Genomic DNA, 440,538 nt, shown 5'->3' with positions numbered 1-440,538 from the left:
ACTGATACGTATTTATTTACGACGGGACCGTCAGCCACCACAAACGGTTATGTACCGCCGCTTGATTCTTGGACTATGCGCCCACGGGTGGAGTGGATGAACCAGACCGACGACCGGCTTCTCGATCTCCTCGACGAATCCGATCTCGAACTCTCGCCTGCCGTACTCGCGAAAAATCTCGACTACTCACGCTCGTGGGTTTCCCGGCGTCTGTCGAAGCTCGTCGATGCGGAACTCGTGGCAGTCGACGACGGTAGCTACTACTCGATCACACAGAGAGGCCGTGATTATCTCGCGGGTGATCTTGAGGCCGAAGACCTTCAGTTGAGCGATGAGTGATTAATTTGACTGTTGTTTAAAATATCCGCCAGAAATAGAGGTTCCTAGAAATGTGGCCATTTTTACTAGTGGTGCTGTAGTGTTAACCAGAGCTGGTTGTGGCATAGATGCAGTCAATGAAATGATGAACCACAATAAACCATTATTTATATGACACATCCTGAATTCAGCATCATCACTTCCATTTCCTCCATAGATTCTCTCTGCCACAGGCAGGGTTGAATTGAGCAATAACTTATCTTCATCAACTAACAGTATTAGATCCCAAGCCTCTGGATATTCATAGAGGAGTTCTTGTCGAGTTTGCTCATTAATCTCAGCGGCATCATAAACCAGACAATGTAACTGGTGGTTCACCGTATTCCCTGAAGCAAAGGAGACACCAAATCGGTCTTTAGGATTCTCACGCAATCTGGCTAAAGTGTCCAGTTTCTCTAAGTCGTGATCTAGTGCCTGTTTATTTAATTTAGACTTTACTTCACATAAAAGAGCGACACCAGCATATGGAATCCAGTACATACCGGCCTCTTCAAAAACTACGTGGGGAATAGCAGTTCTAAATGAGCCTACAACATCAAATTCATTCCCACCCCCAGTAAACTCCTTAAAACACCGAAGTTCAGAATCCATTAACGAACATCCTGTTCTAAATTCGATTACTGATGAAAAATATAATTCTAAAAACTCTTTCAACGTATCTTGAAAAGCATCGCCTTTCTGACCCGGATTATGGTTGCGAGCTCTGATTCTACTCCATTCATTCCGGAATTCTTCAGAGAAATCATTAACCATCTCCAACATTTGTTTCAAGCCATCTTCGCCCATTGCCTCTAAATATTCCTCAACTCCGGGCATCTCCTCGATGGGAATCTCTTCAATGGAAACTACCTTATCTGTCATATCAATGCTAAATATCCGGTATCACATAACACATTCTCAAAATTGACCAGTTATAGTAGTGGAATCTAGCTCAAAGGTTACTAATAATATATGTTCTTTGCTCGTGAACACGAAGGTAAAATTCCGTTCTACTCAAGAAGCTCAAAGTGGATTACTGATAAATAGAGATGAGCCCACTGCCCAGATTTCCGAGGGATCCCTTTGATCTTCTCTCTAGGCTCGAAATATGCACACATCCCTTCAGCACTTGTGTGCATATCGCATCAAGCGCGGTCTTCGAGTTGTGACCCCGAGGGGTCGCATCAGAGAAAGGGCAGTCAGTTGTTCGAACTCGTCCGCCAGTTCCGTTCGTAGTCAGCTGACTGGCGATCTCGATTTCGTGGGTCCGCTCGATCCACGTCTTTCTCAGCTGCACTTCCTCGATACAGGCGCGTGTTCGAATCACAGTCGTAGCATCGGTGGGCAACGTTCTCCCGATCTCCGAAGATCCGTCTGAACTTGCGGGAGACGTGACTCCCGCAGTTCTGGCAGGTTTTCGTTCCATCGTCTCCCGACGAAACCTTGGTGTTTCCCTTCGGCGTTTGTCGCTGGGTTCCTGACATGATCCAACCGGGACGACACATCAGCAAAAAGTAGGTCGTGAACGGTCTAAGATCAGCCGTGGACAGTTCGCCGAAAAATACGAATCCCAAACACCGGATTGGTCAAAACTTTGTTTCAAATCGTCCATTTTGCCTGATTCCCGAAAGTCATCAACGTCTAACAGGAACTTGACAGGGAGGGGTTGGTCTCTGTCAACACCAAATCGACCGACAGCAATTGAATCAAGAAGTACCAACAACAACCATCCCCCCGGCGTACTCTCTTAATTGGCCCGTAGCGTACGCTCTCGTAGTCATCCTCTCAAACCACATCTGTAGACGCAACCGGAGAAAAGGAGTATGTATATATGATGTGCGCAAGGTGGAGAAATTGAATGACCATCAAAAGCAACCGCTACAACACATTTGTTGAGCAAAGAGTTACAAAACGGATCAGAATTAAAATGCGATCAAGACGATAAACGGGTGAAGGCCATCATTGAAGAAGAATTTTGAATAACCAGACTATTTTGTACTTTATGAGCTTATTCGATGTTTCAGAAGATTTTGAATTAAAGGAAAAAATCAAACTAGCAGTAGATGCTATAATTGAGAATATATCTAAATCGAATAAAACTACAGAAATATACAAACCAGTCGATGAAGGCGATATAGATCGGGTCGAGATCCCGGTCCCAGAACGCACTATATCGCCAGAATACAACAACAGCCCGGATTCGGAAATCGGAATCGTGACCGAGATTGTTGAATATATGATTTCTTCGGATAGCATAAGAATTGAGGAATATATGTCTTTTGACATACACAGACAGTATTTCCATTTGGATGAAAGTATTGAGGAACCAGACAGAGATCAAAAGCGTGAGGCATATATTGAATTGCTCAAGCGTGTTGCTGCTTCCGCAGTAAAGTATGCTGGTAGTTACGAGATTGATCAGAATGATTTTAATCGTGCATATGCGGAGACAGTATTTCCTTCGGAAGAGATTCCAACAATGCAAAGATATGTCTCACCACTAGTTAATTTCAGATCATCCGAATCGTTTGAATTGTACTCAAATATACATTTGGATGGTTACCAATGGGATGATAGAATAGAAAAAATTGAGATCACTCCACCGAATATATATGAAATAGCTTCAATATACACAACGCACAACTGGGATTTATTGTCAGACTCTGGGATTCACGAGGCAGATCTTGATTACTGTGTCCGAATCAAAGCTATTACTCGTCCTTCATTTGTTACCGAGGCAGAAATTACAAAGGCAGTTGTGACCGCCCTACGGTTGTTTAAATTATACAAAGTTGTAGATTATGGAAAGACATACGCACAACAAAAGGGCCCGTTGTACTATAGAAATTTTTGTTTCGATCCCGTTGGAAGTAGTCCAAGCGACTACGTAAATCAGACTCCAAGACCGACAGAGGATTATGTGCTATCTGCCGATGAAATACCTGCGTTTCAGGAGTTCTGGGAGGCCCATGCAGAAGTTCTACTCACAGATTCTAACGATATTTTCAGCGAACCGATTAGACGGTATCGAGGGACGTTTCAAAAACAGAGCTATGAGGATGTCGTAGTAGATAGCGTAATTGGTATGGAATCAACTATTCTCAAGGATCTAGGGACTCAAAACTCAATTTTATTTCGCTTGAAACTTAGGAGCTATGAGTTGATTGGTGAAGAAGTCAGGTTTTCGAAAGACGACCTCTGGAACCTGATAGATAATATCTACTTTTCAAGAAGCGAGATTGTACACGGCGGGAAATCGTTAGAAGAAATAATTGAGGATCACAGATTCGAACAGATCGATGGAAAAGAGCCAAGTCCACGCCAGTTTGCTAATCTTTGCCAAAGTGTACTTGCACTAATTATCCGAGAGTACCTAACTGTATATAATCAGTCAGAAACGAATATAACTGAAAAGAATAAACAATTAGACAACGAAATAATATCAGAAGATTAGAACGCTCGTAGCTTTGGCAAAATTATTTGCGGTGTATTTTGGAGAAGTGGCCTTAGCCACACGACTAAGGGGAACCCGGAAACTCACTTTCCGGGTTCCCCCTGGTCGCGCGGCTGGGTGACGTGACCGAAGGGAACGAACCCCGCCGCGCGACCAGCGATTTTCGGGAGAAATAGAACTGTATTGCCGCTAAAACAGTATGTTGGACAGTGATGCCTCTATTCAGGGGGCGTAGCTACCCGCCGCGCCACTCGTCGGCTGGCGGGCAACCGGCCGCTTTCCACGCCTCGAAGTCGAACCCATCGCGGGCCTTCTCTGCGGCCTGCTCTTCGCGCCTGTAGTCGCCGCTACGGTACGCCGTGATGAACGCGGTGGATAGGTCGCGGAATCGCTCGCAGCCGCTCTCGACTGTCTCAACGGCGACGTGAACGCCGTAGGTGTTCGTCTCCACGCACTCAGTGTAGGCCGTCCGCAATTCCCTGACGATCTCCTCGGCTTCGTCGAGGTCGTCCGCGGTGTAGCCCACCTTCAACAACTTTCGGCAATCGTCAGCGTCCACTTCGGACACAGCGTACTCCCGACGGACTCGTGCCCATCGGGACCGTGCCCGTTCCGCGGCAGCGTCGGCCAGCTCCATCGTGGCACTCCCGATCTCCTGCTCAAAGCGGTCGCCCGCTGCTCGGACTCGCTTCAACAACTCCTGCTGGATCTTCTTCGATGCCAGTTCCATCTCGCCGTAGGTGTGCCGAATGAGTCCCTCCAACCGGTCAATGACCGTCCGAATGGTCCGATACGTGTGACCGGTCTTCTCGGCGGCTTCCTTGGGCGAGACAGTTCCGCCGTCGGTCAACAGCATTTCCGTCACGTCTCTGTCGGCCGTGGTCATGTCGCCCCACAACTTCATCACGCGGTGTTCCTGTTCGTCCTCGATCTCCGGCAGCGGGCACTTCACGAACTTCCGGGCTTCCGTTGTATCCCGCACGTTCCAGAACGGATCGAACTCAACGAACACACTGCTGTCGGCACTGGTCGCAATTCCACACCAGTCCAAGCAGTTCAAGATCGTCTCTTCCAACTCGCGCCGGGCGTCTTCGAGGTCGTCCCAGCGGACGGTCTCCTCGGTTCGGCTGGTCTGGTAAGACACTTCGAATTTCGGATGATAGGGTGCCTCGTCGGACTCGTACTGCTGGGGTTCGTTCGGGTAGTAGTGTTTCAGTTCCTTCCCGAGCGTGTGGCCCCGCACGAGTTCACCAGCTTTCTCGTCTTCGACGGTGGCGGTGACGTAGTAGCCGGGCAGTTTCGTGTTGTCTTCGACGTGCTTCCGATAGCCCGTTCGGTCGCCCTGGATGAGCGTATGGGCGCGAGCAATCGGGCCGTCAGCAGCGTGAAGCGGGCCACTGTCTTCTCGGTACAGTCGGACGTAGTAGGCGAGGTCGTCAATGTGACTGTCAGGGTGTGGCTGGTCGAAGTACCGCGCGGCGATTCCGTAGGCGTCCATCACGCGCTTCACGAGGGTTAGATACTCCTCGTGGGGAAGGTTCGACGCCTGCACCTGTACGTCGACGTACGGCGCGCCGTAGTCCGGCACAGAGACGGGTTTGCCGTCCGACGTGAGGTTCGGCCACCGTGGACGGACGGTGATCGTGCCTCCCTTCACACGCTTGTCTCGGTCGGCTCGTTTGCCCTCGTAGGTCGGGGAATTCTTCGCAACGAAGTAGAACTGGAACTCGCGGACATTCTGGATCTGGAACTCGGGGTTGTCCCACGCATCCAGCCCGCTCTCGGAGTAGTCGAAGCAGGTGGCCCATGTCTCGCCGTTGAACTCGATATCACGGGTCGGCTTCCCTTCGGTCTCCCAGCGGTCGCCCCACTCCTTGATGAACGAGTCCATCGCGTAGTAGGGCTTCAGCCCGTAGTCAGGCACACCGGGGTCGGGATGCACACCAATCGTAAAGCGCACGTCGCCCTCATGAGGGGCGCATTTGAGATGCCGCGACATCCCTACCTCCTGCCCTCGATCTCCGCGACGGCCTGCTCGACTTCGGCCTGACTCTCGGTGAGCGGCTGCATCTTCCCCCAGTCGAAGCGGCGGCGTTCGCCCGCTCCCACATCATACAGCCGGGAGGCTCGGACGAACCCCTTCACGCCTCACTCACCCCAATTTTCTCGCGGGCTCGCCTGAGTAGGTTCCCGACAGTGCCGGGTGATCGGCCAGTCTCGCGGGCGTACTCCCGTGGCCCATACTGGCCCATGCCCACAGCCTCGTACACCTCCCGCTCGGCGTCGGTGAGCGGCGACAGGTCCGGCTCGAAGTCAAAGAGTGACGACTGCGGACTCACCACCACTCACTCCCGAAACACTCCGGATTTTCACAGAGCTTGTAGTGCGGATACGCCGCGACCGGAACGTCCGTGAAGTCGGCGTCAGACCGATAGTCTGATTCGACACACGCGGGTTCCGGTTCGTCCGTATCAGGGTCCGGTCGGTGAAGGGTGTCCGCGTACTGGGACCGATTTCGCACGGCCGTCTCCGGCACGTCGAGGCCGTCCGCATCGGGATGGGAACGGCTCACGCCGACCACCCCCTCTCAGCTATGAAATTCGCAAGAAGGCGGCGACCCCCAACTGGAATCAAGCTCCACTCCGGATTTTGCCGTCGCTTGCGGGAAACCGAAACCAGTGAGAGAGGGGTTCTACACCACGAAAACGTGGCGTACGCTATCAGCCATAGTTCGGCTGAAAACCAAGTCCGCCCTCCCCGATTTGAACGGGGGACAAGTCGATCTACAGTCGACTGCTCTACCAGTCTGAGCTAAGGGCGGTCGACACCCGAAAATACCCCGCCGTCCAGACTTAAGGATTGTTATTCGCGGAGGGTGCGCCGAACAGTCACACGACGCGGAGTGTCACACTGATCGGTGTCAGACACGTCTGACCCTCGCTCTCGGTGGATCGATGGGCGGGTCAGGGCGGCCTACGGACGATATCCGACCGGGAAGAGAGCTGTCGCGTCATGCTGGTAGCTGACGGGCGTCAGACAGCGCGGGAAGATTAAAATACCATCATGTATAATACCTTCACCGAGCCCGATGAGTAAAATAACGTTCCGTGCTGACGATGACCTCATCGACCAACTCGAGGCGTTCGACGCCTCGAAGAGCGAGGTCATGCGCGAGGCGCTCCGGGAGTATCTCGGAGACGCGTCACCGTCAGCGTCGGAATCACCGGCGGCGTCGGAGTCCGTGACCGACGCCGAGACGATCGACGAACTCATCGAGGAACGCGTCGACAGCATCATCGCCGACCGGCTGCAAACGCGACAACGCCGTTCGCAACCGCAGGATGTCAACGTAAACATCTCGTTGGACGGCGTGGGTGCGGGAGCAGAGAACGCCGAAACCGACCGTCAGCGCGCTGCTGACCGTGGGACAAGCGCTGAAGGCGGACAGTCCCGCGGAGACAGTCAAACAGCTGACACGGGACGGCGTAAGACAGAGGCGGAAACACCGGATCGAACCGACACGGAGGAACGTAAGACGTGCGCGCAATGTGGTGAAAACCTGGGTTCTGACCACGTTTACTGCCCGAACTGCGGTGAGAAGGCGTCCCGCCGAGTGTTCTGTGACTGCGGCGACGAACTCCGGTCGGACTGGGGGTTCTGCCCCAGTTGTGGCAGACGGACCCCAGCAGCGGATGTGCTCGATCAGGCCTAAAGTGGCGTTTACGTGCTCCACACACTCTGAAACAGAGTAAACGGGCGAGTGTATGACACTGCCCGTAAGTTTTAATACATCAGGGTTAATGGTTTATTCTGCGTAAGACGGTCGTCTTACACAGCGACGAACGCGAGGGGATGCCGCCCTCGTACTGCGGTTTCGCTGTGTAAACACTCGGGCGGGTCGTAAACAGACTCCCTCCGGGCCGTCTTACCCAAGGGGAAACTACCAAACATGGAGCGTGTGACACTACGGATTCCGAAGCAGCAGATTGAAGAGGTCGAACAAATGGTCGAGACGGGCGAGTACCCCAATCGGAGCGAAGCGATTCGCTCGGCGGTTCGGGAGATGCTCGCCGAGGAAGGCTCCGAACAAGCCTCCGAGAAGAAGCGGTCCTGGGCCAAGGTGTAACGATGCAGGATATCGTTAACGAGGCCCTCGAACGTGACGAGCAGGAACAGAAGAAGATGTCCGACGAGGACGTCGACGGGTTCGGTGATCCCCGCATCGTCATCGTCGGCTGCGGTGGCGCCGGCAACAACACGGTCAACCGCCTGTACAACATCGGCGTCGAGGGCGCTGACACCGTGGCCATCAACACGGACAAGCAGCACCTCAAGATGATCGAAGCCGACACGAAGATTCTGGTCGGCAAGTCCCTCACCAACGGCCTCGGTGCCGGTGGCGACCCGTCGATGGGCGAGCGCGCTACGGAGATGGCACAGGGGACTATCAAGGAAGTGCTGGGCGACGCTGACCTCGTGTTCGTCACCGCCGGTATGGGTGGCGGAACCGGAACGGGTGCCGCCCCCGTGGTCTCGAAGATCGCCAAAGAACAGGGCGCAATCGTCGTCGGCATGGTGTCGACGCCGTTCAACGTCGAGCGGGCCCGCACGGTCAAGGCCGAGGAAGGGCTGGAGAAGCTCCGCAACGAAGCGGACTCCATCATCGTGCTGGACAACAACCGCCTGCTCGATTACGTCCCGAACCTGCCCATCGGCAAGGCGTTCTCCGTGATGGACCAGATCATCGCCGAGACCGTCAAGGGCATCTCCGAGACGATCACCCAGCCGAGCCTCATCAACCTCGACTACGCCGACATGACCTCCATCATGAATCAGGGCGGCGTCGCGGTGATGCTGGTCGGCGAGACCCAGGACAAGAACAAGACCGAAGAGGTCGTCAAGGACGCGATGAACCACCCGCTGCTCGACGTGGACTACCGCGGCGCGAGCGGTGGCCTGGTCCACATCACCGGCGGCCCGGACCTCACGCTGAAGGAGGCCGAGGGCATCGCCCAGAACATCACCGAGCGCCTCGAAGCCGACGCCAACGTCATCTGGGGCGCGCGCATCCAGGAGGAGTACAAAGGCAAGGTGCGGGTCATGGCCATCATGACCGGCGTCCAGTCCGCCCAGGTGCTCGGCCCGACGACCCAGAAGCAGGCCAACAAGTCCCGCGAGGCGATTCAGGAAGTCGGCGACGACACGTCCTTCGACGCGTCCGACAACGTCGAAAGCTTCGACAGCCCCGCCCCGAACGGCGGAAGTCAGAACAGCGGCGGTCGAACCACCGGCTACAGCGAGACCGACGGCGGGCAGGACCAGCGCGAGAAGAACAACGGACTCGACGTCATCCGGACGAACAAGTAGCGACGTCCGCGATTCTTCTTTCGGTTTCTACGGCCGCGAGCGGCGCGAAATGTGAACGGCCATGTAGTGAGATGTCAGACAGAACAGGCACGCTTCGCGGTGTCAGACAGGCCGCGTCAGACCGCTTCCAGTGCGTCCAGGAGGTTGCACTTCCGACAGAGGTCCCGCGCCGTCGGCGACCCGCAGTTGTCACACTCGCCGTAGTCGGTGTCGCTATTCTCGCCGCCGTAGGTATCGGCGGCTAACGCGGCGAGCTTCTCGTAGCCGGCCATGATCGAATGACGCGTGCCGGGGTGGTTCTCCTCCAGTCCGAGCATGAGCTCCTGTATCTCGCCGCGGTAGGCCTCCTCGGCGTGGGGGCATTCGGTGATGTGCGCCGGGAGGTCCTCGAAGCGGGCGTACAGCGCGACCTCTTTCTCAGGGATGTCACGGAGTGGCTTCGCCCGGGGGATGTGGTGGTCCTGTGCCTCTCGCGTCTGCTCCGTGGGCGCGTCAGCAGACGAATCGAACGGACCCAGTGAGGCCTCGAAATGCTTAGCGATCTGTGAGATGTCGCCTTCGAGGAAGTTCATCAGCGCCGTCTCGGCCTCGTCGTCGAGATTGTGGCCAGTCAGCAGTTTGTCCGCGTCGAGTTCGTCCGCGTACTTCGAGAGGAGGTCACGGCGGAACACGCCGCAGTAGGCGCAGGCGGCCATCCCCTCGGGGTCGTCCTCGACGACATCGTCCATCTGGACGCCGAACTCCTCGGCGTAGGAGACGGTTACGTGTTCGATACCCAGATCGTCCGTCAGCTCCTCGCAGGCCTCTAGACTCGCGTCGCGGTAGCCCTCGATCCCCTCGTGGATAGAAAGCGCAATCAGTTCGATTCGGGGGTCCTCGGCGAACGTGTCGTGCAGAATCTGCGTGAGAACGACGCTGTCCTTGCCTCCCGAGAGGCCGATGACCCACGTCTCGGGGTCCTCGACAGTGGCGTCGTCGGACACAAGGCCGTCCTCGCGGATGCGACGGCGGACCCGTTTTGTGACCGCTCGGCAGAGATGAGACTCACAGAGGTGAAGCCCGGAATAGGCCGCGTGTAACACCGCGTTCTCGCCGCATTTGTCGCACTCCATCGTGACGAGTAGTCGTGGCCGCAGTGGTGAGAGGGTTTCGTCTCAGCCCCGCCACGACAGCCACGCGCCGTGTGGCTCGTAGTCGGCGAGGTGGGTCGTCTCTATGCCATCACCGATCTGGCGTTTCCAGTCCAGCCCCACCGACTCGCCGCCCGAAAGGTCACGTCGACCGGTGAGCCAGTGCAGCGGCCGGTCGGCCATCAAATCTTCGAGAGACGCCGTCAGCGCCTCGCTCAGTTCCGCCGGAACCTGATACAGCACGAGCGTGTTGACGACGCAGACCGGCACGTCCTCAGGGATTCCGTCGAGTACCGCTGGCAGGTCATCGAGCATATCACCCGGGATAAGCTCGGGTGGGTCGTCCCGCGCGACCGACAGCGAACCGTCTAAAACGGCGCGCCGCTCCTCGTGTTCCGGCCAGACGAGCGCGCGGAGCCAGTCCCTGTCGGCCTCGTCGGTCACGTCGAGCGGATTGCGATCGAGACCGACCCGTGAGCGGATCGCGGGAGGGGTCTCCGGGAGCGGCGGGTCGCCACGTCGGACACTGCTCTCGATAGTGACCGGCGAGTCGCCGTTGCCGACCACGCGACCGTCGTAATCGTAGCGATAGTGGTCGAACAGCAGGTTCAGGCCCGCGCTCGGCCCGAGTTCCACCAGCGCGAGCGGCCCGTCGGCGGCGCGGGCCACCCGTGCGATGGCTGGATAGAGGACCGCGCTGCGCCGTACTGCGTTCGTCTGCGTGCGCCGGTTTCGCAGGAGCGGCCGGATGTCGTCGGCGCGGTCGAGACAGAACTCGCGGAACGCCGGGAAGCACTCGTCGTCGGGAGCACGCGCCGCTCGGGTGATGCTCGGGTAGTACTCGGCCAGCCGGTGGTCCGGGTTCCGGTCGAGCAGATAGTGGACCGCGGCCAGCAGGAGATGCGGGGCCTGGCGACCCTCGGGAACGGTCGCCGCAAGGTCGAGGACGGCGGGGTCGTCGGCGGCCTCCCGGCAGAGGTGAGCATACAGCGGCGAGGAGTCCTCGGCCCACGTCGCCAGGTCCCGGAACTGCGTCTGGAGATCGGGCATGTCGGTCCAGAGACAGCACGGCGGCATCAGTGTTCGCCTCCGGAGAGTCAGGGTTTAGGCCGCTCGACTGGTAGAGACGGCAATGAGTATGGACCGTCCGGAGGCAGTCGAGCGGGTCGAGGAAATCGTCGCGACGGTCGAGGCGGAGACGATGCCGGTCCCGGTCCGGGAGGTGTGGGTGTACGGCGACGTGGCGCTCGGACTGGACCCGGTCGAGCGACTGGACGTGTACGTCACCAAGGACATCCTGTTCAAGGACGCACCGGAGCGCGCCGAGGAGTTCCAGCGCAGTCACGGCGTCGACGGCGTCGGCAAGACCGTCCGCGCCGCGTGGGCCGACGAGCATCCCGAGTACATCCGCGCGAACGCTAACGGCCACGCCGCGCCCGAGAAGTGCCTCGCCGCGCATCTACTGAACGACGACGAGCCGGTCCACCTGGAGGTGTGTAACGCCTCCTTCGAAGACAACGTCACCCAGCGGCTCAAGGGGGCCAAGATGCGAAACGACTACGAGCAGATTCTGGACCCGCGCGGGGCCTGCCTGTGGATCGACGGCGAGCGGTCGCCGGAAGCCTTCCGGAAGCTCCGTGACAACGAGTTCGTCTTCCCGACGCTGACCCAGTCGCTGTCGATGCTCGGGATGGACGAGACCGAGGCCGGTGACGCCGCCGACGCGGTCAAGGAGTACCGGGCACAGCAGGAAGGAGCGACGGTTCGGGGCGACGTGGTGTAGGCAGTTACCGCACTGACTTTAGCGGGGCGACGTGGTGTAAGCAGTTACCGCACTGACTTTGACAGGCCGACTTACCGCAGCCAGGGCGCGTCGACCGTCTGGAACTGATGTCCGCAGGCGGGACATTCAACGAGCCGCGAGCCGCTCTCGCCGTCGTCGGCGACGGCGAACCGACGGCTCCAGCTCACGTGTCGGCACTCCGGACAGCGGCGGACGAGCGGGGGTATCATAGGAAGACGGAAATCGGCACGTGTCGTTCGTAGCCGCTCGTCCCGCAAGGGTCTATCGGGGGGCGACATCGCACCGCGTGTGACCACTTAGCTCGAACAGTCCTCGGCGACTACAACGCGGTTTTGAGCGAACAGAAGGGATACACCCGCACCACGGGAAGGGAGTCGTATGAAACGAACGCGACGAGCGGCCCTGGGACTGGTCGGTAGCACGGCGATTGGTGCCCTGAGCGGGTGTCTCGCACCGGGCGGGAACGGCAGTGACGACGGTGGCAGGGACTCACCCACGCATCCGTCGCCCGGAACCGATACCACAGGAGACGGAGAGACGGAGACGGCCACCGACGACGAAACGCCGACAGACACGCCGGACGGGCTGCCCGGCGACCTGGACCGGGTCGATACGCCGCCGTACGAAATCGAGGACATCGAATGCAACATCGACGACTCCGGCGAGGGCGACCGCGACCCGCTGTATCTCTGTGCGAACATGCCGGCCGAGCCGTCGCTGTCGTTCGAGCAGGCGTCGGCGCGGGGCACGCTGTTTGCCGACGAAGGGCTGGAGTTCGCCGAAGACAACACCGACGACCAGCTCTACGCGACGCTGCTGACGGATGCGGACGACATCGAACGGTTCGAAAACGACAGGGGTGACGCCTACAGTCTCGCCGCCGACACCGACTTCGAGAGCCACGCCGTCCTCGTCGTCCAGACAGGCTGGGGCTCCGGGTCTATCCTCCCCCATCTGAAACGCATCGAGGAGACAGAGAGCGGTGTCCACGCGTTCGGCTGTTACACACAGCCCTGTGTCTACACCGACGATTTCACCGCCCGGTCGACGGTCGCCAGGTTCGAGCGCCCGGACACGCTCGACAGCGGCGTCGTCAGTCTGACCGTCGATCCGTCGACGCGGTACAACGTGGCGACGGGCGAAGGCGTGGTGACAATCGGCCGGTCGGAATGACCCCCGGATTCTTTGCGACCTGCCGGTGAAGCGACAGCTATGGCAGCCCTCCCGATTCGAACCCTCCACGTCCTCGCGATGGCGGCCCTCGTTGGCGGCACGACCGTCCTCTGGTACAGCTATCGGAGCGGCGCTATCACCTCGCTGGTGCCCGCGCGACAGTTCGAGTGGCTGTTCTGGGGCGGCGTCGGCGTGCTCGTGTTCACCGGCGTCGGCAACCTCGGCGCGCTCGGGCCGCCAGGGCCCGGAACCGACTGGGGACGAACCCTGCTGGTGAAACTCACCGTCGTCGTCGGCCTCGTCGGCGGGTCGGTCGTCCGCACCCTCCTCCTCGTTCAGGCCAGCGACCGCGAGGGCACAGCCGGCGACCTGTCCCCACCCCTTCGGCGAACGCTCTCGCGGGCCTACGGCGCGACGGCGGCCGTCCTCCTGAGCATCGTCGTCCTCGCGGAGGTCCTCGCACATGGCTGAGGACCAGAGCGGGCGGATGGGTGTTGACAAGACGGCGACCGAAGGCGAGCCAGCGCGTTCTGCGGAAGGAGGTGACGGGCGACCGGTATCGCTGGTGACGTGGACGCTCGCCACGTTCGACACCGCCCTGTTCGTCCTGCTCGGCATCCTCGCCGCCCACGCGAGCGGCGGCCTCGCCGACTTGCTCGGCGGGCTGAACACCCTCGTTGGCGTCGCCGTGTTCTGCTACCTCTGGGCGCTGTTCGTCCTGGCGGTCCGGTGGGTCCACAGCCGGGTGACGCTCGGGAATGCCCCACTGCAGACCCTCGTTCTCCACGGAGTTGCGGCCGGGTGCGCCACCGGTGTCGCGTTCCTATTGGGGCTGTTCGCGGTGGCGCTCGTGCCGACAATACAGAGCGGCGGGGTCCGTCTCCAGGCGGTGCTTGTGGTCCTGCTCATCGGGGCCGGTGTCGCCGCTGTCGTCGGCGGCGTCGTCGGCCTGCTCGCCAGCCTGCTGGACACCGCAGCCTACGGACTGGCGGGCTATTTACTCCCCGAAGCCGGGAACGAGCAGGTCACGGAGCCTCGCCGACAGTGACGAAAAACGGCACCGTCTCGCGGCGTTCGTAGTCCTCCGCTTGCATCTGTTCGATCACGTCGCGGCCCATCGACCGCCAGCGCTCCCGGAGCGCGTCGTACTCGTCGGGCGTCGCCTCGCCGTTGAGAATCGTCTCGCGGTCGTGGGCCAGGCCGGTCCCGGTGGCTTTCCGCCGGGCCGCCTGCATCGCCGCGTCGTCGTAGGGCGGCTCGATACGCTGCTCCTGGTCGTACTGTGTCGTCGAGACGACGGATAGCCCCGCGTCGCGGAACACGTCGGCGGCGTCCCTGCCGAGGGTGACGTCCGTCCGCACACCATCGAGGAACAGCCGGCGAGCGCGGCGGGCCAGTATCGGCTCCGCATCGACGGTCGATTCGACGGTGACAGCGGCGTTGTTCGGCTCGATGGCGGCCACCCGGTCGGTGGCGACGCGGGCGAACTCCCGAACCGCGACCTCGGGGTCAGGGAGGTTGATGAGCAGCGCCTGACACACCACCAGGTCGAAGCTGTCGCCGGCAAAGGGGAGCCGCGTCGCGTCGCCGCAGACGGTCGGGTCGCCGGCGGCAGCCAGCAGATCCGTATCAGCGTCGAGGCCGACGACCGTTCCGTCGGTCTCCTCGCGGAGGACGCGTGTCAGTTCGCCGGTCCCACAGCCCACGTCGAGGACGCGCTCGCACTCGCCCAACTGTAAGTCCGTGAGCGCCTCGCGGGAGTCGGCCCACATCCCCCTGCGGGTGGTTTCGAGGTAGTCGGCGGAGAACCTGCGCACAGTTCGTCAGAGTCGAGTCGCCCCCAAAAGTACCGCGGTCGAACGCGCTCGAACTTCCCCACAGAGTCGAGAAGCTCGGATACGCCGCGCTCGATAGCGACGTCTATTCGCCGCGGAGTTCCTTGACGCGCTCGATGTTCCAGGCGAAACTCTTGCCGTTCTCGGTCGGCGTCTCGAGCACCAGCGGCACGTCGCGGATGGCGTCGTGATTGACGAACGCGCGCATCCCGTCCTCGCCGATGTGGCCCTCGCCGATGTGGGCGTGTTCGTCCTTGTTCGTCCCGCACTCGTGTTTGGAGTCGTTGAGGTGGACGCAGGCGAGGTCATCGAAGCCGACAACCTCGTCGAACTCCGCGAGCGTCTCGTCGACGGCTTCGGGGGACGAGAGGTCGTAGCCCGCGGCGAACATGTGGGCCGTGTCGAGACAGAACTCGATGTCCTGTTCGGTTCGTTCGCGGACGGTCGCCAGGTGCTCGAACTGGCCGCCGAGTTTCGTCCCGCTGCCGGCGTCGGACTCGACCAGCACGGTGACGCCCTCGGGGATGTCGAGGTCGTCCAGCACGCTCGCGGCGTTGTCCAGGCCGCCGTCGACGCCCGCGCCTGTGTGGGCGCCGAGGTGGACGTTGACGTACTCGATGCCCAGCTTCGCGGCGGCGTCGACCTCCTTCTGCATCGAATCGAGGGATTTCTCGCGGAGGTCGTCTTTCGGCGTACAGAGGTTGACCAGATACGACGAGTGGATGACCCACGGGCCGACGCCGTGGTCGGCTGCGAGGTCGCGGAACTGCTCGGCCTCGTCGTCGTCGATGTTCGGGTCCTGCCAGACCTGCGGCGAGTGAGAGAAGATCTGCCCGCAGTTACCGCTGTATTCGACCTGTTCCTCGACGGCGTTGTAGACGCCGCCGGCGATAGAGGTGTGTGCCCCGACTCGTACCATGCACACCGGTGGGTGATGCCCGACAAAAGAGGTTCCGGAGTTAGACCCACTCGCGAGCGGGCGGGATGATGCGGAGGCTCGACAGGATCAGGTATGCGCCGAACCCGGCAAGGAGGGCGCCGAACACCATCGGGAGCGGTGACAGTGAAAACAGCAGCGGCGCGCTCGAAGCGACCAACACGACGCCGATGCCGACCAGCATGAGCGTCCCAAACGCGCCGAGCACCGCGTCCTCGGCCGCAACACGGACGATCGCGTACAGTTCTTCCTCGGAAAGCTGTGCGACGCTGTCGTCGGTCGCCCGAGGGTCGGCGGGGGTGTCGGCAGGGCCGTCATCAGCGGGGGACGAGACCATGCCACTGCTTGGCCGGGTTGCCACAAAACGGTGACGTAGGTCTGTTGTCAGAACTGTCCTCTGGTCCGCTTCCGTAGAGTCGTCGTTAGGGACGTGCGGCCCACAGTCAATCGACTACTGTAACTTAATCAAGAGCCAACTAGGGAAATTGGAGTGAACTCGGTGGGCCAGTAACCGACTTATAACGAGCCTTCCAGATTAGTAATAGCCAAATGCCCGAAACACAGGCCGCAGTAAATGAAACACGCGAGTTCGAGTTCGTCTTGCAGTTCGACGCAGGTGCCGATAGCCTGATGGACGTGTTCCGGCAGCACGAAAGTCTCTCTGTGTGGTCCTCGGCCATCTTCGTCGGTGACGACCATATGTGGCGGCTGGACCACGCGAAGGGGACGCCCGAGGCCCTGAGTACGTTCGACGAGGTCTTCCTGGACGAAGATCGCTGTAACGAGTGTTTCGACGTCGTGAGCTGTGAGACGACGCGGACGTACCACGTGCTGGACCGCACGGAGACGTCCCGGACAGTGTACACGTTGCGACGTGAGATCAGCGGCTGTCAGTCGCTACCCAGTTTCCTGCACCGACACGTCCGTGAAGGCACTATCTTCGAATCCCGGCGAACGGGCGACGAGTACCGCTGGCGCGTGCTCTATCCCGGGACAGCCCCCATCGGCGAGGTGTACGACAGAATCGAATCGAGCCTCCGCGATGGCGTCACACTCTCGGTGTCTCACATCACCAGTGCCGGAAACTGGAAGGCCACCGAACGGGTCGCGACGAACTTCTCGCCCCAGCAGTGGCGGGTGCTCGAGGCCGCCGTGACCCACGGCTACTACGAACGGCCGCGGGAAGTCTCGGTCAAGGACCTCGCATCGATACTGGACGAGCCGCGCTCGACCGTGCAGTATCAGCTCCGCACCGCCGAGGACCGCATCGTCTCACAATTCGTCGAGGAAACGCTCTGAAGGGCGATATTTCAGGGTAGTACGCGGCTCGTGGCGGCCCGGCACGCCCGTCACCGCTGGACCGCGCCGCCAGCGTCAGGGCGACCGTCGAATCCACTCGTCGGTGGCGTACTTCTCCTGGGCGTGCTCGCGTGCGCGAGCGAGTTCATCGTCAGTCCACCCGCCCGCATCGGCGTCGACCCATTCAGCCAGTGTCGAGCGGAGCGTCTCGACGGCCTCGGTGCGGTCGATATCGGCGTACTCGTCTATCGCTCCGACGCGCTCGCCGAACCGTTCGGGGTCGGGATCGGCGGTGAAACAGCCGCAGTGGCGGTCGGGACGCAGCGAGACGGACAGGGAGCCGTGCTGGATGACGGCGTCTTTCTGGCGGTACTGTGCGTTCCCGCTGAGTTTCCGGCCGTCCGGGCCGACGATGTCGTGGGCCGGATGGAGCTGTCGCAGGTAACAGGCCGGCTGGTGGACCGCCGCCCGCTCGTCGTCGGCGAAGGCGGCGTCGACGCCCATGCGCTCGAACGCCGCAAGCACCGGCTCGCAGAACTGCTCGTAACACGCCATCAGGTCGCCCGGCACGGCGTCGGCCGGCGCGATGATGCCATACGAGATATCAGCCACGCTGTCGTGGTAGATGGCGCCGCCGCCGGTGGGCCGCCGCGTCACCCCAATATCCTCGCGCTCGCAGAACGCCCAGTCGATCGTGTCGGGGTCCTGTCCGTAGCCCAGCGACAGCGTATCGGGCCAGGTGTACACTCGCACTGTTGCCGGGCCGCCCGCGGCGACGGTTTCGGCGGCGGCCGCTTCCAGCGCCATGGTCATCGGTCCGGGTCGTGTTTCCTCACCGATGACGCGCCACTCCAGATCGGCCAGTGACATACCCGGGCTTCGTGACGCGATGCGATATGAATTGCGGGCTAGCAGCAGTGGGGGTCGGTGATACACCTCCGACATCCTCGAACAGCCAGAAAGCCCCAGCCGGGAGACCGCAGGTCTCCCGAGCAGTCGGCGCTGGGCGTTCGAGACGATGTAAGCACTGGACCGAGCGAAGCGAGGGAAGCGCGCAACGAGTCGCAGTAGCCCAGCGCCTCGGGGGCTTTCTGGCTGTTCATGTTCGCTTTTGTACTGTCAAAAACGACGAAATTAACGGCTAGCCCTGAACGTTTCCGCAGTCGGTACAGGTGAGTTCGAACCGCCCGTCGGCGATGGCGACGCTCTGGGTCGTCTCCGCGCCGCACTCCGGGCAGTGCGCTCTCGATTCCAGGTCGTCCCAGTCGTGGGTCGCGCCGGGCGCGCCGAAGGCCCAGCCGACGACGCGCTCGTCGCCGGAGTTGTAGCCCTGCTGGAACTCGCCGGGTTCGAAGCGGATCAGTTCGCCGCTCGATACGTCGACCTCCTCGCGGTCGAGGCCGACCTCGAAGGTGGTCTGTCCCTGCTCGATGTAGAACACCTCTTCCTGGTCGTGGTGGCGGTGGAGGGCCCCCGAGAAGGAATCCCCGGGTTCGAGTTCGAAGTAGTTCGCCGCGAAATGCTCGGTCCCGAGTTCGCGGGAGACGGGCTTGCGGATGTCGTGTACCTGCATCGGGTTCCGTTCGACCGGTACGTCGTCGAGAGTTACTGTGTCCATTGTCAGTGTCGTCCTGGGTCAGGCCACGGCGGCCCTGTGGTGTGTTCTCAATCCAGCGTTGGATGACACTGTTCCGGCGTTTATAGTTTTTCGGGAAGCCACGTGGTAGTCAGCCGCGCCGCCGATTCCCGGTGGGCCCGAACTACGCCACTGATGCGCCGTGCTGGTCAAGCAAGTCAGCCATCACGCGGGCCTCGGCCTTCCGGAGGTGCTGGGCGGCGGTTCCGGGCGCACAGCCGAGTACGTCGGCGACGTCGTCGACACTGCCCTCGCGGGGGTCGCGGTAGTAGCCACAGTCGACGGCCGCGGCGACGGCCTCGAACTGGCGGTCGGTGAGCGCGGCCCCGGTGTCGAGTCGTCGGCTGTCGTACTCGCCGACTTCCCGTACGTCGACTGAGACGCTGTCTGGGGCCGTCTCGACGGCCTCCTGGACCGTCCCGCCCGGCCCGACCAGCGTGAGGCCGACCGTTCCGTCGTCGCGGTAGGCGACCGGCGAGACGATGACCAGACCGGCCTGCGTGAACGCGTCGATGAGATCCGTATCGGAGTCCGTCGGTCGGCCACACACGTACAGGTAAAACGAGTCGTCAGGGCAGGGAGAGAGGGCGTACTCCGTGACCCTCGGGGCGTGTTCCAGGGCCGCCCGGTACGGTTCGACCGGCCAGCCGTCGACGTGAAAGAGGAGGGTCTGAACCGCGGCACCCATGTCGTTCCACCGGAGGAGATAGCTCGCCTCGTAGCCGTCGTGATCCATCACGAATTGGTGCATAGGGTGGCGTATCTCGGGACCCATCCACAGCGAGAGCGTGACGTATTTCATACCGGGCAGATTCCAGTGGGTATTTAAAATAACCTCGGCCGTGAGGGGACAGGCCGAGGCACCCGGACGGCGAACACGCGGCCACGGAGATGGCCCAGACAGTCCACCGCACCGACGACATCCATCCGCTTATCGAGCCGATTGCCGACCACGTCCTCTCCACCGAACACCACGAGAACGCTCCGGCCGTTGTCATCCGTGCCGACGAGGTTCAGACCGTCCTCTCGACGCTGCGAACCGAAGCAGGTCTCGACCACTGTGCCTGTGTCACGGCCCAGGAGTACGCCGACCGGTTCGAAACGATCTATCACCTGCGGCGCTACGCCGACCCCACACAGGAGCTCTCGGTCGTCGTTCCAACACCCAGGGAGTCGCCGACCAGCGAGTCGGCCGCGCCCGTATACCCGACGGCGGCGTGGCACGAGCGGGAGGCCTACGACCTGGTCGGCATCGAGTACGAGGACCACCCCGACCTCCGGCGCATTCTCCTGCCCGAGACCTGGCAGGGCCACCCGCTGAGCCGGGACTACAATCAGGACCAGCCACAGATCGTCTCCTTCCGCGAGCACGAGCGATTGCTCGAAGACCGCCGCGAGGGGCCGGAGACGATGCACCTCAACATGGGGCCACACCACCCCTCGACTCACGGCGTTCTCCACCTGAACGCCCAACTCGACGGTGAGCAGGTGGCGACCGTCGACCCCGACATCGGCTACATCCATCGTTGTGAGGAACAGATGTGCCAGCAGGGGACCTACCGCCACCAGATCATGCCCTACCCGGACCGCTGGGACTGGGGCGGGGCCGGACTGCTGAACGAGTGGGCGTACGCCCGCGCGGCCGAGGACCTCGCCGACATCGAGGTCCCCGAGTACGCACAGGTCATCCGGACGATGGGCGGTGAACTGTCGCGTATCCTCTCGCACATGCTCGCGGTCGCCACCTACGCGCTGGACGTGGTCGGCGAGTTCACCGCCACCTTCCAGTGGGGGGTCCGGGACCGCGAACTCGTCCAGGATATCCTCGAAGACCTCACCGGCCAGCGACTGATGTTCAACTATCTGCGGCTGGGCGGCGTCGCCTGGGACCTGCCCGAGCCTCGCGAGGCGTTCTTCGAGAAGATACGTGCGTTCCTCGACGACCTACCCCACAAGCTCGGGGAGTACCACGACATGCTCACCGGCAACGAGATTCTCCAGCTCCGGACGATTGACACGGGCCACCTCTCGGCCGAGACCGCGAGGGACTACGGCTGTACCGGCCCGGTCGCGCGGGCCTCCGGCGTCGACTACGACCTCCGGCGGGACGACCCCTACGGCTACTACGACGAACTCGACTGGTCGGTCGTCACCGAGGAAGGCGGCGACAACTTCTCGCGCCTGCTCGTTCGCCTGCGCGAAGTAGAGGAGTCCGCGAAGATTATCCGACAGTGTATCGACCTGCTGGAGGACTGGCCCGAGGACGACCGCGAGATACAGGCGAACGTCCCCCGCACGCTCCGGCCCGATCCCGACGCCGAGATCTACCGCGCCGTCGAGGCCGCCAAGGGCGAACTCGGCATCTACATCCGCTCGGACGGGACGGAGACACCGGCCCGGTTCAAGATCCGCGGTCCCTCCTTCTCGCACGTCCAGGCGCTTTCCGAGATGGCCCGCGGCGAGTACGTCCCGGATCTCGTGGCGACAATAGGCAGTCTGGACACCATCATGGGCGAGGTCGACCGGTAGGCCGACACCTGTCTGAGACGAACGCGGCCAGTGAGTTTTGTACGGCGGGCACGTATGTCCGGTGATGACCGAACAAGCGACGTTCGCGGGCGGCTGTTTCTGGTGTACGGAATCGGTGTTCAAGCAGGTCGATGGGGTGACCGATGTGGTTTCGGGCTACGCCGGCGGCCACGTCGCCGACCCCAGCTACGAGGCGGTCTGCCGGGAGGAGACGGGCCACGCCGAGTGCATCCAGCTTACCTACGATCCCGACGAAGTGAGCTACGAGGACCTGCTCGCGGTCCATTTCACGACGCATACCCCGACGACGAAAGACCGGGAAGGCAACGACGTCGGTACGCAGTACCGCTCGGCCGTGTTCTACCACGACGAGACGCAGCGTGAGACCGTCGAGGCCTTCATCGAAGAGATAGCGCCGGGCTACGACAGCGACATCGTCACCGAAGTCGAGCCACTGGAGACGTTCTATCCGGCCGAGGAATACCATCAGGATTACTTCGAAAAGAACCCGAACCAGAGTTACTGCCGGCTGACTATCCCGCCGAAAATCGAGAAGCTCAAACAGAAACACGCGGAGTTGCTAGCATGAGCTTCGAGTACACGACCGAAGTCGAGGTCCGATACGCGGACATCGACACGTACGGCCACGTCAACAACGCGACGTACGCGACCTACTTCGAGGAGGCCCGTATCGACTACCTGTACGATGTGGTCGGCGCCGGCGAAGCGCTGCTCTCGGACAGCGAGTCGGGCGTCGGAATCGTCATCGCGAACCTCGAAGTCGATTACAGCAAGCCGGTCCGGATCGACGACGCCGTCGCCGTCGCCGTTCGGGTTCCCCGGCTGGGCGAGAAGAGCTTCCCCTTCGAGTACGAGGTCCGGACCGACGACGGCGTAGCCGCGACCGGCGAGACGACCGTGGTCACGTACGACCGCGACGCGGAATCCTCACGCTCGATTCCCGAGGACTGGCGGGACGCGATCACGCAGTTCGAAGGGCTGTAACCGCAGCCGATACTGCGACGCCCCGTTGTTGCTCCGCCCAGTCGAGGCCCTATCGGACCGACCGGTGGTTTTATTTTTTACCCATATGTTGTATTGAAAACATATGGAATACAGTACCGACCTCGGACGGCGCGTCCTCCTTGCCCTCGCGGGCGTGGCACTCCTCCTCGTGGTCGGACTCGTCCTGTCCCAGTTCCTCCCGACGCTCGTGTTTACTGTCTTCCTGTACTACGCCAGCCGACCGATTTACCGACGGCTCGGGCGGCTCCCACTGCCCGAGTCGTTCCTGGAGCAGGCCGTCCCCTACCAGAAGCAAGCCCATGCGGCTGCCACGATTTTCTTCTTTCTGCTGCCGTTCGTGATTCTGGTTGGCTACACCCTTGTTCTCATTATCCCCGAGCTACAGGCCTTCTTCGGCGAGGGGGGGCTGGGCGCGGCGTACCTCTCGCGGTTTCAAGAGCTTCAGGGCGGTTCGCTACCGGAACCGCTCGCCGGTCTCGGCCTTAACGAAGTACTGGCAATGGGGCCGGCTGAGGTGTTTGACCTGCTGCGAAACGCGACCGTCCAGTCGTGGCTGGGGCGTGTCTCGGATACGCTCATCGGATCTGTGAGTCTACTCACGTCGCTACTGCTGCGCGTGTTCATCATGTTCGCTGGAACGTACTACCTGCTTACCGACGGACCGCGGCTTGTCGGCTGGTTCCTCGACACCTTCGACGGCTCGGGCGTTCTCAGCAAGTACGCGGCGGCGGTCGACGACGAACTCTCTTCGATTCTCTTCGGGAACATCCTGAACGCACTGGTGACGGGTGTCATTGGAATTTTCGTGTTCTCGCTGTACAATCTGGTCGCTCCCGGCTCAGTGCAGATTCCGTTTGCACCACTCGTCGGTGCACTCACCGGCATCGGGAGCCTCATTCCCGTGGTCGGGATGAAAATCGTCTACCTGCCCGTGGCTGGGCTGCTTGCAGTCTCCGCGGTCGTCACGGGGCAGACGGCGGCCCTGGCCTGGGTCGCCCTCTTTCTCGTGGTCACACTGGTCGTCGTCGATACGATCCCGGATTTCTTGATCCGGCCATACGTCAGCGGCGACCTGACCCACGTCGGCCTGCTGATGTTCGCGTACATCCTCGGGCCGATCGCGTTCGGCTTCTACGGGATCTTCCTGGGCCCGATCCTGCTGGTCCTCGTCGCCCAGTTCTTCCGGATTATCGTTCCCTACGTCATCACGGGCTCGGTCGAGACGACGCAGACGTCGCTCGCCGACTACGACTCCACGGAGTCCTAGCCGCTTGCGAGCCGGGTTCTGGCGGCCCCGAAGTCGAGACAGCGGCTGTCCGTCGTCGAGTCGACACGGTCGAGCCACCGCAGCTCCATCACCGAGAGCCGGTAGTGACACGTCGATGGTTCGATCTGTTGCCAGTAGATGTACCGGACGTCGGGCACCGACTCGCTCTCCTCGTAGGCCCCCGGGAGGTCGGTGGTTTCGAGGTCCGACATCGGCACCGGCCCCGGCGTCTCCACGGGTGTGAAGACGAGGCCGACGCTGCCGAGGACGGCGACGTTCACGACGAGGACCAGCACGAGAGCCGCGACGAGCGACTGCCTCCGTCGGCGGTCACGCAGCGTCGTAGCGACTATCCCGACACCGATTGCGACGAACGCGAGCCCCGGGATGAGGTCGGTGTAGCCGCCGGTCTCGAAATCGACGAAGAATATCAGGAACGCGAACCACGCCGCGCCCATCGGGATCCACCAGTCGGTGTGTCCGACGTCGCTGTCGTCGCCCGCGAGCCAGCACCGGGCGGTGTGCGCGAGACCGAGGCCGCCGAGCAACACGAACGGCGACGCCCACTTGAAGTGGACGACGCCGGCGACGAGTCGGGCGAGCACCGACGCCTGTTCCTCGGTCTGTAGCGGCACGAGCAACACCTGCACGACCATCTCCGAGGCCGAGTGCCAGACGAGAAACACCGGCGCAAGCATGACGACAGTGAAACCGAGGCCGCCGGCGACGACGCGTTCGAGCGCCCGCACGTCCCGCTGCTGGATGGCCAGCCCGACCACGACGAGCGGAAAGATGGCCGCGGCCTGCCAGTACCCGACGCTGGCCGCCGCGGCCACACCGCTCAGCGCCGGGTATCCGCGCGTGTACAGGTATATCGCCAGGAGGCCACAGAGGACGAGGAGGTACTTCGCTTTGAACCCATACGCCGGCCGGACGGCGAACCCCGGTAACAGGAACATGGAGAGGCCGGCCAGCGGCGCAGCGACGTCGTCGCCGGTGATGTCGTAGACGAGTATCACGACGAGCCCGACGATTCCACACACCGCCCCGCTCATCAGCACCACGCTGAGAAGGTGGAGCCGGTACATGTCGCCGCCGGCCAGCATCGCCAGGGCGCCGGTCGTCTCGTAGGACAGCGGGAGCTTCGGTTCCCATGCGTCGACGTACAGCCGACCGCCCCGCGTCAGATACCAGCCGAGATGCTGGAAGATACCAGCGTCGGGAGCCATCGGAGGACGAGCGGAACCGAGTGTGATTGTCAGTACGAAATACAGTTCGACACCGACGGCAAACAGCACCGGAAACGCGAGCCGACGGTCGTGAGGATTGAACGCAAGCGAGCGAAGCAGGTCCCTGAGCTGGTCCTTGTGTCGTCTGCTCACACGACACGCTTGCGTTCGGATGATCAAAAGTAGAGAGTAGCTTAGCGGACGTGCAGTCGGCGAACGCAGTCACCGTTCGCCTTACATATACTGCCACCGTGATTAGGAACGTATTTTCGAGCGGATGCCCGACTTACCGCTTCTTTCAGTTGCATCGTGTGTGAAGGGAGTTTGCGACCAGCCAACGCCCGGTTTCGAGCCCGATCAGCCACGTTTTGAGCTACAGAAACGGCAGTACAGTAGCGATAGCAGGCGCATAGTGTCAGGCCGAAAATGTGTGATTATGTGGGTTAAAGCGCCCCTTATTCGACGAGCAATCGTCCGAAGTGCCGTTTCGGTCACGAAACACGGAACCCAGTAGTTGGTCAAGTCGGTCAGATAACAAATATTGGCGCGACTGCCTTGGGCAGACTGTCCGAACACCAGTGCCTCTAAGCCCATTTGCACCCAGCCGACTCCGGTCAGAACGCTTGTCGTCCGCCGATACAACAACCAGACTGGGACCGAGACGAGCTATTTTGTATAGCAGTCACTAATTTATCAACCCTATCCGGCGAACGCGTCGGCCTTTTACCAGTCCATCGAGTAGAGAACCGTAATGGTCCAGAACGTGGCTTCAGTGATGGCGGAGCTGGAACCCGAGGACTTCCATCTGCTCTCTGGCGTCGAACAGGGAATGCGGTTCTCGGAGTACGTCGCCCGCGAGAAGTTGACCGAGTTCTCCCGGCTGACGACGGAAGATGTCGACTACCGGCTCGACCGGTGTGCGGACCGGGGGCTGGTCGAGCGCAAGACAATCCAGTACGAGGGTTTCAAACTCACTTTCGAGGGGTACGATACGCTTGCGTTACATACCTTTGCCGAGCGCGACACTATCGAAGGAGTTGGGTCGCCGCTGGGTGTGGGCAAGGAGAGCGACGTATACGAGGCCCAGTCGTACAAGCCGGTGGCGCTGAAATACCACCGCGAGGGGTACACCAACTTCCGCGAAGTGATGAAAGAGCGGGAGTATACTGCCGACCGCGACCACGTCTCGTGGCTCTACACCGCTCGGAAGGCCGCCGAGCGGGAGTACGATGCCCTCGAAACGCTGTATCCCGAGGTATCGGTCCCGCAGCCGGTCGACACGAACCGACACGCGATTGTCATGGAAAAAATCGACGGCGTCGAACTCTCCCGGACGAAACTCGAACCGGAACAGGTACTGCCGATTCTGGATCTCGTTCTCGACGAGATGCAGACGGCCTACCGTGAGGGATACGTCCATGCGGACATGAGCGAGTACAACGTCTTCGTCACGAACGAGGGCGTCGTCGTCTTCGACTGGCCCCAGGCCGTCCCGACCGACCACGAAAATGCCAAGGAACTGTTAACCCGCGACGTCGAGAACATTGTGAGTTACTTCGAACGAAAATACCCACGAGAACTCGACGGCGTGGACAGGGACGCGGTCGCTGACGACCTTTCGGCCGAGGCCTTCGGGTCTATCGACGAATACGCCGGTTGAAGTGTTTTTAGCGGAGTTTCTGCCGTGCAACGAGCCAACGGTATGATTGCTGGCGCCGCCATTATAAACTATATATTGCTATAGCAAATCAGCTCGAATCGGTTGGGCCAGCAGATATAGGATGTTGGCTTCGGAGGTGGGGATGTGGCAATACCAATTGTCGGGTCGCTCGTTAGCTTCGTCATCGCCCTCCTCATCGGCGGACTGGCCATTTATCTCAGCGCTCGGTTCGTCGTGGGCGTCGACAACTACGGACACGCGGTCTTTACCGCGCTGTTCGGCGCGCTCGCGTGGGCCCTAACGTCGTGGCTACCGCTGGTGGGACCGGTTATCGCGCTGGTGGCGTGGGTCGCCGTCATCAAGTGGCGCTACCCCGGCGGCTGGACGAAGGCGGCCATCATCGGTGCCGGTGCGTGGCTGTCCGCGCTGCTCATCCTCTTCGTCCTGGACGTGGCGCTCGGCCTGGACATCGGTGCGTTCGGCGTGCCCGGCGCGTAGGCACGGGGCTCACTGAACGAGCTCCGCACCCGTTTTCCGGTCAAATAGCTCTGTCAGCGGTACCAGTTCGAGTTACGCCGGCAGCGCACTTTCGGGGACCGTACCGTCGTCGGACCAGCCACGCGCGTCGTAGTACTCGTCGAGCGCAGTCTCGAATGACGGGAGGTCGTACGGCAGAGTGTCGTCAGCCCGGTCGAAGCCGCGCTGGTTGTTGAAGTGGCGTTCGAGCGTCACGGTGCGAGCGCCGACGGCCATGAGGTCCTCAAAGTCGGCGTCGAAGAGCTGTTCGTAGCGCTCTGGGGTCATGAAATCCCGCGAGAACTTGCAGACGACGCCGCTGTCGTTCAGCGCCATCAGGTTCTCCCGCCCGACCAGCACGTCGGCTTTCCCGAGCGTCCCTTCGGGGGCAACCGCCTGGTCGTCGGGGACAAGCGGGTACTCGACTGAATAGAACGTCGCGTACATGTGGTCCGCGCCGCGGTTGGCGACGGCGTAGGAGAGCCCCTGGCCGTGGAGGACGCGGCCCTCGTGGGCCGCGAAGTCCATCCCCTTGACCGTCCAGTTCTCGACCCCGAGGTCGTCGTGACAGCGGTCGATACCCTCCGCCAGCGTGTCGCCGATACCGTCGCGGTGGGCGATTTTCTCGACGGTCTCGTGAATCAACTCGGTATCGCCGAAAGCGTCCTCGCTGTCGAGGTAGGCCGCCACCGTGTTGCCGGCGGAGATGGCGTCCATCCCGAGGCGGTCACAGAGCTCGTTGGATTGCATCACGTCCACGATGTCGTCGACGCCGGCGTTCGACCCGAAGGCCATCGCCACCTCGAACTCGGGCCCCTCGGTCTCGACGCCGCGCTCCTCGTCCCGCGTCGGGAGCTTGCAGGCGAACGCACACGCCGAGCAGGTCCCCTTCTTGTACTTCTTCGATTCGACGGCGTCGCCGTTGATGCCTTCTACGCCCGGGAACGACTGCTCGGAGAAGTAGTAGGACGGGAGCCCGTTGACCTCGTTCGCCAGGTCCATCACCGAGACGGTCCCCTGCCGTTTCATGATGTGATCCTCCGTCGCGGCCTCCCGGTGGATGTCCATCTGCATCGCCGGAATCTCGATGTCCGGCGGGGAATCGCCCGCGAACGTCATGCCCTTGACGTTTTTCGCGCCCATGACTGCGCCGAGGCCGCCGCGGCCGAACGCCCGCTCCCCGCTCGTCATGATGGACGCGAACCGAACCCGGTTCTCGCCGGCCGGGCCGATGACCGCGGTCTGGTCGGACTCGATGCCGTGTTCGGCGTCGAGGTAGTCCAGCGTCTCGGGAACGGTCGCGCCGGCGAGGTCGGGGACAGCCTCAAACTCGACGCCGTCGTCGCGCACGTGGACGATGACGAGTTCGTCGCTCTTGCCGGTGAGTTCGACGGCGCTGTACCCGGTATCGGCGAAGTTCCGCGACATGAAGCCGCCGGCGTTCGACGAGAGCAAGCCGTCGGTCAGCGGCGAAACGCCGGTGCAGTTCATCCGCCCGGTGAAGCTCATCTGCGCGGCCTGCATCGGCCCGGTCGAGAACACCAGTCGGTTCTCCGGACCGAGCGGGTCGGCGTCGAAGGGTATCCGCTCGTGGGCCAGCCGCGTCCCGACGCCGCGGCCGCCGAGGTACCGTTCGAGCACGCCGTCGATGGCCTCGGTAGTCGTTTCGCCGGCAGTCAGGTCGACCGTCAGGAGCGGTCCCGTCGAGTGTATCATTAACGTTTCTCACAGACACACGGACTTAGCGGTTGTGCCGCCTGCCGATACCGGCGGTTTAATCAGGGGACGGCGACGGAATATTGCTATGGTTTCGCTTGTGACGACGACGCCGGCGTCGCGCCGGTGGGCAGATTCGCGTTTCCCGTCCGGGAGCGTGCGTGCTCACGGCCGGTCCGGGGGCGACACACGAGCGGACGGCCGACCGAAATCCGGGGTGACACCCTCTCATTCCGGTGGTGTCGCCCGGTTTCGGACCCGCGAGCGTCGTCATGCTATAAGTGTGTGGGAAGCCAACACAAGACACAAGTTTGGGGTAGATGTGAATGTCTTATGACGCAGATACCGACACGAGTACAGTGTCTCGACGGCGCGTCCTCCAGACGGCGGGCGCGTCGGCGCTGGTAGCACTGGCCGGCTGCAACACCGGAAGCGACGGAGAGGGGGACGGCGAAAGCGGGGGCGGGCAGAGCCTCGACCCGGTCCGGGAGCGGGCGGAGGTCTCCGTCGACGAGATTCAGGAAGGCGGGACGCTCAGGTTCGGTCTCGGGGCGGGCATCGACTCGTTCGACCCGTCCTACAGCACCAGCGCCCCGTCGGGGAACGTCCACGGGCTCGTCTACGAGAGCCTCATCACGCAGGACGCCGCGGGGACCGTGTACCCGTGGCTCGCGCGGACGTGGGAGCGGGTGGACGTACAGGAAGTCGAGGACGGGGCCTACGAGCCGTACATGGTGCCGGCGGAGACGGACGACGACGGCAACCTCGTCGCCGACGACCAGATAATCATCAGGAACCCCGAGGCCGGCGAAGTGCTGACGGTCAACGAAGCGCCCGACGCCGTCGAGGACGGGACCTACGGGATACAGTACCGGGCCGAACTCCACGAGGGGGTCACCTTCCACAACGGCGAGGAGATGACCGCGAAACACGTCGCCCGGTCCTACGAAGTGCTGGAGAACTCCTCAATTTCGGCCCAGACCTTCGATTCCTTTCTCTACGCCGAGGCTGTCGACGACTACACCGTCCACATCTACGGCCAGGAGCCCGACGCCGAGGCCGACAGCCAGCTCCCGACGACGGTCTACCCGATGGAACACATCGAGGAGTACCCGGACAGGGGGGCGGACCCGCGAAACGACCTGACGCCCATCGGGACCGGTCCCTTCGAGTTCGAGTCCTACGAGGCCGAACAGCGAGCCCAGTTCAGTACGTTCGAGGACTACTGGCTGGACGACCTCGGCCTCGACGCCCTGGAGTGGTGGGACGGCCCGGACGGGTTCCCGACGAGCCCGGTCGTCGACGAGGTCACGGTCTCTATCGTCACCGACGACGCGACCCGCGCGGCCGCGCTCAACAGCGGCGAGATCGACCTCACGTACGGACTCACGAGCGACACGTACAGCGAGTACCGGAGTTCGGAGGACTACCGGCTCAGCGTGACCAACGCCGGGGCGTACAACTTCCTCCAGTACCCCGTCAGAGTCTCGCCGTGGGACGACGAACGCATCCGCCGCGGCGTCAATCAGATGATTCCCCGCGCTCAGATAGCCGAGAACATCTACAACGGGTACCGCAACCCCGCGTACACGCCGCTGCCCGAACTGGCCGCCGACGAGGGGTCGGCCGACTACGACGCGCTGGTCGAGGAACTGCGCCCGCAGACCGAACAGGACACCGAGGCCGCGACCGAACTGCTGCAGGAGGCCGTCGACGACCTCGGCGTCGAGACGCCAATCGAGGCGACCATCGAGACCAACACCTCCGACGACCGCGTGCGGGAGGCCGAACTCATCGCCCAGGTGATGAGCAACACGGAGTTTTTCGACATCAGCGTCGAGACCTTCGAGTTCACGACCTTCATCCAGCGCATCCTCGGCCCGGAGTACTACCAGCAGGGCAACATCGTCCTCATCGGCCTCTCGGGGACGTTCAACCCCGGGAGTTTCTACGACGCAGTGAACTCCATCGACAACTTCGGCCAGTGCTGTAACTTCCAGCGGGTCGACACGCCGGACCTCGACGAGATCGCGACGGAGGCGCGGTTCTCGGTCGAGGCCGTCGAGGACCCGCAGTTCCGCGGCGAGCAGTACGACCAGGTGTGGCGAGGGCTCATCGAACAGGCCCCGAACAGCTACACCGTCTTCGGGACGAACGTGTCGTCGCTGTCGACCGATTACGTCGGCCACAACACGTACACGTTTTCCAGCGGGATTCTCCCGTACGGTCTCCACGACCCGACGGACCAGCAGGTCGCGTATCTGGACCGGGAGTGAGTCACCACGATGAGTCTCAGACGCTTCATCGCGGTTCGCGTGGCCGCGACGGTGCCGATACTGTTCGGCGTCTCGGTGCTCACGTTCGCGCTGGTCCACCTGACGCCGGGAGACCCCATCGACCAGATGGTCGCGCTGAACCCGCAGATCTCGGCGGCCGAGGAGGCGGCGATACGCGCCAGGTACGGCCTCGACGGCCCGGTCTGGCAGCAGTACCTCACGTGGATAACCAACGTCCTGCAGGGCGACCTCGGGACGGTCATCAGCGTCGACCAGCCGGTCCTGCCCTACATCCTGGCCCGGCTCCCCGAAACCGTCGCGCTGGGGCTGTTCGGCTGGGCCATCGCCCTGCTCATCGCCATCCCGGCCGGCATCTACGCGGCGGTGAACAAGGACACGCTGGGCGACGACCTGTCGCGGGTGTTCGCGCTGTCGGGCATCTCACTGCCGAACTTCTGGCTCGGCCTGATGCTCATCCTCGTGTTCGCGCTCTGGCTGGACCTGTGGCCGGTGCTGGCCCCGGACAAGCCGCTGCTCTCCCCCGAGATGCTGTGGTATCTCGTCCTCCCGGGCGTCACCATCGGGACGGCGTCGTCGGCGACGCTGATGCGCGTGATGCGGTCGTCGATGGCCGAGGAGCTGAACAAGGAGTACGTCACGGCGGCCCGGGCGAAGGGGCTCCCCGAGCGGACGGTCGTGTTGAAACACGTCCTGCGGAACTCGCTCATCTCGGTGACCACTATCGCCGCGTTCCTGACCGCGAGCATCTTCGCGGGGGCCGTCGTCGTCGAGCAGGTGTTCGCCTGGCCCGGGCTGGGCCGGGCCTTCGTCGGCGCTATCGTCGGCCGCGAAGTCGACCTCATCATGGCGATCACGCTGTTTACCGGCGTGACGATTATCCTCGCGAACCTGCTTGCAGATATCATGTACGCCGTGTTAGATCCGCGAATCCGCTATGACTGACTATGAGTACTGACCGAGGACGCATCCGGATAACGGGGTTCGACGCCGACCGCGTCGAGCGCCGCGAACCGCTGTCGGACTGGACAGAGACGAGAGATACGGAGACGGAAGGCCGCTGGGAGCGCGCCTGGCGCGAGTTCCGCCGGAACCGCAGCGCGATGCTCGGGCTGTACATCGTCGCCGCGATGTCGCTGCTGGCACTGCTCGCCCGCCCGATCACGGTTGCGGGCGTGACAGTCCAGCCGTTCTCGCTCGCGCCGTACGACCCGAGTGCGATCCTGTACGCGCAGGGCCTCGACGTGAGCGCCTACGAGGCCCCGTCGCTGGCCCATCCCTTCGGCACCGACGGCTCCGCGCGGGACGTGTTCTCCCGCGTGCTGTACGGCGGCCGGTTCAGCCTCTCTATCGGCTTCATCGTCGTCCTCGTCACCGCCGCAATCGGACTGGTGTACGGGGCGATTGCGGGCTACTACGGCGGCTGGGTCGACGAGGTGATGATGCGGCTACTGGACCTCATCTTCGCGTTCCCCGGCCTCCTGCTGGCGCTGATTATCGTCGCCGTACTCGGGAAGGGGTACTGGGAGCTAGTGCTCGCGTTCACGGCTATCGGCTGGGCCGGCTACGCCCGGCTGATACGCGGCGAGATTCTGAAAGTCAAGGAAAACGAGTACGTGATGGCGGCGAAGGCGCTCGGGGCGCGGGACCGCCGTGTCATCTTCAGGCACGTCGTGCCCAACGCCGTCGCGCCGCTCGTCGTCCAGGCCTCGCTCTCCATCGGGACCGTCGTCATCGGGGTAGCGGCGCTGGGCTTCCTGGGCCTCGGTCTCCCGCCCAGTTCCGCCGAGTGGGGCACGATGCTGGACCAGACCCGCGAGACTATCGTCCAGGGGCCGGGCGGGTCGATTCCCTGGTGGGTCACCGTCTTCCCCGGCGGCGCGATCTTCCTGTTCGTCATGTCGATGAACCTCATCGGCGACGGCATCAACGACGCGCTCGACGCCCAGGAGGGCGAGGACGTGGCCCGCGGGGGCGAGGTCTGATGGCCCTGCTCGAAGTCGAGGACCTCACGGTGAACTTCTACACCGAGGCGGGCGTCGTCACCGCCGTCGACGACCTCTCCTTTCGCATCGAACGCGGCGAGAAGTTCGGCGTCGTCGGCGAGAGCGGCGCGGGCAAGAGCGTCACCGCGCTGTCGGTGATGCGACTCATCGAGGACCCCGGCCGTATCGAGAGCGGGACCGTCCGCTTCGACGGCGAGGATCTCATGGAACTGTCCGAGTCCGACGTGCGAGACGTGCGGGGTAACGACATCGCGATGATATTCCAGGACGCGGGGACCGCGCTCAACCCCGTCTACACCGTCGGCGAGCAGATCGCCGAGGCGATCCGCCATCACCTCGACTACGACGACGCGGCCGCCCGCGACCGGGCCATCCGGCTGCTCGATGACGTAGGCATCCCGGAACCGGCGGCCCGCTACGACGACTACCCCCACGAGTTCTCCGGCGGGATGCAACAGCGGGTCGTCATCGCGATGGCGCTGTCCTGTGACCCCGACCTCCTCATCGCCGACGAGCCGACGACGGCGCTCGACGTGACCATCGAGGCGAAGATACTGGACCGCCTCGAACGCCTCGCCGACGAGTACGACACGGCGATTCAGCTCATCACCCACGACCTCGGGGTCATCGCAGAGATGTGCGACCGGGTGATGGTGATGTACGCCGGCCGCGCCGTCGAGAAGGCGACCGTCGAGGAGCTGTACTACGACCCGAAACACCCCTACACCGTCGGGCTGATGAGCGCCATCCCCCGGATCGGCGACCGGCAGGACCGCCTCCAGACGATTCCCGGCACCATGCCGGACCTGGTGGAAGTGCCGTCGGGCTGTAGCTTCCACCCCCGGTGTCCCTTCGCCGAGGAGGCCTGCACGCGCAAACGGCCGCCGCTCGTCGATCCCGACACCGGGGACGGCGTCGGTCTGTCCGACCGGGCAGCAGCCTGTCTGGCCTACACCGGCGACCTCGACGGCGAACTGGATTACGAGGTCGAAGTGAAAGGCCGGGACACGCCGCCTGACGACAGCCAGCCCGACCCCCGCGTCGGGCGTACGGACTCCGAGCCGCTGCGTGCCGATTCCGACCCGGTCGGTACTGATACCGACCTGCTGGACCAGAATGACGACGCGGACGACGATTCGGGAGGGCGGCAGGATGGCTAAGACAGCAGACAGTCCCATCCTCGAGGTCGAGAACCTCACGAAGTACTACGAGTCCGGCGGGGGCATCGTCGACACCCTGCTGGGCCGGAGCCGGGAGGTAAAGGCCCTGGACGGCGTCGACCTGGCGCTGTACCCCGGCGAGACGCTAGGCATCGTCGGGGAATCCGGCTGTGGCAAGACCACGCTCGCACAGAGCCTGTTGCGGCTCATCGAGCCCACGGCCGGCACGGTCCGGTACAAGGGCGAGGACCTAACGGCGGCCTCTGACGACCGCCTACGGGCGCTCCGAAAGGACATCCAGTACATCTTTCAGGACCCCTTCGCCAGCCTCAATCCGCGGCTGACCGTCGGGGACATCGTCGGCGAACCGCTGGACATCCACGACATCGCCGAGGGCGAGGCCCGGACCGAGCGGGTCAACGACCTGCTGGAAACCGTGGGGCTCAATCAGCGCCACGCCCACCGCTACCCCCACGAGTTCTCGGGCGGCCAGCGCCAGCGCATCGGCATCGCCCGGGCCCTGGCCGTCGACCCGGAGGTCATCGTCTGCGACGAACCCGTCTCGGCGCTTGACGTGAGCGTCCAGGCCCAGATTCTGAACCTGCTGGAGGACTTGCAGGACGAGTTCGGCCTCTCGTACATCGTCATCGCCCACGACCTCAGCGTGGTCGAACACGTCGCCGACCGCGTGGGCGTCCTCTACCTGGGTGAGCTCGCCGAAGTGGGGCCGACCGAGTCGGTGTTCCAGCCGCCGTACCACCCCTACGCGGAGGCGCTGCTATCCGCCATCCCGGAGCCGGACCCCGGCTGGAAGGGCGACCGAATCCTCCTGTCGGGCGAGGTCCCGTCGCCGCTGAACCCGCCCTCGGGCTGTCGGTTCCACACCCGCTGTCCGAAGATTATCCAGCCCGAGGGGACCGACATGGCCCAGTCCGAGTGGCGCGCGCTCATGGACCTGAAACAGCGGCTCCGGAGCGCCGACTCGCTGGAAGCGGTGACCGCAGTGCAGGAGGGCGTCGAGGACGAGGACCGCAGTCAGCTCTCGCGGTCGGCCCTCGACACGCGGGTTCGCGCCGAGTTCGACCTTCCGGACCCGATCGGAGACCGTGCGGCTGAGGAAGTGTTCGGGACAGTTATCGACCACCTCCGCGACGACGCTTTCGAGGCCGCGCGGGCGGCGCTGAACGACGCCTTCGAATCCCCCTGTGAGCGGACTGATCCCGCGCTGTTCGACGTTGGCGAGGACCACGGAATCGCCTGCCTGCTGTACGGTGACGACCATCCAGATTCGCCGACACGGACTGGGTAGTCCGGGACAGGACACCAGTGCAGTGACCCGCCACGCGACCGACCCTACTCGAACTCGACGCCGGTGATTTCGAAGCGTGCGCCGCCGTCGGCGCTTTCTGCCACGTCGATCGACCAGCCGTGGGCATCTGCGATGCGGTCGACGATCGCCAGCCCAAATCCGGAGCCGTCCTCGGAAGTCGAGTAGCCCGCCTCGAACAGTGTCTCCCGCTCGTCGTCCGGGACGCCGGGACCGTCGTCGGCGACGTAGAAGCCTTCCGCAGTGGTACCGACGGTGACGGTCACACCCCCATCCCCACGGTCAGCAGCGTCCCCTGGCTTCGGCTGGCTGCTCGTCGCACCGTGGTTCACGCTCGTTTGGGCCTGTGAAGGTGGCTCCGTCGATCCGTGCTCGACACTGTTGTCGGATTCCATCCGACTGCTCGTGGCACCATGTTCCACACTGTTCCGGAACAGATTCTCAAGCAGTTGCAGCAGGCGCGGCCGGTCGGCGATAATCGTCCCTTCCCGGCCGTCAGTGTCGGTGAAGGTGAGTTCCCCGTCCAGGGTGTCCTGGGACACCATCTCCCAGGCATCCGCGACTGCGTCGCGAAGCGAGACCGGTCCTGTCTCCTGGATGTCCTGTCCCTGGCGTGCCAGGAGTAACACGTCATCGATGATGCGCTCCATCCGGTCGAGTGCGGTCTCGATCTGTTCCAGGTGGCTCTCGTCACCGGTTGTCCGCGCGAGTTTCAGTCGCCCCTGTGCCACGCTCAGGGGACTACGAAGGTCGTGGCTGACGACACTCGCAAACTCCGCAAGCCGGTCGCGCTCGCGCTGTAGTTCCTGCTCCTGATTGCGGATGTCAGTGATGTTGCTCGCGACGCCGAACACGGCGACCGGGCTGTCCGGGTCAGACCGTTCGCCGGTATCGTGTATCGGGACCTTCGTCGAGAGGTACTGGCGGGACTCGCCGGCAATGACGATGCGCTCCTCGACCTCCAGCGGCTGCCCGGTTTGCAGGACTGCACGGTCGTTTGCCCACACCGTGTCAGCCATCTCTTCGGGGAACAACTCGTAATCCGTGCGGCCGACGATTTCCTCGTCGCCGAGTCCAACCATCTCCCGATAGCCGTGGTTGACGAAGATGTACCGCCCCTCGTCGTCTTTCATGAACATCGGGGTCGTGGTGTTTTCCAGGATCGCCTCGAGCCGGCGCTTCATTACCTCCAGTTCACGCTCGCGTTCCTTTTGTTCGGTAATGTCGTGATGGACGCCGACCATCAGCGTACTGCCGTCGTGCTCGATAGGCTGTCCCCGGACGGACCCCCAGCGCACGTCGCCGTCAGCGTCGATGACCCGGAACTCCCCGTCGTAGATGCCGTCCGTCTCGACTGCGTGCTCCATCTGCTCGCGGACTTCGGGGCGGTCTTCCGGATGGATCACGTCGAACACGGCCGACAGGGTGCCGTCGAACTCCCCGGGCTCGAAGCCCATGAGTCGTTCGAGCGTGTCGCTCCACGCGACCTCGTTCGTCTCGCAGTCCCACTCCCAGACGCCCGTTTCGCTGGCCTCGAGGGCCAGTTGCAGACGCCGTTCAGTTTCCTGTAAGTCGTGTTTCCGTTCGCGCTGGTCGGTGATGTCTGTCAGCGTACACACGACGCTCTCGACAGCGCCGTCGTCGTCAAACAGCGGTGCGCCGTTCACCGAGAGTACCTTCTCGGTACCGTCCGGCCAGTGGATCTTGTGCCGGGCGTCGTACAGGGGTTCGCCGGTGTCAAGCACCTGCCGAAACGGGAGCTCCGCGTCCGGTATCGGGTCGCCGTCGAGGTCGCGAATGTCCCAGTCCGGGTCGTTGTACGCCCGGTCTTTCACCTCCGACTGCGACAGGCCGAGGACGTCCACAGCGCGCTGGTTGGCGAAGACGAACTGCCCGTCGCGGTCGAGCTGCACGACACACGACGGGACGGTCTTGAGAATCTGTTCGAGGCGATGTCGCCGCCGCTTGACCTCGGTCGCCGACTGCCTCGCCGACACTGCGTTCTGGACCCGATTGGCCAGCAGTGTGTACTGGTCTGTCCCGCCTTCCTTCTGCAGATAGTCAGTGACGCCAGCAGAGATAGCGTCACTCGCGACCTCCTCGCTCCCTTTGCCGGTGAACAGAATAAGCGGGAGTTCAGGGCACTCCTCGCGAACGGCTTCAAGGAACTCGATACCGTTGCGACCGGGCATGTCGTAATCCGATACGATGCAGTCAAACGCTGACGCTTCGAGCCGTTCCAGGGCCTCTTCGGCGTCCGATGCCGTCTCAACGCGGAGTCGGTCGTTCTCGCGCTCGAGGAACGCGGCAGCCGTCTCCGCAAAGTCCGGCTCGTCGTCGACGTGTAGCAGCCGAATCGTGTCGCTTGTCGAGGTCATCGGGACAGATAGCTTGCTGCTATCTCAGTGGTCAGGCCACTTAGCATGTTTGGCTGTGTGTCACATGCGGTGTGTCGCAACACCAAATGGACGAGAGTATTCCGGGGATTCCTCCCGCCCTACTGCCTGCTGCGTAGATGTGTCCGAACACGCCAGCACAGTCGAGCCGGTCCGAATAACACTTTTGGGCGCGCCGGTCTGCCTTCCGATAATGCGTCGCATCTACGACTCGGGGGCGCTCCACCGTGACGATGAGGAGCCACAGGCACCCACCGAGCGCGGGACGCGGCCACAGGCCGCACGCAGTATCGACGGCGGGGCCTGGAGCGACTTGCTGGTGCCGACGTGGCTCCGCTATCGCGCGGTGACGGTCGATATCGAGGTCCCGCAGACTGCGTATCCGGCGGGAGCCGGGGTGCCGTTCGTCGTGACGATGAAGAACGCCCTCCCGGTGCCGGTAACGCTACCGACGGACTCGCCGCGGCCGTGGACGTGGTACGTCAATGGAGTGCCCGAGGCATCCCACGTCGACAGTGTGCCCGACGAGGACGGCAGCCTCCGGTTTGACCGCGGCGAACGAAAGCGGTTCAGGCGACAGTGGGACCGGATGTTCCGGGTCAGCGACGACGAGTGGGAGCCCGCACCGGCCGGGGAGTACACCATCGGCGCAGGGCTGAGCGTGGCCGACGCTGCCAAGCGTGGCCTGTACAGCGAAACGACGGTCAGCATTGGCGATCAGTAACGACGCGAGCGATCGCGTTCCGAGCAGCCCGGGTCAGGTCCCGCTCGGCGTCGGTTCAGGTGTGGGCGTCGGGCCGGGGGTCGGCTCCGGTGGTGTTTCGGCCGGAGTAGAAGTATCATCATCGATCCCGAATCCGGCATCTGGGGTTGCGCCACCGCCCGGATCGGGTGCCTCGCCGTCGAGCAGGAACGAAAGCAGGTTCCCGATGAACACCTCGTTGTCGGCGTCGTATATCTCGGAGCTCCTGATAAACGTCGAGTCGGTGACAAACACCATGTTGTCGTTGCGGACGACTGTCGCGTACGTGCCGGTGCGCCGCGTCTCCAGCGTCCGGGTGCCCTCGGCAGCGGTGAACTTCGTCTCGGCATCCCCGTTCACGACCGCGTAGCCAGCGGTGTCGAACGTGATCGTCTCGACACCCTCGGTCAGTTCGCCGTCGTCGCTCGGCGACGCGTAGATGGCCTTGAAGTTGTTATCGTTGGCGTCGTCGTCGACGTTGTACAGCTGTTCGGCCCCCATCCGGACGCCGTACCGTTCGGTGGCGTTGTTTGCCCCGAACGACACCGTCGTCGTCGACTGGGTGAATCCGGTCGAGAGACGGGTCTGTGTCGGTTCGGCGAGGATGACGACACGGCCGCCGTCGTCCGTGTATTCCTGTAGCGCTTCGCGTTCGTCTGGCGAATAGCTTCCGAGCGGCTGGACGATGAGCACACCGTCGTACTGGCCCAGCGAATCGGCGAACGCGCCGGTGCTGGACGTACCGTACTCGATCGTGTGGCCCGCCTCGAACAGCGCCTCGGTAATCGGTTCGAGCTCGGATTCGGACACCTGGTTGCCGTGGCTCGTGTCGACAAGGATGCGCTTGTCACTCGCGTCGGAGTCGACCGATATCTCTCCGTCTTCGGGGTCGACTGGCGCGTTGACAGCGTCGGGCTGGTACTGTGACGGCGACTGGCCGTCGATAGACTGGCCGTCGGGCGGCCCCGACGACCCCGGGTTAACGACTGCGAGGAGGAACGTGCCGGCCAGTAGCACCACGAGAACGACGATAAACACGGCCAGCGGTTTGACGATACGGCCTTCAGTCATTGCGGATCACCGTTGCGTTGTTGTCCTCGGCGGGGATTCCCCAGACGGCGTAGTACTTCACCGGTTCCCGGAAGGTCGTCTCACTGTCGTCGGGATGGACGAGATACGTCACGTTGTTCGCGCCCTGCACGGTCTCGGCGCCGGCCGGGACGACGATGACGTTGAATTCGGCACCGCCGCTTCCCAGATACGACACGTCGTACCCGTCGCCCTCGATATCGTCTGAGAGTGCGGCGGCCCGCTCGATGGCCAGTTCGGAGTCGCCGATGCGGTCGGCGAAGCCGTTCTCGGTCGCCTGTGCACCGAGGTACGTGTTCCCGTTAGCGACTTCCTCGCGGGAGACGGTCAGTTGCTCTCCCCGGTGGCGCATGACCGTCCCGACGAAGGAGCGCTGGAGCACCTCAATGTCCTCTCGGAGGCCGTCCTTACTCACCTGGGCCTTGTCCGGCCCCGAGCGGACGAACGTCTCGCCTTGCTGTTCGACCTGCTCGATGAGGCTCAGCGGGGCCTGAACGATGACGCCGATGCTGCCGACGTTCGAACTCGGCTTGACGACGATCTCGTCGGCCGGGACAATGCCGTAGTAGCCGCCAGACGCAGCCGTCCCCTCGACGTAGGCGACGACGGGCATCTCGCTGGCGGTCCGGTTCACAGCGAGGTATAGCTCCTCGCTCGAGTCGACGGGACCGCCGGGGCTGTCGACCCGGAGGACGACCGCCTCGATGGATTCGTTGGTCTGTGCCTCGCGGAGGTCCTGCTTGACGGCGTTGACGTTGGCGTCGGTCGTCCCGCCGCGAAGGGTGACGACGGCGACGCTCGGGTCGTCGTCACCACCGCTTGGCACGCCGTTCCAGATGACCGGCGCGAATATCGCGGCGATGACGAGGGCGAGCGTAACCGCGATCACGTACGACGCCGTCATCGCCGAGAACAGTTGTTCTCTCCCAAACATCTATACATCCCGTTCGGACCGAGAGAGTAATAAACCACGGCCGGGTGTCCCTGTCGCAGTCCGGCGCGGCAGACTGACTGGGACAGCAGCGACCAACGGTTATTGGTCTCCGGGTCGTGCAGCCAGTATGGAGACCCGAGCGCTGGGCAACACTGGACAGGAGAGCACGGTGCTGACGTTTGGCTCGATAGCACTCAACTGGCTCGAACAGGAGGGCGCGAACCAGCTGGTCGAACTCGTGTTGGACCACGGCGTCAACCACTTCGACGTGGCACCGACCTACGGCGACGCGGAGCTGAAACTGGGGCCGAAGCTCCGCCAGTACCGCGAGGAGGTCTTCCTTGGCTGTAAGACCCAGGAGCGCGAGTACGAGGGCGCGGCCCGGAAGATCGACCGGTCGCTGAACCGCCTCGGCATCGACACCATCGACCTCTACCAGATCCACGGCCTGGAGTACGAGGACGAACTGGACACGATCACCGCCGACGGCGGCGCGCTGGAGGCGATACGCGAGGCGAAAGCGGCGGGGAAAATCGACCACATCGGGCTGACGAGCCACGGCAACCCCGGACTCATTCTGGACGCCATCGACCGCATCGACGACCTTGAAACGGTCATGTTCCCGCTGAACCCCGTCGTCGCCGGCAAGGACGACAGCGAGTACGATTACGAGGCCGTCCTGGACCGCTGCGAGGCAGAGGGCATCGGCACGCTGGGAATCAAGGCGTTCGCGAAGGGGTCGTGGCCGTCGACCGACGAACTGGCTGAGGCCGACCGCCCGTACGCGAACTGGTACGAGCCGGTCGACACGCCGGCGGTCATCCGCGAGCGGTTCGACTTCGCCGCCGCCCAGGGCCTCGATACCGTCGTCAGCCCCGGCGACCCGAAGCTCGTCGCGATGGTGCTCGACGCCGCCAGTCGCTTCGAAGGAATGGACGAGGCCCGCCAGCGCGCGCTCATCGAGGAAGCGCGACACGACGACAGCCCGGTGCCCGAGCAGCTGCACCACTGAGCGTGGACAGCGTTCCGGAGACGGTGACGGCCGCCCTCGCCGACCGGCAGGTCGAGGGACAGGTCTGTCTCGAAGCCGGGGCCGGCGTCGGGAACACGACGGCTGGGCTGCTGGCCGGGGGTGCAAAGCGCGTGTACGCGGTGACGAACGGCGCCGACCACGCCGCGGTGGTCCGCGAGCGCGTCGGCGACGGGAACGCCGACCGCCTGGCCGTCGTCGAGGCTGACCTCCGGTCGACCCCGCTTTCGACCGACAGCGTCGACCTCGTCACCGCCCACGGGCTCTGTAACGTCCTGCCGCCGGCCGACCTGGACGCCGTCGCGGCCGAACTGACGCGGGTCACGAAGCCTGACGGCCACCTCGTTGTCGACGACTACGCGGTGCCGCCAGCCGGTGCAGCCGTCAACCGACTGTTCGCGCTGGAGAACGCCGCCGCACAGGTAGTCGACGGCCGGCCGGCGCTGACGTTCTACCCGCCCGCCGTGCTGGCCGCGGTGTTCGCCGACCACGGTTGGACTGTCGAGCGAAAGAAGACCTTGCTGGAGCCTGTGCCCTGGACCGAGGCGCATTTGGACGCCCACGCGGAGGTGGTGCGTGAGTACGCGGAGATGCTTCCGGATTCGCTTGGGGAGCCACTGGCCGCGATGGCCGAGGATCTGGTGTCTGCTATCGGCTCCGAGCGAACCGGGACGATGTACAGTCTCGCGTTCCGGCTAGCGGAGTGATGAGTTGCTTGTATATTTCGTGACGAGAGTTCGAACAGCCAGAAAGCCCCGAGACGCCGGGCTACTGTGACTCGCTGCGCTCCTCACTACGTTGCGGTGCTTCCGTCGTCTCGTACGCCCAGCGTCTCGCCCTTTCAGTCCCACCTGTGGCCGGCTGGTCAATCCAGGCTGGGTGGGACTGAAAGGGGCGTCGTCGGCGTGGTCCGAGGGAGCAAAGCTCCCTCGTCATCACGAAAGAGCGCGGGGCGCTCTTTCGAACGACTGTGCGCCGACTGCTCGGGAGACCTCTGGTCTCCCGGTGGCTGGCTGAACGACGGCGGACGACGCAAGCACTGCAACGAACGTAGTGAGTGAAGCGCGCAGCGAGGCCCCCAAGTTCAGCCAGCCGGGGCTTTCTGGCTGTTAGATAATACACTCACTCAAGAAACGAAAAGAGACACAGATTTTCCTGGCAACCGAACGGCTAAGGAAGCGCCGCCCCACGTGCCGGTATGACACTCGAACGATTGTCCGAGTTCGACGCCGAACCGGCAGCAGGCGAAGTTATCGACGGGGAATTGGCAGTGACCGACGACGTACTCGTAAAGGCGTTCGCGCTGGGGCCGGACGCGACAATCGACCCGCACGAACACGACGGCGCGACAAACGTCTTCCACGTCGTCCGCGGCGAGGTGACGGTCCAGCAGGAGGACATCGAAGAAGCCATCGCCGCGCCGGGGGTCGTGCTGAACGAGCGCGGGCAGGCCCACGGCGCGCACAACCACACCGACGAGATCGCCGTCTTGACCGCGAGCCTCTGTCCACTGCCGGGCCAGTAAGGAGTTGCTGGCGAAGTAGCAGAACTGGTCGGCCGTTTCCGCACCACGCTTATCGGTATTGCATTTCACTGACATGCTATGGCCGAACCACTGCCAACGAACGGACTGCGCAAGACAGTCGACAGCGGCGGCGTCGCGCTGGGCGTCCTCGACAACACCTACAGCCCGACGCTGGTAGAGTTCTACGGGGACCTCGGCGTCGACTTCGTCTGGCTCGACTTCGAACACGGCGGGCCGGACCCGTGGGACGCGGCGACCGTGGAGAACCTCCTGCGGGCGGCCGACGGGACCGGGACAGAGTTACTGGTCCGCCTGCCGGATACGTCCCCGACGCTGGTGCGGAAGGCGCTGGACCTGGGAGTCAAGAACGTCTTCCTGCCGCGGGTCGAAACTGCCGACGAAGTCAGGGAAGCCGTCAAATCGGGGCGGTTCCGGTACGATGGCGACCCGGGCGACCGGGGACTGGCCGCTCCCCGAGCGCGCCGCTGGGGCCTGGGTGAGAACTACATCGAGGCCTCGGACGAGGAGACGCTGGTCGGGACCACAATCGAGACGAAGGAGGCGGTGGAGAACATCGACGCGATTCTGGACGTGCCCGAGCTCGGCTTCGTGTTCATCGGGCCGTTCGACCTCTCAGTCGCACTCGGGCATCCCGGCGAAATCGACCATCCGGAAGTGGAGGAGGCGGTGGAGTCGGTCCGCTCGGCGGCCGTCGAGGCGGGTGTCACCGTCGGCGGGCTCGGCTTCGGGATGAACGATGTAAACGAGAAGGCCGAATCGGGGTACCAGATACTGCACGTCGGGAGCACGACCGGCGCGGTACAGAACGCTGTGCGCGGGTGGCTGGAGGAGTTCGACGGGGAACGGGGCTAAGGGAGGAAAAGCGGTAGCGGCCGTATCAGGCGCTCGCGCCGGATTCAGCGCCGCTCGTCGCGTCGACGGCGCTGTCGTCGAGTTCCGACTCGGCTTCGAGCAGTTCGCGGTAGCGCTCGCGGATGGTCACGGTGCTGATGTCGGTGGCCTCGCTGACGGTTTCCTGGGTCATCTCTTCGCCGAGCAGCAGGCCGGCGGCGTAGATGGCCGCGGCGGCGAGGCCGACGGGGCTCTTGCCGCTGTGGACGTTGGCCTCCTTCCCCGCCTCGATGAGGGCGCGGGCCTGGCGTTCGAGAGCGTCGTCGGCGTCGAGTTCGGAGACGAACTTGCTGAGGTAGGTCGCGGGGTCCGGCGGGCCGACCTGCAGGGAGAGTTCGCGGTTGAGATAGCGGTACGCGCGGGTGAACTCCATCTCGTCGACGCGGCTGACGACGGCCATGTCGTCGAGCGTCTGCGGGAGGTTCGCCTGCCTGACCGCGGCGTACAGCGCGGCGGTGGCCATCCCCTCGATGGAGCGACCGGGCAGCATCCCCTCGTCGAGGGCGCGGCGGTAGATGACGCTGGCCGTCTCGCGGGCGCTCTCGGGGACGCCGAGGGCGCTCCCCATCCGGTCGATCTCGCCAAGCGCCTGCTTGAGGTTACGCTCGGCGTGGTCGCGGGTTCGGAACCGCTCGTCCCACGTCCGCAGGCGTTGCATCTTCTCGCGCTGGCGCGTCGACAGGGAGTTGCCGTAGGCGTCCTTGTTCTGCCAGCCGATGTTGGTCGAGAGGCCCTTGTCGTGTTTCATCTCGGTCGTCGGCGCGCCGACGCGGCGCTTGTTGTCGCGCTCCTGGCTGTCGAAGGCGCGCCACTCCGGGCCGTGGTCGATCTCGTCTTCGTCGACGACGAGGCCGCAGGATTCACAGACCGTCTCGCCGCGACTGTCGTCGGTGACGAGGCTCCCGCCACAGTCCGGGCAGGCGTGGCCGGTACTCGCCTCGGACTCAGCCTGTTCGTCCACACTGTCACCGCGTTCGTCGGGGGAATAGATGCTGCGTGTCGTCATAGTGTGTCTCTGCGAGCGCGTGGGACGCCCGCGGTCGTACCCAATTGTAGGGGTGCATCCTGCATGAGAACTCGTTTGGCATATGCCGAACTTCGGACAGGGAGTCCGTGGTAGCGGCGACGAATCGGCTAAAATACGGCCCGTCAGCGGTTATACGCCGGAGCGACCGATACGGAGCCGTCCGCCCTCGGCGACCTCCTCGTCGGCCTGGACCGGTCCCATCGACCGCGTGACGAACGACCGGACGATCCACGCTTCGGCCCGCTGGAGGCGGTACTGGAGCGTCGACCGCGACACGTCAAGCGTCTCGGCGAGTTCGGTGAGTGAAGTGTCCCGGGGCGTCCGGTAGTAGCCGTGTTCGACGGCAGCCTCGACGGCGGCCTGTTGTTCGGGCGGCAGCTCCGCCAGCGTCACGGCCTCGTCGACCCAGTACGACGGCGAACTGAGTTGCCGGAACTCGACGGTGAGTCCCTCCCGGAGTTCGGACTTCATCTCCTCGAACAGCCCGTCGACGCCGGCGTCGCTGCACAGGAGCAGCCGCCACTCACACCGGCTCCCGCGGCGTTCGGTCTCGACGAGGACACCGCGGCCGACGTGGTCGATGGCCAGCCGCGGAATCGAGTGACAGTCACCGGCTTCCGACCGGTAGCTGTACACCGTCCGGACCCCGGGGTCCGAGCCGATGACCTCGTACGTCCAGTCGGTCTTGCAGTTGCGGGTCCCGATGCACTCGGTGCACTGGACCGGGTCGTCGTACACGTCGTCCAACTGTTCGAGGGCGGTCTCCGGGCCGGCGACCCGTTCGAGCCGCCACATCCCGTCTCGTGTGACGTTGCACGCGATAGTCCGGGAATGGGTGTCCGGGTAGTCGATGAACACGTCCATCACGGGGTCGACGTTCCGCTCGTAATCGATAGTGAAGATGAACTCTCGCATATACGTCCCGTTGCGTGTCGAGCGGCTTATACGCACGGTCTCGTTCGGCGTATGCCAAACCAACCGTGATTACTACGGGAGGCTATCGAGAGAGTATGTCGTGTCCTGTCTCCCCATCTACTGGCGAGTCGCCCGGTGGGCCGGTCACCGGCGGCGCGCCGGACGACTCTTCATCACGTAGCCGCGGATATGAACTGCCGACGCACAACTGGCGACACACCGTCATCTACGGGGTGGTGTTCTGGGCGGTCGTGGCCGCTACGTGGCTCGCCGTGCCGGCCGGCCACCCGTTCCAATTGGGCGTCACGCTCTCCGGACTGTTCGCGGCCCCGCTGTTGCCGGTCGCGCTCTGCTGTGATTACCGTCAGGCCAGGCGCGTCGGCACATGTGACCCAGGACTCCGCGCGTATCTCTCGAATCTCGTCCGAGATATCAAGACGGCAGTCACCGGCCAGAGCGCCCTCGGCGACCAGCGACGGGAGTTCATCCGCTGCTGAGTTCGGTCCTACCACTCACGCGGCTGTATCCGTCTGCTGGGCCCGCGCCTCGTCGAGCCAGTCCGGGTCGGGAACAGCAGTCGATCCGACGTCGGTGACCTCGTAGCGCCACTCGACTGAGACCGTTTCACCGTCGTCAGTTTCGCCGGTCAGTGTCCACGCTGTCTGGCGTGCCAGCCCGTCTGCATCGACCAGTATCACGACGGTGAAGTCGGTCACAGTCACGTTCTCGCCGGACCCGAACGCACCGGCACCGATCTGCCGCCAGGTCGAGAGGTCTGAGTACTCGTAGCGGTCCACCGTGACGCCATCGAAAGTCTCTGTCCCAACCAGACGGGCGTCGTCGACTGACTCGTAGCTGAGCGTCCCGCGGTCGACGGCGGACTGGAACGAGGTGTCGTCCTGGGGCCTGACCTGATAGAACGCTTCGCCGTCGGTCTCGTACCGCGTGTAGGCCGATCCGTCGGCGACGAACGTCTCGAAATCGGTTCTGGCGTCCGGCCCGGACATCGTGAACGTCTCTATCGAGCGGTTCGCCTGCAGGTCCACCTGATAGGCGTTCGTTATCGTGGTCGTCTCGCCGGCCTCAGTCGTCGAGTACGACCACGTCGCGGTGAAACTGCCCGCGTCTCGCAGGAGGCGGTCCGTCGCTTCGACCGAGAGGTCGCTCCGGTCGACGGGAGCGGCCCCGCCGTCGGCCACGCCGGTCCCGTCATCCGCCGCTGGCTCCCCGCCGACACAACCGGCGAAAGCGACCAGTGACAGCACCAGCACAGTAAGTAATCGCGTTGTCATGTCGGAGGAGAGGCTGTCACAGGAGATAAGCTAGTATGGTTGATACGACTGTTTCGGATGGCACGGGACTTGCGTTCAGAGAGCGCGACGCTACAGCCAGTCGGTCTCCGGGTCGATGCGGTTCGGCGGCGTCTCGCCGGCCAGCGCGGCCTCAACGTTCGCGGCGACGGCGGCGTTCAGGTCGTCGCGGGCTTCCTCGGAGTACCAGGCCGCGTGGGGCGTAACGATGCAGTTGTCCAGGCCGACCAGCGGGTGGTCCGCCGTCGGCGGTTCCTCGGCCAGCACGTCGAGGCCGGCGGCCGCAATCGTCCCGTCGTCCAGCGCCGCCCGGAGCGCCCTCTCGTCGACGAGGCCGCCGCGGCCGGTGTTGACGAGGACGGCGTGGTCGCGCATCGCCGCAAGCGCGTCAGCGTCTATCATCCCCGCCGTGCTCTCAGTCAACGGCGCGTGGAGGGAGACGTAGTCGGCCCGCTCGTACAGTGCCTCCAGGGTGACTTTCTCGACACCGGCTTCGGCCATCTCCTCGGCATCGACGTACGGGTCGTAGGCGATCACGTCGAGGTCGAACCCCCGCAGTTGGTCGCGTACCCGCCGCGCGATGGGGCCGAAGGAGACGAGGCCCAGCGTCCGGCCGCGGACGCGATGTACCGGGCGGGTCCGCTCCCAGCCCCAGCCGCCGTCGCGAACGTCGCGGTCGTAGGCCGTGAGCGTCCGGACACAGTCGAGTAGCAGCGTCACCGTGTGGGTTGCGACCTCGTCCGTGCAGTACTCGGGGACGTTCGTGACGGCCACGCCGTTGTCCGCCGCCGCGGACACGTCGATGTTGTCGATACCGACGCCCGCTCGCGCGACGATCTGAAGGTCGTCCAGCGCGTCGAGCACCGCGGCAGTGACCGGCGTGTTCACGTCCACGACGAGCGCCGCTGCACCGGCGGCAGCGTCCCGGAGCGCGTCCTCGTCGTCTGTCTCCGCGACAACGACATCGGCGTCGAGTTCCGCCTGCAGTCGGTCGATATCTATCATCGGATCATCGCTTGCAACCACACGTTCCATAGGCGGAGTCATGGACTGGGACGCTAAAACGGGTCGAAATCGTTCCCATCGAATAGGAATTCGAGGTCCATGATAGATTGAGTACAACGAGCAAACCAGTTGTTCGTTCGAGCCACGCGGTCCGAGCGCCGTAATTTAAGCCACTCGACCGCCAATCCAGCGGTATGCAAATCGAGCTGCGGTTTTTCGCCAACTTCCGGGAAGCCGTAGGGCAGAAAACGGTCCAGCGCGAGTACGAAAACGGCCTACAGGCGGGTGACGTACTCCGACAACTCTCCGAGGAGTTCACCGAGATGGACCTGTTCGAGGACGGCGAACTGCGGGAGTACCTGACGATTCTCCGGAACGGAACGGATATCACCCATCTCGACGGGCTGGAGACCGCGCTGGAGGACGGGGACGAACTCAGTGTGTTCCCGCCAGTCGCCGGAGGGTAGGTCCTGCTAGAGTCGGTTGCCCGAATCAGCAGCAGAAAATAAACGGAAACATCAATCCGACGCGGTCGCCGGCGTCCAGTTCCGTGTCCAGTCCGTCGAGGTGTTCGTTGAACTCGCCGTTGACCGCCACTCGCGCGTAGCATCTGGTCTGCTCGCCTTCGGGGTTTTTCGCCCAGTCGCCCGGCAGGTCAGCCATCTCCGGGGCCCAGCCCTCGGTGGTGGCGTCGGCTTCGGTCTCCGCGATGAGCATGTCGCTCACGTCGTACTCCCGGAAGAACGCGTCGAGGAAGTCACGTAGCGTGTCCCCTTCGAACGTGTATGACAGCGACGGTTCGCCGACGGCCCGACGAACATGGCCGGTACACCTGACCTCGACAGTGGTCAGGTCCGGTGCCGACGACTGTCGTTCTACTGTCTCACTGCTCATACGTTTACTACAACCCACCGACACAAATCAGTGGAGGCGAACATGTTCGTCTACCGCTGGGATTTATTGGCCGCGAACTCTGTGTGGCGGTATGGACGATATCGAACTGGGGATTCCATCCGGGATTGTCGACTCGCTACCGCCGGACAGCGAGGACACGAAACGCGATATGGAGCAGGCCGTCGGTGGCTGGGAGCGAGAGCTCAACGCTGCCCTCGATTCGACGGAGCCGGCCAGCGCCGTCGTCGATCACATCGAGCAGTTCGAGAACCGGTGGGAGGCCTACGACGAATACGTCGTCGAACTCCGAGCCTGGGGCCAGTCACCCATCTACGCGATGGCCTGGCGCGACCTCCACGCCGCCGTCATCGCCCAGATTTACGACCACGAGGACTTAGACGAGCGAATCAATCGCGAGCGCAACGCCCGCATCGTCGACGACGGCATCCGGCCGGGATAGAGTGTATCCGTCCGGGGTAGGCCGTTGCCGTCCGGGAGAGGTGGAGCCATCCGGGATAGCGCGGTTGTGGCAAACGAGCGCCGGACCGCCGATAGGTTTAGACGACCGCACCCGTAACGACCACGTAATGGAGCGTGAACGGAGTTTTCGCGGCATCTCGGCACGGGCTGCTATCGGCTATCTGGAGAACCTGGGCGGCGAGCAACGCGGCGAAGCGACCGTCGAAGGTGACGGCTGGGCGGCAACGCTCTCCGAGGAAAAAGTCGCTATCGGGCCGAGCCTCCAGCTCAACGAGGTGACGATCCAGTTCGACGGCGAGCCGGAGACGCTGGAGCCGCTCATCGAGAAGTTCGCACAGAAAGCGATGCGGGCGGGCGGCTGACCGGGGCGCGATGGCCGACCCGTCGTACCCCATCGAGGGGCAGATTGTCCTGCTGGCCGGCACACAGGCCAGCGTGCCGCTCGACCAGCTCCCTGACCTGCTCGGACGGGTCCAGTCGTATCTCCGGGCGAACCGTGCGACCTACGACAGGGAGTACGAGCGCATCAGCGGTCCCAGAGAGGCCGATTACGTCTGTGCCGAGTCGGGCCACTGGGACAGTATCGGCACGGAACTCGGGCTGAGCGACCGCGAACAGGACGCGGTTCGGCGGGCCCACGTCGCCCAGTTCGAGCGCGACGGCCGGCGGCTGGACAGGAGCGAGGAGTTCGAGACGACGCTTGAAATCAGGGACGTGCTGGCGGTCAGCTCCGAACCGTAATCGTCTCCAGCACGCGCTGGGAGAAATCCGTCTCCGAGAGGTCGCCGTTCTCGAGCTCGTCGATCCACTCGCTGTCGACGGACCACTCGCCGAGTTCGGTGTTTTCGAGGTCTGTCACGGTCGCCTCGATGTCAACCCCGGACCAGTCATCGGCGTGCAGGTCCCGGAAGACGTTGATGACGCGACCGATCTCTCGGTGGGGGATGACGGCCGCTTCGTCGGCCGAGATCGACTCGTAGGTGAGCCGGTACGTATCGCCCTCGTCGTCGAACTCGGTGACGTAAACGCCGTGGCTGGTCAGTCGGGACTCTACCTGAAATTCGAAGTCGTCGATGTCGTCCTTGCGCATTAGAAAATTGGAGTCGGCAGTCGGCGCTGTCTCAGTCGTCGCTCGGTGCCGCCGCGCCGCCGGAACTGACGCCGGTCCCGGGGCCGACCTCGATGCCGAGTTCGTCGAGTTTCTCGTCGGTGACGACGCCGTTCTCCCAGTCGCGCACCTCGTAGTACTCGTCTTTCATCTTCGAGAGCTCCGCGAGTTCGCCCTCGGAACCGCCCTGGGCGGGAATCGCGTGTTCGTCGCCCTCGACGAACCGGTTGGGCAGGTCGTCGTCGGCTCCGTCGAAGCCCGCGAGGTTGTTGTAGTACCGTTCGAGGTTGTAGATGCGCTCGCCGGCCTCCATCAGTTCCTCCTCGCTCACGTCAAGGCCGGTCATGCCGTTGTACTGCAGGACGTACTCCTCGATGCCCTCGGCGAAGGCGTTGAACTTGCAGATGTCGAAGGAGTCGCTGATCGCGTGCAGATCCTGGAAGGTGGCGCACAGCTCGCCTTTGCCCTCCCATTCTCGTGGGTCGACCTTCTCCGGGATGCCCAGAATCTCCGCCGCCGGCGTGTACCCGCGCAGGTGACACGCCCCGCGGTTCGAGGTCGCATAGCCAATCGCCATCCCCTTCATACAGCGCGGGTCGTAGGCGGCCATCGTCTGGCCCTTGACCGCGAGGGAGTTGGTGTGGGCGTCGAACTCCTCGGCGAGGTGGTCCGGCCCCTCGGCGAGATGGTCCGCGAGTTCCGTCTCGCGGTTGGCGATCATGTCGATCATGTCGATCATCGTGTCGGCGTCGCCCCAGTCTATTCCGTCGCCGAGTTCGTCGAACTTGCCCTCCTCGGTCATCTCCATCGCCATCGCCATGGTGTTACCCACGTCGATGGTGTCGACGCCGACGTCGTTACACCGTTCGAGCATCACGGCGATCTTGTCGCGTTCGACGTGGCCGGAGTTCGGGCCGAGCGCCCACGCGGACTCGTACTCGTAGGACTCCGTGCGGACGTTCATCTCCTCACCCTTGTGCATCGCCTGCACTTCGACTTCCTTCTTGCAGGCGACGGGACAGGAGTGACAGGTCGGCTCGTCGACCAGGATGTTCTCCCGGACGTTCTCACCTGAAACGTTCTCCGAGTCGATGATGCGCTCGCCGTCGCCTTCGGCATCCGAATACGACCGCGTCGAGGAGTACTTCGCGTTCTTCGTCGGGAGGCCGTCCATCTCCTCGGTGAGGTTCATCAGGACATTGGTGCCGTACATCGAGAGCCCGCCCTCGTTGGGTGCGGTCACGTCGGACTCCTGGATGACCTGCATCGCCTGCTTGTGGCCCTCCTGGAACGTCTCCTGGTCCTTCGGTTTGGGCATCCGGGTGCTGGACTTGACGACGACGGCCTTGAGGTTCTTGTTACCCATCACACAGCCGGTGCCGCCCCGGCCCGACGCGCGGTCGTCCTCGTTGATTATACAGGCGTATTTCACCTCGTTCTCGCCGCCCTGACCGATGGCCATCACCGAGAGGTTCTTGCCCAGCGAACCGCCCTCGATCTCGCCTTCGAGGTCGTCGATGGTGTCGTGGACGCCCTGGCCCCAGAGGTGCGAGGCGTCACGCAGTTCCACTTCGCCGTCCTCGACGAGCGCATACACCGGCTCGTCGGCCTGGCCCTCGAAGAGGAGTCCGTCGAAGCCCGACCACTTTAGCCGCGCTCCGGACCAGCCGCCGTGGTGGGAATCAGTGACCGTCCCCGTCAGCGGCGACTTCGTACAGATTGCGATGCGACCGCTCATCGTCACCTGTGTCCCCGTCAGCGGCCCGTTCATGAACGCCAGCAGATTGTCCGGTCCCAGCGGGTCCACGTCGGGTCCCTGGTCGAAGACGTACTTCACGCCGAGCCCGCGTGCGCCGATATATTTTTTCGCGTCCTCCTCGTCAATGCCCTCGTAGGCTACGTCCCCATCCCCAAGGTCGATTCGCGCCACGTGGTCCTGGAAGCCACCAAGGTCTGTCATGGTAATACGTGACTCTCCGGCTGGGAACAACTTAACGATTTGTGTTGGATACCCCAAACATCCGACGTGTTTCATCGGACTGCTGTCCCTGCGTGACCGGCTCACACTCGCGAGTCTGGTCCGAACTGTTTAAGAGTCCGAACGGCAAACTCCGGGTAACTCGCTGGGCGACGGGCACCAGCGGGCACCTGCGTGTGCAGGTCGGGATGTGAGTCGCGCCGAGCGCGACTTGAACCACGCAACGCCCGTGGTGAATACATATGGCACGAAGCGCATATTCGTACATTCGAGACGCCTGGAAGAACCCGGGCGACGGACAGCTCGCAGAACTACAGTGGCAGCGCCAGCAGGAGTGGCGCGACGAAGGGGCCGTCGAGCGCATCGAGCGCCCGACCCGCCTCGACAAGGCCCGCTCGCAGGGCTACAAGGCAAAACAGGGCGTCGTCGTCGCCCGCGTCTCCGTCCGCAAGGGCGGCGCACGCAAGCGCCGACACAAGGCCGGTCGCCGCTCCAAGCGCCAGGGCGTCACGCGCATCACCCGCCGGAAGGACATCCAGCGCGTCGCCGAGGAACGCGCCTCCCGCACCTTCCCGAACCTGCGCGTGCTCAACAGCTACTCCGTCGGCCAGGACGGCCGCCAGAAGTGGCACGAGGTCATCCTCATCGACCCGAACCACCCGGCCATCCAGAACGACGACGACCTGTCGTGGATCTGTGCCGACGACCAGGCCGACCGCGTCTTCCGCGGCCTGACCGGTGCCGGCCGCCGCAACCGCGGCCTCGGCGGCAAAGGTAAGGGCAGTGAGAAGACCCGCCCGTCGCTGCGCAGCAACCGCGGCAAGGGCAAGTAACCCACCTTTTTCCGCCTCGGGTGCGCGAAGCGCACCACTCGGCGCAAAAACGTTGTCCTCGTGAGCGACGCGAACGAGGGCTCGAAAGACGAGCAACACGAGTCTTTCGGTGGGACGTATTTTCTGTCACGTTGGCTTGAAGACCCGCCACATCACTCCTGGCCGGAACAGTGATTCGGGAGGTTGTTCCAGCATAAATACCCTAACCAGGGCTTCGCGTAGGGCTCCATCTGAATGCGCCGTGCGAATCAACTGGCCGAGATACCAGTTAATGAAATCAGTCCCGCGCGGCTTCGGCCCCGTCGTTTCGGAGAACTTGAAATCGCCTCCGACGGCGATCGACCACGGGCTATCCACGATATCTGTAACGTTCTCGAAAAATCGAATCCCGATATCCTCTCGGCCCCCATGCGCCAGGGTGTGATGAAGTTGGAGCGATTCGAGTGCGGCTACTGACATTCCCTGGCCGTAAATCGGATTGAAGCTACAGAGAGCGTCACCGAGGACCACGAAGTCATCGGGGAACCGGCTGAGGCGTTCGTACCGGAGACGTTGATTAGTGGGGAACGGATAGTGGGAGATCTCCTCGGACACCCATGGCTGTGTGCGAAGCAACTGTCCAATCTCAGCAATCGGAAGGCTCTCGGCGAACTCGATGAATGCATTCCTCTCCGTTGGGGGATGGTCGCCATGCACGCCAAACAGAGTGGCCTGCCACCGCCCATCCTCGATAGGGAACATCCCGACACCCCGCGTCCGTCCCGGCTCGTGGGGCACAAAGAACGTCCGTCGATCCTCAGGAGGCCGCTCGATCATGGCAGTGCTGTACGCCACGTCAATCTCCACTTCCTCTACTTCCGGAGCGGTAAACCCATGATCATCGAGCTACGAAGGGGTCGTGCTCGTTCGCCCGCTGGCATCAACAACCAGCTCCGCAGAGATATCCGTCTCCCCTCCCCCATCGCGCACTGTCACGCCCGCTATGCCGATTTCGGACTCGTCGGTCAGGTAGTCCACGAACTGAGTCTCGGCCCGCAATTCAAGGCCGTCGATCGTCATAACGCGCTGTCGAAGAAGGTGCTCGATCAAGGGGCGTGTCGCATTATACATTGTCAGCCGCTTCTCCCCATTGGCGAGGAAATCACCCCGTTCGTAGTGGTAAAAATCGGACATGAGATCGATGATGAGCCCGCCGGCCGAGAGCAACTCTTCGCCATAGCCAGGGAACAGGTCTTCGAACGTTTGGCGACCAGCCGTCTCCAGAACGTGGACATGGCGGCCCTGAGGAACCCCACGACGGGCTGTCGGGTCCTCAGGGAGTGGGTCCCGTTCGATGATCGTGACCCGCTCGAAGCCATCCGTCAGCACCCGGGCGGCCAACAGACCTGCGACACTCCCGCCGATTACCACAGCATGATCCCCAAATTCAGAAATCCGATCGGGCTTGTATCGCGGAACAGTTGCGAGTGTCATGGTGGTTCCCTCCGGGGGCGTTCACTCCACCATCTTGATGTTGCTTCCCCACTCCTCTACAGAGAGCGCCCATCTTCTTGTTTGTCGTGGTGGTTGTTAACTATTTACATAGATGCGAAAGTGATACTGCTGTATACGCGCTGTCCATCTTGCACAGGTGTCTTGACAAGGTTCGGACAAACAGACCGTGCGTAGTTTTCTGTCACACGCTTTGGAGACGTAACCGACTACACCCAGACGCCCTGTTCGCGGTCCATGATACTGACGACGACGACGTGGGGCAGCGTGACGACGGCGATGAACACCAGATACAGCGCGACCCACTCCGGAACCGACCCCGGCGGATTCGGGACCAGAAAATACAGCCCCCCGAGCAGGGCGAGCGAGGCGACGGTCAGCGGCGCGGCGTCGCGGGCGAACCCCGCCAGGGCGGCTGTCGGGTCGCGGTTTTCGAGTGCGGCAGTGGCGTCGTCGTCGACCAGAAGGAGACGAGCAACGTGGCGTAGCGAGTGCCACAGACAGAAGTACACGCCGATGGCGAGCACCGGCGGAACGAGGGCGAAGTACGCGAGCAGGCCCAGCGTCTCACCGGCGTCAAGCAGCCACGGCTGGCGGGCGTCGGCGCGGGCGAAGCCCACAGCTAGCGTAACCATGACGAGCGCGCCGTACGCGACAGCGAGCGCGGTTCGCACGTCGGCCCGGAACGCCCAGCCGAGGGCGGCCACGGCGTCGGGCGCGAACAGCGACACCAGGTCGGTAGCGACGCGGCGGTACCACTCGGGGAACGCGAGCAACGGGACCAGCATCGGCAGGCCGCCGCGGACGAGGACCGTTCCGATTCGCTGCGGGAGCGACCGGAGGTGGTCGGCGTCGGCCAGCGCGAGCAGCGCGTACAGGTCGCCCTGGCCCCAGTGGAACCACGTCACTGCGATGAACAGGACGAAGGCCGCCGCGGGGGCGAGGAACCAGGCGACGGCGTAGGCCCCCCCGACGACGCCGTAGAGCGCGAACACGCGGGCGATAGCCCGCCAGTCCGGGCGCTCGCCGCGGGTGCGTGCGACCGCGAGGTGATCGACCGCACCGTGGGGGAGACCAAGCAGGACAGCACTGACCACCAGCGGGGCGTACTGGAGCGCGGACGGTATCGAGACCCCAGCCAGAAACGGAGCGATGACGGCGAGGCTGGTAACCCAGCCGGGAACCAGCGCGACCCGGTAGAGAACCGCCGGCTCGACGGTGCTGCGGCGTTTCATTCCCATCTATCCCGAAGCCAGACGTAGAGCACGACCCCCTGCACGACGAACAGCGTCGTCAGCAGGAAGAAGACCGCCTCCTCGATCGGCAGGTCGAGCAGGGGAATCGCGTAGCCGGTCGTGTACTGTTTCGAGAGGGTCCAGACGCCGAGTCGGATAGCAATGCTGTCGATACCACAGAGATACGCCGTCGGGACCAGTGTCGCAACGCTCACTGCCCGCCACTCGCCGACGAGGAAGTGCCACCCGAACAGCCACTGAATGGCGAGAATCGGTCCGCTCCAGACCAGCAGCGACCCGAGGTACAGCCCCGAGTCAGAGCGCAGGAGCGCGAGGCCGGACAGAACGACGACGAGCGCAGCGGCGAGTCCAACGAGCCGCGTTCGCATCGGCGTGGCTAGCTGGCGCTCAGTGTCCACCCGAAACCGGGCCACCCACAGCCCTACCATCGCGGTCTGCAGGACGAAAAAGAGGTACTCGCCGAGGGGTATCGACCAGAACCGCGCCAGCACGGCGCCGTCGCCGTACCACCAGACGCCGCGCCGGATGAGCGCGCCGTCCCACGGCGTCGTGTAGACGAGCGCCAGGCCTGCAAGGATTGCCGTCCCTGTAAGTACGTCCCGGCGGTTCCCGAGGCGGTATGTCGCCGTCAGTGCCAATCCAGCCACGACCGGCACCACGAACAGGGCGTGGAACTGGAGATACGTGAGCGTAGGCAACATTAGTTCAGATACAGCCGGTGGTCAGAAACGATGCCCGGTGCGTGGCTGTCATCCACGCCACGCGGGTTGCCCGTGGCCGTGGGCGTCCGTCGGCGTCTCGCCGGGGCCGCGCTCTGAGACAGCGCTCACGGTGTAGAACGTCGCTTCGGGGTCACCGTTGCGCCGCCAGTGCCACCAGGTCCGGGCGAGCAACCACAGCCGGCGACGACGAGTGAGTTCCGGCGTCTCCGTCAGCACGTCGTAGCCACGGTCGCGGATGAGCCGGTGGTGATCAGCGTACAGGACTGCGGCCAGCAGCACGCCGAACTGGCAGTCCTCCGGCAGGTACCGGATGCCGGCGACGCCCTCGCGGTACAGTTCGTCGGTCCGGGCCAGTTCCTCCTGCATCACGGCGCGGAAAGCGTCGTCGACTTCAGCGTCGGCCAGTTGCTGTTCGGTGACGCCGTGGCGCTCCAGCGTCTCCTGTGGGAGGTACACCCGGCCGTAGTCGTGAATGTCCTCGCGGACGTCCCGGAGGAAGTTCGAAAGCTGGAACGCTTCGGCCAGCGCCGTCGCGTGGGGGAGGGCCTCCTCCTTCTGTGGCGGGTCCATCACCTCCGTCATCATATGACCGACGGCGACGGCGGAGCCCCCCATGTACTCACGGAGGTCCTCGAACGTCTCGTAGCGGGCCTGTGCGATGTCCATCTCCATCGCGTCGATGAAGACGTTGATCGTCTCCTCGGAGATGTCGTGGCGCTCGGCCAGGTCCTGAAACGCCGCCAGAACGGCCTCGTGGTCGGTTTCAGCGGGGTCGACGTTCCCGAGCGCGGCCTCACGGATCACCTCCAGTTGCTCGTGCTGGACGGTCGGCGGCGGCCCGTCCGTCTGGTCGACGACCTCGTCCGCGACCCGGAAAAAGGCGTACATGACGTACGTCGGGTGGCGGATACGCTCCGGAAGCAGACGCGTCGCGAGGTGGAACGTCCGTCCGGTCTCCTGCTGTATCGATTTGCTGGTTTGGATGTTATCGGAGTGCATTGAAAGCTATCGGGCGGTCATTCGGCGGGCGATGCGTCGCGCGCTTGTGGGCAGGCGGTCCGTAATAGTTCGGTCGACCCGTGGTTGCGCCGCTATCACAGGGGTCTGTGTCCCGTCGGTTCGCCGGCAACAAACAGGACACTGGTTCCGTATCACTACATGTATATACGGTTGTTATCGTGATAAGCGGACTACCAAACTGCTTCGGGAATCGTGCCAGGGGCCCGCCGCCGGCGAGGGGATTCGCAAGCACTGGTTACCAGTTTTCGAACACTTCTTCCAATAACTTTCGCTCACCCGCACGGAGGTGCTGGTGGAACGTCGACGGGCAGATGTCCATCGACTCGGCCAGCTGCTCGCCGGATACGTCGCGTGGCCAGTCGAAGAAGCCGCCGAGAAACCCTTTCCGGAGCGCTGTCAGCTGGCGGTTGGTCAGCCGTTCCTCGACGTTCGCGATGAACGCCTGGCGGGAGACGGGGGGTTCGTCCCGTTCACGCACGGAGAGCAGTTCCGTCTCCGGATGCTGGCTGCGGACCTGCTCGACCACGCTTCGGGTCTCCATTGACGCCGGGAGGGCGACCGTAACCGTCGCTCTCCCGGGTTCGACCAGAATATCGCCCGCCTGGGCCCCGCGGTCGGCGACGACAGAGACGACCGGCGGGTCCGAGACGGTGAATTCGAACAGTGCCGACGAGTCCGCCGTCGAGACGTGCGAGACGCCCGACACCTGGGGGTGGTCGGCGGCGACGGCACAGACCGCCGAGGGGTCGTCCGTCTCGACGAGGAAGAACATCACCGTCTCCTCGCCGTCGGGGACGCTCCCACCGTACTCCATCGAGCAGCCGAGTTCGCTCGCCACGTCGATATAGAAAACCTCCGGGTCAGTGACCTGCAGTTCGAGTTCAGTGACGTTGTCGGCGGTCAGCAGTCGGCTGGTCTCTCGGGCGTCGATAGCCGCCGCAGTCGCCCGGCCGATGGTCCCGAGCACGGCCTGTTCGCGGGGGTCGAACACGTCGTCGCTGTCGGCGTAGACGGTGAGGACGCCGTACAGCGATTCGCCGGAGACGAGCGGGACTGCCGCGACCGACGCGACGTCGGAGTCTGCGAGCCGGCTGTGTTGCTTGTCGATGTCACCGGTCACGACTTGCATCTCCTCGGTGCGGGCCGCCTCCGCAACCGGGTCATCGGCGTCCAGCGGGATGGACAGCGACGTCGGGTGGTCGGCGGAGAGGGCTGTCGACGACAGCGTCTCGTCGCGCAGGTCGAGTTCGGACACCCAGGCGAACTGGTAGGAGTCGACCGCGGCCAGCCTGTCACAGACGGTCTGCTGGATCGCCTCGCGCGAGTCGACGGTCAGTACGTCGCCCATCACCGCTTTCAGCAGGCCATCGACCCGGTCGACGAGCTGTTTGAGGTTCTGGCGCTCGGCTTTGAGCTCCTCGCTCCGGCGCTCGGCCGCCAGTTCGGCGAGCTTCCGCTGGGTGATATCGATGTGTGCGACGACCGCGCTCCCGGCCTCGTCGTCGGGCAGCGGTGCGACCCGCATCAGAAACCACTGCTTCTCCTCCGGGGAGTGACACGGGTACTCCATCGTGAACAGGTCCTGCTCACCGTCGATGACCGACTCGATGCCGCCGAGTGCCTGTCCGGCGTACTCGTCTGCGTCGACGTCGGTCGTCGCGAAGTAGTTCGTCCCTTCCATCTCCCCGTCCTCGTCGCCCGCGAACTCCCGCCAGGCGCGGTTCGTAAACAGGATCGTCCCCTCGTCGTCGAGGACAGCGATATTGATGGGTAGCGTGTCCAACGTCGAGTGAGCGAGTGTCTCTGGTGGCTTCATTCAGTGTCCCTGGCTCCGAATAGCCGATACCCTGTGTAATGGCGGCGGGTGAATAAACGTGTGGCCCGGAACGGGGAACTGTTGCCTGTGCGAAAAGCTCTAAACGCTGTCGCCCGCAACCCGTAGGTATGTTCGGGTCCCGGAGTTCCCGGGGGAAGTCAGTCACCTGTATTGCGTGTGGGGAGTCCATCCCACGGTCCGAGGCCCGCGAGTACGACAAACACGGCGACCGGTGGGACCGCCGAAACAAGACGTTCGAGCACCTCTGTAAAGCCTGTTTTGCCGAACTGTGCCAGCAGCCGCGGGACGGCCTCGAAACGACGCTTGACGCTGCCGGGGCCGGCGAGTCCGACCAGGAGACCTTCCTGAGACGGTTCCGGGAACTCTCCGAGGGCGACGCTCACAGGGAATGAGACGCGGGCGTCAGGGCCAAGTCTCACCCCGACAGCCCTAACTGCACCCTGTTCGTACCGGGAGACATGACTACAGAGGACGCACAGGCGGCCGCCGGGACCGCCGAGGGCCAGGGCCCTGTCGAGATTGACCCGGAGATGGCGCGACATCTGGAGAACAAACGCGAGGAACTGTTCGAGAAGTTCGGCATCCCCGACGAGTTCCCGCCCGAGGTACTGGAGGAGGCCAAAGAGCGCACGCAGGGCGTTCAGGCCGAAATCGAGGACGAGGTCGACGAACGCCGGGATCTCCGGGAGATGACCACCTGGACGACTGACCCCATCGACGCACAGGACTTCGACGACGCCATCTCCATCGAGGAACGCGAAGACGAGATCGTCCTCTGGGTCCACATCGCCGACGTGACCCACTACGTCAACCCCGACACGAAGATGTGGGAGCAGGCCGTCGAGCGCGGGAACACCGTCTACCTCCCGGCCTACACCGTCCACATGCTGCCGCCCGTCCTCGCCGAGACCGTCTGTTCGCTGGTCCCCAACGAGGACCGCCTGGCCCACACCGTCGAGATGCACCTCGACAAGGAGAACCTCGGCTACGAGGAGATCAACATCTACAAGTCCGTCATCCGCTCGGACGCTCGCCTGACCTACACCGAGGCCGAGCGCCTGCTGGACGAGCCGGAGACCGCAGAAGACGTGCTAGAGGACCAGAGCGTCGACCTCGCGGAGAAGACCGAACGCGTCTGGGAACTGGCCGACCGGATGCACGAACAGCGCAAGGAGGAGGGCTCGCTCGTCCTCAACCCCGCCCGCGACCGCGCCCACACCATCATCGAGGAGTGCATGCTGAAGGCCAACAAGGCCGTCACGCACGAGCTGATGTGGAACCGCGGCGTCGAGGCGATGTATCGCGTCCACCCACAGCCAAGTCCCGACGAGTGGGACGAGGCGCTGGTCGAGATTCAGGAGCTCGACGGCGTCTCCATCCCCGGCGACGCCTGGGACGACCCACGGAAGGCCGTCAACGCCACGCTCGAACAGGCCCCGGGCCGCCAGCTGGACAAGATCCAGTGGGCCGTGATGAAGGTGATGCCCCGCGCGAAGTACATGAACGACCCCTTCGGCGGCCACCACGCGCTGAACTTCGAGATCTACGGTCACTTCACCTCGCCGATTCGCCGCCTGTCGGACCTCATCAACCACTGGATCGTCTACACCAACGACGTGCCCGAGGACCTCGTCGCGTTGTGTGACCGCGCCAGCGACCGCCAAAAGGACGCCGAGCAGTGCGAACGGGAGTACAAGAACTTCCTGCAGGAGGTCGGGCTGGACCCGTCGGCGGTCAACAACCGCGGTATCGAAGTCGTCGAAAATCCTGATGACGAGGACGATACCGACGCGAACGCCGAGACTGACACGGCCGACGCAGCGGTCGAGGAGTAACGCCGGCACACTCGCGGGGCGTCCTCGACAACAGGAAGACCTTTTCACAGTCGGTACAGCACTGCCCGTATGTGCCCTCCAGCACCCGCAATCGTCACCGAGGGGTTGACGAAGCGCTACAGTGGGGTCTCGGCGATAGCGGACCTCGACCTCACGGTCCCGCGCGGGAGCGTCTTCGGCTTCCTCGGCCCCAACGGCGCGGGCAAGACCTCGACGATTCGCATCCTGACGACGCTGACGAACCCAACAAGCGGCACCGCTCGGGTCGCCGGTGAGTCGGTCGCCGACCGCGCCGCAGTGGTCGAACACATCGGTTTCCTCCCCGAAGAGCCGCCGCTGTACGACGAACTCACCGGCCGCGAGCAGCTGGAGTACGTCGCCGGCCTGCGCGGGCACGAGGACTGGGGCCGCGTGGAATCGCTGCTCGACCGGTTCGACCTCGACGGGGACGCCGACCGGCGCGTCGAGACGTACTCGAAGGGGATGAAACAGAAACTCGGCCTCGTCCAGGCGCTGTTGCACGATCCCGACGTCCTCTTTCTGGACGAACCCACCTCGGGGCTGGACCCGCGGGCGGCCCGGACGGTGCGTGACACCATCAGCGAAGTTGCGGCCGCTGATACGACGGTCTTTCTCTCGACACACATCCTGCCCGTCGTCGAGGAGTTGGCCGACACCGTCGGCGTCCTGTACGACGGCGACCTCGTCGCGGAAGGGTCTCCCGATGAACTGACCGACAGCGTCGAGTCCGGGAGCACGCTCGAAGACGTGTTCCTCGACGTGACCAGCGAGCACCCGGGAGAGCGATGAGACGGCCGAGCGGACGACGGACACGACTGATCGCGCGGACGGAACTGCGGCGTACCTGGCGCAAGCTCAAGGGGACAACACGCGGCGCACTCATATTCCTCGGCGGCGGGCTGGGCATCAGCATATACAGTCTCGCTATCGGCGCAGGGGCGTTCTTTTTCGGCGGTGCCCTGGCCGACAGCGACCCCCACACGGTCAGGCTTGCGACGACGGCGGGTATCGTCGGACTGCTCGGACTCGTCGGCTTCTTCACGCTCCAGCACACGGTGAAATCGGCCGGCGAGCCCGACGCCGCCGACGGCCTGCTGACGACGGTCCCCTACGAGGACGCGGCGGCCGGGCTGCTCGCCGCCGAGGCCGGTCGCGTGTCGCTCGCGCTCGCCATCCCGATTGTGGCGCTAGTAGGCGGGCTTGCAGCCGGTGACGCCGGGGTACTCGTCGCTCTCGTGGCGCTCGTCGGATCGGTCGCGGTCGCCCTGCTGGGGACGGTTCTCGGCTTCGGCCTGGGGCTGGTGACAAAACTGGTGGCGAACCGCTCGGCCTTCGTCGCCAGTCACCGCGCGAGCGTCGGGGCTGCCGTCTCGCTCATCCTGCCACTTGGCTGGGTCGCGATGACGGCCGTTCCGACGGTACAGCTTCGCGTGCTCCAACTGGCGACCCAGTCACCGCTCTCGTGGCCTGCCGACGTAGTCCTGCTCGTGCTGGGGACCGGCGGCAATTCGGTCGCTGCCGTCGTCGCCACAGCGGGGATTTTCGGCGCGCTCCCGGTCGGCGCAGTCGCGTGTCTGTGGCTGGCCGGGCGGGCCTTGTATGCCGATCCGGTCCAGCCCGACCACGAGTTCGACGCCGACGAGCGAACGCTCTCGGACCGTCTGCTGGCGGGGCGGGTCCCAACCGCGACCCGCGTAGTCGCACAGAAGTCGTGGCTCAGAGCCAAGCGAGCCCCCGTCACCGTCCAGTTCGCGGTCATGCCGTTCTTCTTCTTGGTGTATCACCTCCAGATCGTGATTCTGGAGCGAGTGGTGCCGCCGACGCTCCCGCTCAGCGCCGGCCTCGCCAGCGCGGCGGCGTTCGGGGCCGCGTTTTCGCTCAATCCGCTCGGCGGCGAGGAAGGGGTACTGCCGCTGACGCTGACCGCCAACGTCTCCGGCCGGGCCTTCGTCACCGGGCTCGTCCTCGCAGGCGCACTTCCCGGTGTCGTAGTGACGACGCTACTGGTCGTCGGCCTCGGCGTCGCCGCCGGCACGCCACCGATCACGCTCGCCGCCGGACTCACAATCGCACTCGTCGCAACCCTCGCCGCGCCGGCCATCGCCGTCGGAACCGGCGTCGTGTTCCCGAAGTTCGAGTCGTCGTCGGTGCAGGGCCGCGAGGTGGTGGTCCCGAGCGGCTGGGCGTTCGGGCTGTACTTCCTCGTCCTCGGCGTGGCCGTCGCGCCGGCCAGTCTGGCGTACCTGCTCGCCGTTCGCGACATATTCGCGATACCGTTCGACACAACGTGGCTCCTCGGCGGCGGGCTGGTGGCGAGTGTCGGGATCGCCGTCGCTGGCGCTGTCGCCGGCTTCCTCTATGCCGCCAACCGCGTCGCGACCTACCGACTCGACTAGCAGATAGGCTTCGGATCCAGCCCCATCGCCTCTAGCGTTTCCGCGTAGTCGTCGTACGCCGCTTCGATGGCTTCGGTCGCGGCCGCCGCTGCCACCTCGCGCTCGGATTCCGAGAGTTGTCCGAGGGCAGTCTCTCCGTCATCGAGTGCTGATGCCTCCCCTCGAATCTCGCGGAACGTATCGGCCCGCTGCTCGTCCGCTTCGTTGATGAAGAAGCTCACTACCTGCAGGTAGAACCGGTCGGCGACCAGCGGCGCGGCGACGAGGCCGGCCCCGACGCGCCGCGCAGTTCCACTGACGGTTTCGAGGTGGTCGATGAAACCATCGGGGTCACCAGCATCTGCGTCGATGCGGTCTGCCCTCTCGGCTGCGGCCTCGGCTGCTGTCCCGAACTGCGTCGCCCCCTCGCTGTCAACCTCGGCGGCCCACCGGTCGAGGACAGTCGCGAGTCCTGACTCGCGGGTCGCCGCTGCTGTGAGCACCGCCTCCGCCTCCAGCGTCGCGTCCGTCGCTGCGATGAGCACCTTGTCCGAGCCTAATCTGTCTCGCTCTGTCTCGGTTCGGTCGCGGACGGCATCGATAGTGGCTCCAGCGTCCATACGCCTGCTGGGCACGGCACGGGCTTGAAATCCCCGCCCGATTTATCCGCCGGGCAGCGCTACAATCAGTATGGCCGAGGACTACCCTGACCCGCCGACGGACCCGCCTTCGCTGTCGGCAGCAGCGTTACAGGCGAAACTGGATGCCAGCGAGTCGCTCCGGTTACTCGACGTTCGCGACCGTGACGAGTACGAGCAGTGGCGGATTCGCGGCGACTCGGTGACGGCGACACAGCTCCCATTTACGAAGTTCCTCCAGGCGAAGGTGACCGGCGAAGTGGACGACATCGTCGGCGACGTAGCCGGAACCGGCCCGATAACGGTCGTCTGTGGCCGCGGCGAGGCCAGCGCCTTCGTCGCCGGCCTGCTGACTGAACACGGCGTCGAGGCGCAGAACCTCAGCGACGGCATGGAGGGGTGGGCGCGGCTCTACGAGGCCCGCGAGATCCCCTGCGATGCCGTAACCGTCCTCCAGTACCGCCGTCCGTCCTCCGGCTGTCTCAGCTACATGGTTGTCAGCGACGGCTCGGCCGCTGTCGTCGACCCACTTCGAGCGTTCACCGACCGGTACGTCGCCGATGCCACCGACCGCGACGCCACACTCACCTACGCTATCGATACGCACGTCCACGCCGACCACGTCAGCGGCGTTCGCCGCCTTGCCGAAGAAACCGACGCCGAACCGATTTTGTCCGAACGGGCGGTCGCTCGCGGTGTCGAGGACGTGACTGCACTGGCCGACGACGAAACGTTACAGGTCGGCTCGGCCACTCTGGAGCCCCACCCGCTATCCGGCCACACGACCGGTATGACCGGCTTCACCGTCGACAACGTGCTTCTGGCCGGCGACAGCGTCTTCCTCGACAGCGTCGCCCGCCCGGATCTGGAAGCCGGCGCCGACGGCGCTCGCGACCTCGCCCGCGACCTCCACCGAACGCTGACCGAGCGACTCGCGGGGCTACCCGACGAGACAGTCGTCGCGCCGGGCCACTACAGCGAGTCGACCACACTGGCGGACGACGGGACGTACACGGCCACCCTCGGGATCCTCCGCGACCGACTCCCGGCGTTCGGGATGGACCGCGAGGCGTTCGTCGAGCACGTCTGTGACGACATCCCGCCGCGCCCGGCCAACTTCGAGCGGATTATCGCCATCAACCTCGGAACGGAGACGGCCGACGACGACGCCGCGTTCGAACTCGAACTCGGTCCGAACAACTGCGCGGCCGCGCCGTCGGACGCGGTGTGACACTGCCGCGAGAGAGTCGCAGCTACAACGGGAGCCGTTTTCGAATCTGGTCGAGAAGCGACTCGTCTTCGTCCGGCAGCGATTCACCTACCACGCCCTCTCCCGGGAGAATGACGGTCCGCTCCCCGTTGTCCTCGACCTCGATGAGGCCGTCCGCCTTGAGAGCGGCGAGCGCGTCCTCAATCCGGTCGATGTTCTCCTCCGTCCGCGACCGAAGCTCGAAGACGGTCATCCCCTCATCGCGGCGGTCAGCGAGCGCATCGAGCACCGCAACCTCAGTGTCGTCCCGGTCGCGATACTCCGGCTTCGCTCTCATATGTCCCTCTAAAACCGGCTAGGTCTAATCTTTGTCCCTCGTGAATCTAATCTGGGAACCTGATCCGACGCGCGATAACCTGTTGAACCGGTAAGGCTGACCCCTGAGCGAGGGAATCGTCAGCGACAAAACCGCTGTGACTTATGAATCCGAACTGAGTGATTCGCTACCGTCCCTTTTCATGGTAAGCTGGCCCCTCTTCAGTGGTAGAGCCGTACTTTGCCATGAAGATTCGGAGCGACCATTCGTCGGTGTAGTACTTGTACGCCCAAATGTATTTGATTTGAGTTGTTTCAAACACTCCGCCATCTTCCGTAGTGAACGTCACATTAACTGTATCGGGTATGTACGTGTGGTCCCGCTCTGGAAGGTGGTCATCATTGTTATTATAGTCTTCTACAATGGCATAGTACTTCCAGAGCGGGTTTAGCCGGTCATTTCGGGTCTTAGTGAAGTTTGTGGTATCACGCATTTCAACCGTTATGTGGTATGAGTCATTTTCAGGGAAGGCCTCCATCTCGGCAGAACGGTTCTCCTCGTCTGCATCGTATAGATACTGCATATTCTCATTGAATTCCTCAAACTTCTCTGCCTTGCTGAGCTCGCTTTCGGTAGTAGATTCGGTTTCCGTTTCAGTTCCTTCAGTAGCTACTGGCGTACTCTCGGTTTCCGTTGGCTCAGGCGTTTGGGCCTCAATAATCTCTGGCGTGGGTTCTGGCGTCTGCGTCGGCAAAACTGTCTCTTCGGCTGGTCCGCTGCCTCCGGCGAACGCAGAGCAGCCGGCAGAGATAATTAAGAGAGCAATGGCGACAGAGCTAACGATATTTCTAGTCTCACTCATGGTTTTGAGTCTCATTGTTGAGGTCTGTTTGCTTGTTTTCTTTTTCAGCAGGTGAAAGATTCAGAGTTTCAGTCAGGGTGGGCGTTGGTTCTGGTAACGAGCCAGTTGTTGACCCGTCTCCATCCACTCCCGCAGATGGTGAATCATATAAAGTCTCGCCACCGGCGCTCAAAAATGCGATTCCGCGGACAAGGGCGGTGAGGACAGCCACGTAGGCGAGCGCGGTCAAGATGCTAACGCACCCGTCTCCGAACTGGATTCCGGGCTGCGGTGATTCCTTATTTTCATACCAATGGGCGTCCGTCCACATGATAAGCGGGGTTGTTGGTAAGAGAGGGCCTGCAACCGTCGCTAACAGGCAGGTGACTATTTCTTGTGCCCTATCGTTTCTTTTCATTATTTTTGTATTTTATTTAATTCTGTGTATAAATTTTTCAATTCCGAAGCCAGATCTGAAAGCTGTTACCAAAAACTCCACCCTCCGCCACCATCGCCGCCACTGTCATCGTCACCGTCATTATTGTCATCGTCGCTACCGCCTCCGAACCAACTCCCGCTGTCACCGTCGTCATCACCACCACTGTCGTCATCATCGTCGTCGCCGCCACCGATTATGCCGTCAAGGAAACCCCCCTGATCATCGTTATCACTGCTACTACTACCATCATCGTTACCGTTGCTATCATCATCGTCGCTACTACTGCCGTCATCGTCATGGTATGACCAGTCATATCCACCGTCGTCATCGTCGCCACCGTCTCCGCTATCTGGGTTGATCAGGTTATTTGGTACGCTGGATGCTGGACGAGTACTACCGCTCTCATCGCTGGAACCGTCGTCATTGGAACTGCCGCCATCATCAACATCAATGAAATCGTCCTGATTCTCTTCCTGTTGCTTTATATCTTCTTTTCGTTCATCGACAGTCTCCTTACTGAACGTGCCTCCGTAACCATCCTCAGAGTACCTGTTCATATTCGCTTCTTCGATGATCTGCGTGAGATCACCGTCCATGTACACCCACAGACCGTCCCGGCCGTCGGTGTCGATGACGGTATCCTCAACGGTCATGGCAGCGCTCGTGCAACCCTGGTTCTGCCCGTCGACGTAGTAGTTCCCGCTGCCACCCGGGCAACCGTCCCTGCTGCCACCGCCACCACCGTTGTTGGACGAATCAACGACCCGAACCGTCTGATTAGAAACACCACGCCGTCCGGCGGCGTCGTAGGCGACCGCGCGGACGGATACGGAGCCGGAGTGAGTGAACGTGTGCGTAATCGTCGAGGTGCCGTTTTCCCCGGCGAGTTGCGTCTGGTTCCGCGCGGTGCCGTTGACGACCCAGGCGAGCGTTCGGAGGTCGGCATCGCCGGCGGTCGCATTGGCAGTCAGATTCCGCCGGGAGCCGGTGGGAAGCGCAGGCGGGGCCGACACGGAGACTGACGGCCCACCGGCAGCCACCACGTCGACATGGAGCGTGTCCGATCGCGACGCGCCGTCGTCATCGGTAACGATGACAGTGACGTTGTACTGGCCGGTTTCGGCCGGCGAGAACGTCGTCTGGACGCAGATCGGGCAGTCGGGCGTGCGGGTCGTGCCGTCCGGGGTCTCGATAGACCACTCGACCCCCTCGATTGTGCCGTCGGGGTCGCGCGAGCCGTTGGCGTCCAACTGGACCGTCGCCCCTCGCTCGACGGACTGGTCCAGACCGGCGTCGGCAAGCGGTGGCTGGTTCCCGGTCGCCACCGCTGTTCCCCCGAGAAGCGCCGAGAGGGCGAGGACCGACACCACGAGTGTCGTCGTCCGCTGCATTGGCGTAGCGTAGCATCGGTACCAGTTATAAAATTTCACAATTCAGACTGAAATTAATATAGCAGCGTCGCGAAACAGGTAACAGTCTGTCACGAACGGTCGAGCCAACGGGCAGGGTTTAAGTACGCCACGGTGGGAAGTTCTGGCAATGGGTCTCAAATGTTCCGTCCTCGGGCACAAGTACGGTGAGACCACCGTCGAGCGCGAGCGCGAAGAGCAGGGTAGCGAAGTCGTCATCACCATCCAGGAACGGGAGACCTGTGAGCGGTGTGGAAATACGCGGATCGTCTCGGAGAACAAGGAGGTAACGGCCATCGAGACGCCGTCGGACATCGCCAGCGATCTCGTCGAAGACGAGTCCGAATCCGAAACGGCAGAGACCGAGTCACCGCCGGAAGACGAACCGACCGACAGTGCGTCCGAACCCACAGATGAGGGAACCGAGCGCTCGGATGGCTGGGACAGCGTCGACGATCCGGTCGAAACACCGGATGACGCAGGAATCGGCGACGACAGTGTCGACGACGGAGAACCGGTCGATCCGTCGGCTGACGACGCCGAGATCATCGACGACAGTGACGATGGCGAGGAGGAAAGCGGCGACGTGGAGCTGGACGAGCCGACGACGACAGTCGACGTCCCGGACGCCGAAGGCGAGGAGCCAGTGACCGAAGACGAGACCGATCCGGAGAAGGACGACGGGCTCATTCTCGGCGAGGAAGAGGAGTCGAAGTCGGCCAGAGACGACCGCCAGCCCGGCGAGTGGCCCGATGAACCAGGAGACGACGGGGACGACTGGTCGCCGGAGACGATGCCAGTCGACACCGACGACGATTCGAGTGTTGAGTCGACCAGCGACAGCGCCGTGACGGTTCCGGAGGGCGAGTTCGCCTGTCCGGAGTGTGGATTCACTACCGAGGTGGAATCGACGTCCCTGCGCGCCGGGGACTTCTGTCCGGAGTGTCACAAGGGGTCACTTATCACCCGGGGCGAGGAGTGAACGCAAAGGGTAAGACAGCCCCTCGCAAAAACTCGCCCATGCGAGAGTACAAGATGCGACGGGGCGAGCATCTCGAAGACCGCGTCCCTGATATGGAAGCGTTCGTCGAGGAGTACTTCGGCGAAGTAACGGATACAGAAGAGTACGAAGGCAACGACCTGCTGGTCGTCGACGACCCCGACAACCCCGTGTTCGACCGGGTCGTCGCGGGCCGCGTCGAGTACGGCTCGAAGAAGGACAAAATCGCGCTCCACATCGACGAGCGACCGGCAGAAGATGTCATCGCCGAGGGCAACGTCGACGCGGCCGAGGACGCCGTCGCCATCAAGAACGACTTCCTGGAGGAGGCGACCGACCGCGACGCGAAGGCACGACGTGACTCGCTGAAGCGCTCGGTCGAGGACGACGCCGACGCCCCGGACAACGTCTGACGACAGCCGTCGGGCGCGCGCAGTCCGTGAATGCCGGCAGGCTGATACTGCGCTATCGTGTTCAGCACGGCCCGCGTAGCCATTCGGAAATCCTTCGAGACCGACACTGAGCACCGCCAGTATCACTCAGCGTCAGACGGGCGTCACATCTAAATACGCTTGTGGCATACATTCACATACGCCTCACCCGGAGGCGCTCACAAGTATCCGGGGCACGAGACACCCCTCGTGTTGCCACGGAATCGGATTCCGGGGCAGCCTGTCATAGTTTGTCCGCCCGCCGGAGCGGACCCAATCCGGCATTCAAGCGCGGCCAGGTCAGTTACCGAGCCGGCATTCCCGTTTTATCGGCGCGATATTGGCGACACGATCTAGCTGTTGACTGAAAAGGCTCGAGAGTCAGAACGGCGCTACTCGGCGAGCCCGTAGCCGCGCTTGAACAGCACGTAGTCGATTGACAGCACGACCGCGGTCGTTCCGGTCAGGACGGCCAGCGACGTGTTCGGATCGATTTCGGTGACACCGATCATCCCGTAGCGCACGCCGTTGACCATGTACACCATCGGATTGAGCAGCGAGACGTTCCGCCAGAACGCCGGCAGGACTTCGAGCGAGTAGAACACCGCGCCGAAGAACACCAGCGGCCGGAGGATGAACTGGTTCATCACCGTGAGGTAGTCGAAGTCGCTCGCCCAGAGGCCGCCGATGACGCCGAGCCCGCCGAACAGCGTGGTAATCACCAGCAGGAACGAGACGAGATACACGGGGTTGGCGACGGGAACCGAGGTGAATATCAGGCCCACGCCGACGATCAGCAGTGACGTGACTACCCCCCGGAGTGCGCTGGCCGAGACATAGGCGGCCACCATGCTCCGGTTCGACATCGGAGAAGTGAGAACAGCCTGGATGTAGTCGTTCCAGCGCCCGTGGAAGATGGTGAAGGAGGCGTTCTCGAAACTGTCCGAGATGGCCCCGAGCACGACAAGTCCGGGCAGGACGAACTGGAGGTAGCTCACGCCCGCAATCTCCCCGATCCGGCTCCCCAGAATCACGCCGAACACGGAGAAATACAGCGCGTTCGTGATGATCGGCGGGAGGAAGGTGTTGTACGGGCGGCGGACGAACCGGAGGATTTCCCGCCGAACCAGCGTCAGGAACTGCGTCGTGTTCTGGTTCATGCGGACACCTCCGCGTACTCGCGGTCGTCGCGGGTCATGTCGACGAACACCTCTTCGAGTGACGCGCGGCGGATATCGAGCGATGTGACGGTGTGGCCCTGCGCTTCGAGTTCGCGCATGATCGCCGGCGCGGTCTGGCTCCCGCCCATCGCAGTGACGGCCAGCCCCTCGTCGGTCAGTTCGACGTCAGTGATTCCCTCCACGTCAAGTCGCGGAGCCGTCCGCGGCAGCTCGGCAAGGTCGAGGACGATAGTGTCCGTGCCGCGGGCCATCAGGTCGTCGGGGGTCGCCACTTCGACTTTCCGCCCGTCGTCCATGATTGCGACCCGGTCACAGAGCCGTTCGGCCTCCTCGATGTAGTGGGTCGTCAGGAGGATCGTCGTCCCGGCGTCGTTCATCCGGTTGATGATGTCCCAGAGGTCGTGTCGAAGTTGGACATCGACACCCGCCGTCGGCTCATCGAGGATGAGCAGGTCCGGATCGGAGACAAGTGCACGCGCGAGGACGAACCGGCGTTTCATCCCGCCCGAGAGCCAGTCGAAGCGCGTGTCCCGCTTGTCCCAGATACCGACCGTCTTCAGCGCGTCTTCGGCGCGCTCTCGGGCCTCCGCGCGTCCGATGCCGTGGTAGCCGGCCTTGTGTTCGAGCACCTCGATGATGGGGAAAAAGCGGTCGACATTGAACTCCTGTGGCGCGACGCCGATACGGTCGCGGGCCTCCCGATAGTCGTCCTCCACGTCGAAGCCGAACACCTCGGCGGTCCCCTGGTCCTTGTGGACGAGGCCGACCAGCGTGTTGATAAACGTCGTCTTGCCGGCTCCGTTTGGCCCGAGCAATCCGAAGAACTCGCCCTGTTCGACCGTCAGTTCCAGGTCGTCAAGCGCTTGGACGTCGCCGTAGCGCTTCCCTAACCCACTGGCGCGTATCGCCGGTTCAGTCATTGCCGCCCTTAGCGCGGCGACACCGAAAAACGCATTGAAGCCCCCGAAAACCGGCAGTTAGCCTGATACAAGCTGACAAGATCGACCGACTGGCGAGGTCCCATAGACCGTGCTGTCACAATCCTATCGACCGAGGCGTTCTCGGGCGATGCCGACGCCGGCCGGCGTGATGATGAGCTGGTCGTCGTCCTTCTGGACGATGTCGCCGCCGACCTCGTTGGCGACCTGCTTGAGTTCGTCGCTGATGTGTTCCATGGTACGGTCCTGCGTGGAGTGGCGCGTGATGTCCGCGACGACCACGTCACCGTCGTAGACGGCGTCTTTGATGTCGATGACGTCCTGCTTGTCGCTGATACGGGCGATCCGGACCTGGCGTTCGAGTTCCGTCCCGGTCATCTCGAATTCGTTCGCGTTCAGTTCGACGTAATCCTCGGTGTTCCGAGAGGATCCAGACTCTCCGAGGATCTTGCTCATCAGTCCCATGTCACTCACGGCGTGCGCTACCCGTTTCAACTTTTCGTCCATCGAACGTATCGCCACAGCACACCCTGATCGGCCGTGGTGGCGACCGAGAACGGCGTGGCTGCACAAAACGTTATTCAGGTGACGGAACGAACACCGACAGCGATGCGCCCGCCCTCCATTAGGACGACTCCCCGCACCGTCGCAGCCGTCGGTGGCGTCCTCTATGCTATCGGCGTGCTGTCGTGGCTGTTTACAAGCGGCGTCCATTTCTCGTCGGAGGACCCGACGACACTCGCGTTCGGGGCCGGCTACGCCGCCGTTGGGATGGTCCTCACAGGTGCCGTCCCGCTGTATCTCTGTAGCCGCCTCTCGCTTGTCACGCCAGTCCTCGTGACGCTCTGGCTGCTCGGCAACACAGTGTCTCAGTGGCTGTACGGGACACATCTCCACCCGCTGTCGTCGTATCTCACCGTCTGGCCACTGCTGCTCGGGGTGGCCGTGGGCGCTGGTGTGGTCGAAGCGGTCCTCAGAGTCGCTTTAGACCGTGGATTCGACCGGTTCGGGCTCCGACCGCTGGTGTGACTGGAGCGAGTACAGAACTGCGCTACACCGAGAACTCGAACAGGTCGTCGCCGACGTGGTGGAGCGACTTGACGACTTTCCCGCTGTTGCCGACCATATCGTCGCCGTCAGTCTGTGCGCGGCCGACAGCGAGGAACTTCCCGTGGGACTCCTCGTTAATGACGACCAGGTCGCCCTCGCTGATGTCGTCGTCGGCCTCGGTGATGCCCGGCCGCATGATGTCAGCGCCGTCCGAGACGAACGAGACGGCCCCGGCGTCGACGGTGACGATGTGTTTCTCGGGCGGGTACTGATTGGCTCCCTGAACGGTCAGGAACGGTTCGCCATTCAAGTAAAGGACGAGCGGATCGCCGTCGACGAGGACCACATCCCAGTCGCTGTCGTCGAACTCGACCTTCTCGAAGCTGTCCGCGTCGAGTTCGACACCGAGGTTCTCCGACAGCGCTGTCGTGATGGTGTCGACCTCGTCCGAACGGAGGTGGTGTCGCGACTTGACTTCCATGCCCGCGTCTCGTCGGCGACAGACGGTAAGCGTAACGAAGCGTGCGGGCGGCGTGGCGGACGCAGGTTTTTGTCCGCGCGGTCCAACGTCTGGGTATGCGAGTCGTCACGCTCCTGCCCTCGGCGACGGAGATCGTCTACGCGCTCGGCGTCGAGCCGGTCGGCGTCTCACACGAGTGCGACTACCCGCCGGCGGCCCGCGAGAAACCGTCGGTCAATCGGTCTCGCGTCGACCCGACGGCGTCGAGCGGCGAGATCAACGAGCAGGTCGCCGCGGCCGAGGAGGGGGACGGCGTCTACGCCATCGACCGCGAGACGCTCGCGGAACTGGACCCTGACCTCATTGTCACCCAGGGTGTCTGTGACGTGTGTGCCGTCGACCACGTGGTAGTCACTGAGGCTGTCGAAGATCTGGGACTGGACGCCGAGGTGCTGACGCTCGACGTCCACAGCCTCGACGACCTGTTCGAGTCCGTCCACCGGGTCGGCGCGGCGGTCGGGCGCGACGACCGCGCCGCCGAACTCGTCGCGGCCCTCCGGGACCGCGTCGCGGCGGTGGAAACGACGGCGGCCCGGGCCGAGACGACGCCCCGCGTGGCGGTGCTGGACTGGCTGGATCCGGTGATGGTCGCCGGGCACTGGGTCCCGGAGATGGTGGAGATGGCCGGCGGCACCTACGGGATGGAGGAGTCCGGTGCGCACTCCCGACCGCGCGAGTGGTCGGACGTCCGCGAGTACGACCCCGAGGTGCTGGTGGCCGCACCCTGTGGCTTCGACGTGGCACAGACCCGCGAGAACCTCGCCGATCTGACCGGTCGGCCCGGCTTCGACGACCTGACCGCGGTCCGTGAGGGCCGAGCGCACGTGATGGACGGCCACCACTACGTCAACCGCTCGGGGCCGCGGCTCGTGGACACGCTTGAGTTCCTGGCGGCGCTCGTTCATCCGGACCTGTTCGAGACGCCGCCGCGGGACGCCGTGGTCGAACTCGGGACCGTCCGGGCCTAGAGGGCGGCCGCGGCCAGACCGACGTACGTGTTCCCGAGCACGACCACCGCACCAAGGGCGACGATGGACAGGAGCCAGGCCCGCCACAGCGGGACCCGCTCGACCACGTCGCGACACTCCAGCAGGACGACACCGACGTAGAGGACGACGGCCATCTTCAGGGCGATCACGAGCAGCGGTTCGTGGATAAGGAGCGTCCGTATCCAGGGGTTTGCTTCCAGCCCCGGCCCGGCAAACTGCGCGGCGAACAGCGTCGACAGCGCGTCACCGAACCCCCAGACGAGCACCAGTGAGAACACCAGTTCGACGTAGCTGGGCTTCTGGAGGCGAACCGAGAGGGGATGGGGGGCGTGGTCAGGGCGGGTCATGCGAGGCGATACCGTTACTCTCGACTAATGGCGCATAAAGCTCGGTTCCACAGTATCAGCCGTGAAAATTGGCGGCCAGTACAGAGCGAACCGGTCAGTCCTCGGCGAGCGAACAGCGCCCTTCGTAGCTGGCGTCGGCAACGCTCGCGATGGCCGGGTCGTCGCCACACACCGGACAGTCGGGCTTGGCGGCGACGGGAATCTCCTCGAAGGACATCTCGGCGGCGTCGTAGGCGATGAGCCGCCCCTCCAGCGTCTCGCCGTAATCCATCGCGAGCTTGACGACCTCGGTCGCTTGCATGCATCCGATAGTGCCCGGCAGGACACCGAGAACGCCCGCGGTCGCGCAGTCGGGGACGGTCCCCTCCGGGGGTGCTTCGGGGAACAGACAGCGGTAACACGGGCTGTCGCCCGAGAACGTCGTCACCTGTCCCTCGAACTGGAAGATCGCCCCGTGGGAAAAAGGCGTGCCCGAGAGCGTGCAGGCATCGTTGACGAGGAACCGCGTGGCGAAGTTGTCGGAGGCATCGACGACGATGTCGTAGTCGGCCACCAGATCGGTCGCGTTCTCCCGTGCCAGCCGCAGTTCGTGGCGGTCGACGGTCACGTCAGGGTTGAGGCCAGTGACGAACTCGGCGGCGCTGTCGACCTTTGGCCGGCCAACGTCGTCGTCGCCGTGGATGACCTGCCGCTGGAGGTTCGACCGCTCGACGGTGTCGTCGTCGACGATACCGAGCCGGCCGATGCCTGCAGCCGCGAGGTACTGGAGCACTGGTGCGCCGAGGCCGCCGGCCCCGACGACAAGGACATCAGTGTCGAGTAGTGCGGCCTGGCCCTCCGGCCCTACGTCGTTCATGATGATGTGCCGGGAGTACCGGTCAAGCTGTTCTGGGTCCAGATCCGGTCGCATAGTGGACGTACGCCACCCGGAGAAATAAACGACGGGTTCGTCGTGGGGCACCGTCGGGACGCAGAACTGATGCGAACCGCCGGAACAGTTAGCCGCTCAGTTGTTGCGCTGGAGGTCCGCGACGAGATCATCTATCGCCCGGTTGATGTCGCTGAGAAGGGCCGTCTGTTCGCTGGATTCAGCAGCGATGTCGGCCGTGCTGTCGGCGATCTCCTTGGCTGCGTCCGTGGACTGATCGATCATACTGGCCACTTCCTCGGTCGAGGCGGCCTGCTGGTCCGTGGCCGTGGCGACCTCCTCGATACCGTTGTTGACCTCGCGGACGGTGTCGTCGATCTCTCCGAGGATTTCGGTCGACTCCTCGACGGTGTCGATACCCTCGTCGATCTCGTCGTTGCTCTCTTCGAGACTCTCGACGGCGTTCTCGGTGTCGTCCTGGATGCCATCGATCATCTGCTCGATGGTCGTCGCCTGCTCCTGTGACTCCTCGGCGAGGCTCTTGACCTCGTCGGCGACGACGGCGAACCCCTCCCCGGCCTCACCGGCGCGGGCGGCCTCGATGGACGCGTTCAGCGCCAGCATGTTGGTCTGGTCGGCGATGTCGTTGATGACGTCGACGATCTCGTCGATCTCCTGCACGCTCTGCTGTATCGTCTTGACGTCCTCGGCGACGCTGTCGGCCGCCTGCTGGATGTTCTCCATCGCCTCGTGGACGTCGTCAGCGTTCCCCTGCCCGCGTTCGGCGAGTTCCTTCGCTTCGCGCGAGGCCGCGGAAACCTCTTCGGACGACGAGGCGATCTGTTCGACCGACGCCGAGAGGTTCGACACCTCGTTCGCGATGTCTGTCAGCCCCTCGTACTGCTCGGCGGCCTGCTCGCGGATGTCGTCGGTCTCCTCGGCGATGCCGACCGACGAGTCCTCCAGTTCGGCCAGCATCGTCTGAATCTCGCTCGCCGCGTCGTGGCTGTAGCCGGCCTCCGTGTCGATGTTCTCCGCGATGTCGTCCCCGATGTCCGCGTCGATATCGTCGTCGATGCCCGTTCCTGTTTGGTCTTGGACATTCTCTACAGGTCTCTCGGCCATATGGTAGTCAGATCGGGACGGCGACATAAAAACGGAATACCCAACAGTATCAAAGGCGATAGCTGGGGGGCACTACGGCCCCGCGTGTCAGCAGTCGTACAACGCGCGGTACTTCTCGTCGACGTAGTCGAGGAAGTGGTCGGCGGTGAAGGACTCGCCAGTCGCCTCCCGGACGAGGTCGTCGGTTCGGTAGCGGGCGCCGTGGCGGTGGACGTGCTCGGTGAGCCAGTCGTGGATGGGGCCGAACTCGCCGGCGCGGACGTGGTCGTCGAAGCCGTCGATGTCCCGGCGGGCGTGGTGGTCCAGTTGCGCGGCCAGCACCGACCCGAGCGTGTACGTCGGGAAGTAGCCGAAGGCTCCGTTCGTCCAGTGGATGTCCTGCAGACAGCCCTCCGCGTCAGTGTCGGGGCGGATACCGAGATACTCCTCCATCTTGTCGTTCCAGACCGCCGGTACGTCCGCCACGTCGAGGTCCCCGCGGATGAGGTCACGCTCGATCTCGAAGCGGACGATGATGTGCATGTGATACGTGAGCTCGTCCGCTTCGACCCGGATGAGGTTGTCGTCGTACACCTCGTTGGACGCTTCGTAGAACTGCTGAGCGGTGGCGTCGGTCCCGAGGTGGTCGTTGGCCGTCTCGGCGAAGAAGTCCCAGAACGGGCGCGACCGGCCGACGTGGTTCTCCCAGAATCGGGACTGGGACTCGTGGACCGAGAGGTCGCGGTTGTCGCCGAGCGGCGTGCCGTAGGCCTCCTGTGGCAGACCGAGCGTGTACGTGGCGTGGCCGAACTCGTGGATAGTCGAGCCCAGCGCGTCCAGCGGGTCCTCGGGGGTGAAGCGGGTAGTGACGCGGGCGTCGAACTGCGTCCCCATCGAGAACGGATGGGGCGCGGTGTCGAGGCGGCCGCGGTCCCAGTCGTAGCCCAGCGTGTCAAGCGCCGTCTCGACGAGGTCGTGCTGGGTGTCGTCGTCGTAGGTTCCCTCGAACGGGTCGGCAAGCGTCACGTCGCTGTCGGCAATGTCGTCGATGAGCGGGACGAGCGCGTCCCGGAGGTCCGTCAGCACTTCCTCGGCGGTGTCGATGCCGAGGTACGGCTCGTACTCCTCGAACAGCACCTCGTAGGGGTCGCGGTCGGGATCGATGGCAGCGGCGTACTCCCGGCGGAGTTCCACCAGTTCCTCCAGCGTCTCGGCGAAGGCGTCGAAGTCGTCCTCGGCCTTGGCTTCCTTCCAGACGGGCAGGGCGTTCGAGGACGCTTCGGAGAGGCGTTCGACAAGGTCTGCGGGGACCCTGGTGGCTCGCTCGTGGTCCCGCCGGACCTCCCGAACGACGGCCTCTTGCTCGGGGTCAAGGTCGGCATCGTCGAGTTCGTCCAGCCAGTCGGCCAGGTCGTCGTCGGTCAGCAGGTCGTGATGGAGCGTCGAGATGGCGGAGGTCTGTTTGGCCCGCGCCGGCGTCCCGGCGTCGGGCATCATCACCTGCTGATCCCAGTTGAGGACGCCACCGGCGTCCTCGACGTAGTGGAGGCGGCGGACGTGATCCAGGAACTGCTCGTACGTGGACTCGCTGTCCTCGCTCGCTGTTGCCATACAGCGGGGTTAGGCCGGCGACCCTAAAGAAGCGGTGTCGGCGGTAAGTGGTGCGTCGGTCGCACCGCCTCACCGCGAGGGTGTGGGCCGTAGTCGACCGCGTATAGCTTTTTCAGAAGCTTTCACCTAGGGTCTGTGGGTCGATTTCGAAGCCGTCGGTGAAGATACTCTTCGGGATTTTGCCGTGAATGCCCTTGTTGATGTCGACGATCTGTGAGACGTTGAAATCCCCAGCGAGGCTCAGTAGTCGGTAGGCTTCCGTCGGCGTCATGTCCTTCTGGTGGACGAGCAGCGAGATCGCCTCCCGGAGCGCCTGTTCCATCGCGTTGTCGAGGTCGTCGTTGATGCCCATGACGTAGACGTCCTCGTCGGTCTCGGCAACGGGCCAGTCCATCTGCTGGGCGTCCTTGTGCAGCGTGAATCGGAACGTCGGCGTCAGCGACGTCTCTAGAGCGGTGAGGTCGACCTCGCCGTTGCCCTGGAGCGCGTGCCCGTCGCCGGTGAAAAACAGCGCTCCAGGGGCGAAGACGGGGAAGTAGAGCGTTGTCCCGACGCCGGTGCCCTGGATATCGATGTTGCCGCCGAACGGCCCCGGCGGGACCGAGTTCACCCGCCCTGTCGTTGCCGTCGGACCGACGGCCATGATGCCCTGGAACGGTTCCAGCGGTATCTCGGTCGTGTCACTGAGTTCGGCCACGCCCCGGTCGAGGTCGAACTCGATGACTTCGCTGTCGTTCCACGTGAACTCAGAGGGGAGGCCGCCCTTCCGCTGTCGCATCGTGTTCGCGCCGTATGGAACGCGGAAGTCGATATCCAGCACTTCGACCTCCAACACGTCGCCGGGTTCGGCATCCTCGATGTACACCGGCCCGGTGACGACGTGGGGCCCGGCCCCGTCGTGTGGGACCTCGTCGTAGACTCTGACCTGGTCTTCCAGGATTTCCGATTCCGGAATCCCCGCGTTCGTGAAGAACTCCTCCGGCCCCGGTTGGTCCTCCAGGATTCCCTCGTGTGATATCGTCTCGATCTGGACGACCGAGTCGGATTCGACTCGTTCTACGGGCTCTTTTGTCGGGTCGATCGCGCCCCAGACCACGTTCTCGGGCGTCGATTCGACGACCGTATCGACTTCGTACGAGTCAGTAGAGTCGTCCGCTTGCCCGTTCTCTGTTTCGTCTTCCTGTGCTGCCGCGAGATCGATGTTTTCGCCGAGGAACTGTGAACCAGTTCCGGCACCCAGGACTCCTAATGCGCCCGCCGCTTTCATGAGTCGTCTTCGTTTCATCGCTCCACGTCCCGGGAAGTGTCAGCCGAGTATAAAAATAGATGAATATACAATTATTTCGTGAACCCGTTGTTAATATACCAGGTCATTGACTATCCATGACCATTCATAGTCTTCTATCTCGCCTATCAAAACATTTCTCTATTCAGGATTGGCGGGCTGGTTGCCAGCCGAAACTCGAGGGAGCAGTCTAGCGACGCGGCACAGTTCGGGGCCGGCGACAGCTCAGCGGGATGGCCACGACTCGGCAACGTGCTCGTAGATATCTCGACACCGCTCCAGTACGTCTAGCGAAACGCTCTCGTCTGCGGTGTGGGCTTCGCCGGGTTCGGCCGCGCCGACAATGACGCAGTCCGTCCCGGCCTGGGCGAGCCAGCCGGCGTCGGTCGCGTGCGGTTTGACGACGTGTTCGGGCGCACCGTCCTGAGCGGTGGTGGCAGCGTCTAGCACTGCGTCCGCGAAGTCGGCGTCGCCACAGGCCATCGGCGGGAGGTCCTGATCAACGCGCCAGGAGACGCCGGCGATAGCTTCGACCCGGTCCAGCGGCGCACGCTCGCCCGGGACCGTCCGCTCGTCGACGGTGACCTCGCATCGCTCGGGAATGACGTTCCAGGCCGAGCCGCCGTCGATTTCCGTGACGGCGACACTCCCGCTCATTTCGTGGCCCAGGACGGTCGTCTCGGGGAAGTCGAGGTCCCGGACCACGTCGACGGCATCGGTCGCGCGGTAGATGGCGTTCGCGCCGGCTTCAGGTTCGCTGGCGTGGGCCGCCGCGCCCTCGGCGACGATAGTCGATCCCCGCCGACCTTTGTGGGCGACGGCCACGTCCGTCGTTCCTGGTGCGGAGTAGCCAGTCGACCCCTCACCGACGACGGCGTAGTCGGGCGCGAAGCCGTCCTCAATGGCGGCCTGGCACCCGATGCCGCCCTGTTCCTCGCCGACGAACGAAGCGAAAATCAGTTCGCCAGCGGGGTCGGCGTCCCGGAAGGCCAGCAACGCCGCGGCGACACACCCCTTCATATCCGCTGCGCCCCGGCCGTAGAGACGGCCGTCGCGTTCCTCGACGACGTACTCGCCGTCGGCGTCGATCTGCGACTCGTCCGGGGGGACGACGTCGTGGTGGCCAACAAAGGCGAGCGACGTGTCGCCCTGACCCTTGCGGGCGGTGACATTCCCGTGGTCGTCGCAGGTAACTCGTGCGTCAGTGTGGTCCCGGAGCCACGCTGTGATGTACTCCCCGGCAGCCGCCTCGTCGTCGTGACTGGGGATCGAAACGAGGCCGCGAGTCAGCGACGGCAGCGTCTCCATACCGTGACTCGGGAGCGCGGGCAGGAAAAAATCCGCGGCGGGTTCGGGGCGGTATGTCTCGCCGAGCAAGGAACCGCGGGGCAGCCCTAAACAGTTCGGTAGTGCCCAAATACATGCCAAGTGCGTATTTAGAGGTGATGCGTTCTGAAATAGCGGTCGAAGCGGCCACAGCCGAGGAAGTCAGCGAACTGCGGCGGGCACTGCGGGGCAACCAGCGCGTTGACCTCGTTGCGACGGACGCCGAAACAGTCGAACTCAGCGGCGAGCGGCGCGGCCTCCGAGAGCTGACCCGGACGCTCCTGGTTCGCGAACGTAGCGCTCGGAAGTTCGGCCAGGCGGCGCTCGCCGCAGCCGACCGAAGTGTCCGAACGCGGTTGCAAAAGGCCGTCTAACACAGTTGCGGTCCAGCGTCTGTCCCGTTCTCGCCGTGTCGGTGAACAGAGACAGAAAGCGTGCGGACTCCACACCCTTATCAACGGCAGTCTCCAACGTTCGCGTATGGAAATCGTACCGGACACGAGCGTGGTCATCGACGGCCGCGTGTCCGACCAAGTGAAGGCCGATGCCGACCCCGACACGGACGTCGACGGCATGGGCTTTGCCGGCGCGACGGTCGTCGTTCCCGAAGCCGTCGTCGGCGAACTCGAAGCACAGGCGAACGACGGCCGCGAGACGGGCTGGGAGGGGCTCGAAGAGCTCCAGACGCTCGTCGACCTGGCTGAGGAAGGTACCATCGACGTGGAGTACGTGGGTCGGCGGCCCGACGCCATCGAGAAGCGCGAGGCCGGCGAGGGGCAGATCGACGCGCTCATCCGGGACATTGCCGGAGACCGCGGTGCCACGCTCGTGACCAGCGACGACGTGCAGGCTCAGGTGGCCCGCGCGAAGGGGCTCGAAGTGGAGTTCGTCGAGCCGATCAAACGGACGGTCGACCGGCTCCAGATCGAGAACTTCTTCGACGAGGGGACGATGAGCGTCCACCTCAAGGTGGGCGTCCAGCCGTACGCGAAGAAGGGCTCTATCGGCGACATGCAGTACACGCCGATCCGCGACGACCCCGCGACCGAGAGCGAACTCCGGGAGTACGCCGCCGACATCGAGGAGAGCGCGCGCGCCTCGCCGGACGGCTTCCTCGAACTCGACGAGCCCGGCATGACCATCACCCAGTTCCGGGACTTCCGGATCGCTATCGCGCGGCCGCCCTTTTCCGACGCACTGGAAATCACGGCCGTCCGGCCCATCGTCAAGACCGAACTGGACGACTACGAGTACGCGGACCAGCTCCGGGACCGCTTCACCGAACACCAGCGCGGCGTCCTCATCTCCGGCTCACCCGGGGCCGGGAAATCGACGTTCGCCCAGGCGGTCGGGGAGTTCCTCGTCGACGCCGACTACGCGGTCAAGACGATGGAGAAACCGCGGGACCTCCAGGTCGGCCCGAACATCACGCAGTACACCGAACTCGGCGGTTCGATGGAGAAGACCGCCGACTCGCTGCTGATGGTCCGGCCGGACTACACCATCTACGACGAGGTGCGCAAGACAGACGACTTCGAGGTGTTCGCGGACATGCGCCTAGCCGGCGTCGGCATGGTGGGCGTCGTCCACGCGACCCGCGCCATCGACGCGCTCCAGCGGCTCATCGGCCGCGTCGAACTGGGGCTCATCCCCCAGATCGTCGACACCGTCGTCTACATCGAAGCCGGGGAAGTCGACACGGTCTACGACGTGACGACCGAAGTCAAGGTCCCGCAGGGGCTCATGGAGGAAGACCTCGCGCGACCGGTCATCATGGTCAAGGACTTCGAGACCGGGCGGCCGGAGTTCGAGATCTACACCTTCAACAACCAGGTCGTCACGGTGCCGCTGGGCGACGACGAGGACGAGCAGGACTCCGGCGTTGACCGCCTCGCCAAACAGGAAGTCGAGCGCGAGATCCGCTCCATCGCTCGCGGCCACGTCGAGGTCGAACTCCGCGGTCCGAACACCGCCGTCGTCTGGGTCGAAGACGACGACATCTCGCAGGTCATCGGGAAGGGCGGCGGCCGCATCTCCGACGTGGAGAACCGCCTCGGCATCGACATCGACGTGCGGACCTTCGAGGAACGGCCGTCAGGTCCCTCCGGCGGCCCCCAGACCGAGTCGGGCGGCAAGGAGGGCGAGATCGTCCAGCCGGAAGTCACGTCCCGGCACGTCATCGTTCCGCTCGACGGCCACGCCGGCGACACGGTCGAACTGCAGGCCGACGGTGAGTACCTCTTTACCGCGACGGTCTCCCGGAGCGGCGAGATTCAGGTCTCTCGCGGGTCGGGCATCGCCGAGGAACTAGAGCGAGCTATCGACCGCGGCAGCACGATTACCGTCGTGCCGTCGTAGGGTTCGGCGAGCAGAGCAGTCGCGCGGTTAGCGCCCCGAGAAGCGGGCGAAGCCTGCGAAAGCGATAGCTAAATTCCGGTGGAGCCCGACTCTTCAGCTATGACCGACGCAGTCGTCGGGAACGTACAAGACCAAGAGACACTGGCTGCCCGCGTGGAGCGCGGGGTCGCGCCCGACTGGGTCGCCGACCACTGGCAGACGTTCCACGAGGGGCTGACCGGTGAACGAAACGGGTCCCCGTTCCCCTGTTTCTTCGGCGCGGAGTCGGTTCGGGACGGCGAGCCGCTGTACACAGCTGTCCCGTCGATGAGCGACCCGGACGCGCTGTTCGACCTCGGCCGGACGCTGCTCACGTACCTTGAGACCTACCAGAACCACAGCGAGCGGGCTTCGCTGGTGACGTTCTTCCAGCCACCCGAACGGCCGCTGACGGAGGCCGAGTACCACGACCGACTCTGGCATATCCTCCAGTTCCTCCACGTCCACGACCCGGAGCCGTGGCCCGAGGACATCCCGACCGATCCAGACGACCCGCACTGGGAGTTCTGCTTCGGGGGCGAGCCGATGTTTCCGACCTGCCGCGCGCCGTTCTACGACACGCGGAAGAGCCGCTACTGTCCGGTCGGGCTGGAGATCACGTTCCAGCCCCGGGCGCTGTTCGAGGACCTGAACGTCACGGCCGACACCGAGGCCGGTCAGCACGCCCGCGATGTCATCCAGGGACGGCTGGAAGAGTACGACGGCGTCTGTCCCCACGCCGACCTGGGCGACTGGGGCGTCGAAGGTGACCGGGAGTGGTCCCAGTACATGCTGTCGTCGGACGAGGACGCGTCGCCGGACGACTGTCCGATAACCGTGACGCGAGAGCACCCGAAATCGAAGTGGCTCATCGGGACGCCCGCCCCGGAGCCGGCCGACTGAAATGGTCGCACTGCCCGAGACACCGGTGCTCGTGCTGGTGGACTTCCAGCAGGGGTTCGACGACCCGATGTGGGGGACACGGAGCGACCCCGACGCCGAGGCGAACGCGACGCGCCTGCTCGCCGCGTGGCGAGAGCGTGGGCTTCCGGTCGTCCACGTCCGGCACAACTCGACGGAGCCGGATTCGCCGCTCCGGCGCGGCGAACCGGGGTTCGCGTTCGTTCCCGAACTGGAGCCCGAAGCGGGAGAAGCGACGTTCGAGAAGCGCGTCAACGGCGCGTTCGTCGACACCGAACTGCAGGCGTGGCTCCGCGAGCGGGGCCACGAGACGCTCGTCGTCTGTGGGCTGACGACTGACCACTGCGTGTCGACGACGACGCGGATGGCTGAAAACCGCGGGTTTGAGGTTGTCGTCCCAGGCGACGCGACGGCGACGTTCGACCGCACGCTCGACGGCGAACGCTTCGAGCCGTCGCTCGTTCACCGGACTGCGCTGGCGCAACTGCGCGGTGAGTTCGCGAAGATTGCGACGACGGACGACGTGGTCGCTTCGCTGTAGCCAGCGGCTACGTGGTCGCGCGGCGAAACAGCCGATCGAGAAGGCGTGTCAGTCCGAGACGGCGGCGTCCGCTTCCGCCGGTTGGTCGATAATCTCGTAGAGATTCTGCCGTGCGTCGGCGAAGTAAACGTCTTCTTCGATGACACCGACTTCGTCAAGTCGTTCCAGAGCGTAGCGAACGGTCCGTGCCGAAAGCATCGACTCTTCGACGATGCCTTTCTGTGTCAGCGGGCCGTCGTACTCCAGAACCTTGTATACGAGCTTTGCGCTCGGCGGAAGGTCTGCGATGGCCTCCCCATCAGAGTCCGTCATTACCCGTAATCACAAGCGCCGGGCGCATAAAGATTGAGGAGTCAGTCTCACCGGCACAAGCATTCGCGGCCGCGTCACAGTACTGAACCGCGCACCTTTTGGTTGCGGGTAGTGGAACGTGTGGTATGGCTACGGAAACGGCGGACGGGATGAGTTCCCATATGCGGGGGCTCACTGTCACGACGCTGACGGCCGTCGCTGGCATCGCCGCCGCGTTCGGTTCCAACGCGCTCACGGCGACATCCCAAGTACCGGCAAAAGACCCGCAAGGGATACTTATCCTCGCGGTCGCTATCGCAGCACAGTTCCCGATTCTGCGGGTGATCGGCATCGACACGGACGATCTCTCGGCGAAGGACGTGCTCTACATCGGCTTCATGACCTTCTCGCTGTGGTTCGTCTCGTGGGGCATTCTCCTCACGACGGGAGCGTAACGATGGCCGAAGACAGTATCGCCGTCGTCGACCTAGAGCGATGTCAGCCCGACCGCTGTAACTACGAATGCATGAACTACTGCCCGCCCAACCGCAGCGGGAAAGAGTGCATCGTCAAGCGGGAAGACGAGTACGAGGAAGATGAGCCCTTCGAGGGCCAGCCCGATCAGGTCCGCATCTCCGAGGAAATCTGTCTGGGCGAGTCCTGCGGTATCTGCGTGAACAAGTGTCCGTTCGACGCTATCGAGATCATCAATCTGCCCCAGGAGCTGACCGACGAGCCGGTCCACCGCTACGGGGAGAACGCCTTCGCGCTGTACGGGCTCCCGAGCCCCGCAGAGGGCCAGGTGACGGGGATTCTCGGCCCGAACGGCATCGGGAAGACCACCGCCGTCCGCATCCTCGCCGACGAAATGCAGCCCAACCTGGGACGGTACGGCGAGGAACCGAGCTGGGACGAGATCCTCGACGAGTACCGCGGGACCGCCCTGCAGGAGTACCTCGAACAGATGCGCGACGGCGACGTGAGCGTCGCCCGCAAGCCCCAGTACGTCGACCGGATTCCGGACCAGTTCGACGGCAAAGCCATCGAACTGCTGGACCAGACCGACGAGCGGGGCGACCTCGACTACCTCATCGAGCGGACGGGCATCGAACCGGTCGTCGACAACCACATCGACGACCTCTCGGGCGGGGAACTCCAGCGAGTCGCGCTCGTCGCCACGCTGGCCCGGGACGCGGACTTCTACTTCCTCGACGAGATCACGCCGTATCTCGACATCGGCCAGCGGATGACCGCCGCACGGCTCATCCGGGAACTCGCCGAGGAGGAGGACCGCTCGATGCTCGTCGTCGAGCACGACCTCGCCATCCTAGACCTGCTCGCGGACAACATCAACGTCGCCTACGGGACCCCCGGCGCGTTCGGTATCATCACGCCGCCCAAGTCGACGAAGAAGGGCATCAACGAGTACCTCTCGGGCTACCTCGAGAACGAGAACATGCGGGTCCGCCAGACGGAAATCGAGTTCGAGGAACACGCGCCACGGAGCGCCTCCAGCGGCGACGTGGTCATCGAGTACCCCGAGCTCCAGAAGAGCTACGGCGACGGCGAGTTCTCGCTGGATGTCGAGGCCGGTACCATCCGCGAGAGCGAAGTGCTGGGCGTCGTCGGCCCGAACGGTATCGGGAAGTCGACGTTCGCGAAGATGCTCGCCGGCCGGCTCGAACCGACTGCGGGCGAAATCGACACCAGCCTCGACATCGCCTACAAGCCCCAGTACATCGAAATCGACCAGCCGATGCGCGTCGACGCCTTCCTCGCGTCGATCACGGACGACTTCGGGAGTTCCTACTGGAACACCGAAATCGCCCAGCCGCTCCAACTGGAGTCGGTGATGGAACAGCAGCTCACCGACCTCTCCGGCGGGGAGCGCCAGCGGGTCGCAATCGCGGCCTGCCTCTCGAAGGACGCCGACCTCTACCTGCTCGACGAACCCTCGGCCCACCTGGACGTGGAACAGCGCGTCATGGCGACCTCCGCTATCCGTCGCTACGCCGAGAACCACGACGCGACGGCGATGGTCATCGACCACGACATCTACATGATCGACCTGCTGGCCGACCGCCTGCTCGTCTTCGACGGTGAACCGGCCCGGAACGGCCACGCCGCGCCGCCACAGGGCATGCGCGAGGGGATGAACGAGTTCCTCCAGAACCTCGATATTACGTTCCGACGGGACGAACGGACCTCCCGCCCTCGCATCAACAAGCCCGACTCGCAACTGGACCGCGAGCAGAAGAACGCCGGCGAGTACTACTACGCACCGTAGGCTCAGAGCGGGAGCAAGGCCGGCGACAGCCAGACTCCGGCCGTCTGGCCGCAGAGAATCAATGTGTGTCCGGGACTCTCGGCGACACTGTTTATGCAGGATTTGTCGGGCTGCGGTAACAGTTCTACAGCCGAAACTGGGTTCTTGAGCGGCTGTTTCTGCGACCCGGCTCGGGGTTGCGTGTGGCCTCCGAAACTGCTCAGACAGTACCAGTGAGACCATCTCCTCGATGGGATGTCCGCTACTCGCACTCGGGAGGCACAGAACAGTCCGCGGCGTCAGGCCGCAGGGTCGCTGCCACCGCTCGTCTCTGACCCCGCAACCGCATCGTCAAGGCCGTCGGCGACTTCCTCGGGGTCGAACTCCTCGTCCGGGTCGAGTTCGCGGTCAGTTTGCTCGTCTGCCTGGGATTCAGTGACCGATTCGTCACCAGTGACCGTCACGAAGATGTCGCGCAGTTCCGCAACGCGCTCGGGGGACTGACTCTTGCTCATCGCGTATGTGTACAAGTACCACGGAACTGTAGGCGCTATACCGAATCAGTTTGGTATCCGTTCGCAAGCTACAGGACGTTTCGCTGGCAGGAGCCACACAGCGAGACTTCTTTCACGTCGACTTGTCGAACAGTGGGGGAGAAGTTCATCACGCAGCGCTTGTTGTCACAGTGCTCCAGCCCGAGCGTATGGCCGACCTCGTGGACGACCTCCTTGCGAACCCGCTGTGAGAAGATTTCGCCGGCCGAGCGGTTCGAGAACCCGCCGTCGGAGGATGTCTGGAGCCGGTACGTGGAGATGACACTGCCGGAGCCACCGAGATACGCGAGCCCGAAAACGTAGTTCCGACGGCGGTAGAAGAGGTCTTTCGGCGTGATAGCGATGTTTTTACCGCCGGAGCCGACCCGGCGGGCGAGGTCGATAAACTCCTCTGCGCGGTACTGGTCGCGGTCCCCATCGTACGCGCCGGCGGGAATAGACTGTGGCTCGTGCATCGAGACCTCACAGTCGTAGACGGATCGAAGTCCGTCCGAGGCCTCGCGTTTGACCTGGGCCGAGACCTCGCCCACCGGCACGATGTCGACGTGCATGGGAACGCATATGCGCCCGCATCTCATAAATTGTACGACGTGACCGACACCACCGACCCGCTCGTCGACCGACTCGCGTCCGTCGATTCCGTCGTCGAGGTCGGCGTCGGAAACCACCCTGACATAGCCGGGGCCCTGGCCGAGCGAGGCGTGGATGTGACCGCAACGGACATCGTCGAACGGGAGGTCCCCGAGGGCGTGCGGTTCGTTGTCGACGATGTCCTCGACGCCGACGAGACCGTGTATGCAGAGTCAGATATCGTATTCGCTCGAAACCTCCCGCCGGAGCTGCACCGACCGACGCTGGCTGTTGCCGACGCCGTCGGGGCGGCGTTCTGGTTCACGACACTGGGCGGCGACCAGCCGACGGTCGCTGTCGACCGAGAACAGCTCCCGAGTGGGGAGACGCTGTACCGGGCGAAAGATAGCAAGGCGCTTGAATAAGGCCCCCGTTCGACCGCCTATGCAAGTCGACGCGGTCGTCCTCGACATCGACGGCGTGCTGGTGGACGTGGCCGACTCCTATCGCCGAGCTATCGTCGAATCCATCGACCGGGTGTACGGCGACACGATCGAGAAACCGGCGGTCCAGCAGTTCAAGGACGCCGGCGGGTTCAACAACGATTGGGAGCTAACCTACGCAGCCGCACTGTTCGTTCTTGCCGGCCGTGAGTCCGCCGTTTCCGACCTGGCAGCGTTCACCGACGCCATCGCCGAGCGCGGCGGCGGCCTCGACGCGGCCGAGGCAGTGGTCCGTGACCTGCTCGACGAACCGGCCGAAAACCGGGTCTTCAGCGCTTGGGATCGCGAACAGCTCCGGGACGTGTTCCAGACGCTGTATCTCGGCACCGATCTCTATCGCGACATCGAGGGCGGCGAGCCGCCGTTTGACGCGCCGGGGTACATCCACGACGAGCCGCTGCTGGTCGACGACGAGACGCTGTCGGCCCTGCAGGACCGCTTCGCCGTCGGCGTCGTCACCGGCCGCCCGGCCGCCGAGGCCGACATCGCGCTGGAGCGTGTCGGTCTCGACCTGCCTGCAGGGCACCGCTTCACTATGGACGACTGGGAGGAGGGCAAGCCCCACCCCGCCGCTCTGCGGACGCTCGCCGAGCGGTTCGACGCAGAACGGGTCGCCTTCGCCGGGGATACCCTCGACGATATGGCGACGGCGGTCAACGCCGACGAAGCCGACGACGACCGCGTCTATTACGGCGTCGGCGTACTCACCGGCGGGCTGACCGGCGACGCCGGCCGCCGAACGTTCGCCAACAACGGCGCGAGCGCCGTCATCGAATCGGTCACCGACCTCCCCGAGCTGCTCGACGCGGCGTAGCCGACATCACTGAGTTGCCGGCATCGCAACCCGACCGCAAGCGGCAACGGTTTCACTGCCGGGACAGAGACCCCGATTATGCGACGACTGCCGACGTTTGGCTGGGCGTTTCTGGTGAGCATCTGGGCCGGGCTCGTCGGAGGTGCGATCATCCGCGAGCCGTCGGACGGACTGATTCAGGCCTACACTCTTATTTGCCAGATCTGTGGCTTGGTAGGGGCATACTGGACGATGCGAACGCACGACGATATCCTCGAATCCGTCCATCGGCCGGGCCGTGTCGGGATGTTCATCATCGTCCTGTTTTTCGTGACGGTGCCGCTCTCGACGATATTCGATTTCGCGCTCGGACACACCTCCGCACTCGGCATTGGGACCCAGTGGCTCAGCTATCTGGTGGGCCTCGGGAGCGCGCTGTACATCACCTTCGCCGGCGGGTTCGACTGGGCCTGGGAGGAGTACACCTGAGCGAGCGAACCTGTCACACAACGTTTATTCAGTGGTCGGCCTACGCCGTAGATATGGACATCGCGTTGCTTGGCGGTACTGGAGACATCGGCCAAGGCCTCGCCCTCCGCTGGGCTGACGACACGAACCACACGATCATTATCGGCTCGCGAAAAGCCGAGAAGGCGGCGAACAAAGCCGAGGAGTACGAGACGGAACTGGCCAGCCGCGGCCACGACGACGTGGAGATCACCGGCCTGGGTAACGAGGACGCCGCCGCCCGCGCCGACGTGGTCGTCGCCGCCGTCCCCGCGTACCACCTCACGGACACCATCGACGCCGTCGCCGACGAACTCGACGACACCACGCTCGTTGCCCCTGCCGTCGGGATGCAACGCGACGAGGACGGCTTCCACTACAACCGCCCCGGTGCCGGCAGCGTCACGCAACTGGCCGCCAACGCCGCCCCCGATGACACGCCCGTCGTCGGCGCGTTCCACAACCTCGCAGCCGGTCGTCTCGCCAACCTCGACGCCGACCTCGACTGGGACACCATCGTCGTCGGTGACGACACCGACGCCAAAGAGACCGTCTGTGAACTCGCCGAAGGCATCGAGGGAATTCGTGCGCTGGACGGCGGTCCGCTCGCCAACGCCGCCGAAATCGAGGGGCTGACCCCGCTGCTCATCAACGTCGCCCGCCACAACGACGGCCTGCACGACCTGGGCGTGCGGTTCCAATAGTACCTTTTTACTTCGTCGCCCTTCCTCGCGGCGCTTCGCGCCGCTGTGGGAGGGCTCCTCGTAAAAATCTACGCTAAAAACGACCTTCTCGCTCCCGCCGGTCGCGAGAAGTGAAACCGCTCGCCGCCGGCGAGCGGTATGCCTGCCGCGACCACTTAACCGCCGGCAGCAGCGCCATCGCTCGTCCTGCTTCCATAGCAGTCCTGCCCTTCCCCGCCGCCAGCGATAAAACGGTGGCGCGGCCCGGAGTGATGACCGCGGTTCCACACAGTTATCAGATGGATGCAGACAGGCATCAAATACTTGCGTACTGCAGCCTTGGCAATACAGGATGGAGACAGAAGACTCGCTCTCGATACTCCATGTCGACGACGACGCGGCGTTGGGAGCCCTTGTCAAATTATATCTCGAACGGGAAGACAGTGGCCTCGGCTGTACCGTCACGACGGAGACGAACCCTGAGACCGCCCTCACGATGATTCGGTCGTCGGAGACGGATTTCGACTGTGTCGTCAGCGATTACAGCATGCCGGAGATGAACGGTATCGACTTCCTCGAAGCCATCCGTGAGACCCATCCGGAGCTGCCGGTGTTGCTGTTCTCCGGAGAGGAGACTGGCGACGTGGCCGCCGAAATCATCCAGGCCGGCGTCACCGACTACCTCAAGAAATCCGTCGGGACGGACCAGTACACGTCGCTCATCCGCCGGGTCGAACACGCCGTCGACTCGGACGGCAGCTTCGAGTCGGACAGCGAAGTCGAACTCAGCGGCGTCGGCGTCATCGACACTGACGAACGCTTCGAGCGAGTCGACGAGACCTACGCCTCGTACTACGGCTACGAGTCTGAGGAACTCGTGGGCAAGCACTGGTCGGAACTCCACCCGAGCGACGAGGTCCAGCACATCAGGACGCACGTCATCCCCGTCGTCGAACGCGGCGGGAAGTGGACCGGCCAGAGTGAGGGGCTGCGGGCCGACGAAACCACCTTCACCGAGTCGAAGCTGGTGACGGCACTCGACGGCGGACGGATGCTGATCGCCGTCGACGAGATCGACGATTCGGGACTGGCCGAACAAGAATGAGCCGGCAGTCGTTACTGGTCGATGTGACGGACCGCGAAAACGACTGCGTTACGCCGAAGCCTGCTGCAGCGCGTCGTCGATGTCGTCAGCCTGCGTGACACCGACGAAGCGCTCGACGATGCCGTCGTCGTTCTCGATGATGAGCGTCGGGAGGGAGCGTACCTGGTACTCGTTGGCAACGTCCTGTTCCTCGTCGACGTTGATCTTCTCGAACTCGACGTCCGTCCACTCCTCTTCGAGGTCTTCGAGGATCGGGTCCTGCGTTTTGCAAGGGCCGCACCAGTCCGCGTAGAAGTCCTTCAGTGTAACCGTCATAGTACTCTGTTCGTCTTAGCCCGCGGTATCTGATAAGGGTTATCCATGTGTACCGGGGACACGCAATCGCGGGCGACCCGAAAGGCTTAGTGTTGGTGATACACCACCCTGAAGTATGAGTGGGAGCGACAGCGGCGGACTGATGTCCAGTGCGGGACTGGTCCGATATTTCGACGCCGAAGACCAGAACACGATCCGTATCGACCCTCGAACAATCGTCGCGACCGGCGTCATGTTCGGGCTGTTGATGCTCGTGCTGAACGCGATGATCGTGTAGGCGATTCCGCACTGTTTTCCTCTTCCCGCCACTGACTCGCGGGTATGCACTTCACGCAACGCGAACAGCAGGCGCTTCGCGACGCCGGCGTCGACCAGGAGACCGTCGAAGCGGCCTCCGATACGGTAGTCGAAGCCACCGACGACGCGGCCGCGGACCTCGAAGCCTTCTTCGACGGCCGCGAGACGGTGTACTCCGACATGGACATCGCTCACAGCTCCAGCGAGATTCAGGAACACACCGTCGAGTACTGCGACCTGTTCACCCACGCCGACGACATCCGAGGCTACCTCCGGTTCGACACCTGGGGCGTCCCGGTTGAGGGCGGACGCGTTCTGAGCGACGAGAAGATAGAGCTCTCGCTGGGGCCGACGGTCCACGGGCGGGTCCGCTTCGCCGCCGATGAGGACGCGCTATGACCGTCCGGGTCAGAGGCATCTACGCGACCGCGCTGACCCAGTTGCTGCAAGATGCGGGCCACGAGGTCGTCCAGGCGTCGGGTCCCATCGAGGACCGCTTTGACGGCGAGTTCGCCGACGAGCGGGCGGCGGTCACCGTGGTGACGACCGACGACCAGCAGGGTGTCGGCGTCATCGGTGACCACGACACTGCCACGGCCGTTACCGACCGCCTGGCCGAAGTCGGCCGGGACACGCTTCGCTGGGACGACCCGACGCCCGAGGGCGCTATCTACGCAGGCACCGTGACCGAGACGCTGGGCAGCGGGGCTGTCGTGGACCTCGGCGACGGCGAGGGGTTTCTCCCGTACTCGTCCTCGGACGAGCGCGTCGAGACGGGCGATATGCTCCGGGTGCAGGTCGTCGAAGCAAGCGCGCCGTGGACGAACGGCCGGCCCGTGCTGGACACGACCGTCGCGGTCCGCGGGACGCTGTTGATGCTTGTCCGCGGCGGGACCGCCAGCACACCGGCGACTGGCGGCCCGGCGATGCTGGACCTCATCGCCGCGGAGCCCCGAGACGGCTGGGGTGTCTCATGGGAAGCGGCGAGCGAGGACGCGAGCTTCGACGCGCTGGCCGAGGCCCTCGACGCCGCCAACGACCGCGCGGCGACCGTCGACGACGCGCTTGCGGAAGCCGACGACCCGGCGGACTGCGCCCCCACCCGCTACGACGCGGGGCTGGCGACGACGTGGCTGTGGTTCGGCCGCGAGAGCCGCTTCGCGCTCAACGAGGCCCGCCGCGAGGTGACGGCGACGATGCCGGGCCACCACCGCGTGAAGGCCGGGGACCGCGCGGCCAGCGCCGCCGTCGACTACGTCGAAGCGCTGTGTGACGCCCTCGAAACCGGCGAGACGGACTTCCCCTTCGCTGTGACGGCGCGGCAGTTCGGCCCGCAGGTCGGCGGGTCGCTGTCGCTGGGCCACGGCAAGCCCGACGGCCGGCTCATCACGCTGGGCAGCGGTGAAGTCCAGGCCGTCGAGAGCGACGGGACGGTGACAATCGAGCGCGAGATGAGCCCCGGCGGCTCCTACGACGCGCTGGGCGTCCCAAAGGAGGCCGGCGACATCGCCGAGACGAAAGTCAAGGAGGGGCGCTGGTGGTATCCGACGGTGTACCGCGACAGCGACGGCGAGAAGAAAGGCACCTACGTCAACGTCTGCACGCCCGTCGAGATATTCCCCGACACCGCCCGGTACGTGGACCTCCACGTCGACGTGGTGAAACACGCCGACGGCACCGTCGAGCGGGTCGACGACGACGAACTCGACGCGGCCGTCGAGCGCGGCCACATCTCCGAGCCACTGGCCGAACGCGCCCGGAGCGTCGCCGCCGCTGTCAAGAGCGCGCTGGAGTGAGTGAAGTCAGTCACGCGGCGCGGCGTCAGTCTTGCTGGCGTCGGGCGCGCCAGGCTGCCAGCCCGACCGCTGCGACCGCCGACCCGACGCCGAAGCCGGGGCCGCCGACCCCGAGGGAGGTGCCATCAGTGCTGTTAGCGCCGCCGCCCTCGTCGCCCGTGGCCGACGGGTCCGCTGTCGGCGTCCGTATCCGCGGGTCCGGGAACGTGTACAGTCCGGGCTGGACCTCCGTCCCCTGGCTCGCGTTCGTGCTTCCGGCGACGAAACAGCCGGCGGCCCGCTGTGCGGTCCAGAACGAGGTCGCTTCGGTGTCGCGCCACTCGAAGGCGAGTTCCGGAGCGGTCGGGTCCGTCAGGTCGTGGACACGGACGCCGCCGTTGTACCACGCGGAGTAACAGCGGTTGTCGGTCAGTTCGAAGTTGTGTGCCGTCGTGAGGATGCCCCCCGGCGACGGGTCCGAGGTCGGCGGCGGGTCGAGCGTGGACAGCCGTTCGGCGTCGGTCGGGTCGCTGATATCGTACAACGCGATGCCGCTCGGGCCGCCGCTGTCGTCGTCACCGAGGTCCCACGATTCGCCGCCGACGCCCAGCAGCGACGCGTCCTCGTCGACCGTCACGAAATGGTCGTTGCCCGGCGGCTCGCTCCGCTCGGTCCCAGGGTCCTCGATAGCGGCGAGGTCTTCGGGGGAGCGCCCGCGGACCTTCGCCACCAGCGAGATGTCGCTCGGCTCCGAGACGTCGACGATCCATGTCCCGCCGTCCCAGTAGGCCAGGTACGCCCGGTCATCCTGGACCCACACGTCGTGCAACGGCCAGAGGCTCGTCGGGACGTCGGTCCAGGCGTCGCCGGCGTCGAGCAGCGACCAGTCGCCGACTTCCTGTTCGGCGTCGACATCGGCCACGAGCAAGGGGTTGCCGTCGCGGTCGTTCGCGGTCAGATAGGCGTAGCGGCCGTCGAAGTCACAGTTGTGAAGACGTGTGTCCAGTTCGACGCCCGCGATTCGCTCCGGGTCCCGCCGGTCGGACACGTCGAAGACGACGAGACCGTGGGCTCCGTCAGCGGGGTGAGCGGGACCGGCGGCCAGCAGCCGTGAGCCGCTGACAGCGAGGTCCTGAACGCGCTGTATCGGTCCGCTGTCACTCTCAGCCAGCAGGTCGGTCCGTCGGCTGAGCAGTCGCGGACTGGTCGGCGTGACGAGGTCGACGAGCGCGATGCCGTCCCCCGTCGCGACGTAGGCCGTGTGTCCGTCGGGACTGGTGACGACCTCGTACACCGTCTCCATCTCCAGCACGCCCAGCGGGTCCTCACCGGTCGGGGTGTCGGAGGACGCTGGCTCGGCCGTCCCGTTCCCGGTCGGTGTCGGATGACCGCGGGTCGTCCCCGTAGCGAGTCCGACACCTGTGCCTGCGAGGGCGAGTCGTCGGAGGACCGTCCGGCGGCGCATAGCGGTTCCTGGGGGAGCCAGGGCAAGAAGGATTCCGGTGCTCCAGCGGGTCCCGTCAGTTCCCCTGGATCGCGTCGATGACCATCGCCGCGGCGATGATCGGCTCCTTTGGGACCGTGCTGGCGTCGTCGATAGTGATCTCGTAGCGGTCTTTCAGCGAGAACTGCCCGTCGATGTTGCCGACGTGGTTGCCGTCCTGGTCGGTGATTTCGTACTTGTGGGGAATCCAGCCGCCGAACGGGACGACGTTTCGGGCGATGGTCACGAGCGCGCCCTGGGAGTTGATCTCGGCGATCTTCGCCTCGGTACTGGCGTCCCGGATCTTCCACGTATCCTGAAAGATGGAGTAGTCGTTGTCGAGGATGACGATGTCCTCGCCGGTCTTGGAGTCGGTCAGGACGTAGTTGCCGGCCACGTCGATGATGCCGCCAGCGTTGACTTCAAACACCTCGTCGCCGTTTGCGTCGACGAACGGGAACTGTTCTTTCATCTTCAGCATCTTCTGTTTCCCGCGGAGGACGACGTTCCCGGCGGCGTCCATCGCCTTGTACTTGTTTCGGATCAGGCTCTGTTCGACCGTATAGCTGTCGTCGGAGAGGTCGATCCCCGCGATGTCGTACGTGGAGGGCGTACTCATATTATTTACCATAGAACACGCCGTAATCAAGCTTTCGACGGAACCAGTACCAATCAAGTACGGTTTCGGACGCAACCGACAGGGTTTCCCCCCTGCCGGCCAAGTAGAATTCAAGGATGAGCAAGGAGATAATCGAGGTCCGAGGGGCCGAGGAACACAACCTCAAGGACGTCGACGTGGAGATTCCACGCGAGGAACTGACAGTCGTCACCGGGCTGTCGGGGTCGGGCAAATCCTCGCTCGCATTCGAGACGGTGTACGCCGAGGGCCAACGGCGCTACATCGAATCGCTCTCCGCCTACGCACGGAACTTCCTGGGGCAGATGGACAAGCCGCAGGTCGAGAACGTCGAGGGGCTCTCCCCGGCGATCTCTATCGACCAGAAGAACGCCGCCAACAACCCCCGCTCGACGGTTGGCACCGTCACCGAACTGCACGACTACCTCCGTTTGCTGTACGCCCGCGTCGGCACGCCACACTGTCCGGAGTGTAGCCGCGAGGTCGGCGAGCAGTCCGCACAGAACATGGTCTCGCGGGTTCTGGAACTCCCCGAGGGGACCCGCGCGAAACTGTGTGCGCCGGTCGTCCGCGACCAGAAGGGGGCCTTCGAGGACCTGTTCGACGACCTCGTGAGCGAGGGGTACAGCCGCGTCGAGGTCGACGGCGAGGAGTTCGACCTCACGCTGGACCAACCCGAACTGGACGAGAACTACGACCACACGGTGGACGTGGTCGTGGACCGCGTGAAAATCTCGCCGGACGCCCGCTCGCGCATCACCGACTCCGTCGAGACCGCGCTTGAAGAGGCCGACGGGACACTGAAGGTCATCCTGCCGGACCCGCCCGAGGGTGCAGCCGAGACGCTCGGCGGGTCAGACGCCCGGGCAACGGGCGATCTCGCCGACGGAGACGAAGCGGACGACGGAGCCGCCTCGGACCGCCTCGTCGTCGAACTGTCCGAGGATCTGGCCTGTACCCACTGCGGCATCGATATCTCCGAGATCGAGACGCGGTCGTTCTCGTTCAACTCACCCCATGGAGCCTGTCCGGAGTGTGAGGGCCTGGGCGAGACCAAGGAGGTCAGCGAGGACCTCGTCATCACCGATCCGACGAAGCCGCTCAAGCACGTCTTCGAGCCCTGGAGCTACGACCGGACGTACTACTCGCGGCAACTGGACAACGTCGCCGAGCACTTCGGCATCGATCTCTCGACGCCGTTCGAGGAACTCGACGAATCCATCCAGCGGCAGTTCCTCTACGGGACCGACCGCATCGTCGACTTCCAGTGGCGGACCAAGAACGGCACCCGCGAGAAGAGCGAGCGCTTCGAGGGCGTCATCCCGAACCTTGAGCGGCGACACGTCGAGACGGACTCGGACCGCGCCCGCGAGCACATCGAGGAGTTCATGGCCACGACGACGTGTCCGGCCTGTGAGGGGACGCGACTCAAGGCGGAGTCGCGGGCGGTGCTCGTCGACGGCACCTCGATCACCGAGGTCAACGAGATGTCCATCAGCGACGCGCTGGCCCACTTCGAGGGGATGGAGGAGCACCTCTCGTCCCGGGACCGGAAGATCGCCGAGGAGATTCTCAAGGAGATCCGGGCCCGCCTTGGCTTCATGACCGAGGTCGGCCTGGACTACCTGACGCTGGACCGCGAGGCATCGACGCTGTCGGGCGGCGAGAGCCAGCGAATCCGGCTGGCAACGCAGATCGGGAGCGGCCTCGTCGGCGTCCTCTACGTCCTCGACGAACCCTCCATCGGCCTCCACCAGCGTGACAACGACCGCCTGCTGAACACGCTCGAAGAGCTCCGGGACCTCGGGAACACGCTGCTGGTCGTCGAACACGACACTGAGACGATGCGCCGGGCCGACCAGATAATCGACATGGGTCCTGGGCCGGGGAAGCGCGGCGGCGAAGTCGTCGTCAACGGGCCGATGGACGAGGTCATCGACACCGACGGGTCAGTGACCGGAGAGTACCTCTCGGGCGAGCGGACGATTCCGGTCCCCGACAGCCGCCGCGAGGCCGACGGCGAACTCACGGTCCGGGGCGCTCGCCAGCACAACCTCGCCGACCTCGACGTGTCCATCCCGCTGGGGACGTTCACCGCCATCACGGGCGTCTCCGGCTCCGGGAAGTCCACGCTGATGCACGACGTGCTGTACAAGGGGCTGGTCCGTCGGATGAACGACACCGACGTGAACCCCGGCGAACACGACGCCATCGACGGCCTCGACGCCATCGAGACGGTGCGGCTCATCGACCAGTCGCCCATCGGCCGGACCCCCCGCTCCAACCCGGCCACCTACACCAACGTCTTCGACCACATCCGCGAGCTGTTCGCCGAGACCAGCCTGTCGAAGCAACGGGGCTACGAGAAGGGGCGGTTCTCGTTCAACGTCAAGGGCGGCCGCTGTGAGGGCTGTGGCGGCCAGGGGACGGTCACAATCGACATGAACTTCCTCTCGGACGTGACGGTGCCCTGCGAGGAGTGTGGCGGCGCGCGCTACAACGACGAGACGCTGGACGTGACCTACAAGGGCGCGACCATCGCCGACGTGCTGGAGATGACCGTCGAGGAGGCCTACGACTTCTTCGAGAGCCACGGCGGCATTCGCCGCCGGCTGGAGCTCCTGAAAGACGTGGGCCTGGACTACATGCGGCTGGGCCAGCCTTCGACCACGCTCTCCGGCGGCGAGGCCCAGCGCGTCAAGCTCGCCGAGGAACTCGGCAAGAAGGATTCGGGCGAGACGCTGTACCTGCTGGACGAACCGACGACCGGGCTCCACCCCGAGGACGAGCGGAAACTCATCGACGTGCTCCACCGGCTCACCGACGACGGCAACACCGTGGTCGTCATCGAGCACGAACTCGACCTGGTGAAAAACGCCGACCACATCATCGACCTCGGCCCCGAGGGCGGCGAGAACGGCGGCGAGCTCGTCGCCCAGGGCACCCCGGAGGACGTGGCCCGGACCGAGGCGTCCTACACCGGGCAGTACCTCCGTGACCTCCTGCCGAACGTCGAGCTTGACGGGCCGCGGGCCGACCGCGAGCCGGCGGCCGAGCAACCGGCCGCGGACGACGACTGAAGCAGTCTGAGCCGCGGAGAGCGGCGATATCTGAGACGGCCACCAAGGTTTTAGTCGACGGCGAAACCTGATAGAGCCAGCTATGGCGCAACCGACAGCGGACCGCACCGAGCGGAAACGGGGTATCGGTGGGCTGGCGAGGCAGGCGAACCCGGCCTTTGCCGCGGGGGCGGTAGCCGTCCCGCTCATCGCGTTTGCGGGGGCTATCGCCAGCGGCAACATCCGGGCGCTGACCTACGTCCACGTGATGGCCGGGGTGCTGTGGACCGGCATCGACCTGTTCATGGGGCTCGTGTTGGGGCCGGTGCTCGGCGGCCAGGAACCAGAGGCGCGGGCCGACTTCTTCGCCTCGTTCACGCCCAAGATGACGTTCCTGATGCCGACGCTGGCGACGGTGACTATCAGCGGCGGCATCCTGCTGGCGCTCCGCCTCGGGAAGTTCCCCAACGCCGACCCGTGGCTGGCGATTCTGACCGCCGCGACGCTCATTCCGGTCGTCCTCCTCATCGGCTACCAGTTCGACGCGCTGACCGACCCGAAGACGCTGGGCATCCTCGGCGTGGCCGTCCTCGGCTCCGGCACGTATCTCGTGACGACGCTGCCGGCCTTCGCGATGACTTCGTGGTGGATCGTCGCCACGCTCGGTATCGTAACGCTGCTGTCCGTGCAGGGTTTCGGCGTCATCCTGCCCGGCGAGGTCCGCATCTACCGACAGGTCGTCTCCGAGAACCCGGACGTTGACCTCGTCTCAGAGATCGGGATGCGAAACGCCAGGCTCGGGGGCCTGCAGGGGCTGATGCAGCTGGCCATCGTCTTCGTGATGGTCGGCCTGCGCTGGTGGACGCCGTAGGCACGGCTCAGTGTCACAACCGACGGACAGCGCCGATATCTCCGGGACAGTCCACTCGGTGCTTGACCGGCAGATGTGTCGCCCGGCCGCTGGGGGAGATATGCGCTCGCCCGAGAGAACCGGTGTAGAAGCGCTTATGCCCCTGCCAACCGACCGCTTCTGGCAACGATGGCCTGGTCGGGGCGCGCCGGGAGTCGCTGTACGTTCACCGACGACCGCACAGAGTTCGACGGCGAGCACCGGGAGTGGGAGTGTCCACACGGCGCAATCGACGGCCGGGAGCGCTGTCCGTTCCACTGCCGGCCCGAGAACGTCCCGGACGACCTGGACGTGTCGGAGGCATTCCTCGACGCGATAGCGGGGGACGCCGCCGAGAGCCGGGCGGAGCGCAAGCGGGCGAAGCAGTTCCTCGGGGCCACGTTCGGCGACCTCGACCTGTCGAACGCGGTCGTCGACGCCGCCGACAACCATCCCGTCGACTTGCGGGGCGCGACACTCGGTCGGCTGGACTGCACCGGCAGCGAATTCGGCCAGCGGCTCGACCTCCGCGGGGCGACGATAACCGAGACCGCGCGGTTCGACGGGGCGTACCACGAAATCGACGCGAGGGGCGCGACGATTGCAGAGGGGGTGTTCGACGGCGTGACAGCGGACCGGGTGGACCTCCGGGACGCCCGACTGGAGACCGCCGGGTTCGAGAGCGCGGTGCTGGCCGAAATCGACGCCCGCGACGCGACGCTCGGGACCGCGGCCTTCGACCGGGCGTCGGTGACCGATGCCGCGTTCGACCGGGCGACCGTCGAGGACGGGTCGTTCCAGCACGCCACGCTGGAGATGGCCGACTTCGACGAGGCAGCGTTCGGGACGGGGGACTTCTACCACGCGACCTTCGACGAGGCGGACTTCCGGTGGGCGGAGTTCGACACGGCGCGGTTCTACGGGGCGACGTTCAGCGGCGGCTACTTCAACGGGACCAGCTACGACGAGGCCGTCTTCGAACGGATCGAGGCCGAGCGGCTCTATCTCCCGGACGTGCGGTTCACCGACGCGACCTTCGCCGACGCCGTCGTCTCGATGAAACTGGTGGTCCACGACTCGGCGTTCGTCGGCACCGACTTCGACGGGGCTGACATCGAGCGACTCGACGCCACGGACGCAGCGCTGGTGGGAGCCGCCTTCGCCGACGCGACCGTGGCGGACCTGGAGTTGGACGGGGCGACGCTCGCGAGCCCGCGGTTCGAGGACAGTACAATCGACCGGCTGCGCGCGACGGACGTGAGCTGTCTTGGCACGGTCCGCTTTCAGGACTGCACCGTCGGCACGGCCGCCCTGGAACCGACGGCCGTCGGACCGGACGGGGTCGCCGTCGTCTCGCTCTCGGGGACGACGGTCGAGGACGGCGCGTTCGGCCAGCCAGGCACGGGAGCCGCCGTGTACGACCTGGAGCGGGCGACGCTGGGGACAGTCCGGTTCGAGGGCGACCGGGCGGACGGCGTCCTCGACAGGGTCGCGTTCTACCGGACACGGTTCGCGGGCTTCGACTTCCGCGACGACGACGACCTCGACCTGGAGGGGGCGAACTACCGCCTCCACGGCCTCGATAGCGGACTCGGCGACGGCCTGCGGGCCGCGCTGGCGTACCCGGCCGCGCTCGACGACGCGGTCGAAGCCCTGGCGGACGGCGCGGCTTCGGCGGCCGACGAGCCGGTGACAGTGGTCGACCGGGCGGCCAAGCGGGCTGGGGACCGGACGCTCGAACCCGACGCGAGCGCGACCTTCAAGCGCCTCTCGACGGCGACGGCGGGGCGAATCGAGGCCGCCGCCGGCGAGGTGACGTACCTCCGGGCGAAAAACGGCGCGAACGACATCGCTGACAACACGGCGGCCTCCGAGTTCTTCATGTCGCAGTTGGCCTACCGGCGGCGCTGTCATTCCCGGCGCGTCCGCGACGGCGGCGCGTCCCTGCGAGAGCAGGGCCGGGCGCTCGCCCGCTGGGGGATGAACGCGTTCCTGTTCGTGACGACGGGCTACGGCGAGCGGGCGTCGTACACGCTCGCGGCGTCCGCGGCGCTCATCGCCGCCTACGCGGGGCTGTATCTCGCTATCGCGCCGGACCTGTTCGGGAGCGTCGGCCAGTACGCCCAGCTCAGCCTCGGGTCGTTCATCGCCTTCTTCCTCGGCGGCGTCGGCGAGGTCAGGGACCCGACGGTGAGCCTCCTCGCCCAGTCCGAGGCGTTCCTCGGCGGCTTCTTCGTCGCGCTGTACGTCTTCGCGCTGACGCGCTCGGTCAGTCGCTAGCACCGCCACCTTTCTTCGCTCGGGCGTCGTACCGTCGGCTATGGATACCGTCTACGCCGCGCTCGGCGACCGCGTCCTCGTCGGAGACGGCGACAGCGGCTGGGAGGACCGCTTGCTTGGCCACGACATCGAGTGCGTCGCCGCGGGAGCGGCCGAACCGGCCCGCGCTTTCGTTGGAACCGCGGATGCTGGCCTCCAGCGGACCATCGATGGCGGCGCGACATGGGAGCGGGTTCTCGACGCCGGCGACCGCGTGACCAGCGTCACAGTAAGCCCGCACGACGCTGGCGTGGTGTGGGCCGGGACGGAGCCGAGCGCGGTCTACCGCTCGACCGACGGCGGGGCGACGTGGACGGAGCGGTCGGGGCTGACCGACCTCGACTCGGCGTCGCGGTGGTCGTTCCCGCCGCGGCCACAGACTCACCACGTGCGCTGGATCGCCCTCGCGCCGGACGCCCCGAAGCAGGTGTACGTCGCCATCGAGGCCGGCGCGTTCGTCCGCAGTCCCGACGGCGGCGAGACGTGGGTCGATCACCCCGACGGCGCACGGCGGGACAACCACACGCTGGCGACCCATCCCGCCGCCCCGGACTGCGTGTACACCGCCGCCGGCGACGGCTACGCGCTGTCGACTGACCGCGGGGCCAGGTGGACCCACCCACAGGAGGGACTGGAGCATCGGTACGTGTGGGGGCTGGCCGTCCATCCCGACGACCCGGACTGCGTCGTCGTCTCGGCGGCCAGCGGCCCACGGTCGGCTCACAGCACGAGCGGCGAGAGCTACGTGTACCGATGGGACAGCGACCGGTGGCGGCAGGCGATGGACGGCCTGCCGGGACCGGAGGGCCTGGCCCGAACGGTCCTCGCCGCTGATCCAGGTGATGGCTTTCTCGCGTTGACGAACCACGGCCTGTTCCAGTCGAAGCGCGGGGAGACATGGATTCGGGAGGGGCCCGACGCCGGGGGCTGGCCGGCCGAGTACGACCAGGTCCCCCGGGGACTGGCCGTCGTGTGAGGTGCGGCCGAGCGAGTGGCCGGCGTCGGAGTCCGTCCGCAGCTACACAAGTCGGAGCAAGACGGCTCCGAGGCCGCTCGTCACGACCGTTGCAGCGGCGGCGAGAAGGAGGATTTTCGCGGCCTGTCGACGGTCGGCGCGAACAGCCTCGCTTGCATCGACGCGCCCGCTTTCCCCGCCCGACCCCGAGAGGTCGTAGCGGGCGAGCGCACCGAAGGCGACACAGAACCGGAAGTAGTCCTGAAATGCGCCGACGTACCCGCCGAAAACGAAGGGGATAGTCGCCCACAGCGACAGGTCGGGGACCGCGCCCACTGCAACGGCGAACACGATACCGGCAGCGACCGCAAACGACCCAATGGCCGACAGTCGACGGGCGCGGCGCTGGTTCGCTCCGATGTTGCACACCCCGGGCTGATACTCTGCCATAGGCGGTAACAGGAGACACACCGACAAATACGCCTTGATTCGGCCAGTGACGCGACGGTCGTTTTCGGACGGTTGTGTCATCAGGGATATGGTTTTTTATTCCGGCGGTCAACCATCCGGCTATGCCCCTCCAGTTCGAACTCTCGAAGACGTGGCAGTGCGCCCTTATCGGCGGCCTCGTCCCCGCATTGTTCACGCTCGTAGACGTGTTGCGGTCGGCGTCGAATATCACGTTTCACGGGTTGTTCCTCGGCGGTGCGGTCGCGGGGTATCTTGTCAAGCGCCACGGCGGGACGGGGAGCGCCGCCGGGGTCAGAGCCGGACTCATCGGTGGGATTCCGGCGCTCTGGTCGCTAAAGGAGCTGTTGGTAGCTATCCCGACGATCCCGAATCCGCTTTGGTTCCGGGTCGTCGGCGTCGGCATGGCACTGGCGGTCGGAGTGCTACTGCTTTTGCTCCCGATGGTAGTCGGTGGCCTGGCCGGCCGTTTCGGCGGCTGGCTGGCCGAGCGACAGGGCCATCCGCGGGTCCCCGCCACGGGGAGCTGACCGGGCGACCCGACGCTGTGGCCGCGGCACGGGCCAGTACGGCCCGCTGTCCGTCTGAATCGAGAAGCTATTTGGTTCGTGACACCGAGGGAACGTGTATGCACGATGTTGTGGTGGTCGGCGCGGGCCCGGCTGGGTCCCGGTACGCGCGCCAGGCGGCGAGTCGGGGGCTCGACGTGGTGGTGTTCGAACAGGGGGAGATCGGGAAGCCGCTGGCCTGCTCGGGCCACGTGAGCACTGATATCTGGGAGTTCACCGAGGACGCCCGCGACGAACTGTTCCAGAACGAAATCTCGGGCGCGCGGTTCCACACAGGCGGCCCCGGTAGCCAGGACCACCCCTTCTACAAGGACGAGATCATCTCGAACGTCATCGACCGCGTCGGCCTGGACAAGCACCTGGCTGGGCTGGCCCGCGACGCCGGTGCGGACGTTCGAGAAGCACACTCCGTCGTCGGCGTCACCGAGGACAGGGACGGCGTCACCGTGGAGGTCCGCGGCGATGACGGCGTCGAGACACACCGAGCGAAGATGGTCGCGGGCTGTGACGGCCCGAAGAGCCGCGTCCGGCGGGAACTCGACCTCCCGGAACCCGACGAACTGCTACACGGTGTCCTCGGGTTCAGCGACGAAGTCGACCACGGCGATTTCGTCGACGTCCACCTCACCGTCCCGCGGTTTTTCGCCTGGCGCATCCCGCGGGGCGAGGCCGGCGTCGAGTACGGGCTGGCGGTGCCGCCGGGCGACGACGCCCGCGGGCGCTTCGAGGCATTCATCGACGGCTACGGCGTCGAGACCGACCACCGCTGCTCGGGGCTCATTCCCATCGGCCCGCCGAAGCGGGTCACCGGCCGGCGGTCGTTCCTCATCGGCGACGCCGCCGCCCAGACCAAACCCTTCACCGGCGGCGGCATTCGCTACGGCATGACCGCGGCCGACCACGCCGCCCGTGAAATCGACCCCGAGGACCCGGCGACGCTGGGCGAGTACGAGCGGGCCTGGCGCGAGGACCTCCGGCAGGAGATCCGCCTGGGCCACGCGGTTCGGGCCGGCTACTCCGCACCGGAGCCGCTACAGAAAGCCGGGATGAAAGCCTTCGAGGGCGAGATCGGCGTCCACATGGACCGGCCGACGACGCTGTTCTCCCGGGAACAGTTGGCGGCGCTATTCTCCCGATCCTGAACGCCCGACGGCGACGGCCCCGTTCCTGGCCCCCGTAACGTGTTAGTGACCTGGCGTGTGCAGATAACGTTTTTATCGACCGATGGAAAAGGACGGGCGTGGTAACACGCCGACGGACCTACGTCCTCGCGGGCCTGCTCGTTCTCACCGGCTGCCTGACGACAGTCCTGCTCGCGCGAGTACTGTCGACGATCTTCTTCGCAATCACGGTCGCATACGTCCTGTTCCCCGTCTCGGAGTGGCTCGGACGCCACGGGCTCAACAGGCGGCTGTCGGCAGCGGTGACGACGGGTATCGCCTTCGTCAGCGGCACACTCATCGTCGTCCCGCTGGGAGCCGTGCTGTATCTGCGCCGCCGTGACCTGTTTACCTTCTTCCAGCAACTCCCATCGATCGTGACCCTCGAGTTCGGCGAGTTCAGCTACCCGGTCGAGATCGACCCCACGCTGACGGCCGCTCGGGAGACACTCACGGCTGTTGCGGTGGATCTGGCCGCTGAATCGCCCGTGCTGGCGCTGAAAGCCGTGCTGTTTGCGATTCTCGTCTACGCGATGCTCTGGCAGCCACAGGCTCCGAAAAAGGCCGTCTATCGGACGGTGCCGGCGTCGTATCACGAGGTCGTCAACCGCCTGCACCAGCGGCTCCGAGGGACGCTGTACGCGATATACGTCCTCCAGGCGGCGACGGCGTTCGGGACCTTCGTCGTGGCGTGGGTCGTGTTCTGGCTGCTGGGCTATCAGGGAGCGTTCGCGCTGGCCGTGGTCGCCGGCATCCTGCAGTTCGTCCCCGTTATCGGCCCCAGCATCGTCGTCCTTACCATCGCTGTCGCGGACCTCATCAACGGCAACATCACCGGGGCGATACTGGTCACCGTGTTCGGCCTCGTTTTCGTCGGCTTCCTCCCCGACGCGGTCATCAGACCGAAGCTCGCCCGCTACACGACCGGCCTCCCGGCCAGTCTCTACTTCGTCGGGTTCACCGGCGGGGTGTTGACGCTGGGCGTCATCGGCTTCATCGCCGGTCCGGTCGTCATCGCGCTGCTGGTCGAACTGTCGTCGCTGCTGACGAGCGAGCGGCAAGGGGACCAGCAGAAACTAACCTGAGACAGCGGTCGCCGAACGCTCAGTTCGTCTCCAGCGGTCGCCCCTGTGCCTCCCATTCGGTGAGGCTCCCCTCGTAGAAATCCACCTGCTCGAAGCCGAGATGCCGGAGGACGACGTACGTGTGGCTGATGCGCCGGGCGGTGTTACAGTAGAGGACGATCCGTTTCTCGGGGACGATGCCCGCACGTTCGAGAACGGACAGCGCCTCGTCTCGGGGTAACAGACCCCGCGTCTCGTCGTCGACGAGGTCCCGCCAGTCCAGCAGGACCGCACCCGGGATGTGGCCCGCGTCGTACTCCTCGTCTTCGCGAGTATCCACCAGCACCGCGTCGGGGTCATCTGCCGCGTCAGCGACCGCGTCCGGACCGACCAGCGGCGTCGCGTCGGGACGAGCCACCTCGTAGTCGGTCGGCTCGACAGTCGGCGTCTCGCTCGACGTTTCCCGTTCGAGTTGCCAACTGGAGAAGTCGCCGTCGAGAAGGTGGAGTCGGTCGGGATCGTGGCCGAACAGTTCCGCGGTGACCAGGAGCCGCGCGGCGAAGACGCCGTGGTGGTCGTCGTACGCGACGATCTCGCTCTCCGCCGTGATGCCGGCCGCCGAAAGCAACTGTGTCCACTCGTCCTTGTCGGGCAGCATTCCCTCACCGGCGTCGGATTCCGCGCCGTGTTCGTCTGCCCGGAACGAATCGAAGGGCACGTTCACCGCACCCGGGAGGTGCCCGAGACCGTCGTACTCCCACGCGTCCCGGACGTCGACCACCCGGAGGTCGTCACCCCGGTTCGACACCCACTCCGCAGAGACGAAATCAGTCATCGTCCTGGCGTTGCCGCTCCGCCCGCTTGAAAACTCCCATCGCAGCCGGTCGAAGGTGGTTGCAATTACTGCCGCTTCTCGTGAGAGAGCCGCCCAGTTTACACCCAGACATGGCACGCCATGGCCCGTGTCCGCTGGGCTGCTGAAGTACTGTCTGTCTATATATCCTAGTACAGGCAACATCTGCCGACACGGTGGACGAGTGGCCGAACATGCCGAAAGTCGTGGTAATATATGTTTGGTAGACTTACGATTCGATGCATTATGACTGAATACGCTAACGACGTGCTCGTCTCGGCCGACTGGGTCAGCGAGCATCTGGACGAGTTCCAGAGCGACGACCCCGCCCACCGACTGGTAGAGGTGGACGTCGACACGGAACTGTACGACGAGAGCCACGCACCCGGCGCTATCGGCTTCAACTGGGAGACGGACCTGCAGGACCAGACCACGCGGGACATCCTCGACAAGGATGACTTCGAGGACCTGCTGGGTTCCCACGGCATCAGCGAGGACTCGACGGTCGTCCTCTACGGTGACAACTCCAACTGGTTCGCCGCCTACACATATTGGCAGTTCAAGTACTACGGCCACGACGACGTGAAGCTCCTCGACGGCGGCCGCGAGTACTGGGTCGAGAACGACTACGAACTCACCGACGAAGTGCCCGAGTTCTCCGAAGTCGACTACGAGGCCTCCGGTCCGCGCGAGTCCATCCGCGCCTACCGGGAGGACGTCGAGAACGCCATCGAGCGCGAACTGCCGCTCGTCGACGTTCGCTCGCCCGAGGAGTTCTCCGGCGAGATCCTCGCACCCCCTGGACTCCAGGAGACCGCCCAGCGCGGCGGTCACGTGCCCGGCGCACAGAACATCTCCTGGGCGGCCGTCACCAACGACGACGGGACGTTCAAGGACTACGACGAACTCGAAGAGCTCTACGCCGAGTACGGCATCGAGGGTGACTCCACGACGGTCGCCTACTGCCGAATCGGCGAGCGCTCCTCTGTCGCCTGGTTCGCCCTGCACGAACTGCTGGGCTACGAGGACACCATCAACTACGACGGCTCCTGGACCGAATGGGGCAATCTGGTTGGTGCGCCTATCGAGAAGGGCGAAGCTGAGTAAGCGCAAGCGCACGAAGCTTCGTGGCGGAACGGGGAGCCCGCAGGGCGACCCGTGGAGCAGGGCGAGGCTGAGTAAGCGCAGGCGCAAAATCGGAGACCTACTTTCGAATTTTTGTGGCGCTATTCGGTGAGTGACAACACCCGTAACTGCGACAGTGACGACCGTTCCGAACGGCTATCTCCCGACCCCGAAATGTAACGTTGTCCCCAACCGTACATTCAAGTCAGATGCGGGTCGTACACCCGAATGTGGACCGAAAGGAACTCGAACGGGAACTCCGCGACGCCTTCGACCCCGACCCCGACATCGTCACGGTCGTGGCCAGACAGGCGCGGGACCTCTCGGAATCGGACCAGTTCGTGACCGACTTCGGGGCGGAGCTAACGGTGGGGGATGTCGTCGACAACCTCGAAGACGCGCCCGAGGACTATCAACTCGCCGAACGATGGAACTGGTGGCTGGGTGCGCTTGACCTCTCACACGGCGGCTACGCGCGGTTCAGCGTGCGACAGGACATCGACAAGACATCCTGACCTGCCGCTATCGGAGTCTCTGAGTGTGAAAAACGGGGCGACGCCAGTCAGTGTACGCTAAGCCCGTGTGCCTCTCGTGCGTGTTCGAGGAGTTCCTCCGTCGTGTCGAACTCCTCACCGCAACTGCACGTGTGGTACGTCGTCGGGGGTTGCTGGCGTGTCGCCATGACAACTAAACAATGAGCCCCGAGTATAATAATTGTTTATGCTAGCGTGATAACACTGCCCAGCCGACGTGTTATCTTCACACAATACCACAACCGAGAAGACCCCCTTGACAGTTCATAGCCCCTAAGAACCCGGATATCGTCGTGTTCCGGTTCATAGATATTCCGCCTGCCCGGCGGTTGATGGCACGATTCGGTCAGAACCGACGAACGGAAACGGACGGGTCGCCTCCGTCCCGGTAATGGATGTGCAGTTTCTCGGCGGGGCAGGTGAGATCGGCCGGAGCGCCGTCCTCATCGACGAGTCGCTGCTGCTGGATTTCGGAATGTTGACCGACTCGCCGCCACGGTTTCCGGTGCGGACGCCGTCGCCGGACGCCGTCGTCGTCTCGCATGGCCACCTCGACCACGTCGGGAACATTCCGGCGCTGGTGTCGGGCGACGCGCGGCCGCCGATTCACTGGACGCCGCCGACGTACGAACTGGCGATGACGCTCGCACGGGACACGCTCAAACTCCACGGTGGAACGGTCAACTGCCCATTCACCGAGACCAACGTCAGACGGGTCACGCAGGTGTCGGAAACCCACGGCTACCGCGAGTCGTTCGAGGCCGCCGGCTACGAGGTCACGTTCTACAACGCCGGCCACATTCCGGGGAGCGCGCACGTCCTCGTGGACGATGGCGACACCCGGTTGCTGTACTCCGGCGATTTCCATACCGACGACCAGCGTCTCGTCTCGGGGACGTCGGCCCGTCCGGCCGCTGACGCGGTCATCTGTGAGAGTACCTACGCCGATGTCGACCACGAACCCAGAAAGACAGTCGAGGAGCGATTCGTCGAGAGCGTCGAAACGACGCTCTGGGAGGGCGGCACCGTGGTCGTGCCCGCCTTCGCAATCGGTCGGACGCAGGAGATGCTGCTCATCTGCGAAGCGCACGACATCCCCTGCTACGTCGACGGGATGGGGAAGCAAGTGACCGAGATGCTCGGGCAGTACCCCGAGTATGTCCGCGATGCGGACGCGCTCCAGCGGGCGAAATCCCACGCGCGGTTCGTCACTGGCAAGGATGGCCAGCGCAAGCGTATCACCGACCAGAAGGCGGCAATCGTCACCACCAGCGGGATGCTCTCCGGCGGCCCCGCGATGACGTACATCCCCGAGATCCGCGGGAATCCGATGAACAAGATCACCATGACCGGGTATCAGGTCGAGGGAACGCCGGGGCGAGACCTGATAGAGACCGGCAGCGCCGAGATAGACGGCCGGATTATGCCGGTCAGCGCGCGCGTCGAGCAGTACGACTTTTCCGCACACGCCGACCGCGGTGGGCTGTTGGAGTACCTCGACAGCTACCGTGACACGCCGGTGCTCGTGAACCACGGCGACCGCTGTGAGACCTTCGCAACCACGCTCCGCGAGGACGGCTACGACGCGACAGCGCCCGAATTAGGTGCGACTGTCGCCGTATAACACGGCTATACAGGCGTTCTCTGCCCCGTTCAGTCCCTCTCGTCTGTGTCTTCGACGGCACGCTGTTTCAGCCACTCGTCGAGCAGATCGCGGACCGCGGCGTCCCGGTTGTCGCGGTGGTCGGCGAACGCTTTGTCGTCAATCGCGTCGAGCAACTCCTCGTCCAGTTCGATCTCAACCGATTCGAGGTCCAGAAACGCTTCGTCCATTGATTACGGGGAGTGGGACGGCCAGAGAAATATATCCTCGTCAGACAGCCGTCAGTCAGCCGCGTGACAGGGGCAGCGCAGGCAGCGAGCATGGGCCGGGATACCGGAAAACCGCCGTGCTTTGATTACGACGCTCGTCGTATCCCCACTCAGTGATGAGTTCTTTACAGCCCCTCATCGGTCCCCACCGGCTCGATGCGCTTGGCGCGTGGGTGGTAACCGGAATCCTCGTCGGTAGCACCGGACGATTCGCGGCCGCCGGCGAGCTGGATTGGGCAGTACTCACGGCGGTCCTCGTCGCGATAGCGGTTGCGGTACCACTCGCTGCACGGAATCTCGAAACGACGGTTCCCGCGGAGTTGCTCGGGCTGGTCGCAGTGCCGGTGGTCGTCCGGACGTTCGGCGGCTTCCCGCAGGTCACGCCGTTTCTCGTTGTCGCCGGGGTCGCGCTGTTGCTGGCCGTCGTCCTCGACGCGTTTACCTCGCTGACGATGACGCCGCGGTTCGCGACGGTGTTCGTCGTCATCGTGACAATGGCCGCCGCGGGCGTCTGGGCGGTCGGCATCTATGCGACCGACACGCTGCTGGGAACCGCGTTCCTCGACGGACAGACCGAGTTGATGTGGGACCTCGTCATCGCGGCGGGTACCGGTATTGTCGGCGGTATCGTGTTCGAACTGTACGTCGAGCGGTCAGCACGCATCGCCCGACTGCGCGTCTCGGAAGCGGGTTCCTCCGAGTTTGACCGCTCGGAAGCGTCCCTTCCCGGGAACGGTACGCACCATCGCATCGCTGTCCGGACGTTACAGGCTGTCCTCGGTGTAATAGCCGTATTCGCGCTCGTTCGGGGCAACGTGACGCTGCTCGTCAACAGCGGCGGCCCGCTGGCGATAACGTTCCTGCCGGCGCTGTTCCGCCGGGAGTACAGCTACGCGATGGACACCGGCCTCGTGCTGTGGATCACGGTGGCGTCAACACTGCACGCGGCCGGCGCCCTCGAACTGTACGAAGCGTTCGGCTGGTACGACAGCCTGACCCATGCCGTCTCGGCATCGCTCGTGGCCGGCGTGGGATACGCGGTCGCACGGGCGGTAGAACGTCACGCCCAGGCAGTCGTATTCAATCGCGGATTCCGTGCGACCTTCGTCGTCCTGTTTGTCCTCGCTGTGGGTGTCGGCTGGGAGATCCTTGAGTTCGCCAGCGGCGGCTTCGCATCGGTGGTCGGCGGCGAGGCGGTCCTCGCCCAGTACGGAACAAGCGACATCGTGAACGACCTCGTGTTCAACACATTCGGGGCGTTCTTTGTCGCGGTCTGGAGCACCGCCCACTTCGAAGGAATCGCGGCCCGGCTCAGCGGACGCGTCGGCGGTCTCGCTGGCAGAGAGTGAGCCATACGAAACCGGTCCGTCGGCGGGCCGGAAAACTATCACGAGGACAGCGACCGGTGGCTGTTCGTGGTCAGCGGTACCGGCGTCGTCACCGTCGATAGTCCCGCCCACCGGGACAACGCCGGCGACCTCGTCCGCAGCGAGGCTGGCGAACGCCGCGGCATCGAAAACGGCGGGGACGGGCCGCTGGAGACAGGCAACTTCTACACGCCGCCGCGGTAGCCGTCTCAGCTCTCGGTCCCGTCGGTCGGAGTGGCCAGTTCGTAGCAGTCCCCGTGCCGGATGATGTATCCCGTGTCCGATTCGGTCAGCATACGGGCCACCGTACCGGTAATAGTCGACCCCTCGCCCGACTGGAGCGCCGAATCGAGCGCCTCGGCCTGCTCGTCATCGAGCGATAGCGGTTCGAGCGTCACACACCGGTCGCCGGCTGTCGCTTCGACCGCAAACGTCCGCATGACTGGCTTGTCAGCATGGACTTCCCACGAGAACACGTAGTACGACCCGTTGTAGACGTATACCGAGCTATTCGGCTCAAAACCGCCTTCGTCGGAGTCGTATCTGTGTTCACCCGCCGCTATCGCGTCGATGGCGGCACGCCGGTCGCTGTCCGGGAGGTCGGCCACGCGAACCGTCGACTCGTTCCCGGGGTCGTCGACCTCGGTCACGCTGTACTCGTTGACGTACCCGCCGGACCCGCTGGTCCGCTCGGCTATTTCGTACGTCGCGCCGTCGAACCCGAAACAGTCGAATTCGTGAACCACGTGTGCCCACTCGCGATCCGTCACGTCCTCTGTGGGGTCGCGGATGGCCGCTCTGATGGCCGACGTCGTCTCGGAGAAGATACCGACGGTCGCCGATTCGGGCACCGCCGCGGCGTCGACCGGTGACAGAACTACCGGGGCCGGACTCGGCGTAACCGCCGTCGAAGGGTCGTCGCCGAATCCGGCACAGCCGGCGGTGAGCGTACAGGCAACGGTACCGAGGACGGTCCGGCGGGAGGGCATAGTCGCCGGTTTCCGGCCGAGCGGTAAATGCTTTCAGCGTCAGGCGACGCCGGCCGCGGCGTCCATCGGGTCCTGGATGTCGCCGACGACCTCTTCAAGCAGATCCGTGACCGTCACCAGCCCGACGACTTCGCCGTCCTCAAGGACGAACGCGAGTTCCTGGCGCTCGGCCTGGAACTGGTCGATGGCGTCGCTGACGGTCGTGTCCGGCGACATCGTCATCGGCGGCGAGGCGACGGCTTCGAGGTCGATTCCGTCCAGCAAGCCGCCAGACCCGTCCTGTTCCTCGCGCTCGTCGACGAGCGCGGGGATGTAAACGATGCCGAGGAACGCTTCCAGCGTCTCGCCGACGAGCGGATAGCGGGTGTGTGGCGTCTCGGCGATCCGCTCGGCGTTGGTCGCGTCGTCGTCAGTAGGCGACAGCGCAACGATGTCTTCCCGGGGGACCATCACTTCGCGGACTTCGCGGTCGCCGACGCGGAACGCGGAGAGGACCTCCTCGCGGCGCTCGTCGGATACGTCACCGCGGTCGAGGACGGAGCCGAGTTCGTTGCGCAGTTCCGCGCGGGATTCGATGCTATCGACTTCGGTTTCGAGCCACGCGCCGGACATCTCGACGCCGAACAGCCCGAGCGTCCACTTCGCGACGCCGTCGCCGACCTTGATGATCGGCGAGATGAGCCACGCAAAGTAGTACAGTGGGGTCGCGCCGTACCGACAGACGAACTTCGCGCGCTCGACGCCGAGGTACGTCGGCGTCTGCTCGCCGTGGGTCAGGTGGACGAGGTTGATGATGAGGAAGGCGATGGCCGCGCCGGCCCCGACCCCGGCCAGCGCGGAGGACTGGAAGTACGGCTCGAAGATGGCCGCGAGTGCCGGTTCGGCGACGATACCGACGGCGATGCTGGAGGCGGTGATGCCGACCTGACAGCTCGTCAGGTAGATCTCGAGGTCGTCGGTCATCTCCCAGGCGCGCCGGAGGCCGGGCTCGTCGAACTCCGATTCAGTGTACTGTCTGGCCCGCGTCAGCGCGAACTCGATGGCGACGAAGAAGCCGTTCGCGAGGATCAGGGCGAGTCCTGCAAGCAGCCTGGCCGCGATTTCGACTGGTTGCATGTGCCGCCGGGGTTCACGTTCCGGCGGTGAAAAAGTGGGGATTTCCGGTCCAGATCGCGTCCCGGAAGCACTGTCGGCCGTTCTCAGATGCTCTCGAAGTCGTACTCGACGCCAGTGAGGTCGGTCGAGACCTCCCAGAGCCGCTCGGCGGTTTCCTCGTCGCGCGAAGCGTCGTTCGACTGCTGGAACTCGGGCGCACCACGCATGTCGAACAGCCCGCCGGGCCCGATGTACTCGCCGCCGATGACGTCCTCGGCGGTGGCGGCGTACAGCATCGGCAGCGCCCCCCGTGCAGCGGATTGCGCGAAGACGGCGTTGGCGATGCCCATGGCCGCGGTTCGCAGCGTCGACCCCATCTCCCGCGGCCCGCGGAACTGGAGGTCGGTGTCGGCGTAGCCGGGATGGCAGGCGACGCTTATCACGTCGTCCCAGCCGTGGTTGCCGAGGCGCCGCTGGAGTTCGTAGGCGAAGAGGAGGTTGGCGAGTTTGCTCTGGCCGTAGGCCGACCACTTCCCGTAGGAGCGCTCGCGCTGGAGGTCGTCGAAGTCGATCTCGCCCATCTCGTGCGCGCCGCTGGACTGCGTGACGATTCGGGATTCGCCGTCGGAAGCGCGGAGCAGGTCAAGCAGGTGCCCGGTCAGAGCGAAATGGCCCAGATGGTTGACGCCGAACTGCGTCTCGAAGCCGTCGGCCGTCTCGCTCCGGGGAATCGCCATGACGCCGGCGTTGTTACAGAGGATGTCGACGGCGTCGTAGTCCTCGTGGAGGCCCTCGGCGAACGCCGCGACGTTCGACAGATCGGCCAGGTCACACTCGCGGACATCGAGCGTCGCGTTCGGAACGGCTTCGCGAATTTCCGTGGCGGCCGATTCGCCGCGCTCGACGCTCCGGCAGGCCATTACCACCGTCGCGGCCCTGCGAGCGAACGCCTTCGAGCCTTCGAGTCCCAGCCCGCTGTTCGCACCAGTCACGACCACGGTTCGGTCCGTCAGCGGGGGCATGTCCTCGATAGTCCAGCCTGTCATTGGCACAGGTACGGGCGCGAGACATTGAAACCCATCGACGGCGAGAGAGTGAGAGTCTTATGCCGTCGCCACTGTGTTCCCAGTGATGAGCGACGTGTCGGTCACCGTGTACACGCGCGAGGACTGTCATCTCTGTGAGGAAGCCGTCGAGACAATCGAGCAGGTCGCCGATGCTGAAGGTGTCACCATCGCGCTGGACCTCGTCGACGTCGATGAGGACCCCGGTCTCCGCGAAGAGTACGGCGAGCGCGTCCCCTACGTCTTCGTCGACGACTCGCCGGCGTTCAAATACCACGTCGACGAGCGACAGTTGCGAGAGAAACTGCAGCAGTCGGCGTAGCCGCGGGCGGGCTTAGATAGCCAGAGGAGACACGACAACAGCGATAGCAAACGGTGCCGTCAGTTCGAGTTCTCGACCCGGCTGATCGTGATGCGAACGCTCCCGAACGGCTTGAGCGTGAGCGCGTCGCAGGTGTAGAAACAGCGCCGCAGTCTCGCGGCCCGTCTCGCACCGACGACCAGACCAGCGAGCGCCGCGAGGGCACCGAGACCGGCGAGCGGTTGGCTGATGGCCCACAGTAGTGCGAAAAACGCGAGTAACAGGGCGTAGCTCGCCGCAATTCGCCGCCACGTGGGATTCAATCCGGGACGGTCACGCGGAGCGGATGGTGGTTGCTGCATTGTCTTAGTCAGCAGGCATCTCCCTCGTCTCGTCGAGGACTTCGAGGAGCCGTTCAGCGCGTGGCGTCGCGGTGTAGTACCGCCAGCGGCCCTCCTTGCGTCGCTCGACCAGACCCGCGCCGAACAGCCGCGAGAGTGCCTGGCTGACAGCGCCCTGACTCACGCCGAGCGCCGGTTCTAGCTCGCAGACGCACACCGCCTCGTCGGCCCCGGCGATGAGTCGGAGGGCCTCGTAGCGGGTGTCCGTCCCGAGCGTCGCGAGCGTCTGTACGTCCGCAGCGAGTTCGTCTTCCGACAGAGAGAGGCTAGCGGACGGACAGCAGTCCGATTCCGGACCGTCCCCCTCTGGCGGTTGTGTCTCTGACTGGTCTGAAGACATATTAGTGTGTTCTAATATTAGCGTGTGCTAATATAATGTTTTCGCAGCGACCAATCAGTGTCAGCAACCCACGGAAGAAATGTGAGAAGGTGTGAGCCGCGTAGTCAGAGCGAAATAAAACCGGTTAGCGCCCGTGCTCAACGGCGTCTACCAGATTTGCCGCCGCCGCGGCCGGGTCGTCGGCCTGCGTGATTGCAGTGATGACGGCGACGCCGTCAGCCCCCGCTTGGACGACCTCGGTGGCGTTTTCGGCTGTGATGCCGCCGATGCCGACGAAGGGAATGTCCACTGCATCGGCGATGGCGGCGACGCGGTCGGTGCCGACCGCGTGTTCGTCGTCGTCGATGTCGTCTTTCGACCCGGTGGCAAACACCGCGCCGACGCCGAGGTAGTCCGCGCCGGCCGCCGCCGCTTCCCGGGCATCTTCGACGGTCGAGACGGAGCGGCCGATGAGCGCGTCGTCGCCGAGGAGGTCCCGCGCGGCAGAAACGGGAAGGTCGTCGTCGCCGAGGTGGACACCGTCGGCGTCGAGTGCCTGGGCGATATCCACACGGTCGTTGACGATGAATGTGACGCCGGCCTCGCGGGTCAGTTCTCGCAGTTCCTGTCCCAGTTCGTACCGTTCGCGTGCGGACCGGTCCTTCTCACGGAGCTGGACGACGCCGACGCCGCCGGCAATCGCGTCCGCGACGAGTTCGTCGGTTGTCCGGCCCGCCGAGAGTGACGCCTGCGTGACGAGGTACACGTCCCAGTCAACCATAGCGGGTCTCCGGACCGACGGGTCTTGTGTGCTGTGTGTTGCGTCAGGATTCTGTCTCGGCCGTCGAACTCGGCGTGTTCGCTTCGTCGGTGCCGGCCGTCGAGTCGGCGAGCGCACCGTCGCGGACGGCCATCCGAAGCCCGAACTCGGCGATGTTGCCGCCGTGCTCGGCCGTTCTGGCGAGGCTGTCGAGGGCGCGCGTGAGCCGGTAGTCTACGTCTCCAGATTCGAACAACTGTCGGTCGAGATCGGTTATCCGCTGGCGCACGGCCCGGCGCGTGGCGAGGGTCTGTCGGGCGGTCGCGACGCAGGCGTCGCCGATGATGACGCGGACGGCGTCTTCGACCACGGTTCGAACGTCCTGCGCGATGTCGTCGAGGTCGGTGACGATGGTACCGGCGGGCTGGCCGTCGAGGCGGTCGGCGACGGTACCGATCCGTTCGGCGTGGTCGGCCACGCGTTCGAGTTCGTTCGCGGTCGCCCAGAGGCTGAACAGTTCGGGGCGCGTCAGCCCGAGCGCGTCAATCTCGTCGAGCCGGGCCAGTCCACGCTCGAAGTAGCGGTCGATCATGGCGTACAGCCGGTCAGCCTGGTTGTCGCGGTCAGCCCACCGGTCACTGGTCGCCCCGGTCGTGAGCGCGGCCATCGCGTCCCGTTGCATCGACAGCGCGACGAACTGGAGCTGGCGAACCGACTGCCTGACGGACACCTCGCCGGCATCGAGCAGCGTCTGGACCGTCACCTGCGTTTCGGTCTCCTCGGCGATGGTTACGCCGGTCAGGTTCCGGGTGACGCGTTCGATGGCCCGGTGTTGCTCGTCGGTGTAGCCATTGGGGGCTTCGAGGACGACGGACTCGACGCCGGCAGCGTAGGCCGCCCGAAGCAACTGCTCGATCTCGGCTGGGTCGTCGTTTCCGATTTCCAGCGTGAGGCGGTTCCGCGGTTCGGTCCGAGATTCTGGGGTCTGAATCACTAGCAGACCGTCGATGTGCGTGTGGAGGTTGACCGTCGTCCCGGCCGTACAGCCCTCCGATTCGGCCCACTCTTTCGGCAGCGAAACGGTGTAGGTCCCGCCGCCGACCGTCTGTATCTTTCGGGTGTCCATGCTTAGTAGATGAGTTCCGAGTCGGTTTCGACCATGTACAGCGTGCGCGCGGCGATGTTGACGGCGTGGTCCCCGACCCGTTCGAGGTCCCGCACGGTAAGCAGCAGCGCCGAAACCTCATCGAGAAGCTGCTCGACCGCCCAGCCGTCGTCGGTGTCGGCCTCCCGTTCGATGAGATCCCGGGCGACAGTCTCGCTGGCCCGCTGACAGAGCGCGTCGAGTTCGTCGTCGTCAGCCGCGATGGTGCGGCACTCTTTGATGTCTTCCCGCCGGTAGGCGTCGATACTGCGCTCGACCATCTCGGTGGCTTCCCGGCCAATCGTGTCGACGTCTATCTCGGGCCCGTGCCGGCGGTCGGCGGACTGCGCGTACTCGGCGAGGTTCGTCGCGAGGTCCGCGACGCGTTCGAGATCGGTGATAATCTTGAACGAGGCGGCGACGAAGCGGAGGTCGGTCGCGACCGGCTGCTGGAGGGCGAAGAGGTCGATGCAGTCCGCTTCGAGGTCGAGATACAGCTCGTTGATCTCGTCGTCGCCGTCGATGACCGACCGTGCCAGGTCCTCGTCGACGGACCGTAGCGCGGTCAGCGCCGCATCGAGTCGCTCGACGACGAGCTCGCCCATCGCGACCACGTTCGCCCGAAGTTCGTCCAGTTGTTGCTGGTACGACTCTCGTGACATAGGTTACCCGAACTTGCCGGTGATGTAGTCCTCGACGCGCTGGCTCTCGGGGTTCTCGAAGATCTTGTCCGTGTCGTCGTACTCCACGAGTTCGCCGCCGGTGAGGAACACGGCGGTCTGGTCGGAGATGCGGGCCGCCTGCTGCATATTGTGGGTGACGATGACGACGGTGTAGTCCTTCGACAGTTCCTCGACGAGATCCTCAATTTTCGACGTGGCGATTGGATCGAGCGCCGACGCCGGCTCGTCCATCAGGATGACCTCGGGGTCGACGGCCAGACAGCGGGCGATACAGAGTCGTTGCTGCTGGCCGCCCGAGAGGCCCAGCGCGTTGTCGTCGAGGCGGTCGCTGACCTCGTCCCACAGCGCGGCCTGCTTCAGCGACCGCTCGACGAGTTCGGCCTCCTCTTCGGTGTCATCGCGGCCGAACAGGCGCGCGAGCAGGCCCTTGTTGATGTCGCCGTGCTTGCGAGGGCCGTAGGAGATGTTCTCGCGGATGGATTTCGGGAACGGGTTCGGCGACTGGAACACCATCCCGATGCGCTTGCGGAGTTCGACGAGGTTGGCGTTGGGGTCGTAGATTTCGGTGCCTTCCAGTTCGACCGAGCCGTCGATGCGGGCGGCCTTGATGCGGTCGTTCATCCGGTTCAGACATCGGAGATACGTCGACTTGCCACACCCAGACGGCCCGATGAGCGCCGTGACGCTGTTTTCCGGGATCTCCATCGAGACGTCTTTCAGCGCGTGGTCGTCGCCGTACCAGACGTCGAGGTTCTCGACCGAGAGTTTCGTGTCGCCGTCGAACTGGTATTGCCGCCACTCCTCGCGGACCTGCTCCTCGCTCTCACCGGCCGTCGTCTCGGTGCTCGGCGAGGCGGCTTCGACCGTCTGTCTGCCGTTCGTTTGCGTGTCAGTGCTCGTCTCCGTGTTGATGCTATCACTCATAGTTGAGCTTCCTCCGGAAGTACGTCCGCGCCGTGATACCGACCGCGTAGAACGTCAGCACGACCATCAGCAGGATGAACGCCGTCGCCCACCCCATCTGTGGCGACCCCGACACCCCGGCCGCGATGACGGCCCACACCTGCGTCGGCAGCGACGCCGAGGCCGTCAGCAAGGCGTCGTTGGCGATGAACGGCGGCCCCGAGACGAAGCGGAAGCCACCGATGACGTCGACGGCGGCCGTCGCGTTCAGCGTCGACCCGAGCACGAGAATGAGCGGGGCGGTCTCGCCCGCGATGCGGCCGACGCCGAGGATGACGCCGGTGATGACGCCCGGCATCGCCGCCGGCAGGACGACGCTTTTGATCGTCTCCCACCGGGTCACGCCCAGTGCCGCGCTGGCGTCCCGGTACTCGTCGGGGACGGCCTTGATGGACTCCCGTGAGGTGATGAGCACCAGCGGCAGGAGCATGAACCCGAGCACCAGCATCCCGGCCAGCAGGGACTCGTCGCCGCCCAGCCGCGGAATCAGGAACGCGGCCCCGAACAGGCCGAAGACGATGCTCGGCGTGGACCAGAGCGCGTTCGTCGCGATCTCGACGAGTGCGGTGAACTGGCCCTGCTCGGCGTACTCGGTGAGGAACACCGCCGCACCGACGCCCAGCGGGACGGCGAACAGCGTCGCGCCGATGACCAGCCACACCGTGCCGATGATAGCAGGCATGATCCCGCCGGGTTCGGCCCCCAGCGGGATGTAGGCCTGCATCACCATCGGCCACGAGAGGCTGCTCGCGTTCGAGACAGAGACGCCGAGCACAGTGAACGAGACACCGGTCGCGGCCACGTGCAGGCCCACCAGGGCAGTGAAACCGGCCGCGCCGACGAGGCCGAGCCGCGTCTCCTCGGTCAGCAACCGGCGGGTAATCGTCGCCTCGCTGGACCGCTTTGCGATAGTCGTGAGCGTCGCCAGCGCGAGCGAGGCGAGGGCGGCCGCGAACGCGACCGCCGGGACGAGGTTCACCGGACCGACCTGCGGATTGACGCCGGCGACGGGCTGGAGAACGAGCGCGGTCAGCAACAGCCCGAGCCCGCCGAACACCCCCAGCGTGAACAGCGGGGCCTCGCGCTGTGCGCTGTCTGCCAGCGTCGGCCCGTCGCTCGTGAGCACGCCGACGAGCGGGGAGACGGCGAGGCCGCCCGCCGCGACCGCACCGGCGACGACGGCGGCGAATCCGAGCGTGCCGCCGAGTGGCAGACCGAACGGGGCGGGACCGAGAACCAGGAAGAGGCCGATGAGCACGACGAGCGCGAGAACCGCGGTCGGGACGGCCTGTCGAACCGAACCGGTCCGCTCGGACTCCGTCCCGACCTTTCGGAGCGAGCCGAACGAGCGGAAGAAGGTGACCGCCAGTAGTAGCGCGGGCGCGATCAGCAGTAGCGTCCCGACCGTCGTGTCGGGTGTCACCGCGATTGCTGTATCGAGGGCCTGCCCCTGTCGGTTGACCTGCACGGTGTAGGTGTAGGGGTACCGCAGCGGGGACCCGGTGACGAGCACGCTCACGAACGTCGCGGCGAGCGCGCCGACCGCCGCCAGCGGGAGGACCCGGAACAGCTGTCGAGCGCCAGCGTTCCAGTCGTTCGCGCCTGCTGGCGTGCGAGCGAACTGGACCGCGGCGAGAAGCGCCGGCGTCAGGAGGACCAGCGCGGTCAGCGCACCGACCGAAAGTCCGTGGAAGGCGTAGCCGACACCCTTGATAGTCACGAACACGACGATCGTCGCCATCACGGCCACCATCAGGAAGGCGTTGAGGTTGATGACGAGGAAAGCCCCGTACTCACGGCCCCGGGCACCGAACCCGGCCCGGCACTTCGCGGCCGACCAGGCCGACAGGAGCGTCCCGACCAGGAGGAACACCGGGATGACCGCGCCGCCGGTGAACCCGCCGGAGAGCGTCTGCGGGTTCCACTGCCAGCCGACGCCGATGGTGCCGGTCACGATCGTCAGCCCGAGCGCGCCGACCACGATGGCCGTCGGGAGCGTCGAGCCGAGGTCTTCGCGGGGGAGAATCGCCAGCAGGAACAGGCCGACGCCGGCGGCGACGGCGCCGACGAGCCACAGGAGCGAGCCGAACCCGGCGAGCGCTCCCCCGGCGGCGCCCCCCATGGCGAGGCCGATAGCGCCGAAGGCCACGCCGGAGAGCAGCCCGGCGCTCATGTTCGGTTCCGTGTCCACGAGGTCGAGCCGGGAGGTGACGCCGGCGACGGTGACCGCCAGCGCCTCGACCAGCAACACGGTTCCCAGCAGCGTCGCCATCGTCACCGGAAGGGTCGCTGCGAGGGCGGTCAGCGCGACCGTCGAAACGACGAGGCCGAGCCCGATGCCCCGTACCCGCTGTGAGGTGACCGGGACGACGTTGGTGTAGGAGGCGAGACCGGTCATTCCGACCGCTCCGACCACGACTGCCAGCAGCGTCCCGAAGGCCGTGGTGAGGGTCCCGCCGCTGGCACCGGGCGGGACCAGGTTCACGAGCGTGACGAGCCCGAGCGCGAAGCCGACGACGCTCAGCGCAATCGCCGTATCGAGCCCCCGGTCGTAGATGTTCGAATCCGCGCTGACGAGTCGGTCCGTGGTCGCGTAGGCGTCACTCATTGTTGCCCCTTCAGTTTCCGCTGCATGCGCCGCTCGATGTACTGCGAGACGATGCTCATCCCGGCGACGATGACGAACAGCATCACGCCGGCGACGAACAGCACGTCGACGGTGCTCTCGGATGCGCTCCCGTACTGGGTCGCGATCAGGCTTGTCAGCGTCGCGTTGGCGTCGAAAATATCGAACAGCGGGTCGGCGAACTGCGTCCCCGAGGCCATGATCGCGGCGACGGCCATCGTCTCGCCGATGGCCCGGCCCAGGCCGAGGATGACGGCAGCTGAGATGCCCGAGAACGCCGCGGGGATGGAGATGCTCTTCATCGTCTGCCACTCGGTCGCGCCCATCGCGACGGAGCCGTCACCCATCGACTGGGGGACGCTGGAGAGGGCATCCTCGCCGACGGAGACGACCGTCGGAAGCGCCATCACGCCGACGACGATGCCGGCGATGAGGAAGCTCGCCCCGTCGTCGAGGAAGTTCGTCTGGATGAAGCCGTTCAGCACCTGGAAGCCGATGAACCCGTAGACGATAGAGGGGATACCGGCCAGGATCTCGACGCCGGGCTTGATGAGTTCCCGCAGGCGGTCGCTGGCGACTTCGGCGATGAACAGCGCGCCGAAGAGGCCGAGCGGCCCCGCCACCGCGCCCGCAATGGCGGTGACGACGACCGTCGCCCATATCATCGGTATCAGGGAGTAAGCCCCGCTGAGCGGGTTCCAGTACGTCGAGTCCGACGGCAGCACGGATTCGAGCCAGAAGAACCAGCGGGCCGCACCGTTTTGCTCCGGAATCAGCAGCAGTCCGAGTCCGTGTTCGAGAAACGCCGGCAGTGCGCTCACGAACAGGAAGAACGTGATGAACGCGACGGTCAGCACCGTGAGGATCGTCGCGACCAGCGTGAGCAGGCGTGCAACCTCGGCCTGATAGGTGACCCAGCCGACCGCCGTGACGAACACGAACGCGAGCAGCATGGGCAGTGCCAGGGCCGGCCGAAACAGGAAGACGAGAATCGTCGCCATCAGCGTCGTCGCGACTGCGCCGACAGCGAGCGTCGACCCGTCAACTCTGTCCTCGCTCGACACCGACTCGCCCTCCGTCGTAGGTATGTCCTCAGTCATAGTATGGAAAACCGACCGACACGGTCGACAGTCGTCCAACTGAACCTCAGTTGCGGTCGATCACACCTGATCGGGGAGCTTGGCGCGCTGCTCTTCCTGGCGGCGAGCGCCGAGCTTGAAGTAGTTGTTCGGCGCGACGAAGGTGTCCTGACCGAAGTCGGACAGGATCATGTTGATGACGGCGGCCTCCTTCTTCGAGGTGCCTTCCCACGTGTACATGTGGAGGTCGCGCGAGAGGGGGTAGGCCTTCGAGTCCAGGCCGTTCTGGTCGTCCTGGTAGCTGTAGGTCGTCCCTTCCCATTCCAGCGCGATGGGGGCCAGCCCGTCGGTGTCGATGAACGCCAGCGCGAGATAGCTGATGGCGTTGTCGGCCTGTGCGATGGCCTGTGCAAGGCGCTGGTTCTGGCCGTAGCGGTTGGCGACACTGGTGTCTTCTTCGGGGTTGCCGAAGACGTTGGAGACGAACGACGTTCGCGTCCCGGAGCCCTTGACGCGGCCGAGCACCTGAATCTCGCGGTCCGGGCCGCCGAGTTCGCTCCAGTTGGTGATTTCGCCCTTGTAGAGGCCCTTGAGTTGATCACCGGTGACCTGTTCGACACCGGCGTCGGCGATCTCCTGAGAGACGACCAGCGGCTGGCCGTCCACGCCGACGACGTGGTCGACGAACTGCTCGTAGGAGTCACGGTCCGGCAGTTCGTCCTCGACGTTCCCCGAGGAGTTTCCGATGTCGTTCTGGCCGTTCATGACCTTCTCAACGCCGGTCCCGGAGTGGGAGAGCCCGACGGTGAACTGGAACGGCGGGCCGTCCTCGCCGCCGGCCTCGAATCCGTAGAGCCCCGCCCAGTAGTCGGCGAGATTCTGGTCCGTGTCGATGTCGTACTCACCGTGGGGCCAGTACTCGGAGTCGCTGGCCGGTCGGTTGGCGTTCCAGTAGGAGGCCGCAGTGTTCGCGATGGGATACACTGTCGAGGAACCGCCGGATTCGAGAGCCCCGCTGCCGCCGGAGTTGCTCCCTTCGGCCGTGCTCTCGGTCTCTTCCATTGCGGTCGCGTCCGTCTCCGTCGACGCCGCCTCGGTGTCCGCACTCCCGCCGGAACTCCCGTCCGACTCGGAACCGCCGCTGCCGCTGGAACACCCGGCGATTGCAGCAATGCTGGTCGCACCTGTCGTTGCGATGAATTTCCGCCGCGATACGAACTCTGACAGCCCGTCTGGATCGTGCGCCATCACCAGAGTCCAGTGAGACAGCTAATAAGTAATCTGCTAAGATATCTATATCGTATGGCGTATTACTATATAGATATGGTGTGGTAAACAACCACAAACAGGTAGGCATATATCAGCGGCACCGTCAGCATTGGGCCGCTAGAGCCCCGAATGAGCCAGGAACGGACGGTCATCAGAAACAGGTGTGTTAGCCGTCTGCATCGTCTATACTGTCGAATATCGTCACAGAACGTCCGCTTAGCCGGCGAATATGTCCTCAAATATTAGAGCTTCAGTATAGTATATAGATATGAGTGGATTTATATCATCCCGTGAACGAGTGGCAGTCACATGGAGACACGTAAGGTCCAGGTGACAGGCGGGTCGACATACACCGTCTCCCTACCCAAAGAGTGGGCGACAGAAAACGACGTGAGCGCGGGCAGCGTCGTCGAGTTCCACGCCGAACGGGACCTGCTATTGCTCGCTCCCCAGCGGGACAACGGCCGCGTGGAGGGGAGTCTCGACGTGGACGGGCTCGAAAACAGGCACGAACTCACGCGAGCGGTAATGACGATGTACGTCAGCGGCTTCGACATCATCCAGCTCGAAGCCTCGCGGATCACGGCCGAACAGCGGCGGATAATCCGCGATGCGACACAGGGGCTTGTCGGCCTGGAGATGATCGAGGAGACGACCGACAGGGTCGTCCTGCAGGACCTGCTGGACTCCTCCGAGCTGTCGGTCCACAACGCCATCACGCGTATGCGGCTGGTCTCGCTGACGATGCTCTCGGACGCCGTCGAAGCGCTCATCGAGGACGACAACGACCTCGCAGAAGACGTGATGCAGCGCGACGACGACGTGGACCGCCTCTGGTACATGGTCTCGCGCGTGTTCCGTACCGTCCTCCGCAATCCGACGGCTGCCAACGAAATCGGCTTTCCGCGAGAGACCGTGTTCGATTTCCAGTCCAGCGCCCGCCAGCTAGAGCGTATCGCCGACCACGCGACCAAAATCGCCGGGCTCTCCCAGGAGATCGGCGAGATCACCGGCGAAACTGCCGACCTCCTCGACCAACTGGAAGCCGAGGCCATCGCCGTCCCCGAAACCGCCATGGATGCCCTGCTGACCGACGATTCCGACGAGGCCGTCGAACTGGCAAACGAGGCCCGGAACCGGATTCCCGACGTCGACGGGACCGCCCGCGAAGTCGACGGCGAGATCCGTGAGTTCGACCCGCAGAGCGCGCAAGTGCTCGGCCTCATCGTGGACTCGCTGTCACGGACTGCCGACTACGGCGGCAACATCGCCGAAAGCGCGCTCCAGAAAGCCGCACCGCGACCGCAGTCCTGAGACCGACACGGATCAGGACGGTTCCGGCCACCCCAGAGACCGCTGGACAGCCGACTCCCCACCTTCAGCACGTCGATACCAGACAGTGACGGCGGTGCCGCTTGTGTGTCGAGTGTATTCGCACCGGCTGTAAGGACTCGCGCTCATATTCGGGCACCGGGAACAGCGCCTCGCGTTCGTCGCGTGCCCCCTCGCTCGCGGTCAGCAGCGACTCGTACAGGGATCAGGAGTGCACGGAATCGTCCGCGCACGATATAAAGACGTTATACTGTTAAGCTCCAGAACAATCCGGACCCGGGTTTTACATGGATTTATATTAACATGCCAGAGCCAGTCATCGCGTCGGTCGGGGCCTCGCCGCTCGGCCGCACGGACCTCCCGGGCCGTGACCTGTTCTCGGTCGCCCTCGCGGAGGCGTTCGACGACCTGCCCGACCCTGCCGATCTCGTAGAGGCGGTTTACGTCGGCAACCAGTCGGAGAGCTACGAACACCAGATCATGTACGGGACGCTTCTGGCCGAGTGGGCCGGCCTTCGTCACGTCCCGGCCGAGCGAGTCGAGGGGTGTGCCGCCGCGGGCGCGCTCGCCCTGCGGCACGCGGTCAAGGACGTCCGCAACGGCGAACACGAGGCCGTGCTCGCGTGCGGCGTCGAGAAGATGACATCCGCAGGCACCAGCGGTGCGACGGACGCGCTGTCGGCGGCGTTCGACCGGGCCATCGAGCAGCGCTCCGGCATCACCGCGCCCAGCCAGTACGCTCTGCTCGGCCAACGCTACCTCCACGAGACGGACGCCACGGAACGCGACCTCGCCGAGATCGCAGTGAAGAACCACGCCAACGCCGCTCGCAACCCCCGGGCGCAGTTTCCGAAGGAGATCGACGTGGCGACGGTCCTGGAATCCGACCCCGTCGCCCCGCCGCTGAAGCTCTTCGACTGTGCGCCGGTCGGGGACGGCGCCGCGGCCGTCCTCGTGACGTCCGCCGACCTGGCGGCTGATCTCGACCGACCGCAGGTGCGCGTCGCGGGCAGCGGGGCCGCCGCGAACAACATCGCGGTCGCCGAGCGGGACATGACCGACATCGCGGGCGCTCGCGTCGCCACCGAGACGGCCTATGAGGAGGCGGGCATCGACGCCGCAGCGGTCGACCTCGCGGAGGTCCACGACGCCTTCACCGTCTGCGAGGCGCTGCTCGCGGAGGCCGCAGGCTTCGCCCCTTCAGGAACTGGCTATCAGAGCTACCGGGCGCCAGCGGAGCGGGCTGAGGGCTGGACGGACGTGCAGCTGAGCCCGAGCGGCGGACTGAAGGCCCGCGGCCACCCCATCGGCGCGACCGGGCTCTTGCAGGCGCTCGAAGCCTACGAACAGCTCACGGGAGCTGCGGGCGACCGCTCGGTGGAGGGGGCCGAAACCGCCCTGTTGCTCAACGAAGGGGGTGTCGGGGACGCCGTCACCGTCAGCCACGTACTCACGACGGCGGAGGCACCATGACTGACGGCGACCTCGATGCGACCGACCCGCGAACACTGCCGGGCTTTTTCGACGCCCTTGCTGACGGCGAACTCCTGGGCGGGGTCTGTGCGGACTGTGGACAGATCCTGTTGCCGCCGCGGCCGGCCTGCTACGCCTGCGGCAGTCGCGCCGTCGACGTCGAACCGCAATCGCGTGAAGGCCAGATCTTCTCGTACACGGCAGTCCACACGCCGCCGCCGGCGTTCGCGGCGGACGCGCCCTACACGGTCGCCGTCGTGGAACTCGCGGACGGTGGCCGCCTCCTCGGGCGCGTGGCCGCCGACTACGCCGACGTTGGCATCGGTGACCCGGTCGAACTCACGGTGCGCGAGCCGACGGCCACAGAGCGGGAAATCGCGCTCGATTACGAGACCGACTGGCCGGTCCACGTCTTCGAACCGCGGTGAGGGGTCGGCCCCACAACGAATGTTGCTGGCTACAAGTAATTCGACGACCCGCTGGCCTCTCAAGTCGGTTTAGACACGATGTCGTGACCCACCGGTGTAGGCCATTCTGAACCCGGGCGCGCATCGCACATGCGCTGGGCGTAGCTTCTCGGGCGGTAAGATACGGATCTTCAAAACGGCTCGAATAGACCAGTCACGCTGATGTTTATCGATCAGGTACGGTGGCGATACCGTTTGAATACGCTCAACGACGACTGGTCGATAGACGCACTTTTCAGCAATGGGGGGCTATCAAATGCTGGTGGCGATGACGAGATGTTACCCCCGCTGAGACACATTTTCTATTAATAGACTGGTGAGCTATTGTGGAAACAGTAGTTCTTTCCGACGGTCAGCTGAACATTCAGAAATCCCAAATCTGTGAGATGATCTGAACCTTGTGCTGAATACAGAGCGCGTATCTCGCAGAGTGACTCCCCGGATTTTCGAGTGAAACGAATCGCTCAATACAGGGTGAGTGCATATCAATTCGTTCAATCGTCCACGTGTTGACTTATTATCCGGACGATTGGATTGCTGGACATGACAGCAGATTTCGCCGTGATTGAATTGGAAGAGATTGAACAGGAGCAGTTCCCTGAGTCGGGGAACAGTCACCGAAAACTCACCGAACCGCTTGGTTGTACCGAGATGCGGATCAATACAGTGACTCTTGGGCCCGGCGAGACGACAGCACCACATTTCCACGAACAGCAAGAAGAAGTGTATATTGCTCTCGACGGCGGGGTTGTCGAGATCGAGGGCACCCGTCACGATGTTTCGTCAGGCAGTGTCGTTCGTATTGGGCCCGACGCCATCCGGAGTGTTAGGAATGATACTGACACCGAGGAGCAGACGTGGATTATGTGTGGTGCTCCTCCGCTCGGCACCGTCAACGACTTCGGACAATACAGGATGCCTGACAACGATAATTAAGCACGCACGTAGAGCGGCTGATTCAACGAGGACTCGTTGAAAGAGACTGAGTGATTGTGCTGAACTCACCCTCTGTATCTTGCACGCGATTCATGTCAGTCTGTAAGGATTCTGCCTGAGTGCCAGGAAGGAGGGTTTATACAGAATCATTCCTAATAGGAATAGTATGCCCAATAGGAAAGGTCCGACAACACTCGCTCTGGAGTATCCGTTTCCCGATGAGCGCGTCTTTCGGTATCAGGCGATGCAAGACGTGCTGTCGCGGTTGATTGAGGAGCCGTATGACGAATTCACCATCGGGCAGTTGGCTGAGATGGTCGACGGAAATCAGGCGACCGTCTCAAAGGCCGTCAAACTGCTCAAACAACTCGGTACTGTCCAGACGCGGCAAGAAGGCCGTAAGCAGTACGTGAGTATCCATCGTGACCGGCTCACAAAACCTGATCCAGTCTTATCTGTCCCCCAGTCTGAATTTCACAAGCCCATCAGAGCCTTTGTCGACAGGGTTCAGGCAGAAGTTGATGAGTTAGTTGGTGTGCTTCTCTTTGGCAGCGTCGCACGAGGCACGGCAGATCGCGCGAGTGACATCGACATTCTCGTCTTCGTTCAGGATGACAAGACAAAGGCTCGCCGAACTGTCCAGTCGATTGTGAGCACTCTCCAGCAAACGAAGTTTGTAGGTGACCGCTACAACTTCGAAGTCCTCGTCGAATCAACCGAAAGCGCGAAACGGATCGGCGATAGGCTACGGGAGCAGTTCGACGAGGGACTCATACTTGTTCGGTCTGAACAACTCTCCGATATTCGTAGGGAGGTGTACGCGAATGGAGAATAATTCCGTCGTCAACGCACTCGGGGCTTCCGAGCGTAGCTTCGAGCAAGCGCCCCGGAACGTCGAAGAGGGGCTCGATGTCGAGGAGGCCGAACTCGTACAGTTACGTCGGGCGTGTCGACTTCTGGCAGCTGCGTCTCGTCTCCTTGACGACGGCTACTATACGGTCGTCATTGAGTCATCATTCGTGGCGATCGAGCGGACAATCCAGTTCCGACTGATCCACGACGGCGCAATGGAAGCTTCCGAAGTAATCAGCAGTCATCGGAGACTCTACCAGCGAGGTGCAGCGGTCGGGCTCTACGATGATGCATTTGGGGAGCGATTAGCCGAACTGTGGAACCAAAACCGGACGAAAACGTACTACCGACTCGGAATTGCTACCGAGGCGCAAGCAGAGGCGATGCACGAACTCGCTACGGAGATGCATCGAGACCTGGTTGATGGGAGTCAAGTACGTCACGAGTGTCTCTGCTGACCGCAATGGCCGGCCTCTCATACCATCAGTCCCGGCTTGGCCGTTAACCTAACCGACATACCTGCTTTCAGATTCATCGAGTGGCCCCATCTAACTCATTTTGGTGGTCGGTTTCTGTTATAGGTCGGGCCGGAGTGCCGTTGCTTCTCGCGCCACTCCCAATCACGACTCGATAATAGACGAATTTTTCAGCGGCGAAGGAGTACCAGATATTGGTGGCGATGACGAGATGTTACCCCCGCTGAGCCCCTTGTGACGATGGACTTTTACTGAGCCACCATCTCGACTCCCGAACAGCAGCTAAAACGGTGCAGCGGGGCCTTCATCGGTATCGCCGTCAGCAGCGGCAGTGTCACTTGTCGGTGTCTCCCCGCCAGCGTCACCGCGCTCCAGCGGCCCGTCCCAGCCGTCGAGTCCGGGTGCGAGGCTCACGGCGTCTCCGTCGAATCCCTCGTACGAAGCGATGAGCCGGGCGGCCTGGACGCTGGATTTTCCGTGCGGGCAGACCGTCACGACTTCGTCGTCGCCCTCGAACCGTTCGACTTCGTCGACGAGCGACGGGAACGGGACGTTCTCGCTCCCGGGGATGTGGCCTCGCTCGAACGCGCCGGGCGAGCGGATATCGACTACCCGGACCGTCCCGTCTTCGAGTTTCGACCGCAGCTCGTCGGCGTCGATTTCGCCGTCCATATCCAGCCGCTAGCGGGCGATACCTAAACCTTCACCGGCTACAGCAAGCCGTCAGCCTGCGCTAGCAGGATACCCTCGATTGTGGCGTCGTTAGCCGGTTCGCGCCGGGCGACCTGCAACGCTTCGTCGATAGGGACCGTCGTCACCGAGAGGAACTCGTTGTCGTCGAGCTTCTGATCGACTGGTTCGAGCCCCTCGGCGAAGACGATGCCGCGGCGGTGCCGGAGCACGCCGGTCGAACACCAGAACTCCTCGATGAGCGAGACGCCGGCGGCCTCGAAGCCGGTCTCCTCGCGGAGTTCGCGCGCCCCGGCGGTCGTGTAGGACTCGTCGTCCTCGACGATGCCGGCCGGGAGTTCGAGACACTGCTCGCGGATGGTCGGGCGGTACTGGTCGACCATGACGAGTTCGTCGCCGGTCGTGGCAACCACGACGGCCGCCGCGGGCAGGTCCGCCCAGTAGTAGTCCTTCTCGGAGCCGTCTGGCTGGCGGACCCGGTCGTAGCCGCCGGTGTACCAGCCGGTCTCGTACTCGCGTTCGCTCTCGACGACGGGCCACTCGTGGGCCGGTTCTCGGGTCATACGTCCTGTCGGACCGCGACGTGGTAAAACGTGCCGTTGTGCCTGACGACGACGCCCTCGTCGGCCACCGCGCCGTCGTACTGCTGGCTGAGCGCGTCTCGCTCGTCGAACGGCGAGTGGGTGAACGCGCCCTTGAATCCGAACGGTCCGCGCCAGTACGGCTCAGACTGCCCAGCCGCCGACGGGGAGGCGTCGGCCAGCGCCTCGCTCGTGTACGGGAAGCGTCGCTCGGACTGGGTGCTCCAGTTGATCGCCGTGCCGTTGTCGACGCTGTACTCGCCGTCGGTCGGCGTGGCGACGACATAGTAGGGGTCACCACTCTTGAGGAGGCCCGGCAGCGCACCCAGCGCCAGTAACAGCACGACGACGGCGATGATGCCGAGCAGAGTGTTCCGTGTGACCGGGCGCATCAGACGACCTCGCGATAGATGCGACCGAAGGCCTGGCGACGGAGCGTGCCGACCGCGGCCCGGCGCTTGTCCTGAAATGTCGCCGCGACGGCCTGCTCTGCGAAGGGTGCGGCGTGCCAGACCACGTTGTCGACGTTCTCCGCGCCGACCAGCATCACCTCGCAATCGGTGTCCGCGCGCCACTCCTCGAACTCCGTCATCGAACCGACCTGGACAGCGAGCGATTCCGCGAACAGCACGTCGCGGGCGGTCTCGACGACCTCGCTGGTGACACGTTCTTCGTAGGCCTCCGCGTCGAGGCCCATCGCCTTCGCGACTTCCTTGACGACGACCTGCGCCGTCGGCCCGAACGCTTCGTAGCGCTCGCGGGCCTCGGCTGCCGATGCCGGCGCGAACTGCCCTGCAGTTTCCATACGTCCCCTTGCCGCCGGCGGGACTATTCGGTTTCGTCTCCGGACTCGCCAGCGTCGGACTCCGACGTGTCGCTGTCAGCGGCGTCCGCATGGGTTTCGTCGTCGCTATCGCGCAACATCTCTCGGGTCAGATCGCGCGCCTCGGCCAGTACCTCGCTGTCGTGGTCGCTGAGCGCGTTCGACCCCCGGTGGCGGTCCGCACCCTGCGGGAGATCGTGGCCGTGTCCGTGCTCGTGGTCGTGACTGTGCCCGTCGCCGCTTCGGTCGACGGTGTCCTCGAACACCTGCGGGAACTCCGTCTCGTCGGCGTACTCGACGACTTCGGTGGACAGTTCGTCTTCCCCGAGTTGGCCCCAGTCGGGGACGCGCTCATCGAGCCACGCTTCGTGGTCGTCGCCGCCGGTCATCGCCGTGAACGCGAGGTGGTTCGCCAGATGCACGTCGTCAGCTTGCGGGTCGTCACACACTGGACAGGCGTATCCCATCGGTGTGCGAACCGTGGGTACGGAGCCGTATATGCGGTCGGGGTCTCGGCGAAGTGGTCGTTTCGAGAAAGGTGTCTCTGAACAGTCAGAAAGCCCCGGCGGGCTGAACTCGGGGGACTCGCTGCGGGACTGGAGCGTGTCGCGGGCTTGCTGGCTCTTCGTGGGTACTCGCAGCAAACGAAGAACACGGCACCAACAGCTACACACCCGTTGCCAGAGCCAGACACAGAACACTCACCTACAGCAGGCGGACCATCACGAGCGCGTCCTCGCCGTTGCTGTAGTAGTTCGGAATGGTCTTCCGGTGTTCGAACCCGAAGCGCCGGTAGAGCCGTCGTGCCCCGTCGTTGTCGGCTCGAACCTCCAGTTTTATTGAACCGGCACCCGTCTCGCCGATGACCTCCATCGCACGCCGCAGCAGCGCGCTCGCAACGCCCTGCCGTCGGTACGCCGGCCGAACCGCGAGGTCCTTGATGTGACCGAGCGGCGTGCCGTGGTTCGGTATCGTATCCGCGATGACATAGCCCGCGACAGCAGGCGGCTCATCATCGTCGTTGCCGGTCTCGGCGACGAGGAACCCCGGTTCATCGAGATAACTCTCCAGCGCCGAAAACGGCCACGGCTGTGGAAACGACGCCTGCTCGATGCGGTGGACCTCGATGAGGTCCGCCCGGACGGCGCGCCGAATCGATGGCGTGTCCGGCGTCTCCGGTCCGTCAGGAGCGACCGTTGTCACGTGCGTTCTTCGGTGTGGACCTACATATGTGTTATCGCCGACCGAAGATACCCCGGTTTCTGACTGTTTGTCGATAGGTACTGATAATTCATGCATCGATACGACCGAGACAGGGAGAGAACGCCGGAAGGTTCTTTAGCCTGACGAGTCTACTTATAGTCGCACCCGTTTTGGGTGCCACCACCCCCACCCCCACCCCTCTTTCCAAATCTTTCCGACGTCGCCGAGTCGTACCATGGGTACTGTTGTGTCAGAGCCGACTGTACGCGTCGGGGTGAAGCAATATCGGCCACAGAGAGAACTAACGTCGGCATGGCACTGTTGGGGCGGACTTCGGATACCGCCGTTCGACCTGCGGGAAACGTGGGAGTAAGACTGGTTTCACTGCTCGAAAAAATCGCGGTCGAAAGGTGACCGCACTGTCTCACGGCGCTTCGCGCCGTTCGACCTGAAAACGATTCCCCGCTACGCTCGGAATCGCTCTGCTCGCGGGACCTGCGGTCCCGCTCCCAATACGAGGTTTCTGCGAAACCTCGCTTTAGTCGTCTGCAGGTGCAGCGCCGCCTTCGTCGTGCTGCTGCTTCGTGTGCGAGAGCTTGCCACCGGCGGCGAGGATCTCGCGTTCGCGCTCGGAGGCGTCGAGCTGGCCGGTCGCTTCCCAGTCGTCGTTCACGCGGATGGTGAACTCTTCCTGGCCGGAGCGGACGGCTTCGGCAGCGTCGTCGACGATCTCGATGTCGTCGCCTTCCTCGATCTTCTCGTAGGTCTCCTCGTCGATGGTGAGCGGGACGATACCGAAGTTGAACAGGTTCGCCTTGTGGATGCGGGCGAAGCTCTGTGCGAGGACGGTCTCGATACCCAGGTACATCGGGCACAGGGCCGCGTGTTCACGCGAGGACCCCTGGCCGTAGTTCTCGCCGGCGACGAGCACGCCGCCGTCGGCTTCGAGCGCGCGCTCCGCGAACGTGTCGTCGACGCGCGAGAGCGTGAACTCGGAGAGCTTCGGGACGTTCGACCGGTACATCAGGATGTCCTGCGTGGCCGGGATGATGTGGTCCGTCGTGATGTTGTCCTCCATCTTGAGGAGGGCTTCACCACCGACTTCGGTCTCGAGCGGGTCCTTCAGCGGCACGTCGCCGATGTTCGGGCCCTTGATGAGTTCGTCGTCGACGGCGTTGTCCGGCGCGATGAGGTCCGATTCGGAGTTGCCGATGTAGGAGTCGGGCATCTCCAGACCGGGGGCCTCGAGGTCGCCGAGTTCGTCGGCGAGGTCCCGCGGGTCGACGATTTCGCCCTTGATGGCCGCCGCGGTGGCGACTTCCGGCGAGCAGAGGTAGACGTTGTCGTCCTCGATGCCGGAGCGGCCCTCGAAGTTGCGGTTGAACGTCCGCAGGGAGACGGAGTCGGAGGCCGGGACGTGACCGATGCCGATACAGGCACCACACGTCGCCTCAGAGAAGTTGACGCCAGCGGCCATCATCTCCGCGGTCCAGCCCTCACGGGCCAGCATCTCGGAGGCCTGCTTGGAACCGGGGGCGACGATCATCTCGGTCTTCTTGTCGATGTTGCGCCCTTCCAGCATCTTCGCGGCCGGGAGGATGTCCTCGTAGGCGCCGTTCGTACAGGAGCCGATCATGACCTGCTCGACGTCGACGCCCTCGACCTCGGAGACGGGCACGACGTTGTCGGGCATGGACGGCTCGGCGATGAGCGGTTCGAGGTCCGAGAGGTCGACGACGATCTCGTCGGCGTACTCGGCGTCCTCGTCGGGGCCGATGTCCTCGAAGACGTCCTCGCGGCCGAGGCGCTCGAGGTAGTCCTTGGTCTGGTCGTCCGTCGGGAAGATCGAGGACGTGGCACCGAGTTCGGTCCCCATGTTGGTGATGGTGGTCCGCTCGGGGACGGTCAGCGTCTCGACGCCGGGGCCGGTGTATTCGAGCACCTTGCCGACGCCGCCCTTGACCGACAGCCGGCGGAGCAGCTCCAAGATGACGTCCTTGGCGGTGGCCCATTCGGGCAGTTCGCCTTCGAGGCGGACGTTGACGACTTCCGGCATCTCGATGTAGTATGCGCCGCCACCCATGGCGACGGCGACGTCGAGCCCACCGGACCCGATTGCGAGTTCGCCGAGGCCACCGGGCGTCGGCGTGTGGGAGTCCGACCCGAGCATCGTCTTGCCGGGTGCGGCGAAGTTCTCCTTGTGGACGTTGTGGCAGATACCGTTGCCGGGGCGCGAGAAGTGGGCCCCGAACGTGCCTGCGGCCGAGCGGAGGAAGCGGTGGTCGTCGGTGTTCTTGAAGTCGAACTGATAGGTCTGGTGGTCACAGTACTGGGCGGCCAGTTCCGTCTGGACCTCTTCGAGGCCCAGCGCCTCGAACTGCAGCCAGACGAGCGTCCCGGTCGTGTCCTGTGTCAGCACCTGATCGATCTCGATCCCGATCTCTTCTCCGGGTGTCAGCTCCCCTTCGACGAGATGGTCGTCGAGAATTTTTTCCGTAAGCGTCTGTCCCATAACGTGCGTCAATGGATGGCGCGGCGGTATAAATCCCGCGTATTCCGTCGTATTTTTCATATAAAAACCCGCTCCGTCCGTCACTCAGAAGCGAGTCAACCGACCGGGACGGCGGTCGGCCAGACCGGCAGGTCTTTCCACGACACTCGCACAGAACCCCGTATGTTCAAAAGCGGGCAGTTCGTCGCCGATGCGCTCGGCGACCTGCGTGAATCGCAAGTACAACCGAACGGCGTCGACCTCACGCTCGGTGCAGTATACGAGCAGGTCGAACCGGGACGCATCGAGCGCGAAGGCAAGACCGTCGGCGACCGACGGGAACTCGAACCCAGCGACGGGATCTATCGGCTCGACCGCGGCGGCTACATCGTCGAGTACGCCGACCGCGTCGTCATTCCGGAAGGACACATCGGCTTTCTCCTCCCGCGGTCGTCGTTGCTTCGCAACTCCTGCATGCTCGATACGGCCGTCTGGGACGCCGGCTACGAGGGGCGAGGTGAGGGGCTACTGGAGGTCCACCATCCCATAGAACTCGAACAGGGCGCGCGGATCGCACAGCTCGTTCTCGCCGACGCCGCCCACGAGGGGACGTACGAAGGGTCGTACCAGGGCGAGAATCTCTGATCCGTAACCGCGGTCCGGAAGGTGCCCCACAACCCCGGACATGGTAGGCCATGCTGGGAATTTAAGTGGATTTCCTGAGTGCTATCGATTGGTGCTTGAAGCAACTATACCCCGGTCCATACTGCCGTCAGCCTTCAGTACCCGGAAATTACACAAGCACCGTTTTCAGGTACGACAACTGTCTGACCGGGGTTTATCATTGTTGCTGCGTGACAGTGAGACATGATAGTAGAATTTCACATCGATGCCCCCCTCTTGCAGCGAACAGCCGAGGCGCTGAGTAAAGCCGCGATACGAATACAGCGACTGCACTGCGAGAGCGGCGACTGCCGTGCCGTCGCCTGGATCGGCCCAGTCGAGCGGCCCGCCATCGAAGCGAATCTGGCCCAGGACGAGAGTATTACCGATTACGCCCACGTAGCGGCTGAAGGAGATGGACACTGGTACACACTGCACACAACTGACACGACAGTCGATACGATCGGGCAGGCGTTGTTGAACGCGGACGGGTTTCTGCTCGGTGCCGCACAGACCGGTGACGACTGGGTGTTTCGAGCCCGGTTCCCCGAGAAGAGTTCAGTGCTGTCGTTCCGTGATGTGCTCGTGTCCAGTGATATCAACATCGACATTCAAACCATCACCGACGACACGGAAGCCTCTCCCCAGTTCGGCGTGACGGACCCACAGCAAGAAGTGCTGTTGCTCGCGCTCAATCGTGGGTACTTCACCGTCCCGCGAGAATCGTCCCTCTCGGACCTCGCCGCGGAGCTCGGAATCTCCAGTCAGGCCGCCTCGGAGCGACTCCGTCGCGGGACGCGAACACTGGTCCAGAACACGCTGGCGGCCCCTGAGCGTCCGCTTGTCGGCTCGCCGCCGGAGTAACCGAGTAAGAACGGCTCCCGGTCGGTGGACGCTACGAGGAGATAGAACGCAGAACTCTGGGAGCCAGCGGGTCGGGGGGCAAAATATTCCGAATGACTGCGTTCTGTGTTGTTCAGGGCGACAGTGTGCGGAGAGGCATCTGATGCGTCATCGGCACACCGGTTGCTTCAGACAGTGAAATAGCTCATCCGCTGTTATAAGAGAAGGGAGCGTACGCTGGAGTATGAGCTCTAACGAGGGGACTGTGTATCTGCTGCGGAACCGGGCCACGGAGGGGTCCGACGGCTGGGTGAGCCCCGAACCCGCAAGTGACGTTATTACCGATGCAGTTATCGAAGCGACGGATCTGGCTGCGGACGATATTGACGCGCTGGATACGTACGTCGACAGCGAGTCACTCCGTGCGGTTGTCACTGACGGGACGACGGAGTCGCTGACGTTCGCCGTCGAAGGACACGATGTGACGATTACCGCTGACGGAGAGGTCTCGGTCGACAGTTGAATCACCCCGGCGCTGCGCTGTCCAAATGACATAAGACGATGGCCCGAGAGCCCCAGGTATGACCCGCGTCGCACTCATCGCCCACGACGACGAGAAGCCCGAGATGATCGACCTGGCTCAGAGCTACGAATCCACGCTGTCGGAGTTCGACCTCGTCGGGACCGGCACGACGAGCAAGCGAATCATGGCAGAGACCGACCTCACCGTCGAGCGCAAGGAGAGCGGTCCGATGGGGGGCGACACGCAGATCGGCGCTGAGGTCGCCGAGGGCCGGATGGACGGCATCATCTTCCTCCGGGACCCGCTGACAGCACAGCCACACGAGCCGGACATCTCGGCACTTCTGCGCATCTGTGACGTCCACGACGTGCCGCTGGCGACGACGCGAGCCTCAGCAGAGTACATCCTCGAAGGGTTGGTTCGGGACGAAGCCGACGAGTAGTTCAGTCGAGAACCGACCGACAGCAGTCTGATCACTCCGCGTACGTCGGTCGTTCCGCGTACTCGATGGGGTCCCGTTCCCCGATGCGCTGGAAGGCTTCGAGCCGGAAGGCACAGGCGTCACACGTCCCACAGGCCGGTTCGTCGTCCCGGTAACAACTCCAGGTGTCCTCGTAGGGGACGCCGAGTTCGACGCCGCGCTCGGCGATGTCGGTCTTGGACCACTCGACGAAGGGCGCGACGAGGTCGATGTCGGTGTCGGGTTTCGTGCCGGCGTCGATAACGCCCTGGAAGGCGTCGAAGAAAGCGGGTCGGCAGTCCGGGTATCCCGAGAAGTCCTCGCTGTGTGCGCCGATGAAGACGGCCCCGCAGTCGTTGGCCTCGGCGTAGGAGACCGCCATCGACAGCAGATTGGCGTTGCGGAACGGGACGTACGAGGTCGGAATCTCGTCACTGTCGGTGTCGGCGTCCGTCACGTCCATCGAATCGTCGGTCAGCGACGACGCGCCGATCTGGGTGAGATGCCCCGTCTCGACGTGGAGGAAGTCCGCCGCGTCGACGTGGTCGGCCAGCGCGCTGGCGCACTCGTACTCCCGGTCCTCGGTGTTTTGCCCGTAGCTGGTGTGTAGCAGATACAGGTGGTCGTAGCCGCGGGTCTGTGCTTCGTAGGCCGCCGTGGCGCTGTCCATGCCGCCGGAGGCGAGCACGACAGCGCGGGTGTCGTCAGTCATCTGTTGTCGTTCAAGCGGTCAGGTTCCCGGTGCGTCGTTCCAGAGATCGACGTGGAGCCGCGGCGTGTACCGGTAGCCGTACTCCAGCGAGAGGTCAGCGACCGTCTCGCGGGTCGCTTCTAGCTGGTCGCGCGTCTGGCCTTCCGGCATCAGTAACACATCGTCGTCACGCACGCGGGCGGACGCGGAATCGCGGAGTCGCTCGACGAGGCGCTCGATTTCGGCCATGTCCTCGCGGCCCGTGACAACGAACTTCAGCTGCGTGTCGTAGGTTTCGACGAGTTCGGCCAGCGTCGGCACGTCGAGCCGGCGCTCCTCGTGGCGGTCCGCCCACTCGCCGTCGCCGTCAGGGTCGCGGTCGGCCGTCGGCGTACTGGAGGCCAGTTTCGGGCTGACGCTGGCGAGGTCGATAGGGGCATCGGGGACGACGGTCCCGTTGGTCTCGACGGTCGTGTGATAGCCCCGGTCGGCCAGCCGCTCCAACAGGTCCGCGCTCGAATCGTGAATGAGCGGTTCGCCGCCGGTGAGGACGACGTGGTCGGCGTCGTACTCCTCGACAGCCGCGAGCACGTCGTCGACGGTGAACCAGTCGTGAGTCGGCTCCCAGGAGGTGTGATAGGAGTCACAGAACCAGCACCGCAGATTACAGCCGCTGGTCCGGACGAACACGCTCGGGACGCCGGCCAGTCGGCCCTCGCCCTGGAGCGACTGGAACAGTTCGTTGATCGGGAGATCGCCGGTCTCCGCGTCGGCGTCAGATCGTTCGATATCGATCCCGGGCGCGTCGTTTGCGACCGGCATCAGCGGATACAGAGTTCGCTGGTCTCCCGAACGGTGACGACGACATCCGATACCGTCTCCGGGAGGCGGTCAGCGAGGCGTTGCTCCAGTATCGTCGCCATGACCTCGGCTGTCGGCGGGTGGTCGAGGACGACCACGGCGTCGCCGTCGCCGCTGGCGTCGAAAGCCTCGACCAGCGGGTCGCCGGCCTCCAGCAGGAAGCGGTGGTCCCACTCGTCGACCACGTCCGTGATCTCGCCCTTGTCGACGACCCACCCTTCGTCGGTGAGTTCGCCGGTGACGCGGACGGTGATCTCGTAGTTGTGTCCGTGCGGGCGCGAACATTTCCCGTCGTGGTGTAGCAGTCGATGGCCCGCAGAGATCCGGAGCGGCCGGTCGCCGCCGACGACGAGTTCGCGTTCGCCCGCGTCGACGAGCGTATCCTCGGCCTTCGATAGTCGCTGAGACATATCACGGTATTATCGGTCGGTGTCTTAACTCTCACGGGAGCTGGCCAGCCAGTGTCTCTATACCACGGAGATGACAGGGCCGTTCAATGACCGGTATCAGCAGTCGTTGTCGACCGCCGCGAGTCGCCGCTCCATCGCCCGGAGATACTCGGCAGCCGCGTCGGGACAGTCGTTGTCTATTGCGGTGTGTACTTGCTCGCAGCCATGCAGCAACTGCGCCCGTAAATCACACTCCGGGAGTTTGTTCCGACTGACCGTCTCGGCCGTCGCGACTGTCTGTCGAACCGTATCGAACTCAGCCGAGTCGACCGCTGCTTCCCCCGCTTCGGTGAGTTGTGTCAGTACCGCGTGGACGTCGCTGGGCAGATTTCTGGGCACACGCGGCATTAGGTGTCCACGATGATAACAGCCGTGTTGGACGCGTAGCGGTTCAGTGGCGTGGATCGGTCGCGCTACATGGCTACTGTCGCCGGCGGTCATCGGCGTAAGGGATAGGTCACTGCAGTCCACAGAGTCGAGTGTGACACGACGTGCCGTCGAACGGGAGTTCGAGCGCTACCTTTCGGAGTTCGTCGACGAGACGTACGCGGCGTTCGACGTGGCGGCCGTGCTACGCGGGTCAAGCGGGAGCGGGGGCCGCGTCGCGGGCAAACTGCTGAACAACAGCCGCCCGCTGGAACGCCACGTCATTCGGCCGAAACTCCAGTCCTACCAGCAGCAGATACTCGATCAGTTAGAGCCGGTGTTGGATTACGCCGCCACTGACGCGGCGTTCGACGCCTACGCCGACGACGTGCTGGCCCGTGATATCTACTGGAACGGGCTCCGGGACACCGTCCGCGGCGACCGCAGGGACCGGATTCGGGAGCGGCTACTGGCCCGCCAGCGCTCGTTCGGTGACGACCTCGCGCCGCTGGTCGCCGCCGACAGCGACGACTTCTGGACGGCCGTCACCGAGTCCTACGACCGGGAGACGGCGACGGAAATCGTACAGGAACACCTCGAGTTCACCGTCCCGTTGCGGGAAGAGCGGGACGCCTTCGCCTTCGAACTCACCATCGACCCCGGTGAGGTGCTGGGTGGTTTGGCACGAGCCCTGCCCACGCTCGACGTTGAGTTCACCGACGAGGCGCTACGGTCGATGCGACACGCTGAACAGCAGGTCATTCCGACTGCGAAGGCCGACGTGGAACGGGCCTACGAATCGTAGTCAGCGACGCCACTACGACCGTTTTGTACAGGTCCAGCGACCGGCTGGTGGTCCTCACGAGTTTAGTTCGAAAGTGGACACGACGGCCGTCTTGGCACGTGGACGGCCGTTGTGTCAGGTATTGGTGTTGGTGTTGACTGACGACGGCAGGTGTGGTTTACTCACGTCGACTCGGTCTCGGACTCCGCGAGACCGATATAGCATGGGAGCTTGGCAGCGAACACCGGTGACGGCGTTCACGTGCGGCTTCAGTACGTAGACCAGTCGACCTGCCATCGGTTTCCATGTACCCATATGATAAATAACCTACGGAATATGTTACTTCTATACTGAGTAAATCATTATAATCTATCGTCAGTGACCAGAACACCGGAACACGGGCGGGGGCGAAAATACTAGAAATCTGGTAATTCTTTGTCACAGGTCGCGGGAGTTGAACGTCGAGGGAACGGTTCCGGCTTCGCGTCAATCCTCGAAGGGCCAGTCGCCCGTAATCCGCATCCCTTCGGCGAGGTCCTGGGCTTCGAGCGCATCGGCTATCTCCGCGGGGTCTTTGTGGGCGGGCCGCACTGAGTCGTCTGCCAGCGTCACGGCGAGTTCGGTCAGGAGGACGGCCTGCTCGCGGAACGTCCGGGGTTCCAGTTTATCCAGTGTATCGGCGTGAGTGTGGCCCCAGCCACGCCCCTCGCCGCCGGTTTCGCTGGTCACGTGATAGCCGGGGACGCCCCGCCGCACGAACGGCCAGTGGTCGCTGTGGGGGCCTTGCTCCGGTGTGAGCGAGATCGGGTGGTCGAAGCGGTCGGCCACGTCTTCGGCGGCGGTCGCCAACGCGTCGAAGCCGTGGGTGTAACACTTCAGCGTGCGGCCCTGGACGACGCCGTCGAAGTTGAGCACGGCCGTCACGTCGTCGTGAGCAGTTTCGTCGGCCAGGCGGTTCGACCCCACGAGGCCGACCTCCTCGGCACCGAAGACGACGAACTCCACGCGGGTCTCCAGTTCGTCCTCGCGGCCGGCCAGGGCGCGGGCGGCCTCGACGACCATCGCCGTCCCGGCCCCGTTGTCCATCGCCCCCTCCGCGATGTCGTGGGCGTCGACGTGGCTGGTCACCAGCAGTCGCTCGTCGGTGTCCGGTCCCAGTTCGGCGTGGACGTTCTGGCTCGTCGCGTCGGGCGTCTCGCAGTCGACACTGACAGTGATATGGTCGCCGCCGGAGCGACGCGACAGTCGCGCGCCCGTCTCGCTGGCGACACCGATTGCCGGAATTTCGCCGATGGGTGCGTCCGCCGTCCCGACGCTCCCGGTCGGCGGCAGCACGCCCTCGACGTGGTTGCGGTAGATGAACCCCGCCGCCCCGGCCTCGACAGCATGATAATACTTCTCCCGCCGGTGGATGTACCGGTCGTACCAGTCGGGCACGTCGGAGCGGGCTAGCACTATTTCGCCCTCGCAGTCGGCGTCCTCGAAATCCGCCGGAAGCCCGTGACCCACATCGACCAGTTCACCGGTCGCCTCGCCAGCCGGCGACCGCGGCAGGGCGATGCACTCGTGGGCCTGGGTCGCGACCGGCGACCCGTCGGCGTGGACAGCGCTGTCACCGCGTTCCCAGCCCTGAATCCCGAACTCGGAGAGCCGAGCGCCCCGCGCGTACTCCGCCAGCGCGTCCCGGGTCGCTTCTGCGGCCGCCCGTTCGCCGTCGCTGCCCGCCATCCGGTTCCCGATGTCGACCAGTGTTTCGAGGTGGTCCCAGCCGACCGTGCTGGTGAACGTCTCGCCGATCCAGTCGGTGTCGTCCATACCACGCAGTGGGGGCGTTGTGGGTTTGAAATTGGGGGTGCGCGACCGGCAATGGCCAGCGATTACGGCGACGCGAGCGGCCCGTACCGGCTGGCGACCCCGTATCCCAGAAGCGCCACTGCAGTGCTAGCGAGGCCGAAGAGAAGCAAGGAGAGAAGGAGGTCAAGCGGCGTGACGGCTATGACTGGCCGCTCCAAGAGACGGTAGAACGCCGAAAAGAGCCCACTACCGAAGACGGCCGCGGCGAGAAACCCGCCGAAACTGGCGAGGCCGACAGCGAAGGCGGCGACAGTGCAGTATCGCTTGGACAGGTCGCGCCGCGTGGCGTCGACGTACACCAGCGCGGCGGCGGCCGGCGAGACGAACAGGGCGACAACAACTGGGAGGAGGGTCATAGTCGGACAGTTGGCCGCAGGGCTACATAAACTCGGTTCCCGGTTGCGGGCCGGTCAGGAGCCCGGAGTCGCCGTCCCCGGTATTTTATCCAGGGCCCGCGAAGCCGGCCCATGCGCGCGGCAGTGCTTGAGGCGTACGGCGAACCGCTTGCGGTCCGGGACCGGGACCCACCGACGCCGGACCCGGACGGGGCCGTCGTCGAAGTCGAGGCGTGTGGGGTCTGCCGGAGCGACTGGCACGCCTGGCAGGGCCACGGCGACTGGGCCGACGACGACGTGCCGCTGGGACAGGTGCTGGGCCACGAACCGGCGGGCCGCGTCGTCGCGACCGGCGACCAGGTGTCGACGGTATCGCCCGGCGACCGCGTCGTCGTGCCGTTCAACCTCGGCGACGGGACCTGTGGCTACTGCCGGAACGGCCACGGAAACGTCTGTACGGACGGGTGGGCGCTCGGATTCGAACCGTCGGTCCCGGGCGCGTTCGCCGAGCAGGTGGCCGTCCCGCGGGCCGATTATAACCTCGTGGAACTGCCCGATAGCGTCGGGTTCGACGCCGCGGCGGCGCTTGGCTGTCGGTACGTCACGGCCTTCCACGCGCTGGCCCATCGGGCCGATATCGCTGCCGGGGACCGAGTCGCAGTCCACGGCTGTGGCGGCCTCGGGCTGGCAGCCGTCCAGATCGCGTCGGCGCTGGGTGCGAACGTCATCGCGGTCGACATCCGTGACGAACCGCTGGCGATGGCCCGCGATGTGGGTGCGAACACTGTTGTTGACGCCATCGCCGTCGAGGACGTGCCGGCGGCTATCAAGAGCGAAACTGACGGCGGCGCGGAGGTGTCCGTCGACGCGCTGGGCCGGGCCGAGACCTGCCGGAACAGCGTCCGGAGCCTCCGCCCCCGGGGCACGCACGTTCAGGTCGGACTGACGACCGACGCCGAGCGCGGCGAGGTCGCGCTGCCGACCGACTGGATCACGCGCTGGGACATCGACGTGCGTGGGTCCCGCGGCATGCCGCCGTCGCGGTACGACGAACTCCTTCGTCTGGTCGCCGACGGGACGCTCAGTCCCGGGAAACTCGTCACAAATCGGGTCGCACTCGAGACAGTTTCGGAGCGGCTGGCGGCGATGACTGACTACGGAACCGACGGCATCGAACTGGTGACGGCGTTCGGACCGTAGCGGACACGCTTTTCCCGTTTCCGCCTGATCGTGGAAGTATGTCCGACACACTGCGCGAAGCTGTCACCGAACCAGTCCGGGACGCTGTCCCGTTTCTGGTCATCACTACCCTGTGGGTTGTCGTGATGCTCGTCCTCTACGGCCTCTTTCTGGCGACCAAGCCGGGTGAGATCACCTACGACGCCTGGGTCCACGCGACAGTGTTCGTCGTCCCGGCTATCGGGTTTCTGGGACAGGTACTCCAGCAGGCGCTGTCGGGCCAACACCGGGCGTGAGCGGCCGCTCTCATACTGTCGGCTGTAATCGCGTGAAGAATATTGCTGCCTCGGGGTAGCGAATACCGTCACGAAGTTACAGCCCGCAGTCTCACTTCCAGGGGTTCGGGACCAGTTCGGCCTGCACCGTCGCGCCGACGGCGAGATGCGTGTCGGTCGTCGGCTCGGCGATACAGAGCAGGACGTAGCCGTCCGCCAGATGCTGCTCTTTGAGCGCCCGCGGTGGGCGGTGATGGACCACGTAGCCGGACAGCAGACGAGCGGTACAGGTCCCGCACGCGCCGGTTCGACAGCCGAACGGAAGCCCGATATCCGCGGCCTCGGCGGCGTCGAGTACCGTCCCACCGTCCGGTACCGAAACCGTCTCCGTCCGGTCGCTGTCCCGCCAGTCCAGCAGGACCTCTGTCATCGGCCATCCAGTCGCGCCGTCCTCATTGCCAGACGTCGCTGGTACAGTCCCCGTCGGGCCACCGGATCTCGTGGGCGCGAGCAGGGCCTTCAGGCAGGTCGCCGAAGTCCACGAGGAAGTCACGGTCCAGCGACATCGTCCCCCGCCTCGGGTCCACGTCGGCTTTGAGCATCACTGACCCCTTCTCGGCCTCCTCGGGGAAGAACTGGTTGTCCCACGAGGAAAACAGCGACGTCGTCCAGTAGAGGCGCTCGCCGTCGAGCGAGAGCTGGAGCATCTGCGGTCCGGCGACGATATCGCGACCCTGGACCTGCTCGATGTCGCCGAAGTAGCCGCCGATGGAGATGGAATCGGCCTTTCGAGGGTTCGATGGGTCCGAGATATCGTACATCCACACCTCGCCGTGGAGCCAGTTCGACCCGAAGAGGTAGCGGTCGTCCATCGAGATGAGGATATCCGTCACCAGTGCCGGCACCGGCATGTCCCACCCCTCGTGCTCGCGGTCGTCGAACTCGATGACCGGTTCGGCGCGATATTCACCATCCGATTCGTGGAAATGGATGATGTTCGAGGACAGCGCCGCACCGACGTAGCCGTGCGTGCTCTCGGGCGTGTGCAGGAAGCGGGCCTCCAGGGGAATCAGGCCGTCCTCGCCGAGGTCGATAGTCTGCTCGACGACACCGTCCTCCCAGTCCCAGAAATTGAGCCGCTGGCCGTATTTGCCCTCCTCGACGTCTTCCAGGTCGAAGCCGGGGTAGTACGTCTTCGGGGCGGCCCACTCCGTCGACAGCATCACGTTCTGGCGGGGCTGGTACCAGTAGTCGTAGTTCATCTCGATCTCGCCGGGCGGGTCCCACCGCCCCTGCACCTCGAAGTCGTCGTTCAGTTCGAGGAAGCCGCCGGGCAGGTCGCCGTCGGCGTCGCCCAACATGGAAATGAGAATCTCACCGTCGGGGATGCAGTGGACGGTGTGGGGCGCGGAGAGGTCGTGGTCGTACACCTCCTCCGGTTCGATGACTTTCGTCAGTTCAGGGTCACGGCGCTCCTTTGTGTCAACAATGTGGATGCGGGAAGACCGCTGGCCGGGAATGACGAGGTGTCGGCGCTCCAACCCCTCCATGTGGCACGACGACGAGCAGGCGTTCCACCCGAAGTGGTGGAGTTCGTCGCCCTTGTTCGGCATCTCGACCCGGTTGATGATTTCGCTGTAGGTTTCCGAGTCGGGGTCTACGTCGACGACGGCCAGGAAGTCCGGCGCGTCGACGTCCTGACCGACGTGGAGGCCCATCACGTACGCGGTCCGTTCGGGCTCGGCTTCCTCGATGGCCGCCTGCGGAGTGGCGTATCCCGGTCCCTCGTGGTCGTGGTGCTCGTGGTGGTCGTGTGTCCCGCTCTCGGCTGGCTGTTCTGCGTCACTCATGCTAGTTAGTTACATGCACATTACATTTTAGCGATGTGTTCCGGGATGAAACAGCCGGTACATGCGGCGCGGTAATGGCGGCGTCCGGATCGATTCATCGGCCCATATTGGCCTCAGACCAGTTGCCGCCAGCTCCACGACGGCTCCCAGTCGAACAGCCCCTCAGCCTTCGTCGTGTCGATCAGCGCCGCGTAGGGGTTCCCGTCGTCCGTCGGCCGGTAGTCAGCATCTGGATACAACTCCGCTGCGAGTTCGGCGCTCGGCGTCTCGGCGCTCGTGTCCGGAGCAGAAACCCAGACCCGTTCGTGGCCGTCGAACGACGCCTCGACGGCCCGCTCGACCAGAGAGACCGCGTCGGTGGCATGAACGTAACCACAGAGGGTGTTACGCTGGGTGTGGAAGTGCTCGGAGTTCCGGAGTCCGGGGAGCGTCCGGTCAGCCTCGACGAACGTCTCCCGGGCCAGGTCGTCGTCAACGACCCACGGGAACCGAAGCGACGAGATGGTGTTCGGCGCATCCGCTTTCCGGCGGGCGAACCCGTCGGCGGTGTTCTCCAGCGCCTGTTTGCCCATGCCATAGGGCGTGGACGGCGTGAGCCGGTGGGTTTCGTCGACTGGGAGGTAGTCGACAGTGATGGCGTCAGGTTCGAACCCGCCGCCGATAGCGCTGAAACTCGACGCCAGCACAGCCGTGTCGACGCCGAGTTCGCCGGCCGCCTCCAGCACGTGATAGCTGGACATGACGTTGCTCTCGTAGGTCCGGTATCCGGGTGTCTGTTCGGGCGAGGGGATCATCCCGAGGTGGACGACGGCATCGGGGTCGCCCTTCGCGAGTGCACCGTACACCTCGCCCGCATCGAGCAGGTCAGTCCTGATGTATGCGTCCGAATGGTCCTCCTCCCGTTTACCACGGGAGAGATTGACCGTTCGATACCCTTCGGATGCCAGGTGTTCAAGGACGTGCTTGCCGACACGCCCGTTCCCACCGGTGACAGCGACGGCTTCAGGCATACGTGGGGGTGCTGGGCACAGCCCCAAAACAGTCCCGCAGGGCCTACGACTCCATCAGCGACCGCCGAACCGCGTCCTTGATCGGCGTCTGGTCGATCGGCACGATATCCTGCAGATCCATTTCCGGGTCGACCGTGACCGGGTTCCGCATACTCTCGGCCAGCGGTCGAGCAATGGCGTACTGTACATCTGTCGTGAAGCGAAGCCAGTGCGAGGACAGACCCGGCGTCATCACTGGTACGGGAACGATAAACACCCGCTTGCCCTTCTCGGCGGCGGTGAGTTTCAGCAACGACTCGTAGGACCACACCGACGGCCCGCCGATGTCGTAGGTCTCGCCGCGGGTCTCGTCGGCACCGAGTAACTCCACGAGGTACCTGATAGCGTCGTCGACACCGATGGGTTGGCAGGGCGTGCGGACCCACTTGGGGACGAGCATCAGCGGCAGGCGATCAGTCAGGTCGTCGACGATCCGGAAGCTCGCGCTTTCCGGGCCGATGATGACCGCCGCCCGGAGTACCGTCAGGTCGAACGAGCCCTCTGCAAGTACTGACTCGACTTCGCGCCGCGACGCCAAATGGGGTGAGAGGTTCTCCTCGTCACCGCTGATACCGCTGAGATAGACGACCCTGTCGACGCCCGCAGCCGACGCCGAGTCGGCGAACCGGCGGGCGTAGCGACGGTCTAACTCGGCGAAGTTCTCGGAGGTGAGCGAGTGGATAAGGTAGTATGCGACGTCGATATCGTCACAGAGGCCATCGAGGGACTCTAGCTCGCCAAGGTCGCCCTCAAACGGCTCAACCCCGTCAGGGAAGGATTCCTCGCTCGCGCTCCGTGAGAAAGCCACCACCTCGTGGCCTGCTTCGTTCAGGGCACGAACCAGTCGCTGTCCGATGAATCCGGTCGCACCCACAACGAGCACACGCATGTGTTCGTACCTCGGCTCGGAACCCCAAGGACGTTGCGGCGGTCACGCGTGAGTCGCTCCGGATAGGGTGGGAACCGCTAGGTTCGAAACGAAGAACAGTGGCTATCGCTCTAGACCCTGCATCGGATAGCGCCGTTGCTTTCCGTCCTAATTTAATAGTCACTGGCGAAAGCACATACAAATATGGAGAGGAAATATCCATATACTTCCTATAGCAAATTAAATGTGCCAGTAACAAGTTCAAAAAGAGTTTTTACTTATATACTTTCTATTTTATAGTTATCAACGGCGTTATTTGAAGGTGAAAACTGCCAAAGAAGTGTAAAAGAGGTTCGAACACTCCGAAAGTGGTACTCTGATCAGAAACAGACCTGTAACAACGTCCCGTCGCCCAAATTAGTACAGGGTGTCTACAATCGAATCATCGAGGTCCGCGAACCGGTCGTGTGATCGAGTCCCCCTTTCCTCTCGGGTCCGATGATGAACGGATTCATCCCGACGACGCGGACGGACTCACCGGCGGCCAAGAGGGCCGCGATGCTAGTCTGGGCTGATTCACTTAGCATGAACGTGACCACCGCCTACTCGGGTATGAGCTTCGTAACGGGCGGCCAGAAGACGCGCGATGAAGTATGTCTGATTGGCTCCGGGTAGGTCGATATCGGCATCGGCGGAGACCAGTTCGTCCAGGTCGGCAGTGACTCGCCCGTTCGGGGAGTACCGGTCGCTGTCGAAATCAAGTGTCGCGTCACGGGGGATATTAGCGTTCTCAAGCACTGCGGACTCGTCGATGACCGCGTCGTAAATTGCCACCTTGGTCTCGCGTTCGAAGCCGTGTGTTTTGATGAGCAGACTTTGCTCTTCGCTTCCAGTGACTGTGCCGTTGGATCACTCAGAGCCTCTGATTAGCCGAGAGCCCGCTAGTCGTGCAGATCCATCGGTTCACCGGCATCGCCACGGAGATACTCAATATGTCTGAAAGTATGTCCGATGATTTGGAACGGCTCGAATAACGGATGTACGCTCGTTAGACACGGGAAGGAGAGACGAAATTTACCGGAATAGGCCTTCCTATCGTGGTCTGCCGGTAGACAGAGTCTACTCCGAGCGAGCGCAAATAACAGCTATCCGGGTGCAGTCGTTGTCCCCCGATATGGAACCAGGGGATAGCAATCAATTGTCCCGACTGCCCGAACTGTGACCGTCGGTTTCGTGGACCAGTGTGTGAGGTTCCAGCTCGAACTGATTCCTCAATCTCGGGTAGCTAGTCACGGGTAGATAGTCCAGTGAATGCCGATATCATAATTATTATTACTTCCGGACTGGACCCCAAGGTGTATGCCAGCGAAGATCAGCGTCCACAGCGGCCAATCTATCGACCGGATTTCCGAGAACATCTACGGTCACTTCGCGGAGCATCTCGGTCGATGTATATACGGCGGCATCTGGGTCGGCGACGACGACCGCGTACCGACCGAGGAGGGCATCCGCATGGACACCGTCGAGCTACTGCAAGACCTTGACATGCCTGTCCTGCGGTGGCCCGGCGGCTGTTTCGCCGACGACTACCACTGGGAAGACGGCGTCGGCCCGCGCGAGGAGCGGCCGACGCGACGAAACCTCTGGTGGGCGCAGGGTCGGGAAGAGCGCTACGTGGAAACCAACGAATTCGGAACCGACGAGTTCCTCGAACTCTGCCGGCTGGTCGACACCGACCCGTATCTGGCGGTCAACGTCGGTTCCGCGACCCCCGAGGAGGCTCTCGACTGGATCGAGTACTGCAACTCCGACGGCGATACGGACCTGACTAAACGGCGTGCTGAGAACGGCCACGAAGAGCCATACGATGTCACGTACTGGGGCATCGGCAACGAGAACTGGGGCTGTGGCGGCCGCTTTGCGCCCGACGAGTACGCCGACCAGTACCGTCGTTTCGCGAACTACCTCAGCGGCTTCGACGACCACATCAACCCCGGCTCGACGGAGTTCATCGCCTGCGGGCACATCACCGAAGAGTGGAACGAGGCGTTCTTCGAGCGACTCGACGGCGGAATGGAGTTCGGCCCCGGGACCTTCCTGGGGATGGGGTCGCCGTACAAACTGCTGGATCACTTCTCGGTCCACCGGTACTATCAGGCCGGCGACGACGCCGACTTCTCGGACGAGCAGCACTACCGGCTGTTCGCCCGAGCAGAAAAGATCGCGGACGACATCGACAGCGCGGCTGAGACGATTTCGGCGTACGTCCCGCGGGGAGACGTCGGAATCATCGTCGACGAGTGGGGGACCTGGCACCCGCAGGCGACGCCGGACAACGGCCTCGAACAGGAAAACACTGTCCGGGACGCGCTTGCGGCGGCGGGTGTTTTCGACATCATGCACGAGCGAGCCGACGTCGTCTCGATGGCAAACATCGCTCAGACGGTCAACGTCCTCCAGTGTCTCGTCCAGACAGACGAGGACAGCGCGTGGACGACGCCGACCTATCAGGTGTTCGATCTGTATCAGAACCACAGCGGAAACACGGCCGTCGAGGCGAACGTCAACGCGGACAAGAAGTACTTCGACGAGGAGGACCACGACGTACCCCTGGTCTCGGCATCGGCATCCGTCGGCGACGACGAGCTGTTCGTCACTGCGTCGAACCGAACCATCGAACAGACCGAGACGGTCGAAGTCGAGGTCGACGGGGCGTTCGGCAACCCCTCGGGAACAGCCTTGTTCCGAGAGAAAGGCCCCAGAGCGTATTCGACGGCGGTCAACGCGGCCGAGTTCGAGGCTGAAGACATCTCCGTCTCCGAAGCTGGCGAGGGAAGCTACGCCGTCGACATCCCGGCATCGTCGGTCGTCGGCGTCACGTTCACGAAGTAACGGTCGCGGGGACAGCCACCGCCAGAGTGACCGATACGCCAGTCATCGGGGGTCGGTCCGGCCGATTGCCGGACCTGATCCTCTGTACCGTTGATGCACGCACTTGAAGCAAACTGCGAGTTCCGGTCTAGCTGGTCATCAGCACATCCCTGGCGCTGCGTACGGCCGTTCTGTTCCGGTAGTCGGGAACCGAGGAAGGCAGTCGCCGTGCTGTCGGTCGCTAGCACGCGCGGCCACCTTCTGATATCACTATCTACCAACCCACCTGGCCCTAATCTTCCGCACTTTGTATCCAAGTTAGGGCATTATAGATATGTTATTTCTCATGTATGACTTTATTTGGTATTTTAATGTAGTTTTCCCTAGCTTTGTCCTAGTCGAACCAAAATCTGAATATGTATTCGGAAATGCGCCTATGGACTTGATCCAGATGTGCTCACTCTGTTGGGCGCATCTGGCAGGGCTCAAACCGCTCTTGTGCTGCTATTCGCTCGTCACGTCTGTGCCTCGCGGAATGGCGGGCGGCGAGGGATTTGAACCGAAACCAGACGTGCTCGCTCCGCTGCGCGCGACTGTCAGGGTTCAAATCACTCTTCGGTTCGAGATTCGACTCCTCATGTCCGTTCGTCGCCAGAATCACGGGCGGCGAGGGATTTGAACCCCCGACCATCTGGTCCGGAACCAGGCGTTCTGTCCGCTGAACTAGCCGCCCACAAAAGGTGCTATCAGACTGTCCGTCTTAACGGTTGTGAACCCCAGCGTCAGGGCGACTCGCCGGTCTCGATGGTGAACTCGCTGGTCGGATAGGCGACACAGGTCAGGCAGTACCCTTCCTCCATGTCGTCGTCCATCAGCGAGTCGTTGTTGCTGTGGCGGATGTAGTCCGTCGCCGGGCCGTCCTCGATGTGGCCGGCACAGGAGATACACTGGCCCTCGCGGCAGGCGTAGGGGAGGTCCCAACCCTCCTCTTCGCCGGCGTCCAGAATCGTCTCGTTGTTGGCGACTTCGATTGTCTCGCCCTCCTTGGCGAATTCGATCTCGTAGTACTCGACGTCGTCGTCGGCGATATCGTCGGGGTCGAAGCCTTCGTCTTCTTCCTCGGCCTCTTCACCTTCGCCGAGTTCGCCTTCGGCCTCACCAGCCGGAATCGCGGTGGCACCGCCACCACCGATAGAGCGGTTGTACGGCTCCGGAAAGTCCGTCTCGGGGACCGTCGCGGCCCGCTGCTCGAGAACCTCCTGAGAGATGTCTTCCGGTGCCTCCCAACCGGTCCCTTTGGCGTAGTGGAGCGCGACCACCAACAGGGTGAGCGTGCCCCCGGCGGCGAGTCCAACGAGTTCTACCATGTGCACGGCTATGGAATACTGGTTTAATTAGCTGTTGTTTCAGCGCTCGAATACCGCCGACACCGCTTGACGGAGCAGCCCTCTACCCCGAACGGGAGCACAGGAAGCTATCCGCTATCGGTCGTATTCCTATTCCCGGCGCGGAACGTCGTGGCGACCGAAGCCGTACCGGAGTCGGCTGGCGAGGCGGCGCGAGAACCGACCGTCGTCGGCCCGCGAACCGAACCGCTCGGCCAGCGCCTGGTAGATGAGCGGCACCGGGACCTCCTGTTCGAGCGCCTCCTGAACGGTCCAGGTGCCGGTCGATCCGCCCTCGACGCGGTCAGCGACGTCGCCGAGGTCGTTGCCCTCCTCGCGGAACGCCTCCTCGCAGAGTTCCAGCAGCCACGAGCGGATGACGGCCCCGTTGTTCCAGGTGTTTGCGACCGATTCCAGATCGAGGTCGTACCGGCCGTTAGCCAGTAGTTCGAAGCCCTCGCCGTAGGTCTGCATCAGCGCGTACTCGACGCCGTTGTGAACCATCTTGACGTAGTGACCGGAGCCGGCTGGCCCCATGCGGTCGTGACCATCGGGGCCGGTCGCGACGGCGTCGAAGACGGGGACCAGTTCGTCGTAGGCCCACTGCGGGCCGCCGACCATCAGCGAGAAGCCCAGTTCCGCACCGGCCGGCCCGCCGGAGGTGCCACAGTCGAGGTACGCGGCGTCAGTCGACTCGGCGCGGCGGACCGAGTCCTCGAAGTAAGAGTTCCCGCCGTCGACCACGACGTCGTCGCCGTCGAGTGTCGGAGCCAACTCGTCCAGCGCGGCGTCGACCGGGTCACCGGCCGGGACCATCAGCCAGATGCGCTTCTCCGGGCCGAGCTGTTCGGCGAGATCCTCGATTGAGGACGCCGGTCGAGCCCCGGCGTCGGCCGCCTCGGCGACGCTCTCCTCGTCGATATCGAAGACGACGACCTCGTGGCCGGCTTCGAGTACGCGGTCGACGACGATGCGGCCCATACGTCCGAGTCCGATGACGCCAAGTTCCATACCGGGGGGTCGCCGACCGAACAGGTAGGGGTTGCGGTTCGTCGTACTGCCGGCTGTCCCTCGGTGTAGATATCTACCACCCCGAGGCATTTTCCTCACGTGAGTACAGCCGGCAGTATCCGGAAAAGCGTAGCACGGACACCACCCGTGCCGTCGTCAGTCATGGCGCCGTCACCAACCGGCTGTCTCGGAAGCGGTCGTGGGGAGCGAGTGATTGCCACGAATGCTGTCCCGTACTGCACTGAGTAGTCCAGTTCTGGAACGCAAAAAATCTACGGAATACAATCACATCATCCGTGATAATTCGGGGACCATCGCCGTTTTGTTCCGGCCACTCCTGGTGGGAATATGGACGACCGCATACGCGAACACGCCCGGATTCTCGTCGACTGGAGCGCTCGCATCGACGCGGGCGACGACGTGGTCGTGGCCGTCGAGGACGGGGCCCACGACCTCGCAGTCGCCGTGGCCGAGCAGCTCGGCGACCGCGGCGCGAACCTCCTGTCGACGTACCAGTCGGACGAACTCACGCGGGCCTACCTGCAGGCCCACGACGGGTCATTTCCCGAGGACCCCGAGTACGAACTGGCGCTGTACGAACGGGCCGACAGCGTGCTGTTCCTGAAGGGGTCGAGAAACACCACCGAGACGGCCGACATGGACAGCGACCAGCGGCAAGCGTACTCGACGGCCCGACAAGAGATCAGGGAGGCCCGACTGGATACCGACTGGGTGTCGACCCAGCACCCGACGCGGGCGATGGCCCAGCAGGCCGGGATGGCCTACGCCGACTACGAGGACTTCGTCTACGACGCGACACTACGGGACTGGGAGGCGCTGGCGGAAGAGCAGGCCCAGTTGAAGGGGATCCTCGACGACGGCGAGGAGGTCCGTATCGTCGCCGATGGGACGGACATCACGCTGTTCATCGACGGCCGGGTCGCCGTCAACTCCGCCGCCAGCGTGGCCTACGACTCGCACAACCTCCCCTCCGGCGAGGTGTTCACCGCGCCCTACGACACCGCCGGCGTCGTCACCTTCGACGTGCCGATGACCATCCAGGGCCGCCGGGTGAAAAACGTCGAGATGACGTTCAAAGACGGCGTCGTCGTCGACTGGTCGGCCGAACAGGGGGAGTCGGTCATCGACGATATCATCGGGACCGACGGCGGTTCCCGCCAACTGGGCGAACTCGGCATCGGGATGAACCGCGGCGTCGACCGCGTCACCGACAACATCCTCTTCGACGAGAAGATGGGCGGGACGGTCCACCTCGCGCTCGGGCGCGCGTACGACGCCTGCCTGCCGGAGGGCGAATCGGGCAACGACAGCGCCGTCCACGAAGACCTCATCACGACGATGGGCGAGGGGTCGCGGCTCGAAGTCGACGGCGAAGTCGTCCAGAAAGACGGCCTATTCCGCTGGGAAGACGGCTTCGAGGGGTAGCGTCGCGGGACTGCGGTGCTGTGGGCCGGGAGCAAGTATCGCGGTGCAGCGGGCCGGGAGTGCCCTGCGTGGCGCGACCCGGGGAAGGGCAGGTCTGCCGAGGCTGTGCTGATGATGTACCGCGAGCGGAGCGAGCGGTTTCACTCCGAGCGCGGCCCCCGGCCGCGACTCGGAGGTCGTTTTTGTACTAAATTTTTGCGAGTGGGGGTGCCCACAGGCCGCGAAGCGGCCGAGGACACCCCCCGAAGTAAAAATTTAGATTGAGAGGAACTGCGACACCAGCCACTTGGTAAACGTCCCGGTAACAGCGCCGATCCAGGACAGAATCACGAAGTGCATGTAGGTGTTGGCGTTGTGGCCGCCGTCGACGGTCCGAATCATCAGCGAGGACAGCATCGCGCCGAACATGATAATGATGATGAGCAGGAACTCGATAAGCGGGATGTTGTAGACGCTGGTGTTGATGAGCGACGCGGCGTCGAGCCGGCTCCCAGTGCTCAGGTTGAGCGACATGTCGGCGAGGATGTTGACGACCTGCAGGCCGATGAAGAAGGCGAAGGTCGATGCAGCGGTCATCCCGTAGAGGAGGCCAACGAGGGTCGTCGCCGCTTGCTTGCGCTTCTGACGGAGTTGCAGCACCTGGTTCATGTTCTCGGAGATGAGCTCGCCCAGTTGCTTCGGCGACCCACCCATCTCGCGGCCGATGAGGTACATCTCGGAGAAGGTCTGAATGAGGTAGGAGCGACAGTCTGCGGTGAAGAACCGCCAGGCGGACGTCGGCTCGATCCGCATGTTCAATCGCTTGTAGAGGTTGTCGATGTTGGGCGAGAGCGCGCCGAAGTCCTTCTTCCGGAGGGTACGAAGCACCGCACCGGTCGTCGACTGCTTCGCGCCCTCGGTCGCCCCGAGCGCACGGATGAAGTTCGGGAACTCCGAATCCCGGTCCTTGATGCGCTGTTCCTCCTGCCGGAAGACGATGCCGGGGATGAGCATCGGCGTGATCGGCGCGGCGGCATAGAGGGGCAGCGGCACCGAATCGAACATGAAGAAGAGGTCGTTCAGCGTGATCGGCGAGATCCCGAGCATCCCGCCCAGCGTGATGAACACGAGCACCATCGACAGCCCCACGCCGGCGGCCATCGATTTATTGAGCTTGGACTCAATCGGCGAGGGGTAGTCGACCGGGTGGAACCACACCGGGTCGTAAGGGGCCATCGAGCGGATGGCGAGGTAGAACCCGGTCTGGACGAACACGAACATCACGATGACGGCGCTGACGGTCATCGTCGGGTTCGTCCCGGTCAGCACCGGGAGGACGACGGCGAACACCAGCGCGAACGTCATCGACAGGATCATCGACAGGTAGAGGTCCTTCATCACTTCCAGGCTGTCGAGTGAGCTCTTGTACACCGTCGAGTAGTGCTGGATGATCTGCTCCTGTTCGGTCAGGAGGTAGTCGTCGAGTCCCTGGCCCGCGCCGAGCGTGTACGCGAGGCGGTCGAAGAAGTCCGAAACCGCGCGGCTCGGGACCTGTTTGGCGCGGCGACGGCAGGCGTCGTCGAGGCTCAGGTTCCAGGTGTCGACCAGCTGGACGATTCGGTGCATCTCCATCGCGAGTTCGCCGTACTCGTCTTCCTCGGCCAGCGTTCGGAACACCTCCATCCGGTCGATCTTCGTCGTCGCCAGCACGGTCATGTGCGTGATAAGCAGATGAAACCGATTGTTGAGTTCGCGTTTGCGCTGGCTCAGCAAGATTTTTGGGTAGAAAACTGCCGACCCCATCACCAGGAATCCGAGCAACGGGATAGGAGCACGGATCGCGAACGGGACGTCAAGCAGGAAGGCGACAATCGTGGAGATGATGAAGAAGGCGACGGCCGGCAGCAGGATGAGGAAGAGATACCGCTCTAGCGGGATCGACATCTGGCGGTAGGACTCGACAAGCGACTGTATGGTCTCAGAGATCGTCAGGTCGAGGTCGCTCTCGGCTTCACCCTGTGCCATCGTTAGTCCGGCCTGGCCATGTTGAACGGAATCCCTTCGACGCCGTCGCGCTGGAAGTCCGAGATGAAGTCGTTGACTTCGTGATACCCAAGAATCCCCTCCTGGATAGCCCGCTCGATGAGGTTCGCGCGGAACTCGAGGTCGTCGTAGATGTCACGCGTGTCCTCGTACCCCAGGAGGGTCGCGATCTGCTCTTCGAGGACGAAGGAGTTGTTCATCCCCTGGAAGATGATCTCGTCCTCGACGGGGTCCCAGTTGAACACCTGCCGGGTGACGACACCGTCCATCTCCTTCGAGTACCCCTCGATCTCCTGAACGCTCGTCACGCGGCGAAGGACCTGGTCGCCCTGCTTGACGCGGTTCTGGAACAGCGCCACGTCGGCCACGTCCATGAACGTCTCGGGGACATTGATCGGTTCGCCGGTGAAGCGCTGAATCATGGAGACGATGTCGCTCGCGTGGAAGGTCAGCATCACCGGGTGGCCGGTCTGGGCGGCCTGGAACGCCATCCGCCCCTCCTCACCACGAACCTCCCCGACGATGATGTAGTCGGGGCGGGAACGCAGTGCGGCCGCGACCAGGTCGAACATGTCGATGCTGGTCCCCTCGTCTTCGCCCTCACGAGTGAGGAGTTGCTGCCAGGTGTTGTGCGGGGGCAGCACCTCGGCGGTGTCCTCCGCGGTGTAGATCTTCGCGTCGTCGGGGATGAACGAGGTTATCGCGTTCAGCGTCGTCGTCTTCCCGGACGCCGTCTCCCCGACCACGAACACCGTCTGCTCGTTCTCCAGACAGAGCCAGAGATACGCGGCCAGTTGCGGCGACAGCGTCATCCACTTGGTAATCTGGAAGATAGACAGCGGAACGTCGTCGCCCTGACGGATAGTGAGCGAGGGGCCCTTCAGGCTCACGTCGTCGGAGTAGATGAGGTTCAGACGCGACCCGTCCGGGAGCGTCGAGTCGACGATGGGGTCCGAGTCGGAGACCGGGTCGCCCATCCGCTCGCCCATGTTGCGGAGCCACTGGTCGAACGACTCCTCGGTCTCCCACTCGACAGTGGTTTCGAGCATGCCGTAGACCCCGTGATCGACGTGGCACTCGCTGCGGCCGATGACGTGAATGTCCTCGTTGGCCGGATCGCGCATGACCGGTTCGAGCGGGCCGAGGCCGACGATGTCGCGGTTCAGCCGGTAGAGGATGTTCTCGTAGGTCTCCTGCGTGACCTCGACGCTACTCACGTCGGTCAGGTTCGAGAGGCGCGTGAGGACGCCGCTGTCGCTGTCCTCGTCCCGGACCTTCGTTGTCTCCTGCAGGAGTTCCTCGATACGGTCGTCGAACTGGGCTTCGTTTTCGGGCGCGGGCTTGTTGACGCTGCGCTGGAGCAGACGGTTCCGGACCTTTCCGAAGACGGCCCGCTCGTCCTCGTCAAGTTCCGGCTCGATGGCGTAGTACTTCATGTCCTGGCCCACGTCGCCGTAGATATGACAGAAGATGGGGCCGCCGACCGGGTAGAGCACGTTCGGCCGGTTCGTCTCGTACTCGTCGTCGGCCTCGTCGATGAGCATCGGGAACTCACCGGTGATCTGCTTGAACTTCTTCAGGTGGTCCCGGAGGTGGGGCCGCCGCGCTGCCATCTGTCGAAGTTCGTCCGACGGTTTCGCACGTCCGTGGTCTGTCATATCTTATGTCACCTCTAAGCGACGCTGCGCGATTCGATGACGATGCCGGTTCCCGAACGCACCGAGAACCCGATAGTGTCACCGACCTGTTCGCCCATGCCGGCGAATCGAAGGACGTTGACCTGCCGGCGCACGTCGTTGCCGACCTCGATCATTTCAAGTTCGATGAACACGTCGGCGATGGCCCGGAACGGGCCGATTGCCTCCTCGTCTAGCGTCGACGGGTCGACGGTGAGCATGATGCACTTGCCCTGTGAGATGACGTCCCGGAAGTAGGAGATGACCTCCAGTGCGGCCTGGCGCTCCTCGTTTTGCCGGACGAGGGCCTCGAACTTGGGGTCGTTCCGGAGGATGGCGTCGAACGTGTCGATGACGATGACGTCGGCGTCCCACATCACTTCCGCCTCCATCAGCCGCTTGAGGAGTTCTTTCCGCTCAGACTGTTCGTCACCGCCAGTGAGTGCGTTCGACTCGCCGATGTCGGCATGCAGGAACAGCACGTCCTCGTCGAGGATGTGGTCGACCATGTCATACGACAGCGAGTGCATCTGGTCGAGGAAGCTCCCGACAGTGAGCTCCGTCGAGAGGTAGGTCACCTCGTGGCCCTCTTCACAGAGGCCGTAGGTGAACCGCTGGCTCATGGCGGATTTGCCGGCCCCGTAGTCACCCTCGACGAGGATGATGCTGCCGGGTGGGATACCGCCGCCCAGTTCCTTGTTCAGTCGGTCGTGATCGTCCAGTCCGAGCGAGAATAGGTCAGTACTTGCGATACTCATGTGTTGAACTCGAACACCTCCTCGTCGCCGTTGGCGATGAGTTTGACGCGGTGGTCGCTATTGCTGTCGAGGTTACGGTTGATCTCGACTCGGACGACATCACCGGGCCGCCAGCTGTCACCGCCGTCGGGCTCCAGCGTCACCGTGTAGTCACTGGCGAAAGTGCCGTCGACGAACAGATCTATCTGCCCGGGGACCGGAGCCAACGTCTCCGACCCGGTGTTTTTGACGTGGATGGTGATTGTTTCCGAAGTGTCGTCGTAGATGTTGCCGCTGCCGCTGTCGGAGATGATTTCCACGTCGGTCCGAACGTCGCTGCTTACGTCCAGCCCTTGTTCCGAGACAGCGTTGCTCAGCTCGCCGATACTGGTCGTAAAGACGCCGGCCACGCTCGCGGCGATAGCCATCGATGCGATAAACAGGATCAGGTGTGAGACGGAGACGCTTGCCATGTTAGCTCACCACCATCGTTTCGGCAATGCCGTTCTCCGTGACGACTTTCACCCGGTTGGGCTGGCTACTGAGCGAGGTGACGGTTATCTCTAACCGCTCCTGTGACGCCCAGATATCCGTCGAGGAGTCGCCGTCGATGGACGTGTCATAGCCGGTGCGGTAGTCGTTGTCGATCAGCAGATCGGTTTCTTCGACCGACAGCGTCTCCGAACCGGTGTTGTCGACGGTCACGACGAGGTTGTCGTTCCCGCTGCTGTTCCACGTCGCCGATACCAGCGAGATGTCGGTGTTCTGCTGGTCGAGCAGCCGGTCGCGCTGGTCCTCGCGGGCGTCGTTGACGCGCTCGAAGCCGTTCGCGGTTGCGGAGTAGAACATCCCGAAACCGATGAACGCGGCCACGAAAATGATGGCCGCCGAACCGCTAACGCTGAATCCCATCAGAACCACCTCCACCCACCAGTTTCGAGAGCGCAACGGCGTCAGCGCCGCTGTCACTGTCAAGCTGAGAGATGTAGTGCAAGCTTTCCGTGTGGTGGTCGATGGACAGCCCATCCCCGGTGTCGTTCACGTCGTCGAAGCCGCGGAGGTACTCCTTGAGCTGGTCGGCGACCGACTCGTCTATCCAGTCGATGGTCTCGTAGTAGTCGATGGCACGGGCCGTCTCGCGGTAGCCCGAGTGCTGGACCAGGAACTCCAGCCACTCGACGATGATGAGGTCCGCCGCGAACCCCTCCGGCATCGTCGACAGATACGGCTTCCCGCCGTCGTCCGCGTCCGCATCCGAGCCGTCGTCTACCGTTGATTCATCGCCGCTGCCGGCGGCTGCCGTGTCCGTTTGCGTGGCGGTCGGCTCTGGCTCCGGGTCCGGTTCAGGTTCGGGTTCGGGTTCGGGCTCAGGTTCCACGGCGGGCTCGGGTTCTGGCTCGGGCTCCGGCTCCGGTTCGGGCTCTGGTTCGGCTTCCATAGCCGCCTCGGCCTCGTCACTCCCGTCATCCTCGATTACCTCGTCGAAGAGGTCGTCGTCTTCCAGCCCGCCCGCATCGCCGTCCGAATCCTCCTCGGCCAGCAGATCATCGTCCTCGTCGGCCAGCAGGTCATCATCGTCTTCGCCGAGCAGATCATCGTCGTCATCCGCTTCGTCATCAGGTTCCTCGCCCTCGGCCCATTCGGCGTCGCCGGACTCGTACTCGTCTTTGAGCTCTGCGAACGATTTGCCGCCGTCGCCGTCGTCGCTGTCCTCGTCCATACTCTCCCCGTCATCCATGCTCATCCCATCGTCCATGCTCATGTCGTCCTCCGTGTCGTCGAAATCGTCGAACTCCTCGTCGAACGATCCGCCGTCATCCTCGAAGCCGCCCATGTCGTCGCCGTCGTCGGGGAACATGTCGTCGACACCGCCATCGTCCATCGACATGTCACCACCAGCGTCGTCCGTCAGGTCTTCGTCGAAAAAGCCCTCCGCATCAGCGTTGGCGACATCGTCGTCGATATCCTCCTCGGTGTCGTCGCTCCCGTCGTCGTCAAAGAGACCGAAGGAGCCCCCACCGGCATCGCCCATGCCGCCCATGCCACCGTCGACATCGTCTGCAAAGGGGTTGACGCCGCGGGTGACCATCTCGTAGATGTCGAGCAGCTTCCGGACGTTCTCCTCGGTCTCTTCGACGGACTCGGAGATGCTCTCGTTTTCCGTCCGCACCGTGTTGACCGTCGACGAGAGGCTGCCGACCTCGTTTTCCAGTTCGTCGAGACGGTGCTCCAGTTCGTCAGTGTCGGGCCCGCTGGCGTCCTCCATGTCGCCGAACTCGTCGTCACCGAACCCACCCATTTCGTCGCCGCCATCGTCAAGGCCACCGAGACCGCCGAGGTCGTCACCGCCGCCACCGCCGTCGTCGGCCATCAGGCCGCCGCCGTCGGCCATCTCGCCGCCACCGCCGTCCTCGCTCGCGTCCCCGCTCTCGTCGTCCGACAGAATCGAATCGAACATGTTCTTGATGCTCATACCAACTAGCCCGCCGGTCAGCAGGACGAAGAGGGCGGGTGCCAGTCCAACCAGTTCGGGTGAGACGGCTGGAGCCAGTGGCACGAGAGCGAGACTACTCATCTCTTGTATCTCACGCTGTTTCTACTCTTGAATATTCCCCTTAGCGTATCATATTTGATAATAATATCCCATTTTCCCGGCTCAGATACAGTAAATTAACGGTTCAAATACTAGCCTGTTACATTTCAGATTAATTTCGGGCAGTAAGTCGTCGAACAGAGAGGGGCAGTGCGCCCCCGGCAGACGAGCGGCTGTCACCCGTCTGACGCCCGGAGTCACGCGCGAGTACTGCTCGTGGACATCACAGCGTTATCGAATCCGTGTTCGCGCTTTTGACAATGAAGTTGCCGGTGTCCGCTTCGAGCTTGACGGACCGACCGTGGTCACCACCCAGGTCTTCGCCGACAACGGGAACGCCGTGTTCGTCCAGCGTCTCGCGCACCTTCTTGGCGTTACGCGAGCCGATAGAGGAGCCGTTCTCGGAGAAATCGAGCATGTCGCTCCCGCCGGCGATCTTGGCTTCCATCGTCTCCGTCGACGCGCCGGCATCCGCCATGGCCTCGATGAGCGCTTCGACGCCCGTGTCCGCGAACTTCGCACGGTTGCCGCCGTCGATATCAGCCGCCGACGGGAGCATCACGTGGACGAGCCCGGCCACCGTGTTACGGGTATCGTATATCGCGATTCCGATACAGGAGCCCAGTCCGCTCGTAGTCAGCAGCGCCGACTCCGTGGCCACCTTGTACTCCGCGATGCCGACTTTGATACGTTCCGGCGAACTCTGTGCGGGACTCTCCGTTTGGCTACCATCGTATACTTTCATTATTTGAAGATCTGTTCCACGTCCGCGCCCGTCTCGGTCGCTCGCTCGACGTCGAGGTCATTGAGGGCGGCGCGAAGCTCTTTCTCGTTCGGCAGGGCGTGAATCTCAGCCTTGAACTCGATGTCGTCGGTCCGCATCTGGGAGTCGATGATGAACGCGTGCTCCTGGTACTGTCCGACCTGGGCCGCCAGCGGGTCCATAATCGCCTGCCCCATGTCGTGGACGAGCCGCGGCGGCGTGTGTTCGACTGACGTCTGGAGGACGTTCGCCCAGCCGTCGACGAACCCGCTCGTCATGATGTTCCCCAGTTCCTCGATAGCGGCCTTGTGCTGATCAGTTAGCTCGTCGCTGTCCATCTCGATGGGCATCATCGCTTCCGCGACGTTGATGGCCGAAACCTCGTCGAACAGCACCATGAGGTAGCCACTGGGCGTTCCGGTGAACTCGACGACCGTCCCGACGAACGTGTCCGTGCCGATCTGCTTTGGCACGTCCTCGATGGGGGCGAAGCTGATCTGCGTCACCTCCGATTCCGTCGGGATGCCGGTCATCATCTCGACGTTGTCAGCGGCTTTCTGGGTGCCGCTGGTCGTCATCTCGTTGAACGTCTGGAGCTTGTCGATGGGGATGGCGTCGCCGTCCGTATCGACGTGTTCCACCATCATCTCCGTGAGCGATTCGTACTCAGGGAGCATGTAGATGTAGAAGTTCACCGACTCGTCGATCCATTCGATCTCCGATTTGAACACGAACACCTGCTGATGGTCGCCGTTCTCGGGTGCATCGGGGAGCACGTCACCGCCTGATTCCTCGATGTACTCCGGCGGCGAGTGGTCGATGGTCGCTCCGACGTAGTCGGCCCACCCGTCGATGAACCCGCTCATCATGATGTTACCGATCTCCTCGATGCCGCTTCTGGCCATCGCCTCGTCGTCGCTGCTTCCGGGCATCATCTCCTCGGTGATCGTCCCGGCACTATCCACGTCGAAGGCGAGGACCGTATCCCCCTCCAGGACGCCGTCAAAGGAGAACTGGACGCCGACGAAGTCCCGGCCGGCCAGCTCCTCGCCGACGTCCGCTCTGTCGAGCAGCGTGATCTTGGTCACGTCGACGACGGCGTCGATGCCCGTCATCTGGCCCATCGACTGCGTGGCCTGTTCAGCCCCCTCGTGAGCGAGTTGGTTGAACGTGCCCAGCGACTGGATATCGACGTTCATCTATGAAGGGACGACGTCCTCGATAGCCTCCATCACACTGGGTTTCTGGAACGGCTTGGTGATGTACCCGTCAGCCCCTGCTTTCACCGCCTCCTTCATCTTCTCTTCCTGGCCGACACTTGTGCACATGATAACGTTCGCGTCGGGATTAGAGGACTTGATCTCGTCCGTGGCCTCGATACCGTCCCGGATGGGCATCACGATGTCCATCATCACCAGGTCCGGACCTTTCTCTTTGAACACTTCGACAGCTTCGACACCGTTCTCGACCTCCCCGACGATCTCGTGATCTTCTTCGAGAATCTCGCGGAGGAGGTTACGCATAAACTCTGAATCGTCGGCGATCAGTACGTCTGGCATGCCTATCAAGGCTACATATCGCGATGAGTTAGATAAAGGTGTCCCGTAAATTATCGCGTGTGATATCGATGGACTCCGAAACCCCGTTACACCGCCGGGAGATGCGGGGCGAGAGCACGAACGAAATCGAGCGCGAAGGGGCCATACTGGAAGTACACGAGCCCCGAGAGGAGGAGGTACGCTGTCGTCAGTCCCGCCGGGAGTGCCAGGCCAAGCGCGACGACCCCGGACGGAACGCGGTCGGGGACGAGTGTGTGGCCCAGCACAGTCCCGGCACAGACCGCTGCACCACCGAGATTGAGGAGCGCGTGGAACTGCACCGCCTCCCCGAGCGCCAGGTCGAGTCCGGCGACCGCACCGAGTCCGAGGATGACACCGCCGACGGCACTCACAGCGTACCCGCCGGCGAGCCACCGCTTCGCGTCGCTGGCGGTTTCGTGGACCGCCGGAACCCGAACGGCTCCGTACATGATGAGCGGGACCGTCGGCAGCAGATATCGAACGGTGAGCTGTGTGTGCAGTGGGAGTCGGCTCAGATAGATGAGCGTGAAGACGCCCGCAAGGGCCGCGACGAGTATATCGGTCTGTGTTCTGGGCGAGTACTGCGAGGGTCGGACGCTCCATCGCCGTATCCGGTGATTGACTGCCCGAACCAGGACCACAGGAAGCGCCGCTATCGCGCCGAAAAGCGGGACGGACTCAAGCATTGTGAGTTCAATCGCTTCGTAGGAGTTGGGAGCGTAGTTGATGCCTGGGGCGGAGCCGCTCCGGAAGAATATCTGCGACATTCTATCCGGCGTGGTCAGTACGCCGAGACCACTTCGAACTGCATCCGAGACGAATGTCATCGCGGGTGCCGCAGGCCCCATGATCCGTTCGAACAGACCGAGAAGCGGTGTCAGAACCGGCGTTCCGGTATTACCGCCCTCGCTACCAGTCCCCGTGGAACCACTACCACCGGTCCCGCCATCAGAACTCCCGCCAGTACCACCGTCGGTTCCCGTACCCTCAGTGCCGCCAGCGCCGCTGCCGCCGCCTGTTCCGGCATCGCCTCCGGTATCAGGTGTGAACTCGACGTTTGCACCCCCCACAGCGGAGAGCAACCGCGGCGGTTTGACCGGGTTACCAGATATAAGATAGTTCGTCACGAGCATCGGGAGCGAACCGAGGAAGAGCCCGAGGCCGACAACAGCGAGATGCAGAAGGGAGTTTCGTCTGGCGGTGACAAGGTCCACAAGAGCTAGCGTCACCACCAGAAAGAACCCCTCGAAAGCGTGGGTCCAGGTTACCAGTCCGGCGGTCAGATACGCCCCGGCACGAAAGCCCAACCCGATCCGAAACCTGGCGTCGGCATAGGCAACTCGGCTCCGAGCGAACAGGTACACCGTTAACAGGATCAACAGCCCGACCAGGACGTGACGTTTCGGGAGCGAGGCCCAGAACCCGACAGACGAGGCGATACCGACTGCGACACCAGCCGCCAGTGCGACCGAGCGGTCGTGCCAGATACCGACGAGACGGTAGATGACGAGACTCGTCGTCGCCGCCGCGAGCATCGTCGAGATCTGGAACGCAGCAATCGGGAGCCCAGTGTCAGGGAGCGTTGTCGCCGTCAGCGCACCGATCAGAAACAGGATCGCGACGGTCCCACTGCCGACCCCCAGAACCGTTCGCTTGGCAGTATCGGTGTGACGCTGCCCGAGCTCGCCGACCTGAGACACGAAAAGAAGAGCGGTGCCCGACCAGAGGCCAAGGAGTAATAACCGGGGCGTGATGAGTACGGACAGCGCTTGAAGCACCCAGACCAGCGGGACAGCCAGAAGTATCTGGCCGTAGTTTCGTCCGTAGAGGTTCCCACCTGATTCGTGCAGGCCCGGCTGCGACCCGAGTGTCAGTGTGTACGGCGTCTCGGTGATGTGTAACTGCCCGTTCGAGACAGCGACGAGTGCGTTGGCGGTGGTGTACGTGTCGGTGATGAAGATGCCAATGCGCCAGTAGAGTCCGAACGTCACGAGCAGGCCGAGCCAGAGGGCATAGCCGTAGCGATCACCGAAGACGGTCTTTCCGAACCGTCGACAGCGGCCGGTGAGCCACTCGACGTCTCGGGTCATTGCTCCACCCGGACCGTCACGTTTTCAGCAACGATCGTCTCGGCAGTTTCGAAGCTCTGGACCCGAAGCAAGACGGTTCCCCTGTACGCGCCCCGATCCAGTGATGCTGGCGCGACTGCCCTGTCACCGGGTGCGAGCCGGTACGTCCCGTGCTGTCCTTCCGAAATGACCCGCTCGTCTTCGAGAGAGATATCGAGCGCAGGCACCGAGACCTGATACAGCAGCCTCGGACGACCCGTGACGGAGTCGACGGTCACACTGGCATCGGGCACCCGGAGATAGGCAACGTTCGTGCCGAACCGACCGTCCGTGATCCGTATCTCTGACGTAGGCACTTGCACAGAACTGACGGATGCTGTCCCGTCACCGATAGTCGTCGGCTGTGTCCTGACGGCGTCGACGCCGACGATCGGACCCGTCACGACGAGCGTTACCAGAACGAACAGGGCAACGACCGTCGGCGGATGGCGCGGGCCCATGATCTACCCTACACACTGCCGTGCCGGGATTTAAATCCCTCGTCAGTGGTACGAGCGGCTGAACTTTACCGCGGTGACTCCACGACCACTGACGGTCGATGCGGCAATGACGTACAGCAGTCCGTATCAGAACTCGGCACCGTCGGCGTCTTCGACGGCCTGTAGGAGATCAGCGATGGAATCATCGGGCGTCAGTTGCGTCGACCGAACGAGCTGTTTGATGACCGCTGGCGGATAGCGAACTGGAACGTTCGATTCCGACAGTAGAATGCCCAGCACTTCCTCGACCGGCGTCGACCCGTCCATCTGGCGACCGTACCAGAGCATGAAGCTCTCGAAAACGGTGACGATGTCGTTAGAGGCGAGCTGTTGTTGGTCGACGTCGCCATCGAACTTCGCGGTCACGTCGAAGCCGTACCGGGCGTTCGAGTCGGCCATCTGTTCAGCGAGCCACTCGTGGACGTTCGCGTCGGAGAACTCAGGAGTCGACGGCTCCGGGTCGGGTTCTGTGGACGGTTCAGACGCCGAATCCGACGAGACCTGGTTCCCGTAGGAGTCGTTAGTGCGGACGTCCGACGAGACGACATAGCGTCCCTCGTCGATCTCGGTGACGTGCTCGTCGTCGGCGATATCGAGCTCTTCGGGCGAGAGCACCTTGCCCTCTTCCGGATTCGGTTCGTCTGACCGCCGAGCCATACGTACTACTGTGTGAGGCTATCGTATAACTCCGTCGCTGGTCAGGGCGGGTAAGAAAAGATACGCATCGAAGCGAAAATATCCGAGAGCTTAGAGGCTGACTGCGGAGTTACCAGACAGGGTCTCCGGAACGACCAGGCGGACGGTCGTCGTCCCGCCAGACTGGGTGTTCAGGCGAACCGTTGCAGTTGAACCCTCTTCGAGATTGCTGCCGCGGATAGCGGACGTGTCGAACTGGAGCCGAGCACGGTCAGACGGATCGTTCAGCACTTGGCTCTCAGAGATGGAGCCGTCGTCGTCCTGTACCTGCGTGACGCCGAAGTTCTCTGCGTCTGCCGTTCTTTCAGCGCCGTCCTCGACAGTCAGATCGTACGAGCCGGAGGAGTCGACCCACTGAGCTATCGTGCTTCCGATATCGATGTTAGCCGCACCGGGGGCGCGCTTGACCGTTAGGTTCACCGTACCGACACCAGCATCCGTGATGTCTTCACCGACTGCATTGACGAGCTGCAGCCGATTCGTCACTTGGTCACTGCTCTGTTGTCCGGTTTCCTCTGCACTGCTCTGGAGGAAGCCGGCCGTGTTGATGAGGACGCCCGCAGCGATTGCCGCCACCAGCACCATCGCGATGAACACGATCAGGGTGCCGATACCGACCTGCCCGCGGTCGTCGTCGTTCGTTAGTTCCGTTAGCATTGTTGATCCGGGTCTGTCTGACCCTACGCTACTGTTCTTTTCGTTAGTAATAATACCTCCCCCCAAATTATACGACCTGATAATAAGCGTCTGAGGGCTTGAAGACGTATTCTGCCGACAGGACGGGTGAGAATTACTTGAACAACGGTGGCCAGAATACTGTGCCGCTGAGAATCAGATTTGATGAGTTCCAATAGTAGCTATCAACGATAGAAATCAGCACTCAACTGGTGTATAGTGGGTCGGGTCACGGCAGAACTCACTCGTACGTGACGAGACTGTACATCACGAACAGATAACCGAAAGTCGTTAAACCGCTGTTGACCAGCAGCAGCGACCGTACTCCCTCGAAATCGTTGATAAACGCGCTAATCATCGTAGCGGCTGCGCCCGCGATCGCCAAGGAGAACCCGACCGAGAGGTGAAGCATCGCCTGCCGGGATGTCTGGACGTACGCCCGCATGGCCATCCCGACCATTGTCAGTCCGGCCACGACGAACACCAGTGTCGATATGGCGTAGAGAAGTTCTATCATCAGCACTGTACAGGGCTACAGCGAACCCGGTATTAAATCCACGCTCGAAAATATCTTTCGTGATAACGTCGGGAAGAGTTGCTCTACCGCTCGGATAGAGTCCGCCACGCCTCGTCAAGTTTGTTGGTCACTTCCGACCGTTCTTCGATATGAACAGTCAGTTCGTCATCGAAGTCGACCCGGACCTCGTCGACGTTCCGCCGGTACACCTTGATACGCCGGCGGTCGTCAGAGAGGATGTTGTCGTGTAGTTCCAGGAGGTCGTGTTCGGTCAGTTCATCGATCCGTCGGTAACACGTCGCGATGGGGATTCCGAGTTCGTCGCTAAGCTCCTGTGCGGAGACCGGTTCGTCCGTCGCGTCGAGGATTTCGGCACTGTATTTATTGCCAAGCGTCTGAAGAATCTCCCCTGAATCCATCGTTATCAAATCATAAATTCAGTCGATAATAAAGCTATCGCCTGTGATATCGAGTGAAGGAGAGGCAAACACGCATTGCGGGGCGTTCGTACGGAAACAGTGCTCTGTGTGGCTGTATCCGTCGTTCTATGGAGTAATAATGGCTCTCTTGTGTCCCTAAATTGGTGATTCTTCCTCGCTCATCATCGAGAAAGCGCTAGCGTTCTGGTGGACGTCGATACCGCCCTGGTCGATCTCCATCGGGTAGATGTCGGTCTCGATGTTCTGCTTTCGCATCTTGGCGACCCAGACGTACCTGTTCACGCCGGTGTCAGTCGGCGTCTGGATGAGGTAGATGTTGCCGTCAGTCAGATAGTTCTCCAGCCCGATCTCGGTGTCCGGGAAGACGGCCCCCTGTTCGTTGGTCATCAGCGTCGTGAGGCCGCTGTCGCTGAGGATGTCAGTGAACTTCAGGAGATACGTCCGTTTCTCCTTCTCGTTTTCGAAGAACAGCTCGAACATGGCGAGGGAGTCCAGCACGAGCCGGTCGTAGTCGCCGTCCTCGAGTTCTTCAAGCAGAATATCCAGCGAAGAGGTGAAGTCGTTCTCGCGCAGGAGGACTTGCTTGTCGTACACCTTGATATCGCCGTTGTCGACGTGGTCCTGCCAGTTTTCGAAGCCGAGGGATTCGGCGGCCTCCCGGAGGTCCGACTCGTCTTCCTCGAAGGAGAGGTAGATACCCTTCTCGTCGTACTTTTCGACGCCGTTGTAGATGTACTGGAGACAGAGGATCGATTTCCCGGCGCCGGGGTTGCCGCTCACCAGTGTCGTCGAGTTCTTCACAATGCCGCCGTTCAGAATGTCGTCGAGGCCCTCGATCCCCGTTTTGGTTTGCTCAATCATAGTTTCGGAAGGAACTGGAAGTTGATTAGATACTTCTCTGTCGGGAATGTTAAAAAGTCTTGCTGGTATGTCGCTCAACGAACCGGAATCAGTCACCAGCGTGGACGACAGCGGGGTCCACCCAGATAACAAAACTGTCATCTCGCTTGATGACGCCCCGAATTGAGCCGGCGTCGTTCGCGGGGGACTGGTCGACCTGCTCCGGCGTGATCTGAACCACCTGATACACCTCGTCGACGAGCCAGCCGGCTGCGCCCTGTTCCTCGACGATTTCCGGGTCGAAGACGATGATGCGCTTCTCCGCGCCCTCGTCCTCGATACCGAAGACGACCTTGGGATCGACAATCGATGTCGTGCGCCCGCGGAGGTCCATGACGCCGCGAACGTGTGGTGGGGCGTTCGGGACGGACGTGAGTTCGCCGATATCGACGATCTCAGTCACGTAGTCGATACTCACGCAGTACGTCTCCGAGCCGAGCTGGAACTCGAGTACCTGGCCGGTGGTGGCTGACTGGGCTGCCATAGCGGTTCTTATCCAAACTGTCGCGGACAGGGGCGCATAAAGGTGCCTGCTGGACTATCAACTTTGATTACGTGGGCGGAGTATTTATTTCGGGGCCGAACGCGAGTTGGAAGTAGGTATGAGGATGTCTCGTTCGCCGATGTCTCCTGTCGGACGGGAGCGTTGGTGATATGGCAGACGGTGTCCGCGCCGTGGTCGCAGACGACTCTCACTTCATGCGGAGTGTCATCTCTGATATCCTCAGCGATGGCGGTATCGATGTCGTTGCGCAGGCGCGTGATGGCGAGGAGGCGGTGTCGGCTGTTATCGAACACAAACCGGATGTCGTGACAATGGACGTCGAGATGCCGGTAATGAACGGCATCGAGGCGACGGAACGCATCATGGCGGAGTGTCCGACACCGGTGTTGATGCTGTCAGCCCACACCGACGAGAACGCCGATGTGACGTTCGAGGCACTCGACAAGGGGGCGGTCGACTTCTTTACCAAACCCGGTGGCGAGGTGTCGATGGAGATGTCCCGCCTGAAAGACCAGCTGGTCGAAATGGTCAGTTCCGTCGCGGCGGTCGATGTCGGCGCGACCAAAGGCGGCGGGACGGGCAGCGCCAGTGGGGCAAGCAGTAGCGGCGGAACGGCACCGACAACAGCCGGCAGTTCAGCCACTGGCCGGAGGGCGACCGAGAGCTCGTCGAGCCAGACGACCTACGCCACGAACCCGACGCTCGTCATCGGCTCTTCGACCGGCGGCCCGAAGATGGTGGAACAGGTCATGGAGAGTCTCCCCATCGAGGCTGACCTCCGGGTGCTCATCATCCAGCACATGCCGGAGGGGTTCACCGGCCGGTTCGCCGAGCGGATCAACACGCGAAGCGATTACGAGGTCCGGGAGGCCACAGACGGGGCGCGCATCGGCGGCGGCGAGGGACTCGTCGCCGCCGGCGACCGGCACATGGTCGTCAAGAACTACCGGAACGGCCGACTGCGGACGAAGCTGACACAGGACGACCCGGTCAACAGCGTCCGTCCGGCAGTCGACGTAACGATGCGGACGGCCGCGGAGACAATCGACGACCCGCTCGTCGGCCTCATCCTCACCGGGATGGGCGAGGACGGCGCGGACGGGATTCGGCGGATCAAGCAGGCCGGGGGCAAGACCATCGCACAGGACGAGGCTACGTCCGCGGTGTACGGCATGCCAAAACGTGCCGTCGAGACGGGCTGTGTGGACAGCATCTTGCCGATCGACGACATTGCGGACGGCATTATCGACACGATTACCACTGAGGTGACCTGACAATGGACGACCAGTATCTAGACGCATTCATCCGTGAAAGCGAAGAAGCGATTACCGAACTCAACAACTCGCTGCTCGAACTCGAATCCGACCCCTCCGACACGGAGGCGATGGATTCGATCTTTCGGACGGCCCATACACTGAAGGGCAACTTCGGTGCGATGGGCTTCGACAACGCAGCGAACCTCGCGCACGCGATGGAGGACCTGCTCGACGAGATGCGCCAGGGCGAGATGGAGGTCACGCCGGACCTGATGGACCTCGTCTTCGCCGGGGTCGACCAGATAGAAGTCATCGTCGGGGAAATCGAAGAGCACGGCGAATCGGGGACAGAGACCGACGAGATGGTCGAGGAGCTCCGCGCTGTCCTCGAAGAGGGGGCTGCCGCCGCGGGCAGCACCGAAACGGCAGACGACGGTGACTCCTCGGACAGCGACGAGTCGCTCACCACGGAGGCCAGCGTCAGTGATGTCGACGTCGACGGCGACGCTGTCGACGAGCGAGTCCTGCAGGCCGAAATCAGCGTCGGGGAGTCGGATATGCTCGGCGTCGACTCGATGCTGGCCGTCGAATCCATCGAGGGGCGGTTCGATATTCTCGATTCGAGCCCGAGCCGTGCCGACATCGAGGACGGCGAGTTCGAGGACACGTTCGTCCTGTATCTCGACGGCCCCGACGCGGCGACCGTCGACGCCGAACTGGGGACGACCGGCAAGGTCGACAGCTTCGACGTGACCGACGTGACCGACGAACTGGTGAGCGGAGCAGACACCGGTGCCGATGCTGTCGACGATCCCGACACAGGTTCGGATTCAGGTTCGGACCCCGACCCGGACGCCGAAGAGGAACACAGCGTCGACGAGATCAAGTCCGTCCGGGTGGACGTGGACCAGCTCGACGACCTCCACGGGCTCGTCGAGCAACTGGTCACGAGCCGAATCAAGCTCCGTCGGGGCGTCGAGAAGGACGACCTCGACTCCACCGGCGAGACGCTGAACGAACTGGACAAGATCACGGCGAACCTCCAGAACACGGTGATGGATATGCGGCTCATCCCGCTGAAGAAGGTCGTCGGGAAGTTCCCGCGGCTCGTCCGGGACCTCGCGCGCGAACTCGACAAGGACATCCAGTTCGAGATCGAGGGCGAGGACATCGAGCTCGACCGTACCATCCTGACGGAGATATCGGACCCCCTGATGCACATCCTGCGGAACGCCGTCGACCACGGCATCGAGTCGCCCGAAGAGCGCGAGCAGGCGGGCAAGCCACGCACCGGTCACATCACGCTCCGGGCCTCCCGCGAACGCGACCACGTCATCATCGAGGTCGAAGACGACGGGGCCGGGCTCGACGTGGAAGGAATCAGGGAGAAGGCCATCGAGAAAGGCGTCCGCTCGCCCGAGGAACTGGATGCGATGGACGACTCCGCGATCTACGACCTCGTGTTCCACCCCGGCTTCTCGACGGCCGACGAAGTGACCGACACCAGCGGGCGCGGCGTCGGCATGGACGTCGTCCACGACACGGTCTCCCAGCTCGACGGGTCGGTCAACGTCGACTCGGAACCTGGCGAGGGGACCACCGTCTCGCTTCGTCTGCCGGTGACGATGGCTATCGTCAAGGTGCTGTTCGTCAAAGTCGGCGGCGAGGAGTACGGCGTGCCGATCAAGAACGTCGACGAGATTACCGGGACGGAGGAGGCGAAACAGGTCAACGGCCAGGAGGTCATCAAGCACAACGACGAGATCTACCCGGTCATCCACCTCGACGACACCTTCGACATCGAGGGCGAGACGGCCAACGGCGACGGGATGCTCGTCCGTATCCGCGAGTCCGAGCGCCAGGTTGCGCTCCACTGCGACTCGGTCAACAGTCAGGAAGAGGTCGTCGTCAAGCCCCTGGAGGGCATCCTCTCGGGAACGCCCGGCCTCTCGGGCACGGCTGTCCTCGGCGACGGGAACATCGTCCATATCCTCGACGTGGTGACTCTATGAACAAAGGCAGCGAACGTACCTTCGAGGACCTCGTGGAATTCATCGGCGAGGAGATGGACTTCGAATCGGGCTTTTACAACGACTCGTATCTCGACCGCCGCATCACCGCGCGGATGCGCCGAACCGACACCGAGGACTACCAGTCCTACCAGCGACTGCTGGAACGCGACGACGGCGAACGCGAGGAACTGCTCGATTCGCTGTCGATCAACGTCACCGGTTTCTTCCGGAACCCGGACGCGTGGGAGCGGCTGCGGCCGGTCCTCCGCGAACTCACGGAAAACAACCGTCGTGTCAGGCTCTGGTCGGCCCCGAGTGCCGACGGCCGGGAACCGTATTCGGCGGCGATGCTGGCGCTCGACGACCCCGAGATCAACGCCCGTCGGATCGAGATTACGGCGACGGACATCAACGCCGACATCCTCGAAGAGGCCCGTGACGGGACTTACGCGACCTCTCAGACGACCGATATCGCCGAGGAACTGGAACCGCTGGACGATTACACCGAATACATCCAGCAGGACGGCGACACGTTCCAGGTTCGGGACCGGGTCAAGGAGATGGTCACGTTCGAGCAACACGACCTCATCCGGGGCGACCCCAAGCGCGATTTTGACCTCGTGTTCTGCCGGAACCTCCTCATCTACATCGATTCGGAGTTCAAGGTCCCCATCTTCGAGACGATTCGCGGATCGCTCCGCGAGGGCGGCTACCTCATGATCGGCATGACCGAGACGCTGCCCGCGGAGTGTCGGGACTCGTTCGAGGCGGTCGACAAACGCCACCGCATCTACCGGCGAGTGTAGCGACAATGAGCCTCTACGAACTGGAACGGGACGGCAAGGCACAGGAACTCATCCGCCTCCTCAGAGAGAGCGACAACGAACGGGTCAAGACCCGCGCCGCGGAGCTACTGGGGAACTTCGACGATCACGACGACCGGCGCGACGTGGTCAATGCGCTCGTGGACGCGGCCCAGAGCGACAGCGACGCGATCACCGGCGCGGCTATCGACTCGCTCGACGAACTCGGCGACGACGCGATCACGCAACTCATCGGGAGCATGGCCGGCGTCGACCTCGAAGACGACGCCGCAGACTGGGTGAAAGCCAAGGCGTACATGCAGGTGCTTGACGCCGATGTGCCCGAACTCAGGATGGCGGCCGCGAACGGCCTCGGGAACTTAGACCAGGCCGACGCGGTCCCGAAGCTCGCAGAGCGCTTCGAGGACCCAGACCCGCGGGTACGGGCGCGGGCGGCCCGGTCGGCCGGGAAGATCGGCGACTCGCGGGCGACGACGCCGCTTGAGTCGGTCCTGTCGGACCCGAAAGCCGCCGTCAGGCGTGAAGCGGCGGACGCGCTGGGGAACATCGGGAACCGGCAGGCGCTCCAGGCGCTGCTCCCGCTGTACGAGGACGACGACGAGCGGGTCCGCCGTATCGCCGTCGGCGCGTTCGGGAACTTCGGCAACGACCGGCCAGTGGACTATCTCATCGAGGCGCTCTCGGACGATTCGGCCGCAGTCCGGCGGACGGCGGTCTACTCGCTGATCGAACTCCTGTCGAACGTCCCGACCGACCAGAGCCACGAGATCCGCGACACCGTCGTGGAGAAACTCTCGAACACGGACGACCGGAGCGTCGTCGTGCCGCTGGTGGAGATTCTCGAAGAGAGCACACAGGCCGCCCAGCGGCGTAACACCGCCTGGATGCTCGGCCGGGTCACCAGCCAGGAGGAGCGGGACCGCGTCATCGAATCGCTGGTCGACGCGCTCAGCGACGACGACCAGATGCTCCGGCAGTTCGCCGCCACCAGTCTCGCCGAACTCGGCGACGACGACAACATGGTGGAGCGGCGGCTACTCAAAATCGCGCAGGACGACGGCGTCGACCCCGACGTTCGGGGGCAGGCCATCTTCACGCTCGGAAAGGTCGGGGGCGAACGCTCCCGGAAGACGCTGGACAAACTCATCGACGAGACCGAACACGACGTGGTCAGGAAGAAGGCCTTCTCGGCCATCTCGAAGCTCGGTGGCCGCGGATGAGTCAGCCGAGTGCATTAAGACGCGGCGGGGCGTACACGAGAGCGATAGCTGGCTAACCGATGAGCGACGGAGAACACGCACTGGTCGATACGAAGGGGAAGTTCGTCCAGGTCGTCTCGGACGGGCGCAAGCGAAACGACATCGAGTGGCTACCCGGTCGGGTTCTCCTCTCGAACAAGCGTCTCGTCCTCGCAACCAACGACGGTAAACGGACCATCCCGCTGTCGAAGGTCAGCAGCGTCACGGCCAGCCAGATGAACCAGCCCCTCGCACAGGTGGACAGCTACATCAAGATTCAGGCCGGCCGGGACGTGACGCTCATCTCGGCGAAGAAGGCCGAGGAGTTCCAGGAGAAGCTATACAGCACGCTACTGGACCAGACCGTCGTCCTCGTCAACCATCCCGCAGTCAAGGGTGGCGTCGTCCAGGACGGCGGCTGGGAGAAGGGGCGGCTCAAACTCGATGGCGACTGCATCAATCTGGCCATCGCCAGCGGCACGTTCGTCGAACTGGATATCGACGACGTAGGAACGGTCGAGAGCAAGGAGAAGACGATTCGCGGGGACGAGCGACCGCTGTTGGAGGTCGAACACACTATCGAAGGGACCAGCGTCGAGACCCACATCTCGGGGACGCCCCGTCACGTCTCGCTCATCGAGGGGCTCGTCCGGCAGGGCGAGCAGCGCAACATCGCCGACGACGTGGACCTCTCCGACAAGGAGACGCAGGTGTTGATGGCACTGTACTCCGGTATCTCACCGTTCAAGATTCCGGACTTCGTCGATATGGACATCGACGAGGTCGAAGACGTGTACGACAGGCTGATGGAGGCCGACATCCTCGAACCGGTCCGGACACGCCGGGAAGTCCAACTGGAGGCCCGTGGCCGCTCGATCGCGAGCGACGCGATGGCTGACCAGTAACAGGCCCCGAGACCCTGATTTAGCGTGGTTGGCCGAACAGTGTACCACAAGAACGACATACCCCATCCTGTTAGGGGGTGGCATGGAAGGGGCCGACAGCTCCCGGATCTCGGTGTTACACGTTGACGATGAACCGGGACTCGCTGAGACAACCGCCGAATTCCTCCAGCACGAGGACGACAGACTCACCGTCGAGACGGCGACCAGTGCCAGCGAGGGGCTCGACCGACTCGCCGAAGCTGCGTTCGACTGCGTTGTCTCCGACTACGACATGCCGGAGATGAACGGCATCGAACTCCTCAAAGCTGTCCGGGCGACGTATCCAGATATCCCGTTCGTTCTGTTCACTGGGAAAGGGAGCGAAGAGATAGCTAGTGAAGCGGTTTCAGCGGGTGTGAGCGATTACCTCCAGAAGCGGGGCGGGACAGAGCGATACACGCTGCTTGCGAACCGGATCGAGAACCTCGTCGCGCAGCACCGCGCGGAGGAGGGACTCCAGACCCGGGTACGACAGCAAGCGGCCGTGGCAGACCTTGGCCAATACGCGCTGAGGGGGTGTGATCTCGGCTCGTTGTTCGAGCGGGCAGTCGAATCAGTTTCCGAGGGCCTCGATACGGAGTACAGCAAGGTGCTGGAGTATCGGCCAGCGAACGGCGACCTGCTGTTGCGAGCCGGCACTGGCTGGCAGCCGGGGCTGGTCTGCGAGGCAGCCGTCGGGGCTGGCGAAGAGTCACAGGCGGGGTATACACTCCAAACGGAGGAACCAGTCGTCGTCGAGGACCTCCGTACAGAATCGCGGTTCAGCGGACCGCCACTGTTGCTGGACCACGGTGTCGTGAGCGGTATCAGCGTCATCATCGGGACGCCTGCGGAGCCGTGGGGCGTGCTCGGGACGCATACGAGTGAGCGGCGGAGCTTCACCGAAGACGACATCACGTTCATCAGAGGCGTCGCGAACACGCTCACAGACGCCATCGAACGGGAGCAGCTCGAACGAAACCTCCGGCAGGCGGAGCAGCGGTACAAGACCCTGCTGGAGAACTTCCCCGACGGCGGCGTCTTCCTGTTCGACGAGGACTTCCGATATCTCGTCGCTCGCGGGGAGGGGCTGAGCGTGCTCGGCCTCGCGCCGGGGGACGTGGAGGGGAAAACTCTCGATGAGGTGTTTCCGCCGGAGGCCGTCGAGGTACAGAAGCCCAGATACCGTGCCGCACTGGATGGAAAAAAACGGATCTGGATACAGGAGTACGAAGGCAGACGGTATCGGGTGTACGCGCTGCCGGTCCGGGCCGACGGCGATGAGCGGCGTGGCATGATCGTCTCCGAGGACGTTACCGACCTACCCTCGAGCGTGTGACCGTCGGTACGACTCCGGCGAGCGGGACGGTTCGACGCGTTTTTGAAGCGCGGTTGATTGAGAACAGGTATGGCAGAATTCACGGTCGCCGTCTCCGATCCGGAGGACGGCCACACCTACCAGATTGACGTTGACGGACAGGACGCGAACCGCTTCATCGGCCGCGAACTCGGCGACGAGGTCGACGGCGGCGCTGTCGGCCTCGATGGCTACACGCTGGAACTGACCGGCGGCTCGGACACCTCCGGCCGACCGATGCGACCCGACGTTCGCGGCGTCGCGACGAAGGAGATCATGTCCGACGGCGGCGTCGGCTTCAAGCCGACCACCGACGGCGAGCGCAAGCGCATCACCGTCCGCGGCCGCGAGGTCAGCGACGACACGCGTCAGATCAACGCGAAGATCACGGCCCGCGGCAGCGACGACGTGGCCGAACTCCTCGGCGACGACGACGAGTAAGTAACGTGGCGGACCGCGTTCCCAGTGACCACGAAACCGTCGAGACGCATCGCGTTCCCGTCGAGTCGGTCGGCCGAACCGACCGACCACGGGTCGTGCTCCCGGAAGAGCTGGATTTCGACGACGGCGACACCGTCCGCCTCGCGCTGGACGGCGACCGGTACCACGCCGTCGTCGAGACGAATCTCGACGGCGAGCCGGTGATCTCACACGTCGCCGATAACCGCCGACTGGCCCGCGAACGATCTGGGACGAACCGCCTCGCAGAGTGGGTCGCCGGCGGCGATGTCTCGCTCGGCGGCTCAGCACATCTCGACGTGGTCACCGACGGAACCAAGTACGGTCTCCGAACGCCGGGCAGGCGCGTCGTCTATACAGCGACCGGTGGACCGGACTCCTCGCTGTCAGACATCGCTCGAAATCTCGATAGCTGACACCGTTGGCCTCCGTTCTCCTGAATGAATCCGATTTTTGCTGCTGATACTCGCGCGAAACGCTCAATATCAGTGCTGATGTACATCGGGTAACGGACGAATGTCGGAATCAGTGATCGCGGATTTCGTCGGCAAATTCAACTCCGAAGTGGCCGGTCGGGGCGACCCCATCAAGGGTCGGATCGTCCTCTCGCAAAAGCGGCTGGTACTGGCCGCGAGCGAGGACGACAAGCTGACGATCCCGCTGGATTCGATTTTCGACATCGCCATCGGGCAAGTCCCGCCCGACCTGGGCGATTTCTTCGACTCGACGGTGACAATCGCCTTCGAGCATAAGGGAAAACGGCTCGTCGCAGCCATCGAGGCCGGCGACGAGAAGATCGAGAAGTTCGGGACGGTCCTGTTCAAGGCCGTCATCAACGGCACCGAAACGACGGTCAAGGAGCGCGCCCGCGTCGGTGGCCGCGTCACCGACGAGTCGTTCAAGACTGCGAAGCTGTTCCTCGCGCCCGGCAGCGTCGAGTTCCGGCGCAGCGACGGGTCGTTCACCGTCGACCTCAAGACGGTGTCGGACTTCGACCGGAACACGCGGGAGATCAACGGCAAGGGCCGGCCGGTACTGACAGTCCGGCACATGAAGGACGGGACGGCGATGACGACGCTGGCCGCGATGGCCTCAAGTCGCAAAATGTCCATCCTCGGGCGCTATCTCCGCCGCGAGTACGCCGAGCTCATGGAGGAACTCAAGGACGTCGAGCTCACGAAGGACAAGAAGGAGGTGCTGGTCGCCATGTACTCGACCGGCGACATGGACGGGATGCCGCTGGCGAGTATTCTCGGCAAGGACTCCTCCCAGGTGTCGATGATTCTCCAGGACCTCTCGGCCGATGGCCTCGTACAGGACGGGGCCGACGGGCCGACGCTCACGCCGACTGGCAAGGTCGTCGCCAGCCGCCACCTCGAAGACGTGAACGCCTGACGCGGCCTCGGCTACTTCCACGGACCGCGTTATCCGAACCGATAATCGCTACCGTAGAGTGAAATACGGCGGTCGTCAACTCCGGGTACGCAATGACTGATTGGGTGGTGCCGACCACGTTTGCGCTCTTTGTCTCGATCCTTGCGGTCGCGTCGGGACCGCTCGTCAGCGCCGTGGACGTCACCCAGCAGGGGACGCCGTTGGGCGACGGAAACACCGCCGTGACCGTCGACTCGGTACCGACGGAAGAAGTAACACTCGAACAAGGGCGGTTCGGGTCCGGCCGGTACCATCTGGCCGCACCGCCGGCAGCGATCACCGTCGACCGCGTCGAGGGGAACCCTGCCCTCAGGTACACGGTCGACATCCCGTCGCTCTGGACCACCGCGACGAGCCGGTACGAGCTGGCCGGGACCGAGGGGACGCGAATGGAGCTCCGGCCGGAACCGATCGGGATTAGTCCGCAACGGGTCGACCAGGACAGCTACGACGCGATTCTGACGATATGGATCCGGGAAGGCGACAGAGAGCGACAGATCTTGCTGGAACGGATTACGATCGAGGTCAAACCATGAGCGTGCGCGAGCGAGTCTCGCTCGGCACCGGTTTCGATGCCGACGACCTCGGAATCGCGGTGCTCCGAACGGCGTTCGGAAACTACCTCGGGGCGACGCTTTTTCTCACCGCGCTCGCGTGGTTCGGCCTCTACTGGCGGCTCGGGTTCTTCTCGAACGACCAGTTCACGTTCGCGAACACGCTCGTCGGCGTCGCCGACGGACACCTGTTCATCGACCGGGCGGTGTACGGACCCGCTTCCGGTGCATCACCGGGAACGTACCTCGTCGACGGCCGCGTGTACGGCCGGAACTACGGCATCGTGGTCGTCTCCGCCGTCTGGCTGGTCGCGCTCGAAGCCGTCTCGCTGGTGGCCGATGTCCGGGTCGTCGTGACGGGGCTGTGGTCGTTCACCGTCATCGGGGCCGCGGCCGGCGTCGGCGTCTGGCTCGACCGACGACGGCTGTGCGTCCTGACCGGAACCGCTGTCGGGGCTGCTGTCTTCGTCGGGAACCTCCTCGTTGCGACGCCGCTGTCGACGTACTGGTACCCGCTGCTGGCGTTGCAGTTCACGACCACACTGGCGGCGGCGTTCACAGCAGTCGTCCTCTATCGGCTGGTCAGTCGTCGCTACACCGACCGGCTGGGTGTGGCCGCCGGGCTGACAGCCGTCTTCGCGACGCCGCTGGGGTTCTGGGCGAGCCTGCCGAAACGCCACAGCGTCACCGCGCTGTTCGTCGTCTGCGTGTGCTACACGCTCTACCGGAGCCGAGAGGCCGAGTCCCCGGTCGTCGCCAGACGGTTCAGAGCACTCACCTACGCGTGGGTCGGGCCTGTGACCTGGGTGCACGCGCCCGAAGGGTTCTTTTTGCTGGTGGCTATCGCGGCCGTCGACCTGCCGACCGCCCGGTCCAACGGTGTTCGGGACCTGTTCGTCGTCGGGCTCGCCCTGTCCGTCTCGCTGATCCCGTTTTTCCTGACGAACCTGGCTATCTCCGGCCAGCCGCTGCAACCGCCCCGGTTACTCCCGGGATACAGCGGCGACGTGCTCAGTGGCGACGGCACAGCGGGCGGTACTTCGACGAGCGGCAGTTCAACGGGCGGGAGTCCAGCCGACGATGGGCAGTCCGCCTCCGGGGGGAACGTGTTATCGCGGATTCTCGGCCAGTTCGTCGCGTCCTACACGGTCCTCCTCGACCCCGAGCGGATAGTCCGGATATTCCTTCGGCACGGATACACCGACAGCCTGGCGTCGTCAGAGGACGCCGCGGTCAACCTCAGCGTCCTCGAATCGATGCCGCTGCTCGGTGCCATCGTCGTCTATCCCCTGTTCGCCATGCGTCGGCTCATTCGTGGAGTCAGTCTTCGAAAGCCACATTTCGGCGGGCGGACGGATCCCATCACCGCCGTCGATGCGTTCTCCGTGGTGTACGTGGTGTTGCTGTTTGGATTGGCCCTCACGACGCTCCCGTTGCATCACATGTTCACGATGCGGTATCTCCACCCGCTCTACGCGGTGGGCATCTACTGGGTGATACGGATACCAGCGGTCCGGCGCGCCCTCGAAACAGCCGGCCGGTCGGCTGTGGCGGGGTTCGGTACCGCGGTGCTGGTCGGCGGCCCGCTCTATCTCTGTGCCATCGCGGTCGGCGACCTGGTCCTCGGTGAGGCCGTCCAGCTGTACGCGCTGGTGGCGCTGGCGGTCGCTGGCGCTGTCGGGTGCTGGGCACTCCTCGACACAGCCGTCGGCGGGTTCGAATCGGTCGGTGCGGCCGTCCTCGGCATCGCCGCGGGGATTACGGCGGTCTATCTCCTCGTCTCCGGGATCACGCTGTTCCCCGACACCGGCGAGTTCCTCCTGCCGCTCTCGCGGACGGTAAGCGAGCGGCTCCACTTCATGCGGCTGTACGGGAGCACGCCGTCGTACTGGTAACGGAAACGACGGTCTGACGCGGGCGAATCACTGCTCGTCCGCCGCCACAATCGTGCTGACTCGCGCGTTCGCTTTGAGTTTCAGCCCCGCACCACCGACCGACAGCGGCACGCGCGGGAGCTCGTCGACCTGCAGCGTCGGGTGGGTCGCCCCGCGTTCGAGCAGTTCCGTCCGCGGCTGAAGCGTCACCGTCGCCTCGCCGGTCAGCGATTCGTTGTACTCGATGAGATACTGGCCGCCCCGTAGCGTCCACCACTCGTAGTCGTCGTCCGGGTCCCGCTTCTCGCTTGCGTGGGGCGCGACGCCGGCCGCGTCGAGTTCGCCGCCACCGAAGTCGATCCGCCCCGGCTCGACGACCTCGTACACTTCGCCGGCAGTGAGGTCGAACCCCGGGCTGTCGGTCTGGGTCGGTTCGTGGACGATATCCGTGACGTACTCGCCGAAGTCGGTCATGGACGACTATACCAGGCGAGTGGGCCTAAAAGTGAGGCTGGAAGGGGCGGCGACACAGCGCGTCTCGTTCCCGAGCGGAACGCGGCACTTTTGCCCGGCGAGTGACTCTCCCCCTGCATGACCAAACACACGGAGTTTCTGGCTGGCGAGCGGCCTGAAGACGTACTCTTCTTCCTGCACGAGGACGCCGTCTCGAACCCCGGCGCGCTGGCCGAGTACGCCGACGAAGTCGAGGACGGACACGTCCTCGTCCTGCCGGGCGACGACGGCCGTAGCGCGTTCCAGTCGGCGACGGGCATCGACCCGATGGGCCTGGCACAAGAAGCGATGGGCACCGAGGGTGACATCCACGACGACCTGACGGGCGCGGTCTGTCCGGTCGCCGAGGAGGAACCGGAGAGCGACCACACGACCCGGTTTATTTTCGCCTTCGCCGAGGAACAGAACGAGGACGTGGGCGGGCTCTACGCCGAGGGCGACGTGGTCCACGCCTACGCGGTGTGTGCCTGCGGGGAACGGTACAGCGACAAGTGGGTCGTCGGGGAGTAGCTTACAGCAGGAACGGTTCGGCCAGTCGGACGAGCACCGCCTTCGGCAGGCCCGTGACGGGACTGCCGTCGTGCGCATACGAAATCCCGACCTCGTCGCGAGTGACACCGTGGCGGAGGTGCTGGATACCGTCGAGGAGGAACCAACCACCGAGAAGCGCCCCGGGGACGACGACCCACGTTGGGACGGCGGCAGCAACCGTGTACGCCACGAAGCCGAACACGAGGAGCCCGAACACCACGTGATCGGCGTAGTCGCCGACAGCGGCCTGGGCGGCGTCGGCGACGAGCCAGACACAGAAGGCGAGTGTCGCCGTGACCGCGGCGTATCGTACAGAGCCATCGAGAACGTACAGCGTCGCGCCGACGGCGACGGCGCTCCCGAAGTGCCTTCTCACGGCTGTCTCGTGCGCGATTCGCGTGTGGAGGGACCTGGGCATCACTCGGCAGTGACGGTGGAAGAATAAATCAACGTTGCGTCGGGCTACAAAACACCGCCCGCTGGTCCGCCTACCGCTCGGTATCGACGCCTTCCTCCGCTTCCTCCGGCAGCCGCCGGAAGGCATCCACGATAGCCTGTTTCGCGACGGCCCCCTGTGTCGTCCAGTGATGCGCGTAGTCCATCATGTCGTCGTAGATGTCGGGCTTGCAGCCCGCGGCTTTCGGGTGGCCGCCGCCGTTGACCTGCTGGGCGACCTCGTGGGCGCGCTCGAAGCTGTCCGTCCCGCGGATCGAGGCGGAGCCCGCAGGCTTGACGATGACGGCGGCGTCCGCGCCCTGCTCGCGGAGCGCTTCGGCGACCTCGTTCTGGGAACAGCGGCCGTAGGTGACGCCGACCGTCCACTCGCCGACTTCGCGGAGTTCGGCCCGGTCGACGGCCTTCTCGATGAGCGCCTCCTTCTCGACGCGCTTCTCTTCGAGGAACTCGTGGAACTCCGGGGAGAGGTCGGGGCCGTGTTCGTGGACGGCCTCGATGTACTCCTCGGGTTCGCTCCAGTACGAGAGGTCCGCGAGGTCGTCGCTTCGGGGGTCGTCGCGGATCCAGAGGTCGTGGTCGCGGGTGACGGCGGCGAGGTCAGCCCACTGCTCGTCGAAATCGTAGTCGAGTTCCGACAGCGCCACGTCGGCGGTACACACTTCCTCACTATCTCCGACAGTGCGCTCGACGCCGGCCGCGTCCACGTCGTCGGCGAGATCGTCGGGCCACTGGTGGTGGTCGAACCAGACGACGCGTTCGACGCGCTCGATCAGCGAATCGAGGGGCGCGATGTCGGATTCGCGGTCGGGACAGAGGTCACAGATGAAGACGGTCGCGTCGGGGTCGGCGTACTCGGCGGTCCATTCGAGCGCCTCCGTGAGTTCGTGCGGGCCGGCGGGCAGCAGTGCGCCTTCTCCGTGGGCCTCGCGAATCAGTGCGGTGCAGGCCAGTCCGTCGGCGTCCGGGTCGGCGATGACAATGACGCCGGCGTCTTTCAGGGTCTCTGCGGCTTCCGCTTCAGCTTGCTCTTCCTCGTAGGAATCCGGGATAAAGAACCCCTCTCCGGGGAGTACAGATTTGCGGCCGATAGAGAGACGGTCGTCGTCGATGAGCCAATCGTCCATGCCCCAGCAAGCGGGCGCGGCGTCAAGAACCCGTCGGGTTCAGTTACACGTCCTCGCGCTCGGGGTTGGGTTCGCCTTCGAGCTGGCGGACCGTCAGCACCGGCATCGGGGCCTCCCGGACGAGTTCCTCGGCGACGCTTCCCAGCAGGAACCCGTGTTCGCCGTGGCGGCCGCGGGTCCCACTGGCGATGACGTCGGCGTCGTGTTCCTCGGCGTAGTTGCGGATTTCGTCGGCCGGGTCGCCCTGCCGAACGGCAGTGACGAGCTCCTCGTCGGCCTCGGCGTCGGCGGCCTCCAGGATGAACGAGAGGGCGCGGCCGCCAGTGGTCGCCAGCGCGCGCTCCAGCGCCTCGCGAACCTCTTCGGGAGTCGTCTCAACCTCGCCGGTGTCAACGACGTACAGCCCGTGGACAGTTGCGTCGAAGCGCGCTGCCAGGTCCAGCGCTGCTTCGACGGCCCGCTCTGCGCTGCCGGAGCCGTCCGTGGCGATGACCACCGTATCGAACATACACCACGCATCGAAGCCGCGACTAAATACACTGTTGGTCACGGCGAGGGACGGTCCGGATGACGCCACGGGGTCGGCACGAACCTCGGTGGATTTTTGCCGGCCGGGGCCGCACTGGCGAGTGATGGACATCGACCTCGTACTCGCGCCGGTCGACGGCAGCGACCAGTCGGAACGAGCGGCCGAGTACGCGATCGCCGTCGCGGAGCGATACGACGCCGATCTCCACCTGCTGTTCGTCATCGACGAACGGCTCCGCCGGGATATCGACAACGGTGACGTGAGTGCGGCCGCGATCGCCGAGGAGCACCAGGCGTTCACCGAGCGTCTTGAATCGCAGTTCCGCGACGCTCACGACGGCGCGTTCGAAACGTCGTCCGCGACCGCGTTCTCCGAGACGCGACTGATGCAGACTCCGGGCAGCGTCGTCCTCGACGTGGCGGAGGACATCGACGCGGATTTCATCGTCGTCCCGCGCGAGGAAGGAAGCGAAGAGGCCGTCGGGCGCGCGGCGATCTACGTCATCGAGTACGCCAGCCAGCCGGTACTCACCGTTTAAAGGCGGATCGCCATCTCTATTTCGAAGCTCTCGGCGCTACTGATCTCGAAGCCGACCTTCTCGTACAGCGATATCGCCGGGTCGTTCCACCGCTCGACGGTGAGCCAGACGTGGTCGATACCCTCGGCCTGGCCGTGGCCAAGCAGCGTCTCGACCAGCGCTGTCCCGATACCAGCGCCCTGGTAGGCCTGTAACACGAAGATAGCGAGTTCGTGCTCGTCCTCGTTGTCCGGGACCAGCGTCGCGTGGCCGGCGACGGTGTCGTCGTGCTTGGCGACAACGTTGACACAGTCGTCGTCGAGTATCGTTTCGAGCCACTCGCGGATGGCCTCGTCTTTGACCGGTGGGATGCCCTGCGCTCGGTCCGCAGGGTCGAAATCGAGATACATCTCGACGAGGCTCTCCGTATCGGCGTCGTCCGCGGAGATCACGTCGATGGTGCGGTCCTCACGGTCGGTGATTGTCCGGGGTGGCTGCGGGAACTCCCCAGCCGGTTCGTCTGGATACGTGCGAGTCATCGGATGAGAGTCACCGGAGTCTGTGCGTTCAGCAGGACGAATTCGACGACGGGGCCGAGCTGTATCTTCCCGAGCGGCGAGCGGCCGCCGCCGCCGAGGACGATTCTGTCGAACTCCTCGCTTTCGGCGATGTTCACCAGTTCGCTGCCCGGCGACGTGCCGTCGATGTGTCGGAGCGGCGGCTCGAGCCCGCTTTCGTCGATCCGCTCCTGCACCCGCTGTTGGACCGTCTCGAGGTCGGCGTCGCTGTCCTCGTTTTCGAAGATAACGACGGTCAGTTCATCGCCTGTTTCCGATACGCGCTCGAGTGTTTCGGTCAGTGCCTGATAGGACAGTTCGCTGCCCCCGACACCGAGCAGTAGTTTCATAGTCGGGCCATGCATGGGAGTAGTGAAAAAGGCACCTGGCTGAAGTGTTGGCAGAAGGTAATGAAGGCGGGTCAGCGGCGATACCCTTTTTCACCGCGGGCACGCATTCTCGGCTATGACTGAGGGCGCACCGCCGGACGAGACGGATGCCGAGGCGGCAGACGAGGCGTCGGCCGGACACCAGCCAGACGAGTCGGCGGCCGCAGATGACGGGGCCGCCGACGCCGCGGGAAGCGACACCGCCGACTCGGCTACCGAAGAGACAGCAGCGGCCGAGTCAGCCAGCGAAGCGGCGGCCGCCACAGCCAGTGACGTCCCGTCCGACGTACAGAAGTACGACCGCTTCAAGAAGATCGAGGGCGGGACCTACGACCGCGCGAACGACTTCCTGCGGGACCGGACGTACATCACCGCCCGCGAGTGGGCCATTGCACGCCTCTGTGCCGACTTCCGGACCGAGACAGGCGTCGAGATGACGAAAATCGGGGAGAACCTCCCCGAACTCGTCCCGTTCATGACGGACACGTACACGCCACAGGCGGTCAACCAGGCCCGTTCGGCCTTCGAGGACAAGGTCCGGAAGGCCGGTGCAACGTTTCTCTACGGCGCGATGTGTGATTTCTTCACCGCCGAGGACCTCGACGACGTGATGTACGAGGCCACGGAGGTCGCGAAGTTCCTGCTCGAAGTCGAGGGTGTCGACCTCGCCGTCGAAGACGAGATGGAGGCCGAGGACCGGATCTCCTCGGTGATGCGGGAGGTCCGCGAGCAGTCGGCGGCGCTGCGACACGACGAGGTATGTTGTCCGGAGTGTGGCAATGAGTTCGAGGTGGACGAGTAAGCCACCCCGTCGATGACCGATATCGACCCGGACGCCGAGCCGTCGCTGTCCGAACACGAAGCGACACAGAAGGTTCTTCGAACCGACCTCGCCGTCGGCATCGGCGGGGCGGTGTTGGGGTACGCGGAGGCCGGTAGTGCCCTGTTCGACGTGCTTCCGGTAGTCGTGGGGGTAACACTGCTGACCGCCGTCGCGGTAGCCGTCGTCGAACACGACGCGGTGCCGGGCGTGTACCCGGAGGTAGCCGCGCTGGCATCGTTTCTCGTGCTCGCGGGCGCGGTGGCCGGCCTCGTGACGGTCTCCCCGGCCCCGATGACGGTCGATCTCGCGGGTGCACTCTCGGGGTTCGGAATCGGTGTGCTCGCCAACCGGCTCCTCTACGGGGTCGTCTTCGCAGTACCGGCGTACCGGCTGACCCGAGTACGCGAACAGTCGTAGTCGGACAGTCCCAGCCGAGCGGGTTTCAGTCGGGGAAGAACGGGTCTGGGTCGTCGTGGGCGACGGTGACCACTTCGTCCTCGGAGAGCGGGCGAATGTGGGAGTAGAGGCCGCGGTCCGCGGCGACCTGTTCCAGGGCCTCGCGGTCGCTGCGGTCGTAGTACAGCGGAACGAACGCGGCGAGGTCGTCGCCACATTCCAGCGCCACGAGCAGGAACACCATCCCGTCGCCGGTCGCGCGAAACACCTCGTACCGGTCGACGGGACGGTTCCCGAGCGCGTCGGCGAGCCGCCGGAACTCGTCACCGGGAACCACGACATCGAAGCCGAGCCGTCGGCTGTCGGGCTCGTACTCGCCGGTCTGTTCGGCCATCGTTCGCGGCTCGCCGGTCAGGAGCGTCACGTCGCCGGGATGGAGTTCGATAGTCTCGCGGCCGGCGTCGCGGTACTTCGCTGCCGTCGCCGCCATGTCGTCGATGACCTGCTCCCAGTGACCGACGACGCGGTCGAAGGGATTCGATTCCGGGTCGACAGGGTCGTCCATACGTCGAGTGGGGCGGCCGCACCCATAAACTGTCGGCGAGGTTTCAGCACAACACTTTTGGAAGTATTTCGAGAACAACCGATAGATGCGTGATTTGTTGACACTATCCAGTCTCCGGACCCAGTTCGAGACGGACCGGGGAACGGTCAAAGCCGTCGACGGCATCGATCTCACAGTCCGTGAGGGGGAAACCGTCGGGCTGGTCGGTGAGTCGGGATCGGGGAAATCGGTGACCGCGCTGTCGGCGATGGGAATCGTCGACGACCCTGGACACATCGCCGGCGGGCAGGTCCGTTTCGGCGCGCTGGAGACGGTCACGCGACTAGCGCGGCAGTATCCGAAGGCGGTTGCGACCGACGCCGACGGCTCGGGGTTCATCCACGTGGACTCGGCGACCGTCGACCGGAGTAATCTCCCGAAATCACTGGATACGGCAGCCGACGACACCGCGCTGGCCAGGCAGTTCATTCGAGAGGCCCCGAACCAAGCACTGCCGAAACAGGGGGACGGCCCCGTAACCGTTGCAGACGGCTACGTCGACCTGACGGCCGCGCCGGAGCGAGCGATGCGGGACATCCGTGGCGGCGACATGGGGATGATATTCCAGGACCCGATGACCTCGCTGAACCCCGCGATCACCGTCGGCGAGCAGGTCGCGGAGAGCCTGCGACTCCACCGATACGGCCGCAAGCGCAACGATTCCTGGTTCAACGCTCTCCGGGAGATAACCCCCTCGCTCAGTCGTGGCGGCGGTATGAGCGAGGAGGTCCGGTCCGACGTGATCGCCCTGCTTGAGGAGGTCGGCATTCCGGAGCCGGCCGACCGCGTCGACGAGTATCCGCACGAGTTCTCCGGCGGGATGCGCCAGCGCGTGCTCATCGCTATTGCGTTGGCTTGCCGACCGAAGCTCCTGGTCGCCGACGAGCCGACGACGGCGCTGGACGTGACCATCCAGGCGCAGATTCTGGACCTCATCGACGGCCTCCAGGCCGACCTCGGGATGGCGGTCCTGTTCATCACGCACGACCTCGGTGTCGTGGCGGAGACCTGCGACCGCGTCGCCGTGATGTACGCCGGCGAAATCGTCGAGGAGGGGCCGGTCGAGGAGATCTTCGGGAACCCCTCGCATCCGTACACGTACACGCTACTGGAATCGATTCCCAGCGAGGAGACCGAGCGGTTAACTCCTATCGAGGGAAACGTCCCGAGCCTCATCGACATGCCCGAGGGGTGTCACTTCGCCGACCGCTGTCCGTGGGCCAAGCCCGAGTGCCGCGAGGGCGAGATACCGTTTCTCCAGCACGGCCCGACGGACGTGTCCCACCGCTCGAAATGCATCCTCGAGTCGTTCGATAAGAGCGAGTACGGCACCGGCGACGCGGGCGTGGCCGCCCACGAGACGACGCGGACGGACAGACGGCTCATGGAAGTCGACGGGCTGAAAAAGCACTTCTCGCGGGCCGACGACCTGCTGGATAAGTACATCGGGCGCGAGCCGGAGTCAGTCAAGGCCGTCGACGGCGTCTCGATGGACATCTACGAGGGCGAGACGCTCGGCCTCGTCGGGGAGTCCGGGTGCGGGAAATCGACGACCGGCCGGACGATTCTCCGCCTGCTGGAGCCGACAGACGGGACCGTGGTCTTTGCCGGCCAGGACCTCGCGGACCTGAACAAGGACGACCTCCGGGCGGTCCGCCGGGATCTGCAGATGATCTTCCAGGACCCGATGTCCAGCCTCGACCCGCGGATGACCGTCGGCCAGACCATCATGGAGCCGCTGAAGATCCACGACCTCCCGGAAGACACCGGCGACGGCTCCCGGCGCGAGCAGCGGGTCGACCGGGTCGCGGAGTTGATGGAGGCGGTGGGGCTGGACCCCGACCAGTACGACCGGTATCCACACGAACTGTCGGGCGGGCAGCGCCAGCGGGTCGGCATCGCTCGGGCGCTCGCCGTCGACCCCGATTTCATCGTCTGTGACGAACCCGTCTCGGCGCTGGACGTGAGCGTGCAGGCCCAGATCATCAACCTGCTGGAGGACCTCCAGGGAGAGTTCGGCCTGACGTACCTGTTCATCGCCCACGACCTCTCCGTGGTGCGGCACATCTGTGACCGCGTCGCCGTGATGTATCTCGGTGAGGTGGTCGAAGTCGCCGACACCCCGGACCTGTTCGCCGACCCGAAACATCCCTACACACGGGCGCTCATGTCGGCAATCCCGGAACCGGACCCGACCGTAGAGACCGACCGGATACTCCTGAAAGGCGACGTTCCATCACCGGTTGACCCGCCCTCCGGCTGTCGGTTCCGGACCCGTTGCCCCGAGGTCATCCCGCCTGACATCGACATCGAGCAGGAGACCTACCGGGAGGTGATGGACTACCGACAGCGGGTGGAAGACGAGGCGATTTCCCTCGACACGGTACAGGCGCAACTCCAGCCGGACGGCGACGCCGCGGCGGCCACCGACGGCGGGGCGGATCTCACCGAACAGCCAAGCGACTCGATGGCGGTGTCGACCTTCGTCGAGGCGATGTTCGACCGCTTCTTCGAGACGAAACCGACCGGTGAGAACCGGCGCGTCATCGAGGAATCGTTCGAGCGGCTCGCGGCGTCCGACTGGGAGGGCGCAGCCGAAATACTCCGAGACCGGTTTGAAAGCGTCTGTGAGCGACAGCATCCCGAACTGCAGTCGAGTCCGCACCCGGCAGCGTGTCACCTGTATGAGCAGCCCGGCAGTGACCGCAAGTAGGGAATATTACTCGGCTGCACACCCTCCTTATTTGTTATAATGTATATTTATCTACCTGTCCAGTACTGTTATATTCAGCCTGGTTGAATGGTACCGTATGTCATCCGACGATCAGATAGACAGACGGAGTTTCCTCGCAGCGGCAGGCGGTGCCGCGGCGGCCGCAACGCTCGCGGGCTGTTCCGGAGACGGTGGCGACGGGACCGAAGGCGACGGCAACGGCGAAAGCGGCGGTGACGGCACTGACACAGGCGAAAGCGGCGGTGACGGAGCGAGCGACCAGACGCTCGTGTACGCCCGCGGCGACCACCCCGAGAACTACGACCCACAGCAGACGACCAGCGGCGAAGTCGCGAAGGTCACGAACCAGATATTCGACACGCTCATCCAGTTCGCCCCGGGAAGCGGCGGCCAGCTGGAGGACGCGCTGGCGACCGACTACTCGCTTGACGGGACAACGGCGACGCTGACGCTCCGGCAGGGCGTGACCTTCCACAACGGGGAGGAGTTCACGGCGTCGGACTTCAAGGCGACTTGGCAACGGTTCACGCAGAGCGGCTATCAGTACTACCTCGGTGACGAGACGCGGTCAGGGTACGGTCCGTTCACGCTAGGCGACTGGATCGAGAGCGTCGACGCGAGCCAGGACTACGAACTGACTATAGAGCTCACACAGCGGTACGCGCCGTTCCTGCGGAACCTCGCGATGTTCGCCGCGGCCGTCCTCTCGGAGGCCCAGATCGAAGCGATGGGCGACAACCAGGCGGACCTCGGAACCGAACCCGCGGGGACCGGTCCCTTCGAGTTCGACACGCTCGACAACCCGAACGAGCGCATCCGGCTGACGGCCAACGGCGACTTCTGGGGCGAGGGGCCGAACGTCGGGACGGTCATCTTCAAGACCATCACGGAAAACAGCACCCGGGTCCAGGACGTCATCAACGGGGCGTCACACATCACGGACAATCTCGACTCCTCCGGGTTCCAGCGGGCCGAGGAGAGCGGGACGGCGACGCTGCTGCGGAAAAACGGCATCAACCACGGCTACATGGCGATGAACATGGCCCGCTTCGAGCCGTTCCGGAACCGGACGGTCCGTCGGGCCATCGCCCACGCCGTCAACACCGAGGCCATCGTCAACCAGATTTACCAGGGCTTTGCGACGCAGGCATCCCAGCCGCTCCCGCCGGACGTGCTCGGCCACAACGATGACCTCGACCCGTATCCGACGGACAAGGACCAGGCCCGGTCGATGCTCGAAGAGGCGGGCTACGGCGACGGCTTCGAGTTCGAACTCGCGACGTTCTCGAACCCCCGCGGTTACAACCCCAGCCCGGTCCAGACGGCGAACCAGGTCAAATCCGACCTGGAGGACATCGGCCTGACGGTCAACATCAACCAGTTCTCGAACTTCGGGCCGTACCTGGACTACACGTCCGCCGGGCGACACGACGCCTGTTTCCTCGGCTGGTACACTGACAACGCTGACCCGGACAACTTCATGTACGTCCTGCTGGACCCGAAAGTCGAGATGGACGCCGTCCCCGACGGCCAGGACTGGATCAGTTTCGACACGGAGGGGTACTCGACGCTCAACGTCTCAGGGTGGGCTAACAGCGAGTACATGGAACTCGTCCGCGAGGCCCAGCGGACCTACGCCGAAGGGGACCGCGAGACGATGTACCAGGAGGCCGCCCAGATCGCCTACGACGAGTCCCCGTGGGTGTTCATCGACTACGCCGAGACGCTCCGAGCGGTCAACGAGGCCGTCGTCGAGGACTCCTACACGGTTAGCTCCGTCGGCGGCCCCTACCTCAACACGGTCGAGCTACAGTAGCGATCCACCTGTTCCCGCATGAACTGGACACAGTTTCTCTTCAGGCTGGTCGAACCGGTGGTGCCGCCACGGTTCGTCATCAAGCGGCTGCTGTTGCTCGTCCCGGTGCTGTTCGGCGTGGCGTCGGTCGTGTTCGCCATTCTCCACCTGGCCCCGGGCGATCCGGCTATCGTCATCGCCGGCCAGCGAGCGTCGACCGAGCAACTCGAACAGATACGGCAGGAGCTCGGGCTTCGACGGCCGCTGTGGGAGCAGTACCTGAGCTTCCTGTGGGACGCGGCGCGGTTCGACTTCGGCCAGTCCTACAGTATCAGCCGGGGGAACAGCGTCCGCTCGGTCATCGCCGACCGGCTCCCCATCACGCTCGAACTGGCGATTTACGGCCAGGCGGCGGGCATCCTGCTGGGCATCCCGCTGGGCATCATCTCCGCAGTCAAGCAGGACTCGCTGACGGACCACGTCACCCGAATCGGGGCGCTGACGGGTATCTCGGTCCCGATATTCTGGTCCGGGCCCCTGCTCATCCTGCTGTTCTCGACGTACCTCGACGTGTTCCCGACCAGCGGCCGCATCGACTCGACGCTGTTCCTGCCCGAGACCTGGACGCTGTTCGGCCGTGAGCTACCGCTGACCGGGATGATAACGGTCGATACGATCCTGCTGGGGAACACCGAGGCGTTCCTCTCGGCGGCCCATCACCTGTTCCTGCCGGCGGTGGTCATCGGCGTCTACTCGACGGCGCTCATCTCGCGGATGATGCGCTCCTCGATGCTCGAAGTCATCCGCCAGGACTACATCCGGACCGCGCGGGCGAAGGGCCAGGGCGCGAAGATCACGCTGATGAAACACGGGTTCCGAAACGCGCTGATCCCGGTCGTCACCGTCATCGGCATCCAGTTCGGGACGCTGCTCGGTGGGGCGGTCCTGACCGAGACCGTGTTCGGTATCAACGGGATGGGGCTGACTATCGTCACCGCCATCGGCGTCTCGGACTACCCGGTCGTGCAGGGAACGGTCCTCACCTTCGCGTTGCTGTTCACGCTGGTCAACCTCTTCGTCGACGTCACCTACAGCTACCTCGACCCACGGATTCAACAATGAGTACGGACACCGAGACACGGGGCACGCTGGGACGCCTGCGGGCGTCCCCATTCCTCGCCGACCTGCTGACGAACCGCCTCGCCGTCGTCGGGCTGACAATCATCCTCGGCATGGCCGCTATCGCCGTCTACGCCCGCGTGACCTACGACTTCGGCGCGCTTACCAGCTCACAACTCGGCACCGAAATCACTGACCGCGCGCCGCCGGGCTGGCTCGGTCCCGCGCCCGCGAACCAGCAGCTGTTCGGCACGGACGCGGCGGCCCGGGACATCTACAAGCGGAGTCTGTACGGGGCATGGCTGGCCCTGAAGTTCGGGACGATTACCGTCGGTACCTCGACCACCGTCGGTGTCGGACTGGGGATTATTGCGGCGTACTACGGCGACGTGACCGACAACGTCATCATGCGGACGATGGACGTACTACTGGCGTTTCCGCCGCTACTGCTCGCGCTCGCGCTGGTCGCCATCTTCCCGCGGGACCTCGGGCTCTGGCGGGCCGTGGTGGCGCTCGTGCTGGTGTACACGCCGCGGTTCGCCCGGGTCGTCCGCGGGGCTGCGCTCAAAGTGCTCGAAGACGAGTACGTCGACGCCACGGTTGCGCTGGGCGCGACCGACCCTCGGATTCTCGTCCGGCACATCCTGCCGAACACGCTCGCGCCCATCACGGTCCAGTCGACGCTGAACTTCGGGCTCGCCATCATCGACCTCGCGGCGCTGTCCTTCCTCGGGTTCGGCGCGCAGGCGGGGACACCATCGTGGGGACTGATGCTCTCCCGTGGCGTCGAGAACGGCCTCCTGACTGGTGAGTGGTGGCTCTCTTTCTTCCCGGGGCTGTTCCTCGCCATCACCGTCCTGGGGTTCAATCTGCTCGGCGACGGGATGCGCGACGCGCTCGACCCCCGGATGCGCGAAGCGGTCGACTGATGGCCCCCAGCGGTGACCCACCCCGACTCCGGCAGTACGTCGCGGCCCGGGCGCGACTGGTGGGGAGTGGCCTGGTCGTTGGTCTGGTGCTTGGCGGCCTCGGAATGGCGGGGTGGACGCTCTACACTGGTGATGCGCGGTCGAGTGAAGCGACGGTGTTCGCCCTCGGCGCGCTCGTGTTCGGCTTCGGCCTGCTGGGCTGGTCGGGGTCGATACTCGCCGGCCGCGGCATCGAAGCCATGCAAGAACACATGGGCGCGCGAAGCAACTGGACCGAGCGCGACTCCCGGCGGGCGATGGCCCGGCTCTGTGGCGGTGGCGGCGGAATAATGGTCGGGACCTCAGTCGTCGCGGCGTTACTCTAGCCGCTCGCTGTCCGCGCCACGGACGTTTTGCCCCCCGTGGTCGTAGAACACGTCTTCCTGCGGCGTTGCATCGTCAGCCAACGCGTCGCCGCGCTCGTAGACCACCGTTCCCCGGACCATCGTCCACTCGGGGAACACCGCGTCGCGCCCCTCGAACGGCGTCCAGTCGCACTTGGAGTGCAGGGCCTCACCGTTGATCTCGCTCGTCTCGGTCGTGTCGACGAGCACGAGATCGGCGTCCTTGCCGGCCTCGATAGCCCCCTTCTGTGGCAGGCCGAACACGTCGGCGGGGTTGCGTGCGGTGAGGTCACGAACGCGCCCGTAGGTGAGGCCGCTGTCCGCGTCTCGGGCTTCAGCGAGCAGGAGCGGCAGGACTGTCTCGACGCCGGGGACGCCCGACGGCGCGTCCCAGATGCTGGCGTCTTTCTCCTCGCAGGTGTGTGGCGCGTGGTCCGTCGCGATCATGTCGACGGTACCGTCGACGACGCGCTCGTAGAGCTTCTGGCGGCGCTTCTCTCGGCGTAGTGGCGGATTCATTCTCCCAAACGTCCCCAACTCGGAAAGGTCGCGCCGGGAGAGCAACAGGTGATGGGGCGTCACCTCGGTCGTCATCCCAGCCTCGCTGGCGATGTCGACGCCCTCCGGCGTGGACGTGTGGGCGATGTGAATCGTCGTGTCGTGCTCTTTTGCGACAGCACAGGCCCGCTCGACGGCCTTTTCTTCAGCTTTCGCGGTCCGGAACGCGCTCCAGGCGTCGGCGTCGTCACGGGCCTTGGCGTCGTCGTTGAAGTAATCGGCGTCCTCGGCGTGGACGGTGACCGGCACGTCGTTGTCGGCGGCGGCCTCCAGCGCGTCGGCGAACAGGTCGGCCTCGATACCCATGTCGCCGGTCGAGTCCGCGAGAAACACCTCGCCGAGTGCGAACAGGCGACGGCGCAGGAGGACGTTCGGAATCCAGTCGGCCGTGACACCGCCGTTGATACCCCAGTCGACGACGGAGTCAGCGGCGAACTCGGCTTTCTGGTCGAACGCCTCGCCGTCGATGGTCGGCGGGTCGGTGTTGGGCTGGTCGACGACGGTCGTGACGCCGCCGGCCGCCGCGGCCCGCGAGCCGGTCTCCCACGTCTCCTTGTGCGGGTAGCCGGGCTGGCGGAAGTGGACGTGCGCGTCGACCATCCCCGGAAAGAGGCGTTTGCCGGTCGCTTCGATGACGTGCTGGTCGGATGTGTCGAGGTCGCGGCCGACTTCGACGATGGACTCGCCACGCACCCGGACGTCACGTTGGTGGCCGTCCGGCAGCGTCGCGTTACGGATGAGCATACGCCCAGTCGGCCGGGCGCGCCCCTAAGTCTCTCGGATGGCCGTCACCGATACGTCGCGCCCGTCGGCTAACGACCGCTCCAATGCCGCGATGACCTGATCGGGGTCGTCGGTCCCCCCAGCGTTGGCGACGCTCCCGACGCTCTGTGGATCGAACGGAACGTCGAGCGCCTCGTAGACGGGAGCCAACACCTCAGCGATGGCCTCGTGGTCCCGGACGACGACAATACCGCCGACGACAGCGACGGACTGGCGGACGCGCTGGGCGAGGCCCGCGATTTTGCCGTCGGCCTGAAGCGAGTGGCTTCCCGGACAGAAGGAGGCGTCGGGTTCACCCGTCCGAGCGGTGATTCCGCAGTCGTCGAGCGCGCGCTTCACAGCGGCCTTGGCCCACTCGTAGCGGTCATCGATAGTCCCTCGCGGGTTCTCAGTCGGGACGGCGAGGGAAAACGAGACGGTCGACCCGGTGTAGGCGACAGCGCGACCCCCCACCGCGCGCTCGATGACGGTGTACCCCCGGTCGTGAGCGGCCCGGCGCGCTCGCTCGTAGCCGTCGTTGTTCGTGTCACGGCGGCCGAACGCGACCTGTCTGTGCGGTCGCCAGACACGCAGGGCTGGCTCGCGGTCTTCGGCGACCGTCTCCGCCATCTTGCGGGTCCGCTGGAAGTCGGTTTCGGGGTCGGCGGCGCGGCCCCGTAGCAGACGCATAGTCGGGCTGTACGGACTCACGGGGCTAAAGCGGTCCGGCGGTCCAGCAACTGCAAGCCCCACAGCGGTAGGTAGCGAGCAGGCGACACACAGCTATCGCGATGGGACGTGTCGCGCTCCCGCTGCCCCCGCCGCGGTCGTCGTCAGCGCACACGAAGCGGTGGCCTCGGTATGGGTCTTGAACCCTCGGGCGACAGAGCCATACCGACACACGCCTAATCGCCGCCGATGGCCGTCACGATACCGCGAGACGTACTCTTTCAGTATTACCGCTTTTCCCTGTACAACTCGCCGTTCGACGCCCACGACGAGGGGTGTGCCATCGACCTCTACCCCGACGGCGAGCGCGCGCCGTCGCCGGTGGCCGGGGAGGTGCTGGACACGAAAACGGTCCGGGCCCCGCCGAAGGCCTACGCCGCCGAACACGACCACCTTATCCTGGTCGATACTGGCGACACCGTAGCACGGCTGCTGCACGTCGACCCGGCCGTCGAACCCGGTGAGACGGTTACCGTCGGCGACGACCTCGGAGAACTGGTCCGGGCGGGCTTTTTCGCCCCGTGGGTCCCGAACCACATCCATCTCGGCTTCCGGGCCCCAGACACGAACCCCTACCGGGCGTCGGGGTCGCTGCCGGTCGACGTGGCAGTGGACGTGACGCCGCTGTCCTGGGACGGGACCGGCACCGTCGCGGAAGCCGGCGAAACCTGGGTACGGCTGGACGAGCCTGCCCATCCGACACCGGGCGAGTCCTTCGTCGGTATCGCCAACGACGCCGACGGCGGCGATTCCGGAGTCCTCGACGGCGGGCTCCCGCACTACTCCGGTGGCGGGCTGCTGGACCGTGACGGAACCGACGCCGCGGCCCTCGCGGGCCAGCGCGTCGGGACAGCGGACGGCCGCACGGTCGCGTGGGACGGCCTGACCGTCCTGGCAAACGGCGAGCCGATAACCGGTATCGCGCTGTTCTGTGGCCGCGAGCGCTTCGGGGCGAAGCTCGTCGGCGAGGATATCGACCTGTCCGTCGGCGACGAGGTACGCGTGACCGTCGAACGGGCCGCGGCTTGCGACAACTCCGCGTAGCTACGACTCCCCGTACCGCTCTGCGTGGGCCTGTTTCGCTTCTTCGTAGGCCGGGTCCGAACGGACCGCGTCGAGGTGCTCCTTGTACGTCAGGGCTATCTCGCGTTTCTCCGGGTCGTACCACTCCTGGGGGTCGCGCTGCTCGCCGTCGACATATTTCTGTCCGCCGGGGTATTTCGCGTAGCGCATCGCCCGCGTCCAGCCCATCTGGAGGTATTTGCGGGCCATGTCCATCCCGACGAAGTCCCCGACGTCGCGGTACTCGCGGTAGCGGTCGCGGATGGACTCGGCGGCGGCCGCCGCGTCCTCGCTGGTTTTGATTGTCCACTCGGGCAGGAGTTCGCTCTTGTAAGGCTCGATTTTAAACGCCCCCTGCTCGTCGGATGTGTACCGGTAGCGCTCGGGATGGTCGCGAAAGTCGAGGTCGTACTCTGGGCCGTCCTCCACCTCGGCGACGTCGCCGCGAACGGGGTCGGCACCCATCCGTCAGGCGAGCGTAATCTCGTCGCGCTCGGTCACCTCACCGAACAGCCAGTCGGCGTGCTCCAGGGCGTACTCGCGGTGGTCGTCCTCGATGTAGCCGACGGCGTCCTCGACGAGGATCGGGCGATAGTCGCGCAGACCGGCGCTGGAGGCCGTATGGAGCACACAGACGTTCGCGAGCGTCCCACAGATAGCCAGGTCCTTGATGCCGTGGGCGTCGAGCCACCCCTCCAGTTCAGTCTGGTAGAAGGCGTCGTACGTGTGCTTGACGACGACCAAGTCATCGTCCTCTGGGTCGAGGTCCTCGACGAGTTCGGTCTCCCACGAACCCTCGACGACGTGCTCGCCCCACCGGTCGAACTCGTCGTAGTAGTGGGTGTCCTCGAACTGGTCGGGCGGGTGCACGTCGCGGGTATATACGACCGTCGCGCCGGCCTCGCGGGCACGGTCGACGAGTTCGGCGCAGGGCTCGATGGCCGCTTCGCTGTCCGGTGCGTAGAGGCTCCCGTCGGGATGACAGAAGCCGTTCTGCATATCGACGACGACCAGGGCGGTCTGTGCTGGGTCGAGTTCCATATCGGGTGTTGGGTTGGGTTGACTACGAAAGTTACTCCGACGGTTGTTTGTGGAAGGCGGAAGCAAACACGGAGAGTTGGAACGCTGTCTCCGACCGACGAACAATCTCACGACTAGCGTGTGACTTTTTACTGTGGTGACCTTCCTAACGGTAGATGCGCCGCCCTTTCGCCCTCGTCGTTCTCTGTGCTGTTGTGCTGTTACTGGCGGGCTGTCAGGCACCCAGTGCGTCGCCCGAGACGGAGACCGGTGGCGACGACCTGACTCCCAGCGAACCCGCGACCGACTACAGGAGCAACAGCTCCGCCCCGGCAGCGCCTGAGACGGACCGGCTGGGCTACGAGAACGGCTACTGGTACAACGAGTCGCTGTCGGTGACAACGGAGGACGGACTGAACGAGACAGAGCGGGAAGCCGTCATTGCACGAACGATGGCCCGCGTCGAGCGGATTCGCGGCCTGGAGTTCGAAGAGACGGTCACGGTGTCCGTCGTCTCACGGGCGGAGTACCGCAACAGCACCGGCGGCGAAACCGGCGATTCGCTGCGTCGGTTTGACAACGTGAAGTTCGAGGCGCTGTTTTTCGTCGGCGAGGACCGCGACTCCATCGCCGTCCAGAGCAGCAACCGCGGCGAGAGCGTTCTGGGCTACTACAGCAGCCAGCGCGGTGAAATCGTCATTGTCAGCGATTCCGAAACGCCGACGATAAGCCGGGGGACGCTGGCCCACGAACTCGTCCACGCGCTGCAGGACCAGCACTTCGGTCTCGAAAGTGACGCGCGGACGCGGGACCAGGTGCAGGGTCGGAACGGATTGGTCGAAGGCGACGCCGTCGCCGTCACCCAGACGTACACCGACCGCTGTGGCGGGGAGTGGCGCTGTATCGACAGGCCCGCCCAGAGTAGCGGTGGCGGCGGCGACCGTCACTTCGGCATCAACTTCATGCAGTATTTCCCCTACAGCGACGGTCCCGGGCTGGTCGGAACTCTCCGGGAACGCGGCGGCTGGAGTGCTGTCAATGACGCCTACGACGACTACCCCGACGGGGCCGCCGAAGTGACCTACCCCGAGCGCTACCCCGAGTGGGAACCCGAATCAGTCTCGCTTGCGGACCGGTCCAGCAACGACTGGGAGCGGGTCAGACCCTCGACTGACCGGGACCGGCCCGACTACGCCGTCGTCGGCCCCTCTGCCATCGCCGGGTCGATGGCGTACACCATCGCCGATGACTACAACGAGTCGAGCGTGGTCCAGACGCGTGACGTCATCAACTACGAGGACGGGTCGCTGGACAGCGACGACCCGTACAACTATGACCTGCCCGCCACCGACGGCTGGACGGGTGGCCGGATGCACGTCTACGGCGACGGCGACGAGACGGCCTACGTCTGGAGGACGACCTGGGCCAGCGAGGCCGACGCCCGTGAGTTCGCCGACGCCTGGGCGGCGGTCATCGCCCACTGGGGCGGCACCAGAACCACAGAAGGCCACTGGGTCATCGAGGAAGACAGCCCCTACACCGACGCTGTCTCCGTCAGGGTCGACGGGGACACGGTCACCGTCGTGAACGCGCCGACGGTCGACGAACTCGACGAGGTCCACGATGCGTAAGGAACTGCTCATTGCGCTGGCGGTCGTCCTGGCGGGCTGTACGGTCCCGTCTTTCGGCGGCAGCGATCACCCCGAGACACCGACCGGTGAGGACGCAATCGGCTACGAGAACGGCTACTGGTACGACGATTCGGTGACGGTGACGACCGACGACGGACTGAACAAGAGCGAGCGCGAGGCTGTCGTCGCCCGGACGATGGCCCGCGTCGAGCAGGTCCGCGGCCTGGAGTTCAAAGAGCCGGTCCCGGTTTCGGTCATCTCCCGAGCGGAGTACCAGAACCGCTCGGGGGGCAACGGCAGCGGCGGTAGCAGTCGTCCACAAGACCCCTGGAACGACCAGGTGTGGGAAGCGCTCTTACTCATCGGCGAGGACTCCGGCAGCAGTGACGAAATCGACGACACGCTCTCGACGACGGTCCAGGGCTACTACTCGCCGAGCCAGGACGAGATCGTCATCGTCAGCCCGACGGAGACGCCACAGATCGACCGTCGGACGCTCTCACACGAACTCGTTCACGCCCTGCAGGACCAGCACTTCGGGCTGAACGGCTCCGCGGAAACGCAGGACACGCAACTGTCACGGCAGGGTGTCACCGAGGGCGAGGCCAACTACGTCCGCGTCCTCTACGAGCGCCGCTGTGGTGACGGCTGGGGCTGTATCGCGCTCCCCGACCGGCCCAGTGACGACGGAGGAAGCAGCAGCGACGGAGACGGCGACAGCCAGGAACCGAGCTACAACGAGGGGCTGTTCACCGTCCTCTACCAGCCCTACGTCACCGGGCCGCGGTTCATCGACCAAGTGCGCTCTGATGGTGGCTGGGACGCCGTCGACGCCCTCCACGACGACTTCCCCGACAGCACCGAGCAGGTGCTCCACCCTGAGAAGTATCCCGGCGAAGAACCCGTGAACGTCAGCGTCGCGGACCGCTCGTCCGACGAGTGGAGCCGCTTCGACCACGACCCGGTCGGCGACACGGTCGGGGAAACGTCGATCTACGCGATGATGTACCACAACGGCCAGACAGAGGGCGACCGCTACAGCTACGAGAGCGAGATCTCGGCGGGCTGGGGCGGTGATCTCGTCGTGCCCTACCGCAACGGCTCCGGCGGCTACGGGTACGTCTGGGAGACCCGCTGGGATACTGAGGAGGACGCCAGCGAGTTCGCACAGGCGTATCGGGCGGCACTGACCGAGGAACACGACGCCAGCCAGCCCCGAAGCAACGTCTACGTCGTCCCGGCCGACGACCAGTTCAACGACGCCTTCCGCGTCGTCCGGTCCGACAAAACCGTCCGTATCGTCAACGGGCCGACAGTGAGCGACCTCGACGAGATTCACCAGCCAGCGGAGTCCTGAGGGCCGGTCGCCGACCGGACCGCTTTTTTCGCCACACTGAAAACACCGTGTTATGACCGAGGAGTTCGATGTCGTCTCGCCAGAGGCGATTCGCGAGGGGCGGGCGACCGACGCCTACTTCGACCGGACGATGGAGGCGCTGGAACACGCAGGCAAGAACCCGGACGTGGTCGCCGAAGTGACGGCGAACCAGTTCGCGACGGGCCAGTGGAAACTGCTGGCGGGGCTGAAAGACGCCGCCGAGTTGCTTGAAGGACGGAGCGTCGACGTTGACGCGCTCCCCGAAGGCCAACTGTTCGACGGGGGCCCGGTAATGCGAATCGAGGGGTCGTACCGGGAGTTCTGTCGCCTAGAGACGGCGCTCCTTGGCTTTCTCTCGCATCCGACAGGCACCGCGACGCGGGCACTAGAGGCCCGCTACGCCGCACCGGAGTCGACGGTGCTCTCCTTTGGCTCGCGTCACGTCCACCCGTCGATAGCGGCGATGATCGAGCGGTCGGCGCTGCTGGGCGGTCTCGACGGTATCTCGAACGTCGCTGCTGGCGAGGTCATCGGCCGGGAGGCCGGCGGGACGATGCCCCACGCGCTCATGATCTGCTTCGGCCGCGGGAATCAGGAAGAAGCGTGGCAGGCCTTCGACGCCGCTGTTCCGGAAGAGACGCCGCGCATCGCGCTGACGGACACCTACAGCGACGAGACCGACGAAGCCCTCCGCGCGGCGGAAGCTGTCGACGACCTCGCGGGCGTCAGACTGGACACGACCGGATCCCGCCGCGGGGACTTCCGCCACATCGTCCGGGAGGTTCGCTGGACGCTGGACGCCTACGGCCACGAGGACGTGGACCTGTTCCTCTCTGGCGGTATCACCCCGGCAACCATGCGGGAGCTACGGGACGTGGCCGACGGCTTCGGCGTCGGGGGCTACGTCGCCAACGCCGATCCGCTGGACTTCGCGCTGGACATCGTCGAACTGGACGGCGAGCCGGCGGCCAAGCGGGGGAAGCTCACCGGCACAAAATCGGTGTACCGTACCGCCGACGGCGGCCACCACATCGGCCTGTCCGACCGCGACGCGCCGGAGGACGCCGAATCGCTACTGGAACCACTGATTCGTGACGGGGACATCGTCAGGGAGTTTGACCTCAACGGGGCCATCGACCGCGCGGCGGCGGACGCCGAGCGAGTCGGATACGAGGGCGTAATCGCGGCCGAGTAACGAGCGTTAAGTCTCCGGCCGGCGAAAAGGGGGTATGGTCGACCGCATCATGAAGGTCAACGCGTACACGACCTTCGACCTGCTCGACGGTGAGGTAGAGGGCCACGGCTTCGAGGAGGAGGCCCTGGCCGTGCTGAACGTGACCGCGCCGCGAAAGAACCCGGACCACGTCGAACTCCAGTTAGAGATGGACAACACCGACCTCGACGCGGTGAAGCCCCACGCGGACTCGGTGACGCTGTCGGCGGCCCAGGCCCGCGAACTGGCCGCCGAACTGGAGGAGTACGCAGGGAAGGTCGAAGACGCGCAATCGGAGTAGTCTGTAACTCTCGTTGACAGTTATTCGCCGCTATGGTTCGGTAATTCTATGGTGTGAAGACGCATACCACGAAACATGTCAACCGAGACGCCCGGGAATCCAGCCGCACGGGAGCTCGGCTACTGCCCGTGCTGTGGCTACCAGACGCTCCCGGAGGGCCGGCCCGGGTCATACGAGATGTGTCCGGTGTGTCACTGGCTCGACGACCCCATCCAGTTCGGCGACGCGGAGTTCGTCAGCGATACGAACCACGTGTCACTGACGGAAGCGCGCGAGAACTTCCGCGAACACGGGGCGTGTTCCCCCGACGAGGCCGGGGACTGCGAGGAGCCGACCGGCCTCGACCGTGACCCGAACTGGCCTTACGAGGAATAGCAGATACGAAACAGGACTCAAGCTGCGAGCGCGATATCCAGGTACAGCATGACGATGACGCCCGCCATCAGTCCGAGCGTCGCGACGCGCTCGTAGCCGCGCTGGTGGGTCTCGGGGATTATCTCGTCGGAGATCACGAACAGCATCGCGCCCGCCGCAAAGCCCATTGCATAGGGCAGGAGCGGTTCGACGGTCACGACGGCGACAGCACCAAGCACCGCAAGCGGGATTTCCACGACACCGGAGCGAATCCCGGTGAAGACGGCGTAGAGCCGACGGTCCAGGCCAGCGTTGATCGCTGCGACGGAGACGGCCAGCCCCTCGGGGATATTCTGGATGCCGATGGCGAGCATCAGCGAGAGTGCGCCCCCGATCCGGAGCGGGTCGCCGGCGGCTGCGCCGAAGCCGACGCCGACGGCCAGGCCTTCGGGAATGTTGTGCAGCGTGATCGCGAGGATAAACAGGATGACGCCAGTCAGTTTGGATTCGTCAATCGAGAGGTCCTGGCTGGGGTTGGCGGCGTCCGACCGCCGGCTCCCGGTCAGGAGGTAGTGGGCGTGTGGGACGAGTCCATCCGCCCGGTCGAGAAACAGCGCCCCCAGTGCGACACCGACGAGCGTCGGAATCGGGTTCCCGCCCGAATACTCCTCGATACCGGGGATGATGAGGCTCGTGAACGCGGCGGCAAGCATCACGCCAGCGGCGAACCCGAGCGCCGTGTCCAGCGCCCGCTCCGAGGGGTCACGCCAGACCAGCACGAGCGACGCGCCGAAGAGGTTCATCGTGGCGATGATGACCCCGCCGACGAGGCCGTTTATCAGCGGGTCTGTCCCGACGAGGTCGACGAACAGATCGACGAGCCCGGATTGCATTGTCCAGTAGTGTATGTGGCCCCCTCTTGGGTGTACCGACAGTCAGGAGGGGGCGTATCTGGTTCTGGTGTTGTCTCCGCACAGAATCGGAAAGTCCCGGTTCGCCCGGGTTGTCCAGCCGGCTTCAGGTAGAGCCTTCTAGTTAGTAGAGGCCATATTCGAACGATTAAACGCTGTGTTAGAACGGTTCCGGCGACCCGACGAGCCGCCGCATCTCCATCGCGCTGGAGAAGTCTTCCCGGGAGACCACACGGGTCCCCTCGGGACCGTCGACGAAAGCGGCGGTGGCTCTGGCGGTATCGAGTTCGACGAGCGCGTCGAAGGCGGCCTTCTCCGAGACAAAGCGCGGCAGGTCGGTCTCCATCAGGTCGGCGACGGTGTCGGCCTCGCGTTCGGCCTTCGAGAGTTCCCTGAAATCGCCGACCGTGACGACGCCGACCACGTCGCCGCCGCGTGTGACCGCGAACTCCGTCCGCCGGTCTGCGAACATCCGGTCGACGAGGTCCTCAATGGTGGCGCTGGCCTCGATAGTCGCGTCGAGCGGGCTGGCCACGTCGTCGACGGTCAGCCCTTCCAGCAGGGCGGCCAGGGCAACCGTGCGGGATTCGCTCGACGCAGCACCGTAGACGAACAGCGCGAGTAGCAGCAACATCGGGCTAAACGACATGACGCCGACGACGGCGAACAGCACGGCGAACCCGGTGCCGATTCGAGCGGCGATACGGGTCGCCGTCGCGTAGGGCCGCTTTCGCGCGAGCAGCGCCCGAAGGACGCGGCCGCCGTCCATCGGGAACGCAGGCAACATGTTGAACACGGCCAGAAAGAGATTGGTGACGGCCAGCCAGCCGACGATGAACAGCGTCACCTGTGCGCTCGCCGGCAGAGCAAACAGCGCGGCGTAGCAGGCGATGCCAGTCAGAATACTCACGGCCGGGCCGGCCAGCGCGATGACGAGCTCCCGGTTCCACTCCTTGGGCATGGATTCGAGGCTGGCGAGGCCGCCGAGAATCCAGAGGGTAATCGATTCGACGCGGAGACCGTAGCGCATCGCCGCCCAGGCGTGCCCGAGTTCATGGAGGGCGACGCTGGCGAACAGGCCCACCGCCGCGGCGGTGCCGATAACCCACGGCGTCTGGCCCGCGGTCAGCACCGTGAGGTCGAGCGTCACGCCGGAGAGGGCGCTGACGATACCGGCATACACCGATATCTGGGCCCCGCTGCCGATAATCCAGGCCAGCACCGGCAGGAAGATCAGCAACGAGACGTTGACCCGGATCGGGATCCCCCAGACCGTCGTGATGTGGAAGTTTCGCACGGGAAGTCCAACGAACAGTGGCCGGGTATAGCTTCTGACTGGGGACGACGCCGACGAGTAGCGGCCTTATTCAGGATGTAGCGTGTACGGGCACCTAATGACAGTTCGACACGACGGGCTGACCGTCGACTGGCTGGGGTACGCGACGCTCCGGTTCGCCGGCGACGACACGGTGGTGTACGTCGATCCGGGCCGGTACGGCGTGCTCACCGGCGAGTGGGAACCCCACGCGGACGGTATCGGCCATCCGCCGAGCAGCGACTATCGACCGGAGGACGGCGACGTGATCTGTGTGACACACGTCCACCACTACGACCCCGACGGCATCGAGCGGGTCGCAAGCGAGGACGCCACAGTCGTTGCCTACGAGGGTATCGATGAGCGCGTCGGCGACCGGGACCTCCCGCCGCTGTCCTCGCTGCCTTACGACGTTGTCGAGGTCGGCATGAAATCACAAACGACGGTCGAGGACGTGCCGATCTGGTCGACGCCGGCGTACAACGAACCCGACGGACCGCATACGCTCCCCGACGGAACGCCCTACCACCCGGAGGGCTTCGGCTGTGGTTTCATGGTCGCCGTCGAGGGGACCAGAGCGTTCTACCCCGGCGATTCGGACGTGCTTCCGGGCCACCGGACGCTAGAAGTCTCGCTGCTGTGTCCGCCCATCGGCCCGCGGGCGACCATGGACCGCCACGAGGCCGCCTCGCTGGCCGCGACTATCGAGCCGGATCTCGTGTTACCGGTCCACTACAACACCTTCTCGAACCTCGAAGCCGATTCCCGCGAGTTCGCCGCCGACGTGGCGGAAGCCGGCGTCCCAGTCGTACTGGACGAGCAGTGAGCGAGCGCCCGCGCATCTCGAATTTTACCCGCGTTCGGCCCATTCGCTCCGGTCCCGGTGGGCGTCAGCGATATCCGCGATATCGTCCGTCGCCAGAACGCCGCGTTCCGTGACGACCGTCACCGCCGACGCCGGCGTCAGATCGAATGTGGGATTCTCGACGGCCAAGTCGGCGTCGCCGTCGTACACCTCCCGGGAGTCGCGTTCCTCCCGGTCCCACTCAGCGCGTGGTGCGACCTTGTCCGTGGCACAGACGGCGTAACAGTCCGTGTCCGCGGCGGCCGCTGCCAGCGCCGCCGAGCGGGTGCCGACCTTGTTGACCACGCGACCGTCCGGGAGGACGCGGTCGGCTCCGACCACGAGCGTATCAGCAGCCCAGGCTTCCAGTTCGTGACCGAACGCCGCATCGGTGGTCAGCGTCACCGCAGTGCTATCAGCAAGCGTCTCGGCGACGCCGACGCCTTCACCGCCGGGCCGTGACTCGGCGACGAGCACGGCCGCTGGGGCAGCGGCGTCGACGACTGCACGGACTGTCCCAGAGCGAGACAGCGTAGCGAGGCGGTCACCGACGTGCTCGGCCGCGACGGCGGCGGCGACGCGGTCGGCGGTCACCGCGTGGTTCAGCGTCTCGGTCGCGGCCCGCTCGACGGCCACCGGCGACTCGTCGGTGACGGCGTCCATCGCTCGGTTGAGACGGTTCGCGACGACGACCATCGAGGAGCGCGCTTCGCGGATTTCAGCGGCGAGGGCGGCGAGCGAATCCCAGTCGTCGCCGTCCCGCTCGGCCGCCTCCAGGTCGTCGGTCCGCCCGGCGTCAGCCAGGGCGGCCTCGTCGCGCAGCACCTCCAGTGCCCGGAGCGACAGCCACGCCGAGCCGTGGGTTCGGTCCTCGCGCACGGTCGCGATCCGCGGCCGAACGCGGTCCCAGGAGGTCCACAGTCGCGGGACGGTCTCGCGCGACAGGATCTCGGGTGGGTGGACCCACGCAGTCTCGGTCGTCTCTTCGTTAGTCGCGACTGTGCGGGCCTCGCAGTCGAACAGGAACGGGTGGACGACCCATCGAACGCCTCGGTCGCCGTCCGCGACCTGAAACGAGTCGCCCTGCCGGACGAGTGTCACCGCGTCGACCAGCCCGGTCTCCTCGTCGATTTCGGCCCGTGCGGCCGTCTCCGGGTCCCGATCTCGCCCGGCGTCGTCGGCGACGTGTCCCGCGACCCCACTCCACTGGCCCCGATACGAGCCGACTGCATCACTCCGGCGCAACAGCAACACCTCGCCCTCGCTACGCAGGAAGCACGTCACGACAGGGCGTGTCTCCATACGAGCGTGAACGGCTGGCCGGGGCAAGAAAGTCCCGGGGCAGTAGAGGCCACAGCCGGACGGGGACACTGTGAGAACTACAGCGCGTCGAGCAAGCGGTCGATGTCGTCAGCCGTATTGAACGCGTGGACAGACGCCCGGAGCGCCTTGGGGTGGGGCAGCGCTCTGATGACGATCCCGTCCGCAGCGAGTCGCTCGACGGTCGCCTCGGGATCGTCGGCAGTGAACGTCACGAGCCCCGACTCGTACTCGCGGGGGCTCAGCAGTCGGTCGCCGAGGCCGTCCTTGAGCCGGTCGGTCAGCCGTTCGACACGGGACTGGATCGTATCGAACCCGACGGCCTCGACCGTCTCGATGGCGTTCGCGAGCGCGACGTACGGGACCGGTGAGGTGGTGCCGACCTCGAATCGGCGCGCGCCCGGGTAGTACTCGTATCCGTCCGCACCGGGGTTCTCGACGCTCCGGTAGCCGATGCGAGTCTGGCGCAGTCGGTCGTAGGCGTCCGGATCGACGTAGAGGAACCCGCCGCCCCAGACCCCCAGCAGCCACTTGTGGCCCGCCGCGGCCACGAAATCCGCACCCCACTCGGTCACGTCGACGGGGTGTTGCCCGACGGACTGGACGGCGTCGACGAGCACCTGCGCACCGGCGTCGTGAGCCGCATCGACGACATCCGCAACCGGGAGTCTGGTCCCGTGTGTCCAGGTGAGCGAACTCAGTGCGACCAGTCTGGCGTCGGCCACGGCGTCTTTCACATCTGCCATGTCCAGCCGTCCGCTGTCGGTCTCCAGCACGCGGACCTCGATGTCGTGGGTGTCGGCCAGCCGGTCCCACGGAAGCGTGCCGGCGGGATGTTCGAGGTCGGTCCGGACCACCACGTCGCCGGGCTGCCAGTCGATTGCGCCGGCGACCATGTTGACTCCGTCAGCGGTACTGCGAGTGAACGCGACGTTGGCGGCCTCGGTTCCGACGTGGCCTGCGACGACCTCGCGGGCCGCCGCAATAGCGTCCCACGCAACCGTATAGGGGCCGTCGCCGGCAGGTGCATCGAAAGCGTGCCGTTCGAGAAACGCCGTCGCGGCGTCGACCACGGGGCGCGGCGTCGGTCCGCTTGCCCCCGTGTTGAAGTACGTACACCGTTCGAGTGCCGGGATCGACGCCCGTAGTTCGGCTGGGTTCATATCTCAGTCCTCGAGTGCCGGATGCTTCAGCCCTGTGTGACCCAGGTGACGGGTTTCCGAGGTAGCGGCGTGATACAATCTCCGTAGCCGCCCATTGATAATTCCATTCTAGTTTGTTGCGTTCCACAACTGTATTCGGTTGTTTGCATATTTGGCATTGTTACGGCTACGCTGTTTTATTTAAATAGCGTGCTATGGTGACGGCTCAGTCCTGCTGACACTCACAGCCGCCCTGTTCGAAGAACTCCGCGACGGCGTACTGGCTGCCACACGACTGGCACAGCACCTGCGCGTCCAGGAACACCTCGAAATCGTCGATGTCGATGCGGCCCGTGTCGCGCAGTTTCTCGATGCGCTGGTCGGTGACCGACAGCGTTCGTGTCAGTAGCCGCTGAATGCTTTCGAGATCTTTCTCTATTTTCTCGTCGTCGGACAGCCCCTGGTACTCCGCGCCCCGCCACTCCTTCAGATACGACCGGATGGCCTGGTAGGTGACGAAATCGGTTTCGAGGCTGTCGACGTCGACGCCGTTGCGTTCGAGTCGGTTGACGGTGTCAGTCCGAACGCCGGTGCTGATGTCGTCGCCGGTGAGGTTCTCGTAGGTCGATTCCACGTCGCTTTCGAGCGCGCTCAGGCCCGCATCGACTAGCGCGCGTTCGAGGAGGCGTTTGTTGAAGAACTCCGCGAGATCCCGGAGGCTCATTCGCTCTTCACCGTCACCGGTCCAGCGAGCCTCCATCTCCGCACCGAGTCCATCGAGTTCGTACTCGTCGATGAGTCGAGCGACTTTGCTCGACGGCCGGCCGTCTGTCGTATTCGCCATTTGTTGTTCCAACGTACGGTAACCGGAACTAAAAGACTACGGGGTTAGATCGAAGTAATGCGGTTGAAGTCGTCGTCAAGCGCCTGGGCGTCCTCCGGCAGGAGGGCGACGACCAGATGCTCGGCGTAGTCGGCGAAGTACTCGACGAGTTCGGCGATCCGGGCCGAGTCGATGGCTTCCAGCGAGTCAAGCAACATGAACGGAACGCTCTCGTGGAGGTCATGTACCAGATAGCCCGCGAGAGCGAAGATGAGTCCGGTCACTTCGCGCTCGCTCTCGCTGAGGTGCTCGATGGTGTCCTCGTAGGCCGCGCCGTTCTCAGTGGTCCGGACGATGTGGAGCTCGAACACCGTTCGGTCGACCTTCTGACGCCCCTCGCGGACGGTCTGCTCGACGCGCTCGATCCAGATGCGTTCGAGGTTCTCGTACTCGAGAATCCCGAGGATGGCGTCCATGTGCTCGTTGAACTCGTCGACGGCGTTGGCCTCTATCTGGTCGATCTTCGTCCGCTTGTCGGTGAGTTCGTCGACCAGCGCGTCGCGTTCCTCGCGGAGGTCGTCGGCCCGCCCGACCATCTCCTCGATTTCCTCGATTTCGGCCGACACGTCATCGAGGTCGGACTCCAGGCTGTCGATCTCGAACTCAAGCTGGTTCGCCTCCCGGTGCAGCGAGAGGATTTCGTCGAAGTCCTCGGATTCGAGGTTGTCGACCTCGTCTTCCAGCGATTCGACGTCGCTGGTCAGCTCCTCGCGTCGGTCCTTCAGCGACGTGATCTGCTCTTCGCGGCGTTCGATCTCCGTTTCGGTCTCCTGGATCTTTCGCTCGACGTTCTCGCGGCGGCGCTGCTTCTTCTCTGCCTCCCGCTGGTCGGACTTGAGGTCATCGAGTTCCGATTTGATGTCGTTGAGCTCCTCGACCTTCTGCCGGCGGAGGTCCTGCAAGCGGTCGACGGTGTCCTCGATCTGTTCGCGGTCGACCGTCGAACCGCACGTCCAGCAGACGACGGACTCGCCGTCCTCGTCTTCGAGGAGTTGCTCCGTGACGTCGCCGTCGGACCCCTCCGGTGCGTCTTCGAGCGACTGGATGACGTCGTAGTCTTCCTCTTCGAGGCGCTCCTCGTTGTACTGGATGAGGCTCTGGAGATCGGAGATCTCGCTGTTCAGTCGCTGGCGCTGGTCACGCAGGTTTGCGATCTCGTCTTCCAGGTGCTGGTGGTCGCCCATCGGCGTCTCCGGCAGTTCGTCCAGTTCGTCTTCGAGGTCGGACCGTTCGCGTTTCAGCGAGGTGATACTCTCCTCCTGTGCCTCGATGTCACGCCGGACGGATTCGAGGTCCGACCGCGTCGAGCGGAGTTCGTCGAGCTTCTCTTCGAGGACGTCCTGTTCCTGGCGGCTCTCCTCGATATCCCGGCTGCTGTTGTCGATCTCCTCCTCGCGTTCGGCCAGTTCCTCGCGCTTCTCCTCGATCTGCTCGCGGAGTTCGGTCCGGCGCTGTTCGAGGTCCGGGAGGTCGCGCTGGCGGGATTCGATTGTGGCGAGTTCGTCGTTGATGTCGCCTTTTTCCTCTTCCAACTGTTCGACCTCCGAACGGATCGCGTCGATGTCGACCGGCCGCATGATGATCTCGCGGAGGTCGTCGCCCCGAGCCACGGACCGGCGCGCCTCGTTGGTTTCCAGCAGGAACGCGAACAGGTCGGCGACCTCGGGGTCGTCGAGATATCCCTCGCCGTCGAACTGGACGGCGTCTCCCGCCCGCGTGAGCGTCCGTTCGTATATTTCATCCCCGTAAGTGAGGGCAACGCTTCCCTCGTCGGCGTCACCTTTCAGCGTCGCCTGCGTGCTCCCCATCGCTGCCATGATAGACTGCAGAAACGACGTCCGGTTTGTGGCGTTCTTGCCCGTCAGGACCGTCACGCCCGGCGGAATATCGACTGACGTCTCGTCGATCCCACCGATATTGGTTACATCGAAGTGGGCGACACTAGATTCTTGCTTTGACTCTGGCATTGGTCTGCTGTTGTTGGAGAGGATATAAAAATAGTTTCATTCCCGAACACGGGAGTCCCTGCTGTCGTCCGAACGTGGGCCGACACGGCAAACGCACCAACAGCATTGTCCGGCGGACAACGGACAAACCGACAGCCAACGCCGGAATAACACCTGTACCAATATTATTCCTGTACAGAGCCGTTGTCGTGGAGCTGGACGGTCTTTCCTTTTACTCCCTTACTTTGTTGCGTTTCACAATCGTTTCCACTTGTGTACGCTCTCGTATGCCAACCTATAAGTCGCCGTGATTGGAACCGGGTCGTGTGACCCGCTACGAAACGCTGCTCGAGGTCGAACTGGACGAGTGGGACAGTGGGTACGGCGTCTTGCAGATCGTCGACCCAGATGACGGCGACACCGCCGAGCTTCGGTTCTGCTACTTCAACGAAAACGGCAAATTCACCAACCGGCCGCTAACGCTACGACCCGACGAAGAGACGCTGGACCGGACGACGCGGATGGTCGAGAACCTTGGCTACGTTGCCCGGACCTTCGACCCGGCAGAGATCCGTGAGCTCGTCGACACGCTCGGCGAAGAGCGGGTTATCGAGCTCGCACAGCTCGTCGACACGCTCGGTGAAGCGCGGTTGGCGGAGATACTCGGGGAGTAAGAGTGGCAGACACCCACCCACTGGTAACGGTCGAAACCATCGCCCTCGTGGGTCTGGGGGGGTTCGCCGGGTCGAACCTTCGGTACTTCGTCGGCCTCTTTGTTCCGGGGTTGCAGGGGACGCTGCTGGTCAACGTCCTCGGCAGTTTCGCGCTCGGCCTGCTCGTGTACGAGGGGCTGCAGGTCGGTGCGCTGGCCAGCGAAACGAGGCTGGCCGCTTCGACCGGCTTCATTTCGTCGTTTACCACCTACAGCACGTTCGCGGTGGAGACGGTGCTAACGCCCGAGTGGGCCGTCGCGAATATCGTCGGCAGCTACGCCCTGGGTTTTACCGGTGTCCTTGTCGGTCGTGCGGCCGTCCGTCTGTTCGCCGGAGGTGACCGGTGATGGTCGCAATCGAGCCGGCGCATCTGGTCGGCACCGGCGGCGCTATCGGCGCGCTCTGTCGCCACTATCTGGCGGGGGCTGTCCAGCGAGAGACGTTCCCGCTTGGAACGCTCACGGTGAACGTCGTCGGGAGCTTCGTCCTGGGACTGCTGACGTTTGCCGGTGTGACCGGCGACGCGGCACTGTTGGTCGGAGTCGGCGCGTGCGGGTCGTTCACGACGTTTTCCTCGTTTTCGGTCGAGACGGTACGGCTGTGGGAGGACGGGTACGTGGCGCTTGCCGTGCTCAACGCTGTCGGGAACCTCGTCTTTGCGCTGGTTGGGATAGGGCTGGCCTGGGGCGTCGTGCAAATCGGTTAATTCCTGCCGAGTCATCAGATTTCAGAACTCCCTGCACGAGCGCCGTCCTCCCTGTCTGCTTCGATGTCGCTGGCTCGCGGCGTCTCGCCGCCGTGAGGCGTCCGCCGCTCGCGGACCGTCACATGATGAGCGGATTCGGTGCTGTCGTCGATGACGAGCGCGTCACCGGTTGTCTCTGGTAGGCGGGCCGCGAAGCCGCCGTCGAGATACGTCGGCCGGGCCGCCTGCAGCGCGTCGATATCAGCGGTACTCGTCAGTCGGTGGGCGACGAGCAGGTCCGTCTGTGAGACGGTCGTCGGCGGGACGGCGCTGGGTCGCTGAGTCGCGAGCACACAACTCACGCCGGGCTGGCGGCCCCGAGTGACGAGCCGGCGGAGCGGACGCCGGGCGACCCCGTCGGTGAACGCGTGGGCCTCGTCGACCAGCAGCCAGGGCAGTCGGCTCGTCTGTTCGGCCAGGCGGGCGTCGTACAGCGCGGTTGCGATGGCGGCGAGGACCGCGCTGGCCGGCCGCGAAGCGAGTCCCGACATATCGAGTACGGTCAGACCATCGCCACACAGCGTCTCCGTGTCGATACCCGCGGGGTCGAACACGTTCCAGGATTCGGCGAGGGCAAGATGGTTCGCCGCGGCTCGACTGGTGCTCGCCGCCGCATCCGAGCCGGCCACCCACGAACGCATCCCATCGAGGGTCGTACGCTCGCTCGCCGCCCGCCACACGAGCGCGCCCGCGCCCTGTTCCGGGTCGAGTCCGAGCACCGTACACCACTGTCGCGGGTCGAGCGCGTCCGCGCGAACGCTGGGGTCGACCACCGTCGCAGACACGTCCGCAGTATCGAGTGGCGTGAACGTCCCCATCGGATCGACGACGACCGGCGCGACCCCCTCAGCGGCCAGCAATCCTTCGGCGAGGACGCCGAGCGTGTACGTCTTCCCGGACCCGCGTTTGCCGACGACGAGGGCGATGTGTGGCCGGTCGACATCAAAATCGACCGCAGCGCCGCGGCTCCCATCGCGGGCCCGATAGCGACCCAGCCGCGTCGTCGCCCCCGTCACTTCCTCGCGTCCGATAACGACCATACCGGCGGTTGGCCCGTTCTGGTACTTGAACGTTCGTCCGGGGATTCAAGTACGAATTCGGAGCCACTCCTGTCCATGTCAGACTCGCTGTGGCGCGACGAACGTGCTATCGAGGGACTTCCGATCCGCCTAGTCATCGCGCTGGTGGTCGGCGTCGCCTGTCTCTCTGTAATGATGAGCACTATTTCCGGAATCGAGACGTTGCAAGTAACTGAGGTCGATGTAGAGCCACACCCGGAAGTAACCGACCCGGGAACGCAAGACGTGGTCGTCACCGTCATCGACTCGAAGGGGTCACCCGTGTCCGGCGCGACAGTGATCGCGAAAAGCGGCACAGCAACGCTCTCGTCGGTCACGACGGGGGAGACAGACAGCGCGGGGAATGTGACCCTCTCGCTGTCGCCGTCGCTCGGACCGAATCAACAGGACGGCACCGTCACCTTCGAAGTAAAACCACCAGCGGGCAGTAACTACGAGGACGCCCGCTCGAACACGGATCTGCTCGTCGTCGAGTCACCCTAACCGTCCCAGTCGATCCAGTCCTGCTCCCAGCCGGCGCGAGACTGGGCTGCCCGCCGGGCGCGCTCGCGGTCCTCGCGGTGGGTTCGATTGCGCTCGACGGTGTCGGCCTGCTCGCCCTCGACGAGCATCGGCTGGAACGCAACCGTGCCGTGCCGCTGGACTGAGCCGTCGGCGTCGACGACTGCGAGGGATTGCTCGCCGGTGCCCAGCGGCATCACCAACCGACCGTCCTCGGTCAGTTGCTGGAGGAGCGCCCGCGGCGGGTCGATTGCGGCGGCTTCCAGAAGGATGCGGTCGTACGGCGCGTATTCGGGCAGCCCGTCAGCCCCGTCGCGTCGGTCCACGAGGACGGCGTCGTAGCCGGCTTCGGCTAAATTCTGCCGGGCTTCGACGACGAGCCGTCGCGTGATATCTATCGCATGAACGTTGGCTGCACCGACCTGTTCTGCCAGCACCGCAGCCGTGTAGCCGACGCCGGCACCGACAACGAGCACGTCGTCGTCTTCCTCGGGTGACAGCAGTTCGAGGACTCGGCCGGCGGTACTGGGCGAGAGCACGCGCGTGCCGAGGCGCTCGAACGGTCGGTCGGAGTAGGCCTGTTGCTCGCCGACGAAGGCCTCCCGGGGGACGGCACGCATCGCTGCCGACAGCCACGCGCTCCGGACGACACCCTTGCTCTCGTGTTGCAGGCTGTCGACCATGTCGTCCCGCAGTACCGCCGGGTCCATATCAGCATGTTCGGCCGGAGCTATATCAATGGCGCGGCAACGGGTGCGCCTGTCGAAAGGCCCTACTGGAGCGGGACGAATCGAACGCCGCCGTGGTCCTCTCTGTCGAGCGTGCCGTCGGCCCGTTTCTCCACCCGGATGAGACGCTGTCGCCCGTCACCGATCGGAGCCAGCAGGATACCGCCGTCGCGTGTCTGTTCGACGAGTGGGGCGGGGAAATCCGGCGCGGCACAGGTCAGATACGTCCGGTCGTAGGGTGCGTGGTCGGGCCACCCCTCCTTGCCGTCGCCGGCTCGAACGGAAATGTCGCCGTAGCCGGTCGCTTCCAGTGTTTGCCGAGCTTCGTCGGCCAACGATGCGTGGTACTCCACGCTGTAGACGTTCTCGGAACCGACCAGTTCGGCGGTCACCGCGGCGTGGTACCCACACCCCGTACCGACCTCTAACACCTGGTCCCCCGGGGACAGGTCCAGTAACTCGGCCATGATTGCGACCATGTGCGGCGCAGAAATCGTCTGACCCGCTCCGATCGGGAGCGGGCGGTCGGCGTAGGCATCGTGTCGCTTGTCGTCCGGAACGAACCGATGGCGGGGAACCGACGCTATCGCCGCGAGAACGGCCTCGTCGGAGACATGCTCGCGAAGGCGGTCGGCCAGCAGCGACCGTTTTCGGTCCCAGTCGGCCATCCTACCACGCCGACCACGCCGTGGTCGACTCGTCCCTGACGTACAGCCGGTTGATGTCTTTCGCGATGCCCATGTCGCCGTCGTGGTCCATGTTCTCGTGGTCGTAGCCGTGGGCGTCGTCGCGGACGTGAATTCCCTCGACGGTGAACTCTTCCTCGCCGAACTCCTCAGTCTCGCCGACGACGAACTCGTAGTCGCCGGGGACGTGGAGTTTGAAACTCTCGGTCTCGTCGTGGGTCCCGTCTTTCGGATGCATCGTGACGTTGACCGAGACGTTCCCGACCGCCCGCGACCAGATGGTCTCGACGTCCTCGGCGGCCGCCTCGTCCTCGCGGCCGTCCGCGGTCTCCAGGCTGGTGATGCGCGCAGTCACAACCGCTTCTTCGGTCTCCAGCAGGAACTCCTCGCCGACGGATAGTTCTTCCTCGGTCGGTACGTCGACCTGTGCGGTGAAGGAGTCCCCGTCCTGTGAGACGACGACGCTTCGCTCCAGCGTCTCTTCCTCTGGTAGCTGTTCCTTGTGGACGTGGTCACAGTCCGTACAGCGAACTGTCACGTGGCCGCCCGGCTTCAGCACCTCGTGAACCGTTTCCAGGTCCGGCGAACAGGCCGGACACGGGAGGGCGATGCGGTCGCCCGGTGTAGCATCTGTCATATGAAGCCGTTGACTACGCTCCCGTAAATGGTCGTCGCCACGGCGCTGCTCGTGGTTCTCACTCGCACAGTCACGCCGACCTTCTTGCGTCGCCGGAACAAACGCCGGGTATGACTCGCCGTCGGGACCGTGCCGACATCGCAAACGGTGCCATCATCGCCCTGACAGCCCTGGCCGGCGTGGCGGTCTGGTCGCGCCTCCCTGCAGAAGTCGCGATTCACTTCTCCGCGTCGGGCACGCCCGATAACTACGTCTCGAAGCCAGTCGGTGTCGTTCTCATGCCGGCGCTGATGCTCGCAACCCTCATTGTGCTGAACTTGGCGTTCCGCTACGACCCGCCGGACGTGCCGCGGGTAGCGGCCACCATCACCGTCGCAACGATGGCGTACATGAGTGCGATACACGGGCTCGTGCTCGCGTGGAACCTCGGCTACCCGGTACCGTTCGACCGTGTCCTCGTCGGATCGCTCGTCTGGGCGGCTTTCGTCGTCGGGTACGCTGTGAAGATGAAATACGCACACGGATAGCAGAGACTGCCGGCGGTCGGCGTGCGCTACTCACGCTTCTATTTCTGTTTGTCGCAGATCCGTTCTGACCTCGGTTTCACTCAACCCGAGGAAGTTCCACTTCCCCGCCGTCCTCACGGCTCCCGTCAGTCGCCGTTCGTTTTCGGGAGATCCACGATCTCCCCACGTTCGCGGCGTTACCGCTCATTCCACCCGAGGAAGTTTCACTTCCTCTCCATCCGCATACACGGTCGGTTCCGTCAGAATCCCGTCCAGATGAATCGGCGCGTGCACGTCGCCGCCCATCGCGTGGTCATCGCCGATGGCGATGTGGACCGTGCCGCCGGCCTTCTCGTCCAGCAGGACGGAGCCGACGAGTTCGGTCACGGCGACGTTCGTGCCGATGCCGAGTTCGGCGAGGTTGTACGCGTCTTGGCCGACTTCCTCGGCAGCGTCCTCGACCTGCGCGCGGATATCCGGGTCCTCAATGTCCGTGACATAGCCGTCCTCAACCTCGAACGTGAGGCGCTTGCCGTCGAGTTTGCCGTGGGGGCGCATCGTCCCGTCGACGACGAACGTGCCGTCGGCTGTCTCCGGGGCGAGGAACACCTCGCCGGCGGGGAGGTTCGACATCTCGCCGGGCTCGTGGACGATGCCGGTGTCCATGTGCCACTCGCGCGCGCCGATGCCGAACGTGATGTCGGTTCCCTGGGGTGACGTGACTCTGATTTCATCGGCGTCCTCGACCTGTGCCAGCACGTCTTCGCAGTGTTGTTTGATGAGGTGGTAGTCGGCGTCTAACCCCATGAGGAACACGCCCTCACTAATCCCGGGCAGCGTCGCGACGCGAGCGCCGGCGTCGTTGGCGTCGGTGCGGGCCTCCGTGTGGCTCAGACTCTTGGTCGTCGGTGCGAGCACGACATCGGCGGTTTCCATCGCGCCAGCGACCGGCGCGGGCGGTTCCGCACCGTGTTGTTCGCCCGGCGGGTAGCGCACGAAAACGGAGTCATCGGTAATTTCGGCGGCGACGCGATACAGCGCCTCGCCGATCGCTTTCCGCTGGTCGTCAGTGATAACTGCGCATGACTCGTCGGGCTGGAGATTCAGGCACTGTTTGACGGCAGTCTCTGCGGGCGCGCGAAGCGACGAGTTGTCCATACAACTGCTGTGTGCTCGCACTGAATAACTCTTGATGGAAGGCACACGTGTGCTCCCGTGACTCCGTCCGCAGTCACACCAAAGCCGTACTGAAAGTGACTGTTTCAGGCAGCGGCCGCGTGACACCGGTCTGCCTCAGTTGCGGGGAGCGGGATGGGGTGGCAGGGAACTGCAGCCGCGGCATTCTCGTTTCAGTTACGAGAGTTAATCGGTAACAAACAACATTATTACACGGTTTGGTAACTGTGAGTAACGCGGTGACAGTCGGACCTAGCGATGTTGGAATAGAACCCTGTACCGCCCAAAAACAGCCGTATTAGCGTTTCCCTGTCAAAAGTTGACAATTACCAGTGGTACAACTATCTGAGTTAATTTCTCCGAATATTAAGCACAAAGAATATACTCTCCCCCAAAGTAGGGACGTTCATGCTCCACGTGGGCATCAACGGCTTCGGCACCATCGGGAAACGCGTCGCTGACGCGGTGCGTGTCCAGCCAGATATGACAGTTGCGGGCGTCGCAAAGCGCTCGCCGAACTTCGAGGCAACTATCGCAGACGACCGCGGCTACGATCTCTACGCCGCGGACGGCCGCGAACCGTTTGACGAAGCCGATCTTGCGACGGCCGGCACAGTCCATGACCTCATTGAAACGAGTGACGTGGTCGTCGACACCACGCCGGGTGGCGTCGGTGCGACCAACGCGCCGCTGTACGCCGAACACGACACGCCGGCCATCTTCCAGGGCGGGGAAGACGCCGACTTGGCAGACGTGAGCTTCAACGCCCGTGCCAACTACGAGAAGGCGGTCGGTGCTGACACCGCCCGCGTCGTCTCCTGCAATACGACCGGGCTTTCACGCCTGCTCGCGCCGCTCAAGGAATCATACGGCGTCGAGAAATCGCGTGTGACACTGGTCCGGCGTGGTGCCGACCCGGGCCAGACCGGTCGTGGCCCGATCAACGACACGCTCCCTGACCCCGTCGAAATCCCCTCCCACCACGGTCCTGACGTCCAGACGATTTTCCCCGACCTCGACATCGATACGATGGGAATGAAGGTCCCAACGACGCAGATGCACACTCACAGCGTCAACGTCACGCTGGAGAGCGAACCCACCACAGAGGAAGTCACGTCGCTGCTGACCGACGAATCTCGGCTGTTCCTCATCCCGGAGACGCTCGGTATCGACGGCGCAGGGAAGCTCAAGGAGTACACCCGCGACGCCGGTCGCCCGCGCGGTGACGTGTGGGAGAACTGCATCTGGGCCGAGTCCATCACGGTCGAGGGCCGGGACCTCTACCTGTTCCAGGCCATCCACCAGGAAGCCGACGTGGTGCCCGAGAACATCGACGCCGTCCGCGCGCTCTCGGAGCGGACCGCAAGCGCCGAGAAGAGCATCCGACGCACCGACGAAGCCCTCGGCGTCGGCCGCGGACTCGTCGAACATGATGGGAGCCCACAGCGCGTCGACAGTCACGCCGACGACTGATTCTCACCCCAGTTCGTGGAACTCGACCTCGCCGGTGGCCGTCGAGAGCGTCGCAACCGAGAACGGCTCGGGGGCCGGCGGAATCGAGATGCCGCCGGGATTGATTCGTTCCGTGCCCCCACGCTCCTCGTGGCCGCGTTCGTGCGTGTGCCCGTGGAGCACGTAGTCGTAGTTCCCGCATTCGACTAGCGCGTCGACGATCTCCCCGCTAGTCCCGTGATACACTGCAAGGGTGTACCCGTCGATGGTCAACTCGCCCATCTCGCCGAAGTACGTGCCGAACTCCTCGACGGTGGACTGGACCGCCCATTCTCCGTCGTTGTTGCCGCGAACGGCATAAAACGACCAGTCACCGTCGAACGGCGTCACCGAGAACGGGGCGACGAAGTCGCCGCAGTGGACGACTGTCTCACAGCCCGCGTCCGCGAACGTCTCAACTGCGGCTTCGACCTGCGACGCGTTGTCGTGTGTGTCCGAGACGATGCCGATCTGCATACCGACGACGTTCAGCCGGCAGCGACTTGAACGTGTGCCCCTCGGGGACACTAGTGGCGCGGTCACCACGCAGGCGCGATGCTTTTGTTTAGTCACCGCCTACGGCGACCGATGGCACGGGGACTCATCGGGACAATCGAGCTGATGGTCGCGGTCGTACTCGCCGCGCGGGTCACCCTCCTCGGCGTCGATAACCTCGCCCGCGGTCAGACAGCGATCGGTGCGGTCTTTCTCGGACTAGCCGCCGCCTTACTGGTCATCGAATGGGTCGCTCCCTCCCCGACGGACATTCCTGGCGCAATCGCTGGGTGGGCGCGTAGTGCGCTCCCCGGCGGGAAGCCACCGGACAGTGGCGACGAGGACTAGGTTTCGTCCCGCCAGCGGTCCGGGTCGTCGGCGGCGAGATACTCCCTGAGCAGCGGGGGGAAGTTCCGGCCTTTGAGATACCGCAGCCCGAAGTCCTCCGCCCAGTTGATGATACCCTGGTCCTCCGTGACGACGCCGGCGTCCAGTTCCTGCGCGAGTATCAGGAGATCGAAGTCTTCGCGGGAGTCGAGCACGCCCTGCCGGAGCGTGTCCCGGTACTCGTCGCGCAAGTCCGAGATGACCTTGTCCACCTCCGTCATGTGATCGTGTTCGTCGACCGTTTCGGCCCGCGACTCCTCGGCCTTCCGGACGGCCTTCTCCGAGACGCGCAGGCCGCGGTCCACCCGCTCGGACATCTCGTCGATGAACTCGTACACCAGGTCCGCCGGAATCATCACCTCGTAGTGAGCCGGTGACTTCGTAATGACCCACGTGTCCAGTTTCGTCAGCACGTCGTCACTGATGTCCCGGTCCTCTAACATCGTCGTCAGTTCCGCCTGGATCGACGGCGGCATGTAGCAGGAGATGTTGTGGACCAGTTTCGCCTCGGAGATGAGATCGAGCAGGTCCAGACAGGCCGCCTCCAGGTCCTCGTCGCCGCTTCTGATTTCCGGGGTGAGAAACAGCGACGTGTCGAGGACGAACCGTTGCTTGAGCGGGCGGTCGACCATACTGGTTCTACGGTAGCCTGCCACTAATGTTCTCTGACAGTTACGGCGGTGACACACGCCAGCAGTATTTTAGTGTCATGTCAACAAGAGCCATATATGTCGAGAGACTGGGGGTCACTGTTCGATGTCGACACCGACCCCGAGGACCTGCTGGAACACTTCGATACCGAGTGGTTCCGCGGACAGCGATACCGACATCTCAGCGACGAGCGCCACGGCATCGAACGGGGGACGGCGCTCGTCGGCGACGTGGTCGTCCGTGGCTATCCGTCGATGCCGCGTGCGCTCGTCCTCGAACCGGCGATCCGGGAGACGTTCGACGGTCCCGTCGCCATCGAAGAGAAACTCAACGGCTACAACGTCAGGGTCGCACGGATCGACGGCGACCTTCTGGCGTTCACCCGGAGCGGGTTCGTCTGTCCGTACACCACGCGGAAGGTCGAAGCGTTACTGGATGCCGAGACGTTCTTCGACGACCACCCCGAGCACATGCTGTGTGGCGAACTTGTCGGGCCGGAGAACCCCTACACCGACCACGATTACAGCGAAATCGAGGAGGTCGGGTTCTACGTGTTCGGCATCCGCCACCGCGAAAGCGGGACGCCAATGGGTGTGGAACGGCGGCTCGACAGGTGTGCGACCTACGGCCTCGACAGCGTCGACCACTACGGGACGTTCGCCCCGGCAGCAGCCGTCGACGCCGCCCGTGAGCGGATCGACGACCTGAACGCACGTGGCCGGGAGGGTGTGGTCCTCAAATCGACAGACGGGGAAACGGCGCTGAAGTACACGACCAGTGCCATCCACCGGGCCGATCTCGAACACGCGTTCGAGTTGCCCTTCGACTACGGCCGGGACTTCGTCTTCACGCGCGTCATGCGGGAGGCCTTCCAGGCCGTCGAGCGCGGTGAATCACCAGCGGCCGTCGATGAGCGGGCGCGAGAACTGGGCGAGGCTATCCTCCAGCCTGCAGTCGAAACGATACGGGCGGTGGACGCGGGCGAGCCGGTCGGCGAAACGCACACAGTTCGCGGCGACCCGAAAACTATCAGCGACCTGCTGTCGTACTTTCGCGACCAGGGGCTGGAACTCCACGTCGAGCGCGACGAGACCGATGGCGAACAGCGGGTTGTCACGTTTACCAAGGTCGCGCAGTCGACGCGTGACAAGACGAGGTACTACCTGGGTGGTGGGACAATCGACGAGTAAGGAAATCGGTCGCTTCAGTCGGCGGCGATGGTCTCGCTGGCGTCGTCGAGCAGTTGCTCGATGGAGCGGTCGCTGGGCTCGTTCTCCAGCAACACGTCGATGGGCAGCGTCGGCGCGCCGTCGACGAGGTTCTCAAGCAGGACGAGTCGTTCGCGGGCCCGGGACATCCCGACGTAGAACACACGCCGTTCGTTGTCGGTCAGCGTCGGGACGGGGCTGGTGTGCTTGGTGAACTCATCCATTCCTGGCACCTCGATTCCCTGCTGATCGACGGTCGCGGCCATCTGCTCGACGACCTTCTCCGTGAGGTCGGTCGCGACAAACACGTGGTCGGCCTCGCGACCTTTGGCGGAGTGGATAGTGCCGACACGGACCCGGTCGGCGTCCATCCCGGTGTAATCGCCGGTGAAGTAGGCGTCGACGGTCCGCTCCTGGAAGTTGGTCACTTTCCGGAGCATGTCGCCTGCCGAGGCCGCGTCGGGGAGGAAGGGAACGTGGTCGTGGACGACGTCGGGGTCGATCTCGATATCGGCGATATCTTCGTCCTCGTGGGACTCGTCGATCTCTTCGAGCGCGTCGAAGAGGTCGTCGCGCTCGCCCGTGCCGAACGCGGAGTCGACGAGCATATCCGCGAGACGGCGCGCTTCCAGCACCGTGAGCGGCTCGTCGGCCTCGACGGCTTCGAGCCCGTTGACGTACTGGGTGAGCCGGTCGGTCCACATCCGCTGGTCGGTGAGACAGGAGAAGGGGATCCCGTTGTCGATGAACTCGTCGATGAACTGGAACATCTGGTACCGGGCCCGGAACAGCACCATCACCGTCTCGTCTGACTGCTCGATGGTCCGCGTGACGTTCCGGGAGAGGTCGAACATCGAGGGGTTCTGGACCGCCTCGACGCGGCCGCCCTCCTTGCGCGGATTGAGGTCTTTCTCCTGGCGCTTCTCGATGTGGCGCACCTCGCGGTTGACAACATTGAGGATGCGCGATGGGAGCCGGTAGGAGTTCGGCAGCACCTCGTCCTGGGTGACGACTTCCTCAAGCAGGAGATCGGGGTCCGCGCCCTGCCAGGCGTAGACGACCTGGTCGTCGTCGCCGGCGATGAGCACCCGGTCCATGTGCGGTTTCCACTCATCGTACACGTCGTACTGCAGCGTCGTGATGTCCTGAAACTCGTCGATGATGAGGTAATCGACGTTGGGGAGCAGCGAGCGCTGAGCGACCCGTTCGAGCATGTCCGCGAAGCCGGTCAGGTCGTTCTCGCCCTTGTAAGTGCGCCAGCCGCGGATGACGCTCGGCACGTCGACGCGGTCGTCGTCAGTCGGCCAGGTCGGCGTGTATTTGTTGCCGGTCTGGGCGTTGTCGTCGATCTCCGGCGGGAGCCGGACCTCCTCGTCGTCCCACTTGAACGGGACGTCGTACCAGTCGGCGACGTCGCGGCGGGTCCGCTGGAGCCACTGGCTCGTCGCGATGATTTTGTTCCCGAGGGTGGTCGAGCGGGCCGACCGACGCCGGGACCCCTCGTACTCGTCCTCGTAGTCGATGCCGAACTCCTCACAGAAGGCCTCCTTGTCGTCCTCGCCGACGACATCGCCACGGGAGAGGTTCAGCAGTTCGTACGCCTTCGCGTGCATCGTACAGACGTTCCCGCGGAGTGCGCGAGGGGACAGGCCGAGCCGGTCCGCGAGTCGCTCACGTATCTCGGCGGCCGCCGCACGCGTGTACGAGACAACCAGTACGTCACGGAAATCGACGTCGTCGTCTTCCAGCAGTTCGTCGACGCGGTCGAGCAGCGCCGTCGTCTTCCCGCTACCGGGCCCACCGAACAGGCGGACAACCTCGGTGGTCGAATCAGTCATTGAACATGTAGTGGGACCGCGGCCAAATAAACAACGTGCTTTAGCGGGACGACGACTGACAGGCCCATCCGGGCGGATTTCTCATCGGTACAGCGACACGTACAGCATTGCGAACCCGATGATGAACGGAATGGTTTCCGACATCTGGAAGAAGACGCGGACGATGGCACCGGTCTCGCCGGCGCTCAGTTGCGTGATGACGCTGGAGATAGCGACACCCATACTGATGAACGCAAAGCCGACGAACGCGTATTGGAGGCGCTCTGACGGGCGTTTCCGGTAGGCCTGGAAGCTAATCAGGGTAATACCGAGCGTCAGCCCGAACACGACCATCCGCATCAGGATGAGCGCGCCGCGTGCGATAGCCACGCCGGTCGTCATGCGGATACTCCTCTGTTGGAGGGGGAACTCATTCCGGGTTCAGCTCGTCCCAGAGCTGACTGAACCGGTCCGGGAGGTTCTCTTCCCGGTAGATGCGTACTTTGTACTCCTCGTCTTCGAGCGAGATGACCGTCGACTCGAAGTTGGACTCGTACACCTTGTAGTGATTCCCGTCCTCGGCGACGAGCGTTCGGTCGGTGACGAGGTCGTACTCTTCGAGCAGTTCAATACGGCGGTACACAGTAGGCAGTGAGAGGTCACACTCCTCGGCGAGTTCCTTGGCCGACTGTGGTTCCCGACTGATCGCGGCGAGCACGCGGCGCGCGTGCTTATCACCGATAGTATCGAGAATCTCCTCGATGCTCTGTTCCTCAGCCACTACACCAAAATTCGCGTCATATTATATAAGCGTTTTCGAGCACTGTGGTGGTTTCACGTTCAGAAAACACTGCCCCGTTTATATGATGATAGCCCCTGTAGCTTCCATCGCGGATTGCGTTCAGGTGAGACGATGTCCGGAGACAACCTCCGTCGCGTGACGACGGGCAAGATGCAGGGCCGGAACGCCGATGAGCGAGTGACCCCTCTCGGCGGTACAGAGCGCCCGGAATCGCATGACCCACCCAGTCGTGACGCCATCACGGAGTCGGTGTTGAATCCGGTCATTGACGACGTCGTCGACGGCGATATCGCGGTCGATGACGGCCTGGTCACACAGAGTCTGGAAGAGATCCTGCTGGCGATGATCGCAGTCGCCGATGGTGGCACCCACGGTACCGGACTGATGGAGGCACTCGACGACCAGTTCGGTGCCGAACTGAGTCCGGGGACTGTGTACCCCCGGCTGCACGATTTAGAGGCAGACGGCACGCTCCAGATGCACGAACTCGTCCAGACGAAACAGTACGGAATCGCGGACGACGCGGCTGCAAAGGAACAGATCGCGACGTCCGCGTACCAACATCTCGCGCTCGGGCTGTTTCTCCACGGATCGCTCGATGCGCTGTAACCACCACTAGCTGGTTGCCCGCCGGCAAACGACCCCCCAACCGTCGGCTGGCTAAACAAAGACTCCCCACTTCCTTTCCGAATAACGTAATGCAGTTCCTACTGTCTGAGGCGTTCTGTCTCGACGTTGAACGTGGCGGGAACACATCGCTGGCGGAGCGCTAGCTGGCGGTTCTGCGGATCGTTCCCGCCGCTATCGGTCGAAGAGCAAAAGAGCGAAAAAGCGGAGTGTCCTTACCGTACCGGTGTCCAGCCACACACCGAGCACTGTGCCGCTGTCGACTCGTGAAGGCCGCCGCAATCAGGGCACTGCTTCTTGTTATAGCTCTCTTCCCAACCACTCTGGTCCACGTCGTGGCCACGCTGGGAGAGGAACTCGTCGAACATATCGTCACTACTCGGTGCGGACGCCATACATGCTATGGTATATCACACCAGTATATAGGTTTAATGGTATTGTGAAACATTGTCATAAGCAACGACGAACCACGCGCGACGAGACGGCCAATCACAGCGGGCCGTGCCACTCAGAAGCCGTATTACCGCAGTCACTACCGAATGAACAACCGTTCGTATAACGGGCTAGCCGCGCTCGTGTCCGGGTTCCAGCCGCTAGCCCTCGGTCACAGCCGGGTGGGTGTACTCGACAGTGAGACGGGTGCTTGCAATGAGAGCGTTCGCGATGGTTTCTGACGCCTGTTCCTGCTCTGTCCCACCTTCGAGAGACAGCTCCTCGCCGAGAGCGAACACCTGAAACCGGTGTTCATAGGGCTGGCCGGCCGGCGGACACGGCGGTTCGTACCCCGGTTCGTTGGGAGGCTGCTCGCCCTGTCGAGCGCCCCCGAGCGTATCGAGGGTCGGCTCGCGAGGGAGCCCGGCCGGAATCCGCTCCGTCTCGGGCGGAACGTTCCACAGTGTCCAGAACACCGGCTGGCTGAACACGCCACCGTCGTACTCGGCTGTGATAGCAAGCGCCGCCGTCGGGTCCGGCACGCGCTCGATCACAAAGGGCGGCGAAACGCCGTCGCCGTCGCAGGTGAACCGGGCGGGAAGCTCGTCCCCGGAACTGAACGCTGGGCTCGACACCTCGAAGGCCGGTGTTGTTTCGCCCGTCTGCCCGGTACAGCCCGCGCTCCCGACCAGTGCTGACATCCCGAGCGTCTGGACGAAGTGGCGACGGCGCATGCCACAGTGGGAGGGACAGGCAGTAATCTGCCTTGTGATACCGCGCCACGCACTGCGGCGAATCCGGGGGACAGGACACCACCGGTCCCTATCAGGGCGAACATGTTCGCTCCCGTCGCCAGCGACTGGGAACCTCTTACCCCCTTCTTATTTTGGGATAGTAGAGTTCCAACCACATGGAGCTCAAACGCAAAACAATCGCGAAGGTGATCGCCGCCGCGTTCGTCTTCAACCTCGTCGTCATGGGGGCCGGCGCGTGGATCGCGTATCAGGAAGCGCCACCCATCCCGGAGCAGGTTGTCGGACCCGACGGCGAGGCGTTCGTCACGGATGAGGACATCCGCGACGGGAAGAAGGCGTTCCAGAAGAACGGGCTGATGAACCACGGTTCGATTCTCGGGAACGGCGCGTACTACGGCGCGGACTACACCGCCGACTCGCTGGAGTTGAAAACCCAGCACATGCGGACGTACTACGCCGAGGAGCGCTACGGGACCGAGTACGAATCGCTGTCGACGGCCGAACAGGCCGCCGTCGATGACGACGTGAAACAGGACCTCAGTGGGGAGTACGAGGGCGGGAACATCGAGTACTCCGCCGCGGAGCTGTACGCCCACCAGCAGGTCCGACAGGAGTACGTCGAGCGGTACCACGAGGGGAGCCACGAACGGGGCGTTCCCGAAGGGATGATCGACTCCGAAGCCGACGCCCGGCAATTCGCCGACTTCGCCATGTGGACGGCGTGGTTCTCCCACACCGACCGCCCGGGCGGCGAACACTCCTACACGAACGACTGGCCCTACGAGCCAGCCGCCGGTAACGACGCGACCGGCGCGGCGATGACCTGGAGCGTCGTCGCTATGGTCCTCCTCGTCGCCGCCGCCGGTGGCGGCATCTGGCTGTACCAGTCCGTCAGTCTCCCGGAACCATCCGCCGACTCCCTCTCGGTTCCCGAGCCGGGGGACGTGAGCATCTTCCCCAGCCAGCGGGCCGCATTGCGGTTCATCCCGGTCGCCGCCGGGTTGTTCCTCGCACAGGTGTTGCTCGGCGGGTTGCTCGCGCACTTCTACATCGAACGGGCCGGGTTCTTCGGCATCGAGGAGATCTTCGGCGTCCACATCCTCCAGCTACTGCCCTTTGCCATGGCGAAGACCTGGCACATCGACCTCGGCATTCTCTGGATCGCCGCGACGTGGCTCGGTGCGGGACTGTTCCTCCCGCCGCTGCTGACCGGCCACGAGCCCAAACGCCAGTCGACGTACATCGACATCCTGCTCGGGGCCATCGTCGTCGTCACCGTCGGCGGCCTCGGCGGCATCTGGCTCGGTTCGCACGGCTACTTCGGCGACCTCTGGTGGCTCATCGGCAACGAGGGCCTGGAGTACCTTGAAGTCGGGAAGGTCTGGCAGGTCGGGCTGCTCGCCGGCTTCGGCCTGTGGGCCGTCCTCTCGATTCGGGGCCTGAAGCCGCTGCTGGACCGCGAGCCGGTGTTCGGCCTCGCGCACATGATCCTGTACGCCGGCGGCTCGATTGCCCTGCTGTTCACCGCCGGGTTCTTCTTCACCCCCGAGACCAACATCGCCGTCACGGAGTTCTGGCGCTGGTGGGTCGTCCACATGTGGGTCGAAGGGGCCTTCGAGTTCTTCATCGTCGCCATCATCGGGCTGACGCTGGTGTCGATGAACCTGCTGAGCCGCCGCAGCGCCGAGAAGGCGGTCATGCTCCAGGCCTTGCTGGTGATGAGCACGGGCGTCATCGGCGTCTCTCACCACTACTGGTGGGTCGGCATGCCCGACATGTGGGTCCCCATCGGGAGCGTGTTCTCGACGCTAGAGCTGCTCCCGCTGGTGTTCATCCTCTACGAGGCGCTGGGCCAGTACCGGGCGATGTCGGAAACCGGCGGGTTCCCCTACAAGCTCCCGTTCATGTTCATCATCGCCAGCGGCGTCTGGAACTTCGTCGGGGCCGGCGTGCTCGGGTTCTTCATCAACCTCCCGCTGATCAACTACTACGAGCACGGCACCTACCTCACGGTCGGCCACGCCCACGCCGCGATGTTCGGGGCGTTCGGCTTCCTCGCGCTGGGGATGGTCACCTACATGCTCCAGCTCGCCATCGAACCCGGTCGCTGGGACGGCTCCTGGCTCCGGGCGGCGTTCTGGTGCTGGAACGTCGGCCTGGCCCTGATGGTGTTCGTCTCCGTCCTGCCCGTGGGCTTCCTCCAGCTGGAGGCGGCGTTCACCGGCAGTTACGCCGCGGCCCGGAGCGTGGCGTTCTACAACCAGCCGCTCGTCCAGACGCTGTTCTGGGCGCGGCTCCCCGGTGACACGCTCATCATCCTCGGGACGGCCATCTACGCGGCCGATCTGATCCGCAAGCGGTTCGTCCTCCGGGCGTCCGAGGACGACCCCACGGTCGAGGACATGGCCGTCGCGGAGGGCGTCATGAGCGACGACTGAGTCACCGCCGGTTTTCGGCTGTGCGTCCTCACGGTCGGAGCACGACCGTCACCGAGAGCGAATAGGGAAGTGAACGCCGGGTCTAGACGGGGAACTGCGTGGCCGTCCCGGCGACGATGACCCACGTCACGAGGACGGCGTTGATCGTCGCGCCGACCCAGACCCGACCCGTCTTTCTGAAGAAGTAGGTGCTAACGAAGGCCACGATGCTGAGCAGGGCGACAAACTGGAGCGCCAGGATTGTCAACAGCGGGTGGCCCAGCGGAAGCGGCTGCCCGGACAGCAGTGGGACGTACTGAACCGCCAGTAGCACGACGAACCCACCGACGACGATGAGCCAGTTCGTCGCCATCGCACGGCGGAGCGACCGGGATTCGCCCTCGGGACGGAGTTGGCCGTGCAGGAGCGCCCCCAGGACGACGAAGAAGGCAAACAGCGGCAGGAGGTGCGAAAAGCTGATCCGGAACTGCGCCGGGGACAGGAGTTTGATGGCGAACACCCAGATACGGAAATCCGTCTGGAACAGGAACGCCACGACGGCTTCCAGCAGGTACAGCACGGCGACGGTAGCGACGCCGGCCAGGACCGAGACGCCGACCGTCCGCGCGCCGTCGCCCGTATCGAGGCCGTAGTTCGCCAGCGACACCGACGCGTCGTCCGCATTAGTGGTGTAGTGCCACACCGCGAACAGCACCGCCGTGATGGCCGCGTTCCCCAGCGCCCAGACGATCACGCCGTTGTTGATCTGCTGTGGGAACAGCCAACTGAGGCCGATAATCGCCGGTGCGGCGTCTTGCAGCGGGAAGTAAGTCACAATCGGAATTGCCGCGGCGAGCAGCGATGCCCCGTAGCGTTTCGCGCCGGTCATCCCCTTCCCGTCAGGGTACTCTCGTCGGAGTCTGTCAGTCGATGCCCGCTCGATGAGCAGACCGCCCGCCGGGAAAAGCGACAGCACGCCACCGAGGAGGGCAATAAAGGTCCCCAGCGATTTCCAGTACCAGACCTGGTTTCCGGGGTCCAACTCGTCCTCGCCCTCGAGCGTTAGCTGGAGCCACTCGATGGACGCGCCGATGGCTGCGGTCGAGAAGTGATCGCCGGGATGGGTCGTCGCCGGCGTGTACAGCCGCCGTGCGGTCCCGTCCTCGACACTGCCGTAAGTACGCCCCTCCTCGACGGCGCTGTCCGTGCCGAACACCGTCTGGAGTTTGTCGCTCTGCTCAACGTCGGACGCACTCGCCGTCCCCCACATCAACGGGGAGAACTCGTCGTACTCGCTGAACACGACGGCGAGGTTCCGTGGGAACGAATCGGTGCCTTCGGGGGCACGGTTCGACCCCGTTGAGGAGCCCTCGATGACCATCGATTCGTACCCGTCCGGATGCGCCGCGGCCGCCGTGACGACGGTCCAGCCGCCCATCGAGTGCCCTTCGAGCCCGATGTTTTCGTTGTCAACGTAGTCCAGCGACCGGAGGTATTCGAGGCTATCGGGGCCGCCATAGCCGTTCTGGAACGCTGGCGGGTCCGAGTAGCCATGGCCCGTCTGGTCGATAACGAGGACGACGAAGCCCCGTCTCGCGTACTCGATAGCGAACGGCGACTGCGTCTCCTTCGAGTTGATGTAGCCGTGGACGGCCAGTACTCCGGGTTGTGGGCTGGCGCTGCTCGCCTCCTCAGGGATGTACAGCGTCCCGCTCATCATCGTTCCGTTGGTCCCGGAGAACCGCACATCGCGGACTTCCACGGAACCGGCGTCTGTTTGTACTGTCCATGCGAGCCCGCTCCCACCGAATATCAGGAGTAGCGACACTGCAGCCACGAGCCACAGTCGTCTATCATCGTTCATGATAATACCACGAACGCAGGTGAGAAACTCAGGGAATTAAACTTACTGTAAACTCGCGGCTGTCGGTAAAGAATTGGAAACGGACACGCCAAGAGTGTTTTTACCCGTTTATTTGGGGGTGTGATGCTGCCATTCGTGTTATCCAGTCACCGATTCCCCGGTTCGTTATCGTCTATCTGGCGTTGACAATAAACTACTTTCCAAGGTGTCTGTGCATACAAATAGCAACTCTCGTCGCCACTGTTGGCTTCACCAACGTGGTTACGCGCTCCCGAGTTCGTTCGTCCAGAGGTGTTCGATGTCGGCTTCGAGGTCGGCTGTATCGAGCGTCTCGACGCCGGAGAGGTACTCGCGGGCGTCCGTGAGATGTTGCTGGACGGCGGCCACGTCGTCAACCGACTTCGCGGCACAGAGCGACACCCGCGCTCGGTTGATTTCCAGCCGCTCCCCGAGCGCCTGTGTGACCGGGATATCGTGTTCGTCACCGAGCTGTGCCATGCGGTCTAGCACGCTTGTCGGTACTTCGAGTTGGGCGGCAAGGTCCCGCGACGGAAGATCAACCGTGACGACGGTCGTCTCACACCCACTCTCCCCCCACGGCGCGATAACGTACTCCTGCCCGTCAGTGGACATGTGCAACTGGTCGCCCCGGGCACGCATATTTACTCACAGACTAACAGGAAGAAGGAGGCGTATACCGGTCGTTTCGCTGGCGTTAGTCGTCGGCTTCGGCCGGCGCTGGCCGGGGAATCGTCACGTCTGTGAGCCCTGCTTCGATTTCCTCGCGGCGGTCCTCGAACTTCCCGGGCAGCACCAGTCGGCCGCCGAGGTCGTCAAGCGGTTCGTCGCTGTCGTAGCCGGGGCCGCTCGTGGCGAGTTCGAACAGGATGCCGCCGAACTCCCGGAAGTAGACCGACCGGAACCAGTGGCGGTCGATCTGTGAGGTGGGGCGCAGTCCCGCACCGCGGACGGCCTCGCGCATCGACTGCTGGTCCTCGTCGGTTGGCGTCTGGAAGGCGACGTGATGGACCGTGCCGTGGCCCTGCCGGCCGCCCTCGATAGTCGGCAACACGTCGACGTACTTCCCGACGGACCCCGTCGCGGCGAAGCGGGTTCGCTCGTCGCCGGGCGTGTCGCCCTGTGCCTGCTCGGTGCCGACTTCCTCCAGACCCATCTTCTGGAGCAGGTCTTCCGTAGGTTCGGGGTCAGCGAGCCAGAGCGTCACGGAGTGGAAGCCGCGGATGGCTGCGTCTTCTGGGACGAACTCCGTCCACGGCTCTGTCGGGTCGTCGTCGGGAATCTCGACTTCGACTAGTTCGACCGGGAGCCCGTCGGGGTCGCGGAACGGGAGGACGGTCTCGCCGAACCGCTCGACGCGGTCGTCGTAGTCGACGCCGTACTCGTCGAAACGGTCCTCCCAGTAGTCGAGGCTTCCCTCGGGAACGCGGAACGCGGTGCGTGAGACCTGTCCGGAGCCGACTTTCCCCTGCGAGTGGTCCTCCCACGGGAAGAACGTCATGCTCGTCCCCGGATTCCCCTCGGCGTCGGCGAAGAAGAAGTGGTACGTGCTTGGGTCGTCCTGGTTGATCGAGCGCTTGACGAGCCTGAGCCCGAGCGTCTCGACCCAGAAGTCCATGTTCTGCTGTGGGTCGCTCGCGATGCATGTGACGTGGTGGATACCCGGTGTGGGAGTGACTTCAGTCATGGCTGTGGATACGTACCGGAGCTACTTGAGTTACTGCTGACGCGAGTGTTACCGGACCACGGTCGATGTACGCTGTTGGCAGTGGCGAGCCACGCTGTCGACAGCAACTATATATGACACTGGTGGGACATTCGCGTATGGCAGACGCGGACCGGACAACGATTCTCGGCGGGACCTTCACACCGATTCACAACGGCCACCGGGCGCTACTACACAAAGCGTTTCAGACCGCAAGCCACGACGGGAGTGGCGACGGCCACGTCATCGTCGGTTTGACCAGCCCCGAGCTGGCCACGGAGACGCGTAGCGATCCGGATCACGCCGAGCGGTTGGGTGCGTACGACGACCGCCTGAATGAGCTCGATACCGAGCTGGATCAGCTGAGTGAGTCGTACACCGCTTCGTACGAGATTCTCCGGTTAGACGACACGCAGGGGCCGGCCGCGACACGAGCGGACGTGGACGCGCTCGTCGCTTCGCCGGAGGCAAAGGCACAGCGACGTGCCCACAAACTCAATCAGCAGCGTCGGGACGCGGGACTGCACCCGCTGGAAATCCACACGCCACCGTTCGTCGTCGCCGAAGACGGCACGCGGATCAGCAGCACCCGGATTCGGAACGGCGAGATCGACGTGCACGGCCGACTGCTCGACGCGTCGGAGTGACGCAGCGGCCGGCCTCCGGCTGGTGAGCCGGCATCCCAGATACGACCGTCATTCCGCGGTATCCGGATCGCCCGCGTCCAGCCGCTCGGCGGCCCCGTCGACAGTCAGTGGCACGTCCGCCGTTCGGCCTTCGAACAATCTGACGACCTGTGGCGGGCGCAGGTCACAGTCCCTCAACAGGTCGGCGTCTGTCAGGATACGGCGGGTGGCACCCCTCGCAGCAATCGTGCCGGTGTCGTCGAGCAGCAGCACCCGGTCCGCGACGTGTGGGACGAGTTCGGTGTCCGGCGTCGAGACGACGAGCGTGACGCCCTCGGCCGCGAGTTCGTCCAGCAGGTCGAGAATCGTCGCCCGGTTCGCGGCGTCGACGTTGCTCGCCGGCTCATCGAGCAACAGCACGTCCGGCTCGACGGTGAGCGCGCTGGCGAGGGCGGCCCGGCGCTGTTCGCCGCCGCTGAGCCGGAACGGCGGTTTCGACAGGAGTCCGTCGAGGTCGAGCCGGTCCGCGACTCGCTCGACCCGGCGGTCGATTTCCGCGCGGTCGCAGTCGAGTTGCGCCGGTCCGTAGGCGAGGTCCTCGCGGACGGTCGGATTGAACAGGTAGTCCGCGGGGTTCTGCGTGAGGACGCTCAGTCGGCTACGGACGGTGTCGGCGTCGGTCGTCTCACCGAAGTACCGGACCCGCCCGCCGTCGGGGTCGACCAGGCCGCCAAGCAGTTCCAGCAGCGTCGACTTGCCAGCCCCGTTCGGACCGAGCAGCGCCACGCGGCCGCCGCGCTCGATGGACACGTCGACACCGTCGACCGCCAGCGTCCCGTCAGGGTATGCGTACCGGAGGTCAGTAGCCTCGATAGCAGTCACGCGACCACCACCACGACGGCGAGCGCGACGACCAGTCCGAAGGCGAGGTCGGCCCGCCCGAGCGGTTCCCGGGGCTGTGCCGGCGTCGAGCCAGTCCCGCCGCGGGCGCGAGCGGCCCGCTGGACCCGCTCGCCGCGTTCCAGGCTCCGGACGAGAAACGAACCCACGAAGTGCCCCGAATCGCGCCAGTTCCGGCGGAGACTCGGCTCGGCGATGGTTCGGCTCCGGCGAGCCCGGATCATGCGTTCGAGTTCGGCGAAAAAGAGGAGCAGATAGCGGTACGTGATCCCGAGTAGCGAGACGGCAATCGGCGGGACACGGAGCCGACGAAACGCCGCCAGCAGGTCGGCGAAGCGAGTCGTCAACAGCAGGACAGACAGGAAGCCGACACACGCGGTTACGCGGACGGCGAACGTGAGCACGTAGTCGACGCCGGCGGCCGAGAGCGGGAGCGACCCCAGTGAGGGGCCACCCATCAGGACGGCCTGTGGCGCGACGACGACGAGCGCGAACGCCGGCGGGCCGGTCAGACGACCCAGGAAGGTCCGAACAGGGATCCGAGAAAGGGCTGCAAGCGCCGCAGCGAGCAGGGCGAGCGCGCTGACGACTGCCAGCGTCCGCTGTGTCACAGTAAGGGTGACGAGCGTCGCGATGCCGGTAAGCTTGACTGTCGGCGTGACGGCCTGGAGAAACCCGTCCCGGTCCGGCAGGTCCTCGGCGAGCAGGAACCACTGGGCGCTGGCCGCGATAGCTGCGACGGTCCGGTCGAGCAGGTCGCTGCCGGCCATGCGCTACTGCCGCCTGTCGGTATCCGCCCCGAGTGCGCGACCGATAGCGGCACCGACGAGAAGCGTCAGCGCGGTGCCGACGACGGCCGACACGAACGTCCCGGTCGCACCGCCGAGACCGGGGACGCCGTAGTCCGGGAACAGCGCCGTCCCGACCGCGGTGGCGTGTTCCGTCGCGCCCGTCGCCTCGGCGGCGTTCTCAAGCGGTTCCGCGTAGCCGACCTGGCCAGCCGCCCACCCGAACACCGGCGCGAGAAGCGTCAGGACCAGCAGCGCGGCGAGCGCACGGGGGAGCCAATCGGGGCGCTCCCAGGCCATCACGCACTCACCTCCGGGGCGGCGTTCGGCCGGAGGTCGGGGCGAGCGCGGGCGAGATAGCGGTAGACCGAGGCGGTGATGGCTCCCTCGATCAGGCCCAGCACGAGATGCCCGGCGCCCATTATCGACAGCGTCGTCAACAACTGGTACTGGAACGCAGAGGAAAGGCCGAGCTGGAGCGCGGCGGTCAGCGCGCCGGCCGTGATTCCCAGCCACCCCGCGGCGAAGGCGGCACGGAACTCACCGTAGGGAACGAGCAGGCGATAGACGGCGTAGCCGACGTACACCTCGACGACAGCCATGTTGAACACGTTCGCGCCAAGCACCACGAGCCCGCCGTCACCGAAGACGAGTGCCTGAATCGTGACGACAGTCGCGACACAGAGCGCGCCCAGGTGTGGGCCGAGGAGAATCGCCGCGAACGCGCCCCCGACGAAGTGGGCGCTGGTTCCGCCCGGAATCGGCCAGTCGAGCATCTGTGCAGCGAAGATACTCGCCGCGACAACGCCGAGCAGCGGTGCGCGCGCGTCGGAGATCTCACCGTTGACACGCTTCGCAGCGACGCTCAGAACGACGACCGCAAGCGCACCGAACAGCAACGCAAGCGGTAGATCGATATACCCGTCGGGAATGTGCATGCTACCCGGGTCTGGCCCCGGCGCGGTAATAATACTTTTTCATCAAGCAGTATTACCGCCGGCGGGTGAGTATTACCGAAGCCCAGGTATCCATATGCCAGCCCGCACCTATCGACACACATGAGTGAGGATCTCGACCGGATCAGCCTGACACTCCCGTCGTCGATGGTCGACCGGCTCGACGGCATCGTCGACGAGTGGGAATACGCGAGCCGGTCGGAGGCGATACGGGACTCGCTACGTGACTTCTTTGCGACCTACGAGTGGGAGTCCGGTGATGAAAAACACCATCACGGGACCATCGTCATCGTCCACGACCACCACGTCTCGGGCATCGCTGACGAGCTTCAGACGGTCCAACACGAGATGGCCGACATCATCACGTCCGTCCAGCATATTCATCTCTCCCACGACACCTGCATGGAGACCCTGGTCGTCGAGGGCGCGGGCGATAAAATCACCGAGCTAGCCAACCGGCTCCGGGCGATTGGCGGCGTCCAGCAGGTCAAGGTCGTCGTCGTGGACGAGTGAGCGGCGGTGTGAGCGTGCGGAGTCTCGAAGAACGGAGGTCTGTCAAGCACGGCAGATAGCTATCTCACAGGTGGATCCTCTACGTGGCAGCAATGGGCCCTGCCGGAGAATATCCAGATGGTACGGGACTGCAAACTAGCTTTATACAGCGAATAGCCCCGCTAAGACGAGTGTTTAGCAATGCCAGTCTTGTGTGCGGTTTGCAACATCAAGTAGTCGCTGACACTGTGGAATCAAGCATCATATAGTGATTCACCACGGCCATCCACACCAATCCACCTCACTCGTCTTCGAGGGCGTCGTAAATATCCGCATGGCGGCGTCCGTCGAGTTTGCCCATTTCGAGGGCGATTTCGCGGCGTTCCTCGTCACTCTCGGCAGCCTGATACCGCTCGTACAACTGGCGGACCTCGTCGTCGACCCCCGTCGAGGAATCGGTACTGGACGCCATTGCTCAGTTATACTCAGTGTGTCCGTTTATCAGTTGCGACCGGCACAGGCGCGGAAGTAGATGACTGCAGTGTTTGTGTCGACTGCGGCTTCGTCAGTTGCGAACCGATGCAAGAGGGCGCGGATTTCGTCACCGTACTCGAATGTGTAGCCGTTCAGCATGTAGAAGACGACCACTGTCCGGAGTGCCGTTCGCTTGTTCCCGTCGACAAACGAATGCTCCGCAACGAGCAGTCGCATCAGATGGACCGCTTTCTCGTGAATCGTCTCGGGCACTTCCCCGAAGAACCCCTCCGAAACGTACTGCAGCGCGGACCCAATCGCGTCCTCCGACCGAACTCCCGGTTCCGTGGCATCACCTTCTGCCACGATTTGTTCGTCGAGACCGAGGATGAGTTCGACAGAGGGATACGCGATGTTTCAGTCACGCACTCGGCTTGTCTGTGCTCCTCGTTAACTGTTTCTCAACTGTCGAGGGGAGTCACTTCTGTTGTCGCCAAGCGGACTCTCCGACTGCGGCCAGAGTCGCTAGATAAAAATGTCCGGTAGAGCGTCTGAATCGTCGAACTGTGCTATCTCACAGTCCCGAAATCTATGGATGACCCACTATGGGCCCTGCTGGAGAATATCCAGGAAACGCTGGGCTGTCAGGTAGCTGGACAGAGTGAGCAGGCAGTATAAAAAGTACGTCCAGTAAGATCTGACGACACTCGAAGCACTGGGCGCCATCCGATTCGAGGCAGTCGAACGGGCAAAGAAGCCGGTATTCCCCCACGACGAGCTCCTCGCCACCCCACTCGCTCGCGATACCGAAGATGGGGCCACTGCCGCCCCCTGATGTCGGCCGCCGTGGTATTTTTATTCTCCCGGGCGTCCCACAGACGCTCGTCTCGGCCCCGATGGCCGATTCACCGACTCGTCGTCTCCGGTGGTCGGGCCCGGTATAGCGAACCAGACGTGTCCCGGCCAAGTCCATCCCGTGCGGAATAGCGCACACTCTGTAATCGCGAGAATTGATAACGAATCGCGTTCCAACTCCACGCGGGAAGGTGCCAAACCCGACGCCAGAGGATATGACACTCCTGTTCCAGCTCGCTGCCATTCGTTGGTTGGAACACCCGTCAGCCGCACTCGATGACGCTCGGGGGTGGAGCGAACACATCGGAATCGTCACTGACGGCCCACCAGAGACCATCTCGGCGTACGTGGCCGACAACCACATCACCGTCGATTTCACGTCCGGTGAAGGCGGGTTGGCCGGCAGTCTGGCGGTGGCACGCCAGCGGTTCCCCACAGACCGGCACGTGTTCGTCGGTGTCTCGGAGGAGGCAAAGCGTCTCACCCAGTCGCTAGGCTGGGAGTATCTCGACGTCGCGGACGCGGCCGCGGATGCAGGCTGGCAGCTCACAGATCGCTAGCCAGCGGACACCGGGTACACCCTACGCGAGGACAGACTCGAAATTGTCCAGCAGCAGATCGAGCGTGTCCGCAAGCGCGTCCGCCACCGGGGGGCTGAACTCCGACACCTCGAACCCCCAAGAGTCGTACTTCGGCTCGACGTCGATGACGAGGCTATCCGTCGGGAACCCATCGAGTGCGCGCGTGGTGATGACGACGTTCTGGACAGTGTTGCTACCCATCGCACACTCCGCGATACGCTCGACCAGGTCGCCGTCGGGGACAGCGACCTCGCCGGGCGGATACACGTGTATCTCGCCGGGCTGGTCGGACGCTGTGCCGGTGTTGAGGCCGTCGCCGCGCTTGCGAGTCCCCACGACGACGACCTGCTCGTACTCGCCGGCAGTGATAGACTGGTAGGCTGCGATCGGCGTGTGACTGCAGTCGGCGACAGCGACGCCGGGGAGGTCCCAGCGCGCGACCCGGTCGGCGACGACGTTCCCGAACGCGAGGGTAGTAGTGCTTGAGTTCCTTCCCCAGCCCATGCCCACGGACCAGCTGGTCGGCTTTCTCGTCTTCGACCGTGGCCGTGACGTAGTAGCCGGGCAGTTTCGTGTTGTCTTCGACGTGCTTGCGATACCCCGAACGGTCGCCCTGAATGAGTGTGTGACAGCGCGCTATCGGTCCATCCGGCGCGTACAGCGGCCCGCTGTCTTCGCGGTGTAACCGGACGTAGTAGGCCAGATCGTTGATGTGACTGTCCGGGTGTGGCTGGTCGAAGTACCGCGCGGCAATCCCGTAGGCATCCATCACGCGCTTCACGAGCGACAGATACCGCTCGTGAGGGATGTTAGACGCCTGTACCTGCACGTCGATGTAGGGCTCGCCGTACTGGGGCACAGAGACAGGTTCCCCATCAGCTGTGAGATTCGGCCACCGTGGGCGGACGGTAATCGTCCCGCCTTTCACGCGCTTGTCCCGATCTGCCCGCTTCCCCTCGTAGGTGGGCGAGTCCTTCGAGACAAAGTAGAACTGGAACTCGCGGACGTTCTGGATCTGGAACTCCGGATTGTCCCAGGCATCCAGACCGCTCTCGGAGTAGTCGAAACAGGTGGCCCATGTCTCGCCTGCGAGTTCGATATCCTGCGTGGGTTTGCCTTCGGTCTCCCAGCGGTCACCCCACTCCTTGATGAGTGAGTCCATCGCGTAGTAGGGTTTCAGCCCGTAGTCTGGGACGCCAGGATCGGGATGCACACCAATCGTAAAGCGCACGTCGCCCTCATGAGGGGCGCACTTGAGGTGCCGCGACATCCCTACCTCCCGCCCTCGATCTCCGCGACGGCCTGCTCGACTTCGGCCTGACTCTTTACGAGAGGTTGGAAGTTTGTCCAGTCGAACTGAAGGGGTTCACCCGCTTCTACATCGTAGAGCCGGGAGGCACGAACGAACCCCTTCATGCTGAAGTCACCTCCACTTTCTCGCGGGCTCGACGGAGTAGATTTCCGACAGTCCCGGGCGAGCGGCCAGTCTGGCGGGCGTACTCGCGCGGCCCATACTGGCCCATGCCCACAGCCTCGTACACTTCTCGTTCGGCGTCAGTGAGCCGCGACAGGTCTGGTTCGTAGTCGAAAAGAGAGGACTGGGGGCTCACCGCCAGTCACCTCCGAAACATTCCGGGTTCCCACAGAGTTTGTAGTGGGGTCGATACGCGGCGATGGGAACCTCCGTGAAGTCCGCGTCACTTCGGTAATCGGCTTCGGGACAGGCGGGTGTTGGCTCATCAGCGTCCGGATCGAGGCGGTGTAGTGTGTCCGCGTACTGCGAACGGTTCCGCACGCCCTTCTCGGGCAGTGTAGTGGGCGCTGACGCCTTACTCATCGCCCGCACCTCCGGATCGCAAAACCGCCAGACGGCGGCGACCCCCAACAAGTGACTTGTTGAACTCAGAATTTAGCGGGGGTTGCTCCGGACCCCTATTCTGTCGTTCTCCACCGGCTCGCACACCTATCGCTGCCGATTCGTTCCGGATACGGTTCGGGCAGAAACTGGATGGGCCCTGCCGGATTTGAACCAGCGCTCAATCGGTTATGAGCCGATCGCTTTAACCAGACTAAGCTAAGGGCCCTCAGATTGGTGTTGATGAGTCCGCATCTTTAGCCTGTCGGGTTGGAGTGGTGGGGGTTCGGGGATGCGAGCGAGACAGGACAGAAGGTCCCAGGCGTCGCTTGTGTAATCATATGTTCAGCGACTCGGGAAGCCGACGTTACAGCGACTGGCACGCAACGCTCGTCGGCTTCCGAGTGAAAGAACGACGCCACCGCCAGGGCTCGAACCTGGGACAACCTGGGTAACAACCAGGTGCTCTACCAACTGAGCTACGGCGGCGCGAACGCATCTATTGATTGCCAGAGTTGGTAATTAGGGCTTTCGTTTCCAGTCGGCATCGACACGCTTTCACGCACTTGTGCGTAAGCGGCGGTATGAGCGATGAGTTCGACGCCGTCGTCGAGGAGATGCGAGCACGGGCCTCGCCAACCGACGACGAACGAGCGCAGTTACAGCGGGTCGCCGACGCGGTGATGGCCGACGCCGAAGCAGCCATCGCGGACCTACCGGTCGATGCGGAAGTGGTGCAGGTCGGCTCGACGGCGCGGGGGACCTGGACCGCCGGCGACCGGGACGTGGACGTGTTCGTCTGTTTTCCGCCGTCGCTCGACCGCGAAGCGCTGGAGGAATACGGGCTGACGGTCGGGCACGAAGTCCTGCCCGATGGACGCGAGGAGTACGCCGAACACCCCTACGTCGTCGGCGAGCGCGAGGGGTACGCCGTTGATCTGGTCCCCTGTTACGCGGTCGAGGACGCCACAGAAATCCAGTCGGCAGTGGACCGGACGCCGTTTCACACCAGATACCTGCAGGAGCGGCTGGACGACGACAGCGCCGGCGAGGTGCGGGTAGCAAAGCAGTTCCTGAAAGGGATCGGTGTCTACGGGAGTGACCTCCGAACACGCGGATTCTCGGGGTATCTGACGGAGCTGCTAGTACTCGAGTACGGCGGCTTCCGGGCGTTCGTCGAGGCGGTCGCGGACTGGCACCCGCCGGTGCGGCTGGACCCCGAGGACCACGGGAGCGAGACGTTCGACGACCCGCTGGTCGTCATCGACCCGACGGACCCCGAGCGCAACGTCGCGGCGGTGCTGTCCGCCACGAACGTCGCCACACTCCAGCACTACGCCCGGGACCTGCTCGCCGAACCACGGGCCTCGCTGTTCACCGAGGACGACCCTGAGCCGTTCGCAGCACCAGACGTCGAAGCTGCGGTGTCACAGCGGGAAACGACGCCGATGGCGCTCCGCTTCGTCGCCCCGGACGTGGTCGACGACCAGCTCTGGCCCCAGCTCCGGAAATCCCTCGATGGGCTCTGCAGCGAACTCGACCGACGGGGGTTCGAGGTCCTGCGGTCGGCCGCGTTCGTTGAGGACGGCAACACGGACGACAAGGGCCGAGCCTGCGAAGGCGCAACGACCACCGGCGACGGCAACCCACCGTCACAGCGGGACGCCGTCTTACTGCTTGAGTTCGCTGTCGCCGAGCAGCCGGCCGTCGAGCGCCACGATGGGCCGCCGGTCCACGTCCGCGAGCACGCGAGCGGGTTCTTCGAGAAGTACGACGACGACCCCGAGGTGGCCGGTCCCTTCATCGACGGCGACCGGTACGTCGTCGAGCGACCACGGACGTTCACCACAGCCGTGGAGTTCCTTTCAGCCGACGCCGTCTTCGACGTTGGACTGGGGCCGCGGATCGAGTCGGCACTGGAGAGCGGCTACGAGGTGCTGGTCGGTACAGAGATTGCAGCGCTTGCTGACAGCTTCGGCGTCGAGCTGGCGGACTACTTCGATCCGAAGCCCTGATCAGCGAGGTCGTCGAGAACATCGCGGGCGTCGTCGCTGACGTCGTCGTCCGGCTCCATCGGCTGGTACCCGTCGAACACTTCGTGGACGGTCGTGATCGAATCCGCGAGCGTGTCCAGTCCGTAGCCGCCTTCGAGTACGAATCCCAGCGCGGCGTCGCAGGTGTCTGTGAGCGAGCGCATCCGGTCAGTCATCGCGCCGTACCCTTCCGTGGAGACACGCATCCGCGAGATGGGGTCGTGTTCGTGCGCATCGAAGCCGGCGCTGATGAGCAGCAGATCGGGGTCGTAGTCCCGGATCGCCGGCGCGATGCACTCGTCGATTGCGGCGAGATAGTCGGCGGTATCGGCACCGGGCTTGTACTTGACGTTGAGGTTCGTGCCGTCGGCGTCGTCTTTGCCAGTCTCTGCGATATCGCCCGTCCCGGGGTAGAGCCCGTCCTCGTGAATCGAGGTGTAGAACACGTCCGAACGGTCGTAGAAGATGTCCTGCGTACCGTTCCCGTGGTGGACGTCCCAGTCGAAGATGGCGACGCGCTCGGCGTCGGCTTCGAGGGCTGCCTGTGCGGCGACGGCCGCGTTGTTGATGAAACAGAAGCCCATGGCGTCGTCGCCCACGGCGTGATGGCCGGGCGGCCGGCCGAGAGAGAAGGGCGTATCTCGGCCGGCATTGCCGTCAAGCGCGGCTTCGGCCGCCCAGACAGCGAGGCCGGCCGAGGCCAGCGCGGCGTCCCACGTCTCCTCGACCGCGACGGTGTCGGCGTCCCAGTTCCCGCCGCCGTCATCGCAGAATTCGCGGAACTCCGCGATGTAGTCGGTGTCGTGGACCTCGCGCACGAGGTCGACATCGGCGTCGTTGGCGGCGACGTACTCCACACCGTGGTTCTCCTTGAGTGCGCGCCGTATCGCTCGAAGTCTGTCGGGACTCTCCGGATGTCGCGGCCCGGTGTCGTGGTCCAGACAGACCTCGCGGTAGCCGAAGTTCATTCAGTAGTACTGTTCGAGTTCGAAGTACGTTTCGACGTCAGCTGCCTTGATGGTCCGGCGGTCAGCGTGACGCGCCAACGTGGCGGCCGCGGCGGCCGTGTCGTCGGCGTACGTTTCGAGGATAGACGCGAGGGCGACGCGGGCGTCCATTGCGACGCGGTAGTCGTCGTCGATGTCGAGCCGTGCGATTCGGTCGACCGGTGCGACGGGGAGTTCGAGGCCGTCCTTCTCCGGGACCTGCTCGATGCCGAAATCGGCCGGCATCAGCGTCTTCCGCCCGTCCGTGGTTGCCTCCGTGGCTGCCGTGACGGCAAGCGAGGCTCCGTGGTCCTGTATTCGACGAGCCAGTTCCTCCGCAGCGTCGGCACTCACCCGGAGTCCGTCCGCGTTCCGCCGAATGACAGCGTCCACCGGTGCGAACGGTAGCTCGACACTCATACCCAAACCCGGGAGTGTTGCGGTCTTAAGAGTTTCCGTAGCGTCGCTCGGCGACTCAGAACACGTCCTCAGCGTGGAGTCGGTCGTCGCGGAGTTCGCCGCGGACCGTTATCTCCTGCCCTAACTGCACGCGCTCGCCGGTCTCGACGCTCATCGTCTGCTCGCCGTCGTCCAGCACCACGGGGTCGCCGGTCTGGACGACAGTGCCGGTGAACTCCACCTGCTGGCCGGCGCTCTGTGCACCGCCGTCCGGAGTGGTATCGCCGGTGCCGGCGCTGACAGCGGCCGCCCCGTCACCGCTGCTGTCAGCGTCAGTGTCGTCTCCACTGTCACCGAAGGAGGACAGGCCAGCGTGTTCGGCGTCGGTCGCTTCGGCGCTGGCTCCCCCGCCTGCGCCACCAGTCGCCAGGTCCGCACCGTCGTCGAGCACGACAATCGTGGAGTTCCAGCTCGCCGAGGCCTCCTTGTCGTCCTGCCAGCCGTCCTGAATTTCGACGTCTGCCGCGAGCACCTCGTCACCCGGCGCGATGTCCTTGTCCGCCTTGTCGCCCCACAGCGCCACGCGGATGTCGCCCGTCGCGTCCTGGATGCGGACGTTCCGGACCTGTCCCTCGCTGCCGTCGTCGCGGTCGAACGTCCGCTTCGGGTCGGCCGAGCGCACGACGCCGGCGATGTCGACCGTCTCGTCGAGTTCGACGTCTGCGATGGGATCGGCGTCGGGCTCGAACGCCACGTCGTCCTCCACCTCGTCGACGGCCCCCTGGTCGCCGACGTGGAGTTCCAGCGAGCCGTCCCGCTCTCGGACGTAGCCGTCGATGATCTCGACGGCCGCGCCCGCGTCGAGTTCCTCGGCGCGGTCGGCCCGGTCGTCCCACAGCGTCACCCGGATACGTCCCGTCTCGTCACCGAGCGTGAGGTTCGAGACGCGGCCCTCGCTGCCGTCGTCCCGGTCGAACGTCCGGATCGTGTCGGTGTCGAGCACGAGCCCGCGCAACGTCACGTCGGACTGACCCATCGTCAGCGCGTCGATGGACGAACCAGCGCCCGGCTCCACGTCGATCGTGGCGTCGTCGTCCGGTTCCGCCTTGTCGACGGACACCTCCAGGCCGTTGTAGCCGTCCTTCGGCCGGCCCTTGACCCGGAGCACGTCGCCGACCTCCAGTTGCCCCTCGTCGATGTCGACGGCCTGACCGTCCCAGAAGGCGAGCCTGAGGCTGCCGCTCTCGTCGGCTGCCTCGACGTTGATGACCCGTCCGTCCTCGTCCTCGTCGTCGCGTTCGAAGGTCTTCAGGTCGCCGATGGCGATCACTTTGGCGAGGAACTTCACCTCGTCCATCCCGGGTTCGATATCGGCGATGGCGTTGACCTCGTTCTCGTTGAGTTCGTGGGCCAACAGCATCGCGGCCGTCTCCTCGTCGGCGAGCCCGCCCATCTGCTCGACCTTCTCCTCGACGGCCTCGCGGAACTCCTCCTCGGGGACGTCCGTCTCTAAGTCCTCGTAAATGTCCTCTATCGCACCCATTGTTATAACTCCATGTCGGTCAATTCAACAAACGACCGATTCCTACAAGCAATGTCTGACCTACCCGACCGTGACTCTCCACAAAACCTGTTGCGACAGGCCAGGGAGAGTCTCAAAACTGCTCGTGATGAGGGACGCATTAGTGAAGATGAGTTTGGCGTCATCGCAGAAATAGTCAACGCATATGATGAGGATCGGCCATCTACCCCACCTCCTGAAGGAGAATCACACAATGAAGGTACCACTCTCAAGGCGTGGTGCAACCGACTACGATTGGTAGCAGAACGGCTTGAGGTAGATTTGATAAAAGCCACAGAAGATGACATCAACCAGTTGTGGGACGATATTCTAAGTGGGCAACATCCTGATGTGAAGGACAGTGGACTATCACCAAATACTGTCACAGCAAGACAGTCCACAGTACGTCGATTCTACGAGTTTCACGATAATTTGGGAGTTGACCCAGAACAATTGTCAGTGATAGCACCCGAGAAAGACAACGTTGACGAGCGAGACGTTTACGATAGTGATGAGATTGATGCAATGAGAAACTGCATTAACCATCCGAGAGACAAATGTCTCTTCGACCTCCTTGTGTACACTGGGCAACGACTACGTGCAGTGCAGACACTCCGTGTCAAAGACGTTGATGTTGATGATGGAACCTTCTTTTTGAACAACGATGCTGGTGGACTGAAAGGAGCTGATGGAAAACGACCGTTGCTCGGAGCAGAAGCAAGTGTCCGTGAGTGGTTGGACTATCATCCCAATCCCGAACCTGACGCATACCTAATTACACAACGTACTGACTATCGTGCTGATGCTGATGGCAGTGAGCCGTTGACACAGAAGTCAATACGACGGTTGCTCGATAGGATTGTAGATGATGCAGGAGTCGACAAACCATCAAATCCCCATAACTTCCGTCACTCGTTTGTCACAATTGCAAAACGAGACTATGGTATGGATGATTCCACGATTAAGGGACTTATCGGGCATCGTCTTGAGTCCCGTGTGATGGAAGAAGTGTATTCTCATTTGAAGGATGACGACCACGTTCGTGCTGCACAAGAAGCAACGGGTATCCGTGAACCAGATGAGGAGAGTCCACTGTCACCCGACTTCTGTCCTACGTGTGATGAACCACTACCTGATGGGGCAAAGGCCTGTTCTCGTTGTGGGTTGGTGTTCACACCTGATGCACAGAGTGCGAAGGAACAGATGGAGCAAGACCTACACGAATCAAAAGGTGAAGCAAGAGCAAAAGATGATGAGGTTGCTCAAGAAGCAATTGAGCATTTGAAGGCAGAAATCAGTGAAAACCCTGAGCTGATGCACGAACTTCTTGATGAGTTGTAGAAAGGGGCATCGTCGTCAATCCGCGGACACAGGTTGATTAACCGAGTCCGTGGATGAAGACCCACTTTCACGACGTTCAAGGACTATTTCAGCAATCCATGAGCAAGGATAATCTTGATCAATGATGTGCTGAAGTTCCTTGTCCGTCAGTGTGCCATCGGTCAATGTGTTGTGTCCTTTGGTCATAAGGAATCGACCCGTGTCGGGTCGTTAACGTACACTTCGACCAACGGCAGTGTACAAAAGTTGCATCACATATTTAAACCCTCACTCTGGGAGTACCATTGATTGACTAATCTCCGCAATTTTCACAGAGATTTGATTAAATATTGAACATAGAGGGGCCTAATTCGATACGAGAGTGGTCCGAACAATCTTCGAGTGGTATTGTTCATCTACTTGCTCAAACCGATTGTGGAGCCACTGTCGGCTTCTGACAAGGCCACCAATCTGTACTATATTCTTCTCTCGAAAATGCACTGATCCTTATTCAATTACATCTAACCTGACAAAATGGCATTACAGTACCTCGTCTATGGAATCTATCGGTGACCAATATCCGTTGCCCTCAATCCAAGATTCAAGCCAATCATCGGCTGTATCGGTTGAAATTTGTCCTGATTTCACGGACTCCGCTAAGAGACTAAGTGAACCAAGCGTGGGTATATCATATTCTTCTGCTAATTCACAGGCGTCTTGGTCATCAGTAGCAACTGGAACTGGTGCATTATTTTCGATTAAAGAAGACTCGTATAAATCTTCACCGTATTGGATACTCGTGTAAAGAAGAGTTGCCTCCCCCGAATCCAGTTGTTCGAATACCTCATGCGATAGCGTATGGGGTAACTTTGTGAAAGTATAATCAACATGAATTGGATGGTCTTCAGATGGTGGCACATCATCATTCGGAACCAGATGTTTCAGGGCATTATCTAAGAAATCATATCCTTCCTCATATCCATCTTCCAACTCTGACTCCACTTCTCCCGTGGTTATCGCACCTGTTTCCAGATCTTCTAACAATGGGTCACCAATCGTATCAACCAGTACATCAATAGAGTCTGTGTAAGCAAAATTCGAAAGCACAGTGGAATCAATCAGAAGTCGCATCTATTTTTCCAATTCTCCAGTGCTTCTATTTCGCTAATAGCCTCAGACTTGCTTTTTGGTCCGATTCTCAGTTTCACCCCCGCTTCATCAAGAATATCCTTCATTTTCTGCTTCGATATGTCTGCATGCTCGGCTGCTTGTCCCAAAGTCATTTCCTCCAATGCATATAGCCCGATTGCGGTGGCAAGCCGATTGTTATCACCTACTGACTTAGCATCACCAGTGGTCATTGTTTGGAAGTACACGGTTTGAACAGATACTTTTTGGGGTCAATATTCTTGGAAACAGATCATATTGAGCCTGAGGTTTCATACGTGGTTGATGTCAGTAGGAAAGGACGTGTAACCATTGTGGTGATTCCACGAAATTAGTCCCACTTCGGTGTTCACAAAGAATTTATATACTCACGTACGTTCTGAGCCTGCTGACAACGTCGTGTGGGTACTGCTTATACATTTCGAGTCTGGGGGTTGTGTTACCCTTCAAACTCGTTGAGCGCCCACTGACGCCGTTTTATCAGAGTGGGTGTATTGACCCCATTTGGAATCACTATTTCTCTTGAACACTCAAGTGAACAGGAGGGGAGGTGGAATCAACGTTGAACACAATACTTTGTTTGCAAACTTGGTTTCATATATATGAAGAATTGGAAGGATTTGTGGGTGGTCCCAAAGAGGAAGGAAGGGGAAATACAAAGGGGATGGTTAAGAGTTGAAAGTCATTCTTGAGAAAAGGAAGGGGAAATAGAAGGGGATGAAGGAGAAAATAGGAGGGAGAAAAGGAAGGAAAAGAAACAATCGCAAGACGGCGATACGATGATTATTAGTGATATTATATTGAAAATAACTATACGCCAACCAGCAGTCAATTAGTTTTATTTCGGTTGAAAAGTAGTTACCAAGTATGTCTGATTTATCCGAACTGCAGCAGAAAATTTTGCGGACTGCACGAAACAATCCACAAGCATCTCAAAAAGAAATCGCAAGGATATGTGACTGCTCCGACTCATACGTTAGCAGCACATTGAATCAGTACAATTCAGTCAGTGCGTTCAATGCTGAATTGGACACAATGGCAGGTGTCGATACACTACAAACATCGACCAATATGGATGCTCCAATGTGGTTTGAAGGTACAGAACCGATGGTTGAAGATGAAGAGCTTGACGAAGCAGTAGCAGAAGGATTGCAGATTATCGGTGAATCACTTAAGCGGGGCTACAAAGGTCTGAAGGTATTGATACGGAAGATTCGTAGCTAATGTCTGCTGATCCAACCGAGGGGGTTAAAGAATCTCTTGCTTCAATCGATCCATATCAGTTTGAGAAGTTTGTCGCTGCACTTTGGGAACGTCGTGGTTGGACAACCGAGGTAACATCAGCATCGAAAGACGCTGGCATTGATGTCATCATTGAAAAATCAAGCCCGTTCAATCAGACCCAGATCATCCAAGCGAAAAGAAATGCATCGGACAACAAGGTAGGTTCATCCGATATTCAACAATATTCATCTCTCAAGCATCAAGTACCCAATGCAGATACCGTGATCGTCGTAACAACGAGCAAATTCACTTCACCAGCAGAACAACGGGCAGAAGAACTCAATGTCAAGTTGGTTGATGGAAGCACGCTACTGAAAATAATTGAGGGTGAAGATGCCTACGACCTTGTGAGAGAGTTTACCCAAAGTGTCCCAACCGACAATTCGGCAAATCACCAGCCAAGTACAAACAAAACCGACGAAGTAACGTTAGACTCAGAAACGGTTGATGTCCAAGACAACGACACGAAGATTGATGAAGAGATGTCTACCTCAGAAGCAGTCGTTGCAGTCATCCAAGGGCTGGTTGCTCTCGCTATCGTCATCGGTATACTGTATTTGATTGCAATAACCCTCCTGTTCTGAATTTGCTCAGTTCACTGTGTGGATGGAAACACACTCAAACCCTACACTTCACGGCGAACAAACACGACCGTAGTCACTTCCTGCTCAAACCGTTTGGAGCAAGTAGAGGGTGAGTTTAGCCCTCCCGTGCGGTGGTTTGGTGGCACTAATATTGTATGTTTGAACGGGCCTTGCTCACGTCACCCTCTGCTATTCCACTATATTCATTTCACCGATAGAGATTGTAGTAGAGGTATTCTGAAGTTATTTCATCGCGTATGCGTGGTACATCCTTAGTTGTGGGAACTGTCACAAGCTGGTGACGACAGTCACTTTCGACAGATTGCATGGACAACTCTGTGTGTCCATCGTTCGTGTTGGCAACGATCTGTTGTGCCCACCCTACTCACACAGCAATCCTAACAGCGTTTGCTGGGTGGTCGTGGTGGCGGGCAAAGCAGTGCAGTCAGACGACGCTGTCGTTGCTGTATGTCGTCTGACTTCTCAATGCCGACCGTCACCCGACCACTCACTTCTCCGTCGCACCACGTCACTGTATCCACATTGACGCCGTTATGGATACGCATCAGAAGTGCCACGGCCACCCCGTCGACGGTGGAAAAACAAATGAACAGTGGTGTCGTGCTCACAGACACAAAGGTTTAGACGTGAGTGTGACACCACATTTGCCACCATTTCTCCAAATTACGTGTATCCGAATATGCAATTAACTGTTTGTATCACATTCCATATGATTATTGGCGGAAATGCACACTCGATCTTGCCACTACCTCCGTCATTTCACGATGAATGTCTCCAAGAGTCAGCCAGTGGAGACTAATTCTTGTCGTTGAAGTTTGGTCCCTTCTTGACAGTCCGTTCTTCCCTATCAATTCTCACTAACCCTGCTGCTTCTAACGCTCCAAGAGCGTATTGAGACAGCTCAAGACGAAGTTTCGCCACATCTTCGTTGGCAGATGGTAAGTCGTTTCGGACAGCAACTGCTGGTGTAATATTCTTTCTCATTATTCTAATATGCTCCCACGACCTCAATAAACATGCATAGTTTTCACTGAGATTTGTTCCTTCGATTAACCGAACCATATCATGGTGGACAGTGTCGTCTGTAGAATTGATAGACATGAAAACTACTAAACCGCACCCATCTATCTATGGGACGCTGGGCTGGCGCGCGCTTAAGCGTTGTCGTTGGGCGAGCGAGCGGGCGCAGTCGGTCGATTTCGGGTGTGTCCCGTCCATGACTCGAAGGTGGTCTCGGGATGGGTTATAAATCCTCGTCCACAGCACTGCCGACGCCGACTGCCGCCCCACCGCGTCACCCGGGTTTCACCATCGCTCGATAGCCGCCCAGCAACCTGGCAGCGCGTCGCCGTCGCCACATCCGTCGGGTCATCGCTGTCGTGCACAGTCAGCCCGACGACGTGTCCGGTGTGTCAAGTGCTCTCTCCAGCGAGGTATGTCGACCCACCGCGTGACGGTACGCGAACCGTCACCCTTTTTAGGTGCACCACCCTCTCTGGAGATGAGTCCGGATAGGGTAGTGGACTATCCTCTTGGCTTGCGGAGCCAGGGACCGGAGTTCAAATCTCCGTCCGGACGTTTCTGCCGACGCAAACCGCCGAGCGACAGCGAGGCGACTGCGTCGGCGTAACTCCATACATGACCGGACGTGCTCCACGCGAGCACTGCGAGCGTGGAACTCCGTCCGGACGTCATTCTCTCGACACCGATCCACGAGCACCGTGGGGCGTGGGCTCGCTACCGCGAAGAGGGCTGTCGAGGAGTAGCGATTTCTCTACGGCACAACGCTACGAGCGTAGCGAGCGGCCAGTGTTGCGAGCCGTTTCTACCGACATCAAAACGCGAAGCCACAACTCTCCCACCCGACCGGAACGCCGATGTGGTTTTCCGACCCGGAATCCAACCAACAGTGTGCGCGACCACCTCCGTGCCGGCATCGCAGTGTACAACGAAGGTCGCTACCACGCCGCACACGACGCGTGGGAGGAGTACTGGCTGGACCTCGACGAGGGCGACGACGAACGGTTCCTGCACGGCCTCATCCAGTTCACGGCGGTCGTCCACCACGCCAGCGAAGAGAACTGGTCGGGCGCGCAGGGATTGGCCGAGAGCGCGGCGGAGTACCTCGACGGCCTGCCCGACCCGTATCACGGTGTGGCGCTAGACAGGGTCCGGTCGTTCCTCGCAGCGACGGCGGCGGACCCACACCATGCAGCGGCGGACCCGCCAGCGTTGACGCACGACGGCGAAGCCATTGACTACGACGCGCTGGATTTCGACGCCACCGCCATCGCTGCCAGGGTACTGGCGGAGGCTGGCCGGTACGATGAGGAAGTCATCGACGACGCTGTTGACCGCGCGCGGAGTGAACTCGACGGTGACGGCGGCTCACAGTTCGTCGGGATGCTGTTCTCGTTCGTGCGCGAGCGCGACCAGCGGCCCGTCGTCTACCAGCGGCTCCGGGACCATGTGGAACTGGAACAGCAGAGAGACGACGACGTGCGGGGGTTGTTCGACTAGCCCGGCTCTGTTGGACAGTTACCGAGTTAATCGAACCGCAATATTTTCCGGATATTCGCACCGACTATGCCTGCGCCGGCCCACTGACACGTAACCGAATGAGCGACTCGATTGAACGTCACAGTCCGTGGATGCGGAGGGAGAGGCCACCCGGGAAAGTGCTGTTCTCGACAGGATCAGGGGGCTGTGCCGAGGACGTGAGCCTGACGTTCGACCGGGGGTGACCCCCACGTGCTCGGGCCGGGGCTGTATGTCGTCATCGAGCGCGACCCGACTACGGCGTTTTCGCTGGTTTCGTGTGCCAACCCACGCACTTATGTCAATACTTGGAGTAGAGGGGCACATGAAGTCCCGCCTCATCCGTGCGTGGAGTCGTGCCAAGAACGCAGCCATCTTCGCTGCCGTCGGTGCTGGAATCGGTGGACTGTTCGGTAAAAGTGCTGCGAGTAGCGGTGCCGCGCTCGGCGCACTCGTCGGAGCCACGATTGGCGAGAAGCGAGCAAGCATCGGCCCCATCTCGGAGAAAGTGACAGACGAGGCGACTGGTATCGTTTCGTCCGACGAATAGAACTCTGACTGACGATAGGCCAACGGTGATCGACAGAACGGCCGGATAAGCCGAACACGCTCGTCACTCGAGATTACTGCATCGGCGCAAGTGAGGACCCCGTCAAACGCGCCGGTACCGGCGCTTATGGCTCCGGTTCGGCGACGCGCTCCTCGCCGTCGAAGTGCGCGGAGTTGTCCTGCGGGTCGTAGCCCAGCACCTCCTTGGCGCGCTCGATGGAGTAGTACTTTCGGTCGTTGTCGGAGATCCCGTAGACGATTTCGTACTCGTAGTCGGCCTGGAGCGCGCAGTCGTGGATGTGGGCACAGTCCCGGTAAGAAAGCCACATCGCCTGCCCGCGCTCGTAGTCGATCGGCGGGTGGCCGCGCGTGAGGTTGCCGATGCGGATGTTGCAGACGGAGAGCCCGTACTGGTCGTGGTAGTAGCGGCCCAGCACCTCGCCGGTGGCTTTCGAGACACCGTAGAGATTGCCGGGACGAGGGAGTTCTGTCCCGTCGAGGCGGTACTGGTCGTCCGGGCGATACATCTCGGGCGTGCGCTCGTCCGTTTCGAAGGAGCCGACGGCGTGGTTCGAGGACGCGAAGACGAACTTCTCGACGCCCTCGTCGACAGCGGCCTCGTACATCTTCTGGGTGCCGTCGATGTTGTTTTCGAGGACGGAGTCCCAGGGGGCTTCCGGCCGGGGATCGCCGGCCAGGTGGATGACGGCGCCGACGCCGTCCATCGCCGCGGCCACGTCGCCCTCACTGGACACGTCCCCGACGAGGTACTCGTGGTCGGGCTCCTCGGCGGGTGGGCTGTGGAACATGAGTTTCCACTCGTAGGCGTCCTCGAGTCCCTCGAGGATGGCCGCCCCGACAGCGCCGCCAGCGCCGGTGAGCAGAACCGGGTCGTCCATTCGTATGAGACGATACGTCGCCCGCAATAGGTAGCTTGCGGTTCGCTTTTGTGTCGCCCAACCGGACCGATCGTATGGAACCCACAACCCCACAGGAGGCGTGTTTCGAAGCGGGCGTCAAGTTCGGGTCGCTGTATCACCAGTTCGCGGGGACACCGATCAGCCCGGACAGCGCCGACTCGCTCGCGGCGGCGATGGAGGAAGCTATCGAGAATCAGCCGTTCTGTGAGGCGGTCACTGTCAGCGTCCGAGCGGATGCGCTGGAAGACGCTATCGCCGAGGGGGGTGCGGACTACACGGAACTCACCGGGCGGCTCATCGATGTGGAAATGCGTATCGAATACGAGGGCGTCACAGTCGAGACGAGCATGGCGATGGAAGACGGGTACCCGCTGATGCAGGTCGACGCAGTGCGGGAGTGAATGGCCCGAGGGCAGCCTGAATCCCTGTCACGGCCCCGAAAATTTTACCAGAGGGGGCTGTGAGACTTCCGATATGGCCCTCCACGCAGTCGACGACATAGACGATGCTATCGACGCGACGAAGTCGTTCCTGTTTCCGATCGAGAAGGGGACGTGGCTCCGAATGGCGTTTGTCGTGTTCTTCATCGGTGGCGGTGGTGTCGGACTGAACAACGTCCAGACGCTGGGTAATTTTGGCGGGAACGGCGGACCGAGCGGCCCCAGCGGCCCGGGAAGCGACTTTCAGCTGGCCGCACCGCTTGAAACTGTGATGTCCCTGCCCGGCAACCTCGCCTTGCAAGTCTCCGAGCCCGGCGTCCCGTCCGGCGCGCCGGACGAACTGCTCGCCGGGGCCGGGCTCCTCGTGTTCGCCGTTATCGGCCTATTCATCCTGTTGGCGCTCGCGTACGGTATCCTGAGCAACTTCATGGAGTTCGTGCTGACCCAGGCGCTCATCGACCGCGAGATTCACGTCCGGCGGTATTTCAACGAACACGTCGGCAACGGAATCCGGCTGTTCCTGTTCCGACTTGCCCTCGGGGTCATCTGGCTCGGCGTCGTGCTCGTAATCGGTGCAGCCGTGTTCTTCCTCGCGCTCGGCGGCGAGGCCGCGAACGTCGGAGCGTCGAGCGTTCTCGCGCTGTCGGGACTGTTCATCGCCGTGTTCGCGGTGCTCGCGATAAGCTACGGTATCGTCTTCGGCTTTACCACGGTGTTCGTCGTCCCGCTGATGACGGCGGACGACGACGGCGTCCTCTCCGGCTGGTCGCGGCTCTGGGGCTCGATGAAGAGTGCGCCGAAACAGTACCTCGCCTACCTGTTTTTCTCCATCGTCCTCCAGATCGGAGTCGGCATCATCAGCGCGATTCTCGGCATCGTCGCACTGCTGGTCGTTATGATTCCGTTCGGGCTCGGTGCGTTTGCGCTGTATCTCGCCCTCCAGAATACGGCCGGCATCGTCGCGGCCGGGGTTGTCGGTCTGCTGGGGCTGCTGGTCCTGCTCGTCATCAGCGCGCTGATCCAGGTCCCGCTGACGACGTTCCTGCGGTATTACGCGATGCTCGTGCTGGGAGACATCGACGCCGACATGGACCCGATTCCCGAGGTGCGCTCAGACATCCGGGCCGAGTAACCACAATGGCTTTTCGATTTCAGGAATTCCCAGCCCGCCACGTCCTGCGGTTTCACTTTCACTTTCAGGCGGGCTTTTAATCCCTCACCGCACCAACCAGGCCGTATGAGTCAGTCAAGTCTGGACGACGACGAACTGTTCGGCGAGGCCGCAAACGAGATGCGAACGGACGTCGAGGAGTCGCTCGCGAAGGCCCGCGACGCGCTCCCCGAGGCAGATTCGGTCTGGGACGTGGAAGCCGACAACACGCTCGGCGTTCTGAACGCACTCAAGACGGCGCTCGACGTGGGCGACGCCGAGGATCACCTCCGCGACGCGAAGAAGTGGTACACGATGGGCGAACGCGCCGACGCCTTCGAGGACGCCGACGACCTCGCCGAAGAGATCGAGACCATCGCGGACCTCATCGACGACGTCGACGACGCCCACGAGCAGGTCGGTGACCTCACAGCGACGATTCCACAGCTCCGTAGCACACTCGAAGAGTTCGAAGGCGAAGACGGGGCAGACGCGGAGGCGGACGGCGACGCCGACGCGGAAGCCGAAGCCTGAGTTCGGAACAGCCTCGTGCCGGCGACCGCTCGCCCCGCGGCCAGCGCGCCGCTTGCGTCGTCCAGTGGCACTCGTCCCGTGCGCCGATCTCTTCCGTTGTGAGCGGCTGCAGGGGCAGACTGGCGGCTGACTTCTGCTCAAACGACACTCTCCCGGAGGCGAAGGCCTGTTCTACGCTGAAAAAGGACAGCAGTCCGTCTCAGACGATGGAGTCCGGACGCGTCGAGAAGTAGTTGAACACTGCGCCGAGACCGATGCCGTAGACGACGTGAGCGATGAGCGTCAGCACCGCGTACAGCACCAGCATGAGCCCGGACTGGTCGGTGTAGAAGGCGAGCACGAACCCGGTCCACATGGCCCCCCCGAAGAACGCGCCGCTAACGGGGTCGGACTGGCCTGGGAGGTACGCCTTCAGCGAAGCGAACAGCAGCGGCCACGGGAACATCCCGCCACCGAGGAAAATGAAGAAGCCGAACAATACCTCCGGGACGTAGCCGGTCAGGCCCACGAGTTCGGTGAGGATGGCGAAGTCGTTGAGGCTGAACGCGCCCAGTGACTGGGCGATGAGGAAGACGACTGACATCATCGCTGTCCCGACCAGTCCGCCGGCAGCACCGACGACGCCGTCGGCGAGAATCCCGGCGAGGCTATCGAACTCCTCGACCTCTGTGAGTCCGTCATCGTTGATGGGCGGGTCCTCGACGCCGGGTGACGTGTCTTCCATGGTGTGTTGTAACATGCCAATAGATAAAAAAGTTCCCGCACACGTTAGGGCCAGGATGATAGTATGTCAGATGTCTGTCCATAATACCTAATACATGGTGGGAAAAATCATGAAGGAAATGGTGGGAGTCGTGATAACACGTACCGCGATTGGGTTCCCCTTGCACGGCGGCGACGTGCGGGCGCCGAGCGCGGTGTTCGACCAGATCTTCGAGGTGTTCCTCCTGCTGGGAACGGCCGTCGGGGTGGTCGTCGTGGCGTACACGATGTACCACGCGCTCAAGTACCGAGACGACGGGGGCACGGACCCCTACGCTGACAAGGTCGAGCGGCCCGAGATGGGGGAGATGCCGACCGGCGGCGCGGGCGGCCGGAAGGTGTTTTACTCGTTCAGCATCAGCGCCATCATCGTCGTGTCGCTGATCGCCTGGACGTACTCGCAACTGCTGTACATCGAACAGGGTCCCGACCCGGCACAGACGGACGCGCTCGAGATAGACGTGGAGGGGTACCGCTTCGGCTGGGACTTCGTGTATCCGAACGGGCACACGACCAACACGCTCTACGTGCCACAGGACCGGGTGGTCAGGTTACAGGTGACCTCGACGGACGTGTTCCACAACTTCGGGATACCGGAGTTGCGAGTCAAGACCGACGCCGTGCCGGGCCAGTACACGTCGGCCTGGTTCACGGCCAACGAGACGGGGACCTACGCCGCCAAGTGCTACGAGCTGTGTGGCAGCGGCCACTCGCTGATGACGACGGATGTGGTTGTGATGCCACAGGACGAGTACGAGGAGTGGTACGCGGAAACCGAGGGCACCAACGAAACGAAGTCCGGCGGGAACGAAACCGGCGGCGCTGACCACCAGATCGCACCCGCCACCGTCGGGGGTGTCCCGGCATGAGCCACGACCACGAACACGGATTGCCGCCCAAATCGTCTGTCAGCCGGTGGTTCCTCACGACCAACCACAAGGACATCGGCGTGCTGTATCTCATCACCGCGCTGTTCTTCCTGGTTTTCGGCGGCGTCCTCGCCCTGCTGTTCCGTCTCGAACTGATCTCCTCGGGCGCTGACCTGCTGGGGTCGATGGGGTACAACCAGGCGGTGTCGACCCACGGCCTGCTGATGGTGTTCTGGTTCATCTCGCCGTTCGCCTTCGGCTTCGCGAATTACGTCGTTCCACTGCAGATCGGCGCTGACGACCTCGCATTCCCGCGGTTGAACGCCCTATCCTATTGGCTGTATCTGTTCTCGGGCATCCTGATGGGCGTCTCGTTCTTCCAAGGTACCACCTTCGCGGGCGGCTGGACGATGTACGCCCCGCTGAACACGCCGGCGTACATCCCCGGCGAGGGCCTGGGCGCGACTTCCGTCGTGCTTGCGCTCATCATGTTCACGGCGGCGGTGACGCTGGGGTCGGTGAACTTCCTGACGACGATGTACCGCATGCGCGCCGAGAACCTCCGGATGCGGGATATCCCCATCTTCTCGCTGTCCATCAACCTCACCGTCTGGATGATGCTCTTTGCCTTCGCGGCGCTGCTTGCGGCGCTGATGATACTCGCCTCCGACCACATCCTCGGGACGACCTACTTCCAGTACTCCATCGACGGGACGACGATGGCGACCGACGCGGACAACCCGGGTGCGTCGCTGCTGTGGGCGCACCTGTTCTGGTTCTTCGGCCATCCGGAGGTGTACATCGTCTTCTTCCCCGCGCTCGGCGTGATGGCCGAGTGCTTCCAGACCTTTACCGGCCGGCGGCTGGTCGGCCGCAAGTGGTTCATCATCTCGATGGTGCTGGTGGCGCTCCAGAGCTTCGTCGTCTGGATGCACCACATGTTCCTGACCGGCATCAACCTCCCAATCAAGACCATCTTCATGGCGACGACCATCGGCATCTCGCTACCCTTCGACCTGATGGTGTTCTCGCTCATCTACACGATGGCGAAGGGCCGAGTCCGGTTCACGACGCCGTTCCTGTTCTCGCTGGGCGCGCTCATCCTGTTCATCATCGGCGGCATCACCGGCGTCTTCCTCGGCGCAATCGTGCTGGACTACCAGTTCCGCGGGACCTACTGGGTCGTCGCCCACTTCCACTACGTGATGGTGGCGGGCGCGACGGCGCTGTTCGGCGGCCTCTACTACTGGTATCCCAAGATAACTGGGAAGATGTACAACGAGACGCTGGGGAAGATACAGTTCGGCGTCTACTTCCTCGGGTTCAACCTGCTGTACTTCCCGATGTTCATCGCCTGGGAGACGCCGCGGCGGGTGTTCGTCTACCCCGACGGCCTCCAGATCTGGCACTCGATGGCGACCGTCGGCGGATTCATCCTCGGCGCGAGCTTCCTCATCATGTTCTACAACCTCTTCGTGAGCCTCTGGCGCGGCGAGGACGTCGGCCCCAACCCCTGGGAGTACGCCACCTCCGCCGAGTGGGCCGTCTCCTCGCCGCCGCCGCTGGAGAACTTCCCCGGGGTGCCGAGCTACGCCACCGGGAAACTGGAGTTCCTCGACGAGGAGACGGTCGACGAGCGGACCGAACGCGCGCCCGGAGCCGCGGCCCACGGCCACGCGGCGACTGACGGCGGGACCGCGACGGACGGCGGCGCGGTGACAGCGAGGGCCGCGGCGACGACCACCGCGATGGAGCCGGCCCACGAGGTCGGGGGCGAGGAACACGCCAGCCACGCCAGCTTCTGGCCGTTCCTCGTCAGCCTCGGCGGGTTCATCGCGTTCCTCGGGCTCTCTGGCGTGCGGACGGGGAGCGTGTTCTACCTGTCGATGGCGGCCGTCGGCGGAGTGGCAACGTTCGGATCGCTCGTCGGGATGACCCGCGAGCCGTTCCACGCGCCGGAGATGGCCATCGCCGAACGGTGGCCCTTCGAGCGCGTCGAGAAGATGAAACTCGGGATGTGGACGTTCCTCGCCAGCGATATCGTCCTGTTCGGGGCCTTCATCGGCTCCTACGCCTTCGTCCGGGTCGCGTACGGCTGGACGGCCTGGCACCACGACCTCATCCCGGCCGAACACGTGACGATGCCCGGCCTCATCAACACGTACCTGTTGCTCACGTCGAGTTTCCTCGTCGTGCTCGCGATGGTCGCCGCAGAGCGCGAGAGCAAGCGCGGGACCGTCGCCGCGCTGGTCGGGACGTTCGCGCTCGGGGTCGGCTTCCTCATCAACAAGGGTATCGAGTGGAACCACCTGTTCCACATCAGCACGGAGACGTTCCCGAACGGCTGGGGCCTCTCGACGAACATCGCGTCGTCGACGTTCTACCTGACGACGGGGCTCCACGGCGCTCACGTCACCATCGGGCTCATCATCTGTGCGTACATGACTGTCAGGGCCTGGAACGGGGCCTACCAGGGCGACGACAGGGCCATCGAGTACTTCGGTCTGTACTGGCACTTCGTCGACATCGTCTGGCTGTTCCTGTTCCCGCTGTTTTACATCCTCTAGAACAATGGACTGGAAAGGCTACACCGTGATATACGTCGTGTTGTTCGTGTTCGCGACCGCACAGGCCGTCGTCGAGTTCGCCGGCCTCGTCGACAGCGCCTACTGGGCCGCCTTCGCGCTCATCATGGTGCTGTCGGTGATCAAGGCCGTCGGCGTCGCCGCGTACTACCAGCACCTCCGCTGGGAACCCCGCGCCGTCACGTACCTCGTCCTCGGCGGGACTGTCGCTGCACTCGCACTGACCGGCGCGGCGGCGTACTCGATACTGTGACCGGCCAAGCAACCTGAAAGTCAGGCCAGCAACTGGAAGCTAATCGCGATGAGGAAGAGCACGCCGGCGACGGTCGCGGACTCCGCGACGGCCAGCGAGCGGGGGTGCCCCCGTCGGGTCGCCGACAGGTAGACGCCAAACAGGAGGTAGCCACAGAGGCCCGCCCCGCCGACGACAGCGACCGCCAGCCCGGCTATCGACTGGGTCTCGACGGGGCCGGAGATGGACGCGACGACGCCGATCAGGAGGCCGACGACCAGCACCCCGAACGCGGCGACCCAGACCATCGGCTGGTCGGCGTACGTCTCGAACCGACTCTCGCGGTCGCCCGCCGGGGACCGGCCGCTCGTCGACGCCCCCGGACTATACTGGTACCAGCCGCGCCCGCGGACCATCCATGCTACCACCGCCATCACTAACACGCCCATTAATGCCGTGCTAGCGAGGTACGTGGTTGCCATGTGATAGCATTACAACACAATGCGTAATAATCGTTTGTGCCCAGCCGACTGGGAATCGGTGTTCTAGCCGCTTCAGTCGTCGGCAACTGCTGATCACTGACGGTTCGAACATTGCGTTCTCACCGTTTCAGTCATCAGCATCCGTCCGCGCCCGTCGCTGAATCGCCCGCTCGACGAACTCCTCGGGGAGTTCGTCGATTTCGCCGGCCTGGACCGCCCAGAGGTTAGCATAGAGGCCGTCAGCTGCAAGCAGGTCGTCGTGGGTCCCCCGTTCGACGATACGGCCGTCCTCGACGACGAGAATCGTGTCGGCGTCTTTCACCGTCGAGAGGCGGTGGGCGATGGCGAACGTAGTCCGGTCGGCGGTCAGGTCGTCCAGCGACCGCTGGATGAGCATCTCCGTCTCCGTGTCCACGTCGCTGGTCGCCTCGTCGAGAATAAGGATATCCGGGTCCTTCAGAATCGCCCGCGCGATGGCGATTCGCTGGCGCTGGCCGCCCGAGAGCTTGACGCCGCGTTCGCCGACCATCGTGTCGTAGCCGTCGGGGAGGTTGCGGACGAACTGGTCGGCTTCGGCGGCCTTCGCAGCGGCGACGATTTCCTCGTCGGTCGCGTCGAACGTCCCGTAGGCGATGTTCTCGCGGACGGTGCCGTAGAACAGGAACGTCTCCTGACTGACGTAGCCGATGGCGCGACGGATGCTCTGGATCTGGACGTCCCGGACGTCCTGGCCGTCGATGCGGACCGCGCCGGAGTCCACGTCGTACATCCGGAGCAAGAGCTTCAAGACGGTAGATTTCCCCGCGCCGGTCGGGCCGACGAGGGCGACCGTCTCGCCGCCGTCGGCCTCGAAGGAGATGTCCGAGAGCACCGGCTCGTCGTCGCTGTCGTAGCTGAAGGACACGTCGTCATACTCGACGCGACCTTCGGCCACATCGAGCGGCGGGGCATCCTCAGCCTCTTCGAGGCGGCCGGGCGTGTCCATCAGCCCGAATACGCGCTCCGCGGAGGCGTAGGCCCGCTGGTACATGTTGATGATCTGCCCGAACTGCGCCATCGGCCAGACGAACCGCTGGGTGTAGATGATGAACGCGACGAACTGCCCGCGAGAGAGGCTCGCTGTCAGCGGCCCGGGGGCCTGACCGGTGACCATCAGCCCGCCGACGATGAACGTGACGACGAAGCCGATGCCAGAAACCAGTCGGAGGCCGGGGAAGAAGGTGATGCGCGTCTCGATGGCGTCCCAGTTGGCGTCGAGGTAGCCTTCGGAGGTATCCTCGACCCGGTCGGCTTCGTAGGGCTCTGTGTTAGCGGTCTTGATGATCTGGATGCCGCTGAGGTTGTTTTCCAGTCTGGAGTTGAGCTTGCCGACCGTCGACCGCACCTCGGCGTATTTGGGCTGGATTATGTCGATAAACCGCTTCGTGAACACGGCGATAATCGGGACCGGAAGCAGGGCGACCAGCGCTAGCTGCCAGTTCATGTAGAATAGGTACGTGGCGATGCCGACGACCATGATTATCATCCGGGAGGCGGAGTTGAGGCCGTCGTTGAGGAACTTCTCCAGCCGGTTCACGTCGTTCGACAGCACCGACATCATCTCGCCGGTCTGCTTGTCGGCGAAGAAATCCATGTTCAGCCGCTGCATCGTCTCGTAGGTGTCCGTCCGGACGGCGTGCTGGACGTGCTGGGCGAACTTGTTCCACCCCCAGTTCCGGCTCCAGTGGAAGACGGCCCCGATACCGAACGACGCGGCGATGATGCCGGCCGTGAGCCAGAGCTGTTGGCCTTGCCCACTGGGAATCCAGGTGTCCGGGACCAGAAAGAGACCGTATTCGGCCTCCCGCAGAAAGATGGCGTCGATAGCCAGCGCCAGGAGGATGGGCGGCAGCAGATCCAGCATCCGAGCGACGATGGAACTGAACAGCCCGACGACGAACGCTCCCCACTGCTCCCGGCCGTAGCCAGTAAACAGTCGGAGCATCGGTCGGTCGACGCGTTCCCTGGCGTCTTCGAACACGTCGTCGTCCGAACCCGCGTCGAAATCCATTGTCGAATCCAAGGGTTGAGCCCGCAAAAGGCCGTCGGGCTACGTGGCTTCGGGCGGGAGTTCGACCCGGTCGCCGACCTCGACGCCGGTCCGATTGGTCCATCCGCGGTTCACTTCGAGAACGTACTTGCCCCGCCCCTCATAGCCCGTCAGGCCGCTCTCGCTGGTCCCCTCCGGCGGGAGGGGTGCGTGGTGGATGGTGGTGATGGTGCCGTTGGCGTCGATGAAGATGATGTCGAGCGGAAACGACATGTTCCGCATGACGTAGGTGTGCTGGCCCGCCTCGTCGTGGACGAACAGCATTCCCTCGTTGGGTGCGAGCGATTCGGTCTCGCTCAGTCCGACGTACCGCTGATTGAACGTCTGTGCGATGCGGACCTCGACCGTGCCCAGCGGTTCCCCGGCCTCTTTTTCACGCACCGCGACGGTCGTCCCCGGCGTCGAAGCCTCCGTCATGGGCTGTGTCGTGGTCGGCGTCGCTACGTCCGACCCCTCCCGGACCGTCACTGTGCCCTCCTCGTACTCGCCGGTCCCAAGCACCTCGACCCAGAGCCCGGTCTGGAGGACCACAGCGGCGGCGACGAGGAGGCCGACGAGTCCGAGGACAACTACGGCAGGGCGCTGCATACTCCGTGTGAGGGGCAGGCTGTGGGTAATACTGTCGGTGCCCACTGTCGACCGAGAGAGAAAGCGTTATTCCTGCCGATGGAAAACGGTGGGATACGGGTCCGTGGTCTAGTTGGTTATGACGTGGCCTTTACAAGGCCGAGGCCGGTGGTTCGAATCCGCCCGGACCCATCCTGCGACGAACAGACGTGAGGAGCGGATGGTCCCTGCGGATTCGAACCCTGGAAGACGAACGTAGTGAGCCTTCCTTCGGTTCGAATCCGCCGTGAGAGCACTTCTCTCCCGAGCCCTCGTTCGCTTCGCTCACGAGGACACTCGGACCCATCCTGCGGCGAGCGATGTAAAGAGCGGATTGCCTCTGTGGATTCGATTCCGGCCAGCGCAACATCGTGACCCAAATATCAGGGCTTCTATCTCGATTGATAGTCGCCCGTAATCCATATATTCGGAGTGGTGGTAGTGCATGGCATGATAGATGGCTCGACGTGTCCGGCCTGCAGCGGAGACGTCTCGACGACCAATGGCACTGAGTACGAATGCGACGACTGTGGCGAGACGTTCGACAGCGCGGACCTATTTCTCCCGTGATCGGCAGTCGAACCTCCCGGCCGATGCCATAGAACCTGCGCCCGCTTTCGAAATGCTTTTTTCCACCCTCGTCATCGCTTGGAGTGCACGCCGCCTTAGCTCAGACTGGGAGAGCACTCGACTGAAGATCGAGCTGTCCCCGGTTCAAATCCGGGAGGCGGCATCCCGATTTTACTCGATTTCCATTCGAGAGTGTTACGTACTCGACTGAAGATCGAGCTGTCCCCGTTCCCGCAAGCGAAGCGAGCGGGAAGTCGAGAGACGAGCGTAACGAGTCTCTCGGAAGTTCACAATCCGGGAGGCGGCGTTTTGTTCTCGACCGCGAACGCCTGAGCAAGCGGTGCACGTTGAATCGCGTTACGACAGGCGGCCTGAAATCAAGCACCTGAGAGAGCCAGTTAGCGGCTGAAGCTAGTGTTACCCGTCGCCGACCTTCTCCGTGACGCGGAAGCCTTCGGGCGGGTCGAGGATGCCGGCGACAGTACCCATCGAGTGGACGACAGTGATGAGCGGGGCAAGCGGGGCGGCCAGCAGCCACTCGGTCTTGTCCGGGCCGTAGTACTGAACGCCGCGAAGGTACCAGAAGAACGTCAGCAGCCCCAGGGTAACCGAGGCAAGCGTAAACAGGCCACTAGAGCCAACGCCGACGCCGAGAACCGACAGCGGGACGACGATGAGCGTGACAATCGGCGAGAGCGCCCACGCGTAGTTCCGAACACGAGTGACTAGCTGGTAGCCCACAGGCAGATCTGTCGATGCTTCGAGGTTGCCGGCGGCCCAGCGGCGGCGTTGCTGAGTGATTTCGGTCAGCGACGGCGGGGCTTCGTTGCGGCAGGTGGCCGTCGCGAGCTCGAACGAGAAGTCCTCCAGTCGCTGGGCGGCCGCCCAGACGAACGCGGTGTCCTCGACGATAGTTTCGCGGTTCCAGGTCACTTCGTCCTCGACGGACTGCCTCACGGCGATGCCCCCGCCTCATGCGAACAGCGGGATAGAGAGGCGGGCGAAGGCGCGCTGTTCGACCTGGACGCCCATCCGGTAGACGTCGGCGAGATAGGACAGCACCGAACCAGTGCGGCGGGGCTCCTCGCGGAGTTGGACGATATCCGCGTCGGGCAGCCCCTCGAAGGACGCGACGTGGCTGTCTTCGTCGAGATACAGCACGAACTCCCGGTCGTTGTCGAGCGTGCGGCGGGCCCACTCGATGGCGCGACCTTTGCGGACCGCCGTACAGTCGAACCCGTCGGGAACGGCGTGGACGGTTGCGCCGTCGACGTCGATGTCAGTCTCGGCGATGACGCGGACGTCGTCGAACGTCGCGGGCAGTGAGTCCACGGTCGCCTGCACGACGTCTGCGGCGTCGACAGTGAGGATGCGGACCTGGATGTCGTCGCCGCCGTGGACGGGGGTCGGCGGTTCGTAGCCGGCACCGATGACGTAGGTAAGCACGAGCCAGACGAGTGCGGACGTGGCAAACAGGACTGTCGTTCCCCAGAGGAGGAGTTCGAACGCGCTGTGCCAGTCGACGAGGCCGAGTGTCAGCGACGGCGTGAGAACGGCCACGGCCGTGAGGAGCAGGACCGCCCCGACCCCGGAGAGCGTGATGCGTTCGGCTTTCATTGTGGTTCGATCCAGTGCCCCACGCCACTTCATGCAGGAACACCGTCAGCCCGTCTTACCGCCGCTTTTGGCCGAATTAAGCCGATTTACACGGCATTGGGATCGGTTTCAATTGCAGGCGGCCGCCGGAACAGGTAATTCCGTGGCGACGAGTGGCATGGGTATGACAGAGGAGCCAGCACACGAGCAGATGGAGCGCCACGCGGCGCTGACCGACGAACTCGCGGACCTCAGTGCGGAGCGGGACACCGTCACGGCGTCAGTACAGGACCGTCTTGCCGACGCGGTTTCGGAGGCGATAGCAGAAGCGGGCGCGAACGTCGGGAATCGCGGGCAGTCCAAAGACGGTAAGCGGTTCCGGTTCGAGGCGCGACTCGACCGGGCGGCGCTGGTGGCGGCGGTGACGGAAGCGCTGCCGGACGGGTTCGTCGTCTCCCACGTCAACGAGGACGGGACGCTAAGCGTGGACTGGACCGGCGACAGCACCACGCCGTCGAAGCGGGAACACGGGGCCATCCTGAAGGCAATCATCGCAGAGGAAACAGAGACGGACAGCGACGGCTTCATTGAGTCTGTACCCAGCCGAGACCGCGTTCTGGCGCGGGCAGTGGAACTGGGCGTCGACGAGGGTGACGCGGCAGACCGCCTCAGTCGGCTGGCGACGCTGGATGTGGTGGACATCACCGACGAGGGGGTCTACCCCGACGAGAACTTCTCACGGTACTAGCGAGCCAGAGCGGATGCCGGCCGACGGCAAGCGGCAGGGACACGGGTGGCCGGCGTCGGCGTGACCGACGTTTATTACTTGATCCGGCCTGTGGTGTCAGACGAAATGGCAGTATTATCGACAGAAGACGAGGGGAAGTTCCTCATGGACGCACAGGGAGAGCAGATCGGTATCGTGACTGAGGTCGATCCGAAGGGACAGGTCGCGTACGTCGAACCAGACCCGGACCTCACCGAAGCCTGGGTGCAAGGACTCGGGTTCGGTGACGCCGACGAAGACGACCTCGAGGTCGCCGCCGACGCTATCGGAACGATAACTGACAGCGAACTGCGTGTGATTGCAGATCTGTAGGCACACCCACTGTGACACAGCACTCGCGGCGTTCAGCGTGGCCACTACTGGCCGAGAAAACCCAAACCGTACCGGACGGGCAGACAGCGGTGGAGACAGCCACTCAGGCATCGGGATCGGGGTGCTCACCCACCGCGAGCGTCCGCCACTTGACGAACTGCGTCCGTTCGTAGAGATCGAGAAGCCGCGCCGACGCATCCGACTCGGAGATGCTCGCGAGCATCAACGGCGACCCGAGCGTCTGTTTCTCGACGATATCGAACGGTCCGGATACGAGGGCGGTGACGGCGTCCGCCGAGAGATGGCCGTATATGTCGGTGTCTTCCTCCAGCAGCCCCAGTCGGAACGCGGCCCCTTTGGTGAGCTTCCGGTACAGCCCCGGCGTCCCTTCGAGCAGGGCGACGCGGCCGCCGGGGCGGAGCACGCGGGCGGCTTCCCGGAGAATGTCACGGCGGTCCGCGGGCGGGACGTGATGGAGAAAACCGACGGCCGATGAGGGCGTCGAAGGAATCGTCTGCGAACGGGAGCGCTCGGGCGTCACCGGCCAGCGCCGGCTTGCGGACGATTTCGGCATTCGACGGCCAGCCTTCCAGCCCGATATCGGCGCGGGGATGCATGTGCTGTCCGAACGCGAGTTCGAGCGTCCGGCCGGCCGGGAGCTGCTCGGCGATGAGTTCGTCGTGTCGCTCGTAGATGCGGTTCAACAGCGGGTGGTTCCGGACGTTCCGCGGCCGCTCGACGATTGCGCCGTCCTGAACGTCCCAGGTCGCTTCGGACATGTTACGGCCTCACAGCACGCAGTCGACGGCGGTCGCACGAGACTATAGAGGCGGTAAGCAGGACTATACAGCGAGTAAGAAATCAACAGCGGCTGATTAATATCCAGATAGCGGATTGCTAAGGTCTACTCACGGAACATCTGTTTAAAATCGGCAGACAAGCGACCGGGAGAGAAGAGCTTATTCGATATCGATCCGGTGGGAGTCGTCGGCAGCGTCACCCGCACGCGGTAGCGTTATTTCGAGAACGCCGTTGTGGTAGCTGGCGGTGATGTCGTCGTCCACGACCGGCTCTGGAACAGCGACCCGTTCGGCGACCCGTCGGCTGTGTCGGCGAGCGCCGTCGCTGGTCTCCGCAGCGACCGTGGTCTCGCCCTGGATGCTGAGGACGCCGTCCTCGAAGCGAACGACGAGGTCGTCCCGTTCGAAGCCCGGGAGGTCGACCATCACGGCGTACCCGTCGTCGGTCTCGTCGACGTGGAGGTTCGTGTCGATGCCGTGTCGGCGGTGACCGCTCCGGCGTGCGTCCGTGGCCGGTCGGTTGGCGCGGAGTCCCGGACTGTCGTCCATCCGGTGTCTCGAATCGTCACCCATCCGGCGGCCCAAACTGTCGTCTGTCCAGCGGCTCTGGCTGTCGTCCATCATTGTCCGTCGCGTCTGTGCGAAGAGTCGGAGCATCGTCTCGAACGGATCGGTGCTGTGTGTCATAATCACCTTATATAGGCTAGTATTGATATTAACAGTTGCGTAACACGTGCTATCACGGGGAGACAGAAACGCCGTGCCTGGGGCAGCCGTTCGACCGGGTCAACAGTGCGTGATGGGATACCGTAGCGGAACTGTTTTGACAAGCGTACAGCTAGAACAGCCACAGCAAACCGCCGAGTGCCCGGTCCGTCGGTGGCCGGGCGACTGGAAACGAGACACACCATGGCAACCGATTCCGGCACCCGGATAGACCCTTCGGCTGACGAGGTATCGAACTACGACTACCAGAACGACACCGTAGCTCGGTCGGGCCTCGTCGACGACCTGCAGGCGCGCATCGACGGCGAGGTCCGGTTCGACGAGTACTCGCGGCAGTTGTACGCGACCGACGCCAGCCTCTACGAGGTGCTGCCCATCGGCGTCGTCTATCCGCGGTCAACCGATGACGTAGCCGCGGTCATGTCCTACTGTGCCCAGCGAGAGATTCCGGTTCTTCCCCGCGGCGGCGGGACGAGCCTCGCCGGCCAGACTGTCAACGAGGCCGTCGTACTGGATTTCTCGCGGTACATGAACGAACTCGTCGAGACTCGGCCGAACGACCGGCGGGCACGGGCGCAGCCGGGCATCAAGCTCGGCGACCTGAACGGGGAACTGGCCGACCACGGGCTGAAGTTCGCTCCAGACCCCGCGTGGGGCGACAAGAGCGTGCTCGGGGGCGCTATCGGCAACAACTCCACCGGGGCCCACTCCCTGCAGTACGGCAAGACCGACGCCTACATCGAGGAGTGCGAGGTCGTCCTCGCGGACGGCACTGTCACGACTTTCGGCGAACTTACCCGTGAGGAACTCCGCGACCGGGCGGACCCCGACGGTAACCTCGAAGCCCAGATTTACGCCGAAATTGAGCGGATACTCGCCGAGGAGGGCGAGGAAATCGAGAGCCACTACCCGGACCTGAAGCGCAACGTCTCGGGGTACAACCTCGACTGGGTCCTCGAAGACGCGCAGGACGGAACCGTCAACGTCGCCTCGCTGCTGGCCGGCAGCGAAGGAACCCTCGCCATCGTCACCGAAGCCGAGATCTCGCTGGAGCCGATTCCCGAGACCAAGTCGATGGCCCTGCTCGCCTACGAGGGGCTCATCGAGGCGATGGAGGACATCGCGGACATCCTCGAACACGACCCGGCGGCCGTCGAGGTGCTGGACGACGTGCTCATCGACCTGGCCAGGGACACCGCCGAGTTCGAGGACGTGGTCGGCATGTTGCCCGAGGGGACCCGCACGGTCCTCATCGTAGAGTTCTACGCCGACGACGCGGAGACCGGCCGGCGGAAGGTCGCAGACCTGCTGGCGGACCGAACGAACGGCGTCGACCCCGCCGCTGACCCGACTGCGGGCCGGACCGTCGTCGACGCGCCGGTGCGGGCGTTCGACGCCATGGAGGCCCACGACGAGGCGAAACGGGAAAAATTCTGGAAGATGCGCAAGTCCGGCCTCCCGATACTGCTCTCGCGGACGACCGACGAGAAACACGGCTCGTTCATCGAGGACACCGCCATCCCGCCGGCGAATCTCCCGGAGTACGTCGCCGAATTTCAAGAGATCCTCGAAGAACACGACACCTTCGCCTCCTTCTACGCCCACGCCGGGCCCGGCGTGCTCCACATCCGCCCGCTCATCAACACCAAGACCGTCGAGGGGGTCGAGACGATGGAGTCCATCGCCGACGCGGTGACCGACCTCGTCGTGAAATACGGCGGGAGCGTCTCGGGCGAACACGGCGACGGCCGCGCCCGCACGCAGTGGAACGAGAAGCTCTACGGCCCGGACCTCTGGGAGACGTTCCGGGAGCTCAAGTCCGCGTTCGACCCCGACTGGCTGCTCAACCCCGGCCAGGTCGTCGGCGTCGACGCTGCCGAGATCGAGTCCGGCGCGAAGCCCGAGCGGGCGCGCACGGTCGACATGACCGAGAACCTCCGATTCGACCCGGCGTACGAGTTCGACGCCGGCTTCGACCCCGCGCTGGAGTGGGACAACGACAACGGGATGCAGGGGATGGTCGAACTCTGTCACGGCTGTGGCGGCTGTCGCGGCCCGCAGGAGACCACCGGCGGCGTGATGTGTCCGACCTATCGCGCATCCGAGGAAGAGATGACGACGACCCGCGGCCGGGCCAACATGCTCCGGCAGGCCATGAGCGGCGACCTGCCGGACGATCCCACCGACGAGGAGTTCATGCACGAGGTGCTGGACCTCTGTATCGGCTGCAAGGGGTGTGCGAAGGACTGCCCGAGCGAGGTCGACATGGCGAAGCTCAAAGCCGAGGTGACACACGCCTACCACCAGGAACACGGCTCCAGTGTCCGAGACAGAATCTTCGCCAACGTCGACGCGCTGGCGGGACTGGGCAGCGCCTTCGCGCCGCTGTCGAACCTCGCGACGAAGGTGCCGGGTGCTCGAACGGTGCTGGAGAAGGCGGTCGGTATCGCGCCCGAGCGGACGCTGCCGAGCTTCCGGCGGACGACGCTGCAGGACTGGTTCGACGAGCGCGGTCCGCAAGTCCCGGCGGACGAAGCCGAGCGGCAAGCCCTGCTGTTCCCCGACACGTACACGAACTACAGCCACCCCGAAGTCGGGAAGGCCGCCGTTCGCGTGCTCGAAGCCGCGGGCGTCCACGTCCAGCTAGCCAACCGGACCGACAGCGGGCGACCGGCCCACTCGAAGGGGTTTCTGGACAAGTCCCGTGCGACAGCGCGGGATAACGTCGACGCGCTCGTTCCCGCAGTCGAGGAGGGCTGGGACGTGGTGCTGGTCGAACCCTCTGATGCCGTGATGTTCCAGTCGGACTACCTGGACCTGCTCTCCGGCGAGGACGTGGAGACGCTCGCGGCCAACGCCTACGGCGTCTGTGAGTACCTCGACACCTTCCGGCTGGACGAGGGGGCCGACTGGGACACGGCGGGCGAGACGCTGACCTACCACGGCCACTGCCACCAGAAGGCGACGAAGAAGGACCACCACGCCGTGGGCGTCCTCCGGCGGGCCGGTTACGACGTCGACCCGCTGGACTCGGGCTGCTGTGGCATGGCCGGCTCCTTCGGCTACGAGGCCGAGCACTTCTCGATGAGCAAGGCCATCGGCTCGATCCTGTTCGACCAGATCGGGGAGAGCCGCGGCGATACCGTCGTCGCGCCCGGCGCGTCCTGTCGCACGCAACTGGACGACTGGGACGAAAGCGACGGCGAACCGCCCCATCCGGTGGAGAAACTCGACGCGGCACTGGCCTGAGCTGGGCCTCGGTCCGCTTACCGGTCCGCAGCGAACCGCCGGAGGCTCCGGAGCGGACTGAAGCCGACTTTCGAGTGTGACTCGACGGCGAACCCGCGACGGTCCCCCAGCCCGGTGAGCGCGTCCGCGAGCGCAGGGACGTCGACGGGCGCGTGGACGCGGTAGGCGTACGGCGGCCCCGCGGTCACGTCGACGGCCACCTTCGGGCGGCCGACGGACCGGCCGTCGTACAGCCTGACGCGTTCCACGTCGTCGTAGTCGACGGTGTGGGACCGTTCCGCGAACTCGACGAGGCCTGACAGCCCCGCGGCGCGGAACCGTTCGACCGCCGCCTCAGCCACGTCGTGTGTCTTCCCGCGGGCGATGCCGAACACGGGTGTCAGGTAGTGGTACTCCGGGATGACCAGGCGGTCGTCGGTGAACAGCAGGTCGGCCATCCGCAGGGGGAAGGCCCCGCCCATGACGAGGTGGACGTGGACGTGGACTGAGGGGGCAGGTGCAGGGGCGGGAGAGTCGTCCGTGCTCACGACCGGTCACCTCCGGTGGCCGCCATCGCCCGATTACAGAACAGGAGCCCGCCCGCGGCGAACAGCAGTCCCGCGAGCGTCCCGGTGAGCGTCAGCCACAGGCCGGCGACTACGCCGGCGAAGCCGGCCAGCAGCAGCCCCGGACTGGCGACCCGCCCGTCGGCCGCGAGCCACAGTTCGCTGGCGTAGGTCAGGGCCATCACGCCGAGAACGAGGGCGGCCCCGAACGCTCGCAGCCCCGACGACGACAGCGCCGTTCGCAGTCCGACGATGGCTACGAGGCCGCCGCCGTACACCCACCAGCGACGCGTCGCGAGCGCTTCGGGAGAGATACTGCCAGTCATACTAATCGAGGAGACCGCTGGCTTCGTCCGCCTCGTCGAGGGGCTGGTCGGTGTCGCGTTTCCCGCGTATCGACTCGACTATTACGACCATCTGGACAACGACGAGGACGGCAAACAGCAGGTAGCCGCCGGTCCCGCTGTCGACGACGTTGGCGGCCGTGTCGAACGCCTCGAAGCCCGCGAGCCGCGACAGCCAGTCGCCGATGAGGAGGACGCTGAAGTAGCCGAAGAACGCGGTCGCCCACCACTGGGTCGCCACGCGGAACCACCCTGGTTGCGTGTGCTCGGGCAGGCGTCTGGTGTTGACCACGAGTAACAGCGCCGTGTAGGGCCACATCATCACCCCGGACATCGCCGCCGCGATGACCAGCAGGCCGAAAGGCTGTTCGATGGGGATGGGGGAGGCGAGAATGAGGATGCCCCAGAGGACGAACACGGTCAGGAGCGTCCAGAAGATACGGGGGAGACTCCACCCCACCTCGCGCCCGTACAGTTCGTAGACGACGTCGGCGCTGTTGCGGACGAACGACTCGACGATGGCGTACTCGGTGGTCAGCAGGGCCAAAAACAGCGTCGCGAAGATGAGCGCCCCGCCGATAACCCCCACCTGCGGGACGATGACCTCGGCCCACATCACCACGCCGTCGTTGACCGTCCCGTGGGCGAACTCGGCAGCCAGCGCCATCATCATCGTCGCCACGACGAGCAGGCCGACCACGAAGGTGAGGAAATGTTCGAGCTGGGCGAGGCGCCACCACCCGGCCCAGCGGCGAAGGTTCGTCACCGTCGGCGGGAACGTGAAGCCGTCCCGCTGGACCGGTTCGGGGTCGTCGCCGACGATTGGGTTCTTGATGCGACCCTGATAGCGCCCCATCGCGTACCCCTTCTCCCGTATCCAGAGGCTCTGTGAGAGGTTCAGGTAGCCGCCCGCACCGGCGTAGGCCAGGCCGCCGAGGAAGATGGCTATCTCGCTGCCCGGCGGGATGGTGCCGACGCTGACGATGCCGGTGGGGACGTTCAGCAGTTCGGCGAGCGAGCCAAACGCGACGAACAGCGTCACCGCGAGCAGTGCGGCGATGGAGACCAAGACGATCTGGATGCGCTCCACGACGTTGTACATCAGGGGCGTCAGCTGGTAGGTGAGCCAGATGAGCATCATGATTACGATACCGAGCAGTCGCCAGGCGACCAGGTCGACCACCGGAAGGTGGAACGTTAGCTGTTCCATCCCGAGCCCGATAGCACCGACTTTGGCCGCGCTCGCGGCCCATCCCGGCCAGCCGAGGCTGACGAACCCGAGCAGCAGGAAGAAGGCCGGCCAGAAGCGGTGGAGTCGCTCGTAGGCGCGAAACACTGACTCGCCGGTGGCGAGCGTCCAGCGCTGTATCTCGGTGTTGATGAAGAACTGCGTCAGGACGCCGAAAAAGAACGCCCAGTACAGCGCCCAGCCGTGCTGGGCGATGAGCACCGGCCAGAACAGCGTCTCGCCGCTGCCGAGCGACGCGCCGAGCATGATGGCACTCGGTCCGACGACCTGCTTGAGTTTCGGGACGCGCGGCAGGTCGAGCACGCGATAGCCGCCCTCGTCGCGTCCCCGGTCGGGGTAGTGGTCGGACTCCGGCGCGATGTCGAGGTTGTCGTACGCCGTCGGCATGTAGGAACTGTCGCGGTACTCGCGACCCTCGACGGGGTCGGTGTACACGTCTCTCTCCCTGACGCTACGCTCCTCGTCTGTCATCGGTCCGACTCACCCGGGCAGCGCGGTGCGGCTGACAGCACTGTCACCAACTGAGACGCGTTGGCAAATAAAGGGACTACCCGCCGAGGAAGTGCCAGATGTGCCCGCGCTCTTTGGGCGGGTCCACGCCGGGCAGTTCCGCCAGGGCGGGCTGGATGGCGTTCCACCACCCCTCCGCTGTCTCGTACTCCGCGGGGTTGTCGGGGAAGACGTCCTGCAGGAAGTCCGACTTCTTCGCCTCGGGGTGTTCCTGGAGGTACTCGTAGGACGCCAGCAGCGCCTGCTGTCTGGCCTTGAGCGTCTTGCCCGTCCCCGGCAGGTCGACGCTCTCGACGAGCGCCCGAACGGACTCGTCCGCGTCGCGGCCGCGTGCCACTCCGTCGGCGTCCCGAATCGGAATCCACCAGACTCGACTTCGGGACCCGACCTTCCGCGTCTCCAGCGCGCCGTCTTCGACCAGTTCGTTGAGTTTGTTGTGGGCCGTTCGGCGCGAACAGTCGACGGCCTCCATGACGTCTGTGGCCGTCAGCGGCCGGGCGAGATCCTCCCGCGCCTCGAAGACGTCGAGGACGGCGCTCAGCGGAACGCGTCCTGACTGCGGACCAGCGCCAGAGCGGTCGTGCCCTGAGGGCATTGGCGGACCTACAGCGAGGATAGGCAAAAGAGTTGCCGTGAGCGACAGATGTTGCCCTCCCGGCATCCCCACGAATCCGCGACGGGCTCATACGAATGAACCCGTTTGGACACCACCCATTCATTCGAATGTATCTCTTCTTCAAACGTGTATAGCTAGGGAAAATACGTGTGGAACAGAAATACTATTCGGTCGGTGAGCGACTGTATCCGGGTTTTGAGGGCCTCAAGTCGAGTTTTCTCGCGGCCCCGTTTGTTTCTCTACCGAATTCTCCGGATGGTTTCGGGAGTAGTGTAAACGTATTCGATATAGTACCCTTCTCTCAGTATGTCCCTCAACAGCGTTTTTGGATGGGTATTTCGCTCGTCTGGCTACTAACCTATGATATACGAACAAATTAATAATGATTTTCTCCCCCAAATTATAAGTCATTCCGATATTAGCCTAGATCCATGCCAGACTCGAACGGCAGTAACAGGCAGGCACGAATCGGGCGCCGAACGTACCTCAAGAGCGCGGGCGTCGCGGCGCTCGTCGGACTCGCCGGCTGTAGCGGGGACGGCGGCGACGGCGGCAGTGACAGCGGCGGTGGCGACGGCGGCGATGGTGAAGCTGACAGTGGCGGTGACGGCGGCGATGGTGGAACCACGGACAGCGGTGGTAGTGGTGGTGGCACGATCACACTCGGCGCGCTCAATCCCTTCAGCGGTGGGCTCGGATGGATCGGTGGGAACGCCCGGCGCGGTTATAACACGGCATTGCACCAGATCAACGACAACAGCGATGGCGTCCTCGACGGGATGACGATCGAGATAAACGAACAGGACAGCCAGACGAACCCGCAGGAAGCCCTCAGCGGCTTCGAGACGCTCGCGGCCAACGACGACATCCCGGGGATCGTCGGTCCGTCCAGTTCAACGGTGCCGAACCTCGTCCAGCCGGTTCAGGACGCGGAGATTCCGTTGATCACGATCATGGCCGGAACGATCCAGCTCGACGACGTCGGCGGCGAGTGGTTCTGGCGGAACGTCCCGAGCGACGCCATCGGTGGTCGCGCGGCCGCACGATACAGCTACGAAGAGCTGGGCCACGAGACCATGGCGCTGGCGTTCAAGGACGACCGCGGCTCGCAGAGCTTCTCGCTCGCAGTCGGGGAGTTCTTCGAGAACCTCGGCGGCGAGGTCGTCAACGAGACCCCGCTTGCGCTCGAAACCGACTCCTACCGGAGCGAGATTCAGACGCTGATCGACGCGGACCCGGACATCGTCCAGATGACGGCCGGAACCGAGATCAGCTCCCTGTTCATCAACAACTACACTGAACTCGGTGCGGGGGAGGAGTTCAACCTCACCCTTTCGAACGACGTCCTCACTGCGGATTTCATCGAGACGGTCGGCGCAGACGTCATCGAGGGAATGGTCGGTCAGGCACCCGCACCGGGGCCGTCCTACGAGCAGTTTGCGGAGGCCCACCAGGAAGTGACCGACAGCGCCCCCGGAACGTTCGGTGCGAACGCGTACGACGCGGTCAACCAGTTCGCGCTCGCGTGGGAAGCACACGGCGCTGTCGAGCGCCAAGCGATCCCGGAGCAGCTCACGAACATCTCCAACCCGCCGGGAACGAAGGTGTCGACGTTCGCCGAAGGGAAAGAGGAACTGGCGAACGGTAATGACATCAACTACCACGGCGCGGGTAACCCGCAGGACTTCGACGACAACGGGAACGTCCTCGGTCCGTTCCAGGCGCTGCAGGCCGTGGACGGCGAATGGACGCCACAGATCACCTACTCCGCCGAGCAACTGGCCGAGTGAGTTCGGTCGGCAGCAGGGGCAACACCGCGTCACGAGACGTGGCCAGTCTCGGGGATAGAGGTCCCACGCAGGCGGGCAAATGTCCCCGTTGCCCCGCGTGCCGGCGGCTGACGGTCGGTCAGGCCGGAATCGGCGGGCACACCGAAAATCATGATTAATAAACTCAGATAATATGGAACGTCTATCACAGTACGGGAAGCCAGAGGCAGTTGAGAGGGTTCCGGGTATCGGCACCGAACCACGGGTGACCAGTACGAAACTACGGAGCGTGGCTTCGAGTACAGCAAGCAGAATGGGTACAGACAGACGCGAACGGACGGAGGCCGCATAGTATGGCCGTGTCGTTCTCCCTCGTCATGGTTACGCTGATCATCATCGGGATCTACGCGATCCTGGCAATCGGGATGAACATGCACTGGGGGGATACGGGCCTGTTGAACTTCGCCCACGCCGGCTTCTTTGCGGTGGGGGCGTACACGTCGGCGATTCTGACGACGCCGGTCGGTGACGCTGGGTTGCTGGCCAGCCGAACTGTGGGATTCGACTTCCCTATCGTCGTCGGGATGATGGCCGCCCCGATTACGGCTGGACTGTTCGGGCTCCTTCTCGGCATCACGAGCATCCGGCTGGAAGGGGACTACCTCGCAATCGTCACGCTCGCCGGAGCGGAGACGGCGCGGCTGATAATCTCGAACGAGGCGTGGCTCACGAGCGGGGAACAGACGCTGAAGAACATCCCCCGGCCGCTTGACGGGAGCCTGCCCGCGGTCCTTCCCTACGACGTGTTCTACTTCGGGCTCGTCGTCCTCGTGTTGCTCGGGAGTTACGCGCTGTTCAGACACTTCGCGAACTCGCCGTTCGGCCGCGTCCTCCACGCGATACGCGAAGACGAGGACGTCCCGAAGGCGCTGGGGAAAGACACGGGCCGGTTCAAGCTCAAGTCCTTCGCGCTCGGCGCTGCCATCGCCGGACTGGGCGGCTCGCTGTGGGCGCACTACGTCTACGCGATACAGCCGACTATGTTCCTGCCCAATCTCACGTTCTCGATCTGGGCGATGGTCATCATCGGCGGGGCCGGGAGCTACTTCGGCGCGATCGCCGGTGCCGTCATCGTCACGGGAATCCGACAGATAACCCGGTTCCTGCCGGGAGACATCCCGCTCGGGAACGAGCTGCCGTACCTCCGTCTCATCGTCATCGGCGTGCTTCTCATCGGCGTCCTGTACTACCGGCCGTACGGGATGTTCGGCGACAAGGAACGGTCGCTCGCCGGCATGAGCGGAGGGGGTGAGTGACCATGGTCATCGATCCGCAGTTCATCTGGAACGGGATAGTGGTCGGTAGTCTGATCGCGCTCGCCGCACTGGGGCTGACGCTCCTGTTCGGACTACTGAACTTCATCAACATCGCCTACGGCGATTACATGGCGTTTGGCGCGTACTTCGCGCTCGCGGCAAACGTCGGGTTAGGCCTCCCAATCGTCGTCTCGGTACTGATCGGTGCGGTCGGAGGCGGCATACTCGCAGTCACCGTCCACAAATTCATCTTCAGCAAGTTCATGGACCGCGACCCGATCGTGCTGCTGGTCGTCTCTATCGGGATGGCCTTCATCCTCAGAAACGTGATACGGATCTTCTGGTCCACGGACCCGCAGTACTACGCCGTTCCGGTCGAAGAGGGGCCGTCCTTCCTCGGCGTCACGTTCCTGCCGGAACAGGTGGCCATCATCGCGATGAGCCTCGTCGTGCTCGGCCTCCTGTTCCTGCTGCTTCACCGAACCCGTATCGGGATCGCGATGCGGGCGGCGTCTGACGACACCGACCTCGCACGGCTTCGTGGGATCGACACCAAGCGGCTGGTGATCTATATCTCACTGGTCGGCGGCGTCATCGCCGCGTTCGCGGGCATCATGCTCGGACTGGATTCGAACCTCCGGCCGAACATGGGCTTTATCGCCCTCATCCCAATTTTCGCCGCGGTGATTCTCGGCGGAATCGGTGACCCGACTGGGGCCGTCATCGGCGGCTACGTCATCGGGATCGGTCAGGAAGTGAGTGTGGCCTTCATCCCCTCGGAGTACAAGCCCGTCGTGGGTCTCGTCCTGTTGATCATCGGATTGCTCACTCGACCAGACGGACTGTTCGGAGAGGCCACACGATGAGCGGCGGTGAGCCCATTCTCGAGACCGACAACGTCACGAAGAGTTTCGGCGGCCTCGTCGCCGTCGACAACGTCTCCGTCTCACTCAAGCAAGGAGAGATAACTGGCCTCATCGGGCCAAACGGCGCCGGAAAGAGTACGCTGTTCAATCTGGTTAGCGGCTTTCTCGACCCTGATGATGGGACGGTAACTCTCAAGGGCGAAGACGTGACCGAACTCCGGCCCGACGAGCGCGCTGAGCGGGGGCTGATTCGGACCTTCCAGATCACCCGGGAGCTGTCCGGGATGACCGTCATGAACAACATGTTGCTTGCAGCACAGGACAACCCCGGCGAGCGGATTATCCCGCTTTTGACTCAACTCGAAGCGGTCAGGGCGAACGAGGACGAGCAGCGCGAGCGCGCTGAGGACCTGCTCAAGTACCTCGAACTCTGGGACCTGCGCGACGAGTACGCGGGCAACCTCTCGGGTGGGCAGCGGAAGCTCCTCGAACTCGGCCGGTCGCTGATGTCCGACCCCGACGTGCTGCTTCTGGACGAGCCGATGGCCGGCGTCAACCCGGATCTCACCGACCACCTCCTTGACCGGATCATGGAACTGCGGGACGAGGAGAACAGAACGTTCCTGATCGTCGAACACGACATCGATACGATTATGTCCATCTCCGATACCGTAATCGGGATGCACAACGGGCAAGTCCTCGTTCAGGGGGAACCGGAGGTCGTCCAACAGGACGAGCGATTGCTCGAAGCCTACCTCGGAGGGAAAGTATGACGCTGCTCGACGTGTCCAGTCTCGAGAGCGGCTACGGCGACCTGATGATCGTCCACGATGTCGATCTTGAAGTTGCGAGCGACGAGATGGTTTCGATCATCGGGCCGAACGGAGCCGGGAAGTCGACGTTCCTGAAGAGCATCGTCGGTCTGCTCAACATCAAGTCCGGATCGGTCAGGCTCGACGGGAAGGACATCACCGGGCTCCCCCCGGAAGAAGTGATCTACGAGGGGATCTGTCACGTTCCACAGACGGACAACATATTCCCCAACCTGACGGTCCTCGAAAACCTCAAAATGGGTGCGTGGGCGCTCGAGGACAGCGACCTCGACGCCGACTTCAACGAGCGCGTCCAGCAGGTTTACGACCGGTTCCCCGTCCTCGAGGAGCGGCCGGACCAGACGGCCGGCACGCTCTCGGGCGGCCAACAGCAGATGGTGGCCATGGGTGCGGCACTGATGCTCGATCCGGACCTGCTGATCCTCGACGAGCCCTCGGCCGGCCTCGCGCCCCAGCTCGTCGACGATGTCTTCGAGAAGATCGTCGACATCAACGAATCGGGGACTGCGATCCTCATGGTCGAACAGAACGCCCGGCGTGCGCTCCGGGAGTCCGACCGTGGCGTCGTCCTCGACCAGGGCGAAAACCGGTTCGAGGGAACCGCCGAGTCGCTGCTCGACAGCGACGAGGTCGCCGAGCTCTACCTGGGCACGCAGTAGCGGCCCTAGCCGGACGGCGTTTCCTCGGGCCGGCGAGCCGCTTGCACGATACCGACGGTCTGGCCGACCAGCACAAGCGCGATGCCGGCGAGCAGCGCGGATTCTGCCGCCGGGAACAGCGCGACGGCGTAGACCGCCGCACCAAGAACGCTCAGCGCCGCTCCAGCCGTGTACGCCCGCTGGTCTGCCGGAACGCGCTTGCCGGTGTAGTAGAGGCCCACGCCCGGAACGACCATCCACCCAAGTATCGTCGTTGTCAGGAACGGGTCCCGGAGCGGGGAGTAGCGTAAGCCGATGATGCCGCCGACGGTCAGCAGGAGTCCGACGAGCAGAATGTCGCGCCAGACCCGGAGGACACCTGACTCCATCTCGTCCCACGAGAGGGCAGCGAAGGCAGCGATAAGGACGGCAGCGACGACGTGGAAGACCAGAACCGTCCGGTCAGTGACCGCATCGAGATGGGCCAGTCCCACGAGCAGCCACGCGAGCGGGACGAGCGCGGCCGGACCCTGAGCACGCAAGCGAGGGAACATACCCCTCACTGTGCCCCCCACAATCAAGAAACGTCGGTCGTGCGGATCGGTGTCATGCCTGCGGGAGTTCGACGACGAAATGTGCGCCGTCGAGGTCGGTGTCGGGGAAGGCCGTGTCGGGTTTACTGGCGGTGTCGGCGAGGTAGATGCCGCCGCCGAAGCTCGTAACGAGCGTCTCGACGAGATGGAGCCCGCCGCCGTGCGTGTCGCCCGCTCGCGGGTCAAAAATGCTGTCGCGCCGGTCGTCGGGAATCCCCGGTCCGTCGTCGATCACGTGAGTCTCGATAATGTCGCCGGTCTCGCGAATCGCGACGAACACCGACGGGTGGTCGTGCCCGTCTGCCGCCGCCTGAGTCGTGTCCGGCGGCCGCGCCTCGCCCTGCAACGCGGACCCGTCTGTCGCGGTCCCTTCGGCGGAGAGTTCGGCTGCCGGCGTCCCATGTTCGATGGCGTTTTCGAGGAGGTTTCGGAGAACCGGGCGAGCGGCCTCGTTGGCATAGGCCATCGCGCTGTCCGGGGCCTGAAGTTCAATAGCGACCGTGTGTGTTTGCTCGATTCGCTGTATCACCGTCTCGGCGATTGCGACGATGTCGGTCGGTTCGAAGGCCGGATCGGAACCGAGAGTCTCTGCGACGGCCCCGGCGTTGTCGACCAGGGTATCGAGTTCGGTTACCTGCTCATGGATCGCGTCCGCCGCCGTCTGTGCGACCTCGGAGTCGGCGTTGCGCTGGATGATCGTCGCCCGACCGTCGATGACGACCAGACCGTTCGCGATATCGTGTCGGAGCAGGTCGTTGACGAACGACAGCGTGCTCGCGGTTCGGGTCGCACGGCTGGCGTCCTGACGGGCTTGAACCGCGAGCGTGCCCGCGACGAGACCCGTGACAGCGCCCGTATCCATCGCCAACAGGGTGACGAACACCGGTTCGGCGATTGTCCGCCCTTCTATCATACGGATGAAGACACTCAAGCCGATGATAGCCCCGACTGCGACGCTGCCGACAACGCTCCAGACGAAAACTGTCCATACCTGCTCCCCCGGTGTCGACGACGAGACGAGCCGATAGCTGCCATACACCAGTACCAGTGGGAGCAGTCCGTCGAGGGCCAGTGCGAGTGCGGGGCCGCCAAGCTGCCCGATGCGCCGTGTCTCGATACCGAGGTGCCAGACAACAGCCGAACCTGTGAGAGCAAGACCGAAGCCAGCGAGCAGCCACGGCGCGAGACGGGCCCGCACGCCACGGTACATAATTATATATCAGTTTCACGCGTCTAATTCTATTTGGTTAGTGAGACGGTAAGACCGGATGTGGTACAAGGGCGTCTACAGCCGGATGGGAGATCCGGCGACGCAATGTGGCATGACAGTATTACACACCCCATAATCGCAAGACTGCAGTCGGTTCTCTCTGTTTCCTACCAGAGCATCGTACCGACACTGTTATCCGTGGTGCTGGCATCTCTTTGGTTGCAATGGCGAAAGGAACGGTTGATTTCTTCAACGACACTGGCGGTTACGGTTTCATCGACACTGAGGACGCGGACGAAGACGTCTTCTTCCACATGGAAGACATCGGCGGCCCGGACCTCGAGGAAGGACAGGAGCTCGAATTTGACATCGAGCAGGCGGACAAGGGTCCGCGCGCCAACAACGTCACACGGCTCTAACAATGGCGGAAGGCACTGTCGACTTCTTCAACGACACTGGTGGTTACGGCTTCATCGAAACCGACGATGCGGACGAAGACGTCTTCTTCCACATGGAAGACGTCGGCGGCCCTGACCTCGAAGAGGGGCAGGAAGTCGAGTTCGACATCGAGCAGGCGGACAAGGGTCCGCGTGCGACCAACCTCACGCGACTGTAAGACGGGTTCTGTCTACAGTCTAGCACTATAATCACTTGTCAGCGGTCGCGGTGTACCGTAGCGTACACGGCAGTGTCGCTGGCACGCACATAACTCACGACGAGCGACGGCGTTCGTCGAGACACGTCACTGTTCGACCAGTGGCGACGCCGCCCGGTAGACGATCTCCATCGGCAACCCCGCCGCATCTCGCGGCGGCTCGGGCGGCAGCGTGTACAACTCCCCGTCGCCCGGTTGCGCCGTATACGCGAGGGCGACGGCGTCCAGTACGTCGTCGACAGCCACCGCCGTGCCACCAGTCGCTTCGGCGGCTTTCTGGACCGTCGGGGCGGCGTCGCGGTCGTAGTGGGCCAGAACCCGCATCCGCTCGGCGTATCCCCCGGCGGTGCGCTTCGAGTAGCCAAGCGGCTCGCCGCCGAAGGCCCTGAAACAGACCTCCGGGTGAGATTCCCGGATGGCCGCGGCAGCCTCGGGCAGTTCCTGCAGGAGTTCGTCGACCCGAGCAAGGCTGTCGCTACGTGCGAACGCCTGCTCGGAGAGTTCGTGTCCAGTCTTGCGCCTGTGGACGCGGTTGGCCGTCGAGTAGCGCTGTTTTCGGGTCGCTTCTCGCACCGGCGGTGTGCGGATCGTCGCGCTGCGCTCACCGAGGACTGACCGGGCGAGTTCGTCACACCGGCGGTCCGGCTCGCCGGATTCCACGAGTCCGATCGGGACGCCCACGAGTATCCGGCGGGCGCGCTCGTCGTAGGCTGACCAACACTCGCCGATACTGTCGAACACCGACGCGTGGTCGAAGCCGTCGCCGGTGAACGCGACGGCGACCCAGGACTCGTCGCTCCGGTCGACACCGACGTACAGCGGTTCAGCCATTATTGCTACTCGTTCGGATGGGCGCAAAAGTGTATCCCGAGGTGTTCGTTGTCCAACCGGTCCAGCACCCGAGCTATCGGCCGAGGCGCTGAGTGCCCCGACGGCTGGTCCTTACGACCGGCCGAACTTCGTGAGGTCCTTGAGCGGTACCAACCGGTGTTCCATCGCCGGCTTCGTGTAGCCGGCCGACTCCTCGGACACACCGCTAGTGAACACCTGCACCTTCTGCTGGAGGACGTGGGGCACGCCGTCGGTGTCGCGGATGATCTCGACCGAACGCCACGCGTCGTCTTCCATGAATCAGAGCCACACGCTGCTGCCACCTGTCTTTTTCCCCGCTAGTCCGGGCCGACGAAGACGGTCCGGAGCCGCGCACCACAGTCCGGACAGCACAGCGTCTGCCAGCGGTCGGTGTCGAGGTCGCCGATGGTCTCCCGACGGATCGCCTCGTCGGCGGTGACTGACCGGCCGCAGGTGTCACACTCCTCAGCCATACAGTGGAGTTGGCGGGCCAGAGACAAAACCCGCTCGCCCACAGGCATTTAGCCGGCGCGAGCATCGGGACGGATATGGATGGCGTCGTACTCGCTGCCGGCGAAGGGACGCGGATGCGACCGCTCACTGCGGACAAGCCGAAGGGACTTGTCGAGGTGGCCGGAAAGCCGCTGCTGACACACTGTTTCGACGCGCTGCTGTCCGTCGGCGTCGACCGCCTGGTCGTCGTCATCGGCTACCGCGGCGACGATATCGTGTCCCGCTACGGCGACCAGTATCGAGACGCGCCGATAGCGTACGTCCGGCAGGACGAGCAGTTGGGGCTCGCCCACGCGCTCGAACGGGCCCGCACCGCCGTCGACGGGACCTTCGTCGTGCTGAACGGCGACAACGTCTGCCGGGCGAACCTGAACGACGCAGTCGACCACCACCGCGAAACTGACGCCAGCGCGACGCTGCTCGTCGAGGACGTGTCGCGGGCCGAAGCCAGGACGACCGGCGTCGTCACGACGGACGACGAGGGGCGGGTGACCGGTCTCGTCGAGAAACCGTCGGACCCGCCGTCGACGCTCGTCACGCGGGGCTTTTTCGTCTTTGAACCGGCCATCGGCCACGCCTGCGCGCTGACGTTACCCTCCGAACGGGGTGAATACGAACTCCCCGACGCAATCGACCTGTTGCTGAGCGCCGACCACCGCGTCGAGGCGGTCGAACTCGACGGGTGGTGTCACAACGTCAACGAACCGAGCGACATCGACGCGGTCGAGGAACGACTCGGCTGACGGCATCGACCGCTGCCAAGCGACGCAGCGAACGGACGCGGCGACAGAACACCGAAGGGGCTCCACCCCAATACAGGTGTATGACAGCCGTTCGGCCGCTGGTGCTCGTCGCGCTCGCCGTTCTCGTCTCACTGGCGGGCTGTGGGGCGTTTTTCGGCGGCGGCGACTCGGCAGGGTCGGAAGCGACGATAACGCCCGCCGACGTGCCGACGGACGAGACGCGAGCAGTCGAAAAGACAGGCGAGGGGAGCTATTGGGGCAACGTCTCCGTCGACGCCAACAGGTCGGCGGTGACACAGCCGCGGGTGCTCGAACTGCGGCCGAACTGCGAGCGCCCGCCGGGACTTGTCGTCCACATCCAGGTGCTGGCGCTCCAGAACAACGATCCGGCGACGAACGAGGGCATCAACACGACCTGGCAGTTCGCGTCCCCGTCGAACCGTGGCCTGACGGGGCCGTACTCGAACTTCGTCCGGACCATCGAAAGCGGGTTCGAACCGCTGTTGAACGCGACCGGCGTGCGGTACGGACCGCTCGACCGCGACGGCGACACCGCGTCACAGCCAGTGACAGTCGTCAATAGGAACGGGACGACGTCGAGCTACCGGTGGACGGTCAGAAAACAAGACGAACCACCCTATGAGGGCTGCTGGATGACGGCAGGTGTCGCGCCGGCTTAGCCTTCCATCCCGCTGAAGGAGAGGCCGCCCTCGATGTAGCGCTGGGCGAACAGGTACGCCAGCATGATCGGCGAGGCGAAGGTGAGCGCGAACGCGGAGAAGCGCGCCCACGGGATGGAGTACTCGTCGACCATCGCGTACAGGCCGACCGGCAGCGTGTAGTTCTCCGTCCCCAGCAGCGTCTGGGCGACGACGAACTCCGTCCAGCCGGTGAGGAAGACGAAGATGAACACCGTCGCCAGCCCCGCCGTGGACATCGGGATGATGACCTCCGTCACCACGCGCCACGGTGGCGCGCCGTCGACGACAGCGGCCTCCTCGTAGGAGACCGGGATGCCGTCCATGTAGGTCTTCAGCAGCCAGGTGTTGAACGGCACGGCGGTCGCCGCGTAGTACACCGCAAGCGCTAGCTTGCTGTCGTTGATGCCGAACTGGACGTACAGCGCGTACATCCCGATGAGCAGCGCGACGCCGAGCCCACCACCGACCTGCGTCATCAGGACGTAGACGAACAGGATCTTCCGGCGGAAGAGGAACTTTCGCCGCGAGAGGGCATAGGCCGCCGGAATGATGAGCGACATGGCGATGAGCACGGTCGGAATCGCCACCATGAGGCTGTTCCAGAGGAAGCGCTTGAACTCCGACGGGCGGTCGACGCCGTAGTCAGAGGCGTCCAGAATCTCGATACCCGGCGTCTGGAACACGAAGGCGAGGTCGGTGAACGGGATCGCGGCGGAGATCGAGTACGACGGCACGATGAGGTCGCCGATAACCCAGATGAACGGTTTGACCGTCGGGTTCGAGGGCAGCAACGAGAAGCTCTCGGAGGTGTACAGCGAGCTGCCGGAGCCGGAGAGGGCCGCCATCAGAATCCAGTAGATCGGAAAGAGGAGTGCCAGCACCACCACCGTCGCCGCGATAGTCGAGAGAATGACTTTCAGGACTTCGGACGCGGGCAGTTCGCCCCGACGGACCGCCTGTACGGTGTAGGACCACTTCCGTACCGTCCGTGCAGGCATCGTCGCGAACGTCTTGATGTCGTCGCCGAGCTTCCGAGCGATTGCGCCGAGCAGCATCAGTCGTTCACCCCGTCGGCGAGTTTGCCCTTCTTGACGTTGAGCCACATGAACGCGCCGATGAACACGAGCGCGATGATGCTGATGGCCGCACCGCGGCCGTACTGCTGGAACGACAGCGCCTCGCGGTAGCCGTAGACGACGATGAGTTCGTTCGCCCGTGCCGGACCGCCCTGGTTGAACACGAACGGGATGAGGAACTGCTGGAACGACGCCGCAGAGGTCAGAATAGACGCGAACAGCACGGGGCGTTTAATCGAGGGGAGCGTGATGTGGGCGAAGCGTGCGAGAAAGCCCGCGCCGTCGACGACGGCCGCCTCGTGGAGTTCCTCGGGCACGTCCTGTAGCGCGCTGACGGTGATGATGACCATGAACGGGTACGCCAGCCACGCCTCCGTGACGTTGTACGCGACGAAGGCGGTCCAGCGGCCCGACAGCCACGCGACCGAACTCGCGCCGAACGCGGTCAGCAGCTGGTTCATCAGCCCGAACTCGGCGGAGCTGAAGATGCCGCGCCACACCGTGATGGTGAAAATCGGCGGCAGCCCCATCGGGAAGATGATGAGCGACCGCAGGACGCGCTTGCCGCGGACGAGGTCGCTGGTCACGATAAGCGCGATAGCCAGGCTCGCCCAGATCTTGAGCGTGACGCTCGTGGCGACGAACAGCCAGGTGACGCCGAAGGAGTTCCAGAACTGGCCGTCAGTTAGCACGTCGGCGTAGTTCTCCAGGCCGACGAACAGCGCGTCGCCGAACGTGAGCACGGCAACGACGCCCTCGCCGGCGAACAGGTTCGCCGGCTCTGCGTTGGTGAAGGAGATGCCCAGCAGATAGAGGACCGGGAACAGCATGAACGCCGAGAACACGAACAGCCCCGGGAGCACTAGCAGTAACGACGCGTCGTCCCGCGTCAGAAACGGGACCGACTCGATGCGGTCCGCCGCCCGTGAAACCGTACTCATGGACGTTTCTCACTCCCAGTTGCTGCGGATTTCCTCGGCGGCGGTCGTCAGTGCGCCTTCGGCGGTCGCGTCGCCGTTGAACGCCTCGATGAGGGCGTTCTCAAGCGGCGACCACACTTTGTTCATGCGCGGGTCGGTCGGCATCGGGACCCCCTGGCTGACGGTCTGGGAGTACGTCTGGACGTGGTCGGGGAGTTCGTCGCTGCCGACGAGGCTGTCGAGCACCGGGATCGCGCCCTGCTCCTCGGCGAGGCGCGTGGCGTGGTCCTCGTTGGTGGCGAACCACTCGACGAAGTTCCGGGCGGCCGTGGCGTCGGCCCCGCCCTCGCTCATCGCGTCCGCGAAGTACCACATTGAGATGCCGGTGTACGGCGTCACCTCGCCGCCGTCGATCTCGGGGAACGTCGCCACCTCGTAGTCCACGTCGTTCTGGTTCAGCGTCGCCAGGTACCACGGCCCGTTGACCGCGAAAGCGGCGTTTCCCTCCGAGAACGTCGCGGCCTGGGGTTCGTAGGTCGGGTCGTCGGGCATGTACGGGCGGAGGGTGTCGAGGGCAAACTGGAGCCCCTCGATGGCTTCGTCGGCATCCAGCCCGAGCGCCGGGTCCTGCTCCGGGTCGAAGTAGTAGCCGCCGAAGGCCTGGATCCAGCCGCTCGTGAAGTACGGATTGAACGGCGCGGCGAGCCCGTACTGGCTGCTGCTCGGGTCGTGGTATTCCTCCATTGCCGCCACCATGTCGTCGACGGTCTCGGGCGCTTCGTCGACGATATCGGCGTTGTAGATGAGCGTCACCGTCTCCGCCGAGTGCGGGAGGCCGACGACGGCGTCGTCGAACTGGACGGCAGAGGCTGCGGCGTCGGTGAACTGGTCGAGACTCACGGAGAGTTCGTCGGACTGGTCGACGACGAACTCCCGCTGGTAGTAGTCGCCGACCCAGTCGTGCGCCCACTCGAAGATCTCCGGCCCCTGCCCGGCCGGAATCGCGCTCGTGGTCTTCTTTTCCATGTTGGAGATGTCCGATCCCTCGACGCCGAACTCCGTCTCGCTCGCGAACGTCTCCATCGCGTCCTCGCGTGCAGGGATCTCGGAATCCTGAAGCTGGTACCACGCCGTCGCGGTCCCGCCGGACTGCTGACTCCCGCCGCTTGCCCCATCGCCCGAGCCGTCGCCGGAAGCCGTTTCGCCGTCCGAGCCGCCACTGCCCTGCTCTTGCACACTACAGCCAGCAAGGGCTGTAGCCGCCCCGACACCGCCGATCCGTTTGAGCACCGTCCGTCGTTCCATTGTCATAGATAGATATTGGATGAAATAGTCCTTCATAACTTAAATCATTCGGAAATAGAAGGAGACAATGATGATAGATTCCGAGAAACGGCGCGAATTCGCCTCGCTGTGTGTCGATTTCAACAGATCGGATAGAGGAGAATATACGAAGTAATATCTTTTCTAAATTTCAACCAGAAGCGTAACACTCACAGTACCGACCCCGTACCGTAGGCGTATGCACCACCCAGGACCGCCGCGGTTCGTCACCATCGGCGAAGCGGTCGAACTGGCCCCGCGCCAGCCCGATCCGGATATGACCGCCGAGTGGCGGCTGATCGACCGGCCGGCTGCGAGCACGGCGACGCTCGGCGACGGCCCGGTCTGCGATCTCGAACCGGACGTTCCGGGAATCTACCGGGCCGAGTTAACCGCACCGGACGGCACACACGAACAGGTCGTCAGAGCGTTTCCGGCAGTCACCGAGACGACCCGATTCAGCGTCACGGCGGAGGACTTCGACCGCGACGGCGATACCGGCGACCTCGACGACCGCGCCATCGTCATCGGGAAGTTCAATGACTTCACGATGGGGAGACACTGGGCCGAGCGCGACGGCGACGAGTGGGTCATCGAGACCGAACTCCCACCGGGGACCCACCATGCGATCTTCAGCTTCGACGGCTCCTTCGAGTCGACCGCAACCGACGAGGTTACCGTGAACGGACCCGGTCGCCCGCGGGTCGAACTCACCGGTGAGACGGAAGACCGGGACCTCGTCGTATCGGCGGACGCCCGCGCGGCCCCGTCGGGGAGCGAACCGGAAGTCGAGTTCTATCTCGACGGCCGCGACGCGCTGGACGAGTCCGCGATAACTGTCGACGGCGACGAACTCCGGGTCCCACGCGAAGGCCTGTCCGAGTCGGCCCGGATTCACGCGGTCGCCGTCGCCGAGCGCCACAGCGTCGCGGACACGCTGGTCGTGGAGTGCAGCGACGGGAACGGAAACGCGACCGCAGACGACGGAGTGCCCGTCACACGGCCGGCCGACCCGCCGGCCTGGGCCGGCGACGCCACCATCTACGAGATATTCGTCCGGTCGTTCGCCGGCGAGACCGTCGACACGACCTTCGAGGCCATCGAACGGCGGGTCCCCTACATCGAGTCGCTGGGCGTCGATGTGGTGTGGCTCACCCCCATTCAGGCGAGTCCGACCCGACACGGCTACCACATCACGGACTTCTTCGACACCGCTGAGGATCTGGGGACCCGCCGGGAGTTCGAGTCGCTGGTCGACCGGCTCCACGAAGCCGGGATCCGGGTCGTCTTCGACCTGGTAATAAACCACAGCTCGCGGGACCATCCGGCGTTCCAACTTCACCGGGCCGGCGTCCCCGAGTACGCCGACTACTACGAGCGGATTCCGGTGTCACAGGACGTCTCCGACATCGACTGGGCGGGCGAGGACGCGCCGGGCCACTACTTCAACTGGACGCGGATCCCGAACCTCAACTACGACTCGATCGAGGTCCGGCGCTGGATGCTCGACGTGGTCGACGAGTGGCGCGACGTGGTCGACGGGTTCCGCTGTGACGTTGCCTGGGGCGTGCCACACGGGTTCTGGAAGGAGGTCCGGGAGCGGGTGAAAGCTGACGACCCCGAGTTCCTACTGCTCGACGAGACGGTCCCGCGCGACGCCGCATTCGCCGAAAACGAGTTCGACGTGCATTACGACACGGACCTGTTCGACACGCTCCGCGACATCGGGACCGGCGAGGAACCGGCGTCGGCGCTGTTCGAGGCACTCGACGCGACGGCCGAGCACGGCTACCCCGACCGCACGGCGCATATGCGGTACGTCGACAACCACGACGAAGACCGCTACCTCGGTGAGTGCGGCGTTGCGCCGCTGCGGGCGGCCGTCGGAGCCACGTTCACGCTCCCCGGGACGCCCATGGTATACGCCGGCCAGGAACGGGGCGTCGAGCAACAGCGCGGGACGATGCGCTGGCACGACGGCGACAACGCACTGACCGACTTCCACCGGCGACTGGTCGCGCTGCGAGCGGACCACGCCGCACTGCGTGCGCCCGGGGTACGTCCGGTTCCTCACACCGTCGAATCGGGCGATGCGAACAGAGTCGTCGCTTACGAGCGCACCGACGGCGATGAGACACTGTTGATCGTCCTCCACTTCGGCGAGGGGACCGCGACAGTCTCGCCCGAAACCCCGATTGGGGGCACCGATCTTCTCAGTGGCGATCAGGTCGGAAGCGACGGAACGGTCGAAGTCGGAGACATCGTCGTGGTACCAGCGGTGATCGACAGCTAAGCCGACTGGCCTCGCGGAGGTCCCAGTTCATCTGCGGCGACGCTAGAACTTCTATGAAAAATCCCATCAAACTTATTAGCGATGGGTGTGAGACTCCGTGTAATGGCGAGTCTCGAACTAGACGGTCTCCGCAAGGAGTTCGACGGTGGCTCCATCGTGGCGGTCGACGACGTCGACCTGTCCATCGACGACGGGGAGTTCGTAACGGTGGTCGGCCCGTCGGGGTGTGGGAAATCGACGACGCTGCGGATGATTGCCGGACTTGAGCGGCCGACGAGCGGCCGAATCCGCATCGGCGACGAGGACGTGACGGACGTTCACGCCCGCAAGCGCGACGTGGCGATGGTGTTCCAGAACTACGCGCTGTACCCGCACAAGTCCATCCGGCAGAACATGGCGTTTGGCCTCCGGATGAGCACGGACCTCTCAAAGAAGGAACGGCAGGAGCGAGTCACCGAGACGGCCGAGATGATGGGTATCGGCGACTTGCTCGATGACACGCCGGACCAGCTCTCCGGCGGCCAGAAACAGCGGGTCGCGCTCGGGCGCGCCATCGTCCGCGAGCCGGACGTGTTCCTCTTCGACGAGCCGCTGTCGAACCTCGATGCGAAGCTCCGGACGACGATGCGGACGGAGATCCAGCGCCTGCAAGAGGAACTCGGCATCACGGCCGTCTACGTCACCCACGACCAGGAAGAAGCAATGACGATGGGCGACCGCATCGTCATCCTCAACGACGGGAAACTCCAGCAGGCCGGCCGTCCGAAAACGGTGTACGAGAACCCGACGAACCAGTTCGTCGGCGGCTTCGTCGGCTCGCCCTCGATGAACTTCCTCGACGTGACCGCGGAGCCGTTCGGCGACGGCGTGCAGCTCACCGGCGCGAACGACGACTTCGCCTATGACCTCACGGGCGGCCGCGTCAGTGCCTTCGGCAATATCCAGCGCGGCTCGTACGTGCTTGGCGTCCGGCCGGAACACGTCTCCGTCAGCGACGGCGGCGACCAAAGCGCCGTCCCGGCGACGGTCGACGTGCTCGAACCCATCGGCAGCGACAATTACCTCTATCTCGATCTGGGCGAGTCGGAGATCGGGTTCGAGGGCGACGGCGCGCCGGATTTCATCGCCAGGGTAAGTACTGACGTGGAGCCGGCCATCGGCGACCGCGTGCAGGTGTCGTTCGACGAATCCGCCGTTCATCTGTTCGACACGGAGACCGGCGAGGCGGTCACGGCCGGCGAGGACGCGCCCGTCGCAGCACCGCAGTAGGACGATAGTCAGTGATCCGCGTCCGGACGTAGTCGCTGTTTTCGACCAGTTATAGAGTCCCTACGGCTATCCGCTACGTTTTCGAACGTCAAGCAGCGCGGTCCGCGTAAAGAGATTCCCGCGGAGGGTCGTGCGGATTGTTGTAGATTATTTCCGGATAGCTCCGACACCGGGATCGGAGCAGACCGGTAAATCGCTCCAATAATCCGTATCAGTGCCTCAGCAGTTTACTCGCGCGCGCTCAGCGGCTCGGCAGTGAGCTCCCCGGCGTCAGCGAGGTGGGCGACAGTTGCCAGCCGGAGCGCGTGGGGCCAGCCGAGCGGCGTGCCACAGTCCGGCGTCCCGTCGTCGAACAGTTGCTCGGGGAGGTAGCCGCTGGACTGGACGAGCGAGCCACCGGGAAGGATCTCGCCCAGCAGGTCCCGGGAACGGGCGTAGGCCGCCGCCGCTCGGCTGTCCTCAGCGTCATGCAGGAGCGCACCCAGTTGAGCGGCACTGTTCGCCCCCCACGCCGTCGAGACAGTCCAGATTTTCTCGCGGTCTTGCGAGCCGCGCCGCCAGTCGTCGCCCTCGAAGCGGATGAGACCGCGGATGTCGCCGGTGTCCCGTTCCAGCCCGTCGAGTGTCGTTTCGACGTGGGTGCAGAGCCGTTCGCGGGTCTCTACGGGTAAATCGATGGTCTCGGCGGCGACACGACAGGCGGCAGGGAGGGCCAGCGTCGCGGAGTCCAGTCGGTCGTCGATGGTCCCGTCGTGTTCGCGGAGGGCATAGCGGTCACCGGTCCACAGCGCGTCCAGCGAAGACAGCACCGTCTCGGCCTGCGACCGGGCGTGGTCCCGGAGCGTAGCACAGACGGGAGCGCGCGCGACGGCCGCGTAGGCGTGCAGGAAGGTCGCAGCGGTGTGCGTGAACCGCCCCTGCATGTTCTCCCAGGCGTTCTGGCAGGCGATGGGGAGGCCGTCGTCGGCCAGCGTGTCGTCGATGCTTTCGACAGCGCGCCCGAGCGTGGCTTCGATGCACTCCGGGTCGGCCGGCTCGCCGGTCCGGAGATACGTCGCGAGGAAGGTGGTGACGCTCGCGGTCTGGTCGGCCTGGTAATCGGCGTCCGAACCGCTTTCGAGCCGGGCGTTCGCCCAGCCCGGCGCGAGCGTCTCGTCGCCGGGCCAGACCCGGTGGGGCCAGCTGCCGTCCGGTCGCTGCGTGCGACAGTAGAACGCGGCGGAACGCTGGTGCCACGGCGACAATCCGAGGTCGAACGTCCCGTCAGCTTCGAGCAGGAACGCCGATATCTCGGCGTCGTCGCGGAACCACGTGTAGCCGTAGCCGCCGGAGGTGACGTAGTACGGGTCGAAGTCCGGCGCGGCGATTCTGGCACCGTTCGCGGCCGAAAGCAGCGAGAGGACGCGGAGGTCGGCCACGACGCTCTCGCGGCGTGGCGTGTCCGCGGGCACGGTCCATCGCCGCTGTGCCTGGCCTGCTTCGAGCAGCGTCTTCGAGGTGTAGTGGTCGCTCACCAGCCGGTTGATGGTCGACAGCGCCGCGTCGCGGTCGGTGTCGTTCGTGTCTGTCAGCAGCGTCGTCAGCGTGACGCCGCCGTCGGCAAAGGGCGCGGACAGCAGGACGCCACCAGTCAGCGTCGTATCCTCGTATCGTCGTTCCCCGGTGACCCGGGGGAACGGGACCGGATCACTGTCGACGAGTTCGGGGAACCGCTCGGGGATCTGGCCCTGAACGGCGTCGAGTTCGGTAGAGACGCCGACGAAGTCGTGTTCCGACCGATGGTAGGCCTCGACGGTGTTTCCGTGCATCAACAGGCTCTGTTGACCGTCCCGCCCGTCGGGTGCGAAATCAACGAACGCCCGCAGCGACACGTCGGCGGGCACGTCGCCGCGAAGTTCGAACCGGGTGACGTGGGCCTGCTCGATAGTACAGTCCGTCTGGACGACAGCCCAGTCGCCGCAGTCGTGAACCGTCTCGACGACGCCGGCGTCACCGCGATACCGCTGATCGGCGTCGGCGCTGAACCACGTCGTCGACCCCGTCTCGACGCCGAACCGCGAGCGGTCAATCCCCGTGAGCCCACACAGCGGATAGGAGTAGTCCCGCAACGAACCGTCGCTGTCAACGTACACCAACCGGCTGTCGAGTCCGGAGAAAATGCCCGTCGTAGAGCGGAACTCGCCCGGGAACAGGTGGCGGCGGTCCCGCGTCCGCTTGAAGTCGTTAAGTGCCGTCCGGAGCGTCATTGGTGAGAGACACCACCGCGAGGGATATAAAATATGGTGTAATAGTTTTTCATCCTTATTACTGGGGAGGTGGCGGGCCAGTCGACGGTACGCCCCCGTTTCGGCGGTTCGGTAGCGTTGACGGGCCACAGAGCACCGAAACACAATTATCCGCCGCCGGTACCAGATGTGAACAGATGGACGATTCGACTCTCAGGGACAGGCTGGGGCAACTGGGCCTGTCGGAGAAGGAAGTCGACACGTACCTGTCGATCCTCGGCAGCGGCGAGGCCACGGCGAGCGAGATCGCCGACGACACCGGGGTCTCCAAACGGTACGTCTACAGCATCAGCGAATCGCTCGAAGACCGCGGGTTCGTCGAGGTCAACGACCACGTCGTGCCCACGACGATCCGCGCCCGACCACCCGAGGAAGTCATCGACGCCTTGACCGACCGGCTCGAAGAGATGAGCGGGGCACTCGATTCCCGATACTCGGCGAGCGCACGAGAGCCACAACAGTTCGACGTCATCAAGTCCCGGGTGACAGTCATCAAGCGTCTCACGGAGTATATCAGAAACGCGGAGCGCGAGATCATGCTGTCGGTTCCCCAGCAGTACCTCCCGGAAATCTCGGAGGAACTGGTCGCGGCCGTCGACCGCGGCGTCCTGGTGATGCTGGTCGTCAGCAGCGCCGACGACCTGCGCCCCGACGACGTGAGCGGGCTGGCCTCCGTAGCCCGGTCCTGGAACCAGCCGATGCCGATAATGCTCACCGTCGACGCCCAGTTCGGCCTCGTCTCCCCGGCCGAGATGGTGACACGGACTAACTCCGACCAGCGGGCCATCGCCTTCGTCCAGCAACAGCTCGTCCCGGTACTTTCGGGGTCGTTCCTCGGGAACTACTGGCTGATGGCCACCGAGGTGACCGTCGCCGACCCGGCCCCGCTCCCGGCCACCTACCACGACTTCCGCCACGCCGTCCTCCAGGCGACGCTCCACCTGCGCGCCGGCCACGATGTCCGCGTCTCCGCGGAAGTGCGGGCGGTGCAGGCCGACGACGACATCACTACTATCGAAGGGACCGTCGTCGAGACGAAACAGGGCGTCGCCGAGCCACAGACCAACTCCTACCCCATCGAACACACGCTGGTCGTCGACATCGGCGACCGGACCGTCTCGCTTGGCGGCTCCGGGTCGTTCATCGAGGACTACGAGACCGACGAGGTCACGCTCTCACTGGCCGAGTGAGGAGAGCTAGTCCGACAGCGGAGCCGAAACAGCCGTTCAGTTGCGCTGGCTCGGGTCCGGCCAGCGATAGATGACGTACGTTTCCGACTCCGGTTCGTCCGCCGGGTTCCAGACGAGGCGAAGCGTCGCGTCACTCAGGTCCAGATACTCCCCGCTCCCGATGCCGGTGAACTGTCCCTGGTGTATCGTAATCTGCGTCCCAGACGTAATCCGCGTCGAGGCCTGGGCCTGTATCGGGTCGGTGTCCAGCGTCGCGTCGCTGCCGTCGGAACTCTTCCCACCCGATACGACGACAGTGAGGTTATCCCTGTAGACGGTTTCGCCGCTTTTGAAGCTGAGGTTCAGATACTCCCCATTGCCGGTGGTCCGCTCGCTGTAGTCGGCCACGATAGCGACCTGCGGGGCCTGCGTGGGCTGGTGCTCGCTGAAGCCGAGCGCGAACACACCGATGCTGGCTGCCAAAATAGTGGTAATTCCGATCAGAATGACGACACCGAGGACCGGGCTCACACCCCGGCGTCGCTCACATTCCCGACTCATTGAACACAGGTGAGAACTGGGTGTATAAAAGGGACAGCGTCGGCTCAGCGTTCGATATCCGACGGCGGTACTGCCCAGTTAGGCCGTCGGGAAGAGCGTCTCGGGGAGGTCACCCGGCAGTTCGTCGCGGTCGTGGGCGGCCTCGAAGTCGGGGTCGGGGCCCATCGGGATGATACGTTTCGGGCTCACGTCGGGATGGGTGGTGTAGTAGTGCTCCGTGATGTGGTCCATGTTCACCGTCTCGGCGACGCCGGGGAGCTGGTAGAGGTCTCGAAGGTACGGCCAGAGGTTGTCGTACTCGCGGATGAGCTTGTGGTTGCACATGAAGTGGGTGTGATACACTTCATCGAAGCGGACGAGCGTCGTGAACATGCAGATGTCAGCCTCGGTCAAACGGTCACCGGCGAGGAAGCGCTGGTCTTCGAGTACGGCGTCCCAGTGATCCAACGCGTCGAACAGCTCCTCGGCGGCCTCGTCGTAGGCCGACTGGCTGTTCGCAAAGCCACAGCGGTAGACGCCGTTGTTGATGGGCTCGTAGATGTCGTCAATGATCCGGTCGATCTCGTCCTGGTACCCCTCGGGGTAGAGGTCCACGTCGTTGTCCGACACGTCGTCGAATTCGGTATCGAGCATCCGGAGGATCTCCTTGGACTCGTTGTTGACGATAGTGTCCTCCTGCTTGTCCCACAGCACCGGGACCGTCACGCGGCAGGTCGCGTCGGGGTCGGCCGCGACGTAGACCTCGCGGAGGTAGTCCGCCCCGTTGACCGTATCCGGCGTGCAGCCGTCCTTGTCGGGCGTGAACTGCCAGCCGTCCTCGCCGCGGAACGGGTCGATGTAGTCGACGGTGATGGCGTCTTCGAGTCCCAGCAGCTTCCGGGCGACCAGAATCCGGTGAGCCCACGGACAGGCGCGGCAGGCGTACAGGTGATACCGACCTGCCTCGGGCTGGAACCGCGCGTCGGGGTCGTCCTCGATTCGGTCCCGGAAGGTGGTGTCCTGCCGGTCGAAAGCTCCGTCCTCGTTCGTCGTTTCGTACGCGTCGGTCCGCCACTCGCCGTCGACGAGCATGTTCATGGTAGCATTCGTACGCGCGCGAATGGTAAAAGAGCGCGGTGACAGCAGTGTTACCGGACCAGCACCGGCAGTCCGCACACACACACACACACACATAGGTCGAGAACAGGTGGCACAGTCGCCGCAGCACTGGTCCGTTTTCCGCCGTTCGCGGTTGTGTGGGACACTACAGCACGCCGCCGGGCGGGTTCGAAGCCCTTATTGGGCCGCTCGGCGACGTATTCTCCAAGAGTACCTATGTCGGACAAACCCGCCTCAATGTACCGGGACATCGACAAGCCCGCGTACACCCGACGCGAATACATCACGGGCATTCCCGGATCGAAGATCGCACAGCACAAGATGGGCCGCAAGCAGAAGGACGCTGACGACTATCCCGTCCAGATCAGCCTCATCGTCGAGGAGACCGTCCAGCTCCGCCACGGCTCGCTGGAGGCCTCCCGCCTGTCGGCCAACCGCCACCTCATCAAAGAGATCGGCGAAGAGGGCGACTACAAGATGACGCTGCGGAAGTTCCCCCACCAGGTCCTGCGCGAGAACAAGCAGGCGACCGGTGCCGGGGCCGACCGTGTCTCCGACGGGATGCGCGCCGCCTTCGGGAAGATCGTCGGCACCGCCGCCCGGGTCCAGGCCGGCGAGCGACTGTTTACGGCCTACGTCAACGTCGAGGACGCAGAGCACGTCAAGGAAGCGTTCCGTCGCGCCTACAACAAGATCACGCCCTCTTGCCGCATCAAGGTCGAACGTGGCGAAGAAAAGCTGATCGCGTAGGCGTCGATCTTTTCCACCGTTCGAGCGTCCGTAGCGACCGCACTGGCTACGACTCGGTGTCCGAGAGACGCACAGTGAGAACGGGGACGTCCGCCGTCCGAACGATCTTCTCGGTGACGCTCCCCAGCAGAAACCGGTCCAGGCCGCTCCGGCCGTGGGTCCCCATGACGATCATATCGACGGCCGCAGTCTCGGCGTAGTCGAGGATTTCCTCGTACGGATCACCCATTCGGTGCTCGGCGACGACGTCCGTGCCGTGGTCAGCAATATCCTCGACTGTCTCGTCTACGACCTGCTCGGTCCGTTCCTGCAGCGATTCGATGGTCGTTGCTTCTGCTGCTGCGCTCCCGAGATACGTCGAATCGACGACAGAGAGCACGTGAATCGTCGAGTTGTGCGTCTCTGCCAGTTCGAGCGCGTGTGCAAGCGCCTCGTTTGCGCCGTCACTCCCGTCGGTCGGAAAGAGAATGTCGTCGTACATATGTGATTTATTTTCCCCAGTATACTTAGTATTTGTCTGCAAATTTCTTTAATCACTTCGCATATATCCATTATACACCTCTATTTTGTGGAGGGTAGCGGACAGTACGCGATACACAACAGAGGCCGATCACCGTGTGCAGAGAGTGGCTGCGAGCGTGTTTTATTCCTCCAAGACAACTGAAAGCCATGCACAGGCTGGCCGTCGCCACGAACGCCGAGACCTTCGAGCGGATGCAGGCGCCGCTGGCGGCCCGTGACATCGAGGTGGGCCACGTCGAGACGGCCGAGCGGACGCTGCCGCTCGACGAGAGTCCCTTCGGCGAGTACGACGTGGGCTTCGTCTATCCCTCCCGAATCATGGAAGGTGCGGTCGCCGACGCCATGCTGGACGTGCCGTGGGTCAACGACCGCGAGGCCATCCTCCGCTCGCGGAACAAGGCCGACGTGTTGGCGCGGCTCGGCCGTGCGGACGTCCCCGTTCCCGAAACCGTGGTCGTGTCGAACCCGGCGAGCGAGGCCGAGCTAACGGCGGCCTTCGAGCGGTTCGACCCGCCCGTGGTCGTGAAGCCGAACTCGACGACCCGCGGCGTCGGCGTGGCCAAGGCCCACGACCTGGATTCGTTTCTCGGCATCGTCGACTACCTCGATCTGGTCCACGACTACCGCGCGGTCGGCGACCAGTCGTTTCTCGTCCAGGAGTACATGGCCGACGCCGCCGACTACCGCGTGATGGTCGTCGACGGCGAGTACGTCGGCGCAGTCGAGCGCCGCCTCCCCGAAGCGAGCCGCGAGCAGGGCCGGTGGAAGCACAACGTCCACCGCGGGGCCGAAGCCGAAGGGCGGGAACTGCCGGCTGAGCTCCGGGAACTGGCCGAAGACGCGGCCGACGAACTGGCGATTCCGTACCTCGGCGTCGACCTCCTAGTAACCGAGGACCGCGCAGTCGTCAACGAGACGAACGCTCGTCCGACAATCGATTCGGCGACCAAGTACGAGGACGGCTTCTGGGACGATCTGGCGGCGTTGATACGCCAAACGGCTGAGCAGTAGCGAAGCAAGCGCGCTGGGGCTGGCGCGCGGAAAATCAGAACCGTGTGCCGGGCGCGCTACAGTTCGATGTCCGCGGAGTCCTCTTCGGGGTCGAAGGTGACTTCGAGGATGCCGTTGTTGTACGTCGCGGCGGCGGAGTGTTCGTCGACGCGAGTCGGCAGGGTCAGTCGTTCGTGGTACTCGCGCTCCGGACTTTCGGCGTTGATCGTGAGGACAGTGCCATCGCACTTGAGGTCGATTGCGTCCTTGTCGACGCCCGGAACGTCGGCGACGACCCGGATCTCCTCGTCGGTTTCGTGAACATCGACGTGGAGGTCAGCCCCACCGCCACCGGTGTCCCGGTCGATGTGGACGTCGCCTTCGGCCCCCATCATCTCGTCCATCATCCGCTCTATTTCCCGGAAGAACTCGTCGAACGGGTCGTCACTGTCATCACGTCTCATTCCTACCGGTCAGTACGTCCGTCCGTTTCAAAAGCCTTCGGACCAACCCACTACCTGCCCACCGACACTGCCGAGCGGGCACTCTCACCCGAACTGGCACTATCACTATTAATCATTCGTGCTCGAACGCGCATAAACAAACACAAATTTACAACAAATCCGAAAACATTTTACACTGACCGACTGCCTCTCTAGACACCAATGAGTGAGCCAGTTCGCGTCGGCCTCAACGGCTTCGGCCGTATCGGCCGGAACGTATTCCGGGCATCGTTAGCAAACGACAACGTCGAAGTCGTCGGTATCAACGACGTGATGGACGATTCGGAGATCGACTACTTCGCCCAGTACGACACCGTCATGGGCGAACTCGAAGGCGCCAGCGTCGACGACGGCGTCCTCACGGTCGAGGGGACCGACTTCGAGGCGGGTATCTTCCACGAGACCGACCCCACACAGCTCCCGTGGGACGACCTCGACGTGGACGTGGCCTTCGAGGCGACCGGCATCTTCCGAACCAAGGAGGACGCGAGCCAGCACCTCGACGCCGGTGCCGACAAGGTCCTCATCTCCGCGCCACCGAAGGGCGACGAGCCGGTCAAGCAGCTCGTCTACGGCGTCAACCACGACGAGTACGACGGCGAAGACGTCGTCTCGAACGCCTCCTGTACGACCAACTCCATCACGCCGGTCGCGAAGGTCCTCGACGAGGAGTTCGGCATCAACGCCGGCCAGCTGACGACGGTCCACGCCTACACCGGCTCGCAGAACCTGATGGACGGCCCGAACGGCAAACCACGCCGTCGCCGTGCGGCCGCCGAGAACATCATCCCGACCTCGACCGGAGCCGCCCAGGCGACCACCGAGGTCCTGCCCGAGCTCGAAGGCAAACTCGACGGGATGGCCATCCGCGTCCCGGTGCCGAACGGCTCCATCACCGAGTTCGTCGTCGACCTCGACGAAGACGTGACAGAGAGCGACGTCAACGCCGCCTTCGAGGAAGCCGCCGCCGGCGAACTCGAGGGCGTCCTCGGCGTCACGAGCGACGACGTCGTCTCCTCGGACATCCTCGGGGACCCGTACTCCACGCAGGTCGACCTGCAGTCGACGAACGTCGTCTCCGGGATGACGAAGATCCTCACCTGGTACGACAACGAGTACGGCTTCTCGAACCGGATGCTCGACGTGGCCGAGTACATCACGGAGTAATCGTCTCCTGGCCGTTTTGTTCAGAAACTGGTTAAAATAGAAGAAAAGTTTATCACGATTGTTCACAAACCATCTTGATACACACAGAGTGTGAATCAGTCCCACACAACTGGCAGGCTCTGTGTGTCGGCGCAGTCAGCCGTATCCGCAGTGGGCAGCCCGTGACCCACAGCCGGGTACAGCGGACAAGAGATCCCCACCCACTCCCACCCCATCCCTTCTCTCCCTCTCCGAGTCAGCAGCCGAGACAGAAGGCGTAGTGGCGGTATGGCTCGGTCGAGCGAGCCGCCCGCTATCGGACTCGGAAACCGTTAAGCGGTCGGCAGGTTACCTCTCGAGTGATGACTTTCCAGACGCTCGATGACCTCGACGACGGACAGCGCGTCCTCGTCCGACTCGATCTCAACTCTCCGGTGGAGGACGGCTCAGTGCAGGACAACCGACGGTTCGACCGCCACGCGGAGACGATCAGCGAACTCGTCGACCGCGGGTTCGAGATTGCAGTGCTGGCCCATCAGGGCCGCCCGGGTCGGGACGATTTCGTCTCGCTTTCCCAGCACGCCGACATCCTCGCGGAGCACATCGACCACGACGTGGATTTCGTCGACGAGACCTACGGGCCACAGGCGATCCACGACATCGCCGATCTGGACGCCGGCGACGTACTCGTGCTGGAAAACACGCGGATGTGCGACGACGAACTCCCCGAGGAAGACCCCGAAGTGAAGTCACAGACGGAGTTCGTCCAGACGCTCAAAGGCGAGTTCGACGCCTACATCAACGACGCCTACTCGGCGGCCCACCGCTCGCACGCCTCGCTGGTGGGTTTCCCGCTGGTCATGGACGCCTACGCCGGCCGCGTGATGGAAACCGAGTACGAGGCAAACACCGCCATCGCCGAGAAGGAGTTCGACGGGCAGGTGACGATGGTCGTCGGCGGGACGAAGGCCACCGACGTCATCGACGTGATGACCCACTTAGACGAGAAGGTCGACGACTTCCTGCTGGGCGGCATCGCCGGGGAACTGTTCCTGCGGGCCGCTGGCTACCCGGTCGGGTACGACATCGACGACGCGAACCTCTACGACGAGCAGTGGGAGGCAAACAGCGAGAAGATCGAGTCCATGCTCGAGGACCACCGCGACCAGATCACGCTCGCGGTCGACCTGGCCTACGAGGACGAGAACGGCGACCGGGCCGAGCAGGCCGTCGACGACATCGAGGAAAAGAGCGTCTCCTACCTCGACGTCGGGAGCGAGACCGTCATGGAGTACTCGCCGATCATCCGCGACTCCGAGGCCGTCTTCGTGAAGGGCGCGCTGGGAATGTTCGAAGACGAGCGGTTCTCTGTCGGTACCGCCGGCGTGCTCGAAGCCATCGCCGACACCGACTGCTTCTCCGTCGTCGGCGGCGGCGACACCTCGCGGGCCATCGAGATGTACGGGATGGAAGAAGACGAGTTCGGCCACGTCTCTATCGCGGGCGGGGCCTACATCCGTGCACTGACCGGCGCGGAACTGGTCGGCGTCGAAGTCCTCCAGCGCTAGCTGCGGCCTTTCGTCTCCGCGTGCCGCAGGTCCCAGTCTTTGCGTTCGTCGGGTACGTCGACGACCCGCCGCGTCTCGGTCGGCTCCGTCCGCGCGTGACGGGTAGTCCAGTCGTGCTCAGCGTCGGGCGTGGCTGCCATACACCGCGCTACCGGTGGTAGGCGTAAATTCCTTCTGCCTACTGTTTGGAAATTAATTACTGAGTTTCGAGTATACTTTGAACTGTCGGGAAGCAAAGCGCTTTCCGCCGGCCGTGCCGTATCTGGGATATGTTCACCGGAATCGTCGAGACGACCGGCGAGGTGCAGGCAGTTATTGACGACGAGGGCGGGCGTCGGATGCGGATCGGCGCGCCGTTCGAGGGGCTCGACCACGGCCAGTCGATCAGCGTCAGCGGCGTCTGTCTCACCGTCGAGAAGGCGGCCGACGGCGAGTGGTTCGAGGTGTTTCTCGCCCAGGAAACCCTTGCCCGGACGTTCTTCGACGATCTTGCAGGCGGTGACCGGGTGAACCTCGAACGGGCGATGCCCGCCGACGGCCGGTTCGACGGCCACATCGTGCAGGGCCACGTCGACACGACGGCCGAGATCGTCGGTATCGAACAGGAAGGCGAGGACTGGACGTTCACGTTCTCCCTGCCCGAGGCCCATCAGGACTACCTGGTCCAGAAGGGGTCGATAACGGTCGACGGCATCAGCCTGACCGTCGCCGACCGTCGCCCCGACGAGTTCGACGTGGCGATCATCCCGACGACGTACGCCGAGACGACGCTGTCGGAGAAGTCGGTCGGCGACCCGGTGCATCTGGAGGTCGACGTGGTCGCGAAATACGTCGAACAGTTGGTCTAGGGGTCGAACTCGGTCTGTTCCGGGCGGAGGCCGGTCTCGTCCTGGTCAGCGTGAGCGCGCTTGTACGCCTGCCGGTATGCGTGAACCTTCTTCAGCAACAGCAGGCCGAAGATCGAGTCGTACACGATGACGAAGCCGAAGAAGGCGACGAGGAAGTCGACGTTGTATATCGTGGCCGCGATAGCTGTGACGGGGCCGGCCAGCGTGTTGTAGACGGCGTGGATGAGCGAGGCGATGAGCAGTCCCTTCAGGACGATTGGGCCGGCATCGTCGGGGTTGAACTTCGCCAGACCGAGGTAGTAGCCGGCGAAGGCCGAGTAGATGACGTGGCCCGGTCCCGCGAGCGCCCTGACCGCGGTGATGTTGCTGCTCGCGGCGAGTAACTCGACCGTCCCGCCGACCATCTCGGTGTTCTGGGTGATATACAGCGCGTTTTCGATTGTCGCAAAGCCCAGGCCGGCGATGGCCCCGTACACCGCACCGTCGACGACAGCGTCGAAGCGGTTGTCGCGGAAGGCGTACAGGCGCACCGCCAGCAACTTCACGGTCTCCTCGACGGGGCCGACGATGAGGAAAAAGAAGAACACCTGGCCGAGAAACGGCACCAGGCCGAACCCGGAGCCGATAGCCTGCACCGGCGCGCCGAAGATGCCGTTGAGGATGCCCGCGAAGCCTGCGAACAGCACGCCCAGGAGGAACGTGCCCACGAGCAGCGTCAGCGGTTCCTGCGTGGTCACGTCGGCGTAGTAGATGTAGGCCGCGAGACCGAGCGCCGGCACGGCAGAGAGGATGGCCATCCCGGCAAATAGCGGCTGGTCGCCGAGCGCGCCGAGGCTCCCGAACGCCACCTGCAGGAGGAGAATCGCGATGGCTGCGAGAACGACCAGATACCGCAGCGTGCGTATCCCGACGTGGTAGAGCCAGTGGGCGAACCGGTCCAACCTCGACCGGGGTTCCCAGCTCGAGATCTCGTAGAGATCAGCAGACCCGTCAGCGTTTACCTCGACCGGGTCCTGCCGTCGCTTTCCCATGTTCCACGTCTACATCCCGTCTCACCTAACCGTTTGGTTCGACACACCCGAGCGAGCACCGGGCGGAGTGGACGCTACCGCACAACCCAGGTCGTACTCTGCCAGCACCGGACACTTGCAGGAGACGAGAGGCTTTTCGCACAGGCACACTAACGGGAACGTATGACCCTACGCGCGGGTGTGCTCGGGGTTCAGGGCGATGTCTCTGAACACGGAGACGCAATCAGGCGGGCAGCAGCGGCCCACGACCGGACGGCGGAGGTCGTCGAGATACGCGAGTCAGGGCTGGTCCCCGACTGCGACGTGCTGTTACTGCCGGGCGGGGAATCGACCACGATTTCGCGGCTCATCCACCGGGAGGGCATCGCCGACGAAATCCAGGCTCACGTCGAGGCCGACAAGCCGGTGCTGGCGACGTGTGCCGGCCTCATAGTCAGCGCGAGCGACGCACAGGACGACCGCGTCGACACGCTGAACGTCATCGACGTCTCTGTCGAGCGCAACGCCTTCGGGCGACAGAAGGACAGCTTCGAGGCCCCGCTTGACGTGGACGGTCTCGACGACCCGTTCCCGGCGGTGTTCATCCGCGCGCCGGTCATCGACTACGTCGGCAGGGACGCCGAAGTGCTGGCGACGTGGGACGACCGCCCGGTCGCAGTCCGTGACGGGCCGGTCGTTGGAACGTCGTTCCACCCCGAACTGACCGAGGACCCGCGCATCCACGACCTGGCCTTTTTCGACTCGGTGGAGTCGTAGCGACGGCCTGAAGGCCCCGCTGACCGAACGGCGGCTATGAGCGACGACACCGGCGACGTCATCGACGAACTGTTCGCTGTCATCGAGGACCGCAAGGCGAACCTCCCCGAGGGCTCCTACACGGCGTCGCTGTTCACCCACGAGAAGGGCGAAAACGCCGTTCTGGAGAAGCTCGGCGAAGAAACGACGGAGCTGATTCTGGCGGCCAAAGACGACGACACCGAGGAGCTAGCCCACGAATCGGCCGACATCGTCTATCACCTGCTCGTCCTGTTGTCGATGAAGGACATGGACGTGGATGCCCTCCGAGACGAACTGGCCGAGCGGCGGTAGCCCGCCGAGCAAGCATGCGGAACGCAGGCGCGCTTTTCAGCGAGACCGCACGCGGGCCTAGTCGTTAGGTCCGTTCGGAGATCGCAACACAATCCTATTGCAGCGTTTCGCAGCGTCGACGATGCTCAAAAGAAGGCGTTTAGTCGTCGTCCGGGTCGCGGGCTTCGCTCATGTGCTCCCAGATTTCGGTACAGCCACAGCCGTCCTCGACGCCCGCGAGATGCGCCCGCTCCGGATCGTCCGCTTTCGACTTACTCATCGTCTCTGTCATGTAGTTACTGATAGTTACCGGAGTTGATAAGGGTTGTCTGCGGCGCGGTGGCAGCCCGCTCGGCCTTCGATTCAGTTGCCGGTCGTCTCCAGAGTATGCCGCCTCACTCGTCGACGGGCGCGAACCGATGCCGGACGACCTCGCTGTCGTCGTCCCACTCGAAACTGCCGTGGACTTTCTTCATTCGTTCCTTGTACGCGTCGAGGTCCTCCGACCCCTCGCGCTGCGCGTCCTCGTCGGTCATGTCGCCCAGTGTCCGGTGGGTTACGTCTGTCACCTCGAACTCGGTGCCGTCGATTTCGAACGTGTCGCCCTCGTCGGCGTACTGGTGGCCGCGGTGCATCTGGGTGACCCGACCCTCGGCGGCCATCTGCTGGACGTGGTCGTTGGGTAGAATCTCGCCGGCGTCAATCTGTGCCATACCGGAACTGCGGTCGGGACGCTCAAAAGCGTGACTCGCAACAGTTTGGGGCGCGATTGAACGCGCTTTTACGCTCCGGCCGTCAACGTGACCTATGAGCCATCCCTTCGAGGGTCTGCCGACGACGCCTACCGCCGAGGAGCTCGTGGACAAAGCCTTCTCGCGGGCGTCGCGCGCCGGCGGGGCCAAGGACGGGAACGAAGCCCAGCAGTCGATGCTGATGACGGCGTCGAACATCGCCTCCGACAACATGGAGAACGTGGTGACGGCGTGGCCGACGATCGACAATCTGGACCCCTTCTACATCGAACTCGCCGACGCGGTCATCGGCGAAGCCTACCCCGCAGACGACGATCCCGGTATCGACGCGCTGAAACAGCACCTCTCGGAGATCTCGTGGGCCGCCGACAAGGTCGTCGAGATCCGCCAGGAGTACGAGAGCCGCGTCGCACGCGGCGACATCGACACCGCCCGGAAGCTTCGCAAGCAGGCATTCGCCCGTATCGCCGACGTGGTCGAGGAGGTCGAAGACGACCTCGCCGCCATATCGACGGCGCACAACGCCCTCAAAGACATCCCCGACATCCGCCCGGACGAGCCGGCTATCGTCGTCGCCGGCTACCCCAACGTCGGCAAGTCGTCCTTTGTCAACCGCGTCACGCGGGCCGACAACGAGATCGCCTCGTACCCGTTCACGACGACCCAGATCCGCGTCGGGCACTTCGAGGACCAGCGCATCCGCTACCAGCTCGTCGACACGCCCGGCCTGCTCGACCGACCGCCGGAGGACCGCAACGAGATCGAGTCACAGGCCGTGAGCGCGCTCGAACACCTCGCCGACGCCGTCCTCGTGTTCGTCGATCCCAGCGGCGAATGTGGCTACCCGCTGGCCGACCAGCTGGAACTGCGCAACGACATCGAGGCACGTTTCGACGTGCCGGTGTTGACTATCGCGAACAAGAGCGACCTCTCGACGGACGTGGAGGCCGACCACTACATGAGTGTCACCGAAGACGACAACGTCGACGGCGTGTTGCAGGCCGCTATCGACGCGGTGGGGTACGAGATCGAACTGCCGTTTGACGAATAGCGAGACGCCGACCAACGGGAGGCGTCTCGATGAATCCGAGCGGGGAACGCAGTGACCCGCGAGGACTGCTGTCGCCATCGCGAGGATTGCGGTCACCAACGGGAGGCGTCTCGAACACTCCGAGCGGGGAACGCAGTGACCCGCGAGTAAGAACGGCTTATTCTAGTTCGTACGTGACGCTAACGGAGGCGTCGACGGTGACCTCGCCGGGTTGGATGTTCGTCCGTCCGCCAGCGTCGCCAGCGTAGGCCGCCGCCTCGTACACGACGGGCCGGCCGTGGTCGCTGGTCTGGACCGTGACGGCATCACCGACGGACCGACCCTCCGCAGCGGCGACGACTTCGGCGTCCGTCCGGGCGTTGTTCATAGCGGTCGTCAGGGCTTCTTCGCGGGCGGCCTGTTGCGTCTCCTCGCTCAGTGAGTAGCGCACGCCCTCGACGCGGTCCGCGCCGGCGTCGACCGCGGCGTCGATGAGTGTCCCGGCCGTTTCAACGTCGCTCGTCTCGGCTTCGACGGTGTGGATCGCCACGTAGCCGACCTGTTCGCGGCCCTCTCTACTCTCCTCGTACTCGGGGCGGATCTGGAACCGCGAGGAGGTCACGTTCGCGCCCTCGTCTTCCAGCGCCGCCGTGATAGCCTCGGCGTCGCCGCTGAGGTTGTTGCGCGCCGCTTCGGCCGTCTCACCGCGGCCGACCGCGGCCACAGTGACGGTTGCACGGTCAGGCGCGCGTTCGACGGTCGCGTCGGCGTTGACGCTCACGGTCGAATTCGTCGACGGCGCGACGGCCCCGGTGTCCGCGAGTGCGAACCCGACGCCGCCCGCGACGAGCAGTGCCAGGACGCCAGCGATTGCGAGTGGTCGTGATACCATATCGTCCCCAACACGCCCAGCGGTATTTATGTCATCGAACGGTCAAAGTCGGTTTTGAGCGTCAGCCGTTCCGCTCGACAGTGACGTAGCGAACTTCTGTCGCAACGTCCCGTCCGGCCGCGTCGTCGGCCAACGCATCGAGTTGATCGACAAGCAGTGGCTGCTCCGCGTCCGGCGGCAGACCGACGGTGACGATGACGCGGCGCGGCTGTTGGAAAATCGCGGTATTGGTGTACTCGATTTCGACCGTCAGCACGCGGGCCGGCGGGTCGACGCTCCCCTGGATGGCCTCGCGGATATCCGACTCCGTCGTCGCCTGCTGGTAGGAGTCGAAGGTGACGCCGCCCAGGAACGCCGACAGGACGAGTATCGACAGGACGAGAACGCCGATGCGTTTGACGGTCGCCGACCGGGCGTCGCTCTCCTGGAACCAGTGTTCCGGGCGGTAGCCCTGGTACCAGAGCCCGACGAGCACTGCGAGGTTGATCGAGAGGACGTTCACCAGCAGGAGCACGGCTGACCCGAGGCTGACGAGCGGTTGGCCCCACGCGATACCGATGCCGACCGTGGCCGCCGGCGGGATAAGCGCGACGGCGATCATGACGCCGACAAGCGCCGTCGAGACGCCGCTGGTGAGGCTGACGACGCCGGCCGCGCCCGCGCCGAGTGCGACGATCAGCGAGAGGAAGTCAGGGGCGACCCGCTCGCGTATCTGACCGACCGAGGTCACGTCAGCAAGCGGCGGGATGACATTGGCGTACCGGACGAGCAGGGCAAATACGGTCGCGCTTGCCACGGCGAGTCCGAGCCCGATGGCCTGGAGTTTGACGCCGTGGGTGAACATCTCGTGGTCGTCGACGACGGTCCCGACGTTGGCGGTCATCGCCGGGCCGATGAGCGGCGCGATGACCATCGAGCCGACGACGACGGCCGGCGAATCGAGCAGGAGCCCTGCAGTGGCGATAATCGCGCTGATGACGGTCATGAGCGCGTAGTTCGACATCGAGGGGGCGAGGTCGTTTGCCTTCGAAGTGAGTTCCTCCCGCGCGATGCGGTCCTCGTCTTCCTCCTCGGCGTACTTCTCCTCCAGCTCGTCGAACTGGCTGGAGATGACGGTGTTCGCGTCCACGACAACCGTATAGCCGTCGTCGTTGATACCGACGTTCCGCAGCTCTTCGAGGACTGGTTCGAGCGCGTTGGTCGGGATCGGGAAGGTGACGACAGCGGTGAACTCCCGACCGCTCGTCTCGTCGGTGAGCACGTAATCGATGCCCTCGTCGGCCAACACGCCTAAAACGGCGTCGCGCTTCCCTGTCGGAATCAGTATCTGTACCAGCCGCACGGCTCCGGGTGGGACCCGCGACAATAAAAAAGGCGGCTAGTTAGCGGGTCCCGGGTGCAGAACTGGATTGAAGCGCGGCCGTAAATCGCGAAACAGTCGGCCCCCGCGAAACGGACGCGTTTTTCCCCGTCGGCGGAGTATACGAGGCATGTTCGAATCACGACCGGACCGGGACGCCGAGGTGGTGCTCGTCGGTCGGTCAAACGTCGGGAAATCGACGTTGATGCGCGAGATAACGGGCCACACGTTCGACACGGGCCAGCGACCCGGCGTCACTCGTTCGCCCAACCACTTCGACTGGGCCAGCGCCGACTTCGTCATCAGTGACCTCCCCGGCTTCGGGTTCATGAAAGGCGTCCCCGAAGATGTCAGAGAGGAAATCAAGACCGACGTGGTCCAGTACGTCGAGCGGAACGCCGAGCATATTCTCGTCGGTATCCTCGTCGTGGACGGCAAGTCAGTCATCGACATCATCGACCGCCACTCCGGTCCCGACGAGATTCCACACGACGTGGAGATGTTTCATTTCCTCCGAGAGGTCGGCGTCGAGCCGGTCGTCGCAGTCAACAAGATGGACAAGGTCGACGACAGGGATGAGCGTCTGAACGAACTCTGTGACCGACTCGGACTGCACCCGCCATGGCAGCAGTGGCAGGAGACTATCGCACCGATCAGCGCGAAGCGCGGTTCCATCGAGCCGCTGAACGAGGCCGTCCGGCACCATCTCCACGAAGCCCAGCGAGACGACCTGTTCCAGTTCTTTTGAGCGGCTAAACCGTTCATAACCCGACCTTACCCGGAGATCATCCGTGTAACAGCAGGGCTCCGGCGTTTTGCATCATGCATCGTCCTGGGCCGTGTGAACCACTGTTCGTCGCTAGTTATACATTGTGAGTGAACATTGGCATATTGTCGCATATATAACAATACGCAATATTCACGTACAGACGAGGACGATGAGTCAGATAATTGTATATCTCGGTCCGCCGCTGGGCCGACACCTATCGAGGTGGCTATGAGTCAACGCTCTTACGACTTTTTCGGCGATGTCGTCGTGACGGTTCTCGGGGACGGCGGGCGAACAAGCCGGCAATACCGCAAGATGTACGATCAGTTCGAAACTGACACGCCCGCGAACGACCCCGACATCGTCATCGAGGAGACGACGGAGGCAGTCCAGCCAGAGGTCGTCCTTGGCGACCCCGACGATCATTACGCCTGGACCGGCGACGAGTTCGTCATCCGAAACGGGGCGGACTTCATGGCGGTCACGCCGGGCTGGCAGCACATCCGGGTGACGCGCGGCTTTGAGCCCTTTTACTCCATCTATCCGGTCGAGTTCCGCATCCGACAGCAGCGGGCCGCGCGACAGCAGGCACTGATACACGCTTCGGGCGTGCGACTCGACGGCCAGACGACGCTGTTCCCGGCCTGGCGCGGAGCCGGCAAGACGAACACCTTGCTTTCGCTGTTGCGCGAGGGTGCGGATTTCCTCTCCGACGACCGACTCTGGGTCGGCGCGGACGGCACGGCTGTCGGCTACCCGCTCGGGGTGAACCTCCAACCGTTCAATATCGAGTCGTTCCCGGAGATAAAACGACAGCACGACACGGAACTGGACCGACTGCGCAGTGAACTCCACGAGTTTATCGACGAGCGAGTCGACAGGACCAATTCGTTCCTGGAAACGGCCCTCAACTTCGTGAACGACAGGTTTCTCGGCGACGACAGCCGGGATTTCACGAACATCTCTGACCTGTATCCGCGTGCGGAACACGTCAAGCAGGCGACCGTCGACAACGTCGTGTTCCTCCAGGCCGCACCGAACGTGGATACGGTCGCTGTGGAGGGCATCTCGACCGGGACTGCGATGTCGGCTACGTCGTCAATCTGTAACTTCGAATGGGACGGCCGGCTCAGGGAGTACTTCCACGCCTACGATTCCCTCGTGAACGACAGCTCGATGGTCGCCGCCCTCGATGCGGTCGTCGAACAGGAACAGGCGACGTTCCGGGAACTGTTCGACGACGTAGCGACCTACCGCGCACGTATCCCCCGAAAGCGGAACTGGGACGAACACAACCTCGACACCGCCATCGTCGAGGCCGTCGAATCGCTCGACTCACCGCGTGTGATACAGGCGATGGATTGAGCTGGTTACTGTCCGTCCGTCGCGAAAGCTGCGTTAAGCTACTATATAAACGGCGCGAGTCGCTGAAACAGTTGAATACGGCCGTGAGAGCGATTGCTGCGAGCGGCATCTATCGCGACACCGTGAAAAAACAACGACATACTCGCGGTAACGGAGCTATAACTAATCGCTGTCCAGCAAACGGGTTCGTGTTTGAGAGCTAGCAATGTATCTATCACATGCCGGGACTGCGAGCCGATTGCAGACGTGGCGTTGTCGTCTTGGCGGCCGGGACGACGGGTGGCAGACAGGGAAACGACCGGGGTGCGCCCTGCCCCACCGCGGGACCTGTTCCAGGTGCGAGTATGGACAGTAGGACCGACAAATCCGGGGACCCGGCCAAGACGACCAGACGGAGCCTGCTCAAAGCTGTCGGTGCTGGCGTCAGCGTTACCGCGCTGGGAACCACTGCCAGTACCGGCCAACAGTCGGATTACTGGACAGTCGTCGCACTGCCAGATACGCAGGTGTACGCCAAAGACCAGACGCCCTACGCCAAGGAACAGACGGAGTGGATCGCCGAGAACGCCGACACGGAGAACATCGTGTTCGTCAGCCACGAGGGCGATGTGGTCGACCACGGCGACATCGATTCGGAGTGGCAGCACATGAACAAAGCTATGTCCAAACTCGACGGGGTAGTCCCCTACGCCACCGTGACGGGCAATCACGACTACGCGGTCCTGTGGGACCGTGATTCCTCGGTTGCCAAGTACAAGGAATACTTCGGCCCGTCGCGGTATGACGGCCGGGACTGGTTCGGCGGGGCAGGCCCGACTAACGGTGATGAGGGCCGTGATAATCTCAACACCTATCAGCTGTTTTCGGCCGGCGGCTACGATTTCCTCCATCTCGGCCTGGAGTGGGAACCGCCGGGAGCGGTGGACGACCAATCGACCTCTCTTGGGTGGGGCCAGAGCGTCCTCGATCAGTATCCGGACCGGGCAACGATACTCACGACGCACTCGTATCTCCGCGACGAGCCACAGCGACGGACGCGGGAGTTGCAGGAAGCGAGCAAGATAGGTAACACGGGCCAGACTGTCTGGGAGGAACTCGTCTCGCCGAACGACCAGCTATTCATGGTTCTCTGCGGCCACTGGCACGAGGGCACGGGCGAAAGTGGCGGGGAGGCCCACCAGGTGTCGACGAACGACGCCGGCTCACCGGTGTACGAGCTGCTTGCGAACTACCAGTTCCGAGATCACGGCGGGCACGGCCTGCTGCGCCGCATCGAATTCCGTCCCGGGGACGGGTCGGACGGGTCGGACGCGCCGGACCGGATCCAGGTGCGGACGTACTCACCGAGCACGGGGGAGGAAAAGACCGACAGCGACTCGCAGTTCGGGTTCGACCTGGACTTCGACGACCGGTTCGGGTCGACAGCGGCTGAGACGCCGGAACCGACAGCGACACCGGAGACGCCGGAGGGACCAACTGCCATGTTTCAGCAGGGAACGGACGGCTACAGCGGGACGACTGACACGGTGATACGCGCCGCCGACCCGGAGACGAGCTACGGTACCGACGAGACACTGTCTATCGACGGAAGCAGTCCGGAGGGGTCGGACAGTAGCACGCAAGCCCTCCTTCGGTTCGACGGTATTATCGGTACAGACGCCGGGAAGATTCCGCCCGGTTCGGACGTGGAACAGGCCACGGTAGCGCTTGAGACATCTGATGGGGGAGACGGTGCGGCGATCCACCGGCTGCGCACGGACTGGAGCGCCGACGCGACGTGGGCATCGCTGGACGGCGGCGTCCAGACTGACGGCTCCGAGGCCCTCTCCGATGCGGTCGCACAGACCGGTGCAGTCGAAACAGGCGAGACATCGATCGACGTGACGGCAAGCGTGCAGGCGTGGGTCAGCGGTGCACGGAACGATGGATGGGTGTTTCGCCCGCTCGGGAACGACGGTTGGGACATCCAGAGCGCCGACAGCGCCACACCACCGGTGCTGACTGTCAGCTACACCCCCAGCGAGACCCTGGCCGGCGACGCCGACGGCGACGGTGACGTCGACGCTGACGACGTGACCCGGCTCCAGCGGTCAGTCGCCGGCGAGGACGTCGACATCGACCGGGACGCGGCAGACGTCGACGGTGACGGTGACGTCGACATCGGCGATGCCGTTGCCGCAGAGAACCTGGCAGAGGGAGACCGATGAGAACTAGTCGGACAATCGTCGTAGCCGTCGCCCTCGCGGTCGTGGTCGGGACGCTCCCGATAGCGGCCGCCGCACTGGCACCGGGGTCGGCGAGCGCGATATCGCTCGGTGACACAGTCGCGGGAGCGTCCGGCGGCACGATCTCCGTTACGCCAGGTGAGACCGTTACTGTGCAGGTCTGGGCCAACGCGACGGCGGTCCGCGGCTACCAGACCAACGTCACGTTCGACCCCACCATCGCGGAGATTGACAGCGTTGCCGGCAGCGACGACTTCGACGACCCGGTCGCGAACGTGAACAACGACGCCGGCTGGGTCGCGTTCAATCAGCTTCGGTCCGGGGAGACGAACGACCCTGTTCTCGCCCAGGTCACGCTCACTGTCCCGGCGGATGCGGCCGGGTCCACACAGCTCACCTTCGTCGAAGCGGACACCAAACTGTCGAACAGCGACGGCGAGACTATCTCACCCGAAGCGTTCAACAGCGTTGAGTTGCGTGTCGACACTGGTTCAGCGACACCGACAGAAACCGCCACCGCGACGCCGACCGAAACGTCGAGCGACGATGGCGGCGGTGATAGCAATGATAGCGGCGGTTCTGACGACGGGGACGACGGTGGTAGCACCGAGAATAGCGATGATAGCAGCGACAACGACGACGATAGCGATGCCGACAACAGCGGTGGTGGCGGTGGAAGCGGAGGCGGCGCTATCTCCCCACCTGAACCATCGTTCTCGGTGGTAAACACGTCGCTCAACAGAACGTCGGTAGCGACCGGACAGCCGGTCATGGTGTCCGGAACCATCGAGAACGATGGTGACGAAGACGGGACGTTCGAAGCGCGTGTCTACGACAACGGGACGGTGATGGATACGAACGCGAGTGTGGATATCCCGGACGGAGAGCAACGCCAGGTGAACCTCACAGTCCGGTTCAATTCATCCGGGGTCCATGCTGTGAAACTCAACACGACCAGTGTGGGCAACGTGACCGTTCGAGCGACGAACAGTACCACGAACGTGACGGCGAACAGTACCACGAACGAGACCATGACACCGATGCCGAACTCGACGGCGACGGCCACTGTGGCCGGCACCGAGACGATCACCGCAACACAGATCGATACACAGACGACACCGTCGAACACTGTAACCGATGCCTCGACGCCCGCGTCCGGCGTTCAGACGGCAACGACGGACGGTTCCGGCCCCGGCTTCGGCCCCGCCGCCGTTGTCGGCTCGCTGTCGCTGTTACTCGGCTGGCTCGGCTATCGACGGGACGGGGAGACGTGAATCCAGAACGGTCTCGTCACTGCATCCTGCCACCCCGTCGACAATCGGTGGGGCCGAATCTGTCGTCGTGTTCACCCACGTCCGGGGCCAGACTATCGACAACATCGCCGACGAGGACGATGTTGACGCCGACTTCATCCCGGGCACCGTCGGTGACACGCTAGATCGTATCCTCGTTCCGTTACGCGGTGACAGCATGTGGCGCATTCTCGGTTTCGTCGGGGTCATGTTACGCGAGAGCGATGCGACCGCGACCGTCTACCACGTCGCGGACTCGGAGGAGGAGAGCTCCCGCGGCGAGTTACTGGTCCGGAGCGCCTGCGACCAGCTGGTCGAAGACCGACCATTCGACGCCGAGTCGACTGGCGTAACGAGCGCGCTGAGTCAGCCCCTGACGCTATCGTCGATGCTGCCACGAAGCACGACCTGCTCATCGTCGGCGAGTCGGAACCCTCGCCGACGGAACGCATTCTGGGCGATGTAACTGACAGCGTCATCGGGGAATCGTCCGACCCGCTGTTGATCGTCCACAACAGGTGGGGTTACGGCAGCTTGTCCTTGAGTTCGATCTCCCTCGCGTAGAGCAGATACCAGGCGACAGCGGCGAATGTCAGGATGACGCCGAGAGCCCGCGAGAGTGGTTGCATGAACAGGATCAGTGCGAAACTCGCACCACCGCCGATGATCGGAACGGCCGGGTAACCGAGGGTTTCGAACGCGGGGTCGTACCAGTCCGGATCGCGCCGGCGAATCACGATGAGCGCGACACAGGTGAGCCCGTACATGACGAGGTGGAGAAACGACGCGACTTCGGCGAGCACTTCGGTCCGGCCGGTTGCAACCAGCACGACGGTCACGCCGCCGACGAACGACAGCGCGAAGTGTGGCGTGCCGTACTCCCGGTTGACCTCGGCGGCTTTCGCCGGAACGAGCGCGTCCGAGCTCAGTCCGTACAGGGCACGCGAGGCACTCAGAATCGATGCGTTCGCTGAGGAGATGGTCGCGAGCAACCCGGCGACCAGAATGACGACGACACCCGGGAAGCCGAGATACTCCCGGGCGATTTCGACGATTGCCGTCTCGCCCATAGGACCGATAACGCTTGGCTCGAACGTGCTGCCGGCGATTAGCATCGTGATGATGTAGAGTACCCCGACCAGCAGGATCGAGCCGAGCATCGACAGCGGCAGGTTTCGGTCTGGGTCAACGACATCCTCGGCGACGGTTGCAATCTGTGCGAAGCCGAGATACGAGGTGAACACGAGCGCGGCAGTGGTCAGTATCGGCCCGAACCCTTCGGGTGCGAACTCCGTTGGCACACGCGATGCCCCGCGAACACCCAGGACATCGAGACCACTGACCGTCAGGAAGACGGTGAGGATTGCGAGCAGAAAGCCCACAACGGCGTTCTGGAGTGATTCGGTGTTCTCCGTTCCGAAGACGCTCAGGACAGTCAACAGGATTCCCGCCGTGGCCGCGAACAGCAGGACGATGTTGAGCGGGCCGAGGGGCGTCTCGGTTGTCGGGATGACGCCCGCTTCAACGAGAATCGCGGCCGCGTACTCGCCGAGACCAACCAGATAAAACGCCGATGCGAACATGAGACCGAACGTGAGTCCGATGCCGACGATGGCCCCCGACAGGGTTCCAAGGCCCCTGGAGGTGAAGTAGTAACCGCCGCCACTCTGGGGCATCGCCGTCGCAAGTTCTGATGTCGGCAGCGCAACCAGCAGGGCGATGACAGCCCCGATAGCGAACGAGACGGCTGCCGCCGGACCGGCCTGTCCCGCAGCCAGACCGGGAAAGACGAATATCCCCGCACCGATCATGGTCCCCGTGCCGATTGTTACCGCGCCGACTAAACCGATAGTCCGGTCGAGTTCGCCTTCAGCCTCCCTTTCCCCACTCGCAGGCACTATCACCGCATATGAACGAACGGCCGATAAAGATAGGTGCGAAACAGGCCTGTTCTCCTGCACAGCAAAGGGACTGGCAAATGACACAAGTGGGGGGTCATCGACGAATCGTGCGATGATCCGTCGAGCTCGCGGCAGTGAGACAGCAGCGAACACACTACTCAAGCGGTGTACTGTTTTTATAAAGAAGCGGCGACGTGTCGCGATTACCGAACGCGCGGAGCGCGTATGGACTCGCCGGGATTTGAACCCGGGGCCTCTTCCTTGCGAAGGAAGCGATCTGCCACTGATCTACGAGCCCGCGTGGTCTGCCACTCGAACGCGGAGTTATAAAAACCCTGCGCGTGAGAGCGGCCTTCGATAGCGATTCACACTGTCCCGGCCAGCGGTTCGGACGGGCGTACACAACGACGCTGTCGCGAAGCGACAGCCCCCGGAGTATTAGTCCTCGAGGACGATCTCGATGGAGACGTCGTTGGGAACCTGGATGCGCATCAGCTGGCGCAGTGCCCGTTCGTCGGCGTCGATATCGATGAGCCGCTTGTGGACGCGCATCTCCCAGTGTTCCCACGTCGCGGTCCCCTCACCGTCGGGGGACTTGCGGGTGGGAACCTCCAGCGTCTTGGTGGGGAGCGGAACCGGACCGGAGAGTTCGACGCCGGTCTTGTTCGCGATCTCCCGCACGTCGGCGCAGATGTCGTCGAGGTCCTCGGGGCTTGTGCCCGCGAGCCGAACGCGTGCCTGCTGGGACATACGTTATCGCTCGTTGACGCTGAGGACTTTGCCGGCGGCGATGGTCTGACCCATGTCGCGGATGGCGAACGAGCCGAGCTCCGGAATCTCGGAGGACGGCTCGATGCTGAGCGGCTTCTGTGGGCGGACCGTCACGACGGCAGCGTCCCCGTTCTGGATGAAGTCGGGGTTCTCCTCGGCGACCTCGCCGGAGGACGGGTCGATCTTCTTGTCGATGGACTCGACAGTACAGGCGACCTGTGCCGTGTGGGCGTGGAAGACCGGCGTGTACCCTTCCGTGATGACGGACGGGTGCTGCATCACGACGATCTGGGCCTGGAAGGTCTCGGCGACCGACGGCGGGTCGTCGGCCGGACCGCAGACGTCACCGCGTCGGATGTCGTCCTTGCCGACGCCGCGGACGTTGAACCCGACGTTGTCACCGGGCTCGGCCTTCGGGACTTCCTCGTGGTGCATCTCGACGGTCTTCACTTCACCGGAGACGTCAGACGGCTGGAAGCTGACGTTGTCGCCCGTGTTCAGGATACCCGTCTCGACACGGCCGACCGGGACCGTACCGATACCGGAGATGGTGTAAACGTCCTGGATCGGCAGTCGGAGCGGCGCGTCCGTCGGCGGCTCCGGAGCCGGCAGTTCATTGAGCGCTTCCAGCAGGATTTCGCCGTCGTACCAGTCCGTGTGCTCGGACTCGCTGGCGATGTTGTCGCCCTCGAACGCCGAGACCGGGATGAACTTGGCGTTCTCGGAGTCGAAGCGGACCTGGGTGAGGAGGTCCTTGACCTCTTCGACGACCTGCTTGTACTCGGACTCGCCGTAGTCGACGAGGTCCATCTTGTTGACGGCGACGATGAGTTCACCGATGCCCAGGGTGCGGGCCAGGAACACGTGCTCCTGGGTCTGCGGCTGGACGCCGTCGTCGGCGGCGACGACCAGGACGGCGTTGTCGGCCTGGCTCGCGCCGGTAATCATGTTCTTCACGAAGTCGCGGTGCCCAGGACAGTCCACGATGGTGAAATCGTAGGCGTCGGTGCTGAACTCCTGGTGGGCGATGTCGATGGTGACACCACGCTCACGCTCTTCGGCGAGGTTGTCCATGACGTAGGCGAACTCGAAGCCGCCCTTGCCCTTCTCCTCGGCTTCTTCTTTGTGCTGTTCGATGACGTGCTCCGGTACCGATCCTGTCTCGTACAGGAGTCGGCCGACGAGCGTGCTCTTCCCGTGGTCGACGTGGCCGATGATGGCCAGGTTCTGGTGTTGTTCGTCGCTCATTGTTATCTCTCACGCGCAGAGGCGCTGTATCGGGTTTATTAGCTGGTGGTTCATAAAACGATTTCGAAAGCGTGTAAGCGTCAGCCCGTCGCTTTCTTGCGATTCGGCACGCTATGGCATGGTAGTGTGACACCCGATAGCTTGGACAGGGGAACGGCCGAGACCGGCAGTCGCGGCCGGGGTTGTGTCCTTTGGAGTGACAAACGGGACTGACACTGGGGGAAGCGCAGTGAATACAGAGAACGACGCGGCCGCGTTGAAAATCCTGCTGTTCCGTTACAGTCTGCCGATGTCGGCAAGCACCGCGCTCGCGGTTTCCGGGCCGCCGGCACCGCGGCCGGAGATGTTGAGCTGGCCGGCGTGTTCGGTCTCTAGCTGCGCGATGTTCCGGGTTCCGGAGACGGCAAGCGGCGCGTTGTCCGGGACGAGCCGCGGGCCGACGCGGACGGAGCCCTCGACGACTTCGGCGATGAGCCGGACGGTCCGGCCGTCCGCCCGCGCGAGTTCGAGCGCGCTGCCGGATATCTCCTGAATCCCCTCGACCTCGGCGTCGTCGAGCGTGTACTCCGTCCCGTTGCCGGCCAGGACGTTCGCGATGATGACCCCTTTCAGCGCCGCGTCGGTGCCGTCCACGTCGAAGGTCGGGTCAGCCTCGGCGACGCCGAGGTCCTGCGCTTCCGCGAGGACGTGCTCGTAATCGAGTCCCTCGGTCGCCATCCGCGAGAGGATGAAGTTCGCGGTGCCGTTGAGCACCCCGCGGACGGCGGTGATGTGGCTCGGGTCGAAGTCGTCGATGGTCGAGAGGATCGGCATCGCGCCGCCGACGGTCGCCTCGAACAGCACGCTCCCCTCGCTTTCGCGTTCCAGCGCGCGAACGTCGGCGTACCGCTCGGCGACCGGGCCTTTGTTCGCCAGCACGGCGTGGCGGTCCCGTTCGAGTGCGGCCTGGACGTGGCTGAATCCCGGCTCAGCGTCGCCGAGTGTCGTCGGCGTCGCCTCGACGAGCGCGTCGTACTCGGCCGAAAGCGCGTCCTCGGGCGCGTCACTCCCGACGACGCCGTCGCTTTGCTTCCGGTCGAGCACTTCGGCGGTGTCGAGACCGGCGCTGTCGACGGCGGCGCTGCTGGAGTCGGCGAACGCGGTGACTGAGTGGCCGTAATCGCTCGCCAGTTCGACGACGCTGGACCCGACCGCCCCGGCTCCAATGACGGCGAGTCTCATGCGTCACCTCCCGCGGCGAGCGGCTCGATGACACGGAGGCTCTTCTCGTCGGCGACGGCACGGATCGAATGCATCGTCTCGTCGACTGCCCCTTCCTCGGTCGCCAGTCGGATGCGCGCGCTGGAGGCGTCGTCGGTTCCTTCGGGTGCCGACAGCGAGAGGTCGGTCACGGTCGCGTCCGTGGACTCGTGAATCCGCGAGAGCGTGTCAGAGAGGTCAGTGTTGACGAGGTGGCCGGTGAGAATGATCGTCAGCGCCTCGCTGTACTGCTCGGCCCCGGCCTGGATGACGTTGATGCCCGCGTCCCGGAGTGCGTCGACGATCCCGTCGAACCGCTCGGGGGTCGCCTCCAGGTCGACCTCCACGGGGATGTGGCCCCGCGGGGTCACGTTCCCCCGCTCGTGGAAGATAGAGAGGAGGTTCCCGCCGTTTGTGGCGATGGGCTCGAGCGCCCGCAGCAGTTCGCCCGGTTCGTCGACCAGTTCCAGCCGAACTGTGTAGGACCGTACCTCGTCGGTCGAGTCGCTCATCGCCCGCTCACCTCCTGGGTATCTCGGCTCATTGTGGGTGACTCAGCAGGGGCACGTATAAGAAACCGTCCGTTTGGTCCCGGCTCAGGGCAGAAAGCGGTCGTACAGGTCGTCGATCCACTCGTTGTACGCCTCGCCGCGGGTCGACCCCCAGGGATTGCGCGAGAAGTAGTACATCGCCGCGAACATTCCCGCGAGCGTCAGCGCCAGCCCCGTCGGCAGGACGAAACTCCAGATGAACGTCGACGTGCCGGCGATAACGGCGGCCACGAGAAGGTCAACAATCTGATGGAGACGGTCGCTCATACCGCCCTGTTCGACGTCGGTTGACCTAAACGTGGGGCTCAATCCAACTCGTACCGGATACAGACGGGTGAACGCTACGCTTTTTTGCCTGACAGCAGATGGTATCGTATGTGTACGCCCTCCAAGCTACATCGCTGTCGACAGGCGCGGCGCTGCTCGCCTTCGGAACGTTCGCCGTCGTCGGAGCGGGCATCGGCGTGCTCGGAAGCGCGGTCGTACGACGACTCTCGAACCCCGTCGCCAGATACCGGCAGTTGTTCCTCGGCATCATACTCCCGTTCACGCTGCTGTCGTACGTCGTCTTTCTGTTGCTCGGACTCGGCCACTTGATCGCCGGCGGGCAGACCGGAGTGGTCGGAGCAGTGGTAGCGACGTTCGCCGAGCTGCTCGCCGCCGGCACCGTCGGACTGGCCGCCTACGCGCCGACTGTCCCGGGTATCCGCAGCGTTCGTGACATCGAACTCTCGACCGGTCGGGCGGTGGTCCGGATGGGACGGTACGTCCTCGGAATCACTGCGTTGGTGACTGTCGTCGTGGTACCGCTCGAAACCGGGCTGTCGCCCCCCGGACTGCTGGCTCTCGTTACCGTTTTCGCTGTCACCGTACAGGCTGTCTCCCCGTGGTTCATCCCGCTAATCCGGTCGGTCGATAGACCGGACGAACCGACAGCGGAGACGCTGGAGCGACTCAAAGAGCGTGCGGGACTGACTGTCCGAGACGTCCGGGTGTTCGACACCGAACAGGAGAGAACCGCGAACGTGACCGTGCGCGGCTTCCCCGGGTATCGCCGCCTGTTCCTGACGAGCACGTTCCTCGACGTGTTCGACGACGAGACGGCGACGGCCCTGCTCGCAGTCCAGGCCGGCCGCCAGAACGCCCGAGTCCTTGCCCGGGTCGTCGGCGGCCTGCTTGTCGCAGTAGTTCCGCTGTTCGTGGCACTGGCCGACGTCGGCCCGCTGTGGCCGCTTGCCGGCGCAAGTCTCGGACTCATCGTCGCCAGCCTGTGGGTCACCCGCCGCGGGGTTCGGGCCGCCGACGATTACGCGGCCGAACGCGTCGGCCCGGGTGCCGTCGCGGACGCCCTCGAACGGTACGCCGACGTCCACGACATGGAACCGTCGAGACGACGGCTCGCGAGCCCGTTCTCGAAATCGCTACCGCTGGGGAACCGAATCGACCGGTTGCGGAGACAAGCGGGAGAATGAGAGCGGTCCTGTAGCGGGGCAGAGACAAGAGAAAGCGGGCAGACAAGCATACCGCGCGCCAACGGCGCGCGGTTTTACTTCTCGCGACCTGCGGGAGCGAGAAGGGTGTTTTTAGCGTAGATTTTTACGAACCCGCTCCCCGCAGCGCGCTCACAGAGCGCGCGAGGAGAGGGGGTGACGTAAAAAGGTACTTAGAAGTAGTCGATAGCCGGGTTCAGTTCCTGCTTCATGCCCTTGCGCTCGCGGATCTCGCTGATCTTGTCGGGCTGGAGGTTGTCGGCGAGGACCTGGAAGCCGGCGTTCTCGGTGTTCCAGGAGGCACGGCCCTCAGTGGCCGAGCGGATGTCAGAGGAGAAGCCGATCATCTCGTCAACCGGGGCGACCCCCTCGACGACCATCAGGTCGCCTTCCTGGTACATGTCGTCGACGCGGCCACGGCGGCCCTGGATCTCGCCGCTCGCAGCGCCCATGTGGTCGTTGGGCACGTCGATGCGGACCTGCTGGATCGGCTCCAGCAGCTTGATATTGGCGTCGATGAGCGCGTTGTGGACGGCCTCACGCACCGCAGGGATGACCTGGGCCGGACCGCGGTGGATGGCGTCCTCGTGGAGTCGGGCGTCGTGGAGACGGAGCAGGGAGCCCTGGACCGGTTCGGCCGCGAGCGGGCCGTCGTCGAGGGCTTCTTCGAGGCCCTCGATGACGAGCTCCATCGTCTCGTTGAGGTGCTGGATACCCTTCGTCTCGTCGAGCAGGATGTTGGTCCCGTGGATGTGCTCGATGTTCTGGGAGTCGTCCTTGTCCATGCCGGCCTCCTGCAGCGCTTCGCGGCGCTCCAGTTCGGGCATGTCCATCGACGCCTCGCCCATCTTGATCGTCTCGACGATGTCGTCGCCGAGCGGCTCGACGGAGATGTAGAAGCGGTTGTGGCGGTTCGGCGAGATACCCTCGACCTCGCGGCTCTCGCTCTGCGGGGCCTCGCGGTAGACGACGATCGGCTCACCGGTGTTGATCGGGATGCCCTGGTTGCGCTCGATACGCTGGCCGATGACTTCCAGGTGCAGCTCACCCTGCCCGGAGATGAGGTGCTCGCCGGTGTCCTCGTTAATTTCGACTTGGATGGTCGGGTCTTCCTTGGCGACCTGCTGGAGCGTCTCGATGAGCTTCGGCAGGTCGTCCATGTTCTGTGCCTCGACGGACTTCGTGATGACCGGCTCCGAGATGTGCTCGATAGACTCGAACGGCGTCATTTCCTCGCTGGAGACGGTGGAGCCCGCGATGGCGTCCTTGAGGCCCGTGACGGCGGCGATGTTCCCGGCGGGAACGCGGTCGACTTCCTCGCGCTCGCCACCCATGTAGATGCCGACGCTCTGGATGCGGTTCTTGCCTGCGGTCCCGGAGACGTACAGCTCTTGGCCCTTCTCCAGCGTGCCGGAGAAGACACGGCCGGCGGCGATTTCGCCGGCGTGGGGATCGACACCGATGTCGGTGACCATCAGGACGACTTCGCCGTCCTCGTTGACCATCGCCATGTCCTCGGCGAGCTGCGAGTCGGCGTCGCCACGCCAGATACGCGGAACGCGCATCGGCTGGGCGTCGACGGGGTTCGGAAAGTGCTCACACACCATGTCGAGCACGACGTCGGACAGGGGCGTCCGCTCGTGGAGTTCCTGGCGCTTGTCGTTGCGCTCCAGCTCCATGATCTCGCCGAAGTCCATGCCGGTCCGCTGCATCGACGGCATCGAGACGCCCCACTTGTACAGCGCGGAGCCGAAGCCGACGGTGCCCTCCTCGACGGAGACCGTCCAGTCCTCGATGTCGTCCATCTCTTCGGTCATGCCGCGGATGAGCTCGTTGACGTCCTGGATGACCGCGAGCAGCCGCTTCTGCATCTCCTCGGGTCCTTCCTGGAGCTCGGAGATGAGGCGGTCGACCTTGTTGATGAACAGCGTCGGCTTGACGCCCTCGCGGAGCGCCTGCCGGAGCACCGTCTCGGTCTGGGGCATCGCGCCCTCGACGGCGTCGACGACCACCAGCGCGCCGTCGACGGCACGCATCGCGCGGGTCACGTCGCCACCGAAGTCGACGTGGCCGGGGGTGTCGATGAGGTTGATGAGGTGGTTCTGATCTTCGTACTCGTGGGTCATCGAAACGTTGGCCGCGTCGATGGTGATCCCACGTTCCTGTTCGTCTTCCTCGGTGTCCATCGCCAGCTGTTCGCCGGCGGTGTCGTCGGAAATCATGCCGGCACCGGCCAGCAGATTGTCCGTCAGTGTCGTCTTTCCGTGATCGACGTGAGCAGCGATGGCGATGTTCCGGATGTGCTCCGGATCGTCCATCAGCGTCTCACATTCTTGGACGATTTTCTTACGTCGGCCCATTATACAGCTTTCTATCAACAGCAGGGTCAAAAGGATAGTGTTTCACTACGGCCGCGACCGCTTGAAATCCGGCCGTTCGCGTGGGATAGTCTCGCAATCCGTATGGGATCGGTGACGTGCTCGCGAGACCAGGGCTGGAGTCGGCTGCTGGGGACGAACACTGCCCCGAACCGTGGATTAATAGCTGTGCATCCCGTGAGAGAGTGACACATGGACGTGCACGTGCAGGGTGGGCCGGCCGAACCGTTTCTCGGTGCGAGGGACCTCTTCTCGACGGAACACGACCTGGAGCGACCAGTGACCGTCCGGGTCCGGGAGGACCCTGACGAGCGAACCCGCGTCAGCCACAGCGACGACGCCCACCGGCTGACAATCTCCCGCCAGGCCGCCACGAGCGCGATGGCCCGCGAACTGGCGTTACACGAGTACGCGCACATGCACCACCACGAACGCGGACACCCGTCACACACCCAGTCGACGCGGGAAGCCATCTACCTCGCGCTGGCGGGGCGCTCGGTCGAACAGCGAAAGCTCACGCACTGTTACCAGATCGCCAACCACATGAAAGACGTCTACGCCGACGACATCTGGATGCCGGTGGTGCCCGGCGACAAGCTGGTACCGTTTCTGGAAGCCAGCCTCGCGGCCGCCGTCGCGGACCGGCCCGGCGACCCGCCGTCGATAGATCGGGCCGGCTCGCCGACGCGGACGCGGCGGCCCGGCAAGCCCCCCGCGCGGCTCACGCCCGCCGCGGACCCCGATATCACGGCCGTCAACGCGGCGTTCGCCCTCGCGCTGTGTGAGCGCCACAACCTGGTCGACGCGGACCACCGGCTGTACGATCTCGCCCACGCCGCGGGCCAGGACGCCGAGTCGGTCGATCTCGCGGAGTTCAAGCGCCACTTCGCCGCACTCTCACCTGAGCCGGACGAATCCGAGTTCCGGAAGGCGCTCGTCGACGTGACTCGCGCGTACGCCGGCGGCGGCGGCCGCGCGGCGGACTGAGAACGACCCAGTCTACTGGATCGCTGACCATCGGCGTCGTCACATGCGTTGGGGTTCTCGTTTCCGGCGACTCCCGGCTTCGCTCGCACAGGCCGATGGTAACGCAACAGAACTGTTTTTGCGCGGACCTGTGAATTGGTTGACTATGACCGAGGCGCTTCGCGGCCGACATCTCGACGGCGAGACGGATGTCGTCGGCGAACGGATTCGGGTGTTGCACGTTGACGACGACCCGGACTTCGTGGCTGTCGCGGCGGATTCCCTGGAGGCCGCGGACGACCGGATCTCAGTCGAAACCGCGACCAGCGCACGAAGTGGGCTCGACCGGCTCGCCGAAGACAGGTTTGACGCTGTCGTCTCCGACTACGACATGCCGGAGATGAACGGCCTCGAGCTGCTCGATGCGATTCGGGAGACGAACCCGGACCTGCCGTTTATCCTGTTCACCGGCAAGGGTAGCGAGGAGGTGGCCAGTGAAGCGATCTCGATGGGGGTGACCGACTATCTTCAGAAGTCGTTCGGGGTCGAGGTGTACGAACTGCTGGCCAACCGCATCGAAAACGCGGTCTCCGAGTCCCGCGCGAAGCGACAGGCCGCCGAGTCGGAGCGGCGCGTCCGCGAACTCACCGAGGCGACCAACGACATCCTCTGGGAGTTCACAGCCGATCTGAGCGAACTGCTCGTTATCAACTCCGCCTACGAGGACATCTGGGGGCGCTCGGTGGCCGATCTCCGGGAGAACCCCCATGACTTCCTGAACGGCATCCACCCCGAGGACCGCGAGAGAATGAAAGACGCGATGCGGAGTCTCATGGACGGCGAGTCGGCCGACGTCGAGTGCCGTGTCAACGCCGAGGAGGAGTATGAGCGCTGGGTCTGGATACAGGGCGAGCCGATCACGAACGACGCCGGCGAAACAGTTCGCGTGGCCGGGTTCGCCCGCGACGTGACCGAGCGGCGGAACCGCGAGCGCGAACTCGAAGCCACCAAGAACCAGCTTGCGGAGCACAACCAGACGCTCCGGACCCTCTACGAGATCAGCGCCGACCCCGACGCCTCGTTCGATGAGAAGATCCAGGCAGTCTTGGACCTGGGCCGGGAGCGCCTGGGGACCGCTGGCGCGTTCCTGTCCTCGAACGATACTGACCGCGACGAGTTCACCGTCCGCTATGCGAGCGGGAGCGACGAACGGCTCAAGCCGGGGACCGTCACGCCGCTGTCAGAGTCGTACTGCCGGAAGATGATCGACACAGGGAGCGTCATGGCAATCGCGGAGGCGTCCGAAGAGGGATGGGGCTCAGATCCAGCGTACGACCGATGGGAATACGAGACGTACATCAGCAGCGAGGTCCGTGTCCGTGACGCGCATTCGGGAACACTTTGTTTCGTCGACCGATCGCCCCGCGAGACTCCCTTCACCGAGGACGAGAAGACGTTCGTCCATCTCGCGGCACAGTGGGTGAGCTACGAACTCGAACGCCAGCAGCGCGAACAGCGCCTCGAACGGTACAAGAAGTACACCGACGACATGTTGGACGCTATCGACGACGTGTTCTACGTCCTCGACAGCGACGGCCGCTTCCGGCGCTGGAACGAGAGCCTGCTGAACGTAACCGGCTACTCGGCCGCGGAAGTAGCCGGGGCCCACGGAGCCGAGTTCTTCCCGGAGGAGCATCAGGACCTCGTTGGGGCCGCCATCGAATCGGTCTTCGAGGGCGGTACCACCCGCGTGGAAGTGCCGTTTATCACGAAATCGGGGGACCAGATCCCCCACGAGTTCACAGCCACCCGTGTCGAGGACCCCGACGGGAACCTGATGCTGGCCGGCATCGGCCGGGACATCACCGAGCGGAAGGCACGCGAGCAGGAACTTACGCGGACGAAGGAACTTCTCGACCAGGCCCAGCGGATCGCGAGCGTCGGCGGGTGGGAGATAGACGTGACAACCGAGCCGCCGGAAATGACGGTGACAAGCGAATTCTACCAGCTACACGGACTGTCGCCGGACGACGAACTGAGCGTCGGATCCATCGTCGACCTGTACCACCCCGACGACAGGGAGACCGTCATGACGGAGTTCCAGCGGGCGATGGAGACCGCCGAGGGATACGACATGGAGGTGCGCATCGGCGACGACGACCACTACCGATGGGTCCGCGCACTGTGTGAACCGGTCACCGAGAACGGCGACGTTGTCAAACTCCGGGGCTCGATCCAGGACATCACCGACCGAAAGCTCCGGGAGCGCGAACTGGAGGAGACGCGCGAGCGAATGGAAATCGCGCTAGAGACCACCAATACGGTCGTCTGGGACCGCGAGTTCGAGTCCGGCGACCTGTCGTACTACCCCGGTTCCGAGACGCTGTACGGGACTGATATCGAAACGCTAGACGAGTTTTTGCCACTCGTCCATCCTGACGACCAGTCGGAGGTGGCGGCGCGCATCGAGTCGGCGACCGAGACCGGGACATACGAGGCCGAGTTCCGGATCATCCGTGACGGCGAGGTCCGCTGGATGGAGGCGAAGGGCCGCGTCGAATCCGACGGCGACGGGACGCCGGTTCGGGCAATCGGTATCGACCGCGACATCACCGAGCGCAAGCGCCGCGAGCGGGAGCTCGAGGACACGAATGAACGCCTCGAAGAGTTCACCAGCATCGTCAGCCACGACCTCAGGAACCCGCTCTCCGTCGCCGAGGGGCGCATCGAACTGGCCCAGAAGGAGTACGACAGCGAACACCTCGACAGCGCCAGCGACGCGCTCGCGCGGATGCGGACACTCATCGACGACCTTCTCGCGGCCGCACAGGACGGGCAGTCAGCGGTTGACGCTGGCGTGGTGGCGCTCTCGGACACGGCCGAGCAGTGCTGGCACAACGTCGAGACCAACGACGCCGAACTCACCGTCGAGACGGACGCCGTCGTTCGCGCCGACAGGAGCCGGTTAGAACAACTGCTCGAGAACCTCTTCAGCAACAGTGTGGAACACGGCGGCGACGATGTGTCGGTCACCGTCGGGGCACTTGACGGTGGCTTCTACGTCGAGGACGACGGCGACGGCATCGACGAGGCGAACCGGTCGCGCGTGTTCGAGACCGGGTATTCGACATCGGACGCCGGGACGGGGTTCGGGCTCTGGATCGTCGCAGAGATCGCTGACGCCCACGACTGGACGGTGAACATCGACGACGGAAGCGACGGCGGCGCGCGATTCGAGATTACCGGCGTCGATATCGTAGAGTGACCGGCGCGGCTGCGTTCCGGCCCGTAGTTGGCCGCCGAAGACCAATTGGACCAGGCGTTCGAAGGCCCGCCCGTGCAGCCCCGCTCGCTCGCTGTCGGAATCGCCCTGGTGTCGCTCGTCGTCCTTGGAGGCTGTAGCGCCTTCGGCACAGCCGGCCCGGACGCTGGCCAGCGGACCGTGACGCCAGCACCGGTCCCCACGCCGGACACGGGTCTGCCGCCAGGTGTCACCGCCGACAGCGTCAGCGACCCCGAGCGACTCGGCAGCGCCCACGAGCGACGGCTCACGAACAGGAGCTACGCTGTCACGGTCGTCCGGGCCGTTCAGTTCGTCAACGGGACGACGGCGCTGCGGCTGGAGCGGGGCCGGATGGTCGGAGACGACGGCGTGATCCTCTCGTGGCGTCACCGGACAGCGCGTGAGCGGGCCGGCGGCGACACCATCGTCAGCAGACGCGCGTGGACCAACGAGTCCGTTCACGTTCTGCGTCTCCAGTACGCGAACGGGACGACGCGGTACAGGGTCGGGGAGTCCCATCGACGGTATCCGTACCGGCGGACCGCGTACAGCGTCGCGAAGACGTTATCGGACGAGAACGCGGCCGTCGTCGCCAGCGACACCGACGCCGACCCGCCGACGTACGCACTTGAGTCACGGAACTTGAGCGAGGAGTGGGCAACGAGTACGGACCTGGACCGCGTCGAAACGAGCAGCATCCGTGCGGTCGTCACCGGAAGCGGGCTCCTCAGGCGCGCGTCGGTACGCTACACCGGGATACGGGACGGCGCGCCGGCCGTCGCCAACAGTACCATTCGGTTCGACACTGACCCGGGAACCATCACGCGTCCGGCGTGGGTGGAGACAGCGCTCGAACAGCGGTCCCGAGAGAGCGACACGAACGTCGAGCGCACGCCGGCGACCGATTAGATCGGGACGAGCGGCGACACCGCCAGCGCGATGCCGACGGCGAGCACCGGGTAGTCACGGCGGTCGAAGGCAAGCGGCGGCAGCGTCGGGTTCCACGCGAAACAGCGGGCCCGCAGGGCGACCGAGAGCCGGTCCGAGCGGTCGAGGGTCCGTTCCAGCGACCGAACGGCGAGCAGCCGAACGCGGTCCCGTAGCGGGCGGGCCTCGCCACCGCGAGCGTTCATCGCGTCGCGCACCTCCCGAACGTCCGCGAGCACGAGCGGGAACAGCCGGACGACGAGGGCCATGCCGACGCCGAGAATCTGGCCGGGCTTGCCGGGAATCAGGCGCTGGACCGCCGCCCGGGTGTCTCGGACCGGCGTCGACGTGAGGTAGGCGGCGCTGACGAGCAACACCGGGAGGATGCGCCCGACGTGCAGGGCCGAACGGAGCGCCGGCTCGACCCGAAACCACGGCGGGCCGAGCGCCACGCCGGCGACGACCGGCGCCAGCGCTAGCACTGCGAGGACGACCCGATAGGAGCGCAGGACGGCCAGCGGCGAGAGCCGAGCCGCCGCGAGCGTGCCCAGCGCGAACGCGGTCGTCCCGACGAGCCACGGGAGAGTAGGGTGAGCGACCGCGGCGATAGCGAGCCCGAACTGGACCAGCAGCTTCGACCGTGGGTCCAGCCGATGCGCGAACGTCGAGCCGGGCCGGTAGCTCAGCATCGCGGGTCTCGGACGCCGAGGTCCGGGAGGGTGTCGAGCGCCGCCGCCGGCGGTTCGTCGAGGACAACCTGGCCCTCGTGCAGCGCGATGAGGCGGTCAGCCCGCTCGTGGAGGTCCCGGAGGTCATGGGTGACGACGATTATGCCCGTCCCATCGGCGGCCAGCGCGTCGAGGTGGTCGAGCACCGACTCCCTGGCCGGCCAATCGAGGCCGACGAGCGGTTCGTCGAGCACGAGGTAGTTCGGGTCCATAGCGAGCGCCCCGGCGATGGCGACGCGGGCCTGCTCACCGCCCGAGAGGGTGTCGATACGCCTGTCCGCAGCCCCCCCGAGGTCGACAGCCTCCAGCGCCGCTTCGACCCGGCGGTCTATCGCTGCCCTGTCGAGGCCGAGGTTCTCCGGGCCGAAGGCCACGTCGGCCGCCACGGTCGCGGCGACGAACTGGTCGCGGGGGTGTTGAAACACCATCCCGATCCGGGTCCGGGCGACGACGGGGTCGTCGGTCACGTCGGTGCCGTCGACGGTGACCGTCCCGGAATCCGGCGTCAGCAGGGCGTTGAGATGCCGGACGAGCGTCGTCTTGCCGCTCCCGTTCGGCCCGACGAGCAGGCAGTACTGACCGTCGGGTATCGACAGCGTGATCCCGTCGAGGACCGCGACGTCGCCGTACCGGTAACGCAGGTCACTGACCGTGATCATCGACCGGCGAGGTACCCGCCCTGCACGACGGCGACCGCGATACCGAGCTTCAGGAGGTCGAGCGGCACGTACGGGGCCATCACGGCCGCGGCGCGAGCGAACGGCAGGCCGGTCACCACCGCCAGCCACGGGATGCCGATAGCGTAGACAACGGCGACCGCCGCGACGAGCGCGACGATCTGAATCGGGACGGAGAGCTCCGAAACCGGACGCGGTGTCGTGCTCCGGTGGGCGATTGCACCGGCGACGACCGCACCGACCAGGAAACCGACGAGGAAGCCGCCGGTCCCCTGTCCGGCGACGACGTAGCCCAGCCCCGCGTTCGCGTTCGAGAACACCGGGGCGCCGGCGATACCCACGAGCAGGTACAGCAGGAGAGCGACGCCGCCCCACAGCGGCCCCAGCACCAGGCCGGCGAAGAACATCCCGAACGGTTGCAGCGAGAACGGCGGCAGCGTCCCCGGAAGCGGGATAGATATCTGTGCGAGCGCCGCGGTCAGCGCCGCGATCAGCACCGCCTTGGTGAACCAGCCGACGGTCTCGTCGTCGACGAGGTCGACGGATTGCTCTGTTGCCATGCGTCACCCTCTCTCGTCAACCGAAATATAGCCAGTGGTTCACAGAACGGACCGTCCGCGCCGCTCACTCGGCCGGCGTGACGCGGACCAGCACGTCGTCGCGCTCCCGCGGGAACCCGTCGCCGGCCCGCCCGTCGCGGTTCGACGTGACGAGGTAGAGCCCACCATCTGGCCCCTGCTCGACGTGGCGAATCCGGCCGAGGTCGTCGGCCAGCAGGGAGTGGGTCGTCGCGGTGTAGCCGTCGTCGGTCCAGTCGGCGTCGTACACTTCGGCGTCGGTCCCCGGCGGACGTTCGTCACCGGCCGGCGTCAGCGTCGTTACGAGGAGTTTCTGGCCCTTCAGACCGCCGGTGAGCAGCCGGTTCCGCAGCGAGGGAACGGCGTCGCCGGTGTAAAACAGCGACCCGGAGGGTGCCCACCCGCCGGCTTTGCCCGTGTTTGCGAGCGGCCGGCGGACCTCGGGGCCCGCGTCGAGGTACTCCCCGTGCTTGCGGGTGTCTGGCCACCCGTAGTCGCCGCCGGCTTCGAGGCGGTTGAGTTCGTCCCGCCCGGTCGGGCCGTGCTCGGAGGCGACGAGCGTCCCGTCGGGAAGCCACGCGAGCCCCTGGGGGTTCCGGTGGCCGTAGGTGAACACTCGCGGGTCCCCGCCCAGGTCCGGGTTCCCGGGCGCGGGGTCGCCCGCGGGCGTCACGCGAAGGACCTTCCCGCCGAGCGAGTCGGTGTCCGCGGCCAGTTCGCCAGCGCCGGCGTCGCCGGTCGTAACCCAGAGGTAGTTCTCGGGGCCGAACGTGAGCCGACCGCCGTTGTGTATCTTGCTCCCCGGGATGCCGTCGACGAGGACGGACTCCGTGGCGGCCGGGTCCTCGGCCGAGACATCCATTGCGACGACCCGGTTGAATCGCTCGTCGTCGTCGGTCATCGTGGTGTAGTAGACGTACACCACCGGCGGGTCGGGGTAGGTCGGGTGTGCGGCGACGCCGAGCGTGCCGCCCTCACCGCCCGTTACCCACCAGCCGTCGTCGCTCGATTCAGCGTCGATGACTTCGGCCGGTTCGGTGACCGTCCGGACGCGGCCGTCGGCAAACGAGAGGACGCGACCGACCCGTTCGGTGAGAAACAGCGTTCCGTCGGCGGTAAACGAGAGGTCCCACGGGATCTCAAGATCCTCAATGATGGGGTCGGTAGCGAGCGGCGTGTCAGCCGGCGACGTGGTCGGAGCCGTCCAGTCAGTGTCGGATGACTGGCTGCGCTCGTGGCTGAGGGACACGTCGTAGCGATCCAGCGCCCGAGCCGGGCCTGCCGTCGTTGTGGCCGTCGGTGTCAGGTCCGAGGTATCGTCCTGTGTCTCGGACTCACCGCGACAGCCGGCTAGACCGGTCGCCCCGACGGTGGCGAGCGCGGCGAGATACTGGCGACGAGACCGGCCGTCCCGGCACGGTTTTCGCATAGATTTCACTGCAGAGCAAAGAAGAATAAAGATGTCGGAGACAGCCGGGTTAGCGAGCGGCAGCCGCGACGCGTTCTTTCTCTTCTTTCTGGTTGACCGCGTAGGCCTGGACGTCGTCGTTGGCAGCGCCGATGAGCTGCTGTGCGAGCGCCTCGGCGGCACTCGTGGTGGTCTTGAACGAGCCACCGTAGACGCCCTCTGCGATGAACTTCAGGGCTTGGTCGACGCGGCGCTGTGGCGCGACGTCGACGGCCTTCGGGACCGAGATACCACCGTATTTCAGGCGGACGGTCTCCTCTCGGGGGGCGCTGTTCTCGACAGCACTGACGAGCACCTGAATCGGGTTCTCGTCGGTGCGCTCGTGAACGATTTCGAACGCCTCAGTGACGATAGAGGTCGCGAGCTGCTTCTTGCCCGTGTTTTCGTCGGTCTGCATCAGGCGGTTGATGAGCCGCTCGACGATGCTGATCTCGCTTTTCTTGAACTGCTTGTCCGCGTGCCGCCCCATCGTGTGGGCGATCGGCGTGACAGTGATGTAGCGCTCGGTCGAGGGGTCGGAGTACTCGATGTCCGTGATTTCCCACTCGCCGAACAGCTTCGCGCGGGCCGTCTCCGGCTCGCCTTCCTCAGCCGCGTCAGCGTCAGCCTCTGGTGTGTCTTCGGCACTCATGGTTATCGGACCGGTTTCTCCGCGTTCCCGCGAACGAGTTCGATGAGAGAGACGCCGTTGACTTTCTCGACCTTGTAGTTGACACCGGAGAGGTCGCCCATCGCGCGGCCTTTCGCCCCGCCGATACCCGCGATCGTGACCTCGTCGTGCTCGTCAATGAAAGAGATAGCGCCGTCACCGGGACAGAACGCGGTGACCTGCTTACCGTTCTTGATGAGCTGGACGCGGACACACTTCCGGATAGCGGAGTTAGGCTGCTTGGCCTCGATTCCGACTTTCTCCAGTACGATACCTCGTCCCTGGGGCGCACCCTCGAGCGGGTCGGACTTCTTGCCCAGGCCGCGTTCGCGACGCGCGTAGTCAGTGTCGGACCACCGGTGTTTCTGGCGGTCCTTCTTGAGCTTGCGCGCGGCGTACTTGCCGTTCGCCATAGTAGGCACTGGTACCTTTCGGAGGTACTTAAGACTCCTCTTTCGGACTCAGCCGGTAGCGCCGGCGTGTGTGGCGTTCTGTGGCACGGGCGGTCGGAAAAGTGGGTAAAGAATTACTTTTGATAATTTGGGGGATGGGTTTACACCAGCGGTAAAGAAAGCGGTCAGCAAGACGTTCCAAGCGATATATGAAGCCCAATAGAGCTCTCCCAGCGATCCTTCGGAAAAGCTACCTCCGCAAGTTCGGCCTCGCTGTCGCGGTCATCGCGCTTGTCGTGACCAGTGCGGGCCTGGTCGCACAGGACGCGATTGCCGGCGAGCTGACCGAGCAGCGAAACAACGAGCTAGAGACGACGACACAGCAGGAAGCAAACACCATGGCCGGCTGGATCGAACAGTCCCGCCGGACCACCAGACTGCTGTCGAACCACCACCAGATCAGCGGGACGACGGGAGCACAGGCCAAAAGCACGTTCCAGAGCGCCCAGCGACGGATCGGTGGCTCACTGCACACAATCGCGCTCGTCGACAGTGGATCGGGCACCATCGAGCAATCGACGGAAGCCCGGTACGAGGGGCAGACCCTTACGGACCTGAACATCCAGTGGCGAAGCGCCAGTGGGACGCTGCTTTTGAGCGGTAACGACGCAGTGGCACAGTCCCGCGTGTTCGAGCAAGACGGGTCGTACTACATGGCGTTTATCAGCAACGTCCCGCAGACCAGCTACCGGACGATACTATTCTACAACGTGAGCGACCGCTCGCAGGGGTTCGAGAACTCCATCGACGGCGGTGAAACCCACATCGTCGAGTACGACAACGACGGCAACGAAGTCATCTTCGCCGACAACGCGTCGCGGATCTACGACGAGTACGACAGCGTGACTGAACGGCAGGTGACAGAGACGGCAGCGAACGGGACGACCGGCACCCTCCAGGCAAACGGCGAAGTGTGGGGGTACGCCAAGGTCGGCGATATGAACTGGGTGGTCGTCAAACGCGCACCGGCGGAGAGTGCCTACGCGCTCCGGGATACCATCCAGCAGGATATCTTCGCGCTCATCGGCCTGGCACTGCTCAGTTTCCTCGCGTTCGGCGCCTTCGTGGGCCGTGATATCCGTACGTCGCTCACCGGTGTCGCCCAGCGCGCGGAGGCCCTGGCACGGGGTGAACTCGACGGCGAGTCGACGGAGACCGACCGGCTCGACGAGATCGGACAGGTGCAGTCGGCCTTCACCGAGATTCAGACCTACCTCGGTATCGTCGCGGGCCAGGCGGATGCGCTCTCGAGGCAGGCGTTCGACGACCCCGTCCTCGAAGAGGACGTGCCGGGACAGCTGGGGGCGTCCCTCGACGCGATGCGGGGCGACCTCCAGCAGTTCGTCGACGAGATCGAAACCGCAAAACGCGACGCCGAGACGGCACAGGAAGAAGCCGAGGCGCTAGCCGATTCGCTGGAACAGCAGGCCGAGGAGTTCTCGGCCGTGATGCGGAAAGCGGCCGACGGCGACCTCACCCAGCGGCTCGATACCGAGGCGGACAACGACGCGATGGCTGAGATCGCCAGCGCCTTCAACGACATGCTCGCCGAACTCGGCCAGACAGTCATCCAAATCCGGGAATTCGCCGATGACGTTGATGACTCCGCCAACCAGATCACCGCGAGCGCCACCGAAGTCCGCGACGCCAGTGAGGAAGTCAGCGAGTCCGTTCAGGAGATCGCGACTGGGGCGGAAACGCAGTACGAGAACATCGAGGAAACCGCCGACGAGATGTCGAGCCTCTCGGCGACAATCGAGGAAGTCGCGGCCCAGGCTGACGAGGTCTCGGCCACGTCGAACGAAGCCGCCGAGATCGGCGAAACCGGCAGCGAGCGCGCGTCGGAAGCCGCAGAAGTGATGAACGATATCGAAATGCGGGCTGACGAGACCATCGACCGCGTCGAATCGCTTGACGAGGAGATGGAACAGATCGGCGCCATCGTCGACCTTATCGACGACATCGCCGAGCAGACCAACATGCTCGCCCTGAACGCATCCATCGAGGCCGCTCGGGCCGGCGAAGCCGGTGAAGGGTTCGCCGTGGTCGCTGACGAGATCAAGGGCCTCGCTCAGGAGACGACCGAGGCCACCGAGGAGGTCTCGACCGTCATCGAGGATGTGCAGGACACCACCGGCGAGGCCGTCGCCGACATCAGACAGATGGGCGATTCCGTCACTGATGGCATCGACACCGTTGACGATGCCATCGAATCGCTTGAGGCCATCGTCGACCGCGTCGAGGAGGTCAACGACGGCATCCAGTCCATCAGCGACGCCACCGACGAGCAGGCCGCCTCGACCGAGGAGACCGTCGCTATGGTCGACGAGGTCGGCACGATCAGCGAGGAGTCGGCCAGCCAGGCAGAGGGCGTCGCTGCGGCCGCGGAGGAACAGACCGCGACGATCAACGAGGTCACCGGCGGCATCGAGTCACTCTCCGACCAGGCCAGCGACCTCAGCGAACTGCTGGCGCAGTTCGACGTGGAATCACACAGCGATACGGACGTGTACGAACACGACGCCGACGGTGTGTCCGCCGATGACGATTGAGTGACATTTACACACAACCCGGCGCTGCAGTCCTTCATGATTAAAAATATATTCTCGGCCGCCTGGAATCAGGTGTGATAACTGGGGAGTTGGTTTCTAGTACCGGCGCTTGAGTTGTTCAGACAGACCTGCGCTCGGTAGTATCTATGAAACTCGAACAACGCCTCCCAGATGTCGTCCGGCGAACGTATCTCCGGAAGTTGACGCTCATCGTTCTCTGTATCGCCCTGCTCGTTGCAGGTGTCAGCGTCTCCGCGGAGCGGACGGTCGCAAATGAACTGACAGAACAGCGCGAGAACGAACTGCAGACGGGCACCGTCCAGACGGCCACCACAACAGCTGACTGGGTTCGGAGCCAGCGAAACGCCGCGCGAACTCTCTCGACGCTGTCCGACGTTGAGGAGGGGAGTCCGACGATGATCCGTGGCGCGTTACAGCGGCAAGCGTTCTACCAACCGGAGTCAGTGTATGCCATCCACTACGTTAGCGAGGAAACCCTGGAAATCGAGGAGTCGTCGCTGAGCGACCGACGCAGCACCTCGCTCCGGACGAACGACTTCGAGTGGGAGGGTGGGAGCCTCTCGGTCACCGGGTCGAACTCGGTCGATATGTCGAATGTGTACACCTACGACGGACACAAGTACATCGCCTTCGCGAGCCCGGTCGCCCGGAGCGACAAACTGGTCGTCGTGGTCCATAACGTGACCGCGCGGACGGCCCAGTTCCGCAACTCCATCGACGGCGGTGAAACGCGAATTATCCGACAGGACGGCACGGTCCAGTTCGCCGAGGACGCCTCGACTATCGGCACCCAGTACAACGTCTCCGTCAACCTGACCGCACTCACAGCAGGAGACAGCGACGTGGCCCGGAGCGGGCCGTACCTGGTCGACGCGGAGTCCGTCGAGGACACGCCGTGGATTGTCGTCAAGCAGGCTCCCAAGTCGACTGCTTTCGCGCTACGAGACAGCATTCAGGGGAGCTTCATCGCCATCATCGGCGTCTCGCTGGCCGGGTTCGCCCTCATCGGCGTCCTCGTCGGTCGCGGCATCATGCAGTCACTCAGGCGGCTCTCTACACAGGCGGAAGCCCTGGCGGTGGGGAACTTCGACACCGACATCGAGCAGTCTGACCGCCTCGACGAGGTCGGTGACGTCCAGAACGCCTTCTACGAGGTGAAGACGTATCTCGACACCGTCGCCGCACAGGCCGACGCGCTCTCCAGACAGGCGTTCGACGACCCGGCGCTCGACGAAGACGTGCCCGGCCAGCTCGGAGCGTCACTGTCGAGCATGCACGGCAACCTCGAATCGTTCATCAGCGATCTCGAACAGGCCCAGCAGGAGGCCGAGGAGTCCAGAGCGGAGGCAGAACAGTTAGCAACGACGCTCGAACAGCAGGCCGAGGAGTTCTCGTCCGTGATGCGGAAAGCGGCCGACGGCGACCTCACCCAGCGGCTCGACACCGACACGGACAACGACGCGATGGCCGACATCGCCGCCGCTTTCAACGATATGCTCGCCGAACTCGGCCAGACGGTCATGCGTATCCGGGAGTTCGCCGACGACGTCGACGGCTCCGCGGATCAGATCACTGCGAGCGCTACCGAGGTCCGTGACGCCAGCGAGGAGGTCAGCGAGTCCGTTCAGGAAATCGCCGACGGCGCGGAGACGCAGTACGAGAACATTGAAGAGACGGTCGACGAGATGTCAGGCCTCTCCGCGACGGTCGAAGAGGTCGCGGCACAGGCTGACGAAGTCGCAGCCACGTCGACGGAAGCCGCTGAAATCGGCGAAACTGGGAGCGAACGAGCGGGCGAAGCAATGGCGGTAATGAACGATATCGAGACGCGAGCCGACGAGACCATCGACCGCGTCGAGTCCCTCGACGAGGAGATGGAGCAGATCGGCGACATCGTCGACCTCATCGACGACATCGCCGAGCAGACCAACATGCTCGCGCTGAACGCATCCATCGAGGCCGCTCGGGCCGGCGAAGCCGGCGAAGGGTTCGCCGTGGTCGCTGACGAGATCAAAGGCCTCGCCCAGGAGACGACCGAAGCAACTGAAGAAGTCTCGGCGGTTATCGAGGACGTGCAGGACACCACCGGCGACGCCGTCACCGATATCAGGCAGATGGGCGACTCCGTCGCGGACGGCATCGACACCGTCGACGACGCCATCGAATCGCTCGAACGGATCGTCGACCGTGTCGAGGAGGTCAACGACGGCATTCAGTCCATCAGTGACGCCACCGACGAGCAAGCTGCGACGACGGAGGAAGTAGTGGCGATGACCGACGAGGTCGGCACGATCAGCGAGGAGACCGCTGCCCGCGCCGAGAACGTCGCCGCTGCTGCGGAGGAACAGACTGCGACGATCAACGAGGTCACCGGCGGCATCGAGTCCCTCTCCGACCAGGCCGGCGACCTCAGCGAACTCCTCCAGACGTTCGATGTCGACAGCGGAACCACGCACAGCGATACCGACGTGTACGAACACAGCGCGCCGGACGCCTCAGCGGACGACGACTGAACGCAGTCGCTCTCCGGAAAGGTTTCGAAAAAGACGATACGAGCGGAACCGCCCCGATCAGGTCAGTTCGATACCGTCGATATCGAAATGGCGCTTGGCCAACTGCCGGGCGGCGTCGATGTTTCGTCCTTCACGGCCGATAGCGGCCCCGCGGTCCTCCTGTGCTACTTCGACGTACGCGACGGTGTCGTCGTTCTCAGAGACGGTGACGTTGTACACCGCGGCCGGCGCGAGCGCGTTGGCCACGAAGTCCTCGGCCGTCTCGGCGGCTTCGACGAGTTTGACCTCGCGGCCGAGGCGTTCCTCGACGTGCTCGACCGTCTGGCCACCGGGACCGATGGCGTCGGCCATCTCCCCGCGCTTGACCAGATACACCACCTGGTCGTGGTCCTCGTCGACGACGCAATCCCGGACGGTGACGGCTGCCTCGTCCTCGAAGAGGGCGACCAGTCGACGCGCTTCGTCCGAGAGTTCGACCCGCATCAGTCCTGGGTCGTACCCATCCGGAGATTGACGTCGCCGGTGCCGAGTTTGATCGGCTTCCCGACGATGACGTTCTCCGTGACGCCGTCGAGTTCGTCGACCTCGCCGTGGATGGCGGCGTCGAGCAGGTGGTTGACGGTCACCTCGAACGCTGCACGGGCGAGCACGGAGTCTTTCGACCCCGAGATGCCGTGGCGGCCGATGGACTCGATGGTCCCCTCGTTGGTCATGATGTCGGCCACGAGCATCAGGTGGCGGACGTTCACGTCGTCGAGCCCCTGCTCTTCGAGCGTGTTCATCGTCTCGTTGATGAGCGTCTCGCGGGCCGCTTCGACGCCGAGTTCCCGGTAGATCTCGTGGATGTTGTTACACGTCGTCCGGGAGGCATCGACGCCCTCGATGTCCAGCACTTCGCCGAAGTCAGAGCCCTCGGTGTAGAGGACGAACTCCTCGCCGTTGTCGGTCTCCTCCTTTCGGATGACGACGCGGGTGATCTCCTCGATCCCCTTGAACACGATCTCCCGCAGCTCCTCGACCAGCTGCAGCAGGTCGCGGTAGCTGGGTTCCTCCGGCCCGAACTCGATAACCGTGCCGGCCTGCCGGGTGGAGACGCCGAGGTTCGATTCGATGGTCTCGGCGATTTCCTCGGCGATGGCGTCCGTGTCGTTGACCGTCGGCCACCGCTCCAGCAGGGTGTCCTCGTTGAGGTCGATCTCGACGAGCATGTCCGCGACGTTCGTCGAGATGTCACCCAGCGCGAGGATGCGCGTCGCCTCGATCTTCCAGACGACCTCGTGGGCGCGCTCGCGGTCCTCGGCGTACTCCTCGTCGAGGTGGACCGTCATCATCGGCGTGTCCGGCGTCTTCCGGGCGTCCACCAGCTCGATGAGCCGTGGCAGGCCCTGGGTCACGTCGATCTCGGCGACCCCCGCGTAGTGGAACGTGTTCATCGTCATCTGCGTTCCCGGTTCGCCGATGGACTGGGCCGAGACGGTCCCGACCGGGTCCAGCGGGTCGACGCGGGTGTCGAGGTAGCGGGACTCGACGGCTTTGGCGATGCGGTCGGCGTCGTCGACGCCCACGCCGCGTTCCTCGATAGTGCTGTACACTTCGTTTTTCAGCCGTCGCGGCAGCTCAGTGTCCTCGACGACGGCCTCGATGTCTGCTGATACGTCGTGTGCTGTCATTGTTAGTCGTCACCCTCGGCCATCCACCAGTCGTCCGCGTGCTCCGAGAGGTTGGTCCGCTCGGTCCGCGTACCGAGGAAGCTCTCTTTCTGCTTCTCGCTCTCGAACTCCTCGTCGAGGACGCTGTCGGCGATCTGCTCGACGTCGACGGCGTCGCCCTCCTGACTGGAGGAGACGTCGACCGGCGACGTGCCGTCCTCGCCGAACTCGAACTGGACGATGGTGTCCGAGGTGTCCCGGACGGTCCCGTCGTACTGCGTTTCGAGTTCGGACAGGGCGTTGATGAGCCGGCGCTGCAGGTACCCGGACTTCGACGTCCGGACGGCCGTGTCGACCAGGCCCTCGCGACCACCCATCGCGTGGAAGAAGAACTCCTTCGGGCCGAGCCCGGAGCGGTAGGACGCCTCGACGAAGCCGTGGGCGTCCGCCGACAGGTCGTTCTCCTCGAAGTGCGAGAGCGTGCGGTTCTCGTAGCCGCGGTTGATCCGCTCGCCCCGAACTGCCTGCTGGCCGACACAGCCGGCCATCTGGGTCAGGTTCAGCATGGACCCACGCGCACCGGACTCGGCCATGATGACGGCCGGGTTGTCCTCGCCGAAGTGGTCCTCGGCGATGTCACCGGCGGAGTCACGCGCCTTGCCCAGCGTCTGCATGATCTTCATCTCCAGCGTCTCGTCGACGGTCCGACCGGGCAGCGATTCGAGTTCGCCGCGCTCGTAGGTCTCGATGAGTTCCTCGACGCGGTCGTACGCGCTGTCGATGGCGTCGTTGATCTGCTCTTCCGCTTCACGCGGGATGGACTCGTCGTCGATGCTGATGGAGAACCCGAAGTGCATGATCGACCGCATCGCCAGCGCCGAGACCTCGTTGACCAGAATCCGGGCGCGGGTCCGCGAGTAGTCCTTGGCGATGGTGTCGACGATTTCGCCCCCGAAGGCCCCGACGGCGTCCTCGTCGATGGTGCCGCCGGTCATCTGGCCGTCCTCGACGACGACCGTGTCGCCGGCGGAGGACGTGAACTCCAGGTTCAGGTCGTCGGGCAGCAGTTCCGAGAACAGGGAGCGGCCGGTCCAGTACTCCTCGCCGTCCTCGTCGACGCCATCGGCCTCGGGCAGTTCGTCGATGCGGGTCGCCCGGAGCAGGTCAAGCGCCTGCGTCTCGTTGAACTTCGGATTGGTGTGGGTCAGCAGGTAGGTCCCGCTGATGTGGTCCTGGATCGCGCCGATGATGTTCTCGCCGAAGCGCGGGGAGAGCATCTGCTCCTGCACGCGCATGAGGACGCGGGCCTCGGCCCGGGCTTCCTCGTTTTGCAGTGCGTGCATGTTCATCTCGTCCCCGTCGAAGTCAGCGTTGTACGGCGGACAGACCGTCGTGTTCAGCCGGAACGTCTTGTACGGCATCACGACGACCTCGTGGGCCATGATAGACATCCGGTGCAGCGACGGCTGGCGGTTGAAGATGATGATGTCGCCGTCGACCAGATGGCGGGACACTTCCCACTCCGCTTCGACCTTCTCCGCGAGTTCCTCGCAGTTCTTCTCGGTCACCTTCAGCCGGCGGCCGTCCGGCCGCTTGACGTAGTTGGCACCGGGGTGTGCCTCGGGTCCGTTGGAGACGTATCGGCGGGCCTCTTCCAGATTGCGCTCGGTGACGTTCATCGTCTGGGTCATCTCCTTGGCGACCCGGTCCGGGACGCCGACCTCGTTCAGCGAGAGCGTCGGGTCCGGCGAGATGACGGTACGAGCGGAGAAGTTCACACGCTTCCCGGACAGCGAGCCGCGGAAGCGGCCCTCCTTGCCTTTCAGGCGCTGAGAAAGGGTCTTCAGCGGCCGGCCGGAGCGGTGTCGCGCCGGCGGCGTGCCCGAGATCTCGTTGTCCATGAACGTGGTGACGTGGTACTGCAGCAGTTCCCAGAGGTCCTCGATAATCAGCTGTGGGGCACCCGCCTCGCGGTTCTCCATGAACCGCTGGTTGATGCGGATGATGTCCACGAGCTTGTGGGTGAGGTCGTCCTCGGAGCGCTGGCCGTTGTCCAGCGTAATCGAGGGCCGAGCCGTCACCGGCGGCACCGGCAGGACCGTCAGAATCATCCACTCCGGTCGGGAGCGGGCCGGTTTCATCCCCAGCACTTCGATGTCGCCGTCCGGGATGTCCTCGAACCAGTCCCGGATGTCGCTGGGCATCAGCTTGTTCATGTCCTCCTCGGTCAGGTCGACCGACAGCGCCTTCTCCAGGGCGCGGCGGTCCTCCTGACGCGGGCGGAACTCGCCGCTGAGGATTTCCTGGACCCGGCTGCTGTCGATGCCGGTCTCCTCGGAGAGCTCTATCGGCGAAATCGGGTCCTCGGACTCTTCCATCGCGGCCGCAATCCGTTCGGGGTAGTCCGAGGCCAGCACGTCTTGGACCTCGTAGTAGGTGGTCGGCTTCTCGTGTTTGATGTCGTACTGCTTCTCGCCGCAGAACGGACAGCGGTCCTTCTTGCGGGCCTGCCGGATGGCGGCCTTGGTCACGTCGTTGAGGTCGCGACCGAGGTCCTGAGTCCGTGTCAGCCGGTCCGCGAACTCGTCGCGCTCGTGCTCGTCGAGACAGAGCCGGGAGCACTCCCGACAGGTCCCGCGCAGGAGGCGGCGGATGAGCTTTGCGAAGCCGACGTGGATGACCGGCGCGGCGAGTTCGATGTGGCCGAAGTGGCCGTTACAGGAGCCGCTGTGCTTCCCGCAGGTCTTGCACTCCAGGCCGGGGTCGATGACCCCGAGCCGCGGGTCCATCAGCCCCATGTCGATGGGGAAGCCGTCGTCGTCGTACGTGTCGGCCGTGATCACTTTCGTGGCCGACATCTCTCGGTACTCCTCTGGGTCCATCAGCCCGAAGCTGAGCTGACCGATTTCCTGGGGCGTCTGTTGTGAGCTCATACTGCGTCCTCCAGTTCGATCCGCGGGGCGATTCCGAGCGCCTTCATCTCGTCGAGCAGGAGCTTGAACGCGTAGGACATCTCGACCTCGTGGATGTCCGTCTCCTCCTCGCAGTTCGGACAGTAGATGCGCCGTTGCTCGACGTTCTCGACGGCGGTCATCCCGCACTGCCCGCAGACGTTGATCCACTCGCGGTCGGACTCGTCGAGCAGGCGCTCCTTGAGCGCCATCGCCGCGCCGTGCCCGATGAGCACGTCCCGCTCCATCTCACCCACGCGCAGGCCACCTTCGCGGGCGCGTCCCTCGGTGGGCTGGCGGGTGAGCACCTGCACCGGCCCGCGCGAGCGGGCGTGCAGTTTGTTCGACACCATGTGGTACAGCTTCTGGTAGAAAATGTCGCCGACGAAGATCTCGGCGTCGATCTTCTCGCCGGTGACGCCGGAGTACATCGTCTCCTTGCCGCTTGAGTCGAAGCCGTGCTCTTCGAGCGAGCCGCGCAGCTCCTCCTCGTCCTCGCCGGTGAAAGCGGTGCCGTCGACGCGGCGGCCTTCGAGTGCGCCGACCTTCCCGCCGATCATCTCGAGGATGTGGCCGACGGTCATCCGCGACGGCAGCGCGTGCGGATTGATGATGAGGTCCGGGACGACGCCCTCCTCGGTGAAGGGCATGTCCTCCTGGGGGGCGATGTGGCCGACGACGCCCTTCTGTCCGTGGCGTGACGCGAACTTGTCCCCGAGTTCGGGGATGCGTTCGTCACGCACTGAGACCTTCGAGAGCTTCGAGCCGTCCTCGCCTTCCATCAGCGTGACCGTATCCACGACGCCGGATTCGCCCGAGCGCATCGTCACGCTCGTCTCCCGGCGCTTCTGGGGCGAGAGGCCGCCCATGTCGTCCGGCTCTTCGAGGAACCGGGGCGGGCTCGTCTTGCCGAGCAGGACGGCGTTCTCGCCGACCTTCGTCTCGGGGTTGACGAGGCCGTCGTCGTCGAGGTGCGTGTACGCTTCCTCGCCGCGTGCGCCACGGACCTCGTCGTCGGGAATCTCGAAGCGGTCCTCCTGACCGCCGGGGTAGCGACGCTCCTCGCCCTCGTAGGTACGGAAGAAGTGCGAACGGGCGAGCGCGCGGTCGACCGACCCCTGGTTCATGACCAGCGCGTCTTCGATGTTGAACCCCTCGTAGCTCATGACGGCGACGACGAAGTTCTGTGCCGCCGGGCGGTCGTCGTAGCCGATCTGTTCGGTGGTCTGGGTCTTGACCATCGATAGCTGCGGGTAGTGCAGCAGGTGCTGGCGCGTGTCCGGACGAATGCGGTAGTTCGCCGACGGTAGGCCGAGCGACTGCTTGATCATCCCCGACCCCATCGTAATCCGGGGCGAGGCGTTGTGTTCGGGGTACGGAATCATCCCGGCACCGATACCGAACATCAGCTGCGGGTCGACTTCCAGGTGCGTGTGTTTCTCCGTGAGTTCGTCCTCGTCGACGCCGACGAGGATGTCCTCCTCCTCCTCGGCGTCGATGAACTCGACGAGGCCGCGTTCGACGAGCTCCTCGAATTCGAGCTCGCCGTCTTTGACCTGCTCGACCTCCTCGTCGGTCATCAGCGGCTCGCCGTCCTCGACGACCAGCAGCGGGCGTCGGGCACGGCCGGCGTCGGCGTTGATGATGACCTCGCCGGTCCGGTTCTTGACCGAGACGTTGACCATCTGGGAGACGTCCCCCCGTCGTCGCGCCTGTCGTACCTGTTCTGCGAGCTGTTCCGGGTCGGGGTGTGTGCCGACCAGACTACCGTTTACGTATACTTTGGCTTCGCGTCCCTGACTCATGTTAATCGTCCGCGGGCTGCTGTTCGATCGATTCGATACCGGGGATGCCCTGGACCCCCATCTCTGCGAGTTCCTGTTTGAGACCCTGTGGGTCCGACACGTCCTGTGACAGCTCCATCGCCTGGGCGAAGTTCTTCACCAGCCCACAGTTGGGGCCTTCAGGCGTCTCGGAGGGACAGATACGACCCCACTGGGTCGCGTGCAGGTCCCGTGCCTCGAAGTGGGGCTGAGAGCGACTGAGCGGCGAGCGCAGTCGCCGGAGGTGTGACAGCACCCCCATGAAGTCGGTCCGGTCGACCAGCTGACTCACGCCGGAGCGGCCGCCGACCCAGTTCCCCGTCGCGATCGGGTGTTCGAGTCGCTCGGTCAGCACGTCCGAGCGAACGACCGTCGAAACGGAGAGCTGACGGTTTCGCATGTTGGCCCGTTCGAGCTGGTACTTCACGTCCCGGGCGAGCTTGTTCAGCGCCGTCCGGAACAGGTCGGTCATCAGGTCGCCACTGACCTTCAGCCGCTTGTTGGCGTAGTGGTCCTTGTCGTCGGATTCGCGGCGTTCGAGTGCGAGCTCGAAGCACGCCTCGGCCATCCGACAGAGGTAGAACGCCTTGTTGATACGGACTTCCTCTTCCTCGACGCCTTCCTCGTGCAGGTGCGGGAGGAGATAGCGGTCGATGACGTAGTTGGCCCGCTTGAGCTGGTAGTTCTTGCCCTGGCCGGAGGCGACACGCTTGCCCAGCGTCTCGATGGCTTCCTCGGTCGTCTGGACCTCGGCCTCCTCCAAGTTCTCCAGCATGAACTTCACAATTTCCGGGTCCTCGCTGACGCGGTGGACGATCTCCTCGTCCGACTCCAGCCCCAGCGCGCGGACCAGCGTGACGAAGTCGATACTGCCCGAGACGGACGGGAACGAGACTTCCAGCAGCCCGTCCCGCGTTCGTTCGCACAGCACCAGCGCGCGGTAGCCACGGCGCTGGGAGAACGTCTTGGCGACCTGCACCTCGTCGCCGTACTTGGTGTCGTACTCGGCCAGAATCTTGTTCGGGGCGAGGTCCTCGCTGGTCATCAGCACCCGCTCGGAGCCGTTGACACAGAAGTAGCCACCGGGGTCTGCGGGGTCCTCGCCGATGTCGATGAGCTCCTCGTCGCTGAAGCCCGCGATGTTGCACTTGTTCGAACCGACCATGATGGGCATTCGCCCGATCTTGGTTTCGGTCCGGTCGACGACTTCCTCCGGTTCCTCCTCGCCGCCGCGGACGATGGCCATCTCCATGAACACCGGCGCGGAGTAGGTGATGTTACGGAGCCGGGCTTCCTGGGGGTACAGCAGTTCCTCGCTGCCGTCGGCCTCGCGAACCCGTGGAGTGACGACGCGGACGTCGCCCAGTTCGACCCACACCGGTTCCTGCCCTTCCTTGTCACCGATGTCAGTCTCGATTGTCTCTTTCTCGTCGACGACCTGCTGCATCCCTCTGTCGAGGAAGGCGTTAAACGAGCGGAAGTGATGTTCGGCGAGCCGTTCCTTGGCGAAATATTCACGCGATATAGCGCGGCGATCTTGTGTGTCCATTATTCTACCACCAGTCGATACACGACGGCTTCATCCGTCGTTCTGGAGTCGCGGACGATCCGAACCACGTCACCGACTTCGGCGTCATCGGGCAGCGCCTTGTCGGTGCGCTTGATCTTCGGAAGGTCCGTCTTCTTGATTTCATACTCGGTGAGTACTGCTTCGAGGTCGTCCTCGTCGACGACACTGTGGTCTGGGACGAGGTCGTGTTGACTTACATCTACCATGTGTGTGCGTGTGCGTTTGGCCTGCTGCTGGAGAAGGTGGCTGTCACGAGATACTACAGGGCCGTACTGTCGGGGTGCATATAACACTTACCAAGTCGCTCTGCTGTGGCTATCGGACCCGCCCATCCTCGCGGACTGCGGGCGTGTTTGCTCCTACCAACCACATGAAGTAGACCGGACATAGAACTTTGGGTCCCGTCATGTGCACTCATCCCGGGGCGGGTTTCTTTGGAAAGTCTTAATACTGCCACCAGGGTACGAAGAAACGCAACGAAGGCCCGGATGGTGTAGTGGCCCATCATACGACCCTGTCACGGTCGTGACGCGGGTTCAAATCCCGCTCCGGGCGTTCCTATTGCGACCAAAACTGACGGGCACCGTGCAGTGTGTGCCCGTAGGCTGCCCGGATGGTGTAGTGGCCCATCATACGACCCTGTCACGGTCGTGACGCGGGTTCAAATCCCGCTCCGGGCGTTCCTATTGCGACGAACAAATCTGTGAGTCGCAAATCCGTAGCGAGCGGATTTGAATCACGCAAACGCGAGCGGAGCGAGCGTTTGCCCGGGTTCAAATCCCGCTCCGGGCGTTTCTCTGAAGTTGACTCGACAAGCGACGCGGTTCATCGCGGCGAGATCGTTCTACAGCTCCACACAGTACACGCTTTAGTAGCCGTCCAGTAGACAGTAACCACCGTCTACTGGCCGAGAAAACAGCACATACTGATATCACAAACGCAGGACAACAGCAGACGTCCGGGGAAGTGCCCCCTTGGCCTGTCATAGTGTCCGTCCACCGGGGTCGGACGTGCTATCACTTCACGCGGGATGGCATATGTTTTGTGTTGGTTGTAAGGCGTGCCGATTGGCGGCTGCCAGCGACAAACTGTTTACGAGGCCCCGCAAAAGAGGGGCCATGGAGGACGTGGATGGCGAGGAAATGCCCGGCGCGATCGTCGAGGCGTTCCTCGAACGCGAGGAGGGCGTCCGGGCGCTGCTTGAGGAACTGGAAAAGCTCACTATCGAGGGCCGCCACGAGGAGGTCCGCGACCGCGTTCGCAATCTGGCCGACAGCGACGAGTCGGTGTTTTACACGGTGGCCTTTAGCCTCACCAACTCGCGGCAGTTCTTCGGCGACGTGGAGGCACAACTGGACGTGACCGCCGCGGACCGGCTTCGGGACCTCGCCGACACGTTTCCCGCGCTGGCCGAGCCGTTCAACATCGTCCGAACGGAGCGAGCGGACGACCGCCTCAATCCGGTGACGGACACGAGCTACGCGGTGAGCTACCACCGCGGTGTCGAGTCGCCGATGGTGACCTACAGCCCGCTGTCGGGCGAACAAGAGCTGTACGAGTCCCGCGGGACGCCGAGTGAAGTGTTGCGGGTCGCGTCCGACCTCACGGGCGCGACGACCGACGCGCTTGACGTGGCGATGGACAACGACTACTCTGTCAACACGGAGGAACTGAGCGCACTCATCGACCGCCGAGAAGAACTGGAGACAGAGCTGAGCAAGCTCCGGGACCAGCTCGACGAGCTTCGCCGGACGCCGGTTTCAGACGAGTAACGACTGGTGGTGCGGAGATAGTCATAGAGCGGTACGGAGAGCAAACCCGAGTCGCAGTGCCGCAACTGGGGCGTTTATGTGTCACGACCGTAAATGCACAGATACGATTTGCTATGGGAATGGACCGACTAGAAGATCAGGTCGAGAAGGAGGGGCGGGACCTGTCGATCCTCGAAGCCGTCATCGAGAACGGGCCGATCGGCATCGTTCGGCTCGCCGAGGAGACAGGGGTCCCGAAACACAAGGTGCGGTACTCGCTGCGGATGCTGGAAGACGACGAACTCGTCGAGCCGACGCCGCAGGGAGCGATTCCGGTGGACAACATCGACGAGCGGGTCGCAACGATCAACGACGGCATCGACCGACTGGTCGAGCAGCTGGACGGACTGCGGGACGTGTTTTCGTCCACAGAGTAGCGCCGCCGGACGAGCAGTCGGCACCCGTTTCCGTGGCAGCAACCCTTTTCGACCGTCGACGTGATGCGTCGGTATGGATGTCGCTCTCATCAGCGATTCGCACATCCCGTCCCGGGAGCACGAAATCCCGCCGTCGTTCCGGGAACGCATCGAGGTCGCCGACCACGTCATCCACGCCGGTGACTTCGACAGCAAGGGGGCGCTCGCTGACATCCGCCACATGGCGACGGAGCTGACCGCCGTTTCGGGCAACATCGATCCGCAGATCGGGCTGCCGGACCGGGCGACAGTCGAACTCGGCGGCGTTACGTTCGTCGTGACACACGGCACCGGATCGCCGCGGGGCTGGGCGGACCGCGTAGCGGCTGCGGTCCGGGACGAAGCCGATAGCAGTGCCGTCGGCGTCGCCGGCCACACCCACGAACTGACAGACGCCGTCCACGAAGGTGTGCGGCTCCTGAATCCCGGCAGCGTCACGGGCGCATCGCCGGCCAGCCGACCGACGATGCTGACGGCGACGGTCGAGGATGGCACGCTCGACGTGAGCCAACACGAGCTGTAAGGCCACAGGGCTCTCGCGGTTCGTTCCCGCGTACCGGCAGCTATTGCCACTGTTGGCCGCCTTTGCAGCGAACGCGGGTCTTTTTCCCGCAGGGACCGCAGAACCGGTATGGAAGTCTTCGCGGTCGAGGGGCTGCCCGAGGTCCGCCCCGGAGACGACGTGGCGGAACTGCTCGTCGAGCAGGCCGACCTCCGGGACGATGACGTGGTCTGTGTCGCCAGCACTATCGTTTCCAAGGCCAACGGACGCGGCCGGTCGCTGTCGTCGTACGAGCCAGGCGAGCGTGCCGAACGCATCGCGGCGACCATCGGAGATATCGCCGACGAGGAGAAGGACCCGCGGATGGCCCAGGCGATACTCGATGAGTGTGAAGAGGTGCTGGTCGAAGCCCCCTTCATCCTCGGCGTGACGAAGTTCGGGCACATCACGGTCAACGCGGGTATCGACCGTTCGAACGTGCCCGGCGCGGACCTCCTCTTGCTCCCCGAAGACCCGACGGCGGAGGCCGAAGCGATCCGCGATGGTATCCGCGAACGGGTGGGCGTCGAACCCGGCGTCATCGTCACCGACACGTCCGGCCGGCCGTTCCGTCTCGGGCAGCGCGGCGTCGCGCTGGGCTGGGCCGGCCTCCCCGCCTCGCGGGACTGGCGGGGCGAACGCGACCGCGACGGCCGCGAACTCGAGGCCACCGTCCAGGCCGTCGTCGACGAACTCGCCGCCGCGGCCAACCTCGTCACCGGCGAAGGCGACGGCGGGACACCCGCCGCAGTCGTCCGCGATTTCGACTTCGGCGACCACGCGGGCAGCGAGCAGCTGTTCCGCGACCCGGAGAACGACGTAGTCAGACAAGCACTCAGAGAATGGTCATATGTACGCGATTGAACTCACCCCGGAACACCCGGTCGCACAGCTCGCCTCGTTTGCCGAACAGGCCGAATCGAACGCGCTCGACGCCGTCTTTGTCAGCCATCACTACAACAACCGCGACCAGTTCATGACGCTGACCGCGATGGCCGAGCGGACCGAGGAGGTGCTGCTCGGCCCCGGCATCGCCAACCCATACGAGACGCACCCGGTGACGCTGGCCTCGCGGGTGGCGACACTGGCGGAACTGAGCGACGGTCGGGCCGTCTTCGGTATCGGGCCGGGCGATAAGTCGACGCTCAGCAACCTCGGCTTTGGCCACGACGACGCCCTGCGTCGCGTGCTTGAGACGTTCAAGACCGCACGGAAACTCTGGGACGGCGAGCGCGTCGACCACGACGGGACGTTCGAAGCGGTCGACGCCGGGCTGAACTACGAGGTCGGCGATATTCCGGTGTACGTCGGCGCGCAGGGACCGCACATGACCCGGATGTCGGCGAAGCACGCCGACGGCGCGCTGTACAACGGGGCGCATCCGAAGGACCTCGCGTGGGCACGCGAGCAAGTAGAGGAGATGGCCGACGAGCGGCCCGAGGAGTACGGCGAGTTCGACCTCGCAGCCTACGCCAGCGTCTCGGTCGCCGAGGACGAGGCCGAAGCGCGGGAGGCCGCCCGGCCACCGGTCGCATTCGTCGCTGCGGGATCGCCACCGCCGGTGCTCGACCGCCACGGCATCGACCACGACACTGCCGACGACATCGGGCAGGCGATTTCGGCCGGCGAGTTCTCGGCCGCGTTCGAGGGCGTGACCGAGGCGATGCTGGACGCGTTCTGTATCGCCGGGACGCCGGAGACGGTGGCCGAGCGGACGGCGGCGTTAGAAGAACACGCCGACAGCGTGGTGTTCGCGTCGCCGCTCGGCCCGGATGTCGAGGCGGCTATCGATCTGCTTGGGGCGGCGCTCGACCGCCGGAGCCGCTGAACAGCGACAGCACGGCCCCCAGCGAGAGGTACCCGAAGAAGGCGACCGAGACGGTCGTGATGACCGCTCCGACGGCGAGCATGAGCGCCGCCAGCGGGTCGTTCAGTGCCACGTCGATGAACCAGCCGGGCATGTCGATGATGCTCTGGAGCAGTTCCGACAGCAGTCCTTGCATTACCTGAACGTTAGCGTGGCCCTACTTTGCGTTTGCGTTCCCGGCGGGCGGTGTCCTACTGGCGCTGATACTGTCGGCTGTAACTTCGTGAGGATATTCGCCACCCCGACTTGGCGATATTCGCCGCGTGATTACAGCCGACAGTATGAACAGCGAGGGTTTTGGGCCTCCCGACACTGGAACGAGATATGAGCGTTCGCGAGGAGTTCGACGAGTGGGCGGCCGAAGGCAAAGACAGAGGGATGGAGGACCGGCACTGGCACACCGCCAAGCACGTCCTCGCCCGGATGCCGGTCGAACCTGGTGATACGGTGCTCGACCTCGGGACGGGCTCGGGCTACGCGCTCCGCGCGCTCCGGGACACGAACGACGCCGGCCCCTGCTACGGGCTCGACGGGTCGCCGGAGATGCTCCGCAACGCCCGCGAGTACACCGACGACGACGGGATCGGGTTCCTGCGTGGCGACTTCGACGCGCTGCCGTTTGCGACCGACAGCATCGACCACGTGTTCTCGATGGAGGCGTTCTACTACGCCAGCGACCCGCTACACACCCTCGAAGAGATCGCGCGGGTGCTGCGACCGGGCGGGACCGCCAACATCGCGGTGAACTACTACGAGGAGAACGTCCACTCCCACGAGTGGCAGGAGTTCATCGACATCGAGATGACCCGCTGGAGCGGCCCGGAGTACCGAGAGGCGTTCCGAAAGGCGGGTCTGGCCGTGGCCTCACAGGACACCATCCCCGACCGCGAGGTCGAGATCCCGCCGGCGGATGCGTTTCCCACAGACGAGTTCGAGACCCGCGAGGCGATGGTCGAGCGCTACCGCGAACTGGGGACGCTGCTGACCGTCGGCGTCGCCACCGAATAACGGTCGGGAAGCGGCCCGTCAGAACACGGATGGAGGCGGAACGACCGACAGAGTATTTTGTGACTGCGGGCAAAACCAAGGTGTATGGCCGAAGACGCCTCGCTGGATGACTTTCTCGATAGCAGCGAGAGCGAGGACGAGGGCGGTGACGGTATGTCTGCGGGAGACGGGACTGCAGAGACGGAAAGCGAGGCCCCCGACGCCGACGCCTCGACTGACGCGGTCGAACCGGCCGTGACAACGTACGCGTGGTCGCCCGAGGGAGCGGCCTGCGCCGAGTGTGGCGAAGTCGTCGAGCGGCGGTGGACGCAGGACGGCGTCCTCGTCTGTGGGGCCTGTAAGTCCTGGTGAACCGCGCTACCGGCCGTAAATCGGATGTGTGTGGACCTCACGCATCCACAGAGTTACATACGCTCACGCCGTAGTGATGGCCATAACCGAACGGCCCGGAGCATGTGGCAACCCACACAAGATACTTACTGGTCGATGGGGCAGAATATTCCACCAGTCCCCGTGCCAAGCCGTCGTCCCACGAGACCGCGACTATGACAGACACTGACACCTCACGCAGTCAACAGTCGGACAGTCCCCTCCGTGACGCGACACGCGTCGCCAATCAGGTGATCGAGAACGTCGAGCAGGTCATCGTCGGACAACACGACGCTATCGAGCACATCGTGACGGCAGTGCTCGGCCGCGGACACGTCCTGCTTGAGGACGTTCCCGGCGTCGGCAAGACGATGCTGGCCCGCTCCGTCGCCGCTTCCTTCGACGGCGAGTTCAAGCGCATCCAGTTCACGCCCGACCTCCTGCCGACCGATGTGACCGGCGTCAACGTCTACAACCAGAAAACCCAGGAGTTCGAGTTCCGGCCCGGCCCCATCTTCGCCAACGTCGTCCTCGGCGACGAGATCAACCGTGCACCGCCGAAGACGCAGTCGGCGCTGTTAGAGGCGATGGAGGAACAGCAGGTGTCCGTCGACGGGACCACACATCCCGTGCCACAGCCGTTTACCGTCATCGCCACGCAGAATACGGTCGAGCAGAACCGGGCCTACGACCTTCCGATGGCCGAACTCGACCGGTTCATGACGAAGCTCCACCTCGGGTACCCGGACGAGGCGGCGGAGACGGAGATGCTGGGTGACGTGGTGGGGCAACATCCCATCGAGGAACTCACGTCGGTCGCCACCCTCGAAGCGCTGTCCGCCGCTCGGGAGACGGTGGCAGAGGTGACCGTCGAAGAGCCGATACGCTCGTACGCGACCCGACTGGCGCGGTACACCCGGGAGAACGCACAACTGGGCGTCAGCCCGCGGGGGAGCATCTCGCTGCTGCGGGCGGCACAGGCCCGGGCCGTCCTCGACGGGCGCAGTTACGTCATCCCCGACGATATCCAGACGGAAGCGCCGGTCGTCCTCCCACACCGCATCCGCACCGAGAGCAGCGAGCAGGACGCCCGGGCACTCGTCGCGGAGGCACTCGATACCGTCTACGTCGAATGAGACCGACACGCCGCGGTTTCGCCGTCCTCGCCGTCGCCGTCGCCGCCCTGCTTATCAGTGCCAGATTCGGCCAGCCCGGGCTCACCGCCGTCGCCGGCCCGCTGTTCGTCGGCGTGTTCGCCGCCGCGGTCCAGGTTCGCTGGAGTGACGCGCCGACCGTCGAACGGGGCCGGCTCCACCGCGGCTTTCCCGGCGAGACGAAGCCCGTGGAGTTCCGCGTCGACGGCAGCGGCATCGCAACGGTCACCGACCGGCTCTCTGAGGGATTAAAGGGGGAGACGACCGTCACTAAATCCCTGCCCGCGACGGTGACCTACCGAGTCACCTACACGGCCCGGGGCGAGCAACAGGTCGGCCCCGTCGAAGCGACGGTGACGGACGCGCTGGGGCTCGTTGCGGAGCGGTACACTATCGAGAGCAGGACAGCCGTACTGGTGTATCCCCCCGTTTACCGGCTGGGCGGGACGGACGCGTTCGCGCGAACGTTCACGCCGGAGAGCGAAGACCGGCAGTCGTTCGACCGACTGCGGGAGTACGTCAGCGGGGACTCGCTGCGGGACGTCCACTGGAAATCCAGCGCCAAGCGCGAGGACCTGCTGGTCAAGGAGTTCACCGACAGCCGAAGCGACCGGACCCTGCTCGTTGCTGCGGAAGCCCAGCGGGGCCACGCCGACGAGATGGCCGCCGCAGCGGCGACTATCACGATGGCTGCGCTGGAGAGTGGTCTCGCGGTCGAACTCGCCGTCCCGAACGGCGCGGTCGAGCAGGGGTACGGCGACACCCACCGGACGCGACTGCTCGAACTGTTGGCCCGGGCTGACGCGGGCCGGACCGACCGGGCGGACGACGCCGACGTGGTGGTCACGGCCAACGGCGACGGCGTCACGGTGTCGGTCGACGGCCGCCGCCAGTCCTTCGCCGACGTGACCGCCAGTCGGGACAACCCCATCGCGGGCGAGGTGAGCGGATGAGCGCCGCCGCGGTCCGCGACCGGCTCCCCTGGAGCGGGTCCCGGATACTGGCGCTGCTTGCGTCGGCGCTGGCTATCGGCGCGCCGCTACGGACGATGTTCTACCTCAGCGACGTGGTCGGCGACCCGACCCTGTTTCTGGCGCTCACCGCGCTCTCGCTCGTCGGTGCGACGCTGCTGGCCCGCGTGCTCAGACCGCCCCTCGCGGTCGCTGTCGGCGCGGTGCTGTTCGCCGGCGGGCTCGGCGCGTACATCTTGAACCTCTCGACGGACCCGGCGGTGACGGAGCTGCTGGCCGACACCGCCGCCCTGCTGACCGGGCGGTCGCTGCTGCAGATCGCCAAGGTCAGGCTGTGGGTGCTGTCGTTCGCGCCGGCACCGGTGTTTCTGACGTGGTACTTCGCCCTGCGGCGCTGGTACGTGACGGCGACAGCGGCGGCCGGCACAGCGCTCGCGTTTTTCGCCCTGACGACCGATGCCGGCGTGGTGACCACGCTGCTGGGCGTGGTCGGCATCGCGGCGACGATCGGCTTCGGGACGCTCGATACGCTGTCGGCGGACGAGCCGGCTGACATGACGAAGCGGCCCGACGCGATGTCCGGCGGTGACGAGACGGGACACGCAGGCGACGACAGTGAGGGCATCGACACCGGTCGGCGCGCCGTTCTCGAACAGCTGGCGGCGATAATCGTCGTCCCAGCGGCGCTCTCGCAGGTGCCGATCACCCGGGATAGTTTGCTGTCGTACGACGACGGGTCGGACGGCCAGACTGTCGAGGGGAGCCTCTTCGACGCCGGGGAGTCCCTCTCAGTGCTCGGGAGCATCTCGCTGACGCCGGAGATACGGTATACGGTCGAAAGCGAGGAGCCGCGCTACTGGCGAGTCGCCTCCTATGACCGCTACACCGGCGACGGGTGGGTTCGGACGGGCAACCCCCGTCCGTACGACGGTCAGCGCCTCGACTCCCCGGAGGGAGAGACCCGAACGCTTCGCCAGGAGTTCCAGGCGGAATCGACCATCGGCACGGTCCCGGCCGCCTGGAGACCAGTCCGCTACTCGGGGGAGCCGTCAGTGTCGGTCTCCAGCGAGGGCGGGTTCCAGCCGGACGGCACGCTGTCGGCGGGCGACAGCTACGAGGTCAGGAGTGAACTGCTCGTAGCAACCCCGGACGGGCTGCGCGGGGCCGGCACCGACTACGACGGCGTGACCGCGGAGCTGTACACCCAGCTTCCAGACAGCACGCCGGACCGGGTCACTGAACGGACATCTATCCTCACTGCGAACGCCGAAAACCCCTACGAGACGGCGCTAGTCGTCGAGCGGTGGTTGCAGGAGAGCAAGGGCTACTCGCTCGAGGTCGACCGACCCGGCTTCAACGTCGCCGACGCCTTCCTCTTCGAAATGGACGAAGGGTACTGCGTCTACTTCGCGACGACGATGGTAACGATGCTCCGGACCCAGGGCATCCCGGCGCGCATGACTGTCGGCTACACGTCCGGCCAGCGTATCGAGGAGAACCGGTGGGTCGTCCGCGGGCTCAACTCCCACGCCTGGGTCGAGGTGTACTTCCCCGGCCAGGGGTGGGTGCAGTTCGACCCGACGCCGTCCGGGCCACGCGAGGAAATCCGACAGCAGCGTATCGAGGAGGCGAGTTCGGACGAATCGTCGCCCACTGTCGGCGACGGTGTCCCCGTAGAACGGTACACTCCCTCCGACACGTCGACGCCCGCCCCGCTGACCGAGACCAACGGTACCGAGGCCGAGCCGACTGAGACGCCAACGGCCACAGAAACCAGCACACAAACCGGCACTGCAGCGGAGCCGGGCTCGGGCGAATCGGGACTGAGCCTGCCGGCGCTCCCATCACGCGAGGAGATGACGCTCGGTGTCGTCGCCCTGCTCGGCATCGCAGCGGGCGCACGCCGGTCCGGACTCAGCGAGCGGGCCTACCGGGCGGTGTGGCTGCGATACCAGCGCCGCGTTGACCCCGAGACCGACGTCGAACGGGCGTTCCAGCGGGCCATGTACGTCCTCGCGAAGGAGCACCGGGCCCGTAATGGCGGTGAGACGGTGCGGGCGTATCTCGACGCGATAGGGGCCGACAACCGTGTCCGTCGGCTGGCGACGCTCCGGGAACGGCTCCGGTACGGCGGCGAGGTCGACGAAGCGATTGCCGACGAGGCCGTCGAAATCGCCGATGGAATCGTCTCCGACCGGTAGTCCCCGACAGTGTTTAATAGGTCGTGTTCGTAGGCGCGATTGTAATGTCGGAAGTCTGCTCGACGTGCGGGCTGCCTGAGGAGCTCTGCGTCTGTGAGGACGTCGCTAAGGAGTCCCAGGAGATTAACATCCGCATCGACGAGCGCCGTTACGGGAAGGAGGTAACGATTATCGAGGGATTCGACCCGAAAGACGTCGACATGGACTCGCTGTCCTCGGACCTCAAATCGAAGTTCGCCTGCGGTGGCACTGTTGAGGACGGGCAGATAGAGCTCCAGGGCAATCACACGGGCCGCGTCGAGGATTTCCTCCGCGACAAAGGTTTCAACGTCGCCTGAACTCCTGACTGCCAACGGTTCTCGTGAGAGCGGCGTGGCAAGCCGTTGCTGTGACCTGCTCGCTGGTTTTCACTGTGGCCTGCTTGCCAGTATCCACCGCGGCCGACCACGAGTGGTCACGTCCAGAACCGTTTTTGTGCCCTCGTAAGGATTTTCGAAAGCGACCGGCCGAGATCGTTGTTGTTACGTGATACCAACGCCCATGATCGGCGGTCAACTATTTCAACCATGGGGCGGTAACTGTTCGCAATGTTCGTTGTACCCCGGCGGGTGGTGGCCGTCGGACTCGTGGTTCTTCTCCTCGGTGGGGGAATCACGCCGCTTCCGGTGGCGGCGACCCCGGATCACGGCACGGTGACCGGGGCAAGCGCCGAAACGGTGGCCGGCGTAGACGGCGAGAACGGCACGTGTCAGGCGGACATGGCATCGGAGCAAGATAGCAGTGGGACAGTCGAGACAACAGCCACTGTCGAGTCGAACGGCCCGGTGGTCCGGGTAGGAAGCGCCGATACGCGCCACCGCCAGCCGCGAGGACAGGGTGGGGACACAGTCGGGGCAGCCGCCGCGACAGCGGCCAACATGGAGACAGGGGCAGCCACGTCGGGTGCGACACAGACCGACGACGGTGACGTAATTCGGCAGACACAGACCTACGCGCGTGTGCCGGAGGAGCCGGGCGAGGTCGCAGTGACGCTGACCTACGAGGTCCCGGACCGGGTCGTCGACCTCGAAACACACGTCCCGGCGGCGGCGACGGTAACCGAAACGGAGGGGTTCGAGCGCGTCAACGAGTCCGTCTACGAGTGGGACGAGGCGACGGATCCGGCGACGATCAGCTACCGCATCAATCCGAACCAGACAATCGAAAAAAGCGGGCCGGAGGGGGCAGAGGGCCGGTATCTCAGCGTCGATACCGGCGACTGGGCGCTGCTCACGCGGTCACTGACGCCAACGCGCTGGCGCTACACTGGCCAGGAGCCCGTCAGGTACAACCGCACGGTCCGGACGGCAGGACCGGGGGCAGCGGGCGAAGAAGTCGTGTACCTCGGCGAGGTAGCGACCTTCGAGGAGACGGCGCACAACCAGACGTTCACGCTGGCTGTTCCGGAGCGGGCGACGATGACGGCCTCGCCGATTTCCGTTCTCGACTCGATGGCGAACGCGTCGAACGCGCTCCGGGTCGGCGACCGTGACGAGCAGGTGTTCGTCGTCGCCGCGCCGTCCGGGGCCGTCGAGTGGGGCGTCGAAGGGTATCAAATCGGTGACGCTGACATGTGGGTCCAGTCCGGGCAGTCGCTCGATACCGCCAACAACGTCTGGCTCCACGAGTACGTTCACAGCCGGCAGGCCTACGAGACGACGCGGGAGACGCGATGGACGGTCGAGGGCTGGGCGACGTACTACGCCGCCGTCCTGACGCTGGAACAGGACCGGATCGGGTTCGACGAGTTCCGGGCACAGCTCGCAGCGGGCGGACGGCCCGTCTACAGCGACGTGGCACTGACGGACCGGTCGAGTTGGACGAACGACGCGAACTACAGGAAGGGCGCGCTGGTCGCCGGGCGGACCGACGTCCACATCCGCTCGGCCACTGACCGCAATCAGACACTCCAGACTGTGTTCCAGTCACTGAACGGCTATCGCGATCCGGTCACGCAGTCGCAGTTCCTCACCGAAGTCGAGGCCGCTGGCGGGGCGAGCGTCCGGAACACGACCGCGACGGAGACGGAGACGACGGTGGCAGTGACGATGTGGAACGAGACGACACACCGGCGGTTGTTCGGGTCGATTCCGGCCCGTATCGGCTACGGTCTCCCACCGGTCGACCGTACGGACGCCTACCGCGCAGATAGTGTCTACCGGTCGAACGCATCGGTCGGCGGGAGCGAGCCGGTCCGGCTGGCGACCAACGAGACGCTCGCGGTCGACGCGGTTGTCGAGAACGCCGGCGGCGAGACGGGGGCGTACAACGTGACGCTCGCGGTCAACGAAACCGTCGTCGCCGCGAAACAGGGCCAGATCGAACCGGGGGCACGGACCGAGGTCGAAGTGACACACACGTTTGCCGACCCCGGCCGATACGTGGTTAGCGTCGACGGCGACACCGTCACGGTCGTCGTGTCGGAGCCGGCAGCGGCCGGCGTGACCGACGTCACCGCCAGTCCGCGCGAACTCAGACAGGGCGGCAGGGTCGACGTAGCCGCCACTGTCGCTAACGAAAACGACATTCCCGGAACGGCGGCGATAGCGTTCCGCCGTGACGATGTCGTGTTCGCCGAGCAGCGACTGTATCTCCCGCCGCAAGCGACGACAACGGTCACCCGGACGATCACCCTCGATGAACCCGGGACGGTGTCGCTGTCGGCGGGCGACGGACGGACCACGACGGCGGTCGACGTGATCGTCTTGACCGAGACAGCGGAACCGACACCGGCGCCGACTTCGACGGAGACGACCACAGACACAGGGACCACGACTGCGGAGGGGGACGGTTTTACCGCGTTCATGGCCGGCCTCGCGGTGTTGCTTGCAGCCCTGATCGCCCGACGGCGTGATCGCTAACGAGCCGAAGGGAACAGTTATTGGGGTCGGCCAGCCGTTGTCAACCGTGAACGTCGGAATCGCGTACGCCGTCCTGTCGGCGCTGGTGTTCGGGGTGTACCTGTTCGTTATGAAGCGGTGGTTCACCGAGTACCCGTCGCCGGTGTTCCTGCTGCTTACGTACAGCCTGGTTCCCGTCGTGTACCTCCCGATCGTCTTCATCAGCAGCGAGCCCTTCCTCCCGGCGGGAAACCGCGTCAACGTCCTCGCGTCGGTGCTCGCCGTGACAGCGGTGACGGCAGTGGGACTGCTCACTCTCTTTCGGGCGATCCGCGTCGGCGAAGTCTCCTACGTCTCGCCGATCAGCAAAATCGTCCCCGTGTTCGTGTTACCGCTGGAAGTCGGACTGCTGGGCCAGCACCTCTCGGCGCTGCAGGTCGGCGGCGTCGTCGTCGCGACCGCCGCCGTTTACGTCGCGAACTGGCAGGGGACAGCGTTACTGGCCCCGCTCGAACGGGCCCGGCAATCCCGGCCCGCGCAGCTGGCCCTGCTGTCGGCTGCGACGTTCGCGTTCGTGGACGTGGGCAAGCGGGTGCTGATGCAGGAGTTGGCCATCGAACCGACGACCTACATCCCGGTGATGGCCGTCGGTATCGCCGCGTTGATGGCGCCGCTCGCGTTCCGGTACCAGGTCCCGCCGGGATGGCGGGGGGACCTCCCGAAGTTCGTCGTCGCGGCGATGTTCGTCGCCTACGCGAACCACATCGTGTTGCTGTCCTTCCAGCAACTCCCGGCGAGTATCGTCTCGCCCATCGTCAACGGGCAGGCCATCGTCGCCGTCATCCTTGGCGCGATCATTCTCGATGAGTCGCACTTCCGGGCACGCCTGGCCGCCGCAGGGCTGGCTATCGTCGGTATCGCGATGATATCGGTCGGGTAGAAAGGTTAGGCCGACTTTCGCTCCGAGGAGCAGCCAACCTGTACCGCATAGCTCGATTGAAGCCACGCAGTCGGATTTTCGGTATCATAGACGACGACGTCGCCGCCGCCAGTGGTGAAGCTGCCGTACTGCTCGTCGGAGTCGGTAGTATCGCGCGACGCTGGTTCCATTGTGGTACAAGGGCACATCCGACATAGTGCTACATAAATGTTTCTCAAATGTGGTATGGAGTATTATTAGCATACTAGGACTCGGGCGCATAATATAGTCCAACTGAGAGACCAGCACCGATATGTGGCCGCCGGTGGAGCTATCGGGTATGACACGAGCGGACGCCCCAGTGACGCCGCCAGTCGTGCTGACCGTCGCCGGCAGCGACTCCGGCGGCGGGGCCGGCATCCAGGCCGACCTCAAGACCATCGAGGCCTGTGGCGGCTTCGGGACCAGCGCGATCACGAGCGTGACGGCACAGAACACCACGGGCGTACAGGGCCAGCATCTGCTCCCGACTGAAGAGATCGAGGCCCAGATCGAGGCGGTCGTCGAAGATTTCGACGTGGCCGCGGTCAAGACGGGAATGCTCGCGACGAGCGACGTCATCGATCTGGTCGTCGACCACGCCGCCGACCTGCAGAACCTCGTCGTCGACCCAGTGATGGTGGCAGCGTCGGGCGACCGGCTGCTGGCCGCCGAGGCGGAGGACGCCTACGAGGCCCTCATCGCCGAAGCGGCGGTCGTCACGCCGAACGCCGACGAGGCCGCCGTCCTGACCGGCCGCGATGTCGACGACCCCGAGACCGCGGAACGGGCGGGCCGTGACCTCGTCGAGATGGGGGCCGACAGCGCGCTCGTGAAGGGCGGCCACGTCCCGGGCGACGCCGTCGTCGACACCCTTGTGACCGCGGACGAGGTGACGACGTTCCGCCACGACCGCATCGACACCGAGGCCACCCACGGCTCGGGCTGTACGCTCTCCTCAGCCATCGCGACGCAGCTGGCCCACGGCGACGATCTGCCGACGGCGGTCGGAAGCGGCATCGACCTGCTCGCGAGCGCCGTCCGGTACAACGTCGACGTCGGCGAGGGGCCGGGCGCGGTCCACCACCTCGTCCAAACGCGCAACGATGCCGCGCGATATCCGACGAGCGAGGCTGTCGAGCGGGTTGTGTCGGCACTCGTCGATGCAGACGTGTCGGCGTTAGTCCCCGACCGAGGGATGACCGTCGCCGGCGCGACACCGTACGCAGAGACGCCAGACGCGGTCGCCGCCGTCGAGGGCCGCATCACCCGCACGATGGACGGCATCCGGCCGAACCGCGGCGTCCGCTTCGGCGCGTCGACGACGGTGGCTCGCGCCCTGCTGGCCGCGCGTGAACACGCCCCCTCACTTCGGTTCGCTGTCGACTGCCGGCTGACCGACGCCGTCGAGGACGCGGTAGCGTCGCTCGATGGCGCTGTCGCGACGTGCGACCCCGCCGAGCGACCGGATTCGGTTCCCGACGACGCCACGGCGCGGTGGGGCATCGACCGGGCGTTCGAGACAAGTGACGGAACGCCGGTCGCCGTCATCGGCCGCGAGGGCGTTGGTACCGGCGGGCGCGTGACGCTGCTCGCGGCGGACGCCGACGGCCTCGTCTCCCGGGTGGAGACCATCCACGAGACCGTCGGGGACGGCGCGTAGCGGGCCGGTCGGTCGTGCGCTGTTTCGACACAGACGGTGGCCGCGTTTAACCGCGAGCAACGCATACCCGGACGTATGAGTGAGACACAGTCGAGCGAGCGGATCACGGTCTTCTCGGACTACGTCTGCCCGTTCTGTTATCTCGGACGCGAATCGCTCAGGCAGTACCAGTCGACGCGCGAGGCAGAACTGGAAATCGACTGGCACCCCTTCGACCTCCGGAGCGGGAAGCGCAACCCCGACGGCTCCATCGACCACTCCGTCGACGACGGCAAGGACGAGGACTACTACGAGCAGGCCAAGCAGGGCGTCCGCCGGCTCCAGGAGAAGTACGGCGTCGAGATGGATCTGGATATCGCCACCGACATCGATTCGCTGCCCGCCCAGATCGCCTCCTACTACGTCAAGGAGCACTACGACTACGAGACGTGGCTGACCTTCGACGTGGCCGTTTTCGAGGCCCTGTGGCAGGACGGGCAGGATATCGGCGACGAGGACCTGCTGGTCGACCTAGCCGAGGACGCGGGCGTCGACGGCGACGAGATCCGGTCGGCGCTCGCGGACGACGGCCTCCGGTCTGCGGTCCGCGAGAAGTTCACGGCGGCCAAGCGCCAGGGCATCACCGGCGTCCCGACGTTCGCGTACGACGGCCACGCCGCCCGCGGCGCGGTCCCGCCCGAGCAGCTAGAACGGCTAGTCGAAGGCACCTGAGCGGCGCAGCCGGTCGCTGTACTCGAATAGCAGGAAGCGAACTTACGCGACGCGATTCCGCAGTGACTTGCCGCGGTCGATCCGTTCGATGTTCTCCTGAACGAGGGCCGCGATATCCTCGTGATACCGGTTCGTGAACGCGGCGACGTGTGGCGTTACGATGACCGACTCGTGGTCCCAGAGCGGATGGTTCGCTGGCAGCGGTTCCTCCCAGTGGGCGTCGAGGGCCGCCCCGGCAATCGTCCCGTCGTCGAGCGCGTTCAGCAGCGCGTCCTCGACGACGACAGGCCCCCGGGCGACGTTGACGAGGTAGCTGTCTGTCCGCATCTGTGCGAGGAGAGCGGCGTCGACCATGCCCTCGGTCGCCTCGGTGAGCGGACAACACAGTACGACGAAGCGCGCGTCGGCCACGGCGGTATCCAGTTCGTCGGGCGTGTACACGCGCTGGACGTTCTCGGCGGGGTCGCCGGAGCGGCGAACGCCGATAACGTCCATCCCCAGCGCGTCGACCCGGTCAGCGACGCCCTGGCCGATGGTGCCCAGACCGACCACACACACCCGCTCGCCGGTCAGCGTGAACGGCGCTTCGTACGGCTCCTGGGTCCAGTCGTCGTCGCCCTGTCGGTCCCGGTAGACGTGGAGACGGCGGGCGAACGCCGTCAGGTAACCGACGACAGTCTCCGGGACGGTGTCGCCGTGGATGCCGGTGCTGTTCGTCAGTGCTGTCCCAGTCGCCTCGTAGGCGTCCACGTCGAACTCGTCGTAGCCCGCGCGGACGCCGTGGACCCAGGCGGCGTCCAGAAACGCCTCCCGCGGAGAGAACGTGACGACGCAGTCACTGGTATCGAAGGTTGCGTCGTCGCCGACAACTTCGACAGGGACGCCGAGCCCCTGCAGCGCGGCAACCATCGACTCCAGCGGACAGGCCTTGGCAACCGACTCGTGGACAGCGATTCTGGCGATATCCATATCCGTCCCTGCGCCGGGGGCAGTATAGTCCTTTTCCGGAACGCGGCGAGGCGTCGACCCGATCAGTCCCAGCGGCTTTCGAGTGCGTCGACACGCATCTCGATGTAGCGGCGGGACCACCGCTTCGAGAACCGACGCAGGGGTCCAAAGAGCCTGTCCGTGTCCGCGGCGTCGGCAGAACCGTTTTCATCGTAACTCGACCGGCCGCCCGACTCCATCGGTCCCTCTGGAAAACTCATAACGATACACGTTACCACGGGCTGTGAAATAAATATTAGGGATATTAGGAAACCGGACATATTGTGCGTTTTTGTTCTCTTTGTTAAATATATACCATAATCTTTGATATGAATCCAGACAACAAGGGATTTAAGCGATAATTAACAATTCTGGCTTCACGCGTCAATGACCACGTCGTCACCGTCAAGTCGACTCCAGAAGGGGTTTCTCAAGTACCAGCACGTCTTCGTGTTTCTGGCACCGCTGCTGTTCGTCGTCGGTGTGTACACCGCCGCACCGACGCCTGCGGACGCTGGCACCGGCTACTGGTTCGAGTACTGGTGGCTCTGCATCGCCTTCGTCACCGGTGCGACCATCGTCAATACGGTCGGTATCAGCGGCTCGGCGCTGTTCGTCCCGTTTCTCATCTTCATCTTCCCGCTACTCGCCGGGGAGACGCTGACACCGGAGACACTGGTGAAAGTCGGACTCATCAGCGAATCGTTCGGCCTCTCCAGTTCGGCACTCGCGTTCATCCAGTACGGGCTCGTCGACCGACGGCTCGCACTGAGCCTCGTCCTCGGGAGCGTGCCCTTTGTCATCGCCGGCGCGCTGCTGTCGTTTGTCATCCCGGAGCCGCTGTTTCACGCGTTACTCGGCATCGCTCTGCTGGCGGCGTCGTACCTGCTTTTCAAGGCCGACCTCGGCCACGAGGAGCCGGGCGCGGCAGGCGACAGTGACCCCGACGTGTCAGCTGACGGTGGCGACACGACGCTTCCCGACGACGCCAACAAACTCGGGCCGGCCGGGGTCGAAACGGCCGACAACGGTACGGTGACGCGCGTCGACCGCGACGGCAACGACTACGGCTACACGCGCGGCGGCTATCTCGAACGCTTCGCGAACTACAGCATCGGCGGCGTCTTCCAGGGGCTGGCCGGCTTCGGCGTCGGCGAACTGGGCATCATCTCGATGCTTCGGACGGAGGTCCCTGTCCGGGTCGCCATCGGCACGAACCACATCGTCGTCGCGACGACGGCCGTGCTGGCGTCGCTGGTTCACGTCTTCGGCGGCGGCCTTGTCCCGGGCGCGCACTCGATTGACCTGGCGTCGACGCCGTGGAACATGGTCGTCTGGACCGTGCCCGCGACCGTCACCGGCGGCCAGATCGCACCGTACGTCTCGACCGCACTGGATACCGGGACCATCAAGAAGTTCGTCGGCGGGCTGTTCGCAGTCATCGCCGTAGCGCTGTTCCTGATGGCGACGGGTGGTGTCTAAGACGATGTACGACACGATTCTCCTCCCGACCGACGGCAGCGACGGTATCGGTGCGGCCGCGAGGCACGCAGGAACGATTGCAGGTCGGTTCGACGCGACGGTCCACGTCCTCTCGGTCGTCGACACCCGCAACCGGTTCGAGAGCCCGTCGAGCGGTCTCTCGGCTGACGCGTGGATCGAGGCGGAGCGGGAGCGCGCCGGGTCGGCCATCGAAGCGACCGTCGCCGAGCTCCCCGACGACGTTTCGGTCGAGACCACGCGGCGAGAGGGCGTCCCGAAGACGGAGATCGTCGACGCCGTCACGGAGCTTCCAGCGGACCTCGTCGTGATGGGGACACACGGCCGGACCGGGCTGGACCACTACCTCATCGGGAGCGTCGCGGAGACGGTCGTCCGCGAATCGCCGGTGCCGGTGCTGACCGTGCAACTGGCAGACGAGTGAGACACAGCGGATAGCGGCCTGTACTGGCATATCAGACATCGACCGGACTCGCGCGAGACGCGCCGATAGCCCGGTGGTAGGCGGACAGCACGAGCGCGTGGAACGCGACGAGGACGCCCACGCCGACAACGATGATCGCGACCTGGAGCGGCGTCGAGAGCAGCCCCAGCGAGACGATGAGCGTCGTCGCACAGGCCGGGGCGTGGACCGTGTCGGTGGCGATCATCCCCCAGCTCGTGGCGATAATCGAGAGCGTCGCGCTCGCGACGAGGCGGAGCCCGGCCATCGAGAACGCGGCCGGATCCGCGACCAGTGAGACGCCGCTCGCGAGCAGGCTGTACGCGACCAGCCCCGCGACGCCGCCGATGAGATGGCTCACGACGACACTCGCCAGGTCTGTCCGGTCGCCGCCACGCTGGAAGGCGAGGATGAACGCCGAGGGGCCGAGACTCGGGAAGATGAACGGCTGGCCGCTCGCCCACGCGAGCGTCCCGAGAACGACGAACAGCACGCCGGCGTACAGACTCGTCCCGATCCGATGCCGTCGCATTGCTCCCGGTAGGAAACTGGATGGATAAGACAGTCACGGTCCAGTAGAACGACGCCGGGTCCCGAGTTGGGACGACAGTAGCCGGCGGCTCCGGTCAGAGAGCCGTAGTTGGCTTGCCGTCCTCGCTCGGGGCCGACGGCGGTATCCCGTCAGTCTCGCGGAGTTGCTCGAACGCGACCGCGATAACCGCGGTGCTGTACAGCGACACCAGCGGTTGGATGACGACGGTCGGCAACTGCGCGGCCGGCTGAGGGAGCGCCAACGCACCGACGAGGCCGACGATCCCGCCGACGAGCGCCGCGGCAGCGATAACGATGAACAGCAGTCCGAACAGCACCAGTCGGTCGCCCTCGGTGAGACGGTAGCTCTCCTTGAGCGCCGCGACGAAGTTCCGGTCCTCGACGATGATGTACGGCATCATGAAAATGAACACGACGTACGCGAAGATGCCGGGGATGAGGAGCAAGAGCGACCCGATGAACACGAGCAGGCCGTAAACGATCCCGCCGACGAGGACGTTCACCATCGCCAGCGGCACGTTCCGCGTGAACGCGCCGTCGGGGAAACTGTCGCGCGCTCCGGCGACGAACGTCCGGAAGCTGACGATAGTGAGATACAGCGAGACCACGGAGCCGACGGCGACACCAGCACCCGCAACGGACAGCGAAATGTCGAGGGTAAGCGGCAGGGCTGCGGTGGCCTCACCGAAACCCAGCCTGGTGAAGCTTATCGCCACAATCGTGTTGATTAGCGCTTGAAAACCGATCATCAGGGCGAAAAACGCCGCGAGCAGTATCGCGCCGGTACGACTGAACAGGCGGTACCCCGCCTCTTGGAGGGTGGAACCGATTCGGAGGGCCATCAACAGACCGCTTCGACAAGCGGGGGCAAAAGTATTGTCTCAGTATGACGATTCAGCTCACGCACCCGATTCCGGCCGGTTCTCGACGAACTCGATCAGGTCCTCGGCCGGGACGAAGCCGTCGGCGCGGCGGTCGATAAGGTCCCCGTCGGCAAACAGCAGGAACGTCGGGACGCTCCGAACGTCGAACGCGTCGACGGCGTCGAGGTCAGCCTTCGGATTGAACACGATCACTGTTGCGTCGGTGGCTTTCGCGGCAATATCGAGTATCGGCTCCATCGACTTGCAGATCGTACAGCCGGTCGTCCGGACCATCACCAGCACGCGGTCGGCCGTCGCCAGCACGTCGTCGAGTTCGTCTCGTGTTTCGACCGTCCGAACGCGGTTTTCGGTCGCAGTGTCCGTATCTTCGGTCGTGGTGTCCATACAATCGGTACGTGCCACAGTGCGAAGAACCCCGCGACGGGCCACGTCTGTTCAGCCCTGGCTGCTACATGGGGCTGTCACTCCTCGATTTCCCGCACGACTGATGCGGGGTTCCCCTGAACGACGACGCCGGCAGGGACGTCGTCCGTGACAACTGCGCCGGACCCGACGACGGCGTCGTCGCCGATGGTGACGCCCGGATTGATGACCGCCTGGCCGCCGATCCAGACGTTGTGACCGATAGACACTGGCTTTCCGTACTCGACGCCGCTACGTCGTTCGTCCGGGTCCAGCGGATGCGTCGCGGTGTAGATGTGGACGCCCGGCCCGAGCAGGCAGTCGTCGCCGATGTCGACCCGGCACACGTCCAGCACGACGCAGTCGAAGTTCGCATAAAAGCCCTCGCCGACGTGGATGTTGTCGCCGTAGTCACACCGGAAGGGCGGTTCGACGTGACAGTCCGCACCGACGGAGCCGAACAGGTCCTCGATGAGTGCCTGTCTGGTGTCGGTGTCCGATGGATCGGTCCGGTTGTACTCCCGGGTGAGTTCGTTCGCGCGCTCGCGGGCCGCGACGAGTTCCGGGTCGCTCGCGTCGTAGCGCTCGCCCGCGAGCATCTTCTCCTTCTCAGACGCCATGCCGACCTGCCTCCGAAGTGTAGCCAGCGCGGTACCGCTGTGTGATCATGTCCGGCAGTTGACTGGGCCGGCTAAGAGACGTTTCGGTTGGCTGTCGGAAGCCAGTCCCGAAGCCCGTCCGGGCCCGGAACGGATTTATAGTCGACCGTCGCCTACCATGGTTCGTGAACCGCACGGCAGCGCTCGACGCAGTCGTCTTCGGGGTCGACATCCAGAGCGGCGACGTGCGCGGTGATGCACCGTCGTACGCGCTGGTGGTCTTCGACGGGGAATCAGTCGAGCGAGACGTGGTCTCGCGGCGGAAGCTCCGCCGGCGTATCGAGGACGAGGAGCCGGCCATCGTCGCGACGGACAACATGTACGAACTCGCCGAGGACAAGGACGCCCTGATTCACGTCCTGGGCTCGCTCCCCGACGAGACGAAACTGGTGCAGGTGACCGGTGACGAGCGGCCCGAGCCGCTCTCGCGGGTCGCCAAGCGCCACGGCGTCCCCTACGGCAAGGACCCGATGGAGGAGGCCGAAGCCGCGGCCCGGCTGGCCGCCGCCAACGTCGGCCAGGAGGTGTCCGCGTTCACCGACACCACGGAGGTGAAGGTCTCGCGGGGCCGCTCGACCGGGAAAGGCGGCTGGTCGGAGGACCGCTACACGCGGCGCATCCACGGCGCGGTTCGGAAGCGAGCACGCGAGATCGAGTCCGAACTCGACGCCGCCGGCCTGGAGTACGAGCGGGACGTGACCGAGAAGTACGGCGGCTTCTCCAACGCCGTCTTTCAGGTGTCGGCCCGGCCCCAGGACATCCCCGTATCCAGGGCGCGGTCAGGCGACACGCGCGTCGAAATCGACCGCCAGCGGCGGGACGGTATCGAGTTCAAGCCGCTGGCGAAACGGCGCGACCACGTCGTCGTCGGCGTCGATCCCGGGACGACGACGGCCGCCGCCGTCGTCTCCCTCGACGGTACCGTACTGGACGTGTACTCCTCGCGAACCGACGACACCGCCGCGACGACGGAGTGGATCATCGAGCGCGGTCGGCCCGTCGTCGTCGCCGCCGACGTGACGCCGATGCCGGAAACCGTCGAGAAGCTCCGCCGCTCCTTTAGTGCCGCTGGCTGGGAACCCGATACGGACCTTCCGGTCGACGAGAAGAAGCACCGGACCCGGGAGGAGGCCTACGACAACGACCACGAACGCGACGCGATGGCCGCCGCGCTCTACGCTTTCGACAACCACGCTGACCAGTTCGAGCGCGTCGCGAGCAAGGTCCCGCCACAGCACGACGTGGGGCCGGTCATCGACCGCGTCGTCGCCGGCGAAGAGAGCGTCGAGACGGTGCTGCGTGACCTCGAAGACGACGACGGCGAGGACGAGGATGCCACGGCCCACGAGCCGCGAGAGCTCACCGACGACGAAAAGGAGATCAAGCGGCTGAACGCCCGAATCGAGCGGCTCGAATCACACGTCGACGACCTCAAAGAGACGATCAAGCGCAAGGACGAACAGCTCGCCGAGAAGGACAAACAGCTGGAGAAGGCCCGTAGCGAGGGCCGGCGCGAAGTCAGGAAGGACCGCGAGGTGACGCGGCTCCAGCGGCGCAACGAGGCCCTCGAACGGAAGGTCGAGGAGGAAGAGGAGAAACGCGAGGCGCTTTCCGACAAGCTCGACCGGCTGAAGGCGCTGTGGAAGCTCGACCACTCGAACTTCGCCGACGTGTCGGAGAAACAGGAGGGGCTCACCCCGGTCAAGGTGGTCGAGCAGTTCACCAAGGACGCCATCGCCGACGCCGACGAGCGGTTCGGCCTCGTCGAGGACGACATCGTCATGTTCCGGGACGCCTCGGGCGCAGGCCGGTCGACGGCCCAGCAGCTGGCCGATATCGACCCCAAACTCGTCCTCCGGAACGGCAATCTCTCTGACGTGGCCGACCAGGTGCTGTTCGACAACGAGGTCCCCGTCGCACCGGCCGAACTGGTCACCGTGCAGGAAGTCGACGAACTGGCCGTCGCCCGCGAGAGCGAGATCGAGGTCGCAATCGAGGACTGGGAGGAGCGGGCCGCCGACCGTCGGAAGGAACAGAACGCCGAGATGGTCGACCAGATCATCAGCGAACACCGGGCTGACCGACCGACGAGCGAGAACTAGACACTGTGCCGGCGTCCAGTTGACAGGACCGCGGCCGTGAAATCCCGTTCAGCGCGTCTCTCCCGACGACCGGGCGTCGGTACGCGTAGTTATGTCCATTGGGTGCGTATTCCTCACATGGAAGACCGGTGTCGCGTTCTGGCGGCCGCGCTCGAGACGCTCGACGATGTCTTCTACGTCTACGACACGGAAGGCAAGCTTGCCTACTGGAACGCCCGGTTGAACGAACTGTTCGGCCTGACGGATAGCGAACTGTCGGGCATGGACCCGACCGAGTTCTTCGTCGCGGACGACCGGTCAGCCGTTGAAGCAGCCATCGCGGAGGTGTTCGAGTCGGGTCAGACAACCGTCGAAGCGCGGGCCGAGACGACGGAGGGAGTCGTGACGTTCGAACTCAGCGGCCGGCTTCTCACGGCGGACGACGGCACCGTCCAGGGGTTCAGCGGTGTCGGCCGCGATATCACTGACCGTCGCGAACGGGAGTGGCATCTCAAGCGACAGAACGAGCGGCTCACGGAGTTCGCTGACCTCCTGGCACACGACCTCCGGACGCCGCTTGCCGTCACCAGCGGCCACCTCGAACTCGCTGCCGAGGAGCTGTCGCCCGAGCGTATCGACGCCGCCAGAGACGGGCTGGGGCGGTTAGAAGCCATCATCGACGATATACGAACCGCGACCAGAGAGGGAGCGCTGGCGGCCGACAAGCAGACCATCAATATCGCCGACGTGGCGACGACAGCGTGGAACCACGTCGAAACCGGCAGTGCAGTGCTGGAACCGCCGCCGTCGATACTGGTCGAGGCCGACGCAAAGCGATTGCTCCGGCTGTTCGAGAATGTCTTCGTCAACACCGTAACACACGGCCCTAAACGCGACGAACGGGCCTCTGACGAGGAAAGCGAAGGTGACACGACCGGCATAACAGTTCGTGTCATTCCGACGCCCGACGGCTTCGCGGTCGAGGACGACGGCCGGGGCATCGACCCCGACGACCGGGAGTGGGTGTTCGAGCCGGGTGCGTCACGGACGGCTGACGGGACCGGTTTCGGCCTCTACATCGTCAGGACAATCGCCGAAGCCCACGGCTGGACAGTCAGTGTCACAGCAGGGGACCACGGCGGTGCACGGTTCGAGTTCGACGTCGATGCGGACACCGCCTGTTAGTCGTGCCCGCGTCAGGGCATGCCGTCGCCGCCCATGCCGCCACCGCCCATGCCGCCGCCACCCATACCGCCCATGCCGCCGCCGAGTCCGAACGCGCCGAGCAGGCTCGTGACGAGGCCGTAGACGACCAGCCCGAGGCCGCCGACGACCAGGGCGATGCCGACGGCAACAATGGGGGCCTTCCACGCGACCAGACCGATGCCGGCGAGCAAAACGACGATGCCGCCGATACCAACCGCACCGAGTTTGTCGAGCATACCCGTGTAGGCCAAGCGGGCGGACAAAAGCCCGTCGGTCAGTGCTCGAACTCGGTGTCGACGTTCTGTGCCGCCGCGACCATCTCGGCGATGGTGTCCTGGCGGCGCAGCAGCCGCATCGTGTCGCCCTCGACGTCGAACGTCCCGTCCATCGCCGCGGCGGAGATATCCAGATCGCCCTGCAGCATCGTGACCCACTCGCTGTAGGGGCCACGGAACGCGAAGTCGTACTCGGGGTCCGCGACCGTCCCAGCGGCGGTACAGACACCATCCTTGATGACAACGACGAACTGTATCGGTTCGCCGGTATAGGCGTCGTCAGCGCGGATTTCGAAACAGAATACGGCGGTGAAGTCGTCAGCGCTGTCGGCGAACGCGGCACGCTCGTTTATCCGGTCGCGCCACGCGGCGGCCCAGTCGTCGGCCTCGGTCGGCAGCGTCACAGTCATTGGCAGGCGGTATGCAAGGGGGGCTTTTCTGTGTTGCCTTGTCCATTCGAATGCGACGCCAGCAGGGTCGTCGTCGCGGCTCCGCGGCGAGCGCGAATAAAACAGCGATGTGAGACCTCAGCGGCGCGATTCGCCGCCGAGATACAGCCGGGACACCTCGGGGTCGTCGAGCAGCGAGTCCGCCTCGCCCTCGAACTTGACAGTCCCCTGATCGAGGACGAACCCGCGGTCGGAGATGCCCAGTCCCTCGCGGGCGTTCTGCTCGACCATCAGGATCGACGTGCCCAGTTCGTTGACCGTCTCCACGTCGTCGAACACCTCCTTGGCGGTGTTGGGTGCCAGACCGGCGCTTGGCTCGTCGATGAGCAACACGTCGGGCTCCATCACGAGCGCGCGGGCGAAGGCCAGCACCTGCCGCTGGCCGCCCGAGAGCGTCTTCGCGTTCGCGGTACGCTTGTCGTCGAGGATGGGGAACCGGTCGTACAGCTCGGCCACGACCTCGTCGAGGCCGCCGTCGCGGGCGACCCCGCCCATCCGGAGGTTCTCGTCGATGGTCAGTGAGCCGAACACGTTCTCCGTCTGTGGGACGTAGCCGACGCCGATACGGACGATGTCTTCGGGGGCCATGCCGCCGATCTCGCGGTCGCCCAAACGGACCGAGCCGGTCCATGGCTCCAGCATCCCGAACACCGTCTTGAGGACGGTAGACTTGCCGGCCCCGTTCGGGCCGACGAGGCAGGCGATCTCCCCCTCGCCGAGCGTCAGCGAGAGGTCGTCGAGCACCTGCACCTCGCCGTAGCCGCTGTCGACGCCGTCGACGGTGAGGATGGGGTCGGTCATTCCGACGGCCCTCCCAGATAGGCGTCGATGACGCGCTCGTCGCTCCGGACCGCCTCGGGCGGTCCCTCGACGAGGACACTCCCCTGATTGAGGACGATAATCGGGTCGGCCAGCCGCATGATGAAGTTCATGTCGTGTTCGATGATGAGGAAGGTGATCCCCTCCTCGTTGAGTTCCTCGATGAACCCGGCCAGCTTGTCGGCCAGCACGGGGTTGACGCCGGCGACGGGCTCGTCGAGCAACAGCAGGTCGGGTTCGGCCATCATCCCGCGGGCCAGTTCGACCAGTTTCATCTGTCCGCCCGAGAGGTCCGTCGCGGGCTGGGTGGCCAGATCGCCGATCTCGAACCGTTCGAGCATCTGCTGGGCCTGTTCCAGCGAGCGCCGTTCCTCCTGCTCGACGGTGTCAGGCGAGGTGAATAGCGGGATAATCGACTCGCCGGTCTGGTTGTGCGGCCCCACCAGCAGCGCCTCCCGGACGGTCATCCCCTCCGGTTTGCGCGGCGTCTGGAACGTCCGGATCATCCCCTGGTCGGCGATTTGGTGTGGCTTCTGGCCGGTCACGTCGACGCCGTTGACCGCGACGGAGCCGGCGTCGGGTTCGTAGAAGCCCGAGACGAGATTGAACAGCGTGGACTTGCCGGCGCCGTTCGGGCCGATGAGGCCCGTTATGGTGCCGCGTTCGACCTCGATTGACGCGTCGTCCGTCGCAACGAGGCCGCCGAAGCGTTTCTCCAGCCCCTCAGCACGGAGGACGGGGTCCTCCTTGCCGAGAACGGGGCCGTCGGAGACGAGCGACTGCTCACTCATCGCGACCACCGCCCAGCGAGTCGGGCCAGATGAGTTCGCGCTCCGGTGGGAGGATTCCCTCCGGGCGGAGCCTGACGATGAAGATGATGAGCAGCCCGACCAGCATGAGTCGGAGCGGTGCCGCGCCGATGGGCAGCGCGCCGGTGTCGGTCAGGAAGCGCGTCCCCTGCTGGATGGCGACGATGGTGAACCCGCCCAGCATCGCGCCGCGGTCGCTGCCGGTACCGCCGAGGATGACGGCGACCCAGACGTAGAACGTCGTGATCGGCTGGAGGTCCTGCGGGCTAACGAACAACACGAGGTGGGAGTAGAACACGCCCGCGAGCGCCATGATGAGGCTCCCGATGACGAAGGCCTGCATCTTGAACGCGAAGGTGTTCTTGCCGAGCGTCTCCGCGAGGTCCTCGTCGGTCCGGATCGTCCGCAGGACGCGGCCCCACGGCGACTGGTGGATGCGCCGGAGGAACAGGTAGACTGCCGCGACGATAGCCGTGACGAGCACGACGTTCAGCGCACTGGTGACCACCGACTGGCTCATGTTGAACAGCGGCGTCCCGCCCACGTAGAAGATGTAGGGGTACGTCAGGTCGCCCAGCACGGGCCAGTCGGAAAAGAACAGCGGGATGCCGGTCAGGCCGGCGCTGCCCGCCGTCCACTGTGATTCGTTGAGGATGAAGATACGTACGACCTCCGCGAGCCCCAGCGACGCGATTGCGAGGTAGTCGTCACGGAGTTTCAGCGTCGGATACCCGATGATTACCGCGAGCACCGCAGCGAGACCGAGACCACCGAACAGCGCGATGACGGGGCTGACACCGCCGGAAATCGGTGACCCGGACGCCGTCAGCAACGCGGTGCCGTACGCGCCAAGACCGAAGAAGGCCGCGACGCTGAAGTTGATCATGCCGCCGTACCCCCACTGGACGTTCAGCCCCATCGAGAGGAGCATGTACATCGCCGACAGCCCGACGAGATACAGCAGGTACGCCGGGGCGAGGAAGCCGGTGACGACCGCAAGGAGCAGAAGCGCGGCAAGCGCGCCGAGCAGCCCCGCGACGCCTTTCTCCCGGGGCGAGTACGCACCGACATCGAGCGCGCTCATGTCATATCACCCGCGATGCCGCGAGGCCTGACAAGCAGGACTGCGACCATGATGACGAACGCGACAGCCGGCGCGTAGGCGTTGCTGATCGGGAGCCCGATGTCTCCAAGTAGCGGCGTCAGTTCGTGGAGCATCCCGATGAGGAGGCCGCCGAGCATCGCCCCGTACACCGAGCCGATGCCGCCGAGAATGACCGCAGCGAACACGACCAGCAGGATGTTGAAGCCGATGCGCGGGTCGAGTTGGCTGTACAGGGCGAGGAAAACGCCGCCAGCGGCGGCCAGGGCGCTGCCGACGACCCACATCACGAGGATAACGCGGTCGGTCCGGATGCCGCTCACGCGTGCGAGATCGGGGTTGTCGGCCGTCGCGCGCATCTTCCGGCCCAGCGTCGTCCGCTGGAGCAGCAGGTGCAGACCGGCGACCAGCACCGCCGCGCTGACGATGATCGCGACGTCCCGCTGTGTCACCGCGACGTCGAGCGTGTCCAATAGCACCGGAATCGGCCCGCTGCGACGGATATCGTACTGCAGGAAGTCCGTCCCGAAAGACGCCTGGAGCACCGCGCGGTAGACAAACGCCACACCGATGCTCGTGATGAGGAGTCCGATTGAGTCCGTATCGAGGGGCTTGTACACGAGAATGTGGGTCAGGACGGCGACGACGGCCGCCAGCGCCATCCCGACTGCCAGGGCCAGGAAGAACCCGATCGGGAGACCGAGAACGGTGCCGCCGAGACCACCGAACACACCGAACGCGACGAATGCCCCGTAGGCACCCAGCGTCATCGTATCGCCGTGGGCGAAGTTCGCGAAGTCCGCGATACTGTAGACCAGCGAGAGCCCGATACTCCCGAGGATGATGATACTACTGAAAACGAGCCCGTTTGCCAGGTACTGTAATATCTGCGCCATTGGTGAAAATGGGAAGGGGTCGCGGCCGCCTTAGCCCTCGATGAAGCCGCCGGATTCGTACGCGTGGTCCACGACTTCGAACACCTGAAGCAACCCGACCGGGTCGCCGTTCTCGTCGAGGTCGATGGGCCCGCTCACGCCGGTGTAGTCCACGTCCGACGGCGAACCACCGTTCGCCAGAATCTCGTGTGCGTCCTCGTACGTGGTCGCCTCCTCACCCTCGGGTCGCGTCACGTCCCGAACGACTTCACTGAGCGCCGCGCCCGTGAACTCGTCGGCGGCTTCGATGGCGAGTGCACTGACGACCACCGCGTCGTAGGCGTACGCCGACCACGACGTGGGTTCCTCGCCGAAGCGTTCCTCGAACTCCGAGACGAACGCCTGGTAGTTCTCGGCGTCCTGTGGGACGCTCGGGACCACGGCCTTCATCCCGTCGAGACTGCCCTCAGGAGCCGATTCGAGGACTTTCGGTCCTTTGACGCTGTCGCCACCGTACCAGGCGGCCTGGTCGGTGACGCCCAGGTCGAACGCCTCCTGAGACATCGTGGCGAACTCCGGCTGGTAGGTGATGAACACCCACGCGTCGGCGTCGGTGTCGGACATCGAGGAGATGGTGCTACTGTAGGAGGACTGGCCCTGGTCGTGGGGCTCGTTGTACACAATCTCCCCGTCATAGGCCTCGATGAAGGCTTCACCGACGGACTGACCGTAATCGTTGTTAATCCAGGCCAGCGCGGCGGACTCGTTGCCGTCCTCGTCGAGGAGCGCTGAGATCGCCTCTGCCTGTGCCTTGCCGGCCGGCGGCATCCGGAGCAGGTCCGGGAAGTTCGTCAGGTTCGGACTGGTGCTGTTCTGACTGATCTGGACGACGTCCGTGTTCTGGACGACGCTCTCGTGAATGGCCGTGCTGACACCGCTCCCGACGGTGCCGATGAGCAGCGGGACCCCTTCCTGGTTGACGAGGGTCTGGGCCGCGCTGACCCCGCCCTGACTCGTGCTCTGATCGTCCTGCTGCGAGATTTCCAGTTCGCCGCCGCTGACGCCGACGGCGTTGACGTCGTCGAGCGCGATTTCCTTCCCGCGCTGGTTCCGCTGACCGAACGCGGACAGCGAGCCGGAGAGGCTGTCTACCATCCCGATGGTGTAGGTGTCAGACCCGGAGTCCGTCGAGGAATCCGTCGATTCGCCGTCGCCGCCGTCACCTCCGTCACCGTCACCGCCATCGCTCTCTTCGGGAGCGCCCCCGGAACAGCCGGCAAGGCCGATGAGTCCGGCGCTGGCAGCAGCTTTCATTACGCTTCGCCTGTCAATCGAACGCATGTCATGTTCGTTCATGGTATACTGATATTCTTTTTCGCAACTCCCTGTATAACCGTGTCCCCGTCCATGGTAGGTTGCAGGTTCTGCCTCCCGTAGGGCAAGCCGTGGATTAATACTTTTGAAAGGTGTTTCCTACCCAGTGTATGGTATGGAACAAACGAAATCCGCGCCGAAAGAGACGCATCTGGGCGTGAGAGTCGGTCCATCCAAGTCCGATGACTTCGGCGTCGGCGAATCCGTCAATCTGTTGTCTATCCGGTGGGCATTTGAGGGACACAGCAGGTTCGCGCACGCGGGATGCCGGGACAGCGACGAGACAGCCAGCGGCTTCACCACCACTTGCTTCCATCTGGTACAGAAGTGATTTTTTTGGTAGGGGGTCTATTTAGGCTAATATAGTAGCGTAAATTCAGTAATGATCCCGCCGATAGCGAACAACTTCGTCGCCGGGGAGACAGCTCCGGGGGCACTCGACCACGTCGCTTCGCTCAACGACGACGACGTCAAGGGCATCCTGAATCTGTTAGGCGAACACTACGACGAGCGCCAGCCCGCTGACGAGGACGCCGACCAGTATATCGAGTTGGTCAAAGAGATCGACAGAAGCGGGCTCGACTGCTGTATCTCAGTCAAACCCTCCCAGATCGGCCTCGACGTTGGCGACGACGTGTTCGTCGAGAACCTCGAACGCATTGTCGCGGCAGGCGACGACCGCGGCGTCTTCGTCTGGGTCGACATGGAAGACTACACGACGACCGACGTGACTCTCGACGCGTACGAGCGACTCGTCACGGAACACGAGGGTGGCGTCGGCGTCTGTACGCAGGCGAACCTCACACGCACGCCGGACGACCTCGAACGGCTTGCGCCCCTTCCGGGCAAGGTCCGACTCGTCAAGGGGGCCTACTCCGAGCCCAAAGAGGTCTCCTACAAAAAGAAAGAGCGCGTCAACGAAGCCTATCGGGACTGTCTCGAACTGATGTTCGAGGAGTTCGAGGGCGGCATCGCCGTCGGCAGCCACGATCCGGCGATGATAGACTACGCGAAGGACCTTCACGACGAGTACGGCACCGACTACGAGGTCCAGATGCTGATGGGCGTCCGCGACGACGCCCAGCGTGAGCTCGCTGCCGAGGGCGTCCCGATGTGGCAGTACATCCCCTACGGCGACAAGTGGTTCTCCTACTTCTACCGGCGCGTCCGTGAACGCAAAGAAAACGCGCTGTTCGCGGTCCGTGCGGTCCTGAGCTAGGAGTCCGGGTCGAGTAGTTTCGCTTCTGCTTTCCGGAGGTGTTCGAGCAGCGTCGTCTTCGAAACGCCGAGTTTCGACGCGAGTTCGCGCGTCGAGATGCCGCGCGGCCACGCGTAGTAATCCTCCTGTCGTGCGAGTTCGAACGCTTCACGCTGGCTGTCCGAGAGTCGGTCCATCCGCCGGAGCTGCTGTGGACTGCCGCCGCCAGCGGACGTGATTCGAGTTACTTCGATATCGGCCGACTGTTCCTCGCGGATCTCGTCGAGGAGTGACTCTGCCTCGTCGCGGGAGTCCGCGAAAAACACCGGCCAGTGCTCGCGGCCGTGGCGGACGCGAACCGGGTCGTTGTGGATGAACCCACGCGAGAGGAGGCTGCCGCTGATGGTGTTGTCCGGGTCGTACTCAACGAATAGCTCTCGGGTCGTGTTCCCCGGTGAGGAACCCGTTCCGGTCGCGCCGTGGCGCTCGCGCAGTTCCAGCACCGAGTCGGTCAGCGACGAGTCACGGGTCGCGTCGATGAGGGCCTCGACCTCGCTAATACTGTCGGCGTACGCCGTGAACAGCCCCTTCACGCTGCCGTTCTGTGTGTTGTACACGCCGTGGGCCAACAGGCCAGCCGCCGTCTTGTCGGTGACTTCGAGCGTCCAGCAGTCGGGGTGCCAGATGCTCAGAGTCAGTTGAAGTCCGCCGTCTTCTGATTGTACTTCGCTCATACTGGGTGCCCTCCGTATGAAGGGGTGCTAAAGGTAGCCACGATATGGACGCAAATAAAGGTGCGGTTCATAAGGGGAACACCGACCATGGTAGGCAATGCCGGTTTTCGAGGGGATATCAGGCCATGGCGAACAGCAGCCGACCCCCCTGACCATGGACGGTGGAACATATTGGTGGGGGACGCATACAGTACATACTATGAGTGCAGACGACTCACGACGACACTACATCGACGGTGAATGGACGACAGGCACCGGCGAGGAAACGTTCACAAGTCAGAACCCGGCTACCGGCGAGGCGCTCGCCTCGTTCCACCGCGGAACCGAGGCTGACGTCGACCGCGCGCTGGCGGCGGCGGAGGACGCCTACGACGAGTGGCGCTCGCTTTCGCACATCGACCGCGCGGAGTACCTCTGGGACATCTACCACGAGCTGCGTGACCGCCACGAGGAGCTCGGGGAAATCGTCACTATGGAGTGTGGCAAGGAGATCAGCGAAGGGCTGGCCGACGTCACCGAGTCCTGGCACATGGTCGAGTGGGCCGCCGGCAACGCCCGCCACCCACACGGCGACGTGGTACCGTCGGAAATCGCCAGCAAGGACGCCTACATGCGCCGCAAGCCGAAGGGCGTCGTCGGCTGTATTACCCCGTGGAACTTCCCGGTCGCCATCCCGTTCTGGCACCTCGCAGTGACGCTGGTCGAGGGCAACACCGTCGTCTGGAAGCCCGCCGAGCAGACCCCGTGGTGTGCTCACATCATCGCCGAGATGTTCGAGGATTCGGGCATCCCGGACGGCGTGTTCAACCTCGTCCAGGGCTTCGGCGATGCCGGCAACGAAATCGTCGAGGACGACCGCGTCGAGACGGTCCTCTTTACCGGGAGCGCCGAAGTCGGCCACAAGATCGCTTCCAAGGTCGGCGGCGAGCCCGGCAAGATCGCCGCCTGCGAGATGGGCGGGAAGAACGCCGTCGTCATCACGGAGGAAGCCGACCTCGACATCGCCGTTCACTCGGCCGTGATGTCCAGCTTCAAGACGACCGGCCAGCGCTGTGTCTCCTCGGAACGCCTCATCGTCCACGAGGACCTGTACGACGAGTTCAAAGAGCGGTTCGTCGACGTCGCCGAAGACATCGCCGTCGGCGACCCACTGGAGGAAGACACCTTCATGGGGCCGCTCATCGAGGACGATCAGGTCGAGAAGTTCAAACGCTACAACGACCTCGCCCGCGAGGAGGGCGCGAACGTGCTCGTCGACCGCGCCGACCTCGGTGCCGAGGAGATTCCCGAGGGCCACGAGGAGGGGCACTGGGTCGGCCCGTTCGTCTACGAGATCGACTACGACGAGGACCTGCGCTGTATCAACGAGGAAGTGTTCGGTCCCCACGTCGCGCTGCTCGAGTACTCGGGTGACTTCGACCGGGCGCTGGAGATGCACAACAGCGTCGACTACGGCCTCGCCGGGGCCATCATCTCCGAGGACTACCGCCAGATCAACCAGTTCCGCGACGAAGCGGAGATCGGCCTCGCCTACGGGAACCTCCCGTGTATCGGCGCGGAGGTCCACCTGCCATTCGGCGGCGTCAAGAAGTCCGGCAACGGCCTCCCGAGCGGCCGCGAGGTCATCGAGGCCGTCACCGAGCGCACCGCCTGGACGCTGAACAACTCCAAGGACATCGAGATGGCACAGGGCCTCTCGGCGGACATCATCACCGATGAGTAAGTCCAAACAGGCGCCACCAGTCGGTTCCGTCTGTCCGCGCTGCCGTGGCGAGACGACGACCGAGAAGGGTATCGAGACCTGTAGCGACTGTTCGTGGGTCGGCTGTCTCGGCGCTGACTAACGGTCAGTCCCTCGATCCCAGTTCTTTCCACTACGGCCCCGGCACGCGTCTGTCCCACCCATCGCCGGCGGCCCGGACCCCCGTTCGCGGTCCACTTTTTCCAAACCTTAAACCTCTCCCCGTCGAAGTATCGGATATGAGCGACAACGACAGCAGAAAGAACCTGCGGATGCCGGAAGAGGACGAGGTGTTCGCCGTCGTCATGGACATGCTTGGCGCGAACCGCGTCAAGGTACGCTGTATGGACGGCGTCGAACGGACAGCCCGGATTCCGGGCAAGATGCAAAAGCGGATCTGGATACGCGAGGACGACGTGGTCCTCGTCGAACCCTGGGACTGGCAAGACGAGAAGGCCGACATCACGTGGCGCTACGAGAAACAGGACGCCGACCAGCTACGCGAGGAGGGACACATCCAGGAGTAGTCTGATATGTATCTGGCCGCGGGCTCGACGGAGGCGCAAGCGTGACCGAGGGGCAGTTCGGCCTGCTCGATACGGACGACGTCGATTCGCCGGGCGACGAATGGGAGGAAGTCGACGTCTCCGATACAGAGGCCGACAAAATCGCCCGCAAGCGGGACCGCGAGTTCAGCGAGTTCCGCGAGCGCATCAAGGACGCCGATCAATTCAAAGTCGAGGCCAGCGTCTTCGACGACGCCACCTACGGCGCGCTGTACAAACTCGTTCAGGACGGCCACATCGACGCTTTCGGCGGGCCGATCTCGACCGGCAAAGAGGCCAACGTCTACACGGCGCTGTCCGGCGATACAGAGGTCGCAGTCAAGGTATACCGCATCAACGCCTCCGATTTCAAGGACATGCGGAGCTATCTCGACGGCGACCCCCGATTCGAGGGCATCGGCTCGGACAAAAAGAAGGTCGTCACCGCGTGGGTCCGCAAGGAGTCGTCGAACCTCAAGCGCGCACGGCGGGCCGGCGTTCGGACGCCGGAGCCCATCGCCGTCGAGCGGAACGTCCTCGTGATGGAGTATCTCGGGACCGAGGAGGGCCGGAGCAAGCGCCTCAGTGAGGTCCACATCGAGAACCCGGAGACGGCCTACGAGGTCGTCAAGGAGTACACCCGCCGGCTGTACGACGCCGGCCTCGTCCACGGCGACCTCTCGGAGTACAACATCGTCTTCCACGAGGGCCAACTGTACATCATCGACCTGGGACAGGCGGTGACCATCCACCACCCCAACGCCGACGATTTCCTCGAACGGGACTGCCGCAACGTCGCGAACTTCTTCGCCAGACAGGGCGTCGACGCCACCCCCGAGGACCTGCTCGCGTACGTCCGGGAGTACGCGACGCCGAAAGACAAGGACGACACCGCCCCGGGGAGCGACGACGACGCTGTCCCGCAGGGGACGCCGGCGGACCGTCGTGACGAGGAGTAGTCACCTGCTTTCTGTTCGCATCGCTAGGTTTACTGAGGTGAGTGTTTGTCGCCGTGTCGATAAATGAACAGTGTCCTTTGCTAGTCATGCCCGTAATCTCCTGCAAGTAAACCGCAGTACTGCACTCTGTTACCCGGTTCATCACAACTCGTTTTGGCTGTGAAAACCACAGTGTGTAAAATGTTAGGCGTGGTATATCTCAGTATGGATTACCTCTCACAGTGCTCTTCATGCAGCGCGAACTGTCGGTTGCCTGTCCCGGGTAGGTACGGCTGATGGATACCACACCATCAGACAGTAGTTCGGACCAGCAGTCAGCGCGCGACGACGACTCGATGTCTGAGCGCCTCATCGAAGGACTGTCCTCGCATGCGGTGTTCATGCTCGACGCTGGTGGCACCATCACGACCTGGCCCGACCCGGCAGCGACGCTGTACGGCTACGACCGGGACGCGACGGTCGGCCACCACGTCGACATGCTGTTTGCCGACCCCGAAGAAATGGAGACGACCGTTGACGCACTGCTGACCGAGGCGGCAGACGGCCCCATAGAGACACAGCACTGGCACCGGCAGGCTGATGAGACGGTGTTCTGGGCGACCCTCTCGCTCTCGCCGCTTGAGGACGGAGACCCGGAAGGGTTCGTCGCAGTCAGCCAGGACACGACCGAGAAGCACCAGTACGACAAGATGCTCGAACGCCAGAACGACCGTCTCAAGGAGTTCACGGATATCCTCGCCCACGATCTGCGGAGCCCACTCAGTGTGATCTCCTCACGAGTGCATCTGGCCCGCGAAACCGGTGACGAGGAACACCTCGACGCGCTCGAAGAGACGAGCGACAGGATGGCCCGCCTCGTTGACGACCTGCTCTCTGTCGCCAAGCAAGGAAACGTCGTCACCGACCCGGAAACGACGAACGTCAAGGACGTTGTTGACACCGCCTGGGAAGGGGCCGGCGGAACCACCGAGCGGGCCACGCTCCACTACGACCACGTCGGCTCGGTGAGCGCCGACGCCGACCGCCTCATCGAACTGTTCGAGAACCTCTTTCAGAACAGCACTCGACACGGCGACGGCGCCGTTATCGTCCGCGTCGGCCCGCTGGACCACGGCTTCTACGTCGAGGACGACGGCCCCGGAATCCCGGCCGACAATCAGGAGGACGTGTTTGACCACGGCTTCACGACTGCCGAAGACGGCAGCGGCTACGGGCTCTCGATTGTCCGGACCATCGCGGGCGCACACGGCTGGGACATCCTCGTCACCGACAGCGACACGGGCGGCGCGCGGTTCGAAATCACCGGCGTCGAGTTTCTGGACTGAAGCGGGTTCTGCCGGCGGACGGCCGCCCGGCATTTGTCAGTCACGCGACTGCCGAAGTTTTAAACAGGCAGAACCTCCTACGGGGTAGTATACTTATGCAACACGTGAAGATTCCGCAGGACCGTATCGGTGTGCTGATCGGCGAGGGAGGTGAGACCATGCGCGAGATCGAGGAGCGCGCAGAGGTCCGGCTGGATATCGATTCCGAGGACGGCACGGTGAAAGTCGAGTCCGTCGGCGACCCGGTGACGGCGCTGAAAGGTCCCGACATCGTGAAGGCCATCGGCCGCGGGTTCGCGCCCGACGACGCGCTGGCGCTGCTTGAGGACGATATGATGATGTTCGAACTTATCGACATCGAGGCCGCCTCCCGCAACAAGAACGACTTCCGCCGCCAGAAGGGCCGTCTCATCGGTGAGGGTGGCCGGACGCGGGAACTCATGCAGGAACTCTCCGGCGCGGCCGTGGTCATCTACGGCTCGACGCTGGGCATCATCGGCGGTCCGGAGCAGGTCGACGCCGTCCGGGAGGCTGCCGAGATGATTCTGGACGGTGCGCCCCACGGCTCCGTCTACTCGTTCCTCGAACGCAAACACAACGAGATGAAACACAAAGGCCTCGAATACCACCAGTTCACCGGGTAACTCCGGCGAATCGGCTGTTTGATTGGCGATTACGCGCCACGACGACAGTGTGAATGCGCACAGTCGCTGTTGAATCCCGTCAGCGGCGCACCACACCGTTTTCCCCGGACACGCTCTACGAGGAGGTATGCCGACCATCGCCGATACGCACATCGTCAACCGCGAACGCGTCCAGCCGACCCATGCCAACAACTACCAGAGCGCCCACGGCGGAATCGTCATGAAGTGGATGGACGAGATCGGGGCGATGTCGGCCATGCGGGCCGCCAGGGAGTCCTGCGTCACCGCACAGATGTCCCGCGTCGATTTCGAGCGCCCGATTCCCATCGGCGATACCGCGCTCATTGACTCCTATGCCTACGCTACGGGCCGAACCAGCGTCCGGGTCCGAATCGAGGTCGCCCGCGAGGACCCACACACGGGCGAAACGGAGGAGACGACGAGCGCCTACGCCACCTTCGTCGCCGTCGACGACGGCACACCGACGCCCGTGCCCGAACTGACGGCCGAGAGCGAGGAGTGCAAGCAGTTACGCGAGACAGCACTTGCAGAGGAACCGAGCCGGTAGCCGGCAAGAGCTGACAGCATAGCGTCGTCGGGAACCGGGTCCGTCCGCGCTCTGGATTCAGCGTTCGAGATTCCGCGGCGTGTCGAAGTAATTGAGCATATCCAGCACCGCGCCCATGATGAAACTGAGGACGGTGATGACGAGGACGAGCCCGGTAAGCAGTGTCGAAATCGGGGGATCCAGTGTGAGCTGGAATCCGGCGATGAAGACGCAGGTGACCATCCCAACGACCAGCAGGAACGAGCCTGCGCTGGGGTCCTCACCGGTGAGAAACTCGAGCCCGGCGAGGAAGCCGGATGTCTGTGGCGGGTCATCGGTAACGTCTTCGGTCATTGCTCGGCCTCGGGCTGTGCCGTTTCCGCGGCCCGCTGAATAATCTGCACGAGGTGTGATACCCAGAGCCCGCCGGTAAACCCGAACAACGCAGAGACAACGACGGCTTTCGTGAGGGTGCCAAGCGGGGCGGCCGCCGCTAGCAGGCAGAGTCCTCCGAAGAGGAGCATCAATCCGTACTGGATTCGAGTGTCAAGGTCGAGGCGTGTGATGGTCTGAGCGAGAGTTGAGCGCATGTGGCGATAGTGGTGGCTGGTCGAGCGGCGGCTGTTTGTAGCGCGATACGACGGCAGAAACCGGCGGCAGCACCTGCTCAGGTAGCGCCCTCTTCGAGTAGTCGCTTGATTTCGCCGAGTTTGAGGTACGCAGCGAGACCGAGGATGGTTGCGGGCCAAAGACCGATGAACTGACCCCGCTGTTTGTCGCCGCGAACGTAATAGAAATACAGCGCCAGGGCGACGGACGCGACGGATGCCAGCGCGGCAGGGCCCATGCGGCGGCTGCTCTCGTCTTGCGATACCGCATCTGCCGCCTCGTCCTGTGTGGTACTCACATACACTGTTGGGCCTACAGCGGTATATCCCTTTGCAAGCAGTCAGCAGAACTGAAGGTTTCGGGATTCCACGCTTCGGTGCAATTTCGGGCTTGCAACTGCCGCTATTGCCTCACCTGATCACGGAGTCCCGGCGCGCTGCACAGTTAATTCGTTGTAGAAAGCCTCTGCCGGAATTTGAACCGGAGGAAGACGCCCGCTGGTCGTCTTCCAGGGATTCAAATGCCGCTACCGGTACACACGCTCCAGGGAAGCGCGGAGATGAAACTCCGCGGAGTTTGTTCGCGTTAGAAGCCTAGGCCGGAATTTGAATCCGGGGTCTCGTCCTTACCAAGGACGCGCTTTACCGCTAAGCTACCCAGGCACGCATCAGTGTGTATCCGGCAATTGTCTAAAGTCGTTTCGATTCGGGGCCGGTGTGTCGATTAGTATCAGTGATCGGCGGCGGCCTCGGTCCCGTCGCCGGATGGCTGTTCGGCCCCCGCGCGGGCCCGGAGCGCGTCGGCGACCTCCTCACCGAGCAACTCGGCGTTGGGCGGGAGGCCGTCGACGGCCAGTTCAGTTGCGTACTCGCGGAGTGTCGGTGTGGGTCGGATGCCGGCGGCAGTGACACCGGCGACCACGGCGAGTTCCAGGATGTCAGTTTCGAGCGCGGTGTCGAGGCTCTCGTCGTCGGTCGTCCGGCGGACTGTCTGGTCGTGACCGAACGAACGGACGACGGAGACAGCGGCGTCGGCGGCTTCGGTCCTGGCGAGCAGGTAGAAGCCACGCGAGACGAGGATGTCCGCGATGAGGATATCCAGGTCGGCCGTGTCGCGGTCGCCGTTGACCCAGGGGTCGTCGTGGGCCAGTTGGCGGGTGAGCGAGAGCCCCTCGTAGATGAGTTGGACGCCGGCGGCTCGGTCAGCGACGCCGTCGGCGAGGTCAATCGGCGGGTCGCTGGTCGCGTCTGCGCTGACGAGCGTCAGGACGCCGGGCGCCAGCGACGCGTCGTCCAGGCGAGCGTCGATCCGCCCGTGAAGCCGGTCAGGCTCGACATCGTCGACTGCCGCCAACGCTGCTCGGCGAACTGCCGCCACTTCCTCCATTATGAGGGTCTAGCGACGGGAAGGGCAAAGACCTTTGGAAACCGCAGAGTCACAGCAGCCATGGTACAGACCACGAGCGGCGATGGTATCCGGACCCTGACGCTCGACCGGCCCGACCAGCGCAACGCGCTCACCAGCACGGCGCTACGTGACCTCGAAGCAGCAGTCGAGTCCGCGACCGAGCCAGTGCTGTACCTCCACGGCGCTGGCGAGGCGTTCTGCGCCGGCGCGGATCTGGACGAGGTCAAAGCCCTCGATTCGGAGAGCGCCGAGGCGTTCGCGGCGCTGGGCCAGCGCGTCGCCCGGACGCTCGAATCATACGACGGAGCCGTCGTCGCCGGCATCGACGGCGCGGCGCGGGGCGGCGGCGTCGAACTGGCGCTGGCCTGCGATGTCCGAGTCGCGACGCCCGACGCGACGCTGGCCGAAACCGGGGTCAAACTCGGCCTGTTCGGCGCGTGGGGCGGGACCGCGCGGCTCCCCGATATCGTCGGGACCGGCGACGCGCTCGACATCACGCTGTCCGGCCGTACGCTCGACGCCGATACGGCACTGCGGATGGGGCTGGTTTCGCGGATCACTACGGAGCCTCGGGCCGTCGTCGAAGAGTTAGCGGCCGTCGACTCGGATGCGCTTCGAGTGCTGAAAGCACGGATGCGGGACGACGCCGACAGGGAGACGCAGGAGCGCCGCGAACAGCGGGCCTTCGCCGACCTCAACGCGAAGACCGAGTAGGGAAGGGTACAAGACGACGCCTCGCATACGGACCGCCAATGGTCGACTGTGAGTACTGCGCGGAATCGTTCGACGGCGAGGACGCCTATCTCGACCACCTCGCCGACACCCACGACGGCGAACTGGGTGCGATTGACCGTCGGCGCGTTAAGAAACATACCGGTGGCGAGGACAGCAACGCCCTCCCGGTCGGACCAATCGTTATCGGCATCGTCGTGGTGTTCGCTATCGGGCTCACAGTGTATGTGACCCAGCTGAGTGGCGGCGACGGCGGAAATGACGCAGACCTCGTCGGGACGGCGGGCGCACAGCCGCTTTCGGCAGTCGAGGCCTCTGGGGTCGAAGCGTCGTCGCTGGACGACACCGGCGACAGCGACCGACTGGCCGGTGTCGAGCAGTTCCCGGACCGAGGGAACAACCACGTCGAACAGGGCAGTGCCATCGACTACCAGCGGGTCCCGCCGCTTTCCGGGACACACTATGCGTCAACGGTGAGTGCAGGCTTCTACGAAGCGACGCCGCTGCTCGGCTCGCTCGTTCACACGCTCGAACACGGCGCGGTCGTCGTCTACTACGACCCCGACGAGATTTCGCCCGAGGCCAGGCAGAGCCTTCGAGAGTTCTCCAGCGTCCATACCGGCACTTGGCGGAGCGTCGTCGCCGTTCCGAACCCCAACGACGATCCCCGGGCCCCATACGTCGTGACGGCGTGGCAGCACGAGCTAACGATGGACAGCTACGACGCCGAGACCGTCCACGCGTTCCTCTCGGAGTATCTGGGTCGCGGCCCGGAGAACCCGGTCCGCTGATGATTGAGACGGAGTAACGGAACCGCAGTTCAGTACAGCGGGTCCGGACCCGGCGGCATCGCCCGCTTGTGGGCGCTCGATTCGTACATCTCGCGGACAGTCTCGACGACATCGAGCGGGACACCGAGCCGGTCGGCTGTCGCAGCCGCCGGGACACCGCCGTCGATATGCAGGGCGAGGATAGAGTCGAGCGTGTCGTAGTCCATCCCCATCTCGTCGGCGTCGGTCTGGCCGGTCCACATCTCGGCGCTGGCGGTTTTTTCCGCGAGGTCGTCGGGGACGCCGACGTGTTTCGCCAGCTGTCGGACCTGCTGTTTGTACAGCGCCGCGATAGGATGGCAGTCGACTGCGCCGTCGCCGTACTTCGTGTAGTAGCCGACCAGTGCTTCGCTCCGGTTCCCGGTGCCCAGGACCAGCGCCTGCTCGTGGTTACCGACGAGATAGTTCAGCACCGCCCGACAGCGAACCCGGAGATTGCCGACGGCGAGCTGGTCGCCCTCGGCGTCGGGATAGGCGTCGAGGAACGCGTCGACCAGCGGGTTGATTTCGATAACGTCGTACTCGATACCGAGCAGGTCGTTGGCCACCCGCTCGGCGTCACTCATGTTGTCCGCACGGTTGACCTCGCTGGGCATCACGAGGCCGTGGACAGCGTCGCGGCCGAGCGCTTCGACAGCCAGGTGTGAGACGAGTGTGCTGTCGATACCGCCAGAGAGCCCCAGCACCACAGTGTCGACACCGGCAGCGTCGACCTGGTCCTCGATGAACGACGTAATATGGTCGCGGTGGGCGTCCAGTTCAGCCTCGGAGAACGTCAGGTCGATCGGGTCGTTGGCCCGTACGACGGAGTCCGCTGTTGCCATATCTACTGGTTGGCCGGGCGGAACTAATACCCATCCATCGGTGCGATATTTTCGGACGACCGTCCAGTCGAAGCGCTACGTTCAAGTGCGGTCGCTGTTGACGGTTTTGTACGAAGCGCGTGCTGCGTGCAGGTTCGATGAATCTGCAACGAGAATGATGCGCCGGTGGTGAGCGATTCCGCAGGAATCGCGAGCCTCGGTGCGAGTGCAACGAGCGCCGGTGGTCCAGTGGTAGGACATTGCCTTCCCAAGGCAATAGCCCGGGTTCAATTCCCGGCCGGCGCACTCCCTGCGGTCGTTTGCCGCCCGATGTTCGCGAACGCTTCGCGTTCGCTCACTCCCGGCCGGCGGGTTTTGCTGCGAGCAATCCATGAACTCCAACCACAGTCGGAGATCGAGCCGTGCAAACAGCGTGCGGTTCGAACTCCGCAGGTAGTAGCGACACGATTCTAGGTACGTAGAATGAACGGTTATATGAGAAGAGTATGTAGTACGTTAACGTATGCCTCGACCAGCCACCCGGCCCCACAATCCCCTACTGGAATGTAAGAAATGCCATGAGCCGGTAATCAAAACAGCCGACGAGGAGTTCGAGTGCGTGGAATGCGGTTGGCAACCAACTGCGGACAGTCTGCTCTCGTAAGCCAGATCGGGGGCGACCGGTGCTATTGGGCCAGTCACTGTTGGATTTCGGCCGAGGGAAGAGGCACCGAGCGCGCCGTTACTGCACTATTGGTACCAGCGGTAGTGTGAGCCCGCGGACCGCGAGATACTTGTCGGGGCCGGGCATACCCAGTGTCAACAGATGGACGCGCCGCTGTGGACGGAGACACACGCCCCGGAGTTGTCGGATATCCGCCAGCCGAAGGCCCGCGAACACCTGCAAGGAGCCATCGAGGAGCCGATGAACCTCCTGGTCCACGGGCCGAAAGGGAGCGGGAAGACGGCCGCTGTCCGAGCCTTTGCCCGGGAGGTCCACGAGAACCCCGACGCGGACTTCACGGAACTCAACATGGCGGACGTGTTCGACATGACGAAAAAGGAGGTCTCGAACGACCCGCGGTTCGCGTCGTTCATCGATAGTAAACGCCGCCGCGAATCCTCGAAGGCCGACCTCATCAACCACGTCCTCAAGGAGTCCGCCAGCTACTCGCCGGTGTCTGGCAGCTACAAGACCATCCTGCTCGACAACGCTGAGGGGATGCGCGAGGACTTCCAGCAGGCGCTGCGGCGGGTGATGGAGCAGTACTACGAGGCGACGCAGTTCGTCATCGCGACGCGCCAGCCCTCGGCCGTTATCCCGCCGATCCGCTCGCGGTGTTTCCCGGTCGTGATGCGTGAGCCGACCCACGAGGAAACGGCGTCCGTGCTGGAGGAGATCGTCACCGCGGAAGGCGTCGACCACGACGACGACGGCATCGAGTACGTCGCCGGCTACGCGGAAGGGGACCTCCGGACAGCAGTGCTGGCCGCCCAGACGACCGCCGAAGCCGAGGGCGAGGTGACGATGGACGCCGCGTTCGAGACGCTGAACGCCGTCGAAGCCGACGACCAGGTCGAGCAGATGATCGAAGCGGCCGAAGACGGGCGCTTTACCGACGCGCGGTCGACGCTCGACGACCTGCTCGTCGACGAGGGGTACGGCGCGTCAGATATCCTGGATGACATGTTGGACGTGGCCCGGTCGCGCTACTCCGGGGACCGACTGGCCGAGGTTCACGAGATGGCCGGCGAGACGGATATGGCGCTCGTCGACGCGGCGAACGAGCGAATCCACCTCTCACACCTCCTCGCACAACTGGGCGAGCGGTAGGGGACGGCTTTCGGGCGCTATCGCTCTATGAGGACTGTAGCGGCCGGAGCGTGCCGCTACAGCGCGTTCCCGTTCCTCGCCGAGTCACGGTACGGTGCGGTGACACGGAATCGCGGACGCTCAGCCGCCGAGGCGGCGTCAACCGCTTCGAAATCCTTTTACGCGCTTCGGCGGGTAGATACGGACAACGAACCATGGATATCGACATCATCGAGGAAGACGAGAATCCCATGTTGCACCGAACGGACGTCCGGTTCGAGGTCGTCCACGACGAAGCCACCCCCTCCCGTCTCTCTGTCCGCGACTCTCTTGCGGCCACGCTGAACAAGGACGCCGAGGAAGTCGTCATCCACAAGCTCGACACCAAGTTCGGCATGCGGAAGACGGTCGGCTACGCGAAGGTCTACGACAACCCCGAGTACGCCCGCGATGTCGAGCAGGACCACATGCTCGAACGCAACAAGATCGTCGCCGACGGCGAAGAGGAAGCGGAGGAAGCATAGATGCCACACAACGAGTACTACAGCGACGACGGCGAACTCGACCGCGAGACCTGCCCCCGGTGTGGAGACACCGTCCTTGCCGAGCACGAGGACCGCCAGCACTGCGGGAAGTGCGGCTACACCGAGTGGAAGTAAGGCCGCCCGATGCGTATTCTGGGTATCGAAGGTACCGCCTGGGCAGCCAGTGCTTCGGTGTTCGAGACGCCGGACCCGGCCCGGGTAACCGACGACGATCACGTTTTCATCGAAACTGACGCGTACGCTCCAGACAGCGGCGGCATCCACCCGCGCGAGGCCGCCGAGCACATGGGCGAGGCCATCCCGACCGTCGTCGAGACGGCCATCGAGCACGCACACGAGCGCGCGGCCGCTGGCGGTGCAAGCGATGCTGGCGGAAGTGACCCCCCAATCGACGCCGTCGCGTTCGCTCGCGGCCCAGGTCTGGGACCCTGTCTTCGCATCGTCGCCACAGCCGCCCGGGCGGTCGCCCAGCGGTTGGACGTGCCGCTGGTCGGCGTGAACCACATGGTCGCTCACCTCGAAGTGGGCCGCCATCGCTCGGGCTTCGATTCGCCGGTGTGTCTGAACGCCTCCGGCGCGAACGCCCACATCCTGGGCTACCGCAACGGCCGGTACCGCGTGTTGGGCGAGACGATGGACACCGGCGTCGGCAACGCCATCGACAAGTTCACCCGCCACATCGGCTGGTCCCATCCCGGCGGACCGAAGGTCGAACAGCACGCCCGCGACGGCGAGTACCACGAACTGCCCTACGTCGTCAAGGGGATGGACTTCTCCTTTTCGGGCATCATGAGCGCCGCCAAGCAGGCAGTCGACGACGGCGTCCCGGTAGACGACGTCTGCCGTGGCATGGAGGAGACCATCTTCGCGATGCTGACCGAAGTCTCCGAGCGGGCGCTGTCGCTGACCGGCGCTGACGAACTGGTGCTCGGCGGCGGCGTCGGCCAGAACAACCGTCTCCAGCGGATGCTCGGCGAGATGTGCGAGCAACGCGGCGCGAAGTTCTACGCCCCCGAAAACCGCTTCCTGCGGGACAACGCCGGGATGATCGCGATGCTAGGGGCGAAGATGTACGCGGCCGGCGACACCATCGCTATCGAGGACTCCCGTATCGACTCGAACTTCCGGCCCGACGAGGTGGCCGTCACCTGGCGCGGGACCGAAGAGTCGGTGGACAGCTATCGGGCGGCGGACGACGAAGTCCAGGGCGCGGAGGCGACCGTCCGCTTCGACGGGGATCGCGTCGTCAAGGAGCGCGTGCCGCGGAGCTACCGCCACCCGACGCTCGACGAGCGCCTGCGGATCGAACGCACCAGACAGGAAGCCCGGCTCACCAGCGAGGCCAGACGGAACGGCGTTCCAACGCCACTAGTGCGGGAGGTGGACCCACAGGAGGCCCGCATCGTCTTCCAGCGGGTGGGCGACGCGGACCTCCGTGAGGGTCTGTCCGAGTCACGCGTTACGAACGTGGGCCGCTGGCTCGCTCGCATCCACAACGCTGGCTTCGTCCACGGCGACCCGACGACGCGGAACGTCCGGGTCGGCAGCTGGGACCGACAGGGCGACCGGACCTTCCTCATCGATTTCGGCCTCGGCTACTACACGCAGGAGGCCGAGGACCACGCGATGGACCTCCACGTCCTCGCCCAGTCACTCGCCGGGACCGCGGACGACCCCGAGACGCTGCTGTCGGCCGCTGAGGATGCCTACCGGACTGAGAGCGACCACGCCGATTCGGTGTTCGCCAGCCTTGACGACATCGAAGGTCGGGGCCGGTATCAGTAGGGCTGTGCGGTGGCGGGGACAGTGGACACCCAGAGGAGGTAATCATACCGCGGCCTTCGGCCGCGGTTTCACGCGAATCACTCCGTGATTCGCGCTTTTTCGCCCACGTTTTTCGAGGAGTCGTCCCCGCAGCGAGCGAAGCGAGCGAGGAACGGTGACGATGAAAAAGGTGGTGGACAAATGGTTTAACCTCGGCACGAATAGAACGCAGTATGGCAGAAAAACCCCAGTCGGGAACGTTGTTCGGCGTGCCGTACAACTTCGAACGACCGAGCCTCAAGCGGTTGGTGTCGGCCTATTGGAAGCCGGGCGATGACATGCTGGTGGAGAAGCCGTTCGGCATCGGCTACACCCTGAACCTGGCGAACTGGCGCTCGTGGGTCGTGCTGGCGGTCGCCGGCGTGATGCTGTATCTCGAACGCGGCGGCAGCAGCGAGGAGTTCGAATCCGAGAGCGAGGACGAACCGGTCGAAGTCGTCGTCGACTGAGGCGATTGCGGCGTTTCGACGGCTCTTTTATCGCCGGTCGCTGTGTGCCGGTATGCTCAATTTTGTCACGACCAACCCCGGGAAGGTCCGAGAAGCGACCGAGTATCTCGACGACGAGGTCACCCAGTTCGACTTCGACTACCCGGAAGTCCAGGCCGACGACCTGAAAACGGTCGCGGCCGAGGGAGCGCGGGCGGCCTACCGAGCTGCTGACGGGCCGGTCATCGTCGACGACGCGGGGCTGTTCATCGACGCCTTCGACGGGTTCCCCGGGCCGTACTCCTCGTACGTCGAGGACACCGTCGGAGTGGAGCGCGTCTGGCGCATGACCGAGCCGGAGGACGACCGCGGCGCGGCGTTCAAGACGGTCATCGCCTACTGCGACGGCGATGGCTTCGAGGCGACGCCGGACCCAGGCGGTGTCGACCGCGAGGACCGGCGCGGACAGGACCTGGCGGCCGACGACCGCGGCACGGCGACGACGGACGAGCAGGTCGATGCCGGGGCTGACGGAAGGAACAGCGAGACAGTGCCGGTGAAGCTGTTCGAGGGGCGCGTGCCGGGCGAGATCGTCGCCCCGCGTGGCGAGGGCGGGTTCGGCTTCGACCCCATCTTCGAGCACGACGGAACGACGTTCGCGGAGATGAGCACCGAGCAGAAGAACGCGATCTCCCACCGCGGCCGGGCGTTGGCGAAGTTCGCGGAGTGGTACGGTGAGCGGTAGCGAACCGTCCGTCGAGGGATGGGGCCCATCCCTCGGAAGTTCCAGCGACGAGGGACCGACGGCGCTGGAACCCGGAGCGACAACGGTCGCGGAGTGGTACGGTGAGCGGTAGCGATATACCGGTCGTCGGCACTGGCGGAACCGCTCTGATAACCGGTGCGTCAGCGGGCATCGGCAAAGCGTTGGCACAGGCGTTCGCCGCACGCGGGCACGACGTGGTACTGGCCGCCCGGAGCGAAGAAAAGCTGGAGCGGCTGGCCGAGGACCTCGAAACGAGCGGAGTCACGGCGACACCAATTGTAATCGATCTCGACCACGCGGCAGCCGCCGAAAACCTGTACGAGGAGGTGCAGGACTGCGGTCTGGACATCGACGTGCTCGTCAACAACGTCGGGGTGGGGACCTACGGCCCGTTCGCCGAAAGCGACCTCGACGCGGAGCGGACGCAGTTGCGGCTGAACGTCATGCTCCCGGTCGAACTGACCCGGCTGTTCTTGGACGAGTTCGACGATGGCGGCGCGGTTATCAACATTGGTTCAGTCGCCGGGTTCCAGCCGGGGCCGAACCTCGCTGGCTACTACGCGAGCAAAGCGTACATCAACAGTTTCAGCGAGGCACTCGCCGAGGAGTTGCGGGAGACACCCGTAGACGTGACAGTGGTCTGTCCCGGCCCGGTCGATACGGAGTTCCAAGAGCGTGCGGGCATGTCGGACTCGACAGTCGGGTCGGTCACCACAAATACGCCCGAAGCAGTCGCAACGGCGGCCTACGAAGGGGCCGCCGCTGGCGAGACAGTCGTGATTCCGCGGCGGTCGATGCGGCTTATCGACCGACTGGTCAGGGTGACGCCGCGCTGGATCGTCCGGCGCGTCGCAGCGCTGGTCAATAAGGGCAGGTAGAGAATCAATTACGAGACTGCCATCGATACCTGTTCTCATATCGTCCCTTGTCGGACTTTCGTCTACCCTTTCTTTTTCAATATCCGAGAATTAGACTGGAACCTTATTAAACACTGTAGGAAAAAGATGGGTATGCTCACAGACCCGGTCGGACAGTACAAAGCGGTGATACGTAAATCACTTGAGGTCTTCGGCGTCGCCGGCTCCGTCGAGCGGAAAGTGCTCGCAGCCGTCGGTCTGCAGTTCGCCGCCTCGGTCGCGCTGGCAGTTGTCTCCCTGGTCGCCAGCGGGACTATCCGGTTTGTCGTCACGGGCGTGTTGCTCGCTGGCGCTATTGTCGCGTTCGCCAACACGGTGTTCATCACCCGCGAGGACTTCGTCGAACCCGTCACGGCGATGGCCGCGGGTGCGGACCACATCGCTTCCGGCGAACTCGACGTGGAACTGCCCGAGAGCGAGCGTGACGACGAGGTCGCGGAACTGCTCTCGTCGTTCCGGTCGATGCAGGCCTACCTGCTGACGGTGTCCGAGCAGGCCGACGCGCTCTCCCGACAGGAGTTCGACGCCGACATCCTCGACGAGGACGTGCCCGGGACCTTCGGACAGTCGCTGGAGAAGATGGCCGCCAGCATGGACGATTACACGACCGAACTACAGACGATGACCAGCGACCTCGAACGGCGGTCCCAGGCGCTCAACGACCTCGTCGTCGCCTTCGGTGACGCCGCCGAACGCGCGAAAGACGGGGACCTGACGGCCACTATCGACGAGGACTTCGATGCCGACGACGAGCAGTTCGACGCCGTCGTCGAGAACTACAACGACCTCGTGACGACGCTGGGGGAGACGGTCGCCACCGTCACCACGTTCGCCGAGGACGTCGACGAGACGAGCGATCACGTCACCCGGAGCGTCCAAGAGATCGACGATGCGAGCGACGAGATTTCCCGGTCGATTCAGGAGATTTCGGCCGGGGCCAGCCAACAGGCGTCGCGCCACGACGATGTCGCCTCCGAAATGAACACGCTGTCTGCCACCGTCGAGGAGATCGCCGCGACCGCTGAAAACGCCGCCGAGACCGCCGAGAAGGCGACGCAGCGAGGCCGGGAGGGGCGCGCAGACGCCGAGCAAGCTATCGATGAACTCGACGAAATGGAGGCTCGTATCGACGATATCGCCGTCGCGGTCGAGAGCCTTGTCGACCAGATCAGCGAGATCGACGACATCGTCGAGGTCATCACGGACATCGCCGAGCAGACGAACATGCTCGCGCTGAACGCCTCCATCGAGGCGGCCCGCGCGGACGTGAGCGGTGACGGGTTCGCCGTCGTCGCCGACGAGGTGAAGACGCTCGCCGAGGAGACCCGCGACGCGGCGACGGACGTGTCGGACCGCATCGAAGCGGTCCAGCACGAGGCCAGCGAGACCGTCAGCGACGTAGAGGCGACGAACCAGCAGGTGACCGACAGCGCCGCGACCATCGAGTCTGCGCTTCGGGACTTCGAGGACATCGTCGACGTGCTCGGCGAGGTCAACGCCTCGATTCAGGAGATATCGGGAGCCACTGCCGAACAGGCAGAGACCACGCAGGAGGTCGTCGATATGGTCGACGAAGTCGCGGAAGTGAGCGAACAAACCAACGAGGAGTCCGAGGCCGTCGCCGCCGCGGCCGAGGAACAGACCGCGACGATTACCGAAGTGACCAACGAAGTACAGGAGATGGCAGCCCAGACTGACGACCTGCGTGAGGTGCTCGCGGCGTTCGACGTTGCCGAGGACGCGGCCGGGCCATCGGGGACAGCCTCCACGACGGCCGTAACGACGGCTGACGACTAAGCAGGGCCACCCGCTACGCGCGTGGATCCCGGTCTGGACCGGGATACTCGCCGTCTTCGACGACGGGGTACAGTGACGCCGGGTCGAACAGACGAGCGAAGGCGTCCGGTGGTCTGACACTCAGGGACATATGACGGTTGAGCGACGCGCCGGTCCGGGCGCTCCGCAGGTCGTCCGCGTAGGAGAGCAGGTGCTGTGCGCCGCCTCGGTAGGCCGAGGCCAGCGCGGGGTGATCGCCGGCCGGGTGCTCGACGATGTCACAGTCGGGTTCGATCCGCGCCCGCCAATCGGCCGCCAGGTCGTCGTCGGCGAGGTCGGCGATAACGGCAGCGGCATCGTCTAGCAGGTGGTCACTCGCGACGAGCGTGACCCACGAGTGCCGACGGATATGGTCGATAGCGGCACGGGCATCGCTGTCTGGTCCACACAGCAGATCGGCGGCGAGGACATCGGCATCGGCGACGACACGCGCCGGCGACGACTCACGCATCGCCGTCGTCCTCCGCCCGGTGCTCGTCGAGGGCCAAACAGACAGCCTCGACCGTGGTCTGGTGGTCCGCCGCACGTTCGAACAGCGTCGCCCAGGTCATAGGGGGAGTCAGTGGCTGAACGGGCAAAAAGCCGTGCCGTCTGTCGTCCGTCGGCCGCCTGTCTGACGGGCATTTATGTCTACCGGTAGCATTCCACCCGGTACGGGCGCGCTTCCACGGCTCCAGTGGATGTCGGTGCCACTGTGTGCCATCCTATCCTCCCCAGGCGCGCCCGGACACCGCGATCCTCCCTTTCATATTCTACTCCCCCCGGCTTTCGCCGAAGACGGCGATCACTATTGACCTGAAAAGATACGACAAAGCGGGATGGGGTCCGGAATCTCAGGCTGACGCGTCGCCCCGGAGCGTCGCCCGAATATCGTCCAGTCCACCGGGGTCGGCCATGATCGCGACACTGTCGCCGGGTTCGATTTCCGTCTGTGGGAGCGGAATCGTCATCGGTTCGTGGTCCTTCCCGTGTGCGTAGATGTGAGCGTCGCCGGGGAGGTCCACCTCGACGACCCGTTTCCCGACGAACGGTGAGTCGTCGGGAATACGGATGCTCGCGACCGAGAGCTGTTCGGTCAGATCTGCGAGGACGTTGAAGTCACCGCCCAGCAGCGCCGTCTTCGCGCCGGCCGCGCCCAGCCGCTCGGGGTAGATGATCTCGTCCACGTCAGCGGCGTACTTCTCGTAGATCTCCTCGCGGTAGTCGGCGTCGATCCGCAGGACGGTCCGACAGCCGAACTCCTTGCCGATCATACAGGCGGTGAAGTTCGTGTTCAGGTCGCCCGTGAGGCCGCCGATAGCGTCTGCGGTTTCGATGCCGGCATCGATGAGGACGCTCTCCTCGTTGCCGTCACCCTGGATAGTCTCGAACCCGGTCTCCGTGGCCCGTTCGACCTTCACAGGGTCGTTGTCGACGATAACAACCTCGTGACCCTCGCTCTGCAGAATCCGTGCGGTCCGGATGCCGACGCGGCCATAGCCAACGATAACGAACTTCATGGACTACGGTACGACGGCCACCATTAAAAATGTGAACGGGTGACAGGGTGACGCGAGTTAGCCTTCTGTCGTCGCGGCTTCTTCGGTCGTGTTGTCCGTTTCGTCAGTCTCGGTACCTTCGTCAGTTTCCTCGGTTTCGTCTTCGGTCGACTCTTCGGTTTCGCCTTCGGTCGGTTCCTCAGTCTCGTCCGCTGGTGGTTCTTCGGTTTCGTTTGCGGGCGGCTCTTCGGTCTCGTTCTCAGCCGGTTCTTCAGTCTCGTTCGTGGGCGGCTCTTCGGTTTCGCCTTCGGTCGGTTCCTCAGTCTCGTCCGCTGGTGGTTCGTCGGTTTCGTTCTCAGCCGGCTCTTCAGTTTCGTTCGCGGGCGGCTCTTCGGTTTCGCCTTCGGTCGGTTCCTCAGTTTCGTTCGCAGGCGGCTCTTCGGTTTCGTTCTCAGCCGGTTCTTCAGTTTCGTTCGCGGGCGGCTCTTCGGTTTCGTTCGCGGGCGGCTCTTCAGTCTCGTTCTCAGTCGGCTCTTCAGGCACGTCGACGGCCGGCTCGATAGTGATCTCGGCGAACGCACCGTCGTCACGCGTGAAGACACTGTGGGTGTATGTATCCGGCTCAACACCGGTCGTGTCGACGGTGAACGTGACGTCAGCGGATTCGTTCGCGTCGAGGGTCACAGACTCGGAGGCCAGCGGCTGGCCACCCAGTCGGAACTCGACGGTCTGGGTCGTGTTGAAGTCGTTCGGGTTGGCGACGGTCGCGTCGACGGTGAGGTTGTCACCGGCGGTGGCGTTCGTCGGTGCGTCGAGGGTCTCCAGTGTGAAGGACTCGGAGACGGTAACGGGAGCGATCTGCCCGTCGTCGCTGGTGAAGACACCGTGGCGGTAGTCACCGAGTTCAACGCCGGTCGTGTCCGCGGAGAACTGGACGGTGGTGGTCTCGTTGGGCTCAAGCGTGACGAGCGTCCGGTCGACGACAGCCCCGCCGAACCGGAACTCCACGGATTCAGTCACCGTGGTGTTCTCGTTGTTCGTGACCGTCGCGGCCACGTCAGCGGTCGAGTTCGGTGCGACGCTCTGTGGTGCGGCCAGGGAGTCGACGGTGACCCCTGTTGCCGCGGCTTGTTCTGACGGCGATTCCTGTTGCGCTGTCACGCCCGGTACAGCCCCGACCTGTGCGGTGAGGCCGCCGACGACGAGTAGCGCAGCGAAAACGGCGAGTGTGCGAGTTCGTATCATGTTTTGATTCTGCAGTGATCGGAAGGCAATGCGGACAATGCAACGGATGAACGACACATAAACCGGCGAGACAGTTCAACAGAACATAATAACCTGCTAAGCCGTTCCCTGTTAGCGCCGGATCGGGAAAGCAAGATTGAGCGACACTTACCCGGTGGTAAATTGTTTTGCTGGTGATTAAGGTCTCGACAGATGGGAAAGCGAGCCGCCGCGAGATGCCGGAAATAAGCCGCTATTGTTGCTCAGTACAGACAGCCATGATACTATCTGACACACAAACGGCCGTCACAGCGATGCAACCGAACCATATGGAGGGCTGCCGCATCCGTGACGGCGCCCTTTCGACACCGGTTTACCCGTCGACAGTTGAGGATTCGATGAATATGCGCGTGACGTTTCTCGGGACGAGTGGGGCCGTGCCGACGACCCAGCGCAACACGAGCAGCGTCTTCGTCAATCGCGACGGCGATTACCTCCTCTTCGACTGCGGCGAGGGAACACAGCGGCAGATGATGCGCTATGGCACCGGCTTCGCTATCGACCACCTGTTCGTCACGCATCTCCACGGCGACCACGTGCTCGGGATTCCGGGGCTACTCCAGACGTGGGATTTCAACGACCGCGAACGTCCCATCGCTATCCATACGCCAGCGGGCACGCGCGGGAACATCGAACAACTCATCCGGGCAAACGGGACGACCCCCTCGTTTCCCGTCCGCATCAACGAGGTATCGGCCGGCGACGTAGTCCTCGACCGATCAGAATACGAGGTCCGCGCCATCGGGACCGCACATCGCTGTGCCAGCGTCGGCTACGTCCTCGACGAGGACGACCGGAAGGGGAAGTTCGACCGGGAGAAAGCCGAAGAGGAGTACGGCATCCCACCGGGCCCGAAGTACTCCAAGCTCCACCGCGGTGAGGCCGTCGAACACGAGGGCGAGACCATCCAGCCGGAGGCCGTCGTCGGTCCGCCCCGTCCCGGCCGGCGGTTCGTCTACACCGGCGACACGCTCCCGACAGAGAGCGTTATCGAAGCCAGCGAGGGCGCGGACCTGCTCGTCCACGACGCCACCTTCGCGGAGGACCGGAAGGAACGAGCGAAGGCGACGGCTCACTCCACTGCCCGGGAAGCTGCCGACGTGGCGCGACAGGCCGGGGCGTCGACGCTGGCGCTGACACACATCTCGACGCGCTACGCCGCCAGCGCCGACCAGCTAGTCGATGAGGCCCGCGACGCGTTCGACGGCGAGGTTGTGCTCGCGGAGGACGGGATGGAGCGGCGCGTCGAGTTCCCGGACGCCGACGAGTACCGATGAAATAGTGCAGCATTTATTGCTCGAAGCGATAGCGCTGCCATGACGCACCGATTAGTCCACGTCGGTCTGGGCGGCCAGGGGTCCACCTGGGCGACAGACGCGATTCCGCCGAACGTTCACGACGACCGAATCGAGGTCGTCGCCGCGGTCGACACCGACCCGGAACGGCACGAACTGGCCGAACGGGAACTCGGGCTGACGCCCGAGGAGTGCTACACCGACCTCGAAACCGCGCTCTCGGAGCACCCGGCGGATATCTGTTCTATCGTGACGCCGCCGTCGACCCACGAGGCCGTCGTGGAGACGGCGCTCGCCCACGATCTGCATATCATCTCGGAGAAACCGATTGCCGACACGCTAGAAGCGTCGGTTCGGGTCGCCGAGAAGGTCAACAAGGCCGGCAAGAAGATGGGGGTCACGATGAGCCACCGGTTCGACCGTGACAAGACGACGTTCCGGCGCGCTGTCGAGGAGGCCGGCGATATCGATTATCTGACGGCTCGGTACACGGGCAACGTCCGCGAGCGTGGCTTCTACGCCGACTACGTCTACGAGATGGAGAACATGCTCCTGCTCGACGGGGCAATCCACCACCTCGACATCCTCGCGTCGCTGGCCGATTCGCCTTGCGAGCGGGTGTACGCGGAGACGTGGACGCCCGAAGAGGCCGACTACGACGGTGACTGCACCGGCCTCGTGACGCTGCACTTCGCCGACGGGACCCGCGCCCAGTACGAGGGCAGTTACGCCAACGCGACGACGCTGAACGGCTGGGGACACGAGCAGTTCCGCGCCGAGTGTTCGGACCAGACGGTCCTCCTCGACCGCCGCGACGTCGAGCGGTTCCACGCCGATGCATACGACACCGGGAACTTCGAGAGCATCGGCAAGGGCGACGGCGAGACGGTGCCGCTGGCCGAGCGCCCCCACTGGAAAAACGCCTGGCTCATCGAGCAGTTCTGTGACTGGATCGACGGCGGTGACCCGATGCCGACGAACGTCGACAGCGTCCTCCAGTCGATGGCCATCGTCTTCGCCGCCATCGAGAGCAGCGAGACCGGCGAGGCCGTCGACGTGCAGGCGCTACTTGACGACACCCGCGCGAACGCCTGAGACCCCCGTCAACCGGTCGCTCTTAGACCGACTCGTCGCGGAACACGTCGCCGCGGGGCTCGTACTCCATCTCCTCACAGACAGCGGCGGCCACGTCCGCGCCCCACTCACGTTCGACGAGGTGGACGGCGAGGTCCAGCCCGGACGTGACGCCGCCACAGGTCAGGACGTCGCCGTCGTCGACGACCCGGGCATCCACCACCGTCGCGTCGGTCGCTCGCAGGTCCTCGATTGCCCCGCCGTGTGTCACCGCGGGCCGGCCGTCGAGCAGGCCGGCCCGTGACAGCACCATCCCGCCGGTACAGACGCCGGCGACAGTCGCGCCGCGGTCGTGTGCCGCCGCGACGGCCTCGGGTAGCTCCCCGCGTTCGGCCTCCGTCCAGACGCCGGCCTCGCTTCGGTCGTTCCACCCGCCGCCAGCCACGACGAGCAGGTCCGGAGTCACGGCAGCGAGCGGGCCGTCGGGCTCGACCCGGAGCCCGTGGCTCGCGATGATAGTATCGCTCCCCCGGACTGAACGGAGGGTCACGTCCCAGGCCGCGCCAAAGCGCGCTGCATTCTCGAACACCTCGTAGGGGCCGATGGCGTCCAGTTCATCGAACCCGTCGAAGCAGGCGATTGCGACAGTGTCCATGCCCAGGACACGGCTGACAGCGGCAAATAGCCCAGTGGTTGCGTGCGGATAGGTACCGTCCGACACTTCTCCGGAGCGCTCTTTGCCGACGCCGCCGAGCGAACGAGTATGCCCCATCCCTTCCACATTGTCGATGTGTTCGCACAGGAGCGATACACCGGGAACCAGCTCGCCGTCGTGACGGACGCCGGCGACCTGCACGAGGACGAGATGCAGGCCATCGCCGCCGAGATGGACTACTCCGAGACGACGTTCGTCACCGGGGAGCCGAGCGACGGCGCGTGGCCGGTCCGCATCTTCACCCCCGCGGCCGAGGTGCCCTTCGCCGGCCATCCGACGCTCGGAACGGTACAGGTCATCCGGGACCACCTGGCTGACGGGAACCCCGAAACGGTGACGCTTGACCTGCCCGTCGGCGAAGTCCCGGTGGAAGTGCGAGAGCGCGACGGCCGCGAAACCCTGTGGATGACACAGCAGTCGCCCGAGTTCGGCGAGCAGTTGGCCCACGAGGACCTCGCCGCCGTGCTCGGCCTGCCGGCTGACCGACTGGACCACGATTGGCCGGTGGAAATCGTCTCGACGGGACTGGCAACAATCGTCGTGCCGGTGGCCGACCGCGACGCGCTGGAAGCCATCGACCTGGACCGCGACGCCTACGACGCGGTGACCGGCGACCGCGACGCCAAAAACGTCTTGGCGGTCTGTCGAGAGCCGCGAAGCGAGGACAACGACCTCGCAGTCCGCGTGTTCGCGCCGTTCTACAACGTGCCGGAGGACCCCGCGACTGGCTCCTCGAACGGCTGCCTGGCCGCGTATCTCGCTCGCCACGAGATGCTCGGGAGCCCTGCCGTCGAGGGTCGTGTCGAGCAGGGCTACGAAATGGGACGCCCGTCGCTGTTGCATCTCTCGACGGCCGGCAGCGGCGAGGACATCAGCGTCCGGGTCGGCGGCAGCGTCGTCCCCGTCGCCCGCGGCGACCTGCTGTAAGCGACTGCGACAGCCCCGGTACCGGCACACTGATTTCGTCCCGTACACAACGGCGGGCTATGGATCTCGCACACACCGCGATCTGCGTCTCGGACCTCGACCGCGCAATGGAGTTCTACGACGCGCTGGGCTTCGAAGAGACAAACCGCTTCACGCTCGACGGCGTCGAGAACGTCTATCTCGGTCGGGACGGCGACGGCGACCTGCAACTGCGCTACGACCCCGACCGGACCACACCGGTCGCGCCGAACCGCGCCGACGTGGACCACATCGCGTTCACCGTCGCTGATGTCGAGGAAACCTTCGAGACGGCCATCGACGCCGGCGCTGCGCCGGTGCTCGAACCGACAGAGATCGACGCCGCCGACGCCTTTGCCGCCTTCATCGAGGATCCCGAAGGGTACACGCTAGAGTTCTACCGCTGGCTCTGAGCATCGGCGTCCGCAATAGACGAGCAGCGCTCACCCGAACAGGGAACGAACCCGACCGCGCCACAGCGCTGCCGTCCGGGTGGCGACGAGTCGAGCCGGTTCGGACACGGCGACGAGGAAACCGCCGAAGCCGACGAGACACGTCACGGCGGCCACGCTGGCAACGACAATCGGGGAGAGGCCAGCGCGCGCGAGGCCGGCGACTGCACCCGTCGTAAGTGCAAAAGAGACGCCGAGGCCGACAGCGAGATACGCCGTAACCCTGGAATCCAGCGGAATCCGCCCGAAGACGCCCCGAGCGTAGTAGAGGACGTACCCGAAGATGACAAGATTCATCACACCGTATCCGGCGGCCCCGGCGACCGCCCCGAACTCCGCCCCGAAGATCACGGGCACTGGAACGCTGAACGCCAGTCCGTAGAGTTTCGTGCGAAAGCTCACGCTCGGTTTCCCGACGCCCTCCATGGCGTGTGACGTGAGCGTCCAGAAGCCGCGAAGGATGTTCACGCCTCCGACGAGCAGGACCGTCGCCGAGAAGACGCTCTCGGAGCCGGCGAAGGCGATCCGCGCAACCACGTCGTGTGCGGCCAGCAAGTAGCCGAAAACGACGAAGGTGACGCCCGTCCCGCCGGTGACCGCCCCGTCGAGGTAGGCGAGCTGTGTGTCGCCGGCGGAGGAGTCCCCGCTGACTTTCGTGAGCAGCGGGGAGGAGAGCCGCCAGGAAATCGTCGCGCCGAAGTCGGCGAACCGGTCTGCGGCCTCGTAGATGCCGACGGCCGCCGGGGTCGCGACGACGCCCAGCACGTACACCGGCATGTTGTACGACAGGCGGTCCAGAACCTGATCCGGGACGCTCCACTTGGCGAAGTCCCAGGCGCGCTCGACGGCGTGTCGGTCCGGCAGCGTCGGGAGGACACCCAGCGCGACAGTAACGGGGACGAGCACCGCCAGTCGAACCCCGGCGACGATGAGCAGCAAGTCACCGGCGGTCGTCAGTGACGGGGCCAGCGCCAGCAGGATGCTGAGCTGGATAGCGCTTTGCGTTCCGGTGAGCCACGTCTCCGCGCTCGGGTAGCCGATAGCACCGACCAGGCTCGTCACGATCATCGACAGCGCGACGGCGAGCGCGTACAGACCGACAGGGACGAGCAGCCCCGGCGACACGACCGTATTGCGGACGATGACACCGGCCAGCGCGGCCACGGCCACACCGGCGACGAGGAGATAGCCGAGGGCGAACAGCATCGCCAGTCCGAAATACGGGCCGACGGCTTCGCCCCGTTCGCTGCCGACCTTCTGCAGCGTCTGGCTGATGCCCCGAATCGGACGGAGGACGAGCGAGACCGAGATGCTGATGAAGAAATACGTGCCGGTCGCCCCAGGCGACGTGACGAACGCGTAGACGATACCGCTGAGAACGAACAGCGTCGTTGACAGCAACGCCCCGCTGGTCGTCCGAATCGAGGAGTCCAACAGGTCTATTTCGTCGCCATCGCGCTGTTCGACCATCGATCAGTCATCAGGGCTGGGGGCGGGAAAACGGTGCGGTGGATACAGTGGTGGGAGACCAATCTATGTGCCAAAGTGGCAGCTCCGCACTCGCAGTCAGTCACAGAAAACGTCCGCTCACGGCTCATTCCGTTCGCCGTTCGCGTTTCCGGAGGTTCTCACTTCGTTCGAACCTCTCTACGCCAGGACTGGGATTTGAACCCAGAATCCCGAAAGGGAACACGCTTTCCAGGCGTGCGCCTTACCGTTCGGCCATCCTGGCACGTATCTCGAGAGTGCGAGGGCGGGCGATTAAGGGCTTTCGTTTCCGAACAGCCGAGGCTGTATGCGATATGAGGCCAGCGTCGCCCCGACACCGACGGCGACGGCGACGCCAGCTTTAGCCGGTAGCGACACCGGCGTCCCGGCCAGCAGTTCGTAGCCCTGGATCAGAACCAGAAACGCGAGGCTCCCGACGACACCCCACAGGAGGCTGGCTTTCGTTCGCGGGTCCATCAGCGCACTCCACTCCGTGCTGTTGTATCAGCTGGTGCGATACGTGCAGGCCGTCGCATACACGAAGCGGTGGTCGCCGCTGCTAAAACCCCGCCGGAATCAGCGCAGAACTCTGACGAGCGCCAGTACCGCGACGAGGGATTTCGCGAGGCGGACGCTTCGAGTCAGACGAGCACGTCGACCTCGTACCCCTCGTCGGTGAGCGCGTCGATGAGTGCATCGACGTGATCGGGGCCGCGGGTCTCCAGATCCAGTTCGACCTCGGCCGAACTCATCGCCACGTCGCGACTGGTCCGATCGTGCTCGATGCCGTAGATGTTGACCTGCTCGCGTGAGAGGACCTCGACGAGTTCCTCCAGTGCGCCGGGCCGGTCCTGGAGGACGGTCCGGATTTTGAGATAGCGGCCGGTCTCGACGAGGCCGCGCATGATGACGTTGGTCAGGGTGTTCAGGTCGATGTTCCCGCCACACAGCGCGGGGACAATCGTCTCGTCGTCCTCGAAGTCGAACTTCGCTTCCATGACGGCGGCCAGCGCGACGGCACCCGCGCCTTCGGCGAGCGTTTTCGAGCGCTCGAGTAGCGTCGTCAGGGCGACAGCGATCTCGGAGTCCGACACCGTCACGACCTCGTCGACGCGTTCGCTGATGACCTCGAACGTCTTCTCGCCGACGGTGCGAGTGGCGATGCCGTCGGCGATGGTCTCGACGCTGTCACGTTCGATGCGGTGGCCCTTCTCCAGGGATTCGGCCACGCTCGACGCCCCCTCGGCCTGAACGCCGACGACGCGGATGCTTTCGTCCTTGCCTTTGAGCGCCGTGGCGATGCCGCTGATGAGTCCGCCGCCGCCGATAGGGACGACGACCGTGTCCACGCCGGGGAGGTCCTCGTAGATCTCCAGTCCGATGGTTCCCTGGCCCGCCATCACTTTCTCGTCGTCGAAGGCGTGGACGTAGGTCCGGTCCTCCTCACGTTCGAGTTCGTGTGCGTGTTCGGCAGCCGCGTCGTAGTCGCGACCGTGCAGGACCACGTTACCGCCGTAACTCCGGGTCGCTTTCACTTTCGAGACTGGTGCCCGTTCCGGCATCACGATTTTCGAATCGACGCCGATTCGCGTGGCAGCCAGCGCCACCCCCTGAGCGTGGTTGCCGGCGCTCGCTGTGACGACGCCGGCCTCCCGTTCAGCGTCTGAGAGTGAGGCGATGCGGTTGGTCGCACCCCGTATCTTGAACGACCCCGTGCGCTGGAACAGTTCGAGCTTGAGATGGATATCCGCGCCTGTCATCGCGGAGAACGTATGCGAGTAATCGAGCGGTGTGTGTCTGGCCGTTTCAGAGACAGTGTCCTGTGCCGCGAGGACGTCCTCAAATGAGAGCATGGAAGTGGCTATTCACCGGACCATGTTATACTGTCGGCCGACCACGCGGTATCGTCGGTTGCTACAGTGGTGACTACTCGGGCACTGTACTGAAACGGAAAGGGGAGCGTGTGACTGCACGCGAGACGACGAACGCGATTAACTTAAATCCCGCCGTAGCGCGGTGAAAGTGAAAGTGCACGACGGCGTTCGGGTGGTGTTTCCCACTCTGCCAACCGTACCGAGAAGTGGTCACCAACTGGTCGGACAGAACTGTTTTACTCCCGCTGTGCAAGCACGTAGTAGATGGATACCTGGCAGCGGCGGACCGGGCTGTACGTTCTCGCCCTCGTTGGCATCATCCTCGGCTACGCGCTGGCCTACGACTACGGGATGTCGGCGTTCGAGACCGAACCGCGTGAGTTCCTCCACTCGTTACAGGTCGTCGTCGAGACGTTCACCACGACCGGGTACGGGTCGGACGCGCCCTGGGAGAGTACGGGCATGCGCCTGCTCGTCATTGTAATGGACATCACCGGCGTCGTGCTCATCTTCCTCGCGTTGCCGGTGTTGCTGTTTCCGCTGTTCGAGGAGGCGATGGAGACGACGGCCCCGAACACGGTCGAGAACGGCCTCAGCGACCACGTCGTCATCTGTCAGTTCTCTCCCCGCGGTGAGACGCTCGTCACCGAACTCGATACCTGGGACGTCGACTACGTCATCGTCGAACCGGACCGGGACCGAGCCAACGACCTCTACGAAGAGGGGTACTATGTCATCCATGCCGATCCCCAGTCCGTCGACGGGCTCGAACGGGCCAATCTGTCGTCCGCCCGTGCGCTCGTCGCCGACGCGTCCGACCAGGTGAACACCAGTATCATCCTCACCGCCCGCGAAGTCGACGAATCCGTCCAGACTGTCAGTGTCGTCAAGGAGCCCGACCGCGCGAAGTATCACGACCTCGCCGGCGCCGACGCCGTCCTGTCGCCGCGCGGACTGCTCGGCGAGAGCCTCGCGAGCAAGGTGACGACCGGCATCTCGACGACGCTCGGGGACTCAATAGAGATCGGCGAGGACTTCGACATCGCCGAACTGCCGATCCACCGCGGGAGCGATCTCGTCGGAACGACGCTGGCCGACAGCGGTATCCGCGAGGAGACCGGCGTCAACGTCATCGGTGCGTGGTTCCGCGGCCAGTTCGTGAGTCCGCCCGACCCCGACGCCGAACTCGACGGCAGCACGGTCCTGCTGGTCTCGGGGACCGAGCGCCAACTGGAGCGGCTCAAGGAGATGACCCTCTCCAGCGTGCGTGGCTTCCGCCGCGGGGAAACGGTCATCATCGGTGCCGGCGAAGTCGGACAGACTATCACGTCGGCGCTCACGAACGCCGGGGTGCCGCATACCGTGCTCGACCGGACCGACGAGCAGGGCGTCGATGTCGTCGGCGATGCCACCGAGCCCGAGGACCTGCGACATGCCGGCGTCGGTGCAGCCAGAACGGTTATTCTCGCTCTGTCGGAGGATACCGACACCGAGTTCGCAACGCTGGTAATCCGTGACCTCAACCCGGACGTCGAAATCATCGCCCGTGCCGAGGAAAGCGAGAACGTCCAGAAGATGTACCGGGCGGGCGCGGACTACGTCCTCGCGCTGTCGACGGTCAGCGGCCGGATGCTCGCCTCGACGATTCTCGAAGACGAAGACGTCATCTCGATGGACCAGCAGGTCGAGGTCATCCGCGTCGCTGCCGACGGCCTCGGTAATACGACGCTCGGCGAGGCTGATGTTCGCTCCCGGACGGGCTGTACGGTCGTCGCCATCGAACGCGACGGCGCAGTCATCACCGACCTCGGCCCTGACGTGACTATCGAGCCGACTGACAAGCTCGTCATCGCCGGCACCGACGACGGCGTGACGCGGTTCAAATCGGTGTTTGGCTAACCACCTTTTTCCGCCTCGGGTGCGCTTCACGCACCACTCGGCCGAAAAACGTGGGCGAAAAAGGCGCGAATCGCTACGCGATTCGCGTGAAACCGCGGCCAAGGGCCGCGGTATACGGGTCTTCCTACCCTTTTCTTTGTCTTCGTAAGCGAAGCGAGTGAAGACCACTTGATGGCCAGAGCATTGCTATAACGGAGGTTCGCGTGATAAAACGCGTCACAGCCACACGGTAGTGACAGGCTACGGACGACTGACAGAGAGAGCGTCTTACCGCTCGTCCAGCGGCACGAACTCGGTCTCGTCAGGGTTCTTGCCGACGTAGCGGGCGCGCGGGCGGATGAGACGGTTGTCCTCGATGTACTCGAAGACGTGGGCGACCCAGCCGCCGACGCGTGACATCGCGAAGATTGGGGTGTAAATGTCGATAGGAATACCCATCTGGTAGTACGTCGACGCCGAGTAGAAGTCGACGTTCGGGGCCAGTCCCTTCTCTTCCATGAGGTAGTCCTCGATAGTGGTGGACATCTCGTACCACTTGAGCGTCCCGGCGGCTTCGCCGAGTTCCTTCGAACGCTCGCCGAGAATCTTCGCTCGCGGGTCCTTGACGTTGTAGACACGGTGGCCGAAGCCGGAGACGCGGCGGCCCTCGTCGAGGGCGTTTTTGACCCAGTCGAGCGGGTCGGATTCGGCGTCGTCGACCTCCTTTAGCATCTCCATAACGTCCTGATTGGCCCCGCCGTGGAGCGGCCCCTTCAGCGTCCCGATGGCGGAAGTGACCGCGCTGTGAACGTCCGACAGCGTCGATGCCGTCGTGATGGCTGAGAACGTCGAGGCGTTGAGGCCGTGGTCGGCGTGGAGCACGAGCGCCTGGTCGAACACGTCGGCAAGCACGTCGTCGGGCTCCTCGCCGTTGAGCATGTAGAGGAAGTTCGCCGCGTGGTCGAGGTCGTTGCGGGGTGCGACGGGTTCCTTGCCGTCGCGGATACGAGTGAACGCCGCGATGATGGTCGGAATCTTGGCCGTGATCCGCCGGCCCGTTTCGAGGTTGACCGTCTCGTCGGTCGGTTCGGCGTCCTCGGGTGCGGGGTCGAACGCCGAGAGCATCGACACCGCGGTCCGGAGCGCTGCCATCGGGTTCTCGTCCGCTTCGGCGAGCTGTCGCACGGTCGAGATGACGTCGTCGTCCACGCCGCGTGCGTCCACCATCGCCTGCTTGAACTCGGAGAGTTCGTCCCGGTTCGGCAGATGGCCGTGCCAGAGCAGGTACAGCACCTCTTCGTAGCTGGCACCCTTGGCGAGGTCCTCGATGGTGTACCCCCGATACACGAGTTTGCCAGCGTCGCCGTCGATAACGCTGAGTTCGGACTCGGCGACGATGACACCCTCGAGTCCCTTCTTGAGGTCGTCGGACATACGCAATCTCTTCCCTACCTTCCGGGAAAAACATTTTCTTTCTGGGCCTGTGTGTCACACTGTCAGGAGTTGAGACTGCCCGTTCGTTTACTATTTTCCGGATAAGTTCGTCTGTCTATTACATCGATGCCGAGGAACTCGTCGTTCATTCGCTCGTGCTCGGCTCGATACCGAGCGGGTACCGACCCAAATAGTGAGGAACGTTTTTGCTCGGGGCCGTCGAACCGGCGGCTATGGACCCGACAGGGACGGTTGAGTACGAACCGGTCAGCGTCAAGCAGGTGCTGGCCGAGATGAAAGACACCGCCGAGTTGCTCATTGACCTCTCGTACTCGGCTGTCCTGCTGGGGAGTGACGACGTGGCCGCAGAGGTGTTAGAGTTAGAGGAGAAAATGGACGTGCTCCAGTTGCGTGCACGTATGAGCCTGCTGATGGCCTGCCGGTCGACAGCGGACGCGGAGTCGCTGGCCCCCGTCCTGGGGATGGTTGGAGCCGCCGAGAAGATCAGCGACGCTGCCGGCGACATTGCCAAAGTCGTACTTGAGGATATCGGCCTGCCTGATACGATGCGGGCGGCCCTGCCCGAAGCCGTCGAGACGCTCGTGCGGGCAACAATCAGTTCGGACTCCCGATTGACCGGCGATACACTGGGCGGCCTGAACCTCGAAACCGAGACGGGCGTCCGCGCGCTGGCGATTCGCCGGCAGGGGAACTGGTTGCTCAACCCCGACCGGGAGACGCGCCTCGAAGCGGACGACGTGGTGCTGTTCCGGGGGCCAGAGGCCGGCATCGCCGAGGTGTATCAGGACGCGACCGGCGACGTGTACGAACCGCCGGAACCGCCGGAAGGGGGCGTCCGGGACCTCGAACGCGCCGTCGACTCTATCGTCCTGATGAAAGACATGGGCGAGCTAGCCGTCGATCTGGCCTACGGCGCGGTGTTGTTCGACAGTACGGAAGTCGCCGAGGAAGTCGTCGAACTCGAAGCCGAGGTCGACGCGCTGCAGTCCCGCTTCGAGGCCTGGACGCTCCGGGCCGCCGCCGACATCGACGACCCCGTGTCGCTGCGAGGCCTCGTCCACCTGGCCCGTTCGACGGAGGTTATCTCCGACGCCGCGCTGGAGATGAGCGAGGGGGTTCTGCGGGGACTGTCGACCCATCCGGTCGTCGCCGAGGCCGTCCAGGAGTCCGACGAGGTTATTGTCCGGACGACGGTGTACCCCGACAGCGACCTCGCGGGGACGACCATCGGCGACGCGGAGGTCAAGACGGCGACGGGCATGCGAATCATCGCGATACGGCGCGGGGCCGGGGAGAGCGAGCGAACCGGGCGCGAGGGCGGCGACTGGGTCGTCTCGCCGGGCCCGGAAACGCAGATTCAGACTGGCGACGTGCTTATCGCAAAGGGGACTCGAACCGGCGGCGGTCGGCTTACAGAACTGGCAGAAGGATAGGCTCCCGGTCGGTATCAGCGTCGGGCGAGTCGCACAGCCGACACGGCCGTGAACAGCGCCGTCAGCAGACCGCCCAGCGACGTTGCGAGGACGAACGCCAGCGCCACGTAGAAGCCCGTCGGGCGCTGGGTCCCCGGCAGGACGAACAGGGCGAACAGTCCCGCCGTGAACAGGCCGGCGAGCACGAAGCCGATTTTCGCGTTGCGTGGTACGTTCAGCGCCGCGACCATCGCCGCTTTGCCGCTCTGTGGCTCGGACTGGGACACACCAGCCGATAGGGTCGGCGGCCCCAAGATGCCGTCGGTCCGGCGCAACTGTTGGCGAAATCCGAACCAGTAAAGGCTCCCAAGGCAAACGTGAGAACAATGGTTACTTTCGGTACGGCGACCGCCGCTCCCGGTGAGAGAGACACGGGGCGGCTGGAGGTCGGTGAGACCCGTGACGGGTCGACGTTCGGGCTACCGGTCGCCGTCGTCAACGGTGTCGACGACGGGCGGACCCTCTACATACAGGCGGCCAGCGACGGCGACGAACTGAACGGCGTCGGCGTTATCCAGCGGACGCTCCCGCAGCTCGACCCGGCAGAGCTGTCCGGGACGGTTCTGGTCTGTGGCGTCGTCAACTACCACGCGTTCCAGGTCGCCGAGCACCGCAACCCGATCGACGACACGAAGATGAACCGGGCGTATCCGGGCGACAAAACGGGGACGTCGAGCGAGCGCATCGCCGCCGCGACCTTCGATGCCGCCATCAGCGCCGACTACGTGCTCGACCTGCATCAGGGGTCGACCTCGCGGATGATCGACGAGGTCCGGGTCCGGTGTGGCACCCGGCATCGCCTCCACGAGGAGTGTCTCGAACTCGCGAAGGTGTTCGGCTGTGGCTACATTCTCGACCAGAAAGGCCCCGACGGGCAGTTGGCCCGCGCCGCTCCCGACGAGGGGGTTCCAACAATCGACCCCGAACTCGGCGGCTGTGTCGGGTGGGACGAAGGCTCGATCCAGCGGGGCGTCGACGGGGTGTTCAACGTGTTGAACTACTACGGCTTCCTCGACGGGCACCACAGCACCCGCCCCCAGACCCGCGCCTCCGGGTTCGAGCAGTACGGCTCCCCCGTCGGCGGCCTGATCGACCTCAAGCCCGACCTCGGCGACCGCGTCTCCCGCGGCGAGACGCTGTTCGAGGTGACCGACGTGTTCGGCGAACCGAAGGCCGAAATCACCGCTGACTCCAGTGGCGTGTTCTGGCGCGCCCGCCGGCTCCCGCAGGTCGCGACCGGCGAGTACGTCTGCTCGGTCGGGACGAACGTCGATACGTACTAGCCACTTTGTACTTCGGAGGGTGTCCTCGGCCCCGATGCGGCCTGTGGGCACCCCCCTCGCAAAAACGTGGGAAAACGCTGGATCTCGCTTCGCTCGGTCCTGTGAAACGCGGCGCTTCGCGCCGCGTATACTCGCTTGCTGGCCTGCCTTTCCCCGGGGCGGCCGACGGAGCGGCCGCCCGGCCACCGCGCTGTGGACTCTCCCCACTCAAGCTCCGCTACCGCGGCCGCAGGCACCGACTGTCGCTCTCACGAACGCCGCCGCCAGCTTTTGGGCCGTCGGCATCCGAGTAGGCCCATGCACAGCTGTAGTGTCTGCGACCGGGAGTACCCCCGCAAGGGCCCCTGGCGGTGTTCCTGTGGGGCACCGCTCGACTACGCCACGCAGGCGCTGCCCGACAGCCGACCGGAACAGTTCTCGCGGGCCAGCGGTGTCTGGGACTTCGCTGACTTTCTCCCCATGGGCGAGCGAGTCAGCCTCGGCGAGAGCTGGACGCCGCTGGTCGACGCGCCCGGGTGGGACGCCACCTTCAAACTGGAGTATCTCCACCCAACGGGGAGTTTCAAGGACCGTGGCGCGGCGACGGTCGTCGCCGAAGCGCTCGAAGCCGGGGCCGACCGCGTGCTCGAAGACTCCTCGGGCAACGCCGGGCTGGCAGTCGCATCCTACGCGGCACGGGCGGGTCTGGACGCCGAGATATACGTTCCCGCGGATGCGAAGGAAACGAAGGTTCGCCGTATCGAACGGACCGGAGCCGACGTGGTCCCGGTCGAAGGGAGTAGAGAGTCCGTAACCGCGGCCTGTATCGATGCCGTCGAGAGTGGGGCGGGCTGGTACGCCAGCCACGCCTGGAATCCCGCCTTTTTCTCCGGGACGGCGACAGCCGCCTACGAGATTGCCGCCCAGCGAAACTGGACCGTCCCGGACGCCGTCGTCACGCCGCTTGGTCACGGGACGATGTTTCTCGGCCTCTATCGCGGGTTTCGGGCACTGGAGCAAGCCGGATGGACGGACGCTGTCCCACGCATACTCGGTGCGCAGGCGACCGGGTACAGCCCCATCGCCGACGGGGACAGCAGTTCGCCGGGCGACGCCAACGACCTCGCTGACGGGATTCACATCCGGAACCCGCCGCGCAGCCATCAGATACGACACGCCATCGACGAAACCGCTGGCGACGCCGTCGCCATTTCTGCAGCGGCAACCGAGCGGGAACGCAACCGCCTCAGCGAAGCAGGGTTCCACGTCGAGCCCACATGTGCGACCGCAACGGCGGCGCTAACCCAGTTCAGAGAGCGGGGAGAACTCCAGGGCGGTGACGACGTGGTTGTTGCGTTGACCGGTCGGAACAGCTAGTCTACCGCATCAACAGTGTCGAGACCGGAAAGTCGGCGTCGACGGAGAGCCACTGATCCTCGACGTCTGTCGTTTCGACATCTGGGGCGTAGCAGATGAGTCGCTCACTGCCGTCGGGGCGGGAGCGCACCACGGCAGGCAGCGTCCCCTCGTCAGCGTCTGTCGCCGCCGTCACCTCGCTCGTCGACCGGGTATCGGAGTCCATGTCTCGACTCACGATAGGTGTTATTATTGTTACCAGTCGGTTATCGGGCGTAAGGACTACTGAACGTCGTCGAGAGAAACGAGTTGGTCCGACGAAACGGCCAGCCACTTCGTCTCCAGTTCTGGACTCGCGAGACCGGGCGGATGGAAGATCGAACGCTGGCCGCCACCCGCAGCCGGCTCGTGTTCGACAGTCAGTAATTTCTCGGTGACCCTGCCGTCCGTCGTATTCTGCCGCTGAGCGTCTGACCCCTCACTGCTCATGCCCGCAAATAACGGTAGATCAATATTGTTATCCGTAGTCTAAATCGACGTATATCCCGATATTACCGGAATGTTCGTGGTGCTTACCCGTCGGTAATCGATTTGAATAGCGAACGCAGCCAGGACGTCACCTTGGCGGGGAGTAACGAGGGCGAGACATACCGGTACATCGCGACACCAATCCGCCTCAACGAGAAGGATGGGTGGGCGCGTCGAACCCGCCGCGGACCAGCGGCTTTGCGATGTGGCGGCGCGCGACCGGCGGCACCTCGTACCACCCGGGTTCCAGTCCCCGCTCAATGGGCTGCTCGACCTTGCTGTCGGCGCTGGTCCCGCAGTCCCGGCACCGGTAGCCCTGGTTCCGACCGGCGGATTTCATCGACCGACCACAGTCCGGGCAGTCCGGGGTGACGGATTCCGTCCGGACGAGTTCCCGGACCGCGAACTTCTCCAGTTTGAGTGTGCCGTCGCTCACCTCGCCACAGGCGGTGACCCGGTCACCCGCCCTGAGCGAGCGGACCCGGTCGCGAAAGCCCTTCGTCGGCTCGAAGGCGGCACAGTTGAGGGTCGTTCCGTCGTCCTTGAGTGTAATGAACACGTGCCCACCCTCCCGGGTTTCGGGGGCCTCGATCACGGTGCCGGTGACGCGGTAGGCGCTGTCGTCCATGACCGCGTCGAGCGTCGCGTCCTGTAGATGCACGTCAGTCCCCTGGTTCGTCACGAACGTCGCTCGTCGGGCGATTGGTTCACTGTCGATTGCGTCGGCGACGGCGCGGCAGGCGTCGGGGTCGTTGCCGCGGACCCCGTAGAGAATCGGACACGGCGTCCGCGGCACGCAGACCGGGTAGCCCGATTCGCTGTCGACGGTGTCCCACACGGCCGGGTAGTGCTCGTCCGCCACGACGCGGACGCTCTCAGCGTCGACCAGCCGTTCCGTACCCCACCGTTCCTGTTCCCGGTAGGCGATGTGTTCGTAGGTCCAGTCCGACAGCGCGGCCCAGGCCCCGACCGCCGCGAGCGCACCGACCAACCCGCGGCCGTTGCCCCGCTGACAGCGGGCGAACCCGACCACATCGGCCAGCGTCGTCGCGGTCATCGGGTCCTGTATCGACTGGATCGTCTCGCGGGCGAACGTTGCGATCTGCGGCGGGACGTCTTCGGGGTCGCAGTCGGCGACGACGGCCCCTGGGTTGGTCCGAGGGTCGTCGGTTTCGGCCATGTCGAGCACGTTCCCGGCCAGTTCAAGCGCCGTGTCAGCGCCGAGGTCCGTATGCACCGCCAGCGCTGCGTTCCCGCGGGTCTTGTGCTCGACGGCGGGGTTCAGTCGGACGAGGAGCAGTCGCTCGACGGTCCCCCCGGCGTTCCGTATCGACTCGGCGAGGGTGACGGCGGCGTAGGTCGTACACATCCCCCGCTCGCGCGAGTCCGTATCATCGAGGCCGACGACAGTCACGTTACTCTGTAGCCCCGAAGTGGTCAAACGCCTTTCGTCACGCCGGGCCCTCAATTCGGCCTGAGAGATCAACGAACGGCGCAATACATATAATGGGTGAGCGGGCTAGACTCAGTAGAGGTACAGAGTACTATGTCACGGTCGGCGCTGGTGGAAAACGTCATGGCGATGCTCGAAGACGCTGGCTTCCTCGTCAGCGACCGCTGTGCGATTCGCCCGAAGAGTTTCGACATCGCTGCCCGTCGCGGTGAGGACGTGTTGCTCCTGAAGATACTGGGCAACATCGACGCCTTCGACGCACAGACCGGGGGCGAGATGCGGCGACTTGGCACGTACCTGAACGCCACGCCGATTGTCATCGGCCTCCGAACGCGCGACGAGGAGCTGAAACCCGGCGTCGTCTACTTCCGCCACGGCGTCCCGGTGCTGTCACCCGACACCGCGATGGACCTGTTCGTCGAGGAGGTCCCGCCGCTCATCTACGCCGCCCCGGGCGGGCTCTACGTCAATATCGACTCCGAAATTCTCGCCGACGTGCGCGAGAACCGCGACTGGTCGCTCGGCCGACTGGCAAAGGAACTTGGCGTCTCTCGGCGGACGGTCTCCAAATACGAGGACGGGATGGACGCTTCCGTCGAGGTGGCCGCCGAACTCGAAGACCTGTTCGACGCGCCGCTGACCTCGCCAGTGAGCGTTCTCGACGGCGCAGAGGAGGTCCGGGACGACGAGCCGACACCGGACGACCCCGATGTCGCACCGGAGGACGAGCCAATCGTGACGGTGTTCACCCGTATCGGCTTCGAGGTCCACCCGACGGACCGCGCCCCGTTCAAGAGCGTCAACGAGAGCGACGACCAGCGCGAGCAGGTACTCGCCGGCCACTCGGCGTTCACCGAGACGGCCGAGAAGCGAGCCCGGATCATGTCCTCAGTCGGCGAGGTGACACGGACCCGGTCGGTGTACGTCGTCGACGAACTCCGGCGCGAGTCCGTTGACGGGACCGCACTCATCGAGAAAGACGAGATGGACGACATCCAGGACGCCGACGACCTGCGGGACTTGATTATGGAGCGTGGCGAGGACCGCGAAGAAGTGGCCTGAGCGGCTGCTGCCCGTCTTCGCTGTCAGTTAAAAACGAGAAACACCGCAAGCGCTGAGTCTACTGCCCGTACGTCTCTTCGAGATACTTGACAATCCACCTTTTTCGTCGTCACCCCTCCTCGCTCGTGCCACTCGCTGCGGGAGGGGTCCTCGAAAAACGTGGGCGAAAAACGGTCGCGCTACGCGCGACCGCGGTAGAGATGTCTTACTGCCCGTACGTCTCTTCGAGATACTCGACGATGTCGTCGGATTCGGGCATCGCGTCGACGCCGTTGTCCTTGTCGACGAGGACGGGGACGCCAGTCTGGCCCGAGATCTCCTTCACTTCGGTCCGCTCGCCGTGGGACCGCGGGACCATGTGTGACTCGTAGTCGAGGCCGAGCTCGTCAAGTTTCTTGATAACCTTCGCGCAGTACGGACAGCCTTCGAGTTCGTAGAGTTCGAGATTGGCCATTACGACGGATTCTAGCGATTCCACCGTCAAGAACACATCGGTGATGTGTCCCGGCCGCGCAGTGCCGACAGCGGCTTGGCCGGCGCTAAACGTCGATATCGTCGGGGGCGTCGGCGAGCAGGTCCGACGCAGTCACGAGCGATGAGAGTTCGAGGTTGTGTTCGGCGAGGTTCTCGCTAGCCCCCTCTTCGCGGTCGACGACGACGAGCACACGGTTGACGACAGCACCGGCCTCGCGGAGCGCCTCCGCCGCGTCGACCGCGCTCTGGCCGGTCGTCGCGATGTCTTCGAGGATGATGACCTCCGCACCTTCGGGCAGGTCGCCCTCGATTCGGTTGCCCGTCCCGTACTCCTTGGCCTGCTTGCGGGCAATGACGTAGGGGATGTCCGTCTCGACGCTCGTGACCGCAACAAGCGGGACCGCACCAAGGGCGACGCCGGCCAGCGTGGCGTCCGTGTCCCACTCGGCGATCCGTTCGGCGAAGGCCCCGGCGATGAGGTCCAGACAGGCGGGGTTGGTCTCGAAGACGTACTTGTCGACGTAGTAGTTCGACGTGCCGCCGTGGGAGAGCTCGAACTCCCCGAACTTGACGGCGTCGGCGTCCCGCAGCGCCGCGATGAGTTCGTCGTTTGCCATACGCTCACTGGACAGTCACGGGGCTAATGACTGTTGGATTCAGACAGCGACATTCCTAAGCCCCTCGCACTCAGACAGTCGCTCGAATGCAAGTGTTCGGGTCGAGCGGCGTCCGGGGTGTCGCGGGCGAAGAGCTGACACCGCGGTACGTCCTTCGGGTTGCACAGGCCGCCGGGGACGTCTGGCGTGACGGCCACGACCGCGTGGCAATCGCCCGGGACACGCGGACGACCGGGCGGACGTTCATCAACGCCGCGACCAGCGGCCTGACGACTGTCGGGTTCGACGTCGACCGGCTCGGCGTCGTCCCGACACCGGGGCTGCAGGCGTACTGCGAGCGTGAAGGGGTCCCGGGCGTGATGATTACCGCGAGCCACAATCCAGCCGCGTACAACGGCGTGAAACTCATCGGCGCGGACGGCGTCGAACTGACGCGAGACACACTCGACCGCGTCGAGCAGTCCCTCCGGGACGACACCCCGGCCTACGCGGACTGGGAGACAGTCGGGTCTGACAACGACATCGCCAGCGCTCGCCGCCGATACCGCGAGCAGGTCCTTTCCGCCGTCGACCGCGACCGCATCGCCGACGCCGACCTCACTGTCGTCGTCGACCCCGGGCACGGCGCTGGCTCCCTCACGAGCCCCGACCTGTTCCGCGAACTCGGCTGTGAGGTCCACACCGTCAACACCCAGCCCGACGGCCACTTCCCCGGCCGCGACCCCGAACCCGTCGCCGAGAACCTCGAAGACCTGCGGGCGTTCGTCCGCGCGACCGACGCCGACCTCGGGTTCGCCCACGACGGCGACGCCGACCGCGGGATGTTCGTCGACGAGACCGGAACCCACATCGAAGGCGACGCCGCGCTGGCCGCGCTCGCGGCGGCGAAAATCGAGGCCGGCGACGGCGTCGTCTCGGCCGTCAACGCCTCCCAGAGGCTGGTCGACGTCGTCGAAGACGCCGGCGCGACCCTCTCGCTTACTCCCATCGGCTCGACGTACATCGTCAGCCGCATCCGCAAACTGCAGGACGACGGCATGCACGTCGCGATTGCCGGCGAAGGCAACGGCGGCATCCTCTTCCCCGACTACCGGATCGCCCGGGACGGCGCGTTCACCGCCGCGAAGTTCCTCGAACTCGTCGCCGAGCGGCCCGCGAGCGAGGTCGCCGCGGACTACGACGACTACTACAACGTCCGGCGGAACCTCGAATACGAGACCGAAGACGAGCGCGAGGCGATGCTCGAAGGCATCGAAGCACACGCGAACGACGCGACGGCCGACCTCGACACGACGGACGGCTACCGCCTCGACTACGGCGACGGCTGGGTGCTGGCCCGACCGTCCGGCACGGAGCCCGTCGTCCGGGTCTACGCCGAGGCACGAACGCTCGACCGGGCCGAGGAACTCGCCGAGACGATGGTCAACCGGGCGACCCAGCGGATAGACACCTACAGCGGCGAGTGAGTTTCCAGCGCGTCCTCGATGGCCGCCCGGGCCTCGCGGGCGGTCGCCAGTTCCTCCTCGACAGCGCCGCTGGCCAGCCGTTCACGCTCGGATTCTGTGAGTTCTGCCCGAGCGACAGCGCTCTCGCGAAGCCGCTCGTAGTCGTCCCGCTCCGCGAGCCCACGCACCTCCCGTAGCGCCGCGACGACTGACTCGTCGGCGAATCGGGCGACGACCGAGCGGTACTCTCGGCAATACCACGGCAGGGCGTCGGCCGACGGCGGCGGCCAGTCGATCCGCACCGGCTCGGCGTCGAGCCGCCGGAGATACGTCTGCCGGGTGGCGACGGCGCTCCGTAGCGCCGCGGCGTCGTCGACGTAGTGGTCCAGCTTCGAGGCGGAGTAGTCGGCGTACTCCAGTAGTTTCGGAATCGGCTCCCGGCCGGCGTCGTGCTCGCGGACGTAGGTCAGCAGTTCCGCGGGTGGGGACCGGAACTCGACCAGCGGGTACGCGTCGGCCCGCTCGATGACCGCCAGTGCGTCCCTGGCCGATGTGTTGCGCCGAAACTCGGTGAACGCCTCGGTGACGGCGTCGTTGTAGCGCTCGATGGGGTCACGGAGACGCTCGACCGGGGCATCGAGATCGGCGTCGCCGAGCCGCTGGAGGCGTTCCAGGTCGGCGATGCGGTCGCGCAGTTCGTTACGTCGACGGTTCGCCTCGGTCCGGGCTTTCTTGTACTGCTCGCGTGCGTCGTCGAGTTCGTCGAGTCGACCGACGAGGTCGCCGACGGGCGACAGCATCTCGCGGGCCTGCTCGAAGTCGCTCTCCGTGAGCCGCCGCTGCTGGAGGAAGTCGTCGGTTTCTTCGAAGGTATCGCGCTCGGGCAGGTCCTCGGGGAGGTCGTCAGTCAGCGTCCCGACCCGGCCCTGGAACTCCATGAACGCCTCGAAGTCGCCGCCGCCGGTCGCCCGGCCGTCGTAGCTGTCCAGCAGGTTCCGCAGTTCGCTGTAGATGTCACGGCAGTCACGTAGCGCGTCCGCACCGATTTCCTCGACGCGCGCCTGTGCTCGGTCGTACGCCTCGGCGGCCTGTTCGAGGCGCTCCACGGCGTCGGGGGGTCCCGAGCTGCTTCCGATCTCAGTATCGGATCGAGCCATCAGTACACGTCGTCGGGGTCGAACACTTGCTCACCGACCGTCTCGCCGTCGACGGTCCGGTGGAAGCAGGACTCGTAGCCGGTGTGGCAGGCCCCGCCGGCCTGGTCAACGATGTACAGCAGCGCGTCCCCGTCACAGTCGACCCGCACCTCTTCGACGGCCTGCGTGTGGCCGCTCGTCCCGCCCTTGTGCCAGAGTTCGTCCCGGCTCCGCGAGTAGTAGTGAGCCTCCCCCGTCTCGCGGGTCTTCCGGAGCGCTTCCTCGGTGACGTAGGCGAGCATGAGCACCTCGCCGGTGTCGGCGTCCTGGGCGACAGCGGGGATGTACTCCTGCTCGTCGAACGCGAGGTCGACGTCGGTCATACTCGGGCGGAGGCGTGTCCGAAAAATAGGTCTTCTGCTCAGGCGACCGGATTCCCTCAGGACAGGGCCTCCGAAAGCCGCGTCGAGAACGTTGTTGCGCTGTTGTAGCGCTGTCCCGGGTCGGGGGCCATCGCGCGCCGAATGACCGTATCGACGCCCCCGGGGAGGCTGGTCCCGGAACTGGGTTTCCGGAGCGAGCCGTCGCGGATTGCACGGTGGAGGTCGCTCGCCCCGCGGAACGGCTCGCGGTCACAGAGCAGTCGGTACGCGACGGCACCGAGTTGGTACACCGGCGTCGTCCGTTCGATGGCCCCAGCCAACTGTTCCGGCGCGGTGTAGGGCGTGACCCTGTCGTCGTCGAACGCGCCAGACACCGCGCGTTCGATGCCCCACCCGGCGAGTGCCGCCCGAACAGGCTCGTCACGCGAGAGAATCCGTATGGAGTCTGGCGAGATGGCCGTCGCGTACACGTCGTTGTGCGCCGCAGCGGTTACCGCCGCGGCGACGTCGTCGAGCACCTGCCGTCGGGCATCGACCGGGAGCGACGCGCAGTAGTCTTCGGCAGCACCCTCGCCGGCACGGTAGGCGATCCAGGCGCTCGGGCTGACGCCGACTTCGTAGATAGTCGATACCGTCGGTCGGTCGGCGACGGCCTGCCAGTTCTCGACGGCGGACATGAACCGCTTGACCGCGCTGCCCTCCTCGCCGCGGTCCGGGTCGAGTAACGCGATGTGTGCCACCTCGCCGTCCGTCCACGTTCCGCGATACCGATGGACGTAACCGGAGGTGTCGATGGTTTCGAGTTCTGTGAGGTCGGGAATCGCGGCCATGAGCGTACTCGCCGTGGTCATTGGGCCGATCTCGGACGGGTCCGTCACGTCGGCGTCGTCGTCCGGGTCCGGTTCATCGACGGGTGCGGACAGTCGGTCCCGCTTGAATCGGACGCCGGACTCCGCGATGCCGTGGCGGATGAAGCGGTGGTCGACCGACTGCTCCGTCCGGCCGTCGGTGTCGCGGAGTTCGAGGCGCTTGAAATCGAACGCGCGCTGAATCGCTTTCGCGTTTTCACAGGCGGATTCGAGGTCGGCGTCCACGTGAAAGACGACAGCGTCACCCTCGGGAACGACCACCCATGCGTCGAGCATCCCGCTGCGTTGCACCCGGAGGCACTCGAACAGTTCGTTCCAGTAGATGTCCCCGACGATATCCGGGGCGTCCCAGCGCAGCAGGCACGGATGGCGATCCGCGTCCATCCGGTCCTGGGCCGCTCGCATCGCGTCGATTCGGCGGTCGTGGGTCGAAAAGACCGTCGCATCGCACTGGTCGCGGCGGTACTCGCGGACCGTCCACTCACCGTCGAGTTCGATGAGTTCGAGCGGCGGCCGACAGGGCGGACGCGGACCGACCGCCGAATCGACGCCGCTAGATTCGCGCCGTGTCTCGTTGCCGCTCATCCGGTAGCGACACCCCGCGCGTTCACCCGTGGCTCTCGGCCGTAACAAGTGAGTGCCCCCGGAACCCCGTCCATGTTGGTTACGAAATACTACAGTCTATTTTCATATAAAAAGCCTCGGTTGAGAGAAACGTTCACGCCAACCGAACGCCTCAGGCCAGCCCGACGGCCTGCAACAGCGAGAACAGCACGTCGCCGTAGGTGAGCGAGACGACCAGCCCGGCGAACATCGGGACGAGAAACGGAATCCCGGGCGAGATCCACACCTCGTCTTGTTCGACGAGCACGTCCAGTCCGTCGCGAAGCTGGGCCGGCGACGTGCCGTAGGCCGAGTGGTCGATGTCGTCCAGAAACCGCTCGGCACCCCACGGGTCGTCGATGTGGTCGGGACGGTCGGTCTCATCGGCCCCGGCGTCGTGGTCTGCCGGTCCATCTCCGTCGTCGGCCACCGGGTCGCCGCCGTCGGTTGCCAGGGAGCCGTCGCCGGGGTCGTTCGGGACCGCCGGGAGGGAAGTCGGACGCCGGTGCTGGTCCGGGTCGGCCCGGATATCGGCGAGCGAGCAGCCGCGCCAGCGGAGGTACATCCGGAGGGCATCGAGGTCGAGACCGCTACGGTCGAACCCGTCGGGCGATTCGAGCAGTCGGCCGTACTCTTCAGTGACGTTGGCGGCGGCGACGGGTCGCCCGATGAACATCGCCAGCGAAAAGCGGCCCCGGGCGAGGTTGCCGGCGGCGACGGCCAGCGGATAGACGACGCCGGCGAGGACGGTGTTCGAGAGTACCGTCAACGAGAAGACGCCGATAGCGGTCGCCTGGAGCGGGAGGGCGACAGTCGACAGGTAGTACACCGGATAGACGGGAAAGAGGACGGCGATGAGCATGAACGCCTTCGCGTCGGCCCCGCCGAACCCACCGACGAGCCAGAAGCCGTACGACAGCGGAATGACGAAGCCGAGACTGATCGCGACCCTGATGAGGAACAGCCGCCGGCCGACCGCGGTCGGGCCAGTCCACACGGTGTATGTGTCCCACAGCAGGAGCACGACCGCCAGCACGGCAAGCGGGGTCCAGGTCCGGTTCGGCACCCGGCGGGTCTTCACGTCGCGGTAGGCCGCCCACCCGAACACCGGGACGGCGACCAGCCGAAGCAGGTCCGGTATCGACCCAAGCACGGCTACATGCAACACAGCGGTGCCCCTAATGGTTCCGATACGACGACTGTCAAGAGCAGTTGCTACCGGGAAAAGAAAGGGTAGTGCGCTGCAGGAGCCGCGTTATATGACGCGGTTCTGCAGGTAGTCGAGGTGCTTGGCGTTGTAGACGATCTTGACCTCGTCGGCGTCCGGGCTGCCGATGCAGGTCAGGCGAACGTTCTTGTCTTCGACTTCCTCGTCGCTGAGGATCTGCTGCATGTCCATGTCGATGTCGCCTTCGAGAACGATAGCGGCACAGTTCGCACAGGCGCCGGCGCGGCACGAGAAGGGCCAGTCATAGCCCTGTGCCTCGGCGGCTTCCAGGATGTACTCGCCTTCGTTAACCTCGAGGGACCCGTAGTCCTCGTCGTCGAGGTCCATATCTGACGCCTCTCCGAAGACGTCGTCGTCGTACATGTCCCAGCCGTTATCGTCCACTACTTCGTAGTTAAGGTACTCTACCGTGGGCATCACCTGACTGGTTCGAACCCCGCCCTGTTAGACTTTGCCCTTCGGAGTTCCATCGTGCAAAATAATGAGGGACAACGCGGCGATTCGTTGGTGAATCGGTGACATCGGTTCAGAAATGTTCACCGCTCAGACAATCGGCAGGAACCGGAACACCAAGTACGCTGCGAGGGTCGCAATTGACGGGACGACGTTCTGGAGGAAAATCACTCTGGCAGTGGTCCCGGGTTCGAACAGGTCTGACGCCGACGGGATGTCTTCCCGCGATTCCTCGCCGATGGGTTCGGTCTCGGCCGGCTTCGGCGTCCCCTTTTTCCCGCCGACGGTCGGTGCGTCCGCGGCCTCCGCGTCGGTGGTCAGCGCACCGACGGAGGCCACGGGCGTCTCACCCTGTACGGTGTCGGAGAGGCTCGTCGTTCGCGTCGCACGGCCCCAACCGAGGCCGACGATGCTCATCGTGGCGATGATGACGAAACTCGCTGGGATACCCAGCGCCGAGAGGAACGTGACGATGGTGGAGGCGACCGCCGCGACCACGATGGCGGCGACCAGCGGGAGGTCGGTCAGGTCGTTTCCGACCGTGTCCATCGTCCGACGGGCGATGGTGAACGCACCGAGGCCGATAGCGCCGCCGCCGAGCAGGATAGCCGGGTACAGCTCCAGCGAGCCGTTGCCCACGAGGGGGGCGACGGCGTTGGCGACGTTCGACGCACCCGCCGAGAAACCCATGTAACAGCCGATACCGATGACGACGACGGTGCCAACGAACTCCCGCGGCGTCGTGTTGTCACCGAGGGACGGGCGCGGAATCGCACCGGACCGGTCGAAATCGAGCAGCGCGCCCTCGCTCTGGGAGACGGCGAACCACTCGACGAGTCGGGGGTAGAAGTACCGTCCGATGACGCCGCTGACCCAGAAGGCGATGATCGGCGAGACGAGCCACCAGGAGACGATTTCGAGCATCAGCGCGGCGTTCAACGTCCCGCGAGCGAGGCCGAGGCCGGCGATAGCGCCGACGGCAGTCATCGAGGTCGACGCGGGGACCCCGACCACGTTCGAGAGAAACAGCGCGACACCGATGAAAAACAGGACGACGATGCTGATAAGCGGCGAGAAGGCAGTCGCGACGAGGTCACTGCCCAGGCTCTCGACGACGGCCGGCCCGACGATGAGGCCGCCGGCCATCGCGAATATCGTCATCAGGGCCGCAGCGGAGAGCTTCGAAAGCGTGTTCGACCCGACTGCAGGCCCGAACGCGACACCCGTTGAAGACCCCCCGATATTGAAGCCGACGAAGATAGCCACCAGAACACCGAGGGCAAAGAGAACTTCGACCATACAGATGCCAGTCCCTCACTGGGTTAAAACGTACCGAACAGGTACTCGGTCGAGTGGCGGCGGCGGCCGCTACGGCGACCGCTCGGCCGAGCCACCGTCGTCGGTGTCGGACTCGCCACCCTCGTCAACGAGATGCTCGTCGTCGGCCGGCACCGTCTCCTCGACCTCGGCGGCTGTCTCCTCGACCTCGCTCGCCGTCTTCTTGGCCGCTTCGACCTCGTCGGTAACCGATTCGGCGGTCTGCTTCGCGTCGCTGGTCTTGTCTTTCACTTCGGTCGTCTTGTCTTTGACTTCGGTCGTCCTGTCTTTCGCTTCCGTCGCCTTGTCCTTGACCTGGGTCGTCTTGTCTTTCACTTCGGTCGTCTTGTCCTTGACTTCGGTCGTCTTGTCCTTGACTTCGGTCACCTTCTCGGCGGCGTCCTCGTCACCGGTCTCGGTCGCAGTCTGTTCGACTTCGTCGGCCGTCCGCTCGACTTCGTCGGCCGTCTGCTCGACCTCGTCGACGGTTTCCTCCACTTCGTCCGCTGTCTGCTCGACCTCGCCGGCTGTCTGCTCGACCTCGTCGGCCGTCTGTTCGACGTCCTCGGCGGCCTCGTCGACCGTCTCGGCGGCGTTTTCGACCTCGTCGGCGGTCGTCTCCAGCTCCTCGGCGGTCGTCTCCAGTTGCTCGGCGGCCTCTTCGAGTTCAGCGGCTTTGGTAGCGACATCCTCGTTGGTCCGTTCGAGGACGTTCGCGAGGACGAGGAACTGCAGGAGACCGACGACGACGAACGCCGAGATGGCGACGCTCGCAGCGGTCGCAAGCAGCGATGCCGCGCCGGCACCGAGCGGCAGAACATCGAACGCGACCAGTCCCCAGGCCAGCGCCAGGCCGACGGCGACGACCAGCACGGCCTGTTCGAATAACCGGTACTCGCGCTCGTACGGCCCGAACATGATTGCTTCGAGCCGACGGGCGAGCGGTGTGAGGACGAGTGTAGCAGTAACCATGGCGGACCTTTCCCATCACGCCGTAAAAGCATGGGGGTGTGCTGGCACAGACAGCCGTCCGCACGCATCGGACCGACACGCTTTCGACGGCCGCCGCCGGACCACCGGCCATGTTCCCCGAGTTCGAGGTCGTCCCCGCGGTCGACATGCAGGACGGACAGGTGGTCCAGTTAGTCGGCGGCGAACGCGGCACGGAGAAGACCTACGGCGACCCGGTCAAGGCCGCACAGCGGTGGGTCGACGCCGGTGCGCGGACGCTCCATCTCGTCGACCTCGACGGCGCGTTCGAGGGCGAGCGACAGAACGCGGCGGCCATCGACGCCGTCCTCGACGCGGTAGGAGCCGACGTGGACGTGCAGTTGGGCGGCGGCATCCGAACCGCCGAAGACGCCGTTTCGCTGCTTGACCGCGGTCTGGACCGCGTCATCCTCGGCACGGCGGCCGTCGAAACGCCGGAGATCGTCCGCGAAATCAGCGACGAGCACCCCGGTAGTGTGCTCGTGAGCCTCGACGCGAAGGACGGCGAGGTGGTCGTCTCCGGGTGGACCGAAGGCACTGGTCTGGACCCCGCGGAAGCCGCCGAGCGGTACGCCGACCTCGGGGCCGGCGGCATCCTCTTCACCGACGTTGACGTGGAGGGGCAACTGGAGGGGGTCCGGACCGACCCGGTTCGGCGACTGGTCGACAGCGTCGACATCCCCGTCATCGCCAGCGGCGGCGTGGCGACAATCGACGACGTGCTGGCGCTGCGGTCGGCCGGGGCCGCTGCGGTTGTCGTCGGCAGTGCACTCTACGAAGGGCAGTTCACCCTCGACGCAGCAATTGCCGCGCTCGCCGAATCATCGGAGTAGCCGGGCCGGCTGAACGCATAACCGTGTGGCGCCCTCACAACACGTATGGACCGAAACGAGGTCCGTCGTGCGTGGGATAGCGTCTCCGAGACCTACGCCGAACGGCGCGACCCGACCGGGTCGGACGCAGCCCTGCTCGACGACCTGCTCGAACGGCTCCCCGAAGCGCCGACCGTCCTCGACGTGGGCTGTGGCGACGGCGCGCGAACGCTCGCGAACCTCCCCTCTGGCAGTGTCGGGCTCGACTTCTCCCGTTCGGGACTGGATCTCGCAGCAGAGACAGTACCGGACAGCCGTCTCGTCCAGGGCGACATGACGGCGCTCCCGGTCGCAACTGACAGCGTTGACGCAGTCACGGCCTACCACGCCGTCTTCCACGTCCCGCGGGACCAGCACCCGACGGTCTACCGTGAGTTCGCTCGCGTGCTCCGGCCGGGCGGCACCGTGCTGATGACGCTGCCGAGCGGCCAGTTCGAGACCGTCCGGCGCGGCTGGATGGGCGGGTCGATGTTCTTCTCGGCACCGGGTCGGCGGGCGACCCTGGACCAGTTAGCCGACGCTGGTTTCACCGAGACGGAGACGGTCACCGCGACGGACCCCCTCGGGAGCGATAGCGAGTTCGTCTTCGCTACGCTCGCCGACGATTAGCGACCGCCTACTGTGCCAAATCGTCGGCCGTGCTGACGTGCATGCCGACGAACTGCCACTCGCGCGCCCCGCCGGTGGCCTCGAGGGTCCCGCTCCAGCGCGTGTCGTACTCGTGGCGGACCTTGCCCTCAGTGTCGGTCCAGCGCAGTGCCACGTCGTCACTGAACCACGCGTATCCCTCTCGTTCTGTCACCCGGAGCGCGCGGCTCTCGACGGTCCAGTCCACCGTCGTCTCGGTCTGCTCCTGCAGGCCTGCCCTGATGGCGTCGGTCCCGACCAATTGTTCGGAGATGCCGAACTTGACCACCGAGCGGTCCGCGTCGTCAGCAAAGAAGGGGCTGAGCGGCTCACCGGCACGGAGCGCCGCGTAGTAGGCCTCGATAGTCTCGCTTGCGTTCATGCGCGTCCGTACAGTAGCCAGACACTTCACTGATACACCCGATGCTCCGGCTGTTCGAGACACTGGTCCGGATTTAATTACTGCTTCTCACACCGGACCCGCAATCCTTACGCCCGGGACGGCCACACGGACGTGTATGACAGAGGCGACGGGAATCGTCGGGGAGTTCCTCACGCTCAAGGAGGGGACCGACGCGGACCTGCTGGCGATGCAGTGTGGCGACTTCTACGAGTTTTTCGCCGAGGACGCCGAGATCGTCGCCGACGAACTCGACCTGAAGGTGAGCCAGAAGTCCTCCCACGGCTCGTCGTACCCGATGGCGGGGGTCCCGGTCGATGACCTGACGCCGTACGTCTCCGCGCTGGTCGAGCGGGGCTACCGGGTCGCTATCGCCGACCAGCACGAGACCGAGAACGGCCACGCCCGCGAGATAACGCGGGTCGTCACGCCCGGGACGCATCTGGAAACCGGCGACGAGTCGGCGCAGTACCTCGCCGCGGTCGTCCGAGAGGCCAGCCGGGACGGCGGTGACACCTACGGCGTCGCCGCGACGGACGTGACCACGGGCCAGTTCCAGGTCACGCAACTGGACGACGCCGACGCGGGCGAGGCGCTGACAGAACTGTACACGTTCGCACCTGCGGAGATTCTTCCCGGCCCGGAACTGCGAAACGACGACGAGTTTCTGGACCGCTTGCGCGAGCGGACGGGCGCGGCGCTGACGCTGCACGACTCGGCGTCGTTCGAGCCGGGTCGGGCGAGTCACACAGTGCGGGAGCAGTTCGGGAGCGAGACGGTCGATAGCGTCGGTATCGGCGACAAAGACGTGGCGGTCCAGGCCGCCGGCGCGGTACTGTCCTACGTCGAGGACACCGGGGTCGGCACGCTGGCGGCCGTCACGCGGCTGCAGGCCTACGGCGAGCGCGACCACGTCGACCTCGACGCGACGACCCAGCGGAACCTCGAACTCACCGAGACGATGCAGGGCGACAGTTCGGGGTCGCTGTTCGACACTATCGACCACACCGTCACGGCTGCCGGCGGGCGACTGCTCCAGCAGTGGCTCCAGCGGCCCCGGCGAAACCGGGCCGAACTCCGCCGGCGGCAGTCCTGTGTGTCGGCGCTGTCGGAGGCGGCGATGGCCCGCGAACGGATCCGGGAGACGCTGTCGGACGCCTACGACCTCGAACGGTTGGCCGCCCGGGCCACGTCGGGCAGTGCGGACGCGCGGGACCTGCGAGCGGTTCAGGAGACGCTAGCGCTGCTCGGACAGGTCGCCGACGCCGTCACCGAGACCGAGCGGCTGGCCGAGTCGCCGCTCGCCGACGCCCTCGACGGCGCTGACCGCGAGGCTGCCGACGCGCTGGCCGCGGACCTCGACAGCGCGCTCGTTGAGGACCCGCCGGGAACAGTGCGACAGGGCGGGTTGTTCGAGCGGGGGTACGACGACGACCTCGACGAGATCATCGACGAACACGAGGCCGCCCTGGAGTGGCTAGAGACCCTGCCGGACCGCGAGAAGGAGCGGACCGGCATCACCCACCTCTCGGTCGACCGGAACAAGACGGACGGCTACTACATCCAGGTCGGTAAGAGCGAGACCGGCACCGTTCCCGACGACTACCAGCACATCAAGACGCTCAAGAACTCCAAACGCTACACGACGCCCGAACTCGACGAGAAGGAGCGGGACGTGTTGCGTCTTGAGGAGCGCCGCCACGACATGGAGTACGAGCGCTTCCAGGGCCTCCGCGAGCGCGTGGCCGAGCGCGCCACGCTGCTGCAGGACGTGGGCCGGACGCTAGCGGAACTGGACGCGTTCGCGTCGCTCGCAGTCCACGCCGTTGAGAACGACTGGACCCGGCCGACGGTCGTCGACGGCAACGAACTGTCCATCGAGGCCGGCCGTCATCCGGTCGTCGAACAGACCACCGAGTTCGTCCCGAACGACCTCTACATGGACGACGAACGGCAGTTCCTCATCGTCACCGGGCCGAACATGAGCGGGAAGTCGACGTACATGCGCCAGGCCGCGCTCATCACGCTGCTTGCCCAGGTGGGCAGCTTTGTCCCGGCGCGGTCGGCGACGGTCGGCCTCGTGGACGGCATCTTCACCCGCGTCGGCGCGCTGGACGAACTCGCGCAGGGGCGCTCGACGTTCATGGTCGAGATGCAGGAGCTCTCGAACATTCTCCACTCGGCCACCGACGAGTCGCTGGTCATCCTCGACGAGGTGGGCCGCGGGACCGCTACCTTCGACGGCATCTCAATCGCCTGGGCGGCGACCGAGTACATCGTCAACTCCATCCAGTCGAAGACGCTGTTTGCGACCCACTACCACGAACTGACCGCACTGGGTGAGGAACTGCCGACCGTCGAGAACGTCCACGTCGCGGTCGACGGCGAGCCGCGGTCTGCGGAGGGCGACGGCGACGTGACGTTCCTCCGAACGGTCCGGGACGGACCGACAGACCGCTCCTACGGCGTCCACGTCGCCGACCTCGCCGGCGTCCCCGAACCGGTCGTCGACCGCTCACAGGAGGTGCTCGACCGTTTGCGTGACGACAAGGCCATCGAGATTCGGGGCAGCGAGCGGGACGACGGCGGGACGACACAGGCCGTCTTCGACCTGGATTCGGGGCAGTTCAGGGACGGCACGGCCGGGTCAGCGGGCACGTCGGTTGATTCGGGGGCTGAGCCGATGGCGACCGACGGCGATCCCGAACACGCGCCCGGGGAGTCCGCAGCTGAAGTCCCCAATAGCGACGAGGCAGCAGCGTCGCTCGACCCGGAAACCGAGGCTGTCCTCTCGGAGCTGACGGAACTGGATGTCAACGAGACGCCGCCGGTCGAGCTGATGGCGAAAGTACAGGAGTGGCAGGCCGAACTGGACGACGAGTAGCGTGCATCGCCCGATTTTCAACAGCGATACTCACGCCCGAAGAGATATACGCGAGTTGTCACTGGTGAGAGGCAATGACCGACCGGATCCGCGTTCTCCACGTCGACAGCGATCCGGCTGTCGTCGATGCAGCCACGAGCGCTCTCGAACAGGAGCACTGCGGTGTCACGGTTGAGACGGAGACGACCGTCGCCGATGGACTTGATCGACTCGACAGGAGTACGTTCGACTGTATCATCGCCGGCTACGACCTGCCGGAGCAGACTGGCGTCGAGTTCCTTGATGCGGTCCGCAAGCGAGAGCCGGACCTTCCGTTCATCCTGTTCACCAGCGAGGGGACCGAAGCAGCCGCCAGCGACGCGATTTCCGCCGGTGTCACCGAGTATCTCCGGGCCGACGGCGGCGCCGAGCCGTACGCGCGGCTCGCACACAGCGTTGTCAACGCCGTCGAGCGGACTGCCGACGGGATCGGGCGCGAGCACAACACACGGCGCGAGCGCGCTATCGAAGAATTACACACTACTGCCAGGGCGTTCATGCGAGCCACGACCGAAGACGCGATCGCCCAAGTCACAGTGGACGCGGCCCGGACTATCCTCAATATGCCGGCCAACGCGGTCCACTTCGCCGACGGCGACAGTCTGTATCCGGTCGCCTGGACCGAACAGGTCGAGGAACTCATCGGCATGCCGCCGGTGTTCGAGCGCGGGGACGGGCTCGCGTGGCAGGCCTTCGAAACCGGCGAGACGCGGGTCCACGACGATATCACGTCGAACCCGGATCGGTACAATCCGGAGACGGACATCCGTAGCGAGGTCACCCTTCCGCTCGGGGACCACGGCGTCCTCCTCATCGGGTCGTGCGAGGCCAGTGCGTTCGACGACACGGACGTCACGCTCGCGCAGACGCTCTCGGTCCACGCGAAGGCGGCGCTTGACCGCCTCGACCGTGAGCGCCAGCTCCGCGAGGAGCGCGAGTTCATCGACCAGGCGCTCGATACGCTCGATGACCTGTTCTACGTTGTCGGATCGGCCGGTAATCTCCGGCAGTGGAACGCACGCTTTCCCGAAGTGACGGGCTATAGCGATGCCGAAATCGATGATATGGCCGTCCATGATTTCTTCCCCGCTGACGAGCGCGAGACGATCCGCGAAGCGGTGAATCAGGCAGTAGAACACGGGCGAACGACTGTCGAAGCCGAACTCTGGACTGCTGACGGTGAGCGCATCCCGTACGAGTTCACTGGCACCCGATTGACCGACACCGACGGAGAAGTAGCCGGCGTCGTCGGTATCGGGCGGGACATCTCCCAGCGCAGAGAGTACGAACAGCGGCTGGAACGCCAGAACGAGCGCCTCGACGAGTTTACCAGCATCGTCAGCCATGACATCCGGAATCCGCTGAATGTCGCCGAAGGGCATCTAGAACTGGCCCGGGCC

Annotated in this window: 470 protein-coding genes, 13 tRNA genes and 1 pseudogene (1 of these 484 only partly in view); 228 read left to right on the top strand and 256 right to left on the bottom strand. The window is 64.2% G+C overall.

The genetic code is table 11. The features are described from left to right. Positions 1–75 precede the first annotated feature (75 nt). Positions 76–339, top strand: a complete 264-nt coding sequence (locus tag ACOZ4H_RS05030; RefSeq protein WP_424328263.1) for a helix-turn-helix domain-containing protein — start codon at positions 76–78, stop codon at positions 337–339. Here ACOZ4H_RS05030 and ACOZ4H_RS05025 read toward each other — a convergent pair whose 3' ends face one another. Together ACOZ4H_RS05025 and ACOZ4H_RS05020 are read right to left on the bottom strand one after the other, a co-directional pair. Continuing rightward, positions 340–1,239: a DUF6602 domain-containing protein gene (locus tag ACOZ4H_RS05025; RefSeq protein ID WP_424328262.1), complete on the bottom strand. Its 900-nt coding sequence runs from the start codon at positions 1,237–1,239 to the stop codon at positions 340–342. Positions 1,240–1,556: 317 nt separating this feature from the next. After that, positions 1,557–1,841: a DUF7563 family protein gene (locus ACOZ4H_RS05020; RefSeq protein WP_424328261.1), complete on the bottom strand. Its 285-nt coding sequence runs from the start codon at positions 1,839–1,841 to the stop codon at positions 1,557–1,559. Positions 1,842–2,359: 518 nt separating this feature from the next. On the opposite strand from ACOZ4H_RS05020, the gene ACOZ4H_RS05015 reads away from it, so the two are divergent. Then, positions 2,360–3,811, top strand: a complete 1,452-nt coding sequence (locus ACOZ4H_RS05015; RefSeq protein ID WP_424328260.1) for a hypothetical protein — start codon at positions 2,360–2,362, stop codon at positions 3,809–3,811. A gap of 235 nt (positions 3,812–4,046) precedes the next feature. Here ACOZ4H_RS05015 and ACOZ4H_RS05010 read toward each other — a convergent pair whose 3' ends face one another. The 5 genes from ACOZ4H_RS05010 to ACOZ4H_RS04990 all read right to left on the bottom strand — a co-directional run bounded on the left by ACOZ4H_RS05010 (position 4,047) and on the right by ACOZ4H_RS04990 (position 6,632). Then, positions 4,047–5,702 carry a MarR family transcriptional regulator gene (locus ACOZ4H_RS05010; protein WP_424330338.1) on the bottom strand — a complete coding sequence of 552 codons (1,656 nt, stop codon included), beginning with the start codon at positions 5,700–5,702 and terminating at the stop codon, positions 4,047–4,049. 110 nt (positions 5,703–5,812) lie between these two features. Further along, complete coding sequence (locus tag ACOZ4H_RS05005; RefSeq protein WP_424328259.1) at positions 5,813–5,956, bottom strand: hypothetical protein; 144 nt, start codon at positions 5,954–5,956, stop codon at positions 5,813–5,815. Beyond that, positions 5,953–6,150 carry a helix-turn-helix transcriptional regulator gene (locus ACOZ4H_RS05000; RefSeq protein WP_146416942.1) on the bottom strand — a complete coding sequence of 66 codons (198 nt, stop codon included), beginning with the start codon at positions 6,148–6,150 and terminating at the stop codon, positions 5,953–5,955. The genes ACOZ4H_RS05005 and ACOZ4H_RS05000 overlap by 4 nt, the downstream gene beginning before the upstream one ends. Continuing rightward, the gene (locus ACOZ4H_RS04995) at positions 6,147–6,383 is read right to left on the bottom strand and encodes a hypothetical protein (RefSeq protein ID WP_424328258.1); all 237 of its coding nucleotides are present in this window, start codon (positions 6,381–6,383) and stop codon (positions 6,147–6,149) included. The genes ACOZ4H_RS05000 and ACOZ4H_RS04995 overlap by 4 nt, the downstream gene beginning before the upstream one ends. 175 nt (positions 6,384–6,558) lie before the next feature. After that, positions 6,559–6,632: transfer RNA gene (locus tag ACOZ4H_RS04990), tRNA-Tyr, on the bottom strand. A gap of 267 nt (positions 6,633–6,899) precedes the next feature. Here ACOZ4H_RS04990 and ACOZ4H_RS04985 point away from each other — a divergent pair. The 3 genes from ACOZ4H_RS04985 (at position 6,900) to ftsZ (ending at position 9,178) form a co-directional block, all read left to right on the top strand. Then, positions 6,900–7,523, top strand: a complete 624-nt coding sequence (locus tag ACOZ4H_RS04985; protein WP_424328257.1) for a double zinc ribbon domain-containing protein — start codon at positions 6,900–6,902, stop codon at positions 7,521–7,523. Positions 7,524–7,760: 237 nt separating this feature from the next. Further along, positions 7,761–7,937 (top strand): ribbon-helix-helix domain-containing protein, encoded by a 177-nt coding sequence (locus ACOZ4H_RS04980; RefSeq protein WP_004515010.1) that lies wholly within the window; start codon positions 7,761–7,763, stop codon positions 7,935–7,937. Positions 7,938–7,939: 2 nt separating this feature from the next. After that, positions 7,940–9,178, top strand: a complete 1,239-nt coding sequence (ftsZ, locus tag ACOZ4H_RS04975; protein WP_424328256.1) for a cell division protein FtsZ — start codon at positions 7,940–7,942, stop codon at positions 9,176–9,178. Between the two features lie 116 nt (positions 9,179–9,294). Here the strand turns inward: ftsZ and ncsA are convergent, their stop codons facing one another. Both ncsA and ACOZ4H_RS04965 read right to left on the bottom strand, forming a co-directional pair. Continuing rightward, the gene (gene ncsA / locus ACOZ4H_RS04970; RefSeq protein ID WP_424328255.1) at positions 9,295–10,290 is read right to left on the bottom strand and encodes a tRNA 2-thiolation protein NcsA; all 996 of its coding nucleotides are present in this window, start codon (positions 10,288–10,290) and stop codon (positions 9,295–9,297) included. Between the two features lie 42 nt (positions 10,291–10,332). Continuing rightward, complete coding sequence (locus ACOZ4H_RS04965; RefSeq protein WP_424328254.1) at positions 10,333–11,358, bottom strand: DUF2332 domain-containing protein; 1,026 nt, start codon at positions 11,356–11,358, stop codon at positions 10,333–10,335. Between the two features lie 88 nt (positions 11,359–11,446). Here ACOZ4H_RS04965 and ACOZ4H_RS04960 point away from each other — a divergent pair, with 88 nt between their 5' ends. The 4 genes from ACOZ4H_RS04960 to ACOZ4H_RS04945 all read left to right on the top strand — a co-directional run bounded on the left by ACOZ4H_RS04960 (position 11,447) and on the right by ACOZ4H_RS04945 (position 14,333). Next, the gene (locus ACOZ4H_RS04960) at positions 11,447–12,091 is read left to right on the top strand and encodes a DUF7095 family protein (RefSeq protein WP_424330337.1); all 645 of its coding nucleotides are present in this window, start codon (positions 11,447–11,449) and stop codon (positions 12,089–12,091) included. A gap of 399 nt (positions 12,092–12,490) precedes the next feature. Next, on the top strand, positions 12,491–13,285 hold the full coding sequence (locus tag ACOZ4H_RS04955) for a hypothetical protein (protein ID WP_424328253.1): 795 nt from the start codon (positions 12,491–12,493) through the stop codon (positions 13,283–13,285). A 39-nt stretch (positions 13,286–13,324) separates the two neighbouring features. Then, entirely contained in the window at positions 13,325–13,756 is a 432-nt protein-coding gene (locus tag ACOZ4H_RS04950; protein WP_424328252.1) for a CopD family protein, read from the top strand. After that, positions 13,749–14,333, top strand: coding sequence for a hypothetical protein (locus ACOZ4H_RS04945; protein ID WP_424328251.1), 585 nt, complete (start codon positions 13,749–13,751; stop codon positions 14,331–14,333). Before ACOZ4H_RS04950 ends, ACOZ4H_RS04945 begins: the two co-directional genes overlap by 8 nt. On the opposite strand, the gene ACOZ4H_RS04940 is transcribed toward ACOZ4H_RS04945, so the two are convergent. From ACOZ4H_RS04940 to ACOZ4H_RS04930, 3 genes are all read right to left on the bottom strand, one after another. Beyond that, positions 14,311–15,057, bottom strand: coding sequence for a class I SAM-dependent methyltransferase (locus tag ACOZ4H_RS04940; RefSeq protein ID WP_424330336.1), 747 nt, complete (start codon positions 15,055–15,057; stop codon positions 14,311–14,313). The two genes, ACOZ4H_RS04945 and ACOZ4H_RS04940, sit on opposite strands and share 23 nt — an antisense overlap. 148 nt (positions 15,058–15,205) lie before the next feature. Further along, positions 15,206–16,039, bottom strand: a complete 834-nt coding sequence (locus ACOZ4H_RS04935; protein ID WP_424328250.1) for a deoxyribonuclease IV — start codon at positions 16,037–16,039, stop codon at positions 15,206–15,208. 40 nt (positions 16,040–16,079) lie between these two features. Then, a complete protein-coding gene (locus ACOZ4H_RS04930) occupies positions 16,080–16,394 on the bottom strand; it encodes a hypothetical protein (RefSeq protein ID WP_424328249.1) in 315 nt (104 codons plus the stop codon). 212 nt (positions 16,395–16,606) lie between these two features. On the opposite strand from ACOZ4H_RS04930, the gene ACOZ4H_RS04925 reads away from it, so the two are divergent. Then, entirely contained in the window at positions 16,607–17,356 is a 750-nt protein-coding gene (locus ACOZ4H_RS04925) for a helix-turn-helix domain-containing protein (RefSeq protein ID WP_424328248.1), read from the top strand. Positions 17,357–17,431: 75 nt separating this feature from the next. Here ACOZ4H_RS04925 and ACOZ4H_RS04920 read toward each other — a convergent pair whose 3' ends face one another. The 3 genes from ACOZ4H_RS04920 to ACOZ4H_RS04910 form a co-directional block, all read right to left on the bottom strand. Continuing rightward, entirely contained in the window at positions 17,432–18,226 is a 795-nt protein-coding gene (locus ACOZ4H_RS04920) for a lipoate--protein ligase family protein (RefSeq protein WP_424328247.1), read from the bottom strand. A gap of 271 nt (positions 18,227–18,497) precedes the next feature. Then, complete coding sequence (locus ACOZ4H_RS04915) at positions 18,498–18,974, bottom strand: cupin domain-containing protein (RefSeq protein WP_424328246.1); 477 nt, start codon at positions 18,972–18,974, stop codon at positions 18,498–18,500. A 142-nt stretch (positions 18,975–19,116) separates the two neighbouring features. Beyond that, the gene (locus ACOZ4H_RS04910) at positions 19,117–19,794 is read right to left on the bottom strand and encodes a helix-turn-helix domain-containing protein (RefSeq protein WP_424328245.1); all 678 of its coding nucleotides are present in this window, start codon (positions 19,792–19,794) and stop codon (positions 19,117–19,119) included. Positions 19,795–19,883: 89 nt separating this feature from the next. Between ACOZ4H_RS04910 and ACOZ4H_RS04905 the strand changes: the two genes are divergently transcribed. From ACOZ4H_RS04905 to ACOZ4H_RS04890, 4 genes are all read left to right on the top strand, one after another. After that, positions 19,884–21,521, top strand: a complete 1,638-nt coding sequence (locus tag ACOZ4H_RS04905) for an NADH-quinone oxidoreductase subunit D (protein ID WP_424328244.1) — start codon at positions 19,884–19,886, stop codon at positions 21,519–21,521. A gap of 64 nt (positions 21,522–21,585) precedes the next feature. After that, positions 21,586–22,110, top strand: a complete 525-nt coding sequence (gene msrA, locus ACOZ4H_RS04900) for a peptide-methionine (S)-S-oxide reductase MsrA (protein ID WP_424328243.1) — start codon at positions 21,586–21,588, stop codon at positions 22,108–22,110. Next, positions 22,107–22,526, top strand: a complete 420-nt coding sequence (locus tag ACOZ4H_RS04895) for an acyl-CoA thioesterase (protein WP_424328242.1) — start codon at positions 22,107–22,109, stop codon at positions 22,524–22,526. The genes msrA and ACOZ4H_RS04895 overlap by 4 nt, the downstream gene beginning before the upstream one ends. 103 nt (positions 22,527–22,629) lie before the next feature. After that, entirely contained in the window at positions 22,630–23,814 is a 1,185-nt protein-coding gene (locus ACOZ4H_RS04890; RefSeq protein ID WP_424328241.1) for an AI-2E family transporter, read from the top strand. Here the strand turns inward: ACOZ4H_RS04890 and ACOZ4H_RS04885 are convergent. Further along, entirely contained in the window at positions 23,811–25,043 is a 1,233-nt protein-coding gene (locus ACOZ4H_RS04885; RefSeq protein ID WP_424330335.1) for a DolP-mannose mannosyltransferase, read from the bottom strand. The two genes, ACOZ4H_RS04890 and ACOZ4H_RS04885, sit on opposite strands and share 4 nt — an antisense overlap. Positions 25,044–25,794: 751 nt before the next feature. Here ACOZ4H_RS04885 and ACOZ4H_RS04880 point away from each other — a divergent pair. Next, positions 25,795–26,703 (top strand): serine/threonine-protein kinase RIO2, encoded by a 909-nt coding sequence (locus ACOZ4H_RS04880; RefSeq protein ID WP_424328240.1) that lies wholly within the window; start codon positions 25,795–25,797, stop codon positions 26,701–26,703. A 144-nt stretch (positions 26,704–26,847) separates the two neighbouring features. Next, the gene (locus ACOZ4H_RS04875) at positions 26,848–27,201 is read left to right on the top strand and encodes a hypothetical protein (protein ID WP_424328239.1); all 354 of its coding nucleotides are present in this window, start codon (positions 26,848–26,850) and stop codon (positions 27,199–27,201) included. Between the two features lie 72 nt (positions 27,202–27,273). Here the strand turns inward: ACOZ4H_RS04875 and ACOZ4H_RS04870 are convergent, their stop codons facing one another. Continuing rightward, positions 27,274–28,935: an aldehyde ferredoxin oxidoreductase family protein gene (locus ACOZ4H_RS04870; RefSeq protein WP_424328238.1), complete on the bottom strand. Its 1,662-nt coding sequence runs from the start codon at positions 28,933–28,935 to the stop codon at positions 27,274–27,276. Positions 28,936–29,294: 359 nt separating this feature from the next. On the opposite strand from ACOZ4H_RS04870, the gene ACOZ4H_RS04865 reads away from it, so the two are divergent. The 5 genes from ACOZ4H_RS04865 to ACOZ4H_RS04845 are packed head-to-tail and all read left to right on the top strand — an operon-like array spanning position 29,295 to position 35,704. Then, on the top strand, positions 29,295–31,211 hold the full coding sequence (locus ACOZ4H_RS04865; RefSeq protein ID WP_424328237.1) for an ABC transporter substrate-binding protein: 1,917 nt from the start codon (positions 29,295–29,297) through the stop codon (positions 31,209–31,211). Positions 31,212–31,220: 9 nt separating this feature from the next. Next, the gene (locus ACOZ4H_RS04860; RefSeq protein WP_424328236.1) at positions 31,221–32,174 is read left to right on the top strand and encodes an ABC transporter permease; all 954 of its coding nucleotides are present in this window, start codon (positions 31,221–31,223) and stop codon (positions 32,172–32,174) included. Positions 32,175–32,176: 2 nt separating this feature from the next. After that, positions 32,177–33,214: an ABC transporter permease gene (locus ACOZ4H_RS04855; protein WP_424328235.1), complete on the top strand. Its 1,038-nt coding sequence runs from the start codon at positions 32,177–32,179 to the stop codon at positions 33,212–33,214. After that, a complete protein-coding gene (locus tag ACOZ4H_RS04850) occupies positions 33,214–34,395 on the top strand; it encodes an ABC transporter ATP-binding protein (protein WP_424328234.1) in 1,182 nt (393 codons plus the stop codon). The genes ACOZ4H_RS04855 and ACOZ4H_RS04850 overlap by 1 nt, the downstream gene beginning before the upstream one ends. Next, positions 34,388–35,704 carry an ABC transporter ATP-binding protein gene (locus tag ACOZ4H_RS04845; RefSeq protein ID WP_424328233.1) on the top strand — a complete coding sequence of 439 codons (1,317 nt, stop codon included), beginning with the start codon at positions 34,388–34,390 and terminating at the stop codon, positions 35,702–35,704. The genes ACOZ4H_RS04850 and ACOZ4H_RS04845 overlap by 8 nt, the downstream gene beginning before the upstream one ends. A gap of 44 nt (positions 35,705–35,748) precedes the next feature. On the opposite strand, the gene ACOZ4H_RS04840 is transcribed toward ACOZ4H_RS04845, so the two are convergent. Beyond that, positions 35,749–38,100, bottom strand: a complete 2,352-nt coding sequence (locus ACOZ4H_RS04840; protein ID WP_424328232.1) for a PAS domain S-box protein — start codon at positions 38,098–38,100, stop codon at positions 35,749–35,751. Positions 38,101–38,311: 211 nt separating this feature from the next. Between ACOZ4H_RS04840 and ACOZ4H_RS04835 the strand changes: the two genes are divergently transcribed. Beyond that, entirely contained in the window at positions 38,312–38,842 is a 531-nt protein-coding gene (locus tag ACOZ4H_RS04835; RefSeq protein ID WP_424328231.1) for a hypothetical protein, read from the top strand. Positions 38,843–38,875: 33 nt separating this feature from the next. Here ACOZ4H_RS04835 and ACOZ4H_RS04830 read toward each other — a convergent pair whose 3' ends face one another. Both ACOZ4H_RS04830 and ACOZ4H_RS04825 read right to left on the bottom strand, forming a co-directional pair. After that, positions 38,876–39,931 carry a DUF4350 domain-containing protein gene (locus ACOZ4H_RS04830; protein ID WP_424328230.1) on the bottom strand — a complete coding sequence of 352 codons (1,056 nt, stop codon included), beginning with the start codon at positions 39,929–39,931 and terminating at the stop codon, positions 38,876–38,878. Beyond that, positions 39,924–40,883: a S49 family peptidase gene (locus ACOZ4H_RS04825; protein WP_424328229.1), complete on the bottom strand. Its 960-nt coding sequence runs from the start codon at positions 40,881–40,883 to the stop codon at positions 39,924–39,926. Before ACOZ4H_RS04825 ends, ACOZ4H_RS04830 begins: the two co-directional genes overlap by 8 nt. A gap of 127 nt (positions 40,884–41,010) precedes the next feature. Here ACOZ4H_RS04825 and ACOZ4H_RS04820 point away from each other — a divergent pair, with 127 nt between their 5' ends. The 4 genes from ACOZ4H_RS04820 (at position 41,011) to ACOZ4H_RS04805 (ending at position 44,311) form a co-directional block, all read left to right on the top strand. Then, entirely contained in the window at positions 41,011–41,895 is an 885-nt protein-coding gene (locus ACOZ4H_RS04820; protein ID WP_424328228.1) for an aldo/keto reductase, read from the top strand. Then, positions 41,892–42,620 carry a class I SAM-dependent methyltransferase gene (locus tag ACOZ4H_RS04815; RefSeq protein ID WP_424330334.1) on the top strand — a complete coding sequence of 243 codons (729 nt, stop codon included), beginning with the start codon at positions 41,892–41,894 and terminating at the stop codon, positions 42,618–42,620. Before ACOZ4H_RS04820 ends, ACOZ4H_RS04815 begins: the two co-directional genes overlap by 4 nt. 491 nt (positions 42,621–43,111) lie before the next feature. Continuing rightward, positions 43,112–43,438 (top strand): cupin domain-containing protein, encoded by a 327-nt coding sequence (locus ACOZ4H_RS04810; protein ID WP_424328227.1) that lies wholly within the window; start codon positions 43,112–43,114, stop codon positions 43,436–43,438. Positions 43,439–43,516: 78 nt separating this feature from the next. Next, positions 43,517–44,311, top strand: coding sequence for an HpcH/HpaI aldolase family protein (locus tag ACOZ4H_RS04805; RefSeq protein ID WP_424328226.1), 795 nt, complete (start codon positions 43,517–43,519; stop codon positions 44,309–44,311). A gap of 25 nt (positions 44,312–44,336) precedes the next feature. Here the strand turns inward: ACOZ4H_RS04805 and ACOZ4H_RS04800 are convergent, their stop codons facing one another. After that, positions 44,337–45,356 (bottom strand): transcription initiation factor IIB, encoded by a 1,020-nt coding sequence (locus ACOZ4H_RS04800; RefSeq protein WP_424328225.1) that lies wholly within the window; start codon positions 45,354–45,356, stop codon positions 44,337–44,339. Between the two features lie 150 nt (positions 45,357–45,506). Beyond that, positions 45,507–46,292 (bottom strand): helix-turn-helix domain-containing protein, encoded by a 786-nt coding sequence (locus ACOZ4H_RS04795; RefSeq protein ID WP_424328224.1) that lies wholly within the window; start codon positions 46,290–46,292, stop codon positions 45,507–45,509. Between the two features lie 95 nt (positions 46,293–46,387). Between ACOZ4H_RS04795 and ACOZ4H_RS04790 the strand changes: the two genes are divergently transcribed. Continuing rightward, positions 46,388–46,789 (top strand): hypothetical protein, encoded by a 402-nt coding sequence (locus tag ACOZ4H_RS04790; RefSeq protein ID WP_424328223.1) that lies wholly within the window; start codon positions 46,388–46,390, stop codon positions 46,787–46,789. Between the two features lie 15 nt (positions 46,790–46,804). On the opposite strand, the gene ACOZ4H_RS04785 is transcribed toward ACOZ4H_RS04790, so the two are convergent. Both ACOZ4H_RS04785 and ACOZ4H_RS04780 read right to left on the bottom strand, forming a co-directional pair. After that, positions 46,805–47,584 (bottom strand): DUF7537 family lipoprotein, encoded by a 780-nt coding sequence (locus ACOZ4H_RS04785; protein ID WP_424328222.1) that lies wholly within the window; start codon positions 47,582–47,584, stop codon positions 46,805–46,807. Between the two features lie 90 nt (positions 47,585–47,674). After that, complete coding sequence (locus tag ACOZ4H_RS04780; protein WP_424328221.1) at positions 47,675–48,637, bottom strand: C-terminal binding protein; 963 nt, start codon at positions 48,635–48,637, stop codon at positions 47,675–47,677. Between the two features lie 164 nt (positions 48,638–48,801). Here ACOZ4H_RS04780 and ACOZ4H_RS04775 point away from each other — a divergent pair, with 164 nt between their 5' ends. Further along, the gene (locus ACOZ4H_RS04775) at positions 48,802–49,074 is read left to right on the top strand and encodes a ubiquitin-like small modifier protein 1 (protein WP_424328220.1); all 273 of its coding nucleotides are present in this window, start codon (positions 48,802–48,804) and stop codon (positions 49,072–49,074) included. Between the two features lie 25 nt (positions 49,075–49,099). On the opposite strand, the gene ACOZ4H_RS04770 is transcribed toward ACOZ4H_RS04775, so the two are convergent. After that, positions 49,100–49,501 carry a MoaD/ThiS family protein gene (locus ACOZ4H_RS04770; protein WP_424328219.1) on the bottom strand — a complete coding sequence of 134 codons (402 nt, stop codon included), beginning with the start codon at positions 49,499–49,501 and terminating at the stop codon, positions 49,100–49,102. Between the two features lie 91 nt (positions 49,502–49,592). Here ACOZ4H_RS04770 and ACOZ4H_RS04765 point away from each other — a divergent pair, with 91 nt between their 5' ends. The 3 genes from ACOZ4H_RS04765 to ACOZ4H_RS04755 all read left to right on the top strand — a co-directional run bounded on the left by ACOZ4H_RS04765 (position 49,593) and on the right by ACOZ4H_RS04755 (position 50,722). Then, positions 49,593–49,961 (top strand): hypothetical protein, encoded by a 369-nt coding sequence (locus tag ACOZ4H_RS04765; protein WP_424328218.1) that lies wholly within the window; start codon positions 49,593–49,595, stop codon positions 49,959–49,961. 127 nt (positions 49,962–50,088) lie between these two features. After that, entirely contained in the window at positions 50,089–50,343 is a 255-nt protein-coding gene (locus ACOZ4H_RS04760) for a hypothetical protein (protein ID WP_424328217.1), read from the top strand. Positions 50,344–50,353: 10 nt separating this feature from the next. Continuing rightward, positions 50,354–50,722, top strand: coding sequence for a hypothetical protein (locus tag ACOZ4H_RS04755; protein ID WP_424328216.1), 369 nt, complete (start codon positions 50,354–50,356; stop codon positions 50,720–50,722). Here the strand turns inward: ACOZ4H_RS04755 and ACOZ4H_RS04750 are convergent. Beyond that, positions 50,706–51,071 carry a hypothetical protein gene (locus tag ACOZ4H_RS04750; RefSeq protein ID WP_424328215.1) on the bottom strand — a complete coding sequence of 122 codons (366 nt, stop codon included), beginning with the start codon at positions 51,069–51,071 and terminating at the stop codon, positions 50,706–50,708. The two genes, ACOZ4H_RS04755 and ACOZ4H_RS04750, sit on opposite strands and share 17 nt — an antisense overlap. A gap of 31 nt (positions 51,072–51,102) precedes the next feature. Next, the gene (locus ACOZ4H_RS04745; protein ID WP_424328214.1) at positions 51,103–53,049 is read right to left on the bottom strand and encodes an aldehyde ferredoxin oxidoreductase family protein; all 1,947 of its coding nucleotides are present in this window, start codon (positions 53,047–53,049) and stop codon (positions 51,103–51,105) included. A gap of 260 nt (positions 53,050–53,309) precedes the next feature. Between ACOZ4H_RS04745 and ACOZ4H_RS04740 the strand changes: the two genes are divergently transcribed. After that, the gene (locus tag ACOZ4H_RS04740; protein WP_424328213.1) at positions 53,310–53,900 is read left to right on the top strand and encodes a 50S ribosomal protein L15e; all 591 of its coding nucleotides are present in this window, start codon (positions 53,310–53,312) and stop codon (positions 53,898–53,900) included. A gap of 126 nt (positions 53,901–54,026) precedes the next feature. Here ACOZ4H_RS04740 and ACOZ4H_RS04735 read toward each other — a convergent pair whose 3' ends face one another. From ACOZ4H_RS04735 to ACOZ4H_RS04710, 6 genes are all read right to left on the bottom strand, one after another. Then, positions 54,027–54,746, bottom strand: a complete 720-nt coding sequence (locus ACOZ4H_RS04735) for a hypothetical protein (RefSeq protein ID WP_424328212.1) — start codon at positions 54,744–54,746, stop codon at positions 54,027–54,029. Between the two features lie 39 nt (positions 54,747–54,785). Further along, a complete protein-coding gene (locus ACOZ4H_RS04730) occupies positions 54,786–55,373 on the bottom strand; it encodes an FAD-dependent oxidoreductase (RefSeq protein ID WP_424328211.1) in 588 nt (195 codons plus the stop codon). A 227-nt stretch (positions 55,374–55,600) separates the two neighbouring features. Next, positions 55,601–56,626, bottom strand: a complete 1,026-nt coding sequence (locus tag ACOZ4H_RS04725; protein ID WP_424328210.1) for a Brp/Blh family beta-carotene 15,15'-dioxygenase — start codon at positions 56,624–56,626, stop codon at positions 55,601–55,603. After that, the gene (locus ACOZ4H_RS04720) at positions 56,623–57,348 is read right to left on the bottom strand and encodes a lycopene cyclase domain-containing protein (protein ID WP_424328209.1); all 726 of its coding nucleotides are present in this window, start codon (positions 57,346–57,348) and stop codon (positions 56,623–56,625) included. Before ACOZ4H_RS04720 ends, ACOZ4H_RS04725 begins: the two co-directional genes overlap by 4 nt. Before the next feature lie 48 nt (positions 57,349–57,396). Further along, positions 57,397–58,368 carry a phytoene/squalene synthase family protein gene (locus tag ACOZ4H_RS04715; RefSeq protein WP_424328208.1) on the bottom strand — a complete coding sequence of 324 codons (972 nt, stop codon included), beginning with the start codon at positions 58,366–58,368 and terminating at the stop codon, positions 57,397–57,399. Between the two features lie 256 nt (positions 58,369–58,624). Continuing rightward, positions 58,625–60,205: a bacterio-opsin activator domain-containing protein gene (locus tag ACOZ4H_RS04710; RefSeq protein WP_424328207.1), complete on the bottom strand. Its 1,581-nt coding sequence runs from the start codon at positions 60,203–60,205 to the stop codon at positions 58,625–58,627. Between the two features lie 128 nt (positions 60,206–60,333). Here ACOZ4H_RS04710 and ACOZ4H_RS04705 point away from each other — a divergent pair, with 128 nt between their 5' ends. The 4 genes from ACOZ4H_RS04705 (at position 60,334) to ACOZ4H_RS04690 (ending at position 64,478) form a co-directional block, all read left to right on the top strand. Beyond that, entirely contained in the window at positions 60,334–60,618 is a 285-nt protein-coding gene (locus ACOZ4H_RS04705) for a DUF7562 family protein (RefSeq protein ID WP_424328206.1), read from the top strand. A gap of 66 nt (positions 60,619–60,684) precedes the next feature. Next, the gene (locus ACOZ4H_RS04700) at positions 60,685–62,061 is read left to right on the top strand and encodes an RNB domain-containing ribonuclease (protein ID WP_424328205.1); all 1,377 of its coding nucleotides are present in this window, start codon (positions 60,685–60,687) and stop codon (positions 62,059–62,061) included. Positions 62,062–62,130: 69 nt separating this feature from the next. Then, a complete protein-coding gene (locus ACOZ4H_RS04695; protein ID WP_424328204.1) occupies positions 62,131–62,871 on the top strand; it encodes an ABC transporter ATP-binding protein in 741 nt (246 codons plus the stop codon). After that, positions 62,868–64,478: a hypothetical protein gene (locus ACOZ4H_RS04690; protein ID WP_424328203.1), complete on the top strand. Its 1,611-nt coding sequence runs from the start codon at positions 62,868–62,870 to the stop codon at positions 64,476–64,478. The genes ACOZ4H_RS04695 and ACOZ4H_RS04690 overlap by 4 nt, the downstream gene beginning before the upstream one ends. On the opposite strand, the gene ACOZ4H_RS04685 is transcribed toward ACOZ4H_RS04690, so the two are convergent. Beyond that, positions 64,475–65,077, bottom strand: a complete 603-nt coding sequence (locus ACOZ4H_RS04685; protein ID WP_424328202.1) for a transcription antitermination protein — start codon at positions 65,075–65,077, stop codon at positions 64,475–64,477. The two genes, ACOZ4H_RS04690 and ACOZ4H_RS04685, sit on opposite strands and share 4 nt — an antisense overlap. A gap of 70 nt (positions 65,078–65,147) precedes the next feature. Here ACOZ4H_RS04685 and ACOZ4H_RS04680 point away from each other — a divergent pair, with 70 nt between their 5' ends. After that, entirely contained in the window at positions 65,148–66,326 is a 1,179-nt protein-coding gene (locus tag ACOZ4H_RS04680) for an MBL fold metallo-hydrolase (protein WP_424328201.1), read from the top strand. Between the two features lie 22 nt (positions 66,327–66,348). Here the strand turns inward: ACOZ4H_RS04680 and ACOZ4H_RS04675 are convergent, their stop codons facing one another. The 4 genes from ACOZ4H_RS04675 to ACOZ4H_RS04660 all read right to left on the bottom strand — a co-directional run bounded on the left by ACOZ4H_RS04675 (position 66,349) and on the right by ACOZ4H_RS04660 (position 69,292). Beyond that, positions 66,349–66,642, bottom strand: coding sequence for a DUF6432 family protein (locus ACOZ4H_RS04675; RefSeq protein WP_424328200.1), 294 nt, complete (start codon positions 66,640–66,642; stop codon positions 66,349–66,351). A gap of 166 nt (positions 66,643–66,808) precedes the next feature. Beyond that, positions 66,809–67,483, bottom strand: coding sequence for a hypothetical protein (locus ACOZ4H_RS04670; protein ID WP_424328199.1), 675 nt, complete (start codon positions 67,481–67,483; stop codon positions 66,809–66,811). Beyond that, positions 67,476–67,880, bottom strand: coding sequence for a hypothetical protein (locus tag ACOZ4H_RS04665; RefSeq protein ID WP_424328198.1), 405 nt, complete (start codon positions 67,878–67,880; stop codon positions 67,476–67,478). The genes ACOZ4H_RS04670 and ACOZ4H_RS04665 overlap by 8 nt, the downstream gene beginning before the upstream one ends. A 65-nt stretch (positions 67,881–67,945) precedes the next feature. Continuing rightward, on the bottom strand, positions 67,946–69,292 hold the full coding sequence (locus ACOZ4H_RS04660) for a PKD domain-containing protein (protein WP_424328197.1): 1,347 nt from the start codon (positions 69,290–69,292) through the stop codon (positions 67,946–67,948). Positions 69,293–69,440: 148 nt separating this feature from the next. On the opposite strand from ACOZ4H_RS04660, the gene ACOZ4H_RS04655 reads away from it, so the two are divergent. Together ACOZ4H_RS04655 and ACOZ4H_RS04650 are read left to right on the top strand one after the other, a co-directional pair. Further along, entirely contained in the window at positions 69,441–70,292 is an 852-nt protein-coding gene (locus tag ACOZ4H_RS04655; protein ID WP_424328196.1) for a DUF7093 family protein, read from the top strand. A gap of 38 nt (positions 70,293–70,330) precedes the next feature. Beyond that, complete coding sequence (locus ACOZ4H_RS04650; RefSeq protein WP_008308010.1) at positions 70,331–70,723, top strand: DUF5611 family protein; 393 nt, start codon at positions 70,331–70,333, stop codon at positions 70,721–70,723. Positions 70,724–71,133: 410 nt separating this feature from the next. On the opposite strand, the gene ACOZ4H_RS04645 is transcribed toward ACOZ4H_RS04650, so the two are convergent. From ACOZ4H_RS04645 to ACOZ4H_RS04635, 3 genes are all read right to left on the bottom strand, one after another. After that, entirely contained in the window at positions 71,134–71,901 is a 768-nt protein-coding gene (locus tag ACOZ4H_RS04645) for an ABC transporter permease (protein ID WP_424328195.1), read from the bottom strand. Beyond that, the gene (locus ACOZ4H_RS04640; protein WP_424328194.1) at positions 71,898–72,842 is read right to left on the bottom strand and encodes an ATP-binding cassette domain-containing protein; all 945 of its coding nucleotides are present in this window, start codon (positions 72,840–72,842) and stop codon (positions 71,898–71,900) included. The genes ACOZ4H_RS04645 and ACOZ4H_RS04640 overlap by 4 nt, the downstream gene beginning before the upstream one ends. Before the next feature lie 123 nt (positions 72,843–72,965). Continuing rightward, positions 72,966–73,325 carry a cell division protein SepF gene (locus tag ACOZ4H_RS04635; protein ID WP_049939172.1) on the bottom strand — a complete coding sequence of 120 codons (360 nt, stop codon included), beginning with the start codon at positions 73,323–73,325 and terminating at the stop codon, positions 72,966–72,968. Between the two features lie 144 nt (positions 73,326–73,469). Between ACOZ4H_RS04635 and ACOZ4H_RS04630 the strand changes: the two genes are divergently transcribed. Continuing rightward, the gene (locus tag ACOZ4H_RS04630) at positions 73,470–73,889 is read left to right on the top strand and encodes a hypothetical protein (RefSeq protein WP_424328193.1); all 420 of its coding nucleotides are present in this window, start codon (positions 73,470–73,472) and stop codon (positions 73,887–73,889) included. 22 nt (positions 73,890–73,911) lie between these two features. On the opposite strand, the gene ACOZ4H_RS04625 is transcribed toward ACOZ4H_RS04630, so the two are convergent. Continuing rightward, on the bottom strand, positions 73,912–74,391 hold the full coding sequence (locus ACOZ4H_RS04625) for an RNA-binding protein (RefSeq protein ID WP_424328192.1): 480 nt from the start codon (positions 74,389–74,391) through the stop codon (positions 73,912–73,914). A 95-nt stretch (positions 74,392–74,486) separates the two neighbouring features. Between ACOZ4H_RS04625 and ACOZ4H_RS04620 the strand changes: the two genes are divergently transcribed. Beyond that, positions 74,487–75,398, top strand: a complete 912-nt coding sequence (locus tag ACOZ4H_RS04620) for a cobalamin-binding protein (protein WP_424328191.1) — start codon at positions 74,487–74,489, stop codon at positions 75,396–75,398. Here the strand turns inward: ACOZ4H_RS04620 and ACOZ4H_RS04615 are convergent. The 6 genes from ACOZ4H_RS04615 to ACOZ4H_RS04590 form a co-directional block, all read right to left on the bottom strand. Then, positions 75,395–75,766, bottom strand: a complete 372-nt coding sequence (locus tag ACOZ4H_RS04615; RefSeq protein WP_424328190.1) for a DUF5658 family protein — start codon at positions 75,764–75,766, stop codon at positions 75,395–75,397. The two genes, ACOZ4H_RS04620 and ACOZ4H_RS04615, sit on opposite strands and share 4 nt — an antisense overlap. Before the next feature lie 94 nt (positions 75,767–75,860). Continuing rightward, a complete protein-coding gene (ubaA, locus tag ACOZ4H_RS04610) occupies positions 75,861–76,676 on the bottom strand; it encodes an SAMP-activating enzyme E1 (protein WP_424328189.1) in 816 nt (271 codons plus the stop codon). Positions 76,677–76,772: 96 nt separating this feature from the next. Beyond that, positions 76,773–77,759: a methyl-accepting chemotaxis protein gene (locus tag ACOZ4H_RS04605; protein ID WP_424328188.1), complete on the bottom strand. Its 987-nt coding sequence runs from the start codon at positions 77,757–77,759 to the stop codon at positions 76,773–76,775. A gap of 87 nt (positions 77,760–77,846) precedes the next feature. Further along, a complete protein-coding gene (locus ACOZ4H_RS04600) occupies positions 77,847–79,349 on the bottom strand; it encodes a carboxypeptidase M32 (RefSeq protein ID WP_424328187.1) in 1,503 nt (500 codons plus the stop codon). 112 nt (positions 79,350–79,461) lie between these two features. Next, positions 79,462–80,634: an acetamidase/formamidase family protein gene (locus ACOZ4H_RS04595; protein ID WP_424328186.1), complete on the bottom strand. Its 1,173-nt coding sequence runs from the start codon at positions 80,632–80,634 to the stop codon at positions 79,462–79,464. A gap of 225 nt (positions 80,635–80,859) precedes the next feature. Continuing rightward, positions 80,860–81,942 carry a M20 family metallopeptidase gene (locus tag ACOZ4H_RS04590; RefSeq protein ID WP_424328185.1) on the bottom strand — a complete coding sequence of 361 codons (1,083 nt, stop codon included), beginning with the start codon at positions 81,940–81,942 and terminating at the stop codon, positions 80,860–80,862. Between the two features lie 137 nt (positions 81,943–82,079). Between ACOZ4H_RS04590 and ACOZ4H_RS04585 the strand changes: the two genes are divergently transcribed. The 4 genes from ACOZ4H_RS04585 (at position 82,080) to ACOZ4H_RS04570 (ending at position 85,798) form a co-directional block, all read left to right on the top strand. Next, positions 82,080–82,334, top strand: a complete 255-nt coding sequence (locus tag ACOZ4H_RS04585) for a hypothetical protein (RefSeq protein ID WP_424328184.1) — start codon at positions 82,080–82,082, stop codon at positions 82,332–82,334. Between the two features lie 106 nt (positions 82,335–82,440). Beyond that, positions 82,441–84,318, top strand: coding sequence for a PINc/VapC family ATPase (locus tag ACOZ4H_RS04580; protein WP_424328183.1), 1,878 nt, complete (start codon positions 82,441–82,443; stop codon positions 84,316–84,318). Positions 84,319–84,417: 99 nt separating this feature from the next. Continuing rightward, positions 84,418–85,239 (top strand): YqcI/YcgG family protein, encoded by an 822-nt coding sequence (locus tag ACOZ4H_RS04575; RefSeq protein ID WP_424328182.1) that lies wholly within the window; start codon positions 84,418–84,420, stop codon positions 85,237–85,239. A 1-nt stretch (position 85,240) separates the two neighbouring features. Next, complete coding sequence (locus tag ACOZ4H_RS04570) at positions 85,241–85,798, top strand: cysteine hydrolase family protein (RefSeq protein WP_424328181.1); 558 nt, start codon at positions 85,241–85,243, stop codon at positions 85,796–85,798. A 48-nt stretch (positions 85,799–85,846) separates the two neighbouring features. Here the strand turns inward: ACOZ4H_RS04570 and ACOZ4H_RS04565 are convergent, their stop codons facing one another. Further along, positions 85,847–86,110, bottom strand: a complete 264-nt coding sequence (locus ACOZ4H_RS04565; RefSeq protein WP_004514919.1) for a winged helix-turn-helix domain-containing protein — start codon at positions 86,108–86,110, stop codon at positions 85,847–85,849. Positions 86,111–86,235: 125 nt separating this feature from the next. On the opposite strand from ACOZ4H_RS04565, the gene ACOZ4H_RS04560 reads away from it, so the two are divergent. Then, complete coding sequence (locus ACOZ4H_RS04560; RefSeq protein WP_424328180.1) at positions 86,236–86,544, top strand: hypothetical protein; 309 nt, start codon at positions 86,236–86,238, stop codon at positions 86,542–86,544. A gap of 2 nt (positions 86,545–86,546) precedes the next feature. Then, positions 86,547–88,376, top strand: a complete 1,830-nt coding sequence (locus ACOZ4H_RS04555) for a ribosome biogenesis/translation initiation ATPase RLI (RefSeq protein WP_424328179.1) — start codon at positions 86,547–86,549, stop codon at positions 88,374–88,376. A gap of 278 nt (positions 88,377–88,654) precedes the next feature. On the opposite strand, the gene ACOZ4H_RS04550 is transcribed toward ACOZ4H_RS04555, so the two are convergent. Together ACOZ4H_RS04550 and ACOZ4H_RS04545 are read right to left on the bottom strand one after the other, a co-directional pair. After that, positions 88,655–88,870, bottom strand: a complete 216-nt coding sequence (locus ACOZ4H_RS04550; protein WP_424328178.1) for a hypothetical protein — start codon at positions 88,868–88,870, stop codon at positions 88,655–88,657. 68 nt (positions 88,871–88,938) lie between these two features. Further along, positions 88,939–89,460 (bottom strand): archaemetzincin family Zn-dependent metalloprotease, encoded by a 522-nt coding sequence (locus tag ACOZ4H_RS04545; protein ID WP_004514915.1) that lies wholly within the window; start codon positions 89,458–89,460, stop codon positions 88,939–88,941. Between the two features lie 30 nt (positions 89,461–89,490). Between ACOZ4H_RS04545 and ACOZ4H_RS04540 the strand changes: the two genes are divergently transcribed. From ACOZ4H_RS04540 to ACOZ4H_RS04520, 5 genes are all read left to right on the top strand, one after another. Continuing rightward, the gene (locus tag ACOZ4H_RS04540; protein WP_424328177.1) at positions 89,491–89,904 is read left to right on the top strand and encodes a UPF0146 family protein; all 414 of its coding nucleotides are present in this window, start codon (positions 89,491–89,493) and stop codon (positions 89,902–89,904) included. A 19-nt stretch (positions 89,905–89,923) separates the two neighbouring features. Beyond that, the gene (locus ACOZ4H_RS04535) at positions 89,924–90,796 is read left to right on the top strand and encodes a TIGR01548 family HAD-type hydrolase (RefSeq protein ID WP_424328176.1); all 873 of its coding nucleotides are present in this window, start codon (positions 89,924–89,926) and stop codon (positions 90,794–90,796) included. 78 nt (positions 90,797–90,874) lie between these two features. Then, positions 90,875–91,264, top strand: coding sequence for a hypothetical protein (locus ACOZ4H_RS04530; protein WP_424328175.1), 390 nt, complete (start codon positions 90,875–90,877; stop codon positions 91,262–91,264). Positions 91,265–91,317: 53 nt separating this feature from the next. Next, the gene (gene npdG / locus ACOZ4H_RS04525; protein WP_424328174.1) at positions 91,318–91,986 is read left to right on the top strand and encodes an NADPH-dependent F420 reductase; all 669 of its coding nucleotides are present in this window, start codon (positions 91,318–91,320) and stop codon (positions 91,984–91,986) included. Between the two features lie 331 nt (positions 91,987–92,317). Further along, entirely contained in the window at positions 92,318–93,070 is a 753-nt protein-coding gene (locus ACOZ4H_RS04520; protein WP_424328173.1) for a response regulator, read from the top strand. A 48-nt stretch (positions 93,071–93,118) separates the two neighbouring features. Here ACOZ4H_RS04520 and ACOZ4H_RS04515 read toward each other — a convergent pair whose 3' ends face one another. Further along, the gene (locus ACOZ4H_RS04515; RefSeq protein WP_121511428.1) at positions 93,119–93,385 is read right to left on the bottom strand and encodes a thioredoxin domain-containing protein; all 267 of its coding nucleotides are present in this window, start codon (positions 93,383–93,385) and stop codon (positions 93,119–93,121) included. Positions 93,386–93,500: 115 nt separating this feature from the next. Between ACOZ4H_RS04515 and ACOZ4H_RS04510 the strand changes: the two genes are divergently transcribed. Genes ACOZ4H_RS04510 through ACOZ4H_RS04500 form a run of 3 tightly spaced genes read left to right on the top strand, consistent with a single transcriptional unit; the run spans position 93,501 to position 95,478 of the window. Further along, on the top strand, positions 93,501–93,662 hold the full coding sequence (locus tag ACOZ4H_RS04510; protein ID WP_151101980.1) for a preprotein translocase subunit Sec61beta: 162 nt from the start codon (positions 93,501–93,503) through the stop codon (positions 93,660–93,662). A gap of 44 nt (positions 93,663–93,706) precedes the next feature. Beyond that, positions 93,707–94,081 (top strand): DUF7532 family protein, encoded by a 375-nt coding sequence (locus ACOZ4H_RS04505; protein ID WP_424328172.1) that lies wholly within the window; start codon positions 93,707–93,709, stop codon positions 94,079–94,081. After that, entirely contained in the window at positions 94,078–95,478 is a 1,401-nt protein-coding gene (locus ACOZ4H_RS04500; protein ID WP_424328171.1) for a DUF402 domain-containing protein, read from the top strand. Before ACOZ4H_RS04505 ends, ACOZ4H_RS04500 begins: the two co-directional genes overlap by 4 nt. 25 nt (positions 95,479–95,503) lie before the next feature. Here ACOZ4H_RS04500 and ACOZ4H_RS04495 read toward each other — a convergent pair whose 3' ends face one another. Further along, positions 95,504–96,922 (bottom strand): LVIVD repeat-containing protein, encoded by a 1,419-nt coding sequence (locus ACOZ4H_RS04495; RefSeq protein ID WP_424328170.1) that lies wholly within the window; start codon positions 96,920–96,922, stop codon positions 95,504–95,506. A gap of 55 nt (positions 96,923–96,977) precedes the next feature. After that, entirely contained in the window at positions 96,978–97,559 is a 582-nt protein-coding gene (locus ACOZ4H_RS04490) for an LURP-one-related/scramblase family protein (RefSeq protein WP_424328169.1), read from the bottom strand. A 116-nt stretch (positions 97,560–97,675) separates the two neighbouring features. Here ACOZ4H_RS04490 and uvrA point away from each other — a divergent pair, with 116 nt between their 5' ends. The 4 genes from uvrA (at position 97,676) to ACOZ4H_RS04470 (ending at position 104,820) form a co-directional block, all read left to right on the top strand. Continuing rightward, positions 97,676–100,657: an excinuclease ABC subunit UvrA gene (gene uvrA, locus ACOZ4H_RS04485; protein ID WP_424328168.1), complete on the top strand. Its 2,982-nt coding sequence runs from the start codon at positions 97,676–97,678 to the stop codon at positions 100,655–100,657. Positions 100,658–100,739: 82 nt separating this feature from the next. Continuing rightward, a complete protein-coding gene (locus ACOZ4H_RS04480; RefSeq protein ID WP_424328167.1) occupies positions 100,740–101,507 on the top strand; it encodes a hypothetical protein in 768 nt (255 codons plus the stop codon). Between the two features lie 168 nt (positions 101,508–101,675). Beyond that, entirely contained in the window at positions 101,676–103,805 is a 2,130-nt protein-coding gene (locus tag ACOZ4H_RS04475) for a pentapeptide repeat-containing protein (protein WP_424328166.1), read from the top strand. 40 nt (positions 103,806–103,845) lie between these two features. Continuing rightward, complete coding sequence (locus ACOZ4H_RS04470) at positions 103,846–104,820, top strand: WD40/YVTN/BNR-like repeat-containing protein (protein WP_424328165.1); 975 nt, start codon at positions 103,846–103,848, stop codon at positions 104,818–104,820. Positions 104,821–104,862: 42 nt separating this feature from the next. Here the strand turns inward: ACOZ4H_RS04470 and ACOZ4H_RS04465 are convergent, their stop codons facing one another. Then, entirely contained in the window at positions 104,863–105,249 is a 387-nt protein-coding gene (locus tag ACOZ4H_RS04465) for a hypothetical protein (RefSeq protein ID WP_424328164.1), read from the bottom strand. A gap of 122 nt (positions 105,250–105,371) precedes the next feature. Here ACOZ4H_RS04465 and ACOZ4H_RS04460 point away from each other — a divergent pair, with 122 nt between their 5' ends. The 3 genes from ACOZ4H_RS04460 to ACOZ4H_RS04450 all read left to right on the top strand — a co-directional run bounded on the left by ACOZ4H_RS04460 (position 105,372) and on the right by ACOZ4H_RS04450 (position 108,081). Then, positions 105,372–105,797 (top strand): DUF5518 domain-containing protein, encoded by a 426-nt coding sequence (locus tag ACOZ4H_RS04460; RefSeq protein WP_424328163.1) that lies wholly within the window; start codon positions 105,372–105,374, stop codon positions 105,795–105,797. 98 nt (positions 105,798–105,895) lie between these two features. Further along, positions 105,896–106,978 carry a geranylgeranyl reductase family protein gene (locus ACOZ4H_RS04455; protein WP_424328162.1) on the top strand — a complete coding sequence of 361 codons (1,083 nt, stop codon included), beginning with the start codon at positions 105,896–105,898 and terminating at the stop codon, positions 106,976–106,978. A gap of 98 nt (positions 106,979–107,076) precedes the next feature. Then, positions 107,077–108,081 carry an AI-2E family transporter gene (locus ACOZ4H_RS04450; RefSeq protein ID WP_424328161.1) on the top strand — a complete coding sequence of 335 codons (1,005 nt, stop codon included), beginning with the start codon at positions 107,077–107,079 and terminating at the stop codon, positions 108,079–108,081. 19 nt (positions 108,082–108,100) lie between these two features. Here ACOZ4H_RS04450 and ACOZ4H_RS04445 read toward each other — a convergent pair whose 3' ends face one another. Then, on the bottom strand, positions 108,101–108,895 hold the full coding sequence (locus tag ACOZ4H_RS04445) for a sulfurtransferase (RefSeq protein WP_424328160.1): 795 nt from the start codon (positions 108,893–108,895) through the stop codon (positions 108,101–108,103). Between the two features lie 264 nt (positions 108,896–109,159). Here ACOZ4H_RS04445 and ACOZ4H_RS04440 point away from each other — a divergent pair, with 264 nt between their 5' ends. The 3 genes from ACOZ4H_RS04440 to ACOZ4H_RS04430 all read left to right on the top strand — a co-directional run bounded on the left by ACOZ4H_RS04440 (position 109,160) and on the right by ACOZ4H_RS04430 (position 112,195). Next, a complete protein-coding gene (locus tag ACOZ4H_RS04440; protein ID WP_424328159.1) occupies positions 109,160–110,020 on the top strand; it encodes a sulfurtransferase in 861 nt (286 codons plus the stop codon). Positions 110,021–110,247: 227 nt separating this feature from the next. Next, entirely contained in the window at positions 110,248–110,553 is a 306-nt protein-coding gene (locus ACOZ4H_RS04435) for a hypothetical protein (RefSeq protein WP_424328158.1), read from the top strand. A gap of 409 nt (positions 110,554–110,962) precedes the next feature. Beyond that, complete coding sequence (locus tag ACOZ4H_RS04430; RefSeq protein WP_424328157.1) at positions 110,963–112,195, top strand: MBL fold metallo-hydrolase; 1,233 nt, start codon at positions 110,963–110,965, stop codon at positions 112,193–112,195. A 29-nt stretch (positions 112,196–112,224) separates the two neighbouring features. On the opposite strand, the gene ACOZ4H_RS04425 is transcribed toward ACOZ4H_RS04430, so the two are convergent. Further along, positions 112,225–112,404 carry a ribbon-helix-helix protein, CopG family gene (locus ACOZ4H_RS04425; RefSeq protein ID WP_424328156.1) on the bottom strand — a complete coding sequence of 60 codons (180 nt, stop codon included), beginning with the start codon at positions 112,402–112,404 and terminating at the stop codon, positions 112,225–112,227. Positions 112,405–112,559: 155 nt separating this feature from the next. Here ACOZ4H_RS04425 and ACOZ4H_RS04420 point away from each other — a divergent pair, with 155 nt between their 5' ends. Together ACOZ4H_RS04420 and ACOZ4H_RS04415 are read left to right on the top strand one after the other, a co-directional pair. Continuing rightward, positions 112,560–113,792, top strand: a complete 1,233-nt coding sequence (locus tag ACOZ4H_RS04420; protein WP_424328155.1) for a hypothetical protein — start codon at positions 112,560–112,562, stop codon at positions 113,790–113,792. 3 nt (positions 113,793–113,795) lie between these two features. Next, positions 113,796–114,014, top strand: coding sequence for a cupin domain-containing protein (locus tag ACOZ4H_RS04415; RefSeq protein WP_424330333.1), 219 nt, complete (start codon positions 113,796–113,798; stop codon positions 114,012–114,014). A gap of 5 nt (positions 114,015–114,019) precedes the next feature. Here the strand turns inward: ACOZ4H_RS04415 and ACOZ4H_RS04410 are convergent, their stop codons facing one another. The 3 genes from ACOZ4H_RS04410 to ACOZ4H_RS04400 form a co-directional block, all read right to left on the bottom strand. After that, positions 114,020–114,799, bottom strand: coding sequence for a hypothetical protein (locus ACOZ4H_RS04410; protein WP_424328154.1), 780 nt, complete (start codon positions 114,797–114,799; stop codon positions 114,020–114,022). 39 nt (positions 114,800–114,838) lie between these two features. Further along, positions 114,839–115,915, bottom strand: a complete 1,077-nt coding sequence (locus tag ACOZ4H_RS04405; RefSeq protein ID WP_424328153.1) for a CNNM domain-containing protein — start codon at positions 115,913–115,915, stop codon at positions 114,839–114,841. Between the two features lie 83 nt (positions 115,916–115,998). Beyond that, complete coding sequence (locus tag ACOZ4H_RS04400) at positions 115,999–116,940, bottom strand: oxidoreductase (RefSeq protein WP_424328152.1); 942 nt, start codon at positions 116,938–116,940, stop codon at positions 115,999–116,001. A gap of 85 nt (positions 116,941–117,025) precedes the next feature. Between ACOZ4H_RS04400 and ACOZ4H_RS04395 the strand changes: the two genes are divergently transcribed. Beyond that, positions 117,026–117,280, top strand: coding sequence for a glutaredoxin family protein (locus ACOZ4H_RS04395; RefSeq protein WP_424328151.1), 255 nt, complete (start codon positions 117,026–117,028; stop codon positions 117,278–117,280). A 59-nt stretch (positions 117,281–117,339) separates the two neighbouring features. Here ACOZ4H_RS04395 and ACOZ4H_RS04390 read toward each other — a convergent pair whose 3' ends face one another. The 9 genes from ACOZ4H_RS04390 to ACOZ4H_RS04350 all read right to left on the bottom strand — a co-directional run bounded on the left by ACOZ4H_RS04390 (position 117,340) and on the right by ACOZ4H_RS04350 (position 126,482). Continuing rightward, entirely contained in the window at positions 117,340–117,621 is a 282-nt protein-coding gene (locus tag ACOZ4H_RS04390) for a hypothetical protein (protein ID WP_424328150.1), read from the bottom strand. Positions 117,622–117,625: 4 nt separating this feature from the next. Beyond that, the gene (locus ACOZ4H_RS04385; RefSeq protein ID WP_424328149.1) at positions 117,626–118,000 is read right to left on the bottom strand and encodes an ArsR/SmtB family transcription factor; all 375 of its coding nucleotides are present in this window, start codon (positions 117,998–118,000) and stop codon (positions 117,626–117,628) included. 124 nt (positions 118,001–118,124) lie between these two features. Continuing rightward, positions 118,125–118,760 (bottom strand): thiamine phosphate synthase, encoded by a 636-nt coding sequence (thiE, locus tag ACOZ4H_RS04380; protein ID WP_424328148.1) that lies wholly within the window; start codon positions 118,758–118,760, stop codon positions 118,125–118,127. A gap of 43 nt (positions 118,761–118,803) precedes the next feature. Then, positions 118,804–119,865: a PhoU domain-containing protein gene (locus ACOZ4H_RS04375; RefSeq protein WP_424328147.1), complete on the bottom strand. Its 1,062-nt coding sequence runs from the start codon at positions 119,863–119,865 to the stop codon at positions 118,804–118,806. 2 nt (positions 119,866–119,867) lie between these two features. Continuing rightward, complete coding sequence (gene phoU, locus ACOZ4H_RS04370; protein WP_424328146.1) at positions 119,868–120,545, bottom strand: phosphate signaling complex protein PhoU; 678 nt, start codon at positions 120,543–120,545, stop codon at positions 119,868–119,870. A 3-nt stretch (positions 120,546–120,548) separates the two neighbouring features. Next, positions 120,549–121,490 (bottom strand): phosphate ABC transporter ATP-binding protein PstB, encoded by a 942-nt coding sequence (pstB, locus tag ACOZ4H_RS04365; protein ID WP_424328145.1) that lies wholly within the window; start codon positions 121,488–121,490, stop codon positions 120,549–120,551. Further along, positions 121,483–124,137, bottom strand: coding sequence for a phosphate ABC transporter permease PstA (gene pstA, locus ACOZ4H_RS04360; RefSeq protein ID WP_424328144.1), 2,655 nt, complete (start codon positions 124,135–124,137; stop codon positions 121,483–121,485). The genes pstB and pstA overlap by 8 nt, the downstream gene beginning before the upstream one ends. Further along, positions 124,134–125,255 carry a phosphate ABC transporter permease subunit PstC gene (gene pstC, locus ACOZ4H_RS04355; protein WP_424328143.1) on the bottom strand — a complete coding sequence of 374 codons (1,122 nt, stop codon included), beginning with the start codon at positions 125,253–125,255 and terminating at the stop codon, positions 124,134–124,136. The genes pstA and pstC overlap by 4 nt, the downstream gene beginning before the upstream one ends. A gap of 60 nt (positions 125,256–125,315) precedes the next feature. Continuing rightward, entirely contained in the window at positions 125,316–126,482 is a 1,167-nt protein-coding gene (locus ACOZ4H_RS04350; RefSeq protein ID WP_424328142.1) for a substrate-binding domain-containing protein, read from the bottom strand. A gap of 330 nt (positions 126,483–126,812) precedes the next feature. On the opposite strand from ACOZ4H_RS04350, the gene ACOZ4H_RS04345 reads away from it, so the two are divergent. From ACOZ4H_RS04345 to ACOZ4H_RS04320, 6 genes are all read left to right on the top strand, one after another. Beyond that, a complete protein-coding gene (locus tag ACOZ4H_RS04345; RefSeq protein ID WP_424328141.1) occupies positions 126,813–127,817 on the top strand; it encodes a PhoU domain-containing protein in 1,005 nt (334 codons plus the stop codon). Positions 127,818–128,138: 321 nt separating this feature from the next. After that, complete coding sequence (locus ACOZ4H_RS04340; protein ID WP_424328140.1) at positions 128,139–129,308, top strand: thiolase C-terminal domain-containing protein; 1,170 nt, start codon at positions 128,139–128,141, stop codon at positions 129,306–129,308. Beyond that, complete coding sequence (locus ACOZ4H_RS04335; protein ID WP_424328139.1) at positions 129,305–129,736, top strand: Zn-ribbon domain-containing OB-fold protein; 432 nt, start codon at positions 129,305–129,307, stop codon at positions 129,734–129,736. The genes ACOZ4H_RS04340 and ACOZ4H_RS04335 overlap by 4 nt, the downstream gene beginning before the upstream one ends. A 582-nt stretch (positions 129,737–130,318) precedes the next feature. Next, a complete protein-coding gene (locus tag ACOZ4H_RS04330; protein WP_424328138.1) occupies positions 130,319–130,711 on the top strand; it encodes a cupin domain-containing protein in 393 nt (130 codons plus the stop codon). 166 nt (positions 130,712–130,877) lie between these two features. Then, on the top strand, positions 130,878–131,546 hold the full coding sequence (locus ACOZ4H_RS04325; protein ID WP_424328137.1) for a nucleotidyltransferase domain-containing protein: 669 nt from the start codon (positions 130,878–130,880) through the stop codon (positions 131,544–131,546). Beyond that, a complete protein-coding gene (locus ACOZ4H_RS04320) occupies positions 131,536–132,021 on the top strand; it encodes a hypothetical protein (protein WP_424328136.1) in 486 nt (161 codons plus the stop codon). The genes ACOZ4H_RS04325 and ACOZ4H_RS04320 overlap by 11 nt, the downstream gene beginning before the upstream one ends. 300 nt (positions 132,022–132,321) lie before the next feature. Here ACOZ4H_RS04320 and ACOZ4H_RS04315 read toward each other — a convergent pair whose 3' ends face one another. From ACOZ4H_RS04315 to ACOZ4H_RS04285, 7 genes are all read right to left on the bottom strand, one after another. After that, complete coding sequence (locus tag ACOZ4H_RS04315) at positions 132,322–132,711, bottom strand: rhodanese-like domain-containing protein (RefSeq protein ID WP_424328135.1); 390 nt, start codon at positions 132,709–132,711, stop codon at positions 132,322–132,324. 38 nt (positions 132,712–132,749) lie between these two features. After that, positions 132,750–133,292, bottom strand: a complete 543-nt coding sequence (locus tag ACOZ4H_RS04310) for an NUDIX hydrolase (protein WP_424328134.1) — start codon at positions 133,290–133,292, stop codon at positions 132,750–132,752. Further along, positions 133,289–133,702, bottom strand: coding sequence for a hypothetical protein (locus ACOZ4H_RS04305; protein ID WP_424328133.1), 414 nt, complete (start codon positions 133,700–133,702; stop codon positions 133,289–133,291). Before ACOZ4H_RS04305 ends, ACOZ4H_RS04310 begins: the two co-directional genes overlap by 4 nt. Beyond that, a complete protein-coding gene (locus ACOZ4H_RS04300; protein ID WP_424328132.1) occupies positions 133,702–134,115 on the bottom strand; it encodes a DUF5809 family protein in 414 nt (137 codons plus the stop codon). The genes ACOZ4H_RS04305 and ACOZ4H_RS04300 overlap by 1 nt, the downstream gene beginning before the upstream one ends. A gap of 23 nt (positions 134,116–134,138) precedes the next feature. Further along, positions 134,139–134,600: a DUF5810 domain-containing protein gene (locus ACOZ4H_RS04295; protein WP_424328131.1), complete on the bottom strand. Its 462-nt coding sequence runs from the start codon at positions 134,598–134,600 to the stop codon at positions 134,139–134,141. A 238-nt stretch (positions 134,601–134,838) separates the two neighbouring features. Beyond that, complete coding sequence (gene rimI, locus ACOZ4H_RS04290; RefSeq protein ID WP_424328130.1) at positions 134,839–135,336, bottom strand: ribosomal protein S18-alanine N-acetyltransferase; 498 nt, start codon at positions 135,334–135,336, stop codon at positions 134,839–134,841. Between the two features lie 538 nt (positions 135,337–135,874). After that, positions 135,875–137,848 carry an aconitate hydratase gene (locus tag ACOZ4H_RS04285; protein ID WP_424328129.1) on the bottom strand — a complete coding sequence of 658 codons (1,974 nt, stop codon included), beginning with the start codon at positions 137,846–137,848 and terminating at the stop codon, positions 135,875–135,877. A 141-nt stretch (positions 137,849–137,989) separates the two neighbouring features. Here ACOZ4H_RS04285 and ACOZ4H_RS04280 point away from each other — a divergent pair. From ACOZ4H_RS04280 to ACOZ4H_RS04265, 4 genes and pseudogenes are all read left to right on the top strand, one after another. Further along, positions 137,990–138,472: pseudogene (locus ACOZ4H_RS04280) on the top strand (deoxyuridine 5'-triphosphate nucleotidohydrolase); the annotation flags it as partial. A 222-nt stretch (positions 138,473–138,694) separates the two neighbouring features. Continuing rightward, positions 138,695–139,354 (top strand): helix-turn-helix domain-containing protein, encoded by a 660-nt coding sequence (locus tag ACOZ4H_RS04275; RefSeq protein ID WP_424328128.1) that lies wholly within the window; start codon positions 138,695–138,697, stop codon positions 139,352–139,354. Positions 139,355–139,577: 223 nt separating this feature from the next. Continuing rightward, positions 139,578–139,856 carry a HalOD1 output domain-containing protein gene (locus tag ACOZ4H_RS04270; RefSeq protein WP_424328127.1) on the top strand — a complete coding sequence of 93 codons (279 nt, stop codon included), beginning with the start codon at positions 139,578–139,580 and terminating at the stop codon, positions 139,854–139,856. A gap of 58 nt (positions 139,857–139,914) precedes the next feature. Next, a complete protein-coding gene (locus ACOZ4H_RS04265) occupies positions 139,915–140,298 on the top strand; it encodes a methylglyoxal synthase (RefSeq protein WP_424328126.1) in 384 nt (127 codons plus the stop codon). A 31-nt stretch (positions 140,299–140,329) separates the two neighbouring features. Here ACOZ4H_RS04265 and queC read toward each other — a convergent pair whose 3' ends face one another. The 4 genes from queC to ACOZ4H_RS04245 all read right to left on the bottom strand — a co-directional run bounded on the left by queC (position 140,330) and on the right by ACOZ4H_RS04245 (position 142,656). Continuing rightward, positions 140,330–141,028: a 7-cyano-7-deazaguanine synthase QueC gene (gene queC, locus ACOZ4H_RS04260; protein ID WP_424328125.1), complete on the bottom strand. Its 699-nt coding sequence runs from the start codon at positions 141,026–141,028 to the stop codon at positions 140,330–140,332. 18 nt (positions 141,029–141,046) lie between these two features. Continuing rightward, positions 141,047–141,829 (bottom strand): 7-carboxy-7-deazaguanine synthase QueE, encoded by a 783-nt coding sequence (locus tag ACOZ4H_RS04255; protein WP_424328124.1) that lies wholly within the window; start codon positions 141,827–141,829, stop codon positions 141,047–141,049. After that, positions 141,829–142,278, bottom strand: a complete 450-nt coding sequence (locus ACOZ4H_RS04250; protein WP_424328123.1) for a 6-pyruvoyl trahydropterin synthase family protein — start codon at positions 142,276–142,278, stop codon at positions 141,829–141,831. The genes ACOZ4H_RS04255 and ACOZ4H_RS04250 overlap by 1 nt, the downstream gene beginning before the upstream one ends. Positions 142,279–142,374: 96 nt before the next feature. Beyond that, positions 142,375–142,656 (bottom strand): hypothetical protein, encoded by a 282-nt coding sequence (locus ACOZ4H_RS04245; protein ID WP_424328122.1) that lies wholly within the window; start codon positions 142,654–142,656, stop codon positions 142,375–142,377. Positions 142,657–142,798: 142 nt separating this feature from the next. Between ACOZ4H_RS04245 and ACOZ4H_RS04240 the strand changes: the two genes are divergently transcribed. After that, complete coding sequence (locus ACOZ4H_RS04240) at positions 142,799–143,488, top strand: hypothetical protein (RefSeq protein WP_424328121.1); 690 nt, start codon at positions 142,799–142,801, stop codon at positions 143,486–143,488. A gap of 465 nt (positions 143,489–143,953) precedes the next feature. Here the strand turns inward: ACOZ4H_RS04240 and ACOZ4H_RS04235 are convergent, their stop codons facing one another. Next, entirely contained in the window at positions 143,954–145,282 is a 1,329-nt protein-coding gene (locus ACOZ4H_RS04235; RefSeq protein ID WP_424328120.1) for a M28 family peptidase, read from the bottom strand. A gap of 62 nt (positions 145,283–145,344) precedes the next feature. Beyond that, positions 145,345–145,677: a hypothetical protein gene (locus ACOZ4H_RS04230; protein ID WP_424328119.1), complete on the bottom strand. Its 333-nt coding sequence runs from the start codon at positions 145,675–145,677 to the stop codon at positions 145,345–145,347. 111 nt (positions 145,678–145,788) lie between these two features. On the opposite strand from ACOZ4H_RS04230, the gene ACOZ4H_RS04225 reads away from it, so the two are divergent. Then, a complete protein-coding gene (locus ACOZ4H_RS04225; RefSeq protein ID WP_424328118.1) occupies positions 145,789–146,856 on the top strand; it encodes a zinc-dependent alcohol dehydrogenase family protein in 1,068 nt (355 codons plus the stop codon). Between the two features lie 38 nt (positions 146,857–146,894). Then, positions 146,895–147,131 carry a hypothetical protein gene (locus tag ACOZ4H_RS04220; protein ID WP_424328117.1) on the top strand — a complete coding sequence of 79 codons (237 nt, stop codon included), beginning with the start codon at positions 146,895–146,897 and terminating at the stop codon, positions 147,129–147,131. A 91-nt stretch (positions 147,132–147,222) separates the two neighbouring features. Here ACOZ4H_RS04220 and ACOZ4H_RS04215 read toward each other — a convergent pair whose 3' ends face one another. The 6 genes from ACOZ4H_RS04215 to ACOZ4H_RS04190 form a co-directional block, all read right to left on the bottom strand. Then, positions 147,223–147,540, bottom strand: coding sequence for a 2Fe-2S iron-sulfur cluster-binding protein (locus ACOZ4H_RS04215; protein ID WP_424328116.1), 318 nt, complete (start codon positions 147,538–147,540; stop codon positions 147,223–147,225). A gap of 22 nt (positions 147,541–147,562) precedes the next feature. Further along, positions 147,563–148,960, bottom strand: coding sequence for a selenium-binding family protein (locus tag ACOZ4H_RS04210; protein WP_424328115.1), 1,398 nt, complete (start codon positions 148,958–148,960; stop codon positions 147,563–147,565). Positions 148,961–149,073: 113 nt separating this feature from the next. After that, complete coding sequence (locus tag ACOZ4H_RS04205) at positions 149,074–149,970, bottom strand: NAD-dependent epimerase/dehydratase family protein (protein ID WP_424328114.1); 897 nt, start codon at positions 149,968–149,970, stop codon at positions 149,074–149,076. A 43-nt stretch (positions 149,971–150,013) separates the two neighbouring features. Next, the gene (locus ACOZ4H_RS04200; protein ID WP_424328113.1) at positions 150,014–150,898 is read right to left on the bottom strand and encodes an NAD(P)H-binding protein; all 885 of its coding nucleotides are present in this window, start codon (positions 150,896–150,898) and stop codon (positions 150,014–150,016) included. Positions 150,899–151,308: 410 nt separating this feature from the next. Further along, positions 151,309–151,464, bottom strand: a complete 156-nt coding sequence (locus ACOZ4H_RS04195) for a hypothetical protein (RefSeq protein ID WP_424328112.1) — start codon at positions 151,462–151,464, stop codon at positions 151,309–151,311. Then, on the bottom strand, positions 151,454–151,711 hold the full coding sequence (locus tag ACOZ4H_RS04190; protein ID WP_424328111.1) for a hypothetical protein: 258 nt from the start codon (positions 151,709–151,711) through the stop codon (positions 151,454–151,456). Before ACOZ4H_RS04190 ends, ACOZ4H_RS04195 begins: the two co-directional genes overlap by 11 nt. Positions 151,712–152,236: 525 nt before the next feature. On the opposite strand from ACOZ4H_RS04190, the gene ACOZ4H_RS04185 reads away from it, so the two are divergent. Then, positions 152,237–153,769: an alpha-N-arabinofuranosidase gene (locus tag ACOZ4H_RS04185; protein ID WP_424328110.1), complete on the top strand. Its 1,533-nt coding sequence runs from the start codon at positions 152,237–152,239 to the stop codon at positions 153,767–153,769. Positions 153,770–154,408: 639 nt separating this feature from the next. Here the strand turns inward: ACOZ4H_RS04185 and ACOZ4H_RS04180 are convergent. The 3 genes from ACOZ4H_RS04180 to gnd form a co-directional block, all read right to left on the bottom strand. Next, positions 154,409–154,481, bottom strand: a tRNA-Arg gene (locus ACOZ4H_RS04180). Between the two features lie 49 nt (positions 154,482–154,530). After that, the gene (locus ACOZ4H_RS04175) at positions 154,531–155,115 is read right to left on the bottom strand and encodes a 2Fe-2S iron-sulfur cluster-binding protein (RefSeq protein ID WP_424328109.1); all 585 of its coding nucleotides are present in this window, start codon (positions 155,113–155,115) and stop codon (positions 154,531–154,533) included. Between the two features lie 129 nt (positions 155,116–155,244). Next, positions 155,245–156,234 carry a phosphogluconate dehydrogenase (NAD(+)-dependent, decarboxylating) gene (gene gnd, locus ACOZ4H_RS04170; RefSeq protein WP_424328108.1) on the bottom strand — a complete coding sequence of 330 codons (990 nt, stop codon included), beginning with the start codon at positions 156,232–156,234 and terminating at the stop codon, positions 155,245–155,247. Positions 156,235–156,492: 258 nt separating this feature from the next. On the opposite strand from gnd, the gene ACOZ4H_RS04165 reads away from it, so the two are divergent. After that, positions 156,493–157,590 carry an aminopeptidase gene (locus tag ACOZ4H_RS04165; RefSeq protein WP_424328107.1) on the top strand — a complete coding sequence of 366 codons (1,098 nt, stop codon included), beginning with the start codon at positions 156,493–156,495 and terminating at the stop codon, positions 157,588–157,590. 255 nt (positions 157,591–157,845) lie between these two features. On the opposite strand, the gene flaJ is transcribed toward ACOZ4H_RS04165, so the two are convergent. From flaJ to ACOZ4H_RS04080, 17 genes are all read right to left on the bottom strand, one after another. Then, positions 157,846–159,594 carry an archaellar assembly protein FlaJ gene (flaJ, locus tag ACOZ4H_RS04160; protein WP_424328106.1) on the bottom strand — a complete coding sequence of 583 codons (1,749 nt, stop codon included), beginning with the start codon at positions 159,592–159,594 and terminating at the stop codon, positions 157,846–157,848. A 2-nt stretch (positions 159,595–159,596) separates the two neighbouring features. After that, positions 159,597–161,270, bottom strand: a complete 1,674-nt coding sequence (locus ACOZ4H_RS04155) for a type II/IV secretion system ATPase subunit (RefSeq protein WP_424328105.1) — start codon at positions 161,268–161,270, stop codon at positions 159,597–159,599. A 14-nt stretch (positions 161,271–161,284) separates the two neighbouring features. Continuing rightward, complete coding sequence (locus ACOZ4H_RS04150; RefSeq protein ID WP_424328104.1) at positions 161,285–162,046, bottom strand: ATPase domain-containing protein; 762 nt, start codon at positions 162,044–162,046, stop codon at positions 161,285–161,287. After that, the gene (locus ACOZ4H_RS04145; protein ID WP_424328103.1) at positions 162,043–162,498 is read right to left on the bottom strand and encodes a CARDB domain-containing protein; all 456 of its coding nucleotides are present in this window, start codon (positions 162,496–162,498) and stop codon (positions 162,043–162,045) included. Before ACOZ4H_RS04145 ends, ACOZ4H_RS04150 begins: the two co-directional genes overlap by 4 nt. 1 nt (position 162,499) lies before the next feature. Beyond that, complete coding sequence (locus tag ACOZ4H_RS04140; protein ID WP_424328102.1) at positions 162,500–162,937, bottom strand: flagellin; 438 nt, start codon at positions 162,935–162,937, stop codon at positions 162,500–162,502. Further along, the gene (locus tag ACOZ4H_RS04135; protein ID WP_424328101.1) at positions 162,921–164,600 is read right to left on the bottom strand and encodes a FlaD/FlaE family flagellar protein; all 1,680 of its coding nucleotides are present in this window, start codon (positions 164,598–164,600) and stop codon (positions 162,921–162,923) included. Before ACOZ4H_RS04135 ends, ACOZ4H_RS04140 begins: the two co-directional genes overlap by 17 nt. A 241-nt stretch (positions 164,601–164,841) precedes the next feature. Next, positions 164,842–165,363: a chemotaxis protein CheD gene (locus ACOZ4H_RS04130; protein ID WP_424328100.1), complete on the bottom strand. Its 522-nt coding sequence runs from the start codon at positions 165,361–165,363 to the stop codon at positions 164,842–164,844. Continuing rightward, entirely contained in the window at positions 165,363–166,580 is a 1,218-nt protein-coding gene (locus tag ACOZ4H_RS04125) for a chemotaxis protein CheC (protein WP_424328099.1), read from the bottom strand. The genes ACOZ4H_RS04130 and ACOZ4H_RS04125 overlap by 1 nt, the downstream gene beginning before the upstream one ends. Beyond that, complete coding sequence (cheY, locus tag ACOZ4H_RS04120; protein WP_424328098.1) at positions 166,581–166,940, bottom strand: chemotaxis protein CheY; 360 nt, start codon at positions 166,938–166,940, stop codon at positions 166,581–166,583. 86 nt (positions 166,941–167,026) lie between these two features. Next, positions 167,027–169,051 (bottom strand): hypothetical protein, encoded by a 2,025-nt coding sequence (locus ACOZ4H_RS04115; protein WP_424328097.1) that lies wholly within the window; start codon positions 169,049–169,051, stop codon positions 167,027–167,029. Further along, complete coding sequence (locus ACOZ4H_RS04110; protein ID WP_424328096.1) at positions 169,048–169,530, bottom strand: hypothetical protein; 483 nt, start codon at positions 169,528–169,530, stop codon at positions 169,048–169,050. The genes ACOZ4H_RS04115 and ACOZ4H_RS04110 overlap by 4 nt, the downstream gene beginning before the upstream one ends. A gap of 126 nt (positions 169,531–169,656) precedes the next feature. Beyond that, a complete protein-coding gene (locus tag ACOZ4H_RS04105) occupies positions 169,657–170,226 on the bottom strand; it encodes a DUF7500 family protein (protein ID WP_424328095.1) in 570 nt (189 codons plus the stop codon). Positions 170,227–170,316: 90 nt separating this feature from the next. Then, on the bottom strand, positions 170,317–170,922 hold the full coding sequence (locus tag ACOZ4H_RS04100; protein ID WP_424328094.1) for an archaellin/type IV pilin N-terminal domain-containing protein: 606 nt from the start codon (positions 170,920–170,922) through the stop codon (positions 170,317–170,319). Positions 170,923–171,181: 259 nt separating this feature from the next. After that, entirely contained in the window at positions 171,182–171,457 is a 276-nt protein-coding gene (locus ACOZ4H_RS04095; RefSeq protein WP_008307830.1) for a DUF7521 family protein, read from the bottom strand. An 83-nt stretch (positions 171,458–171,540) separates the two neighbouring features. Next, positions 171,541–171,876, bottom strand: a complete 336-nt coding sequence (locus tag ACOZ4H_RS04090) for an ArsR/SmtB family transcription factor (RefSeq protein WP_004515272.1) — start codon at positions 171,874–171,876, stop codon at positions 171,541–171,543. A 156-nt stretch (positions 171,877–172,032) separates the two neighbouring features. Continuing rightward, positions 172,033–172,758, bottom strand: coding sequence for an RAD55 family ATPase (locus ACOZ4H_RS04085; protein WP_424328093.1), 726 nt, complete (start codon positions 172,756–172,758; stop codon positions 172,033–172,035). 88 nt (positions 172,759–172,846) lie between these two features. After that, on the bottom strand, positions 172,847–173,281 hold the full coding sequence (locus ACOZ4H_RS04080) for a chemotaxis protein CheW (RefSeq protein WP_424328092.1): 435 nt from the start codon (positions 173,279–173,281) through the stop codon (positions 172,847–172,849). 170 nt (positions 173,282–173,451) lie between these two features. Here ACOZ4H_RS04080 and cheB point away from each other — a divergent pair, with 170 nt between their 5' ends. From cheB to ACOZ4H_RS04025, 11 genes are all read left to right on the top strand, one after another. After that, positions 173,452–174,576, top strand: a complete 1,125-nt coding sequence (gene cheB, locus ACOZ4H_RS04075) for a chemotaxis-specific protein-glutamate methyltransferase CheB (RefSeq protein ID WP_424328091.1) — start codon at positions 173,452–173,454, stop codon at positions 174,574–174,576. A gap of 2 nt (positions 174,577–174,578) precedes the next feature. Beyond that, entirely contained in the window at positions 174,579–176,570 is a 1,992-nt protein-coding gene (cheA, locus tag ACOZ4H_RS04070; RefSeq protein WP_424328090.1) for a chemotaxis protein CheA, read from the top strand. Next, the gene (locus ACOZ4H_RS04065; RefSeq protein WP_424328089.1) at positions 176,567–177,376 is read left to right on the top strand and encodes a CheR family methyltransferase; all 810 of its coding nucleotides are present in this window, start codon (positions 176,567–176,569) and stop codon (positions 177,374–177,376) included. Before cheA ends, ACOZ4H_RS04065 begins: the two co-directional genes overlap by 4 nt. 5 nt (positions 177,377–177,381) lie before the next feature. Continuing rightward, positions 177,382–178,614, top strand: coding sequence for a HEAT repeat domain-containing protein (locus tag ACOZ4H_RS04060; protein ID WP_424328088.1), 1,233 nt, complete (start codon positions 177,382–177,384; stop codon positions 178,612–178,614). 59 nt (positions 178,615–178,673) lie between these two features. Next, positions 178,674–179,537 carry a CheF family chemotaxis protein gene (locus ACOZ4H_RS04055; protein ID WP_424328087.1) on the top strand — a complete coding sequence of 288 codons (864 nt, stop codon included), beginning with the start codon at positions 178,674–178,676 and terminating at the stop codon, positions 179,535–179,537. Between the two features lie 82 nt (positions 179,538–179,619). Then, a complete protein-coding gene (locus ACOZ4H_RS04050) occupies positions 179,620–180,894 on the top strand; it encodes a response regulator (RefSeq protein ID WP_424328086.1) in 1,275 nt (424 codons plus the stop codon). Between the two features lie 69 nt (positions 180,895–180,963). Next, the gene (locus ACOZ4H_RS04045; protein WP_424328085.1) at positions 180,964–181,353 is read left to right on the top strand and encodes a 30S ribosomal protein S6e; all 390 of its coding nucleotides are present in this window, start codon (positions 180,964–180,966) and stop codon (positions 181,351–181,353) included. A gap of 5 nt (positions 181,354–181,358) precedes the next feature. Beyond that, positions 181,359–181,787 (top strand): DUF7112 family protein, encoded by a 429-nt coding sequence (locus ACOZ4H_RS04040; RefSeq protein WP_424328084.1) that lies wholly within the window; start codon positions 181,359–181,361, stop codon positions 181,785–181,787. Between the two features lie 100 nt (positions 181,788–181,887). Further along, positions 181,888–182,766: a CheF family chemotaxis protein gene (locus ACOZ4H_RS04035; protein WP_424328083.1), complete on the top strand. Its 879-nt coding sequence runs from the start codon at positions 181,888–181,890 to the stop codon at positions 182,764–182,766. Between the two features lie 92 nt (positions 182,767–182,858). Continuing rightward, the gene (locus ACOZ4H_RS04030) at positions 182,859–183,341 is read left to right on the top strand and encodes a hypothetical protein (RefSeq protein WP_424328082.1); all 483 of its coding nucleotides are present in this window, start codon (positions 182,859–182,861) and stop codon (positions 183,339–183,341) included. After that, entirely contained in the window at positions 183,338–185,254 is a 1,917-nt protein-coding gene (locus ACOZ4H_RS04025; RefSeq protein ID WP_424328081.1) for a hypothetical protein, read from the top strand. The genes ACOZ4H_RS04030 and ACOZ4H_RS04025 overlap by 4 nt, the downstream gene beginning before the upstream one ends. Before the next feature lie 27 nt (positions 185,255–185,281). Here the strand turns inward: ACOZ4H_RS04025 and ACOZ4H_RS04020 are convergent, their stop codons facing one another. After that, on the bottom strand, positions 185,282–185,707 hold the full coding sequence (locus ACOZ4H_RS04020; RefSeq protein WP_424328080.1) for a dCTP deaminase: 426 nt from the start codon (positions 185,705–185,707) through the stop codon (positions 185,282–185,284). A 117-nt stretch (positions 185,708–185,824) separates the two neighbouring features. Between ACOZ4H_RS04020 and ACOZ4H_RS04015 the strand changes: the two genes are divergently transcribed. After that, on the top strand, positions 185,825–186,256 hold the full coding sequence (locus tag ACOZ4H_RS04015; RefSeq protein ID WP_424328079.1) for a DUF5807 family protein: 432 nt from the start codon (positions 185,825–185,827) through the stop codon (positions 186,254–186,256). A gap of 1 nt (position 186,257) precedes the next feature. Here ACOZ4H_RS04015 and ACOZ4H_RS04010 read toward each other — a convergent pair whose 3' ends face one another. From ACOZ4H_RS04010 to ACOZ4H_RS04000, 3 genes are all read right to left on the bottom strand, one after another. Beyond that, positions 186,258–186,695: a hypothetical protein gene (locus ACOZ4H_RS04010; protein WP_424328078.1), complete on the bottom strand. Its 438-nt coding sequence runs from the start codon at positions 186,693–186,695 to the stop codon at positions 186,258–186,260. A gap of 70 nt (positions 186,696–186,765) precedes the next feature. Then, complete coding sequence (locus ACOZ4H_RS04005; RefSeq protein ID WP_424328077.1) at positions 186,766–187,857, bottom strand: DHH family phosphoesterase; 1,092 nt, start codon at positions 187,855–187,857, stop codon at positions 186,766–186,768. 43 nt (positions 187,858–187,900) lie between these two features. Beyond that, on the bottom strand, positions 187,901–188,365 hold the full coding sequence (locus tag ACOZ4H_RS04000; protein ID WP_424328076.1) for a universal stress protein: 465 nt from the start codon (positions 188,363–188,365) through the stop codon (positions 187,901–187,903). 124 nt (positions 188,366–188,489) lie between these two features. Here ACOZ4H_RS04000 and ACOZ4H_RS03995 point away from each other — a divergent pair, with 124 nt between their 5' ends. Beyond that, a complete protein-coding gene (locus tag ACOZ4H_RS03995; protein WP_424328075.1) occupies positions 188,490–188,924 on the top strand; it encodes a universal stress protein in 435 nt (144 codons plus the stop codon). Here the strand turns inward: ACOZ4H_RS03995 and ACOZ4H_RS03990 are convergent. Both ACOZ4H_RS03990 and ACOZ4H_RS03985 read right to left on the bottom strand, forming a co-directional pair. Further along, positions 188,921–189,442, bottom strand: coding sequence for an N-acetyltransferase family protein (locus ACOZ4H_RS03990; RefSeq protein WP_424328074.1), 522 nt, complete (start codon positions 189,440–189,442; stop codon positions 188,921–188,923). The two genes, ACOZ4H_RS03995 and ACOZ4H_RS03990, sit on opposite strands and share 4 nt — an antisense overlap. Continuing rightward, on the bottom strand, positions 189,439–189,810 hold the full coding sequence (locus ACOZ4H_RS03985; RefSeq protein WP_424328073.1) for a universal stress protein: 372 nt from the start codon (positions 189,808–189,810) through the stop codon (positions 189,439–189,441). The genes ACOZ4H_RS03990 and ACOZ4H_RS03985 overlap by 4 nt, the downstream gene beginning before the upstream one ends. A gap of 115 nt (positions 189,811–189,925) precedes the next feature. Between ACOZ4H_RS03985 and ACOZ4H_RS03980 the strand changes: the two genes are divergently transcribed. Beyond that, positions 189,926–190,651: a DUF5806 family protein gene (locus ACOZ4H_RS03980; protein ID WP_424328072.1), complete on the top strand. Its 726-nt coding sequence runs from the start codon at positions 189,926–189,928 to the stop codon at positions 190,649–190,651. A gap of 12 nt (positions 190,652–190,663) precedes the next feature. Continuing rightward, positions 190,664–191,089, top strand: a complete 426-nt coding sequence (locus tag ACOZ4H_RS03975) for a hypothetical protein (protein ID WP_424328071.1) — start codon at positions 190,664–190,666, stop codon at positions 191,087–191,089. Positions 191,090–191,114: 25 nt separating this feature from the next. Here the strand turns inward: ACOZ4H_RS03975 and ACOZ4H_RS03970 are convergent, their stop codons facing one another. Then, entirely contained in the window at positions 191,115–191,633 is a 519-nt protein-coding gene (locus ACOZ4H_RS03970; protein WP_424328070.1) for a DUF7529 family protein, read from the bottom strand. An 85-nt stretch (positions 191,634–191,718) separates the two neighbouring features. On the opposite strand from ACOZ4H_RS03970, the gene ACOZ4H_RS03965 reads away from it, so the two are divergent. The 5 genes from ACOZ4H_RS03965 to ACOZ4H_RS03945 all read left to right on the top strand — a co-directional run bounded on the left by ACOZ4H_RS03965 (position 191,719) and on the right by ACOZ4H_RS03945 (position 198,614). Continuing rightward, positions 191,719–194,385, top strand: coding sequence for a dipeptide ABC transporter ATP-binding protein (locus ACOZ4H_RS03965; protein WP_424328069.1), 2,667 nt, complete (start codon positions 191,719–191,721; stop codon positions 194,383–194,385). 97 nt (positions 194,386–194,482) lie between these two features. Next, on the top strand, positions 194,483–196,222 hold the full coding sequence (locus ACOZ4H_RS03960) for an ABC transporter substrate-binding protein (RefSeq protein WP_424328068.1): 1,740 nt from the start codon (positions 194,483–194,485) through the stop codon (positions 196,220–196,222). 18 nt (positions 196,223–196,240) lie between these two features. Further along, complete coding sequence (locus ACOZ4H_RS03955; RefSeq protein ID WP_424328067.1) at positions 196,241–197,323, top strand: ABC transporter permease; 1,083 nt, start codon at positions 196,241–196,243, stop codon at positions 197,321–197,323. Then, positions 197,320–198,249, top strand: a complete 930-nt coding sequence (locus tag ACOZ4H_RS03950; RefSeq protein WP_424328066.1) for an ABC transporter permease — start codon at positions 197,320–197,322, stop codon at positions 198,247–198,249. Before ACOZ4H_RS03955 ends, ACOZ4H_RS03950 begins: the two co-directional genes overlap by 4 nt. Next, entirely contained in the window at positions 198,249–198,614 is a 366-nt protein-coding gene (locus ACOZ4H_RS03945) for a DUF7268 family protein (protein ID WP_424328065.1), read from the top strand. The genes ACOZ4H_RS03950 and ACOZ4H_RS03945 overlap by 1 nt, the downstream gene beginning before the upstream one ends. On the opposite strand, the gene ACOZ4H_RS03940 is transcribed toward ACOZ4H_RS03945, so the two are convergent. Both ACOZ4H_RS03940 and ACOZ4H_RS03935 read right to left on the bottom strand, forming a co-directional pair. Further along, positions 198,606–199,934, bottom strand: a complete 1,329-nt coding sequence (locus ACOZ4H_RS03940) for a dihydroorotase (protein WP_424328064.1) — start codon at positions 199,932–199,934, stop codon at positions 198,606–198,608. The two genes, ACOZ4H_RS03945 and ACOZ4H_RS03940, sit on opposite strands and share 9 nt — an antisense overlap. 24 nt (positions 199,935–199,958) lie before the next feature. Then, positions 199,959–200,642: a lipoate--protein ligase family protein gene (locus ACOZ4H_RS03935; protein WP_424328063.1), complete on the bottom strand. Its 684-nt coding sequence runs from the start codon at positions 200,640–200,642 to the stop codon at positions 199,959–199,961. Between the two features lie 228 nt (positions 200,643–200,870). Here ACOZ4H_RS03935 and ACOZ4H_RS03930 point away from each other — a divergent pair, with 228 nt between their 5' ends. After that, positions 200,871–201,725, top strand: a complete 855-nt coding sequence (locus tag ACOZ4H_RS03930; RefSeq protein ID WP_424328062.1) for a hypothetical protein — start codon at positions 200,871–200,873, stop codon at positions 201,723–201,725. Here ACOZ4H_RS03930 and ACOZ4H_RS03925 read toward each other — a convergent pair whose 3' ends face one another. After that, complete coding sequence (locus ACOZ4H_RS03925) at positions 201,726–202,208, bottom strand: DUF4385 family protein (protein ID WP_424328061.1); 483 nt, start codon at positions 202,206–202,208, stop codon at positions 201,726–201,728. Positions 202,209–202,211: 3 nt separating this feature from the next. Continuing rightward, the gene (locus ACOZ4H_RS03920; RefSeq protein WP_424328060.1) at positions 202,212–202,784 is read right to left on the bottom strand and encodes a cysteine hydrolase family protein; all 573 of its coding nucleotides are present in this window, start codon (positions 202,782–202,784) and stop codon (positions 202,212–202,214) included. Positions 202,785–202,939: 155 nt separating this feature from the next. Between ACOZ4H_RS03920 and ACOZ4H_RS03915 the strand changes: the two genes are divergently transcribed. From ACOZ4H_RS03915 to ACOZ4H_RS03895, 5 genes are all read left to right on the top strand, one after another. Beyond that, on the top strand, positions 202,940–204,394 hold the full coding sequence (locus ACOZ4H_RS03915) for an Hvo_1808 family surface protein (RefSeq protein ID WP_424328059.1): 1,455 nt from the start codon (positions 202,940–202,942) through the stop codon (positions 204,392–204,394). Beyond that, positions 204,387–205,751: an Hvo_1808 family surface protein gene (locus tag ACOZ4H_RS03910; protein WP_424328058.1), complete on the top strand. Its 1,365-nt coding sequence runs from the start codon at positions 204,387–204,389 to the stop codon at positions 205,749–205,751. Before ACOZ4H_RS03915 ends, ACOZ4H_RS03910 begins: the two co-directional genes overlap by 8 nt. Before the next feature lie 52 nt (positions 205,752–205,803). Further along, positions 205,804–206,967 (top strand): nicotinate phosphoribosyltransferase, encoded by a 1,164-nt coding sequence (locus tag ACOZ4H_RS03905; RefSeq protein WP_424328057.1) that lies wholly within the window; start codon positions 205,804–205,806, stop codon positions 206,965–206,967. A gap of 34 nt (positions 206,968–207,001) precedes the next feature. Beyond that, entirely contained in the window at positions 207,002–207,286 is a 285-nt protein-coding gene (locus ACOZ4H_RS03900) for a DUF6360 family protein (RefSeq protein WP_004590818.1), read from the top strand. Between the two features lie 75 nt (positions 207,287–207,361). Further along, a complete protein-coding gene (locus ACOZ4H_RS03895) occupies positions 207,362–207,661 on the top strand; it encodes a CPCC family cysteine-rich protein (protein ID WP_058994207.1) in 300 nt (99 codons plus the stop codon). 17 nt (positions 207,662–207,678) lie between these two features. Here the strand turns inward: ACOZ4H_RS03895 and ACOZ4H_RS03890 are convergent, their stop codons facing one another. Both ACOZ4H_RS03890 and ACOZ4H_RS03885 read right to left on the bottom strand, forming a co-directional pair. Then, the gene (locus ACOZ4H_RS03890) at positions 207,679–208,533 is read right to left on the bottom strand and encodes a ZIP family metal transporter (RefSeq protein ID WP_424328056.1); all 855 of its coding nucleotides are present in this window, start codon (positions 208,531–208,533) and stop codon (positions 207,679–207,681) included. Between the two features lie 178 nt (positions 208,534–208,711). Then, complete coding sequence (locus ACOZ4H_RS03885; RefSeq protein ID WP_424328055.1) at positions 208,712–209,848, bottom strand: site-2 protease family protein; 1,137 nt, start codon at positions 209,846–209,848, stop codon at positions 208,712–208,714. 97 nt (positions 209,849–209,945) lie between these two features. On the opposite strand from ACOZ4H_RS03885, the gene ACOZ4H_RS03880 reads away from it, so the two are divergent. Continuing rightward, positions 209,946–210,692: an MBL fold metallo-hydrolase gene (locus ACOZ4H_RS03880; protein WP_424328054.1), complete on the top strand. Its 747-nt coding sequence runs from the start codon at positions 209,946–209,948 to the stop codon at positions 210,690–210,692. A gap of 24 nt (positions 210,693–210,716) precedes the next feature. Here the strand turns inward: ACOZ4H_RS03880 and ACOZ4H_RS03875 are convergent, their stop codons facing one another. The 4 genes from ACOZ4H_RS03875 to ACOZ4H_RS03860 all read right to left on the bottom strand — a co-directional run bounded on the left by ACOZ4H_RS03875 (position 210,717) and on the right by ACOZ4H_RS03860 (position 216,022). After that, entirely contained in the window at positions 210,717–212,012 is a 1,296-nt protein-coding gene (locus ACOZ4H_RS03875; protein ID WP_424328053.1) for an NUDIX domain-containing protein, read from the bottom strand. A gap of 77 nt (positions 212,013–212,089) precedes the next feature. Continuing rightward, a complete protein-coding gene (locus ACOZ4H_RS03870) occupies positions 212,090–213,193 on the bottom strand; it encodes an aminotransferase class V-fold PLP-dependent enzyme (RefSeq protein ID WP_424328052.1) in 1,104 nt (367 codons plus the stop codon). 205 nt (positions 213,194–213,398) lie between these two features. Next, positions 213,399–214,016 (bottom strand): rod-determining factor RdfA, encoded by a 618-nt coding sequence (gene rdfA / locus ACOZ4H_RS03865; RefSeq protein ID WP_424328051.1) that lies wholly within the window; start codon positions 214,014–214,016, stop codon positions 213,399–213,401. A 44-nt stretch (positions 214,017–214,060) separates the two neighbouring features. Beyond that, positions 214,061–216,022 carry an archaea-specific SMC-related protein gene (locus ACOZ4H_RS03860; RefSeq protein WP_424328050.1) on the bottom strand — a complete coding sequence of 654 codons (1,962 nt, stop codon included), beginning with the start codon at positions 216,020–216,022 and terminating at the stop codon, positions 214,061–214,063. Positions 216,023–216,327: 305 nt separating this feature from the next. On the opposite strand from ACOZ4H_RS03860, the gene ACOZ4H_RS03855 reads away from it, so the two are divergent. The 3 genes from ACOZ4H_RS03855 to crcB are packed head-to-tail and all read left to right on the top strand — an operon-like array spanning position 216,328 to position 217,420. Next, positions 216,328–216,675 carry a hypothetical protein gene (locus ACOZ4H_RS03855; RefSeq protein ID WP_170096915.1) on the top strand — a complete coding sequence of 116 codons (348 nt, stop codon included), beginning with the start codon at positions 216,328–216,330 and terminating at the stop codon, positions 216,673–216,675. Between the two features lie 2 nt (positions 216,676–216,677). After that, positions 216,678–217,061, top strand: a complete 384-nt coding sequence (locus tag ACOZ4H_RS03850) for a fluoride efflux transporter FluC (protein WP_424328049.1) — start codon at positions 216,678–216,680, stop codon at positions 217,059–217,061. Further along, the gene (gene crcB / locus ACOZ4H_RS03845) at positions 217,061–217,420 is read left to right on the top strand and encodes a fluoride efflux transporter CrcB (RefSeq protein WP_424328048.1); all 360 of its coding nucleotides are present in this window, start codon (positions 217,061–217,063) and stop codon (positions 217,418–217,420) included. Before ACOZ4H_RS03850 ends, crcB begins: the two co-directional genes overlap by 1 nt. Before the next feature lie 14 nt (positions 217,421–217,434). Here the strand turns inward: crcB and ACOZ4H_RS03840 are convergent, their stop codons facing one another. After that, positions 217,435–218,499: an ATP-binding protein gene (locus ACOZ4H_RS03840; RefSeq protein ID WP_424328047.1), complete on the bottom strand. Its 1,065-nt coding sequence runs from the start codon at positions 218,497–218,499 to the stop codon at positions 217,435–217,437. 75 nt (positions 218,500–218,574) lie between these two features. Here ACOZ4H_RS03840 and ACOZ4H_RS03835 point away from each other — a divergent pair, with 75 nt between their 5' ends. Next, positions 218,575–219,021 (top strand): DUF7382 domain-containing protein, encoded by a 447-nt coding sequence (locus tag ACOZ4H_RS03835; protein WP_424328046.1) that lies wholly within the window; start codon positions 218,575–218,577, stop codon positions 219,019–219,021. Here ACOZ4H_RS03835 and ACOZ4H_RS03830 read toward each other — a convergent pair. From ACOZ4H_RS03830 to ACOZ4H_RS03820, 3 genes are all read right to left on the bottom strand, one after another. Further along, positions 219,018–219,749 carry a protein-L-isoaspartate O-methyltransferase family protein gene (locus ACOZ4H_RS03830; RefSeq protein WP_424328045.1) on the bottom strand — a complete coding sequence of 244 codons (732 nt, stop codon included), beginning with the start codon at positions 219,747–219,749 and terminating at the stop codon, positions 219,018–219,020. The two genes, ACOZ4H_RS03835 and ACOZ4H_RS03830, sit on opposite strands and share 4 nt — an antisense overlap. Positions 219,750–219,811: 62 nt before the next feature. Then, positions 219,812–220,435: a protein-L-isoaspartate(D-aspartate) O-methyltransferase gene (locus tag ACOZ4H_RS03825; protein ID WP_424328044.1), complete on the bottom strand. Its 624-nt coding sequence runs from the start codon at positions 220,433–220,435 to the stop codon at positions 219,812–219,814. A 1-nt stretch (position 220,436) separates the two neighbouring features. Continuing rightward, complete coding sequence (locus ACOZ4H_RS03820; RefSeq protein ID WP_424328043.1) at positions 220,437–221,090, bottom strand: HVO_0476 family zinc finger protein; 654 nt, start codon at positions 221,088–221,090, stop codon at positions 220,437–220,439. A gap of 110 nt (positions 221,091–221,200) precedes the next feature. Here ACOZ4H_RS03820 and ACOZ4H_RS03815 point away from each other — a divergent pair, with 110 nt between their 5' ends. Further along, complete coding sequence (locus ACOZ4H_RS03815) at positions 221,201–221,617, top strand: DUF1648 domain-containing protein (RefSeq protein ID WP_424328042.1); 417 nt, start codon at positions 221,201–221,203, stop codon at positions 221,615–221,617. A 183-nt stretch (positions 221,618–221,800) separates the two neighbouring features. Here ACOZ4H_RS03815 and ACOZ4H_RS03810 read toward each other — a convergent pair whose 3' ends face one another. Beyond that, positions 221,801–222,754: an aminopeptidase gene (locus tag ACOZ4H_RS03810; protein WP_424328041.1), complete on the bottom strand. Its 954-nt coding sequence runs from the start codon at positions 222,752–222,754 to the stop codon at positions 221,801–221,803. 426 nt (positions 222,755–223,180) lie between these two features. On the opposite strand from ACOZ4H_RS03810, the gene ACOZ4H_RS03805 reads away from it, so the two are divergent. Further along, on the top strand, positions 223,181–224,245 hold the full coding sequence (locus tag ACOZ4H_RS03805) for a type II glyceraldehyde-3-phosphate dehydrogenase (protein ID WP_424328040.1): 1,065 nt from the start codon (positions 223,181–223,183) through the stop codon (positions 224,243–224,245). 3 nt (positions 224,246–224,248) lie between these two features. On the opposite strand, the gene ACOZ4H_RS03800 is transcribed toward ACOZ4H_RS03805, so the two are convergent. Beyond that, positions 224,249–224,740 carry a metallophosphoesterase gene (locus ACOZ4H_RS03800; protein ID WP_424328039.1) on the bottom strand — a complete coding sequence of 164 codons (492 nt, stop codon included), beginning with the start codon at positions 224,738–224,740 and terminating at the stop codon, positions 224,249–224,251. Positions 224,741–224,851: 111 nt separating this feature from the next. Between ACOZ4H_RS03800 and ACOZ4H_RS03795 the strand changes: the two genes are divergently transcribed. Then, the gene (locus ACOZ4H_RS03795; RefSeq protein WP_424328038.1) at positions 224,852–225,106 is read left to right on the top strand and encodes a DUF7533 family protein; all 255 of its coding nucleotides are present in this window, start codon (positions 224,852–224,854) and stop codon (positions 225,104–225,106) included. Here ACOZ4H_RS03795 and ACOZ4H_RS03790 read toward each other — a convergent pair. Next, positions 225,103–225,777, bottom strand: coding sequence for an RNA ligase partner protein (locus tag ACOZ4H_RS03790; RefSeq protein ID WP_424328037.1), 675 nt, complete (start codon positions 225,775–225,777; stop codon positions 225,103–225,105). The genes ACOZ4H_RS03795 and ACOZ4H_RS03790 overlap by 4 nt on opposite strands. 96 nt (positions 225,778–225,873) lie before the next feature. On the opposite strand from ACOZ4H_RS03790, the gene ACOZ4H_RS03785 reads away from it, so the two are divergent. Then, the gene (locus tag ACOZ4H_RS03785; RefSeq protein ID WP_424328036.1) at positions 225,874–226,986 is read left to right on the top strand and encodes an RNA ligase; all 1,113 of its coding nucleotides are present in this window, start codon (positions 225,874–225,876) and stop codon (positions 226,984–226,986) included. Between the two features lie 14 nt (positions 226,987–227,000). Here the strand turns inward: ACOZ4H_RS03785 and ACOZ4H_RS03780 are convergent, their stop codons facing one another. The 3 genes from ACOZ4H_RS03780 to ACOZ4H_RS03770 all read right to left on the bottom strand — a co-directional run bounded on the left by ACOZ4H_RS03780 (position 227,001) and on the right by ACOZ4H_RS03770 (position 229,602). After that, the gene (locus ACOZ4H_RS03780; protein ID WP_424328035.1) at positions 227,001–228,842 is read right to left on the bottom strand and encodes a UvrD-helicase domain-containing protein; all 1,842 of its coding nucleotides are present in this window, start codon (positions 228,840–228,842) and stop codon (positions 227,001–227,003) included. An 81-nt stretch (positions 228,843–228,923) separates the two neighbouring features. Then, positions 228,924–229,223 (bottom strand): DUF7521 family protein, encoded by a 300-nt coding sequence (locus ACOZ4H_RS03775; RefSeq protein WP_424328034.1) that lies wholly within the window; start codon positions 229,221–229,223, stop codon positions 228,924–228,926. A 28-nt stretch (positions 229,224–229,251) separates the two neighbouring features. Further along, on the bottom strand, positions 229,252–229,602 hold the full coding sequence (locus ACOZ4H_RS03770; protein ID WP_424328033.1) for an ArsR/SmtB family transcription factor: 351 nt from the start codon (positions 229,600–229,602) through the stop codon (positions 229,252–229,254). 132 nt (positions 229,603–229,734) lie between these two features. Here ACOZ4H_RS03770 and ACOZ4H_RS03765 point away from each other — a divergent pair, with 132 nt between their 5' ends. Then, entirely contained in the window at positions 229,735–230,232 is a 498-nt protein-coding gene (locus tag ACOZ4H_RS03765; RefSeq protein WP_424328032.1) for a PadR family transcriptional regulator, read from the top strand. Positions 230,233–230,465: 233 nt separating this feature from the next. On the opposite strand, the gene ACOZ4H_RS03760 is transcribed toward ACOZ4H_RS03765, so the two are convergent. Next, positions 230,466–230,645 carry an HVO_0416 family zinc finger protein gene (locus ACOZ4H_RS03760; RefSeq protein ID WP_004515335.1) on the bottom strand — a complete coding sequence of 60 codons (180 nt, stop codon included), beginning with the start codon at positions 230,643–230,645 and terminating at the stop codon, positions 230,466–230,468. Positions 230,646–230,843: 198 nt separating this feature from the next. Beyond that, entirely contained in the window at positions 230,844–231,416 is a 573-nt protein-coding gene (locus tag ACOZ4H_RS03755) for a YbhB/YbcL family Raf kinase inhibitor-like protein (RefSeq protein WP_424328031.1), read from the bottom strand. A gap of 176 nt (positions 231,417–231,592) precedes the next feature. On the opposite strand from ACOZ4H_RS03755, the gene ACOZ4H_RS03750 reads away from it, so the two are divergent. Further along, a complete protein-coding gene (locus tag ACOZ4H_RS03750) occupies positions 231,593–233,875 on the top strand; it encodes a nitric-oxide reductase large subunit (protein WP_424328030.1) in 2,283 nt (760 codons plus the stop codon). Positions 233,876–233,957: 82 nt separating this feature from the next. Here ACOZ4H_RS03750 and ACOZ4H_RS03745 read toward each other — a convergent pair whose 3' ends face one another. From ACOZ4H_RS03745 to ACOZ4H_RS03735, 3 genes are all read right to left on the bottom strand, one after another. Next, positions 233,958–235,718: an alpha/beta hydrolase family protein gene (locus ACOZ4H_RS03745; protein WP_424328029.1), complete on the bottom strand. Its 1,761-nt coding sequence runs from the start codon at positions 235,716–235,718 to the stop codon at positions 233,958–233,960. Positions 235,719–235,979: 261 nt separating this feature from the next. Continuing rightward, a complete protein-coding gene (locus ACOZ4H_RS03740; protein WP_121302379.1) occupies positions 235,980–236,351 on the bottom strand; it encodes a hypothetical protein in 372 nt (123 codons plus the stop codon). An 82-nt stretch (positions 236,352–236,433) separates the two neighbouring features. After that, positions 236,434–237,423, bottom strand: coding sequence for a ring-cleaving dioxygenase (locus ACOZ4H_RS03735; protein WP_424328028.1), 990 nt, complete (start codon positions 237,421–237,423; stop codon positions 236,434–236,436). Between the two features lie 137 nt (positions 237,424–237,560). Between ACOZ4H_RS03735 and ACOZ4H_RS03730 the strand changes: the two genes are divergently transcribed. After that, positions 237,561–238,088 (top strand): phosphopantetheine adenylyltransferase, encoded by a 528-nt coding sequence (locus tag ACOZ4H_RS03730; protein WP_424328027.1) that lies wholly within the window; start codon positions 237,561–237,563, stop codon positions 238,086–238,088. A gap of 48 nt (positions 238,089–238,136) precedes the next feature. Here the strand turns inward: ACOZ4H_RS03730 and ACOZ4H_RS03725 are convergent, their stop codons facing one another. The 4 genes from ACOZ4H_RS03725 to ACOZ4H_RS03710 are packed head-to-tail and all read right to left on the bottom strand — an operon-like array spanning position 238,137 to position 240,693. Further along, entirely contained in the window at positions 238,137–238,949 is an 813-nt protein-coding gene (locus tag ACOZ4H_RS03725) for an energy-coupling factor ABC transporter ATP-binding protein (RefSeq protein ID WP_424328026.1), read from the bottom strand. Then, positions 238,946–239,737, bottom strand: a complete 792-nt coding sequence (cbiQ, locus tag ACOZ4H_RS03720; protein WP_424328025.1) for a cobalt ECF transporter T component CbiQ — start codon at positions 239,735–239,737, stop codon at positions 238,946–238,948. Before cbiQ ends, ACOZ4H_RS03725 begins: the two co-directional genes overlap by 4 nt. A 3-nt stretch (positions 239,738–239,740) precedes the next feature. Then, positions 239,741–240,055: a PDGLE domain-containing protein gene (locus ACOZ4H_RS03715; protein ID WP_424328024.1), complete on the bottom strand. Its 315-nt coding sequence runs from the start codon at positions 240,053–240,055 to the stop codon at positions 239,741–239,743. Next, on the bottom strand, positions 240,055–240,693 hold the full coding sequence (locus tag ACOZ4H_RS03710) for an energy-coupling factor ABC transporter permease (protein ID WP_424328023.1): 639 nt from the start codon (positions 240,691–240,693) through the stop codon (positions 240,055–240,057). Before ACOZ4H_RS03710 ends, ACOZ4H_RS03715 begins: the two co-directional genes overlap by 1 nt. Positions 240,694–240,813: 120 nt before the next feature. On the opposite strand from ACOZ4H_RS03710, the gene nikR reads away from it, so the two are divergent. Further along, positions 240,814–241,224: a nickel-responsive transcriptional regulator NikR gene (gene nikR / locus ACOZ4H_RS03705; RefSeq protein WP_424328022.1), complete on the top strand. Its 411-nt coding sequence runs from the start codon at positions 240,814–240,816 to the stop codon at positions 241,222–241,224. A gap of 280 nt (positions 241,225–241,504) precedes the next feature. Here nikR and ACOZ4H_RS03700 read toward each other — a convergent pair whose 3' ends face one another. Both ACOZ4H_RS03700 and ACOZ4H_RS03695 read right to left on the bottom strand, forming a co-directional pair. Beyond that, entirely contained in the window at positions 241,505–241,675 is a 171-nt protein-coding gene (locus tag ACOZ4H_RS03700) for a hypothetical protein (protein ID WP_424328021.1), read from the bottom strand. Between the two features lie 29 nt (positions 241,676–241,704). Beyond that, positions 241,705–242,043, bottom strand: coding sequence for a type II toxin-antitoxin system death-on-curing family toxin (locus ACOZ4H_RS03695; protein WP_424328020.1), 339 nt, complete (start codon positions 242,041–242,043; stop codon positions 241,705–241,707). A 704-nt stretch (positions 242,044–242,747) separates the two neighbouring features. Between ACOZ4H_RS03695 and ACOZ4H_RS03690 the strand changes: the two genes are divergently transcribed. Further along, positions 242,748–243,092, top strand: coding sequence for a DUF7124 domain-containing protein (locus ACOZ4H_RS03690; RefSeq protein WP_424328019.1), 345 nt, complete (start codon positions 242,748–242,750; stop codon positions 243,090–243,092). Between the two features lie 21 nt (positions 243,093–243,113). Here ACOZ4H_RS03690 and ACOZ4H_RS03685 read toward each other — a convergent pair whose 3' ends face one another. Beyond that, the gene (locus ACOZ4H_RS03685; RefSeq protein WP_424328018.1) at positions 243,114–243,617 is read right to left on the bottom strand and encodes a hypothetical protein; all 504 of its coding nucleotides are present in this window, start codon (positions 243,615–243,617) and stop codon (positions 243,114–243,116) included. Here ACOZ4H_RS03685 and ACOZ4H_RS03680 point away from each other — a divergent pair. After that, entirely contained in the window at positions 243,616–243,798 is a 183-nt protein-coding gene (locus ACOZ4H_RS03680) for a hypothetical protein (protein ID WP_424328017.1), read from the top strand. The two genes, ACOZ4H_RS03685 and ACOZ4H_RS03680, sit on opposite strands and share 2 nt — an antisense overlap. 587 nt (positions 243,799–244,385) lie before the next feature. On the opposite strand, the gene ACOZ4H_RS03675 is transcribed toward ACOZ4H_RS03680, so the two are convergent. The 5 genes from ACOZ4H_RS03675 to ACOZ4H_RS03655 all read right to left on the bottom strand — a co-directional run bounded on the left by ACOZ4H_RS03675 (position 244,386) and on the right by ACOZ4H_RS03655 (position 245,457). Next, positions 244,386–244,529: a hypothetical protein gene (locus ACOZ4H_RS03675; protein ID WP_424328016.1), complete on the bottom strand. Its 144-nt coding sequence runs from the start codon at positions 244,527–244,529 to the stop codon at positions 244,386–244,388. Next, positions 244,526–244,723: an RNA polymerase sigma factor gene (locus ACOZ4H_RS03670; protein ID WP_424328015.1), complete on the bottom strand. Its 198-nt coding sequence runs from the start codon at positions 244,721–244,723 to the stop codon at positions 244,526–244,528. The genes ACOZ4H_RS03675 and ACOZ4H_RS03670 overlap by 4 nt, the downstream gene beginning before the upstream one ends. Next, on the bottom strand, positions 244,720–244,950 hold the full coding sequence (locus ACOZ4H_RS03665) for a hypothetical protein (RefSeq protein WP_080505485.1): 231 nt from the start codon (positions 244,948–244,950) through the stop codon (positions 244,720–244,722). Before ACOZ4H_RS03665 ends, ACOZ4H_RS03670 begins: the two co-directional genes overlap by 4 nt. A gap of 172 nt (positions 244,951–245,122) precedes the next feature. Beyond that, positions 245,123–245,197: transfer RNA gene (locus ACOZ4H_RS03660), tRNA-Ile, on the bottom strand. 187 nt (positions 245,198–245,384) lie between these two features. Then, positions 245,385–245,457, bottom strand: a tRNA-Asn gene (locus ACOZ4H_RS03655). A 95-nt stretch (positions 245,458–245,552) separates the two neighbouring features. On the opposite strand from ACOZ4H_RS03655, the gene cca reads away from it, so the two are divergent. Continuing rightward, positions 245,553–246,983, top strand: a complete 1,431-nt coding sequence (cca, locus tag ACOZ4H_RS03650) for a CCA tRNA nucleotidyltransferase (RefSeq protein WP_424328014.1) — start codon at positions 245,553–245,555, stop codon at positions 246,981–246,983. Here the strand turns inward: cca and ACOZ4H_RS03645 are convergent. From ACOZ4H_RS03645 to ACOZ4H_RS03635, 3 genes are read right to left on the bottom strand one after another with little or no spacing between them, the layout of a single operon-like run. Further along, positions 246,962–247,969, bottom strand: coding sequence for a histone deacetylase family protein (locus tag ACOZ4H_RS03645; RefSeq protein WP_424328013.1), 1,008 nt, complete (start codon positions 247,967–247,969; stop codon positions 246,962–246,964). The genes cca and ACOZ4H_RS03645 overlap by 22 nt on opposite strands. Then, positions 247,970–248,407 (bottom strand): histone, encoded by a 438-nt coding sequence (locus tag ACOZ4H_RS03640; protein ID WP_424328012.1) that lies wholly within the window; start codon positions 248,405–248,407, stop codon positions 247,970–247,972. Positions 248,408–248,462: 55 nt separating this feature from the next. Then, positions 248,463–249,929 carry a single-stranded DNA binding protein gene (locus tag ACOZ4H_RS03635; RefSeq protein WP_424328011.1) on the bottom strand — a complete coding sequence of 489 codons (1,467 nt, stop codon included), beginning with the start codon at positions 249,927–249,929 and terminating at the stop codon, positions 248,463–248,465. A gap of 51 nt (positions 249,930–249,980) precedes the next feature. On the opposite strand from ACOZ4H_RS03635, the gene ACOZ4H_RS03630 reads away from it, so the two are divergent. Continuing rightward, positions 249,981–251,288: a tyrosine-type recombinase/integrase gene (locus ACOZ4H_RS03630; protein WP_424328010.1), complete on the top strand. Its 1,308-nt coding sequence runs from the start codon at positions 249,981–249,983 to the stop codon at positions 251,286–251,288. Between the two features lie 519 nt (positions 251,289–251,807). Here ACOZ4H_RS03630 and ACOZ4H_RS03625 read toward each other — a convergent pair. Then, the gene (locus ACOZ4H_RS03625) at positions 251,808–252,398 is read right to left on the bottom strand and encodes a hypothetical protein (protein ID WP_424328009.1); all 591 of its coding nucleotides are present in this window, start codon (positions 252,396–252,398) and stop codon (positions 251,808–251,810) included. Then, on the bottom strand, positions 252,386–252,628 hold the full coding sequence (locus ACOZ4H_RS03620) for a UPF0175 family protein (RefSeq protein WP_424328008.1): 243 nt from the start codon (positions 252,626–252,628) through the stop codon (positions 252,386–252,388). The genes ACOZ4H_RS03625 and ACOZ4H_RS03620 overlap by 13 nt, the downstream gene beginning before the upstream one ends. Before the next feature lie 673 nt (positions 252,629–253,301). On the opposite strand from ACOZ4H_RS03620, the gene ACOZ4H_RS03615 reads away from it, so the two are divergent. Both ACOZ4H_RS03615 and ACOZ4H_RS03610 read left to right on the top strand, forming a co-directional pair. Next, positions 253,302–253,658: a hypothetical protein gene (locus ACOZ4H_RS03615; protein WP_424328007.1), complete on the top strand. Its 357-nt coding sequence runs from the start codon at positions 253,302–253,304 to the stop codon at positions 253,656–253,658. Continuing rightward, positions 253,658–254,302 (top strand): restriction endonuclease, encoded by a 645-nt coding sequence (locus ACOZ4H_RS03610; protein ID WP_424328006.1) that lies wholly within the window; start codon positions 253,658–253,660, stop codon positions 254,300–254,302. Before ACOZ4H_RS03615 ends, ACOZ4H_RS03610 begins: the two co-directional genes overlap by 1 nt. An 816-nt stretch (positions 254,303–255,118) precedes the next feature. On the opposite strand, the gene ACOZ4H_RS03605 is transcribed toward ACOZ4H_RS03610, so the two are convergent. Beyond that, entirely contained in the window at positions 255,119–255,307 is a 189-nt protein-coding gene (locus ACOZ4H_RS03605; protein ID WP_424328005.1) for a hypothetical protein, read from the bottom strand. A 521-nt stretch (positions 255,308–255,828) separates the two neighbouring features. Here ACOZ4H_RS03605 and ACOZ4H_RS03600 point away from each other — a divergent pair. From ACOZ4H_RS03600 to ACOZ4H_RS03590, 3 genes are all read left to right on the top strand, one after another. Beyond that, positions 255,829–255,901, top strand: a tRNA-Arg gene (locus ACOZ4H_RS03600). Positions 255,902–256,234: 333 nt separating this feature from the next. After that, on the top strand, positions 256,235–256,843 hold the full coding sequence (locus ACOZ4H_RS03595; RefSeq protein WP_424328004.1) for a DUF309 domain-containing protein: 609 nt from the start codon (positions 256,235–256,237) through the stop codon (positions 256,841–256,843). A 343-nt stretch (positions 256,844–257,186) separates the two neighbouring features. Further along, the gene (locus tag ACOZ4H_RS03590; protein WP_424328003.1) at positions 257,187–257,411 is read left to right on the top strand and encodes a hypothetical protein; all 225 of its coding nucleotides are present in this window, start codon (positions 257,187–257,189) and stop codon (positions 257,409–257,411) included. Between the two features lie 124 nt (positions 257,412–257,535). Here ACOZ4H_RS03590 and azf read toward each other — a convergent pair whose 3' ends face one another. Continuing rightward, positions 257,536–258,309 carry an NAD-dependent glucose-6-phosphate dehydrogenase Azf gene (gene azf / locus ACOZ4H_RS03585; RefSeq protein ID WP_424328002.1) on the bottom strand — a complete coding sequence of 258 codons (774 nt, stop codon included), beginning with the start codon at positions 258,307–258,309 and terminating at the stop codon, positions 257,536–257,538. Positions 258,310–258,383: 74 nt separating this feature from the next. Here azf and ACOZ4H_RS03580 point away from each other — a divergent pair, with 74 nt between their 5' ends. The 3 genes from ACOZ4H_RS03580 (at position 258,384) to ACOZ4H_RS03570 (ending at position 260,454) form a co-directional block, all read left to right on the top strand. Continuing rightward, positions 258,384–258,731: a dihydroneopterin aldolase family protein gene (locus ACOZ4H_RS03580; protein WP_424328001.1), complete on the top strand. Its 348-nt coding sequence runs from the start codon at positions 258,384–258,386 to the stop codon at positions 258,729–258,731. Positions 258,732–258,804: 73 nt separating this feature from the next. Beyond that, the gene (locus ACOZ4H_RS03575; protein ID WP_424328000.1) at positions 258,805–259,902 is read left to right on the top strand and encodes a DUF7544 domain-containing protein; all 1,098 of its coding nucleotides are present in this window, start codon (positions 258,805–258,807) and stop codon (positions 259,900–259,902) included. Positions 259,903–260,007: 105 nt separating this feature from the next. Continuing rightward, on the top strand, positions 260,008–260,454 hold the full coding sequence (locus ACOZ4H_RS03570) for a DUF5790 family protein (RefSeq protein ID WP_424327999.1): 447 nt from the start codon (positions 260,008–260,010) through the stop codon (positions 260,452–260,454). Positions 260,455–260,653: 199 nt separating this feature from the next. On the opposite strand, the gene ACOZ4H_RS03565 is transcribed toward ACOZ4H_RS03570, so the two are convergent. Next, positions 260,654–261,178, bottom strand: a complete 525-nt coding sequence (locus ACOZ4H_RS03565) for a DUF6789 family protein (RefSeq protein WP_424327998.1) — start codon at positions 261,176–261,178, stop codon at positions 260,654–260,656. Positions 261,179–261,296: 118 nt separating this feature from the next. On the opposite strand from ACOZ4H_RS03565, the gene coxB reads away from it, so the two are divergent. Genes coxB through ACOZ4H_RS03550 form a run of 3 tightly spaced genes read left to right on the top strand, consistent with a single transcriptional unit; the run spans position 261,297 to position 264,923 of the window. Continuing rightward, entirely contained in the window at positions 261,297–262,085 is a 789-nt protein-coding gene (gene coxB, locus ACOZ4H_RS03560; RefSeq protein WP_424327997.1) for a cytochrome c oxidase subunit II, read from the top strand. Further along, a complete protein-coding gene (locus ACOZ4H_RS03555) occupies positions 262,082–264,652 on the top strand; it encodes a cbb3-type cytochrome c oxidase subunit I (RefSeq protein WP_424327996.1) in 2,571 nt (856 codons plus the stop codon). Before coxB ends, ACOZ4H_RS03555 begins: the two co-directional genes overlap by 4 nt. Positions 264,653–264,656: 4 nt before the next feature. Beyond that, positions 264,657–264,923 (top strand): cytochrome C oxidase subunit IV family protein, encoded by a 267-nt coding sequence (locus tag ACOZ4H_RS03550; protein WP_014041416.1) that lies wholly within the window; start codon positions 264,657–264,659, stop codon positions 264,921–264,923. Between the two features lie 20 nt (positions 264,924–264,943). Here ACOZ4H_RS03550 and ACOZ4H_RS03545 read toward each other — a convergent pair whose 3' ends face one another. From ACOZ4H_RS03545 to ACOZ4H_RS03535, 3 genes are all read right to left on the bottom strand, one after another. Further along, positions 264,944–265,384, bottom strand: a complete 441-nt coding sequence (locus ACOZ4H_RS03545; RefSeq protein WP_424327995.1) for a hypothetical protein — start codon at positions 265,382–265,384, stop codon at positions 264,944–264,946. Positions 265,385–265,511: 127 nt separating this feature from the next. Then, on the bottom strand, positions 265,512–267,434 hold the full coding sequence (locus tag ACOZ4H_RS03540) for an ABC transporter ATP-binding protein (protein ID WP_424327994.1): 1,923 nt from the start codon (positions 267,432–267,434) through the stop codon (positions 265,512–265,514). A 39-nt stretch (positions 267,435–267,473) separates the two neighbouring features. Then, positions 267,474–268,061: a DUF192 domain-containing protein gene (locus ACOZ4H_RS03535; protein ID WP_424327993.1), complete on the bottom strand. Its 588-nt coding sequence runs from the start codon at positions 268,059–268,061 to the stop codon at positions 267,474–267,476. Between the two features lie 97 nt (positions 268,062–268,158). Here ACOZ4H_RS03535 and ACOZ4H_RS03530 point away from each other — a divergent pair. Both ACOZ4H_RS03530 and ACOZ4H_RS03525 read left to right on the top strand, forming a co-directional pair. Next, positions 268,159–268,232 (top strand) — tRNA-Val (locus ACOZ4H_RS03530). A 506-nt stretch (positions 268,233–268,738) separates the two neighbouring features. Beyond that, positions 268,739–268,812 (top strand) — tRNA-Phe (locus ACOZ4H_RS03525). A 254-nt stretch (positions 268,813–269,066) separates the two neighbouring features. Here ACOZ4H_RS03525 and ACOZ4H_RS03520 read toward each other — a convergent pair. Continuing rightward, positions 269,067–269,612, bottom strand: coding sequence for a glycosyltransferase family 2 protein (locus tag ACOZ4H_RS03520; protein WP_424330332.1), 546 nt, complete (start codon positions 269,610–269,612; stop codon positions 269,067–269,069). 9 nt (positions 269,613–269,621) lie between these two features. Beyond that, positions 269,622–270,299 carry a hypothetical protein gene (locus ACOZ4H_RS03515; protein WP_424327992.1) on the bottom strand — a complete coding sequence of 226 codons (678 nt, stop codon included), beginning with the start codon at positions 270,297–270,299 and terminating at the stop codon, positions 269,622–269,624. Between the two features lie 124 nt (positions 270,300–270,423). Here ACOZ4H_RS03515 and ACOZ4H_RS03510 point away from each other — a divergent pair, with 124 nt between their 5' ends. Together ACOZ4H_RS03510 and ACOZ4H_RS03505 are read left to right on the top strand one after the other, a co-directional pair. After that, on the top strand, positions 270,424–270,993 hold the full coding sequence (locus ACOZ4H_RS03510; RefSeq protein ID WP_424327991.1) for a hypothetical protein: 570 nt from the start codon (positions 270,424–270,426) through the stop codon (positions 270,991–270,993). 105 nt (positions 270,994–271,098) lie between these two features. Further along, positions 271,099–271,344: a hypothetical protein gene (locus ACOZ4H_RS03505; protein ID WP_424327990.1), complete on the top strand. Its 246-nt coding sequence runs from the start codon at positions 271,099–271,101 to the stop codon at positions 271,342–271,344. Between the two features lie 103 nt (positions 271,345–271,447). Here ACOZ4H_RS03505 and ACOZ4H_RS03500 read toward each other — a convergent pair whose 3' ends face one another. The 3 genes from ACOZ4H_RS03500 to ACOZ4H_RS03490 form a co-directional block, all read right to left on the bottom strand. Then, positions 271,448–271,885 carry a class I SAM-dependent methyltransferase gene (locus ACOZ4H_RS03500; RefSeq protein ID WP_424327989.1) on the bottom strand — a complete coding sequence of 146 codons (438 nt, stop codon included), beginning with the start codon at positions 271,883–271,885 and terminating at the stop codon, positions 271,448–271,450. Next, on the bottom strand, positions 271,791–272,123 hold the full coding sequence (locus tag ACOZ4H_RS03495; RefSeq protein ID WP_424327988.1) for a hypothetical protein: 333 nt from the start codon (positions 272,121–272,123) through the stop codon (positions 271,791–271,793). Before ACOZ4H_RS03495 ends, ACOZ4H_RS03500 begins: the two co-directional genes overlap by 95 nt. 180 nt (positions 272,124–272,303) lie before the next feature. Continuing rightward, entirely contained in the window at positions 272,304–272,831 is a 528-nt protein-coding gene (locus ACOZ4H_RS03490) for an Hsp20/alpha crystallin family protein (protein ID WP_424327987.1), read from the bottom strand. A gap of 222 nt (positions 272,832–273,053) precedes the next feature. On the opposite strand from ACOZ4H_RS03490, the gene ACOZ4H_RS03485 reads away from it, so the two are divergent. Next, positions 273,054–276,119: an FAD-binding and (Fe-S)-binding domain-containing protein gene (locus ACOZ4H_RS03485; RefSeq protein ID WP_424327986.1), complete on the top strand. Its 3,066-nt coding sequence runs from the start codon at positions 273,054–273,056 to the stop codon at positions 276,117–276,119. Positions 276,120–276,136: 17 nt separating this feature from the next. On the opposite strand, the gene ACOZ4H_RS03480 is transcribed toward ACOZ4H_RS03485, so the two are convergent. From ACOZ4H_RS03480 to ACOZ4H_RS03465, 4 genes are all read right to left on the bottom strand, one after another. After that, complete coding sequence (locus ACOZ4H_RS03480) at positions 276,137–276,646, bottom strand: hypothetical protein (protein WP_424327985.1); 510 nt, start codon at positions 276,644–276,646, stop codon at positions 276,137–276,139. Beyond that, on the bottom strand, positions 276,643–276,990 hold the full coding sequence (locus ACOZ4H_RS03475) for a hypothetical protein (RefSeq protein ID WP_424327984.1): 348 nt from the start codon (positions 276,988–276,990) through the stop codon (positions 276,643–276,645). The genes ACOZ4H_RS03480 and ACOZ4H_RS03475 overlap by 4 nt, the downstream gene beginning before the upstream one ends. Before the next feature lies 1 nt (position 276,991). Then, positions 276,992–278,728, bottom strand: a complete 1,737-nt coding sequence (locus tag ACOZ4H_RS03470) for an Nramp family divalent metal transporter (RefSeq protein ID WP_424327983.1) — start codon at positions 278,726–278,728, stop codon at positions 276,992–276,994. A 76-nt stretch (positions 278,729–278,804) separates the two neighbouring features. Then, positions 278,805–279,362, bottom strand: coding sequence for an ArsR family transcriptional regulator (locus tag ACOZ4H_RS03465; protein WP_424327982.1), 558 nt, complete (start codon positions 279,360–279,362; stop codon positions 278,805–278,807). 452 nt (positions 279,363–279,814) lie between these two features. Here ACOZ4H_RS03465 and ACOZ4H_RS03460 point away from each other — a divergent pair, with 452 nt between their 5' ends. From ACOZ4H_RS03460 to ACOZ4H_RS03440, 5 genes are all read left to right on the top strand, one after another. Next, a complete protein-coding gene (locus ACOZ4H_RS03460) occupies positions 279,815–281,173 on the top strand; it encodes an ABC transporter substrate-binding protein (RefSeq protein WP_424327981.1) in 1,359 nt (452 codons plus the stop codon). Between the two features lie 332 nt (positions 281,174–281,505). After that, positions 281,506–282,468: a branched-chain amino acid ABC transporter permease gene (locus ACOZ4H_RS03455; protein WP_424327980.1), complete on the top strand. Its 963-nt coding sequence runs from the start codon at positions 281,506–281,508 to the stop codon at positions 282,466–282,468. A 2-nt stretch (positions 282,469–282,470) separates the two neighbouring features. Continuing rightward, the gene (locus ACOZ4H_RS03450; protein WP_424327979.1) at positions 282,471–283,334 is read left to right on the top strand and encodes a branched-chain amino acid ABC transporter permease; all 864 of its coding nucleotides are present in this window, start codon (positions 282,471–282,473) and stop codon (positions 283,332–283,334) included. Beyond that, entirely contained in the window at positions 283,331–284,107 is a 777-nt protein-coding gene (locus ACOZ4H_RS03445) for an ABC transporter ATP-binding protein (RefSeq protein WP_424327978.1), read from the top strand. The genes ACOZ4H_RS03450 and ACOZ4H_RS03445 overlap by 4 nt, the downstream gene beginning before the upstream one ends. Beyond that, entirely contained in the window at positions 284,104–284,826 is a 723-nt protein-coding gene (locus tag ACOZ4H_RS03440) for an ABC transporter ATP-binding protein (RefSeq protein WP_424327977.1), read from the top strand. Before ACOZ4H_RS03445 ends, ACOZ4H_RS03440 begins: the two co-directional genes overlap by 4 nt. 5 nt (positions 284,827–284,831) lie before the next feature. On the opposite strand, the gene ACOZ4H_RS03435 is transcribed toward ACOZ4H_RS03440, so the two are convergent. Then, positions 284,832–285,359 (bottom strand): hypothetical protein, encoded by a 528-nt coding sequence (locus ACOZ4H_RS03435; protein WP_424327976.1) that lies wholly within the window; start codon positions 285,357–285,359, stop codon positions 284,832–284,834. A gap of 52 nt (positions 285,360–285,411) precedes the next feature. Further along, entirely contained in the window at positions 285,412–286,608 is a 1,197-nt protein-coding gene (locus ACOZ4H_RS03430) for an ATP-binding protein (RefSeq protein ID WP_424327975.1), read from the bottom strand. A gap of 224 nt (positions 286,609–286,832) precedes the next feature. On the opposite strand from ACOZ4H_RS03430, the gene ACOZ4H_RS03425 reads away from it, so the two are divergent. Next, on the top strand, positions 286,833–287,027 hold the full coding sequence (locus tag ACOZ4H_RS03425; protein ID WP_004515390.1) for a cold-shock protein: 195 nt from the start codon (positions 286,833–286,835) through the stop codon (positions 287,025–287,027). A 2-nt stretch (positions 287,028–287,029) separates the two neighbouring features. Then, positions 287,030–287,224 carry a cold-shock protein gene (locus ACOZ4H_RS03420; RefSeq protein WP_004515391.1) on the top strand — a complete coding sequence of 65 codons (195 nt, stop codon included), beginning with the start codon at positions 287,030–287,032 and terminating at the stop codon, positions 287,222–287,224. Between the two features lie 126 nt (positions 287,225–287,350). On the opposite strand, the gene ACOZ4H_RS03415 is transcribed toward ACOZ4H_RS03420, so the two are convergent. The 3 genes from ACOZ4H_RS03415 to ACOZ4H_RS03405 all read right to left on the bottom strand — a co-directional run bounded on the left by ACOZ4H_RS03415 (position 287,351) and on the right by ACOZ4H_RS03405 (position 288,588). Continuing rightward, entirely contained in the window at positions 287,351–288,094 is a 744-nt protein-coding gene (locus ACOZ4H_RS03415) for a DUF429 domain-containing protein (RefSeq protein ID WP_424327974.1), read from the bottom strand. A gap of 111 nt (positions 288,095–288,205) precedes the next feature. Continuing rightward, positions 288,206–288,391, bottom strand: a complete 186-nt coding sequence (locus ACOZ4H_RS03410; protein ID WP_424327973.1) for a hypothetical protein — start codon at positions 288,389–288,391, stop codon at positions 288,206–288,208. Between the two features lie 41 nt (positions 288,392–288,432). Next, positions 288,433–288,588: a hypothetical protein gene (locus ACOZ4H_RS03405; protein WP_424327972.1), complete on the bottom strand. Its 156-nt coding sequence runs from the start codon at positions 288,586–288,588 to the stop codon at positions 288,433–288,435. 75 nt (positions 288,589–288,663) lie between these two features. Here ACOZ4H_RS03405 and ACOZ4H_RS03400 point away from each other — a divergent pair, with 75 nt between their 5' ends. Further along, entirely contained in the window at positions 288,664–289,371 is a 708-nt protein-coding gene (locus tag ACOZ4H_RS03400; protein WP_424327971.1) for a sugar phosphate nucleotidyltransferase, read from the top strand. Between the two features lie 80 nt (positions 289,372–289,451). Further along, positions 289,452–290,051, top strand: a complete 600-nt coding sequence (locus ACOZ4H_RS03395) for a DUF4864 domain-containing protein (protein ID WP_424327970.1) — start codon at positions 289,452–289,454, stop codon at positions 290,049–290,051. Here ACOZ4H_RS03395 and ACOZ4H_RS03390 read toward each other — a convergent pair. The 3 genes from ACOZ4H_RS03390 to ACOZ4H_RS03380 are packed head-to-tail and all read right to left on the bottom strand — an operon-like array spanning position 290,048 to position 293,379. After that, positions 290,048–291,127: a sugar ABC transporter permease gene (locus ACOZ4H_RS03390; RefSeq protein WP_424327969.1), complete on the bottom strand. Its 1,080-nt coding sequence runs from the start codon at positions 291,125–291,127 to the stop codon at positions 290,048–290,050. The genes ACOZ4H_RS03395 and ACOZ4H_RS03390 overlap by 4 nt on opposite strands. Beyond that, positions 291,127–292,089, bottom strand: a complete 963-nt coding sequence (locus tag ACOZ4H_RS03385) for a carbohydrate ABC transporter permease (RefSeq protein ID WP_424327968.1) — start codon at positions 292,087–292,089, stop codon at positions 291,127–291,129. Before ACOZ4H_RS03385 ends, ACOZ4H_RS03390 begins: the two co-directional genes overlap by 1 nt. Positions 292,090–292,098: 9 nt before the next feature. Further along, positions 292,099–293,379: an extracellular solute-binding protein gene (locus ACOZ4H_RS03380; protein WP_424327967.1), complete on the bottom strand. Its 1,281-nt coding sequence runs from the start codon at positions 293,377–293,379 to the stop codon at positions 292,099–292,101. Between the two features lie 211 nt (positions 293,380–293,590). On the opposite strand from ACOZ4H_RS03380, the gene ACOZ4H_RS03375 reads away from it, so the two are divergent. Together ACOZ4H_RS03375 and ACOZ4H_RS03370 are read left to right on the top strand one after the other, a co-directional pair. After that, a complete protein-coding gene (locus ACOZ4H_RS03375) occupies positions 293,591–295,684 on the top strand; it encodes an alpha-amylase family glycosyl hydrolase (RefSeq protein WP_424327966.1) in 2,094 nt (697 codons plus the stop codon). A 102-nt stretch (positions 295,685–295,786) separates the two neighbouring features. After that, entirely contained in the window at positions 295,787–296,953 is a 1,167-nt protein-coding gene (locus ACOZ4H_RS03370; protein ID WP_424327965.1) for an ABC transporter ATP-binding protein, read from the top strand. A gap of 227 nt (positions 296,954–297,180) precedes the next feature. On the opposite strand, the gene ACOZ4H_RS03365 is transcribed toward ACOZ4H_RS03370, so the two are convergent. Further along, on the bottom strand, positions 297,181–299,199 hold the full coding sequence (locus tag ACOZ4H_RS03365; RefSeq protein WP_424327964.1) for a glycoside hydrolase family 15 protein: 2,019 nt from the start codon (positions 299,197–299,199) through the stop codon (positions 297,181–297,183). Positions 299,200–299,375: 176 nt separating this feature from the next. On the opposite strand from ACOZ4H_RS03365, the gene ACOZ4H_RS03360 reads away from it, so the two are divergent. Next, positions 299,376–300,428: a TrmB family transcriptional regulator gene (locus tag ACOZ4H_RS03360; protein ID WP_424327963.1), complete on the top strand. Its 1,053-nt coding sequence runs from the start codon at positions 299,376–299,378 to the stop codon at positions 300,426–300,428. Positions 300,429–300,464: 36 nt separating this feature from the next. On the opposite strand, the gene ACOZ4H_RS03355 is transcribed toward ACOZ4H_RS03360, so the two are convergent. After that, positions 300,465–300,938, bottom strand: a complete 474-nt coding sequence (locus ACOZ4H_RS03355) for a type IV pilin (RefSeq protein ID WP_424330331.1) — start codon at positions 300,936–300,938, stop codon at positions 300,465–300,467. 108 nt (positions 300,939–301,046) lie between these two features. Continuing rightward, positions 301,047–302,045: a glutathione S-transferase family protein gene (locus ACOZ4H_RS03350; RefSeq protein WP_424327962.1), complete on the bottom strand. Its 999-nt coding sequence runs from the start codon at positions 302,043–302,045 to the stop codon at positions 301,047–301,049. Between the two features lie 237 nt (positions 302,046–302,282). On the opposite strand from ACOZ4H_RS03350, the gene ACOZ4H_RS03345 reads away from it, so the two are divergent. Then, entirely contained in the window at positions 302,283–302,816 is a 534-nt protein-coding gene (locus tag ACOZ4H_RS03345) for a 50S ribosomal protein L16 (RefSeq protein ID WP_424327961.1), read from the top strand. A gap of 46 nt (positions 302,817–302,862) precedes the next feature. Here the strand turns inward: ACOZ4H_RS03345 and ACOZ4H_RS03340 are convergent, their stop codons facing one another. Next, positions 302,863–303,297, bottom strand: coding sequence for a universal stress protein (locus ACOZ4H_RS03340; protein WP_424327960.1), 435 nt, complete (start codon positions 303,295–303,297; stop codon positions 302,863–302,865). Between the two features lie 188 nt (positions 303,298–303,485). On the opposite strand from ACOZ4H_RS03340, the gene ACOZ4H_RS03335 reads away from it, so the two are divergent. After that, complete coding sequence (locus ACOZ4H_RS03335; protein WP_424327959.1) at positions 303,486–304,349, top strand: ATP-grasp domain-containing protein; 864 nt, start codon at positions 303,486–303,488, stop codon at positions 304,347–304,349. Between the two features lie 56 nt (positions 304,350–304,405). Here ACOZ4H_RS03335 and ACOZ4H_RS03330 read toward each other — a convergent pair whose 3' ends face one another. Further along, a complete protein-coding gene (locus ACOZ4H_RS03330) occupies positions 304,406–304,792 on the bottom strand; it encodes an Hsp20/alpha crystallin family protein (RefSeq protein ID WP_004590910.1) in 387 nt (128 codons plus the stop codon). Between the two features lie 201 nt (positions 304,793–304,993). On the opposite strand from ACOZ4H_RS03330, the gene gap reads away from it, so the two are divergent. Together gap and ACOZ4H_RS03320 are read left to right on the top strand one after the other, a co-directional pair. Further along, positions 304,994–305,998, top strand: coding sequence for a type I glyceraldehyde-3-phosphate dehydrogenase (gene gap, locus ACOZ4H_RS03325; protein ID WP_424327958.1), 1,005 nt, complete (start codon positions 304,994–304,996; stop codon positions 305,996–305,998). Between the two features lie 341 nt (positions 305,999–306,339). Beyond that, positions 306,340–307,545: a phosphoglycerate kinase gene (locus ACOZ4H_RS03320; RefSeq protein WP_424327957.1), complete on the top strand. Its 1,206-nt coding sequence runs from the start codon at positions 306,340–306,342 to the stop codon at positions 307,543–307,545. On the opposite strand, the gene ACOZ4H_RS03315 is transcribed toward ACOZ4H_RS03320, so the two are convergent. Next, positions 307,542–307,685, bottom strand: a complete 144-nt coding sequence (locus ACOZ4H_RS03315) for a hypothetical protein (RefSeq protein ID WP_424327956.1) — start codon at positions 307,683–307,685, stop codon at positions 307,542–307,544. The two genes, ACOZ4H_RS03320 and ACOZ4H_RS03315, sit on opposite strands and share 4 nt — an antisense overlap. Before the next feature lie 129 nt (positions 307,686–307,814). Between ACOZ4H_RS03315 and ACOZ4H_RS03310 the strand changes: the two genes are divergently transcribed. After that, positions 307,815–308,393, top strand: a complete 579-nt coding sequence (locus tag ACOZ4H_RS03310) for a riboflavin synthase (protein ID WP_424327955.1) — start codon at positions 307,815–307,817, stop codon at positions 308,391–308,393. Here the strand turns inward: ACOZ4H_RS03310 and ACOZ4H_RS03305 are convergent. Continuing rightward, positions 308,390–309,424 (bottom strand): PrsW family intramembrane metalloprotease, encoded by a 1,035-nt coding sequence (locus tag ACOZ4H_RS03305; protein ID WP_424327954.1) that lies wholly within the window; start codon positions 309,422–309,424, stop codon positions 308,390–308,392. The genes ACOZ4H_RS03310 and ACOZ4H_RS03305 overlap by 4 nt on opposite strands. A gap of 162 nt (positions 309,425–309,586) precedes the next feature. On the opposite strand from ACOZ4H_RS03305, the gene pdxT reads away from it, so the two are divergent. Both pdxT and hisE read left to right on the top strand, forming a co-directional pair. Next, the gene (gene pdxT, locus ACOZ4H_RS03300; RefSeq protein WP_424327953.1) at positions 309,587–310,180 is read left to right on the top strand and encodes a pyridoxal 5'-phosphate synthase glutaminase subunit PdxT; all 594 of its coding nucleotides are present in this window, start codon (positions 309,587–309,589) and stop codon (positions 310,178–310,180) included. Positions 310,181–310,216: 36 nt separating this feature from the next. Next, positions 310,217–310,513, top strand: coding sequence for a phosphoribosyl-ATP diphosphatase (hisE, locus tag ACOZ4H_RS03295; RefSeq protein ID WP_424327952.1), 297 nt, complete (start codon positions 310,217–310,219; stop codon positions 310,511–310,513). A gap of 139 nt (positions 310,514–310,652) precedes the next feature. Here the strand turns inward: hisE and ACOZ4H_RS03290 are convergent, their stop codons facing one another. Next, on the bottom strand, positions 310,653–310,784 hold the full coding sequence (locus ACOZ4H_RS03290) for a hypothetical protein (protein WP_424327951.1): 132 nt from the start codon (positions 310,782–310,784) through the stop codon (positions 310,653–310,655). 103 nt (positions 310,785–310,887) lie between these two features. Then, entirely contained in the window at positions 310,888–311,205 is a 318-nt protein-coding gene (locus ACOZ4H_RS03285) for an ASCH domain-containing protein (RefSeq protein ID WP_420182117.1), read from the bottom strand. 94 nt (positions 311,206–311,299) lie between these two features. Between ACOZ4H_RS03285 and ACOZ4H_RS03280 the strand changes: the two genes are divergently transcribed. Continuing rightward, positions 311,300–312,295 (top strand): NOG1 family protein, encoded by a 996-nt coding sequence (locus ACOZ4H_RS03280; protein ID WP_424327950.1) that lies wholly within the window; start codon positions 311,300–311,302, stop codon positions 312,293–312,295. A 157-nt stretch (positions 312,296–312,452) separates the two neighbouring features. Here ACOZ4H_RS03280 and ACOZ4H_RS03275 read toward each other — a convergent pair whose 3' ends face one another. Together ACOZ4H_RS03275 and ACOZ4H_RS03270 are read right to left on the bottom strand one after the other, a co-directional pair. Next, a complete protein-coding gene (locus tag ACOZ4H_RS03275) occupies positions 312,453–313,166 on the bottom strand; it encodes an SIMPL domain-containing protein (RefSeq protein WP_424327949.1) in 714 nt (237 codons plus the stop codon). 61 nt (positions 313,167–313,227) lie between these two features. Continuing rightward, positions 313,228–314,508: a TIGR00341 family protein gene (locus tag ACOZ4H_RS03270; RefSeq protein ID WP_424327948.1), complete on the bottom strand. Its 1,281-nt coding sequence runs from the start codon at positions 314,506–314,508 to the stop codon at positions 313,228–313,230. Positions 314,509–314,656: 148 nt separating this feature from the next. On the opposite strand from ACOZ4H_RS03270, the gene engB reads away from it, so the two are divergent. The 5 genes from engB to ACOZ4H_RS03245 all read left to right on the top strand — a co-directional run bounded on the left by engB (position 314,657) and on the right by ACOZ4H_RS03245 (position 320,643). Next, positions 314,657–315,274 (top strand): GTP-binding protein EngB, encoded by a 618-nt coding sequence (gene engB, locus ACOZ4H_RS03265; RefSeq protein WP_424327947.1) that lies wholly within the window; start codon positions 314,657–314,659, stop codon positions 315,272–315,274. A gap of 249 nt (positions 315,275–315,523) precedes the next feature. Next, positions 315,524–316,660: a hypothetical protein gene (locus ACOZ4H_RS03260; RefSeq protein ID WP_424327946.1), complete on the top strand. Its 1,137-nt coding sequence runs from the start codon at positions 315,524–315,526 to the stop codon at positions 316,658–316,660. A 344-nt stretch (positions 316,661–317,004) separates the two neighbouring features. After that, positions 317,005–318,867, top strand: a complete 1,863-nt coding sequence (locus ACOZ4H_RS03255; protein ID WP_424327945.1) for a DNRLRE domain-containing protein — start codon at positions 317,005–317,007, stop codon at positions 318,865–318,867. Beyond that, positions 318,864–320,159, top strand: a complete 1,296-nt coding sequence (locus ACOZ4H_RS03250; protein ID WP_424327944.1) for a cohesin domain-containing protein — start codon at positions 318,864–318,866, stop codon at positions 320,157–320,159. Before ACOZ4H_RS03255 ends, ACOZ4H_RS03250 begins: the two co-directional genes overlap by 4 nt. 67 nt (positions 320,160–320,226) lie before the next feature. Continuing rightward, complete coding sequence (locus ACOZ4H_RS03245; RefSeq protein ID WP_424327943.1) at positions 320,227–320,643, top strand: hypothetical protein; 417 nt, start codon at positions 320,227–320,229, stop codon at positions 320,641–320,643. Between the two features lie 58 nt (positions 320,644–320,701). On the opposite strand, the gene ACOZ4H_RS03240 is transcribed toward ACOZ4H_RS03245, so the two are convergent. The 7 genes from ACOZ4H_RS03240 to ACOZ4H_RS03210 all read right to left on the bottom strand — a co-directional run bounded on the left by ACOZ4H_RS03240 (position 320,702) and on the right by ACOZ4H_RS03210 (position 326,154). Next, positions 320,702–322,075 (bottom strand): APC family permease, encoded by a 1,374-nt coding sequence (locus ACOZ4H_RS03240; protein WP_424327942.1) that lies wholly within the window; start codon positions 322,073–322,075, stop codon positions 320,702–320,704. 229 nt (positions 322,076–322,304) lie between these two features. Then, positions 322,305–322,376: transfer RNA gene (locus tag ACOZ4H_RS03235), tRNA-Ala, on the bottom strand. Positions 322,377–322,516: 140 nt separating this feature from the next. Continuing rightward, positions 322,517–322,828, bottom strand: a complete 312-nt coding sequence (gene rpsJ, locus ACOZ4H_RS03230) for a 30S ribosomal protein S10 (protein ID WP_004515425.1) — start codon at positions 322,826–322,828, stop codon at positions 322,517–322,519. Positions 322,829–322,831: 3 nt separating this feature from the next. Beyond that, positions 322,832–324,097: a translation elongation factor EF-1 subunit alpha gene (tuf, locus tag ACOZ4H_RS03225; protein WP_424327941.1), complete on the bottom strand. Its 1,266-nt coding sequence runs from the start codon at positions 324,095–324,097 to the stop codon at positions 322,832–322,834. A gap of 276 nt (positions 324,098–324,373) precedes the next feature. Further along, a complete protein-coding gene (locus ACOZ4H_RS03220; RefSeq protein ID WP_424327940.1) occupies positions 324,374–325,318 on the bottom strand; it encodes a homoserine dehydrogenase in 945 nt (314 codons plus the stop codon). Then, entirely contained in the window at positions 325,315–325,848 is a 534-nt protein-coding gene (locus ACOZ4H_RS03215) for an amino acid-binding protein (protein WP_424327939.1), read from the bottom strand. The genes ACOZ4H_RS03220 and ACOZ4H_RS03215 overlap by 4 nt, the downstream gene beginning before the upstream one ends. An 84-nt stretch (positions 325,849–325,932) precedes the next feature. Next, complete coding sequence (locus tag ACOZ4H_RS03210) at positions 325,933–326,154, bottom strand: hypothetical protein (protein ID WP_004515429.1); 222 nt, start codon at positions 326,152–326,154, stop codon at positions 325,933–325,935. A gap of 110 nt (positions 326,155–326,264) precedes the next feature. Here ACOZ4H_RS03210 and ACOZ4H_RS03205 point away from each other — a divergent pair, with 110 nt between their 5' ends. Next, complete coding sequence (locus ACOZ4H_RS03205; RefSeq protein ID WP_424327938.1) at positions 326,265–327,359, top strand: peptidase; 1,095 nt, start codon at positions 326,265–326,267, stop codon at positions 327,357–327,359. A gap of 191 nt (positions 327,360–327,550) precedes the next feature. On the opposite strand, the gene ACOZ4H_RS03200 is transcribed toward ACOZ4H_RS03205, so the two are convergent. Beyond that, a complete protein-coding gene (locus ACOZ4H_RS03200; protein WP_424327937.1) occupies positions 327,551–329,737 on the bottom strand; it encodes an elongation factor EF-2 in 2,187 nt (728 codons plus the stop codon). A gap of 210 nt (positions 329,738–329,947) precedes the next feature. Between ACOZ4H_RS03200 and ACOZ4H_RS03195 the strand changes: the two genes are divergently transcribed. The 3 genes from ACOZ4H_RS03195 to ACOZ4H_RS03185 all read left to right on the top strand — a co-directional run bounded on the left by ACOZ4H_RS03195 (position 329,948) and on the right by ACOZ4H_RS03185 (position 334,913). Then, the gene (locus tag ACOZ4H_RS03195) at positions 329,948–330,742 is read left to right on the top strand and encodes a DUF5781 family protein (RefSeq protein WP_424327936.1); all 795 of its coding nucleotides are present in this window, start codon (positions 329,948–329,950) and stop codon (positions 330,740–330,742) included. Between the two features lie 145 nt (positions 330,743–330,887). Continuing rightward, a complete protein-coding gene (locus tag ACOZ4H_RS03190; RefSeq protein WP_424327935.1) occupies positions 330,888–333,986 on the top strand; it encodes a PAS domain S-box protein in 3,099 nt (1,032 codons plus the stop codon). A 27-nt stretch (positions 333,987–334,013) separates the two neighbouring features. Beyond that, positions 334,014–334,913 (top strand): hypothetical protein, encoded by a 900-nt coding sequence (locus tag ACOZ4H_RS03185; RefSeq protein WP_424327934.1) that lies wholly within the window; start codon positions 334,014–334,016, stop codon positions 334,911–334,913. Here ACOZ4H_RS03185 and ACOZ4H_RS03180 read toward each other — a convergent pair. The 6 genes from ACOZ4H_RS03180 to ACOZ4H_RS03155 all read right to left on the bottom strand — a co-directional run bounded on the left by ACOZ4H_RS03180 (position 334,910) and on the right by ACOZ4H_RS03155 (position 339,444). Further along, positions 334,910–335,620, bottom strand: a complete 711-nt coding sequence (locus ACOZ4H_RS03180; RefSeq protein ID WP_424327933.1) for an energy-coupling factor transporter transmembrane component T family protein — start codon at positions 335,618–335,620, stop codon at positions 334,910–334,912. The two genes, ACOZ4H_RS03185 and ACOZ4H_RS03180, sit on opposite strands and share 4 nt — an antisense overlap. Then, on the bottom strand, positions 335,614–336,318 hold the full coding sequence (locus tag ACOZ4H_RS03175; protein ID WP_424327932.1) for an energy-coupling factor ABC transporter ATP-binding protein: 705 nt from the start codon (positions 336,316–336,318) through the stop codon (positions 335,614–335,616). Before ACOZ4H_RS03175 ends, ACOZ4H_RS03180 begins: the two co-directional genes overlap by 7 nt. Further along, positions 336,315–336,896, bottom strand: a complete 582-nt coding sequence (locus ACOZ4H_RS03170; protein ID WP_424327931.1) for a biotin transporter BioY — start codon at positions 336,894–336,896, stop codon at positions 336,315–336,317. Before ACOZ4H_RS03170 ends, ACOZ4H_RS03175 begins: the two co-directional genes overlap by 4 nt. 64 nt (positions 336,897–336,960) lie before the next feature. Next, the gene (locus ACOZ4H_RS03165; RefSeq protein ID WP_424327930.1) at positions 336,961–338,343 is read right to left on the bottom strand and encodes a PQQ-dependent sugar dehydrogenase; all 1,383 of its coding nucleotides are present in this window, start codon (positions 338,341–338,343) and stop codon (positions 336,961–336,963) included. Between the two features lie 49 nt (positions 338,344–338,392). Next, positions 338,393–339,013 carry a 30S ribosomal protein S7 gene (locus ACOZ4H_RS03160; RefSeq protein WP_424327929.1) on the bottom strand — a complete coding sequence of 207 codons (621 nt, stop codon included), beginning with the start codon at positions 339,011–339,013 and terminating at the stop codon, positions 338,393–338,395. A gap of 2 nt (positions 339,014–339,015) precedes the next feature. Next, positions 339,016–339,444 (bottom strand): 30S ribosomal protein S12, encoded by a 429-nt coding sequence (locus tag ACOZ4H_RS03155; protein WP_004515440.1) that lies wholly within the window; start codon positions 339,442–339,444, stop codon positions 339,016–339,018. Positions 339,445–339,632: 188 nt separating this feature from the next. On the opposite strand from ACOZ4H_RS03155, the gene ACOZ4H_RS03150 reads away from it, so the two are divergent. Together ACOZ4H_RS03150 and ACOZ4H_RS03145 are read left to right on the top strand one after the other, a co-directional pair. Beyond that, positions 339,633–342,035 (top strand): methyl-accepting chemotaxis protein, encoded by a 2,403-nt coding sequence (locus ACOZ4H_RS03150; RefSeq protein ID WP_424327928.1) that lies wholly within the window; start codon positions 339,633–339,635, stop codon positions 342,033–342,035. Between the two features lie 146 nt (positions 342,036–342,181). Next, positions 342,182–344,569, top strand: coding sequence for a methyl-accepting chemotaxis protein (locus ACOZ4H_RS03145; RefSeq protein ID WP_424327927.1), 2,388 nt, complete (start codon positions 342,182–342,184; stop codon positions 344,567–344,569). Between the two features lie 57 nt (positions 344,570–344,626). On the opposite strand, the gene ACOZ4H_RS03140 is transcribed toward ACOZ4H_RS03145, so the two are convergent. The 6 genes from ACOZ4H_RS03140 to ACOZ4H_RS03115 are packed head-to-tail and all read right to left on the bottom strand — an operon-like array spanning position 344,627 to position 352,768. Further along, a complete protein-coding gene (locus ACOZ4H_RS03140; protein WP_424327926.1) occupies positions 344,627–345,052 on the bottom strand; it encodes a NusA-like transcription termination signal-binding factor in 426 nt (141 codons plus the stop codon). After that, complete coding sequence (gene rpoA2, locus ACOZ4H_RS03135; RefSeq protein WP_424327925.1) at positions 345,052–346,239, bottom strand: DNA-directed RNA polymerase subunit A''; 1,188 nt, start codon at positions 346,237–346,239, stop codon at positions 345,052–345,054. The genes ACOZ4H_RS03140 and rpoA2 overlap by 1 nt, the downstream gene beginning before the upstream one ends. A gap of 2 nt (positions 346,240–346,241) precedes the next feature. Further along, complete coding sequence (locus tag ACOZ4H_RS03130) at positions 346,242–349,151, bottom strand: DNA-directed RNA polymerase subunit A' (RefSeq protein ID WP_424327924.1); 2,910 nt, start codon at positions 349,149–349,151, stop codon at positions 346,242–346,244. Continuing rightward, positions 349,148–350,974: a DNA-directed RNA polymerase subunit B gene (rpoB, locus tag ACOZ4H_RS03125; RefSeq protein ID WP_424327923.1), complete on the bottom strand. Its 1,827-nt coding sequence runs from the start codon at positions 350,972–350,974 to the stop codon at positions 349,148–349,150. Before rpoB ends, ACOZ4H_RS03130 begins: the two co-directional genes overlap by 4 nt. A gap of 1 nt (position 350,975) precedes the next feature. Beyond that, positions 350,976–352,541, bottom strand: a complete 1,566-nt coding sequence (locus ACOZ4H_RS03120; protein ID WP_312616561.1) for a DNA-directed RNA polymerase subunit B'' — start codon at positions 352,539–352,541, stop codon at positions 350,976–350,978. Further along, positions 352,541–352,768 carry a DNA-directed RNA polymerase subunit H gene (locus tag ACOZ4H_RS03115; RefSeq protein WP_004959115.1) on the bottom strand — a complete coding sequence of 76 codons (228 nt, stop codon included), beginning with the start codon at positions 352,766–352,768 and terminating at the stop codon, positions 352,541–352,543. The genes ACOZ4H_RS03120 and ACOZ4H_RS03115 overlap by 1 nt, the downstream gene beginning before the upstream one ends. Positions 352,769–353,044: 276 nt before the next feature. Here ACOZ4H_RS03115 and ACOZ4H_RS03110 point away from each other — a divergent pair. The 7 genes from ACOZ4H_RS03110 (at position 353,045) to ACOZ4H_RS03080 (ending at position 357,158) form a co-directional block, all read left to right on the top strand. Beyond that, positions 353,045–353,117: transfer RNA gene (locus ACOZ4H_RS03110), tRNA-Asp, on the top strand. 52 nt (positions 353,118–353,169) lie between these two features. After that, positions 353,170–353,242 (top strand) — tRNA-Asp (locus tag ACOZ4H_RS03105). Between the two features lie 438 nt (positions 353,243–353,680). After that, positions 353,681–354,334, top strand: a complete 654-nt coding sequence (locus ACOZ4H_RS03100; protein ID WP_004516061.1) for a hypothetical protein — start codon at positions 353,681–353,683, stop codon at positions 354,332–354,334. A gap of 119 nt (positions 354,335–354,453) precedes the next feature. Next, on the top strand, positions 354,454–354,750 hold the full coding sequence (locus ACOZ4H_RS03095; RefSeq protein WP_424327922.1) for a winged helix-turn-helix transcriptional regulator: 297 nt from the start codon (positions 354,454–354,456) through the stop codon (positions 354,748–354,750). Positions 354,751–354,823: 73 nt separating this feature from the next. Beyond that, positions 354,824–355,312, top strand: coding sequence for a metallophosphoesterase family protein (locus ACOZ4H_RS03090; RefSeq protein ID WP_424327921.1), 489 nt, complete (start codon positions 354,824–354,826; stop codon positions 355,310–355,312). Between the two features lie 108 nt (positions 355,313–355,420). Further along, positions 355,421–356,194: a coenzyme F420-0:L-glutamate ligase gene (locus ACOZ4H_RS03085; RefSeq protein WP_424327920.1), complete on the top strand. Its 774-nt coding sequence runs from the start codon at positions 355,421–355,423 to the stop codon at positions 356,192–356,194. Then, a complete protein-coding gene (locus tag ACOZ4H_RS03080) occupies positions 356,181–357,158 on the top strand; it encodes a 5,10-methylenetetrahydromethanopterin reductase (protein ID WP_424327919.1) in 978 nt (325 codons plus the stop codon). Before ACOZ4H_RS03085 ends, ACOZ4H_RS03080 begins: the two co-directional genes overlap by 14 nt. Here the strand turns inward: ACOZ4H_RS03080 and ACOZ4H_RS03075 are convergent. Next, positions 357,115–357,333, bottom strand: coding sequence for a hypothetical protein (locus tag ACOZ4H_RS03075; RefSeq protein ID WP_424327918.1), 219 nt, complete (start codon positions 357,331–357,333; stop codon positions 357,115–357,117). The genes ACOZ4H_RS03080 and ACOZ4H_RS03075 overlap by 44 nt on opposite strands. Positions 357,334–357,521: 188 nt before the next feature. Between ACOZ4H_RS03075 and ACOZ4H_RS03070 the strand changes: the two genes are divergently transcribed. The 8 genes from ACOZ4H_RS03070 (at position 357,522) to ACOZ4H_RS03035 (ending at position 366,719) form a co-directional block, all read left to right on the top strand. After that, the gene (locus tag ACOZ4H_RS03070) at positions 357,522–358,205 is read left to right on the top strand and encodes a class I SAM-dependent methyltransferase (protein WP_424327917.1); all 684 of its coding nucleotides are present in this window, start codon (positions 357,522–357,524) and stop codon (positions 358,203–358,205) included. 84 nt (positions 358,206–358,289) lie between these two features. After that, positions 358,290–358,556 (top strand): DUF7573 domain-containing protein, encoded by a 267-nt coding sequence (locus tag ACOZ4H_RS03065; RefSeq protein WP_424327916.1) that lies wholly within the window; start codon positions 358,290–358,292, stop codon positions 358,554–358,556. Positions 358,557–358,750: 194 nt separating this feature from the next. After that, positions 358,751–359,710: an AAA family ATPase gene (locus ACOZ4H_RS03060; RefSeq protein WP_424327915.1), complete on the top strand. Its 960-nt coding sequence runs from the start codon at positions 358,751–358,753 to the stop codon at positions 359,708–359,710. Further along, on the top strand, positions 359,707–360,681 hold the full coding sequence (locus tag ACOZ4H_RS03055) for a DUF58 domain-containing protein (protein WP_424327914.1): 975 nt from the start codon (positions 359,707–359,709) through the stop codon (positions 360,679–360,681). Before ACOZ4H_RS03060 ends, ACOZ4H_RS03055 begins: the two co-directional genes overlap by 4 nt. Then, complete coding sequence (locus tag ACOZ4H_RS03050) at positions 360,678–362,900, top strand: transglutaminase domain-containing protein (protein WP_424327913.1); 2,223 nt, start codon at positions 360,678–360,680, stop codon at positions 362,898–362,900. The genes ACOZ4H_RS03055 and ACOZ4H_RS03050 overlap by 4 nt, the downstream gene beginning before the upstream one ends. Before the next feature lie 44 nt (positions 362,901–362,944). Beyond that, complete coding sequence (gene yciH, locus ACOZ4H_RS03045; RefSeq protein WP_004516073.1) at positions 362,945–363,238, top strand: stress response translation initiation inhibitor YciH; 294 nt, start codon at positions 362,945–362,947, stop codon at positions 363,236–363,238. A 249-nt stretch (positions 363,239–363,487) separates the two neighbouring features. Beyond that, a complete protein-coding gene (locus ACOZ4H_RS03040; RefSeq protein ID WP_424327912.1) occupies positions 363,488–365,800 on the top strand; it encodes a peptidase in 2,313 nt (770 codons plus the stop codon). Between the two features lie 37 nt (positions 365,801–365,837). Further along, positions 365,838–366,719, top strand: a complete 882-nt coding sequence (locus tag ACOZ4H_RS03035; protein WP_424330330.1) for an EamA family transporter — start codon at positions 365,838–365,840, stop codon at positions 366,717–366,719. Positions 366,720–366,724: 5 nt separating this feature from the next. Here ACOZ4H_RS03035 and ACOZ4H_RS03030 read toward each other — a convergent pair whose 3' ends face one another. Continuing rightward, complete coding sequence (locus ACOZ4H_RS03030) at positions 366,725–366,889, bottom strand: DUF7331 family protein (RefSeq protein ID WP_004590650.1); 165 nt, start codon at positions 366,887–366,889, stop codon at positions 366,725–366,727. A 122-nt stretch (positions 366,890–367,011) separates the two neighbouring features. Between ACOZ4H_RS03030 and thiD the strand changes: the two genes are divergently transcribed. Next, the gene (gene thiD / locus ACOZ4H_RS03025; protein ID WP_424327911.1) at positions 367,012–368,400 is read left to right on the top strand and encodes a bifunctional hydroxymethylpyrimidine kinase/phosphomethylpyrimidine kinase; all 1,389 of its coding nucleotides are present in this window, start codon (positions 367,012–367,014) and stop codon (positions 368,398–368,400) included. 75 nt (positions 368,401–368,475) lie between these two features. After that, entirely contained in the window at positions 368,476–369,111 is a 636-nt protein-coding gene (locus ACOZ4H_RS03020; protein WP_424327910.1) for a DsbA family oxidoreductase, read from the top strand. A 42-nt stretch (positions 369,112–369,153) separates the two neighbouring features. Here ACOZ4H_RS03020 and ddh read toward each other — a convergent pair whose 3' ends face one another. Together ddh and ACOZ4H_RS03010 are read right to left on the bottom strand one after the other, a co-directional pair. Then, positions 369,154–370,080: a D-2-hydroxyacid dehydrogenase gene (gene ddh, locus ACOZ4H_RS03015; protein ID WP_424327909.1), complete on the bottom strand. Its 927-nt coding sequence runs from the start codon at positions 370,078–370,080 to the stop codon at positions 369,154–369,156. Positions 370,081–370,142: 62 nt separating this feature from the next. Then, the gene (locus ACOZ4H_RS03010; RefSeq protein WP_424327908.1) at positions 370,143–370,319 is read right to left on the bottom strand and encodes a hypothetical protein; all 177 of its coding nucleotides are present in this window, start codon (positions 370,317–370,319) and stop codon (positions 370,143–370,145) included. 166 nt (positions 370,320–370,485) lie between these two features. On the opposite strand from ACOZ4H_RS03010, the gene ACOZ4H_RS03005 reads away from it, so the two are divergent. Beyond that, a complete protein-coding gene (locus ACOZ4H_RS03005; protein WP_424327907.1) occupies positions 370,486–371,580 on the top strand; it encodes a sulfite exporter TauE/SafE family protein in 1,095 nt (364 codons plus the stop codon). A gap of 4 nt (positions 371,581–371,584) precedes the next feature. Then, the gene (locus tag ACOZ4H_RS03000) at positions 371,585–372,022 is read left to right on the top strand and encodes a universal stress protein (protein ID WP_424327906.1); all 438 of its coding nucleotides are present in this window, start codon (positions 371,585–371,587) and stop codon (positions 372,020–372,022) included. Positions 372,023–372,053: 31 nt separating this feature from the next. Here ACOZ4H_RS03000 and ACOZ4H_RS02995 read toward each other — a convergent pair whose 3' ends face one another. The 4 genes from ACOZ4H_RS02995 to ACOZ4H_RS02980 all read right to left on the bottom strand — a co-directional run bounded on the left by ACOZ4H_RS02995 (position 372,054) and on the right by ACOZ4H_RS02980 (position 374,498). Next, positions 372,054–372,572, bottom strand: coding sequence for an HPP family protein (locus tag ACOZ4H_RS02995; protein WP_424327905.1), 519 nt, complete (start codon positions 372,570–372,572; stop codon positions 372,054–372,056). A 94-nt stretch (positions 372,573–372,666) separates the two neighbouring features. Continuing rightward, a complete protein-coding gene (locus tag ACOZ4H_RS02990) occupies positions 372,667–373,434 on the bottom strand; it encodes a hypothetical protein (protein WP_424327904.1) in 768 nt (255 codons plus the stop codon). A gap of 57 nt (positions 373,435–373,491) precedes the next feature. After that, positions 373,492–373,860 carry a thioredoxin family protein gene (locus ACOZ4H_RS02985; RefSeq protein WP_424327903.1) on the bottom strand — a complete coding sequence of 123 codons (369 nt, stop codon included), beginning with the start codon at positions 373,858–373,860 and terminating at the stop codon, positions 373,492–373,494. Between the two features lie 77 nt (positions 373,861–373,937). Continuing rightward, positions 373,938–374,498: a sugar O-acetyltransferase gene (locus tag ACOZ4H_RS02980; RefSeq protein WP_424327902.1), complete on the bottom strand. Its 561-nt coding sequence runs from the start codon at positions 374,496–374,498 to the stop codon at positions 373,938–373,940. A 164-nt stretch (positions 374,499–374,662) separates the two neighbouring features. Here ACOZ4H_RS02980 and ACOZ4H_RS02975 point away from each other — a divergent pair, with 164 nt between their 5' ends. Both ACOZ4H_RS02975 and ACOZ4H_RS02970 read left to right on the top strand, forming a co-directional pair. Then, the gene (locus ACOZ4H_RS02975; RefSeq protein WP_424327901.1) at positions 374,663–376,639 is read left to right on the top strand and encodes a DUF460 domain-containing protein; all 1,977 of its coding nucleotides are present in this window, start codon (positions 374,663–374,665) and stop codon (positions 376,637–376,639) included. 117 nt (positions 376,640–376,756) lie between these two features. After that, complete coding sequence (locus ACOZ4H_RS02970; RefSeq protein ID WP_424327900.1) at positions 376,757–377,803, top strand: sensor histidine kinase; 1,047 nt, start codon at positions 376,757–376,759, stop codon at positions 377,801–377,803. 11 nt (positions 377,804–377,814) lie between these two features. Here ACOZ4H_RS02970 and ACOZ4H_RS02965 read toward each other — a convergent pair whose 3' ends face one another. From ACOZ4H_RS02965 to ACOZ4H_RS02935, 7 genes are all read right to left on the bottom strand, one after another. Beyond that, positions 377,815–378,060 (bottom strand): DUF7470 family protein, encoded by a 246-nt coding sequence (locus ACOZ4H_RS02965; protein ID WP_004590621.1) that lies wholly within the window; start codon positions 378,058–378,060, stop codon positions 377,815–377,817. Between the two features lie 38 nt (positions 378,061–378,098). Next, positions 378,099–378,509, bottom strand: coding sequence for an SCP2 sterol-binding domain-containing protein (locus tag ACOZ4H_RS02960; RefSeq protein WP_424327899.1), 411 nt, complete (start codon positions 378,507–378,509; stop codon positions 378,099–378,101). A 117-nt stretch (positions 378,510–378,626) separates the two neighbouring features. Then, complete coding sequence (locus ACOZ4H_RS02955; RefSeq protein WP_008307449.1) at positions 378,627–379,349, bottom strand: ABC transporter ATP-binding protein; 723 nt, start codon at positions 379,347–379,349, stop codon at positions 378,627–378,629. Beyond that, on the bottom strand, positions 379,346–380,158 hold the full coding sequence (locus tag ACOZ4H_RS02950; RefSeq protein ID WP_023843442.1) for an ABC transporter ATP-binding protein: 813 nt from the start codon (positions 380,156–380,158) through the stop codon (positions 379,346–379,348). The genes ACOZ4H_RS02955 and ACOZ4H_RS02950 overlap by 4 nt, the downstream gene beginning before the upstream one ends. Then, entirely contained in the window at positions 380,151–381,260 is a 1,110-nt protein-coding gene (locus ACOZ4H_RS02945) for a branched-chain amino acid ABC transporter permease (RefSeq protein WP_424327898.1), read from the bottom strand. Before ACOZ4H_RS02945 ends, ACOZ4H_RS02950 begins: the two co-directional genes overlap by 8 nt. Continuing rightward, positions 381,257–382,174, bottom strand: coding sequence for a branched-chain amino acid ABC transporter permease (locus ACOZ4H_RS02940; RefSeq protein WP_424327897.1), 918 nt, complete (start codon positions 382,172–382,174; stop codon positions 381,257–381,259). Before ACOZ4H_RS02940 ends, ACOZ4H_RS02945 begins: the two co-directional genes overlap by 4 nt. A gap of 30 nt (positions 382,175–382,204) precedes the next feature. Beyond that, the gene (locus tag ACOZ4H_RS02935) at positions 382,205–383,509 is read right to left on the bottom strand and encodes an ABC transporter substrate-binding protein (RefSeq protein ID WP_424327896.1); all 1,305 of its coding nucleotides are present in this window, start codon (positions 383,507–383,509) and stop codon (positions 382,205–382,207) included. 400 nt (positions 383,510–383,909) lie between these two features. Between ACOZ4H_RS02935 and ACOZ4H_RS02930 the strand changes: the two genes are divergently transcribed. Continuing rightward, positions 383,910–384,746, top strand: coding sequence for a proline dehydrogenase family protein (locus tag ACOZ4H_RS02930; protein WP_424327895.1), 837 nt, complete (start codon positions 383,910–383,912; stop codon positions 384,744–384,746). Here the strand turns inward: ACOZ4H_RS02930 and ACOZ4H_RS02925 are convergent. Continuing rightward, positions 384,743–385,459, bottom strand: coding sequence for a helix-turn-helix domain-containing protein (locus ACOZ4H_RS02925; protein ID WP_424327894.1), 717 nt, complete (start codon positions 385,457–385,459; stop codon positions 384,743–384,745). The genes ACOZ4H_RS02930 and ACOZ4H_RS02925 overlap by 4 nt on opposite strands. Positions 385,460–385,658: 199 nt before the next feature. On the opposite strand from ACOZ4H_RS02925, the gene ACOZ4H_RS02920 reads away from it, so the two are divergent. The 7 genes from ACOZ4H_RS02920 to ACOZ4H_RS02890 all read left to right on the top strand — a co-directional run bounded on the left by ACOZ4H_RS02920 (position 385,659) and on the right by ACOZ4H_RS02890 (position 391,241). Beyond that, positions 385,659–387,182: an aldehyde dehydrogenase family protein gene (locus ACOZ4H_RS02920; RefSeq protein ID WP_424327893.1), complete on the top strand. Its 1,524-nt coding sequence runs from the start codon at positions 385,659–385,661 to the stop codon at positions 387,180–387,182. Continuing rightward, positions 387,175–387,303, top strand: coding sequence for a hypothetical protein (locus ACOZ4H_RS02915; RefSeq protein ID WP_424327892.1), 129 nt, complete (start codon positions 387,175–387,177; stop codon positions 387,301–387,303). Before ACOZ4H_RS02920 ends, ACOZ4H_RS02915 begins: the two co-directional genes overlap by 8 nt. 136 nt (positions 387,304–387,439) lie before the next feature. Beyond that, a complete protein-coding gene (gene eif1A, locus ACOZ4H_RS02910; RefSeq protein ID WP_004516096.1) occupies positions 387,440–387,727 on the top strand; it encodes a translation initiation factor eIF-1A in 288 nt (95 codons plus the stop codon). Positions 387,728–387,768: 41 nt separating this feature from the next. After that, entirely contained in the window at positions 387,769–388,704 is a 936-nt protein-coding gene (rio1, locus tag ACOZ4H_RS02905; RefSeq protein WP_424327891.1) for a serine/threonine-protein kinase Rio1, read from the top strand. 275 nt (positions 388,705–388,979) lie between these two features. Next, a complete protein-coding gene (locus ACOZ4H_RS02900) occupies positions 388,980–390,029 on the top strand; it encodes a PAS domain-containing sensor histidine kinase (protein WP_424327890.1) in 1,050 nt (349 codons plus the stop codon). Between the two features lie 95 nt (positions 390,030–390,124). Then, positions 390,125–390,673, top strand: a complete 549-nt coding sequence (locus ACOZ4H_RS02895; protein WP_004590591.1) for a KH domain-containing protein — start codon at positions 390,125–390,127, stop codon at positions 390,671–390,673. Between the two features lie 127 nt (positions 390,674–390,800). Continuing rightward, complete coding sequence (locus ACOZ4H_RS02890; RefSeq protein ID WP_424327889.1) at positions 390,801–391,241, top strand: acyl-CoA thioesterase; 441 nt, start codon at positions 390,801–390,803, stop codon at positions 391,239–391,241. Positions 391,242–391,298: 57 nt separating this feature from the next. Here the strand turns inward: ACOZ4H_RS02890 and ACOZ4H_RS02885 are convergent, their stop codons facing one another. The 5 genes from ACOZ4H_RS02885 to ACOZ4H_RS02865 all read right to left on the bottom strand — a co-directional run bounded on the left by ACOZ4H_RS02885 (position 391,299) and on the right by ACOZ4H_RS02865 (position 393,215). Further along, positions 391,299–391,574 (bottom strand): hypothetical protein, encoded by a 276-nt coding sequence (locus ACOZ4H_RS02885; RefSeq protein ID WP_424327888.1) that lies wholly within the window; start codon positions 391,572–391,574, stop codon positions 391,299–391,301. Further along, entirely contained in the window at positions 391,571–391,744 is a 174-nt protein-coding gene (locus tag ACOZ4H_RS02880) for a hypothetical protein (protein WP_424327887.1), read from the bottom strand. The genes ACOZ4H_RS02885 and ACOZ4H_RS02880 overlap by 4 nt, the downstream gene beginning before the upstream one ends. 143 nt (positions 391,745–391,887) lie before the next feature. Beyond that, positions 391,888–392,127, bottom strand: coding sequence for a hypothetical protein (locus tag ACOZ4H_RS02875; protein WP_424327886.1), 240 nt, complete (start codon positions 392,125–392,127; stop codon positions 391,888–391,890). 292 nt (positions 392,128–392,419) lie between these two features. After that, a tRNA-Thr gene (locus tag ACOZ4H_RS02870) sits at positions 392,420–392,491 on the bottom strand. 67 nt (positions 392,492–392,558) lie between these two features. Beyond that, positions 392,559–393,215 (bottom strand): DUF7114 family protein, encoded by a 657-nt coding sequence (locus tag ACOZ4H_RS02865; protein ID WP_424327885.1) that lies wholly within the window; start codon positions 393,213–393,215, stop codon positions 392,559–392,561. Positions 393,216–393,275: 60 nt separating this feature from the next. Here ACOZ4H_RS02865 and ACOZ4H_RS02860 point away from each other — a divergent pair, with 60 nt between their 5' ends. Both ACOZ4H_RS02860 and ACOZ4H_RS02855 read left to right on the top strand, forming a co-directional pair. Beyond that, on the top strand, positions 393,276–393,950 hold the full coding sequence (locus tag ACOZ4H_RS02860; RefSeq protein WP_424327884.1) for an enoyl-CoA hydratase/isomerase family protein: 675 nt from the start codon (positions 393,276–393,278) through the stop codon (positions 393,948–393,950). A gap of 38 nt (positions 393,951–393,988) precedes the next feature. Further along, a complete protein-coding gene (locus ACOZ4H_RS02855) occupies positions 393,989–394,759 on the top strand; it encodes a DUF3105 domain-containing protein (protein WP_424327883.1) in 771 nt (256 codons plus the stop codon). 29 nt (positions 394,760–394,788) lie between these two features. Here ACOZ4H_RS02855 and ACOZ4H_RS02850 read toward each other — a convergent pair whose 3' ends face one another. Then, positions 394,789–395,622, bottom strand: coding sequence for an NAD+ synthase (locus tag ACOZ4H_RS02850; RefSeq protein ID WP_424327882.1), 834 nt, complete (start codon positions 395,620–395,622; stop codon positions 394,789–394,791). A gap of 214 nt (positions 395,623–395,836) precedes the next feature. Between ACOZ4H_RS02850 and ACOZ4H_RS02845 the strand changes: the two genes are divergently transcribed. The 10 genes from ACOZ4H_RS02845 to ACOZ4H_RS02800 all read left to right on the top strand — a co-directional run bounded on the left by ACOZ4H_RS02845 (position 395,837) and on the right by ACOZ4H_RS02800 (position 403,691). Further along, a tRNA-Gly gene (locus ACOZ4H_RS02845) sits at positions 395,837–395,907 on the top strand. A gap of 520 nt (positions 395,908–396,427) precedes the next feature. Continuing rightward, positions 396,428–397,435 carry an AAA family ATPase gene (locus tag ACOZ4H_RS02840; protein WP_424327881.1) on the top strand — a complete coding sequence of 336 codons (1,008 nt, stop codon included), beginning with the start codon at positions 396,428–396,430 and terminating at the stop codon, positions 397,433–397,435. 194 nt (positions 397,436–397,629) lie between these two features. After that, entirely contained in the window at positions 397,630–397,938 is a 309-nt protein-coding gene (locus ACOZ4H_RS02835; protein WP_004516108.1) for a 30S ribosomal protein S24e, read from the top strand. Then, the gene (locus ACOZ4H_RS02830; protein ID WP_004590578.1) at positions 397,939–398,073 is read left to right on the top strand and encodes a 30S ribosomal protein S27ae; all 135 of its coding nucleotides are present in this window, start codon (positions 397,939–397,941) and stop codon (positions 398,071–398,073) included. A 9-nt stretch (positions 398,074–398,082) separates the two neighbouring features. Beyond that, complete coding sequence (locus ACOZ4H_RS02825; RefSeq protein WP_424327880.1) at positions 398,083–399,744, top strand: bifunctional N(6)-L-threonylcarbamoyladenine synthase/serine/threonine protein kinase; 1,662 nt, start codon at positions 398,083–398,085, stop codon at positions 399,742–399,744. Positions 399,745–399,956: 212 nt separating this feature from the next. Next, positions 399,957–400,232 carry a DUF5808 domain-containing protein gene (locus ACOZ4H_RS02820; protein ID WP_004590574.1) on the top strand — a complete coding sequence of 92 codons (276 nt, stop codon included), beginning with the start codon at positions 399,957–399,959 and terminating at the stop codon, positions 400,230–400,232. 52 nt (positions 400,233–400,284) lie between these two features. Then, entirely contained in the window at positions 400,285–400,956 is a 672-nt protein-coding gene (locus tag ACOZ4H_RS02815) for a non-canonical purine NTP pyrophosphatase (protein WP_424327879.1), read from the top strand. After that, on the top strand, positions 400,946–401,068 hold the full coding sequence (locus ACOZ4H_RS02810) for a hypothetical protein (RefSeq protein WP_424327878.1): 123 nt from the start codon (positions 400,946–400,948) through the stop codon (positions 401,066–401,068). Before ACOZ4H_RS02815 ends, ACOZ4H_RS02810 begins: the two co-directional genes overlap by 11 nt. Then, on the top strand, positions 401,058–401,855 hold the full coding sequence (locus tag ACOZ4H_RS02805; protein ID WP_424327877.1) for an SDR family NAD(P)-dependent oxidoreductase: 798 nt from the start codon (positions 401,058–401,060) through the stop codon (positions 401,853–401,855). Before ACOZ4H_RS02810 ends, ACOZ4H_RS02805 begins: the two co-directional genes overlap by 11 nt. Positions 401,856–401,987: 132 nt before the next feature. Beyond that, entirely contained in the window at positions 401,988–403,691 is a 1,704-nt protein-coding gene (locus ACOZ4H_RS02800) for a methyl-accepting chemotaxis protein (protein WP_424327876.1), read from the top strand. 13 nt (positions 403,692–403,704) lie between these two features. On the opposite strand, the gene ACOZ4H_RS02795 is transcribed toward ACOZ4H_RS02800, so the two are convergent. The 3 genes from ACOZ4H_RS02795 to ACOZ4H_RS02785 all read right to left on the bottom strand — a co-directional run bounded on the left by ACOZ4H_RS02795 (position 403,705) and on the right by ACOZ4H_RS02785 (position 406,453). Further along, positions 403,705–404,181, bottom strand: coding sequence for a DUF7384 family protein (locus ACOZ4H_RS02795; protein ID WP_424327875.1), 477 nt, complete (start codon positions 404,179–404,181; stop codon positions 403,705–403,707). Between the two features lie 382 nt (positions 404,182–404,563). Beyond that, positions 404,564–405,229 carry a potassium channel family protein gene (locus tag ACOZ4H_RS02790; protein WP_424327874.1) on the bottom strand — a complete coding sequence of 222 codons (666 nt, stop codon included), beginning with the start codon at positions 405,227–405,229 and terminating at the stop codon, positions 404,564–404,566. Positions 405,230–405,286: 57 nt separating this feature from the next. Then, positions 405,287–406,453: a hypothetical protein gene (locus tag ACOZ4H_RS02785; RefSeq protein ID WP_424327873.1), complete on the bottom strand. Its 1,167-nt coding sequence runs from the start codon at positions 406,451–406,453 to the stop codon at positions 405,287–405,289. A gap of 377 nt (positions 406,454–406,830) precedes the next feature. On the opposite strand from ACOZ4H_RS02785, the gene rnz reads away from it, so the two are divergent. Beyond that, positions 406,831–407,769 (top strand): ribonuclease Z, encoded by a 939-nt coding sequence (gene rnz, locus ACOZ4H_RS02780; RefSeq protein ID WP_424330329.1) that lies wholly within the window; start codon positions 406,831–406,833, stop codon positions 407,767–407,769. Positions 407,770–407,808: 39 nt separating this feature from the next. Then, on the top strand, positions 407,809–408,882 hold the full coding sequence (locus ACOZ4H_RS02775; protein WP_424327872.1) for a Gfo/Idh/MocA family protein: 1,074 nt from the start codon (positions 407,809–407,811) through the stop codon (positions 408,880–408,882). Between the two features lie 22 nt (positions 408,883–408,904). Here ACOZ4H_RS02775 and ACOZ4H_RS02770 read toward each other — a convergent pair whose 3' ends face one another. Beyond that, positions 408,905–409,516: a DJ-1/PfpI family protein gene (locus ACOZ4H_RS02770; protein WP_424327871.1), complete on the bottom strand. Its 612-nt coding sequence runs from the start codon at positions 409,514–409,516 to the stop codon at positions 408,905–408,907. A 108-nt stretch (positions 409,517–409,624) separates the two neighbouring features. Between ACOZ4H_RS02770 and ACOZ4H_RS02765 the strand changes: the two genes are divergently transcribed. Together ACOZ4H_RS02765 and ACOZ4H_RS02760 are read left to right on the top strand one after the other, a co-directional pair. Continuing rightward, positions 409,625–410,503 (top strand): PhzF family phenazine biosynthesis protein, encoded by an 879-nt coding sequence (locus ACOZ4H_RS02765; protein ID WP_424327870.1) that lies wholly within the window; start codon positions 409,625–409,627, stop codon positions 410,501–410,503. Positions 410,504–410,562: 59 nt separating this feature from the next. Further along, positions 410,563–410,934, top strand: a complete 372-nt coding sequence (locus ACOZ4H_RS02760) for a VOC family protein (RefSeq protein ID WP_424327869.1) — start codon at positions 410,563–410,565, stop codon at positions 410,932–410,934. A gap of 30 nt (positions 410,935–410,964) precedes the next feature. On the opposite strand, the gene ACOZ4H_RS02755 is transcribed toward ACOZ4H_RS02760, so the two are convergent. The 4 genes from ACOZ4H_RS02755 to ilvA form a co-directional block, all read right to left on the bottom strand. Further along, the gene (locus ACOZ4H_RS02755) at positions 410,965–412,443 is read right to left on the bottom strand and encodes a transporter (RefSeq protein ID WP_424327868.1); all 1,479 of its coding nucleotides are present in this window, start codon (positions 412,441–412,443) and stop codon (positions 410,965–410,967) included. Positions 412,444–412,623: 180 nt separating this feature from the next. Beyond that, positions 412,624–412,705, bottom strand: a tRNA-Ser gene (locus tag ACOZ4H_RS02750). 29 nt (positions 412,706–412,734) lie between these two features. After that, positions 412,735–412,938 (bottom strand): hypothetical protein, encoded by a 204-nt coding sequence (locus tag ACOZ4H_RS02745; protein WP_424327867.1) that lies wholly within the window; start codon positions 412,936–412,938, stop codon positions 412,735–412,737. Positions 412,939–413,102: 164 nt separating this feature from the next. After that, positions 413,103–414,314: a threonine ammonia-lyase gene (gene ilvA, locus ACOZ4H_RS02740; RefSeq protein WP_424327866.1), complete on the bottom strand. Its 1,212-nt coding sequence runs from the start codon at positions 414,312–414,314 to the stop codon at positions 413,103–413,105. A 285-nt stretch (positions 414,315–414,599) separates the two neighbouring features. Here ilvA and ACOZ4H_RS02735 point away from each other — a divergent pair, with 285 nt between their 5' ends. Continuing rightward, entirely contained in the window at positions 414,600–416,234 is a 1,635-nt protein-coding gene (locus tag ACOZ4H_RS02735; protein ID WP_424327865.1) for a potassium channel family protein, read from the top strand. A gap of 267 nt (positions 416,235–416,501) precedes the next feature. On the opposite strand, the gene citZ is transcribed toward ACOZ4H_RS02735, so the two are convergent. Beyond that, complete coding sequence (gene citZ / locus ACOZ4H_RS02730) at positions 416,502–417,647, bottom strand: citrate synthase (protein WP_424327864.1); 1,146 nt, start codon at positions 417,645–417,647, stop codon at positions 416,502–416,504. Between the two features lie 233 nt (positions 417,648–417,880). Here citZ and ACOZ4H_RS02725 point away from each other — a divergent pair, with 233 nt between their 5' ends. Beyond that, the gene (locus tag ACOZ4H_RS02725; protein WP_424327863.1) at positions 417,881–419,101 is read left to right on the top strand and encodes a potassium channel family protein; all 1,221 of its coding nucleotides are present in this window, start codon (positions 417,881–417,883) and stop codon (positions 419,099–419,101) included. Positions 419,102–419,115: 14 nt separating this feature from the next. Here the strand turns inward: ACOZ4H_RS02725 and ACOZ4H_RS02720 are convergent, their stop codons facing one another. After that, on the bottom strand, positions 419,116–419,367 hold the full coding sequence (locus tag ACOZ4H_RS02720; protein ID WP_424327862.1) for a DUF7536 family protein: 252 nt from the start codon (positions 419,365–419,367) through the stop codon (positions 419,116–419,118). A gap of 99 nt (positions 419,368–419,466) precedes the next feature. On the opposite strand from ACOZ4H_RS02720, the gene ACOZ4H_RS02715 reads away from it, so the two are divergent. Next, the gene (locus tag ACOZ4H_RS02715; RefSeq protein ID WP_424327861.1) at positions 419,467–420,423 is read left to right on the top strand and encodes a succinylglutamate desuccinylase/aspartoacylase family protein; all 957 of its coding nucleotides are present in this window, start codon (positions 419,467–419,469) and stop codon (positions 420,421–420,423) included. A gap of 297 nt (positions 420,424–420,720) precedes the next feature. Beyond that, complete coding sequence (locus ACOZ4H_RS02710; protein ID WP_424327860.1) at positions 420,721–421,779, top strand: pyridoxal-phosphate dependent enzyme; 1,059 nt, start codon at positions 420,721–420,723, stop codon at positions 421,777–421,779. Between the two features lies 1 nt (position 421,780). On the opposite strand, the gene ACOZ4H_RS02705 is transcribed toward ACOZ4H_RS02710, so the two are convergent. The 3 genes from ACOZ4H_RS02705 to ACOZ4H_RS02695 form a co-directional block, all read right to left on the bottom strand. Beyond that, positions 421,781–421,984 (bottom strand): hypothetical protein, encoded by a 204-nt coding sequence (locus tag ACOZ4H_RS02705; protein WP_312616708.1) that lies wholly within the window; start codon positions 421,982–421,984, stop codon positions 421,781–421,783. Positions 421,985–422,040: 56 nt separating this feature from the next. Further along, positions 422,041–422,247 carry a hypothetical protein gene (locus ACOZ4H_RS02700; RefSeq protein ID WP_424327859.1) on the bottom strand — a complete coding sequence of 69 codons (207 nt, stop codon included), beginning with the start codon at positions 422,245–422,247 and terminating at the stop codon, positions 422,041–422,043. 187 nt (positions 422,248–422,434) lie between these two features. Next, on the bottom strand, positions 422,435–423,700 hold the full coding sequence (locus ACOZ4H_RS02695; protein ID WP_424327858.1) for a TiaS agmantine-binding domain-containing protein: 1,266 nt from the start codon (positions 423,698–423,700) through the stop codon (positions 422,435–422,437). Between the two features lie 132 nt (positions 423,701–423,832). Between ACOZ4H_RS02695 and ACOZ4H_RS02690 the strand changes: the two genes are divergently transcribed. Beyond that, positions 423,833–424,801 (top strand): transcriptional regulator, encoded by a 969-nt coding sequence (locus ACOZ4H_RS02690; protein WP_424327857.1) that lies wholly within the window; start codon positions 423,833–423,835, stop codon positions 424,799–424,801. Positions 424,802–425,006: 205 nt separating this feature from the next. Here the strand turns inward: ACOZ4H_RS02690 and ACOZ4H_RS02685 are convergent, their stop codons facing one another. Together ACOZ4H_RS02685 and pyrE are read right to left on the bottom strand one after the other, a co-directional pair. Further along, entirely contained in the window at positions 425,007–425,255 is a 249-nt protein-coding gene (locus ACOZ4H_RS02685; protein ID WP_424327856.1) for a glutathione S-transferase N-terminal domain-containing protein, read from the bottom strand. An 85-nt stretch (positions 425,256–425,340) separates the two neighbouring features. After that, positions 425,341–425,892, bottom strand: a complete 552-nt coding sequence (gene pyrE / locus ACOZ4H_RS02680; RefSeq protein ID WP_424327855.1) for an orotate phosphoribosyltransferase — start codon at positions 425,890–425,892, stop codon at positions 425,341–425,343. Positions 425,893–425,978: 86 nt separating this feature from the next. Between pyrE and glmM the strand changes: the two genes are divergently transcribed. Continuing rightward, the gene (gene glmM, locus ACOZ4H_RS02675; protein WP_424327854.1) at positions 425,979–427,358 is read left to right on the top strand and encodes a phosphoglucosamine mutase; all 1,380 of its coding nucleotides are present in this window, start codon (positions 425,979–425,981) and stop codon (positions 427,356–427,358) included. On the opposite strand, the gene ACOZ4H_RS02670 is transcribed toward glmM, so the two are convergent. From ACOZ4H_RS02670 to ACOZ4H_RS02640, 7 genes are all read right to left on the bottom strand, one after another. Then, positions 427,343–428,494, bottom strand: a complete 1,152-nt coding sequence (locus ACOZ4H_RS02670; RefSeq protein ID WP_424327853.1) for a DUF7118 family protein — start codon at positions 428,492–428,494, stop codon at positions 427,343–427,345. The two genes, glmM and ACOZ4H_RS02670, sit on opposite strands and share 16 nt — an antisense overlap. Then, positions 428,494–428,856 (bottom strand): phosphoribosyl-AMP cyclohydrolase, encoded by a 363-nt coding sequence (gene hisI, locus ACOZ4H_RS02665; protein ID WP_424327852.1) that lies wholly within the window; start codon positions 428,854–428,856, stop codon positions 428,494–428,496. Before hisI ends, ACOZ4H_RS02670 begins: the two co-directional genes overlap by 1 nt. A gap of 56 nt (positions 428,857–428,912) precedes the next feature. Then, a complete protein-coding gene (locus tag ACOZ4H_RS02660; protein ID WP_424327851.1) occupies positions 428,913–430,310 on the bottom strand; it encodes a hypothetical protein in 1,398 nt (465 codons plus the stop codon). A 151-nt stretch (positions 430,311–430,461) separates the two neighbouring features. Further along, complete coding sequence (locus ACOZ4H_RS02655; RefSeq protein WP_424327850.1) at positions 430,462–431,481, bottom strand: A24 family peptidase C-terminal domain-containing protein; 1,020 nt, start codon at positions 431,479–431,481, stop codon at positions 430,462–430,464. 102 nt (positions 431,482–431,583) lie between these two features. Further along, positions 431,584–431,973, bottom strand: a complete 390-nt coding sequence (gene fer1, locus ACOZ4H_RS02650; RefSeq protein ID WP_004959486.1) for a ferredoxin Fer1 — start codon at positions 431,971–431,973, stop codon at positions 431,584–431,586. A 126-nt stretch (positions 431,974–432,099) separates the two neighbouring features. Then, on the bottom strand, positions 432,100–433,308 hold the full coding sequence (locus ACOZ4H_RS02645) for an anion permease (protein WP_424327849.1): 1,209 nt from the start codon (positions 433,306–433,308) through the stop codon (positions 432,100–432,102). A gap of 69 nt (positions 433,309–433,377) precedes the next feature. Next, the gene (locus ACOZ4H_RS02640; RefSeq protein WP_424327848.1) at positions 433,378–434,298 is read right to left on the bottom strand and encodes a hypothetical protein; all 921 of its coding nucleotides are present in this window, start codon (positions 434,296–434,298) and stop codon (positions 433,378–433,380) included. Positions 434,299–434,408: 110 nt separating this feature from the next. On the opposite strand from ACOZ4H_RS02640, the gene hisA reads away from it, so the two are divergent. Further along, complete coding sequence (hisA, locus tag ACOZ4H_RS02635) at positions 434,409–435,149, top strand: 1-(5-phosphoribosyl)-5-[(5-phosphoribosylamino)methylideneamino]imidazole-4-carboxamide isomerase (protein WP_424330328.1); 741 nt, start codon at positions 434,409–434,411, stop codon at positions 435,147–435,149. Between the two features lie 45 nt (positions 435,150–435,194). Beyond that, positions 435,195–435,797 carry a class I SAM-dependent methyltransferase gene (locus ACOZ4H_RS02630; RefSeq protein WP_424327847.1) on the top strand — a complete coding sequence of 201 codons (603 nt, stop codon included), beginning with the start codon at positions 435,195–435,197 and terminating at the stop codon, positions 435,795–435,797. Between the two features lie 7 nt (positions 435,798–435,804). On the opposite strand, the gene ACOZ4H_RS02625 is transcribed toward ACOZ4H_RS02630, so the two are convergent. Next, positions 435,805–436,197 (bottom strand): nuclear transport factor 2 family protein, encoded by a 393-nt coding sequence (locus ACOZ4H_RS02625; RefSeq protein ID WP_424327846.1) that lies wholly within the window; start codon positions 436,195–436,197, stop codon positions 435,805–435,807. Between the two features lie 136 nt (positions 436,198–436,333). Between ACOZ4H_RS02625 and mutS the strand changes: the two genes are divergently transcribed. Then, positions 436,334–439,099 carry a DNA mismatch repair protein MutS gene (gene mutS / locus ACOZ4H_RS02620; RefSeq protein WP_424327845.1) on the top strand — a complete coding sequence of 922 codons (2,766 nt, stop codon included), beginning with the start codon at positions 436,334–436,336 and terminating at the stop codon, positions 439,097–439,099. 74 nt (positions 439,100–439,173) lie between these two features. Then, on the top strand, positions 439,174–440,538 hold the 5' portion of the coding sequence (locus ACOZ4H_RS02615; RefSeq protein WP_424327844.1) for a PAS domain S-box protein. 579 nt of this gene lie beyond the right edge of the window; only the first 1,365 of its 1,944 coding nucleotides appear in the window; the start codon lies at positions 439,174–439,176; its stop codon lies beyond the right edge, outside the window.

It is taken from the genome of Haloarcula amylolytica (assembly GCF_049705545.1).
Lineage (GTDB): Archaea > Halobacteriota > Halobacteria > Halobacteriales > Haloarculaceae > Haloarcula > Haloarcula amylolytica_B.
Note: the sequence above shows the minus strand (reverse complement) of the source record. Positions and strands in the feature narration are given on the sequence as shown.

Coding starts and splice junctions, on each gene's coding strand:
- ACOZ4H_RS05030 (WP_424328263.1), top strand. CDS start 76: ATGCGCCCACGGGTGGAGTGGATGAACCAGACCGACGACCGGCTTCTC.
- ACOZ4H_RS05025 (WP_424328262.1), bottom strand. CDS start 1,239: ATGACAGATAAGGTAGTTTCCATTGAAGAGATTCCCATCGAGGAGATG.
- ACOZ4H_RS05020 (WP_424328261.1), bottom strand. CDS start 1,841: ATGTCAGGAACCCAGCGACAAACGCCGAAGGGAAACACCAAGGTTTCG.
- ACOZ4H_RS05015 (WP_424328260.1), top strand. CDS start 2,360: ATGAGCTTATTCGATGTTTCAGAAGATTTTGAATTAAAGGAAAAAATC.
- ACOZ4H_RS05010 (WP_424330338.1), bottom strand. CDS start 5,702: ATGGACTCGTTCATCAAGGAGTGGGGCGACCGCTGGGAGACCGAAGGG.
- ACOZ4H_RS04985 (WP_424328257.1), top strand. CDS start 6,900: ATGAGTAAAATAACGTTCCGTGCTGACGATGACCTCATCGACCAACTC.
- ACOZ4H_RS04980 (WP_004515010.1), top strand. CDS start 7,761: ATGGAGCGTGTGACACTACGGATTCCGAAGCAGCAGATTGAAGAGGTC.
- ftsZ (WP_424328256.1), top strand. CDS start 7,940: ATGCAGGATATCGTTAACGAGGCCCTCGAACGTGACGAGCAGGAACAG.
- ncsA (WP_424328255.1), bottom strand. CDS start 10,290: ATGGAGTGCGACAAATGCGGCGAGAACGCGGTGTTACACGCGGCCTAT.
- ACOZ4H_RS04965 (WP_424328254.1), bottom strand. CDS start 11,358: ATGCCCGATCTCCAGACGCAGTTCCGGGACCTGGCGACGTGGGCCGAG.
- ACOZ4H_RS04960 (WP_424330337.1), top strand. CDS start 11,447: ATGGACCGTCCGGAGGCAGTCGAGCGGGTCGAGGAAATCGTCGCGACG.
- ACOZ4H_RS04955 (WP_424328253.1), top strand. CDS start 12,491: ATGAAACGAACGCGACGAGCGGCCCTGGGACTGGTCGGTAGCACGGCG.
- ACOZ4H_RS04950 (WP_424328252.1), top strand. CDS start 13,325: ATGGCAGCCCTCCCGATTCGAACCCTCCACGTCCTCGCGATGGCGGCC.
- ACOZ4H_RS04945 (WP_424328251.1), top strand. CDS start 13,749: ATGGCTGAGGACCAGAGCGGGCGGATGGGTGTTGACAAGACGGCGACC.
- ACOZ4H_RS04940 (WP_424330336.1), bottom strand. CDS start 15,057: ATGTGGGCCGACTCCCGCGAGGCGCTCACGGACTTACAGTTGGGCGAG.
- ACOZ4H_RS04935 (WP_424328250.1), bottom strand. CDS start 16,039: ATGGTACGAGTCGGGGCACACACCTCTATCGCCGGCGGCGTCTACAAC.
- ACOZ4H_RS04930 (WP_424328249.1), bottom strand. CDS start 16,394: ATGGTCTCGTCCCCCGCTGATGACGGCCCTGCCGACACCCCCGCCGAC.
- ACOZ4H_RS04925 (WP_424328248.1), top strand. CDS start 16,607: ATGCCCGAAACACAGGCCGCAGTAAATGAAACACGCGAGTTCGAGTTC.
- ACOZ4H_RS04920 (WP_424328247.1), bottom strand. CDS start 18,226: ATGTCACTGGCCGATCTGGAGTGGCGCGTCATCGGTGAGGAAACACGA.
- ACOZ4H_RS04915 (WP_424328246.1), bottom strand. CDS start 18,974: ATGGACACAGTAACTCTCGACGACGTACCGGTCGAACGGAACCCGATG.
- ACOZ4H_RS04910 (WP_424328245.1), bottom strand. CDS start 19,794: ATGAAATACGTCACGCTCTCGCTGTGGATGGGTCCCGAGATACGCCAC.
- ACOZ4H_RS04905 (WP_424328244.1), top strand. CDS start 19,884: ATGGCCCAGACAGTCCACCGCACCGACGACATCCATCCGCTTATCGAG.
- msrA (WP_424328243.1), top strand. CDS start 21,586: ATGACCGAACAAGCGACGTTCGCGGGCGGCTGTTTCTGGTGTACGGAA.
- ACOZ4H_RS04895 (WP_424328242.1), top strand. CDS start 22,107: ATGAGCTTCGAGTACACGACCGAAGTCGAGGTCCGATACGCGGACATC.
- ACOZ4H_RS04890 (WP_424328241.1), top strand. CDS start 22,630: ATGGAATACAGTACCGACCTCGGACGGCGCGTCCTCCTTGCCCTCGCG.
- ACOZ4H_RS04885 (WP_424330335.1), bottom strand. CDS start 25,043: ATGGCTCCCGACGCTGGTATCTTCCAGCATCTCGGCTGGTATCTGACG.
- ACOZ4H_RS04880 (WP_424328240.1), top strand. CDS start 25,795: ATGGTCCAGAACGTGGCTTCAGTGATGGCGGAGCTGGAACCCGAGGAC.
- ACOZ4H_RS04870 (WP_424328238.1), bottom strand. CDS start 28,935: ATGATACACTCGACGGGACCGCTCCTGACGGTCGACCTGACTGCCGGC.
- ACOZ4H_RS04860 (WP_424328236.1), top strand. CDS start 31,221: ATGAGTCTCAGACGCTTCATCGCGGTTCGCGTGGCCGCGACGGTGCCG.
- ACOZ4H_RS04855 (WP_424328235.1), top strand. CDS start 32,177: ATGAGTACTGACCGAGGACGCATCCGGATAACGGGGTTCGACGCCGAC.
- ACOZ4H_RS04850 (WP_424328234.1), top strand. CDS start 33,214: ATGGCCCTGCTCGAAGTCGAGGACCTCACGGTGAACTTCTACACCGAG.
- ACOZ4H_RS04845 (WP_424328233.1), top strand. CDS start 34,388: ATGGCTAAGACAGCAGACAGTCCCATCCTCGAGGTCGAGAACCTCACG.
- ACOZ4H_RS04840 (WP_424328232.1), bottom strand. CDS start 38,100: ATGACCTCGACAAGCGACACGATTCGGCTGCTACACGTCGACGACGAG.
- ACOZ4H_RS04835 (WP_424328231.1), top strand. CDS start 38,312: ATGCGTCGCATCTACGACTCGGGGGCGCTCCACCGTGACGATGAGGAG.
- ACOZ4H_RS04830 (WP_424328230.1), bottom strand. CDS start 39,931: ATGACTGAAGGCCGTATCGTCAAACCGCTGGCCGTGTTTATCGTCGTT.
- ACOZ4H_RS04825 (WP_424328229.1), bottom strand. CDS start 40,883: ATGTTTGGGAGAGAACAACTGTTCTCGGCGATGACGGCGTCGTACGTG.
- ACOZ4H_RS04820 (WP_424328228.1), top strand. CDS start 41,011: ATGGAGACCCGAGCGCTGGGCAACACTGGACAGGAGAGCACGGTGCTG.
- ACOZ4H_RS04810 (WP_424328227.1), top strand. CDS start 43,112: ATGACACTCGAACGATTGTCCGAGTTCGACGCCGAACCGGCAGCAGGC.
- ACOZ4H_RS04805 (WP_424328226.1), top strand. CDS start 43,517: ATGGCCGAACCACTGCCAACGAACGGACTGCGCAAGACAGTCGACAGC.
- ACOZ4H_RS04800 (WP_424328225.1), bottom strand. CDS start 45,356: ATGACGACACGCAGCATCTATTCCCCCGACGAACGCGGTGACAGTGTG.
- ACOZ4H_RS04795 (WP_424328224.1), bottom strand. CDS start 46,292: ATGCGAGAGTTCATCTTCACTATCGATTACGAGCGGAACGTCGACCCC.
- ACOZ4H_RS04790 (WP_424328223.1), top strand. CDS start 46,388: ATGTCGTGTCCTGTCTCCCCATCTACTGGCGAGTCGCCCGGTGGGCCG.
- ACOZ4H_RS04785 (WP_424328222.1), bottom strand. CDS start 47,584: ATGACAACGCGATTACTTACTGTGCTGGTGCTGTCACTGGTCGCTTTC.
- ACOZ4H_RS04780 (WP_424328221.1), bottom strand. CDS start 48,637: ATGGAACGTGTGGTTGCAAGCGATGATCCGATGATAGATATCGACCGA.
- ACOZ4H_RS04775 (WP_424328220.1), top strand. CDS start 48,802: ATGCAAATCGAGCTGCGGTTTTTCGCCAACTTCCGGGAAGCCGTAGGG.
- ACOZ4H_RS04770 (WP_424328219.1), bottom strand. CDS start 49,501: ATGAGCAGTGAGACAGTAGAACGACAGTCGTCGGCACCGGACCTGACC.
- ACOZ4H_RS04765 (WP_424328218.1), top strand. CDS start 49,593: ATGGACGATATCGAACTGGGGATTCCATCCGGGATTGTCGACTCGCTA.
- ACOZ4H_RS04760 (WP_424328217.1), top strand. CDS start 50,089: ATGGAGCGTGAACGGAGTTTTCGCGGCATCTCGGCACGGGCTGCTATC.
- ACOZ4H_RS04755 (WP_424328216.1), top strand. CDS start 50,354: ATGGCCGACCCGTCGTACCCCATCGAGGGGCAGATTGTCCTGCTGGCC.
- ACOZ4H_RS04750 (WP_424328215.1), bottom strand. CDS start 51,071: ATGCGCAAGGACGACATCGACGACTTCGAATTTCAGGTAGAGTCCCGA.
- ACOZ4H_RS04745 (WP_424328214.1), bottom strand. CDS start 53,049: ATGACAGACCTTGGTGGCTTCCAGGACCACGTGGCGCGAATCGACCTT.
- ACOZ4H_RS04740 (WP_424328213.1), top strand. CDS start 53,310: ATGGCACGAAGCGCATATTCGTACATTCGAGACGCCTGGAAGAACCCG.
- ACOZ4H_RS04730 (WP_424328211.1), bottom strand. CDS start 55,373: ATGACACTCGCAACTGTTCCGCGATACAAGCCCGATCGGATTTCTGAA.
- ACOZ4H_RS04725 (WP_424328210.1), bottom strand. CDS start 56,626: ATGAAACGCCGCAGCACCGTCGAGCCGGCGGTTCTCTACCGGGTCGCG.
- ACOZ4H_RS04720 (WP_424328209.1), bottom strand. CDS start 57,348: ATGTTGCCTACGCTCACGTATCTCCAGTTCCACGCCCTGTTCGTGGTG.
- ACOZ4H_RS04715 (WP_424328208.1), bottom strand. CDS start 58,368: ATGCACTCCGATAACATCCAAACCAGCAAATCGATACAGCAGGAGACC.
- ACOZ4H_RS04710 (WP_424328207.1), bottom strand. CDS start 60,205: ATGAAGCCACCAGAGACACTCGCTCACTCGACGTTGGACACGCTACCC.
- ACOZ4H_RS04705 (WP_424328206.1), top strand. CDS start 60,334: ATGTTCGGGTCCCGGAGTTCCCGGGGGAAGTCAGTCACCTGTATTGCG.
- ACOZ4H_RS04700 (WP_424328205.1), top strand. CDS start 60,685: ATGACTACAGAGGACGCACAGGCGGCCGCCGGGACCGCCGAGGGCCAG.
- ACOZ4H_RS04695 (WP_424328204.1), top strand. CDS start 62,131: ATGTGCCCTCCAGCACCCGCAATCGTCACCGAGGGGTTGACGAAGCGC.
- ACOZ4H_RS04690 (WP_424328203.1), top strand. CDS start 62,868: ATGAGACGGCCGAGCGGACGACGGACACGACTGATCGCGCGGACGGAA.
- ACOZ4H_RS04685 (WP_424328202.1), bottom strand. CDS start 65,077: ATGGACGCTGGAGCCACTATCGATGCCGTCCGCGACCGAACCGAGACA.
- ACOZ4H_RS04680 (WP_424328201.1), top strand. CDS start 65,148: ATGGCCGAGGACTACCCTGACCCGCCGACGGACCCGCCTTCGCTGTCG.
- ACOZ4H_RS04675 (WP_424328200.1), bottom strand. CDS start 66,642: ATGAGAGCGAAGCCGGAGTATCGCGACCGGGACGACACTGAGGTTGCG.
- ACOZ4H_RS04670 (WP_424328199.1), bottom strand. CDS start 67,483: ATGAGTGAGACTAGAAATATCGTTAGCTCTGTCGCCATTGCTCTCTTA.
- ACOZ4H_RS04665 (WP_424328198.1), bottom strand. CDS start 67,880: ATGAAAAGAAACGATAGGGCACAAGAAATAGTCACCTGCCTGTTAGCG.
- ACOZ4H_RS04660 (WP_424328197.1), bottom strand. CDS start 69,292: ATGCAGCGGACGACGACACTCGTGGTGTCGGTCCTCGCCCTCTCGGCG.
- ACOZ4H_RS04655 (WP_424328196.1), top strand. CDS start 69,441: ATGGGTCTCAAATGTTCCGTCCTCGGGCACAAGTACGGTGAGACCACC.
- ACOZ4H_RS04650 (WP_008308010.1), top strand. CDS start 70,331: ATGCGAGAGTACAAGATGCGACGGGGCGAGCATCTCGAAGACCGCGTC.
- ACOZ4H_RS04645 (WP_424328195.1), bottom strand. CDS start 71,901: ATGAACCAGAACACGACGCAGTTCCTGACGCTGGTTCGGCGGGAAATC.
- ACOZ4H_RS04640 (WP_424328194.1), bottom strand. CDS start 72,842: ATGACTGAACCGGCGATACGCGCCAGTGGGTTAGGGAAGCGCTACGGC.
- ACOZ4H_RS04635 (WP_049939172.1), bottom strand. CDS start 73,325: ATGGGACTGATGAGCAAGATCCTCGGAGAGTCTGGATCCTCTCGGAAC.
- ACOZ4H_RS04630 (WP_424328193.1), top strand. CDS start 73,470: ATGCGCCCGCCCTCCATTAGGACGACTCCCCGCACCGTCGCAGCCGTC.
- ACOZ4H_RS04625 (WP_424328192.1), bottom strand. CDS start 74,391: ATGGAAGTCAAGTCGCGACACCACCTCCGTTCGGACGAGGTCGACACC.
- ACOZ4H_RS04620 (WP_424328191.1), top strand. CDS start 74,487: ATGCGAGTCGTCACGCTCCTGCCCTCGGCGACGGAGATCGTCTACGCG.
- ACOZ4H_RS04615 (WP_424328190.1), bottom strand. CDS start 75,766: ATGACCCGCCCTGACCACGCCCCCCATCCCCTCTCGGTTCGCCTCCAG.
- ubaA (WP_424328189.1), bottom strand. CDS start 76,676: ATGCGACCGGATCTGGACCCAGAACAGCTTGACCGGTACTCCCGGCAC.
- ACOZ4H_RS04605 (WP_424328188.1), bottom strand. CDS start 77,759: ATGGCCGAGAGACCTGTAGAGAATGTCCAAGACCAAACAGGAACGGGC.
- ACOZ4H_RS04600 (WP_424328187.1), bottom strand. CDS start 79,349: ATGGCAACAGCGAGCGAGGACAGCGAGTCCACGTACGAGCAGTTCCTG.
- ACOZ4H_RS04595 (WP_424328186.1), bottom strand. CDS start 80,634: ATGAAACGAAGACGACTCATGAAAGCGGCGGGCGCATTAGGAGTCCTG.
- ACOZ4H_RS04590 (WP_424328185.1), bottom strand. CDS start 81,942: ATGGAGACGCTGCCGTCGCTGACTCGCGGCCTCGTTTCGATCCCCAGT.
- ACOZ4H_RS04585 (WP_424328184.1), top strand. CDS start 82,080: ATGCGTTCTGAAATAGCGGTCGAAGCGGCCACAGCCGAGGAAGTCAGC.
- ACOZ4H_RS04580 (WP_424328183.1), top strand. CDS start 82,441: ATGGAAATCGTACCGGACACGAGCGTGGTCATCGACGGCCGCGTGTCC.
- ACOZ4H_RS04575 (WP_424328182.1), top strand. CDS start 84,418: ATGACCGACGCAGTCGTCGGGAACGTACAAGACCAAGAGACACTGGCT.
- ACOZ4H_RS04570 (WP_424328181.1), top strand. CDS start 85,241: ATGGTCGCACTGCCCGAGACACCGGTGCTCGTGCTGGTGGACTTCCAG.
- ACOZ4H_RS04565 (WP_004514919.1), bottom strand. CDS start 86,110: ATGACGGACTCTGATGGGGAGGCCATCGCAGACCTTCCGCCGAGCGCA.
- ACOZ4H_RS04560 (WP_424328180.1), top strand. CDS start 86,236: ATGGCTACGGAAACGGCGGACGGGATGAGTTCCCATATGCGGGGGCTC.
- ACOZ4H_RS04555 (WP_424328179.1), top strand. CDS start 86,547: ATGGCCGAAGACAGTATCGCCGTCGTCGACCTAGAGCGATGTCAGCCC.
- ACOZ4H_RS04550 (WP_424328178.1), bottom strand. CDS start 88,870: ATGAGCAAGAGTCAGTCCCCCGAGCGCGTTGCGGAACTGCGCGACATC.
- ACOZ4H_RS04545 (WP_004514915.1), bottom strand. CDS start 89,460: ATGCACGTCGACATCGTGCCGGTGGGCGAGGTCTCGGCCCAGGTCAAA.
- ACOZ4H_RS04535 (WP_424328176.1), top strand. CDS start 89,924: ATGCAAGTCGACGCGGTCGTCCTCGACATCGACGGCGTGCTGGTGGAC.
- ACOZ4H_RS04530 (WP_424328175.1), top strand. CDS start 90,875: ATGCGACGACTGCCGACGTTTGGCTGGGCGTTTCTGGTGAGCATCTGG.
- npdG (WP_424328174.1), top strand. CDS start 91,318: ATGGACATCGCGTTGCTTGGCGGTACTGGAGACATCGGCCAAGGCCTC.
- ACOZ4H_RS04520 (WP_424328173.1), top strand. CDS start 92,318: ATGGAGACAGAAGACTCGCTCTCGATACTCCATGTCGACGACGACGCG.
- ACOZ4H_RS04515 (WP_121511428.1), bottom strand. CDS start 93,385: ATGACGGTTACACTGAAGGACTTCTACGCGGACTGGTGCGGCCCTTGC.
- ACOZ4H_RS04510 (WP_151101980.1), top strand. CDS start 93,501: ATGAGTGGGAGCGACAGCGGCGGACTGATGTCCAGTGCGGGACTGGTC.
- ACOZ4H_RS04505 (WP_424328172.1), top strand. CDS start 93,707: ATGCACTTCACGCAACGCGAACAGCAGGCGCTTCGCGACGCCGGCGTC.
- ACOZ4H_RS04500 (WP_424328171.1), top strand. CDS start 94,078: ATGACCGTCCGGGTCAGAGGCATCTACGCGACCGCGCTGACCCAGTTG.
- ACOZ4H_RS04495 (WP_424328170.1), bottom strand. CDS start 96,922: ATGCGCCGCCGGACGGTCCTCCGACGACTCGCCCTCGCAGGCACAGGT.
- ACOZ4H_RS04490 (WP_424328169.1), bottom strand. CDS start 97,559: ATGAGTACGCCCTCCACGTACGACATCGCGGGGATCGACCTCTCCGAC.
- uvrA (WP_424328168.1), top strand. CDS start 97,676: ATGAGCAAGGAGATAATCGAGGTCCGAGGGGCCGAGGAACACAACCTC.
- ACOZ4H_RS04480 (WP_424328167.1), top strand. CDS start 100,740: ATGGCGCAACCGACAGCGGACCGCACCGAGCGGAAACGGGGTATCGGT.
- ACOZ4H_RS04475 (WP_424328166.1), top strand. CDS start 101,676: ATGGCCTGGTCGGGGCGCGCCGGGAGTCGCTGTACGTTCACCGACGAC.
- ACOZ4H_RS04470 (WP_424328165.1), top strand. CDS start 103,846: ATGGATACCGTCTACGCCGCGCTCGGCGACCGCGTCCTCGTCGGAGAC.
- ACOZ4H_RS04465 (WP_424328164.1), bottom strand. CDS start 105,249: ATGGCAGAGTATCAGCCCGGGGTGTGCAACATCGGAGCGAACCAGCGC.
- ACOZ4H_RS04460 (WP_424328163.1), top strand. CDS start 105,372: ATGCCCCTCCAGTTCGAACTCTCGAAGACGTGGCAGTGCGCCCTTATC.
- ACOZ4H_RS04455 (WP_424328162.1), top strand. CDS start 105,896: ATGCACGATGTTGTGGTGGTCGGCGCGGGCCCGGCTGGGTCCCGGTAC.
- ACOZ4H_RS04445 (WP_424328160.1), bottom strand. CDS start 108,895: ATGACTGATTTCGTCTCTGCGGAGTGGGTGTCGAACCGGGGTGACGAC.
- ACOZ4H_RS04440 (WP_424328159.1), top strand. CDS start 109,160: ATGACTGAATACGCTAACGACGTGCTCGTCTCGGCCGACTGGGTCAGC.
- ACOZ4H_RS04435 (WP_424328158.1), top strand. CDS start 110,248: ATGCGGGTCGTACACCCGAATGTGGACCGAAAGGAACTCGAACGGGAA.
- ACOZ4H_RS04430 (WP_424328157.1), top strand. CDS start 110,963: ATGGATGTGCAGTTTCTCGGCGGGGCAGGTGAGATCGGCCGGAGCGCC.
- ACOZ4H_RS04425 (WP_424328156.1), bottom strand. CDS start 112,404: ATGGACGAAGCGTTTCTGGACCTCGAATCGGTTGAGATCGAACTGGAC.
- ACOZ4H_RS04420 (WP_424328155.1), top strand. CDS start 112,560: ATGAGTTCTTTACAGCCCCTCATCGGTCCCCACCGGCTCGATGCGCTT.
- ACOZ4H_RS04410 (WP_424328154.1), bottom strand. CDS start 114,799: ATGCCCTCCCGCCGGACCGTCCTCGGTACCGTTGCCTGTACGCTCACC.
- ACOZ4H_RS04405 (WP_424328153.1), bottom strand. CDS start 115,915: ATGCAACCAGTCGAAATCGCGGCCAGGCTGCTTGCAGGACTCGCCCTG.
- ACOZ4H_RS04400 (WP_424328152.1), bottom strand. CDS start 116,940: ATGACAGGCTGGACTATCGAGGACATGCCCCCGCTGACGGACCGAACC.
- ACOZ4H_RS04395 (WP_424328151.1), top strand. CDS start 117,026: ATGAGCGACGTGTCGGTCACCGTGTACACGCGCGAGGACTGTCATCTC.
- ACOZ4H_RS04390 (WP_424328150.1), bottom strand. CDS start 117,621: ATGCAGCAACCACCATCCGCTCCGCGTGACCGTCCCGGATTGAATCCC.
- ACOZ4H_RS04385 (WP_424328149.1), bottom strand. CDS start 118,000: ATGTCTTCAGACCAGTCAGAGACACAACCGCCAGAGGGGGACGGTCCG.
- thiE (WP_424328148.1), bottom strand. CDS start 118,760: ATGGTTGACTGGGACGTGTACCTCGTCACGCAGGCGTCACTCTCGGCG.
- ACOZ4H_RS04375 (WP_424328147.1), bottom strand. CDS start 119,865: ATGGACACCCGAAAGATACAGACGGTCGGCGGCGGGACCTACACCGTT.
- phoU (WP_424328146.1), bottom strand. CDS start 120,545: ATGTCACGAGAGTCGTACCAGCAACAACTGGACGAACTTCGGGCGAAC.
- pstB (WP_424328145.1), bottom strand. CDS start 121,490: ATGAGTGATAGCATCAACACGGAGACGAGCACTGACACGCAAACGAAC.
- pstA (WP_424328144.1), bottom strand. CDS start 124,137: ATGAGTGACGCCTACGCGACCACGGACCGACTCGTCAGCGCGGATTCG.
- pstC (WP_424328143.1), bottom strand. CDS start 125,255: ATGACTGAGGACATACCTACGACGGAGGGCGAGTCGGTGTCGAGCGAG.
- ACOZ4H_RS04350 (WP_424328142.1), bottom strand. CDS start 126,482: ATGGCGCACGATCCAGACGGGCTGTCAGAGTTCGTATCGCGGCGGAAA.
- ACOZ4H_RS04345 (WP_424328141.1), top strand. CDS start 126,813: ATGGAGACACGTAAGGTCCAGGTGACAGGCGGGTCGACATACACCGTC.
- ACOZ4H_RS04340 (WP_424328140.1), top strand. CDS start 128,139: ATGCCAGAGCCAGTCATCGCGTCGGTCGGGGCCTCGCCGCTCGGCCGC.
- ACOZ4H_RS04335 (WP_424328139.1), top strand. CDS start 129,305: ATGACTGACGGCGACCTCGATGCGACCGACCCGCGAACACTGCCGGGC.
- ACOZ4H_RS04330 (WP_424328138.1), top strand. CDS start 130,319: ATGACAGCAGATTTCGCCGTGATTGAATTGGAAGAGATTGAACAGGAG.
- ACOZ4H_RS04325 (WP_424328137.1), top strand. CDS start 130,878: ATGCCCAATAGGAAAGGTCCGACAACACTCGCTCTGGAGTATCCGTTT.
- ACOZ4H_RS04320 (WP_424328136.1), top strand. CDS start 131,536: ATGGAGAATAATTCCGTCGTCAACGCACTCGGGGCTTCCGAGCGTAGC.
- ACOZ4H_RS04315 (WP_424328135.1), bottom strand. CDS start 132,711: ATGGACGGCGAAATCGACGCCGACGAGCTGCGGTCGAAACTCGAAGAC.
- ACOZ4H_RS04310 (WP_424328134.1), bottom strand. CDS start 133,292: ATGACCCGAGAACCGGCCCACGAGTGGCCCGTCGTCGAGAGCGAACGC.
- ACOZ4H_RS04305 (WP_424328133.1), bottom strand. CDS start 133,702: ATGCGCCCGGTCACACGGAACACTCTGCTCGGCATCATCGCCGTCGTC.
- ACOZ4H_RS04300 (WP_424328132.1), bottom strand. CDS start 134,115: ATGGAAACTGCAGGGCAGTTCGCGCCGGCATCGGCAGCCGAGGCCCGC.
- ACOZ4H_RS04295 (WP_424328131.1), bottom strand. CDS start 134,600: ATGGGATACGCCTGTCCAGTGTGTGACGACCCGCAAGCTGACGACGTG.
- ACOZ4H_RS04285 (WP_424328129.1), bottom strand. CDS start 137,848: ATGGGACAGACGCTTACGGAAAAAATTCTCGACGACCATCTCGTCGAA.
- ACOZ4H_RS04275 (WP_424328128.1), top strand. CDS start 138,695: ATGATAGTAGAATTTCACATCGATGCCCCCCTCTTGCAGCGAACAGCC.
- ACOZ4H_RS04270 (WP_424328127.1), top strand. CDS start 139,578: ATGAGCTCTAACGAGGGGACTGTGTATCTGCTGCGGAACCGGGCCACG.
- ACOZ4H_RS04265 (WP_424328126.1), top strand. CDS start 139,915: ATGACCCGCGTCGCACTCATCGCCCACGACGACGAGAAGCCCGAGATG.
- queC (WP_424328125.1), bottom strand. CDS start 141,028: ATGACTGACGACACCCGCGCTGTCGTGCTCGCCTCCGGCGGCATGGAC.
- ACOZ4H_RS04255 (WP_424328124.1), bottom strand. CDS start 141,829: ATGCCGGTCGCAAACGACGCGCCCGGGATCGATATCGAACGATCTGAC.
- ACOZ4H_RS04250 (WP_424328123.1), bottom strand. CDS start 142,278: ATGTCTCAGCGACTATCGAAGGCCGAGGATACGCTCGTCGACGCGGGC.
- ACOZ4H_RS04235 (WP_424328120.1), bottom strand. CDS start 145,282: ATGGACGACACCGACTGGATCGGCGAGACGTTCACCAGCACGGTCGGC.
- ACOZ4H_RS04230 (WP_424328119.1), bottom strand. CDS start 145,677: ATGACCCTCCTCCCAGTTGTTGTCGCCCTGTTCGTCTCGCCGGCCGCC.
- ACOZ4H_RS04225 (WP_424328118.1), top strand. CDS start 145,789: ATGCGCGCGGCAGTGCTTGAGGCGTACGGCGAACCGCTTGCGGTCCGG.
- ACOZ4H_RS04220 (WP_424328117.1), top strand. CDS start 146,895: ATGTCCGACACACTGCGCGAAGCTGTCACCGAACCAGTCCGGGACGCT.
- ACOZ4H_RS04215 (WP_424328116.1), bottom strand. CDS start 147,540: ATGACAGAGGTCCTGCTGGACTGGCGGGACAGCGACCGGACGGAGACG.
- ACOZ4H_RS04210 (WP_424328115.1), bottom strand. CDS start 148,960: ATGAGTGACGCAGAACAGCCAGCCGAGAGCGGGACACACGACCACCAC.
- ACOZ4H_RS04205 (WP_424328114.1), bottom strand. CDS start 149,970: ATGCCTGAAGCCGTCGCTGTCACCGGTGGGAACGGGCGTGTCGGCAAG.
- ACOZ4H_RS04200 (WP_424328113.1), bottom strand. CDS start 150,898: ATGCGTGTGCTCGTTGTGGGTGCGACCGGATTCATCGGACAGCGACTG.
- ACOZ4H_RS04195 (WP_424328112.1), bottom strand. CDS start 151,464: ATGCTAAGTGAATCAGCCCAGACTAGCATCGCGGCCCTCTTGGCCGCC.
- ACOZ4H_RS04185 (WP_424328110.1), top strand. CDS start 152,237: ATGCCAGCGAAGATCAGCGTCCACAGCGGCCAATCTATCGACCGGATT.
- ACOZ4H_RS04175 (WP_424328109.1), bottom strand. CDS start 155,115: ATGGTAGAACTCGTTGGACTCGCCGCCGGGGGCACGCTCACCCTGTTG.
- gnd (WP_424328108.1), bottom strand. CDS start 156,234: ATGCCTCGGGGTGGTAGATATCTACACCGAGGGACAGCCGGCAGTACG.
- ACOZ4H_RS04165 (WP_424328107.1), top strand. CDS start 156,493: ATGGACGACCGCATACGCGAACACGCCCGGATTCTCGTCGACTGGAGC.
- flaJ (WP_424328106.1), bottom strand. CDS start 159,594: ATGGCACAGGGTGAAGCCGAGAGCGACCTCGACCTGACGATCTCTGAG.
- ACOZ4H_RS04155 (WP_424328105.1), bottom strand. CDS start 161,270: ATGACAGACCACGGACGTGCGAAACCGTCGGACGAACTTCGACAGATG.
- ACOZ4H_RS04150 (WP_424328104.1), bottom strand. CDS start 162,046: ATGAGTATCGCAAGTACTGACCTATTCTCGCTCGGACTGGACGATCAC.
- ACOZ4H_RS04145 (WP_424328103.1), bottom strand. CDS start 162,498: ATGGCAAGCGTCTCCGTCTCACACCTGATCCTGTTTATCGCATCGATG.
- ACOZ4H_RS04140 (WP_424328102.1), bottom strand. CDS start 162,937: ATGGGATTCAGCGTTAGCGGTTCGGCGGCCATCATTTTCGTGGCCGCG.
- ACOZ4H_RS04135 (WP_424328101.1), bottom strand. CDS start 164,600: ATGAGTAGTCTCGCTCTCGTGCCACTGGCTCCAGCCGTCTCACCCGAA.
- ACOZ4H_RS04130 (WP_424328100.1), bottom strand. CDS start 165,363: ATGAAAGTATACGATGGTAGCCAAACGGAGAGTCCCGCACAGAGTTCG.
- ACOZ4H_RS04125 (WP_424328099.1), bottom strand. CDS start 166,580: ATGAACGTCGATATCCAGTCGCTGGGCACGTTCAACCAACTCGCTCAC.
- cheY (WP_424328098.1), bottom strand. CDS start 166,940: ATGCCAGACGTACTGATCGCCGACGATTCAGAGTTTATGCGTAACCTC.
- ACOZ4H_RS04115 (WP_424328097.1), bottom strand. CDS start 169,051: ATGACCCGAGACGTCGAGTGGCTCACCGGCCGCTGTCGACGGTTCGGA.
- ACOZ4H_RS04110 (WP_424328096.1), bottom strand. CDS start 169,530: ATGGGCCCGCGCCATCCGCCGACGGTCGTTGCCCTGTTCGTTCTGGTA.
- ACOZ4H_RS04105 (WP_424328095.1), bottom strand. CDS start 170,226: ATGGCTCGGCGGTCAGACGAACCGAATCCGGAAGAGGGCAAGGTGCTC.
- ACOZ4H_RS04100 (WP_424328094.1), bottom strand. CDS start 170,922: ATGCTAACGGAACTAACGAACGACGACGACCGCGGGCAGGTCGGTATC.
- ACOZ4H_RS04095 (WP_008307830.1), bottom strand. CDS start 171,457: ATGATAGAACTTCTCTACGCCATATCGACACTGGTGTTCGTCGTGGCC.
- ACOZ4H_RS04090 (WP_004515272.1), bottom strand. CDS start 171,876: ATGGATTCAGGGGAGATTCTTCAGACGCTTGGCAATAAATACAGTGCC.
- ACOZ4H_RS04085 (WP_424328093.1), bottom strand. CDS start 172,758: ATGATTGAGCAAACCAAAACGGGGATCGAGGGCCTCGACGACATTCTG.
- ACOZ4H_RS04080 (WP_424328092.1), bottom strand. CDS start 173,281: ATGGCAGCCCAGTCAGCCACCACCGGCCAGGTACTCGAGTTCCAGCTC.
- cheB (WP_424328091.1), top strand. CDS start 173,452: ATGGCAGACGGTGTCCGCGCCGTGGTCGCAGACGACTCTCACTTCATG.
- cheA (WP_424328090.1), top strand. CDS start 174,579: ATGGACGACCAGTATCTAGACGCATTCATCCGTGAAAGCGAAGAAGCG.
- ACOZ4H_RS04065 (WP_424328089.1), top strand. CDS start 176,567: ATGAACAAAGGCAGCGAACGTACCTTCGAGGACCTCGTGGAATTCATC.
- ACOZ4H_RS04060 (WP_424328088.1), top strand. CDS start 177,382: ATGAGCCTCTACGAACTGGAACGGGACGGCAAGGCACAGGAACTCATC.
- ACOZ4H_RS04055 (WP_424328087.1), top strand. CDS start 178,674: ATGAGCGACGGAGAACACGCACTGGTCGATACGAAGGGGAAGTTCGTC.
- ACOZ4H_RS04050 (WP_424328086.1), top strand. CDS start 179,620: ATGGAAGGGGCCGACAGCTCCCGGATCTCGGTGTTACACGTTGACGAT.
- ACOZ4H_RS04045 (WP_424328085.1), top strand. CDS start 180,964: ATGGCAGAATTCACGGTCGCCGTCTCCGATCCGGAGGACGGCCACACC.
- ACOZ4H_RS04035 (WP_424328083.1), top strand. CDS start 181,888: ATGTCGGAATCAGTGATCGCGGATTTCGTCGGCAAATTCAACTCCGAA.
- ACOZ4H_RS04030 (WP_424328082.1), top strand. CDS start 182,859: ATGACTGATTGGGTGGTGCCGACCACGTTTGCGCTCTTTGTCTCGATC.
- ACOZ4H_RS04025 (WP_424328081.1), top strand. CDS start 183,338: ATGAGCGTGCGCGAGCGAGTCTCGCTCGGCACCGGTTTCGATGCCGAC.
- ACOZ4H_RS04020 (WP_424328080.1), bottom strand. CDS start 185,707: ATGACCGACTTCGGCGAGTACGTCACGGATATCGTCCACGAACCGACC.
- ACOZ4H_RS04015 (WP_424328079.1), top strand. CDS start 185,825: ATGACCAAACACACGGAGTTTCTGGCTGGCGAGCGGCCTGAAGACGTA.
- ACOZ4H_RS04010 (WP_424328078.1), bottom strand. CDS start 186,695: ATGCCCAGGTCCCTCCACACGCGAATCGCGCACGAGACAGCCGTGAGA.
- ACOZ4H_RS04005 (WP_424328077.1), bottom strand. CDS start 187,857: ATGGACGATTGGCTCATCGACGACGACCGTCTCTCTATCGGCCGCAAA.
- ACOZ4H_RS04000 (WP_424328076.1), bottom strand. CDS start 188,365: ATGTTCGATACGGTGGTCATCGCCACGGACGGCTCCGGCAGCGCAGAG.
- ACOZ4H_RS03995 (WP_424328075.1), top strand. CDS start 188,490: ATGGACATCGACCTCGTACTCGCGCCGGTCGACGGCAGCGACCAGTCG.
- ACOZ4H_RS03990 (WP_424328074.1), bottom strand. CDS start 189,442: ATGACTCGCACGTATCCAGACGAACCGGCTGGGGAGTTCCCGCAGCCA.
- ACOZ4H_RS03985 (WP_424328073.1), bottom strand. CDS start 189,810: ATGAAACTACTGCTCGGTGTCGGGGGCAGCGAACTGTCCTATCAGGCA.
- ACOZ4H_RS03980 (WP_424328072.1), top strand. CDS start 189,926: ATGACTGAGGGCGCACCGCCGGACGAGACGGATGCCGAGGCGGCAGAC.
- ACOZ4H_RS03975 (WP_424328071.1), top strand. CDS start 190,664: ATGACCGATATCGACCCGGACGCCGAGCCGTCGCTGTCCGAACACGAA.
- ACOZ4H_RS03970 (WP_424328070.1), bottom strand. CDS start 191,633: ATGGACGACCCTGTCGACCCGGAATCGAATCCCTTCGACCGCGTCGTC.
- ACOZ4H_RS03965 (WP_424328069.1), top strand. CDS start 191,719: ATGCGTGATTTGTTGACACTATCCAGTCTCCGGACCCAGTTCGAGACG.
- ACOZ4H_RS03960 (WP_424328068.1), top strand. CDS start 194,483: ATGTCATCCGACGATCAGATAGACAGACGGAGTTTCCTCGCAGCGGCA.
- ACOZ4H_RS03955 (WP_424328067.1), top strand. CDS start 196,241: ATGAACTGGACACAGTTTCTCTTCAGGCTGGTCGAACCGGTGGTGCCG.
- ACOZ4H_RS03950 (WP_424328066.1), top strand. CDS start 197,320: ATGAGTACGGACACCGAGACACGGGGCACGCTGGGACGCCTGCGGGCG.
- ACOZ4H_RS03945 (WP_424328065.1), top strand. CDS start 198,249: ATGGCCCCCAGCGGTGACCCACCCCGACTCCGGCAGTACGTCGCGGCC.
- ACOZ4H_RS03940 (WP_424328064.1), bottom strand. CDS start 199,934: ATGCTCATCCGTAACGCGACGCTGCCGGACGGCCACCAACGTGACGTC.
- ACOZ4H_RS03935 (WP_424328063.1), bottom strand. CDS start 200,642: ATGCGTCTGCTACGGGGCCGCGCCGCCGACCCCGAAACCGACTTCCAG.
- ACOZ4H_RS03930 (WP_424328062.1), top strand. CDS start 200,871: ATGGCCGTCACGATACCGCGAGACGTACTCTTTCAGTATTACCGCTTT.
- ACOZ4H_RS03925 (WP_424328061.1), bottom strand. CDS start 202,208: ATGGGTGCCGACCCCGTTCGCGGCGACGTCGCCGAGGTGGAGGACGGC.
- ACOZ4H_RS03920 (WP_424328060.1), bottom strand. CDS start 202,784: ATGGAACTCGACCCAGCACAGACCGCCCTGGTCGTCGTCGATATGCAG.
- ACOZ4H_RS03915 (WP_424328059.1), top strand. CDS start 202,940: ATGCGCCGCCCTTTCGCCCTCGTCGTTCTCTGTGCTGTTGTGCTGTTA.
- ACOZ4H_RS03910 (WP_424328058.1), top strand. CDS start 204,387: ATGCGTAAGGAACTGCTCATTGCGCTGGCGGTCGTCCTGGCGGGCTGT.
- ACOZ4H_RS03905 (WP_424328057.1), top strand. CDS start 205,804: ATGACCGAGGAGTTCGATGTCGTCTCGCCAGAGGCGATTCGCGAGGGG.
- ACOZ4H_RS03900 (WP_004590818.1), top strand. CDS start 207,002: ATGGTCGACCGCATCATGAAGGTCAACGCGTACACGACCTTCGACCTG.
- ACOZ4H_RS03895 (WP_058994207.1), top strand. CDS start 207,362: ATGTCAACCGAGACGCCCGGGAATCCAGCCGCACGGGAGCTCGGCTAC.
- ACOZ4H_RS03890 (WP_424328056.1), bottom strand. CDS start 208,533: ATGCAATCCGGGCTCGTCGATCTGTTCGTCGACCTCGTCGGGACAGAC.
- ACOZ4H_RS03880 (WP_424328054.1), top strand. CDS start 209,946: ATGACAGTTCGACACGACGGGCTGACCGTCGACTGGCTGGGGTACGCG.
- ACOZ4H_RS03875 (WP_424328053.1), bottom strand. CDS start 212,012: ATGGAGACACGCCCTGTCGTGACGTGCTTCCTGCGTAGCGAGGGCGAG.
- ACOZ4H_RS03870 (WP_424328052.1), bottom strand. CDS start 213,193: ATGAACCCAGCCGAACTACGGGCGTCGATCCCGGCACTCGAACGGTGT.
- rdfA (WP_424328051.1), bottom strand. CDS start 214,016: ATGGCGAATACGACAGACGGCCGGCCGTCGAGCAAAGTCGCTCGACTC.
- ACOZ4H_RS03860 (WP_424328050.1), bottom strand. CDS start 216,022: ATGCCAGAGTCAAAGCAAGAATCTAGTGTCGCCCACTTCGATGTAACC.
- crcB (WP_424328048.1), top strand. CDS start 217,061: ATGGTCGCAATCGAGCCGGCGCATCTGGTCGGCACCGGCGGCGCTATC.
- ACOZ4H_RS03840 (WP_424328047.1), bottom strand. CDS start 218,499: ATGGTCGTTATCGGACGCGAGGAAGTGACGGGGGCGACGACGCGGCTG.
- ACOZ4H_RS03835 (WP_424328046.1), top strand. CDS start 218,575: ATGTCAGACTCGCTGTGGCGCGACGAACGTGCTATCGAGGGACTTCCG.
- ACOZ4H_RS03830 (WP_424328045.1), bottom strand. CDS start 219,749: ATGGACCCGGCGGTACTGCGGGACGACATGGTCGACAGCCTGCAACAC.
- ACOZ4H_RS03825 (WP_424328044.1), bottom strand. CDS start 220,435: ATGGCCGACTGGGACCGAAAACGGTCGCTGCTGGCCGACCGCCTTCGC.
- ACOZ4H_RS03820 (WP_424328043.1), bottom strand. CDS start 221,090: ATGACAGATGCTACACCGGGCGACCGCATCGCCCTCCCGTGTCCGGCC.
- ACOZ4H_RS03815 (WP_424328042.1), top strand. CDS start 221,201: ATGACTCGCCGTCGGGACCGTGCCGACATCGCAAACGGTGCCATCATC.
- ACOZ4H_RS03810 (WP_424328041.1), bottom strand. CDS start 222,754: ATGGACAACTCGTCGCTTCGCGCGCCCGCAGAGACTGCCGTCAAACAG.
- ACOZ4H_RS03805 (WP_424328040.1), top strand. CDS start 223,181: ATGCTCCACGTGGGCATCAACGGCTTCGGCACCATCGGGAAACGCGTC.
- ACOZ4H_RS03800 (WP_424328039.1), bottom strand. CDS start 224,740: ATGCAGATCGGCATCGTCTCGGACACACACGACAACGCGTCGCAGGTC.
- ACOZ4H_RS03795 (WP_424328038.1), top strand. CDS start 224,852: ATGGCACGGGGACTCATCGGGACAATCGAGCTGATGGTCGCGGTCGTA.
- ACOZ4H_RS03790 (WP_424328037.1), bottom strand. CDS start 225,777: ATGGTCGACCGCCCGCTCAAGCAACGGTTCGTCCTCGACACGTCGCTG.
- ACOZ4H_RS03785 (WP_424328036.1), top strand. CDS start 225,874: ATGTCGAGAGACTGGGGGTCACTGTTCGATGTCGACACCGACCCCGAG.
- ACOZ4H_RS03780 (WP_424328035.1), bottom strand. CDS start 228,842: ATGACTGATTCGACCACCGAGGTTGTCCGCCTGTTCGGTGGGCCCGGT.
- ACOZ4H_RS03775 (WP_424328034.1), bottom strand. CDS start 229,223: ATGACGACCGGCGTGGCTATCGCACGCGGCGCGCTCATCCTGATGCGG.
- ACOZ4H_RS03765 (WP_424328032.1), top strand. CDS start 229,735: ATGTCCGGAGACAACCTCCGTCGCGTGACGACGGGCAAGATGCAGGGC.
- ACOZ4H_RS03760 (WP_004515335.1), bottom strand. CDS start 230,645: ATGGCGTCCGCACCGAGTAGTGACGATATGTTCGACGAGTTCCTCTCC.
- ACOZ4H_RS03755 (WP_424328031.1), bottom strand. CDS start 231,416: ATGCGCCGTCGCCACTTCGTCCAGACGCTCGGGATGTCAGCACTGGTC.
- ACOZ4H_RS03750 (WP_424328030.1), top strand. CDS start 231,593: ATGGAGCTCAAACGCAAAACAATCGCGAAGGTGATCGCCGCCGCGTTC.
- ACOZ4H_RS03745 (WP_424328029.1), bottom strand. CDS start 235,718: ATGAACGATGATAGACGACTGTGGCTCGTGGCTGCAGTGTCGCTACTC.
- ACOZ4H_RS03740 (WP_121302379.1), bottom strand. CDS start 236,351: ATGTCCACTGACGGGCAGGAGTACGTTATCGCGCCGTGGGGGGAGAGT.
- ACOZ4H_RS03735 (WP_424328028.1), bottom strand. CDS start 237,423: ATGACTGAAGTCACTCCCACACCGGGTATCCACCACGTCACATGCATC.
- ACOZ4H_RS03730 (WP_424328027.1), top strand. CDS start 237,561: ATGGCAGACGCGGACCGGACAACGATTCTCGGCGGGACCTTCACACCG.
- cbiQ (WP_424328025.1), bottom strand. CDS start 239,737: ATGGCCGGCAGCGACCTGCTCGACCGGACCGTCGCAGCTATCGCGGCC.
- ACOZ4H_RS03715 (WP_424328024.1), bottom strand. CDS start 240,055: ATGGCCTGGGAGCGCCCCGATTGGCTCCCCCGTGCGCTCGCCGCGCTG.
- ACOZ4H_RS03710 (WP_424328023.1), bottom strand. CDS start 240,693: ATGCACATTCCCGACGGGTATATCGATCTACCGCTTGCGTTGCTGTTC.
- nikR (WP_424328022.1), top strand. CDS start 240,814: ATGAGTGAGGATCTCGACCGGATCAGCCTGACACTCCCGTCGTCGATG.
- ACOZ4H_RS03700 (WP_424328021.1), bottom strand. CDS start 241,675: ATGGCGTCCAGTACCGATTCCTCGACGGGGGTCGACGACGAGGTCCGC.
- ACOZ4H_RS03690 (WP_424328019.1), top strand. CDS start 242,748: ATGACACTCCTGTTCCAGCTCGCTGCCATTCGTTGGTTGGAACACCCG.
- ACOZ4H_RS03680 (WP_424328017.1), top strand. CDS start 243,616: ATGCCCACGGACCAGCTGGTCGGCTTTCTCGTCTTCGACCGTGGCCGT.
- ACOZ4H_RS03685 (WP_424328018.1), bottom strand. CDS start 243,617: ATGGGCTGGGGAAGGAACTCAAGCACTACTACCCTCGCGTTCGGGAAC.
- ACOZ4H_RS03675 (WP_424328016.1), bottom strand. CDS start 244,529: ATGAAGGGGTTCGTTCGTGCCTCCCGGCTCTACGATGTAGAAGCGGGT.
- ACOZ4H_RS03665 (WP_080505485.1), bottom strand. CDS start 244,950: ATGAGTAAGGCGTCAGCGCCCACTACACTGCCCGAGAAGGGCGTGCGG.
- cca (WP_424328014.1), top strand. CDS start 245,553: ATGAGCGATGAGTTCGACGCCGTCGTCGAGGAGATGCGAGCACGGGCC.
- ACOZ4H_RS03645 (WP_424328013.1), bottom strand. CDS start 247,969: ATGAACTTCGGCTACCGCGAGGTCTGTCTGGACCACGACACCGGGCCG.
- ACOZ4H_RS03640 (WP_424328012.1), bottom strand. CDS start 248,407: ATGAGTGTCGAGCTACCGTTCGCACCGGTGGACGCTGTCATTCGGCGG.
- ACOZ4H_RS03635 (WP_424328011.1), bottom strand. CDS start 249,929: ATGGGTGCGATAGAGGACATTTACGAGGACTTAGAGACGGACGTCCCC.
- ACOZ4H_RS03630 (WP_424328010.1), top strand. CDS start 249,981: ATGTCTGACCTACCCGACCGTGACTCTCCACAAAACCTGTTGCGACAG.
- ACOZ4H_RS03625 (WP_424328009.1), bottom strand. CDS start 252,398: ATGCGACTTCTGATTGATTCCACTGTGCTTTCGAATTTTGCTTACACA.
- ACOZ4H_RS03620 (WP_424328008.1), bottom strand. CDS start 252,628: ATGACCACTGGTGATGCTAAGTCAGTAGGTGATAACAATCGGCTTGCC.
- ACOZ4H_RS03615 (WP_424328007.1), top strand. CDS start 253,302: ATGTCTGATTTATCCGAACTGCAGCAGAAAATTTTGCGGACTGCACGA.
- ACOZ4H_RS03610 (WP_424328006.1), top strand. CDS start 253,658: ATGTCTGCTGATCCAACCGAGGGGGTTAAAGAATCTCTTGCTTCAATC.
- ACOZ4H_RS03605 (WP_424328005.1), bottom strand. CDS start 255,307: ATGAGAAAGAATATTACACCAGCAGTTGCTGTCCGAAACGACTTACCA.
- ACOZ4H_RS03590 (WP_424328003.1), top strand. CDS start 257,187: ATGAAGTCCCGCCTCATCCGTGCGTGGAGTCGTGCCAAGAACGCAGCC.
- azf (WP_424328002.1), bottom strand. CDS start 258,309: ATGGACGACCCGGTTCTGCTCACCGGCGCTGGCGGCGCTGTCGGGGCG.
- ACOZ4H_RS03580 (WP_424328001.1), top strand. CDS start 258,384: ATGGAACCCACAACCCCACAGGAGGCGTGTTTCGAAGCGGGCGTCAAG.
- ACOZ4H_RS03575 (WP_424328000.1), top strand. CDS start 258,805: ATGGCCCTCCACGCAGTCGACGACATAGACGATGCTATCGACGCGACG.
- ACOZ4H_RS03570 (WP_424327999.1), top strand. CDS start 260,008: ATGAGTCAGTCAAGTCTGGACGACGACGAACTGTTCGGCGAGGCCGCA.
- ACOZ4H_RS03565 (WP_424327998.1), bottom strand. CDS start 261,178: ATGGAAGACACGTCACCCGGCGTCGAGGACCCGCCCATCAACGATGAC.
- coxB (WP_424327997.1), top strand. CDS start 261,297: ATGGTGGGAGTCGTGATAACACGTACCGCGATTGGGTTCCCCTTGCAC.
- ACOZ4H_RS03555 (WP_424327996.1), top strand. CDS start 262,082: ATGAGCCACGACCACGAACACGGATTGCCGCCCAAATCGTCTGTCAGC.
- ACOZ4H_RS03550 (WP_014041416.1), top strand. CDS start 264,657: ATGGACTGGAAAGGCTACACCGTGATATACGTCGTGTTGTTCGTGTTC.
- ACOZ4H_RS03545 (WP_424327995.1), bottom strand. CDS start 265,384: ATGGCAACCACGTACCTCGCTAGCACGGCATTAATGGGCGTGTTAGTG.
- ACOZ4H_RS03540 (WP_424327994.1), bottom strand. CDS start 267,434: ATGGATTTCGACGCGGGTTCGGACGACGACGTGTTCGAAGACGCCAGG.
- ACOZ4H_RS03535 (WP_424327993.1), bottom strand. CDS start 268,061: ATGCAGCGCCCTGCCGTAGTTGTCCTCGGACTCGTCGGCCTCCTCGTC.
- ACOZ4H_RS03515 (WP_424327992.1), bottom strand. CDS start 270,299: ATGAAGTGGCGTGGGGCACTGGATCGAACCACAATGAAAGCCGAACGC.
- ACOZ4H_RS03510 (WP_424327991.1), top strand. CDS start 270,424: ATGGGTATGACAGAGGAGCCAGCACACGAGCAGATGGAGCGCCACGCG.
- ACOZ4H_RS03505 (WP_424327990.1), top strand. CDS start 271,099: ATGGCAGTATTATCGACAGAAGACGAGGGGAAGTTCCTCATGGACGCA.
- ACOZ4H_RS03495 (WP_424327988.1), bottom strand. CDS start 272,123: ATGTCCGAAGCGACCTGGGACGTTCAGGACGGCGCAATCGTCGAGCGG.
- ACOZ4H_RS03490 (WP_424327987.1), bottom strand. CDS start 272,831: ATGACACACAGCACCGATCCGTTCGAGACGATGCTCCGACTCTTCGCA.
- ACOZ4H_RS03485 (WP_424327986.1), top strand. CDS start 273,054: ATGGCAACCGATTCCGGCACCCGGATAGACCCTTCGGCTGACGAGGTA.
- ACOZ4H_RS03475 (WP_424327984.1), bottom strand. CDS start 276,990: ATGACTGGCAGTATCTCTCCCGAAGCGCTCGCGACGCGTCGCTGGTGG.
- ACOZ4H_RS03470 (WP_424327983.1), bottom strand. CDS start 278,728: ATGACAGACGAGGAGCGTAGCGTCAGGGAGAGAGACGTGTACACCGAC.
- ACOZ4H_RS03465 (WP_424327982.1), bottom strand. CDS start 279,362: ATGCCCTCAGGGCACGACCGCTCTGGCGCTGGTCCGCAGTCAGGACGC.
- ACOZ4H_RS03460 (WP_424327981.1), top strand. CDS start 279,815: ATGCCAGACTCGAACGGCAGTAACAGGCAGGCACGAATCGGGCGCCGA.
- ACOZ4H_RS03455 (WP_424327980.1), top strand. CDS start 281,506: ATGGCCGTGTCGTTCTCCCTCGTCATGGTTACGCTGATCATCATCGGG.
- ACOZ4H_RS03450 (WP_424327979.1), top strand. CDS start 282,471: ATGGTCATCGATCCGCAGTTCATCTGGAACGGGATAGTGGTCGGTAGT.
- ACOZ4H_RS03445 (WP_424327978.1), top strand. CDS start 283,331: ATGAGCGGCGGTGAGCCCATTCTCGAGACCGACAACGTCACGAAGAGT.
- ACOZ4H_RS03440 (WP_424327977.1), top strand. CDS start 284,104: ATGACGCTGCTCGACGTGTCCAGTCTCGAGAGCGGCTACGGCGACCTG.
- ACOZ4H_RS03435 (WP_424327976.1), bottom strand. CDS start 285,359: ATGTTCCCTCGCTTGCGTGCTCAGGGTCCGGCCGCGCTCGTCCCGCTC.
- ACOZ4H_RS03430 (WP_424327975.1), bottom strand. CDS start 286,608: ATGTACCGTGGCGTGCGGGCCCGTCTCGCGCCGTGGCTGCTCGCTGGC.
- ACOZ4H_RS03425 (WP_004515390.1), top strand. CDS start 286,833: ATGGCGAAAGGAACGGTTGATTTCTTCAACGACACTGGCGGTTACGGT.
- ACOZ4H_RS03420 (WP_004515391.1), top strand. CDS start 287,030: ATGGCGGAAGGCACTGTCGACTTCTTCAACGACACTGGTGGTTACGGC.
- ACOZ4H_RS03415 (WP_424327974.1), bottom strand. CDS start 288,094: ATGGCTGAACCGCTGTACGTCGGTGTCGACCGGAGCGACGAGTCCTGG.
- ACOZ4H_RS03410 (WP_424327973.1), bottom strand. CDS start 288,391: ATGGAAGACGACGCGTGGCGTTCGGTCGAGATCATCCGCGACACCGAC.
- ACOZ4H_RS03405 (WP_424327972.1), bottom strand. CDS start 288,588: ATGGCTGAGGAGTGTGACACCTGCGGCCGGTCAGTCACCGCCGACGAG.
- ACOZ4H_RS03400 (WP_424327971.1), top strand. CDS start 288,664: ATGGATGGCGTCGTACTCGCTGCCGGCGAAGGGACGCGGATGCGACCG.
- ACOZ4H_RS03395 (WP_424327970.1), top strand. CDS start 289,452: ATGACAGCCGTTCGGCCGCTGGTGCTCGTCGCGCTCGCCGTTCTCGTC.
- ACOZ4H_RS03390 (WP_424327969.1), bottom strand. CDS start 291,127: ATGCTGCTCGGCGCAATCGCTCGGAAGCTCGGCGACGACATCAAGACG.
- ACOZ4H_RS03385 (WP_424327968.1), bottom strand. CDS start 292,089: ATGAGTACGGTTTCACGGGCGGCGGACCGCATCGAGTCGGTCCCGTTT.
- ACOZ4H_RS03380 (WP_424327967.1), bottom strand. CDS start 293,379: ATGACAATGGAACGACGGACGGTGCTCAAACGGATCGGCGGTGTCGGG.
- ACOZ4H_RS03375 (WP_424327966.1), top strand. CDS start 293,591: ATGCACCACCCAGGACCGCCGCGGTTCGTCACCATCGGCGAAGCGGTC.
- ACOZ4H_RS03370 (WP_424327965.1), top strand. CDS start 295,787: ATGGCGAGTCTCGAACTAGACGGTCTCCGCAAGGAGTTCGACGGTGGC.
- ACOZ4H_RS03365 (WP_424327964.1), bottom strand. CDS start 299,199: ATGACGCTCCGGACGGCACTTAACGACTTCAAGCGGACGCGGGACCGC.
- ACOZ4H_RS03360 (WP_424327963.1), top strand. CDS start 299,376: ATGGACGATTCGACTCTCAGGGACAGGCTGGGGCAACTGGGCCTGTCG.
- ACOZ4H_RS03350 (WP_424327962.1), bottom strand. CDS start 302,045: ATGAACATGCTCGTCGACGGCGAGTGGCGGACCGACGCGTACGAAACG.
- ACOZ4H_RS03345 (WP_424327961.1), top strand. CDS start 302,283: ATGTCGGACAAACCCGCCTCAATGTACCGGGACATCGACAAGCCCGCG.
- ACOZ4H_RS03340 (WP_424327960.1), bottom strand. CDS start 303,297: ATGTACGACGACATTCTCTTTCCGACCGACGGGAGTGACGGCGCAAAC.
- ACOZ4H_RS03335 (WP_424327959.1), top strand. CDS start 303,486: ATGCACAGGCTGGCCGTCGCCACGAACGCCGAGACCTTCGAGCGGATG.
- ACOZ4H_RS03330 (WP_004590910.1), bottom strand. CDS start 304,792: ATGAGACGTGATGACAGTGACGACCCGTTCGACGAGTTCTTCCGGGAA.
- gap (WP_424327958.1), top strand. CDS start 304,994: ATGAGTGAGCCAGTTCGCGTCGGCCTCAACGGCTTCGGCCGTATCGGC.
- ACOZ4H_RS03320 (WP_424327957.1), top strand. CDS start 306,340: ATGACTTTCCAGACGCTCGATGACCTCGACGACGGACAGCGCGTCCTC.
- ACOZ4H_RS03315 (WP_424327956.1), bottom strand. CDS start 307,685: ATGGCAGCCACGCCCGACGCTGAGCACGACTGGACTACCCGTCACGCG.
- ACOZ4H_RS03310 (WP_424327955.1), top strand. CDS start 307,815: ATGTTCACCGGAATCGTCGAGACGACCGGCGAGGTGCAGGCAGTTATT.
- ACOZ4H_RS03305 (WP_424327954.1), bottom strand. CDS start 309,424: ATGGGAAAGCGACGGCAGGACCCGGTCGAGGTAAACGCTGACGGGTCT.
- pdxT (WP_424327953.1), top strand. CDS start 309,587: ATGACCCTACGCGCGGGTGTGCTCGGGGTTCAGGGCGATGTCTCTGAA.
- hisE (WP_424327952.1), top strand. CDS start 310,217: ATGAGCGACGACACCGGCGACGTCATCGACGAACTGTTCGCTGTCATC.
- ACOZ4H_RS03290 (WP_424327951.1), bottom strand. CDS start 310,784: ATGACAGAGACGATGAGTAAGTCGAAAGCGGACGATCCGGAGCGGGCG.
- ACOZ4H_RS03285 (WP_420182117.1), bottom strand. CDS start 311,205: ATGGCACAGATTGACGCCGGCGAGATTCTACCCAACGACCACGTCCAG.
- ACOZ4H_RS03280 (WP_424327950.1), top strand. CDS start 311,300: ATGAGCCATCCCTTCGAGGGTCTGCCGACGACGCCTACCGCCGAGGAG.
- ACOZ4H_RS03275 (WP_424327949.1), bottom strand. CDS start 313,166: ATGGTATCACGACCACTCGCAATCGCTGGCGTCCTGGCACTGCTCGTC.
- engB (WP_424327947.1), top strand. CDS start 314,657: ATGTTCGAATCACGACCGGACCGGGACGCCGAGGTGGTGCTCGTCGGT.
- ACOZ4H_RS03260 (WP_424327946.1), top strand. CDS start 315,524: ATGAGTCAACGCTCTTACGACTTTTTCGGCGATGTCGTCGTGACGGTT.
- ACOZ4H_RS03255 (WP_424327945.1), top strand. CDS start 317,005: ATGGACAGTAGGACCGACAAATCCGGGGACCCGGCCAAGACGACCAGA.
- ACOZ4H_RS03250 (WP_424327944.1), top strand. CDS start 318,864: ATGAGAACTAGTCGGACAATCGTCGTAGCCGTCGCCCTCGCGGTCGTG.
- rpsJ (WP_004515425.1), bottom strand. CDS start 322,828: ATGTCCCAGCAGGCACGCGTTCGGCTCGCGGGCACAAGCCCCGAGGAC.
- tuf (WP_424327941.1), bottom strand. CDS start 324,097: ATGAGCGACGAACAACACCAGAACCTGGCCATCATCGGCCACGTCGAC.
- ACOZ4H_RS03220 (WP_424327940.1), bottom strand. CDS start 325,318: ATGAGACTCGCCGTCATTGGAGCCGGGGCGGTCGGGTCCAGCGTCGTC.
- ACOZ4H_RS03215 (WP_424327939.1), bottom strand. CDS start 325,848: ATGAGCGACTCGACCGACGAGGTACGGTCCTACACAGTTCGGCTGGAA.
- ACOZ4H_RS03210 (WP_004515429.1), bottom strand. CDS start 326,154: ATGAGCGACCGTCTCCATCAGATTGTTGACCTTCTCGTGGCCGCCGTT.
- ACOZ4H_RS03200 (WP_424327937.1), bottom strand. CDS start 329,737: ATGGGCCGACGTAAGAAAATCGTCCAAGAATGTGAGACGCTGATGGAC.
- ACOZ4H_RS03195 (WP_424327936.1), top strand. CDS start 329,948: ATGGACGTGCACGTGCAGGGTGGGCCGGCCGAACCGTTTCTCGGTGCG.
- ACOZ4H_RS03190 (WP_424327935.1), top strand. CDS start 330,888: ATGACCGAGGCGCTTCGCGGCCGACATCTCGACGGCGAGACGGATGTC.
- ACOZ4H_RS03180 (WP_424327933.1), bottom strand. CDS start 335,620: ATGCTGAGCTACCGGCCCGGCTCGACGTTCGCGCATCGGCTGGACCCA.
- ACOZ4H_RS03175 (WP_424327932.1), bottom strand. CDS start 336,318: ATGATCACGGTCAGTGACCTGCGTTACCGGTACGGCGACGTCGCGGTC.
- ACOZ4H_RS03170 (WP_424327931.1), bottom strand. CDS start 336,896: ATGGCAACAGAGCAATCCGTCGACCTCGTCGACGACGAGACCGTCGGC.
- ACOZ4H_RS03165 (WP_424327930.1), bottom strand. CDS start 338,343: ATGCGAAAACCGTGCCGGGACGGCCGGTCTCGTCGCCAGTATCTCGCC.
- ACOZ4H_RS03160 (WP_424327929.1), bottom strand. CDS start 339,013: ATGAGTGCCGAAGACACACCAGAGGCTGACGCTGACGCGGCTGAGGAA.
- ACOZ4H_RS03155 (WP_004515440.1), bottom strand. CDS start 339,444: ATGGCGAACGGCAAGTACGCCGCGCGCAAGCTCAAGAAGGACCGCCAG.
- ACOZ4H_RS03150 (WP_424327928.1), top strand. CDS start 339,633: ATGAAGCCCAATAGAGCTCTCCCAGCGATCCTTCGGAAAAGCTACCTC.
- ACOZ4H_RS03145 (WP_424327927.1), top strand. CDS start 342,182: ATGAAACTCGAACAACGCCTCCCAGATGTCGTCCGGCGAACGTATCTC.
- ACOZ4H_RS03140 (WP_424327926.1), bottom strand. CDS start 345,052: ATGCGGGTCGAACTCTCGGACGAAGCGCGTCGACTGGTCGCCCTCTTC.
- rpoA2 (WP_424327925.1), bottom strand. CDS start 346,239: ATGACAGCACACGACGTATCAGCAGACATCGAGGCCGTCGTCGAGGAC.
- ACOZ4H_RS03130 (WP_424327924.1), bottom strand. CDS start 349,151: ATGAGCTCACAACAGACGCCCCAGGAAATCGGTCAGCTCAGCTTCGGG.
- rpoB (WP_424327923.1), bottom strand. CDS start 350,974: ATGAGTCAGGGACGCGAAGCCAAAGTATACGTAAACGGTAGTCTGGTC.
- ACOZ4H_RS03120 (WP_312616561.1), bottom strand. CDS start 352,541: ATGGACACACAAGATCGCCGCGCTATATCGCGTGAATATTTCGCCAAG.
- ACOZ4H_RS03115 (WP_004959115.1), bottom strand. CDS start 352,768: ATGGTAGATGTAAGTCAACACGACCTCGTCCCAGACCACAGTGTCGTC.
- ACOZ4H_RS03100 (WP_004516061.1), top strand. CDS start 353,681: ATGGAGGACGTGGATGGCGAGGAAATGCCCGGCGCGATCGTCGAGGCG.
- ACOZ4H_RS03095 (WP_424327922.1), top strand. CDS start 354,454: ATGGACCGACTAGAAGATCAGGTCGAGAAGGAGGGGCGGGACCTGTCG.
- ACOZ4H_RS03090 (WP_424327921.1), top strand. CDS start 354,824: ATGGATGTCGCTCTCATCAGCGATTCGCACATCCCGTCCCGGGAGCAC.
- ACOZ4H_RS03085 (WP_424327920.1), top strand. CDS start 355,421: ATGGAAGTCTTCGCGGTCGAGGGGCTGCCCGAGGTCCGCCCCGGAGAC.
- ACOZ4H_RS03080 (WP_424327919.1), top strand. CDS start 356,181: ATGTACGCGATTGAACTCACCCCGGAACACCCGGTCGCACAGCTCGCC.
- ACOZ4H_RS03075 (WP_424327918.1), bottom strand. CDS start 357,333: ATGCAAGGACTGCTGTCGGAACTGCTCCAGAGCATCATCGACATGCCC.
- ACOZ4H_RS03070 (WP_424327917.1), top strand. CDS start 357,522: ATGAGCGTTCGCGAGGAGTTCGACGAGTGGGCGGCCGAAGGCAAAGAC.
- ACOZ4H_RS03065 (WP_424327916.1), top strand. CDS start 358,290: ATGGCCGAAGACGCCTCGCTGGATGACTTTCTCGATAGCAGCGAGAGC.
- ACOZ4H_RS03060 (WP_424327915.1), top strand. CDS start 358,751: ATGACAGACACTGACACCTCACGCAGTCAACAGTCGGACAGTCCCCTC.
- ACOZ4H_RS03055 (WP_424327914.1), top strand. CDS start 359,707: ATGAGACCGACACGCCGCGGTTTCGCCGTCCTCGCCGTCGCCGTCGCC.
- ACOZ4H_RS03050 (WP_424327913.1), top strand. CDS start 360,678: ATGAGCGCCGCCGCGGTCCGCGACCGGCTCCCCTGGAGCGGGTCCCGG.
- yciH (WP_004516073.1), top strand. CDS start 362,945: ATGTCGGAAGTCTGCTCGACGTGCGGGCTGCCTGAGGAGCTCTGCGTC.
- ACOZ4H_RS03040 (WP_424327912.1), top strand. CDS start 363,488: ATGTTCGTTGTACCCCGGCGGGTGGTGGCCGTCGGACTCGTGGTTCTT.
- ACOZ4H_RS03030 (WP_004590650.1), bottom strand. CDS start 366,889: ATGGAACCAGCGTCGCGCGATACTACCGACTCCGACGAGCAGTACGGC.
- thiD (WP_424327911.1), top strand. CDS start 367,012: ATGTGGCCGCCGGTGGAGCTATCGGGTATGACACGAGCGGACGCCCCA.
- ACOZ4H_RS03020 (WP_424327910.1), top strand. CDS start 368,476: ATGAGTGAGACACAGTCGAGCGAGCGGATCACGGTCTTCTCGGACTAC.
- ddh (WP_424327909.1), bottom strand. CDS start 370,080: ATGGATATCGCCAGAATCGCTGTCCACGAGTCGGTTGCCAAGGCCTGT.
- ACOZ4H_RS03010 (WP_424327908.1), bottom strand. CDS start 370,319: ATGAGTTTTCCAGAGGGACCGATGGAGTCGGGCGGCCGGTCGAGTTAC.
- ACOZ4H_RS03005 (WP_424327907.1), top strand. CDS start 370,486: ATGACCACGTCGTCACCGTCAAGTCGACTCCAGAAGGGGTTTCTCAAG.
- ACOZ4H_RS03000 (WP_424327906.1), top strand. CDS start 371,585: ATGTACGACACGATTCTCCTCCCGACCGACGGCAGCGACGGTATCGGT.
- ACOZ4H_RS02995 (WP_424327905.1), bottom strand. CDS start 372,572: ATGCGACGGCATCGGATCGGGACGAGTCTGTACGCCGGCGTGCTGTTC.
- ACOZ4H_RS02990 (WP_424327904.1), bottom strand. CDS start 373,434: ATGGCCCTCCGAATCGGTTCCACCCTCCAAGAGGCGGGGTACCGCCTG.
- ACOZ4H_RS02985 (WP_424327903.1), bottom strand. CDS start 373,860: ATGGACACCACGACCGAAGATACGGACACTGCGACCGAAAACCGCGTT.
- ACOZ4H_RS02980 (WP_424327902.1), bottom strand. CDS start 374,498: ATGGCGTCTGAGAAGGAGAAGATGCTCGCGGGCGAGCGCTACGACGCG.
- ACOZ4H_RS02970 (WP_424327900.1), top strand. CDS start 376,757: ATGGAAGACCGGTGTCGCGTTCTGGCGGCCGCGCTCGAGACGCTCGAC.
- ACOZ4H_RS02965 (WP_004590621.1), bottom strand. CDS start 378,060: ATGCTCGACAAACTCGGTGCGGTTGGTATCGGCGGCATCGTCGTTTTG.
- ACOZ4H_RS02960 (WP_424327899.1), bottom strand. CDS start 378,509: ATGACTGTGACGCTGCCGACCGAGGCCGACGACTGGGCCGCCGCGTGG.
- ACOZ4H_RS02955 (WP_008307449.1), bottom strand. CDS start 379,349: ATGACCGACCCCATCCTCACCGTCGACGGCGTCGACAGCGGCTACGGC.
- ACOZ4H_RS02950 (WP_023843442.1), bottom strand. CDS start 380,158: ATGAGTGAGCAGTCGCTCGTCTCCGACGGCCCCGTTCTCGGCAAGGAG.
- ACOZ4H_RS02945 (WP_424327898.1), bottom strand. CDS start 381,260: ATGAGCGCGCTCGATGTCGGTGCGTACTCGCCCCGGGAGAAAGGCGTC.
- ACOZ4H_RS02940 (WP_424327897.1), bottom strand. CDS start 382,174: ATGGCGCAGATATTACAGTACCTGGCAAACGGGCTCGTTTTCAGTAGT.
- ACOZ4H_RS02935 (WP_424327896.1), bottom strand. CDS start 383,509: ATGAACGAACATGACATGCGTTCGATTGACAGGCGAAGCGTAATGAAA.
- ACOZ4H_RS02930 (WP_424327895.1), top strand. CDS start 383,910: ATGATCCCGCCGATAGCGAACAACTTCGTCGCCGGGGAGACAGCTCCG.
- ACOZ4H_RS02925 (WP_424327894.1), bottom strand. CDS start 385,459: ATGAGCGAAGTACAATCAGAAGACGGCGGACTTCAACTGACTCTGAGC.
- ACOZ4H_RS02920 (WP_424327893.1), top strand. CDS start 385,659: ATGAGTGCAGACGACTCACGACGACACTACATCGACGGTGAATGGACG.
- ACOZ4H_RS02915 (WP_424327892.1), top strand. CDS start 387,175: ATGAGTAAGTCCAAACAGGCGCCACCAGTCGGTTCCGTCTGTCCGCGC.
- eif1A (WP_004516096.1), top strand. CDS start 387,440: ATGAGCGACAACGACAGCAGAAAGAACCTGCGGATGCCGGAAGAGGAC.
- ACOZ4H_RS02900 (WP_424327890.1), top strand. CDS start 388,980: ATGGATACCACACCATCAGACAGTAGTTCGGACCAGCAGTCAGCGCGC.
- ACOZ4H_RS02895 (WP_004590591.1), top strand. CDS start 390,125: ATGCAACACGTGAAGATTCCGCAGGACCGTATCGGTGTGCTGATCGGC.
- ACOZ4H_RS02890 (WP_424327889.1), top strand. CDS start 390,801: ATGCCGACCATCGCCGATACGCACATCGTCAACCGCGAACGCGTCCAG.
- ACOZ4H_RS02885 (WP_424327888.1), bottom strand. CDS start 391,574: ATGACCGAAGACGTTACCGATGACCCGCCACAGACATCCGGCTTCCTC.
- ACOZ4H_RS02880 (WP_424327887.1), bottom strand. CDS start 391,744: ATGCTCCTCTTCGGAGGACTCTGCCTGCTAGCGGCGGCCGCCCCGCTT.
- ACOZ4H_RS02865 (WP_424327885.1), bottom strand. CDS start 393,215: ATGGAGGAAGTGGCGGCAGTTCGCCGAGCAGCGTTGGCGGCAGTCGAC.
- ACOZ4H_RS02860 (WP_424327884.1), top strand. CDS start 393,276: ATGGTACAGACCACGAGCGGCGATGGTATCCGGACCCTGACGCTCGAC.
- ACOZ4H_RS02855 (WP_424327883.1), top strand. CDS start 393,989: ATGGTCGACTGTGAGTACTGCGCGGAATCGTTCGACGGCGAGGACGCC.
- ACOZ4H_RS02850 (WP_424327882.1), bottom strand. CDS start 395,622: ATGGCAACAGCGGACTCCGTCGTACGGGCCAACGACCCGATCGACCTG.
- ACOZ4H_RS02840 (WP_424327881.1), top strand. CDS start 396,428: ATGGACGCGCCGCTGTGGACGGAGACACACGCCCCGGAGTTGTCGGAT.
- ACOZ4H_RS02835 (WP_004516108.1), top strand. CDS start 397,630: ATGGATATCGACATCATCGAGGAAGACGAGAATCCCATGTTGCACCGA.
- ACOZ4H_RS02830 (WP_004590578.1), top strand. CDS start 397,939: ATGCCACACAACGAGTACTACAGCGACGACGGCGAACTCGACCGCGAG.
- ACOZ4H_RS02825 (WP_424327880.1), top strand. CDS start 398,083: ATGCGTATTCTGGGTATCGAAGGTACCGCCTGGGCAGCCAGTGCTTCG.
- ACOZ4H_RS02820 (WP_004590574.1), top strand. CDS start 399,957: ATGGCAGAAAAACCCCAGTCGGGAACGTTGTTCGGCGTGCCGTACAAC.
- ACOZ4H_RS02815 (WP_424327879.1), top strand. CDS start 400,285: ATGCTCAATTTTGTCACGACCAACCCCGGGAAGGTCCGAGAAGCGACC.
- ACOZ4H_RS02800 (WP_424327876.1), top strand. CDS start 401,988: ATGCTCACAGACCCGGTCGGACAGTACAAAGCGGTGATACGTAAATCA.
- ACOZ4H_RS02795 (WP_424327875.1), bottom strand. CDS start 404,181: ATGCGTGAGTCGTCGCCGGCGCGTGTCGTCGCCGATGCCGATGTCCTC.
- ACOZ4H_RS02790 (WP_424327874.1), bottom strand. CDS start 405,229: ATGAAGTTCGTTATCGTTGGCTATGGCCGCGTCGGCATCCGGACCGCA.
- ACOZ4H_RS02785 (WP_424327873.1), bottom strand. CDS start 406,453: ATGATACGAACTCGCACACTCGCCGTTTTCGCTGCGCTACTCGTCGTC.
- rnz (WP_424330329.1), top strand. CDS start 406,831: ATGAATATGCGCGTGACGTTTCTCGGGACGAGTGGGGCCGTGCCGACG.
- ACOZ4H_RS02775 (WP_424327872.1), top strand. CDS start 407,809: ATGACGCACCGATTAGTCCACGTCGGTCTGGGCGGCCAGGGGTCCACC.
- ACOZ4H_RS02770 (WP_424327871.1), bottom strand. CDS start 409,516: ATGGACACTGTCGCAATCGCCTGCTTCGACGGGTTCGATGAACTGGAC.
- ACOZ4H_RS02765 (WP_424327870.1), top strand. CDS start 409,625: ATGCCCCATCCCTTCCACATTGTCGATGTGTTCGCACAGGAGCGATAC.
- ACOZ4H_RS02760 (WP_424327869.1), top strand. CDS start 410,563: ATGGATCTCGCACACACCGCGATCTGCGTCTCGGACCTCGACCGCGCA.
- ACOZ4H_RS02755 (WP_424327868.1), bottom strand. CDS start 412,443: ATGGTCGAACAGCGCGATGGCGACGAAATAGACCTGTTGGACTCCTCG.
- ACOZ4H_RS02745 (WP_424327867.1), bottom strand. CDS start 412,938: ATGGACCCGCGAACGAAAGCCAGCCTCCTGTGGGGTGTCGTCGGGAGC.
- ilvA (WP_424327866.1), bottom strand. CDS start 414,314: ATGCTCTCATTTGAGGACGTCCTCGCGGCACAGGACACTGTCTCTGAA.
- ACOZ4H_RS02735 (WP_424327865.1), top strand. CDS start 414,600: ATGGATACCTGGCAGCGGCGGACCGGGCTGTACGTTCTCGCCCTCGTT.
- citZ (WP_424327864.1), bottom strand. CDS start 417,647: ATGTCCGACGACCTCAAGAAGGGACTCGAGGGTGTCATCGTCGCCGAG.
- ACOZ4H_RS02725 (WP_424327863.1), top strand. CDS start 417,881: ATGGACCCGACAGGGACGGTTGAGTACGAACCGGTCAGCGTCAAGCAG.
- ACOZ4H_RS02715 (WP_424327861.1), top strand. CDS start 419,467: ATGGTTACTTTCGGTACGGCGACCGCCGCTCCCGGTGAGAGAGACACG.
- ACOZ4H_RS02710 (WP_424327860.1), top strand. CDS start 420,721: ATGCACAGCTGTAGTGTCTGCGACCGGGAGTACCCCCGCAAGGGCCCC.
- ACOZ4H_RS02705 (WP_312616708.1), bottom strand. CDS start 421,984: ATGGACTCCGATACCCGGTCGACGAGCGAGGTGACGGCGGCGACAGAC.
- ACOZ4H_RS02700 (WP_424327859.1), bottom strand. CDS start 422,247: ATGAGCAGTGAGGGGTCAGACGCTCAGCGGCAGAATACGACGGACGGC.
- ACOZ4H_RS02690 (WP_424327857.1), top strand. CDS start 423,833: ATGTCACGGTCGGCGCTGGTGGAAAACGTCATGGCGATGCTCGAAGAC.
- ACOZ4H_RS02685 (WP_424327856.1), bottom strand. CDS start 425,255: ATGGCCAATCTCGAACTCTACGAACTCGAAGGCTGTCCGTACTGCGCG.
- pyrE (WP_424327855.1), bottom strand. CDS start 425,892: ATGGCAAACGACGAACTCATCGCGGCGCTGCGGGACGCCGACGCCGTC.
- glmM (WP_424327854.1), top strand. CDS start 425,979: ATGCAAGTGTTCGGGTCGAGCGGCGTCCGGGGTGTCGCGGGCGAAGAG.
- ACOZ4H_RS02670 (WP_424327853.1), bottom strand. CDS start 428,494: ATGGCTCGATCCGATACTGAGATCGGAAGCAGCTCGGGACCCCCCGAC.
- hisI (WP_424327852.1), bottom strand. CDS start 428,856: ATGACCGACGTCGACCTCGCGTTCGACGAGCAGGAGTACATCCCCGCT.
- ACOZ4H_RS02660 (WP_424327851.1), bottom strand. CDS start 430,310: ATGAGCGGCAACGAGACACGGCGCGAATCTAGCGGCGTCGATTCGGCG.
- fer1 (WP_004959486.1), bottom strand. CDS start 431,973: ATGCCCACGGTAGAGTACCTTAACTACGAAGTAGTGGACGATAACGGC.
- ACOZ4H_RS02645 (WP_424327849.1), bottom strand. CDS start 433,308: ATGGTCGAAGTTCTCTTTGCCCTCGGTGTTCTGGTGGCTATCTTCGTC.
- ACOZ4H_RS02640 (WP_424327848.1), bottom strand. CDS start 434,298: ATGGTTACTGCTACACTCGTCCTCACACCGCTCGCCCGTCGGCTCGAA.
- hisA (WP_424330328.1), top strand. CDS start 434,409: ATGTTCCCCGAGTTCGAGGTCGTCCCCGCGGTCGACATGCAGGACGGA.
- ACOZ4H_RS02630 (WP_424327847.1), top strand. CDS start 435,195: ATGGACCGAAACGAGGTCCGTCGTGCGTGGGATAGCGTCTCCGAGACC.
- ACOZ4H_RS02625 (WP_424327846.1), bottom strand. CDS start 436,197: ATGAACGCAAGCGAGACTATCGAGGCCTACTACGCGGCGCTCCGTGCC.
- mutS (WP_424327845.1), top strand. CDS start 436,334: ATGACAGAGGCGACGGGAATCGTCGGGGAGTTCCTCACGCTCAAGGAG.